A 450,058-nucleotide genomic window follows, 5' to 3' on the forward strand; every position below is an offset into this window, starting at 1 on the left:
CGCGGCGAAGGCCATGCCATAGCGGCCGGACAGCCTGTCGAGGCCGCTCAGTGCCTCTAGAGCAGCGGGGCAGGGGCCGAGCGGATTTTCGTTGCTGTTGATATAGACGGCGTCGGTCAGGGTCGACACCATGCCGGCCGGGTCTTCGGGCAGGGCGACCTTGCGCCCGCGCTGGGCAAGGGCCGGGGCAGCGCCGGCCGTGCCAGCTGCGGCGATCGCGCCGCGTATCAGCATGCGGCGGGACAGGCTGCTGTCGGTCATTCCTCGCTCCCCTGCGCGCCGATGCGTTTCACATCGGCTTCGCTGACTGGATCGGCATAGCCATTGTCGAAATGGGTGCGGACATAGCCGACCACGGCGGCGACCTGCCCCGGTGTCAGCATTTCGGAGAACCAGGGCATGCCGCCCTGACCCTTCATCACCACGGTGATCGGATAATTGGCGTCGGCCAGCTTGGCATTATGGGCAAGCGCAGGGACGGTGCCGTCGGGCGATCCCTGCGCCTTGTCCAGATGGCAGGCGGCGCAGATCTGGTCATAGACCTGCTCCCCGTCCGGCAGGGCGATCTTGACCGGGCGGCCGCCGGGCGAATCCGCCAGCGCGGGCGTGGCGGCGAGGATGGCGAGCGCGCCAAGGCGCAGGATCGGGCCGCGCATGTCTATGCCGCCTGTGCGCGTTCGTGAATCTGGGTGATGGCGTCGATGCCCGACAGGATCGACCCTTCCATCCAGCCGCCATAATAGCTGGCATGTTCGCCGGCCAGTACCACGCGATTGTCGAGCGTGACGAGATTCTTGTAATGCGCCTTGCGGTTTTCCTCGCTCCAGGCCGAGGTGCAGCCGAGAATCCAGGGCACGCGGCTCCAGGGGACGGACACGCCGCTGAGGAATTCCCTGCGATATTGGGGGTGGAAGACCTCGCCCTGCTTGAGCGCGGTTTCGATGCGTTGTTGCGGCGTCATGCTGGCGAGCTGGAAGCCGGCGAGGTCGCGGGCGAAGGCGCCGAGCAGCACGGCCGGGCCTTGGCCGAACATCTTGTCATTGGGGTAGGATAGCTGGGTGATCGTCTGGTCGGTGAAGCTGTGCCCGCCATAGATATTGTCGTCTTCCTCCCAGAAGCGGCGTTTGAATTCCATGCCGATCTTCACATGGCCGCCATAGGGCACGGCCTTCATTGCCGCTTTCAGCGCCGGTGACACCTGCATGTCGACCTGGCTTATGATCGACAGCGGGATGGTGCAGACGCACCAGTCGGCGCTGACATCGTGCATCTGGCCGGTCGCGACATCCTTGTAGCTGACGGTCACGCCCTTGTCGGACTGGGCGACCTTCGTTGCCTTGGCATTGTAGGTGACGATCTTGCCGATCTTCTTGGCGAAGGCTTTGCCGATCATGTCCATGCCGCCGACCGGCTGGAACATCGTCGTTTGCATCACATAGCTGAAATAGAAGGACATGGCGGTCCAGACCTGCGGGTCCAGCACATCCTGTAGCTTGGCGATCTGTGAGGGGGTGGGCGCGCCGTTGCGGCCGCCGCCGGGCGCCTGATCATAGCCGCGCTGGGCGGATACTTTGAGGCTGCTGGTGTAAGCGAGATTCTTGTCGAGCACGCCCCAGTTGCGGAGCGCCTCCATCAGCTTTTCCTTGTCTTCGGCCGACAGCTTGTCGTCCAGCGCCCTGGCGCTGACCGCCTTGGCCAGCAGTTCGGAGGTGTGGCCCTTGAAGTCGGTCGCGACTTCCTTGTAGCGCATCGGCTTGCCGCCAAAGGCTTCGGACGAATGGATGAAGCCATTATGGTTGAGCTGGATGAAGGGTTCCAGCGCGACGCCGAACTGCCGGCAATAATGGAGCAGCGCCTTGTGGTGGTGCGGGATGCGCCAGGGGCCGGGATTGATGTAATTACCGGGCACGAACTGCACCTTCTGCACCGTGCCGTCGCTTTCGGTGAAGCTATCGCCGCCGCGCAGCGAATAGTTGCGACCGCCGGGGCGATCCTGAAATTCCAGTATCTTGACCGCATATCCGGCCTTTTGCAGCTCATAGGCGGCGGCCATGCCGGCCAGACCCGCGCCCAGGATGAGGACGGAGGCACCGGGCTTTGCGCCGCTCAGCACCGGCGGGCCGGTGAACTGGGTTTCGGCGGCATGGCCGAGCGCGGTCATCGCCTGATACATGGCCGCGGCGCCGCCGACCTTGCCAATCATGGTCAGGAGGTCGCGGCGGCTGGGTGCTATACTGTCTGTCATGCTGGCTTCCCGTTCTTACGGGCGAGTATCGTGGCGGCAGGGGTCTCGCCCCCAATTCCCTGCCGTTATAGCCCCGTCTTGTCTTCGTCCGTCGGTGCGACCCGAACGGCTCAGGGGGCTTTGGCCGCGATGCCTTCGATTTCGATCAGTTGCTGCGGCCGCGCGAGCGCCGCGATCTGGAAGGCTGAACGGGTCGGCAGATTGGGCTGGTCGGCGGTGCCGAAGAATTTTTTATAGGCGCGGGTCAGGCCGTCCCGGTCCATCTTGCCGTCCTTTTTGGGATCGCCGACGAGGAAGACGGTGAGCTTCACCACGTCGCCCATGGTCAGGCCCATTTCGGCCAGTTGCGCCTTCATCTTGGTGAAGATGGACATGGCCTGCGCCTCGGTATCGCCATAGGCGTCCGCGCTGTCGGTGTCGGCCGGGTTGATCGGCGCGGCGGTGGCGCCGGACAGATAGTAGAAGGTGCTGCCGGGCGGTACGATGGCGGCGCTGGCGATCATGGCGCCGGGCGCCTGCTTATGTTCAACGGTGGCGGCCTGGGCCGATCCAATTGCCGATCCGGCGCCCATGGCGGCCAGGATCAATGCGGCAATCGCTGCTTTCATGACAATCCCCCTTCCAGAAAGAGTGAAGGGCCGGTCCTTGCCGGACCGACCCTTCCTTCGTGACTTCGCTTAGAACTTGAAGTCGATACGGGCGTAATAATAGCCGCCTGCCGTACCGTACGGACCGAAGTTGTACGGGCTGTTATAGGCCGCCGACCCGTTGATGTAGGGCGAGGTGCCCGCCGGGATGGTCACGCCCTGCAACAGAGCCGGCACTTCCGGCTTCTTGTTGAACAGGTTGTTCGCGCCGATCGAGACGGTCACCGCATCGGTGAAGTCATAGCTGGCTTCGAGATCGGTGATACCTGCCGGCTTGACCTCTGCGGTGTAGATGGTGGGCAGACCCGCCGCCGTCAGGGCGGAGGCCGACACGCCCGGCTGCACCAGCAGGCTCGACTTGCCATAGAAGGTTTCGCGGGCGTTCAGGGTGAACCGGCCGCTCTTGAACAGAGCGCCCAGGACGACCTTATATTCCGGCGAGGAGTCTTCGATATTGCTTTCGGAGATGACACTGAAGACCGTCGGGATCTTGTTCTTCGTGATCTTCGTCTTGTTGTAGTTGGCCGAAAGCGACAGGTTCAGACTGCCGAAGTCCAGCGCCACCGGATAGGCGGCCGAGAAGTCGATACCCCAGGTGCGGGTGTCGATGCCGTTGGTGAAGCTTTGCGCACCGATGTTCGGCAAAGCGGCGTCGAACACCACGCCGGCCGCCTGAAGCGCCGAGATGATGGCCGGGGCATCCGCCGTGGCGACGCCGCCCTGGACCGCATAACGGGCTGCGGTCAGCGCGATGCGGTCCTTGATCTTGATGAGGTAGCCATCAAGCGTCACGGTCAGCTTCGGCACCGGACGGAAAACGAAACCGCCCGAGAAGTTGGTCGATTTTTCAGGACGCAGGTTCGAGAAGCCCAGCAGGCTGGCCGCTGCCGAACCGGCCGGCAGCACCGCGACGGCGCTGGTCGGACCGACTGCCACAGTCGAATAATGCTGTTCGGCAAGCGTCGGGGCGCGGAAGCCGGTGCTGACCGTGCCGCGCAGGGCGACGGCATCGCTGAAGTCGTAGCGGCTGGTGACCTTGCCGATCAGCGTGTCGCCGGCATCGCTATAATCTTCATAACGGCCGGCAAGGTCGATCGACCATGCATCCACCGGCTTGGCGATGAAGTTGATATAGCCAGCCTTCGAGCTGCGACTCCAGTCGCCTGCATCGCTAGGCTTGTAGCCCGGGAAGGACTGAACGCCGGTCTTGTAGGTCGAATAATAGTCGCCGGCGACGATCTTGTAGGTGTCGCGGCGATATTCGCCACCAAAGGCGAAGGTCAGCGGCGCGGCCATGCCGACGTCGAATTCCTTGCGCATGTCGGCCGTGACCGTGGTCTGACTCAGGCGGAATCCGCCGTCATAGGCCGAGCTGGGCGTGTTGGGCAGAACGCCCGAACCGGCCAGATACTGGGCATAGGTTTCCTGCCAGACTTCGCGATGGGCCGAATTTTCGGTCCAGATTTCGGTCTTGTCATTGCCGTATGTGGTGGAGAGGTCGTAATTCCAGCCGCCGCCGAATTCGCCCTTGGCGCCGATGGTGAGGCTATATTCTTCCTGCGCGACGTGCTGGAGCGGGACCATGCCGACCACGCCGGTATTGCCGTAGCAGATGGCGCTGGCGTCATAGGCGGCCGATGTCACGCTGCCGCCGATATTGCCGGCTTCGTAGCAGACGCGCTTGGGATGGCGGTAGCCCTGCTTGGCATAGCCGACGCGGCGGGCATAGTCGCCGAAGCTGTAGAGTTCGACGCCGCCGAAGTCATAGCCCATATTGTAGAAGACGTTGGTGAGATACGTCTTGGGCTGGCCGCCGTTGATATGGGCCAGCGCATCGCCCGACAGGTTCGACCACTGGGCCGGGGCGTTGGGCTGGAGCGTGCCGTCCAGCTGCGTTACCTGGACCTGGCCGGTGCCGGTGGTGGTGTAATCCTGGCGGCGGTGGAAGGCGCTGAGGTTGAAATAGCCATCTTCGCCGAGCTTGAAACCGACATTGCCGGAAACCGAGAAGAGTTCGCCTTCGCTGTTGTAATTCTGGCCGCCGGTGACCTTGAAGCTGCCACCTTCGGTGTCGTCTTTGAGGATCAGGTTGATAACGCCGGCGATCGCGTCGGTGCCGTAGACGGCGGCGGCGCCTTCCTGAAGGATTTCAACCCGCGCGACGGCGTCAGGCGGAATGAGATCCATGCTGGGCGCGGCGGAACCGCCGAACGGACCGCTGGCGACCTGAAGAATGGCTGAGCCATGGCGGCGCTTGCCGTTGACCAGCAGCAGCGTGTGGTTGGGCGACAGGCCGCGCAGACGGGCCGACAGCGAGAAGCTCGACATGTCGGTGCCCTGGGTCTGGGCGGTGAAGCCCGGCACGATCTGGGTCAGAACCTGATTGAGGTTGGGCTGGCCCACATGGCTGATCGCCTCTTCGCTCAGCACCTGTACCGGTGCGGCGGCTTCGGCGGCGGACATGCCCACGGCACGGGTGCCGGTAACGATGATGGCGCTGCCATCATCGGCCTGCGGTTCCTGCGGCGCTTCTTGTGCGAGCGCACAGGCCGACCAGGACGAGGCGAGGATAAGTGAAAGCTTGAGTGCAGATAGTCGCGTCATTCATGCCCCCTGTTTATGCATTATAGATGACAAGGGGAACGACGGACGGTCTGGTGAAATCCTCTACTGCACTGCAAAAAATTGCCTTTAAAACGCAATATTTCTCAGTTGTTTCTTATGGAAAGCCGGTCAGCATATTGGCGGTTTGCGAAATGGCGCAATTGACGATTGCGCATCGCGTCCATGTCATTTTGCAATCAAGCGGCATGGTGGATTTTTTATCTTCATTCGTCTTATATATTTCTGCGCTTGATTCAGGATTGCATCGCGGCGTCGATCAGGGCTTTGGCCTCCGGCCCTTCCCAGTCCATCGCGCCGATTACGCGCACCATTTCCTTGCCCTGCGCGTCATAGATGACGGTGGTGGGCAACAGGCCGGTGGCATAATGGAAGCCGAAATTGGTTTCGGGATCGGCCCAGCCCTTCAAATGGGGCAGCTTATGTTTCTCGAAGAAAGGTTTGGCGGCCTTCAGCCCCTGATTGTCCTGCGAGATGGTGAGGACGGCGAGGCCCTTTGGCCCATAGGTGGCGGCAACCCGGTCGAGCGTGGGCATTTCGGCGATGCAGGGCGCGCACCATGTGGCCCAGAGATTAACGATCAGCGGCTTGCCGGCAAAATCCTTCAGCGTCTTTTCGCCGCCGTCGGGATCGAGAAAGGCGAAGTCGGGGGCGGGGGTGCCCGCCTTGCTGCGGTCGAGCCGATAGTCGAAGGTGCCGTCCTTCGCGCCGATGCCCTTCACTTCTTCCGACGCGGTCGGAACCTCGCCGCTGATGGCGGCATTGGCTTGCTCCTTTGGCGGCGATTGCCTATCGCAGGCCGCCAGAGCGGCAGGCAGGAGCAGTATCATTAGCGCGCGTGAAGAAGAGATCACTGGAAAGGGCTCCAACAGCATGTGGGGTGGCCGGTTCGCGGCCGGTCCGGCATCGATCATGCGTGAGATAAATGCCTCCATCCCCTTCGACAAGCGATTGTGGAAACAGGATATCGCCGGGTCCAAGGCGCATGTCGCGATGCTGGCCAAACAGGGCATCGTTTCGCAGGCGGATGCCAACGCGATCAGCGCGGGCCTCGACACGATCGCGGCCGAATATGAAGCCAATGGCGTGCCGGTCGATCTGGACCTGGAAGATATCCATATGGTCACCGAGTCGCGGCTGGCCGAACTGATTGGGCCGGCGGCGGGACGCCTGCATACCGCGCGCAGCCGCAACGATCAGGTGGCGACCGATTTCCGCCTGTGGGTGCGCGATGCCATCGACGAGGTGGAAGCGGGCCTGCTCGGCCTCCAGCGTGCGCTGGTGGCGCGGGCGGAGGAGAATGCCGATGCGGTGATGCCGGGCTTCACCCATCTCCAGTCCGCGCAGCCGGTGACGCTGGGCCATCATCTGATGGCCTATTATGAGATGGTGCGGCGGGATCGCAGCCGCTTTGCCGACGCGCGCGCGCGGGCGGATGAATGCCCGTTGGGCGCGGCGGCGCTGGCCGGGACCGGTTTTCCGACCGATCGCCATATGACGGCGGCGGCGCTGGGCTTTGCCAAGCCGACCGACAACAGCCTGGACAGCGTATCCGACCGTGACTTTGCGCTCGATTATCTGATGGCGGCGACGCAGCTGGCGCTGCACCTGTCGCGGCTGGCGGAGGAATTCATCATCTGGGCGAGCCAGCCCTTCGGCTTCGTGAAACTGCCCGACGCCTATTCCACCGGCAGCTCGATCATGCCGCAGAAGCGCAACCCCGATGCGGCCGAACTGGTGCGCGGTCATGCTGGGCGGATCATGGGCTGCATGAATGCGCTGTGCGTCACGATGAAGGGCCTGCCGCTCGCTTATTCCAAGGACATGCAGGACGACAAGCCGCCGGTGTTCGAGGCGCATGATCTGCTGGGCCTGTCGATCGCGGCGATGACCGGCATGATCGAGACGGTGACGTTCCGGACCGACCGGATGCGTGGGCTGGCCGAGAGCGGCTTTGCGACCGCCACCGATCTGGCCGACTGGCTGGTGCGCGAAGGGGGCATCCCGTTCCGCGAAGCGCATCATATCACCGGGCGTGCCGTGGCGGCTGCGGAAGCGGCAGCGGTGCCGCTGGACCAGTTGCCGCTGGAGACGCTGAAGGACATCGATGCGCGGATCGACGATCGCATTTATGCGGTGCTGACGGTGGACGCTTCGGTTGCCAGCCGGCAGAGCCATGGCGGCACGGCGCCTGCCCAGGTGCGGGCGCGGATCGCCGACGCGAAGAAGGAATTGGGATCATGAAGACGCGGGCGTTGGTCGGGCTGGGGTTGATGGCGGTGGCGTTGACGGCCTGTGGCGGTCGCCAGCCGTTGAAACCGGTCAAGGGCCAGAGCCTGCCCGCCGTGCCGGTGGGCGCCGCGACCGCGCCCACCGCCGCGCAACTGATGCAGCCGTCGATTCAGGCACGGCCGGAACGCAACGTGGAATTGCTGACCCAGTCCCGCAAGCGCGGCGACGATCCGTTCGACCTGCCGCCCGAAAAGCAGCCGCAATAAGCCATATGGATTGATCGCGTCATTGGATGGCTTCGCTACGCTCGCAATGACGATGATTTGAGACTCAGGAAAAGACCGTGGACCATTTTGATTATGTGAACGGCGCCATGCAGGTGGAACAGGTGCCGCTGGACGCGATCGCCGATGCGGTCGGTACGCCCGTCTATGTCTATTCGACCGCGACGCTGGAGCGCCATGTCAGCGTGTTCCGCGAAGGGTTGAGCGCGCTCGACAATCCGTTGATCGCCTTTGCGGTGAAGGCCAATCCCAATGGCGCGGTGCTGGCGACGCTGGCGAAGCTGGGTCTGGGCGCGGATGTGGTGTCGGGCGGCGAGTTGCTGCGCGCGATCGCGGCAGGCATCCCGGCGAGCAGGATCGTCTTTTCCGGCGTCGGCAAGACTGCCGAGGAAATGCGGCTGGCGCTGGACAAGGGCATTTACCAGTTCAATCTGGAAAGCGAGCCGGAAGCGGAAATGCTGTCGGAGGTTGCGCTGTCCATGGGCAAGCGCGCGCCGGTCGCCTATCGCATCAACCCCGATGTGGATGCCGGCACCCATGCCAAGATTTCGACCGGCAAGTCGGAAAACAAGTTCGGCATTCCCTATGACCGGGCGCTGGAAAGCTATGCTGCCGCGCGCGATCTGCCGGGCCTGGATGTGCAGGGCGTGGCCGTGCATATCGGTAGCCAGCTGACCGACCTCGCCCCGCTGGAGGCGGCCTTCACCAAGGTGGGCGTGCTGATCGAGGCGCTGCGCGCGGCGGGGCATGACATTCGGACTGCCGATCTGGGCGGTGGTCTGGGCGTGCCTTATGATCCGTCCCAGCCCTTGCCGCCCAGCCCCGCCGACTATGGCGCGATGGTGTGCCGCGTGACGCAGGGCTGGCCGGTGCGGCTGATGTTCGAGCCGGGGCGCGTGATCGTGGGCAATGCCGGCGCGCTGCTGTCGCGCGTGGTGCGGGTGAAGCAGGGTGCGCAGGCGCCCTTCGTGATCGTGGATGCGGCGATGAACGACCTGATGCGGCCCAGCCTGTATGACGCATGGCATGATATTCGCGCGGTGAAACCGGCAGGTGCGCGCGAGACGGCCAATGTTGTGGGGCCGGTGTGCGAGACGGGCGATACCTTCGCCATGCACCGCGATATGGATGTGGTGCAGGCGGGCGATCTGGTCGCCTTCATGACGGCGGGGGCCTATGGCGCGACGATGGCGGGCACTTATAACAGCCGGCCGCTGACGCCCGAAGTGCTGGTGTCGGGCGACAAATGGGCGGTGGTGCGCGAGCGGCCGCCCATCGAGGCGCTGATCGCGGCGGACATCATCCCCGACTGGGTCGGCAACTGATGCAGAGCCTGCCCGTCTTTCTGGCGTTGACCGGTCGGCCGGTGATCCTGACCGGGCGGGGCGAGGCCGCCGAAGCCAAGCACCGACTGCTGGAGCGGGCCGGCGCGATCGTGGTGGGCGAGGATGATAGTGATGCGCGGATCGCCATCGTGTCCGACGGTGATGAGGCGACGGTCGCGCGGCTGAAGGCGCGGGGCGTGCTGGTCAATGCGACCGACCGGCCGGCTTTGTGCGATTTCACCCTACCGGCGATCGTGGATCGTGATCCGGTGCTGATCGCGATTGGGACCGGCGGGGCCTCAGCGGGGCTGGCAGCGGCACTGCGGCAGCGGCTGGAAGCATTGTTGCCGGGACATCTGGGCGATCTGGCGCGCGCGCTGTTTGCTGCGCGGGGAGAATTGCGGCGGCTATGGCCCGATGCGGGGCAACGGCGTCAGGCGATCGGCAAGGCGCTGGCGCCTGGCGGGGTGATCGACCCGTTGGGGGGCGATCCCGATGTAGACGGGTGGCTGGCGGATGCGAGCGCCGGGACCGAGACTGAGCTTTATGTCGTGCGGTTACGGTCTGCGGACCCGGACGATCTGACGCTGCGCGATGCGCGCATGCTGGCGATGGCGGACCAGGTCTGTCATGCGCCCGATGTGCCGGCCGCGATCCTCGACCGGGCGCGGGCGGATGCGGTGCGAGTGAACATGGATGGCCCACCCGATGAACGGGACGAGGGGCTGACCGTCTGGGTAACGATCTAGCCCTGCGTGGCCTGTAGTCGTTCGACCTCGTCATGCAGTGCCCGAATCGAGGAGACGAGGCGGGCGCGGTCGATCTGCATTTCGCGCAACGCTTCGCGGGTTTCGCCCAGTTCCACCGCGCGGCGGGCGATGCGGGCGTCCAGTTCGGCATTGTGGCGGGTGAGTGCGCCCAGCTGTTCGGCGCGCTGGCAGAGATGGCGCATGCGCGCATCGAGTATGTCGAAATCGAAGGGCTTGACGACATGGTCGTCGGCTCCGGCGTCCAGCGCCTCGACGAGGGACTGGTTGTCGAGGCGGCCGGCGATCATCACGAAACAGGCGTTGCCGGCCAGATTGGCGGCGCGGACCCGCTGCATCAGAGCGACGGCGGGCAGCATCGCCAGTCCCGTGTCGATCAGGATGATGTCGACCGGGCGGGTGACCAGCAGATTGAGCGCGATGAAGCCGTTTTCAGCCAGCACCACATCATAGTTGAGATGAGACAGGCGGCGGGCGGCGACGGCGCGCGCGGTCGGATTTTCATCGACCAGCAGCAGGCGGAGGCGGCGCTGCGGTCGTGCCTCGTCCATGCTGTCCAGTTCGCCATGACGGATGCGGTTACGCTTGAAAAATGCCATGTCGTCCCACTTTCGCCGATCGCCATCTGAGCCGGCCATGGTGGTGCAGGATAGAAAGCCGCTCCGAATAAATGGTTAACGGCGGTGCGGCGTCAGGCGGGCAGGGCGTAGGCGCGTAGAAAGATGTCCACTGCAAACTCCGCATCGGCGGCGATTTCGTTCGGCGCCGGGTTTTCGATACGACCGATCAGCATCTGCTGGTGGCAGCCGGACAGGGAGAGGCTGAGCAGGGCGCGGGCGGCTTCGATCGGATCGCCCTTGCGGATCTGACCGCGTTCCATCGCGCCATGGAGAAAGTCCGCCAGTAGCAGCCGGGTATTTTGCGGTGCGAGATCGTAGAATATCTGGCCGAGTTCGGGAAAGCGGCGGCTTTCCGAGATGATCAGGCGATGAAGTGCTTCCGCCTCGGTCGAGGTCACTTTCTGGATCAGGCTGGAGCAAACGATCTTGAGCGTTTGTTCCAGCGGTCCTTCCGGATCGAGCAATTGCGACAGGCGAGCGCGATAGGCGCGGGCGACCCGGTCCAGCACGGCGGCGAATAGTGCCTCCTTCGACGGGAAGTGATTCCACAACGTGCCCTTGGACCCGCCCAATTCTGCCGCGATGCCTGACATGGTGGTGCCGGCGAAGCCATGCTTGAGGAAATAGCCCTGCGCCACGGTCAGAATCGCGTCGCGGCGATTCATGCGGCGGGCTTCCCTTTTGCTGGGAATCATGGGGCATAAGGGCGGTGTCATGAAATCGTACTATAGAGTACGCTATTTCTGTTGACAAGGCATTGCGCGAGGCGCAAGGGCGATATTCATACTAGATGGTACGGTTAGATATGTCCGTGAGTCGCATTGCCAAAGTCGCCCGCGCAGGCGGCATGGCCTCTTCCCTTCTGCTGCTGGCCGCCTGCGCCGCAGTGCCCGATCTGGGCGCCAAGCCCGAACTGCGCACGCCTGAGCGCGTTGCCGCTGAGCGCAGTCTGGCGGCCGCGCCGGTCGCCTGGCCGGGCGATGGCTGGTGGACCGCCTATGGCGATCCGCAACTGGACCAGTTGATCGCCGAAGGGCTGCGCGCGTCGCCGGACGTCGCGGCGGCCAGTGCCCGATTCCGCAAGGCGGCGGGCATGGCGCAGCAGGCGGGCGCGGCGCTGTTGCCGTCGGTCGATCTGGAAGCGAGCGCCAACGCAACCAAGCAAAGCTATAATATGGGCATGCCCAAGGCGTTCGTGCCGCAGGGCTGGCTGGGCACCGGGCGTACCGCGCTGGACCTGGGTTTCGATCTGGACCTGTGGGGTAAGAACAAGGCGTCGCTGGCCGCCGCCACATCCGAGACTCGCGCGGCGGAAATCGACGCGCAGCAGGCGCGGCTGGCGCTGACCACGGGTATCGCCGACGCCTATGCCGATCTGGCGCGGCTGCATGACGAGGCGGATATTGCCCGGCGCACGCTGGATATAAGGCTGGCCAGTCAGAAGCTCGTCGCCGACCGGCGTGACAACGGGTTGGAAACGCGTGGCAGCGTGCGGCAGGCCGATGCCACCGTGTCGTCGGCCAAGGCGCAACTGGCAGCGGCCAATATGGCGATCGAACTGCGCCAGCATCAGATCGCGGCGCTGATCGGCGCCGGGCCGGATCGCGGCCTGTCGATCGGCCGGCCCAAGGTTGGCGCGCTGGCGCCGCTGGGGCTGCCTGCCGATGTCACCACCAATCTGGTCGCACGTCGCCCCGATATTGCCGCCGCACTGGCCCGCGCCGAAGCGGCGGCCAAGCGGATCAAGGTGGCGCGGGCCGATTTCTTCCCGGCCATTCGCCTGTCGGCGCTGATCGGCTTTCAGTCGCTCGGTTATGACACCGTGTTCAACGGCACGTCGGCGACGGGCACGCGCAAGCCCTTCATCGACAGCCTGTTCGACAAGGGATCGCTGTTCGGCAATGTCGGCCCGGCGATCAGCCTGCCGATCTTCCATGGCGGAGCGTTGCAGGGCCAGTATCGCGGGGCGCGCGCTACGTATGACGAGGCGGTTGCATCCTACGATAAGACTGTGCTCGCCGCCTATCAGGAGGTGGCCGACGCCGTGACCACGCGCAAGACGCTGGACCAGCGGCTGGTCGATGCGCGGGCGGCCGTTGCAGCGTCGGAAGACGCCTATGGCATTGCGCAGAAGCGTTACAAGGGTGGCCTGTCCACCTATCTCGACGTGCTGAATGTCGAGGATCAGTTGCTGGGCGCGCGCCAGTCCCTTGCCGGGCTGGAGGCGAGCGCCTTCTCCACCGATATTGCCCTCATCCGTGCGCTGGGCGGCGGTTTTGCCGCCAGCGACTTCCAGTCCAAGGATCGTCCCAATGGCTGACGCCACGCCCGAAAAACCCGCGCAGGACAGTGATGCGCAACAGGAGGCTCGCCAGTCGGCGCGCAAGACATGGCTGACCCGGCTGGGCCTGGTCGTCATCGTCGGCGGCGTGCTGTGGGCTGGCTGGTATCTGCTGATCGGGCGCACCCATGTCAGCACCGACAATGCCTATGTGAACGCCGAACTGGCGCAGGTCACGCCGTTGATGTCGGCGCAGGCCGTCGACGTGCTGGTGAGCGATACGCAGGCGGTGAAGCGCGGCGACATATTGGTCAAGCTGGACCCGACCGACGCGAAGATCGCGGTGGCGCAGGCGGAGGCCGATCTGGCCGAAGCCAAGCGCAAGTTCCGCCAGACCAGCGCGACCAGCACCTCGCTGGCGGCGCAGGTCGATGCACGCGGCGCAGACATCGTGCAGGCGCGCGCGCAACTGACGAGTGCGCAGGCGGATTTCGACAAGGCGCGCATCGACCTGCAACGGCGCGAGGCACTGGTCGGTGATGGCGCGGTATCGGGCGACGAAGTGACTACGGCGCGCAAGGCCTTTGTCAGCGCCAGGGCGGCGTTGGAACTGGCGCGGGCCGGGGTGCAAACGGCGCAGGCGACGCGCAGCGCGGCGAGCGGCCAGCTGGCGGCCAACGATGCGCTGGTGCGCGGATCGACGATCGACACGGACCCGGCGGTGATGGCGGCGCAGGCCAAGCTGGATACGGCGAAGCTGAACCTCGACCGTTCCGTCATCCGCGCGCCGATCGACGGCGTCATCACCAAGCGGCAGGTGCAAGTCGGCCAGCGCGTGGCGCAGGGCAGCCCGATCATGAGCATCGTGCCGCTAAGCCAGGTCTATGTCGATGCGAACTTCAAGGAACGGCAACTGCGGAACGTGAAGGTCGGCATGCCCGCCACGGTGACGTCCGACCTCTATGGCAGCGATGTCGTCTATCATGGCAAGGTCGTCGGTTTCTCGGGCGGCACGGGTGCATCCATGTCGCTGATCCCGGCGCAGAATGCGACCGGCAACTGGATTAAGGTTGTGCAGCGCCTGCCGCTGCGCATTGCGCTCGACCCCAAGGAACTGGCGGCGCATCCGCTGCGCGTGGGCCTGTCCATGGATGTCGAGATCGACCTGAGCGGCAAATAAGGCCAAAGGCAAGGCCAAAGACAAGGAACGCCCGGCGATGAGCGGCGACGACGATATCTTCTCGCGGCTCTCCCCGCGTAGCCGGATGCTGGCAGGTCTGGTGCTGGCGATGAGCAACCTGATGGTCGTGCTCGACCTGACCATCGCCAACGTCTCCGTGCCGCATATCGCTGGTAATCTGGGTATTTCCCCGGATCAGGGCACCTGGATCATCACATCCTATGCTGTGGCGGAGGCGATCTGCGTGCCGCTGACCGGATGGCTGGCGCAGCGTTTCGGCGTGGTGCGCATGTTCACCTGGGCGATGATCGGCTTCGGCCTGTTTTCGGTCCTGTGCGGCCTGTCCACGACGCTGGGCATGCTGGTCGCCTGCCGCATCGGCCAGGGCATTTGCGGCGGACCGATCATGCCCATGTCGCAGACATTGCTCCTGCGCATCTTTCCCCCGGAAACCCGCGGACGGGCGATGGGCATGTGGGCGATGACCACGCTGATGGGACCGGCGCTGGGGCCGATCGTCGGCGGCTACATCAGCGACAATTGGAGCTGGCACTGGATCTTCTTCATCAATCTGCCGATCGCCGTGGTGTGCATTCTGGCGGCGCAGGCGCTGCTGAAGTCGGTGGAGACGGAAACGGCCAATGTACCGATCGACAAGGTCGGCCTGTTCCTGCTGGTATTCTGGATCGGCTGCCTGCAAATCATGCTGGACATCGGCCGCGATCATGACTGGTTCGCCGATCCGATGATCCTGTCACTGGCGTTGATGGCGATTATCGGCTTCATCGCCTTCGTCATCTGGGAATTGACCGAAGAGCATCCGGTGGTCGACCTGCGCATCTTCCGTCATGTCGGCTTCAGTTCCGGGCTTTTCACCATGTGTCTGTGCTTCGGTTCCTATTTTGCGAGTATCGTCGTCATCCCGCAATGGTTGCAGATGTCGATGGGCTATACCGCGACATGGGCTGGCATCATCACCGCCTTGACTGCCTTTGCCGCATTGTTCACCGCGCCGCTGGCCGGATTCCTCATATCGCGGGTCGATGTGCGGCTGATGATTTCGGGCGCGGTCGCGTGGATCGGCATCATGTCGCTATGGCGCGCGCACTGGACCAGCGGTGTCGATTTCTACACCATGGCGATCCCGCAGTTCGTGCAGGGCTTTGCGCTACCCTTCTTCTTCATTCCGCTGACAACGCTGACGCTGGGGTCGGTGCGGCCGGAAGAGACGGCATCCGCGGCGGGCCTCCAGAATTTCGTGCGGACCATGGCGACCGCGATCGCGACGTCTCTGGTGCTGACCAGCTGGGGCGACAGTCAGCGCGTATCGCGCAGCGAAATGGCCAATGTGCTGCAACCGGACCAGACCCAGTCATTGTTGTCGAGCCTAGGCTTTCCCGCCGACCAGGCGCGACAGACCATTTCCAATATCGTGGAGCAGGAGGCGATCGTCATGGCGGTCGACCATGTCTTCTTCCTGTCGGCGATCATCCTGTTTGCCGCAGCGGTGGTCGTGTGGATCGCACCCAAGCCCCGCGCGAATGTGGACACATCCTCGGCGCATTAACCAAGGATGATGCGGCGGGTGATGCCGATCGCGTCGAGAAAGGCGGGGTCGTGGCTGACCACGACCAGCGCGCCGTCATAGGCGGCCAGCCCCTGTTCGACGGCGGCGATCGAGTCGAGGTCGAGATGGTTGGTCGGTTCGTCCAGCAGCAGGAGCGCGGGGAGCGCCTCTCCGCCCAGCACGCAGGCGAGGGCGGCGCGTAGCCGCTGCCCGCCGCTCAGGCTCTCTACCCGTTGCAGGGCCAGATCCGCGCGGAAGCGGAAACGGGCGAGCGCGGCGTGGATGGCGTTGCGGGTCGCGCCGGGATGCAGGCGAGCGAAATTGTCGGCGATGCTGTCTTGTGGGGCGAGCAGGCTGGCATGCTGGTCGAGCAGGGCGCTGGCGACGGGGCGATGAATTTGCCCGGTGAGTGGCTCCAGCTGGCCGGCGATCAGATGCAGCAGCGTGGATTTGCCGGCGCCATTGGGGCCGGTGATGGCGATGCGTTCCGGCCCGGCGATGGTCAGGCTGATGTCGCGCAGTGGCGGATGATCGGGATCATGGCCGGCTGTTACAGCATCCAGCGTCAGGAGGATGCGGCCCGGCGGGACTTTGGCTGAGGGCAGGGCGACGGTGAGCGGGGCGAGGATTTCGATCTTCGCGCGCGCTTCAGCGATGGCGGCCTGTGCCTCAAGCCCCTGTTGCTGTGCACGGCGAGCGGCGTCGCCGCTTGATTGTTCCGCCTGTTGCTTGCGTCTGCCCAGCAGGATGCGGGGCAAGCCGCCTTTTGCTGCCTGACGCGCGCCGACACCGTCGCGGCGTTGCTGCCGTTCGGTCGCAATCTGGGTCTTGCGGGCGTGGTCGGACGCCTGCCGCTCGGCATGGTCGAGCGCATGTTGCGCGGCGGCCAGTTCGATATCCTTGCGCGCGCGCCAACTGGACCAGTTACCGCCATGGCGGGCGATGCCCAGGCTGGTGAGTTCGGCGATCGCATCCATTTGCTCCAGCAGGGTGCGGTCATGGCTGACGATGATCGCACCGCCACGCCAGCGACGGAGCAGGGCGGCCAGCGCGTCGCGCCCTTCGGCATCCAGATGGTTTGTCGGTTCGTCCAGCAGCAGCCAGTCGGGACGGGCGAAAATGGCCGCGGCAAGTGCCGCACGGGTACGCTGGCCGCCGGACAGGTTGGCGAGCGGGGTCAGTGGGGCGACGGTCAGGCCGACCTCCGCCAGCGCATCGATCAGGCGCGCAGGCAGGGTCCAGTCGCAGGCGTCCAGTTCGTCCATGGTCGCGTCGCCCGCCTCCGCCTTGTCGAGCAGGGTCAGGGCGGCGCGGGCGTCGAACAGATCGGCGAGAATCTGGCCGGGCGCCGGTTCCAGCGTCTGACGCAGCGTGGCGATGCTGCCTTCGACCCGGACCTCACCGCTAGAGGGGCGGATTTCGCCTGCGATCAGGGCGAGCAGGGTCGATTTGCCAACGCCGTTGCGGCCGATCAGGCCGATGCGTTCGGAGGTGAAGCGGAAGTCGAGGCCGGAAAGGACGGGGGTTCCGTCAGGCGCGGACCAGCTGAGTTTCGAGAGGGTAATGGCAGGCATGGACAGATACTTTCCTGAAGGCAGAGCAGATGGGCTGTGCGGTCAGGATGATGTCCATGGCGATTGTCTCCGGCGGGCGGTTGAGGCGGACGACCGATAGAGCGCCGCCTGTTGCGGAGGCTTTCTAGCAGCAAAGTGGCTTCGGGGACAGGGGCGCGGAAAAGCCGTGGATTTCCGGTACGACTCATGCTTTGATCGCTATTGCAAGTTAGTTGCATGGGGGAAATGTCATCGTCGCTATCGCACAGGAAGCGTCCGGCAGCGCGCCGGCATTGGGCGATCGTAGCTGGTCGCTACGCGCGCTGTTTACCGTCGGCTTTCTGGGCGTCACGGCGGGCGTACAGATGAGCGATCGCGGATTGCAGGCAGTCCTGCTGTCCGCGATCCAGAGCAGCTTCGATGTGAGCGATGCCATGATCGGCGCGTTGCAGGGACTGGCGGGCGTGCTGGTGGCCAGTGCCATCGCCGTGCCGATCGCGCGCCTGTCCGACCGCATATCGCGCAAGATCGTGCTGGTCGGCCTGATCGTCGGATGGAGCCTGTTGATGGTGCTGAGCGCGCTGGCGCCCGATTTTCCGCTGTTCTTCATCGGTCGGGCGGCGTCGGGCGTGACCGAGTTCGCGATGATCCCGATCGTCTATTCGATGATCCCCGATCTGGCGCCGGAACGGCACCGGGTGGCGGCCAACCTGTCCTTTGCGGCGCTGATGGCGGCGGGGGCGAGCGCGGGCTTCTATTTTGGGGACGCCATCGTCGGCGCGGCGGACGGGGTGTTTCCGCAGGCGATCGAGCCATGGCGCAAGGCGTTCCTGCTGCTGTCGCTGGCAGGCGTGCCGCTGATCGTCGGGGCGCTGGTGACACTGGACCCGCCGCGTGGGGTGGTGTCGGACGACCAGCCCTTGTCCGCATCGTTGCTGGTGTTCCTGCGGGAGCGGTGGCGGGCGGTGGGGTTGTTCGTCGGCGTGGCGGGGAGTTTGATGATCGCCGTGCAGGCGCTCAACCCGCTGATCGCCATGGCGCTGGAGCGACGGTTCGACGCACCGATCGCGGTGATCGGCCATGCGCTGGGCATCGTGACGCTGATGACGACGATCGGCTGCCTGCCGGTGGCGGGGTTTCTTGACCGGCTGCTGCAACGGCGCTTTGGCCTTGCTGCGCGGCCGATCATCATGGGGGTGAGCGCTTGCGCCGCGATACCCTGTTCGCTTGCCTTGCTCAGCGTGGGCGATGTCGACCGGGCGTTGATCGCGGTTGGCGCTTTCCTGTTCCTGACCTGCGTGGCCAATGCGCTGGTTCCGACCATGTTGCAGGATCTGACCCCGGCCAATCTGCGCGCGCGCAGCTTTGCCGTGTGGAGCTTCGTGGTGGCGATCTTCTGCGCGATAGGTCCGCTGGCGGCGGGCGCGCTGTCCGACTGGTTGCTGGATGGGCAATTGCTGGCCGCGATCGCTATGGTCGCGGTGCCGGCGCTGGCGGTGTCGATGCTTTGCGCCGTGCGGTCGGCGCGGGGGTAGGGCTTGGCTGGTAACGAGCAGAAATGGACGTCCCTTTTACCCTCTCCCGTGAAAAACGGGAGAGGCATAACAGAAGCAGACATTCTGCAAGCCACCCATCCGGGCCTTCTCCGCGCCGCCTCCCCTGTCCGCCCGATTGACGCGGCGCAGCATTGGCGTCACTCACGGGGCAAAAGAGGCAAGAGTAGATGCGAATCGTCATCATCGATGACAGCGGGTTGCGGGCGACCGTCCTGGAGGAAGGGCTGCGCGAGGCGGGTTATGACGATATCCATATCGTGCCGCCGCGTGGCGCCTTCGTCGCGCGGCTGGAGCGGATGGCGCCCGACGTGGTGCTGATGGATCTGGGCAGCCCCAGCCGCGATACGCTGGAGGAAATGCTGATCGTCAGCCGCGCGTTGGCCAAGCCGATCGCTATGTTTGTGGACCAGTCCGACGATAGCATGATCGGCGCGGCGATCGATGCGGGCGTGTCGGCCTATGTCGTCGATGGCCTGCGCAAGGAGCGGGTGAGGCCGGTGCTGGAACTGGCGGTACGGCGCTTCAATGCCTTTGCCAAGATACAGGGTGAACTGGACGAGGCCCGCACGGCGCTGTCCGATCGCAAGATCATCGACCGCGCCAAGTCGATCCTGATGAACCAGCGGTCGCTGAGCGAGCAGGATGCCTATGCGCTGTTGCGGTCGAGCGCGATGAACCAAGGCAAGAAGATCGTGGAGGTGGCGCAGGCGCTGATCACCGCCAGCGATTTGCTGGGAGGGGGGCTATGATGACCGAGTTGAAGATCGCCTTCCTGCCGCTGACCGATGCGGCCGTGCTGGTGGCGGCGCAGGAACGGGGCTTTGCCGAGGAAGAGGGGCTGCGGCTGGACCTCATTCGCACGACCAGTTGGGCGACGTTGCGCGACCGGCTGGTCTATGGGCAGGTGCATGGTGCGCAGATGCTGGCGCCATTGGCGGTGGCGGTGACGTTGGGCTTGAGCCAGCAGCCGGCCGCGATCGCCGCGCCCTACAAGCTGGGCGTCAACGGCAATATGCTGGTGATGGCGAGCGATTTCGCCAAGGCGCTGGAGCCGGATGTGGCGGCGCGGCTGGCCGATCCGCTGGGCACGGCGCATGATTTTGCCGCCGCGATCGGGCTGTGGCGGCGCAAGCCGATCATCGGCGTGGTGCATCGTTTTTCCAGCCATAGCCTGATGCTGCGTTACTGGCTGGCGAGTGCGGGGGTGGACCCGGACAAGGATGTTGTGCTGCGCGTGCTGCCGCCGTCGCTGACCGTGGAGGCGATGCGGGCAGGCGAGATTGACGGCTTCATTGCGGGCGAACCCTGGGGCAGCGCGGCGGTCGAGGCCGGGCTGGCCGAGACGGTGGCGATCGGCGAGCGCATCTGGCGGCGCGGTGTGGAGAAGGTGCTGGCCTTCCGCGAAAGCTGGCTGGAAGAGAATCCCGAAACGGTCGATCGGTTGCTGCGCGCGCTGGCGCGGGCGGCGGCGTGGTGCGACGATCCGGCCCATCATGGCACGTTGGCGGACCTGCTGGCCGATCCGCGCTATGTCGATCAGCCGGCCGAGCTGATCGGCCGGGCGCTGAGCGGGCAGATCGTCGCGCGGGCGGGGGAGGCGCCGATCGCCAATCCCGATTTCATGCTGTTCAGCCGGGAGGCGACGTCCTTCCCATGGCGGAGCCAAGCGCTGTGGATCTATTCGCAACTGGTGCGTTGGGGCATGGTGGAGCATGATGCGGTGACCGTGGCGAAGGCGGGCGGGGTGTTTCGGCCGGACGTCTATCGCCGGGCGCTGGCGGACAGTGATGTCCCTATGCCCGGCGCGAGCATGAAGCTGGAAGGCGCGATGGACCTGCCGCTGGCGGTGGGATCGCGCCGGGGCGAACTGACGCTGGGGCCGGATCGCTTCTTCGACGGGCGGGTGTTCGACCCGGAGAAGATCGAGGAATTTCTGGCGAGTTTTGTGCCGGCGCGATGAGCATTAACGTGCCGAGGCAGTTTTTCGTCATGCCAGCGAAGGTTGGTATCTCTCTTCTTCTGGCCTACAGAATTGAAAAGGCAGAGAGATCCCAGCCTTCGCTGGGATGACGAGGGTTGGGGTGTATCGCTGCCCTATTTTGTGCCTTGCAACATGACGCATCTTGCAGGATGATCATGGAGTCGCGCATCGAAGCGCGCTGATCCGGATGTGCTGTCCCAAGGGTGGGATTGCCGTCCTCACCAAATTTCGCAGCAAAGCCGCTGACCGGACTTACCGATGGGGTAACGTCCGGCCTGCGGCTTTTTTCGTGTCCATTTTCCATCTATTGGGGGACGTAGCATGGCAACCGCTTATTGGGATCGCGAAGGACAGGAGGCCGAACCGGCCGCGCCCGCGACCAGCTTTTGGAAGGCCGGCCATATGCCGACCTTGATCGCCGCCTTTCTCTATTTCGACCTTGCCTTCATGGTGTGGGTGCTGCTGGGGCCGCTGGCCCCGATGATTTCCAAGACGCTGATGCTGACGCCGGCCGAAAAGGGGCTGATGGTCGCCACGCCGACGCTGGCCGGTGCGCTGCTGCGCGTGGTCAACGGGTTGCTGGTCGACCGGATCGGCCCGAAGCGGTCGGGTGCGATCAGCCAGATCATCGTGATTGCCGGGCTGTTCACGGCCTGGGCGATGGGGGTCAACAGCTTTGGCGGGACGCTGGCGCTGGGCGTGATATTGGGCTTCGCGGGTGCCAGCTTCGCGATCGCGCTGCCGCTGGCGAGCCGCTGGTATCCGGCCGAGCATCAGGGCAAGGCGATGGGTCTGGCCGGCATGGGCAATAGCGGCACGGTGCTGGCGTCGCTGTTCGCGCCGATGCTGGCCAAGCTGTTCGGCTGGAACGCCGTGCTGGGGCTGGCCTGTATTCCGCTCAGCATCGTGTTCGTCATCTATATGATCATGGCCAAGGATGCGCCCAACGCGCCCGCGCCCAAGAAGATGATCGACTATTTCGAGCCGCTGAAGCAGGGCGACGCCTGGTGGCTGATGGGGCTATATTCCGTGACGTTCGGCGGGTTTGTGGGTCTGGCTGCGTCCTTGCCCATCTATTTCACCGACCAGTTCGGCCTGACACCGATCATCGCGGGGTACTGCACCGCCGGCTGCGTGTTCGCCGGGTCGCTGGTGCGGCCGATGGGTGGCGCGCTGGCCGACAAGATCGGCGGCGTGAAGACGCTGACCATGGTGCTGATCGTGGCGGCGCTGGCGCTGGCGGGCGTATCCTATGCCACCACGCTGGTCGGCGCGCTGGGCTTCTTCGTGCTGGCGATGTTGGCGCTGGGTACGGGCAATGGGTCGGTGTTTCAACTGGTGCCGCAGCGGTTTCAGGCGGAAATCGGCGTGATGACGGGGCTGGTCGGCATGGCCGGGGGCATTGGCGGCTTCTACCTTGCCAGTTCGCTGGGGCTGGCCAAGCAGATGACCGGCAGCTTTGCGCCGGGCTTCCTGATCTTTGCAGGGCTGGCGCTGGTGGCGCTGGCGGGCCTGACGCTGGTGAAGGCCAGGTGGCGCGCCACCTGGACCAGCGGCGCACGCATCTGAGGGGTGGAGAGGAGGGCGGCGGCATGGACCGTCGCCCCAATCCAATCGCTTAACGCCGTTCGGTTTGAATAGGAGCCAAAGGCTTCGCTGTGCTCAGCCATGTCCTTCGACTTCGCTCAGGACGAACGGATGTAGCTGGCAATCTCGTCCGAGGGGGGACGATTTCTCATGAAGATATTATGTGCATCGGCGGCCGTGCTGGCTGTCGCGGGGCCGGCTTGTGCCCAAGACATCAGCTTGAAGCCGGTTGCCGAAGCGCGGTTGCGCTATGAGCATGTCGATCAGGATGGGGTGGCACAGGAGACGGCCGACGCGCTGACCGTGCGCGCCCGTGCTGGCTTGACCGCATCGGCCGGGGCGTTGTCGGCGACGATCGTGGGGCAGGGGACGCTGGCCATCGTCGATGACTATTATGACGGGCTGAATGGTGCGGCCACGCGGCCGATCGTCGCCGATCCGCAAAATGTCGCGCTCTATATCGCCCAGCTGCAATATAAGACGAAGGCGCTGACGCTGACGGGCGGACGGCAGAAGATCGCGCTGGATGACGAGCGGTTTGTGGGCAATGTCGCCTTTCGCGACAATGCGCAGACCTTCGACGCGGTGCGCGCTGAACTGACCCCGGCCAAGGGGCTGAAGCTGGATGTCGCCTGTGCCTGGAGCGTGCGCACCATCTGGGGCTTTCAGGGTAAAGGCGTGCGGCAACAGGCCGTGAGCGGGGACAATATTCTGGCGAACCTGTCCTATGCCACGCCGGTCGGCACGCTGACCGGTTTTGCCTATCTGGTGGATCAGGATGAGGCGGCGGTGCAGGCATTTCGCTTTTCGAGCCAGACCTATGGTGTGCGGCTGGCGGGGGCGCGGCCTTTGTCCAAGGCCGCGAAGATCAGCTATCAGCTCAGCTATGCGCGCCAGTCCGATTATCACAGCAATCCCAATGATTATGGGGCGGATTACTGGCTGGCCGATGCGACGCTCGACGTGAGGGGATGGAAATTAAATGGCGGCTACGAGGTGCTGGGGGCCAGCAGCGGTGCCGCCTTCACCAGTTTTCAGACGCCGCTCGGCACCAATTTCAAATTTCAGGGCTGGGCCGACAAATTCCTGACGACGCCGGCTAATGGCATACGCGACCTTTATGTCGGTGGCGGCTATGGCTGGAAGCAGATGGGGCCGCTGATCGGCGTGGCGCTGGCGGCGAGCTGGCACCGGTTCGACAGCGACCGGCTGGACCAGCATTATGGTAATGAAATCGACCTTCTCGCGTCCGCGAAGGCGGGGAAGACGGCGCTGTCGTTGCGCTATGCCCATTATGAGGCAAAGGCGATGGCGACCGACACGGACAAAGTCTGGGTGCAGGCGGACTGGTCCATCTGATTGAAAAAGCATGAGAGGAATCGCTTGAGTGGTCGGGCGATTCCCCATATGCTGCACTGCAAGGAACAAGGATGTTCCGCTCACATAGCCGCAACGGTTCAGGGTAGAACGGTCAAGGCGCGATATGATGGCAAAGCCGCCATCCTGACTCTCGGAAGCGAAAAGCTCCGGGGGTCAGGATGGCGGCTTTTTTGGTTTCTGGAGTCACGGGGATGGAATTTCAGATCGGAACAACCGAGCCGGTGGTGGATAGCGGGGACGATATCCGCGTGCCGACCGACGATGTGCGGGAACATCTGGTGGTCGTGGGCAACGGCATGGCCGGTTGCCGCGCGGTCGAGGAACTGCTGGCACGCGATGCGGGGCGCTATCGCGTCACCATCTTCGGCGCCGAGCCTTATGTGAACTATAACCGCATCATGCTGTCGCCAGTGCTGGCGGGGGAGAAGACGTTCGAGCAGATCGTCATCAACGACCGCGCCTGGTATGACGATAATGACATCGACCTGATCGCGGGCGATCCGGTGACGGCGATCGACCGCGACGCCAAGCGCGTCACGGCGCAGAGCGGACGCAGCGTCCATTATGACAAGCTGCTGATCGCGACCGGTTCCGACCCGTTCATCATCCCGGTGCCGGGCAAGAATCTGCCCGGCGTCATCAGCTTCCGCGACATGAAGGATGTCGACACCATGCTGGCGGCGGCCGATCAGGGTGGCGCGGCGGTGGTGATCGGTGGGGGGCTGCTGGGGCTGGAAGCGGCGCATGGCCTGACCCTGCGCGGCATGAAGGTGACGGTGATCCACCTGATGGACACGCTGATGGAGCGGCAGCTCGACGAAGCGGCGGGCTGGCTGCTCAAGAGTGCGCTGGAAGGGCGCGGCCAGACCATCCTGACCGGCGCCAACACCGAAGCGATCTACGGCGACGGCAAGGTCGAGGGCGTCCGCCTGAAGGACGGCCGCGAGATTCCGGCGAGCCTCGTCGTCATGGCGGTGGGCATCCGCCCCGCGACCGCGCTGGCGCGCGAAGCCGGGCTGGAGGTCAATCGCGGCATCAAGGTCGACGACCATATGGTGACGAGCGACCCCGATGTCCTCGCGGTCGGCGAATGCGTCGAGCATGACGGCAATGTCTACGGCTTGGTCGCGCCGCTATGGGACATGTGCCGCAGTCTGGCCGATGGCCTGACCGACCAACATAGCGGCTATAAGGGGTCGGTCACTTCGACCAAGCTGAAGGTCGCGGGTCTGGACGTTTTCTCCGCCGGTGATTTCTCGGGCGGCGAGGGCTGCGAGGATATCGTCCTGCGCGACGCCTCGCGCGGCGTCTACAAGCGCGTCATCGTCAAGGACGACCGGATCGTCGGCGCGGTGCTCTATGGCGATACCGTCGATGGCGGCTGGTATTTCGACATGCTCAAACGCGAGGAGGATGTCGCCGACATTCGCGACCTGCTGATCTTCGGTCAGGCCTTCGCCTCGGGAGGAGGCGCGCTGGACCCTAAGGTGGCCGTTGCGGCGCTCTCGGACGATGCCGAGATTTGCGGCTGCAACGGCGTCAGCAAGGGTCAGGTCGTTGCTTGCATCGAAGCGGGCAATTGCAGCCTCGACGCCGTCCGCGCCACCTGCAAGGCGTCGGCCAGTTGCGGCAGTTGCACCGGCCTCGTTGAAAATCTGCTGGCCGTGGTGCTGGGCGACGATGTGAAGTCCGGGCCGAAGACGATGTGCAAATGCACCAGCTTCACCCATGACGATGTCCGCCGGGAGATCGTGGCGCAGAATATGCGCTTCATCCCCGAGGTCATGCAGTTGCTGCACTGGTCGACGCCGGACGGTTGCTCCTCCTGCCGCCCCGCGCTGAACTATTATCTGCTCTGCGCGCTGCCCGGTGAATATCAGGACGATCAGCAGAGCCGTTTCGTCAACGAACGGATGCACGCCAATATTCAGAAGGACGGCACCTATTCCGTCGTCCCGCGCATGTGGGGCGGCCTGACCAACCCGCGCGAACTGCGCGCCATCGCCGACGTGGTCGAGAAGTTCAACGCGCCGATGGTGAAGGTCACCGGCGGCCAGCGGCTCGACATCTTCGGCATCAAAAAGGAAGATTTGCCCGCCGTCTGGGCCGACCTCAATGCCGCGGGCATGGTGTCGGGCCATGCCTATGGCAAGTCGCTGCGCACGGTGAAGACCTGCGTCGGCTCCGAATGGTGCCGTTTCGGCACGCAGGATTCGACCGGCCTTGGCGTCAGGATCGAGCGCATGACCTGGGGGTCGTGGATGCCCCACAAGTTCAAGATCGCGGTGTCGGGCTGTCCCCGCAACTGCGCCGAAGCGACGATCAAGGATTTCGGCGTGGTCTGCGTGGACTCGGGCTATGAACTGCATGTCGGCGGCAATGGCGGCATTCATGTCCGCGCCACCGACCTGCTGTGCAAGGTCGCGACCGAGCAGGAGGCGATGGATTATTGCGCCGCCTTCACCCAGCTCTATCGCGAGGAAGCGCGCTATCTGGAGCGCACCGCGCCTTGGATCGAGCGCGTCGGCGTCGACTATATCAAGCAGCGGATCGTAGAGGACGATGCAGGCCGCGAGGCGCTGCGCGCGCGCTTCCTCTATTCGCAGAGCTTCTCTCAGGAAGACCCATGGGCAGAGCGTGCCGCCGGCCAGCATGCCGAACTGCACCAGCCTCTCGCCCCCATCGCCATCGCTGCGGAGTAACCCCCATGACCGACTGGATCGACATCGGAACGCTGGCCGACATTCCCCAGCGCGGCGCCCGCACGGTACAGATTGGCGGCGAGAAGGAAATCGCGGTGTTCCGCACCGGCGACGACCATGTCTTCGCGCTGGTCAATGAATGCCCGCACAAGAAGGGGCCGCTCAGTCAGGGCATCGTCCATGGTCACAGCGTCGCCTGTCCGCTGCACAATTGGAACATCGCCCTGAAGACGGGCGAGGCGCAGGGCGCGGACGAGGGCTGCACGCCGACTATCGCGGTCAGGCAGGAGGGCGGTCGCATCCTGATCGCGCGGCCGGCGGCCATGAAGGCGGCGGCGTGAGGAGAGGGGACTATTCTCCCCTCCCTTTCAAGGGAGGGGCTATAATATGGTAGATGCCATCCGCACCACCTGCGCCTATTGTGGCGTTGGCTGCGGCATTTCGGCCACGCCGACCGGGCCGCGATCGGTGGTCATCAAGGGGGACGAGGCGCATCCGGCCAATGGCGGGCGCCTCTGTTCCAAGGGCACGCATCTGGGCGAAACCGTCGGCCTGACCGGCCGGCTGCTGCATCCGATGGTCGGAGCCAAGCGGGCCAGCTGGGACAAGGCGCTGGATCTGGTGGCGAAGAAGTTTCGCGAAACCGTCGACCGCCACGGTCCCGACAGCGTCGCCTTCTATGTCTCGGGCCAGTTGCTGACCGAGGATTATTATGTCGCCAACAAGCTGATGAAGGGCTTCATCGGTTCGGCCAATATCGACACCAATAGCCGCCTCTGCATGTCGAGCGCCGTCGCCGGGCATAACCGGGCGTTCGGCGAGGATATTGTGCCCGCCACCTATGGCGATCTGGAGGAAGCGGACCTCATTGTACTGGTCGGGTCCAATACCGCATGGTGTCACCCGATCGTCTATCAGCGCATACAGGCGGCCCGCGCCGCGCGCGGCACGAAGCTGGTAGTGATTGATCCGCGTCGCACCGAAACCTGCGAGGGCGCCGACCTGCATCTGCCGGTCAAGCCGGGCACTGACGTCGCGCTGATGAACGGTCTGCTGGCATGGTGTGAGGCGCAGGGCATCACCGACCCGGCCTTCGTTGCCGATCATGTAAACGCGTCCGAAGGCTTCTGGGAGCATATCCGCACCGGCCACGATCTCTGGACCACGGCGAAAACCTGCGACATCGCGCCCGCTTTGCTGGAGCAGTTCTACACGCTGTTCGCCGCGACCCCGCGCACCGTCACTCTGTTCAGCCAGGGCATCAACCAGTCGATCCGTGGCACCGATCAGGTCAACGCGATCATCAACGTCCACCTCGCCACCGGCCGGATCGGCAAGCCGGGCGCGGCGCCCTTCTCGATCACCGGCCAGCCCAATGCCATGGGCGGGCGCGAAGTCGGCGGCCTCGCTTCGACGCTGGCCGCACACATGGACTTCGCCCCGGAGAATGTCGCGCGCGTCGGCCGCTTCTGGGCCGCGCCGCGCGTGGCGACCAGGCCGGGCCTGAAGGCTGTCGACCTGTTCCGCGCGATCAACGAAGGCCGGATCAAGGCGCTGTGGATCATGGCGACCAACCCCGCCGTCTCGCTGCCCGACGCGGGCCGTGTGCGCGAGGCTCTGGAGTCGATCCCCTTTCTGGTCGTGTCGGACATCATGGCCGATACCGACAGCTCTACCCATGCTCATGTGCGCCTGCCCGCCGCCGGATGGGGCGAGAAAGACGGTACCGTCACCAACAGCGATCGCACCGTCAGCCGGCAGCGCCCCTTTCTGGCGCTGCCGGGCGAGGCGAAGCCCGACTGGTGGATCGTCAAGGAGGTCGGCCGCCGCATGGGCTGGCAGAGCGCTTTCGCCTATGACCGGCCCGCCGACATCTGGCGCGAACATGCGCGCCTGACCGCCTATCAGAATGACGGGCAGCGGCTGCTCAACCTGCGCAGCCACGCCACCATCGGCAATGACGCCTATGAGGCGATGGAGAGTTTCCGCTGGGGCGGCGCGCCCTTCGCCGATGGGCGTTTCCCGACGCCCGACGGCAAGGCGCGGCTGGTGCTGACGAAACAGATGGATGTGCAGGGGCCGCTGCGCGACTGGCCGATGACGCTCAACACTGGCCGCTATCGCGACCAGTGGCACACGATGACGCGCACCGGCCTCGCGCCCAAGCTGGCCCGGCATCGCGAGGAGCCTCTGGTGGAGATCCACCCGCAGGACGCCGAGTTGCTGGGCATCGCCGATCGCGATCTGGCACGGGTGCAGACGGCGCAGGGCAATAGCATCTTCCGCGTCGCTTATAGCGACGGCCAGCGGCGCGGCGAGATCTTCACCCCGATCCACTGGACCGACCAGATATCGAGCGGGGGGCGTACCGGCTTGCTGCCGCGCCCGCTGGTCGATCCCCATTCGGGCCAGCCCGGCTTCAAATCGACCCCGGCCAGCGTCGAGCGGGTCGCGACCGAGTGGAAGGGCTTCCTGATCCTGCGCGGGCAGGAGCCGGTGAAGCTTCCTTGCCTCTGGGCGACGAAGGTGGCGGTGCCGGGCGGCGCGCTCTACGAGATGGCCGGCAACGGCGATGCGGCGCGGCTGGAGGCCTGCCTGCCCAAAGGCGAGCGGGTCGAAGCGATCGACCAGACGCGCGGCAGCCGCCGGATCGCCATCATCCGCGACGGAAAGCTGGTGGCGGTGCTGTTCGTGACGCGCACCGGCCTGCTGCCCTCGCGCGACTGGCTGATCGGCCAGCTGGCGGTCGAGGGCGTTGGCGCGACCGTGCTGGCCGCGCGCGGGCCGGGCAGCCAGCCGGACAAGGGCGCGACCATCTGCGTCTGCTTCGACATCGGCCTCAACCAGATCGTCGCCGCCATCCGCGACCAGCAACTGGTCGATGTGCCCGCTGTCGGCAAGGCGCTGGGCGCCGGCACCAATTGCGGATCGTGCCGTCCCGCCATCGCCAACATTCTCGCTCAAACCACGCAGGAGACGCTCCATGCAGCCGAATGACCTGATCGCGCCCGGTGAAGTCTGGCTGGTCGGCGCAGGACCGGGCGACCCGGAGCTGTTGACCCGCAAGGCCGAAAAGCTGATCGCGGCGGCGGAGATCGTCTTCTACGACGCGCTGGTCGGGCCGGGCGTGCTCGACCTGATCCCTGCGGGCGTGGAGCGGGTCAGCGTCGGCAAGCGGTCTGGCCGCCATTCGAAGGCGCAGGAGAGCATCAATGACCTGCTGCTCGCCACGGCGAAGGCGGGCAGGCGCGTCGTGCGCCTCAAGGGCGGCGACCCCTCGGTCTTCGGCCGTTCGGCGGAGGAAATGGAGCATCTGGCGGCCGATGGGGTGCGCTTTCGCATCTGCCCCGGCATCACCACGGCCAGCGCGGCGGCGGCGAGCGGCAGCGCCTCGCTCACCCTGCGCGGCGTGGCGCGCGGACTGACCCTGGTGACGGCGCATCTCAAGGCCGGCGAACCGCTCAAGCTCGACTGGGAAGCGCTGGCCCGGCCGGGCGGCACGCTCGGCATCTATATGGGCCGTGCGGCGGCGGGGGAGATCAGCCGCAACCTGATCGCCGCAGGCCGTGACCCCGGAACGCCGGTGATGGTGGCGGTCAATGTCTCGCTGTCCAATGAACGGCTGATCCGCGGCAAGCTGTCCGCGCTCGCCTTTCTGGTGGCGACGATCAGCGACGAAGACCCGACCCTGCTGCTGATCGGCGAGGCGGTGGCGGGCACGCATTGCCCGGCCGAGATCGCGGCGGGAGAGGCGCTCACGCTTTAACTGACGGAGGTGGGCGCGATCAGGCCAGCGCCACCAGATCCTCCGGCCGGTTGATGTTGGGCAGGACCAGTTCGGGCATCTTCACCACCCGTGCATGGATGCGGTCGAGCCAGCCATGGATGGACCGGCTATTCTCCTCGCCCAGATGCGCGTCCAGCTCGAACGCCAGCGTAGCGGGCCACCAACCGAGAAGTTGCTGGCCGTGCAGGATCGCGGCCGTGTCGCCGATCAGCGCGGCGGGCAGGTCAACGGGGTAGAAGGGCATGTCGCAGCCGGTCGTCAGCACGCCGGTAAATTCATGGCTCAACGCATGATGCAGCGCCGCGTTGAGGCCGCCCAACGGGCCCATATCGGCATGGGGGCGATCCGCCAGGCCGCCTTCCCGGCCGCAGATCATAACCTTCGTCACATGCGGCGCCAGCCCCGCCATCGCGTGCTCGAGCAATGTCCGTCCATCCAGCAGCGCCATCGCCTTGTCGCTGCCGAAGCGGCTGGAGCGCCCGCCGGCCAGCACCGCGCCCAATATCGGTCCCTTGCGCATATGCGCCTCCCGTCATAGCTCTCCTCTATCAAGGAGCGCAGCGGCGCAGTATAGCAGCTTTATGCAGACCCGCCTTGTCGAATATTTTCTGGCGCTGGAGCGAGAGGGGCATTTCGCGCGCGCGGCGGCGCATTGCAACGTGTCGCAGCCCACGCTGTCGGCGGGCATCGCGGCGCTGGAGGCGCAGCTGGGCAAGCGCCTCATCCGGCGGGATCGCAAATATGCCGGGCTGACGGCGGAGGGCGAGGCGATTCTGCCCTGGGCGCGGCAGCTGGTCGCGGCGGCCGATGCGCTGGGGCAGGCGGCGGAAACGGCGCGCGGGCCGCTGAAGGGGGAGTTGCGGCTGGGCGCGATCCCGGCGGCGATGCCCGCGATCGGCTGTCTCGCCGAAGCGATGCTGGCCCGCTATCCGGGACTGAATATTTCGGTGCGGGCGCTGACATCGCGCCAGATCGAGCGGGAGTTGGCGGCGTTCGAACTGGACGCGGGGCTGACCTATCTGGATTTCGAGCCGCCTGCCCATGCCCTGTCGGTGCCGCTCTATGTCGAGCGGACGATGCTGGTGAGCGCGGTCGGGGGCGTGGTGGTTCCCGATGTGATCGACTGGGCCGATCTGGCGCGTTTGCCGCTATGCCTGTTGCATCAGGGGATGCAGAATCGACGGATATTGGACGCACGGCTGGCCGAGCGGGGGCTGGCGTTGCGGCCGCTGGTGACGGCGGATAGCTATGTCGCGCTGCTGGGACTGGTGCAGCAGGGGCGGCTCTGTTCGATCATACCGGATAGCCATGCGACCTTGCTCAACGGGCTGAACTGGGCACGGACGCATGCGATGCCGGACACGGAGGAAGGCAGTCGGGTGGGCGTGATCGTTTCCGACAGCGCGCCGATGGGGCCGCTGGCACAGGCGGTGCTGGCAGTGGCGCGATCGCTGCGTCTTCCGCCGGGCTTCCGGACCTATTGATAGAGTTTTCCTATCAGCCATTGCGGGCTTCGATTTGACGCTGACCCGGCGCGCGCGCAGGATCATGCGCAAAATCAGCCGCAAAAGGCAGGCCAGAAGGCAAGGGTAGAGATGGAAGATTTTGTCACGGAGTGGACCGCGCGCCATGGCGCGACGCGCGACCGGCTGTTGCCGTTGCTCCATGCGATGCAGGAAGAGGCGGGCTATATCGATGATGCGCTGGTCCCGGCGATCGCCAAGGCGCTGAACCTCAGCCGGGCCGATGTGCATGGCGTCATCACTTTCTACCATGATTTTCGCCGTACCGCGCCGGGGCGGCATGTGGTGAAGCTGTGCCGGGCGGAAAGCTGTAAGGCGCGCGGTGGCGCGGCGATCGAGGCGGCAGCGGCGCAAAGGCTGGGCGTGGCGATGGGCGAGGTGCGGGCCGACGGGCAGGTGGCGCTGGAGCCGGTCTATTGCCTGGGCCTGTGCGCAATCGGCCCCAATGCGCTGGTCGACGGGCGGCCAGTGGCGCGGATCGATGCGGCGGCGCTGGAGCGGATCGCGCTGGAGGTGGCGGCATGAGCCGGGTCTTCATCAGCCGCGATATGGCATCAGTGGCGCTGGGCGCGGACGATGTGGCGCGTGCCTTTGCCGAGGCGGGGTGCCAGGTGGTGCGCACCGGATCGCGTGGGTTGTTTAGCATCGAGCCTCTGGTCGAGGTGGAGACGGAGGCAGGGCGGATCGGGTTCGGGCCGGTCGGGCCGGAGGATGTGGCGGCGGTGCTGGATGGCAGTCACGCCAATCGGTTGGGTCGGATCGCGGATCTGCTTTTCTTTGTGGGGCAGCAGCGTTTCACCTTTGCCCGCTGTGGCGTCATCGATCCGGTCGACCTCTCCGACTATGCCGCGCATGGCGGCTGGCTGGGGCTGGAGAAGGCGCGGGCGTTGTCCCCGCAACAGGTGGTCGATGCGGTCAAGGCGTCGGGCCTGCGCGGGCGGGGCGGAGCGGGCTTTCCCACCGGGATCAAGTGGCAGACGGTGCTGGATGCGCCCGCTGGCGACAAATATATCGTCTGCAACGCCGACGAGGGCGATAGCGGCACCTTTGCCGACCGGATGCTGATGGAGGGCGACCCCTTCTGCCTGATCGAGGGTATGGCGATCGCCGCCCATGTAGTCGGCGCGGGCCATGGCTATATCTATATCCGGTCCGAATATCCGTTCTGCATCGCGACGATGCGGGCGGCGATCGAGGCGTCGGCGCATCTGGTCGCGCCGTTCGTGCTGGAGGTGCGCGAGGGCGCGGGCGCCTATGTCTGCGGCGAGGAGACGGCGCTGCTCGACAGTATCGAGGGCAAGCGTGGGCAGGTGCGCGCCAAGCCGCCGCTGCCGGCCTTGCAGGGGCTGTTCGGCCGGCCGACCGTCATCAACAATGTGCTGTCGCTGGCGGCGGTGCCGTTCATCATGGCCGAGGGGGCGGATGCCTATGCGGCGGTTGGTTTCGGCCGGTCGCGCGGGACGATGCCGGTGCAACTGGCTGGCAATGTGCGGCATGGCGGGCTGTACGAGATCGGTTTCGGCATCACGCTGGGCGAACTGGTAAACGCGATTGGCGGCGGCACGGCGAGTGGCCGGCCGGTGCGCGCGGTGCAGGTGGGCGGGCCGCTGGGCGCCTATTTTCCGCCGAGCATGTTTCATCTGCCTTTCGACTATGAGGCGTTCGCGCAGGCGGGCGGGCTGATTGGTCATGCGGGTATCACGGTGTTCGACGATAGTGTCGACATGGCGCATATGGCGCGTTTTGCGATGGAATTTTGTGCTGCGGAAAGCTGCGGCAAATGTACGCCCTGCCGGATCGGATCGACGCGCGGGGTGGAGATCATGGATCGGATTATCGGGGCGCGGCCGGGAGCTGAAGAAAAGAGAGATCCCAGCCTTCGCTGGGATGACGGGGTGTTGGGCAAGGCGCTCTATTCCCGCTCTCCCGATCGGATCGACGTGTCGATTGACGCGCAGACCAGTCTTTTGCGCGATCTGGCCGATACGATGAAATATGGGTCGCTCTGCGCGCTGGGGGGCTTCACACCCTATCCGGTGCTGAGCGCGCTCGACTATTTTCCTGAGGATTTCGGCGCGGATGCGCCCGTGAAGGAGGCCGCGGAATGAGCTTTTCCCGCGAAACCGACCATGGCACGCCGCCCGCGCTCGCCACCGGCAAGAGCGTCACCCTGACCATTGATGGGCAGAGCGTGACCTTGCCCGAAGGCACCAGCATCATGCGCGCGGCGTCCTTGCTGGGCGGTTCCATACCGAAACTCTGCGCCACCGACAGTGTCGAGAGTTTCGGTTCCTGCCGTCTCTGTCTGGTCGAGGTGGAGGGGCGCAACGGCTATCCCGCATCCTGCACCACGCCGGTCGCCGAAGGCATGGTGGTGCGCACCCAGACCGACCGGCTGAAACAGCTGCGGCGCGGGGTGATGGAGCTCTATATTTCCGATCATCCGCTCGATTGCCTGACCTGCGGCGCCAATGGTGACTGCGAATTGCAGGATCAGGCCGGGGCCGTGGGCCTCCGCGATGTGCGCTATGGCTATGATGGCGCGACCAATATGGGGCAGGCGAAGGACCAGTCGAACCCCTATTTCGATTTCGATCCCAGCAAGTGCATCGTCTGTTCGCGCTGCGTGCGGGCGTGCGAGGAGGTGCAGGGCACCTTCGCGCTGACGATCGAGAGTAAAGGGTTCGAGTCTAAGGTTTCGCCGTCGCAGGGCGAGGATTTTCTGGGGTCGGAATGCGTGTCCTGCGGGGCGTGCGTGCAGGCCTGTCCGACCGCGTCGCTGATTGAGAAGAAGGTGGTGGAGACGGGCACGCCCGACCGCGCCGTCGTCACCACCTGCGCCTATTGCGGGGTTGGTTGCACCTTCCGCGCGGAAATGCGGGGCGAAGAACTGGTGCGGATGGTGCCGTGGAAGGACGGCAAGGCCAATCGCGGTCATAGCTGCGTCAAGGGGCGCTTCGCCTGGGGCTATGCCCAGCATCAGGACCGTATCCTCAATCCTATGATCCGCGCGTCGGTGAGCGAACCGTGGCGCGAAGTGTCGTGGGACGAGGCGATCGCCCATACCGCGAGCGAGTTCCGGCGGATACAGAGGAGATATGGCACCCGCTCGATCGGTGGGATCACGTCGAGCCGCTGCACCAACGAAGAAACCTTTCTGGTTCAAAAATTGATCCGGCAGGGGTTCGGCAATAATAATGTCGATACCTGCGCGCGCGTCTGCCACTCGCCGACCGGCTATGGCCTGAGCCAGACCTTCGGCACGTCGGCGGGGACGCAGGATTTCGACAGCGTGATGCAGGCGGACGTCATCCTCGTCATCGGTGCCAATCCGACCGATGGCCATCCGGTGTTCGCCAGCCGCATGAAGAAAAGGCTGCGGCAGGGCGCGAAGCTGATCGTCATCGATCCGCGCCGCACCGATCTGGTCCAGTCGCCTCACATTGCGGCGGAACATCATCTGCCGCTGCGGCCCGGCACCAATGTCGCGATGCTGACGGCGATCGCCCATGTGGTCGTGACCGAGAAGCTATATGACGAAGCCTTCATCCGGGAACGGTGCGACTGGGACGAGTTCCAGGACTGGGCGGAGTTCGTGTCGGAACCCGCGCGCTCGCCCGAGGCGATCGAGCCGCTGACGGGCGTGAAGGCGCAGGATGTGCGGGCGGCCGCGCGGCTCTATGCCACCGGGGGCAATGGCGCGATCTATTATGGGCTGGGCGTCACCGAACATAGCCAAGGCTCCTCGACCGTCATGGCCATCGCCAACCTCGCGATGGCGACAGGCAATGTCGGGCGCGAAGGCGTGGGCGTGAACCCGCTGCGGGGGCAGAATAATGTGCAGGGTGCCTGCGACATGGGCAGCTTCCCGCATGAGTTCAGCGGTTATCGCCATGTGTCGGACGATGTCACGCGCGGGCTGTTCGAGCGGACATGGGGCGTTGCGCTGGACGCGGAACCGGGGCTGCGCATCCCCAATATGCTGGACGCCGCGACCGATGGCACGTTCAAGGGGCTGTTCGTGCAGGGTGAGGATATTCTCCAGTCCGACCCCAATACGCACCATGTCGCGGCGGGGCTGGCGGCGATGGAATGCGTGGTGGTGCAGGATCTGTTCCTCAACGAAACCGCGAATTATGCGCATATCTTCCTGCCCGGATCGACCTTTCTGGAGAAGGATGGCACCTTCACCAATGCCGAGCGGCGCATCCAGCGCGTGCGCAAGGTGATGGCGCCGCTCAATGGCTATGCGGACTGGGAGATCGTGCAGCTGGTGGCGCAGGCCATGGGGCTGGACTGGCATTATAGCCATCCGTCGCAGATCATGGATGAGATTGCGGCGCTCACGCCGACCTTTGCCGGCGTGCATTATGACCGGCTGGAGGCGGAAGGATCGCTGCAATGGCCGGCCAATGACGCCGCGCCGGACGGCACGCCGACCATGCACATTGACGGCTTCGTCCGGGGGAAGGGCAAATTCGTCGTCACCGACTATGTGCCGACCGACGAGAAGACCGGGCCGCGCTTCCCGTTGCTCCTGACCACCGGGCGTATATTGTCCCATTATAATGTCGGCGCGCAGACGCGGCGGACGGCCAATACTGCCTGGCATCCGGAGGACCGGCTGGAAATGCACCCGAGCGATGCCGACAACCGGGGCCTGAAGGATGGCGACTGGGTGACGCTGCGCAGCCGGGCGGGAGAGACGACGCTGCGGGTGCTGGTGACCGAAAGGGTGGCGCCGGGCGTGGTCTATACGACCTTCCACCATCCCGAAACGCAGGCCAATGTCATCACCACCGACTATTCGGACTGGGCCACCAATTGCCCCGAATATAAGGTGACAGCGGTGCAGGTGATGGCGTCCAACGGTCCGAGCGACTGGCAACAGGATTATGCGCAGCAGGCGCGCAATAGTCGCCGCATCGCGCCACTGGAAGCGGCGGAATAGGCGGGGCATATGAGTGAGGACAGTCATGCCATGTCCACCACGGACCGGCTCGTCTATATGGCGCACCAGATCGCCCGCAACATGGCGATGATGGGCGAAGAGAAGGCGACGGAAGCGCTCGCCGAACATCTGACCCGCTTCTGGGATCCGCGGATGAAGGCACAGATTGTCGCCATGGCGAAGGAGCAGCCTGAACGGCTTTCGCCGATGGTTGCCGCCGCCGTGGCCCGGATGGCGCAGGGCAGGCCGGCCCCCGATGTCGATGCGGCGCAGTTCAATGCGGTGGATGAGGCGGGGCATTGCGACGCTGGTTGAGCGGGATGCCGTCTGCCGCTAGGCCGTGATCATGGATGATGCCGCCGCCAGCCCCCTGACATTCGATCGCCTGACGCCCGATGGCGCGACGCAGGTGGTCGATCGGCCGCTGGCGCAGGAAGTGCCGGTCGCGATCGAATATAATGGCGCGGGCTATGCCGTGCTGATGGCGACGCCGACCGATATCGGCGATCTGGTACAGGGATTCAGCCTGGCCGAACGGCTGGTCGGCCGGGACGATGCGCTGCTGGACGTCGATGTGCATGATACGGGCGCAGGGATCATCGCCCGCGCGACATTGCCGCCGCATCGCACCGATGGGCTGCTGGAGCGGGTGCGGTATCGCGCGTCGGATTCCTCCTGCGGGCTGTGCGGGATCGAGAATCTGGAGCAGGCGATCCGGCCTTTGCCGCATGTGACCGCAACGTCGCGGGCGGACCGGGCGGCCATATTCCGCGCGCTGGATGGCTTACGCGAACATCAGCCGTTGAATGGCGCGACCGGCGCGGCGCATGCGGCGGCCTGGGTCGGCGCGGACGGCGCGATCCGGCTGGCGCGGGAGGATGTCGGGCGGCACAATGCGTTCGATAAGCTGATCGGGGCGATGGCGCGGATGGGTGCGGACTGGGACGGCGGTTTTGCGCTGCTGTCTTCGCGTTGCTCCTATGAACTGGTGGAGAAGGCGGTGCTGGCCGATTGCCCGCTGCTGGTCACTATCTCCGCGCCGACCCGACTGGCGGCGGAACGGGCCGAGGCGGCGGGATTGCCGCTGGTCGTGCTGGCGCGATCCGACGCGCTGTTGCAACGGGGACACAGCGGCAGGATCTAAACCGGCGCCCGCTTGGCAGCGTCCCCGCTTTCCCTTATGGCGCGCGGCGTGGGGAGGCTTGGCTTTCCTGCAACATGATCGCGCCGGTGCCCGGAAACGGGTTAATCGGGAATGTGGTGCGGGCGTCACAAGCGCCTTAATCCACGGCTGTCCCTGCAACTGTAAGCGGATAGCGCGATGCACTGGCCCCAAAAGGGCAGCCACTGGAGCAATCCGGGAAGGTGTGCATCATGCTGTGACCCGCGAGCCAGGAGACCGGCCGGCGCTTGGTCGCTTTTGCTTTGGTCCAGGGGATGGTCGGGGCACGGTGGTTTTTCCGTCGAGCGACGCCATGCGGCCGGGGCCGCATCGGGCTGCGGACGGGATATGGCGTCATCCCTCCAACACCCGACCGCTTTCGGGCGGACGCCCCTGCCGACGTCGCTTTGACGCTGTAGGGGCAATAAATGTTGAAATATGGACTTTCGCTCGTGGCTTTGATGGCCGCGAATTCCGCCTTTGCGCAGACGGATGACGAGATCGTTGTGACCGCTGCTGGCATCGAGCAGTCGCGTGACGAGGTCGGACAGGCGATCACGATCATCGACGCGGACACGATCAGGACGCGGCAGGCGATCGACGTGGTCGACCTGCTGGCGACGACGCCGGGCGTGCGGTTCAACCGCAACGGCACCGTCGGCGCGCAGACAGGCGTGTCGCTGCGCGGCGCGGAAACGACGCAGACGCTGGTGCTGATCGATGGGGTGAAGGTCAACGATCCCAGCGGCATTGGCGACGGGTATGATTTCGGACCGCTGCTGACCGGCAATATCCGCCGGATCGAGGTGCTGCGCGGGTCCAACTCGGTGGTGCATGGCAGCCAGGCGATCGGCGGCGTGGTCAACATCATGACCGGCGTGCCGGCCGAGGGCTTCGGCGCCAATGCTTCGGCCGAATATGGCTATAGCGATACGTTCAGCGCCAAGGCGGACGTGTCCGGCACCGCCGGCATCGCGTCGGGCGGCATCGGCGCGGCCTATTTCCGCACCGATGGCATCTCGTCGGCGGCCAATGGCACGGAGCGGGACGGTACTGAGAATATTGCCGCGAACGCTCGGTTGAAGCTGACCTTCTCGGATAATTTGAGCCTCGACCTGCGCGGTTACTATATCCATGCAGATCTGGACGTGGATGGCTTCCCCGCGCCGACCTATGTGCTGGCCGATACGCCCGAAGTCGCGATTTCCGACCAATATGTCGGCTATGCCGGTATCAATCTGGCGCTGCTGGATGGCAAGCTGACCAATCGGGCGGCCGTCACCTGGATGCGTAACGATCGCGACTATTATTCGGCGCGCGGCGCGGCGGTCGATTATGGCTATAGCGGCACCAATTTGCGCTTCGAATATGAAGGCGTCTATGCGCCGGTCGATCAGGCCAAGCTGGTCTTCGGTTACGAGCATGAGCGGCCGGACTATGATTATTACGACGCCTTTAGCACGACGAGCGTGAAGATCAACATCGACAGCGTCTATGCGCTGGCGATCGTGAAGCCCTTCACCGGCCTCGCCGTTACCGGCGGTCTGCGCCATGACGATCATAGCCAGTTCGGTGGCGCGACCACCGTCGGCGCCAACGCCAATTATTCGCCCAATGGCGGCGCGACCAATGTGCGGCTGAGCTATGGCGAGGGATTCAAGGCGCCGTCGCTGTTCCAGTTGTACAGTGACTATGGCAATGCAGCGCTGCGTCCAGAGCGGTCGAAAAGCTATGATATTGGCTTTGACCAGATGCTGGACGATGGGCGGGCCACATTGTCGGTTACGGCTTTCCGGCGCGATACGACTGATCAGATCAATTATGATGCTTCGTTGCCGCCGTTCGGCCGATACAATAATATCGACCGCACCCGCGCCAAGGGCGTGGAAGCGTCGATCGCGCTGAAGCCGGTGGATGCGCTGACCGTGACCGCCGCCTACAGCTATGTCGATGCGCGCGACCGGTCGGCCGGATCGGCCAATTTCGGCAACCGTCTGGCCCGCCGTGCCGCCGATGCGGTGAGCGTGTCGGCCGACTATGTCTGGCCGTTCGGCCTGTCCACCGGTGCGACCATCACGATGGTCGGCGACAGTTTCGACAATGCAGCGAACACCCGCCGGCTCGACGGCTATGCGCTGGCCGGCGTGCGCGCGTCCTTCCCTGTGGGCGAACATCTGGAAGTCTATGGTCGCGTCGACAATCTGACCGATGAGAATTACCAGACGGCCTATGGTTATGGCACCTATGGTCGCGCTGCCTATGGCGGCGTGCGTGTTCGCTTCTGAGGACTGCTGGCCGGGGTCAGCGCGGCGCGTTCAGGCGCGCCGTGATGGCCTTTGCCGCCTGCACATAGGCGGGGCCGCCGCAGACGGTCCAGCTTTGCGGCAGGCTGATGCGCGGGATGGTGCGCAGCGCGGGATGGTGCAGCATCTCCGTGCCCTGATCGACCACCCGGTCGGTCGCGCTTTCCACGATCAGCCAGTCGGGGCGGGCGGCGACCATTTCCTCCAGCGATACCTGCGCCAACGCGGGCTTGCCGAGCCGGGCGGCGAGATTGGTGAGACCGGCGCGGTGCATGAGATCGTCGATCAGCGTGCCGGTGCCGGTCATATAGCCGCGCCGCTGATAATAGGCCGCGACGCCAGCGCGCGTGGAGCGCGGCAGAGTGGCGAGGTCGCGGTTCATGCGCGCGATCAGCGCCTCTCCCCGATCGACATGACCGATGGCGCGCGCGACCTGCCGGATCTGGTCGAGGATAGCGCCATAGCTTTCCGCGCTGGCCAGGCCGAGCGTGCGCCAGTTGCCCGGTGGAACTCCAGCGACCTTATTCTCGCCGATCGGGAAGCCCAGGATCAGGTCCGGCTGGATCGCCAGCACTTCCTCCGAAGGGCGGCGCAGCGTGCGCAGGCCGCGCACCTTGTCCGCCGCCGCCGACAGGGACGGGTCGCGGGCGTTGCTGCTGAGCGCGGCGACCTGCCCCGGATCGGCCAGAGCGAGCAGATATTGATCGGCGCAGACGTTGAGCGACACGATGCGCCGAGGATGTTGCGTAGGTGCGGCCGCGCCGGTCAGCGCGAAGGCGCCGAGCGCCGCGAACATCATCCTGCCGATCATCCCCATCGCCTTATCAAGCGCAGGCAAGGAGGCAAGCCATGAGCGCGCGCCGTTATCATTCCTTATTGATTCCCGGCCTGTCGCTGCTGGTGGCCGCTGCGGCCTTTGCCTCCATCCTGCTAGGCGCGGTGCCGATCAGCCCGGCGCGAATCGGCGCGGTGCTGACGGGCGGCGGCGATGCTGTGGCGCGGGCCATCATCCTGGACCTGCGGCTGCCGCGTATGCTGCTGGGCCTGATCGTCGGCGCGATGCTGGGGGTGGGCGGCGCAGCGTTGCAGGGCTATCTGCGCAATCCGCTGGCTGAGCCGGGCGTGCTGGGCGCGTCCAATGCAGCGGCGCTGGGCGCGGTGTGCGCGCTCTATTTCGGGCTGGCGGAACTGCATCCGCTGGCGCTGCCTGCGCTGGCGATCGCGGCGGGAATGGCCGCCATCCTGATCCTGTTCCTGCTGTCGGGATCGGCGGAAAGCCCGCTGACGCTGATCCTGGCGGGGATCGCCATGGCGACGTTGACGACGGCGGGGACCAGCCTGGCGCTCAACCTGTCGCCCAATCCCTTCGCCGCGATGGAGATTATGAGCTGGCTGATGGGGAGCCTGGAAAATCGCAGCTATGGCCATGTCTGGATCGCGCTGCCCTGCGTGGCGGTGGGGGTGGCCTTGCTGGTCGCGGACGGGCGGACGCTGGATGCGCTGACGTTGGGGGAGGAAGGCGCGCAGGCGCTGGGCGTGAACCTGACCGCGGCGCGGGTGCGGATGATGCTGGGCGTGGCGATCGGCGTGGGCGGCGCGGTGGCGGTGTCGGGCGCGATCGGCTTTGTCGGCCTGATCGTGCCGCATCTGGTCCGGCCGCTGACCGACCGGTCGCCATCGGCCGTGCTGTTGCCGTCGCTGCTGGGCGGGGCGGCGTTGCTGACGCTGGCGGATGTCGGTGTGCGGCTGATCCCGACCACCAATGAACTCAAGCTGGGGGTGGTGACGGCCTTGCTGGGCGTGCCGGTCTTTCTTGTCCATCTGATGCGGGAGCGGCGGCTATGGTGACGATCGTTGCGGACGGGCTGTCGGTGCGGCTGGGGCGCCATGCAGCGGTACGGGACGTTAGCGTGACGATGACGCCGGGGACGCTGGTGGGTGTGATCGGCCCCAATGGCGCGGGCAAGTCGACGTTGATCCGGGCGCTGCTGGGGCTGGCGAAGCCGGAGGCTGGGCAGGTGCGGATCGATGGGCGCGATATCGTCGGGCTGGACCGGCAGACGATCGCGCGGTCGGTCGCCTATCTGCCGCAGGGCCAGACGCTGCACTGGCCGCTGGGTGTCGAGCGGCTGGTCGCGCTGGGGCGGTTGCCGCATCTGGGGCCGCTGTCGCGCCTGTCGGCGGAGGATGAGGCCTTGGTCGAGGCGGCGATGGCGCGGGCCGATGTGCTGCACCTGAAGGGCCGGGTCGCGACCGAATTGTCCGGCGGAGAACGGGCGCGGGTGCTGCTGGCGCGGGCGCTGGCGGTGGGTGCACGGGCGCTGATCGCCGACGAGCCGCTCGCTGCGCTCGATCCGGGGCATCAGATCGACGTGATGGACCTGCTGCGGACCGAGGCACGGGGCGGGGCATTGGTGGTGACGGTGTTGCACGATCTCAGCATGGCGGCGCGCTATTGCGACCGGCTGCTGCTGATGGACGGTGGCGCGCTGGTGGCTGACGGCGCGCCGATGGATGTGCTGACGCCCGACATGCTGGCGCGCGTCTATGGCGTGACCGCGCGGATCGAGCGGAACGGGGATGTGCCGCTGATCCTGCCGATGGGGCGGGTTCGCTGATCCTCCCCCTTGCGGGGGAAGATAGTCTTACTCGCCGAAGCTGCGCGGGGCCGGGTCGATCACGCTGATGGCGCCGGCGCCGACTTCGCCGACTTCCAGCGCGCGTTCGGCAACACCCGCGCGGTTGAAGCGGAAGGCGCCGTCGATGCCGGAGAAACCGCCGGCATCGCGCAGGCGGGCCGCCGGGAAGGGTGTGCCGGGCTTCCAGTCCTGCGCGATGCGGACCGTCAGCAGCACCGAGTCATAGCCGAGCGAGGACAGGCGGAAGGGCGCGCTGCCGTAGCGGGCGCGATATTTGTTGGCGAGCTGGCGGTAGAGCGTGTCCGACACGCTGGCGAACCAGGCGCCACGCAGTACGGGACTTGCCGCGAGCGCGGTGTCGGTATTCCACAATTCGGTGCCCAGCAGGCGCGCAGTGGCACCGCCATTTTTGCGCACGATCGGGGCGACCTGCAACGCGACACGGCCGCTGTCCGCGATCAGGAGAGCGTCGTAGCTGGACGAAGCCTGCAATTTCTTCACCGCTGCCGTGATGGAGGCGGGCGATCGGTCGAAGGTCTGCATCGACACGACGGTACCGCCGGCCTGCTCGACCGCGCGCAGCATCGCGTTGCCGGCCCGTTCGCCATAGACGCCGCGCGGCACCAGCGCGCCGAAACGGGTCAGGCCCTTGCCCTTGGCATAATCGACGACGCGGTCGATCGACTGGGCGGTGTTGTAGCCCAGCACATAGACGCCGCTGCCCGCGATGCTGGCATCGTTGGAGAAGCTGACGACCGGCACATTGGCGCGCGCCGCGATCGGCCCGATGATGCGGGCATCCTCCGCCAGCAGGGGGCCAAGGATCAGGCGGTTGCCGTCGGCCAGCGCCTTGTTGACGGCGGCCGCCGCGCCCAGCGCGGTGTCATAGGTGGTGATGCGGACGCGATCGGTCTTGGTATCCAGCAGCGCCAGCGTGGTGGCGTTGGCGATCGACTGACCCACGCCCGCATTGGTGCCGGTCATCGGCACCAGCAAAGCGACGCGATGGCGGGCCGTGTCGGTCGGCAGGCCCTGCACCACTTCCGGGCCGGTCGGCTGGGCGGGACCGGTAGGCGCGACTGGTCCCGGTCCCTTCGGCACGATCGACTGACAGGCGGCCAGGAACAGCGCCGCCCCCATGAAGGCGATCCGTGCGCCCCTTTTTGCGGCGGCGAACATGTTTGCTTGCCGGGGGGCATCCGTCTCTGTCATCTGGCGTCCTTATGGAAACTGAACCTTCAGGGCTTGAACCCGGGCTTTATATCGTTGCGGGGCCAATCGGCAACCTTGGTGACCTTACGCCGCGCGGCGCAGAGGTACTTCGGCTGGCCGATGTGGTCGCCGTGGAAGATACACGGGTGAGCGCGCGGTTGTTGCGCCACGCCGGGTCCGACCGGCCGATGGTCCCCTATCATGATCATAGCGCCGAAAATGTGCGGCAACGGCTGATCGAGCGTATGGCGAGCGAATCGGTGGCTTTGCTGTCCGATGCGGGGACGCCGCTGATTTCCGATCCGGGATATAAGCTGGTGCGCGATGCGCGGGCGGCGGGGCGGAAGATCACGACCCTGCCCGGACCCAGTGCGGCGATCGCGGCGCTGACGCTGTCGGGCCTGCCGACCGACCGTTTCCTGTTCATGGGGTTTTTGCCGAGCAAGGCGAAGGCACGGGGTGATGTGCTGGACGAGGTGGCGGCGCTGCGGGCCACTTTGGTCTTCTATGAAAGCGGGCCGCGCCTGTCGGACAGTCTGGCGTCGATGGCCGCGCATCTGGGCGACCGGGAGGCGGCAGTGAGCCGGGAAATCAGCAAGACGTTCGAGGAGACGGCGACGGGGACGCTGACCGAATTGTCCGCCCGTTACGCCGATGCGCCGCCCAAGGGGGAAATCGTTGTGACCGTCGGCCCGCCCGGAGAAGCGCCCCCGGCCAGCGCGGAGGATGCCGATGCGGCCTTGCTGGAGGCGCTGACGCGGTTGCCGGTATCGAAGGCGGCGGGCGAGGTCGCCAAGAAGCTGGGGCTGGACCGGCGGACGCTCTACGACCGGGCGACGGAATTGAAGGCCGCGGAAGCCGAGGAATGAGCAAACAACAGGCGGAGAAGCGCGGGCGGCAGGGCGAACGCATCGCCGCCTGGTGGCTGCGCCTGAAAGGCTGGCAGATTCTGGGCCGCCGCATGCGGACGCCGGCGGGCGAGGTCGATCTGGTCGCGCGGCGAGGCAGCATGATCGCCTTCGTCGAGGTGAAGGCGCGGGGGAGCGGGGCGGACCTCGATCTGGCGATTGATGAGCGGCGGCTGGCGCGGGTCGCAGCGGCGGCGGAAATATTGTGGCATGATCTGGCGAAACCGGGCGACGATATGCGAATCGACGTCATCCTCCTTGCGCCGGGCCGCGCGCCACGCCATCTGGCGAACGTCTGGCATGGGGGGTGATGATCCCACTCCCCGTTCGCCCTGAGTAGACCCTGAGCGTAGTCGAAGGGTCGTATCGAAGGGTGAGTGCCGCATGGTGCTTCGATACGGGACTTCGGCTTCGCTCAGTTCCTACTCAGCACGAACGGATATGGAAGGAAGTCGCGCGCATGACCATACTCAACCCCCTGACCATTGCCGTGCAGATGGACCCGATGGAGGGGATCAAGATCGGGGGCGATTCGACCTTTCACATCATGCTGGCGGCGCAGGCGCGGGGGCATAAGCTCTATCATTATCTGGCGCCGGACCTGACCTTCCGCGATGGCCGCGTGCTGGCGAAGGCGCGGCCGGTGAAAGTGCAGAAGGTGCAGGGCGACCATTTCGCGTTCGGCGACTGGGAAGTGCTGGATCTGGGTCGGGACGTCGATGTCGTGTGGATGCGGCAGGACCCGCCCTTCGACCTCAGCTACATCACCGCCACGCATCTGCTGGAGCGGGTGCAGGACGAGACTCTGGTGGTGAACGATCCGGCCAGCGTCCGCAATGCGCCCGAAAAGCTGTTCGTGCTGGATTATGCGCGCTTCATGCCACCGACGATGATTACCCGCGATCTGACGCAGGTGAAGGCGTTCCTGGTCGAGCATGGCGAGATCGTGGTGAAGCCGCTCTATGGCAATGGCGGCGTGGCCGTATTCCATGTCGGCAGCAATGGGGCGAACCTGTCGTCGCTCGTGGAACTGTTCAACGCCTCATGGGTCGAACCCTTCATGGTGCAGGCCTTCATCCCCGGCGTCGCGGAAGGCGACAAGCGGATCGTGCTGATCGACGGCGAAGTTGCGGGCGCGGTGAACCGTATTCCGGGCAAGGGCGAAATCCGGTCGAACCTGGCCGTGGGCGGATCGGCTGCGAAGACCGTGCTCACGGAGAAGGAGCGCGAGATTTGCGCCGCGCTTGGCCCGGAATTGAAGGCGCGCGGGTTGCTGTTCGTGGGGATCGACGTGATCGGCGGCGAATGGCTGACGGAAATCAACGTGACGTCGCCGACGGGGATCGTGTCGATCGATGCGTTCGACGGCACCGACACGGGCGGCCTGATCTGGGATGCGATCGACGCGCGATTGGCGGCACGGGCGGCGGCTTGATCTGATGTGTGCCGTCCGTCATGCCAGCGAAAGCTGGCATCTCTCTTCTGCTGGCGACAAGAGTAAGAAAAGTGAGATCCCAGCCTTCGCTGGGATGACGGGGTGTGGGAAGAGGCGGGGTCGATGACCGATTGGGTGCTCCGCCTGATCGATGCGGGCGGATATTGGGGGATCTTCCTGCTGATGATCCTCGAAAATGTCTTTCCGCCGATCCCGTCCGAACTGATCATGGGGATTGGCGGCATCCGCGTCGGGCAGGGGCGGATGGCGATGGAATGGCTGCTGCTGGCGGGCACGATCGGCACCACCATCGGCAATTATTTCTGGTATCTGGTCGGCCATGTGCTGGGCTTTGGTCGGCTGAAGCCGCTGGTTGATCGCTATGGCCGCTGGGCTACGCTGGAATGGCGGGATGTCGAGGCGCTGGACCGGCTGTTCGGCAAATATGGGCAGGTCGTCGTTTTCGTCTTCCGCTTCATGCCGGCGTTCCGCACGATGATATCGCTGCCCGCCGGGCTGTTCCGCATGGGGCATGTCCGCTTCCTGTTGTGGACCACCGGGGGCGCGCTGATCTGGAACGTCATCCTGGCCTATGCCGGCTATGTGCTGGGGCAGAATTTCCGCAACATCGACCATTATGTCGGCCCGGCCGCGACCGCCTGCGTCATCGGGGCGGTGCTCATCTATCTGTGGCGGCTCGCGACCTGGCGGCCCAAGGGCTAGAAGGGGATCTTTACCCCCACCATGACCCGTTGGGAGGTGGTGCCGTTGGCCATGGACTGGCTTTCGACATGGACATTGCCCTTCACTTTGCCGAACAGCCCCATTTCCGCACGGCCGAGCGGTGGTTCGGTATTCAATGGATCAGGATCGTTATCGACCCGCTGGCTCTGGCGGCGGGCGGTAACGACGATGGCGTTTGCGTCGGGGGACGGTTTGACTTTCTGAAGGTCGAAGTCGGCGGGAATGTCGGCCGCACCCACGCTCTGCAAAGCCAGTATCAGACGCAGCATCATCGCATTCCCCTTCGGGTCGAGGCAGCCGCAGGCTGGCGGGGGATTAAGGCCGATATAAGGCGATTTCAGGCGCGGGGATGGGCGTTGCGGTAGATGTCGAGCAGATGGGCAGCATCGACTTGCGTGTAGATTTGGGTCGAAGACAGGCTGGCATGGCCGAGCAGTTCCTGAAGGGAGCGCAGGTCCGCGCCGCGCCCCAGCAAATGGGTCGCGAAACTGTGGCGCAGCGCATGGGGCGTGGTGCGGTCCGACAGGCCGAGGCGCCCGCGCGCACCCTGCACCGCGCGGCGGATGAGCGCGGGAGAGAGCGGCCCGCCGCGCGCGCCGCGAAACAGCGGTTCGTTGCGGGCGGGCGGATAGGGGCTTAAGGAGAGATAGGCGGTGATCGCGTCGCGCACCTGCGGCAGCAGCGGCACGATGCGGGTTTTGTTGCGCTTGCCGGTGACGCGCAGCGTGTCGGATAGCGGCAGGATATCGCCGTGCAGCCCCAGCGCCTCCCCGATGCGCAGGCCCGCGCCATAGAGCAGCAGCAGCACCGCCCAGTCGCGCGCGCCGATCCAGCCGTCGCGGGCGGTTTCGGCGATGTCGGCGGCCAGCGCGATCGCTTCGTCGGGGGAGACGGGGCGGGGGAGGCCACGCTTGACCCGTGGGCCTTTGAGATGCGGTACGCGGGCATCGTCGCCGCCGACGAAATTCAGGAAGCCGCGCACGGCGGACAACTCGCGCGCGGCGGACAGGTTGCCGATGCCGTCCGCGCGCCGGCTGGACAGGAAGGCGCGCAGGTCCGCCTGATCGAGGCTGGTGAGGAGCGCCGGGGTGACGGCCTCGCCCCGATGTTCGGCAAGGAAGGCAATGAGGCGTTCGGCCGTGGCGACATAGGCCCGCACGGTGTGGATGGAACGGCGGCGGTCGAGGCTGAGATGCTGGCGCCAGCGCTCGAGGAGGGCGGCGGTCATGGTGGAAAAGCCGCGCTTAACTTCGCACTTTTCCCGCTGATTTCGACATTTTGGAACAGGCGTTGGAAATATTGTTGCGAGGTGGGGGAGGGGGAGGAGGGGCGCGGCGTCGGCATGGAGGAAGCATAGCAGAGGGGGGCGGAGTAGGACAGGTAGATGGCGTGGAGGGGGGCCAGGCGCGCCCTTCCAATATCGTCAACCCCGCGCAGGCGGGGGGGGCATCTCCCCAACGTTGCACTGGAGGCAATGTCAGGAGATGGGTTCCCGCGTTGACCTGCGGTCGCCCTTCGGGTCGCGGGAATGACAAAAGGGGGTGGAAAGCGGTCATTCCCCTCCCGCCTGCGGGAGGGGCAGCGAGACTTGTGCGCGCAGCGCGTTAGTCGCAGCGGGGTGGGCTGTCGCGACGTCCAGCCCACCCCCTAGCCCCCTCCCGTAAACGGGAGGGGGGACATGTCCACTTCTGGTCGTTTCAGGACATGCCGCCTCGGCGATTGCCCCACCACCCAACCCTTGAAATCCGCGCGTAAATGGGCACATGGATAGCTATGGCACCTCCTTTCGATCCGGCCGACCTGCCGACCGGCCTCTTGATGCCGCTCAGCCCTCTGGTTCATCGCGTGCTGGCGCCCAATCCGTCGCCTTTTACCTTTACCGGCACGCAGACCTATATCGTCGGGGCGCAGGCTGTGGCGGTGATCGATCCGGGGCCGGATGACGCCGATCATCTGACCGCGCTGATCGCCGCGATCGCGGGACGGCCGGTGGTGGCGATATTGTGCACACATACCCATCGCGACCATAGCCCGGCCGCGCGGCCGCTGAGCGATCTGACCGGTGCGCCGGTGATCGGCTGCGCGCCGCTGACGCTGGACGATGACGGGCCGCGCGCGGACGCGGCGTTCGATGCGGGTTATCGGCCAGACCGCGTGCTGGGCGATGGTGAGCAGGTACGCGGGCCGGGCTGGACGCTGGAAGCGGTGGCGACGCCGGGCCATACGTCCAACCATCTCTGCTTTGCGCTGCTGGAAGAGAAAGCGCTGTTCAGCGGCGATCATGTGATGGGCTGGTCCACCAGCGTGATCTCTCCGCCCGATGGCGACATGACCGCCTATATGCGGTCCATGCAGTTGCTGCTGGGGCGCGACGATGTCGTTTACTATCCCGCCCATGGCGAGCCGATCGAGAATCCGCAGCGGCTGGTGCGCGGCATGATGGGCCATCGCAAGCAGCGCGAGGGGCAGATATTGCGCTTCCTGGAGCGGAACGGCGACAGTGCCATCCCGGATATGGTGGCGGATATGTACAAGGGCGTCGATCCGCGCCTGCATGGCGCGGCGGGGCGATCGGTGCTGGCGCATCTGATCGACTTGGACGGCCGGGGGCTGGCTGCACCGACCGGGGACGGGCGATGGCAGATGCGTTGAAGCCCGTGGTCAGGCGCTATGCCGGGCCGGTCGGCGCGGCGTTGCTGATCCTGTTCGTGGGGGCGGCGATGCTGGTCGGCTGGCAGCGCTATAATCGCGACTATGTCGTCACCGTGGAGGATGAAGGGTCGGCGGTGACGAAGATCATCGCCGAGAAGATTGCCGGCACCAGCGACCTGCGCGTGTCGCGGCTGAATGGCGTTGTCCAGAGTACGGCGCAGGATGTGCGCGGCTTTGGCTGGCTGAAGTCTGATCAGGTGGTGAAAATGCCCTATTCGGTGGATTATTTCATCGACCTGTCGGGCCTGACCGCGCGTGATCTGGAATGGGACGAGAAAGGCCGGACGCTGATCGTCAACGCGCCAGACGTGAAGCCGGACAAGGCCAATGTCGATGAAGCGCGCCGGACTTTGGTTCGCACCAGCGGCATGTTCGTGACGCGCGAGGCGGGTGAGGCGCTGAGCCGCAAGGCGTCGGCCCATGCGCAGGCGCGGGCGGAAGCATCGGCGCGCTCGCCCGAACGCATGGCGCAGGCGCGCGAATATGGCCGGTCAGCGGTGGCGAAGGTCATGGGCGCGCCGCTGGCCGCAATGGGCTTTGGCGATGCGCGGGTGATCGTGACTTTCCCGCCGGAACGCAAGGGTCGCAATCGCGAGCAGTGGGACGTCACTACACCGATCAACGAGGTACTGGCAAACAAGCGGCCACAGCGCTAGGGCGCGGGTCAAGCCCGTTTTGCAGGGACGCAGGAGTTACAGGGTATGAACGCTTTCACCGGGATTCCGCAGGGCACGGACCTGCGCGCTGAAATCGAGCGGTTGCGCAAGGAACGCAACGCCGTGATCCTTGGCCATTATTACCAGTCGCCCGAAATTCAGGACCTGTCCGATTTCGTCGGCGATTCGCTGGAGCTGTCGCGCAAGGCGGCGGAGACGGACGCCGACGTCATCGCCTTCTGCGGCGTGCGCTTCATGGCGGAGACGGCCAAGATTTTGTCGCCCGACAAGATCGTGGTGCTGCCGGACATGGATGCCGGCTGTTCGCTGGAGGACAGCTGCCCGCCGGCCCAGTTCAAGGCGTTCCGTGAGGCGCATCCCGATCATATTGCGCTGAGCTACATCAACTGTTCGGCCGAGGTGAAGGCCCTGTCCGACATCATCGTGACGTCGTCGTCCGCCGAGAAGATTCTGGCGCAGATCCCCAAGGATCAGAAGATCATCTTCGGTCCCGACAAGCATCTGGGCGGCTACCTGAAGCGCAAGCTGGGTCGCGACATGCTGCTGTGGCCGGGCGTGTGCATCGTGCATGAGGCGTTCAGCGAAACCGAGCTGCTGAAGCTGAAGGTGCAGCATCCCGATGCGCCGATTGCCGCGCACCCCGAATGTCCGCCCTATATCGTCGACCATGCCGATTATGTGGGGTCGACCAGCGGCATCCTGGACTTTGCCAAGACCATGCCGGGCGACACGCTGATCGTGGCGACCGAACCGCATATCATCCACCAGATGCAGAAAAGCGTGCCGGACAAGAATTTCATCGGCGCGCCGGGTGCGGACGGCAACTGCAACTGCAATGTCTGCCCCTATATGGCGCTCAACACGATGGAGAAGCTGTATCTGTCGCTGCGCGACCTGACGCCGCGGATCGAGATGGACGAGACGTTGCGGTTGCAAGCGAAGAAGAGCCTGGACCGGATGCTGGAGATGGCCAGCGGCACGGTGGGGCAAGGAGATGTTGGCGCGCGCTGAAGCGCTTTAACCGCGATAGGCCAGCCGCTGTTCGCTGAGCAGCGGCTGGTGCCACAATGTTTCGCAGGGGAATGCCGAGAAGGCTGGATCGCGCGTCAGCAAGATCAAGCCTTCCAGTTCCGCCTGCGCCGCCAACATCCGGTCGAAAGGATCGCGATGCGGCACGTCATAAGCCCCGGCACGCAGTCCATGGGCAGCCTTGAGGTCGAGTGACCGGAAATCGGCATCCGCCACCGCAGCCTCATAGCGATCGAGATAGGGCAGGAGTTGCGGCAATTTGCCGATTCGCGCCTTTGTCGCGATCTCACAGGCATTCACACTGCTGACGAAAATCTGGTCGGCCCCGCTTTCGATCATGCGATCAATTCTATCGGGCAGCAGGCTTCGGTCGGTCCACCACCAGATCAGAACATGGGTGTCGAGAAGGAGCCTCAATCCCCATGCCCCTCCCAAAGGCGCAACTCATCCTCCGGCAGCGGATCGAAAACCTCGTCACCGACCGTAAACAAGCCTGCAAACTGGCCACCCCGCCTTTTGGGGCGTTCCTGCGCCGGGTTGATCGGCACCAGTTTAGCATAGGGTTTTCCGGCCTTGGCAAGGATGATTTCCTCGCCGGCATGGGCACGGTCCAAGAGCTTGGAGAAATGCGTCTTGGCCTCGTGAACATTGACGGTCGCGGTCATGCAATCAATATGGACTTAGTCCATGGACTAAGTCAAGTGCGATGGAGACTTGCGACCCGACCACATATGATTAGAGAGAGGCCATGACCTTCTCCCTTCCCGGTTTCGACCTTGATGCTTTTGTGGCGGCCACGCTGGCCGAAGACCTTGGCCCCGATGGGCGCGACGTCACCAGCGAGGCGGTGATTCCCACCGATGCGATCTTCGACGGGGTGATGGACAGCCGGGACGATGTGACGCTGGCCGGGCTGCCGATCGCGGTCGCCTTCTTCCGGGCGCTCGATCCCGATGTTGCGATCGAATGGCTGCATCAGGACGGCGATCGGGTGGCGGCCGGGACCGACATCATGCGCATCCGGGGCAAGGCGCGGGCGATGCTGACGGCGGAGCGATCCGCGCTCAACACGGTGCAGCATCTGACCGGCATCGCGACGATGACGCGGGCCTATGTCGATGCGATCCTGGGCACGGGTGCGACCCTGCTCGATACGCGCAAGACGATTCCCGGCCTGCGCGTGTTGGAGAAATATGCGACGCGGCAGGGCGGCGCGACCAATCATCGCATGGGCCTGTGGGACGCGGCGATGATCAAGGACAATCATGTCGCGGTCGCCGGATCGGTCGACGAAGCGGTGCGCCGCGCCGCTGCCGCCGGGATTGCCAGCATCATCGTGGAGGTCGACCGGGTCGATCAGATCGAACCGGCGCTGGCGGCCGGCGCGACCCATCTGCTGCTCGACAATATGGATGCGCCGACGCTGCGTGGCGCGGTGACGCTGGTGGGCGGTCGCGTGCCGACCGAGGCGTCGGGCGGCGTCACGCTGGACACGATCCGTGCCAAGGCGGATACGGGCGTCACCTATATCAGCGTCGGCCGGCTGACACAGTCGGCGCCGGCGGCCGACATCGGACTGGATTTCGCTTATGCTTAAATCGCTCATCGCTTTGGTTTTGATGGCAGCGCCCGGCGTGGCGGTGGCCCAGTCGGCCCAATGCCGCATGCCGGCGCAGATCACCCGGCCCGAAGCGGAAGGGCCAACCGCCAAGGAACCCAAGCGCGTGCTGCCGATCGGCAGCTATACGCTGGCGATCAGCTGGTCGCCGCAATTTTGTTCGACCGCGCGGGAGCGGGGCAGTCTGCAATGTAGCGGCAAGGCCGGCCGGTTCGGCTTTACCCTGCATGGGCTGTGGCCCGACGGCTATGGCAAGGAGTGGCCGCAATATTGCCGCCCGGCCGATCTGGTTCCGCGTGAGGTGATCCGCCAGAATCTGTGCAATACGCCATCGCCGCAGCTGATCCAGCATGAATGGGCCAAGCATGGCACCTGCATGGCCAGCAAGCCGGAGCTGTATTTCAACCTGTCACGGGCCTTCTATCAGTCGCTGCGTTACCCGGATATGGGCGCGTTGGCACGGCGCAAGACGCTGACCGTGGGGCAGTTCGCCGAAGCCTTTGCCCGCGCGAACAAGGGGATGAAGGCCGAGATGATGCGGGTCACCACGACGCGCGGCAACTGGCTGAGCGAAATCTGGCTGTGTCTGGATCGGGCGCTGGAATATGCAAGTTGCCCGGCGCATCAGGGCGGCGCGCCGGACAGCGCCTATCTCAAGATCGAGCCGGGTCCGGCGATCGCCAATCCCCGTCGCCCGGCGCAGACGCCCACGCCGCAGCGTGAGCCGGGGCTGTTCCTGAAGCTGGACCCCAATGCGCAGCCACCGGCCGAGGGCACGCACTGACGGCTAGAGTATGATGTGGTTAGATTGAACCATATCATACTCTAAAATTTCTTTGTTTTCCGCATTTTGCGAGCCGTCATCTGTTCCAGATGACTTCAAAATGCTCTGGGCTATCCGTCGATCGTCACTGTCGAGGGATGGTGGCGATCGAGATGCTTGCGGATGATGCGCAGATTCTTGGTGTTCGATTTGTAGAGAAAGTCGAACAGGTCGCCGGCGAAGGGGATGGCGCCGATCACCGTATCCACGCCGACATTGGCGGCCATGCGGGTGATCTGCCATTTCGACATGCCCAGATTGCGGGCTTCCCACACGATCCATGCGCCCATGGCGGCGGTGGCGAGATCGCCGACGACCGGGACGAGGCCGACCAGACTGTCGAGGCCGACCCGATATTTGGTGCCGGGGATGACGAACAAGCCTTCCAGCACCGCCTCCATTGCCTCGATCCGGCGGCGGATGGATGCGGGGTCGCGGCCGAAGCCGGGTATGTCGCGCGCAATGCGATCGAACTGGTCCTGCGAAATCGCCATCTGTAGTGTCTCCTGATGCCCCTTAATTGGTGGTGCGGAAGAGATGGTTCAATGGGTGGCGCGCGCGGGCGGAGAGTTGGAAGCCGGTGAGTCGCTTTGATGCCAGCGACCAGCGGACTGGTGCGCCCAGCGGGATATAGCCATTATGCGCGACCATCTGCGCTTCGGCTTCGGCGATGCGGGCCATGCGTTCTTCCACCGTGCTGGCGAGGCTGGCGGCTTGCAACTGGGCGTCGGCGACGTCGCTGCAATGGATTTTGCGGGCGCAGCCGATACGGCCAAGATACCAGAGGGCGCTGTCATAGGCGGCGACTTCATCGACCAGACGCAAATCGGCATCGGCATTGAGGGCGACGCGCTGCACCGGCAGGCCGATGCCGGCGAGGTCGCGGCGTAACATGCCCAGCAGAAGGGTCGCGCCGGGGCCGGACGGCAGGGCGATGCGGAGCGGCGTTGGCGGGCCGTTGTCGGCGCGCCAGCGGGTGATGCTGGCTGCGGCCTGCGCGCGGCGCTGGTCGAGTGGAAGGGCCGACCAGGCGGGATCGGTGGGCGGTCGGCCGAGGTCCATCTGGTCAGGGAGAAGGCGTTCGCTGGTGGCCCAGCCGCCCAGCGGGAAAAGGGCGGGCAACTGGCTGCGGTCGATGCTCATGTTGATCGCCGCGCGGATGGCGGGATCGTCCAGCAGCTTGCCCCGGCCAGTGACGGCCAGGCCGAGCAGGCCGCTGACCGGATCGACCCGCACAGTGTCGCGGTCGATGCCGGCCGGGACCAGCAGTGGCAAGTCGGTGAAGCGGCCGCCAAGGACCAGGTCGGCATCCCGTTCCCGAAAGCGGATGATCGCCAGCGCGGCGCGTTCGGCGCGCAGTACGCGCGTCTGCCACGGCGGGATCGGTTCGTCCGCCGCATCGTCGCCGGTGGAACGGTCGATCGGGGTCAGGACCAGCGCATTGCCGCGCACCGCCCGGCGATAGGGACCGGTGCCGCCATCGCGGGACAGGACGGCCATTTGCGGCTGGGCCAGCATTTGCAGCACATAGGGGCGCGGCGCGGCGAGGCGGATTTCGATCACTTCGCCGGTCATCGGCACCACGGCCTGCACCGCGTCTAGCGGACCGTCCGGGTCGAGGCGGCGCAGCGATTCGATTCGCGCCATCAGCATGCGGGCGACATCGGGCGCGGTGACGCGCGTGCCATTGGCCCAGAAGGCGCGACGCAGGCGGAAGATATAGCTGCGCCCGTCATCCTCCACGATCCAGCGCTGGGCCAGCGCCGGCAGGATTTCTCCGCCGGCGTCGAAGGCGACCAGACCCTGCGCCGTCGACTCCAGATAGAGTTTGGCGCCGGGGTCGGGCAGGTTGGGCAAGGGCTTGGCGAAATCGTCGCGGCCGCCCACGACGCTGACGACGACGGGGTCGCGCCCTTCATCCGAACAGCCGCTGGCCAGCAGGGACAGGAGCGCGCCGGCGATCAGGGGCAGGCGACGACGAGGCCGGGGCGGGGCGTGGGAGGCGAACATGCTGGCCAGTGGCTTAGAGCATTTTCCGGTCCGGTGGAAACATCCGGCGACGAAGAAGAGGCGGTAAAATCAGCATTTGACCCTGTCGTCCTTTGGTCGCCTTATATATTTTTGGATGAGAGGGACGATCATGGCGAAACGGGCATGGGGTGTGATGGCGGCTGGCCTGATGGCAGCCGGGGCGATGCTGCATGACACGGCCATGGCGCAAACCGACGCGCAGGCGCAGGCGCTGGGGGAATGTATGGTGCTGAAATCCACGGGGGCCGACCGGCTGGTGGTGGCGCGCTGGTTCCTGACGGCGCTCGCGTCCGCCCCCCAGGCCGCAGGCGTCGCAACCCTGACGCCGGGCAAGAAGGAGGAATTCGACAAGGGGATGGCGACGATCTTCACGCGGTTGATGGCGGTCGATTGCGCCGACGAGGCGCGCCCGCTGTTCAAGGCCAAGGATGAGGCGGGCTTTCGCGTCGCGGGTGAGGCGCTGGGGCGGGTGGCGATGGAGGAATTGCTGAACAATCCGCAGGCCGGTGCGGCGTTGAGCGCTTATGCCAAATATCTGAAACAGGAAGAGTTTAAGAATGTCCTGCCCTGATGCGAGCGGCCATGCGCCACCACGCTGCCGCTGTCATCAAAGTGAAATACAAGCGTCATTTTAGGTTCATGCAAATGACATAGCCGTCCGCCCCGTCAACAGGGGAGCTGACGAGTGATGGTATCGAAAATCCAGGGTGCGGCATTAATGGCGGGCCTGATCGCGTTGGCGCCCGAGGCCGCGCAGGCGCAAAGCAATGCCGAATTGCAGCGCCAGATCGATGCCCTCAAGGCGCAGGTCGAGGCGCTGACCAGCGCGCTGGCCGCCGGCAAGGGCGCGAGCGCACCGGCGGCGGTGCCGGCTCCGTCCGTCGGCTCCGCAGCGATGGCTACCCCGGCGACCGGCAGTGCGCCGACCGTGCTGGCCGCGGCCCCCGTTCCATCCCCCGTGGCCAGTCCCACGGCTCAGTCGCCCGCCAAGTCCAAGGCCTGGTATGAGAAGCTGTCGCTGCGCGGTTATACCCAGATGCGCTACAATGCTTTCCTGTCGGGCGACGATACCGCGCCGGCGGGTGTGTCGCGCCTGCGATCGGTGCATGACAGTTCTATCTCCGATCGGGGCGGCTTCTCGCTGCGCCGGGCGCGGCTGGTGTTGCAGGGGGACGTGTCCGATCGCGTGTCGCTTTATCTCCAGTCCGATTTCGCGACGGCGGTGAACAATCAGGCCGGCAGCGAGCGGCGCGAGGGCTTTGCCCAGTTGCGCGATGCCTATGCCGATGTGTTCCTGGACAAGGGCAAGAGCCTGCGCCTGCGTTTCGGCCAGTCCAAGGTGCCGTTCGGTTGGGAGAATATGCAGTCATCCTCCAACCGGCTGACGCTCGATCGCAGCGACGCGATCAACAGCGCGGTGCCCAGCGAGCGCGATCTGGGCGTCGTCGGCTATTACACACCGCCATCGGTGCAGAAAATCTGGGACCGGCTGGGGCATGACGGACAAAAGCTGTTCGGCAATTATGGCGCCTTTGGCGTCGGCGTCTTCAACGGGCAGGGCACCAACCGGACCGAGCAGAATCGCGGGCTGATGAAGGTGGCCTTTGCGACCTGGCCGTTCGAGCTGGATGGCTTGGGCGGCGCCTTTGAAGGGCAAGTGGTCGAGGTCGGCGGATCGGCGATGCTGAACGATGTGCAGCCTGAATTGCGCAGCGGGGCGGTCAGTAGCGTCGCCTATAAGGATAATCGCGTCGGCGTGCATGCCATGCTCTATCCGCAGCCCTTCGGCATTCAGGCAGAATGGAATTGGGGCAAGGGGCCGGAGTTCGACCGGGATACGCAGTTGATCGATACGAAGAAGCTGAACGGCGGCTATGTCCAGATGATGTATCGCCTGCCGACGGAGACGGTCGGTGCGTTGATGCCCTATGGCCGTTGGCAACATTATCGCGGTGGATGGAAGGGCAGCACCAGCGCCCCGCGTCTGGAAACCGATGAGTTCGAGATGGGCGTCGAATGGCAGCCCTGGAAAGCGCTGGAAGTCACCATCGCCTATGCCCGGATGAAGCGCGCCGAGGCCGACGAACGCCGCACGGGGCGCGCGGAAGGCGATTTGATCCGTACGCAGGTGCAGTGGAATTATTGAGGGGTTAGGGTGCCGGGGCGGTAATTCTGGGGGTGGATGGCTGATTTGGGTGGGAAGGGGACGTTCCCCCCCCCCCGCCTGCGGGAGGGGCAGCGAGACTTGCGCGCGCAGCGCGTTAGTCGCAGCGGGGTGGGCTGTCGCAACGTCCAGCCCACCCCCTAGCCCCCTCCCGTCAACGGGAGGGGGGACATGCCCACTTCTGGTCGTAAGCCGCCATATCCCTAAACGGTGAAGCCTGACTCACCACCCGGCCCAAAAGCCCCATCGCAATCAGACACAAAAAAGGCGGCAACCCGAAGGTGCCGCCTCTTTGTCCGGCTGGACCGGATCGGTTCGCCCCGAAGCATGACGCTTCAGGGCAAGTCCGATTACTTCAGCTCGACGGTCGCGCCGGCTTCTTCCAGCTGCTTCTTCAGCTTTTCGGCTTCGTCCTTGGCAACGCCTTCCTTGACAGCCTTGGGAGCACCTTCGACCAGAGCCTTGGCTTCGGTCAGGCCCAGGCCGGTGATGGCGCGGACTTCCTTGATGACGTTGATCTTCTTGCCACCGTCGCCGGTCAGGATCACGTCGAATTCGGTCTGCTCTTCAGCAGCCGGTGCAGCGGCGGCAGCGGCCGGGCCGGCAACGGCGACGGCAGCAGCGGCGCTAACGCCCCACTTTTCTTCCAGAGCCTTCGACAGTTCGGCGGCTTCGAGGACGGTGAGGGCCGAGAGCTGGTCGACCAGAGCGTTGATGTCTGCCATGATATATTTCCTTTTTTGGGGCGAAATGCCCCGTCAGATGAGGGTCAAAAAATCGGTTCCGGAACGGCTCAGGCCGCTTCCTTCTCCGCATAGGCGTTGAAGACGCGCGCAAGCTGCGCAGCCGGTGCCTGGGTGACGGTTGCGAGCTTGGTAGCCGGGGCGACCAGAAGGCCGACCAGCTTCGCACGCAGTTCATCCAGCGACGGCATCGATGCGAGCGCCTTGACGCCCTCCGCATCGAGCAGCACTTCACCCATCGCGCCGCCAACGATCTCAAGCTTGTCGTTGGTCTTGGCGAAATCGATCGCAACCTTGGCGGCTGCAACCGGGTCGACCGAGGTGGCCAGACCAACCGGGCCGGTGAGCAGGTCGCTCAGGCCGGTGTAGCTGGTGCCATCAAGGGCGATACGGGCGAGGCGGTTCTTCGTAACCTTGTAGGACGCACCGGCTTCGCGCATCTTCTGGCGCAGGACAGTCGACTGGGCGACGGTCATGCCGAGGTTGCGGGTCACGACGACCACGCCAACTTCTGCCAGTTCTGCGTTCAGCGCGGAAACGACCTCAGCTTTCTGATTACGATCCATGCCATTACTCCACTTCATGTTCGCTTCGCCTGAACAGCCAAGCGAACGGCTAAACCCACGCCTGACGGCATGGGGCACTAAGTCCGAAGGGGAGAGATCGACTGGCCTATTCTCAAAAGGAAACAGGCAGACCCGAATCGGGTGCATAACCCGTCCGGTAAGAACTTTTCCCCGTCTAGGCTGGAGATTAAGAAGGGCAGATTCCCTTCACCAACTGTCTCGGACGGAAGATCGACGGGGTTGGCCCGCCGATCTGCTGGCGCGCCATTAGGGGAAAGGGGGCGGAATGTCACGCGGAAAAATCGAAGGAGAAGAGCCTTAGTGCTTTTCATATTTCCAGTTGCGGCCTTTGCTTTCGGCGATCCATTCGACCGCCTGAGCGACGCGCCTGTCGCGGGTGGCGTCGGTCTTCGCTTCGCTGATCCATTCGGCATAGTCGCGGATCTTGCCGGGCGGGAAGCTGGACCAGATGGCGGCGGCAGTGGGGTTGGTTGCGATGGCGGTGGTGAGCGCCGGGGGGATGGGGAGCGGTTCGCGGGGCAAGCGGTCGGCCATGCGGGGCGGCTTCGCGCCGATGTCGATCATGGCGACGGCTTTGGTCAGCAGGGCGCGCAGTTCGTCGTCGGTGGGGAGGTCGGCCAGACTGGTGAGTTTGCCGAGATGGCCCATGCCTTCGCGCGGATTTTCGTCTTCGCTGTACCAGAGGTTGACCGAGGCATGATTTTTGAACGCGGCCATGGAGGCGAGATTCTTGGTCCGGTAGAGAAAATGGGGGAAGCCCCATTTGATCGCTTCGGTCACGTCCGGGTAAGCGGCGTGGACGAGCGCGCGGACATGGGTGAGGATCGGGCGGGCGAAGTCGGCCTGGGCGGCGATATAGGCGTCGACCTCGGCTTCGACGGTCATCTTGCGTCCTCCCCCTCATCCAACTTCGCCTAAGCGGCTGCGCCGCCAAGGCTTCGTATCCTTCTCCCCCTGGGGGAGAAGGTTATGGTCTGTGTTTTGCCGTCAGCAGATAGTTGATCGCGGTGTTCGCGGACAAAGTGAAGCCACGCCCCGGATCGAAGCTGAGGCCGATGCTGTCGGTGACGTCCAACCCGGCCTGCTCCAGCAGTGCGGTCAGTTCTTCGGGCGTGATGAATTTGTGCCAGTCATGCGTGCCCTTGGGGATGCCGCCGACGCTTTCGCCGATGGTGATCATGGCGAGGCGGGAAAGCGGCGTGCGGTTGGGGGTGGAGAGGATCATCAGGCCGTCGGGGGCGAGTTTGCTCGCCAGTGCACGCACGAAGGCGGCGGGGTCGGCGACATGCTCGATCACTTCCATCGAGGTGACGAGGTCGAAGCCGCTGTCGGCCATGTCTTCCACCGGGGTGGCGCGATAGTCGATGTCGAGCGCTTGCCCTGTGGCATGGCCCTGCGCGGCGGCGATATTTTCAGGGGCGGCGTCGAGGCCGGTGACGCTGGCGCCGAGGCGGGCGAGCGGTTCGGCAAGCAGGCCCGCGCCGCAGCCGACGTCGAGCGCGCGTTTGCCGGTGAGCGGGCGGAAGGCCTGCGCGTCGCCCGACCAGTGGCGGTCGATCGCGGCGCGGATATAGCGCAGGCGCACCGGGTTCAGCTTGTGCAGCATTGCGCTGGACCCTGTGGGATCCCACCAGTCGGCGGCCATGGTGCCGAAATGGGCGGCTTCCTTCGGGTCGATGGTGGCGGTGACGGTTTCGATTGTCATGCATGGCTTCTAGCAGGGCAGGAAGCGCAGGCCAATGTCGGGCCTATCTCTTTGAAGCGAAAAGGCCGCGCAGCAGGGGATGTCGCGAAGGGGGCGGCAAGCGGCAGGATTGCTTGCCATATGCGCCCGCGCTGCTAATAGGAGCGCCGTTTAGCCCTTTTGGGATATTTTCTTTCACAATAACGGACAGGTTCGACAAGCAAATGGCGCGCATCGTGATGAAATTCGGCGGCACCTCCATGGCGGGGATGGAGCGAATTCGTAACGTGGCGGCGCGCGTCAAACATGTCGTCGAACAGGGGCATGAAGTCGCCGTCGTCGTGTCGGCCATGGCGGGCGAGACGGACCGGCTGGTCGGTTTCTGCAAGGAAGCGTCCGCCCTTTATGATCCGGCCGAATATGATGTCGTGGTTGCGGCCGGCGAGCAGATCACCAGCGGCTTGCTGGCGATGACGCTGAAGGCGCTGGGCGTAGATGCGCGCAGCTGGCTGGGCTGGCAATTGCCGATCCGCACGATCGAGGCGCATGCCAAGGCGCGGGTGAGCGACATCGACACGCTGGACCTGCTGGCGTCGATGCGGTCGGGCACCGTGGCGGTGATCCCCGGTTTCCAGGGCATGATGGCCGATGGCCGCGTGTCGACGCTGGGCCGGGGCGGTTCGGACACGTCGGCGGTCGCGGTGGCCGCCGCGATCAAGGCCGATCGCTGCGACATCTATACCGACGTCGATGGCGTATACACCACCGACCCGCGCATCGTCGCCCGCGCGCGCAAGCTGAACCTCGTCACCTATGAGGAAATGCTGGAGCTGGCCTCGGTCGGCGCCAAGGTGTTGCAGACGCGCTCAGTCGGCCTCGCGATGAAGGAAGGCGTGGTCGTGCAGGTGCTTTCCTCCTTCGATGATCCCACCCAGACCGATCTGCCCGGTACGCTGATCGTCAGCGACGCGGAACTGGAAGCCAAGCTCAAGGAAGACAAGATGGAACGTCAACTCATCACCGGCATCGCCCATGACAAGAATGAGGCGAAGATCATCGTGACGCGCGTGCCCGACAAGCCGGGTGCGGTCGCCAGCATCTTCACCCCGCTGGCCGACGCCGCAATCAATGTCGACATGATCATCCAGAATGACAGCAAGGACACGGAAGAGACGGACGTCACCTTCACCGTGCCGCGCGCGGACCTGGCCCGCAGCGTCGACATATTGGAAGCGCGTCAGGCCGAGATCGGCTTTCGCCGGATCATCACCGACACCGAAGTCGCCAAGATCAGCGTCGTGGGTGTGGGGATGCGCAGCCATGCCGGCGTCGCCGCAACCATGTTCAAGACGCTGGCCGAGCGCGGCATCAATATCGAAGCGATTTCGACGAGCGAGATCAAGGTTTCGGTGCTGATCGACGAGGATGAGACGGAACTGGCGGTGCGTGTGTTGCACACGGCTTATGGGCTGGACGCGCCGATCGCTTGATTTTCTGCCTCTCCCCGGTCAGGGGAGAGATAAGGATAGGTGAGGGCATGTTTCGGCACGCCCCCACCCCAACCCCTCCCCTGAAGGGGAGGGGCTTTTTGTGTTTATTGAGGTTAGACCATGACTCACGCCAAGCTCACTTCCCTGATGGCCCGCGGCACCGAATTTTTCGGGTGCGAGACGGCGATTCTGTGCGGGGCGATGAGCTGGGTCAGTGAGCGCAATCTGGTGGCGGCGATTTCCAATGCCGGCGGGTTCGGCGTGATCGCCTGCGGCGCGATGACGCCCGAATTGCTGGATGCGGAGATTGTCGCGACCAAGGCGCTGACGAGCAAGCCGTTCGGCGTGAACCTGATCACCATGCACCCGTTGCTGTTCGACCTGATCGAGGTGTGCGCGAAGCATGATGTCGGCCATGTCGTGCTGGCCGGCGGCCTGCCGCCCAAGGGCAGCATCGAGGCGATCAAGGCCAAAGGCGCCAAGCTGATCTGCTTCGCACCGGCATTGGCGCTGGCCAAGAAGCTGGTGCGGTCGGGCGTGGACGCGCTGGTGGTGGAAGGCATGGAAGCGGGCGGCCATATCGGTCCGGTCGCGACCAGTGTGCTGGCGCAGGAAATATTGCCGGAAATGGCGGAGCAGGTCCCCGTGTTCGTGGCGGGCGGTATCGGGCGGGGCGAGGCGATCGCCGCCTATCTGGAAATGGGTGCGGCGGGCGTGCAACTGGGCACGCGCTTTGCCTGCGCGAGCGAGAGCATCGCGCACCCCAATTTCAAGAAGGCGTTTTTCCGCGCGTCTGCCCGCGACGCGATCGCCAGCGTGCAGATCGACCCGCGCCTGCCGGTCATCCCGGTGCGCGCGCTCAAAAATGCCGGCACCGAAGCTTTCACCGCCAAACAGCGCGAAGTCGCCAACCTGCTGGACAGCGGCGCGGTGGACATGATGGAAGCGCAGTTGCAGATCGAACATTATTGGGCCGGCGCGCTGCGCAAGGCAGTGATCGACGGCGATGTCGAGGGCGGTTCGCTGATGGCGGGCCAGTCGGTCGGCATGGTGACGAAGGAAGAGCCGGTCGCGGATATCATCGCGCAACTGATGGCGCAGGCTGCCGAGGCGCTGGAACGGCGAGTCGCTTAAAGGGTTGCGGTGAGTCGCGGGTTAGGCATATTCGTCCCAGCCCCATGACCGGCATGACCGGTGCCTATCGTCCTGCCGGAGAATTTGATGTTGTCTTCGCGCCTTACCGGCCGTCTTTCCCTTGTCTCGCTGGCCGTGCTGGCGGCCTGTTCGACGCCACCGCCGCCGCCGCCGCCCACCCCGCCGCCGGCCGTGGTGCCGACCGTGCGCCCGGTGCCGCCATCGGGCGCGGCCGCGGGGATGAGCATCCCGGAAAAGGGCGAAGACGGCAAATATCTGACCGCCAATCGCGGCGTCACATCCAATACCGCGCTGTGGCATATCCGCATGGCGCTGAACGTCGCGGCGCTCAATTGCGACAAATATGGACCGACCGCGCGGCTGCAATATAATCAGATATTGGCGCTACATAAGACGACGCTGAACAGCGCCAACGCGGCGGTCGATCGCAATTACAGCGTGGCCTATGGCAGTTCGGGCATGGCGTCGCGCGAGCGGCTGAACACGGTCGTCTATAATTTCTTCGCGCTGCCGCCGGTGATCAAGACTTTCTGCCCGGTCGCGGTGACGGTGGGGCAGAAGATCATCGCCATGCCCTCCTCGCAATTGCTGGAGGAGGCGCCTGCGTTGCTGGCCGAGCTGGAAAAGCCGTTCCAGGATTTTTACGAGGCCTATGCCGATTATCTGCGGCGGCTGGCCGAATGGCAGTCACGCTTCGGCGCGACGGTGACGGTCGTGGTGTCGCCCACGCCGCTGCCGCCGCCCCCGATACCGCCGGGCGAAGCACCGCCCAAGGGGTGGACGCCAAGCTACAAAAGTTCGCTGGAGGCGATGTCGCCTGCACCTGCGGCGGGGACGGTGCCTGCGCCGTCAGCGGTGACGCCGTCCGGACCGCCCGCGCCTGCGCGCACGTTGCCAGACAATAGCGCCCCCAAGTTGATCGTGCAGCCCGTGCCGACGACGTCGGGCGAGTAGCCAGCTGCACATGCCCGTTCGCCCTGAGCGAAGTCGAAGGCCCTTCGCTGCGCTCAGTTGAGGGCTTCGACTTCGCTCAGCCCGAACGGATGCAGGCTAATCAATCCCGCGCGTCGAAACTGGCGCGCGCGGCTTCCACCGTTTCCAGATTGCGCTCGGCCCAGACCCAGACGCCGCAGAACGCAGCGCTCAGGCTGTTGCCGAGCGGGGTCAGCGCATAGTCTACGCGCGGCGGGACCACCGGATGGACCGTACGGGTGAGCAGGCCGTCGCGCTCCATCTGGCGCAGCGTCTGGGTCAGCATCTTCTGGCTGATCCCTTCCACCTGTCGGCCGATTTCGGTGAAGCGCAGCGTGCCCTTCGCCTCCAGTTCCTCCAGCACCAGCAGCGTCCATTTGTCGGCGATGCGGCCAATGAGGTCGTTGACGAGTCGCTCGATGCGCGGGTCGATATCGGTCGGCGGCTCATGCGCGAGATAATGCTCAGCCTGCGCAATATCGGCGGCGGCGAAGCGGGATTGCAGCGGATTTGCCATTTCTCACCTTTGGGTAACTACAGCACTTTTCGGTGCCTACTTTCCAAAAGAGAGCATAGAGCTAAATTGCCCTTCAAGCCAATTGAAAGGAGGCCCACCATGCAATCCACAGGCAACACCATCCTCATCACCGGCGGCGGGTCGGGCATCGGCGCGGCGCTGGCGCATGAATTTCATGCAGCTGGCAATCAGGTCATCATCGCCGGACGGCGGCAGGCAGCTCTGGACGCAGTCGTGGCCGATCATCCGGGCATGGCGGCGGTGACGCTGGACATGGAAGATCCGGCGGCGATTAAGGCTTTTGCGGAGAAGCTGGTCGCGGATTTCCCGGCGCTCAACGCCGTACTGCTCAATGCCGGGATCATGGTGGCGGAGGAGAAGATCGACCTTGCCATCGCGGAGGCCACGGTCGCGACCAATCTGCTGGGTCCGATCCGGCTGGCCCATGCGCTGTTGCCGCATCTGGAGGCGCAGGCGGCGTCGACGATCCTGACTGTGTCGTCGGGGCTGGCCTTCGTCCCGCTGGTGGCGACGCCGACCTATAGCGCGACCAAAGCGGCGATCCATGGCTGGTCGCTGGCGATGCGGGAGCAGTTGAAGGCGACCAGCGTAGAGGTGGTGGAGATCGTGCCGCCGGGCGTGCAGACCGACCTGATGCCCGGCCACGCGGAGAATGAGCAGATGATGAAGTTGGCCGACTTTATCAGCGAAACGATGGCGCTGTTGAGGCAGCAGCCGACCCCGGCGGAAATCCATGTTGAGCGGGTGAAATATCTGAGCGAGGCTACGAAGCGCGGGGAGTTTGCGCAGGTGTTCGGGATGCTGAACGGGGCGCATTGAGCGAGCGCTACGCGCCTTAATTCCCAACATCCATTGGCCCTGCGCTTGTCGAAGAGCCGTTCTTTTCTTAAGTAGGGAATGGGCTTCGACAGGCTCAGCCCAAACGGGTTTTTAGGTGATAAGCGAGGCCACGTCCTCCACCCTTGCGGGTTTGAAGTCCGGGACGGCCCGGCTCTCTTTTGGAAGGAGAGCCGTCATGGCCTGGGTCTATCTCTTTATCGCCGGTGTGCTGGAAATCGTCTGGGCCTTTGCGATGAAACAATCGCATGGGTTCAGCCGGCTGGTGCCCAGCCTCATTACGTTGGGCGCGATGGTCGCGAGTTTCGGGCTGCTGTCGCTGGCGATGCGCAGCCTGCCCTTGGGTACGGCCTATATGATCTGGACCGGGATCGGGGCGCTCGGCGCGTTCGCGGTCGGCGTCGCCTTTTTGGGCGAGGGGATCAGTGCCGCGCGGCTGGTCGCGGCGGGGCTGATCCTCGCCGGGCTGGTGCTTATGAAGCTGTCGGCGCAGGGCTGACCATATCGGGTGCCTTCGGGGGCAGGGGGAAAAGGGTGGCGAAGCGGTTCGCCAGCGCCTTGTCCCCCTCGATTATCAGCGCCACATCGGCGTAGCACGCGCCGCCATAGATTACCGCGACCAGCATGTTCTGGTCACCACTGATGATGGTGTCCGCCCCGGCGGCTTCGCTCCGGTCGATCTGGAAGTCGCCGTCCTTGAGGGTGGCGCGAAATTCCTCTTCGCCGAAGCGGAAGCCGATGGTGGCATTCAGGTCACCGATGCGGTGGCGGTCGATCATCGTGCGCATCGACAGGATGACCGATACCTGGCTCATCGGCTTGCCTGGCTGCATTGTGGGGGAGCGGCAGGCCCAGCGGCCCAGTACCTGAAACAAGATTTCCGATTCGCGGCCCCAGTCGGTCAGTTCGTAAATCTGGCTGGCGGCGGGCGGGGGCAGGCGGCGGCGGATGAGGATGCTGGCGGCCTCCAGTTCTTCCAGCCGCTGCGTCAGCACATTGGCGCTGATTCCGGGCAGGCCGGCGCGCAGGTCGGTGAAACGCTTTGGCCCCAGCATCAGTTCGCGCATGATCGGCATCGCCCAGCGATCACCGATCATGTCCAGAGCATGGGCGACGGCGCATCCGTCCTGATAGGCGCGTTTTCTTGCGGTCTGACTCATTAGTTATCTTTTCTAACTTAAACGTTGCAGAAAATAATCATTGGGCGCACAAAGCGCAAGCGGTGAGTCGCCCGAAGATGCGATCGCCGGGAAAATTCAGAGGAGAAGCGTGATGTCGAATGAACCCGCTCCGAAGATGATTTTCGTCAATTTGCCAGTCAGAGATTTGCCCGCTGCCATCGCTTTTTATGAAGCGGTGGGTGCGGTGCCGAACCGGGATTTCGCCGACGAGAATGCGCAGATGCTGACATTTTCCGAGACGATCCATGTGATGCTGCTGACCCATGACCGGTTCCGCAGCTTTACGCCGCGTGCCATTCCCGATGCGCATGCAACCGCGCAGATGCTGTTGTGTTTGAGCGAGACGAGCCGCGATGCGGTGAACGCGACGGTGGACAAGGCGCTGGCTGCGGGGGGCAGTGAGCCCAACCCCCGGCAGGATCATGGCTTCATGTTCGGCCGCAATTTCGCCGATCTGGACGGCCATATCTGGGAAGTGATGTGGATGGATATGGAAGCCATGATGGCGGCCGGCCAGACCGCCGAAGCATAAGAGTTCGTTTGGGAAATGCGCGAAAGAGCGCATTTTGATGCGGTGCCGGCCCGCTCTCCCACCCGGCCACCCATCAGAATACCATGTCTGGGCGGTCGGGTGGGGGAGTGGGCTGGTGCGGATGCGCCCATGGCGCATTTCCAAAACGAAGAGGAGAGAGACAATGGCCTATATGGACGGTTTCGTGATCCCGGTGCCCAAGGGCAACAAGGAACGCTATCGCGAGGTTGCGGCCTATGCCGCGCCCATTTTCATTGAACATGGTGCGCTGCGCGTGGTGGAATGTTGGGCGAACGACGTGAAGGTCGGTAAGACCAACGATTTCCGGACCGCGGTGATCGCGGAGGAGGATGAGGAGGTCGTCTTTTCCTGGATCGAATGGCCCGACAAGGAAACCCGCGATGCTGGGGCTGAAAAGGTCATGAAGGATGAACGCATGCAGCCCAAGGAGGGTGAGGACATGCCGTTCAGCGGCGCGCGGCTGATCTATGGCGGGTTCGAGGTTTTGCTGGACGCGAAGGCCTGAACTTCCTGCCCTGACCTCCATGCAAGGAGACGGACAATGACGGACTTTACCGGCAAATTCTTCTGGTACGAACTGATGACCAGCGATCCGCAGGCGGCGCTGGCTTTTTATGGCGATGTGCTGGGGTGGACGTCGCAGCCTTTCGGTGGCGAGCGGACGGACGATCCTTATCATGTGATGTCGGGCAGCGCGGGCGCGGTCGGCGGGGTCATGGCGATCCCGGCTGAAGCGAAGGACTGCGGCATGACACCCTGGTGGGGCGGCTATATGGGATCGGCGGATGTCGACACGGATGCGGAGCGACTGAGCGCGGCGGGCGGCAGGGTGATGCGCCCGGCCGAGGACATAGCGGGCGTCGGGCGCTTTGCGGTGATGGCCGATCCGGGTGGGGCGGTGTTCATGCTGCTCAAGGGATCGAGCGACGAGGGAATGGAGGCGGCGCCGGCGATGGCGCCGGGCCATGTCGGCTGGCATGAACTCTATGCCGGGGACTTTGACGCAGATCTGACCTTCTACACCGGCCAGTTCGGATGGACGACCGGGGACGCCATGGATATGGGCGAAATGGGCAGTTATCAGCTGGTATCCCAGACCGGCGGCAGCGATTTTCAGGATATGACCGGCGGCATCATGCCATGCCCGAAGGAAATGCCGCGACCGGTGTGGCTGTTCTATTTTGTCGTGGGTGACATCGACGCGGCGGTGGAGAAGGTGAAGGCTGGCGGCGGCACGGTGCTGAACGGGCCGATGGAGGTGCCGGGTGGTGGCTGGATCATTCAGGCAACCGATCCGCAAGGCGCGATGTTTGCGCTGGTGGGTATGAAGGGGGCGGCGTGATGGACAAGATCACCCCCTGCCTCTGGTTCGATGGCAATGCCCAGGAGGCGGCGCAATTCTACGTGTCCGTCTTTGGCGGGTCGATCGACCATGTCAGCTACTATCCGCAGGACAATCCGTCGCCATCGCCGTTGCCGGGCGGGAGCGTGCTGCTGGTCGAATTCACTCTGTTCGGGCAAAGCTATCAGGCGCTGAATGGCGGGCCGCAATTCACCTTTGACGAGGCGATATCGCTGTCCGTGGCGTGCGAGGATCAGGCGGAACTGGACCGGCATTTCGACGCGCTGACCGCCGATGGTGGCAAGGATGGGCCGTGCGGTTGGGTCACGGACAAATATGGCCTGTGCTGGCAGTTGGTGACGCGGCAGATCATGGACAATTATCGGACCGACGACCGTGAGGGCATAGCACGGATGATGGGGGTGATGATGACCATGCGGAAGCTGGATACCGCCGCTATGCAGGCGGCCTTCGAAGGGAAAGCGACATGAGCAGCGCCGAACATGAATTGTCCGTCACCTGCCACATCGCCGCGCCGCGGGAGATATGCTGGAAGGTCTGGGTAGACCTGAAGGACGAATGGTTTTGCCCCAAGCCCTGGCGGGCGGAAGTGATCGAACAGGATTTGCGCCCCGGCGGGCGGAGCTCGGTGCAGATGTTCGGGCCGAATGGCGAAGAGACGGGGCCGATGGAGGGCGTGTTCCTGGAGGTGGTGCCGAACGAACTGGCGGTGACGACGGACGCCTATGCGTCGGGATGGATACCGCAAACGGCGTTCATCACGGCGGTATGGCGGTTCGAGGATGAGGGGGAGGGCACGCGCTTCACCGCGACCGCGCGCCATTGGGATGCGGAGGCCAAGGCGCGGCATGAGGCAATGGGATTCCATCCGGGTTGGGACCAGATGATGGAGCAGTTTAAGGCGCTGAGCGAGATATCTGCCGCGAGTGCTTAGGACCGTCGCTATTCCGCCCAGGCGGGCCTGCAAAGCGCGCTTTTCTGCGTTCCGGTGCTCACGTACTTAAGTACGCTGCGCTCCGTTACTCGAAAATCACGCTTTTCGGCTCCACCTGAACGAAATGGCGATCGGCCCTATTTGTTCTAAATTCTCCACTTTCAGGGGATGATCGGTCATTTCGCCTTCGCCACTTCCACGGCGTAGATGGCGGGCTTGCCCTCCACATTGGCGCGGTAGACCAGCCATTTGCCGTCGGGCGTGAAATGCTGGTTGGGTTCCAGCGTATAATCATGTTTCGACAGGTCGGCGAGGCGCTGGGTTTCCAGATCGCCGGCTGCGATCAGTCGTTCGCCGTCCAGCGTGTCGGGCACGCGCGGGTTGGGATCGGCGCGGGGGCGGAAGAGGCTGATATATTTGCCGTCGTCATTGCCGTCGCCGGAGAAGAGGCGGTTGTCGGGCGAGGAGCTGTAATGATAGCTGCCTTGCCCTTCGCCCAATTTATACCAGATCCGCTTGCCGCTCACCACGTCGAGGCTGGCGAGCCAGCGCACGCCCATCGGCTGGATGAGGTCGTACCAGATGGTGCGGCCGTCGGGCGCCCAATATTCATGACCGGCAATCTCGCCCTGAAAGGTGCGTTGATGCACTTTCGTCTTGGCTGACCCATCGGTGCGGATGGTCCAGATGCGGTCGACCTTCTGCCACGGGCCTTCATGGCAATAAGAGAGCAAGGTCGGATCGGAGGGGGAGAAGAGGACGTGGTTCAGCCAGTCGTTCGACTGGGTGACGGTCTTTCGCTCGCCGGTGCGGATGTCGATGGTGAAGATTTCCATCGGCACGCCGGCGGCGAGGCGCTTTGCCATCCATTGTTCCTTGGCGACCGCGAAGGGCAGGGGCTTTCCATCCGGGCCGTTGGCGGCATAGGTGGGGGAGCCGGTTTTCGGATCGCGATTGCCCTGCGCGGCGATGGCGGTGGGCGGTGGAGCGAGTTCGCGATGGCCGGCGAGCAGCGTGTCGTCGGCATTGATCGACGCGATGCGGCCGCCGGGCAGGTCGGCGATGCGGCGGCGCTTGCCGGTGTCGAGATCGACCGACCAGATGGTGGAGGCGGCTTCGTTGCCGATGGGGCTGGTGCTGTAATAGGCGATGGGCGCGCGGTTGCCGACGAAGAGCAGGCGGTCGATCTTTTCCTTCAGGACAAGGCGGGTGGTCCAGTTGGCGGTGTCGGCGACGCGGATGCCCTCTGGCGTCAGATAGATCATCCGCTTCCCGTCCGGGGTGAACGGGTTATAGTTGAAATAGAGGCCGTAATTGCCGGGACGGTCATCGACGCGGACGATGCGGTGGCCGGTGGTGGGGTCTGTCCAACTGGCGGGTTTGGGCGCAGGCGAGGCCGCGACCAGCAGCGGCAGGAATCCTATCAGAGCCAGCCCTTTTCCACGCATTATCGTCTCCACATGTCCATTTTATGGAACGTGGTAACGCATGGTGAAAATTTAGGCAATCGGGTCAGGGGGCGTAAGCCTTTCTATTCTGCCGCGATGACGAAATGAGACAGGTTCATTTTGTTTTATGTCAGGGGGCCTTGTTCCAATCCGCGACCTTGGCCTTCGTGTCGGCCAGCATCGCGTCGAGGGCGGCGCGGTCGTAGCTTTTGCCGCGCATGACGACGGTGGCGATGGCGCGGGTCGCCGCGATATCCTGCAACGGATTGCGGTCGAGCAGGACGAGGTCGGCGGCCTTGCCGGTCTCCACGCTGCCATAGCGGTCGAGCTGGCCGAACCAGGCCGGGCCGGCGCGGGTGGCGGCGGAGAGCGCCTGGGCCGGGGTGAGGCCCTGTTTCACGAACAGGGAGAGTTCGTCGTGCAGGCCGATGCCCGGATAGTTGAAGCTGTTGAGGAAGCCTGCGTCGGTGCCGGCGATGATCGTGACGCCGGCCTTTTGCAGCAGCGGCAATATGGCAGCCATGCGTTCGAAATGGTCGTGGCGCGCCTGTATCGCGGCGGCATCGGCGCCTGCCGCGCGCTGGATGCGCCAGTCATAGGTCTTGCGCAGTTTCGGCCCGATATAGGCGAGATAGGGATCGTTCGCGTGGGTGTCGCGATCAAGATAGGTGAGGATGCGGCTGCCGTTGAGGGTCGGGGTGACGAACACATTCTTCGCGGCGAAATTGTGATAGGCGGCCATGGCGGTGTCGGTGTCGAAGCCGGTATCGAGCCGGCGATTGGCCTCCGCCCGGTCGATGCGGCCGGCGGCGAAATCGGCGGCGATGGCGGCTTCGTCCTTCACGCCCGCCTTATAGGCATAGTCGAGATGCTCGATCGAACTGATGCCGGCGTCTACTGCTTGTCCGACGGTCAGCGCCATCGGGATATGGCCCGAACTGCGCAGGCCATGCGCCTTCGCCTGCGCTACGGCGTAGAGGAACAGGTCTGGCTTCAAGGTGCTGTCGGTGATCTTCACGAAGTCGACATGGTCACGCTGTTGCAGGCGGGTGATGGCGGCGTCCACATCGGTCTTGCTGCCGACCTCGATCGTGCCCTTCCACACGGGCGCGATCCCTTCGATCTTGGCGCCGGAGGTGAGGAGGCGCGGGCCGAACAGGCTGCCGCTAGCGATATCGTGGCGCCATGTCAGCACGCTGTCGGGCAGGTCGCCCGAACAGTCGCGGATGGTGGTGATGCCATGGGCGACATAGAGGGGGAGGAGCGCCTTATTCTCCTCGATCAGATCCGGGCCGCCGCCGAAATGGACGTGCATGTCCCAGAGGGCGGGGATGAGGAAGCGGCCCTTGCCCTCGATCATGCCGGCGGCTTGCCAATCTTTGGCAATGGCCTTGTCCGGGCCGACCGCGACGATATCCGGACCGCGCAGAACTACCGCCTGATCGGGGTTGGCGCGGCCATGCTCGACGTCGATGACGGAGACGTGGCGGATGATCATGTCGCCCTGCTGCTGGGCAGCGAGCGCAGGAGAAGCGATGAGGGCAATCAGGGGCAGGGTGGTGGCCAGCAGGGTCTTCATCGTCGGTCCGCGCTCCAGAGGGGAAAGGCGGTTTTAGCGGGTCGACCATCATGCGCAAATTAGATGTTGGAATGAATAGCATGCAGATTGATAATGGCGTGCATGTTCGATCCTCGCCTGCTGCGCAGCCTTGTCGCTATTGCCGATAGTGGCAATTTTACCCATGCGGCCGAGCGGCTGAACATGACCCAGTCGACCATCAGCCAGCAGATCGGCCGGCTGGAGGCGATGGCGGGGCACCGGCTGGTCGACCGATCGGCGCGGCCGGTATGCCTGACCGCGATGGGCGAGCGGCTGATCGGTCATGCCCGGCGGATATTGTTGCTGAATGAGGATGCCGCGCTGCTGCTGTGCGATCCGGCGGGGACGGCGGCGATCTCCATCGGCCTGCCGGAGGATCTGGCGACCGGGGCGATGGCGGAAGCGTTCGCGGGTTTTGCGCGGGCGCATCGACATGTACGGCTGGATGCAACGACGGGGTTGAGCCGCGATCTGGCGCAGCGATATCGGCAGGGGGAGTTCGATATCGTGATCGTGAAGGAGGCTGTGGCCGGGGCGGATTGTCGCGCGAGCTTTGCCGAGCCGTTGGGCTGGTTCGCGGCGGCGGAGGGTGACGCGGTGGAGGAGGAGGCGCTGCCGCTGGTCTGCTTTCCGGCCGGTGGCCTGTATCGCGAGGCGATGTTCGCGCAGCTGGAGCGGGAGGGGCGGCGCTGGTTCGTCGCCTTTTCGGGGAGCAGCCTGCAAAGCGTGGTGGCGGCGGTCGAAGCCGGAGTAGGCGTGTCGCTGCTGCCGCTGGCGGGCGTGGGCGGGGCGGCGGTGGTGCGGCGGCACGATCTGGGCGGGGTCGAGCCGATGCTGGTGTCGCTCTATGCGCGGGAGGGCGACGGGCCACTGGCGGATCTGGGGCGGGTGATGATCGCGGTGCTGGCGGCGCGGGCGGGGTGAGGTGCGACCAGAAGCAGCCCTTCCTTCTCCCTAGGCGGAGTTGGATGAGGGAGGCAAGTTCAGCCTATTCTCGCGAGGCTGCTTCCCCCTCACCCAGCTTCGCCTAGGCAGCAAGCTGCCAAGTCTGCGCAGCCCTCTCCCCCGTGGGGGAGAGGGATAAGAGAGAGCGGCATTTCCCCTCCACCACCGCCTGCGGCGGCGGTCCCCCTCCTCAAGCGAGCTTGGGGAGGATAAAAAAGGCGCCCGGTTGCCCGGACGCCTTTCTGCGTGCCTATGGGAGGCTCAGCCTTTTAGGCCTTGTAGGCCTTGTCCACGGCGGCGCGGAACTTGGCCATGTCGTCGGCGGAACCGACGGTCACGCGCGAAACGTTGGGCCAGATCGGCCAGTTGCGGCCGATCTGTACCTTTTCAGGCGTGGCGAGCAGGGCGGCCTGCATCTCCTTGGCCGGCTTCTTCCAGTTGACCATGAACATGTTCGCCTGGCTGCCGGGCTGCACTTCGATGCCCTTCTTGGTCAGCCATGCGATGGTTTCGTCGCGGTTGGCGATCATTTCGTTGCGGCGCGCCTTGATGAGGGCGGCTTCCTTGTAGACCGCATTGCCGCAGTGCATGGCGGTGATGGCGAGCCCGCCAGCCGACGGGCCGAAGAGCGAGATGCGCTTCTGCACTTCGGGGTCGGCGAAGGTGAGGCCGAGGCGCACGCCGGCCATGCCGAACAGCTTCGAGAAGGTCCGCATGACAATGATGTCCTTGCGGTTGCCGATCAGCGAAGCGGCGCTGGGGGCTTCGGAGAAGTGGATATAGGCTTCGTCCACCAGCAGCATGGCGTCGGCCGGCTTGTTGTCCAGCAGCCATTTGATGTCGGCCAGCGGGGTGATGGTGCCGGTCGGGTTGTTAGGCGTGCAGATATAATAAAGGCCTGCGTTCGGATTGGCGGCCAGCATCGCCTTCACGTCATGACCCTTGCCGATCGCCTGGGGCGCCTTGGCAATGGGGGCCTTCATGTAATCGGCGGTGCGCCAGGCGGATTCGAAGGTCGGGTCGGCGGTGACCAGGCCCTTGGTCGGGGAGCAATAGGCCGCCACGATGCTGACCAGCGGGCCGCCCGAACCGGGCCAGGGCATGACCTGCGCTTCAGGGATGCCTTCGACAGCGGCGACGGTGGTGATCAGGTCGCCCTTATAATTGTCCGGATCATACCAGTTGCCGAACGAGGCGGCTTCGGCGGCGGCCTGAACGCCCGAGGGGAAGGGGCCGGTCCAGCATTCGTTGGAGCCGATACGCACCGCGCCCTTGACGCCGCGTGCGGCCTGCTGCTGCGCCATTGCGCTGCCGCCGAGCAGCGAGCTGGCGGCGACGCCGGCGCCCAGCAATGCGGCGACTTCGCCCAGCTGGCGGCGCGAATAGCCGCGTTCTATCAGGTCGTCCTGCGCGTCCTTGTTCAGCATCATGGTCATGTCGTCTGTCCCCTTGTTCTGCAAACAATCTGGTCATGGGGAAAGACGAAAGGGCGGCGCATTTCCGCAATGCGCCGAGCGTCTTTTTAGCAATTTTCCTGCGGAAAATTAGACGGCACCGGCCCGCTCCCCCACCCGGCCACCCATATGATACTGCCGTTGGGTGGCCGGGTGGGGGAGCGGGCCGGTGCTGCTTTAAAAGTGCGCCCTTTCGCGCATTTTTCAGATGACGTCGTTATGCTTTCCATACCTTGTCGACGGCGGCGTTGAAGGCTTCCATTTCCGCCATCGAGCCGACCGACACGCGCGAGACGGTGGGCCAGATCGGCCAGTTGCGGCCGATCTGGACATTGGCGGCGAGCAGGGCGGCCTGCATGTCCTTGGCCGACTTCTTGCCCCAGTCGACCATGAACATGTTCGCCTGGCTGCCGGGGATGACCTTGATCCCCTTGGCCTTGAGATGGCTCACCGATTTTTCGCGGGCGGCGTTCATTTCGGCGCGGCGCGCCTTGATGAGGTCGGCCTGCGCGACCGAGACGGTGCCGCAGGCCACGGCGGTCATCGGCAGCATCGCCGTCACCTGCCCGCCGTCATAGCGCATCATCTTTTCCATGAGCGTAGGCGAGGCGAAGGTAAGGCCGAGGCGCATGCCGGCCATGCCGAACAGTTTGGAGAATGTGCGCAGGATGAGCACGTCGTCGCGGGTGGCGGCGAGTTTGGCGGCGTTGGGGCCGTCGACCCAGTGGATATAGGCTTCGTCCACGACCAGGATCGAATCCTTGGGCTTGTTGTTGGCCAGCCATTCGATGTCGGCGACCGGGGTGACGGTGCCGGTCGGGTTGTTGGGCGAACAGATATAATAGACGCCGGCATTGGGATCGGCCGCCAGCATCGCCTTTACGTCATGGGCGTAATCCCTGGTCAGTGGCACTTTCTTGACCGGGGCGCCGATCCAGGCGGCAGTGCGCCAGATGGCTTCATAGGTCGGGTCGGCGGTGACGATGCCGCGCGTGGGCGAGGCATAGGCGACGGCGACGCGGCTCAGGGGATCGGACGAACCGGGCCATGCAGTGACGCGGTCGGCGGGAATGCCCTCCACCGCGGCGACGGCGTCGAACAGCTTCTGATGCTCATTGTCCGGTTCGTAGCGATTGCCTTCCGTTACCAGCTTGAACGCGGCGTCGGCGGCGACGGGGAAGGGGCCGGTCCAGCATTCGTTGGCGCCGATGCGGACCGCGCCCGCGACGGGCTTGGCCGCCTGCTGCGCGGCAGCGCCGGTGACGCGGATGGCGGCAGCGCCAGCGCCGAGTAGCGCCGCGACCTTCGCCATCTGGCGGCGCGAATAGCCGCGCGCGATCAGATCCTGTTCCATTGCCGGTTCGATGTGCTTCGCCATGATCCCTCTTCTCCCTGCGTGCCCGCGCGCGGGCCTTCAGCCTGCTGGACGAATGTACATTATGTTCCCGCCATGCAAATAAGCTCTGCTTAACAATATTGCGGGGCCGATTATAGGAAACGCCTTGGAAAGCGGCGCATCAATCTGATAGCGCAATGAAATGCCCAGCACACCCGCCGCCGCCGCTCGCCAGATCCTCATCCGCCTTCAGGAGGTGATGGCCGCGCGTAACAGCGCCCAGGCCAAGCTGAACAAGGTGGTGGAGATCATCGGCGAGTCGCTGTCGAGCGAAGTCTGTTCCATCTATCTGGTGCGAGAAGGCGTGCTGGAACTGTTCGCGACGCGCGGGCTGAAGCAGGAGGCGGTGCATGTCACCCGCATGGCGATGGGCGAGGGACTGGTCGGCCTGATCGCCACCAATGTCGAAACGCTGAATCTAGACGAGGCGGCGTCGCACCCCGATTTCTCCTATCGCCCGGAAACCGGTGAGGAACTGTTCCACAGCTTTGCCGGCGTGCCGATCGTACGGCGCGAGCGCGCCATCGGCGTCCTGTGTGTGCAGCATGCGGACCCGCGCAAATATGAGGAAGTCGAGATCGAGGCGCTCCAGACCGTCGCGATGGTGATGTCGGAACTGATCGCTAATGCCGAGCTGGCAGATGATGGCCCGGCGGATGCGCGCATTGCCGACACCGGCACCAATATGCTGCATGGCCTGCAACTGGTGATGGGCATGGCGCGGGGCCATATCGTCTTTCACCAGCCGCGCGTGCATATCGAGCATACCGTCGCGGAAGATACCGAGGCGGAGCGGCAGCGCGTCATTTCCGCTTTTGCCAAAATGCGCGAGCAGATCGACCGGATGACCGGTGCGGCCGAGTTCGGCATGGAGGGCGAACATCAGGAGGTTCTGGAGACCTACAAGATGTTCGCTTATGACGAAGGGTGGACGCGGCGGATCAATGAGGCGATCGACAGTGGCCTGACCGCCGAGGCGGCGATCGAGCGGGTGCAGCAGCGCACCCGGATGCGGATGCGGCAGATCGATGATCCGCTGCTGTCCGACCGGATGCACGATCTGGAGGATCTGGCCAACCGGTTGCTGCGCATTGTGTCGGGGCAGCTGGGCACGGCGGCGCAGATGGGGTTGCGGCAGGACGCAATCCTGATCGCGCGCAACCTGGGGCCGGCGGAATTGCTGGAATATGACCGACGCCGGTTGAAGGGCGTCATACTCGAAGAAGGGTCGCTGACAGCGCATGTCACCATCGTTGCGCGGGCCATGGGGGTGCCGGTGCTGGGCCGGGTGCGCGACATTCGCCATCTGGTGACGGAGGGTGATCTGGTGCTGATGGATGTCGGCGCCAATTCGCTGCTGATCCGTCCGACCGCCGACATGGAGGAGGCGTTCGAGAACAAGCTGCATGTGACGCAGAAGCGCCGCGCGGAATTTACCGCCATGCGCGACCTGCCATCGGTGACGGCGGACGGGCAGCGGGTGGAATTGATGGTCAACGCCGGCCTGCGCGAGGATGCGCAGGCGCTGGATCTGGTGGGGGCGGACGGCATCGGCCTGTTCCGCACGGAGTTTCAGTTTCTGGTGTCGGCCACCCTGCCGCAGCGCGAGAAGCAGCAGCGATTGTACAAGGATGTGCTGGATGCGGCCGGCGACCGGCCCGTCATCTTTCGCACCGTCGATATCGGCGGGGACAAGGCGCTGCCATACATGCAGCGCGACGATGATGAGCATGAGGATAATCCGGCGATGGGCTGGCGCGCGCTGCGGCTGGCGCTGGATCGCGACGGATTGATGAAGGCGCAGGCGCGCGCGCTGCTGGAGGCGAGCGCTGGCAAGATGCTGCACATCATGTTCCCGATGGTGTCGGAGCCATGGGAATATGAGCAGGCGCGCGCGCTGGTCGAGCATCAGCGCGAATGGCTGGTGTCGCAAAAGAAGAAACTGCCGATCGCAGTGAAATATGGCGCGATGCTGGAAGTGCCGGCACTGGCGGAGGTGCTGGACCTGTTGCTGCCCAGACTGGATTTCCTCTCGATCGGCACCAATGACCTGACGCAGTTCCTGTTTGCCGCCGACCGGGCGCATCCGCGGCTGGCGGAGCGGTACGACTGGTTGAGCATCGCCATATTGCGCTTCCTCGATCGGGTGGCGCGGACCTGCCACGAGCATCAGGTGCCGGTCGGTGTATGCGGCGAGATGGGCGGGCGGACATTGGAGGCGATGGCATTGATCGGCCTTGGCATTCGTCGCCTGTCGATCACGCCGGCGTCGGTCGGTCCGGTCAAGGCAATGATCCGCGCGGTGGATGCCGAGCAATTGCGCGTGCTGATGCGCGAAATGCTGGACAGCGGAGCGATCGACATTCGCGCGCGGCTGACGCAATGGGCGGTTGAACGGAATATCGAACTCGGCTGATTTGGCGGGATGCGGCGTTGACAACGCCCGTCCCGCAATGAGACAAGGCCGGCCATTACAGGTCGCGGAGCAGCATGGCAGACGAAGCAGAAACCGAAGCTGGCGCCATCGGCGCGCCGGAAGCGCAGCTTTCCACCCCTGGCGCGAAGTTGCGTGCCGCGCGGGAGGCGCAGGGCCTTTCGATTCAGGATGTCGCGACCCGTACGCGCATTGCCCAGCGGCAACTGGAAGCGGTCGAGCGGGACGATTATGCCGCACTGCCGGGCATTCCCTATGCGGTCGGTTTTGCCCGGGCCTATGCTCGCACTGTCGATCTGGACGAAGTGGCGATTGCTGCCGAGGTGCGCCATGGCGTTCACAACAGCGACATCGGCGCCAACCGGTACGAGGCGTTCGAACCGGTCGACCCGGCGCGGGTGCCGCCCCGACGGCTGGCCTGGGTCGTGCTGGCCATAGTGGTCGTGTTGATCGCGGGCTATACCGTGTGGCGCACGCAATTGATGACGCCGCCGACGGCCGAGGAAATCGCGCAGGACAAGCAGGAAGCGATCGCTGCCCGTCCCGCCGGCGCCGCTCCAGCCGCACCGGTCGTGCAGACCGTGGTGTTCACCGCCGTGGACGATGTATGGCTGCGCATCGTTGACGAGGCGGGTGAGCGCCTGAAGGACGGGACGCTCAAGAAGGGCGAGAGCTTCACCCTGCCGGCCGAAGCCAAGGGGCCGACCATCCTGACCGGTCGCCCGCAGGCACTGAACGTCACGGTGGGGGGCAAGCCGATCCCGCCGCTGGGCGCGCCCGATCGCACCATTTCCGATGTGCCGGTGAGCGCGGCCGCGCTGCTGGCGCGGGCGGCGGAAGCGCCGGCCGCCCCAGCCGCCGTCCCTGCCACGACGCCCGCACGGACGCCGACGGCGCGGCCTGCGCAGCGTCCGACGACAGCGGCGCCGTCCGCAACCAATGGCCAGATCGCTGGCCAGCCGGGCGGGCTGAGCGTGCCATTGCCTGCGTCGCCGGCACCTGCGCCGGCTACGGGTGGCACGACCGGCACCCAGCCCTGAGCCCAGCGCCGGGCCATGTCGCGCTTTACCGCGCGAAATAACGGCTTATGGTTAAGCCAACAAAGCTAGTCGGGGATCATCATGCGTAACGCCCTCTTTGCGACATCGGCCGTGCTGCTGGCGATGGCCGCGCCCGCCATCGTTCAGCCCGCCGCCGCGCAGAATGCCCCCGTCGAAGTGCGGGTCGATCGGCTGGAAAAGGAAATGCGCGCGGTGCAGCGCAAGGTGTTTCCGGCCGGCACACCATTGGAAGCGGAGATTACCCGTCCCACCACGCCCACGATCGCACCAGGTTCGCCGGCTTCGACCCCGATCGCGGACCTGACCGCACGGGTGGGGGCGCTGGAATCCCAACTCGCCTCGATCACCGGACAGGTGGAGGAAAATAGCTACAAGCTGCGCCAGCTGGAAACGGCCTTCAACAAATATAAGGCCGAGAATGAGGCGCGCATGGCCGAGCCGGCGCCCGCCGTATCGGTCCCCGTGACGCCTGCGCCAGTCGCGGCTGCGCCCCAGCCCCAGCCGAAACCCGCAGCACCCAAGCCCGCTGCCCCCGCGCCGGTCGCCAGTGAGGCGCGCAAGAGCGCCGTGGCGGCCGTGGAGCGGCCCGATACGGGTGACGCGGCCAGCGACGCCTATAATTATGGCTTCCGCTTGTGGGACGCGAAATTCTATCCCGAGGCGCAGGGTCAGTTGAAGGCCACAGTCGAGAAATATGGCACCAGCCCGGTCGCCAGCAAGGCGCAGAATCTACTGGGCCGCGCCTATCTGGACGATGGCAAGCCGGCGCTCGCGTCGGTCGCTTTCTATGAAAATTACCAGAAGCGGCCGCGTGGCGACCGCGCCCCAGACAGCCTGGCCTATCTGGGCGAGGCGCTGATTCAACTGAAGAAGCCGGCTGATGCCTGTAAGGTCTATCAGGAGCTGGAACAGGTCTATGGCGACAATCTGTCGTCCAGCCTGCGCGGCATGATGACCGCAGGACGCGCTAAGGCGAAGTGCAGCTAAACAGCGATAGCGCGGCGCTGGCGGCTCGGCTGATCGGCGCGACGCAGGCGCTGGTCGGGGACGATCCGGCGGCCCGTTTTGGCGTGGCCGTTTCGGGCGGGCCGGACAGCATGGCGTTGCTGCTGCTGGCGGCGCGCGCCTTTCCCGGGCGGGTGGCGGCGGTCACGGTCGATCATCAGTTGCGGAAGGCATCGGCCGGTGAAGCGGCGATGGTGGCGGACTGGTGTGCCGGGCAGGCTATTGCCCATGCGACGCTGACGCCGGATCGCCCGGTGGCGGGCAATGTCCAGGCTTGGGCGCGGGCGGTGCGCTACCGGTTGATCGAGGCGTGGCGCGTCGATCAGGGGATCGACTGGATCATGACCGCGCATCATGCCGATGACCAGCTGGAAACGATGCTGATGCGGCTGAACCGGGGGGCGGGCGTGGGCGGCCTCGCTGGGGTGCGAGCGCGGTCGGGTCGGGTGATCCGGCCGTTGCTGGCGATGCGCAAGGCGGCGTTGCAGGCACTGGCGGAGGCGGAGGGGTTGCCCCATGTCCATGATCCGTCCAACGCCGATCCGCGTTTCGACCGGGCGATGCTGCGGATGGAACTTGCCGATGCGCCCTGGCTGGATGCGCAGGCGGCAGCGCGCAGCGCGGCGGCGCTGGCGGAAGCAGAGCATGCGATTGCGTGGAGCGTGGCGGAGCAGGCGCGGGCGCATGTGCGGGCAGATGGCGCTGGCTGGCGGCTGGAGCGCACCGACTTGCCGCGCGAATATCTGCGGCGGCTGGTGTTGCATATGCTGGATCAGGCGGGCGCAGCACTGCCGCGTGGCGAAAGCCTTGACCTGGCGTTGGCTGAAGCGCTGGTCGGACGACAAGCGAGTCTGGGTAACTGGCTGCTCAAGGGTGGTCCGCATTGGCGGTTGGTGCCGGCGCCGCCGCGCCGTTGACGATCGTTACGGAAAGGTTCCACGGATCGTCGCATCTGTTCCACGGACTGCCGCTTCACATGGGTGCACTGACCTTTCTTTAATCGGTTTCCGCTTTAATCGGTCCGACGAATTGAGCGGGGATCGAGCCTATCATGATGGAGTTTGCGGCACTGACCTATGGCCTGTTGGCCAGCGTCATTCTGTCGGCGGCGAAGCGGAACAGGAAGCTGGCGCGGCCGCATCCGCCGCTGTTGCTTTACGTCGGCTATCTGCTGTGCGGCCTGTCGGCCGGTCTGGCGCTGGCGCTGGGCTATGTTGCGCTGACGTTACTGGGCGCCTGACCATCGACGGAAAAGGCGCGAAATAGCGGGCAGGGCGGGCCTTGCCGTGCTTGCGCTTTTGCGGGCGCGCCCTATCTTGGCCGGTGAAAGTGAGTGATGATGAACGACGAGAAAGACCCGCAGGGCAACCCCTGGATCAAGAGCGCCATGATTTGGGCGGGCGTGATCGTCGCCCTGCTGCTGTTCGTGTCGCTGTTCGACAGTCGGACGACGTCCGGTGCGGGAACGGGCATCGCCTATTCGGAATTCCGTTCCAAGGTGCAGGAAGGTCAGGTCAAGGACGTCGCGATCGCGCCGGACCGGATCAGCGGCACCTTGTCGAGCGGCCAGAAATTCTCCACCGTTCCGGTCACTGATCCGGGCCTTACCGGCCTGCTCGATGACTATAATGTCAAATATTCCGGCCAGGCGCAGGACCAGCCGAGCTTCTGGCAGATCCTGCTCTATCAGTCGCTGCCGTTCCTGCTGATCCTGGGCATCGCCTTCTTCGTGCTGCGCCAGATGCAGAAGGGTGGCGGCGCGGGTGGCGCGATGGGCTTTGGCAAGTCCAAGGCAAAGCTGCTGACCGAAAAGCATGGCAAGGTGACGTTCGATGATGTCGCCGGCATCGACGAAGCGCGCGAGGAATTGCAGGAAATCGTCGAGTTTCTGAAAGATCCGAGCAAGTTCGCGCGTCTGGGCGGCAAGATTCCCAAGGGCGCGTTGCTGGTCGGTTCGCCCGGCACCGGCAAGACGCTGCTGGCCCGCGCGATCGCGGGGGAGGCGGGCGTGCCCTTCTTCACCATTTCGGGTTCCGACTTTGTCGAAATGTTCGTCGGCGTCGGTGCCAGCCGCGTGCGCGACATGTTCGAACAGGCCAAGAAGAACGCGCCCTGCATCGTCTTCATCGACGAAATCGACGCGGTCGGTCGTCATCGCGGCGCGGGTCTGGGCAATGGCAATGACGAGCGCGAGCAGACGCTGAACCAGTTGCTGGTCGAGATGGACGGCTTTGAAGCCAATGAGGGCATCATCATCGTCGCGGCGACCAACCGTCCCGACGTGCTGGACCCCGCGTTGCTGCGTCCGGGCCGCTTCGATCGTCAGGTCGTGGTGCCCCGCCCCGACATTGAGGGCCGCGAGAAGATTCTGGCCGTGCATATGAAGAAGGTGCCGCTGGCGCCGGACGTCAATCCGCGCACCATTGCGCGTGGTACGCCGGGCTTCTCCGGTGCTGACCTCGCCAACCTCGTCAACGAAGCCGCTTTGACGGCGGCGCGCCGGGGCAAGCGTCTGGTCGCTATGGACGAGTTCGAATCGGCCAAGGACAAGGTGATGATGGGCGCGGAACGCCGCTCCATGGTCATGACCGACGATGAAAAGAAGATGACCGCTTATCATGAGGCGGGCCATGCCATCGTGTCGGTCCATGAACCCGCGTCCGACCCGATCCACAAGGCGACGATCATCCCGCGCGGCCGTGCGCTGGGCATGGTGATGCGCCTGCCGGAACGCGACAGCTACAGCTATCATCGCGACAAGATGCACGCGAATATGGCCGTCGCCATGGGTGGCCGCGTGGCCGAGGAAATCATCTTCGGTTACGACAAGGTGTCGTCGGGTGCTTCGGGCGACATCCAATATGCGACCAAGCTGGCGCGCGACATGGTCACGCAATGGGGCATGTCGGACAAGCTGGGTCCGCTGCAATATGAAGAGCAACAGGGCGAGACGTTCCTGGGCTATTCGCAGAGCCAGCGCGTCCATATGTCGGACGAGACGGCCAAGCTGATCGACGCGGAAATCCGCGCTCTGGTGGAGCAAGGCTATGCCCGCGCGCAGGAACTGTTGAAGGGGCATGAGGACCAGTTGCACCTGCTGGCCAATGCGATGCTGGAATATGAGACGCTGAGCGGCGAGGAGATCAAGGCGTTGCTGGAAAAGGGTGAGATCACCCGCGATGATGGGACGACGATCAAGCCATCGATCATTCCCGCAGCGGGGTCTTCGATCCCGCGCATCCGCAAGCGCAAGGGACCGTTTGGCGAGGCTTCGCCCGCGGTGTGAGGGGCTGATGCTCCGGTGACGAGATGAAAAGGGCGTGGCGGTGGCTACGCCCTTTTTCTTTGATCTGGATTGGATAACAGGTGGGTCCCGTCAGCTTCCGCCTGAGATGAGGCATCGGCGGCACTTAGTTAGAACCCTGCGCTTTTATCTGGGCGATTGCAGCGGCCGAAAGTGGGCGGATCTGGACATTTCTGAACATCACTTCCGCCCATTCAAATTCCAGAGCGATCCGGCCGCTGGTCAAGGGAAGCTGATCCCGTCCTGCCGTGCGGCGCATCTTGAACAAGCTGTTGACCATGCGTCCATTGACCAGATGGGCCGCCTGATCGTCAAAAACGTACAGGTCTACTTCGTTCCAGTCGTCTAGCCGTGCAAATTCACCTGCATGGCGATGCCACTGGCGTCGGTACGGGCCGGCCTGAACCGGGGCCTGATAATCAGCTGGGAACGCCGATATCCAGTTTGGCCAGAGAGGCGTGCCGCCGAGCAACGGTCCCTGCAACGCCAGCGTGTTGACCATTATCGCATCGCCGACATCGCCTTCCTCCAGCTGAAATTCGACGCAATCCGGGAAAAGGCGATCCGTTTCATCGCCCATATGATATAATATGCCGCTATTGCGGCGCTGGAGTTTGCGTGGCGCCCATCGGCGGTTTCCGTAACGATATTGCAGTCGGAGATGATAGTTTTGCCACACCGTTCTGGTGGAGATGTGACCGGGAGGAGTATCGTCGCCAGCATAGCCGGGGCCAAGCAAGGACAATATGCCATCTTCGATTGCAACGACGTGCCGTTTGTCGACATTGCCGACGCCGTCCTGGTAGAAATTCCAGCAGTCCAGCGAATGGCCATCGAACAGGGGCTGCCACCCGTCATCGATTTGTGTGGGAGCCGCATTTGCCGACTGCGCTGCGAAGGCTGCAAGGGATAGTGCGCCGCAAAGCATGTCACGCCTGTTCATCAATCTTCTCCCATTAATTAATATTAATATTCCTATTATAATTAAAATCGGGATGCAATTTCCTTTCTCTGCCGCTAGTGTGTGCGGCCAAGTCATCTATAGGTGGATGAGATGGGGAGGCCTGTGATGCCCCCCAATAAAATCCCCAAAGGGTCTGGCTGTTTGGCCCCGGAGTGGTTACATGGGCCGCCACAAATCCCCCAGCGATCCGGCTTCCCTCCGCCCGGTCCGCACAGAAGAAAGTGGCTTTTTCCATGGACATCCGCCTTGGCCTCACCTTTGACGACGTGCTGTTGCAGCCCGCCGAATCCGATGTGCTGCCCAGCCAGGCGGATACGTCCACCTATGTCACCAAGGCGATCAAGCTGAACATTCCGATCCTGTCGTCCGCGATGGACACGGTGACGGAGGCCGACATGGCGATCGTGATGGCGCAGCTGGGCGGCATCGGCGTGCTGCACCGCAACCTGACGGTCGAGGAACAGGCCGACGCGGTGCGGGCGGTCAAGCGGTTCGAAAGCGGCATGGTCGTCAACCCCATCACCATCCTGCCCACCGCCACGCTGGCCGATGCGCAGATGCTGATGCAGCGGCACAAGATCAGCGGCATCCCGGTGGTGGAGCAGAGCGGCAAGCTGGTCGGCATCCTCACTCATCGCGACACGCGCTTTGCGGAAAATCCCGCGCAGCCGGTCAGCGAGCTGATGACGAAGGACAATCTGGCCACGGTCAAGGTCGGCGTGGGTCAGGAAGAGGCGCAGCGCCTGTTGCACCAGCGCCGGATCGAAAAGCTGCTGGTGGTGGACGATGCCTATCATTGCGTCGGCCTCATCACGGTCAAGGACATCGAGAAGGCCGTCACTTACCCGCAGGCGACCAAGGACGGCACCGGCCGCCTGCGCGTCGCTGCTGCCTCTACCGTGGGCGACAAGGGGCTGGAGCGCAGCAAGGCGCTGATCGACGCGGAATGCGACCTGATCGTCATCGACACCGCCCATGGCCATAGCAAGCAGGTGGCCGTCGCGGTGGAAGCGGTGAAGAAGCTGTCCAACCATGTGCAGGTGGTCGCGGGCAATGTCGCCACCGCCGAAGCGACCAAGGCGCTGATCGGCGCGGGCGCGGATTGCGTGAAGGTCGGCATCGGGCCGGGATCGATCTGCACCACGCGCGTCGTCGCGGGCGTGGGTGTGCCGCAGTTGACCGCCGTGATGGATTCGGCCGAGGAAGCGCACAAGCATGGCGTGCCGGTAATCGCCGATGGTGGCTTGCGCACGTCGGGCGACGTGGCCAAGGCATTGGCGGCGGGCGCGGGTTGCGTCATGGTCGGATCGCTGCTGGCGGGTACGGCCGAGGCGCCGGGCGAAACCTTCCTCTATCAAGGGCGCGCCTATAAGAGCTATCGCGGCATGGGCAGCGTCGGCGCGATGGCGCGCGGCAGCGCCGACCGCTATTTCCAGGCGGATATCAAGGACCAGATGAAGCTGGTGCCCGAAGGGATTGAGGGCCAGGTGCCGTTCAAGGGCCCGGCCAAGGATGTCATCCACCAGCTGGTCGGCGGCGTGAAGGCGGCGATGGGCTATACCGGCAGCGCCACGATCAGGGATTTGCAGGAACGTGCGCGTTTCGTGCAGATCACGAACGCGGGCTTGTCCGAAAGCCATGTCCATGACGTGACCATCACGCGGGAAGCGCCCAATTATCCGACGCGCTGATCCGTCACTTTTTCTCCTCCCTTCTAGGGAGGGGTTAGGGGTGGGTAGCCTCCGAAAGAGGTTCGCTTCGCTCGCACCCACCCCCGGCCCCTCCCTTGAAAGGGAGGGGGGAGGAATGGCATGACACCCTCTGCCCGCATACAGGCCGCGATCGATCTGCTGGACGCCATCATTGCATCGGCGCGCGATGGCGGGCCGGCAGCCGATACGCTGATCGCGCGCTATTTCAAGGAGCGGCGCTATGCCGGGTCGCGGGACCGGCGGGCGGTGCGCGACCATGTCTATGATGCGATCCGCCGGGCAGCCGAGCGACCAGAGACAGGACGGGAAGCGATGATCGGCGTGGCGCAGGCGTGGCCGGAAATCGCCGCCCTGTTCGACGGATCGACGCATGCGCCGTTGCCGATCGAACCGGGTGAGGCGGGCGCCGTGGCCGGTGCCGTACCGGGCTGGTTGCAGCCTTTGCTGGCCGCGCCGGTGGAGCAGGATGCGCTGCTCGGCCGGGCGCCGGTGGATGTACGCGTCAATCGGTTGAAAAGCGATCCCGCCTGCGTCGCGCCGATGCTGCCCGACGCGGTGGCGATCGACGGTCTGCCCGACGGCCTGCGCCTGCCCGAAGGCTATCCGATCGAGCAGCAGGCCGTCTGGAAGGACGGGCTGGTCGAGGTGCAGGATGCAGGGAGTCAGTGGATTTCGGCCGCCTGTGGCGCGCAGCCGGGCATGACGGTCGTGGACCTGTGTGCTGGCGCGGGCGGCAAGACGCTGGCGCTGGCCGCGGCGATGGCCGGCAAGGGTATGTTGATCGCTGCCGATACGATCCGGTCGCGGCTGGCGCGGCTGGAACCGCGCGCGGCGCGGGCCGGGGCGACCTTCATCGAGACGCTGCTGCTGGACCAGAGCCATGAGGCGCGTGGTCTGGAGAGCCTGCGCGGCAAGGCGGATGTGGTGCTGGTCGATGCGCCCTGTTCGGGTACGGGTACCTGGCGGCGCAATCCCGAAGCGCGCTGGCGGCTGACGCAGGCGCGGCTGGACCGGCTGGTCGCCGAACAGGCCCGTATCCTCGATTTCGCGGCGCCCTTGCTGGCGCCCGGCGGGGTGCTGGTTTACGCGACCTGCGCGCTGACCGATCGGGAAGGGCGGGGGCAGGTGGATGCCTTCCTGTCGCGCCATGCCGGCTGGAGCGCCGAGCCGATCGACCTGCCCGTGGGCCGGGCCCATGGCGCCGGGCTGTTGCTGACGCCAGGACATGACGGCAGCGACGGTTTCTTCTTTGCGCGGTTGCGTCGGGGGGCGTGAAACAGACCATGGACAAGCGCCCGCAAAATAGCGACACTTGTCCTGAATTAGCGCCTGAAACATGGCTGGAGATAATGATGCGTTTCACCCCTGCCTCGATTGCCCTCGCCATCGTCCTGACCACCGTGTCGAGCGTGGGATTGAGCCAGAAGCCCGACAGCCAGATCAGCCCGCAGTCGGTGGAATGGCAGAAGGCAGGCGAGGCCGCGCACAGGGCCGGCAATCTGGAAGGCGCGACCGATGCGCTGGAAAGTGCGCTGGCGATCGATCCGCGTAATCGCGCCGCCTATGTCGAACTGGCCGGGGTTGCGCGCGCGCAGGGGCTTCAGGGCAAGGCGATCCGCCTGTACAAGGAAGCGCTGCTGCTGGACCCGACCGATATCGTCGCGCTGGCGGGACAGGGTGAGGCGATGGTCGAGAAGGGCGCGGTTGCCAGGGCCAAGGAGGTGCTAGCGCAGGCGCAGGCCGTGTGCAAGGGCGACTGTGCGCCGGTGGGCAAGCTGGCTGCCGCGATCCAGAAGGGGCCGCCGGCCGTTGCCATGACGACGGCGAAGGAAACCGATCCTGCGGCCAAGAAGGCGCCGACCGAAACACAGTAAGGGGTGAGGGCATCGGGCGTATTGAACGCGCGATCATTCTTGTTCGCCTTGAGCCTGTCAAAGCCTGTCCTGAGCGACTGCCTTGGCAGGCCGTCGAAGGGGGCCTATCTTCTTCCTACCAAGGGGCTTCGACAGGCCCAGCCCAAACGGGGGTGGGTGTCGATCGCGTGGCACGCTTTGACTTTGCGGCCTGTGCGCGCCAAGGCCGGGACGACGGGCGCATGATGCGGGCCGTTCGCTGGCGAGATTTTCCATGACCTTCACCGACTTCGACGTCGATCTGTTCCTGCGCGATTATTGGCAGAAGAAGCCGCTGCTGATCCGCAACCCGTGGGGGCGGTGGACCAATCCGGTGGAGCCGGACGAACTGGCGGGCCTTGCCTGCGAGGAAAGGATCGAATCGCGGCTGATCGGTCGGGCGGATGGGCGCTGGACGGTGGAGCACGGGCCGCTGCCGGAGGATCGCTTCGGGCGCATGGGAGATCAGCCCTGGACGCTGCTGGTGCAGGCGGTCGACATGCATGTGCCTGATGTCGCGGCGCTGATCGCACCTTTCCGCTTCGTGCCCAACTGGCGGATCGATGATGTGATGGTCAGCTATGCTACCGATGGCGGGGGCGTAGGGGCGCATTATGACCAGTATGACGTGTTCCTGATTCAAGGGCTGGGCCGGCGGCGCTGGCGCGTGGGGCAACATTGCGATGCCGACACGCCGCTGCTGGTGCAGGAGGATCTGCGCCTGCTCGCCGAGTTCGAGCAGACGGACGAATGGGTGCTGGAGCCGGGCGACATTCTCTATGTGCCGCCGGGGATCGCACATGATGGCGTCGCGGTGGGCGACGACTGCATGACCTATTCGGTCGGCTTCCGTGCGCCCGCGCGGAGCGAACTGGTCGAGCAATTTTGCGCGCATGTGGTCGGCGAGATGGAGGAGGATGACCGCTATGCCGACCCGGACCTGACGGTGCAGGCCAATCCGGGCGAGATCGGCGCGGCGGCGCTGGCGCGGTTGCAGGCGATGGTGATGGACGCGGTGGGCGATCCGGCGGCCTTTGCCCGCTGGTTCGGCAGCTACAGTAGCGAGCGCAAATATCCTGAACTGGACTTCCAACCGGACGAGCCGATCGCGGCCGAGGATGCGCGCGAACTGGTGGAGGATGGCGTGGCGCTGTGCCGCAATCCGGCGAGCCGCTTTGCGTTCGTAGCGCAGGGGGAAGGCGCGCTGACGCTGTTCGTGGATGGGCAGGCGCAGGAATGCGACGGGGCGGCGGCGGTGCTGGCCGGGCAATTATGCGCGGATGACAGGCTGACGGTCGATCCTGCACTGATAGAGGATGCGGCGGTGGTGGCGCTGATCGTGACGCTGTTCAACGAGGGCAGCGTCAGCTTCGATCCGGAGGATTGAGCGATCCGCACGCGGCTGAGCATCTGTGCGAAGAAGACGCGCTTTGCGAGCGAGGAAGCGGCGCTGGTGGTGGCGTTGCGGGCGGACGTGCCGCTGCGGCTTTATCGCTGTGACCGGTGCCGACAGTTTCATCTGACCAGCCGGACCAAGGGGAAGCGGGTGCCGCAGGCGGGGATGTCGCGATGACTTTGCGTTCCCCGGCGTAGGCCGGGGAACAAGGAAGGCAAGGGCAGTGGAGGATCAGCCGACCTGCACTTCGCGCCATTCGCCCGGTTGCAGGCCGTCCAGCGTCCAGTCGCCGATGCGCCAGCGCACAAGGCGCAGCGTGGGATGGCCCACGGCGGCGGTCATGCGGCGGACCTGGCGGTTGCGGCCTTCGCGGATGGTGAGGCTGATCCAGCTATCGGGGATGCTCTTGCGCACGCGGATGGGGGGATTGCGGGGCCAGATGTCCGGCGCGTCGATGCGTTCGACATCGGCCGGGCGGGTGAGGCCGTCCTTCAGATCCACGCCCCGGCGCAAGGCGGCGAGGGCTTCGTCTGTCACCTCGCCCTCGACCTGCGCCAGATAGGTTTTGGCGGTCTTGTACTTGGGATCGGCGATGCGCGATTGCAGGCGGCCGTCGTCGGTCAGCAGCAGCAATCCTTCGCTGTCGCGGTCCAACCGGCCGGCGGGATAGACGCCGGGAATGGCGATGCAGTCGGACAGGGTCGCGCGCGCCGTATCGGTCCCGCGATCGGTGAATTGCGACAGCATGTCATAGGGTTTGTTGAACAGGATCAGGCGGGGCATGGGATCAATGCCTTCTTACTCAAGATTCGTTCGTATCGAGCGTAGTCGAGATACGGGAGCGCCGGGCTGGCCGCTTCTCGGCTGCGCTCAAAGCGAACGGATATATTAAACGCTCAGTATGCGGGCGACGGCGACAAATTCTTCGACGCTGACCGTTTCGGCGCGGCGTTGCGGGTCGATGCCGATCTGCTCCAATGCATCGAGCGCGCCGGGGAGGCCCTTGAGGCTCTGGCGCAGCATCTTGCGGCGCTGGCCGAAGGCGGCGGCGGTCAAACGTTCGAGAAATTTGAGTGCCACCCCTTCGGGCGCGGGTTTGGCCGTGATGTGGACGACGGCCGACATGACTTTTGGCGGTGGCGTGAAAGCGCTGCGGTGGACCTTCATCGCGATCTTCGCGTCGCTGCGCCATTGGGACAGGACGGCGAGGCGGCCATAATGATCGGTGCCGGGTTTCGCGACGATGCGCTCGGCCACTTCCATCTGGAACATCAGGGTCAGGCTCTGCCACCAGGGCAAGGGCGACCAGTGGGCCGACAGCCAGCCGACCAGCAGGGGCGTGCCGACATTATAGGGCAGGTTTGCGATGATATGCGCGCCTTCACCTGCCTCGGCGCAGGCGTCGACCTGCATCGCGTCGCCGGAAATGACACGCAACTGGCCGGGAAAGGCTTCCTCCAGTTCGGCGAGCGCAGGGAGGCAGCGATGGTCGCGCTCGACCGCGACGAGGCGGGCGCCGGCGCGTAATATAGCGCGGGTCAGGCCGCCAGGACCGGGGCCGACCTCGAACGCCGGGGTGTCCTTCAGCGGGCCGGGGATGGCGGCGATGCGGTCCAGCAATTGTTCGTCGAGCAGGAAATTCTGGCCGAGCGCCTTGCTGGCGGCAAGGCCATGGCGCGCGATCACGTCACGCAGCGGCGGCAGAACAGGGCGGGTGTCAGCCATGGACGATGCGGGCACGGGCGGCCTCGGCCGCCATCTTGAGCGCGGCGATCATCGCGCCGGGATTGGCACTGTCGGTGCCGGCGATGCCGAAGGCGGTGCCATGGTCAGGCGAGGTGCGCACGATCGGCAGGCCCAGCGTGATGTTCACGCCATCGTCGAAATTCAGCGTCTTGATCGGGATCAGCGCCTGATCATGATACATGCAGAGCGCCGCGTCATAGGTTTCGCGCGCGCGGGCATGGAACATGCCGTCGGCGGCGAGCGGACCGACGATGTCGAGGCCATCGAGGCGCAGCAACTCGATCGCGGGGCGGATCACGTCGATCTCTTCCCGGCCCAGCGCGCCATTCTCGCCGGCATGGGGATTGAGGCCGGCGACCGCGAGGCGCGGGCGGGCAATGCCGAAATTGCGTTGCAGCCCCTTGGCCGTGGTCAGCGCACGAGCGCGGATCAGGTCGATGGTGAGGACCGAAGGCACATCCGCCAGCGCAATATGGATGGTGATCGGCACGACCTTAAGGGATGGCCCGGCGAGCATCATCACCGCGTTATGCGCTGAGACGCCGCAGCGTTCGGCGACAAATTCGGTCTGGCCCGGATGGGTGAAGCCGACACCGTAAAGTTGTTCCTTGCCCACCGGGGCAGTCACGATGCCGGCGGCCGATCCCGAACGGGCGAGGCCGACCGCGACCTCTAGCGCCTGGAAGGCGGTGCGGGCGCCGTCGATGCTGGGGGTGCCCGGCACGACGTCACCTGCATCCGCGACCTGAAGGCAGGGCAGGGCACTGTCGAAAACCTGCGCTGCTTCTTCGGGGGAACTGATCGGCGCGATCGGTCCCAGCCAGACGGCGCGCAACGACGCCGCGTCGCCCACTGCGAAGAAGGGCGGCAGGCCGCGTGCTTCGCGCATCACCCAGCTTTTCGCGACGATCTCCGGCCCGATCCCGGCGGGATCGCCCAGCGACACCGCAAAGGGTGCAAGAGGCAAGGCGTCAGTTATATTCGATCACCGCATCGCGACGCAGGTCGCGCAGATAGATGCGCGCGCGCTTGTTCACCCGTTCCTCTTCGAGCTGGGCCATGATCTGTTCGGCGTTGGGCGCATTGGCCGACGCCGGTTCATCGCGGCCGCAGACCACGAGCACACGCACGCCGTCGGTGATCGAGCCGAAGGGCGGCGTCGCCTCACCTACTTGAAGGTTGGTAAGAATATCCTGCAACTGCGGCGGCAGGTCGCGCACCTTCACATTGTCATTGTCGACAACATCCGCGCCGATCTTCTGCCCGACTTCATTGGCCTGACCGCAGCCCTTGATTTCCTTGATCGCGGCGGCGAAGGCGGCGGCCTTGGCGCTGGCCTGCTCCTTGGTCGTGCCTTGCGGGAAGAGCACGGACAACTGCTTCAGGCTGAGCAGCGAATCGCGCGGATCAGCGGTCAGCACCTTGCGCTTGTCCATGACGTAGATCAGTGACACGCCACCGGCGACGGGTACAGGCCCGGCAATCTGGCCGACCTGCATTTCGGTCGCGGCCTGCGCCAGTTCGGGCGGCAATTGTGCCGGGCGTACCCAGCCCAGGTCGCCGCCGACCGCTGCTGTGGAGGCTTCGGAGAATTGACGGGCATAGGCCTGGAAGCTGCCGCCCTGCTGAATCTGCTGGATGATGTTGCGCGCGTTGGCGACGATCTGTTCCTGATTTTCGGGCGTCGCCGACAGGTAGATTTCGCCGATGCGATATTCGTCGCTGCCTTTGGAAGCGTTCAGCCGGTCCACCACCGACTTCACTTCATCCTCCGACACGTTGACGAAAGGCTGGATGTTGCGGCGGAGCAGGCGGCTCCAGGCCAGTTCACCCTCGATCTGACGTTTGATGCTGGCCGCTGAACTGCCCTTTTCGCGCAGATAGGCGTCGAACTGGGTCGGCGACTGGCGGAAATTGGCCGCCACGCGCTCATAGCTTTGCTGGATTTCGGCAGGGTCGATCTTGATGTCGTTGGCGGCGGCTTCCTGGATCTGGAGCGTTTCGTCGATCAGGTTGCGCAGCACCTGCACGCGCAGGCGCTCCTTTTCCTCTGCTTCCACCTTGCCGCCATTGGCGGTGATGATGAGGGCAAGGCGCTGGTCGATGTCGGTGCCGGTGATGATCCGGTTGTTGACGATGGCGGTCGCCTTGCGGACGTTCGGGTCGCTCTTGCCAAAGACGGTGACGTCCTTGGGCAGGTTCAGCTGCTGGTTCGCGACAGTGCCGTCATCATCGACCGTCTGGGCGAGAACCGGCTGAATACCGGCGCTGAGCAGCACGGAGGACAGGAGCAGGGTGCGAAAGCCCGAGCGAACGCCATGAAACAGGCGGTTGGGCGAAGAAACGACAGGCAGCATCGTCGGCAATAATCTCCAATACGAACCCGCACCTGATGCGCTGGTCCGCCTTAACCGGCCCTGACGGGGATGCGGGAGCCTGTTCCTTATATACCAATATTGCGGAAAGCTAGCCGTAGCTGGAAGCCATTGCCCTTTCGCGCGTCGCCATTGGTCTGGTAGCTGCGGACCCAGGTGAAGCCCAGCGTCAGGCAATCATCCTCATAAGCGAAGCCCAGGCGATGGCGAACCGGCTCGAACCCGTCGGCTTCGCTGACCGGATCTTCCTTGGTATCGGTCAGGTCGATGACGGTCGAACCGAAGACGGACCAGAAGCGGGCGAACTGGGCGCGGGCGCCGAGGCGGATTTCTTCGCGATCCTGCAAATCCTCCAGCCCCGAAATGGCGTTGCGATTGAGCCGCAGATAGCCCGCCATGACATAGGTGTTCTTGCTGCCGACGGTGGTGTCGATCTCATTCCGGCGCACGGACAGATTATCCTTGTCCAGCCGGAAGCGGTGGGTGAAGGCAATGAAATCCTTGTAGCGCAGCGTGGTGCGGCCGACGATGTCGGAGGTGCGGTCGGACAGGCCGGTACCGTCGGGCAGGATGCTTTCGCGGCTGTCGAGGCGATAGCTTTGCCCGACGATGCTCTGGAGCGAGAAATTAGGCAGGTCGAGGCTGTATTCCAGGCCATAGGTGACGCGCGAGCTGTCTTCGAACCGGTCGTAACCGGCAAAACGGTTGAGCGCGAAGAGGTTGCTGTCCTCCAGATCGACGGCGCGGGCGTCTTCATTGGGAAGTGAAAGGTTGGCGATCTTGGGCGAGGCGACGATCTGGACGCGCGGGGCGATGCGCTGGACGCCGCCGAACGCTTCACCGACGAAGGGCCAGCGCATGTCGATCGCAGCCGCCGCGATGCCGCGCGACTGCCAGCCCGGATCGCCAGCATAGCTCACCACCGAGGTCAGGCCGTTATCGCTGCTATGATAGACGTCGCCGCGCAGATAGCCGGTGAAGGTCACTTCCTGACCCAGGCCGGTCAGCTTGCGCAGATTCCATTCGGCCCCGACGAAGGCGCGCTGCGTATCCTGCCCGTGGGTGCGGGTGATGGCGAGCGTGTTCGCCTGTAATTGCAGCACGCCGCCCAGCAGCGGGTCGGCGATCCGGCGACGATAATCGATGAGAGGCAGCGCAATCGGCGTCTGCCCCTGCGAATCGCCCTGACGCAGGGTCTGAACCGCCCAGCCGCGAATCGACAGATAGCTATTGTCGTCGATCCGCTGCGCACCGATGGTTGAACGGAGCCGGTCTTCGCGGCTGATGTCGTAGCGGCGCAAGAAGGTGCGGTCGGTGGCGACGCGGATCGACCCGTCCAGGCTCCATTCGGGCGACAACTGCATCTTGCCGCTGGCGTCCAGATAGCCGCGAATATCCTTTTCGGCGTCGGTGGATACCGCGTCGCTGCCGATGCCGACGCGTCGGCCATAGGTGGCATAGCCCGTGATCGTGTAGGCGCCGCGATCATAGAGGTGCCGGTAATTGGCCTCCAGCATCGGCAGGACACCGGTATAGACATGCGGGGTGATGGTGACGTCGCGGTTCGGCGCCAGCTTGAAATAATAGGGCAGTGCCGCTTCGAAGCCGTTGTTGCGATCGTAGCGCAGGTTGGGGACCAGCAGGCCACTACCGCCACCTTCACCCACCGGATGCGACAGGCCGGGCAGTGGAATCAGCGGCAAGCCGAACAGCTCGATATTGGCGTTGGTATAGGTCACGCGCTCACGGGTCGGGTCGTACACCACCTTGATCGCGTTGATCTGCCAGGTCGGCTCCTTGGGGCAACCATCGCTGTCCTCCACCGCGCAGCCGGTATAGGTGGCGCGATTGAGCGTGTAGACGCCATTGACCCGCGTGCCCTTGACCGAGGCGAGGCGTCCGCCGGACTGGAGCACCAGCAGCATATTGTCGACCGCGCCGTCCTTCAGCGTGTCGGCGACGTCGAAGCGGTCGCCATAGGCGATATTGCCGTCCGGATCGATGATCGAGACATTGCCCTGGGCCTCGACCTTGCCACTGTTGCGGTCCCACACGATCTTGTCCGCGCGCAGGCGGTTGCCCTCTCGCAGCAACTGGACATTGCCGTTGGCGGTCACGACCTCGCTATTGCTGTCATATTGCAGCGCGTCGGCGGCGAAACCGATCTGGTCGTCACTTGCCGGCACCGGCGCGTCGGGCGCGCTGATCGGGGCGGCAGGCTCGTTCAGTTGTTGCGCCAGCGCGTGCGGCGCGGCGCCAAGCGCGGCGCTGCCCAGCAAGGCGGCGCGGAAGGAAAGGGAGAACAGGGCGTTTTGCAAGCGGTGGTGCCTCATAGACAGGCGCATCTGGCTGTCCCGCCTATCGCACAGAGGGCGCGTGGGCAATCGCCCGTCGTGCATCGGGCATGGGAAAATCGGTCGAACGGCTTTGCCAGACGGGGAAAGCCGCACTATCTGGCAGACAAGAGCGCGGTTCGCGCCGCATGCAACAAGAGGAAAAGAACCCCGATGGATATCCAGTTCAGCCCGACCCGCCCCGACGCCGATACGCTGGCCTTCGTCGTGCCGAAGGGCGGATTCGACGCCCTGCCGCTGGCCGCCGGGCCTGTTCTGGCGGCCGGTGCCACCGCGTCGCGCTTTACCGGTGAGGTCGGCACCAGCTTCGAGAGCTTCGTCGAGGAAGGCGGCAAGACGCTGCGCGTGCTGCTGCTGGGCGTGGGGGCTGGTAGCGAGCAGGATTATGAAAAGGCCGGTGCTGCGCTGACCGCCAAGCTGAACAATAGCGGCGCGACTCATGCCGCCGTGGAATTTTTCGGCGGGGTGAGCGCCGAGCAGGCGGCGCATCTGGCGCTGGGCGTGCAGTTGCGCGGCTGGCGGATCGACACCTATCGCACGCGGCAGCCCGAAAAGGCGAAGCCGACGCTGAAGACCGTGACTTTGGTCGCGACCGGCGCGGAAACGGCGTGGGACAAGCTGGCGGCGGTCGCGGCGGGCGTGGCCTTCACCCGCGAACTGGTGTCGGAGCCGGCGAACATCCTCTATCCCGAAAGCTTTGTTGAGCGCTGCCAGCATCTCGCTGAATTGGGCATCAAGATCACCGTGCTGGACAAGGCGGTGATGGAAGCGCTGGGTATGGGATCGCTGCTGGGCGTGGCGCAGGGTTCTGTCCGCGAAGCGCGCCTGCTCGCGATGGAATGGGACGGCACCGGCGGTACGTCGGACAAGCCTGTCGTGTTCGTCGGCAAAGGCGTGACCTTCGACACGGGCGGCATTTCCATCAAGCCGGCCGCCGGCATGGAAGACATGAAGTGGGACATGGGCGGCGCGGGTGCCGTGGCCGGCGCGATGAAGGCGCTGGCCGGGCGCAAGGCGAAGGCGCATGTCGTCGGCATTTGCGGGCTGGTCGAGAATATGCCCGATGGCAATGCGCAGCGCCCCGGCGACATCGTGACGTCGCTGTCGGGCCAGACGATCGAGGTGCTGAACACCGACGCCGAAGGGCGGCTGGTGCTGTGCGATGCGCTGACCTGGGCGCAGCGGACCTACAAGCCCGACGTGATCGTCGATCTGGCCACGCTGACCGGGGCGATCATCGTGTCGCTGGGCACGGAATATGCGGGTATCTTCTCCAATGATGACGGTCTGGCCAACGACCTGATGGCGGCGGGGCAGGCGGCGGGCGATCCGCTATGGCGCTTCCCGCTGTCGCCGGCCTATGACAAGCTGATCGACAGCCCGATCGCCGACATGAAGAATATCGGTCCGCGCTTCGGCGGGTCGATCACCGCCGCGCAGTTCCTCAAGCGCTTCATCGAGGATGGCGTGAAATGGGCGCATCTCGACATTGCCGGGATGGTATGGGCGGACAAGCCCGGCGCGACGTGGGACAAGGGCGCGACCGGCTATGGCGTGCGCCTGATCGACCGGTTCGTGGCTGAAAAGTTCGAGGGCTGATCGGGCATCCATGCAGGTCGATTTCTATCAGTTGAGCCGCGATCCCGTGGACCAGGTGCTGCCCGCGATCGCGGCGCGCATCCTGGGCCTGGGCGCGCGGCTGCTGGTGGTGGCGCAGGAGGCTGACTGCCTGGAGCGGATATCGCAGGGCCTGTGGGCCGGAGCGCCGGAGAGCTTTCTGGCGCATGGCCGGGCGGGCGAGGGCGGGGAGGCGCATCAGCCGATCCTGCTGACCACGACTTGCGAGGCGGCGAACGGCGCGCGGCATATCGCGCTGGCCGACGGCGTCTGGCGCGAGGAAGCGCTGGGGTTCGAGCGCGTTTTCCACTTCTTCGATGATTCAACGATCGAGGCAGCGCGGGCCAGTTGGCGAGCGCTGGCCAAGCGGAAAGGGATCGAATCCCGCTACTTCAAGCAAGATGGCCGCAAGTGGCTGCAAATGGCGTAGAAGCCGTCAAGGTTAAGCCTCTTGCGGCCCGGCCCGGCCGCGTCTAAAGGGCGCGCAACTTTATTCCCAACAATCTGGAGTTTCGAGGGCCATGGCCGTCACGCGCACTTTCTCGATCATCAAGCCCGACGCAACCCGTCGCAACCTGACCGGCGCGGTCGCCAAGATGCTGGAGGAAGCCGGTCTGCGCATCGTCGCTTCCAAGCGCATCCGCATGAGCCGCGAACAGGCCGAAGGCTTCTACGCCGTTCACAAGGAACGCCCCTTCTTCGCCGATCTGGTCGCCTTCATGATTTCCGGCCCGGTCGTCGTCCAGGTTCTGGAAGGTGAAGATGCCGTGAAGCGCAACCGCGACATCATGGGCGCCACCAACCCTGCCAATGCCGACGCCGGCACCATCCGCAAGGAACTGGCCGAATCGATCGAAGCCAATTCGGTCCACGGTTCGGACAGCGAAGAAAATGCCGCGATCGAGATCGCCTATTTCTTCAAGCCCGAAGAAATCGTCGGCTAATCCCCGGCAGTCCTTTACGGACCCAAAAAGGCCCGGCGCTCCCATGGAGCGGCCGGGCTTTTTCTTTTGGTCCCACTCGTCAGTGCGGTTGGACCTGCGCCGGCGCTTCGACCTTGGGTGTCTCCGGCGTGCGCGCCTTCACGAACAACTGCCAGGACGACACCGCCAGCACGGCGGCCAGCAGTGGTTGCAGCACCTTGTCGGGCGCATGGGACGACAGATAACTGCCCACGATCACGCCGGGGATCGAGCCGATCAGCAGGTTCATCAGCAGCACGCCGTTGACGTCGCCCATCAGCCAGTGGCCGGTGCCGGCAATCAGCGCCAGCGGCACGGCATGGGCAATGTCGGAGCCGACGATACGGGCGACCGGCAGGCGGGGATAGAGCACCAGCAGCACCGTCACGCCGATCGCGCCGGCGCCGACCGACGATAGCGAGACGGCCACGCCGATCAGTGCACCGAGTATCGTTGTGCCATAGAGGGTGGTGCCGGCCGAATGGGTAGCGCCGAGGTCGCTACGATGGCGGAACAGCCATTTGCGCCCGATCACTGCCACCGATGTCACCGCCAGCAGCGAAGCAAGCGAGAGCAGGATGATATGTTCGGTCGACTTGCCCACATCGCCGATCCAGCCAAGCACCAGCAGTGTGACGAGCGCGGCCGGCACGCTGCCTGCCGCCATGCGCCGGACGATCGGCCATTCGATCGTGTCGCGCTTGCCATGGACGGCGGACCCCACGATCTTTGTCAGGGCGGCGAACAGCAGGTCGGTGCCCACGGCGGTCTTGGCGCTGACGCCGAACATCAGCACCAGCAGCGGCGTCATCAGCGATCCGCCGCCGACGCCGGTCACCCCCACCAGCACGCCGACCAGCAAGCCGGCCACGGCATGGAAGAGGTCGATAGATCCCATCAGGCTCATGGCGCCCGTCTTATCCTTATTATGTGCAACCCTGCGCCTTGCCTTCCACCCGTTTCACGGGCGTAACACAAGCGGGTTTCGGGTTTCAGGGCGTGAACTTCAGCTTTTGGTGAGACGGGCCCAGCGGGCATCGGCCATTGCCTGCGCGGTGCCGGCCTTGACCGGTTCGACACGCGACAGGCCGCGCAGCGCCAGGCTATGTCCCGCGATCCAGCCACCCTTGATGCCATAGCCGATGTCGTAGAGGGTGACATTCTCATGCGCGTCGCCGGCCACCACGAAGCGGGTGGTGATGACCACCGGCAATCGTTCGTCGCCCACGCTGTCGTCGGGCAGTTTCGCCTTGGCCCGTGCCTTCTTGAGCGCGCTGTCGAACCAGCCGGCCTCGATCCGCGGATCGCCGGTGGTGTCGACCGGCGCGATGCCAAGCGCGCGGGGGAAGAGGATGGTCTGGCTTTGGATCACCTGGTCGGGGTCGGTAGGCTTGAGCGCGATCCGGTCACCCTTTACCGATTCGGCATTCAGCACCAGCGCGGCGGCGCGGCTGGACGCTTTGCGACTTTCGGCCGCCCGTTCCGCAGCCTTGTCCGCGCGCTCATCCTTCTTGTCCGCCCAGTTGAGATAAAGGGTAAGGGCGGAAATGGATACTGCCAGCACCGCCAGCACTTCGCCCAGCGTTATCCAGCGACGACGAATCGCAGCGGCTTCGGCCGCGCGTGTTTCTTTCGGCGTTTCGGGTGTGTCGCTCATGACTTCACACCGTCTGCGGCGGGACTTCGAACCGGTCGATCACCCAATCTTCCGCCTGGGCGCCGCCGATCCATTCCTGCATCCAGGGATGGGCGATGATGGCGCGCATATACGCCTCGGCAAAGCGGGCGACGGGCAGTTGGTAGGTGATGAGGCGGGTAACGACGGGCGCGAACATCACGTCCACGGCACCGAACTGGCCGAATAGGAAATCACCTTCGCCACCATGGCGCGCGCGGGCCTGCGCCCAAAGCTGCATCAGGCGGGCGAGATCCTGCATCACCGCATCGGACGGCGGGACGGCGGGATAGATTTGCCGGATGTTCATGCTGTGCTCGCGGCGCAGCGCGGCGAAGCTGCTGTGCATTTCGGCGGCCATGGACCGGGCCATGGCGCGCGCGGCAGGATCGGTCGGCCAGAACAGGTCGTCGCTGGTCTTTTCATTGAGATATTCGACGATGGCCAGGCTGTCCCACACGACGACATCGTCGCCGTCCCACAGGATCGGCACCTTGCCGGAGGAGGGCGCGAACTCGTCGCCCTCGCGCCGCTTTTCCCATGCTTCGTCATAGAGGGGGACGACCACCTCCTCGAACGGGAGGGCGGACAATTTGCAGGCTAGCCAGCCGCGTAGCGACCAGCTCGAATAGGCCTTGTTGCCAATGAACAGCTTCATCATGCCGTCTTCTTAGACGGCAGAAGCGCAGCAAGTCGAGAAGGAAGGTCCAGCGCCTGAACTTTGCCAAAGGGCAAAATGTGGAGGCCCGAGCCGGAATCGAACCGGCGTGCAAGGATTTGCAGTCCTCTGCGTCACCACTCCGCCATCGGGCCTCGATCGCGTGGAGGCGGCGCAATTGCACGACTTTTTGTAGGTCGTCAACGGCGAGAACAGAAAAGTTCGCACTTTTTTCAAGCGAGTTCGCAATCATGAACCCTGCGCCTCCAATTTCGCGATAGCGCGCTGTGCAGCTTTCCGCTGGGCGATATACTTCATGGCCATCTGGTACGTGCGGTGGCCGATGATTGCGGCAATCTCCGCAACCGTGCATCCGGCCTCTTCCAGCCGCGCAGCGGCGGCGTAGCGCAAGCCGTGCATCGTTCGGTGCGGCATTTCATCAATCTGCCTTATGGCGCGTGTGAGGGCCTGAGAGAGCGAATTTGGCGTATATGCGCGATCCTCCGCGCTCGTCGCCATTACAACGCCCTTGCGATCGGCCGCGCGAAGGCTTTCCAGATAGCTGCGGAGCTTCGGATGGCAGGCAATATCAAGCGGTTCGCCCGTCTTCTCCTGCTTTACCCGAATCGTGGAGCCTTTGAACTGGGTCCAGGTCGTAGCGACTACATCCGACGCCCGCTGTCCGGTATAGACCGCGAGCATGACGGGCGTGACGACATGCTGAGGTGCGTTCGCCAGTAGCAAATCAATCTCTTCGTCGGACCATGGGACATATGGCTCAGGCTTCTTGCGAAGTTTCTTCAGGCCGGCGGCCGGATTGAACCCTTCCGGCACATGCTCTTCTTCGTCGGCCCAGCTGTAGAGGCGGCTCATCATGGCCTTGAGCTTGTCGGCTTTTCTCGGCGTATCGCGGTAGCCATCGCGGACGGCCTTCAGCATCTTCCTTGTGGTGAAGGCATAAGGCTGGTCGCCCAGCTCTTCGACAATGACGTTAAGCGAGATTTCGTAATCGTCACGCGTGCTGGGTTTCAGCATCGCAAATTCAGGGCTTTTCCGGTATCGACCCACTAGCCAGGCAAACGACGACTGTGCGGGCGCTGCTTTTGGCGTCGCGGTCACGCGCTTAAGTAGCTCTGAATAACGCGCATGAAACTCCGGATCGCCGGGCGTGCCGGGCAAGGGCACATCACCCACCGTTGGCGTGTGACGGAACCGCCAGTACCTGCCCTTTGCCAGATAGGTGTATTTGAGCTTCGACTTAACCACGTCGTCGCTCAAGGAAATTACGTTCGACTTCGGACGCCTCTGCGGCCCGATCTAGCGCGGTAAGAGGCTGGCCGGAAAGTCGATCCGCATAGCGATCGAGGTCGACGCGATCCCAGACTACCCGGCGACCTATGCTCCGGCTCTGGATGCCGAGCGCGCGAAATGTGCCGGCGCTCAATCCGAAATAAGCGGCCGCCATTTCAGCGTCCATCAGCCGAGGCCATTCAGGAAGAGCTGCGCGGGTCGCCATCAGTCGTCCAGACTTAGCCCGGCCCGCAGCCGCAACATGCGCTGCCAAGCGTTTCTGATAGCTGCGTCCATAGGCAGGATGATTATAGGCACGGGATAGCCTGCCAAGTCCATCAACTGCGCCCGCGCGCCATCAATGGCTTCGCGATCCATTTGCATTGCCGTGACCGTTCCCGACATGAAATCTTGCACCCGCAAATAGACAGGTTGGTCAGGCATGGGCATGTGAGGAACCCCGCCATCCATCGTCGCCTTGGACTTCAATTCCAAATAGAGCGAGCGGATATGGTCCGGCAGGCCATCTACCTCCGTCAGCGCCTCCGCAGGAATGCGCGCCGATAAGGTCTGCCGCATGATGGCCAACATCCCCAGATCGATCATGCTAAAGCGGCGGGTAGTGCCGGGAATGACCTGCGGGATGCCCAACCATGAATATCGGTTGATCCAACCGATGATCGTCGGCCGTGGCGTCGCCAATATCTTCGAGGTCGCCTCTGCCGTTTGGGTCGGCTCGTCAACATCTGGGCATACAAAGCTAATGGACGGCATGGCGATCTCCAAAGTGTTGACCGCTGAATAGCTTAAACCTGTTTTAAGGTCAACAGATTGCGAGTATTCGTCTCCGTCCTGCCCGTTGGGCAGGATAGCGATCCATCCTCCCACACGCTGTGACGCTCCCGCAATCATGCCGCTCGCCTTGATCCAGCAAGGTCAGCGATGGCGCGAAGGTCGCGGCGGATCAGCCGTTCATTCTCTTCCTGCCGTTCTTCATATGGGTTGTCCCACATGATTTCGAGTTTTGTAAGGACTGCGGCGGCATCCGGTGCGGCCATCAGCATTAAGCTGTCCTTGGCCGCCATCGCTTCATCGAACAGCCGAATATCTTCAGCATGGACACTGGCCGCGCCCAGCTCATTCTCGGCGGCCTCATATCGTTTTAACCATGCTGCCCATTCTCCACTGAGCTTTTCACCCATCTGGCGGCACTCCAGCCGTGGTTCCCACATCCATGCGTCGGGTCGTCTAGAATTATAGGTGAAGGTGCTTCGCACACCGGGCCTGGGCTCGCATGTGACCGAGGAAGGAGGCTGTGGGCACATTGCATCAAGCCGCTCCTGCAACGGGTTCCAGACCGTCGCCAAATGGGCTTCATACGCCGCCTGCGCCTTCCGGTATCGGCGCAGCGCTGCCGTCCAGCCGTCTGACGATGTATTGATGGCGGTCGACGCAGCGGCGAGTGCCGGCACGGCGGCGAGCGCTGCGATGGCCGCACGGCGGGATAGCGCGCCACTCACGCTGCCATCCCCATCACGTCACGCACCAGGCAGGCCCAGAAATCGGGATAGTCGTCGTCGCCGGTGTCGATGTCGACCGCCGCATCCACCATCGTCAACTTCGCCAGCAATGCCGCTGCCGTCGTCACCGGCCGCAATAGCACGGCCTGGCGCGCCGCCAGCTCAAGGGATGCATAGCGATCGAAGGTCGATTCCTGTGCTTCACCATCCCCTGCGGTGGCATCAAGCGCGGCCTGCCATTCTTGGTCGATCGCGGTCCAACGGCGGTGATCGGCCCAGAATGCATGATCGGCGGGCGGGGATGCGATCGGAAGCGCCAGTGCGATCGGTGCGAAGCCGGTCAGCATGACGGCTGTTAAGGCAGCACGACGGGAAACGGTAGAGGAAGCGGATTTACCGCCTACAACAATGGGATCGCCCGTGATACGGGCGGCATCAGCCTGAGACATGGGTACACTCCGTGTCGATGGTTAGAGCCGGACGGGAAGCTCCAACTTCCCTCCGGCTCGAAACTCTGGTATCAGGATTTCTATGGCTGGTCAAGAAACTGTGCAACCAAAGAAACGGGGTCCAAAACCCACTGGTGTTGGCACACCCATTCAGGTCCGTTTGCAACCCGAACAGCTTGCCGCGTTGGATAAATGGATAGGGGCGCAGGAACAGAAATTCTCGCGCCCGGAAGCCATTCGCTACCTTGTTGATACTGCCATCAACGGCGATGAATTTTCCCAGTGGCTTGCGGACGGAAAATTGGGTTAACTGTTCCTAACTATCGCTCGTCACAGTGATCGGATGCCGCTTGAAGACGAAAGAGTCGATCGAAATCAGCCACCCCATCTTGGTAGACCGGCAAGTCATATCATCCATAGAGCACGTACTTTCCGAAATACGCTCTCATCAGGAAGATGTGATTGCTGCTCAAAATAATTTGTCTGTTGAGGATATCCGCTCCCTAACGCCCGCAGATTTTGAAGCAGAAAGCGTTTCTGAAGATCGCAAGTGGGCTATGAGAAAAGCCTTTGAAGAAATAAAACGGTATAGTTCGCCGAAAGCTACTTTGAAGTATGAAGGGGGACGCAGTTTTGAACTGTCCGAATTCCAAGGTGTGTGTGATATAGCTGAGATAGAGCCAGGTTTTGTTAAAAATATTGAATTAGCTATAGGTGAGTGGGGTAACACTTACGCTAGCGTAAAGTTTGATAATGGTAGCGAAACCTGTTCTATCAATATCCACGGCGATCGGTCTTTGGTGGAAAACATCAGCGGACGCATCCGGCCACTAATTAAGGCGGCGGTTCCTGCTTATCCTTTTCTACACACTAAGTGGTTTGGTCGTGTTCTTAGCGCTGCGGCTGCAATTTCTTTCGTTTTGATATACGCTCGTATTCTGATGAAATATAAGCCGGTAATGAGCGACGATGCTTTTTCAGGACTGGCAAGCATTATTGGTATCGTGGCTGGCTTAGGTGTGGCTGCATCTTTTCCAGTCGTGAAATACGCTAGGAGGGCTTTCCCATTTTGTCAGTTCGACTTCGGTTTCTCGAAAAAATCTCGTTCTGCTAGGGCTGCTCTAATAATCGGGATTTTTACCGTCATTATGATTCCACTAATAATGACTTTTTCCATTAGTAAATGAGCAATGTCATGCCATTTGGCGAAGTCGGCCTTTAATGGGTAGCTCGAAACAGCCCTGAGCGATCGTCTCCGAAATGATGGTCATTGCGGGCCACATGGTCAGAATGCGGGCGGTCTGCTCGTTAAACGGCAGTTTCATGACCGTAGGCAGGGTGAAGAAGCCGACTAACCCAGCGCGTAGGAACAGTTCCCGCGACGGCCTCTGCTTCGCGATGCGCCGATCGGCAGACAGCACGCACCAGCCACCTTCTTTGCCCAGTCGCTCGATCCAGTCTGCGTCGGATAGGCTTCCGGTTCCAAACTTATCTTTGATATGGACGACTTGATGCTCCCCCTCGAACAGCGCGGCTAGGCCTCGGCCGAGGCGAGGGGGCAGGTTGTTGTCGACCAGCAGCTTCACGCGGCCTTGAGCTGCGTGATTTGCGCCTCATAGGCTATAGCGTCTTTCACCAGGCGCGGCTTGATCTCATAGAGGCGGGCAACTTTGTCGATCGACCCTTCCGCCTTCAGGGCTTGCGCTATGGTTGCGGTAGCGATGCCATGATCGGCTATGATTGGCTGTCCGAAAGAGCGCTCAGGATCTGCGACTATGGTCTTGCGGCCATGGAGAAGCCACCAACGCTTTGCACCATCCGCGCCGAAGTCGAGATCGGCAAGGCTGGGTTCTACGACGCGGCGGAACACGCCCTGTTTATGCTTCAGGTCGATCAGTTCCGGCTCGTCCAGATCGCGGGTGATTTCAAGGAAGATGTTCTTGCCATCGGTCTTGAACTGCGACGTGGAGAAGGGGCGTTCCTGCCCGACTATTTCCTTCGCCCGCTCCATGCAGACGCGGATCGTCGGCAGGCCTATCCGCTTCTTCCGCAAAGCATAGACGATTCGCGCCTCGATCAGGTCGCGGAAGCCCAGCAGCACGGCGTCGGCGGCGTCCGGGTCATATTGCGGGGTCCAAAGGGCAGGCTCGTGCTGGGGCTTGTCGTCCTTGCCCTTATGCGCATAGCCCTGCACCCAGCGGCGCAACGTCTGTGCGCCCATGCCTACCATCCTCGCCGCTTCAGGCGCGGTGTAGATGCCGATGCCATAACCTGCCTGCGTCATGCGGATGCTTTAAGCAGATAGCTGAAGCTACGCCATCCCGAAATTGGGACAGGGATCGGATCGTGCGGGAGCATCCTCGAACGTCATCAATAGTTCGAACACAGTATGCCGCTGCGTCGTGCCAAGCGTGATTGCTAGCAAGGTAAAGCCCACCCGATCGACCAGAGCGTGCCGAACGCTGCGTCTGCCCCCCATGCCGGCCGTTACCTGATGCGACGAAAAGCGAATGTGCCCGGCCGCCTCTGGACATTGCGCCGAGATCGCATCGATCGAGGCGAGAATATTATGGTGCCGCCGGCCGAAGCGCTTCGCCAGGTCGCGGCTGTCCAACCAGTGCTGGCTTTCCAACGGCGGGCGATCATCCGCCGGCATATCAGACAGATTCTGCGGCAAGGCGCTCATTGAGGCTGCGCGGCCTGAAGGTGGCAATCAACATCAGCCACAGCGCGCCGATGAGCGAGGATGATATGGCACGCACCCGGTAAGCCCATTCGATCTCCTGAGCCTCGAAATCGAGGCGCATGCGGGGCGTCAACTGCGCTACGCCGACGATGCCGGCATATGCTTCCACAAATCGCTTGGTGATGACGGCGCCGGCCATCGGGCCGCTGCGTAGCGATATGGTCACCAGGTCGTTGCGCCGGATCGTCAGCCGCTTGTCGATCAGCATATACGTCATGTCGCCCACCGCGTCGCCCATACAATCGCCGGTCGTCCGCGCGATCATGAACGGACCTATGGAGCGCCCCCCTTTTCCAATCGGCGTGATGGCATTCATGCGCGGCGGACCACTAGATAAGCCGCCGACTTCGATCGCGCTTGTGAACATCGCGCCGGGGCTGATTGCAGTCGAAATGATGAAGGAAACCACGGCCCCGGCAAAAGTATGAGCAAACGCCGTGCCAAAGACCGCGACCGTTATCGGATCGGCGGCAGCAGGCGTGGCCGCCGCAACGGTTGCAACCGCGAAGCCAATGGCGCAGGCGCGCAGGAAGCTGAACAGGGACATATGGTGCTCCTAGTCGAAAGCGAGCGGGAGGGGTGAGGAGGGCCAGAACCGACCCAGAGCGGCCCCTCCCGCCAAACTATCCGCTCTTCGCTTCCCGTGATGCTTGGAGGCTGGCGGTAGGGGTGTGAGGAGGCCGATACGAATGCTGCCCAGAGCGGCCCCGACCGCCGAATTATCCGCCCTTCGCTTCTCAGCCCGGCGCCGCGCCCGGATTTTTATAACCGCCCCGATGGTCCACCAGGCCAGCGCCGAAATCCATGTACACGCGGAACGATGTGCCAAGCGTCGTCCATCCATCCTGCATTTCCACGCGTGGCCCCTCTTGGCCTTCCAGATAGGCATATTCGATCACGGGCGCGCTCAGAGGATCCGCGAAGAGATACCATGGCAGCGCGTCTAGGCGCGGATCGACCAAAGGCACGAGTTTGCCCGCGAAAGGATTGGTTTCGCCGACTTGGCTCGGGTTGAGAGACGTTGCGATCATTTGCTCGATGACGGTTTCATTGGCCGGGCTGGATAGGATGTATCTCGGCACGGCCGCGATCGGAGTGATACCATCCAAGTCCTTCTGGCTGCGCATGGCCAGCCGGCCAGCGCTCAGCGATGCAATGCTCGGCAAATCCCCGGTGCCCGCAAGATTGGCGTGGTCGGCGTGGAAAAGCGCCTTGCCGTCGCCCATCACCGGATTGTTGTTGATAAGGTCGGCCAACAGGCTGGCCTCCGTTTCGGCCGAAGCTTTGGACATCACCCGGATCGGATTGCTGAAGGCGTTCAAATCATCGTTGATGATTGCTTGCCGGCTGAGGGAAAACATCTTGGCGAAGGTCTTGACCCGGTAGGTTTCCTTGCGCGACTTGAAGGTGTCGGATTTGATCTCTCCCGCCTCAAGCACTTCCGGCAATGTGCCGAAGCCAGAAAGCTGGAGGCCGCTGATATCGCGAAAGTCGCGAGCCTGCCGCTTGTGACCCAATGTTTTCAACGGCGATGCCGCCGCTTCGAACATATCCATCAGGAAGCGCTGGCCGGCGCCTGTCAAAAGGTCGGGGAAGTCGCTTGTGGTGTGGTAGCCGACGCTGAAGGATCGCGTGCCAGCGTCCAAGCCGCGCGAACGACTCCAGGCCGCATTGTTAAGGATGTCGCCCGGTGCCATGCCCTGCACGCCCCGCACGCCGGCGCGCTCGGCCACCTGACCGGCGATCTGGACAAGAGACATGTGCATGAAGGCGCGGGCATGATCGGTCGGCGTGCGGCCGCTCATGCGAGCATAGATTGCGTCCTCGATCGCGCGGGCATGAAAATCAGGATTGTCATAGGTGGCACCGCCGCCGCCCCAACGCTGGATAAGATCGGTGCCGCCGATGCTCGAAATGCCACTCGTCGATGCTCGCTGGCGCGCAGCGGAAATCTGCAAGATGGTGTCGCGCATCTGCCCCTCGTTAAGACCACGCTCGGCAATGTCGATGATGATGCCGTTGCAATCTTCACGGGACACATGCCCGCTATCGGCCGCTAGGTTGACGAATTCGCGAATGCGACCGACGCCGGGGATGCTTCCTGCGTCGGGCACGCCAGCATCGGCTTGGCTGTTATCGTCATGTTGCCCGCCGCCTAGGCCGGACAGGTTGCGCTGAGACGAGCGTGGCATGGTGGAAAGCTCCTGGTTGGAAGGGTAGAGGAGGGTGCATGGAGCCGCGCCAGGCGCGGCGCGGACTTGGGCTTGTGCGTCGAAGCCCACAGGCAGGAAGCTGATTTCAAACGGCTCCCAATCGACGGCCCGGTAAATCGGGCGCTGGCCGGCTTGCCGGATCACTTCATAGGCATGGACGGTGTAACCGACCGAAAGGTTGCGGATGATGCCTGCGCCGATGTCGGAGACGATCGACGCGAGTTCCTGCCGATCCGAAAGGCGAACTGTGGCAATCCCCCGTCCCCCCTGCATACGAGCGCTGCCGGGCAGGACGACGCCGATTTGGGTGCCGACCGATCCGCGCCGGTGCGCATCCAGCACCGGAGCGCCACTATTCAGCCTGTCGAGCCGGACGGCGTTGGGACTGGTATCCAACTCCTCATCGACAGCCTCTCCGCTGTCCCAGTCGAAGCGAGCGCCCCGCGATCCAGTCGTCCAGACGACTTCGACCGTGCGAGCTTCGGCGTTCCAGGTGCCAGGCGTAAGATCGACGTCGCGACTTCGCGGCTCGGCCATGACGCGGCGTTCGGTGCGGGTGGGGGCTGTCTGTGGCATGGCCCGCATATTCGGTGCGGGCGATAGGACTGAACATTTCCGTTGTGCGGCCATAGGCGGTCATGTGTGGCCAAAGGATACAGTATCGCGGCCACACTTCGATCCTTCTAGCGCGCCAGCGCTAGGCGACCCTCCTGCTTCCTCCCACGATCATGCGGCCGCCGCGCCGTTGCTCGATGGCGCTACGCGGGTCGACAGTTGAAAGTCGATCAGTTGGTCGAGGGTATAGCTGATACGTCCGCCGGGCGAACGATGATGACCGATCCTGCCCATCAACCGATATCGGCGCAGCGTGCGCGCCGACAGGCCCAGATACACCGCCGCAGATGCCTCGTTATATCCATCCATCAAACCATCAACCATGTCGCCACCACATTCCGATGTGAGTTTAAGCCATTGAACTAGTTCAGTTCACAGGGTTCAAAAAGGAAACCACCTCTTGAACCGTAAAACCCTGCGCGGAGTAAGACTGCACATGCCCCACCGACCGGGTAAGGACCCAAAGGGGGCGGGGGTCGGCCGTCTTGCCGCACCCGATCAGTTGGCATGCTGCTTCGTCCACTCGGCACGCGCCTCGCCGACCATGCTCAGCATCAGCGCGCCGGCCTCGTCCTCTCCAAACTGTTGCGCGAGGATCGACGCGGCGGCCGACATGAGGACGATCACCGCACTTGCCGGATGATCGGTTCCGCAGATTGCCGACTGGATCAGCGTCATCGTCAATCGCCGTTCGTTACTCATGATCTGCCACCTTTCAGAGTTAGTGATGCTTTGATCCGTGCCATCCTCGATCGCATGCCCTGCAACTCGGTGATGATCTGATCGAGATCGTCCAGCGTGACGCTTACCGCGTCGCGAACCTTGCGACCGTTGGCAACCGGCAAGGAGCGGGCTGGCACAGGCTGGCCTACAAAGTCGCCCAGCATCGCGTCGCGATAGAAGATCGTGCTGGACTTGGAATGGCGATGACCATTCGCTTCCATGAACGTCCGGATGGTGCGCGGCGAACTGGTCGCCAGATCGCGCTCATCAGCCCACGCCTCATAAGCCGCCTTCAACTGGTCCGCAGGAAGGCGGCCGTCCGGGCTGTAGCGGACATGGTCGCGGTAGAAATCACCGAAGGTGTCCGATGGCGTGCCAGCCAGCAACAGCCCTTCAAACAGATACTGCGGTCCTTTCATGGGAGCTTTCATTTCTTCTTCCCTAGAATGGGAGGGATATATGGGAGGATAGAAGTAAGGTTTTCTGCCATTTTCTATCGAAACGGGAGCGTGGGAGGGAAAAGTATAGTTCCTACGCGCGCGTGCCCGCGCGCATGTGCCCACGCATGTGTGCGTACGTGTGGACTTTCACGGTTTTCCCTCCCGCACGCTCCCATCCTCCCTCAAGCCCGGTTTTCTGCGGCTCCCAAGGCTTTCTATCCTCCCTCGCAAAGCCCAAGGGTGGGAGTGAGGGAGGATCAAAGGCAATCCAGTTGGATTGGCATCAAAAGCGGGGGGCAGGGGGAGTACGCGCGGCCGCGGCGACTCGAGGGCAATTCGCCTAAGTGAACGCGCATAGAGTTCGCAGTCGCCTGCTAACCTATTGATATTCAGTAAGGTGAAATTCGCTGCAATTCTGCGAACTATCGCAGAAATCCGCCGATTCGGTGATGATTTGCAGTCCTCTGCGTCACCACTCCGCCATCGGGCCTCGGCGTGGGACGCCGCAGATGTGCGGCTTTGAATGCAAAGTCAAGCGGCCACTGTCCCGTAACTGTGAAGAATCGTCGCGCAAGCATCAAGAATCTTGGGCCATGGCGCGCAAAGCCGCTTGGCGCAGGCCGTCCGCTGATTTAGAGGTCCGATGACATGCTTAGTGTATTGCATTGCCAATACAGTTGTGCCAAGCCCACTGGATCAAGCGAGAAATGATCGTGACCGAGCAGACTTATTCTTCGATGCGGACCGCCATGGTCGAGAGCCAGTTGCGCACCAGCGACGTGGACGACCAGCGCGTGATCGCCGCGATGGCCAAGGTGCCGCGCGAGGAATTCGTGCCCGCCGAGCGTCGGGCCATGGCCTATATCGACCGGCCGATCCCGCTGACGGGCGGCCGTGCGCTGAACCCGCCGCTGGTGACCGGCCGGCTGCTGACCGAGGCGCAGATCGCGCCGGGTGACAAGGTGCTGCTGATCGGCGCCGCGACCGGCTATGCCGCCGCGCTACTGGTCGAACTGGGCGCGCAGGTGACGGCGGTCGAGGAAGAGGGCAGCCCGGAGATCGCGGTTGCCGGTGCGACCATTGTGCGTGGCGCGCTGAAGGACGGCGCCGCCAGCGGTGCGCCTTATGATGTGCTTTTCATCGACGGCGCGGTGGAGGAAGTCCCCGCAACGCTCGTTCAGCAGCTTGCCGAGGACGCCCGTGTGGTAACGGGCGTCGCGGATCGCGGCGTCACGCGCCTGAGCAGCGGCCGGGTAGTTGCCGGAGTACTGGGCCTGAACAGCCTGGTCGATATCGAAATGGTGGTGTTGCCGGGGTTCGGCGCACCCAAGGCTTTTGAATTCTGAAAGATGATGGGCGGGGATAGATGACGGCGAAGCGCAAATTTTATCGGCATCATGCCGCGGCTGCTTTGTTGTTGCTGTCTTCCGCCCTCACGGTTTCGGCGCAGGCCGAAACATTACAGGGTGCACTGGCGAAGGCTTATGTGTCCAACCCGACACTGACCGGCGCGCGCGCCGGTCAGCGCGCGACGGATGAGAATGTGCCGATCCAGAAGGCGGCAGGCCGTCCCAATGCGGATGTCACCGGCAGCTTCTCCGAAAGCGTCCTCAAGCCGACGATCAGCTTCACCTCGCCGCAGCGGACGGTGAATGCGCAGGCGTCGCTCAACGTCCCCATCTATTCCGGTGGCGCGGTGCGCAACGGGGTGAAGGCAGCCAAGGTCCGGGTCGAAGCCGGACAGGCCAATCTGCGCGGGACCGAGGCCAGCATCTTTTCGCAGGTGGTCGCGGCCTATATGGATGTGATCCGCGACAATGCGGTGCTGTCGCTCAACCAGTCCAATGTGAAGGCGCTTGAGGTCAATCTTCAGGCGACTAACGACCGGTTCGAGGTTGGCGACCTGACGCGCACCGACGTGGCGCAGTCGCAGTCGCGCCTCGCGATCGCGCGGTCCGATTTGCAGACGGCCGAGGCCAATCTGGTGACGAGCCGTGAAAATTATCTGGCGCTGGTGGGTGAGGCGCCCGACACGCTGGATACGCCGCCGGCCTTGCCGGGGCTTCCCGCGACGCCGCAGATCGCGGTGCAGGTCGCGCTCAACGACAATCCCGACATTTTGGCGGCCAAGCAGAGCCGGATCGCGGCGGGCTATGATGTAAAGGTGGCGCGGGCAGGGCGCTTGCCGACCGTCACCGGCTTCACCCAGGCGGGCTATACCAATTATCTGCACACGCTGGGCGGCACTGCGCAGGATGCGCAGGGCAATGCAGTGGAAGGGCCGCAGATCAACAAGCAGGCCGCCGCAGGCGTGCAACTCAGCATTCCGCTCTATCAGGGCGGTCGACCGGCTGCGCAGGTGCGCCAGAATCAGGCGCTCGAATCGCAGGCGATCGAGCGGGAGATCGAGGTGGAGCGCGGCGTCATTTCCCAGACGCGCGCCGCCTATGCCAGCTGGCAAGCGTCGCTGGAGAGCATCGAATCGAATCAGAAGGCAGTCGAGGCCGCGAACCTGTCGCTGGAAGGCGTGCGTGCGGAAAATAGCGTCGGCAGCCGCACCATCCTCGATATCCTCAATGCCGAGCAGGAAGCGCTCAATGCCAAGGTGCTGCTGGTGACGGCACAGCGCAACGCCTATGTCGCCGGTTTCAGCGTTTTGGCGGCGATGGGCCATGCCGAAGCGGGCGACCTGGGCCTGGACAGCGGCACGCTCTATGACCCGATGGTCAATTATGAACGGGTGAAGGGCAAGTGGCTGGACTGGAGCTTCGACGGCAAGCCGGTGCCGGTCGCCACGCGGACCGTTGACACGTCTGCGCAAAACGCCAATGTCGCACCGGCTACACGGCAGCCTTAACCGCTTGTTAACCCGGCTGGGTAATTTTAACGGTTAAGGATGCGCAATGCGGGTTGGACGGGGACTATCCATGGGTGACATGACCAAGGAACCCTCGATGGAAGAGATACTCTCCTCCATCAAGCGGATCATCGCCGAAGAGGGCGAGGAAGCGGTTCAGGCCGCACCCCGCCGTATGCGGGCCGAGGCGAAGGCTGCGCCCGCGCCGGTGGAACCGGTCTATATCGAACCCGTCGTCGAAGAAGTGCTGGAACTGACCGACGAAATTGCGGAGGAGGAAGCCGTGCCTGCCCCCAAAGCCACGCCCAAGACCGCCAACGCCGCCGAGACGGACGATTCGATCCTGTCGGTGGAAAGCGAAGTCGCCGCGCGTCATTCGCTCTCTGCCCTGTCCTCCATGCTGGTCACGCCCAAGGATGGCGGCGACAATACGCTGGAAGGGCTGGTCCGCGCCATGCTCAAGCCCATGTTGAAGGAATGGCTCGACACGCGCCTGCCTTCGATGGTCGAAGAGATGGTGGCGAAGGAAATCGCGCGCATCACCGGGCGCTGATTCGCGTTCTTGCGGTCGCTTTCGCGGCGGCCTAGACCCTTGGCATCCTGACGGCGCCGATCATGCGCCGCCTATCCGATCCAAGGGTGGTTTTCCATGAAGAGATTTTTGCTCGCAGCCGTCGGCGCGATGGCTCTGGCCACCGCGCCGGCCTTGGCGCGTCCGTTTACGCCCGCCGACATGGTGGGATTGGATCGGATCGGCGCACCGACCGTGTCGCCGGACGGCAAATGGCTGGCCTATCAGCTGCGCAGCACCGATCTGGCCGCGAACAAGGGGCGGACGGACCTCTATCTGCTGGATATCAGCAAGGTCGGGCAGGCACCGAAGCTGATCGCGTCGAAGCCCGACAAGAATGAGGCGTCGCCCGTCTTCTCGCCCGATGGGTCGGCGCTCTATTTCCAGTCCAACGCCAGCGGCGATGACCAGCTGTGGCGCGTGGCGCTGAGCGGCGGCGAAGCGGTGCAGATCAGCAAGGCGCCGGGCGGCATCAACGGTTTCCTGCTCAGCCCCGATGGCAGCAAGGTCGCACTGTGGGCCGATCGGCCGGCGGGCGCGAAGACGATCGGCGATGTGAAGGCGGACGCGCCCAGGGAGGCGGGGTCGGGCCGCGTCTACGACCAGCTGTTCGTGCGCCATTGGGATACGTGGTCGGACGGGCAAAGGTCGCAGATTTTCGTGATGCCGGTCGCCGGCGGCCCTGCCGTATCGGTGATGGACGGGCTGGTTGGCGACAGCCCATCCAAGCCCTTTGGCGGTGCGGAGGAAAGCGCCTGGGGCAGGGATGGCAAGACTTTGTTCTTCGCCTTGCGTGAAGCCGGCCGGATCGAGCCGTTGTCGACCAATCTCGACATCTTTTCCGTGCCGGCCGATGGCAGCGCGGCGCCGGCCAACCTGACCAAGGCGAATGAGGCCACCGATACGCTGCCGACCGTGTCGCCCGACGGGCAATGGCTGGCCTATGTCGCGATGAAGCGGCCGGGCTATGAAGCCGACCGGCAAGTGCTGATGTTGCGTAACATCGCGACCGGTGAGACGAAGGCGCTGACGGACGCATGGGACCGGTCGGTCGCGTCGATCGCCTGGGAAGCCAATGGCAAGGGGCTGCTGGTCACCGCCAATGACGTGCTCGACAATCCGGTGTTCCGGGTCGATGCCGCGTCGGGCAAGGTGGTGCGCCTGACGCAGAAGGGCCATGCCGGCAGCGTCGTGCCGCTGCCGCAGGGTGGCTTCATCTATGCGCTGGACAGCATCCAGTCGCCGGCTGATTTCTGGAAGATGCCTGCCAAGGGGAAGCCTGTCCGCCTGACCGACGTAAACGCGGCCAAGCTGGCGGACGTTGATGATGTGTCGATTGAGCGGTTCAGCTTCAAGGGCGCCAATGGCGATACGGTGTGGGGGCAGATCGTGAAGCCGCTCAACCCGTCCGCCAGCGGCACGGTGAACAAGCTGCCGGTCGCCTTTCTGGTGCATGGCGGGCCGCAGGGCAGCTTTAACGACAGCTGGTCCTATCGTTGGAATCCCAAGGCGTTCGCGGCGCATGGCTATGCGGCGGTGATCGTCGATTTCCATGGGAGCACCGGCTATGGGCAGGCCTTCACCGATGCCATCAACAAGGATTGGGGCGGCAAGCCGCTCGAAGACCTGAAGTTGGGGCTGGCGGCGGCTGCGGCGAAGGATGCGGAGGTCAACGCGACCAATGCCTGCGCGTTGGGCGCCAGCTATGGCGGCTACATGATGAACTGGATCGAGGGGCAGTGGGCCGAAGGGTTCAAATGCATCGTCCAGCATGACGGCGTCTTCGACGCCCGCGCCATGGCCTATGAAACCGAGGAGCTGTGGTTCGACGAGTGGGAGCATGGCGGCCCCTATTATGAAAAGCCCGAAGAGTTCGAGAAATGGAACCCGGTCAACCATGTCGCCGCGTGGAAGACGCCGATGCTGGTGGTGACGGGCGAGAAGGATTTCCGCATCCCCTACACGCAGGGACTGGCCGCATTCACTGCGCTCCAGCGGCGGGACATCGCGTCCAAGCTGCTGGTGTTCCCGGATGAGAATCACTGGGTGCTGAAGCCGAAAAACTCGCTGCAATGGTATGGCGAGGCGCTGGGCTGGCTGGACAAGTGGACGGGGAAATGAGGGATTGAGGCGGCGAGCCTCTTCCACTTCCCCGGAGCAATGGTTATATTGGCGATATGGCGACGCAACTCATCGAACTGGTCGATGGCCCTCTGGAAACAGGGAAGCCCAGCAAGCCCAAATTTCGCATCGTGCGAAAGGATGGGCAGGTCGTGAAGCTGCGCGTCATAGACGCTGACAGCCCAAGTTTCAGCGCTGATCTGACGGCGTCCTTCCAGGCGAATGTGCGGCGCGCTCGCAAGGAAAACCGGGCGATCGAGAAGGATAGTTGATCAACAAGGGCACGGCGCGTCCACGATTGTGGATCGTTGCTGGCCCTAATGGATCGGGCAAAAGCACCGTTTATGGCCGTAACGACCTCGTCGGATTCGACGGGTCGGTCTGGATTATCAATCCCGATCTTCTGACTGTTCGATTGCAGGAAACCGAAAGCCTGCCCTTGCTCGATGCCAATCTGGCGGCGGTGCAGCGCATAGAGGCATGGCTGGATGCTTCGATCAGGGTGCATCAGACGATCGGCGTCGAGACAGTCCTGTCCAGCAGCAAATATCGGCGGCTGGTCGAAATGGCCCGAAGCCACGATTTCGAGGTCCGTCTGATCTATGTGTTCGTGGACAGCGTTGAAGAACAGCTGAACCGCATCAGGCATCGCGTGGCAAAGGGCGGGCATGATGTTCCGGCCGACAAGGTCAGGCTGCGCCGCACCCGATCGTTTGAGCAGCTTGAATGGTTCTTCTATCAGTCGGACAGGGCGTGGGTGTACGATAATAGCGGCGCAGAATTGGAACTGGTGGCGCAAAAGGGCGATGGCAAGGTTCGGGTGAAGTCCGATGCCATTCCCGAATTGCTGAAAGCGCTTTTGCCGCCGGCGATGCTGGATGGCGACATATAGCGTCACCGGATTGCGGCCGCTCTCTTGCGTGTCGCGCCCCAGCCGTTAAAGCGCAACCATGACCGAACTGCCCAAAACCTTCGACCCCGCCGATATCGAATCCCGCTGGTACGCCCATTGGGAGGCGAACGGCCTGTTCCGCCCCGAACGGCCGGACGCGACGCCCTTCACCATCGTGAACCCGCCGCCGAACGTGACGGGAAGCCTGCATATCGGCCATGCGCTCGACAATACGTTGCAGGATATCGTGATCCGTTATGAACGGCTGTGCGGCAAGGATGCGCTCTGGGTGGTCGGCACCGACCATGCTGGCATCGCGACGCAGATGGTGGTGGAGCGCCAGCTCAACGCCAAGCAACAGAAGCGCACCGACTTCACCCGCGAGCAGTTCGTGGACAAGGTGTGGGAATGGAAGGCCGAGAGCGGCGGGGCCATCACCGGCCAGTTGCGGCGGCTGGGCTGTTCGATGGACTGGGCGAACGAACGCTTCACCATGGATGAGGGCTTTTCCAAGGCGGTCATCAAGACCTTCGTGGAGTTGCACAAGCGCGGCCTGCTCTATCGCGACAAGCGGCTCGTGAACTGGGACCCGCATTTCCGTTCGGCCATTTCGGACCTTGAGGTCGAGACGGTCGAGACGAAGGGCGGCTTCTGGCGCTTCCGCTATCCGCTGGCCGATGGCGTCACGCTGGCGGACGGCAGCGACCATATCGTCGTTGCGACGACGCGGCCCGAAACCATGCTGGCCGACATGGCGATCGCCGTGCATCCCGACGACGAACGGTACAAGGCGGTCATCGGCAAGGAGATTCTCCAGCCGATCACGGGTCGTCGTTTCGCCATCGTGGCCGACGAACATGCCGATCCGGCGCTGGGCACCGGCGCGGTGAAGATCACGCCGGGGCATGACTTCAACGATTTCGACGTGGGCAAGCGGGCGGGCTTCAGGGCCGCCGACATGCTCAACATGTTCGACGCCGACGCCAATGTCGTGCAGACCGCCGACGGGCTGATCCCCGACCGCTTCCTTGGCCTCCATCGCTTCAAAAAGGATGGCGTGGACGGCGCCCGCGAGGCCGTGGTGGCGGAGATGAAGGCGCTCGGCTTCCTCGTCCCCCATGTCACGAAGAACAAGGAAGGCGAGGAGGTCGTCGCCGATTTCGAGCCGCGCACGATCCAGACGCCATTCGGCGACCGGTCGAACGTGGTCATCGAACCCTGGCTGACCGACCAGTGGTATGTGGACGCCGAAAAGCTGGCGGTCGCACCGATGCAGGCGGTGCGCGACGGCGCGATCGAGATCGTGCCCAGGACATGGGAAAAGACCTTCTTCAACTGGATGGAGAATATCCAGCCCTGGTGCGTCTCGCGCCAGCTGTGGTGGGGGCACCAGATCCCGGCATGGTTCGATGAAGATGGCAACAGCTATGTCGCCGAAAGCGAGGCCGAGGCGCAGGCGCTGGCCGGCAACAAGACGCTAACCCGCGATCCCGACGTCCTCGACACATGGTTCTCCTCTGCGCTGTGGCCGTTCGGGACGCTGGGCTGGCCGGAGCAGAGCGAGAAGCTGTCGCGCCATTATCCCAATGATCTGCTGATTTCCGGCTTCGACATCCTGTTCTTCTGGGATGCGCGCATGGCGATGCAGGGGATGGAGTTCATGGGCGAGGCCCCGTGGAAGAAACTCTATCTGCACGGTCTGGTCCGCGCGGCCGACGGGCAGAAAATGTCCAAGTCCAAGGGCAATGTGGTCGATCCGCTCGGCCTGATCGACCGGTTCGGCGCGGACGCGCTGCGCTTCTTCATGGCGGCGATGGAAAGCCAGGGCCGCGATGTGAAGATGGATGAGAAGCGGGTGGAGGGCTATCGCAACTTTGCGACCAAGCTGTGGAACGCCGCGCGCTTCCTTCAGTCGAACGGCGTCACCGCGTCCACCAGCCATGAAGCGCCCCATGCCACGCTGCCAGTCAATCGCTGGATCATCGCGGAGACGGTCGCGACCGTGCAGGCGATCGACACGGCTATGGTCGAACTGCGGTTCGATGCGGCCGCCAACGCCATCTATCACTTCGTATGGGACCAGTTTTGCGACTGGTATATCGAACTGACCAAGGGCGCGATGGATGACGAGACCAAGGCCGTTGCTGGCTGGGCGTTCGACCAGATTTTGGTGATGCTGCATCCCTTCATGCCGTTCATCACCGAAGAATTGTGGCATCTGACCGGGACGCGGTCCAACGAACTGATCGTCGCGCAATGGCCGCAGGCTTTGGCGGCGGTCGATAGCGATGCGCAGGCGGAGATCGACTGGCTGATCCGGCTGGTGAGCGCGATCCGCACGGCGCGGACCGAACTCAACGTGCCGCCGGGCGCGAAGCTGCCCATGGTGGTGCGCGATGCGGCGGAGGGGACGCAGCGTCGTCTCGACCGTCAGGGCGTGGCGCTGGCGCGCCTCGGCCGGGTCGAGAGCCTGACCTTCGGTGAACCGCCGGCTGGCGGCGCGGCGCAGATCGTGGTGGATGAGGCGACCTTCATCCTTCCGCTGGAAGGCGTGATCGACATTGCTGCGGAAAGGACCCGTCTCGCCAAGGCGTTGGCCGCAGCGGAGAAGGAGCGGGATGGTCTGGGCGGTCGCCTGTCCAACCCCAGCTTCGTCGAAAAGGCCAAGCCCGAAGCCGTCGCCAAGGCGCGCGAGGATCATGCCGAAAAGACGGCAGAGGCCGAGCGGCTGAAGGCGGCGCTGGAACGGCTGGGATAAGGTAAGCCCCAACAGCCGGGCATAAAAGCTACTATCGTTCGCGCTGTGCTTGTCGAAGGCATATTGTCTCTTGAAGAAGGAGGCGCCCTTCGACAGGCTCAGGGCGAACGGGGGATGGGCGCTTCCCATGCAATGAGCCTGATGCGTGTGGAGGGATAGAGAGAATGGCGGCAAGCAAACCGGGCAGCAAAGACCTGACGCAGGGGCCGATCGGCGCCACGTTGCTGATGTTCGCCATTCCCACGCTGGCGTCCAATATTCTCCAGTCGGTCAATGGGTCGATCAACGCGATCTGGGTCGGGCGCTTTCTGGGCGCGCAGGCGCTGGCGGCGACCGCCAATGCCAATATCATCATGTTCCTGATGTTCTCGGTCGTGTTCGGGTTCGGCATGGCATCGACCGTGGTGATCGCCCAGTCGGTCGGCGCACGGGATATCGACGCGGCGCGGCGGGCCTTCGGATCGGCGGTCGGCTTCTGTTCCATGCTGGGGCTGGGCGTTGCGATCACCGGCTGGATCGGCGCGCCGGCGCTGCTGCACATGCTGGCGACGCCCGCAGAGGCCTATGATCTGGCGCTGGTCTATCTGCGCGTCATTTTCTTCGCCATGCCCGCGACCCTGCTGGTGGTGATGATCATGATGGGCCTGCGTGGTGCTGGCGATGCGCGCACGCCGCTGATCTTCATGATCGTGAGCGTGGCGATCGACCTGATCCTCAACCCGGTGCTGATCCTGGGGCTGGGGCCGATCCCCGCTTATGGCATTGCCGGGTCTGCGGCGGCGACGGCGGCGGCGGGAATCATCAGCCTGATCGGGGTCGTGGCCTTCATTTATGCCAAAGATATGCCGTTGCGGCTGCGCGGCGCGGAGTTGCGCTATCTGTGGCCCGCCGCCGATCAGTTGCGGATATTGGTGGCCAAGGGGCTGCCGATGGGCCTCCAGATGATCGTCATGTCGGCCTCCGGACTGGTCATGATCGGCCTCGTCAATCGGGAGGGGCTGCTGGTGACGGCGGCCTATGGCGCGGCGCAGCAGATATGGACCTATCTGCAAATGCCGGCGATGGCGATGGGCGCAGCGGTCAGCGCGATGGCGGCGCAGAATGTGGGCGCCGGGCGATGGGACCGGATCGGCAAGATTGCGGGCTATGGCATTTCCTATCTGCTGGCGATCACCGGGGCGATGATCGTCATCATCCTGCTATTCCACGCATCCCTGCTGTCGCTGTTCCTGGGGAGCAATCAGGCGGCGATCGACGCGGCATGGCATATGCAGTTGCTGGCCAGCTGGAGCTTCATGATCTTCGGCTGCACCATGATCCTGTTCGGGGTGATGCGCGCCAATGGCGTGGTAGTGGCGCCGTTGCTGATCCTGATCTTTACTTTGTTCGGGGTGCGGCTAGGCTTCTATGAACTGGGCTATCCGTCGATGGGCGCCGACGCGCTGTGGCTGAGTTTCCCGGTGGGATCTGCTGTCGCGCTGCTGCTGGCATGGGCGGTCTATGCGAAGGGCGGTTGGCGCAAGGCGAAGCTGATGGTGCCGGTGCATGAGGAGCAATGCCGCGAGGCGGCGAACAGCGACGCGGAACCGGCCGGGCGGATCGCGCCGGTGGGGTGAGTGTCGAGATATCGTCATTGCTTCGCTGCGCTCGCAATGACGAAATTCGGGGTTGGCGGCGCTGCTTAGCGCCCTTGATTGCGCCAGCGGGTGATGGTGCGTTCCAATATGTCGGCTTCGCTGCCGGATTGACGCCACAATTCGGTGAAGCTCGGGTCGCCCGACGCGGGGCGGCGATGTTCTTCCAGATTGTCGAGCGCGACGCGGATCGGCACGGCGACGCCTTCGCCGCAGATGATCGCCTCCCGATTACGCAGGGCCGGGATCGAATCGAGAAATCCCCGCGCGCCTTCCGGCATCGCGGCCTTCACGAAGGCCTGATCTCGGTCGTTGTTGAGGCGCATCGAGATGATGGTGCCGCACTGCGACAGCACGCCTTCGGCAAGGTCGGACGGACGCTGCGTGATGAGGCCAAGCGAAATGCCGTATTTACGGCCTTCCTTGGCGATCCGCTCCAATATCTTGCGCACGGCCTGGCCGTTGCCGGTGGTCGTGTTGGGGATGTAGCGATGCGCTTCCTCGCAGACGAGGAGGATGGGGCGCTGCGGCTCGTCGCGCGCCCAGATGGCATAGTCGAACACCAGCCGCGAAAGCACCGACACCACGGTCGATGTGATGTCGGACGGCATGGCCGACACGTCGATGATGGAAATGGGCTTGCCGTCGGAGGGCAGGCGGAAAATCTTCGCCAGAAACGCCTGCATCGTGTCCGCGACCAGCATGCCAGAGAACATGAAGCTGTAGCGTGGATCAGCCTTGATCTCGTCGATCTTGGTCTTCAGGCGCATGTAGGGCAGCGAATTGGTGCCCTTGTCCAGCTTGCCCATCTCATTCTGGAGAATGGTGGTGAGGTCCGACAGCAGATAGGGGACCGGCGAATCGACGGTGAGGCGCCCGATGCTTTCGGCCAGACGATTTTTCGACCGGGCCGCCAGCAGGCATTTGGCCAGAATGTCGCTGTCCACCGTCCGCTCGGAGCCGGATGAGGTGACGAAAACCTCGCAATGTTCCTCGAAATTCATCAGCCAATAGGGCAGGGCCAGATTGCTGACGTCATAGACCGCGCCATTGGTGGCGAAGGCCGCGCCATATTCGCCATGGGGGTCGATCATCACGATATGGCCCTGCGGCGACAGGTCGCAGATGCGGTGCAGGATCAGCGCTGCGCTGGTCGACTTACCCGTGCCGGTGGAGCCGAGCAGCGCAAAATGCTTGCCCAGCATCGAGTCGACATAGAGCGCCGCGCGCGTATCCGTGGTGGGATAAACGGTGCCGATTTCCACATTGGCGCGGTCGTCGGCGGCGTAGATTTGCTGCATGTCATGGCTCGACACCGGGAAAATGTCTGTGCCGGGCGTGGGATAGCGGGTGACGCCGCGACGGAAGCGATAGATGCGACCGGTCAGCTTTTCCTCATCCCCTTCGCCGAGGAAGTCGATGTCGGCGACGATGCCCTTGCTGGCCTGATCCAGCGTCATGGCGCGCACGCTGGCGACCAGCCAGCTATTGCCGACGCGCATCTTCACCTGACTGCCGACCTGGCCCGCCATGGCGATGCAGGGATCGGGATCCTGTCCCAGGACGGCCAGCGTCTGCGCGTCGATCAGCACCTTGGAACTCGACCCGGCGATCTGGAACACCATGCCCATCGACGGGACCGAAGCAAGATGCGCGGGCGCGGCGGCAGCAGGGGTGAAATGTTGTGCGCCCGGCATATGGGTCATGAGCCTTTGTCGTCCCTTCGACCGGAAAGGCTTCCGGTTAACAGGCCGCTTCTAGGCAAAAGAGGTAAATATTGGCTTAGCTGCCTTTGTCGCACGCATTTGCAAGCCCCGCATCAGTGTGAAGCGACAAGGTTAAGGGGCGCTGAGCCGGGGTCCGATACGGACCAAATATAGGTTCGGGTAGGAACATGGGGCGACTTCGGGCATTGAGAAGGCGTAACAATCAGGATGGCCGCTTGTCCGATACCCTTAAGCCTGATGCGGCGCGCCGCTCCGATGCGATTGCGATCGCCAGGGTCATCTGTATTCTGGGCGTAGTTTATGTTCATGCCTGGACGGGTATGAATGGCGAAGCGCTGCATGCGTTGCGCGGGACGGCGCAGGAAAATCTGCGCTGGTTGCTGATGGAATTGTTCGGGCGCAGCGCGGTGCCGCTGCTGGGGCTGATTTCCGGCTGGTTGGTGGCCAATAGCCGGCGCACCCGCGACTGGGGCGAGCATGTCCGGCGCAAGGCGCGCACGATCCTGCTGCCGATGGCCTTGTGGAACGTCATCGCGATCATTCTGGTATCGGGCGCCGCTTGGTTGTTCAGTCTCGCCGCGCCGGTGCCGCAGTCGGTGTGGTGGACGATCGACGAGATTTTCATCATCACCCGCAATCCCGACATCAATGTTCAGATGCCGTTCCTGCGCGACCTGTTCCTATGCATGGTCGCTGCACCGCTGCTGGTACGCCTGCCTAACTGGTCGCTGCTGCTGATTGCGCTGATCGCGGCTGCATGCCAGATTGCCGGCTTTGGTCCGCCAGTGCTGATGCGCGCATCGATCCTCGTCTTCTTTGCGCTCGGCATATTGGCGCAGCGTGGCGGCTGGGCGGAAAAGGTGGCGGCGCGGCCTTTGCTGCTGATGGCAGTGCCCTTTGCGCTATTGATGGCCGGGCAACTCTATGTGGCTGTTTCCACTGCTGACGATGCCTGGCCGGCGGCACAGCGGGCGCTGGACTTGACGTTGCGGATTGCGGCGGCGGTCGCCTTCTGGCGCTTCTCATGGGGGCTGGCGGGTAGTCCGGCGCGCGCGATGTTGCTGCGGATCGAGCCTTACGCCTTCTTCCTCTTCTGTGCGCACCTGATCCTGATCTGGCTGGGTGGGCCGGTGCTGGGCGGATTGTTCGGGCGGATGGGATCGCCGCTCTATCCCTTCTATCTGGTCGCGCAGCCCTTCATCATTCTGGGCGTCGTGATGCTGATCGGTGGCGGGTTGCGTCGGGTTGCGCCGGCCACCGCCGGGATATTGAGCGGTGGCCGGCTAAAAAAGCCTGAACCTCAGACCGTTTCGCGACTCGCTACCTGCTGAGCAGCGGCCATGGCGATGGCGAAGCTGTGCTTGCGCGCGGCCGGATCGAAAATCTGGCCGGTCAGGATCAGTTCGTCCGCCTGCGTGCGTCGCAGGAAAGCGGCGATGTCGCGCTCCACATCCGCCTGCGTGCCGATGCTGGAGACGCTGAGCACATCCGACAGCATCGCCTGCGCCTGCATCGGCAACTCGTCATAATAGCCCGGCACCGGCGGTTGCAGCTTGCCCGGCTGGCCGGTGCGCAACCGCACGAAAGCCTGCTGCATCGAACTGGCGAGCAGTTGCGCTTCCGCCTGCGTATCGGCGGCGAAGACGTTGTAGCCGGCCATGACATAGGGATATTTGAGCTGCGCCGATGGGCGGAAGTCGCGACGATAGATTTCGATCGCCTCGTCCAGCATCGCAGGGGCAAAATGCGAGGCGAAAGCATAAGGCAGGCCAAGTGCGGCGGCCAGTTGCGCGCCATAGAGACTGGAGCCGAGAATCCAGAGCGGAATATCCGCGCCGGCGCCCGGTGTCGCCTGTATCGAGAGGCGTTCGTCATCGGCGAAATAGGCCTGCAATTCCATCACGTCGCGCGGGAACTGGTCCGGCCCGCCCGACAGGTTGCGGCGGATCGCCTGCGACGCGCGCTGGTCGGATCCCGGCGCCCGGCCGAGGCCCAGGTCGATGCGGCTGGGAAAGAGCGCATCGAGCGTGCCGAACTGCTCTGCGATCAGCAGCGGCGCATGATTGGGCAGCATGATGCCACCTGCGCCGATGCGGATGGTCGACGTCGCCTGCCCGATATGGGCCAGCACCACCGCTGTCGCGGCGGAGGCAATGCCCGCCATGCCATGATGTTCGGCTACCCAGAAGCGGTGATAGCCCAGCGCTTCGGCATGGGTAGCAAGGTCCGCAGCATTGGCAAGCGCCGTGGCGACGCTGTCGCCTTCGCGAACGGGGACGAGGTCGAGCAGAGAAAAACGGGTCATGCCCCGCATATGGGAGCATGATGGGTTTTACTTCAAGACCTAATTAGCCGGCGCGGCCGAATGTCGGCACGGGCGCTTCGACCCGGCGCCCAAAGCCGGTGGGGCGGCGGGCGACCAGCGGATTGGCATCGCGGTCCAGCAGCGCCATCGTTTCGGTGAAGCAGGGGCGCAGGGCGACGACCACCTCGATCAGTTCGTCGGGGCTTTCGTGCATTTCCACACAGCGGCGGGCGACCATTTCGATTTCCTCCGCCATGGCGCTCAGGCGATAGGCGCCGAACTGGGCTGCTTCACCCTTCAATGTATGGGCCGGGCGAATCACATCGGCGGCGCTACGGGCGCGGAAGGCATCCTCGACGGCGCTGATGGATTTGGCGCCATCTTCCCGGAAATAGCCCAGGATGCGAAGAAACGCCGCACCCAGTTCACCACGGGTACGCGAAAATTCGCTCCAATTGACCAGTTCGGTATCTTGATGGGACACCCGTGCCGCTCCTTCACTCTAGCGAGGCCAAAATAGGCACGGGCGGTAAATAGCAGGTTAAAAGGTGGCGCAATGCCATCGGTTTCGGAGGCAATTCAATCCGGGTGGGCGAGGGCGAAACGATGATCGCCCAAGGCGGAAAAGCGCCATCCCTGCGCCTGCGCCAATGCTTCCAGTTCGCGCGGGGCGATCGGGTCGTCCGCCTCTATGACGATCGCCTGCGCCTCGCGCAGGGCGCGGGCGGCGCGCAGCACGGGCCAAGGGCATTTCATGCCCCTGGCGTTTACGATCACCGGATCGGCGGTCATCGTCCTATTTGGTCGCGTAAGGATTTTTCTGGCTGCGCAGCGTCAACCGCACCGGCACCGCGCCGAAGCCCAATTCCTTGCGGATGCCGTTCACCAGATAGCGACGATAGCTTTCGGGCAGGTCGTCGAGGCGCGTACCGAACAGCACGAACGTCGGCGGGCGGGTCTTGTTCTGGGTGATGTAACGCAGCTTGATCCGCTTACCGCCCGGCGCTGGCGGCGGATTGGCCTCCAGCGCGGTTTCGAACCAGCGGTTGAGGATGCCGGTCGACACGCGCTGCGACCAGGCGGTCCGCGTTTCGAAGGCGACATGGATCAGGTCGTCCAGACCCTTTCCGGTGGCGCCCGATATGGTCATGATCGGCACGCCGCGCACCTGCGCCAGACCGTCGGACAGGGCCTGCTTGATACCCTGATACAGGGCCGACCCATGTTCGACCGTGTCCCATTTGTTGAGCGCGACGACGAGCGCGCGGCCTTCCTCCAGCACACGGTCGGCGATGCGAAGATCCTGCGCCTCCAGCCCGCGGGTAGAATCGATCATGAGCACCACGACCTCGGCGAAGTTCACGGCGTTCAGGCCATCGGATACGGCCAGCTTTTCCAGCTTTTCCTGCACCTTGGCCCGCTTGCGCATACCCGCCGTGTCGATCAGGCGGACGGGACGTTCCATGCCTTCGCGGCTGGTCCACATCCAGTCGACAGCGATGCTGTCGCGGGTGATGCCCGCTTCCGGTCCGGTCAGCAGGCGGTTTTCGCCCAGAAGCTTGTTGATGAGCGTGGACTTGCCGGCATTGGGGCGGCCGACAATGGCGAGCTTGAGCGGCGCGCCTTCCTCATCCTCGTAAAACTCCTTCTCTTCCGCCTGAAATTCCTCGCGGTCGAGATGGGGCAGAAGCGCCTGGAACAGGTCGGCCAGGCCCTGGCCATGTTCGGCGGAGAAGGGAATGGGTTCGCCAAGGCCCAGGCTGAAGGATTCCATGACGCCGTCGTCCGCCGCCTTGCCCTCGGCCTTGTTCGCCACCAGGATGACGGGGGCGTCATTGGCGCGCAGCCAGCGGGCGATTTCCTCGTCCAGCGGGGTGATGCCGGCACGCGCGTCGATCACGAACAGGGCGACGTCGCAATCCTCGACGGCCGCTTCGGTCTGCATCCGCATCCGGCCGGGGAGGGAGTTGGCGTCCTCATCCTCATAGCCGGCGGTGTCGACGATGGTGAAATCGAGGCCGAGCAGGCTTGCTTCCCCTTCGCGCCGGTCGCGGGTCACGCCGGGCTGGTCGTCGACCAGCGCCAGCTTCTTGCCGACCAGGCGGTTGAACAGGGTGGACTTGCCCACATTGGGACGTCCGACGATAGCTACCGTGGGCAGCATGCCCGTATTCCTTCCAATTCAAAACATCGTGAACCTGCGTGCAGGCGCCACTTCAAAAACGCAATGCTCCTGCGAAGGCAGGAGCCCAGTCCAAAGGCAGGATCTGGACCCCTGCCTTCGCAGGAGCACGCTGTAGCATGAATGGCGGCGTTAACGGAACGCCGTCAATTTTCCGTCATCGGCCAGCACATATAGCATGTTGTTGGCGACGATCGGGGAAAGGGACATCGACTTGTCCATGTCCACCGTCGACTGGACATTGCCGGTCGTCGGATCGACATAGACCATCTCGCCGCGCGTCGACACGACGATCAGACGGCCACCCGCGAGAATCGGGCCGGTCCAGCGGATCGCCTTGTCCTTCTTCTTTTCCTTCTGCCAGCGGCGCAACTGGCTGACCCAGCGGATCTTGCCGGTGGCGCGCGCGACGCAGAGCAGGCGAGCGTCGCTGGTCACGGCAAACACCCATTCACCGACGACGGCGGGAGTCGAGATGCCGGCGATGTTGATTTCCCACAGGCGCTGGCCGCTGGTCAGTTCATAGCTGGCCATGCGACCGCCCTGACCGATGGCAAAGACGCGGCCGCGATCGATTACCGGATCGGCGTCGATATCGGTCAGCGAAGCCACGGCGGTGGAAATGCTGGTACGCGAGAGTGCGTCACCCCAAAGGGTGCGGCCATTTTCGTAGCGATAGGCGGTGATTTCACCCGAGCTGTAGCCCGCGATCACCGTACCCTGCGCGGCGGCTGGCGCTGCTACGCCGAAAATGCCGGTGACCTGCAACGTGCCGCTATCGGTCCATTGCGTATCGCCGCTGCCCTGATCGAGCGCGAAAATCTGATTATCCTGGCCCATCACATAGACATGGCCGTTTTCCAGCGTCGGCGCGCCGCGCAGCGGGCCGGACAGATGCTTTTTCCAGACGATCGCGCCATCGGCGACATTCAGCGCGAAGACGTCGCCAAAGCCGGTGCTGGCGAAGACCCGGTCGCCCAGCACGCTGACGCCACCGCCGAACAGCACGCGGCCATTGCCCTTGCCTTCGGACGGCAGGTTGGTCTGCCATAGCTTGGAGCCGCTCGCGGCATCATAGGCGATGACATGCGCGCCGGCGTCGGTAACGAACAGCTTGCCGCCGGACACCACCGGCGATGCGGCCAGACGCGCCTGCGGCGAACTGCCCTCGATCTTGGTGCTCCACACCTGGCTTGGCGAACCACCCAGCGAGACATGGCCCATCGCCTTGGACGGATCGCCGCCGGGCTGCGCCCAGGCATCGTTGACATAGGGGGCAGGCAGGGTGACCTGCACGTCGGCCAGGCTCGGCTCCACCTCGACGCCCTGTTCATTGCTCAGGATCGAGACACGGCTGCCGACCACCGGAGTCTTGGGGCCGCCCTTCTTACCGCCGACGACGCCGCAGCCCGCCAGCAGCGCGACCATGGCGGCCATCGTCACCACCCGGCCCATCTTCATGCTTGCCATCCGCTCGATCATCCTTCGGTGGTTTCGGCCGGAATTTCGACCGCGTCGATGCCCATGACACCCGCCATCTGACGGGCGCGTGAACGGATCGATTCGGGCACGTTGCTGTCCTTGGCCAGCCCGGCGAACATCGGGCCGGCAAGGTCGGTCTTGCCCATCTTCATGTACGCAATGGCCACCAGTTCGCCGGCGCTGCCGAACCACGGCGCGCCTTCGATCGCCAGCGGCTTCAGCCGGTCGACGACCTGCTGGGGCTTCAGGCTCTCAAACTCCAGCGCGGTTTGACGGATCAGAGCCAGGTCGCGATAGGGCTGGTCCAGCTTCGTGTCGGCGGCAATGGCGGTATAGAGCGCGATCGCGCCCTTCGTATCGCCCTTGCGCGATGCGACACCGGCCTGAGTCAGCAGCGCCGCGGCGCGATAGCCCGGCTGGCTTGCCTTCGTCAGCGTTTCCAGTTGCTTGGCGTCGGGCACGCCGCCACCTGCCGCCGTCGTCAGCACGGAATCCATCTGCTCGGAAACGGCTTCGGACTGGGTCTTGCTATAATGTTGCCAATAGAGCCAGCCGCCGAACGCCGCGAGGCCGAGGACGACCACAACCAGCAGGGCGCGGCCATAGCGCTCCCAGAAGGTCAGAAGCTGGTCCTGACGGACGGCCTCGTCGACCTCGCGCATGAAGGCTTCGCTGTTTTGCGGCGTGAGGGCCACGTCATTCTCCGAGAAATAGAACAGAAACTCTGCCGGAAGCGGCGATCAATAGCGGCGCTTATGCCACAGGCAAATCAATTTTTGGGCCGGTAGACCTGATCGTCGGTGGGAAAGCTCCGGTCGCGCACATCGGCGGCGTAACGTTGCGCCGCATTACTGATTGTTTCGGCGAGATTGTCATAGCGCTTCACGAAGCGTGCCGTGCGTTCGAACATGCCCAGCATGTCTTCGGTCACCAGCACCTGCCCGTCGCAACGGGCCGACGCGCCGATGCCGATGACGGGCACATCGACGCTGTCGGTCACGGCATTGGCGATATCTTCCAGCACGCCTTCCACCACCATGGAGAAGGCGCCGGCCTGCGCCACGGCACGGGCGTCGGACAGGATCTTGGCATGTTCCTCCTGGCTCTTGCCGCGCGCGCCATAGCCGCCCAGCGCGTTCACGGCCTGCGGCGTCAGGCCGATATGCGCCATGACCGGAATGCCGCGCTGGGTCAGGAAGCTGATCGTCTCCGCCATGGCGACGCCGCCTTCCAGCTTGACGCCGGCCGCGCCGGTTTCCGCCATGATGCGGCTGGCGCTGGCAAAGGCTTGGCTCGGGGAGGCTTCATAGCTGCCGAAGGGCATGTCGACCAGCACGACGCTGTGATAGCTGCCGCGCACCACGGCGGCGCCATGGGCGATCATCATGTCGAGCGTGACGGGCAGGGTGGAGGGCAGGCCGTAAATCACCTGGCCCAGCGAATCGCCGACCAGCAGCATATCGCAATGCGGGTCGAGCAACTGCGCCTGCCGCGCCGTATAGGCGGTCAGCATCACCAGCGGTTCCTGCGTCTTCCCCTCGAACTTGCGTCGCTGGATCGCGGGCACGGTCAGGCGCTTCATCGGCGCGGGGGTGGGATTGGCGCGGCTGGTCGCGGTGTCGAGCGTGAAGGTCGTGGACATGGGCGCGGTCTAGCCCAGCGCAGGGCGCGGCGCAAATGATGGGGTAGGGGCGTTTTATTTTGGGCCGCTGGCCAATAGTCTTAGCGTCAGTAAAGTTTGCAAGTCGCGGCGACCATCGGTGATCATGAGGATGTCGACCTCTTTATCATCGAAATGATAGATGATCCGGTATGGCCGTGACAGCAACTGCCGATAATCGCGAACGCCCAGCGCATCCAGTTCGCTTGGAACGCTCCCGCGCATGGGAAAGGTCCGCAAGGTTGCCATGCGATCCAGCAAATGATCGATTAACCTATCTGCTTCATCGGGTGAACGCTGTTCTGCGATATGCGATCGGATGCTGGCAAGATCGTTCATGGCGGTATTGGCCAGCTGTACGGGGTAGACCTGCTCAGGCATCGGTGTCGCGAAGTCGCGCTTTCAACCTTTCCTTCACATCCGCCAGAGGGGTGACGCGCCCTGCGCGGATATCTTCCATCCCCAGTGCCAGAACCTTCAGCATCGCCAGCGTTTCCTGCGTCTGCTCGTAGGATCGGATATCCTGAACGACTGCCTTTGCCTCGCCATTCTGGGTCAGGATCATCGGCTCGGCGCCATCGTTCAGGTCGGCAAGCACTTCGGCTGCGTTTGCCTTGAAATAGCTGATCGGCTTGATCCGGGTGGAGTAGCGCATGACGATACCTCGGTCTGAATATGGACCGCATATAGTCTATTTTTCGTTCCGATGCAAAAAAAGGGCGGCATCGCTGCCGCCCTCTTCATTCACTCGCGATCAGAAGCTGAACTTGATCGTGCCGCCCCAGGTCTGCGGATCGCCGACCTGCCCGGCGATCAGGCCGGTATTGCCCGGCGCGACCTGAAGGTTTTCGATATAGTTGACGTCGAAGGCGTTGCGGACCCAGCCGAAGATGTCGAACCCTTCGCCGCGGAAGCCAGCGCGCAGGTTGGTCAGCGCATAGCCCTTCACCTCGGTATAGATGGAAGGCGAGGCATTGCTGTTCCAGTCAGAGCGGTAATTGCCATCGACGCCCAGATAGACCTGTCCTTCCTTCGCCAGCAGTGTGACCGGAATGTTATATTCCGCGCCGTAGGAGAAGGCCCATTTCGACACGCCGGGCAGATCCTGGCCGGAAATGTCGCATTGGCGCGGGCTGAGCGCACCGGGCACGCCCGGCTGCGAATAGTCGGCCGGCTGGCCGGAAGGCTGCAACGTGCCACCAGACAGTTCGGGCGGGCAGGGCGCGTTGGTGAACTTCTTATACTTGGCGTCGGTATAAGCGCCATTGGCGTAGGCGGTGAAACGGTCGCTCACGACCACCTTGAAATCGGCCTCGATACCCTGCGACCGCACCTTCTCGGCGTTGGCCAGGTAGCCGCGCACGGTGCCGAACTGGCCGCCATTCACGGTCGCCTGGAAATTCTTGATCTCCGTACGGAAGGCGGTGAGGTTGAAGGTTGCGCGGCGGTCCCAGAACTGGGTCTTGAGGCCCAGTTCATAATGATTGACCGACTCCGGCTTCACCGTGCTGGCGTCATAATTGACGGTATTGTCGGCGTTGAGCGGTAGGCCATTCTGGTTGATGCCCAGCGTCTTGAAGCTCTTGGCGTAGGTCGCATAGGCCAGAACGTCGCGGGCGACCTTGTAATTGACGTTGAAGTCGTAGGTGAAGTTCCAGGCGCTGTCCGACGGCGAACTGACCTGCGGCTGGTAGATGCCGCACTGCTGGGTCGTCCCCTTGATGGTGCCGGGTTCCGCGACCGTGGTGCAGCTGATGGCCTGACCCTGCGCGTTGGTGACGATGCGCTGGTAGAAGCCGGACTTCTTGTCATAGTTGAGGCGCACGCCCGGCTGGATCGTCAGGGCATCCGTCACCTTCCAGCTGAGCTGGCCGAAGAGCGCCGCACTGTCGGCCTTGAGATATTGCGTGTTGCTGGCGGTCAGGCCGGACAGGGTCGCCGGGATATTGGCGGGGTTGGTCGGATCGGTAGAGGGGGCCAGGCTCCACTGGGCCGCATCGTCGCCCTGCTGTTCGGTGCCCTGGGTGTCGATCCGCTGCTTGAAGCCGAACAGGCCGACGACGAAGTCGACATCCTTGCTTTCGTAATTATAGCGGAATTCCTGGCTATACTGGTCCTGCTGCGACGGATTTTGCGACTTGGACACGATCGACAGGCCGGTGAAGTCGCGGTCATTCTCCGGCTTCCAGTCCCAGAAGCGCCAGGCGGTGACGGAGGTGAGGGTACCGGGGCCGACATCCCATTTGATCTTGGCCGATACGCCGCCGATCTTGTTGCCGGCGTTCAGGTTGGAATCGAGGTCGGTCAGCCGGTCATAGGGGTTGCGGCTGGGCACGACATAGCCCTGCGCAGCAGCCAGTGCGTCATATTGGCGGTTGAGCGGACGCTGGGTCTTGCCGACGCGCACGAAGGTCGTGCCGCAGCATTCGGGGTCTTGCTTACTGTAATCGCCCGACAAGGTGACGCTGAAATCGTCATTGGGCTTGAACAGCAACTGGCCGCGAATGCCCAGATTGTCCTGCTCGTTGATCCAGCGCTGGCTGGTCACATTATAGAGTGTGCCCCGGCGGGTCGTCGCGGCGACCGCGATGCGGGCGGCGATGGTTTCGGACAGCGGGCCGGACACGGCAGCCTTGGCCTGCTTGTAGTTGAGATTGCCTACGGTCAGTTCGGCGCGGCCTTCGAAATCGAAGGTCGGCTGGTTGGTCGTGATGTTGATCGCGCCGGCGGTGGTGTTCTTGCCGTAGAGGGTGCCCTGCGGCCCGCGCAGCACTTCGACCTGATTGACGTCGAGGAAGTCGAAGGTCGCGGCGGCGACGCGGCTGTTATAGACGTCGTCGACATAGATGCCGACGCCCTGTTCGAAGCCGTCGCTGGTCAGGCCGAACGGCACGCCCAGACCGCGGATGTTGACCGATGTGTTGCGCGGGTTGGTGGTATAGACCTGCAACGTCGGAGCGAGCTGTTGCAGCTTCACGATGTTGAAATTGCCGGTCGCCTCAATGCTGTCGCCCTTCACGACGGAAATGGCCAGCGGCACTTCCTGTGCGGTTTCCTGGCGGCGGCGGGCGGTGACGACGATCACGTCGCCGCGAACATTGGGCTGCTGGACCTCATCCGCCGCCGGCTGCGCGGCATCCTGCGCAAAGGCATTGGGCGTGATGATGGAAGCGCCAGCCGCGCTGGCGAGCAACAGGAAACGCGCAATCATGATATTCCCCTTTATATCCGGATGTCCGGTCATTGTAATTGTGGCCACGCCGATACTCCGGTCAGGCCGACATAGTTGGGGATGAAGCTGTATGCGGCTCATCCCCCGCCGCATGGACCGATATTCGGCCCGAAGAATAAGCGCCCCCTCTGGTGCTTCAGTTGGTCAGGCGCGTCTTTTCCGTCACGTCGATCTGGACCACGCGGGCGTCATGGACGGTCAGCGTGATCGACCCGAAACGCAGCGCTTCCAGCACGCCGCGCACCTTGTCGATGCTGGCGGCAATGTCGGGGCGTTGGCCTTCGATACGGGCGTGACGGAGTTCGATGGGTTTATGTTCGCTCATGAATACCTCTGGCTCCGTCTAATATCTCAACTCTAAAGATAGACAAAAAAGCAAATATAAGGGGCGCGCAAGTTTGTCTTGTCGCGCCCCTCGGGGGTGAGCTCAGGGATGAAGGGTGGGCCGTCCGGGCCTGTTGCGGTCCTGCTGGGCCATGGGAAGGGCCGGGCGCATCTGTCGCATGGCGGACGCCTGCTCCTGCGCATTGTCGATCAGCCGTTCGAGCAAAGATTGCCCGAACTGCCAGTCGTCCAGGCCGGACTGGGCATTGATATGGCCGGCATGGCCCGCATCGACAAACTGGCTGCCCCAATTCTTGCCGATGCTGTGGGCCCGTTCAAAGAAGATATAGGGGTCGTCGCGGCTGGCCACCATTATGGACGGGAAGGGCAGTTGCGCGCGCGGGGTCGGGCCGAAGCCGCCGATCGTCTCGGGCGTTTCCATCCGGTCGCAATCGGGCGGCGCCACCAACAACGCGCCCGTTACCGGCCAGCCATAGGCCTGGCTCTGCAAGGCGCCCCACCAGGCGACCGCCATGCAGCCTAGACTGTGCGCGGCCAATATCACCGGTCCATTGGCTTCACGAATGGCGGCGTCCAGCCGCGTGACCCAGGCATTGCGATTGGGACTAGCCCAACTGCCCAGATCCACCCGTTCGCAATCGCCGCGGCTTTCTTCCCATAATGTCTGCCAGTGACCCGGCCCGCTATTGTTCAGGCCGGGGATGGTCAGCACGACCGGCTGGCGCGTGTCACCCGAAAAACCGAATCGCTCCATCGTCTGATCCTCATCCTTCAAGTCGAGCATCCGACAATAATTCTATTTATCTGGTAGACAATGGGCAAGCGGTGAAATGTGGTGAAATCTGGGCAGCCGGAAAGGTCGTTACGCAGCAGCGCAAACGGCCGAGGCGTCGATGTGCCGTCCCGGCCGTCCGACGACCATCAGGACCGTCTTACCAGGGATAGATCAGCCCATAATATTGATACACATTCCGGCCATAGCCCTCATCGTAATCGGGACGCTGATCGATGGTGTAATGGGGGGCACTGTCCAGCAATTGCTTATCCAGATCGACGATATAGCCGCCTTGCGCGACGTCATAGGTCAGCATCGACCAGGGCAGGGGATAATGGTCATGGCCCATGCCCAGAAAGCCACCGAAGGACAGCACGGCATAGCGAACCTGCCCGGATCGCTTGTCCACCATGAAGTTGGATATCTTGCCCAGTCGGTCGCCCTGGCGGTTGTAGACGGCAGTCCCTTCGACCCGGTCGGACGCGATCAGGTCGCCTTGCTGGTTGAGCGCTATGTCGGTTCGGGGATCGGTCATTGTCACTCTCCTGCACGATTGTCTCTATAGTGATGCAACCATGGGGGACCGCCGGGGTTCCTCCGCTTCACAAGAAGGAGCATGTGCATGAAGATCAATCGCAGCGGTTCGGCCGTTTGGAGCGGTGGGCTGAAGGACGGGAAGGGCACGATCTCGACCCAGAGCGGCGCGCTGGACGCCTACCCCTATGGCTTTGCGACTCGCTTCGAAGGCGTGCCGGGCAGCAATCCGGAGGAACTGATCGCAGCCGCCCACGCCTCCTGCTTCACCATGGCGCTCTCGCTGATTCTGGGAGAAGCCGGGCTGACGGCCGAGAAGATGGACACCAGCGCCGTCGTGACGCTGGAGAAGCAGGACGATGGCTTTGCCGTCACCGCCAGCCATTTGACGCTCAAGGCGACCATCCCCGGCACCGACGATGCGACCTTTCAGGAGCTGGCGGCCAAGGCGAAGGCCGGTTGCCCCATTTCCAAGCTGCTGAAGGCGGAGATCAGTCTTGAGGCGGAACTTCTAGGCTGACGATCGGCCTTCTGGCGCGGACATGTTCGCGCCAGGCGATATAGAGGCCGCTGGCGATGATGAGGGTCGCACCGATCCAGGTCGTCGCCATCGGCCAGTCCTCGCCGATCGCGACGCCCAGCAGGGTGGTCCAGATGATCGCGCTATAATCCATCGGTAGCACGACCGACACCGGCCCCCAGCGCAACGCTGCGGTCAGGCACAATTGCGCGATGCCGCCGAACAGGCCGATGGTCAGTAGCAAGCCCCAGGTGGCGGCGTCATGCGCCTGCGCGACGAAGGGCATGGCGATGCCCAGCGGGATCATCGATAGGGCCGTGAACCAGAAGACGACGACGCCGGCCGCCTCTGTCCGGCCCAGTTCGCGCAAGACCAGACTGACGCTCGCGGTCATCAGCGCGGCGGCGATGGCGACCGCCACGCCCTGCATCGGGAAATGGCCGGCGTCCGGGCGGATCATCACCAGCACGCCGACAAAGCCGATCAGCACTGCGCCCCAGCGATGGATGCCCGTCACCTCGCGCAGGATGAGGGCGGACAGGATCGTACCGAAAATCGGCATGGTGAAGCCGATCGTCGCCGCCTCGGCCGGGGGCAGCAGGATATAGGACAGGAAATTCAGCAGCATGCCGGTCAGGCCCAGCATCATGCGGCTGGCATGGACGCGGATGCGCCGGGTGCGGATGGTCTGCAACCCGCCGGCCATCGCGACCCAGGCCAGCACCACCGGCAGTGCGAGCGCCTGACGGTAGAAAAGCGATTCCACGACATGGACACCGCGCTCGCTCGCCAGCCGCACGGTGATGAACATGACCGACAGGCAGATGACGGCGGTCAGGCGCAGCGCGATGGCGAAAAGCGGACGGTGGGGGCGGTCGGCGGCGGTCACGCGCCTGCCTTAGCCCGGTCACGCCGTGGCGCAACCGGGCTTGGAGCGATTTCTAATCAGATGGAATCATCTGATGACTCGGAAATCGCGTAAAACTAATACGCTTTAAGCGAAAAAGGCCCTATTTGGCCGGCTTGCGGAATTTCAGCGTCATCCGGTCGCTTTCGCCGATCGCCAGATATTTGTCCTTGTCGACATCCTTCTGGCTGAGCGTCGGCGGCAGGGTCCACACACCCTTGGGCCAGTCGGCGGTGTCCTTGGGATTGGCGTTCACTTCCGACGCGCCGACATATTCGAAGCCGGCCTCCTGCGCGATGCGGCGGATGGTGGATACTTTGAGGTACCCGCTGCTCTTTTCCAGCGCGGTATCACGATCCTCGGGCAGTCGATGATCGACCACGCCCAGCGTGCCACCGGGCTTCAGCACATCGAAAAACGCCTTGAAGGTCGCGGCCTCATTGCCGGCCATCACCATGTTGTGGACATTGCGAAAGGTCAGCACGGTATCGATGCTGCCCGCCGGAATTTTCGCTGTTTCTTCAGGGAAGGGGACGACCTTCACCTTGTCATAGACGGCCGGGTTGGCGGCGAGAAACGTCTTGTAGCCATCCAGATAGCGGCCGGTCGGCTGCAAGGCGTAGAAAGTCCCATGGTCGCGCAGCAGCGGTGCCAGAATTTCCGTGTACCACCCGCCGCTCGGTGCATATTCGACAACCGTCTGCGTTGGGGTCACACCAAAGAAGGCCAGCGTTTCGGCGGGATGGCGATATTGGTCGCGGGCGACATTCTTGGGCGTACGGCTGGACGCGGCGATCGCGGTGGCGATCGGATCGGCAGCCTGATGGTGGCCGGCATGTTGGGCGATGACGGCGCTGGCTGGCAGGATCAGGGCGGCAGCGGCAAGCAAGGCGGGCAGGCGCATCGGGCAATCCTCTTGTCGTGATGATTGCACCCGATGTGCCTGCCCTTCACTGGCAAGACAAGCGTTTAGAATTCCCGGATCAGCCTTATCCCGGCCTTGGGTCGAAAGACGCCGCCATGCGGTCGCTCCGTGCCCAGCCCTGCCTGCATATTGACCTTGTGCGCCAGCCGTTGATGGATTTGCGGCATGACCAGCACAGTGCCGTCCGTGCCGCCGCGATAGTTGAGTTCGAGGCCCAGCACCTGCCCGTCGCGACTATCATAGAATATCGAATGGTTGAGGATGGCGGCATTGCGCCCCTGTCCGCCGGAGAGGGAGACGTCGCCCAGTCCCGCCATCGACACGCTGCTCCAGCGGTCATTGTAGCGATGGACGAACATATAGGCGAAGCTGCTGCGATAATGGCGGGCATGGCGGTCGTAGATGCCCAGATATTGCACGCCATGGGCGCTGCTTCCGCCGTTCAGCGTGCCGAACGCGGCCTGCAACCCCAGCTTCAATTCCGTCAGCCGGCCATCCTCGAATGGCAATTCACCCTCGATCGCGAAACCGTCGGTCAGCGCATATTCCACTTCCGGCGCCCATTGCACCGTCCGGTCCGGCCCGGACAGCGATGTGGTCGCCAATGTATTGGCCTCCAGCGCACCCTTTTTCGCGCCCAGCGGCCGCATCATGTCGAAGACCATCGGTTCGGGTACATCGGGATAGTCGGTCCCGGCCTCTGCCGGCGCACACAGGCCGATAAAAAGAAACGCCACCCCGTGGCTGACGGGATGGCGTATGGTTCGTCGAAACACTGGATACTCCTGCGTGGTGGCACCTCAGCCACTTACGCAGGAGCGTGATCCTTTATTCCATCAGAGGCAGGCTTCCAGGAACGGTTGGTCGAAGCCAAACATGCGCGCCTTGTCCAGCGTGTAGGGACGCAGGCCCATCGAGCGATATTCGCCGATGATCTTACCGCTGTCGTCCTCGTCATGATATTCGAACTTGAACAGTTCCTGCGTTACGATGACGTCGCCTTCCATGCCGATCACCTCGGTCACGTTGGTGACGCGGCGTGAACCGTCGCGCAGGCGCTTCACCTGCACGATCAGGTCGACCGAATCGGCGATCTGCTTGGAAATGGCTTCCTTCGGAATCTTGATGTCGCCCATCAGGATCATGTTTTCCATACGGCCCAGGCACTCGCGGGGCGAGTTGCTGTGCAGCGTACACATGGACCCGTCATGGCCGGTGTTCATCGCGGCGAGCAGATCGAAACATTCCGCGCCACGAATTTCGCCCAGGATGATGCGATCCGGGCGCATACGCAGGGCGTTCTTGACGAGGTCACCGATGGTGATGGCGCCTTGCCCTTCCAGGTTCGGCGGGCGGGTTTCGAGCGGCAGCCAGTGCGGCTGCTGAAGCCGCAATTCGGCCGCGTCTTCGATCGTCAGCACGCGCTCGCCCGGATCGATCATCTTCGATAGGGCATTGAGCATCGTCGTCTTGCCCGAACCCGTACCGCCGGAGATGACGATGTTGAAGCGGCAGGCGCCGGCGATCTTCAGCGCCGTGGCCATCTTGGGCGACATCGCGCCCCATCCGGCGAGCATGTCGATGGTGATCGGCTTGGCCGAGAATTTACGAATCGAGATGGCGGTGCCGCGCAGGCTGAGCGGCGGCACGATCACGTTGACACGCGAACCGTCGGGCAGGCGGGCGTCGGCCAGCGGTGTCGTCTGGTCGACACGGCGGCCGACCTTGTTCACGATGCGCTGGGCGATCTGGAACAGATGCTCTTCGTCGCGGAACTTGATCGGCGCGATCTGGAGCTTGCCCTTTTTTTCGATATAGGTCTGTTCCGGGCCGTTGACCATGATGTCGGTCACGTCCGGGTCGGACAGCAATTCTTCGAGCGGGCCAAGGCCGAGCAGTTCGTCGACCAGCACCTTTTCCAGCGCAAACTGTTCGCGCCGGTTCAGCGTCAGCTTCAGTTCCGCCAGCACTTCCATGATGATGGGGCGGAATTCCTCCGCCAGTTCATCCTTGGTCAGCGTCGCGGCGGCTTCCGGGTCGACACGCTCCAGCAGGCGCGGCAGCACCTGCTCCTTGATCTTGTGGACACTGGCTTCAAAGCCCTGCGGCCCGGCATCGGGTACATGCTCGGCATTCGCGCGTTCCGACAGGCGGGACATCGCATCGGCATTGCGCTGCATCTGGCTGGTGGGTGCCGCCAGCGGATCGAAGGGTGCTTCGCCCGGCAGCGACGCGATATCCAGCGGCGGGAACTGGTCGCCGCCGCGCGGCGCCTCTTCCTTGGGCGCACCGCCACCCTGCATCGGGCGGGCCACGCCGAAGCCGGGCTTGATGCCCGCAGGTCCATTCTTCCGTCCAAAGGCGCTCATATATCTCCGCCGCTTTCTCGCAATCGGTCCGGGCACGTCGAAAGACGCCGATCCGATCTGTGTGATGAAGGTGAATAGGGTGGAAACTTTGACAAATGGCTAATGGCGCGTTGACCCAGTGTCAGCGCGGCCAACAGTAGCGCCGCAAGCAGGCTGATCGCGGCGCCCCATGTCTCTTGCCAAAGCCGCACCCGCTCGACGCGATAGAGGCCGGGCGTGGCCTCGAACCGCAGCAGGGGACCGCTACTGGCCACCGGGCGGCCATCGCGCGTCACCTGCCAGATGGGGAAGGCGGCATGGCCCAGCGTCTCGACGCCGGGACGATTGACCATGATCGTGTCGCCGCGCGGCAGCGCGCGCCATGGCGTCAGGTCGGTCCAATGATTGTCTGCCCGCACCCGTGACAGGTCGAACCCGCGCGGCAGATATTCCGGCGCATCGGGCGCAGTCCGTGCGATCCGGGCCTGATCGACCGGCTGGCGCAGGAAGACGGCAGTCAGCAGGCCGCCGAACAGATAGGGGAAGAGCAGCATCACGCCTGCCGCCGCCAGCAGTGGCGCGCGCGGGCGGCTGGCCGTCAGCGCAGTGATCGCGGCGAATTCGGCGATGCAGAAAGCACGCCAGGGAAATTGCACCTTGTCCAGCAGCGGTACGTCCCAGATGAAAGGGATAAGGCGGATCGAGAGCAGGGCGGTCAGGATCGCCACCACGCCCCAGAAGGATCGCGCGGCGGGCCAGACCAGCAGGATGAGCCCCAGCGCCAGGCAGGGAAACAGCTCGAAACTGCTGGTCCAGATCGACCAGTCTGTCGCGCGATAATCCTGCCCCCACAGCATCGCGGTCGACACATGGGATTGCAGCGTCAGCGCCGGGATCAGGTAGAAGGCCGCCAGCGCAAAGGCGAGCGCGCCCGCCACTGTCCCGGACAGCAGCACCGGATCGCCCTGCCACAGGCGCCGGCCGATCATCGGCGCGATCAGGAACAGGCCGGTCAGCATCGCCAGCGGCAAATGGCTGAGGAGCAATCCGGCATAGGCGATCGCCAGCAACATCATCCCCCGCCGCGCCGGCAGGCGATCGATCGCCAGCGCTATCAGCGGCAGCCAGATGAAAGCGGCCGCCTCCGCCAGTGCGCCGCGCACATAGATGTCGTAGAGATGATAGGGCGCCGCCATGTAGAGCGCCGCGCCCAGCAGTGGCCGCGTTCCCCGCGCGGCGAGCCATTGGTGCATGGCCAGCCCCGACACCACCAGCAGCACGAGTCCGGTCAGGTTCACGGCCATGGCCACGCTGACGCCGATCGCGCGGAAGGCGCCGCTGATCCAATAGGCGAATGGCGGATAGAAATAGAAGGTCGGGCTGCCCAGCCCTTCGAAACTGTCCGGCAGCCAGCGTTCATAGAGATGGCCGGCCGCCATTTCCCGGCCGAAATGGGCGGTCCAGAGCAGGTTATACTGGTGCGAATGGGTAAAGCCCGGTCCCCAGAGCAGGGCCGGCAGCATCAGCGCCACGCCCAACAGGCTGAGTAGACAGGCGGGGCTGCGGATCAAATGGGCAAGGCGCGGGACCATGGCGCGATCCATGCCGCAACATGGTAAAGAAATGTTGTGCGTCACCCGCCCGCTTACGTAGCGTTAACCATTGTGGCCGATAGCGGGGACAGGATTTTGGGGAAAATTGCGCGCGATGCCGACCCTGTCGATCGTCATTCCGGTCTATAATGAACAGGATGCCATTTCCCTGTTCCTCGACGCCGCGCGCCCGGCCGTGGCGCAGGCACTGGCGCTGGTCGGGCCGGATGCGCGCGCCGAATATCTGTTCGTGGACGATGGCAGTTCCGACCGCACCGGCGACATCGTGGCGATCCTCGCCCGGCTGAACCCGGATGTGCGCTGCCTGTCCCTCTCGCGCAATTTCGGCAAGGAAGCGGCGCTGGCGGCGGGCATCGATCATGCGCTCGGCGATGCGGTGATCCCGATCGACGTCGATCTGCAAGATCCGCCGGCGGTCATCATCGACATGGTCCGTGCCTGGCTGGCCGGCGCGCAGGTGGTCAATGCTCGCCGCGCCGACCGGTCCAGCGATAGCTGGTTCAAGCGGTGGAGCGCCCATGGCTTCTATCGCCTGCTCAATCGCCTGTCCGACTATCCGATCCCGGAAAATGTCGGCGATTTCCGCCTGCTCGACCGGCAGGCGGTGGATGTCATCAAGCAGCTGGGCGAACAGGCCCGTTTCAACAAGGGGCTGTTTTCCTGGATCGGCTTTCGCGTCGCCACGGTCGATTATGTCCGCGCCGCGCGCGGGGCAGGGACGACCAAATGGCGGCTGGGCAAGCTCTGGTCGCTGGCGATCGATGGCATCACGGCATCGACTACCATGCCGCTGCGCATATGGTCCTATGTCGGCGGGGGCATTGCGCTGCTCGCCTTCGCCTATGCCGCCTTCCTGATCGTGCGGACGCTTGTCACGGGCGTGGACGTGCCGGGCTATGCGTCGATCATGGTCGCGGTGCTGGCGCTGGGAGGCCTCAACCTGCTTAGCCTTGGCATTATCGGCGAATATCTGGGCCGGGTGGCCCGCGAAGTGCGCCAGCGTCCGCTCTACGTGCTGGCTTGCAAGACCGAAGAGCAGCCCGCGCCGACTGTCGAGCGGCTCCGCGCTTAAATCAGCTTTTCGTTCGGGTGATACCAGTGGCCGTCCCAGCATGTCGCGGGTTCGGCAGGGCTGACGCGAGTCGGATTGGCGGGGCGGACCAGCGCGGGCATGTCGGGCAAGGGCGCGAGATAGGAGCCCTTGGGCTGGAAGCCGAAACTCTGGTCCCATGCCTTGAAGAAGCTGCACCGGACCTGCGGTGCGGGCGGATGAGCGAAGGCGCGGCGGATTTCATACAGGCCGGTGATGCTGCCGATCAGCAGCGGGACGATCAGCCACACGCGGCTGCGCGGTGCGTGGATCAGCGCGTCGGCGACCATCACCGCCAATATGGTGAGCGCGCTGACGGACGCGCGCATCATGAAGTCGATCGACCAGCCGACCTGAAGGAAGGGGATGGCGAGCAGCCACAGGGTCAGCAGCGCCAGCGTGTCGCGGCCCAGGCGCGGGCGCCGGACGATCAGTGCCAGAGGTGCGACATAGACCAGCACCTCCAGTAGCTCGAACAGGCCCCATTGCAGCGGCGCGACCGTCATCAGCCGCGCGCCCACGCCGTCATTGGCGGCGCCCAGATAAAGCAGGCCGGGGATGCAGAGCAGGGTCGCGAGCGCCGGAAGGGCGATATCCATGACCTGCAACTGACGGCGGAGCAGCGTCTGCACGCCGGCCAGTGCGACGAAGGGCATCGCCCCCATCAACCCCAATGGGGAGAGCAGGGCGGTCAGCGGCAGCAGCGCCAGCACCGCCCCCAGCGGCGCCTTACCTGCGCGCCACAGCAGATAGGCGATCGCCCCGATCCAGCCGGACAACGCATGCTGCGGCACCCAGAAGGCAAGCGTGATGGTAGAGCTATATTGGAGATAGGCCCAGTTTTCGAGATGGTCGGACAGGCCGCCGCGAAACAGGATGCGACCCAGCGCATCCAGCCCGGAAAAGCCGATCACCACGGCCAGCGCCACCAGCCGGTGCCGCCGGGTATCGAACAAGGTCGATCCCAGCGCCAGCACGCTGCCCAGCAACAGGCTGTTCTGGATCAGCAGCGCAATATCGCCGGCCCGCCCGCCCAGCGCCTTGGCGACGAGGGTAGGGGCGAGGAACATGCCGATCGGCGCGCGCAGCACGTCCGGTGTGGCGCGGGCGGTGTAGACGAAGGGCCATGGGTTAACGACCATGTCGCGCATTGCGGCCAGCCGCACCTGCCAGTCGATATTGGCGTAGAAGAAGCGCCCTTCGCCACCCAGCAGCAGCAGGATCAGCGCCACGCCGATGCAGGTCAGCAAGATGGCGGGACTGGGGCCGGTAAAGTCGCGGCTGGTGCGGATGATGAGGATGCACAGCCCGGCCAGCATCGCGGCGCCCATCCCATAGGCCCACAGCGGCATGACGTCGAGGAAGCGCCACAGTAGCAACTGGTCCGCGCCCAGCCATGCGACGAGAAAGGCCAGCAGGGCGCCGCCGGGGAGCGGGCGGGCAAGGGCGGGAAGGGGGGCTGCCGAATTCATGACGCCAGCGTCATGGCAAAGAAAAAGGGGCGCGGAAAGCGCCCCTCGTCCAATTCATGTTGTCTGACAGGATTGCCCTGACGGATCAGTCGCCTTCAGCCGGCTTTCTCAGCCAGGACCGTCAGGCCCTTTTCATTCACTTCGGCAAAGCCACCCTCGACCGGAATGACTTCCGGCGCGGCGCCAGCGCTGCTGAAGATCTGGATATTGCCGTCGCGCACCGTCGACATGAAGGGGGCATGGCCCTCCAGCACGCCGAAGTCGCCGTCGGTGCCGGGAACGACCACCTGATAGACCTCTTCGGAGCGGACGAGCTTTTCCGGGGTCACGAGTTCGAAATGCAGTGCCATTCTATTCTTCTCCCCCCTCCCTATCAGGGAGGGGCCGGGGGTGGGTGCCATCGCGAAGCGATGGCCTGCGCCCTAGCCGAGAAGGTGGAAGCTCGCTTCGCTCGCTACCCACCCCTCAATCCCCTCCCGTAAAAGGGAGGGGAGGGTTTGTTTTTAAGCCGCTTCGGCGGCCAGCTTCTTGGCCTTCTCGACGGCTTCGTCGATGCCGCCGACCATGTAGAAGGCGTTTTCGGGCAGATGGTCATATTCGCCTTCGACCACGGCCTTGAACGACTTCACCGTGTCTTCGATCTGGACGAACTTGCCCGAAATGCCAGTGAAGACTTCGGCGACGTGGAAGGGCTGCGACAGGAACTTCTGGATCTTGCGGGCGCGGGCGACCGTGACCTTATCCTCTTCCGACAGCTCGTCCATGCCCAGAATGGCGATGATGTCCTGAAGCGACTTGTACTTCTGGAGGATCGACTGGACGGCGCGGGCGGTGTCGTAATGTTCCTGACCCACGGTGCGCGGCTCCAGAACGCGGCTGGTCGAATCCAGCGGATCGACCGCCGGATAGATGCCCAGTTCCGAAATGGCGCGGTTGAGAACCGTCGTCGCGTCAAGATGCGCGAAGCTGGTCGCAGGCGCCGGATCGGTAAGATCGTCCGCGGGGACGTACACGGCCTGAACCGAGGTGATCGACCCCTTGTTGGTGGAGGTGATGCGTTCCTGCAACGCGCCCATGTCGGTCGACAGGGTCGGCTGATAGCCCACGGCCGAAGGAATACGACCCAGCAGAGCCGACACTTCCGCGCCCGCCTGCGTGAAGCGGAAGATGTTGTCGACGAAGAACAACACGTCCTGATTTTCGACGTCGCGGAAATATTCGGCGATGGTCAGGCCCGACAGGGCGACACGCGCGCGGGCGCCCGGCGGCTCGTTCATCTGGCCATAGACCAGCGCAACCTTGGAGCCTTCGCTGATCGCGTTGCCATCGGCGTCCTTGGCGATGACGCCGGCGTCGAGGAATTCGTGATACAGATCGTTGCCTTCGCGGGTGCGTTCACCGACGCCGGCGAAGACCGACGTGCCGCCATGGCCCTTGGCGATGTTGTTGATCAGTTCCTGAATGAGAACCGTCTTGCCCACGCCGGCGCCGCCGAACAGGCCGATCTTGCCGCCCTTGGCATAGGGGGCCAGCAGGTCGATGACCTTGATGCCGGTGACCAGAATGCTGCTTTCGGTCGACTGGTCGACGAACTCAGGCGCCTTGGCATGGATCGGCGACTTGAGTTCGGTCAGAACCGGGCCACGCTCGTCGATCGGTTCACCGACGACGTTCAGGATGCGGCCGAGCGTGGCCGGACCGACGGGGACGCTGATCTGCGCGCCGGTGTCGGTGACTTCCTGACCGCGGGTCAGGCCCTCGGTCGAGTCCATCGCGATGGTGCGGACGGTATTCTCGCCCAGATGCTGGGCGACTTCCAGCACCAGACGCTGGCCGTTGTTGCTGGTTTCCAGCGCCGAAAGGATCGACGGGAGTGCATCCGGGAAGGTCACGTCGACGACGGCGCCGATGACCTGCGAAATGCGGCCTACATTATTGGTGGTTGCCATGACTGATGTCCTTGCCTGCACTTAAAGGGCTTCGGCGCCCGAGATGATTTCAACGAGTTCGGTGGTGATCGCGGCCTGACGGCCACGGTTATACTGGATGTTCAGCTTGTTGATCAGGTCGCCGGCGTTGCGGGTCGCATTGTCCATGGCGGTCATCGACGCGCCCTGTTCCGATGCGTTGTTTTCCAGCAGCGCCTTGAACAGTTGCACCGTGATGTTGCGCGGCAGCAGATCGTCCAGGATCGCTTCCTCGCTCGGCTCATATTCCACCGTCGCGGCGATCGCATTGCGATCGGCATCGGCCGGGATCTTCACCGGGATGATCTGCTGTTCGGTCGGGATCTGGGCCAGAGCCGACTTGAAGCGCGAATAGAAGAGATGGGCGACGTCGAACTTGCCGTTCAGATACATGTCGGTCAGTTCGTGCGCCACGGCCTGCGCCTGCGCGAAGCCCGGTTCCTTGGTACCGGTCGTGTCGTACTGGGCGACGATCTGGCCGGGGAAGGTGCGGTTGATGACCGGACGCCCCTTGCGACCGATCAGGTAGAACTGGACCTTCTTGCCGGCTTCTTCCAATTCGCGCGCCTTGAGGATCGCGGCCTTGACGATGTTGGCGTTGAACGCACCGGCGAGGCCACGGTCGGAGTTGGCGACGACCAGCAGATGGACCTCGTCCTTGCCAGTGCCCGCCAGAAGCGGGGAGGCGCCTTCGCCCGATCCGCCGGCGATCTTCGATGCCAGCGAGGCAACGACCGCTTCCAGGCGGCTGCTATAGGGGCGGGCGGCTTCCGCAGCGGCCTGCGCCTTGCGCAGCTTCGCGGCGGCCACCATCTGCTTGGCCTTGGTGATCTTTTGCGTCGACTTCACTGAGTCGCGACGGATCTTCAGTTCTTTGAGGCTGGGCATAATTTACACATTCCGAGCAAGGGCCAGACGGCCCGCTAGACCAAAGAAACCGACGCCCATGGCGCCTTCGAACCAGCGCATCGCGCTGCTTTGACCGACCCTGCGGCCTGCCTTCACGGCGAGCGCCGCAAGCAGCGCGCACCAGAAAAAGCCGAGCACATAGACGATCGCGATCAGCAACATGCCCTGCCATGGCGCATCCGGACCGGTGCCGACGAATTGCGGCAGGGCGGCCAGAAAGAAGATCGCGACCTTCGGGTTCAGCACGGTGCTGATGAAACCCTGCATGAAGGGCGATCCGCCGATCCTGACCTTGGGCGTTTCGCTTGCCGGCGCAGGCTTTATCGCGCCGCGCAGCAGGCCGATGCCCATCCACGCCAGATAGAGCGCCCCGGCAATCTTCACCGCCATGAACAGCCCCGGCACCGCGTTCAGCACGCTGAGGAAGCCGAAACCGCACAGCAGCATGTAGAACAGGCCGCCCAGCTGGATGCCGCCGATCGCCGCCACCCCCGCCTTCATGCCACGGCGCGCCGCGTGACCGGCCACCAACATGGTGTCCGGTCCCGGCAGCAGCACCAGACCGATCGACATCACGGTCCAGGCAAGAAGGCTATGGGCGGTCAGCACTGCGCTTTAAGCGAAGGTCTTGCCGAACGAGTCCAGCGCAGCCTTCAGCTTGGCCTTGGCGTCGTCGCCCAGATCCTTGCTGTCGCGGATCGCGGTCAGCACTTCGGGATGGTCGTGCCGCAGATAGGCGAGCATCAGCTCTTCATAACGGGTCACGTCCTTGACGGCGACGCTGTCGAGATAGCCGTTGGTGCCGGCGAAGATCGACGCGGTCTGCTCTTCGAACGGCAGCGGCGAGAACTGACCCTGCTTCAGCAGCTCGGTCAGGCGCGCGCCACGGTTCAGCAGCTTCTGGGTCGAGGCGTCGAGGTCCGAACCGAACTGGGCGAAGGCCGCCATTTCGCGATACTGGGCCAGCTCCAGCTTGATCGAGCCGGACACCTTCTTCATCGCCTTGGTCTGCGCGGCGGAACCGACGCGCGACACCGAGAGGCCCACGTTGATGGCCGGGCGGATGCCCTGATAGAAGAGGTTGGTTTCCAGGAAGATCTGGCCGTCGGTGATCGAGATCACGTTGGTCGGGATGTAGGCCGACACGTCGCCTGCCTGCGTTTCGATGATCGGCAGCGCGGTCAGCGAACCGGCGCCATTGGCGTCGTTCATCTTCGCGGCGCGTTCCAGCAGACGGCTGTGCAGATAGAAAACGTCACCCGGATAGGCTTCGCGGCCCGGAGGACGACGCAGCAGCAGCGACATCTGGCGATAGGCGACGGCCTGCTTGGAAAGGTCGTCGTACACGATCACGGCGTGCATGCCGTTGTCGCGGAAAAATTCGCCCATGGTGACGCCGGTGTAGGGCGCCAGATACTGGAGCGGGGCGGGTTCCGAAGCGGTCGCGGCGACGACGATCGAATATTCCATCGCGCCATTTTCTTCGAGCTGCTTCACGATCTGCGCGACGGTGGAGCGCTTCTGGCCGACGGCGACATAGATGCAATACAGCTTCTTGCCTTCGTCGTCGCCTGCGTTGACGCCCTTCTGGTTGATGAAGGTGTCGATCGCGACGGCGGTCTTGCCGGTCTGGCGGTCGCCGATGATCAGCTCGCGCTGGCCACGGCCGACGGGGACGAGGGCGTCGATCGCCTTCAGGCCGGTCTGCACGGGCTCATGCACCGACTTGCGGGGGATGATGCCCGGCGCCTTGACTTCCACGCGCTTGCGCTCGGTATACTGGATCGGGCCTTTGCCGTCGATCGGGTTGCCGAGGCCATCGACCACGCGGCCGAGCAGGCCCTTGCCGACCGGAACGTCCACGATGGTGCCGGTGCGCTTGACGGTGTCGCCTTCCTTGATTTCGGCGTCCGAGCCAAAGATCACGACGCCGACATTGTCGGCTTCCAGGTTGAGCGCCATGCCCTGCACGCCATTGGCGAACTCGACCATTTCGCCCGCCTGGACGTTGTCGAGGCCATGGACGCGGGCAATGCCGTCACCCACGGTCAGAACGGAACCGACTTCGCTGACCTGCGCTTCGGTGCCGAAATTGGCGATCTGGTCCTTGATGACCTTCGAAATTTCTGCGGCGTTGATATCCATGACTTAGCCTTTCATGGCCTGTGCGAGCGTATTCAAACGGGTGCGGATGGAGCTGTCGATCATCTGGCTGCCGATCTTGACGACCAGCCCGCCCAGGATCGCAGGGTCGACCTTGGCATCGACGGCGACGTCGCGACCGACGCGCGCCTTCAGGCTCTTTTGCAGAGCGGTGATCTGGGTCTTGGTCAGCGGATGGGCGCTCGTCACTTCGGCGCGGGCCTCACCCTTGTGATTCGACAGCAGCGTTTCATAGGCGCGGATGACCGCGGGCAGCTGGCCCAGACGACGATTCTGCGCGAGCACGCCCAGAAATTTCGTCGTCAGCGCGTCGGTGCCCATGGAGGATGCGACGGCGGCGATCGTCTTGCCTGCTGCATCGCGGCTCAGAACCGGACTGTTGATGAGCCCCTTGAAATCGGGGGATTGCGCAATAGCTTGTTTCAACCCGGCCAGGCTGTCAGCCACCGTGTCGAGCGATTGTGCGTCGCGAGCCAGATCGAACAGCGCCACCGCGTAGCGGCCGCTGAGACTGGCCTGTATGCCGCTATTAATCTCCACGCGCCTGCCGTCCTCCGTGATTTGCGGGTCATGCAAAAAGAGGGCGCGGTCTGATCCCGTCCCGAGCCCCTGTTGCCGGGCCGGTTAGCAGTGCGATTATGACTATGCAAGTCATGTGACGCGATTCCATCAATAGTGCGAAAAACGCCCTATTTGACTGAGTATTTCCGCTGCGACGAATCGGTCATTCGGCAGGATCGGCCGGGGCAAGCCGTCCCTTTTGGCAATGATAGACGATCCGCTCGTTGGGCTGGGCCGGAAGCAACGTTGTCATGTCGCTCTGGAGCGTCGCGATCCGCGCCAGCAGGTCGGAGTCGCTGCCGCAACCCTTGATCGGCCCCTTGCCCGGCCCCTCCTTGAGCAGCGCGCGTACCTTGTCCATCGTATCGAGATCGGGCAACCAGCGCTGCACGCGCAGCGTGCCGGTGGCCGGATCGAACTGGCTGCTGGTCACAAAATTGCCTTCATCGGGCACGATGGCCCGCTGCCACACGGTACCCGACGCGACATATTGGGTGTCGCCGTTGACGCAGCCGCCATCGGCCCAGTTCAGCCCGATATCATTGGGCTGCGATACGGTCAGGCGACTGCGGGCCAGATCCACCTTGCAGATATTCTCGCCGGTCCAGGCAAATGCGCCGTTGCCGACCACATTCTTGTCCTCCGGCAATTTCACCCGTTCATCGACACTGGAAAAGCTGGGACGCAGGAAGAAAAGACCGAGCGCCGCCAGCAGCGCAACGCCGCCGCCGGCCAGAAACCAGGTCGATTTGCGTTCCTTGCCCTGGCTGTAGAACAGTCCGCCCGCCCCCAGGCCCAGCACTGCGAGGGCCAGCAGGACGGCCGCGCCGGCCATGGCATTTTCCCGCGCGGTGATGACGTCGCGCTCGGCCGCATCGCGGGCGCGGGCGACTTCCTGCTCGCGCGCGTCGGCGGTGGCGCGACTTTTCTGCTCGGTCATCTGCGACTCGCGCTGGGTGATGCTGGCATCGGCTGCATCCGCTTCGGCCATCGCCCGGCAAGGAACGATGCTGTGCAGCGACGATACGCCGGCCTGCCGCAGGAAAGAGGCGACCTCGCGCCAGGACACCGCGAATCCGAACTCTGCGTCATTGCCGTCCGATACGGAGCCGAAACTGTTGACGCCCAGCACCCGGCCGCAGTCGTCGGCGAGCGGCCCGCCGCTATTGCCGGCCGCCAGCGGGGCAGTGTGCAGGATCGTGTCGAAACTCTGGCTGGCGCGGCCGGAGGAAATGTTGCCGCTGGTCTTCACCGTCGCGAGCGGCTGTACCAGTTGCTTCAGCCCCAGGCCCTGCGCCCGGTCGACCGTGCCGGGATAGCCGATCGCGGTGACATGCTGGCCATCGGTCACGGCGCCAGCGTAGAAGGTGGACACCGGCAGGTGCCCTTCCTCCAGTTGGATCAGGGCCAGGTCGTTGCCCGGCGAGTAAGCGATGATTCGCCCGCCATAGGTCTTCGTCCCCTCGGACGGGATCACGCCGATGACCAGATTCTTCTCTTCGCGCGCCAGTTCCACCACATGGGCGTTGGTCAGCACCTTGTCCGGCGCGACCGCAAAGCCGCTGCCATGACCGACGAAATAGGCGTCCGACCCATCGGTCGCGACCAGCGCGACCCGCACGACCCCTCGCGCGGCGGCGGCGATGTCCTGCTGTTCGGCATGGAGGGACGCCGGCACCGTCAGCGCGAGCGTGAAGCCAAGGATCGGGGCGAAGCGGCGAAGGAAGGCGGTCATAGCTGGAGCCGTCATAGGCCAAGCGTGATGACAGGCAATGCAGAAATGATGATGGAGGGGCCGGGGCAGGGGCAGTCGGTCAGCCTTGCCTTATGCTTTGCCACTGGTGCAACGTCTGGCCGCTAATGCGATGATGGGGGACAGGCATGGACGGAGCATCCGGGATAGGATCAACAGCTATATCTTCGTCCTTTCATACCGATATGCTGTGCGACCTCGGTGAAACGGACAATTTGCCGATTTTGCAGGCCATGGTCGATCATCTGGGGGATCGAGGCGGTGGTACCTTGCAACTGCCCGCCAGCCGCCGGCATTTCCGTTGCGATGGCACGATCCGCTGGCGCAGTGGTGTGTCGTTGCGGGGGCAGGGGGCAGCCGTATCCCGACTAGTGCAGCCGACGGGCCGATTGCCGTTGATCGACATTACTGGCGTACGAGGCGCGCGCTTCGATGCGATAGCGATGGAGGGCAGTGGTTTGGCGAGTGAACCCGACCGCGATTATGCCTCTGCCATTCATGGCGTTGGGGATAGTGCCGACATTGCGATCACACGATGCGAGATTCGTGATTGGCACCGTGCCGGTGTGGCTGTCGATGGCATTGACGGACTCGAAATCAGCAACTGCGTCGTCGAACGGACCTATTCCAGCGGCGGCGTTGTCATCTCGAAAGGGCAAATGGGGCGCCGTATCCGGATCACTGGCAATCGGATAACCAAGACCCAATTTGGCAACCTTCATGCCTGGGGCCCTGTTTCCGATATATTCGTCAGCGAAAATTACCTTGATGAATCCGGATGGCAGGGCGGAGATTATCGGCAAGGCAACGTGGCCGACAATATCACCCTCTATAACGACGCCCGGAACCAGAATATCATCATCCGGTCGAACATCTGTCTCAATTCGGGGGAGAATGGCATCCATGCTGCTGCCGACGGGCTTGTCATAGAAGGGAATGTCATTCGTTCGCCCAAACTTTATGGCATCATCGCCTCGCACAAGCCCTATGAACGCCCCGATCCCTTCACCCAGGTCAGCATCCGCGGCAATATCATCGAATGCGTTGATGCGTCAGACCCCGATTCACGAGGTATCGGACTGCGCAATTGCGAGGGCTTCCTGGTTGCCGACAATCAGATTGTCCGCGCACATATGGGCATAGAGATACTTGGTCAGGGGGAAGGCCTCAGTGCCCGATCTGGCCTTGTGACGGGCAATATATTGAGAAAAGGCGGCGCTTGCGCATTGCTGTTGCGGGGCGGCGGACCGATCCTCATCGCACGTAATTTCTGGCAGGCTGACACCTTCTGTATGTACGAAGATAGGAGTGCGATTCACGCGATAGAGATGCACAATTCTCAGATCGCCGAATGATCCTGCAATTTTGAACGCAAGGCGCGGGAAGCATGGCGACGGGCGATCTTCTATCCCCTATCGTCATGAACCAGATGACTCGCTTTTCGCCTTTGCCCTCGCCGGACATGCCCGACGCGGATGTCTGCTGGGATGCTTTCCTGCGCCGTGACCGGGCGATGGACGGCCGGTTCGTGGGGTGTGTCATCACCACCGGCATCTATTGCAAACCCAGTTGCGCGGCGCGCCATCCGAAGCGGGAGAATATGACGTTCCAGCCCGATGCTGCGGCGGCACGAGCAGCGGGCTTCCGCGCCTGCCTGCGCTGCCGCCCGGACGAGGTCGGGCGGGACCGGGTCGCGGTGGAAAGGGCGATCGCCTTTATCGAGGCGGCGGAGGATGTCCCGCTGCTGGAGGCGATTGCCGCCCATGCTGGCTATGCGCCGCATCATTTCCATCGTCTGTTCAAGCGGGAAACGGGTCTGACCCCGGCCGCCTATGCGCGGGGCTTGCGCGCGGCGCGGCTGAAGGAGGCTCTCGGGCGCGAAGAGAGCGTGACGGCTGCGATTTATGAGGCAGGCTATAATGCCCCCAGCCGTGCCTATGCCGATGCGCAGGCCCATCTGGGGATGACGCCGACGGCATGGAAGGCGGGCGGGCGCGGTGCGACGATCCGCTGGCGCACGGTGGAGAGCAGTCTCGGTGCGATGCTGGTGGCCGCAACGGACAAGGGCCTGTGCCGGATCAGCTTCGGCGAGGACGGCGAAGCCTTGCATGCCCGCTTCCCCCAAGCCGACCTGCAACCCGCCGATGCGGCGCTGGATGCCATGGCGGCGCGGATCGCTGCGCTGGTCGACGATCCGGCGGGCGGCGCGGATTTGCCGACCGATGTGCATGGCACGGCCTTCCAGCAGGCGGTCTGGGCTGCCTTGCGCGCCATCCCGCCCGGCGAGACGCGCAGCTATGGCGAGATAGCCGCCGCGATCGGCCGTCCCGGCGCGGTGCGCGCGGCAGGCACGGCCTGCGGTGACAATAACCTGGCCGTCCTCATTCCCTGCCACCGCGTGGTGCGCAGCGATGGCAGCATAGGCGGCTATGCCTGGGGACTGGACAAGAAACAGGCGTTGCTTGCCAAAGAAAAAGGCAAGTAACGGGAAAATTTCATCTTTTCATTCGGTCAGCGCTCGGTCACTTTGTCGTCAAGGTCTTTGGGGAAAGAGCGGAATGACGCGATTCTGGATGAAGGCGCTGGCCGGTTTGGGGCTGGCCATGGCGCATGTGGGGACGGCGCAGGCGGCCTGGTGGCAGGCGCAGACGCAGCATTTCACCGTCTATAGCGAGGGCCGGGATGAAACGCTGCGCGGCTTTGCCGAGCAGCTGGAGAAATTCGACTATCTGCTGCGACGCCTGACCGGCGTGACCAGCCCGGACAAGGGTAGTCCGGTGAAGGTCTATCTCCTGTCCAGTGAGGCAAAGGTGAAGGAACTCGCCCGCAATCCCAATATTGCGGGCTATTACACCACGTCCGATCGTACCGCCTATGCCTTCCTGGCGCGCGGCGCGAAGACCGGCAAGTTTGACATGGGCGCCGAAGAGGTGCTGTTCCACGAGTATACCCATCATTTCATGCTGCACCATTTCCCGGCCGCCTATCCGGCCTGGTATGTGGAGGGGTTCGCGGAATTTTTCTCGGTCGTGGATTTCCCCAAGGATGGATCGATCCAGTTTGCCAAGGTGCCGATGGGGCGCGTGCCGGGTTTGGTCCTGGGTCAGCCCTATCCACTCGCCCAGTTGCTGTCCCGCACGACTGATGGCCTGAACCTCAAGGACGGCGATCGCTATTATGGCACCGCATGGCTGCTGACCCATTATTATTTCCAGAATAAAAATGCCCAGACCGCAGCGATGACCCGCTATCTCAACGATCTGGCGCAGGGGAAGCCGGACGTCCGGCCGGACAGCTACTTCGAAGGCGGGGTGGAAGGGCTTGAGAAGGATCTCAAGGCCTATCTGCGCAAGCGCCTGTCCATGTCAGTGCTGAAACCGCAGGAGATGAATATCGGCGCGATCACGGTCGTGCCGGTCGATCCGGCGCAGGCTGCGTTGATCGAGGATGAACTGCACCTCATCCACCGACCGCAGCAGGATGAGATTCCGGCGCTGGTTGCCTCTATCCGCGCCACCGCTGCCAAATATCCCGACAGCGCCTACGCGCTGGCGCTGCTGGCGGAGGCGGAATGGGATGGGGAGCAGGCGGACGCGGCGCTGGCCGACGCCGATCGCGCGATCGCGATTGATCCCAAATCCGCCCGCGCCTATGCGGTCCGCGCCGAAGCCTTGCTGGCGCGCGCGCAGGACAGCGACAAGGATGAGGATTGGAAGGCGGCACTGACCTCCATCGTCCGCGCCAACCGCGCCGATACGGAAGATCCGGTGCCGCTCGCGCTCTTCTACCGCTATCATGCGATGCGTGGCGGCAAGATGCCCGATATCGGCTATGACGGCCTTTACAAGGCATTCAGCCTCTTACCGCAGAATCCCAACTACCGCTTCCAGATCGCTCGGGCGATGGCGTATCGCGGCGAGTATGAATCCGCGTCGATCCTGCTCGATCCGATTGCCTTTTCACCACACGGATCGGACATGCGGCAGGCCGCGATCAGGATGAAGGCGGGCTATGATGCGCAGGCGGCGGAGAAGAAGAAAGCCGCTCCGGCTGGAAATCCTGCACCCGCTCCATGACCATGGCGCGCCGCGCGTCGCCCAGGCTGCGCCAGTGGACGATCTCCTCGATCGTCCGCCCGCATCCGGTACAATAGCGCCGGTCGTGGTCGAGGGCGCACAGGTTGCGGCAGGGGCTGTCCATGCCCCGAAACTAGCTGGCTTTGTCTCATAGCGCCAGCGACGCCCGGCTTGTCGAAATCCGTCCGTCACAATCCTATATCGCAATCGCAATGATTTTTGCTGTATTTTACGTCTGATTAACTATAGTCGACCCGACCTTGATGAGTCTGGGGGCTGGGGTCGGGCTTGCGCAGTTTATTCTTCACTCTGTTGCTATTGCTGCCGACCGTCGCGCTCGCGGTACCCACAGCCCAGCCTGCCATGTTGCCGCTCGGAACCGGCGCGGATGCGAACGCCGTCGGCACCGCGCGCATGGTCGGTGCCATGCTGGAATATACGCGCTGGCCCACGGCCCGGCCGGTGGTGCGCCTCTGCCTAGCCGGCAACGCCCGCCATGCCGGGCGGCTGGCCGACATCAGCCTGTCCAATGGCGCGCAACTGCAATTGTCCAGTCTAAACGGTCCCGCTGCGGCCCGGTCCGAAGGCTGCGATGCCCTCTATATCGGCCGGCTGGATGCGGCGCCGATGCAGGGCCTGATCGCCGGTACGCGCGGCCAGCCGGTCCTTACCATAACGGAGGATGATCCCGACTGCCGCAGCGGGGCGATCTTCTGCCTGCTCTATGCGCCGCAGACGCTGTCCTTCCAGCTCAACATCGACGCCGTGTCGCGATCGGCCGTGCGGATCGACCCGCGCGTGCTGCGCCTGTCGAAAGGAGGCTATTGAACCATGTCAGCCCCGATCGATAAGATATTGCCAACTTTGGGTCAGGTGCTGGCCCGCGCGCATATGCGGCTCATCCTCTTCGCCGTGCTGATGGCTGGCGTGACGCTGACCGTCACCGGTGTCCTCGTCATTCGCGGCTATGCCGATCGCAACCTCGCGCTGATCGCCCATAGCGTCGCCTATACGGTAGAGCCGGCGTTGATCTTCGACGATATGGATGCGGCGCGCAGCGGCATCGCCGCCGTCGCGGCCTCCGAAAGCGTCCATCGCGTCGATGTGCGTGCGCCCGATGGGCGGGAGCTGGCTACATGGCGTCGGCCCGGCGGCGGCATCATGACGATGATCGAAGGCGGCATCGCCAATCTGGTCGCGCCATCTCCCGCCATCGTCGATGTGCGGCGCAGCGGCCGGCTGATCGCGCGCGTCAGCGTCCATGGCGGGGCGGAGGGGCTGGGCCGCTTCATCCTGTCGGGGCTGGCCACCGCCATCGCCTGCCTCGTCCTAACCCTCATCGCGACCTGGACGCTGGCACGGCGCCTGCAACGCGATGTGACGGACCCGCTCGGCCGGATCGCGGACGTCGCCCATGCCGTGCGTGCCAACCGCCAGTTCGATCGCCGCGCGCCCCATTCCGATATCCGCGAGGTCGATCAGCTCGGTCGTGATTTCAACGCCTTGCTGGAAGAGTTGAACGACTGGCACAGCGGCGTCCTGTCACATAATCGCATGCTGGAGCAGCAGGCGACCCGTGACGCGCTGACCGGCCTTGGCAATCGCGCCATGTTCGAACGCGCCTTGCCTGCGACCATCGCACAGGCCGACGCGCTGAACCTGCCCTTCGCCATCGTCTATCTCGACGTGAACCGGTTCAAGCCGGTCAACGACACCTATGGCCATGATGCGGGCGACGCGATGCTGATCGTTATCGCCGCACGTTTGCGCGCCGGGCTGCGCAGCGGTGATCAGGCCTTTCGCCTCGGCGGTGACGAATTTGCGCTGATCCTGGCGCCGGGCGTCGGGCCAGAGGAACTGGACGCGGTCAAGGCGCGCATCGCTGACGGCATGCGCCAGCCGATCATGCTGCCCGGCGGCGAAAGCGTCGACGGATCGCTCAGCATCGGCAGCGCCCGTTATCCGCAGGACAGCGCCGACGCGCGCGATCTGCTGCGCCATGCGGACGCCGCCATGTATGCGGCCAAGGGACGGCGTGCCGGCAGCCGGGAATAAGGATGAATAGGATGCACAGGATTTTGCTGATCGTCTCGCTCGGTTTGCTGGTCGCCTGCCAGACGGTCCAGCCGCAGCGATCGGCCGGCTTCACGCCGCAGCAGGTGGCGGCGTTGCAGCGACAGGGCTTTGAACAGGCCGGCGATGACTGGCAGTTCGGCATGGCCGACCGGCTGCTCTTCGCCACGGATGAAAGCACTCTTATCCCGAACCAGAAGGTCGCGATCGGCCGGATCAGTGGCGCGCTGGCCGGCGTCGGCATCAACGGCGCACGGGTAGAAGGCCACACCGATTCGACCGGATCGGCCAACTATAATGAAGCGCTGTCGCTCCGCCGGGCGCAGGCGGTGTCCGACGCGCTGGTCGGCGGTGGCATGGCCCGGCCGGCGATGCGGGTCGTGGGCATGGGTGCGCGGGTGCCGGTCGAAAGCAACAGGTCGGCGACCGGCCGGCGGGAAAATCGCCGCGTGGTGATCATCGTCTCACCCGCGGACGCCGGCTGACCTTCACATGAAGCTGTAGGGATCGACGTCCACCGCCACGCGCGTGCCGGATTTCCAGGCGAGGTTTCCCAGCCATTCCCGGATCGCCGCCTGAATATCCACCTGCCGCGTGGCGTGGATCAGCAGGCGATGGCGATGCCGCCCGCGCAACACAGACAGCGGCGCAGGGGCGGGGCCATAGACCCGCATCCCCTCGATCACCGGGGCGGATTTGCCGATCAGCCGCGCCGTTTGCGCCGCTTCGTCGGCATCCTCGCTCGACACGATGATCGCGGCGAAGCGGCCGAAGGGCGGGGCATTGGCGCGCCGCCTGTTCTCCGTTTCCACCGCATAGAAACGCTCGGTATTACCCTCAATCAGCGACTGGATCACCTCGCTGCCCGGCATGCGCGTCTGGATATAGACCTTGCCCGGCTTCTCGCCGCGTCCCGCGCGCCCGGCGACCTGCACGATCTGCTGGAAGGTCCGCTCCGCCGCGCGCAGATCGCCACCCTCCAGCCCCAGATCGGCGTCGATCACGCCCACCAGAGTAAGGTTGGGGAAATGATAGCCTTTGGTGACGAGTTGCGTGCCGACGATGATATCGACATCCCCCGCCTCCACCGACTTGACGAAATCGGCGGCGCGGGCCGGCGACCAGAGCGTGTCCGATGTGGCGAGCGCGATGCGCGCCTGCGGCCATAGCGCCTTCACCTCGTCCGCGATCCGCTCCACGCCGGGACCGCAGGCGACGAGCGAATCCTCCTCCTTGCAGTCCGGGCAGCGGCGCGGCGCGGGGATCACATGGCCGCAATGATGGCAGGCCAGCCGATGCGTCAGCCGATGCTCGACCATCCAGGCGGTGCAATTGGGGCATTGGAAGCGATAACCGCAATGGCGGCACAAAGTCAGCGGCGCATAGCCGCGCCGGTTAAGGAACAGCAGGCTCTGTTCCCCCTTCGCCATCACCTCGTCGATGGCCTTCACCAGTGGCGGCGCGATCCAGCGGCCGCGCTCGGGCGGATCGGTCAGCAGGTTGACGCCTTCGATCCCCGGCATCTCCGCCCCGCCATAACGCGACGGCAGCTTGATCTCGGCATAGCGGCCCAGTTCGACCTGATGCCGCGTTTCGATCGCCGGGGTGGCCGACGCCAGGATCACCGGGAATTTCTCTATCAGGCCGCGCATCACTGCCACGTCGCGGGCATGATAATGGACACCATCCTCCTGCTTGAAGCTGGCCTCATGCGCCTCATCCACCACGATCAGGCCGAGATTGGGGTAGGGCAGGAACAAGGCCGACCGGGCGCCGACGACCACCTGCGCCTGACCCGACGCAATGGCGCGCCATGCCCGCCGCCGCTCGGTCTGGCGCAACCCGCTATGCCAGTTGACCGGTATGGTGCCGAACCGTTTCTCGAACCGCTCCAGAAAGGGTTCGGTCAGCGCGATTTCGGGCAGCAGCACCAGCACCTGCCGGTCCGCGCGGATCGCGGCGGCGATCGCTTCGAAATAGACCTCCGTCTTGCCGGACCCGGTGACGCCGTCGAGCAGGAAGGGCGCGAAATCATGGGCCCGCACCGCGTCCGCCATCTGCTCGGCCGCGCTGGTCTGCGCTTCCGACAGCACAGGCTGGGCATGCGCAGGATCGGGCATGGGGAAGGGCGTGTCGACGCTCACCTCCACCGGCTCGAAAATATCCTGCTTGATGAGGCCGCGGATCACCGCATCGCTGACCCCGCCGATCATCGCCAGTTCGCGGATCAGTCCCTGTCGATCCCCGATCCGCTCCAGCGCCTGCGCTCGCTGCTCGGTCATGCGATCCGGCACTGCCCCGGTCGCCCGATATTCGATCACCGTCCGCGCACCCTCCAGCGCCGCCATGGACGATAAGGCCATCCGCAGCACGGCGGCGGGTGGCGCCAGATAATATTCAGCCGTCCATTCGATCAGCCGGCGCAGCGTTTCGGGCAAAGGCGGCGCATCCACCACTTCCAGCAGGTTGCGCAACCGATTGTCGCCGACCGTCTCGATATCGGGGAAGCTGTCCTCCTCCCACACCACGCCGATCAACTGGCGCGGCCCCAGCGGGGCGACGACGATGCTGCCGGGCCTGACGGTCATGCCATGGGGCACACGATAGTCGAGCGGCCCTAGGGCAGCATTGAGGATGAGGACGCGAGCGCGGGACATTGCGCCCATGTAGGACAGGCTGCCCCCAAGACGCTATAGGCGCGGGCAACGAATCACTTTTTTGCGCAAAGGGCATCCCCATGAAATTCTTCGTCGACACTGCCGACACCGCTGAAATCCGCGAACTGGCCGCCACCGGCCTGCTGGACGGCGTCACCACCAACCCGTCGCTGATCCACAAGTCGGGCCGCAAATTCCTGGAAGTGGTGGAAGAAATTTGCGGCATCGTCGATGGCCCGGTGTCCGCCGAAGTCGTCGCGCTCGACCATGAGACGATGATGAAGGAAGCCGAAGTGCTGCGGAAGATCGCGGACAATGTCTGCATCAAGGTGCCGTTGACCATCGACGGCCTCAAGACCTGCAAGGCGCTGACCGACGAGGGTACGCTGGTCAACGTCACGCTGTGCTTCTCGGCCAATCAGGCGCTGCTCGCGGCCAAGGCCGGCGCCAGCTTCATTTCGCCCTTCGTGGGCCGTCATGACGATAACGGCTTCGACGGCATGGCGCTGATCGGCGACATCCGCCTGATCTACGACAATTATGGCTTCGACACCGAAATCCTGGTCGCGTCGGTCCGTCACCCTATCCATGTGCTGGAAAGCGCCCGCATCGGCGCCGACGTGATGACCGCCCCGCCGTCCGTCATCAAGATGCTGTCCAAGCATGTGCTGACCGACAAGGGCCTCGAAGGTTTCGCCGCCGACTGGGCGAAGACCGGCCAGACGATTCTCTGATTGGATACTACCGGCTCTCCCGATGATCGGGAGGGCCGGTTTGGCTTATCTTGTTGGAACCAGTGCCCGATCCGGCTCATTCTCCTTGAAAGACAAGGAGAGAGTCGATGTTCGTCGCGGTCTATTGGTGGCGGGTCCATCCCGGCAAGGAAGAGCAGTTCCGCGCTGCCTGGCGCCGCGGCACCGACCTCATCCGCGAAAAATATGGCAGCTACGGCTCCCGCCTGCATCGCGACGCCGACGGCCGCTTCGTCGGCTATGCGGAATGGCCGGACGAGGCGACATGGCGGGCGGCATTCGACCGGAAGATGGTCTATGATGAACCCGCAACCCGCGCCGCCTTCGTCGATGCGGTTGCAGAAGTGCCACCGGACGCCGACCCGATCTTCACCATGACGGTGGTCGACGACCTGCTGACACGCAATGAAGGAAAGGCTTGATGAGAGATCCTGACAAACCAGACTTCGGCTTTCTCGGCTTCGCCTTCATGCTGACGCTGTTCGGCCTGGCGATGCTGATCTTCAATTTCTGATTCGGTGGCGACCCCGGCAGGATTCGAACCTGCGACCATTCGCTTAGAAGGCGAATGCTCTATCCAACTGAGCTACGGGGCCGTGCGCGTGTCGCGATAGCGGGCGATACGGCCGGTTGCAATCGCCTGACTGCACCGGCTGCCAGATCGTCAGGCCATGCCGGGCGCGAGTGTCACCGGTCCGTTCGACTGCACCAGCGCGGGCGGTGTGGGGTCCACCGTGACCGGCTGGTCGCCACGCACCAGCGCGATCGCTTCTGCCCGGCTTTCGACCGCCGGGGGCGATCCGCGCAGCGGCATGCCGGCGGTTTCGCGCACGCGCCACATTGTGAGGATGCCGATCGCCGCCGCCCCCATCAGATAATAGGCCGGCACCAGCGGATCGCCGGTCCGGCTGACCAGCCAGGCGGTGCCGAGCGGCGTCGTCCCGCCGAACAGCGACACGGAAATATTGAACGCGATCGACAGCCCGCTGTAGCGCACCGGCGTATAGAACAGCGCCGGCAGGGTCGATGGCATCGAACTGGTGAAGCAGACCAGCGTCACGCCCAGCAGCATCAGCCCGGCAAAGATCAGCCAGTCATTACCCGTCCCGATCAGCCACATGCACGGCACCGATAGCAGGATCAGCGCGGTACAGGCACCGATGATCATCGGTCGCCGCCCCAGCCTGTCGCTGATCGCGCCGCCCACGACATTGAGCGGCATCATCACCAGCATGACCAGGATGATGAGCAGCAATCCCTTGCTTTCCGCATAGCCCATGGTGACGCTCAGATAGTTGGGCATGTAGGTCAGCAGCATATAGTCGGTGACGTTGAACACCAGCACCAGCCCCATGCACTTGATCAGCTGACGCCAATGGGTACGCAGCAGGGCCGTGAGCGGCAGGCGATCCTGTTCGCGCTTGTCGGCTTCCTCCGTATAGGCGCGGAAGGCCGGCGTCTCTTCCAGCTTCAGCCGCATATAGAGACCCAGCAGTCCCAGCGGCCCTGCGATCAGGAAGGGGATGCGCCAGCCCCATGCCAGCATGTCGGCGTCGCTCAGCGCCATTTGCAGCGCGGTGACGGTGCCTGCGCCCATGATGTAACCGCCCAGCGTACCGAACTCCAGCCAGCTGCCCATGAAGCCGCGCTTCTGGTCGGTCGAATATTCCGCGATGAAGGTCGCCGCCCCGCCATATTCGCCACCGGTGGAAAAGCCCTGAACCAGCCGCGCGACCAGCAGCAATATCGGCGCGCCCATGCCGATCCGCTCATAGGAGGGGATGAGGCCGATGGCGAAGGTGCCGATCGCCATCAGGATCATGGTGAAGGCCAGCACTTTGTGCCGCCCGTATCTATCGCCCAGCGGTCCGAACACCAGCCCGCCCAGCGGCCGGACCAGAAAGGCGGCGGTAAAGGTCGCCAGCGTCGCGATCAGCTGCGCGGTGGGATCGCCTGCGGGAAAGAAGACCCGGCCCAATGTGACGGCCAGATAGCCGTAGACGCCGAAATCGAACCATTCCATCGCATTGCCCAGTGCCGCCGCACCCACGGCCCGGTTCAGTTGCGACTTGTCGACGATGGTGATGTCGTCGACCTTCAGGTCACGACGACGTTTAAACCAGCCAAGATGCGCGCGATCGGCGCTGGAAATGGACATATATGTCTCCGGTTCCGCCACGGGGACGCGAAAGAACGCGCCGCGCACGAAGGGCGGATGAGGGGTCGAACAGGCGACCATGAAAGGTGCGACGCCGCTGCGGCATCAAGCGAGGAAGGGCCGACATAGGCAGCCCGTGCGCAAAAGTGGGCAGCTAAGGGACAGGCCGTGGCCACAAGGGGGTGAAGCGACCGGAAATGCTGCAATGCAATATCGCGGTGCAGCAAAAATCGGGAAACGGGTGGCTCCGGCGGATTCATGACAGCGCCAGCTTGCAATTGCACGCCCGCACGATAAGCATCATCACCATGAGTGAGGGGGCAATTCACAAAATCGAAGCGGATGCGCTGGGAAGCCGGCCGTTACGCTATTATGATTTCTTCATGGCGGCGTTTGTCGCCATCTTGCTGCTGTCCAACCTGATTGGCGCGGCCAAGTTGTCGACGCTGGGCGGCTTCACCTTCGGCGCGGGCATCCTCTTCTTCCCGCTCGGCTATGTCATCGGCGATGTGCTGACCGAGGTCTACGGTTACTCCCGCGCGCGCCGCTGCGTCTGGGTCGGTTTCGTCGCGATGCTGTTCATGGCGCTTATGAGTTGGGTCGTCGTCGCTCTGCCGCCGGCGGACGGCTGGCCCGACCAGAAGGCTTATGAGTCTGTCTTCGGCAGTACCTGGCGCATCGTATTTGCTTCGCTATGCGCCTTCTGGGCAGGGGAACTCGCCAACAGCTTCGTGATGGCCAAGATGAAGCTGCTGACGCAGGGGCGACATTTGTGGATGCGCACCATCGGCTCGACCGTCGTGGGGCAGGGGGTGGACAGCCTGCTGTTCTACCCGCTCGCTTTCCTCGGCAACTGGACCCATACGCAGGTACTGACCGTCATGGTCACCAACTGGGCGATGAAGGTCGGCTGGGAAGCGCTACTGACGCCCGTCACCTATCTGGTCGTCAATTTCCTCAAGCGGCGCGAAGGGCTGGATATCTATGACGCGGGCACCAATTTCACGCCTTTCCGCACCCGGCTCTGAAAAGGTTACGGCTATATGATGCGGTAAAGTCTCTGTTTACCGGTCCGCATCAATAAGGACGCATGAGCCGCCACCTTCACGACGATTTTGCCCAATCTCTCGATCGCAAACCTTTGCCCACGATGGTGGACGGTGACCTGTTCGGTCCGTGCAGCAACATGATGGTGGAACTCGGCCGGGCGCAGCGCCGGTTTGAGGCGACCTTTCATCATGCCCCGATCGGCATCGCCCATGTCGGGCTGGACGGTCATTTCCTGCTGGTCAATCCGCGCTTTTGCGAAATCAGCGGTTATGATGCCGATACGCTGATTCGTACCGGTTTTCAGCAGATCACCCATCCGGACGATCTCAACGCCGACGAAGCGCTGCTCGCGCGGCTCAATGCCGGCGAACTGCCCCGCTACTCCATGGAAAAACGTTATATCCGTTCTGACGGCGCGGTGATCTGGATCAACCTGACCGTGGCCATGGTGCGCGATGACAATGACCGGCCTGAATTCTACGTCGCCGTGATCGAGGATCTGTCCGACCTGCGACAGGCGAGTTTCGAAGCGATGCACGACCCGCTGACCAGCCTGTGCAACCGGCGCGGCTTTGCCTGCCGCGCCAAATATGTCCTGACCCATGCCGCGCAGACGGGCCGTTCCGCCAGCCTGCTGTTCCTGGACCTCGACGGTTTCAAGCAGTTGAATGACGGCCATGGCCATGCCGCCGGCGATGCCTGTCTCGCCGATATCGGCGCGATCCTGCGCAGCCATACGCAGGCGGGCGATGTGGTCGCCCGGCTGGGTGGCGACGAATTTCTGATGCTGCTGGCCAATCGGGAAGAAGCGGCCGTCGCCACTATTGCCGAAGATGTGCGACTGGCGCTGGCCGCCTATGGCATGGGGATCAGTGGCACTCTCGGCCTCGTCACCACCGACCGGCCCGATCCGGCTGATCTCGACCGGCTGATCGCCTGCGCCGACGATGCGATGCGCGATGCCAAGCGCGCCGGCAAGAATCAGGTGCGGGTCGCCGCCTTCACCTGACGGTGTCGTCGGGATAGGTCGCCCGCACGAAATACAGCCCGTCCGGCGGCGCATTCAGGCCCAGCGCGGCCCGGTCCTTCGCCTCCAGCGCGGCGCTCAGATCATCGGCGCTCCATCGGCCCATGCCGACCATCGCCAGACACCCGACCATCGAGCGTACCTGATGATGCAGGAAGGAGCGCGCCGCCGCATGGATGGCGATGCGATCGCCGTCGCGTTCCACCGCCAGCAGGTCCAGCGTCTTCACCGGACTATGTGCCTGGCAATGGGCCGATCGGAAGGTGGTGAAGTCGTGCAGCCCCACCAAAATCTGCGCGGCCTCATGCATCGCATCGGCGTCCAGCGGCTGGATCACCCGCCACATCAGCCCCCGATCGAATGTCAGCGGCGCGCGGCGATTGGCGATGCGATAGACATAGGATCGGCCGATGCAGGAAAAGCGGGCATGCCAGTCGTCCGGCATCACCTCGCACGCCAGTATCGCCACCGGATCAGGCCGCAGCCGCGCATTGACCGCCTCCATCAGCCGGAAGGGAGCGATATCCTTCTCGATTTCCGCATGGGCGCGCATCGCCAGCCCATGCACACCCGCATCGGTGCGCCCGGCCGCATGGATGACGGCGCGCTCGCCCGTCACCGCGAAGAGCGCGTCCTCGATTGCCTGCTGCACGCTCGGCCCATGCGCCTGCCGTTGCCAGCCCATGAAGGGCCGGCCGTCAAATTCGACGGTAAAGGCGAAACGAGTCACGATCCCGCCTTCATGGGGCCATCACCCATCCACGCGGCTCCCCGCTGGCATCTCAAAACCGCGCAGCAATTCGCCCGGTGACATCGCGCCCTTGCCCGCCCGCTGGATCAGGGTGGGTCGGATCGCGTCATGGCCGCACCCGATCAGCAGGCTGTCGTCCAGCAATTCGCCCGCCGTTCCGGCATGATGCTCGATATGTGCGGCAAGGATGCGAAATCGCTCGCCGCCATATTCGAAGAAGGCGCCGGGGAAGGGGTTGAAGGCGCGAACCTGCCGTTCGACCTGATGCGCGTCCCTGGTAAAGTCGATCCGTGATTCCGCCTTGTCGATCTTGGCGGCGTAGGTGACGCCGTCCTCCGGCTGCGCCATCGGCGGATGCAGCGAAATATCGTCCAGCACTTCGATCATCAACGCCGCGCCGGCCTCCGCCAGTTCGGCGGTCAGCGCGCCGGCGGTCTTGTCCTCGACCGGCGTGACATGCTTGGCGCGCATCGGTCCGGTGTCCAGGCCAGCCTCCATGTCCATGATGGTCACGCCGGTGACATTGTCGCCGGACAGGATCGCCCGCTGAATCGGCGCCGCCCCCCGCCAGCGCGGCAGCAGCGAGGCGTGGATGTTCATGCAGCCATGGCGCGGCGCGTCCAGCACGGCGCGCGGCAATATCAGCCCATAAGCGGCGACCACCGCGACATCGGCGCCCAGCGCGGCAAATGCGGCCTGCACTTCCGCATCCTTCAGCGAAACCGGGGTGCGCACTTCTATGCCCAGTTCCTCCGCGCGCATATGGACGGGGGAAGGCCGCAACGCCTTGCCGCGACCGGCGGGGCGGGGCGGCTGGCTATAGACCGAAACGACGTCATGACCCGCCTTGACCAGCGCGTCGAGCGCGGGAACGGCGAAATCGGGGGTGCCCATATAGATGATACGCATGATAGGGCCTCAAAGCTCTTGTCGGGATGACATGCAACCCCTTATCTCATGATATGGCCTCTCCTGAAATCGAAGCACTCACGCAAGCCTTGTCCCGCCTGCCCGGTCTTGGCCCCCGTTCGGCGCGGCGGGCGGTGTTGCATCTGCTCAAACGGCGCGAGGGCGCGATGGAACCGCTGCTGCGCGCGCTGGAGGCCGTGAACGAGCGGCTTGTCACCTGCCATCTCTGCGGCAATGTCGATACGGTCGATCCTTGCGGCATCTGCACCGATCATCGTCGCGATCCGCGCGCGCTGTGCGTGGTGGAGGATGTGTCGGACCTGTGGGCGCTCGACAAATCGCGCCTTTTTCCCGGCCGCTTCCATGTGCTGGGCGGTCGCCTGTCCGCACTGGAAGGGGTGCGGCCGGAGGATCTGACCATCGACGCGCTGATCGCACGGCTGGAGCCGGGCGGCATAGACGAGGTGGTGCTGGCCATGAACGCCACGCTGGAGGGGCAGACGACGGCTCATTATCTGGCCGAGCGGCTGGAGCGCTTTCCGATCCGACTGACCCAATTGGCCCATGGCGTCCCGGTCGGCGGCGAACTCGACTATCTGGATGAAGGGACGCTGGCGCAGGCGCTACGCGCGCGGAGGCCGGTGGGGTAGGCTGCTGTCCTACTGCCCGTCATCCTGCTATGAACGACCCATGATCTGTCGCGCTGCTTGTAATTTCATTTCCTACTCTTGATCTGAAATTTCAGGATTTGCGGGAAATATGCGAAGTTAAGCGGTGCGCACCCCTTGTGGCCCCGCTTGATATTTCCGCCTGTTCCGCCTATGTTCGGACCATGGCTATCCGTCCCATTCTCGAAGCGCCCGACCCGCGCCTGCGCACGATCTCGACCCCTGTCGAGGCGATTGACGACGATCTGCAAGTGCTGATCGATGATATGTTCGAAACCATGTACGATGCACCGGGTATCGGCCTCGCCGCGATTCAGGTCGGCGTGCCCAAGCGGGTGCTGGTCATGGACCTTCAGGAACCCGAATCGGACGAAGAAGACGCCAAGCCGGTGAAAAGGCCGATGGTCTTCATCAATCCGGAAATTCTCAAGGGTTCAGAAGAATTGTCGGTCTATCAGGAAGGTTGCCTGTCGGTGCCCGACCAGTTTGCGGAGGTCGAACGTCCCGCCGTCATTCGCGCCAGCTGGATGGACCGTGAAGGCCGCATCCATGAAGAACAGCTTGAAGGGCTGCTGGCCACCTGCCTCCAGCATGAAATGGATCATCTGGAAGGCATCCTCTTCATCGACCATCTGTCCCGCCTGAAGCGTGACATGCTGATGAAGAAACTGACCAAGGCCCGCCGCGCCGCGTGATATGATCCGGCGCATAGCCAAAACAAAGCCTCCCCAAATTGCCTTGGGGAGGCTTTGTTTTTTTCAGCCGTGATTGGTGAAATCAGCCCACGCCCTCGGTATCCAGCGCATAGCCGGCCGACCGCACGGTACGGATGATGTCCTGATACTGGCCATCGCCGTTGATCGCCTTGCGCAGGCGCCGGATATGGACGTCGACGGTGCGCAGTTCGATGTCGCTGTCCTGTCCCCAAACGCTGTCGAGCAACCGCTCGCGCGAGAAGACCCAGCCCGGATGCTCCAGAAAATGTTTGAGCAGGCGGAACTCGGTCGGGCCGAGCGGGATCACCTGACCGCCGCGGCGGACCTTGTGCCCCACCGTGTCCATCTCGACATCGGCGAAGGTCAGTGTCTCGCCGGCCAGCGCAGGGCGCACGCGGCGCAGCACTGCGCCGACACGGGCCACCAGTTCGCGGGGGCTGAACGGCTTGGTTACATAATCGTCCGCACCGGTTTCCAGACCGCGCACCCGATCCTCTTCCTCACCGCGTGCGGTCAGCATGATGATGGGCACATTGGCGGTGCCGTTCATGCGGCGCAGGCGACGGCACACCTCGATGCCGGACAGGCTTTCGACCATCCAGTCGAGCAATACGATGTCGGGCGTGTTCTCCTGCGCCATCAGCAGCGCTTCCTCGCCATCGACCGTATGGGCGACGTCGAAATCCTCGCGCTTGAAATGCCAGATCAGCAGTTCGGCCAGCGCTGCGTCATCCTCGACCAGCAGCATTTTTGCTCGTGCCATGGATCAGTCCTCCGGCTGGATGTCGGCGCCGCGCTCACGCTCGGGCAGGGTCTGGCCGGTGGCGGCATAATAGACCATCTCCGCGACATTGGTCGCATGGTCGCCGATCCGCTCGATATTCTTGGCAACGAACAACAGGTGCGCACATTCGCTGATCGTCTTGGGGTTTTCGACCATGAACGTCACCAGCGTGCGGAACACGCTGTTGTAGAAATCGTCGACCACCGTGTCGCGCTCGATCACCGCCAGCGCCAGATCGGCGTCACGCGCGGCGAAGGCGTTCAGCGCATCATGCACCATCTCGCCTGCGACCTGACCCATCGACGGGAGGAGCGCGATCGGCTCCAGCGTCCGCTTGTTGGTCGCGATCAGCGGCACGCGCTTGGCGATATTCTTGGCATAGTCGCCGATGCGTTCGACGACGCTGACGATCTTCAGCGCGGCGATGACGTCGCGCAGGTCGTTGGCCATGGGGGCGCGGAGCGCGATCACCTGAATGACCAGCTTCTCGACTTCCGCCTCGATCGCGTCGATGCGCTTGTCGTCGGCCACGACCTCGGCGGCCAATGCCTTGTCCTGCCGCTGGAGCGCCAGCATCGCATTTTCGATCGCCGCTTCGGCGCGACCGCCCATTTCGGCGATCAGCCCGCGCAGCCGGTCGATTTCTTCGTCAAATGCCTTGATCGTATGTTCAGCCATGATGTCTCTCCCCCGGATCAGCCGTAGCGGCCGGTGATATAATCCTTGGTCCGCTCCTGGCGGGGATTGGTGAAGATGTCGCTGGTCACGCCATATTCGACCAGATCGCCCAGATGGAAGAAGGCGGTCCGTTGCGACACGCGGGCGGCCTGCTGCATGTTGTGCGTCACGATGACGATCGCGTAGCGGCCGCGCAGTTCGTGGATCAGCTCCTCGATCTTGGCGGTCGCGATGGGATCGAGCGCCGAACAGGGTTCGTCCATCAGGATCACTTCGGGCTCCACAGCGATGGCGCGGCCGATGCACAGCCGCTGCTGCTGGCCACCCGACAAGGCGGTGCCGCTGTCATGCAGCCGATCCTTGACTTCGTCCCACAGGCCCGCGCGGCGCAGCGACTTTTCGACGATCACATCCATGTCCGCCTTGCCCGCGGCCAGTCCGTGGATGCGCGGTCCATAGGCGATATTTTCGTAGATCGACTTGGGGAAGGGATTGGGCTTCTGGAACACCATGCCGACGCGCGCGCGCAACTGCACCACGTCCATCGACGGGGCGTAGATATTCTCGCCGTCCAGCGTGATTTCACCTTCGACCCGCGCCGATGCGACCGTGTCGTTCATGCGGTTCAGCGTCCGCAGGAAGGTCGACTTGCCGCAGCCCGACGGGCCGATGAAGGCGGTGACATGATCCATGCCGACGTCGATCGACACGCCCTTGATGGCCTGCTTCTCGCCATAGAAAACCTTGACGTCGCGAGCCGACATCTTGGGATCGGCGATGGTCAGGTTGGTTTGTGATTCTGTCATGGGTGTGATTACCACCGTGTTTCAAACTTGTTGCGCAGGTAGATGGCGAGGCCGTTCATCGCGAGCAGGAAGACCAGCAATACGATGATGGCGGCAGATGTCTTTTCGACGAAGCCCTTGGACACTTCATCCGACCACAGGAAAATCTGGACCGGCAGCACGGTCGCGGGGTCGGTGATGCCGCCCGGCGGGGTCGCGATGAAGGCGCGCATGCCGATCATCAGCAGCGGCGCGGTTTCACCCAGCGCGCGGGCCATGCCGATGATGGTGCCGGTCAGGATGCCGGGGAAAGCGAGCGGCAGCACATGCTGGAACACGACCTGCACCGGTGAGGCGCCAATGCCGAGCGCCGCATCGCGGATGCTGGGCGGCACCGACTTGATCGCATTGCGGCCCGCGATAACGATGACGGGCATCGTCATCAGCGCCAGCGTCATGCCGCCAACCAAAGCGGCCGATCGCGGCAGATGGGCGAGGTTCAGGAAGATCGACAGGCCCAGCAAACCAAAGATGATGGAGGGCACGGCCGCCAGATTGTTGATCGACACCTCAATGATGTCGGTCCACCAGTTCTTGCGGGCATATTCCTCCAGATAGAGGGCCGTCGCCACGCCCACCGGGAAGCTGAGGATCAGCGTGACCAGCATGGTCAGCAACGATCCCTTGAACGCGCCCCAGATGCCGACCTGCGTCGGATCGGTGCCGTCGCTGGCGGTCAGGAAGCTCAGGTTGAAGCCGGTCGACAAGACGCCCTGTTGTTTCAGCCTTGCGACCTCTGCCTCCATTTCGGGCGAACCCTTGCTCTTGGCGGCCAGGTCCAGGCCAGTGGAGGCCGGGACGCTGATCGTGGCGGTGCGGCTCAGGATCGACGGATCGGCCTTGATCGCGTCACGGATGCTGATCCAGGCAGTCGGCGACAGCAGCGCGTCTGCCTTGTCGCCCAGCGCGGTCTTGGCGACGGTGCCGGTCACCATCGGCAGATTGGCGTTGGCCAGAGCCTCGTCCGTGATCGCCTTGGGATCGAGCAACAGCGGCGAAGCCGGGAAATCGACCTTCAGCGCAATCTCGGTCCGGGTGAAGCCGCGTAGACCGTTGCCCATCATGGTGACGAGCAGGAAGGCCAGAAAGGCGGCGGACAGGAGGACGGCGAACAGACCTGCGAACTTGAAGCGGCGTTCGGCGGCATAGCGCCCCGCAATCCGCTTGCGCATGGCCTCCGACTTCCAGTCGGTGGGGTTGCGTGTGCTCATTAGTCGTAAGCCTCGCGATATTTCTTCACGACCCGCAGGGCCACGATGTTGAGCAGCAGGGTGACGATGAACAGCACCAGACCCAGCGCGAAGGCGGCCAGCGTCTTGGCGCTGTCGAACTCCTGATCGCCGGTCAGCAACTGGACGATCTGGGTCGTCACCGTGGTCACGCTGGCGAACGGGTTGGCGGTGAGGTTGGCAGCCAGACCAGCGGCCATCACCACGATCATCGTTTCACCGATGGCGCGGCTGACGGCCAGCAATACGCCGCCGACGACGCCGGGCAGGGCGGCCGGGATCAGCACGCGGGTGATCGTCTCGCTGGTGGTGGCACCCATGGCAAGGCTGCCGTCGCGCATGGACTGCGGCACGGCGGCGATGCTGTCGTCGGCCATGGAGGAGACGAACGGAATGATCATCACGCCCATGACAAGGCCGGCGGCCAGCGCGCTTTCAGACGACGCGCCATGGATGCCGATCATGACGGCGAAGTCACGCAGGGCAGGGGCGATGGTGAGCGCGGCAAAATAGCCGTAGACCACCGTGGGCACGCCCGCGAGCATCTCCAGCGTCGGCTTCATCCACTTGCGCACGGTCGGGCTGGCATATTGCGTCAGGTAGATGGCGCTCATCAGGCCCAGCGGGATCGCCACGATCATGGCGATGATCGCGCCGATGAAGATGGTGCCCCAGAAAAGCGGCACCGCGCCGAACGCATCGTCATTGCCATAGCCCATGGCGGCCGACTGCGGCGACCATTTGGTACCGAACAGGAAGTCGATGGGATTGACCATCGAGAAAAAGCGGAAGCTTTCCCACAGCAGCGAGGCGACGATGCCCAGCGTGGTGATGATTGCGATCAAGGAGGCGATCAGCAGCGCCGCCATGACCAGCCGCTCGACCCGCGTCCGTGCCCGGAAATCGGGGCGGACGCGGGTGAAGGCGAAGGCACCGCCGGCAAAGGCCAGCACCAGCGCCAGTACGGCGCCGGCGATGCCATATTTGTTGAGGGCAGCGCGATAGGGTTCGACCAGGCCCTGCGACAGGGGATTGAACGCCCCAGCCTGGCTGCCATTGGCGATCGCCCGTGCTTCGCCAAGGATGGCGGAGCGGGAGAAGGCGTCGACGGGCAGGCTCTGCGCCGCCGGATCGGCCAGCACGCTTTGCGTGACGAGGCCGGGCGCGACATTGGCCCAGATCGCCAGGAAGATCGCGGCGGGGACAAGCGTCCACAGCGCGACATACCAGCCATGATAGCCGGGCAGCGAATGGACGGCGTCACGGCGCCCGGTGGCGCGCGCGGCGGTTTGCAGCCGCAGCGCGCGGGCGCGGGCGCTGACCCAGGCGATCGCGCCCAGGCCCGCGAGCAGCAGGAGGATGGCAGGACCGGTCATGTCGCCCTTACTTCAGCTGCGAACCGTCGAGGACGGTCAGCGCCTTGACGATCTCGGCGCTCTTCTTGCGGACATCTTCCGGCGCCGCGACCATGCCGCGCTTCGTCAGCGCGCCGTCCGGGTTCCAGTTGGCGGCGAAGGTGTTGAGGAAGCCCTGAAGGCCGGGGATGGCCGTCATATGCGCCTTCTTCACATAGATGTAGAGCGGACGGGCGCCCGGATACTGGCCGGTCGACACGGTTTCATAGGTCGCCTCGACGCCGTTGATCGGCACGTCCTTCAGCGTGTCCTTGTTTTCTTCAAGGAAGCTGTAGCCGAATACGCCGACCGCATTGGGGTTCGCGCCCAGCTTCTGCACGATCAGATTGTCGTTTTCGCCCGAGTCGACATATTTGCCGTCTTCACGGATGCGGGTGCAGGTCGCCTTATATTCGTCCTCGCTCTTTTCCTTGAGCGCCTTCATCGCTTCGTCCGACTGGCAACCCTTTTCCAGGATCAGTTCGGCGAGCGAGTCGCGGGTGCCGCTGGTCGAAGGCGGACCGAAGACGGAGATGGCGATCGCGGGCAGGCTGGGGTCCACATCCTTCCAGGTCTGGGCCTTGTTCGGACCCTTGCCATAGGGATTGGCGGCCAGCGCCTCATAGACGATCTTGGGGGTCAGCTTCAGGCCCGGACCCTTGTTCGATTCGGCAAAGGCAAGGCCGTCGACGCCGATCTGGATTTCGATGATGTCCTTCACGCCGTTGGCGGCGCACTGCTCATATTCTGCCTTCTTCATCCGGCGCGATGCGTCGGCGATGTCGGGATGCTGGGCGCCCACGCCCGCGCAGAACAGCTTCATGCCGCCGCCGGTGCCGGTCGATTCGATGATCGGCGACTTCATGCCGGCATTGCCCTGCACGAACAGTTCGGCAACGGCGGTGGCGAAGGGGTAGACGGTGGACGAACCGACCGCGCGGATCTGGTCGCGGGTCGCGCCTGCGCCACCGGACTGATCGCCGCAGGCGGCAAGGCTGAGAACGCTCACGGTCGTGGCGGCGAGCAATGCGAATGTCTTCACGGAAACCTCCATAAACAAGGCCGCGATTCGCAAGTCGCCGCCCCCCTGTGGAAGCGCCCTAGCCGCGGACAGTCGCGCCTTTGTGACAGTCAGGTTTCGTTTTTATGACATCGTCCCTGAAAGCGCGGAAGGTCGCTTCTTTTCGTCATTTTTTGCAGGCGCTTCCTCGACCGGCGGGGGCAGCAGCACGGTGATGGTCGTGCCCTTGCCCAGCGTGCTGGCGATGTCGAATCGCCCACGATGCCGTTCCACGATATGCTTGACGATGGCCAGGCCGAGGCCCGTGCCGCCCATGGCCCGGCTGCGGCCAGAATCGACACGGTAAAATCGCTCGGTCAGGCGCGGCAAATGATCGGGGCCGATCCCTTCGCCCTCGTCTGCAACGGTCAGCCTGGTCATGCCGCTCGGCCCGTCGTTCAGCGTCACACGGATCGGCGTGCCGGGGCGGCCATATTTCACCGAATTGCCGATCAGATTATGCAGCAACTGGGACAGTTGCGCCCGATCGCCCTGCACGCTCGGCAATTGCGGAGCGATCTCCATTTCTACTTCGCGCCCCCGGTCGCCATGGCTGGATCGGAAGACGCCGACCACCTCTGCCGCCAGTTCCGACATGTCGACCAGCGCATCTGGCGCACGATATTTCTCCGCCTCGATCCGGCTCAGCGAAATCAGGTCGTCGATCAGGCGCTGCATCCGCCGCGCTTCGCCGTCCATAATCTTCAGGAAGCGCTGGCGCGTTTCGGTATCCTTACCCAGTTCCGGGTCGGCCAAAGTCTCGATGAAGCCCAATATGCCGGCCAGCGGCGTGCGCAGTTCATGGCTGGCATTGGCGACGAAATCGACCCGCATCCGCTCGGCGGCGTGGGTGCCGCTATGATCGACCAGATGGACGAGGCGGCGGATATCGGCGACCTGCCCGATCGGTGCCACGCGCATCTGCCAGCGCTGGTCGCGGCTGCCCAGGCCTACCAATTCCACCATAACCGGCTCGGCCATTGGCGCATTGTTGGCCAGCCGTTCGGCGGCGGCGGGGTGCCGGATCGCGATGCGGGCATCCTCGCCCTCGATATGGTTACCCAGTAAGCGTTGCGCCGCCCGATTCGCCCGCACGATCCGCCCGCGCTCTACCAGCATCAGCGGGTCGGAAATCCCTTCCAGCAGGCTGACGAAATCGGGATGGGCGATCAGGTCGGGCGTATCCAGTGGGACCTGCGCAGACACCGGCCGGACCGCAATGCCCTCGGCGCAGATGAGCAGTACGATCAACCCCGCCAATATCGGCAAGGCAATGGTGAGGGGCGAAGCGCCCAGCAACAGCGCGCCGCCGGTACCAAGCAACAGCATGGCGAGGGAGGCCGTAATCTGGGATATTGTCAGTCGATTCATGGTTACCGCGCTGGATTTGTCGCGCAATTGCTGCGATGGCTATTGCAATAGTGTGCAATCTTTACGCTTTGACAAGCGGGACGAACGGATCTTGACGCAATGAGCGACCAGAAGCCCGAACAGGATGATGCGCAGGCGCCCGATGCAATGGCTGCGCCCGATGTGCAAGCATCGCCGGACTCTCTGGCTGTGCCGACTCGTCGTCAATTGCTGATGGGCGGTGCGGTGGCGGCATCTGCCATCGTGTCGATTCGCCCTGCGCTCGCCAATACCGCCGCGTCGGTGCTCAACTGCACCATTCCCGTACCGGATCAGGGGCGTGCCGGCAATTTCATTGCACCCAGTGGTCAGCTGGTGCCTGCGGGTACGCCCGGCGCCTATCCGGGGACGGGCCGCAGCTTCACCGGCGAACAGGTGAAGCAGGCGCTGCGTGGCGGGCGGCTGCCCGGCACTGGTTATGAGCAGAATCAGGCCTATCTCAATTATATCCGCCGGCTCCAGCGGGGGACGAGCGGCTTTACCTGCTACGCCTCGCTGCAAATGCCGCGCTGATCCGTTCTGCTATCGCCCTGAGATGATCTGAACGAATACGGGTTGCCTGCGTTGACGACGTCGAACCTGCAACGGTCCGATCTTTCGTCGAGGGCACATCCATGTTTCAGTCCCGCCGCCCTGTGGCGCGCGATTTTTCGGTGGCAGTCTATCTGTACGAGCCTGGTGACGGCGGACTGGACCGCGTCGCCATCCTGCTGGCCAATCATTTGCTGCGCCGGGGTGTTCCGGTGGAATTGTGGATGACGCGCACGGATGGCGCCTGCGCGGATCTGATCGACCCGGCACTGACTATCCGGCAGGTGCCTGCTGTGGGCGGGACGCGCCGCCTGTCGATGATTGCGCAATTCCCGGCGCTCACCGCGATGGTCCGGCAATATCGGCCTGATATTCTTTATTCCGCCGGCAACCAGAGCAACATGTTGGTCGCGCTGGCGACGCTGGGCACCGGCACAAATGCCGTCAGCCGTATTTCCAATCCGATCGTGCGCCCCGGCCAGCATGGGCCGGGTGCCTGGGCACGGCTCAAGCGGTTTCGCACCATTGCGCGCTTGAGCGACCTGACCATCGTGATGGGCGAACATGACCGTGCCCTGCTGGCGGGCAGTGGGGATGCGCGATTACTGCCCCGCCCGACTGTCACCCATGCGATGGAACGAGCCTGCTCCGGGCGCCCGCCGCGGCGGGCCGGCGATCCTTGGCGGCTGTTGATGGTCGGGCGGTTGGCCGGGCAGAAGGATCAGGCGCTGGCGCTGAACGCGCTGGCGCAGTTGCGCCATCATGACTGGCGGCTGACCATCGCAGGGCAGGGGCCGCTCCGTGCCGACCTGGAGCGGCAATGCGTGGCGCTGGGCATTGCCGACCGGGTCGATTTTGCTGGTTTCGTGTGCGATCCCGATCGTCTTGCGGCACTGATGGGGCGAGCGGACCTGCTGCTCCAGCCGTCCCGATGGGAGGGGCTGTGCGCCACGCTGATCGAAGCCATGGCCTGTGGCGCAGATGTCGTCGCGACCGACAGCACGCCCAATATCCGGCCTTTGCTGGCCGCCGGTGGCCAGCATCCGGTGACGCCGGTGGGCGATGCCGGCGCCTTCGCGCGCGCCATCGAACGCAGCATGACCCGGCCTGCCCCGGCGGCGATGCGGGCCGCTGCGACCCGCGACCATAGCGTCGATCGTGCGCTCGACCGCTATTTGCGTGCATTTGAAGGGCTGGTCGGCAGCCGCGCCCGCCAACCCGTACCGTCGCCAGCCCTTTCATGATGCGTTAGGCTCTTGGCTACGTCTTTCGCGCTACAGCGAGTTGGACAGTAGTTTGGGATGCCGGATTTGGACGCGAAGACAGCCTATCTCCGGGATGCAGCGGACGCGGTTACGGCCTGTATCCTCGACGATCTCACGCTTTTCTACCATCATCGCTCCGGCCAGACCCATATGGTCATCAGTCCCGTGCCGGAAATTATGGAGCGGATGGCGGATGGTGCGCCGGTCACGGCGCAGACGATGCACGACCGGTTGGCCCGCGATTTCGAGCTGGGGCCGGAAGCGGACGCCGTGACGGAAATCGCGGCGCATCTCGACGCGCTGGTCGCGCTGGGTCTGGTCCGCCTGGCATGAGGCACAATATCACTTTACGCATCGGCCCGGCAACCTTCCGCATCGGTTCCGCCTGGCCGCAGCCGATCGCGCAACTGGCGCGGCTCTATGCCGATTATCCCAACGTGCAGGGCGCGATCGCCGACTTCACCGTCCGGCTCCAGCCGACCAGCCTGCTGCGCCGCTTCGTGCGCCCATCCATCTTCATCACCGGCGATCATGGTCTGGCCGATGCCGCGCCAATGAGTCTGGCCCATGGCCTGCTGGCCGCCGAAATGGGGATGAACCTGCAAATGGCACTGGGCTGGCGTCGGCACCTTTTGCTCCACGCCTCCAGCGTGGAGAAGGACGGTCGCGTGCTGGTCATGACCGGCGAATCCGGGTCGGGCAAGTCGACCCTGTCGGCCTTGCTGGGCGAGCGGGGCTGGCGCTTCATGGGCGACGAATTTGCGCTGCTCGATTGCGATAGCGGCGCGATCCTGCCCTTTCCCCGGCTCGTTAGCCTGAAGAATCGCGCGATCGGCGTCGTGACCGATGCAGTGGGCGAAGCGCGCATGGGGCCGCTGCTCACCGCCACGGCAAAGGGCGACATCCGCCATATGGTGCCCCGCGCCGACGCTGTCGCGCGCATGGACGAAGGGGGCATGCCGGCGCTGCTGCTCTTCCCGCGCTTCGGCCATGCCGCCGATGTGCGGCCTTTGGGGCAGGGCGAAATCTTCATGCGGCTGACGCAAGCCTCGACCAACTATGTCGCGCTGGGCGAGCCGGCCTTCACCGGCCTGACGCGCTTCGTGCGACAGGTGCCGGCGCGGGCGATCGACTTCGCGTCCGGCGACGAAGCCTTCGCCATGGTCGATCGTCTGTGGGAGGAACTGGCATGAGCGCGGCCCTGCTGGTGCAGGTGCTGCGCGATCCGGCGCAAACCGGGCGACTGGATGCGGATGGCTGGAACCGTCTGCTCGCCGCTGCGCGGGCCGAGCGGCTGATCGGGACACTGGCCTACCGGCTGGATGATGTCTCGGTACCCGATGCGGTGCGGCCGATCCTGACGGACGCAAAGCGCGACACCGCGCGGGAGGCGCAGCAGGCGCTGTGGGAAGCGGACCGCGCGGCGGAAGCGCTGCGCGGGCTGGACGTCAGGCCGGTGCTGCTCAAGGGCACGGCCTATGTCGCGGCGAATCTGCGCGCCGGGCAGGGGCGCTTCATAGGCGACCTCGACATCCTCGTGCCGCGCGCCGCCATGCCGTTGGTGGAACGGGCGCTGATGGCGGCGGGATGGGAATGGGTCAAGGAAGACCCCTATGACGACGCCTATTATCGCCAGTGGATGCACGAACTGCCGCCGATGATCCATGTCGAGCGTGACCGGATGATCGACGTGCATCATACCGTGCTGCCGCTGACCGCGCGCCAGAACCCGGATGCCACCGCGATGATCGCCGACGCCATTCCCATAGCCAATGGATTATATGTCCTGTGTGCCGAAGACCGGATCGTGCACAGCGTCGCGCATATGCTGGCCGATGGCGACATGCAGGGCGGCCTGCGCAACCTGTGGGATATCCATTGCCTGCTCCCCGACGTCGATCCGGCGGCGCTGGACGTGCGGGCCACCCGTCACGGCCTTGCCAGTCATGTCCGGCAGGCACGGCGGCTGGCGTGCGCCATCTATGGCGATGGCGCGCGGCTGACCCTGTGGGACCGGCTGGTGCGGGCGCGCCTCCTCGCGCGCAACGGCTGGGGGCAGGAGAGCCGCAAGCTGCTGGTCTTCGCCTTCTATGTGCGTTCGCACTGGCTGCGCATGCCGCCGATGCTGCTGCTGCGGCACCTCTGGACCAAATGGCGCAAGGGCCATCGGCCCCAGTAAATGACAGGCGTGCGTCGCAGCGATGACGCCGGCTGACTTGCAACTTTAACCGCGCTGCCATCGCGCGGACATGGGCATGACCCACGGGCGGGCTAGGCGCTGCTCAGGGGTCTGTATCATGTTCAAACCAGCGCGCGCATTATTGTTTGCGAGCCTGACGGCCTTGCTGGCCGCCAGTTCGCCCAGCGTCAGTTCGCCCGGCGAACGACATCTATCCTTGCCGTCATCGGGGCAGCCCGATCTGCCGCTCTCGGTCATGACCTATAATGTCATGGGCCTGCCCTGGCCGATCGCCTTCGGTCGGGATGAGGCGCTGGGGCGGATCGCCGATCGGCTGGCGGGCCTGCGGGCAGAGCGGCGCCAGCCTCATATCGTCCTGATCCAGGAAGGCTTCACCGCCGACCCGGCCCAATTCGCGCAGCGCGCCGGCTATGCTCATGTCGCCGCCGGGCCTGACCCGGCGATGCGCAGCGCGATTGTCGCCACCGCTGCGGATCGGATCTATCTGCGCTCTGCCCGCTGGGACCGGGGCGAAACGCTGGACAAGCCATTGAACAGCGGCCTCATCATCCTGTCCGACTATCCGATCGAAGCGGTGGATCGCATCGCCTATCCCGCCTTTGCCTGTGCCGGGTTCGACTGTCTGGCCAACAAGGGCGCGATGATCGCCCATCTGCGCGTGCCGGGGTTCGACCGGCCGGTCGCCGTGGTGAACACCCATCTCAACGCGCGCAAGGCGGCCGGCGTGTCGATCGCCCGGTCGCTCCGGGCGTTCGATCGGCAGGCGGGCCTGCTCGCCGGCTTCGTCGCGCGCCATGTGCCGCGCGATCGCACTCTGCTGCTGGGCGGCGACCTAAACATCGGCGGGGATGCGCAGCGTATCGGTGCCTTCTTCACGCACTGGAATCGGCCGGGCCTGACCTTCGTCGCGCCGCTGCTGGGTGGCGGCCGTCAGGCAAAGGCACAGGCATTGCTGGCCGATCCGGCGGACCGGCGCGACCTGGACGAAGCGGTCCTCCGGTCGAAGGACTGGATTTTCGCCCGCAGCGCCACCGGCGCGCCGATGTCGGTGACCGCCGCACATATCCCCTTCGGCGGCCCGGCCGACCAGCGCCTGTCCGACCATGTCGGCTATGCCATCGGCTATGAACCAGCCGAGGAAATGCCTCTGCGCTTTGCCGATGCGGGAGGCCGCTGATGCGCTTCCTCCCATCTGCTTTGCTCGCGACCGCGATGCTGCCGGTGCCAGCCATGGCGCAGTCCGTCTGGCCCGATCATGCCGGTTTTGCCCTGCGCCCGCGCGTCAATTTCTCGGTTCGCCCCGCACCGCTACTGCCTTTCGCGCAGCGACCGGCGCGCATTTATGCCATCGAACTGGTACCGCTGCCTGCCCAGCCGGCCGACCTGCACCTGACGCTGCAACGTCGTCGCCAGCGTGTTGCCGCGCTGATGGCCGCGCGCGCCGACCATCAGCCGCGCAGCAGCGTCCGGCTGGTCGATATCCAGATGGACCTGCCGCAGATGGATGAGCGACTGTCGACCACGGTCGGATGGCAGGCCGCCAAATTCAGCAACAAGGCGGTCAATGCAACGTCGCCCTATAGCCGCGACGACCTGCGCGTGCGCGACGATTTCGTGCCGTCGGCGCATCTTGCCTTCGCCGCCACGCCGCGACTGGCGCTGACCGCCGATTATCGCGAAACGGTGCGCGGCTATGCGGATATCGGCACGATCGGGGCTATGGGGCTGGACCAGCCCGCCTATCGCGCGCTGCGCCAAAATCTGCGGCCGGAGCGGGACAGCCGGACCCGTATCGGCCTGCGCTGGGCGGCGATGCCGGCATTGCAACTGGATGTCGCCGCCTATGACGGACAGGTGCGCGACCGGCTGGCCTTTGTTCTGGGCGGATATAGGCCGCATAATCTCGGCTCCGCGCACATGCAGGGCGTGGCGCTGGAGGCGCGGCACAGCCTGTCGCCAAGGCTGCGCTGGGCGTTGCGCTATGATCGGGCGCGGATCGACCCGGATCAGGGCACGGCGCTGACCGAAGAGCGGCTGGCGGTGCAGGGCGAATGGCGCCATGGTCCCTGGGGTTGCGCGATGAGTGCCGCGCGCACCAGCATGTCGGCCTGGGGGCAGGGGGCGAATCGGATGCGGGTGGAGGGCGGCATCGACTATTGGCCCGCGGACCTCCGTTTGCCGCGCATCGGATTACACCTGACCGACCCCGACAGGTTGATGAGCGGGCGGCTGGCGGACCAGCCGGCATCCGGTCCGATCCGCGCCGTCGATCAGGCGCGCGCATTGATGCTGAGCGCTGCCCTGCGCTGGTAACATCACCGTCCTTTTTCTGTAGCATTGCCTGCCTATCGGCAGGGCTTTCCTGATCGGAGCGGGCGATGCGGCACAAATGGAACATGATGGCGATGGCAGCGCTGGCACTGGCGGGGGCCGCGCAGGCGCAGGATGCCGACGCGCCGTCACCGCCTCCGTCGCCCGTCGCGCTGCGCCTGCCTGCCCCCGAAGCGCATCAGGGCGTCGCGTCGGACGGCGTGCATGTCTATGCAATCGACAATGACCGGATCGGCAAATATGTCATCGCCACTGGTCAGCGTATCGCGCAATGGCAGGGTGAGCGCCGCCTCTTCCCGCATATGAACAGCTGCACCGTGGCGGGCCGTGAACTGGTGTGCGCCGCGTCCAACTATCCCGCCGTGCCGCAGACCAGCGCGATCGAGATTTTCGACACGAAGACGCTGCGCCATCTGCGTACCGTCAGCCTCGGCTTCGGGCCCGGATCGCTGACCGTGCTGGATCGCCATGCCGGCAAATGGTGGGCGGTATACGCCAATTATGCGGGCAAGGGCGGGGAGCCGAACCGCGATTATCGCTACACGTTGCTGGTGCGGATGGACGATGCTTTCCGGCAGGAAGCGGCCTGGACCTTCCCGCAACAGGTGCTGGCCCGCTTCGCCCCCTTTAGCTGTTCGGGCGCCAGTTGGAGCCAGGATGGCCGCCTCTATGTCACTGGGCATGACCGGCCCGAAATGTACGAGCTGGCCCTGCCGGAGGCGGGATCAGTATTGGAATGGAAACGCACCATCGGCATCGCTTCGCCGGGGCAGGCGATCGACTGGGATCCCAGGGTCGCGGACCGCGTCTGGTCGGTCGACCGGAAGCAGACCACGCTGGTCGCCAGCGATATCGCGGATTAAGCGGACCGCAGCATCGACCCGATCGCCAGTCCGCCCATGTCGGCGACCGCCGCCAGCCGCGTACGGCTATGCCCGCCGCGGGCATCGGCGGACAGGCCAGACATCATCGTCACCATATAATCGGCCACCACTTCGGCCTGCGCGGCATGGGTCGGACGCAGATAGTCGCGCAGCCGCTCGCGGCTTTTGCCTTTCCAGTTGCAGGCGAGGTCTGCTGCCTGCCGGTCTGCCCCGCGTGCGCCCTCCAGTACCATGCATCCGGGTGTTTGCGGATCGAGGGCATAGACGCGCGCCGCTTCCCGCAACAGCGCGGTCAGCGCCGAAACCGGGTTGGACTTCGGCTTGAGCAATGTGTCGACGGGTAATGGATTGCTCGTCGCATAGCGCTCCAGCACTTCGTCATACAACGCAGCTTTGCTGTCGAATGCAGCGTAGAGGCTGGGCGGATTGATGCCCATGGCGTCTGCCAGCGCGGCCACTCCAACCCCTTCATAACCCCGCGCGTGGAACAGGGCCTGTGCCTGATCCAGCGCCTTTTCCCGGTCGAAGGCGCGGGGCCTGCCGCGCGGTTTGGTTTTTTCTTTATCGGTCACTATAAAAATCCTTGAACCCATGTTTCATTGATATATATAGCGATCATTACAAATATCTCAAGGAGCATGACCATGACCGACTTCACTGGAAAGAAAGCCCTCATCCTCGGCGGCAGCCGGGGCATCGGTGCCGCCATTGTCCGCCGCTTCGCTGGCGACGGCGCACAGGTTGCCTTCACCTATGCCGGATCGCACGACGCTGCCCGGACGCTGGCCAGCGATACCGGTGCCACCGCCGTCCAGTCCGACGCGGCCGATCGGCAAGCGGTGATAGATGTGGTGGCCGGGCAGGGGCCGCTCGACATATTGGTCGTCAATGCCGGGACGCTTGTGATGGGCGATGCGCTGACCTTGGATGCCGATGCGGTCGACCGGATGATCGATATCAACGTCCGCGCACCCTATCATGCCGCGGTCGAAGCGGCGCGCCAGATGCCCGAAGGCGGCCGGATCATCGTGATCGGATCGGTCAATGGCGATCGCATGCCCTTCGCCGGCGGTGCGGCCTATGCGCTCACCAAGTCGGCGTTGCAGGGCATGGCTCGCGGACTGGCTCGCGATTTTGGCCCGCGCGGTATCACCGTCAACATCATCCAGCCCGGCCCGACGGATACGGAGATGAACCCGTCCGATGGCCCGATGGCCAGCACGATGCATGGTTTCATGGCGATCCAGCGCCACGCCACGGGGCAGGAAATTGCTGGACTGGCCGCCTATCTGGCCGGACCGGAAGCGGGCATCATCACCGGCGCGATGCACACGATCGACGGTGGTTTCGGGGCCTGAGCCTCTGGCGTCAGGCGGCGGCGATGCCCGGCGGCTGGAGGTCGTCGGTCATCAGCCACATTTCCGCCGGCAATTGCGAGGAGAACACGCCGACGATCGCCTTGCCGAGGCGCGCGCGGACATACATTTTGTCCGCGACGTCGGCGACCAGAATCGCCACCCGGTCGGTAGGCAGATAGGTCCGCTCCATATGTTCCAGAATCCGGGCTTCGGTTTCCCGTGCCTGCCTCTGCGCCTCTGTCACGTCGGACAATATGCGAATCGGCAGGCCATTGCGGCGCCGGTCCGCGATGATCAGGCCCAGATGCGTGTAGTGGCGGTCGACATCGGCGATCGACCACAGTCCGGTTGCGTGGACAAAGATGATTCCGTCAGGATCGTCCAGTTCGCATGCGATCATAAGGCACCTTGTGGTAACACAGCGAACATAACCTACATTAAGTTAACGCAGCAAACTCCTTTGCCGAGGATTACAGAAAAATTGTCGTGCGACTCATGACAAATGCTGTTTTCCTTTACGAAATGTGCGGGAACGATGCGCCAGTCGCAGCATCGTTCCCGCACGGACATCAGTCCTTCTTCAGGATGTCGAGGGCCAGCACGGTCATCGCCTCGCTGGCGGTCGCGATCACCTTATCCGCTTGCGGGGCCCAAAACGGACTGTGCAGTGAGGGCAGGCTGGCCTGACCGGCGGCTGCGGCGGCCATCTTGTCCGCCGGCACGCCGCCGACCCAGAAGATGAAGCTATTGATGCTCTTGTCCGCGCGATAGAAGCGGCTGAAATCCTCGCCGCCCATCACAGCTGATGTCTTGATGACGCGATCGGCAGGGAAATGGCCTTTCAGCACGCCCGCCATCTGCTCGGCGAATTCGGGCGGGTTGTAGGTGGAGGGGGTGAACTCATCCTGCACGCTGACCACCGGCATCCGGTCGTCGGGTATGCCCGCCGCGATCGCCTCGCCCCGGCTGATCCGCTTGATCCCTTCGATCAGCTTCGCGCGGGTTTCGTCCGAATAGCTGCGGACGGTGAGCAGCAGCTTCGCCTGATCCGGGATGATATTATGCTTGGCGCCGGCCTGGAAGCTCCCCACGGTCACGACCGCGGGATCCTGCGGGTCCTGTTCGCGGCTGATCAGCGTCTGGAGCGAAGTGACGATGCGCGCGCCGAGCACGATCGGGTCGCGCGTCGTCTGCGGATAGGCGCCATGGCCGCCCAGCCCCTTTACGAGAATGTCGATGCTGTCGACATTGGCCAGCGCATAGCCGGGCGTGTAGCCGATCTGGCCGGCGGCGATATTGGCCGCGTCGTGGAAGGCGATGGCATGGGTTGGCTTGGGGAAGCGGGTATAAAGCCCGTCCTCCAGCATGTTGCGCGCGCCCTTGCCCACTTCCTCGGCAGGCTGAAGTATCATGACCAGCGTGCCCTTCCACTTGTCCTTCGCCCCGGCCAGCAGCTTGGCCGTCTCGATAAAGGCGGTCATGTGGGTGTCATGGCCGCAAGCGTGCATCACGCCCGTCTCCACGCCTTCGGGCGTCTTGGTACGAACCTTGGACGCGAACTCCAGGCCGGTCTGCTCGACCACCGGCAGTCCGTCCATGTCGGCGCGGATCAGCAATACCGGGCCGGAACCATTTTTCATCACCGCCACGACGCCGGTGCCGCCGACCTTTTCGGTCACGTCATATTTCAGCGCTTTCAATCGCCTGGCGAGTTTGGCCGCGGTGTTCACCTCCTGCAACGATAGTTCGGGATTGGCGTGCAGGTCGCGATAGAGCGTCATCAGCCCGTCCATATCCTTCGCCACGGCCGCACCGATCTCGCTCTGGGCGGGCGGGGTGGGGGCGGGCGTTTCAGTTGCCGTCTGGGCAACGGCGATGGACGAAAAGCTGACGGCGGCCAAAATGGCCGTGAGCGCGTGGCGCATGTTGATAATCTCCCTTGCTGACCAGAAGCATAAGAGGATTTTGTGAGCGGGGAAGGGGGATTGTTGCGGCCCCGCCATGCTTAATCGAGGCCGAGCCGGTCCAGATAATCGCTCGCGCCATGCAGGATATGCAGCACGACGATCCGTTCCGCTTCGACCCGGTAAAAGATCAGATATTGGCCATATACCCGCCGCCGCACATCCAGATGGGCATAGCGGGCCACAACCGGGAACGCCCTGGGATAGTCCGCAAGGCCCAGACATTTGTCCCGCAGTTCGAGGATGAAGCCGAGTGCGCGGGCGGGATTGTCGGTCGCGATATGATAGGCAATCGCTTCCAGATCCCGTTCAGCTTCGGCGGCCAGTTCGACCTTCATTCTGCGCTGTCGGACAGCGCGCGATATTTGCCTTCCAGCCGATCGAAAACGGATCGGGCATCCTTCGTGCGCCCCATATCGGCGTCGGCCATGCCACGCATGACCGAGGCGTCCAGCGCGGCCAGCCGCGTCTCGCGTTCGTGGATCAAGCGCACGCCCTCGCGCAATACCTCGCTCTTGCTGTTGTAGCGGCCGGTTTCCACCAGGCCGGCGACGAAAGCTTCCAGTTGCTTGCCCAGATCGGCGCTGATCATATCTCTATTCTCCAGCACCGATCATAGGGCTTTTATCAACTATTATCAACGCGCCGAAATGAACGCCCTTATATCCGCGCTCAGTTTGCGCAGGTCGTCGGGGCGGACATACATCATGTGGCCGGCATCATAATAATGATATTGGATGCGTGACGCGTCGAAGCCGGTGCGGCTCATGGCATATTCCGCGCCGAAGAAGGGCGTCGCAAAATCATACCAGCCCTGGCCGACGAAGACCTTGAGGCCGCGATTTTCACGCAAGGCCTTGCCCAGATAGGGTGCGACGCTGCCATAGACTTCGCTGGCCCGGCCGCTCTTGCCGTCCAGTTTCCAGTCCCATCCGCTGACCCCGCCGATCGTCACATAACTCCGGTCGGTCTTGTAGCCCAGATCGTCGCGGGCATAGCTGTTCATCGCGGCGGTATAGGCGCCGTCGATCGCGTAGAAGCTGGGATCATTATCCGGCTCCTCGCCCGCCGCGTCATAATCCTTGCCGGTATAGCGGGTGTCGAGGCGGCCGATGCTCATGCCACGGTCGCGCAGCAATTCCTTGTAGAAGCGGCCGGGCGAAATGCGCAGTTCGGCATGATCGACGAACGCTTCCGACAGGCCGGTCAGCCGGGCCAGTTCCGCCCGCACGCTGGCGCGTTCCTCGGCGGACAACTGATTGCCCTTCAATAAAGCGGCGGCATAGGGGCCTATGGCGAAGGCGCGGGCCTGCTGCGCCGCTTCGGCGACAGTCGCGGGCGGATTGCCCATTTTCTTGTGATACCAGGCGGTCGTCGCCATCGACGGCAGGTTGATGATATAGGGCATTTCATTGCCCTGCACTTCGGCCGTAGCGCCGAAGTCGAGGATGGTGGAGATCAGGATGATACCGTTCACCGCGACATCATTATAGCTGCCCTCCAGTTCGTTGATCAGCGCCACCGACCGGGTCGTGCCATAGCTTTCGCCGCCGATATATTTGGGCGACGACCAGCGGCCATTGTCGTTCAGCCACAGGCGGATGAACTCGGCGATCGATTTGGCGTCGGCCGACACGCCCCAATAATCCTTGGGGTCCTTCTTGCCGATGGCGTGGGAAAAGCCGGTTCCGACCGGATCGATGAAGACGAGGTCGGTGACGTCCAGCAGCGATTCGGCATTGTCGACCACCGGATAGGGCGGCGCGCCGTCATCCTGCGCATCGGGCAGCACTACCCGCTTGGGGCCGAAAGCGCCCATGTGCAGCCATAGCGATCCTGAGCCGGGGCCGCCATTATAGAGGAAGGTGATGGGGCGCTTCTTGTCACCGCCATCCTTGACATAGGAGGTGGCGTAGATGGCCGCGAGCGGCTTGCCGTCCTTGTCCTTGAGGTAGGTTTCGCCGGTGGTCGCGGTGTAGCTGATTGGTTTGCCGCCGAACACGCCCTTATGCTTCGTCACGGAAATGTTGGGGGCAGGGACGGGGCTTTCGACGGCATCGTCCTTCTTGCCGTCGTCCTGGGCCATGGCGGCGGTGGCAGATGCCATGGAAGACAGGGCCAGCGCCAGGGCGGCGAGGCTGGTGGTGAAGCGCATGATAATCCCCTTGTTTTACGGTCGTCTGGCTAGCGAAGAGGGGGCGGCGTGAAAAGAGGGTGCGCATCATGACGCGACAGCGACGCGACGGAGCGAAGTTCACACCGTTGCAGGGGCTTTTGCGGCCCGAAGCGTTCCCAAGGCGCTCGCGACGCGTCTGCGATGCGCCATTGACGCGTCATCCGGGGCACAACTGCGCGCCTTCGACGCGAGAGTCGCGCGACACGAAGGCGACCGGAACGCGGCCGGCATGAGGCGGCTACAGGTGGGGAGCGATGTCATCCCCAAAAGTGGATCAGGGATAATCCTATTAGGAAAGGGGTTTGTGATTCGGCCGAGTTGGGTGATTAGCGGAACGTCGGCTTGTAGGAAGCAAGTGCGGCAAACTATCGTTTAAAATGCTGGCTCCGTACCGTCTCCTAAGTGAATCTGCCCGTCTCGCACCTTGAACCAGCGATCAGCCTTATGCCGCCGATCTACTATGTGCCATTGCGGTTGACCGTCAGTGGTGGAGAACGAGAGAAACCGAAGACCCGATTTCGTCGCCAAGCTTATCTCTGGAAGCACACCAAACAACTCGCAGCTTTCGATCTGCGCGCCTTGAAGTTTGGAAAATGCTGGCTCCCACAAGTCATCTTCGCTCCAGCTACCACAAACGATCGAGCGCGCGTCCTCTACACGCCAGCTCCACTTTACACCGATGGATATTTCGCCTTCAGGATGCCCCGGCGAACCATCTCTTTTTTTTCTGGGTGTAAGTTGGCCAATCTCCAGAAAAATTGCTGACCCATAGCCTTGCCAGAAGTAGCTGATGGTTTCTCCCGCCAACGTGGAGGCAAAGGATTCAAATTCTTCGGTGAAGGTCATAGACCGATGATAACGCTAGAGTCTGCTCTGTAGAAAGCACAATCGCAACATCGGGGCCTTGAATTGGTCGCTACCCGCCATTCCCTGCTCCTGAAAAGGGAATGGCGGGCCATGCCGGGCTCGCTGCTTATTGCGCCGTCCAGCCGCCGTCGATCGACAGGTTTGCGCCCGTCACCTGCGCGGCGGCATCGCTGCACAGATAGAGCGCCGTCGCCGCCACCTGCTCCGCCGTCACGAACTGCTTGGTCGGCTGGCCGGCGAGCAGCACGTCGTTCATTACCTGCTCGCGCGTCAGGCCGCGCGCCTTCATCGTGTCGGGGATCTGGTTTTCGACCAGCGGGGTCCAGACATAGCCCGGCGAAATGCAGTTGGCGGTGATGCCGAAGGTCGCGACTTCCAGCGCCACCGTCTTGGTGAAGCCATTTAGGCCATGTTTGGCGGTGACATAAGCGCTCTTGAAGGGCGAAGCGACCAGCGAGTGGGCCGAGGCGGTCTGGATGATCCGCCCCCACTTCTTTTCCTTCATATGGGGCAAGGCGAGCCGCGTGGTGTGGAAGGCGGCATTCAGGTTCAGCGCGATGATCAGATCCCATTTGTCGAGCGGGAATTCCTCGACCGGCGCGACATGCTGCATGCCTGCATTATTGATGAGGATATCGATGCCACCGAAATTGTCGGCGGCTTCCTTCATCATCGCTTCGATCTGATCCACCTTGGTCAGGTCGTGGCCCGAATAAAGCGCCCTGGCGCCGGACAATTCTTCCAGCCCCTTGCGCTCCTTCTCGATCGCATCCGCATCGCCGAAGCCATTGATCACGACATTCGCGCCTTCGCCGGCCAGCGCCTTGGCATAAGCGAGGCCAATGCCGGAGGTCGATCCGGTGATCAGCGCGGTCTTGCCAGTGAGGGAGGTGCTCATGCCTTTTTCTCCTTGAGATGATCGGGTTCGTCGAGGTCGAAAGTGGAACTCTTGCCGTCGAGGATGTTGCGGGCGATCAGGTCGCCCTTGTGCATCACTTCCTCCACCGCGTCGCGGCCCTGCGCCCAGTGGTCGAGCATGGTCGAGCGGGAAAATTCGAAGTCCTTGGCGCCGCTTTCCCAGGCGCGGGAGCGATAGATGAGGTGGACGATATTGACCGACCCCTGGTCCAGACACTCGCGCAATTCCTGCGCTTCCACGCTGTCCTGCAAGTCTGGCGGCAGCTTGTCGAGCAGCGCCTGAATCGCGCCATGTTCGCGGCGCAGGCGCAGATACTGGTCCGTCACCTGCCGGGTGCGGCTGCTATATTGCACATCTTTCATGCGCGAATAGACATCGGTCATCTGCCGCGGCATCGGCCCTTCCGCCGGGAAGAGGTCGACCTGAAACACCAGCATATCCTCGGTCTGGTGGTTGAGGACATGGGCCAGCGGCGTGTTGGAAACGAGGCCGCCATCCCAATACCAGCGGCCGTCAATCTCGACCGGGGGCAGGCCGGGGGGCAGGGCGCCCGACGCCATGATGTGGCGCGCGTCGATACGCGTGTTGCCGCCGGGGCCGCGCGTGTCCCAATAGGCGAAATTGCCCGTCTCGACATCCACCGCGCCGACCGACAGGCGCACCGGCCCGTCGTTCAGCAGATCCCAGTCGACACAGGCGTCCAGCGTGTCCTTCAGCGGGGCAGTGTCATAGAAGCTGATCGCGCCTGCCGTGCCTTCCGGCATTAGCATGGCGGGCCAGAGGCGGGGGCGGAACATGCCGGGCACGCCGAAGCTGGCGACGGTGGCGGCCGCGCCGAGATGTGCGGCTTCGCGAATATGGTCGATTTCGGGCAGGATCATGTTGGGCATCCCGCCCGACACGGTGTACCAGAATTTCTTGAGCCGGCTGATGCGTCGGTGCGGGGGATTGCCGGCGATGATCGCGGCATTGACCGCACCGATCGAAATGCCCGCGACCCAGGTGACGTCCACGCCCAGTTCGTCCAGCCGTTCATAGACGCCCGGCTGGAAGGAGCCGAGCGCGCCGCCGCCTTGCAACAGCAGAGCGACTTCGCGGGGGAGGGGGAGAGGGGTGCGCGCGCGGCGAGGCGGCTTCGCATCCTGACGGTTGGATTCAATATCAGCCATGTCGCAGTGCAATATAGGCTTTGCCGGCGCCATTCCAACTTAATGTCTCGTAAGAATTCGGTAGAAAATTCGCTGGAGGCGAATTTCGCCGCACCAGCCCTCACCCCCACCCGGCCACCCAACGACAGTATTTTATGGGTGGCCGGGTGGGGGTGAGGGCTGGTGCGGCTCTACCAATGCCCGATTGGGCATTTTCATACAGTCTCGTAACAAATCGGCAAATGCCGCAACCTTGGCTTGCAAGGACCGTTTCACGCCCGGCCTGAATCGGATAGGCACTGATCGGATGGCATGGGGCCAGAAGACGGCACCACTAAAGGGACAGCGGGATGCGGCTCGACGACGAACAGGAAAGCAGCCATTACGAAGTGCAGGACGGGCGCGGCGGTGGTTTAGGCGGCGGCGGGCTGGGTGGTGGCCTGGGTATGTTGTTGCCGCTGGTCGGCAGCCGCTTCGGTTGCGGCGGGATCGCCGTCGTCCTGATCATCATGGTAGTGATGGGCGTCAATCCGCTGAGCCTGATTGGCGGCGGTGGTGGGCAGCAGGTGCAGACGCAAAAGCCCGCCAGCGGTCAGTTGACCGACGTGCAGCGTGTCTCCCTGAAGGTGCTGGGATCGACCGAACGGCGCTGGACCGACATCTTCAAGGCGGAGGGGCAGCAATATCCGCCGCCCACTTTGGTCTTCTACAGCCAGAATGGCCAGTCGGGGTGCGGCGCGGCGCAATCGGCGATGGGGCCTTTCTATTGCCCGGCCGACCAGCGCATCTATCTCGACACCGATTTTTTCAAGGAAATGGAAACGCGTTTCAACGCGCCGGGCGATTTCCCGATCGGCTATATCATCGCGCATGAGGTCGGCCACCATATCCAGACCATCACGGGCCAGGCGGACAAGATCCGCAAGGCGCAGCAACGCGCGAGCGAAGCCGAGGGCAATGCGCTACAGGTGAAGATGGAGTTGCAGGCCGACTGCTATGCCGGCGTCTGGGCCGCGCGCGACACCAATTTGATGGAGCCGGGCGACCTGGAGGAAGGGATGCGCGCGGCCGAGGCGATCGGCGACGATACCTTGCAGCGGGAAGCGGGGCGCAGGCCGGTGCCCGACAGCTTCACCCACGGCACCAGCGCGCAGCGGATGCAGTGGCTGCGCAAGGGGCTGGACAGTGGCGATCCCGCGCAGTGCGATACCGGCGCGGTCTGAGCGCGCTCAGCGCTCGCTATTGGGTGAACCGACGGGCGCGCTTTGCGGTGAGAAGCCGTCGGGCATGCCGCCGGTGATCGGCGGTGCGGACGTGTCGGGCAAGCCGGCACCCGGCGTCATCGCCGGCTGACCGGCGCCCGCCATCGGCTGGCCGAAGGACGCCGACGTATCCGCTGACGGTGCGCCCGGTACGGACGGCGGCGGGGCAACCGGCACAGGAACGGGCGGCGGCGGCACATCCGGCTGGATCGTGGACGGTGCAGGCTGTTCCGGCTTGGGCAGGAAACTCTGGGTCGCCATGACGATCAAAGGGGCTGCGAGCAGCGTGGCGATAGCGAAATTGCGATACATCATGGGCGCGTGCGACTTTTTGTGGCGATGGATGAATTTTTCTACCCAAAATGGGTAAATAAAGCCTTCCGCTCCCGTCCGAACGGGCCGGTCAGTGTCGGTCGAGCTTGGCCAGAAGGGCCATCATATCGGACGGCGTCCCGTCGTCGCCCGGCACATAGGTCGCCCGAAGAGCATTGCCGACGCCTTCATAAGGCTTTGGCAAACCTATGTTAAGTACGGGCGTGCTGCTGCCGTCACGTACCGTTGCCGATCGGCCAAAGGGTTTGCGCTGGGACTCCATGGAGGCAGAACGGCTCTATGACCCAAAAGTTTCTGGCATTCGTCGCAAGGCCAAGCGATAGCGCCCCCGAATAACAAAGAAGCGATAAGCGAGAGCAGATGTGATCGACTGGCTGGACACCGAAAAGCGGATCAGGAGCCATTCCCCCTTTCTGGCACGTGCGCTGGACCGGTTTCCGGCGGTGACGGAGCGGTTGGCCGCGGGCGACTTTGATGGCGCCTTCGTTGCGGCACAGGCGGCTGGCAGCGCGGAGGATGGTATTGCGAAGTCGCTGCGGCGGCGGCGCGGGGCGATCGCGCTGGCGGCGGCGGCGGCTGATCTGGCGGGCGCGTGGGAGGTGGACCGGGTGACGCGCACCTTGTCCGACTTTGCCGATCAGGCGCTGGAGGAAGCGCTCGCCGCCGCGATGCAGGAACGCTATCCCGATGCCGAGCATCGCGGCTTCGTCGTGCTGGCGCTGGGCAAGCATGGCAGCCGCGAGCTGAATTATTCGTCCGATATCGACCCGATCCTGCTCTACGATCCGGCCACCCTGCCGCATGGCGAGCGGGAGGATGTCGCCGATGCCGCCGTTCGGATCGGCCGGCGGGTCAGCGAATTGCTGAACGCCCGCGACGGCGACGGCTATGTCTTCCGCGTCGACCTGCGCCTGCGTCCCTCGCCCGAAGCCACACCAATCGCCCTGCCGGTGGAGGCGGCGATCGGCTATTATGAATCTACCGCGCTCGGCTGGGAACAGGCGGCGTTCATCCGTGCGCGGCCTGCGGCCGGTGACAAACAACTGGGCGACTATTTCCTGCGCCAGATCCGCCCCTTCGTCTGGCGCCGCAGTCTGGATTTCGGCGCGATCGACGCGATCGTCGACATATCGCGCCGCATTCGCGATCATTATGCGCAAGGGCAGGCGTTCGGGCCGGGCTATGACCTGAAGCGCGGACGCGGCGGCATTCGCGAGGTCGAGTTCTTCGCGCAGGTGCACCAACTGATCCATGGCGGGCGCGACCCGTCGCTGCGATCGGGCAACACGCGCGAGGCGCTGCGCGCGCTGGCGGCCGCCAATGTGATCGAAGCCGATGTCGCGGCTCGGCTGGACGAAGCCTATATCCTGTTCCGCACCATCGAGCATCGCTTGCAGATGGTCGAGGATCGCCAGACCCACGAATTGCCCACGTCGGAAACCAGTCTGGACAATGTCGCGCGCCTGCACGGCCTGACCGACGGCGCAGCGCTGCTCGACCTGCTGCGGCCCCATGTCGAATGGGTCGGCCGCAATTATGACCGGCTGAGTCCCGAAAAAGCGGATGCTTCCCTGTCGCATGATGAGGACCGGCTGAAGGCGCAGCTGGTCGAGCTGGGCTTTGCCGATCCCGAAACGCCGCTGGCCCGCATCGCCCGCTGGCGCGGCGGCACGATCCGCGCCCTGCGCAGCGCGCCGTCGAGGGAAGCGCTGGAGGCGTTGCTGCCCGGCCTGATGCGCACGCTGGCCAAGGCGCCCGATTCGTCGCGCGCGCTCAACCGGCTGGACGATATGATCGGTCGGCTGCCCAGCGCCATCAACTTCTTCAAGCTGCTCGCCGCGCGCCCTGCCTTGGTTGAATTGCTGGCCGAGATATTGAGCCATGCCCCGACGCTGGCTGATGCGCTCAGCCGCCGGGCGGAGCTGATCGACGGGCTGATCGACGCGTCCGCCTTCGATCCAGCGCCATCGGTGGAGGTGCTGGCGCAGCAGCTTGGCCGGCTGGAGCCGGGCGAGGATTATCAGACGCTGCTAGACCGGGTGCGCCAGCGCGTCGGCGACCGCCGCTTTGCGCTGGGCGCGCAGATCATCCGGGGCGGCGATCCGCTGGAGGCCGGCCGGGGCTATGGCCGCGTCGCCGAAGCCGCGATCGAGGCGCTGGCCGCCGGCACGGTCGCGGAGTTTGAAACCGCTCATGGCAAGGTGCCAGGCGGCGAATTGCTGATTCTGGCACTGGGCCGCATGGGCGGCGGTGTGCTGACCCACGCGTCGGACCTCGACCTCGTCTATCTCTTCACCGGTGATTTCTCCACGGAATCGGACGGGGCCAAGCCATTGGGCGCGACCCAATATTTCAATCGTCTGGCGCAGCGCATCACCAACGCCCTGTCAGTCCATACCGCATCCGGCCCGCTTTATGAGGTCGACACCCGCTTGCGCCCGTCCGGCGCGCAGGGCTTGCTGGCCGTCAGCCTCGACAGCTTCGCGCGCTATCAGCGGGAGGAAGCCTGGACCTGGGAGCATCTGGCGCTCACCCGCGCGCGGCCGGTATTCGGATCGTCTGACGCCCGCGCCGCGCTCGACGCGATCTTGTCTGAAACGCTCCAGCGGCCGCGGGATTTCGACGAACTGGCGCGGCAGGCGGTGAAGATGCGCGGCGACATCGCGAAGCACAAGCCGCCGGTCGGCGACCTCGACGTCAAGCTGGTGCCGGGCGGCCTGGTCGATCTGGAGTTCCTGATCCACGTCAACCAGTTCCATTATCGCATCGCCTTCGACCCCGATCTGGGTAAGGCGCTGGCCGATCTGGTCGCGGCCGGCCATCTGCCCGCCGACCTGATCGCCGCGCATGACCTCATCACCCGCTATCTGGTCGTCTCCCGCCTCGTCTCGCCCAAATCGACCGAGCCGGCGGAGGCGACCCGGCCGCTGGTCGCGCGGGCGTGCGGCGCGGAAGATTGGGACGGGCTGCTTGCCAGCTATGCACAGGCGCGGATATGCGTCAGCGAAGCCTGGGCCGCGCTCGCCGCGCCCTATCAGGAGGAATGACCATGCTCGAACAGGGTGACGCGATCCCTGACGTGACTTTGAAGGACGCCGACGGCGTCGATTTCACGCTGCACAGCTATCAGGGTAAGCCGCTCGTCGTCTACTTCTACCCCAAGGCCGATACGCCCGGCTGCACCAACGAAGCCAAGGATTTCACCGCGCTGGCCGACGCATATGCCGCCGCCGGCGTACCGGTGATCGGCATTTCCAAGGACAAGCCGGCCAAGCTGAAGAAGTTCGCGGAAAAATATGGCCTGACCGTCATCCTCGCCTCCGACGAGCCGGGCACGGTCTGCGAAGCGTTCGGCACCTGGGTCGAAAAGTCGCTCTACGGTCGCAAATATATGGGCATCGAGCGGGCGACCTTTCTGGTCGGCGCGGACGGCAAGATCCTGCGCGTCTGGCCCAAGGTGAAGGTGAAGGGCCATGCGGAGGAAGTGCTGGGGGCCGTGACCGCGCTTTGAGCCTGCCGCCTTCCGTGACGAGCGTGGGCGCGGCCTGCGCCCATATATTGCTGACCGCCGATCCGCAGGCCAAGCTGATGGCCGCGCGGGCGGTGGCGCGCGCCTGGCGACTGGGGCGGCTGGCGCATCGCTTCGATGCCGTCATGCCCGATCGGCCGGCGCGACCGGATGTGCCAGAATTGCTTTCGCCCGCGCAAATGCCCCGGCGCGGCAAGATCGGTTCCGAACGCGCGCGCATCGCCATGCTCCATGCGCTCGCCCATATCGAATTTGTCGCGATCGATCTGGCCTTCGATCTGATCGGCCGCTTCGGCGATCAGTTTCCGCCCGATTTCACCAGCGAATGGATGAAGGTCGGCGCGGATGAGGCGATGCACTTCGCGCTGCTCGACCGGCGATTGCGGCAGTTGGGCAGTCATTATGGCGCGCTGCCCGCGCATGACGGATTGTGGCAGGCGGCGGAGGAAACGGCGGGCGATGCGCTCGCGCGTCTGGCCATCGTGCCCATGGTGCTGGAGGCCCGCGCGCTCGACATCACGCCCGCCACGGTGGAGCGGTTCGAAGGGGCAGGGGACATGACGTCAGGTAAGATGCTGCGCCGCATCGTCGCGGACGAGATTCGCCATGTTGCGGCGGGGACGACATGGTTCATCTGGGCGACGAACCGCATGGGTGTCGAATCCCCGAAACATTACCAAATGCTTGTGAAAAGGCATTTTCGCGGCGGCGTTAAGCCGCCGTTCAACGACTCGGCGCGTCGGCAGGCCGGTTTGACGGAAGAATTTTACGTCGCGCTTGCAACCTGAGCGGCAATTTGCAGTCTGCACTCAGCGGGGGCGATCCAGGTCGCCAAAAAATTTAACACGGGAAGCGCCGAGGGGCATCAAGCCTCCGGTGACATAGTCGGGGTCTGCATGTCGGTTCTTCATTCGGTTAATGTTCGCCAATCACTTTGGTTCCAGGCGAACAAGGTTAAAATGGCGTTAGCGAGTATCGGGATTGTCGGCGCGCTGTGCGCAACCGCCCCGGTCCATGCCACCGAAACCGACGATCCCTATGGCGAAGCGTCGGAAATCAACACCAGCGCGCTCGGCCCGTCCGACGTCGGCTTCTCCAACCTCTTTTCCAGCCTTCAGCGGCTGGACGGCAATGCCAAGACCGCAGCCTATATCCCGTCGGGCCGCCCGGTCGAAAAGCTCTCGCTGACCTCCAACTTCGGCGTCCGTTCCGATCCGTTCAACCGCTCCGCCCGCATGCACAAGGGCATCGACATTCCCGGTCCCATCGGCACCCCGGTCCACGCCACCGCCGACGGCATCATCAGCCGCGCCGGCTGGGCCAGCGGCTATGGCAACCTCGTCCAGATCTCGCACGGCAGCGGCATGGAAACGCGCTACGGCCATATGTCGAAGCTGCTGGTGGCCGAAAACTCCTATGTGAAGCGCGGTCAGGTGATCGGCCTGATGGGCTCGACCGGCCGTTCCACCGGTAGCCACCTCCATTATGAAGTCCGCGTCGATGGCGCTGCCATCAACCCGCTGCCCTTCGTCGCCGGCCCCGACTATCTGGTCGCGATGAACACCAAGCCGCCGCTCGCCATGGGCGGCCCGACCAAGGCGGAAGAAAAAGCCGCCGACTGATCGCGGTTTATAACGACATTCGCAAAAGGTCCGGCATCCGATGGGGTTGCCGGGCCTTTTGCTTGATCCTATCTAGGCACCATGTCCGACATTGATCTCACCCCGTCCGCTGCTGCCCGCGTCGCTGCCATCGCCGCAAAGCAGGGCAAGCCTGCCATCCTCCGCCTGTCGGTGGAAGGGGGCGGTTGTTCGGGCTTTCAGTATAAGTTCGGGCTGGCCGAAGCGGTGGAAGCGGAAGACCTGACCATCGAACGCGACGGCGTGACGCTGGTGGTGGACGATGTCAGCATCGATCTGGTGCGCGGATCTGCGGTCGATTTCGTGTCCGATCTGGGCGGGCAGGCGTTCAAGGTGACGAACCCGAACGCCACCGCCGGTTGCGGCTGCGGGACCAGCTTCTCGGTCTGATTTCCGTCCGCGATTTCACACTCCGTTCGCCCTGAGCTTGTCGAAGGGCATTACTTCTTTAAAGAGCGGGCAGGGGCTTCGACATTCTGACGAAGTCGCCTGACTGGTTGGGACAAGGAAGTCGGATGCGCATTGCCACCTTCAACATCAACGGCATCAAGGCGCGCCTGCCACGCCTGCTTGAATGGCTGGACGAAACGCGCCCGGACATCGCCTGTCTTCAGGAAATCAAGACCAGCGACGAAACCTTCCCGGTCAAGGATATCGAGGCCGCCGGCTATGGCGTGATCTGGCACGGGCAGAAGGGGTTCAACGGCGTCGCCATCCTCGCGCGCGGCGAAACGCCGGTGGAGGTGCGCCGGGGCCTGGAAGGCGAGCCGGAGGACGAGCATAGCCGCTATCTGGAAGCGGATGTGAAGGGCGTGCGCGTCGCCAGCATCTACCTGCCGAACGGCAATCCGCAGCCCGGCCCCAAATTCGACTATAAACTCCGCTGGATGAAGCGCCTGCGGGACCGTGCCGCCGAAATCTGGGCGGAGGAAGTGCCTGCGATTCTGGCCGGCGACTATAATGTCATCCCGCGCGACATCGACACATTCTCGGTCAAGGCGATGCAGGACGACGCGCTGATGCAGCCCGAAAGCCGCGCCGCCTATCGCCGCCTGCTGGCGGACGGCTGGACAGACTCGATCCTCAGCCGCCACCCGAATGGCGGCGTCTGGACCTTCTGGGATTATCAGGCGAACAGTTGGCCGCGCGACGCGGGCTTCCGCATCGACCATCTCCTCCTCAGCCCCGCCGCCGCCGACCGCCTGATCGACGCACAGGTCGACAAAGAGTTTCGCGGCCGGGAAAAGGCCAGCGACCACGCGCCCACCTGGGTGGAACTGCGCGACATCTGAAAGCCGGTCGATTGCCCAACCCCCGTTCGCCCTGAGCCTGTCGAAGGGCGTTGCGCGCACCCTTCGACAGGCTCAGGGCGAACGGATGTAGTGCGGGCCCAATTATTACCCGGATCATATTGACTCAATAATGTCCGGATAATAATATCCATGCCGAAAGGGAGATTCGGCATGGAACGGACATTGACGGCCTTTGCGGGCGACCTGTGGATCGCGACTGGCGACGAAGGCGAAGTGCGCGCGGCGTTGCGCGCCATGGGCGACGAAGCGCAAAACATCCTGCTGTTCGACGACGAGACCGGGCGGCAGGTGGATATCGACCTGCGCGGTCCGGTGGTCGAGGAAGCGCGGGGCAGGGGGCGCCCGAAACTCGGCGTCCAGCCGCGCGAAGTGACGTTGCTGCCGCGCCATTGGGAATGGCTCGCCACTCAACCGGGCGGCGCATCGGCCACCATCCGCCGCCTCGTGGAAGATGCGCGTAAAGCGAGCGTCCAAACGCCCGACCCGCGCGCCGCGATGGACGCGGCCTATCATTTCATGACCGCCATGGCCGGCGACCGTCCCGGCTACGAAGCCGCAATCCGCGCGCTGTTCGCGAAGAATGGGTCGCAGTTCATGGCACTGTCGCAGGACTGGCCGTCGGGGATCAGGGATCATGCAAGGGCGTTAGCGGCGCCGGCGTTTGCAGGGTGATTGCTGACGACCAGTTTTTGCCGTTTGCGCAATTATAGTTCATGTCTAAAAGCTGACATCGCCGAGGGATGAGCATGTTGAACACGGTGAGGGGACGAATACTCCACTTCGGACTTTCGATGTTTTGCATCGGGACGGCTTCGTGCGGAGATGGCACTCCGCCAGCAATGGATCAGATCGAAATTTTTGCGGCGGGCTTGGAAATATCTGTTGAGGATGATGGTGCTGGCCAATTCTATCAGCGACTAGAGAATAAAAAAGGGCGTTTTAACCTCGGTCCCCAAGGCTTTGCTAAGCTGAGAACCCAGACAGAACCCTATCGAGTCTCCCATGACGCGATATCAGCGGACGTTGTTTCGGATTATATCACCGGAGATAGGCGCTGCGAGGGTGATTATGTTACTGACCAAGGTGGCATCACCTTCCATTGGAAGGGACAATCCATAGATCAGTTCTACATGGTTGATTATGGTTGTGATAGCGCACTGCATGCTGCGAGAAATAAAGCGCTGCGAGAAATATTGGCATCACTGCCGGTCCCTCCTCCGGCGCTTATGCCATGAGTATCCTGATCAAGCAGCAATCAAATCGGGGATGGCAGATTTCAAGATAAGCATACTCGAAGCTGCCAGTCCGCTCCCCACCCCAAGCGGAGTCCGGCGGTCATTTTGGCCTGCCCCACAGCCGTCACCCCAGCGGAGGCTGGGGTCTCAGGCGGTAGCAGAATGACGCCAGCCGCCTAGCGCTATCCGTTTACGCAGCGTGCGCCTTCCTGAGATCCCAGCTTTCGCTGGGATGACGTTGTGATATGACATTCGACTTTAAAAGCAGACAGTTCGCTTCCCGCCCAAAGCCAGTCGCCCAAGCCAGCCTTAAGCCGCCAGCCTTAGAAACGGCACCGGCTGGGTGGATCGCAGCACGATGGGCTTGCCTTCCGACGCTTCGAACAATTCGCCGTCCAGGATCACGCTGCTGCGGTCGCCCTCGATGCGGATGATGTCGCCCTGTTCCAGATGGATGCCCTGCATCTTGTGCTTGCCCACCCGCTTGAACAGGCTGGCCCAGATCAGGCGGAACAAGGCGGGCAGGCTCTGGTCCACCGCCATCAGCTTCATGTTGCCGCGCCGGCTGTCGCCGGGGTCAACGCCCAGCAGTAGCCGCTCCAGCGTGGTCACGATCAGCACGGCAAAGCGCCCGACCAGCTGGCCTTCGCGGATCAGCGATATGCTGACCGGCCGGCTCGACGGCGGCAGGAATTTGGCGCGGATGCCGAACAGCAGCGAGAACACCACAGCGATCGCAGTGATGACATGGCTGAGGCCGTTGGACAGGCCCAGCGGATAAATCTGGTTGCGGCAATATAGCATGTAATCGGCAAGGCCAGCGCCGCCCAGGAACATGCCCAGCACCGGCCGACTGCCGACCGCGCCATCGGACAAGGCGATCAGCTCGCGCGCGACGACATGATCGTCGACGCCCGCCTTGGCGATCTGCACGATCCGCTCCAGCGCCTTGATCGGGTCGCCATGGATGCCGAGGTCGAGAGCAATGAGGTTCGTCTTGCCATTGGGCAGCACCGCGATCGGCGGCACCCGGCCCTTGAAATGCTCACCCTGATAGAGTTCGGTCAGCGACGCCTGCACCGTGCCGTCGCCGCCATTGATGACGATGACGGTGGGATCGACGCGGGCGATCGTCTGGAATGCCCGGCCGATCTGGTCGACCTGCTCCACCTCATAATGGAAGATGTCCGGGTTGCTGGCGCAGTAACTGCGCACGCGCGGAAGCGTCTGCCGGTTGCCCGTGGATTTCGGATTGGACAAGAGGGCGACGCTTACCATGGCTTTTCGATCACATATATTTGAGGTTGATCGTGATTTTCGTCACGCCCGGCCCGACATGAAAGGCCGCCTTCTCCACGCCGGGCTTGCCCAGATTGAAGATGCTGATCGCCGGATTGTTGGAAAATCCGCCGCCGTCCCGCGAAATGTCGGTCTTGCCATTGCCGTCGCGGTCGTGCCGCACGGCGATGCCATATTCGCCCGATTTGGGCACCGGCACGCAAAAGCGCATCGTGCCATTGGCGGGCTTCACAGCCGTATCGATTCGGCTGATCCATTCGCCCTTCGCCAGCCAGGCCGCCCGCGTCGCGGGATAGGACTGGATGCGTATCTTGCCGGTGGCCGCCACGAAACCGCGCACATCGACCAGCACCGCCGGCCCGCGCGCATCCGCGCCGCAGCGTTCAAGGTCGTTCGCAATTTCCTGGCCATGGGCCATGACCGGGCTTGCAGCGACCAGCGCTGCCCCAACCATCAGACCCATTGCAACTTTTACCATGACCATCAGACTCCTGGAAGCTATAGCCGCCGATATGGACCGGACGGCGAGCCCCTGTTCGCCCCGCATTTCTACCTGACTCGCATATGGGATGGGTTTGCGGCCAAAACATGGTGATGGGACGACGACTTAGAGAATGCTGACCGCCACCGACCGATATCTCGCCCGCCTGATCGCGGTGCCCATGCTGGGTACGCTGGTGATCGCCGCGATGCTGCTTGTCCTCGACAAGATGCTCAGCCTGTTCGATTTCGTCGCGGCGGAAGGGGGGCCGGTCAGCGTCGTGTGGCGCATGCTCGCCAATATGCTGCCCGAATATCTCTCGCTCGGCATCCCGATCGGGCTGATGCTCGGTATCCTGCTCGCCTTCCGCAAGCTGGCCTTGTCGTCGGAACTGGATGTGATGCGCGCGGTCGGCCTGTCCTACGGCCGGCTGCTGCGCGTGCCCTATATGTATGCGATCGCGCTGGCGCTGCTCAATTTCGGTATCGTCGGCTTCGTCCAGCCGCTCTCGCGCCACGCTTATGAAGCGCTGCGCTTCGAACTGCGGTCCGGCGCGCTGGGGGCCTCGATCAAGGTCGGCGAGTTCACCAACCTCGGCAAGCGTATGACCATGCGGATCGAGCGCAGCAAGGATGAAGGCCGCAACCTGCAAGGCATCTTCGTCCGCGCGGTGGGCAAGGATGGCCAGTCGGTCGCGGTAACGGCGGCGCAGGGCACCTTCCTCGCCACCGACGACCCGGACGTCATCATCTTCCGCCTGCGCAACGGCGTGCTGGTCAATGATGGGCCGAAGTATAAGACGCCGCGCATCCTGTCCTTCTCCAGCCATGACCTGCCGATCGACCTGCCGCAGATCGAGAATTTCCGTGGCCGCGACGTGGACCGGGAAAAGACGATTCCCGAACTGATGGTGATCGGCCGCAGCCCGGCCACGCCTGACAAGCTGAAGGCCGAAGTGCGCGCCAATTTCCATTTCCGCATGGTCGAAGTCGTGTTCATGTTCTTGCTGCCGCTCGCGGCGCTGGCCTTCGCGATTCCGCCCAAACGATCGACCTCGGCGCTGGGCGTCTTCCTCTCGATCATCTTCATCGTGACCTATCATAAGATCAATCAATATGGCGAAGGCATCGGCGCGCTGGGCAAGGTCGATCCGATCATCGCGCTATGGGGACCGTTCCTGCTCGCGTCGGGCCTGGTGCTGTGGATGTATCATGTGATCGCCAACCGCCCCGGCGGCCAGCCGATCGGCGCGCTGGAAGTCGCCTTCTCGAAACTGGGCAAACAGATCGTGCGCCTGCTGCGCTTTGGCCGCCGCCGTGCGCCCGCCGCGGCCGATGTCGCCGGACAAGGAGCGGCCTGACCCATGCAGTTCAACTTCTTCCCCTCGCGCCAGATAAGCTTCTACATGATGCGGCTGTTCCTGACCCGCACCTTCGCGGTGCTGGCGCTTCTGGTCGTGGTTCTCCAGACGCTCGACCTGCTCGGCAATTCGGGCGACGTGCTGGCCTATCCGGGCAATGGCGATGCGCAATTATGGCATTATGTCGGCCTGCGCGCGCCGCAGATCATTGCCCGATTTCTGCCCTTTTCCGTGCTGCTGGGTACGCTGGTGATGCTGGCGACGCTCAACCAGAATAGCGAAATCATCTCGATGAAGGCGGCCGGCCTGTCCGCGCATCAGATTTTGGCGCCGCTGGTGCTGGCGGCGCTGGGCGTGTCGGTCATCAGTTTCGTCTTCAACGAGCGCATCGTCGCCCGCTCCACCGCTGCGCTCAGCGCATGGGAGGCGGTCGATTATGGCCCGATCCCGCCCGACAGCGGGGTGAAGAGCAATCCCTGGGTGCGCGACGGCAATAATCTGGTCAATGCGGCGATCGTCGCCGGGCGCGGTACGGAAGTGCAGTTGCGCAAGGTGCAGATCTACAACCGCATCAACAACAGCCTGACCACCATCGTACAGGCGCCCAAGGGCCATTATGACGCCGCGAGCAAAAGCTGGCTGCTGGAAGGCGCACGGCAATTCGATGTGGCGCGCGGCACCGTCACCAATGTCGGCACCGTCCGTTTCGGCCGCGACATCCGCCCCGACCAGTTCACGCTGGCCAAGGTCGATCCCGACGCGCTGACCTTCCGCGAACTGGAGGCGGCGATTTCCGACCTGCATGATGCCGGCCGCCCGACTGCCGAACTGGAAGGCAGTCTGTGGCACAAGCTGTCCGGGCCGCTCTCTGCGTTGCTGATGCCGATCCTGGGGTCGGTCGCGGCCTTTGGCCTTGCACGGTCGGGGCAGCTGTTCATGCGCGCGGTGCTGGGCATGGCGCTGGGCTTTGCCTATTTCGTCGCCGACAATTTCTCGCTCGCGATGGGGAGTCTGGGCGCTTATCCGCCGGTCTTGGCCGCCTGGGCGCCCTTCTTCCTGTTCCTGCTGGTGGGCGAAACAGTCCTCTTCCGCACGGAGGAGTGATTTCGCGTGCAATGGAACATTGCACGGCTCGGAAATCACGGAAAACAGAGAACCGGTTCATGGACGGCCTCTGGTTGTCGCGCGCCTGAAATAAAAAGGCCCCGGCGACCAAGGGACGTCGCGCGGGGCCTTCACAGAGGGGGCGTTCCGATCCTCTTTAGGGGGAGGGGAAGAACCGGAACAACTCCGATATAGTTGCCCTATATCCGGTTTCAACCCGCAACCGAAAAAATCTGCAATGCTTTGCTTGGGCATGGATTCTTCGCTCAAAGCAAAGAGGCTGGGGAAGCGCATCCGCTTCCCCAGCCTCTTCGCGTTTCTGTGTGATGCGCTTCAGCGCGCCGTCATCGTGCTCCGGGCGATCTTGCCGACCAGCGGCATCATCCCCTTGTAATTGCCCCGATGATAGGGTGAATCCGCGTCCAGCGTCGCGATCAGCTGCGCATGCGCCTTCCCCAGCGCATGATAGGGTACGCTCGGCAGCAGGTGATGCAGCGCATGATAACGCAGGCCCACCGGCGCCCACAAAGCGGGCAGGGTGCCGGGCGGCGGCACATTGACCGAGTCCAGATATTGTGCTGTCACGGTCATCGGCTCGCCCTCATTCTCCCACAGATGCGCGACTAGAGTGCGCAACTGGTTGATGACGGTCATGGCCGAATGGATCGCCATATAGACCAGCAAAGGCTTCCAGCCGAAGGCGAACACGCTGCCCACCAGCGCCAGCGCGAACAGGCTGGCGCCCGCTTCCTGCCATGCCCATTGGCGCGCAAACTCGCCTTCGGGCGCGCGGCGGCGATAGGCGGGGTTGATCGACAGGGCGGAAAATTCCGCCACGACCTTGCGGCGCAGCGCCGGGATCAGCAGCGACAGCGGCGTCAGCACGCCAAAGCGCAGGATCACGCCCACCGGCGCCAGCGACGCGACGATGATGAACAAAGGCAGCGACCAGGGCTTCATCAGCGCCAGCGGCAGATATTCGGGATCTTCCGCCGTGCCATAACGGGTGCGCTGGTGATGCTGGGTATGCACGCCTTCATACATGAAGGACGGGATCATCAGCGGCACGCCGACGATCAGGTTCCATGCGAACCGGAAGCCGGGCAGGGCGCCCTTGCGGATATGGGTCAGCTCATGGATGAAGCTGGCCGCGCGATAGAGCGCCAGCATCGACACAAGCGCGCAGGCAACCGCGACTGCCACATTGTCGACCAGAATCGCCCCGGCCATCGCGCTCCATCCGACCAGCGCGGACGCCAGCAGGTCGGGCCAGTAGATGCGCGGATTGGCAGTCGAATAGGCGCGGGTCAAATCGGCCGCGGCGCGCAGCATGGCGGTATCGTCGGGAATAGCCGCCCGCGCCCGCTGCGCGGCGGCCAGAATGGGATCATGCACTGTCATACGGGCGGACCTAGCCTCCAAATGCGCTGATATCATGGCAGCACCATGACATATTCACCATGTTATCCGGCTGAACGCGGCGCGTGATTGACATTCCGCAAACAAGCGCCGAACTGCACCGCACCCCATTTTTCTTTCAAGGCGGCACCCGTGGCGCATAACGATCTGGTCATCACTCCTGTTTCCGGCAAGGCCGATTTGAAGGCCTTTATCGACCTTCCCTGGCGGTTTTATGCCAATGATCCCAATTGGGTGCCGCCATTGAAGGCCGAGGTGAAGGAATTGCTGACGCCGGGGAAGAACCCCTTTTTCGGCCATGCCGAAGCGCAATATTTCCTTGCCCGGCGCGGCGGCAAGGTGGTCGGCCGCATTTCCGCCCATATCGATCATCTCGCGCTGCAACAGCCGGTCGAACAGGGCATGGGGGCGGGGACCGGCAATTTCGGTCTGTTCGAGGCGGAGGATGACGCCACGGCCAAGGCGCTGATCGCCACGGCCGAGGATTGGCTGCGCGGCAAGGGCATGACCCGCGTGCTGGGGCCGATCTCGCTCTCCATCTGGGAAGAGCCGGGCCTGCTGATCGCCGGCCATGACCATCCGCCAACGGTGATGATGGGCCATAACAGCCCCGCCTATCAGGCGATGATCGAAGGGGCCGGCTATGCCCCGGTCAAGCAGCTCAAAACCTATGAACTGGACATCACGAGGGACTTTCCGCCGCTGATCCAGCGCATCATCCAGTCGGGCGAGAAAAGCTCGCGCATCACGATCCGCAAGGTCGACAAGTCGAAATTCGACAAGGAAGCCGCGATCATCCTGTCGATCCTGAACGACGCGTGGGGCAATAATTGGGGCTTCGTGCCGATCACGGATGAGGAAGTCGCCCATACCGGCAAGAAATTGAAGCCTATCGTGTTCGAGGATCTGATCATGATCGCCGAACTGGACGGCGAGCCGGTCGCTTTCATGATGACGCTGCCGGATCTCAATGAAGCGACCAAGTCGCTTAACGGGTCGCTCTTCCCCTTCGGTTTCATCAAGTTGCTGAAATGGCTGCGCAAGCCCAAGGCGCGCACGATGCGCGTGCCGCTGATGGGCGTGGTGCAACGGCTGCAGAGCTCACGCATGGCCAGCCAGCTTGCCTTCATGATGATCGAAACGATCCGGCGTGAGGCGATCGTACATTATGGCTCGACCCGTGGTGAGATCGGCTGGGTGCTGGACGATAATCAGGGCATGAACGCCATTGCCGACGCCATCAACAGCACGGTGAACAAGGTGTATCAGATTTACGAGAAGCCGTTGTAACAGTCCGCATTTTGCGAGCCGTCATCTGTTCCAGATGACTTCAAAATGCTCTAAATCATTGTTTCGCCTGCGTATCGTTGGCAACCCTTTGTGCGGCGCATCGTTGATAGTCCAAACCCCTCAACAAGGAGTATCGACATGGGCGAAGCAACCGACAAGCTGAAGGCCGCAGGCAACAAGGCAGCTGGTTCCATCAAGGAAGGCATTGGCAAGGCGACCGACAACGAACGTCTGGAAGCCGAAGGCAAGGCACAGAAGGCCAAGGGCACGGCGCAGGATATCGCCGGGTCGGTCAAGGGCGCGCTCGGCGACAAGATCTGACGGTTTAACCGTCTGCACGACGAAAAGGCCTCGCTCCGAAAAGGTGCGGGGCCTTTTGCGTTTCTGTCCTACACGACGGAAATCCGCTACCTCATCCGTTCGGTTCAAGCTTGTCGAGAACCCGTAGCACAGGGTTCTCGACAAGCTTGAACCGAACGGAGGCAGGCATAGGAGACTTTCCGATAGGATTACCCCCGCGCAACGAAATGTCGCATTTAACGGGAAATGTGCGAAGTTAAGCCTCTTGCCTGTCCAGATAGTCGCGCACATCCCGCCGCAATTCCCCGGCGCATAGGTACAGCGCAATGACGTTGGGAATGGCCATCAGGAAGAAGCTGCTGTCGACGATCCCGACCACCCGGCCCAGATCGATCGCCGCCGCCGGGGGCAGGGCGACGACATAGAGGATCTTGTAGGTCCATTGCGCCCTGGGGCCATTGCCGAACAGATAGCCCCAGGCCTGCAAGCCATAAAAGCCCCATGCCACCAGCGTCGAATAGGCGAACAGGAACACCACCACCGCCAGCAGCCATGGGAACCATGGCGATACCTTGGCGAAAGCGGCGGAGGTGATCGCGATCCCCTCCAGCCCGCCATTCCATGTGCCCGCCACCACCAGCGCCAGCCCGCCGAACGCGCAGACGATCATCGTGCCGAGCAGCGGCTCCAGCAGCGCAACCAGCCCCTCCGACACCGGATGCTTCGTCCGTGCCAGACTATGCGCCATCACCGCCGACCCGACGCCCGCCTCGCTGGCGAACACCGCGCGCCGCATCCCCGCGACGAAAGCGCCCACCGCGCCCCCGGTCGCCGCATCGCCGCTCCACGCTCCGTTCCAGATCAGCGCCAGCGCGCTCGGAATCTCGCCGGCATGCAGGATCAGGATCGCCGCCACCCCGCCCAGATAGACCGCAACCTTGATCGGCGTCAGCCGCTTCGACACTTCGCCCAGCCAGGCTGCGCCGCCCAGCGTGACCAGCGCGACGGCACCGGCCAAGAACACGCCATAGGCCCAGCCATTGGTCAGGCCGGTCACGACCTTCACCTGCGCAAAACTCTGGTTCACCTGCACCATCGGGATCGCGCCGAACAAAGCGAAGAAGGCATAGGCGCCGCCCAGCACCAGCCCCAGTTTCGGCCAGCCCCGCGCCGCGCCGACGGCCTTGAGCACATACATCGGCCCGCCATGCACATGGCCGCGACTGTCGAAGACGCGATATTTCAGGCCCAGAGTCACCTCCGCCATCTTCACCGTCATCGCGAACCAGCCGATGATGAACATCCACAATATCGCACCGGGACCACCCATGGTCAGCGCCACCGCGACGCCGGCGATATTGCCGAGGCCGATCGTGCCCGACAGCGCGGTGGAGAGCGCCGCCCACTGGCTGACGTCGCCCTTCGCCTCGCCCGCATGCGGCTGGCTGCGCAGGATGCGGATCGCGCGGCCGACATGGCGCACATTGGGGAAGCCCAGCCACAAAGTGAAGAACAGCATCGGCAGCGCCAGATAGAGCACGATCAGTTCGATCTGCGCGCCAAAAAGCGGCACCTTGAAGAAGACGGCGGCGGACAGGCCGTCGACGAAGGCATTGAAATTTTCCATCATGCCCGGATGCCTATGAGGACACAGATTGTCGACTGAGAAAAACTTGACTCTTCCCCTCTCCGTTCGCCCTGAGTAGGGTCTGAGCGAAGTCGAAGACCCGTATCGAAGGGTCGCACGACGCGCATGTCCTTCGATACGCCGCTTCGACAGGCTCAGCGGCTACTCAGGACGAACGGATGAATGGGGACTGTCCCCGAGGAAGATGAGAGCTTTGTGAGCAGGCAATATTTCGGCACCGACGGCATCCGTGGCCGCACCAACCAATGGCCCATGACCGCGCAGCTGGCGATGAAGGTCGGCATGGCGGCTGGCACCCATTTCCTGCGCGGCAGCCACCGCCACCGGGTGGTCATCGGCAAGGATACCCGCCTGTCGGGCTATATGGTCGAAAATGCGCTGGTCGCCGGCTTCACCGCCGTTGGCATGGACGTGGTGCAATTCGGCCCGATCCCGACGCCAGCCGTGGCGCTGCTCGCCCATTCCATGCGCGCCGATCTGGGCGTCATGATCTCGGCCAGTCACAACCCTTATTTCGACAATGGCATCAAGCTGTTCGGCCCGGACGGCTACAAGCTATCGGACGAAGATGAACTGAAGATCGAGGCGCTGCTGGATCAGGATATCCCGCTCGCCGCGTCCAAGGATATCGGCCGCGCCCGCCGGGTCGAGGATGCCCGCGGCCGCTATATCCACTCGGTCAAGTCCAGCTTCCCGGCCGATCTGCGGCTCGACGGGCTCAAGATCGTGGTCGATTGCGCCAACGGTGCGGCCTATCAGGTCGCGCCCTCCGCGCTGTGGGAACTGGGCGCCACCGTCGTTGCGGTCGGCGTTACCCCCAACGGCACCAACATCAATGACGGCTGCGGCTCGACCGCGCCGTTGCTGTTGCAGGAAACCGTAGTGTCCTCCGGCGCCGACATCGGTATCGCGCTGGATGGCGACGCCGATCGGCTGATCGTCGTGGACGAACAGGGCAAGATCGTCGACGGCGACCAGATCATGGCCCTGATTGCCGCCAATTTCGCGCGGGAAGGCACGCTGCGCGGCGGCGGGCTGGTCGCGACGATCATGTCGAACCTCGGCCTCGAACGCTTCCTGTCGGGCAAGGGTATCGGCCTTGAACGCACCAAGGTCGGCGACCGCTATGTGCTGGAAAGGATGCGCGAGGGCGGCTTCAATGTCGGCGGCGAACAATCCGGCCACATGATCCTGTCCGATTACGCCACGACCGGCGACGGTACGGTCGCGGCGTTGCAGGTGCTGGCGGCCTTGGTCCGCTCCGGTAAACCGGCCAGCGAAGTGCTGCACCAGTTCGACCCGGTACCGCAATTGCTCAAAAATGTTCGCTTCTCTGGCGGGAAGCCGCTGGAGCATGACGATGTGAAGCGCGTCATCGCACAGGCGGAAACGGAACTGAACGGCATCGGCCGCCTCGTCATCCGCCCCTCCGGCACCGAACCGGTGATCCGCGTTATGGCCGAAGGCGACCGCGAGGATCAGGTGAAGGATGTGGTCGAACGCATCTGCGCCGCGGTGGAGAAGGCGGCGGCGTGATGCGACCAAAGCCTCCGTTCGCCCTGAGCGAAGTCGAAGGGCGTCGCCGACCGCAGGAAGGTGTCTTCGCCTCCGCCCAGACAGGGGCTTCGACAGGCTCAGCCCGAACGGATTTACACAATCATGCTTGAAATGCGCCCCGACTGCGAACGCTGCGGCACGGACCTGCCCGCCGATGAACCCGGCGCGTTCATCTGTTCGTTCGAATGTACCTGGTGCGCGCCCTGTGCGGAAGCGCTGGACGATCGCTGCCCCAATTGTGGCGGCGAACTGATGGACCGCCCGACGAGGGTGGGGAAGGCGCTGGCTAATAATCCGGCCTCGACGGAGCGGCACTTCAAGGGATGACGCCTGCCCGCATCCTCATCATCGCCGGCTCCGACAGCGGGGGCGGCGCGGGTATTCAGGCGGACCTGAAGACTGTGACCCTCCTCGGCGGATTCGGCATGACCGCGATTACCGCGATCACCGCGCAGAACACGCTCGGCGTACAGGGCGTCCACCCGATCCCTACGGACATGGTGCTGGCGCAGATAAATAGCTGCATCAGCGACATCGGCGTCGACGCGGTCAAGATCGGGATGATCGGCAGCGCACAGACGGCGCGGGCCATCGCCGAACATTTGGTGCGTGTGAATGTGCCCGTCGTGCTCGACCCCGTCATGGTTTCGACCAGCGGGTCAGTCCTTGCGGATGCCGAAACGATAGCGGCCATGCACGAATTGATGACATGGGCTTTGGTGACTACGCCCAATCTTCCCGAACTCGAAGTGCTTGGCGGTGAAGCGAGCCTGACCGAGCGCGGTGAAACACTTTTGATCAAGGGCGGCCACGCCGATGGGCCGATGTTGACCGATCGGCTTGTCGGCCACCATGGCGAGATTGCGAGATGGAGTGACCCGCTCATCGACACACCGCATACGCATGGCACTGGCTGCACCTTGGCAAGTGCGATCGCGACTGGCTTGGGGCAAGGCATGGCGTTGCCAGAGGCCATTGCTCGCGGTCGCAAATATGTGCGTAAAGCGCTGATGCTGGCGCCCGGTTTCGGCGGTGGGCATGGGCCGATGGGTGCGCCGCTCGGTTTTCACGCAGATGCCTGACTTCTCCCACGAACTGATCCATCATCCCGGCCTCGTCGCCGGGGTGGACGAAGCGGGCCGGGGACCGCTGGCCGGCCCCGTGGTCGCCGCCGCTGTCATCCTGCGCGCCGATGATTGCCCTGATGGCCTCAACGACAGCAAGAAGCTGACCGCCCGGAAGCGCGCCGCTCTGGAAGGCGAGATCAAGGCGCGGGCACTCTGTTGGGGCGTGGGCATCGCGACCGTGGAGGAAATCGACGAAATCAATATCCTCTGGGCGACGATGCTGGCCATGACCCGCGCGGTCGAGGCGCTCTCCCACGATTGTGCTCATATACTGGTCGACGGGAACCGCTGCCCGCAATGGCGCTGGCCCTCGACCGCGATCGTGGAGGGCGACGCCAAATGCCTGTCGATTGCGGCGGCCTCCATCCTGGCCAAGGAAGAGCGCGACCGCATGATGGTCGCAGCGGCGGCGGACTATCCCCATTATGGCTGGGACACGAACAAGGGCTATGGCAGCGCGAAACATCTCGCCGCGCTGCGCGAACATGGTCCGACCCCGCTCCATCGGCGCAGCTTTGCCCCGGTGGCCCAGCTCAGCCTGCTCTAGGAGGCTTTTGTTTTCCGCATTTTGCGAGCCATCAGCTGTGCCAGCTGATTTCAAAATGCTCTAGCGCACCGGCGTCCAGGTCTGCGTCTTGCAGAAGAAGGCGATGCAGCCTTGCACCTTGAGCGTGCCATTGGCGTTCCGGGTCAGCTTCGACACATAGCTTTTGCCGCTTTCGGGGTCGTAGATCGTGCCCTTCCACAAATCGCCATCATCCTCGAACCCGGTCAGCAGGGCGAGGCCGACCAGCGGCTTGGACCGCAGCGCCGGATCGGGATTCTTGATGTCGGTCTGCGGCCGACCGGGGGTGGGCTTCACGATCTTCTCGATCCTGCCGCACAGATGCTTGCCGCAGGGCGCAATCTGCACGATCGCCTTGCCATCGACCGTGGCCCAGCGGCCGGTAACGGGCTGGGCCGCCTGCGCGGGCAGAGCGATGGCGGCAGTCAGGGTTGCGAGGGCGATAAAGGCCGGTTTCATGCGATCCACTCCTTGTCTTTGTCCTTGAGATAGCCACGAAAAAGCCCGCCCGCCACCGCCTTTTTCGGGCGGGGCGGGCGGGTCTTTCGGGCGACGCTACGGCAGCGCTGCCTCTCTCTCCGAACTTTTTAGAATGCGGTGCTGATCGAGCAGGCCGCCGGACCCAGAATGACGACGAACAGGGTCGGCAGGATGAACAGAATCAGCGGCACAGTCATGATCGCGGGCAGGCGTGCGGCCTTTTCCTCGGCACGCATCATGCGTTCATGACGGAATTCGGCCGACAGCACGCGCAGCGCCGAAGCGAGCGGGGTGCCGTATTTCTCGGTCTGGATCATGGTCGTGACCACGCCCTTGACCGCGTCCAGCTTCACGCGGGTCGCCAGATTCTCGAACGCCATGCGCCGCTCGGTCAGGAAGCTGAGTTCGATCGCGGTCAGCTGAAATTCGTCGCCCAGTTCCGGATAAGCCTTGCCCAGTTCGCGCGCCACCCGGTTGAAGGCGGCATCGACGGTCAGGCCCGCTTCGGCGCAGATCACCAGCAGGTCGAGCGCGTCGGGCAGGCCCTTGCGGATCGCGGCGGCGCGCTTCTGCACCTTGTTGTCGATATAGAGGTCGGGCGCCTTATAGGCGAGCAGCAGTGCTACCGCGAAGGCGAAAAAGCGCTTCATCGGCCCCCATTCGGGTTCGATCCCCACGCCGTAGAGTAGAATCGCGGCAAGGCCACCGATCACGATCGGCAGGATCATGCGGCCGAAGATGACGGCGACGGCCCAGTCCTTCGACCGGATGCCGGCCTGCGCCAGACGGATTTGCGCGTCCTTCAACTGGTCGTCCTGCAACACCTTCAGGCTCGACAGGAAGGACCGCATATTGTCGGTCGTCTGGTTCTTGCGGACCAGCTTGGCGCGGCGTTTGGCCGTGGAAGCGGTGATGCCCGCCTTCAACTGCTCGCGTCGATCGTTCAGCGCCTTGACGCGCTTGGCCATGGGGTCGCGCACGGTCATCACCGCATAGAGCGCGAACAGCATGGCCAGCGTGGCCAGAGCGGCCAGCAACGTACCGAAATCGGTCGCTGTCAGGCCGAAGAGGGTGCCGGCGGGGTTGGGAGCGTCCATGATCTCTTATCCTTGCCCGTCAGATTTCGAAATTGACCATCTGGGCCATGATGAAGGCGCCGATGCCCATCCAGCACATGCCGCCGATGCCGACCACCTGCATGGTGCCCAGACCGAAGATGCCGGCCGGGTCCGGCGTGAAGAAGGGGGTCATATAATTATAGTTGATGTAGCAGATCATGCCGAACACCAGGAACGGCAGCACGCCGATGATATAGGCGGACGCCTTCGATTCCGACGACATGGCCCGGATCTTCAGCTTCATCTGCGCGCGCTGGCGCAACACCGTGGCCAGGTTCGAAAGCGTTTCGGCGAGGTTGCCGCCCGTTTCGCGCTGGATCGCCAGAGTGATGACAAAGAACTGGAATTCGGGCGTGCCCAGACGGTCGGCGGTTTCCTGCAACGCCTGCTCCATGGTCCGGCCGATCTTGATTCGCTCGGTGATCAGCTTGAACTCCTCGCCCACGGGGCCGGGAATTTCGCTCGACACGATGCCCAGCGTCTCCGCGATCGGCAGGCCCGATCGCAGGCCGCGGGTCAGCAGCTCCAGCGCGTCGGGGAATTTGGCGTTGAATTTGTTCACGCGGCCCTTGATCAGGCGACCCACCCACCAGTGCGGCAGGCCCAGGCCAGCGGCCAGGCCGACCATCATCGCGAACAGGAAGGGGAATCCGCGCATCATCAGGAAAGCGGACAGCAACAGGAATGTGATCGCGCAGGCCGTCATATACTGGCTAAGCGTCCACTTCTTGCCGGTCATCTTCAGACGCTTGGTCAGATTTTCCGGGTTCGGAATCAGCGACACGAGCATCTTGGCTTCGCTGCCGGTAGCGCGATTGGAGATCGCCCGGCGCATCCGCGCTTCCAGCAACGCCTCGGCCGACTCGCTGTGACGGCCACGGATCATCGCGACGCGCCGCTTGCGTGCCTTTTCCGGCGACGGACCGGCGAATGCGACTATCGCAAGCCCCAGCAGGGTCGCGATCAGTACCGTAATCAGGATGAAATTGCCGTCCATCTCGTCGCCCGTCTTTCAGCCCGTTGTGTCAGGATGCCTGCGCCGCCCCGGTCAGGGGGCGGCGCCTGCGATCAATTGTCCAGCGTCGCCTTGTCCTTGCGGCGCGACGGCATCATCGACTTGAAATCGATCTTGCCCAGCAGGGAGTCGCCCTTCTTGCTGCCGGCCTTGGGTGCGGCAACCGCATCGTCGGCTTCGGCGGCGCCCAGCACATGGTTCAGCAGCTCGGTGCAGGCCGCACCGACTTTGCTGCCCTTGGCGGCTTCCGCCAGCGTCTTGCCCAGCTTGGCGGCCTGCGACGCGATGCGCAGGTCGAACGGGACGATGACATCGACCTTGCGCTCGATCGACTGTTCGAAATCCTTGCGGCTGATCTCCGGCGCGCCGGGATGGACGCGGTTGGCGACCACCAGCACGCGCGTCTGCGGCGCATTGCTCTTGAGCCAGGACAGGATGCGGATCGTGTCGCGCGCACTGGCCAGCGTCAGCTCCGTCACGATCAGCGTCACATTGACGTCGGTCATCAGGTGCGGATGCTGGATCAGCATGTTGCGCGGCAAATCGATCACGCTGCATTCGAAGGCAAGGCGGAATTCTTCCAGCAACTGGTAGAAAGCGCCACCATCGGTCATCATCGGCTGGCTGATCGGCGCTTCGGCCGACAGGATCGCCAGCGTGTCGCTCGCCCGCACCATGGCGCGTTCGATGAACAGCCCGTCGATGCGGCTGGGATTTTCGATCGCATCGGTCAGGCCACGGCCCGGCTCCAGATCCATCGCCAGCGCATTGGTGCCGAAATGGACGTCCAGGTCGAGCAGCGCGGTCGGACGCTTCTTCTTTTCCGACAGCAGCCAGGCCAGCGAAGTCGCGATGCTGGAAGCGCCGACGCCACCGCGCGTGCCGATCACGGAGATGGTGCAGTGCGGCCGTTCCGGCGCTGCGTCGCGCGGGGCCATGAACACGGCCTGCGCCTGCGCCAGCGCGTCGCGCAACTGGTCCGCGCCGAACGGCTTGAGCAGATAATCCTGGATGCCGCTGGCCACCAGATCGCGATAGAGGCGCACGTCATTGACCTGCCCGGCGGCAATCACCACCGTGCCCGGCTCGCATACTTCGGCCAGCGAATTGATGTCGTTCAGCGGATCGCCGCTTTCGGACATGTCGACGAACAGGATCTGCGGCGATGCGGTGATCGACAGGCTCTGCACAGCATTGCGCATGCCGCCCTTGTTCACCTTTTCCGGCGCCCAGCCCAGTTCGGCCGCGACGGCGCGCAGCATGTCGAAACTATGATCGTCGCAAACGAAGGCGTGGAACGGATCGCGCTGCCCGCCCATGCCGGGTTTCCAGGGTGCGTTCATCTTACTGGCCTCCCGCCGTCAATTGCTTCAGATCACCCGCACCGGTCGGGGCCTTGTCGCGATAGGTGGAAATGGCGCGGTTCGACGTCGCCGTGCGCAGGTCGCTGTCGGTGCCCTGGCCACGGACCAGATCTTCCGGATTGGCGACCATGGCGGCCAGATTGCTGTTCACGCCGCAGCCGAAATTGGAACTGGTGCCCAGCCCGCCATTGGTTTCCTGCTTCGCGCTCCAGTCCGGGCAACCCGGCACACTGGCCGTGGCGCGACGCACGATCAGGCGAACGCTGCCTGCCGGAGCCTGACCGGCCTCGGCCGAACTGTCTTCCGCGACCAGCAGGCCACGGCGTGCGACGACATCGCCGATATCGTCGCGCAGGGCAGGGCTGTAATAGCCGCCATCGGTGACGATGGCGATGCTGTCGCCATAGCCCAGGTCGATCGACACGAACCAGTCGTTCAGTCGGATCGCCTCATTGGGTGTCAGGCCGCCGCTGGCGCCGGCCTGCACGTCAAAGACATAGGCGGCGTGGCTGACCACCGGCTGATGCACCGAATCCACGCTGCGGTTGGAGCGGGGCAGGGCATGGGCGGTCACCGGCAGGGCGATGACGGCGAAGGCCGCGAGAGCCTTAAGAGACAGAGGGGAATTCATGTCTGTGTCCTTCCGTCAGAAGCTGAAGCCGGGCGCGGTTTCGCCGGACTTGTTCGACTTGCCGGGCGTTGCCGCCGAAATTTGCGATCCTGGCACCACTGGCGTCGATCCCGGCGCACGGGTCGGCGCAGGAGCGCGCGCGCCGCTGATGCCGTCATTGCCCTGTTGCAGGAACAGGCCCTGTGCCTGGGTCGCGTTGCGATAGCCGTCGGTCGGCAGGCGCACGTCCGAAGCATTCATCGGCTTCACCAGATAGGGCGTGACCATGATGACGAGTTCGGTTTCCGAACGCTGGAACTGGCGCGACTTGAACAGGCTGCCCAGGATCGGGATGTCGCCCAGACCCGGCACCTTGTTGATGGAGTTGCTGGTTTCGTTATTCAGCAGGCCAGCGATCATGAAGGCCTGACCCGATCCCAGCTCTACAGTGGTTTCGGCCGTGCGGCTCTTGAGCGCGGGAACATCGGCATTGAGCGTGAAGTCCAGGCTCGACACGGTCGGACGGACCCGCAGCGAAATGCGGCCGTCGGCCAATACGGTCGGCGTGAAGGCCAACTGTACGCCATATTGCTTGAATTCGATGCTGTTGCCGTTGTTGGCACCATTGTTGATCGTATAGGGATATTCGCCACCAGCCAGGAAGCTGGCCGTTTCACCGGACAACGACGTCAGGTTAGGCTGGGCGAGGACGGTCGCAAGGCCGCTCGATTCCGCCAGATCCAGAGCGCCGGCAATATCCAGGCCGAACAGGCGTGCCACGCCACCCAGGCTGTAGCTGCCATCGCTCGGCGTGGTGAAGGTGCCGCCGCCATTCTCGTTGAATTCGACGAAGCTGCGCGATCCGCCACCGATGAAGCCGGCCGTGCTGCCGCCGCTGCGATCGATGCTGGAGAAATTCGTGCCGATCTTGTGGCCGATATCCTTGCTGACTTCGGCGATCTTGACCTGCAACATCACCTGCAACGGGGTTGCCATGCGCAGGCGGCTCACCACCGTCACTTCCTTGCCGACGAAGGCCTGCGTCAGCCGTTCGGCCTCCGCTGCATCTTCGGGCGCCTGGATCGTGCCGGTCAGCAGGACCATGCCATTCATCTTGTTGACCGCGATGTTCGCGCCGGGCATCGCCAGGCGGAGCATGTCGTCGATGCTGGTCAGGTTGTTGCCGACGCGCACCGTGCCGGAAAACAGCACCTTGCCATTGGGCGCGGTGGCGAAGACGGTGGTTTCGCCGGCCCTCTTCGCGATCAGGTAGAGCTGGTTCTGCGACCGGACATGGACGTCGACGATAGTGGGATCGGCGATCACCACATCGGACATCTTGGACGGGAGGTTGACCACCCGGCTGCCGCCCACCGACATCAGGATCGCATTGTCCTGTGCGCTGGAGGAGGCGGCGTTGAGCGCCGTGACAGGTGCGGCGATCGACGCGACCGCCAGGCCCAGGGCGATTGCCGGAGCGGCAAGGCGCGGGGCGCGATTATGCAGGCTCTTCATCTCACTTCCCCCCGACCGGAACTTCGGTCACGTTGGTGCCGCGAGCCACGCGGATCACCGGGCCCTTGAAGGCGACGGTGCCCATCGGTGCGCCATTGGCGGCGACCATCGGGGGCATGGATGCTTCGGCCTTGGCCGGGACCGAACTGCGCTGGTAGCGCGACACGTCGGCACCGGTCGAATAGGTGGAACCGCGATCGACCGGGCGGGCGGCCAGCTTCGCGATGATCGCCTTTTCGGCGTTCGGATTGGCGTTGCCGGGCAGGTCGACATCGGTGCCCGCGATCGCCGCGTCCAGATCCGACGCATTGTCGGCGATGGAGCGGAGCGACATGGAAAGCGACCCGATGGTCTGCGATACCGCGATCTTCTCGGCGATCTTGGGCGTCACTTCGATCGTGACGTTGGAATAGGTGCGGACCTCCGGCTTACCGTCGGCACCCATCGCATCCATGCGCTGGTCGGTGGCGAGCACGCGCAGGTTGCGCAGGATGGTTTCGGATACCTTGAGCGGATCGCCGTCGCCGCCGCCATTGACGCTCTGCGTCAGGACGAGGTCGATGCGATCGCCGGGGAAGACGAAGCCCGCGACCGAGCTTTGCGCCGATACCGGCACCGTCACGGCGCGCATGCCAGGGCCAAGGGCGGCGGCCAGGAAGCCGCGGTCACCGGGCTTCACGATGGCGCCCTGCGTCATCGGCTGTCCGGCGGTGATGGCGGTGCGCACGACGCTGCCGGCCAGCTTGGCGGGATCGGCCTGCCCTTTGAGATAATAGGCCTGTTCGATCAGATCCTTGGGCCAGGGCTGGAAACGGAAGCTTTCCGCGTCCAGGATGGTGCCCACCGGGAGCGCCTTGGTCGCGACCAGAACATGCGGCTGGTCGGCTTCGACCGGCATGTTCGCGGCATTGACCTGTGGCGCGCTTGACGAACTCAACATGCTGCGTGCAAGCAAGGCTGTAGTGACCGCTATGATAAGCGCCCCCACCAGCAGCACGATCTTCTTAGCATCCATGACGAAATTCGCCTCCCTCAAATGGTGGCACTGCCCCCAGTGCCCCACTCATCACGCAAAATGGTTAAGATATCGTTCGCCAATCAACCAAAGGGCTGAGATCGAGATGGCGACGCCATAGGGTATTTCGGGTTGCCCCGGTTTCTTGTTCATCCGGTGGTGGATGACCGTGACGATGGTGACCAGTCCGCCCAGCACCGCCATCAGGACGATCAGGGACAGCACGACCTGCCACGGAAACCACAGCGCCAGCGCGCCGAGCAGCTTGACGTCGCCGCCGCCCATCATCCCCGCCGCAAAGAGCGCGGCGAACAGGATGAAGACGATGGCGCCGACCAGCAGCTGTACGGCCATGCCAGGCCAGACCTCCAGCCCACAGGCCAGCCACCACAAGGGAGCCAGCGCCGCGACGGCCAGGTTCAAACGGTTGGAAATGATGCGGGCGCGCAAATCCGTGATCGCCGCTGCAATCAGCAGTGCGGCCAATGCGCCAATGAGCGCTATCTGGAAAAATTCCCCCGTCATGGGGCTTAGGCTCTAGACCATATGGCTTACCAAAGCGTAACCATGGAACCGATGGATTCACCCGACTTCCCCGTAGCGACGTTCGACCGGCGCGCCTGGCCGATGGGCGGGCGGTTGGACTATTGGCACGCGCCCGATGGCTGGCCGATCCGCCGCTACCGGCTGGGGTCGGGTGTGCGTGGGCGCATGCTGGTGCTGGGCGGGCGCGGCGACATGATCGAAAAATATCTGGAGGTGATCCACCATTGGGCGTCGCGGGGCTGGGCCGTCACCAGCTTCGACTGGCGTGGGCAGGGCGGATCGGGTCGGCTGACCGACGACCCGTTATGCGGCCATATCCGCGATTTTGCTGACTGGATCGCCGATCTGAATGCACTGGCCGCCGACTGGCGTGCGGAGGGGGAAGGGCCGATCGCGATGGTGGCGCACAGCATGGGCGGCCATCTGCTGGTCCGTGCGCTGGCGGAAGGGATGGCCCCGCCGGATGCCGCCGCCGTGGTGGCCCCGATGCTGGGCGTCCATACCGCGCCGCTGCCCCGCTGGCTGGCGGTGGGCATCGCCCGCGCTATGGTGCGGACGGGGCATGGCGAGCAGCGCGCCTGGACACAGAAGGAACAGTCCGAACGGCAGCGTAAGATGCGGCAAAAGCGGCTGACGCATGATCCTGATCGTTATGCCGACGAAATCTGGTGGCGCGACCATAGCCGGGAGATCGCGCTGGGTCCGCCCAGCTGGACCTGGGTGCTGCAAGCGCTGGAATCGACCAAGGCGTTGGAACAATCGGCCGGGGTCGTGCGGATATCCACGCCGATGCTGATTCTGGCGACGGCGGTGGACCAACTGGTGTCGACGCCTGCCATCCGTCGGGTTGCGGCGCGCATTGCGAGCGCACGGCTGCATGTCTATGGGCGGGAAGCCGCGCATGAAATATTGCGCGAACTGGACCCGGTGCGGCTCGACGCGCTGGCCCGAATCGACGCTTTCCTGGACGAGACGGCACGGTGAATCATCCCGATATCGTGATTGTGGGCGGCGGCATGGCCGGCGCCAGCCTCGGCGCGCAGCTTGCTGCCCATGCCCGCGTGCTGATCCTGGAGATGGAGGATAGTGCCGGCTATCACGCCACCGGCCGCTCGGTCGCCTTCTGGGAGGAAACCTATGGCGGCCCACTGGTGCAACCGCTGACCACCGCGTCGGGGCCTTATCTGTCTGCACCCGATCCGAATTTTCATGACGGCAGTTTCTTGTCGCCGCGCCGCGCCTTGCATGTCGGTCGGGCAGAGGATGCGCCCTGGCGCGATGCGCTGATGACGCAGTTCGCCGGCAAGGTCGATTTGCGCGCCGTCGATCCTGCGTCGCTGATGCCGGGGTTGCGGCCGGACTGGACCATCGGCGTGCTGGAGGAAAGCTGCCAGGATATTGACGTCGCTGCCCTGCATCAGGCCAATTTGCGTCGTTTTCGCCAATTGGGCGGAGAGATCCAGCTGGCGACGCGGCTGACGGCGGCGCGATCCGTAGGTGGCGGCTGGCAGGTCGATATCGGCGGGGAAAGCATCCATTGCGGCCTGCTGGTCAATGCGGCCGGGGCTTGGGCGGATGACGTGGCGACCGCCTGCGGCGTGCAGCCGATCGGTATCACTCCGCTGCGCCGGACTGTGGTGCAACTGCATATCCCCGGCCTGTCCTCACCCGACCTGCCGCGCCTGATGGATCTGCGATCGTGCTTCTATTTCAAGCCGGAGGGGCGCGACCGCGTCTGGCTGACCCCGCATGACGAGGTGCCGTCTCCCCCCTGCGACGCCGCGCCCGAGGAACTGGCCGTGGCGCAGGCGATCGCCCTGTTTCAGCAGGCGGTCGACTGGCCGATCGCGGCGGTAGAACATAAATGGGCGGGGCTGCGCAGCTTCGCCCCCGATCGCGCCCCGGTCTATGGCTTCGATCCCGATCATCCGGGCTTTTTCTGGTTCGCCGGGCAGGGCGGTTTCGGCATCCAGACATCGCCTGCCGCCGCGTTATTGGGGGCCTCGCTCATCATCGGCAACGCGCCGTCCGCCGCCATTGCCAGGATCGATTCGCGCCCCTATTCTCCGGCTCGGTTTCGCTGACGCAACGAGTCTGGAGATTTCCCATGGCGCACAAGTTCGTGATCGAGAAGAACAAGGCCGGCGAGTTCGTCGCCAAGTTCAAATATAATAGCGAAGTGATCTTCTGGACCGAAGGCTATGCCAGCAAGGCGGGCGCGAAGAACGCGATTGAATCGGTGCTGAAGAACGGTCCCGGCGCCCCGGTCGAAGAGGCCGAATAAGCCATTCCCTTGATGGTCAGCCCCGCATCGCGCGGCGGCTGGCCAGACCCATCATAGTGAAGCTGGCCAGCGATGACAGGATGTTGGCCATCGCCGCGCCCTTCGTGCCGTAAATCGGCAGCAAGGCCGACTGGATGCCCAGCAGCAGCAGCGTCGATATGATCGATATGCGCAGCGACAGGCCGGCCCGGTCGGTCGCCATCAGCAGCGGGCGATAGCTGACCCCGATCAGGTCGATACAGGCCGAAACCCCCAGCATCAGCAGCAACGGATAGGCGGGCAGGAAGTCCTTGCCCGCGATCAGCCCCAGCAGCGGATGGCCGATGGTGACGATCAGGCCGATGATGACCGCGCCTGCCACCAGCGCCAGCTTGTTGGTGCGGCGGAACAGGGCGCTCAGGGCCTCCTTGCCGTGGCTGCTGGTGCGCGACAGTTCGACGAAGATGCTGCGGGACAGCAGGCTGGAAATCTTGGTCAGCGAATTGGCGAGCTGGTTGGCGAGACGGTAGAGGCCCGCGCCGGTCGGCCCGACAAAGGCGCCGACCATCAGCACCGCCACCTGCTGGCCGATGGACCCCAGGCTGGTTTGCAGGTTGGTGGCAGTCAGGAAGCCGACGATGCCGGGATTTTCGCGGCGCGCGTCGATCGCACGACCCGCCCGCCAGCTGCCGATCCGGCCCTTTCCGACGCGCAATGCCAGCCCCCAATAGGCGATGGCGCAGACCAGTTCGGCAAAGGCCCAGGCGATCAGGAAGCCGGTGATGCCGGGCATCACGATCAGCGCCACGCCCGCGCCGATCATCCGCCCGACCGGGATCATGGTTTCGGCAAAGGCGGCCGAATCGAACCGGTCGAACAGGCGCAGCACGCCGGTCGGGCTGGACCGGATGGTGATCATCATCACCATGCAGAAGGTCCAGACCTGCCAGCCCATGTCCGGCCCGATTTCCAGCAGGTCGCTGAAGAACAGGATGATGGCCGCGGCAATCGCGCCGCCGGCCAGCGCCGACAGCAGATCGATCAGGATGCAGAATCGCAGCACCCGGTTCAGGGCGTCGCCATTCCCTTCCGTCAGATGGGGCTGGCCATAGCGCACGACGATCTGCCAGCTATCGAAACTGGTCAGCGCCTTGATGACGTTGGACGCGCTCAGGATCAGGGCGAAACGGCCGAAATCCTCCACCCCCAGCGTGCGGGTGACGATGGCGAGATAGGCGAGGCTCAGCACGCCGCCCACGCCCTTGCCGCCCAGCAGCCAGCCGGTATTGGCCAGGATGCGGGCGAAACCGTCGCCAGCCGCTCCTGATCGGCGCTTGAACATCGTCACTCCATCAGCCAACAAGGTGGTTGGGCAGGTCGCGCTTTAGGCGAGCGAAAGATCGAGTGCAAATGCCGCCTTTTTTTCGGCCAAATTGGCTTCTAAAGCGCGGGCATGACGATCAGCAAAGCTATCATCCTGTCCGCCGGCCAGGGTTCGCGCCTCCTTCCACTGACCCGAGACGTGCCCAAGTGCATGATCGACTTCAACGGCCGCAGCCTCATCAGCTGGCAGGTCGCGGCGCTGGTGGCCAATGGTGTGACCGACATCGTCGTTGTCACCGGCTTCCGCACCGAACGGGTCGAGGATCATGCGCTGCAACTCTATCGCGATACCGGCGCGCGCATCCGCACCGTCTTCAACCCCTTCTTCCAGGTCGCCGATAACCTGGGCACCTGCTGGATCGTACGGGAGGAGATGGACCGCGACTTCATCATCCTGAACGGCGACACCATCATTTCCGACGAGATCGTCGCGAAACTGGTGAACGGCGCGCAGGATGCCATCACCGTCACCGTCGATATCAAGGCGGACGGCGACTATGATGATGACGATATGAAGGTGAACCGGGATGCCAGCGGTCGCCTGCACCATATCGGCAAGCGGTTGTTGCCGCCCGACACCAATGCCGAATCGATCGGCATGCTGGCCTTCACCGGCGAAGGTCCGGCCATTTTCCGCAACCAGATCGAGCAGATGATGCGCACGCCCGAGGGCGTCGAGCGCTGGTATCTGCGCGCCATCGACATCATCGCCAAGGGCAATCGCGTCGGCACCGTCTCGATCGACGGGCTGGACTGGCAGGAGGTCGACTTTCCGCAGGATGTCGAGGCGGCATACGCCCTGACGGCCAAGTGGGTCGCCGAAGGGCGCTATGCGAAATAGGATTTCGCGGGCTTAACTTCGCACATTTCCCGCTGGATGTGTAATTTCATGTCCTATTGCGGACCGATTGTTGCGAGTGGGGTCATGGTAGCAGTTGAGGCCTGAATAGGACAGCATAGGCCCTTCTCCCCGTGGGGGAGAAGGATACGGAGCCTTGCGAGCGTAGCGAGTTAGGCGAAGTTGGAAGAGGGGGCAGGCGCTGCGCAAACCCCTCTCCCAGCTACGACTAAGGCAGCAAGCTGCCAAGTCTTCACACCCTCTTCCCAAGGGGAGAGGGTTTTATGCCGCGTCGAAATAGCCCTTCAGCCAATCGCGCAAGCTGTCCAACTCGCTGTCCAGCTTCACCGCCGTGCCCAGATCCGGCTGCCCCGGCCAGCCGGCATCCGCCACCGTCACACCCGCTGCACTCCGCTCGCCCTCATAGCGGGGCAGGACGTGGAAATGGACGTGGGGATCGACCATCATCAGCATCAGATAGTTGATCTTCGCATAGGCCACCGCCTTGCCCAGCGCCGCCTCGATCGTCGCGGCGACGGTCTTCAACTCCGCATGCGCCGCCTCCGGCAAATCGCCGAATGCGGTCGCGTCGTTCTTCGCCGCCAGCACCAGCGACCCCAAGGTCGGCTGGGTCGGGCGCAGCAGCACCACCCAATGCGCAAACTCCGCGATCAACGTAGCGGGCCAGCCGAATTTCTCGATCGTGGCGTTCACAGCGCAGCTTCCGCTTCGTCCATCCAGCTGACGATCGGCTTGCCCGACCGCTTTACGCCATAAGCCTGCGCCAGTCGCACGGCATGGACGACCAGCGAGATGATGGTCCACCATGCCAGCGCGATCAGGCCGATATCCGGGCGGCCCGCCAGCAGCGCAACGAACAGGATCACCATGTTCGGATTGCGGCGCGCGGTGATGAGGCGGAACTGGCTGTCGAACGGGCGCCAGACATGGATGTCCATCTTGAAGTCCTTCAGGAACATCCCTTCGATCAGCCGTTGCAGCACATAGCCGGCGATCACGGCCGTCATGATGAAGGTGAAGGTCGCGCCCGACAGGCCAAGGCCCCAATAGACAAGGCCCGTGCCCCAGAAATACCACCAGAAGGGCGGGTGGACGAGGTCGACGCCATGATCGATCACATTACCCCATTTGGACGATGTGATGGTGCAGCGGGCCAGCTTCCCGTCCACCGTATCCAGCACCATGAAGATGAAGCCACACAGGAATCCGGTCCAGAACAGCCCCTTGGCGAACAGGAAGGTCGCGACGAGGCAGAGGGTGACGCCGATCACCGACACCATGTTCGGCGTCATGCGCAGCTGCGCGGCGATGCGCGTCAGGATCAGTGCCAGTTCGGGCCACAGATATTTGGTGAGCAGGTCGGTCACGCCCTTGTACGCGCCGAAATAGCTGCGTCGCTCGATCTCCCGCCGGGACGCGGGGGTCAATTCCCGCACCATCGGCTGTTCCAGCTTGCGCAGTTGACGGTTGTAGAGCTTGCGGCCGTCCGACAGGTCGATGACATGGGGGGCGTTCAGCGGATCGATGCCCTGCGCCACCTGTCCCACGATCGGCGTGCCAGCCCAGACGAACAGGGTGCCGGGCGTTTCCAGCACGAGGCGCAGCAGCAGCGGATCGAAGGCGTAGGTGAGGTTGAACAGCAACTCATGCCCCGGCGCCAGCGCGCTGCCATTCTTGGCCGCACTTTCCGCCATACGCCGGTTACGCTCGGCATTGGACATGCCCCAGATCGGCGTCGCATTGTCGCCGATCAGACGGACCGGGCCAAGGGTGGTGGTGATCGTCTGGCTCATACGCCCTTCTTCGCGAAATTCAGGATGAGGTCCGCCTGCCTTTGGGAGGCGGGAACCGGGGACAGGTCGATGGACTGCTGCATAGCCGCTTCCTGAGCAGCAACGAAGCCGGGTTGCAAGTCGTTCGCGTGGGCCAGCGCTTGCGGAAGGGCGTCCGCGCGCGCGATCACCTGCCCCAGTTTCCAATGGGCGAAGGCATCTCCCGACGCATCGCGATGGTCGAGATTGAGGAAGATGCAGGGGCGGGGCTGGATCAGATATTCATATACTTGGCTCGACACATCGCCCAGATAGACGTCCGCGCTCATCGTGTAACTCATGTCGATCGAGTGACGGCTGCCCATGTCTACGCGGATATGGGGCGCGCTACTGACGATCGGCGGCGCTTTTCGCGCCAATTTGGTGTGCGGCGCGATAATGACGTTCCACCCCTCCAGCGACTCCAGCGCCGCCAGCATCGCCGGGCCATGGTTGATCCAGGACGACAGGGCCGGATCGAAATGCGGATTGTAGAGCAGCACCGGCTTGTCGTCGGCGAAGAAGCGCTGGCGATCCGCCTTCAGCTCGAACTTGGGATAGCCGCCGACCGCGACCGTCTCCGCCGTGCAAAGCCCCCGGTCGATCATGCGGCGGCGATCCTTCTCACCCGCCACCAGCGTCAGGTCGAAATCGCGATGGCGTTTCTTATAGCCGCCCTCCCGGTCACCCGCGCCATGTTTGATGAGGATGAGGTGGGACCGGAAACCGGGGACGCGGCGCAGCCAGGCGCTGCTGATCTCCGTCGTCACCAACGTCGGGAAGCGGGCGATGGCGGGATAGTTGAGCAGCAGGGTTGCTAGGCGCGAGGGTTGGCGGAAGAGCGAGTCGGGGCGCGAGGGCGGGCGGCGCAGGCGGATACGGTGCAGGCTGCCGGTCGGATCATAGCTTTCGACCAGCGCCAATATCTGATCCGAGGGCGAGAGGATGCTGACACGGACGTCGGGCCGGCGCGCCAGTTCCAGCGCGGCCGGCAGCCAGTGATAAAGCTGCTGCGCTTCGGCAATGGCGAGAAAGGCGATGTCGGTCGGCAAGGGTGGCGGTTCCTGCGAATAAACGCTCTATATTCAGTCCGTCATTGCGAGCGTAGCGAAGCAATCCATGTCAGCGCCACTATGGATTGCTTCGCTACGCTCGCAATGACGATCCATGCGAAATCGCGCCGCCCTAACGTGGCTGATGCAGGAAGCAAGAAGTGGCATCAATAATTGCAAGCCATTTGCAACAAGGGGTTGCGGGCAAAATCATGGCCCTCAGTGCTGGACCTTTGCGGAATTTTCGTTATGCGGACCCCCAACTGACAGACATCTTTCGAAGAGGCTCGACGAGCGATGGCCGAATTTGCGTTGCCCAAGAACAGCAAGATCAGCGGCAAAGGCGTGACCCACCCCGCGCCCGCCGGCGCGACCAATGTCCGCAGCTTCAAAGTCTATCGCTATGATCCCGACTCCGGCCAGAATCCGCGCTACGACACGTTCGAGATCGACCTCGACCAGTGCGGCCCGATGGTTCTGGACGCGCTGCTGAAGATCAAGAATGAATATGATCCGACGCTGACCTTCCGCCGGTCCTGCCGTGAAGGGATTTGCGGTTCCTGTTCGATGAACATGAACGGCCGCAACGGCCTGGCCTGCACCACCGCGATCGACGAATGCGCCGGCAAGGATGTGAAGATCACGCCGCTGCCGCACATGGACGTCATCAAGGATCTGGTGCCGGACTTCACCCATTTCTACGCGCAGTATAACTCGATCCAGCCCTGGCTGAAGACCGTGTCGCCGCCGCCGTCGGGCAAGGAACGGCTCCAGTCGCCCGCCGACCGCGAAAAGCTGGACGGCCTGTACGAGTGCATCCTGTGCGCCTGCTGCTCGACCAGCTGCCCGTCCTACTGGTGGAACAGCGACAAGTTTTTGGGCCCGGCGATCCTGCTTCAGGCCTATCGCTGGCTGGCTGACAGCCGCGACGAGTATACCGGCGAGCGTCTGGACGATCTGGAAGATCCGTTCCGCCTGTACCGCTGCCACACCATCATGAACTGCGCGAATGTCTGCCCCAAGGGCCTCAGCCCTGCCAAGGCGATCGCCGAAACCAAGAAGATGATGGTCGAACGGCAGCTGTAACTTGGCAAGCGACGGTGTTGCAGGCGGGCAAACGCTGACCGAAGGGAGATGGACGGGCTGGACCGCATGGTCCGACCCGCATCCCGATACCTTTCTCCAGGCGATCGGTCGCGGTTATATGCGCGCCGAAAGTGCCACGAAGGCGCTGGTGGGGCTGGAAACGCGGTCCAGTCATCGCAACCGACTCGATACGCTGCATGGTGGTTTCCTCGCTGCCTTTGCCGATCATGCCTATTTCGGCGGCCTGTGGGCGCTGGGGCATAAGGAGCAGGTCAATGGCGTGACCGTGGACCTGTCCATGCAATATCTCGGTGTTGGCAAGGTCGGGCCGGACCTGTTCGCGGAAATTGAGATGTTGCGTGAAACCGGGCGACTCTTCTTTCTGCGCATGCTCATCACCCAGGACGGTCAACCGGTCGCGGCGTCGACCGCGACCGTGCGCAAGCCATCGCGGCCCAGATGACCAGCGTCATCGCCCGCTACGACGCGCTGGTGCAGGCCGGCGAATTGCGGCCTGATCCGGATCAGCGCGCCGCGGCCGAACGACTCGACCAGTTGCAGCAGGAACTGGAAGCGGCGCCGGCGCGTGGATCGACGCTGTGGAAACTGCTGCGCAAGCCGCCCGCGCCGCCACGCGGCCTCTATATGTGGGGTGGGGTAGGGCGCGGCAAATCGATGCTGATGGACCTGTTCTTCGACACGGTTCATGTCCAGCGCAAGAAGCGCGCCCATTTCCATGAATTCATGCTCGACGTCCATGCGCGGCTGGCTGAAGCGCGCAAGTCCGAGACGGGCGATCCGATCCCGCCGGTGGTCGAGTCGCTGGCAGACGAGGCACGGCTGCTTTGCTTCGACGAGATGGTCGTCAACAACATGGCCGACGCGGCGATCATGTCGCGGCTGTTCACGGGATTGCTGGAAAAGCGGGTGACGATCGTCACCACATCCAATCGCGAGCCGGACGAACTTTACAAGAACGGTCTCAACCGCCAGCTTTTCCTGCCTTTCATCGACCTCATCAAGGTGAAGCTGGACGTAATGACCTTGAACGGTCCGGTGGATTATCGCCGCGACCGTCTGGGCGACGCGACTTTGTGGCATTGCCCCAACGGACCGGAGGCGACGAAGGCCCTGTCCGACGCCTTCTTCCGCCTGACCGACTTTTCGGTCGAGGACCGGTCCAAGGTGCCGTCGGAAGAGATCGTCGTGCAGGGCGGGCGCACAATGCATGTGCCCAAGAGCCTGAAGGGCGTCGCCGTCTTCTCCTTCAAGCGGCTGTGCGTCGAGGCGCGCGGGGCGCCGGACTATCTGGCGATCGCGCGCAAATATCATACGGTCATCATCGTCGGCATCCCGGTGCTGGGGCCGGAAAAGCGTAACGAGGCCGCGCGCTTCGTCACGCTGATCGACTCGCTGTACGAATATAAGGTGAAGCTGCTTGCATCGGCCGATGCCGAACCCATGCGCCTCTATCCCGAAGGCGACGGCGCGTTCGAATTCGAGCGGACCGTGTCGCGCCTCATGGAAATGCAGTCGGACGATTATCTGGCACTCGGCCACGGGCCGAAATAAGCGGTCGGGCGTCTGTCCCGCCAATCACACGCATGAAACGACTCGTCGCCGGGCGGAATCCGCCCGTCCCATGTCGTGCGCTCCGTTCATCAGGACGCAATCTTATGGTGGAAAAACAGGTCGGGTGCCGTCGATCACGATGGCACCCGACAGGATACCTCTGCAGGGAAGGCTGAGGACCAGGGTAGAAGCCCTCAGCGACAGGGTGTGAATCGGGCTTAATGCAATTGCGAACGAATTGCAAAGATAATTTGCCTTCGAGGGATTTCGCCGGTTGAAACCCCTGTTCGAAGGGCGTAGGCGGACCAGCAATTCCAGTAGTTCAAGACTTGGAGGATGATTGCATATGGCCCGTAACAAGATCGCGCTCATCGGCGCAGGCAATATCGGCGGCACACTGGCGCACCTCGCGGCGCTCAAGGGTCTGGGCGATATCGTCTTGTTCGACGTCGTAGAGGGCGTGCCGCAGGGCAAGGCGCTCGATCTGTCGCAGTGCGCATCGGTCGAAGGCTTCGACGCGAAGATCACCGGTTCGAACGATTATGCCGACATCGCGGGCGCGGACGTCATCATCGTCACCGCCGGTGTGGCGCGCAAGCCGGGCATGAGCCGCGACGACCTGCTGGGCATCAACCTCAAGGTCATGAAGGCCGTGGGCGAGGGCATCGCCGCCAACGCGCCCGACGCTTTCGTCATCTGTATCACCAACCCGCTCGACGCGATGGTGTGGGCGCTGCGCGAATTTTCGGGCCTGCCGCACAACAAGGTCGTCGGCATGGCCGGCGTGCTGGACAGCTCGCGCTTCAACCATTTCCTGGCCGAAGAATTCGACGTGTCGGCCAAGGACGTCACCAGCTTCGTTCTGGGCGGCCATGGCGACACGATGGTTCCGGTCATCGAATATTCGACCGTTGCCGGCATCCCCGTTCCCGACCTGATCAAGCAGGGCCGTTCGACGCAGGAACGCATCGACGCCATCGTCAAGCGCACCCGTTCGGGCGGCGGCGAGATCGTCGCGCTGCTCAAGACCGGTTCGGCCTTCTATGCGCCCGCCACCAGCGCGATCGCCATGGCCGAAGCCTATCTGGGCGACAAGAAGCGCCTTCTGCCCTGCGCCGCGAACCTGACCGGCCAGTATGGCATCGACAATCTCTATGTCGGCGTGCCTGTGATCATCGGCAAGGACGGTGTCGAGCAGGTCATCGAGATCGAACTGAACGACGAAGCCAAGGCGAACCTCACCGTGTCGGTCGATGCGGTCAAGGAATTGCTGGAAGCCTGCAAGGGCATCGATCCCTCGCTGGCATGAACCGTTTTGCGCTCTGTCTGACGGCGGCGATCGCGATCGCCGTTCCGGGAACGTCCGTGGCCGAAACGGCTGCGGAACTTCCCGGCGCGGTGGCTGCGTTCCAGCGCGTCTGCCTGGCCGGCGGGGTTGACCCTGCCGCGCCGGCAGCGAAGCTGGCTGCCGCAGGGGGCGTGAAGGATGCGGACGTGACGATCGATGTGCCTGCACTGGCGATCTCGCGGACGATCAGCAAAAATTACGATTTCAGCAAGCCCACGGCGGTGGAGCAATGGTCCGGTACGGTCGATGGCCATGTCGCAAAGTTTGTGATCGCCAGCTTTCCCGAAAAGCGGCGCTATCCCCATCTTTGTGCGCTGGTGATCGATAATGCGGCTGCCAGTGCGCTGCCCTACGCCGATGATGTGAAGGCCGCATTCAAGGCCTTTGGCATCGGCACGAAAAGCACCAATCTCGTGCATTATTTTGAATATGCCGGGAAGGTCGGGGTGGATAATCATCCCGTCCGGGGTGAGATTTTCACGCGCTCGCAGGCGAGCGGCGCTGAAAAGAGCATGCATATTTACGTAGCTTATTAACAGACGATCGAACGCATCAAGAGGACGATAAATGGCTATTCTCATTGACAAGAATACCAAGGTCATCACGCAAGGGATGACCGGTGCCACCGGCACCTTCCACACCGAGCAGGCGCTGGCCTATGGCAGCCAGATGGTGGGCGGCGTGACGCCGGGCAAGGGTGGCTCCAGCCATATCGGCCTGCCGATCTTCGACACCGTTGCCGAAGCCAAGTCGAAGACCGGCGCCGACGCATCCGTCATCTACGTGCCGCCGCCATTCGCGGCCGATTCGATCCTGGAAGCGATCGACGCGGAAATCCCGCTGATCGTCGCGATCACCGAAGGCATCCCGGTTCTGGACATGGTCCGCGTGAAGCGCGCTCTGTCGGGCAGCAAGTCGCGCCTGATCGGCCCGAACTGCCCCGGCGTCCTGACGCCCGGCGAATGCAAGATCGGCATCATGCCCGGTTCGATCTTCTCCAAGGGTTCGGTCGGCGTCGTGTCGCGCTCCGGCACCCTGACCTATGAAGCCGTGTTCCAGACCACCAACGCTGGCCTGGGCCAGACCACCGCGGTCGGCATCGGCGGCGATCCGGTCAACGGCACCAACTTCATCGACGTGCTGGAACTGTTCCTGGCCGACGACGCCACCGAATCGATCATCATGATCGGTGAAATCGGCGGCGACGCCGAAGAGCAGGCTGCCCAGTTCCTGATCGACGAAGCCAAGCGTGGCCGCAAGAAGCCGATGGCTGGCTTCATCGCGGGCCGTACTGCCCCTCCGGGCCGTCGCATGGGCCATGCCGGCGCGATCGTGTCGGGCGGCAAGGGCGACGCGGAAAGCAAGATCGCGGCGATGGAAGCGGCCGGCATCAAGGTTGCTGCCAGCCCGTCCGAGCTGGGTTCGACGCTGGTCGAAGTGCTGAAGGGCTAACACAGCTCCTATATATGATGCGGCCGGGCTGCACCCCGGCCGCTATTCTCCCGCTCCGCGACTGCACGCGGCTGGGATGGGACTAGGGTAATGGGTTACGAGAACCAGGAATTCGAGACAGAGCGAGGCCCAAGCTGGGCACGCGACAACTGGCCGCTGAGCGACACTGACGATCTGACCGGGGCGATGGACCCGACCCAGATGCAGGTCGCCGTGAAGGCCGCCGCCAAGGCCGTTGGCAAGCCCGTGTCGGACACCGACGCCGTTGCTGCCGCTGACGACGCCATCCGCGCGCAGATGCTGATCCGCACCTATCGGGTGCGCGGGCATCTGGCCGCCAATCTCGATCCGTTGGGTCTGACCAAGCGTGACCTGCCGGCCGATTTGACGCCGGAATATCACGGCCTGACCGATCCCGCCAAGAAAGTCTATCTGGGCGGCACGCTGGGCGTGCAATATGCGACCGTGGCAGAAATCGTTGCGATCCTGCGCGCCAATTATTGCGGCAATGTCGGTCTGGAATATATGCACATCGCCGACGTGGAGGAGCGCCGCTTCCTTCAGGACCGGCTGGAAGGCAAAGACAAGGAAATCATCTTCACGCCGGAAGGCAAGAAGGCGATCCTGGCCAAGGTCATCCAGGGCGAGCAGTATGAAAAGTTCCTGGGCCGCAAATATGTCGGCACCAAGCGTTTCGGCCTGGATGGTGGCGAATCCATGATCCCCGCGCTGGAAGCGGTCATCAAATATGGTGGCTCTTCGGGCGTGCGCGAGATCGTGTTCGGCATGGCCCACCGTGGCCGCCTCAACGTGCTGGCCAATGTGATGGCCAAGGGCTTTCGCGTCATCTTCCACGAATTTTCGGGCGGCACTGCCAATCCCGAAGATGTCGGCGGTTCGGGCGACGTGAAGTACCATCTTGGCACCTCGACCGACCGTGAATTTGACGGCATCAAGGTTCACATGTCGCTGGTCCCCAACCCGTCGCACCTCGAAACCGTCGATCCGGTTGTTCTGGGCAAGGTCCGCGCGCAGCAGACCTTCCGCGACGATCTGGGCAAGCATGAGCAGGTTCTGCCCGTGCTGATCCACGGCGACGCCGCCTTCGCAGGGCAGGGCATCGTCTGGGAATGCCTCGGCTTCTCCGGCGTGCATGGCTATAATACCGGTGGCTGCGTCCACTTCATCATCAACAACCAGATCGGTTTCACCACCAGCCCGCAATTCTCGCGCGGCTCGCCCTATCCGTCGGACGTGGCGAAGGGTGTTCAGGCGCCGATCCTGCACGTCAATGGCGACGATCCCGAAGCCGTGACCTTCGCGACGAAGCTGGCGATGGAATATCGCCAGACCTTCCATCGCGACGTCGTGGTCGACATGTGGTGCTATCGCCGCTTCGGCCATAATGAAGGCGACGAGCCGGGCTTCACCCAGCCGCTGATGTACAAGGAAATCCGCCAGCATCCGCCGGTCAGCGACGTCTATTCGGCGCGGCTGAAGAATGAAGGCGTGGTGGACGACGACTATGTCACCAAGGTGACGGGCGATTTCGTCAATCATCTGGAAGACGAGTTCGAGGCGGCCAAGAGCTACAAGGCGAACAAGGCCGACTGGTTCGCCGGTCGCTGGTCGGGCCTGCACAAGCCTGCCGACGCCGAAACGTCGCGCCAGAGCGTCGAATCCGCGATCAGCAACAAGCTGTTCGACGGCCTCGGCAAGACACTGACCACCGTTCCCGAAGGCCATAACGTCCACAAGACGCTGAAGCGCGTGCTGGATGCCAAGGCTGAGATGTTCAAGTCCGGCGAGAATTTCGATTGGGCGACCGGTGAGGCTCTGGCCTTCGGTTCGCTGCTGTCGGAAGGCTATGGCGTGCGCCTGTCGGGTCAGGACTCCGGGCGCGGTACCTTCAGCCAGCGTCACGCGGTCTGGACCGATCAGGACAGCGAGAAGAAATATATCCCGCTCTCGACCGTACCGCATGGCCGGTTCGAAGTGCTGGATTCGCCGCTGTCCGAATATGGCGTGCTGGGCTTCGAATATGGTTTCGCCCTGGCGGACCCAAAGAGCCTGGTAATTTGGGAAGCGCAGTTCGGCGATTTCGCCAATGGCGCGCAGATCATCTTCGACCAGTATATCGCGTCGTCGGAAACCAAGTGGCTGCGTTCCAACGGCCTCGTCTGCCTGTTGCCGCACGGCTATGAAGGGCAGGGGCCGGAGCATAGCTCGGCCCGTCTGGAGCGCTATCTGCAACTCTGCGCGGAAGGCAATATCCAGGTCGCGAACATCACGACCCCGGCCAATTACTTCCATGCGTTGCGTCGTCAGATGCTGCGGCCCTTCCGCAAGCCGCTGATCATCATGGCGCCCAAGTCGCTGCTGCGTCACAAGGGCGCGGTCAGCAAGGCCGAGGATTTCCTGGGCCAGACACACTTCAAGCGCATCCTGTCCGATCCGAACGGTTCGGCCGACAAGGATACCAAGCGCCTGATCCTCTGTTCCGGCAAGGTATTCTATGACCTGATGGAAGCCCGCGATGCCGCCGGCGACAAGGATGTGCAGATCGTTCGTATCGAACAGATCTATCCGTTCGCGACCGAAGCTTTGGCCAAGCGCATTGAGCGCATGACCAATCTGGGAGAGGTCGTCTGGTGTCAGGAAGAACCGCGCAACAACGGCGCATGGTTCTTCGTGGAACCCTATATCGAGGAAGCGCTGGCCAATGCAGGCAAGGCGCCGATGCGCGCCCGCTATGCCGGTCGCAAGGCGTCCGCTTCGCCCGCCACGGGCCTGGCGTCGCGTCATGTGTCCGAACAGGGTGCCCTCGTCGCCGATGCGCTGGGTCACAGCGTTCGTGAAGAAATCCGTCGCCAGAAGAAAGGCTGATCAAGCTCATGGCTACCGAAGTTAAAGTCCCGACTCTGGGCGAATCCGTTACCGAAGCAACCGTGGGCCAGTGGCTCAAGAAGCCCGGTGAAGCCGTCAAGGTCGACGAGCCGATCGTGTCCCTCGAAACCGACAAGGTCGCGGTCGATGTGCCCTCGACCGTCGCCGGTGTCATGGGCGACATCATCGCCAAGGAAGGCGACACGGTCGAAGTCGGCGCGTTGCTGGCTTATGTGAACGAAGGCGGTTCGGCGGCTGCCGCGCCAGCCCCGGCCGCTGCTGCCCCTGCCGCCAAGGCGGAAGCCGCTGCGCCGGCTCCGGCTGCATCGGCACCTGCCGCTTCGGACGATGAAGAAGGCGGCAACCTGACCCTGTCGCCGGCGGTGCGCCGTCTGGTGCTGGAACATGGCCTTGACCCCAGCAAGATCAAGGGCACCGGCAAGGACGGCCGCCTGACCAAGGACGACGTCACCGCCGCTGCCGCCGCTGGCACGGCCAAGGCTGCTGCTGCCGCGCCTGCCGCCGACGCCCCGGCCAGTGCTTCGGTTTCTGGCCCGAGCCGCAAGCAGGAACGGGTCAAGATGACCCGCCTGCGCCAGACCGTCGCCAAGCGTCTGAAGGAAGCGCAGAACAACGCTGCCCTCCTGACGACCTATAACGACGTCGACATGACCAACGTCATCGAAGCGCGCGCCAAGTATAAGGATCTGTTCGAGAAGAAGCATGGCGTCCGTCTCGGCTTCATGGGCTTCTTCACCAAGGCCGTCTGCATGGCGCTGCGCGACATTCCGGGCGTCAATGCGCAGATCGAAGGCGACGAAATCGTCTATAACGACTTCGCCGACATCTCGGTCGCCGTGTCCGCGCCCACCGGTCTGGTCGTTCCGGTCATTCGCAACGCGGAAAGCCTGAGCGTCGCAGACATCGAAAAGACCATCGGCGGCTTTGGTAAGAAGGCCAAGGAAGGCAAGCTGACGATGGAAGATATGAAGGGCGGCACCTTCACCATCTCCAACGGGGGCGTTTTCGGCTCGCTGCTGTCCAGCCCGATCATCAACCCGCCCCAGTCGGCGGTTCTGGGCCTGCACCGCATTGAGGACCGCCCGGTCGTGCGCAATGGCGAGATCGTGATCCGTCCGATGATGTATCTGGCGCTCAGCTACGACCATCGTCTGATCGACGGTCGCGAAGCGGTCACCTTCCTCGTCGCGGTCAAGAACGCGATCGAAGATCCGACTCGCCTGCTGATCGACCTGTAATATTTACCGCTTAATGTCGCCCCGGCCTCGCGCCGGGGCATCTCCGCCCTTGAAAAGGGCCGGGGAAGTGCCAGTTCTGACTGGCATGACTGGAGAAGGGAAAACCCCATGTCCGATTTCGACTATGACGTCCTGGTAATTGGCGCTGGCCCCGGTGGCTATGTCGCCGCGATCCGCGCGGCGCAGCTTGGCCTCAAGACCGCCTGCGCCGAAAGCCGCGAAACGCTGGGCGGCACCTGCCTCAATGTGGGCTGCATCCCGTCCAAGGCGCTGCTGCACGCGTCGGAGCTTTATGACGAGGCCGCCAATGGCGCGCTCGCCAAGCTGGGCGTCAAGATCGACAAGATGTCGCTCGACCTACCGACCATGCAGGGCCAGCGCGTTGACGCGATCAAGGGGCTGACCGGCGGCATCGAATATCTGTTCAAGAAGAACAAGGTCACCTGGCTGAAGGGGCTCGCGAGCTTCACCGGCGCCAACACCGTCGAAGTGAATGGTGAAAAGGTGACGGCGAAGAATATCGTCATCGCCACCGGTTCGTCGGTCGCGCCGCTTCCGGGCGTGGCGGTCGACAATGCAGGCGGCAAGATCGTGGACTCCACGGGCGCGCTGGAACTGGACAAGGTTCCGGGCCATCTGGTCGTCGTCGGCGGCGGCGTGATCGGTCTGGAACTGGGCAGCGTGTGGAAGCGCCTGGGCGCCAAGGTCACCGTGGTCGAATATCTCGACCAGATCCTGCCCGGCATGGACGGCGAAGTCCGCAAGGAAGCCAACAAGATCTTCAAGAAGCAGGGCTTCGAGTATAAGCTCGGCACGAAGGTGACGGGCGCCGAAGTCGGCAAGAAGGGCGTGACCCTGACCGTCGAACCGGCCGCTGGTGGCGATGCTGAAAAGATCGAGGCCGACGTCGTCCTCGTGTCGATCGGCCGCCGTCCCAACACCGAAGGTCTGGGCCTCGACAAGATCGGTCTGGAATTGAACGCGCGCAGCCAGATCGAAACCGATCATGACTTCGCGACCAAGGTTCCGGGCGTCTGGGCGATCGGCGACGTCATCCCCGGCCCGATGCTGGCGCACAAGGCTGAGGACGAAGGCATTGCGGTTGCCGAGAATATCGCGGGCCTGACCGGCATCGTGAACCATGACGTGATCCCCTCGGTGGTCTACACCAAGCCGGAAATCGCGGGCGTGGGCCTGACCGAAGAAGCCGCCAAGGAAAAGGGCGCGATCAAGGTCGGCAAGTTCCCGATGATGGCGAACAGCCGCGCGAAGACCAACCACGAGCCGGACGGCTTCGTGAAGATCATCGCCGACGCCGAAACCGACAAGGTGCTGGGCGTGTGGATCATCGCCACCGTTGCAGGCACGATGATCGCGCAGGCGGCGCAGGCCATGGAATTCGGCGCGTCGAGCGAAGACATCGCCTACACCTGCCACGCGCACCCGACGCACAGCGAAGCGATCAAGGAAGCGGCCATGGCCGTGCGCGGCAAGCCGATCCATATGTGATCAGTTCGCCCATCGCGAAGATAAGGGAAGGGGCCTCCGCATTGCGGGGGCCTTTTTCTTTTTTGTAATTGGGGAACGGCGAGCGACGAAAGATAGCTGTTCCTTCTCCCTCTGAGGGAGAAGGATACGAAGCCTTACCGCGTAGGGGTTAGGCGGAGTTGGATGAGGGGGATTGGCGATGTGTTGGGCCATTTAGGTAAGGTTGTCTCCCCCTCACCCAGCTACGACTAGGCAGCAAGCTGCCAAGTCTGCGCAGCCTCGGCCAGAGGCACGTAACTCTGGCCGACCCTCAAGGGAGAGGGATAAGAGAATGGCCGTTCACGACCAGACGCGGACGCTCGCCTCTTCGGAATGCACCATTAAAAGCTGACATGCTCCAACTAGAAAATGCTGGTATATAGGCTGGCATGAGAACACTCATGCTTTTTTGTCTCTTCGTCGGATTTTCGGCCCTTCCGAGTCAGGGGCGAACGCAATCTGCTACCGAAAAGGCCTGCCGCGCAGGCATCTTCCCTGCCTTGGAAAAGGGAAGATTTTCGGGTTCTATCGATTGCCGTCGCGATCAACTTGAAATCAGAAAGGCAGGTGAAATCCGATCGGGCAGTCGTGCATTCCAGATTTACGACTATCGATACCGACTAGCACCGATTTGCCCAAAATGCGCAATTCATGGCGGCCAACGAATTATCATTTTGAGCGCTGGGCGTTATATTGGCCAGTATAAGCCTGACAGCGCCCAAGTTAGCGTTGAACGCAATACGCTTGTTCTTTCGCCTCGCAGCGGAGCAGAAGAATACGGCAAGGCATCTGCCATAAATTTCGGCCCCAACGGCCCGCCAAATCGAATTCAGTTTGATGGTGAAGAGATGAGCCTGTTCCGTTAACAAAGGGGCTGGCCCATAAGCTGCCAGTCCGCTCCCCACCCAAATAAGCCATAGCGCCCACTACTAGGGCCCGCCATCCTCGCCTTCGCCCGGTTGCGTCGGCGCGATCCTCGGCGGCGGCGCGCCTTCAGACGGTACCGGCGGGCGCTGATCAATCGGCAAGCGTATCTGCCCGCCACCGATATTCACCGTCATCCCGCCTTCATCCACGCCCAGCCCGACATTGCCGATCCCGGTTTCCACCGTCACATTGGCGATGGCGTTGACCAGATCGGGGTCTTGTTCGGCGTCGGACGTATCCTCGACCGGTTCGTTGATGGCGCCGCTCATGAAATTGCGCCAGATGCGCGCGGGCACGCCGCCACCGGCCGCGCCGCCGGGCAGGGGAGCGTTGTCGTCATTGCCGATCCACACCGCCGTCACCAGCCCACCGGCATAGCCCACGAAGATGGCGTCGCGGCTGTCCTGCGTCGTGCCGGTCTTGCCGAAAGTGCTGGTGCGCAGCGCCGCCGCGCTGCCGGTGCCGCGATTGGCGGCGGACGACAGCAGGTCGCGGATCATTTCCAACTGATCGTCGCTGAACTTGCGCTGGCGCTGCATCAATTTCTCGAACCAGCCCTGTTCCTCCGGCGGCAGGCCATGGGCGACCACCGGATAGGCGCCCGCCGCGACCGAAGCATAGGCCTCCACCAGTTCCACCAGCGGAATTTCCGACGTACCGAGCGCCAGGCTGAGGTCTTCGGTCAGCGGCGCGGTGACGCCCAGGTCGCGGGCGACCTTGATGACGTTATCGACGCCGACCTTCTGCGTGAGCCGCACCGCCGCGACATTGCTGGATGCGGCAAAAGCCTGACGCAGGGTGATGCGGCCGCGATATTTGCCGCTGTGATTGGCCGGGCGATAGGTGCCGGTGGTGATCGGCGTATCGTCGATCATGTCGTCCGGCGTCATGCCCGCGCGAAAAGCCGCCAGATAGACGAACAGCTTGAAGGTCGACCCCGGCTGGCGCTTCGCCTGCACCGCGCGGTTGAAGCTGCTCTTCTCGTAATTCTTGCCGCCGACCATGGCGACGACGCTGCCATCGGGCTTCATCGCCACCAAAGCCGCCTGCGCCCCGCCCAGCGGCGCGCGACGGATGGCAGCCTCCGCCAGCCGCTGGATACGCCAGTCGAGCGTGGTCACCACCTCCTGCTCGCCATAGACGGCGCCGGCCCGGTCGCGCGCCTGCGGCAGCACCCAGTCGGCGAAATAGGTGCCGCTGGTCGGATCGGGATCGTCATGCACGTTGAGCCGCACGGGGGGCAGGGCGTTGCGCTCCGCCTGGCTGATATAGCCGGCATCGACCATCGCCTGCGTTACCAGCGCGGCGCGGGTGCGGGCGCCTTTCAGGTTGGACGTGGGGGCCAGACGCGACGGCGCCTTCAGCAAGCCCGCCAGCATCGCCGCCTGCGGGATGGTCAGCCGGTCGGGCGATCGGTTGAAATAATGCAGCGCAGCGGCGCGCAGCCCATATACATTGTCGCCGAAATAGACGTTGGAGAGATATCTCTCCATGATCTGATCCTTGGTCAGCCAGGCTTCCAACCACATCGCGATCAGCGCCTCGCGCGCCTTGCGGCCGAAGGTGCGGTCGCTGGAGAGGAACACGCCCTTGGCCAGCTGCTGGGTGATGGTGCTGCCGCCCTGCGATGATCCATCCGACCAGAGATTATGCCACATGGCGCGCGCGATGCCGCGCGGGTCGACGCCCCAATGGCTCTGGAACCGACGATCCTCGATCGCCATGAACGCCTGCGGCACATGGGCGGGGAGTTCCGCGACCGTGACAGGCTTGTCGATCACCGCGCCGCGCCGCGCGATCAGATGACCGTCCGCCGACATCAGGCTGATCGCGGGCGGGGCGATGGGCTTCAGGGACCGCGACAACGGCGCCGTCACCGCCAGCCAGGCGATCAGGATCATCAGCACGGCCAGGCCGGCCGCGATGACCCATCCGCCGATCTGCAACCGACGGCGCCAGGGCGTGGGACGGGCGAAGGCGCTGGGCGGCCCTTCCCCAAAGGCGCGCGGCGGCAGCGTAGCGGGATCGGCAGGCGTGGACTCGGTCATCTCTTCATTCATGCTGTATTATTCATATCATACAGTCAAGCCTGTCCCGTGACGGGACAGGCCGAAATTAACCGCAAAATCGACTGGTCTAAATGGTAAATATTTCGTTAACCAAATATCATGCGAAACCGTCCCCTCGTCCTGACCACCGAGTCCGCCCGCCATCCCTTCCGCCAGCGGCTGCCCGCCCATGTGTTGCGCGTGGTGGAGGATGGTCCCGCCCGCCTGAAGCGGGTGCGCGACGACGACAGCGACTGGAAATTGTTCGGGCTGAGCTTCGCCGCCTTTTTCACGGCCTTTTACAGCTTCATTTTCTGACAGGCCGACCGGGGTCGTCCTGGTCAGTGGCATAGCGGCCCGTCGCATGCCTTGTGCAAGGTCCAGGCCATGGCCGCGCAGGGCAGGGTCAATATGGCGACAAGCAGCAACTGCATTACCACCGATACGCCCGCGATGCTGAGGCCGATGGCGCACAGCGATCCGACCACCATTGCGCCGGAATTTACGATATTATTGGCTGCGACGGTGCGTGCCGCCTCGCACTTCTCGACCGTGGTGGTCAGGAAGGCGTAGAGCGGCACCACGAACATACCGCCGAAGGTCGCTACGCCCAGCAGACAGAGCGACAGCGGAATGGCGAGCGGATGGGCAAGGAAGCCTGTCAGCGACAGCATCTGGCCGTCAGGGGCCGGCGTCCACAGATCGCACACGACGTGGAAAGCGACGATGCACAGGCCCATGCCGATGACGGAGGCGGGCGCATATTTGGCGGACACATGGCCCTGCAACAGCCGGTTGATCGCGATCGAACCGATGGCGATGCCGATCGAGAAGATGGCGAGGAACAGGCTGGCGACCGGCTTGTCGGCGGTCAGCACATTTTTCACCAGCGGCGGGAACTGGATGAACAGGATGGAGCCGACCGCCCAGAACAGGCTGATCGCCATGATCGCGAGGAACAGCCGGCGGATGTGCATCGTGCCGCGCACCAGCGTGATGGACGATCGGATGATGTGAAAGTCGATCGGCTGGGTTTCCAGCAATGACGGCGCCGACGGCACCTTGCGTCCGGCGATATAGCCGATCAGCGCAGTGACGATGATGCCGACCGCCGCCACCTGCACCGGGATGATGCCGGCCAGGATCGTGCCCGCCAATATCGCGATATAGGTGCCCGCCTCGACCAGACCCGTGCCGCCCAGCACTTCGTCGTCATGCAGATGCTGGGGCAGGATCGCATATTTGATCGGCCCGAAGAAGGTGGAGTGGATTCCCATTGCGAACAGGGCCGCCAGCAGCAGGGGAATCGCCAGCGTATGGATGGCGATGCCGCTCCAGATCAGCGCGAGTCCGGTCGCGCCCACCAGCATGATCCCGATTTCGGCCGCTTTCACCCATCGGATGATGACGGCCTTGTCCCGCTGGTCAGCCAATTGGCCTGACAGCGCGGACATGAGGAAAAAGGGCAGGATGAAGACGCCTGTGGCCAGCGCGCTGAACCAGGTTTCCGACCGTTCGTCGTTATAGACCTGGTAGACGACGAACAATACCATCGCGTTCTTGAACAGATTGTCGTTGAACGCACCCAGTAGCTGGGTGATGAACAGCGGCAGAAAACGGCGCTTGTTCAAGAGCCTGAGAGAGGCTTGCATGGAATAGAGTGTCTTCTTTCCCGTTAACGACCGTCGCGGGGTCTAGCCGCTGGCGGCGTCCATGTCCAATAGCGTTGAGCGGGATGCAGTCCTGCTTGTGCCACGACCCGGACTGTGGCACTTCGCGGCCATGCTGACGCTGCCCAATTTGCTGACGCTTTCGCGCATCTTCACCGTGCCGCTGCTGGTGGCGCTCCTGTGGCCGGCTGAGCTGGGTGCGCGCTGGACCACCGGCTATGCGCTGGCATTCGCCCTGTATTGCCTGATGGGCATCACCGATTATTTCGACGGTTATCTTGCGCGTGCGCAGGGGACCGTATCGAAACTGGGCGTGTTCCTCGATCCGATCGCGGACAAGATCATGGTCGGGGCGGTCATCCTGATGCTGGCGGCGACCCGCGATATCGCGGGCATCCATATCGCCGCGGCGATGATCATCCTGCTGCGCGAGATCGCCGTATCGGGCCTGCGTGAATTTCTGGCCGGCTTGCAGGTATCGGTGCCGGTGTCGCGCCTCGCCAAATGGAAGACGACTTTTCAGATCATCGCGCTGGGCGCGCTGATTCTCGCCGGCGCCGTGCCGCATTTCCCCTTCGTGCAGCTGGTCGGCATTGCGACGCTCTGGGCCGCGGCGATCCTGACGCTGATCACCGGCTGGGATTATCTGCGCGTCGGCATCCGGCACATGGACTGAGTCTGTGTTGACGCTGGTCTATTTCGCCTGGGTGCGGGAAAGCATCGGCCATGACGAAGAGCAGATGGAGCGCCCCACGCCGGGCACGACGGTCGCCGACCTGATCGCTACGCTCGCCGCGCGCGGCGGCGGCTACGCGCAGGCCTTGGCCGATCCCGCCAAGCTGCGCGCTGCAATCGACCAGCGTTTCGTGCCGCTCGACACCGTCATTGGCGACGCCAAAGAAGTGGCGCTCTTCCCCCCGGTCACCGGCGGATGAAGCGGGTCGCGATCCAGTCCGGCGATTTCGATGTCGCTGCCGAACTGGCTGCGCTCGAATCGCTGGGCGGCGGCGGCGTGGCCAGCTTCACCGGTATCGTGCGCAGCGAAGGCGGGTTGATTGCGCTGGAGCTGGAACATTATCCGGCGATGACCACCGCGCAGGTCGATCGTATCGTGGAGGAGGCACTCGCTCGCTGGCCGCTGCTGGGCGTCAGCGTCATTCACCGCTTCGGCCGTCTGGAACCGGGCGCGCGCATCGTCTTCGTCGGCGCCGCATCGCGCCATCGCGCCGCCGCGCTGGAAAGCTGCGCCTTCCTGATCGACTGGCTGAAGTCCGACGCGCCCTTCTGGAAGAAGGCGCATTTCGCCGACGGCGCGACCGCATGGGTGGAGGCCCGCGCCGAGGACGAGGCCAAAGCGAAGGGCTGGCAGGCCGAATAATAACCCGTTTGCTTCGAGTGAAGTCGAGAAGCGGCTAGCACAGCGCTTCACGTTTCTCGACATGCCTGAAACGAACGGAGTTGGTATCAGGCCGCCTCGGGCAAGCGGCAACTGGTCGCCGCCGCATCCCGCAAAATTCCCGACAACAGGCGGAATTCCTTCTCGCGCGGGCTGTTGCGTCGCCACACCAGTGCGATGTCGCGCGACGAGCGTTTCGAATCCAGCGGCCGCGCGGTGATGTTCGTATGCTCCAAAATTCCGCCCGCGATCGCCATTTCGGGGATCATCGTCACGCCCAGCCCATTGTCGACCATCTGGATCAGCGTGTGCAGCGACGTGCCCATCATCGTCGTGCTGGCACGCAGATCGGGCCGATTGCATGCCGCCAGCGCATGGTCCTTCAGGCAATGCCCGTCCTCCAGCAGCAACAGCTTGCTCTCGTCGATCATGTCCGGGTCGATCCATTCGGGCGGATTGGTTGGCTCGTCCTTGGGAAAGGCGACATAGAGCCGGTCCTGGAACAATATCTCGCTCTCCATGTCGCCCATGGGGAAGGGCAGGGCCAGCAGCACGCAATCGACATTGCCATGGCGCAGCGATTCGATCGCCGCCTGGCTCGTTTCCTCGCGCAGATAGAGCTTCAGTTCCGGCCGTTCGCTCCGCAACCGGGGCAGCAGGCGCGGCAGCAGGAAGGGGGCGATGGTCGGGATCACGCTCATGCGCAGTTCCCCGCTCAGCGGCTTGCCCGAAGCCTGCGCGATCGCGGCGAGTTCCTCCGCCTCGCGCAGCACGCGATGCGCTTTCTCTACGATCCGGTCGCCCAGCGCCGTGAAACGCACCACCCGCCGCGTCCGCTCCACCAATGTCACGCCGATCAGCGATTCCAGTTCGCGGATGCCCGCCGACAAAGTCGATTGCGTGACGAAGCAGCTATCCGCCGCCTTGCCGAAATGCCCCTGTTCCTTCAGCGCAACCAGATATTGCAGCTGTTTCAGCGTCGGCAGGTAACTGGACATTTATCGGCTTCCTCGATCAGAAAGCCGAATATAAGAGTCTCAGCCGATAAATCCAAGCCATTTGCCCACGCCGAACAGCGACGTCAGCGTCAGCACCACGCCGACCGCCGAAAACAGCGTACGCGGCGCGACATGCCGGGCCAGCATCGCGCCGAACGGCGCCGCCACCACGCCGCCGATCAGCAGGCCGACGGTATAGGTGGTGAACGCTTCCCAGCCCAGATGCAGCAGGAAGGTCAGGCTGATCGCGGTGGTCAGGATGAATTCGACCGTATTGACCGTGCCGATCGTATGGCGCGGGCTGGACCCCTGCAACAGCAGGTTGGACGTCACCACCGGACCCCAGCCGCCACCGCCGGTCGCGTCCATGAAGCCGCCGACCAGCCCCAGCGGCGTCACCCATTTGGGATCGCGCGGCTTGGGCGGCAGGTGAAAGCCGCGCCAGATCAGATAGAGGCCGATCGACGCCAGATAGACCTGGATGAACGGCTTGATCACGGCACTGTCGATGTTGGACAGGATATAGGCGCCGGTCACGCCGCCGATGACGCCGGGAATGATCAGTTTGGAAAACAGCTTCCAGTCGACATTGCGGTGCAGGATATGGCTGATCGCCGATACGCCGGTGGTGAAGGTTTCGGCGACATGGACGCTGGCCGACGCGCGGCTGGGCGGCACGCCCAGCGTCAGCAGCAGGGTGCTGGAAATCACGCCATAGGCCATGCCCAGCGCGCCGTCGATGACCTGCGCCCCGAATCCGACCAGGATGAAGGGCCAGATATCGCCGAAATTGGCGATCAATGTGTCGATCATCCGCACCCCTTCATTTCATTATCTTGAATTGTCTACTCTCATGATTGGAATATCCCGGGCCGCCAAGCAAGTTTCTATTTATGGCGCAAAAGCGGGCATGACGTCACCATCTGGAAAAGTTCCGGCCATTCCCTTATATGCGTTGCTCATAACAACGGTTGAAACGATCAGGGACGTTCGCATGGTGCGCAACCTCATTGCCTATCTGGATTCGGTGAAGAGCCGCGATCCTGCGCCCCGGTCCCGCGCCGAAATCCTGCTTTATCCCGGCGTCTGGTCGCTCGGCTTCCATCGCGTGGCGCATCGGCTCTACCGCGCCGACCTCTTCTTCCTCGCCCGCGCGGTCAATCATCTGTCCCGCTTCCTGACCGGCAACGACATTCATCCCGGCGCGAAGATCGGCAAGCGTTTCTTCATCGACCATGGCTTCACCGTGATCGGCGAGACGGCGGAGATTGGCGACGACGTCACCCTCTACCAGAATGTGACGCTGGGCGGCACCGATCCGGCCAACGGCATCGCCGGCAAGCGCCACCCGACGCTACATGACGGCGTGATCGTCGGCTCCGGCGCGCAGGTGCTCGGCCCGATTCAGGTCGGTGCGCGCGCGCGCGTCGGCGCCAATGCGGTGGTGACCAAGGATGTGGCCGAAGCCGCGACCATGGTCGGCATCCCGGCCCGCGCAATGCTGGTGGACGTGACTGCCTATCAGCGTGACTTCATGCCCTATGGCACGCCCTGCACCGACTGTTTCGATCCGGAAAAGCAGAAGCTGGAGCTGCTTCAGTGCGAAGTCGAGCAGTTGCAGAAGCGTCTGGCCGAGCTGATGGCGGAGCGGCAGACGCCGGTCTTCCCCGATGACGACGCATCGCTGTTCAGGGAGCGCGGCCGGGCCTGATGACCAATGTGACGCCGTTTCCACAGCATGGGGCGGGCAGTCAGGTCGGATTCGACCGGCTGGAATTGCAACGGATCATGGATCTGTACGGCCGGATGGTATCGGCCGGCCACTGGCGCGACTATGCGATGGACATGGGGCGGGACGCCGCGATCTTCAGCGCCTTTCGTCGCTCGGCCGAACGCCCCGAATATCGCATCGAGAAGCGTCCCGCGCTCCGTCATCGCCAGGGCATGTGGGCGCTGGTCGGCGAAGGTGGCCAGATATTGAAGCGCGGCCAGGAATTGCAGGGCGTGCTGGCGCCGGTGGAGCGCAAGCTGCTGCGGATCGTCGAGGATTGAGGGGCGGGGAAGGCTGGGGAGTGGACGGTCCGCATTTTGGAGTGATGACGGGCGATAGCGGACGATGCGCGGAAAAATCGTTCCGCAACAACCGCCTCAATTGCGGACGTTAGCAACCTCGCTAAAGTGGGGTCCGATGGTGAGCGTGCATAAAACTGAAAAAACGGCCCAAGTGGCTCTGGTCGCCCTGTTCCGAGCTTATAAAGTTGAGGGTTTGGAGAGTCTTCGGCCTGACGAGATTGCTGGACGAATCGGATACAAGAAGTCGCAACAACTTGATGAGGCGGTGCTGCTTTATTTGATAAAACAAGGATGGGCGTCACAAGCAGGATCGGAATTGGCCCTCTCTGCATTGGGTCGCATGAAGGCGGAACAGATACTCGATAGGTAGGTAAAAAGGTCCGCTTTTGCGCAGACTGCGTCATTCAGCCTTTTACATGCGTCCAGAATGAACGTCCGGTTTCAAGGGGCAGGATTATCTGGCGGAATTGCAACAAATGGTCGTAAGCCGTCATTGCTTACCCCTCTCCCCTTGGGGGAGAGGGCTGCGCAGACTTGGCAGCTTGCTGCCTAGTCGTAGCTGGGTGAGGGGGCAGCCTCACAGGAATCATCTGACCTCGCGCTATTCCCCCTCATCCAACTCCGCCTAACCGCTTCGCGGTAAGGCTGCGTATCCTTCTCCCTCCGGGGGAGAAGGATGTCCCACATCCCCCTTCCAATGTAGGATAATCTTTGATCTATCTTTTCGGATGAACCCGACCGATACCCGCCTTTCACGCCCTTGCCCTATGACCCACCTGTCGCGTCGGTGGCGCGCCAGCGGGACCCGACAGGCGCCTATCCATGATGCAAGGGACACCCTGATGGCGCATGGGTGGCGCGTCGCCGTCGCTTTGATGCCGCATGACCGGCGCAAAAGCCTCAGAAAGACAGGCCAGCGACGGTGTGAACTTCGCTGCCCTGACCTGATCGTGACTTTACTGTGACCCTGCGCGCCCTCTCAAACCGCTGCCCGGTCCAGATAGGGCAGGCGCTGCGTCACCGCATCCGGCAGGCCGTGGACGATCCGCGCGCGGGCATGGTGCCACAGGGCGGACAGCAGCAGCAGCGCCGATCCGATCACCAGCGCGGTCAGTGCCCAGGACAGTTCCACCGCGCCCGCCTGCCGAAACAGCGCGTAAAGGGCGAAGAGCACATAGGCGAGGCTGGACACCAGCAGCGCCCTGCGGTCGATCGCCAGCGCCACAAGGCCGAAGGCAACATAAAGCGCTACCACCAGCACGGCGCGGCCGGCACTGATCTGGTCGGCATCCAGCACGCCCAGCAGGCGGAACAGCGAATGGGCGATCATCGGCGCAGCGGCCAGATGCAGCCAGAAGGCGACGTCGGACCGGCGCGTGGTCCGCGCCCGGTCGCTCATGTCCCATGTCATGGCGAGCGCGAAGATGGCGAGGCCGGCGGCCAGCAACAGCAGGAAGGGAAGAATATCGTTGTCGGGCACCGCCGCCAGTACCAGCGTCACGCCTACGCCGGCCGCTGCGGCGGCGCCGACCGCTACGGTGATCGGCACCATGAATCGGCGCCAGTGCAGCCAGGCGGCCAGCGCGCCGGCGGCCGCCGCGACGCACAGGATCATCGAAGCCAGGCTGTCGCCCGCATCGGGAAACATCTGGATGCCAATGGCGCCCACGGCACAGGCAACGCCGCCGACGAAGCCGACCAGCAGCAGGATCGAGGGCAGCGCCATGCGCCGCGCCCGCGTGAAATATTCGGCCAGCCCCCAGCTGACAGCGGCGACCAGCAGGCCGGACATGAAGACCGGTTGATGATCCGGCGCCCCGAATCGCAGGGCGTTGCCGAGCCAGCCGACCGCGACCAGCAGGATGACGCTGGCGATCGCCACGAAGATATCGTTGAAGCCGGTCAGCAGCCGGAAATGCTCTTCATCGACCAGCGGCGTGGCGCGCAGCCCCGCCACATGATCGCGCAATGCCTGCGCCGCTTCGGGGCGGATCGCACCCGCCGCTACGGCATCCTGTAGATCGCTCTCGCTATACATCGTCCGGCTCCTCAGCCTGTTCGCTGAGTGGGATTCTAGCACTACTGTATTAATACATCAACACAGTAGATTTTGGCCTTTTTCCGTGGCTCGACCGGTGTTAGCGCCAATGGAGATAGAAGAGAGGAGACATCGTTCATGACCCTGCCGACCTTGCTGGAGGGGCGCCTGTCGCTGCCGCTGATCGGATCGCCGATGTTCATCATCTCGCAGCCGGCGCTGGTCATGGCGCAATGCCGCGCCGGGATCGTCGGTGCCTTCCCCTCGCTCAACGCGCGGCCATCCGGCATGTTCGAAACATGGTTGCTGCAATTGCAGGCGGAACTGACTGACGCCGACGCGCCCTTCGCCGTCAATCTGATCGTCCACCGCACCAATGCCCGGCTGGAGGAGGATCTGGCGCTCTGCGTCAAATATCGGGTGCCGATCGTCATCACATCGCTCGGCGCGCGGGAGGATGTGAACGCTGCGGTCCACAGCTATGGCGGCATCGTCCTGCACGACATCATCAATGACATGTTCGCTCGCAAGGCGATCGAGAAGGGGGCGGATGGGCTGATCGCGGTCGCGGCCGGGGCGGGCGGCCATGCCGGCACCCTGTCGCCCTTCGCCCTGATTCAGGAAATCCGCCAGTGGTTCGACGGGCCGCTCGCCCTGTCCGGCTCCATCGCCACCGGCCGCGCCATCGCGGCGGCGCGGATGATGGGTGCGGACCTCGGCTATATGGGATCGCCCTTCATCGCCACGGCGGAGGCCAATGCCGATCCCGCCTACAAGCAGATGATCGTGGACAGCCAAGCCGCCGACATCGTCTATTCGGACGTCTTTACCGGGGTCCACGGCAATTATCTGCGCCCCAGCATCGTCGCGTCGGGCCTTGATCCCGATGCACTGCCGAAGGCAAAGGACATGGATTTCGCGGCCATGACCGGCGGCGACAAGAAGGCGTGGCGCGACGTGTGGGGCTGCGGTCAGGGCATTGGTGCAGTCGACAAGGTGCAGCCGACCGCCGATTTCGTCGCCGGGTTAAAGGCGGACTACCGTGCGGCTGTCACCGGCCTCACCCTTTAGGAAGGTGCGCAGTTCGCCGATGAAGCGATCGAACTGGTCATGGTGCAGCCAATGGCCGGCGTCGGCGAACTCGACCAGCCGGGCATCGCTGAAGTGGCGGATGCGCCCGTCCTTTTCCGGGTTGGACGCCCAGCTGTCGCTGCCCAGGCACAGCAAAGTGGGGCAGGTGATGCGCTGCCAGAAAGCGGGCAGTTCGTCGTCGCTGCCGGCCTGCGGCGCCATGCCCTTCAGATAGGGGTCGAACTTCCAGCTATAGCTGCCATCCTCGTTCCGGTTGACGCCATGGCTGGTCAGATGGAGCGCCTGCTCCACGGTCAGATGCTCGTTGCGTTCGCGCATGCGCCCGATCGCGGCCTCGATGGTGGGATAGCGGCGCGGCGCCTTGCGGGCGCTGGCGCGGCGGCCGTCGATCCATTCGCGCCAGACGTCGGGGGAGGGCTGCTCCGCCTTCTCCTTCAGGCGCTGCGGCGACAGGCCCAGCCCCTCGATCGCGACGAGCTTGCGCACCCGGTCAGGAAACAGCCCGGCATAGCGCAGGCTGATGGCACCGCCCAGCGAATGGCCGACGATGGTGACGGGCGGCCGGTCCAGCAGGTCCACCAACTGCGCCAGGTCATAAACATAGTTGGCCATCATATAGGCGCCGTCCGGCGACCAGCCGCTGTCGCCATGGCCACGCAGGTCAGGGGTGATGACATGATAGTCCCGCGACAGAGCGCGCGCCGTCCAGTCCCAGCTGCGCGCATGGTCGAACCCGCCATGCACCAGGATCAGCGTGGGCGCCGACGGATTGCCCCAGTCGAGATAGTGCAGCCGAGTCCGCAATGACGTGAAGAAATGCGAAGTCGGCGTCGGGGCCGGCGATATGTCCGTGCGGTCCTGCATAAAGACCCCATTGGCGAACTGCGCCGACGTTGCAAGCAAAGAGCGACGAAAAAATGCCGCTTTTCCAATATTTCGTGGCAATTGCTGAAAAATAACCTCAGCAATCGCGAAGTAATATATCCGGGCCGGCAGGGGCGATGCGCATGGTGCTGGCGACGATGCGGGCAAGGTCGGCCTGCCGGAATGGCTTGTCCAGCCGGGGGCGCTGGGATGCATGAGGGGGCAGTTGGGCAAAGCCGGTGATGATGATCACGGGCAGGCCGGGCAGCATTTGCCCGATCGCATCGGCCAGTTGCGCGCCGGTCATGCCCGGCATCGCATGGTCGGTGACGACCAGATCGACGCGCCCCTGTTCCAGCAGGCGCAAGGCATCCGCGCCGGACGAAGCCTGAAACACGGTATGACCCATTTCCTCCAGCATACCCGCCGTGTTGGTCAGCACCAGATCGTCATCGTCCACCGCCAATATCACCAGCGGCGTGTCGCTTTCTGCCAGCTCCTCGCTGAAGCTGACGATTGGCAGCATATCCGCATCGGCTTGCGCCACCGGCAGCCAGAGCGACACGGATGTGCCCTGTCCGGGTTCGCTGGCAATGGTCAGCGATCCGCCGCATTGCTGCGCGAAGCCATGCACCATCGACAGGCCAAGGCCGGTGCCTTTGCCCACGCCCTTGGTGGTGAAGAAGGGTTCGCGCGCGCGCTCCAGCGTCGCGGCGTCCATGCCTTCGCCCTCATCGACCACGGACAGGCGGATGTAGGTGCCGGCGTTTAGATCGGGCCGCTCTCCCTGCGCCAGGATCACTTCGCTCGCCTCGACGATGATGCGGCCGCCGTCCGGCATTGCATCGCGCGCATTGACCGCCAGATTGAGCAGCGCCAACTCCAGCTGCGCGGCGTCGGCATGGGCGGCGCACATCACCAGCGGGAAGCGCGTCTCGATCGCCGCCGCCGTGCCCAACGTCGTGCGGAACAGTTCGGCCATGCCCTGCACCAGCGCGATGCAATCGACGCTTTGCAGCTTCAATTCCTGTTTACGCGCAAAGGCCAGCATCCGCTGGGTCAAAGTTGCGCCGCGATCCGCCGCCGTCATCGCATTGTCGAGATAGCGGCTGATGTCGCCGCCGCTCGCCAGTTTCTGCCGGGCGAGGTCGAGGCTGCCGACGATCACCGCCAGCAGATTGTTGAAATCATGGGCGACACCACCGGTGAGTTTGCCGATCGCATCCATCTTCTGCGTCTGGATGATGGCATCGCGGGCCTCGTCCAGCGCGCGCTGCGTCTCGCGCCGCTCGGTCAGGTCGCGCGTGATCTTGGCAAAGCCCAGCAGTCGGCCGTCGGGGGTGCGAATGGGGTCGATCACGACATTGGCCCAGAAGCGTGATCCGTCCTTGCGGATACGCCATCCCTCCGCCTCGAACCGGCCCGCGGTTTCGGCGGTGTGCAGCGCGCGGGAGGGGAGGCCGGCCAGACGGTCTTCCTCGCTGTAGAAACGCGCGAAATTCTGGCCGACAATCTCCTCTGCGCTATAACCCTTGAACCGCTGGGCTCCCATGTTCCAGCTGGTCACGGTGCCGACCGGGTCCACCATATAGATGGCGTAATCGGTCACGCTCTGTACCAACAGGCGGAACCGTTCCTCGCTCTCGCGCAAAGCCTCCTGCGCGGCACGCCGTTCGGTCAGGTCGCGCGTGACCTTGGCAAAGCCCAGCAATTGTCCGTTGGGCGCGAGGATCGGATCGATCACGACATTGGCCCAGAAGCACCCGCCATCCTTGCGGACGCGCCATCCCTCTGCCTCGAACCGGCCCTCATGCTCGGCGGTTCGGAGCGCGATGGCAGGGATGCCGGCGGCCTGATCTTCCGCCGTATAGAAGCGGGAGAAATGCTGGCCGATAATCTCGTCCGCCTCATAGCCCTTGAACCGGCGTGCGCCCGCATTCCAGCTGGCGACGATGCCGCTGGGGTCGAGCATGAAAATGGCATAGTCCGTGACGCTTTGAACCAGCAGTTCGAAGCGGTTGCCTGATTCTTGGTTGGTGGCGGTAATCATCAAGTCCCCGAATCAGGCGCGAGCGGATGCTGCTCCCTTTGCCTTCGGCAAAACGGCGCTCATGTGCAAACGTTCCATGACGTCATGGATGCGCGGATCGTGCCTGACCCCTTGACTTGGCGCGCCGCTCTGACCACCAAGCCCGCTCAAATTGGGAGCGGAGCAGGCATGGCAACGAAGGCGACGATCACGGTCATTGGGGAAGCAATGCTGGAGCTGAGCCGGGGCGATGGCGATGGCTGGAACCTGCGCTATGGCGGCGACGTCATCAACACGGCCGTCCATCTGGCGCGCGCGGGCGACACTGTTCGCCTCGCCAGCGCACTGGGTGCCGACCCGATGAGTGCGCAACTGCTGGGCCAGTGGGAAGCGGAGGGCGTCGATACGTCGCTGGTGATCGCGGCACAGGGGCGTCTGCCCGGCCTTTATGCGATCGAGACGGACGCGACCGGCGAGCGCAGCTTCCATTATTGGCGCAGCGAAGCGGCGGCGCGGCGGATGTTCGACTTCCCCGAAAGCCCGGCCATGGTGGCGCAGGCTGCGCAGTCCGACCTGCTCTATTTCTCGCTCATCACGCTGGCGATCCTGCCCGATGCAGGGCGGGAGGCATTGCTGGACCTGTGCGCGCAGGTGCGGGCCAATGGCGGCAGGATCGCCTTCGACGGCAATTATCGCGCGCGCCTGTGGGACGATGCGGCAACGGCGCGCCACTGGCGCGACCGGGCGATTGTGGTCAGCGACATGGGCCTGCCGACCCTGGCCGACGAGGTCGAGATGGGCGAGGCGGATGACGCGCAGGATGCCGCCGCGCGCTGGGGGGCGGGTGAGGGCAAGGATGTCGTCGTCAAGCTGGGCGGCGACGGCTGTCTGATTGCGGGCGAGATCGTCGCGATCCCGCAGCGCGTGGACGTGATCGATTCGAGCGGGGCGGGGGACGCCTTCAACGGCGGCTATCTCCATGCGCGCCTGTCCGGCACCAGCCCACGCGATGCGGCGTTGGCAGGACACAGGCTGGCCGGCTGGAACATCGGCCGGCGCGGCGCCATCCCGGCGCGCGATGCGGACGCCCCTTACGGCTGATCCGAGTTGACAGCGGCCCATGGCTTGCGCCATGGGCAGGTCAGACGCGGGTGTAGCTCAATGGTAGAGCTTTTGCTTCCCAAGCAAGTGACGAGGGTTCGATTCCCTTCACCCGCTCCAATTTCTTTCAGCTGAACACGAAGTCCGAACTGACCAGCGCCGCCTTGTCGACGCCGGACAGGATCAGGACATGGCCGCCGCCGAAGTCGAAGCGGGTATCGGCCCCGTCCGTCGTCGCCAGTGCCATCACCTCGGCGAAGCTGTCATAGTCCGCACCCATCGTCAGCAGGATGCGATCCTCCGCCACCGCATCGCCTGCGGTGAAATCGACGATGCGGACCTGATCCGATCCGCTCCAGAACAGGAAAGCGTCGTCGCCGGTGCCGCCATAGAGGATGTCGTTGCCCGCCCCGCTATCCAGATAGTCGCCGCCGTCGCCGCCATAGAGCCGGTTATCTCCGGCATTGCCGTAGATGGCGTCGCTCACATCGCTGCCACGCGCGTTTTCAAAGCCGGTGAATGTGTCGCCGGTGCCGTCGGCGCCATAGGACCAGCCGAGGTCGAGGTGGATCGACACCCAGTTTTGCGACCCTTCATAGCTGAGCAGGTCGGAGCCGTTGCCGCCGTGCATTTCGTCCGCACCCGCGCCGCCGATGATGACGTCATTGCCCGCCCCGCCGCGCAGCAGGTCATTGCCATCGCCGCCGACCAGCCTGTTGGCCTGTGCGTCGCCGGTCAGGCTGTCGTTGAAGCTGCTGCCGACGATTTGCTCGATGCCGCTGAAGCTGTCGCCTGCTGCATCCCCACCGGTCGCGACGCCAGTGGTCAGGTTGACGGTGACCCGCGCCGCCGACGCGCTATAATCCAACGTGTCGACCCCGGCGCCGCCCAGCAAGATATCGGCGCCAGCCCCGCCTCGCAGCGTATCGTCGCCGTCAGCGCCCTCCAGCCGGTCATTGCCCAGACCGCCGATCAGCAGGTTGCCGCCGCCACTGCCGATCAGGACGTCGTTGCCGTCGCTTCCTTCCGCATGGACGAAGCTGATAAGGGTGTCGCCCTGCGCATCGCCACCCGATGCGGTCTGCGTCTGGAGATTGACGGTGACTGCGCCGACCGATCCGGCATAGCTGACGCCATCGCCGTCGCGGCCGCCATCCAATATGTCCGCGCCGGCGCCGCCGATCAGCCAGTCGCGTCCGGCACCGCCACGCAATATGTCATTGCCTGCGCCGCCGACCAGCCTGTTGGCCTGCGCGTCACCGGTCAGCACGTCATTATGGCTGCTGCCGATCAGCCCCTCAATCGAATCATAGCTGTCTCCGGTTGCCTCTCCCTGCGTCCCCACGCCCGTGGTCAGGCTGGCATAGACGCCCGCCGCAGCACCGGCATAGCTGGCCATGTCCATGCCATCGCCGCCGATCAACTCGTCGGCGCCGATCCCGCCGATCAAGATGTCGTCGCCATAATAGCCAAAGAGGATATCGTCGCCGCCCATGCCGAGCAGGATGTCGGTATGGAGACCGCCGACCATGATGTTGCCGAGGCTGTTGCCGGTGCCGCGAAACTCTTCCGCATCGCCGATATTGCTGAGATTTTCGACATGGTCGGCCAGCGTATAGCTTTCAGGACCATAGACGCCGACTGTATCCATTCCGCCATCTGCCAGTTCGATCAGCTGGTCGGCGGTCGTGTCCACGATATAGAGATCGTCGCCCATGCCGCCTTCCAGTCGATCGGCGCCGGCCCCGCCATCCAGCAGGTCCATGCCGTCGCCGCCCAGCAGATGATCGTTGCCGCCATAGCCGAACAGTGCGTCGTTGCCACCAAGGCCGGATAGGATATTGGCCATGTCATTGGCGTCGATCCGGTTATCCTGCGCATTGCCCGTGCCGTTGCGTGCATTGGCGCCGTCCAGTGCCAGCGCCTCGACAAAGGGGCTGAGCGTGTAGCTTACCGACGATACGACGAAATCATCGCCGGCCCCATCCACTTCGACCACCCGGTCGTTGACGCTGTTGACGAAGTAAATGTCGTTGCCAGTGCCGCCACTCATCCGGTCTGCGCCAAGGCCGCCGTCCAGCCAGTCATTGCCGGCGCCGCCGAACAGGCGGTCGCTGCCGCTGCCCGCGTCCAGGAAATCGTCGCCGTCCCCGCCCCACAGCTCGTCCGCGCCATAGCCGGACAGGATGATGTCCATGTCGGCGGTGCCTGTGATCGTCTTGTTGCCATGGGCCATGCCGGCGTTGAGGATGTGCCAGCTCATGCTGACGCTCTCACCGCTGAAATTGTTCATCGCGGTGAAGCTGAGCGTCCCGTCCGATACCTCTTCGCCGCCGGGAAAGCCGATATAGGCTATGGCAAAGCCACTATCCCAGCCATAGCCGCCGGTACCCCCGCCGCCATTCTGGTCGCCGAAATAATAGTTCCAGCTGGTTTCGTAAAAGGCTTCACCGGTTTCGGGATCGTCATAGCCGGGGACATAATAGTCGATCGCCATGTCGAAAGTGCCGGAATCACGATCGACCGTGATCCAGTAGCTGATAGAGCCTGCCATCATCCCCTCCTGCCCGGATTATGATGGGATAATTCATAGACGATCCCAGGCATTCCGACAAGAAAACTGCGGGCGGTTTCCCGTTGTTATGTCCATTTCCGGGAAACTGTCTTGGTCTGTGAAGATCTTATACTTGGGTGGTCATAAGAACTTGAGAAGGTTTGCCGAATGCGGACTTAGCCCACCTGCCGCTTGGCCAGCTTGCGGGCGAGGGTGCGGCGGTGCATGCCGAGCCGTCGCGCGGCTTCGGAAATGTTGAAGTCGCTGTCCTTCAGCACCTCGTGGATATGCTCCCATTCCAGCGTCTTGATCGACGTCGGCCGGGGCGCGAGCGGCGTTTCGGGATCGCCGCCGGCGCGGGCGAAGGCGGCCTCGATATCGTCGGTGTTGGATGGCTTGGCCAGATAGTTGGTCGCGCCCAGCTTGATCGCCTCGACCGCAGTGGCGATGCTGGCAAAGCCGGTCAGCACCACGATCAGCATTGCGGGATCATGGGCATGGAGAGCCTGCACGCAGGCGAGGCCGGATTGTGGGCCGAGCTTCAGGTCGACGACGGCAAAGCCGGGACGATGATCAGCCAGCAGCGCCGTCACAGCCTCCAGGCTGTCGGCCAGCAGCACATCATAGTCGCGCCGCTCAAAAGAGCGCTTGAGCGTCCGGGCGAAGGCCTCGTCATCTTCGACGATCAACAATTGCCGTTCAGGCGTCATCCGGCGTCTCCTGTTCTTCCTCCATGGCCAGCGTGGCGAGCGGCAGGCGCAACTGGACCATCGCGCCACCCTCCGCGCCATTGCTGGCATCGACTCGCCCGCCCAGCTTGCGCACGACATTGACGACCAGGAACAGGCCAAGGCCGCCGCCCTGCTTGCCCTTGCTCGATCGATAGGGCTTGCCGACATCGGCCAGCATCGCCGGATCGAACCCCCGGCCATTGTCGCGCACGGCGATGTGCAGCCACTGGCTGTCGCGGCTGACCATCATGTTGATATAGGCTGCGCCAGCTTCGCGGGCGTTGTCGAGCAGGTTGGTCACGGCCTGCCGGATCACCGGGTCGGCGATGATGCGCGGATAATCATGCGGCCCAAAGTCGCAGCGCAGCGGCATACCCGGATTGGCGCTGCGCCAGTCGCGCGCGATGATGTCGATGAAGTCGCGGACATTGGTGATTTCAGGGGCCTCACCGCGCGCTTCGCCGGCCGACATAAGGATGCCGGTCAATATGGTCTTGCAGCGTTTCACCGCTGCTTCCATCTCGCCCACTTCCTCGACCAGTGCGGGATGGGCCTTGATCTCGCGCATATGCCGCCAGTCGCCCAACACCACGGCGAGCTGGGCGAGGGGGGTACCCAGTTCATGCGCGGCCCCGGACGCGAGCAGGCCCATGCGGACGATATGCTCTTCCTCCACCGCCTGTTGCCGCAATTGCGCCAGATAGGCTTCGCGCTGTTGCAGATTCTGGTTCACCCGCGTCATGAACAGCACCAGCAGCACCGCGATCATCGTGATGCAGACCCAGGTGCCGACGATGTGCAGGTCGAACAAATGGCCTTCCAGCGTTTCGCTGAGGTCGAGGGGGCGGTAGACCAAGGCCAGCATTGCTGCGCACAGCGTCGACACCGCGACGATACCCCATGCGCTCCAGCGGTGCAGCAGCATCGCGCCCAACGCGACCTGCACCAGATAGAGCGAGACGAAGGGATTGGTCGCGCCGCCGCTGAGATAGAGCTGTGTGGTGAGGGCAAATACGTCGAACAGAAGTGCAAGGAACAGTTCGGCATGGGTGATATCGGTGCGCCGGCGCAGTACCATCAGGCTGCCGGCATTCATGGCCGTGGCGATGCAGGGCACGACCAGCATGGAAGCGATCGGCAGATGAATGTCCATGCCGAAATGCACGAAGCCGATGGTCGCGATCTGGCCAGCAATGGCGATCCAGCGCAATTGCACCAGCAACACCATGTTGCGCCGCCCGGCTGCGTCGGCGGGCCACCGGCCGGGCAGCCAGCGCCTGCGTCGGGCGGACGGCGCGGTCATGCCCGGCGATCTTTTCCAGTCTGGCGCATGACCAGCATATAGGCGCCCACGGTCATCGCCGCCAGCGCGAACCAGGTGATCGCATATTGGAGGTGATTGTTGGGGAAGCTGACGACGGTCAGGCCGCCGACCGGCAGGGCCGTAGGGGAGGGGCCACGCTGGGCGTCGATGAAATAGTCGCGGACGCCGGTCAGATGGCGCGCGTTTGCGATCGCGGCGACATCGCGGGAATGCCAGCGATCGGCAGCCGGATCATTGTCGCGCAGGAAGCCGCCATTGGGTTCGGTCAGGCGCAGCAGGCCGGTGATCTCGACCTTGCCCTGCGGCCGTTCATAGGTGGCGGTGCGGCTGAGGACGAAACCACGATTGATGAGGGTGACGGCGCCATCGTCGGCGCGCAGCGGCGTCATCAGCCAGAAGCCGGGGCCGCGCACGGTGACGGCCTGCGTCAGGGCGGCCTTGTCATGCAGGAAAGTGCCGGTCAGGGCGACGCGGCGATATTCGTCGGCTTTGGTAGCGATGGCGGGCGGGGCGACCGGCACGGCGTGGATGCGGGCATCGACACGGGCGATCAGGTCGCGCTTCCAGCTGAGGCGCTGGATTTGCCATGCACCAAGCGCTGAGAAGCCGGAAAACAGGATCAGGGCGATCAGCGTCAGGCCGATCGTGAAGGCCGGGGAGCGTTTGCCACGCCCCCCGGTGTTCGCCGTTGTCACGGCATTTCGCTCATGTTTGCCATGGTCGACATGTCGTGCCCGGCGTTCATTTCGCCGGTCATGTCGATGTCCGCATGCGGCATCATATTATTGTTCATATGATACATGACCCAGGTAGACCCGGCCAGAACGATGACGACCAGAACCAGCGTCAGCGCCATCGCCATGAACGACCAGCCGCCTTCGACGCGCGTGTTCATGTGCAGGAAGTAGATCATGTGGACGACCACCTGCACCGCCGCGAAGGCGACGATGATGATGCCGGTCAGTTTGGGATCGCCCAGCACATTGGACATCACCAGCCAGAAGGGGATGGCCGTCAGGATCACCGACAGGCCGAAACCGATCATGTAGCTCCCGAAGCTGCCATGGGCGCCTTCGCCATGATGATCATCATGGCCGTGCCCGTGGGCATCGTGGGGATGGACAGCGTCGCTCACCGCAGGACTCCCATCAGATAGACAAAGGTGAAGACGCCGATCCAGATGACGTCGAGGAAGTGCCAGAACATGCTGAGGCACAGCAGGCGGCGCTTGTTGGCAGGGATCAGGCCCTTTTTGGCGACCTGAACCATCAGCGTGATCAGCCAGATCGAACCGAAGGTGACGTGCAGCCCGTGGGTGCCGACCAGCGTGAAGAAGGCCGACAGGAAGGCCGAACGCTGCGGACCCGCGCCCTCATGGATGAGGTGGGCGAATTCATAGAGTTCGATGAACAGGAACGCCCCGCCGAACAGCAAAGTGACGAACAGCCAGCCCTGCGTGGCGCTGACCTTGTTCTTTTCCATCGCCAGCATGGCAAAGCCATAGGTGATGGACGAGAAGAGCAGCATCGCGGTGTTGATCGCGACGAGCGGCAGGTCGAACAGATCCTTGGGGCCGGGGCCGCCGGCGAAATTGCCGCCCAGCACGGCATAGGTGGCGAACAGGATGGCGAAGATGAGGCAATCGCTCATCAGGTACATCCAGAAGCCCAGGCCCGTGCTGTGCCCTTCGTGGAGGTGCGGTTCCTCGGGCAGGTGATATGCCCGAGGTTCCGTGTTTGCAGTTGCGCTGCTCATGTCAGTCAGACTCCAGCGGCGAGGATGCGCGTACGCTCTTCCTCGGTGCGCGTCACATCCTCGACCGGGATGTAATAGTCGCGCTTGTAGTTGAAGGTGTGGAAGATGGCGAAGCCGATCATGCCGACGAAGCTGAGGGCTGCCAGCCACCACATGTACCAGATCAAGGCGAAGCCGCAGACCGTGGCCAGACCCGCGAGGATCACGCCGGTGCCGGTGCTGCTGGGCATGTGGATCGCCTGATAGCCGGTCAGCGGACGCTGATAGCCGTTGCGCTTCATGTCGGCCCAGCTGTCGGCGTCGTATACGACCGGCGTGAAGGCGAAATTATACTCCGGCGGAGGCGAGCTGGTCGCCCATTCCAGGGTACGGCCATCCCACGGATCGCCTTCGACCTTCAGTTCGTCGCGCTTCCAGATGGAGATGGCGAACTGGAGGAGCATCGCGCCGATGCCAGCCGCGACGATGGCGGCGCCGATCGCGGCGATGACGAAGTAGATCTGAAGCGACGGATCGTCGAACACGCGCATGCGACGCGTCACGCCCATGAAGCCAAGGATGTAGAGCGGCGTGAAGGCGAGCCAGAAGCCGACCTGCCAGCACCAGAAGGACACATGACCCCAGAACTGGTTGAGCTTGAAGCCGAACGCCTTGGGCCACCAATAGTTGATCGCCGCGAACAGGCCGAACAGCACGCCGCCGATGATCACGTTATGGAAGTGCGCGATCAGGAACAGCGAGTTGTGCAGCACGAAGTCGGCGGGCGGAACCGCCAGCATCACGCCGGTCATGCCACCGATGGTGAAGGTTAGCATGAAGGCGACGGTCCACATCATCGGCAGTTCGAAGCGAACGCGGCCGCGATACATGGTGAAGAGCCAGTTGAAGAGCTTCGCACCCGTCGGGATCGAGATGATCATCGTCGTGATGCCGAAGAAGCTGTTGACGCTGGCGCCCGAACCCATGGTGAAGAAGTGGTGCAGCCATACGAGGTAGGACAGCACCATGATGCAGCAGGTCGCGTAGACCATCGAGGTGTAGCCGAACAGGCGCTTGCCCGAGAAGGTCGAGGTGACTTCGGAGAAGACGCCGAACAGCGGCAGGATGAGGATATAGACTTCCGGGTGACCCCAGATCCAGATGAGGTTCACGTACATCATCGGGTTGCCGCCGAAGTCGTTCGTGAAGAAGTTGGTGCCGGCATAACGGTCGAGCGAGAGCAGGACCAAAGTGGCGGTCAGGATGGGGAAGGACGCGACGATCAGGATGTTCGCGCAGAGCGAGGTCCAGGTGAACACCGGCATCTTCATCAGCGACATGCCCGGCGCGCGCATCTTTACGATGGTTGCGATCAGGTTGATGCCCGACAGGGTCGTACCGACACCGGCGACCTGCAATGCCCAGATATAATAATCGACACCCGTGGCCGGGCTATAGTCGATCCCCGAAAGCGGCGGATAGGCGAGCCAGCCGGTCTGGGCGAATTCGCCCAGGAACAGCGAAGCCATCACCAGCACCGCGCCGCCCGTGGTCATCCAGAACGAGAAATTGTTCAGGAAGGGGAAGCTGACGTCGCGCGCGCCGATCTGGAGCGGGACGATATAGTTCATCAGACCGGTGATGAACGGCATCGCCACGAAAAAGATCATGATCACGCCATGGGCGGTGAACACCTGGTCATAATGGTGGGCGTTGAGGTAACCCTCGGACCCGTTGAAGGCGAGCGCCTGCTGGAGGCGCATCATGACCGCGTCGGCAAAGCCGCGCAGGAACATGATGAGGCCCAGCACCATGTACATGATGCCGATCTTCTTGTGATCGACGCTGGTGAACCACTCCTTCCAGAGATAGCCCCAGAGCTTGAAATAGGTGAGCGCCGCCACGACGGCCGCGCCGCCCAGCACCACCGCGCAGAATGTCGCGACGACGATGGGCTCATGCCATGGGAAGCTGTCCCATGTCAGACGACCGAAGATCATCTGTGCTGTTGTCATTGTGCCAGTCATGGGCCTTACCGATGCTGCGCGTGCGCATCAGCGCCGCTGTGAGAGGAGTGATCCGCAGCCGGAGCATCCGACGCGCCGGGCGCGTCGGGGGCAGTTTCCTGTCCCTTGTTCCGGTCTTCCTGGTCGATCACATGGCTGTTGGGGAAGTCATATTGCAGCCCCTTGGTATCGTGGGCCGATTCCTTGCCCGCGCCGCCCATCTGGTCGATGTGCATCAAGTCCTTCATGCAGCGCTGGCCCGGCTTGACGCACAGGTTGACGACGGCATCGAACAGATTGGCTTCGCTTGTGCCGAAATAGGCGACCGGCGCCTTTTCGGACGGCTTGGCCAGCGTCTGATAGACAGTGCGGTCAAGCACGGTCTGGCTGCTCTTCACCTTTGCGACCCAGGCGTCGAAACCGGCCTGGTCCAGCGACTGATAGCCAAAGCGCATATGGGTGAAGCCCGCGCCCGAATAGTTGGCGGAGAAGCCGACGCTCTTGGCGGGCTTGTTGGCGACGGCGTGCAACTGCGTCTTCATGCCGGGCATGGCGTAGATCTGGCCGGCCAGTTCGGGCACGTAAAAGCTGTTCATCACGGTCGAAGCGGTGATGTCGAAGCGGACCGGGACGTTGGTCGGCAGCGCCAGTTCATTGACGGTGGCGATACCCAGATCCGGATAGATGAAGAGCCACTTCCAGTCGAGCGCGACGACCTGAACCGTCAGCGGCTTGACCTTGGGGTCGATCGCCGTCTTCGCGTCGATCCGGTCGAGCGGACGATAGGGGTCCAGCTTGTGGGTGCTGACCCAGGTCAGGGCGCCCAGCGCGATGATGATCAGCAGCGGCGCCGACCAGATCAGCAGTTCCAGCTTGGTGCTGTGATCCCAGTCGGGATCATAGTCCTTTTCGGTCGCTTCGTTCGTGGCGCGATAGCGCACCGCGAACCATACGACCATCGCCATGACGGGGATGACGATCAGGAGCATCAGCGCGACCGAGATCAGGATCAGGTCGCGCTGCTGCACCGCAATATCGCCCGATGGGTTCATCACGACCCAGTTGCAGCCCGCCAGCGGCGCCGCAAGAATCGGAGCGGACCAGCGCAAGAGCCTGATCCTGTTGGGGGAGGGAGGGTTAGCCATGGCGCGCGCCTAAAGGGTCCGCACAGAGTCGGATAGTGGGCAATTTGTCCAATTGTGTGCGAATGCAAAAAATGTTTTGGATATGGGATACTGCTTAGACTCTGCTCGTTTTCTGTTATGCTGCCATTCCACGGCCACTGGCAGACGAGAAAACCGCACTGGTGGCCAAGCCAAGGAGCGGATGTCTATGAGTTCTGGGGCCATTGCCTTCACCTCCACGCCACTTGAGGACGACGCGCGCTCGATCAATGCGCGCGACCATTCGATTGCGCCTGGGGACATTTCCATTGGTGTGATCATCGGTCGCACCTCCGAATTTTTCGACTTCTTCGTCTATGCCATCGCCTCGGTGATCGTGTTTCCGAGCCTGGTCTTTCCCTATGTGGATGCGCTGACCGGCACCCTCTATTCCTTCGCGATCTTCGCTGTCGCCTTTATCACCCGGCCGATCGGGTCGCTCATCTTCATGGCGATCGACCGGCGCTATGGTCGCGGCACGAAGCTGACGGGCGCCCTGTTCCTGCTGGGCAGTTCCACCGTCGCCATCGCCTTCCTACCCGGATATGAGACAATTGGCCACTATGCCGCGGTCGTCCTCGTTATCCTGCGCGCGGCGCAGGGTATTGCGCTGGGTGGCACCTGGGATGGTCTGGCCTCGCTTCTCTCGCTCAACGCGCCGCAACATCAGCGCGGCTGGTATGCGATGGTGCCGCAGCTTGGCGCGCCGTTGGCGCTGATCGTGGCGAGTGGCCTGTTCGCTTTCTCCATCCTCAACATGACCGAAGCCGATTTCCTCGACTGGGGCTGGCGCTATCCCTTCTTCGTCGCTTTTGCGATCAACGTCGTGGCGCTCTTCGCCCGGCTGCGCATCGTGGTGACGCATGAATTCGAACGGCTGTTCGAGCAGCGTGATCTGGTGCCTTCGCCAGTCCTGCCCACGCTGCAAAAGGAAGGCCGCAACATCGTCATCGGCGCCTTTGCCCCGCTGGCCAGTTTCGCGCTGTTCCATATGGTCACCGTCTTCCCGCTCTGCTGGGTTGCGCTTTATACCGATCAACCGCTCGACCGCTTCCTCATCATCGAGATGATCGGTGCGTCGGTGGGGCTGTTGGCCATCGTCGTGTCCGGCTTCATCGCCGACCAGATCGGCCGCCGTTCGCTGCTCGGCTGGTCAGCGCTGGGCATCGCGATCTTCGCTTTGATGGCGCCGCTGCTGCTGAATGGCGGGGAATTGGGCGAGGTCGCCTTCATGATCCTCGGCTTCATGCTGCTCGGCCTGTCCTTCGGACAGTCGTCGGGCGTCGTGGCGTCCAACTTCGCGACCGAGGCCCGCTATACCAGTTCGGCGCTGACGTCCGATCTGGCCTGGCTGGTCGGCGCCGGCTTTGCGCCGCTGGTGGCGCTGCTGCTGTCGGTGAAATTCGGTCTGGCCGCGTCGGGCATCTACCTGCTGTCGGGTGCGGTGGCGACGATGGTTGCGCTCTACGTCAACAAGGAACTGGCCGGCCGCGACCGTTAAGCCGCGCGCCGTATCCGCTGAAGCGCTTTCCGGTCGAACCATCCGGTCAGACCGGGGCGCGGACGCCAGCGGGGCAGCCAGTCGCCATAAAGGCTCGCAAGACGCGCGGGGAGGCCCACCGGCCCCTCGCGCGTCATGATGTCGGACACGATGCGGTTCTGGTAGAAGCGCACCGAATAATTGATCAGCCTTTTATATTGCATCGTCCATGTCGAGGGACGGGCGAGGCTCACCTGTTCGGCGATGAAGCCCGCGCCTTCACAGGCCAGCACCCGGCCATGGACCCAATGGCTGTCGTCCAGCAGGTCGGTATGCGCCCAGGCCGCGACCAGCCCATCGTCGCCGATCAGATCCTCCGGCAGGCGCAGCCCACTCGTCCGGATCGCCGCGACGAAACGGCCTGACAGCGCATAGAGATCACCGAACAGCCCGCCTTCGTCACGCAGCCCTTGCCGATAGGCTTCGACCATGCGGCCGTTCATCGGCATACCGGCGGCGGCATTGGCTTGTGGATGAGCGGCGAGGTCGTTCAGCAGCGCATCGAACGATCCGGGCACGATTTCCGCGTCGCCGTCCATGAAGATCACCGCATCCTCATCCCCGGTCAGCAGGGTGTGGACCATATGGTTCCAGGTCCGCGACTTGCCGCCGGCCGGGATGTCATAGACGATGACGTTACGCCTGCCGCCCGCCGCCGCGCGGGCGCGGGCGACGGTGTCGTCGGTGGTGCCATTCACCAGTACATGGAAGATCGTGTCCGGCCGGTCGAGCGGGATCGAGGCGAGGCAGAGCGCGATCCGGCGCTCTTCCTGATGGGCGAAAATGGCGACGGCAACGGGCATGGGGATCAGCGGAAGTCCCAGCCCTGCTGGCCATGCTGGCTTGCGTCCAGCCCGTCCGCTTCTTCCTGCGCGCTCACCCGCATCGGGATGACGACGGAGGCGATCAGCGCGGCGATCGCGCTGCCGACCATGGCCCAGAGCGCGACGATGACGAGGCCGATCGCCTGCGACGTCAGCGCACCGGTCAGGCTGATATTGGCATCGAAACCGACCCCGCCCATCAGCGGCAGGACGAAAAATGGCAGCAACAGCGTGCCGGTCAGGCCGCCAAGGCCATGGATAGTGAAGATGCCAGCGCTGTCGTCGACCTTGCCCGCGACGATCGCGGTCCCGGTGCGCGCTACGATGGCGGCGATGAGGCCGATCAGCATCGCGCCGCCGGTCCCGACCAGCGCGGCGGAGGCGGAGATGGCGGCGACGCCGGCCAGCGCGCCGGACAGGATGCCGGTGGCGCGCGTCCGGGCGCCGAGCAATTTGTCGAGCAGGCCCCAGCCGAGCGCAGCGGCGCAGGCGGCGAAGAGATGGTTGAGGATGGCGGTCGCGGCATCATCGGTCGCGCCGAGCGCCCAGCCGCCGACGGCGCCGGACAGGCCGATCCACAACAGCGCGCCGCCGACCAGGCTGAGCAACGGCGTATGGCCGGGATCGGACGGCTCGCGCCGCGCCCCGGCGATGATGGCGAGGGGAAGGGCGGAAAAGCCCGCCGTGCCATGCAGCACCAGCCCGCCGGCAAAATCCATGACGCCCAGGTCCGCCAGCCAGCCGCCGCCCCACACCGCATGGGCGATGGGCGCATAGACCAGCAACAGCCAGAGCGGGGTGAAGGCGATCCACCAGCCGATCCGCACCCGCTCCGCCACCGCGCCGACCAGCAGGCCGGCGGCCAGCAGCGCAAGGGCAAGCTGGAACAGGACGAAGGCCGATTCGGGCACGGTCAGCCCGTCGCGCAACTCACCCAGATTGGCGAGCAGCAGATTGGACCCGCCACCCAGCCAGGGACTACCCGGCGCATAAGCGACGCTGTAGCCCGCGATGGCGAAGGTCAACGTGGCGACGGCGATGACGGCCGCGCCCTGCGCCGATACCGACAGCGCGTTGCGCACATTCACCTGCCCCGCATGGCGCAGCATCAGCCCCGGCAACGCGGCAAGCAAAAGCAACAGCGCGCACAGGATCATCCAGCCGGTATCGCCGCTATCGGCAACGGCCACCTGCGCCCATGCAGGCTGGGGCAAAGCGAGCGCGGCCAGAAGGGGGAGGGTGAAGGCAAGGCGCATGGTCGGGATTCCGGCTGTCAGGATTGCGGCCTGTCTAACCGCGGGCTGGTAAAGTTTTCGATAAGCAACGGGGCAGATAAAGCGAGGGTCACGGGGACGTCACAGGTCGAAGTTCACACCGTCGTCGGGTCAATAAGGGGCAATTGCGACGGAGGTGCGACGGGCATGCGCCGGATGAGCGACACAGCCGCGCCACCCGAGCGACATCAGCGCGACAGAAGCGCTCCCATTGCGCGCCACTGACGCTACAGTTGCGCGACAGGTGTGCACGCCTTGGCGACATGCGCGCGTCCGAACCGCGCGATCGGGCGACAGGCCGGCGACAGGACTGCGCCGGCATTCATCCCGGCTTCCGCTGCGGCGCGGGACGGGCGGACTGGGCGAAGGGATCGGCCATCAGATGGGCATGGACGGCCAGCGCCCGGTCCCATGCCTGATCGAACGGCGTGCCGGCCAGCTTGCGCCGCAACCGATGCGCGCTGGACCGCGACATGCCCGCCGCGCGCGCGGCGCTCGACACATTGCCGCTGTCCAGCAGGACGGAGAGGAAAAGGCGCTGCCGGGCAGGCGTCCAGTGCGCGCGATCCGTGGCGGGCGCCCCATCGGGCGCGGCGGGGGAGGGGGTCTGTTCCATCTGCAAGGATAGATCAGAGAAAGAGCAAATAGGAAAGCATGGGTGCGTGGACGCTGGCTGGTTACGACGAGCTTCCGTCACCCCGGACCCTTCGACAGGCTTGATCGGGGCCCCGCTTTGGGCTGCCAACGCTTGCCGAGACAGTGGGATGCCGGGTCAAGCCCGGCATGACGAAAGAAGTTATGGCGGTTAACGACCAACTCCCGTCATGCCAGCGAAGGCTGGCATCTCACTTCTTCTGGGAATGCGCTTGAAAGAAAAGAGAGATCCCAGCTTTCGCTGGGATGACGATTGAAATGGAACGTCCCCTTCCCACCCATCTCCGCCATCCCGCCTTAAAACCCTGCACCCCCGCACATCACCCGGCCGGTGCCGCGATTGTCCACCGTGCAGGCGGCCTTGCCGGCGACGCTGATGTCGCCCGATCCGGCGGTCACGATCTTTGCGTTGACGTCTGCGGTCAGGGTTACGCTGCCGGGGCCTTCATTGCTGATGCTGGCCTGCCGCGCGCGCAGGGGTTCGGCCGCCAGCGCGCCGGCGCCGATGACGCGGACATTGGCGACGCCCGTCCGCCCCGCCAGCGTCACCCGGCCGCCGCCTGCCAATGTCAGGTCGAGGCGGTCCAGTTCGACGGTCGCGACGCTGATGTCGCCATTGCCGCCCAGATTGATCTGTCCCTGCAACCCCTTCATCCGGTCGATCGCGATGGACCCGCCGCCGTTCACGATCACCCGGTCGACCATGCCGGTGGACAGGCGCAGCGTCGCCGCGCCGCCGCTCTTCTCACCCGGTCGCGCCCGGTCCATCGACAGGATCAGCATGCGGCCGGACACATCGATCTTCAGCCGGTCGAGCGCGCTCTGGTCGCCTTCTGCCCGTGCCGATACGCCCGCCCCGGTGGTCAGGACCACGGTGACGGGCGCCTCCACGCGGATCGCGTCGAAACTGGTGATGGTGAAGCTGCGCGTCGCCGCGCCGGCGGGTGTGGCGAGCAGCAGCCCCGCCGCGCCCGTCGCTATCAGGGCGCGCAGCGCGCCTCGCCCGGTCCCATTCCGCTTGTCGTGCATTGCGCCTTGCCCTTCACCGTCACGTCGCCCGGACCCATGATGCTGATAGCGACCTTCCCGTCGGAGGCAAAGTCGATGTCGCCCGCGCCCAATATATCGACCTTGGCCGTGCCGACCTTGAGCGCTTGCGCGTCGATATCGCCCGCGCCGGTGATGGAGAATTCCGCTTCGTCCGTCGTACCGGCAATCTTCATGGAGCCGGCGCCGGTGATGTCGGTGGTCAGCGATTTGAGTTTCACCGCGCCGATGCGGAAATCGCCCGCGCCGGTCAGCGACAGGGTCAGGCTGTCGCCCTCCGCCTTGTCGAGGTCGAAGTCGCCTGCGCCGGTCAGGTCGGCGGACTTGATTGCAGGCATGGTGACATGGACGGTCGCGCCCTTGTCGCCATCCTTCTTGCCCCAGCTCCAGTCGCCCTTGGACTTGCGGCCGATGACGAGCGTGCTGCCCTTGGTACGGATGTCGAGGTCCGCCACCGCCGCAGGATCGCCGTCGGCGCTGATCTTGAAATCCGGTCCGATGGTGACGACGACATTGTCCGGGCCGGTCGCGTCGATGGCGTCGAACTGGCTGAGTTTCGCCCAGTCCTGCGTGGTCTGCGCGGCCTGATCGGGGGCTGTGCCGGCGCTGGGCGTTTCGTCGGTGCGCGAGCAGGCGGCGGTCGACAGGGCCAGGCCGGCAACGACCAGCGCGAAGAGGGGAAGGGGGCGGGACATCGCTATCTCCTGATTGTGTATTGCCATGATAATACACATGCTGGGTGGCGGTTCCAAGCCCCCTTGTTCGTCGGACAGGGTCTGGCATGTTAGCCTCTTGAAAATAAGCGGAGTCCGCCCCGATGCGCCTGTCCCTCATCGCTCTTCCCCTCCTGTCCCTGATCGCGACTACGGCCCATGCACAGGCCGATGACGGCGCGCGCTGGTGGGCGCATGTCGAGGCGCTGGCCAATGACGGCATGGAAGGGCGCGGGACGGGGACGCCGGGCTATGACCGGGCGGCCGACTATGTGATCGGCCAGTTCAAGGCGCTGGGGCTGAAGCCTGCCGGGGTGGACGGCTACAAGCAGCCGGTCGCCTTTGTCGAGCAGCGCATCCAGTCGGACCGCAGCAGCGCCGCGCTGGTGGGCGCGCAGGGAGAGGTGGCGCTGGCGGTGCCGGGCGACCTGATCTTTTCCGGCAGCGGCGGGCCGGTGCCCGAAAGCATCGACGCGCCGATGGTCTTTGCCGGCTATGGCCTGCATCTGCCGGAGGCGGGGCATGATGATTTTGCCGGGCTGGACCTGAAGGGCAAGATCGTGGTGGTGCTGCCGGGCGGGCCGGCGAATATTTCCGGCGCGCTGAAATCCCATGCCCGGTCGGAGCGGTCGCAATGGCTGGCCGAGAAGGGCGCGCTGGGCCTGATCACGCTGGTGACGCCGGGGCAGGTGGAAATTCCCTGGGTGCGGCGGGTTGCGCTGGCCGGGGCGCCGGCGCTCTATTTCGCCGACGATGCCATGCGGGAAACGAAGCTGCCCTTCCTGAGCGCGCAGTTCGATCCGGCCAAGTCGGCGCAGCTCTTCGCGGGCACGGGCAAGGATTTCGCGGCCATCGCGGCGGCGGCCGATGCGTCCGCCCCGGTCGCCAGCTTCCCGCTGGCGCTGCGGTTGAAGGCGCAGGTGGCGGCCACGCGGCGCGACCTGTCCTCGCCCAATCTGGTCGCGGTCATGCCGGGCAGCGATCCGACGCTGAAGGCCGAGCATGTCGTGCTGTCGGCGCATCTGGACGGCTATGGCATCGGCACGCCGATCAAGGGCGATGCTATCTATAATGGCGCGTTCGACAATGCGTCGGGCGTGGCCAGCCTGCTGGAGATTGCGCGGGCGCTGAAGGCGAGCAAGGTCAAGCCGAAGCGCTCCATCCTGTTCACCATCGTCACGGCGGAGGAGAAGGGGCTGCTGGGCGCGCGCTATTTTGCGGGGCGGCCGACCGTGCCGGCTAAGAGCATCGTGGCGGACCTGAATTTCGACATGGCGCTGCCGATCTTTCCGCTGACCAGCGTGACGCCGGTCGGTTACGACCAGAGCAGCCTGGGCAAGGATGCCGAAGTGGTGAGCGCGCAGATGAACCTGCCGATCACGCCCGATCCCTTCCCGGACCGCAATGTCTTCATCCGGTCCGACCAATATGCCTTCATCCGGCAGGGCATTCCGGCGCTCTTCTTCAAATATGGGTTCAAGGCGGGCACGCCGGAAGCGACCGCGGAAAAGGCGTGGCGGGCCAATATCTATCACTCGCCGTTCGACGATCTGAATCAGCCGGTGCTGCCGGCCGAGACGGCGAAGCTGAATGCCTATGTGACCGCGGTCACGCTGCGCGTCGCCAATGCGGCGGCGCGGCCGGCGTGGAATGAGGATAGTTTCTTCAAGCGGTTCGCGAAGTAACGGGATCAGGCCGCTGGCGCGCTTTCATAAAGTTCCAGCGGCAACCCGTCGGGGTCGGCGAAGAAGGTGAAGCGCTGGCCGGTATATTCGTCGATGCGGATGGGTTCGCAGGCGACGTCCGCCGCCGCCAGCCGCGCGACCTCCGCGTCCAGATCGTCGACCAGAAAGGCGAGGTGGCGCAGGCCAAGCGCTTCGGGGCGGCTGGGCCGGGGCGGGGGCGCCGGGAAGGAGAAGAGTTCGATCTGGGCATTGCCCGCATCCAGATCGCATTTCCATGATCGCCGCTCCGCCCGCCACACTTCACGGATCACCGGCAGGCCTAATATGTCGCGATAGAAGGCCCGCGACCGGTCATAGTCGGAACAGATGAGGGCGATATGATGGATGGCGCGCATCGGCCATCCATAGGCGAGGTGGAGCGATAGCGAAACCGCTGCTTAGCCGAACGCGGCGCGCCTTTGCACCGGCGCGTCGAACAGCCATTGTTCCGCTTCCGCCACCGACGGGAAAAGTTCGGCCTCGTCCCGCACGCTCAGGATACGGCGGGTTTGCAGGCGCGTCAGATTGTCGTGCCGCACCACCGCCAGCCGCCGCGAGCGGAAGGGCGATTGCAGGATCACACGCATGAAGGTCGCCACCACCTCCTGCGACTGGATGACGCAGCCTTCGGTGTTGACCAGCATATAATATTCGCCCGATCCCAGCCCCATGGCGATGACGGCGGCGTCTTTTTCGTCGCTGAAGCGCTGCACATCCGTGGGTTCGAGAAAGCCGGTCATCTGGGCCATGACGAGGCTGCGGCTTTTGTCCGAAGTGATGCTGATCATGGGGTGTTCCTGTCCGTCGCTGGCCTGTCCGTCGCTGATCCAGCCCTGCGCTATCGGGGTTAATGAAAACTAATATTTCTCCGCCGCTTCGACCAATGTCTAACGGATAGCGATATTGTGCCGTTGCCTTGCCGACAGAAGACGCGCGAAGAAGATATGAGAAGATGACGCAGGCCATTGCTTTATCGCGTTAGAAAAACTGACTTTTCCGACTGTCATCCGCATGATAGGCGGCGCGCAGGCGGGATGTGTGCGAGAGGGGGCTCTCGCATCGGGGGGCTATGGTGAATGATGGTGGCGCTGCGACTGGTCAGGCCGCAGTGATGAATGGCGGTCCGTGGCTGAGCCTGCTGGTCCCAGTCTATAATGTGCGGCCTTTCGTGGAAGATTGCCTGTCGTCCATCCTGTATGAAATGCGCGATCATGCGCAGGTCGAACTGATCGTGCTGGATGATTGTTCGACCGACGGATCGGCCGCACTGTGCCGCCAGATGGCGCAGGCCGTCGGCCCTTCCTTCCGCTTCCTGTCCCACAGCCATAATCGCGGGATCAGCGCGGCCCGCAATGCCCTGATCGACGCAGCGCGCGGCCGCTATGCCTGGTTCGTCGATGCCGATGACAGGATGATGGCCGGTGCGATCGACGCGCTGCGGATCATCGTCGATCGCCATGCCCCTGACCTGGTGTCGTGCGACTATGTGCGGGAAGGGGATGCGCGTTTTTCGACCTTTGACGGGCCGGCGCAGGCCCTGTCCCGCTGCACCGAAACGCTGGTTGCCGGCGTGTTCGCGCGGCGCCGGCTGCATGTCTGGTCACGGATCTGGAAACGGGCGTTGTTCGGCCCCGCGACGCGCTTTCCCGAAGGCGCCTGCTTTGAGGATGTCGCCATCGTGCCCCGCCTGCTGCTACAGGTTGGCAGCTTCTATCATGTATCGGAACCATGGATATTCTATCGGTCCCGGCCGGGCAGCATCATGGCGCATCTGGCGCGGAAGGTGAAATTGTTCGACCGGCAGCGCAATGACGAACTGGCGCGGGCGCTGGTGGGCTTTCACCATGAACTGGCGCAGGGCCTGTCCGGCGTGACGGCGCGGACCCAGATGATCGTCGCGCGTTTCCTGGAGCGGGAATATGTGAAGATATCCAAGCGCCTGCTGCGCTGTCCCCAATCGCGTGCCTCGCTTGGCGCCTTGCGCAGCGAAATCGGGCGCTATCGGCGGGTCATGGAGGATAGCTCACCCATTTCCTTCGGGCAGGTCGCCTGGCAATATCTGCAAAAGGGCCGGATCATCCGGGCCGGCATATTGGGGCTGGCTCTGGCAATGAGCAAGCGACAGCCCGAGCATTGAAGCGGAAGGTGGGACAAACTGCCCGGCTTGATCCCCCTGACTCCCCGGCCTAAACCCGCAGGCATGACCTACGCCCCCTATCCGGCGCTGCGCCTGCGCCGCACCCGTGCATCGGCCTGGAGCCGGGCGATGCACGCCGAAAACCGCCTGTCGCCCAGCGATTTCCTCTGGCCGCTGTTCGTGACCGAAGGGCAGGGCGTGGAGGAGCCGATCGCGGCTTTGCCCGGCGTGTCGCGCTGGTCGGTGGACCTGATGGTCGAGCGGGCGAAGGACGCGCGCGACGCGGGCATCCCCTGCCTCGCGCTCTTCCCCAATACGCAGGCAGAGCGGCGCAGCGACGATGGCGCCGAAGCGCTCAATCCCGATAACCTCATGTGCCGGGCGATCCGCGCGATCAAGGATGCGGTGCCCGATATCGGCATCCTGACCGACGTCGCGCTCGACCCCTATACCGCCCATGGGCAGGACGGGCTGCTGGACGATAGCGGCTATGTCCTCAATGACGCGACGATCGACGTGCTGATCGGCCAGTCGCTCAATCAGGCAGCGGCGGGCGCGGATATCATCGCGCCCAGCGACATGATGGACGGCCGGGTCGGCGCAATCCGCGCCGCGCTGGAGCAAGGCGGGCATGCCAATGTCCAGATCATGGCCTATGCCGCTAAATATGCGAGTGCCTTCTACGGCCCGTTCCGCGATGCCGTGGGATCGCGAGGGTTGTTGAAGGGCGACAAGAAAAACTACCAGATGGACCCCGCCAATGGCGAGGAGGCCCTGCGCGAAGTGGCGCTCGACCTTGCCGAAGGCGCCGACAGCGTGATGGTGAAGCCGGGCCTGCCCTATCTGGATATCGTCGCGCGCGTGCGCGACCGCTTTGCCGTCCCGGTCTTCGCCTATCAGGTGTCGGGCGAATATGCGATGATCGAGCATGCCGCCGCTGCTGGCGCCGGCGACCGCGATGCGCTGATCCTGGAAACGCTGATGGCGTTCAAGCGCGCCGGATGTTCGGGCGTGCTGACCTATCATGCGCTCCACGCGGCGCGGCTGCTGGGCGGCTGATCCGCCGGCATCGTCCATTTTCCGCAAGAATCTTGCTTGTATCCTGCCCGCCTGCTGCCCCATGAAAGGGGCGGGGGCGACAGGAGGACAGATATTTGATCGGCACGCGCGCTCGCTTCGTCATCACGATCTGCGCGGGATCGTTCCTGCTCTTCCTGGTCCAGCCGATGATCGCCCGCATGGCGTTGCCGCGTCTGGGCGGGGCGCCATCGGTGTGGAATTCCGCCATGCTGGTCTATCAGGCGCTGCTGCTGGCGGGCTATGCCTATGCCCATCTGCTGGGCCGGGTGCCAGCACGGCGGCAGGCGCTGATCCATCTGGGCCTGTTCCTGATCTCCGCCATCTTCCTGCCGATCGGCCTGATGGGCTGGCAACCGTCCGCCGACATCGCGCCGGCCTTGTGGGTGCTGTGGCTGCTCGGCGCGTCGATCGGGCCGCTCTTCTTCGTGGTCGCGGCACAGGCGCCCTTGCTGCAACGCTGGTACGCCCTGTCCGAAGGGCGCGATCCCTATCCGCTCTATGCCGCGTCGAACCTGGGCAGTTTTGCCGGCCTGATCGCCTATCCGCTGCTGGTCGAACCGTTGCTGGCGCTCAAGGCGCAGAGCATCCTCTGGTCGCTCTGCTATGGCGCGCTGTTCTTTCTCGTCTATATGAGCGCCCGGCGATTGCCGGCGGCCAGCCCCGGCGAAGTGGCGGTGGAGACGAGCGACGCGACGCCGCCAGACGCGCGGCGCAAGCTGCACTGGCTGGCGCTGTCGGCCGTGCCGTCCGGCCTGATGCTGGCGACCAGCCTGTATCTGACCACCGACATCGTCGCGATGCCGCTGCTGTGGATCGTGCCGCTCGGCCTCTATCTGCTCAGCTTCTCGGTCGCCTTCGCCGCGCGGCGTGGCGCAGCGGACCTCTGCCTGTCGATCGCGCCGCTGATCCTGCTGATCGGCGCCTGCATCGCCTTTACCGGCGGCGTGCATTTCCCGGTTTTCATCGCGCTGGGCATCGTCACCGTGCTGTTCGTGGCCTCGACCGCGCTCCATGCCCGGCTCTACGAATTACGGCCGGCGCCGGCGCATCTGACGCGCTTCTATCTGCTCATGTCGGTCGGCGGCATGCTGGGCGGGCTGTTCTGCGCGCTCATCGCGCCGCTGATCTTCGACTGGACCTATGAATATCCGATCCTGCTGGTGGCGGCCGCGCTGTTGCTGCCTGATCGGGAGGCGGTGCTGCGCCTGCCGCGCTTGCTCTGGGAAAATGCGCAGCGGCGGGTGTGGCTGGCGACGATCATGCTGCTGCTGGGGCTGGCGCTCTCGCTGGTCGGCGGCGGGCTGGTACCCGATCTCAAGTCGCCGCTTATCAAGACCATCAGCTTCATGGCCATCATCGGGCTGGCGGTGATGGCGCTTGGCCATCGCTGGCTGACGGCCGGGATGCTCGTCTATCTGATGCTGTGCCTGAGCGGGTGGGAGAAACTGTCCCAGTCGGCCAGCGGCATGCTGACCCGCAGCTATTTCGGCGTCTATGGCGTGGCGAACAAAGGGGACAGCGAGCGCATCCTGTTCCACGGCACTACGCTGCACGGCGTCCAGAACCGGGCGAAGGACCGGGAACTGGACCCGACCAGCTATTATGCGCCGGACTCTGGCGTCGGGCTGGCGATGCGCCATGCGCCGGCGCTGTTCGGGCCGCGTGCGCGGATCGATGTGGTGGGCCTCGGCGCGGGGACGCTGGCCTGCTATGTCCGGCCGGGGCAAAGCTGGCGCTTCTACGAGATTGATCCGGCCATGGTGGCGATCGCGCGTAATCCGGCTGACTTCACCTTCCTGTCGCGTTGCCAGCCGCATGCGAACATCATCATCGGCGACGCGCGCATGACGCTGGCGCGGCAGCCAGCGGGCGGGGCAGACCTGTTGGTGATCGACGCCTTTTCCTCCGACTCCATTCCTATGCACCTGCTGACGCGGGAGGCGCTGGACATTTACGGCCAGCGGCTGGCGCGCGATGGCGTGCTGCTGATCCATATTTCCAACCGCTATCTCGACCTGCGGCCGGTGGTGGCCGGCGATGCGGCGGCGGAAGGCTGGCATGCGCGGCTGCGCCATTATGTGCCGGACAAGCGGGACGAGGGGCGGCATTATGCGGCGTCGATCTGGGTTGCCTTGTCCCGCGATCCCGCACGACTGGATCAGCTGGTCCGTCTGTCCGGTCGCGAGCAGTGGCAGCTGTTGAAGCCCCGTCCGGGCTTTTCCGCCTGGACCGACGATCATGCCAGCATATTACCCGTGCTGAAGATCAGACCTTGAGAGGAGAGCCATAATGGCCGCCACCGATTATCCCGATGTCAGCATCATTCCCTTCGCCGGCAAGGCCCCACGCATCCACCCCAGCGCCTTCATCGCGCCGGGATGCCGGATCGTGGGTGATGTGGAAATCGGCGAGGATTCCAGCATCTGGTATAATTGCGTGATCCGGGGCGATGTGAACCGGGTGCGGATCGGCGCGCGGACCAATGTGCAGGACGGCACGGTCATCCATTGCGACAGCCCCGGCGATCGGGCGGACGGACGGCCGGTGGACGGCTATCCCGCGATCATCGGCGACGATGTGCTGATCGGCCATATGGCGATGATCCATGGCTGCGTGCTGGAGGATCGGGCGTTCGTCGGGCTGGGCGCGATCGTGATGAGCGGCTGCACGGTGGAGAGCGACGCGATGCTGGCGGCCGGCGCTTTGCTGTCGCCGGGCAAGCGGGTGCTGCACCGTCAGCTGTGGGCCGGGCGCCCGGCCAAACATATGCGCGACCTGAGCGACGAGGCGATCCTGGATATGCGCGAAGGGGTGGATCATTATGTCCACAACGCCAAGGCGCATAAGGGCGCGGTAAAGGCGATGGGGGAATAGGGGGCTAGCGGGCGTGCCGTTTTGCGCGATCCACAACGAAATTGAAAATCGTTACTACCAGCATGGCGCTCCACGTTCCATATCCGGCGTTGTTTCCCGACCAGATAAGCCACAGGAAATAGGATATGAGTGCGAGATTGAGCGTCATCCGAAGCATCCCGACTGCGGGATGTAGAAGAAAGTTTGCATTTGGCATTGCTGGCCCCACCATTCGCGGGGTGAAGCCTACAGAATTAAACTAAAGTCCGCAAATATCCGCTTTCCGCCAACCCTATGGCTGCGGCAATCGGGCCTTCATCGCGTCGATACGGTCGTTCTGCTGATCGACCAGCGCGAGCGCGGCGCTGCGGGCGGCGTCTACGTCCTCAAGACCGCCGGCGGCCTTGCCATCGGCAACCGCATTGCTGCGCTGGACATAGAGGGTGTCGAGGCTGGCGAGCGCCGATACGCTATCGTTGCGGGCGGATTCGAGCGCGCTGATCGTCACCTGCGCCGCGACCCAGGCATCGCTGGACACGGCGGCGCCCGATGCGGCGCGGACTGCCTTGTCGGCCTTGGCATAAGCGGTGTCGAAGGCGGCGACGCCCTTGTCCGCCTGACCCACATATTTGGCGATTTCCGCCGACAGCGCGGCATCGGCCGGGACCGGGGCGGAGGGCGGGCTGATCTTCGCGACGGGGGCGCTTTCCACCGCGCGCTTGGCGAGCGAGGGATAGCTTTGCGGCGCGCCGGCACAGCCGGACAGGAACAGGGCCAGAGCGGCAAGGAGACGGCGCGGATTCATAGACTTCATCTAGGTGGACGCGAAGGCAGACGCAACCGCTTCAAGGTTCGGTTGGCTTTATCCTATGTCCGTTCGTTTCGAGCGAAGTCGAGAAACAGGAAGCGCAGGTCTATCCGCTTCTCGACTTCGCTCGAAGCGAACGGATTTGTTTCGGTCAGCGCGGCAGGGCCGCCGCTTCGCGGGCCAGCGCCTCGATCGTGTCGGGATCGACCGGCCCCTTGGGCACGACCCAGCTGCCGCCGACGCATTTGATGAAGGGCTGGGCCAGCCATTCGGGCGCGCTTTGCGGCGTGATGCCACCGGTGGGGCAGAAGCGAGCGGTGTGGAGCGGCGCGGCCAGCGCCTTCAAGGCCGGCAGGCCGCCCGAGGTTTCGGCCGGGAAGAATTTGAAGTGGGTGAGGCCCATGTCCATGCCGCGCATGATGTCGCCAGCCGTGGCGGTGCCGGGCAGGAAGGGGATTTTCGCGGCGATCGCGGCCTTGCCCAGCGGCTTGGTGAGGCCGGGGCTGACGATGAAGCGTGCGCCGGCCTCCATCGCGGCGTCCAGCTGCTCCGGGTTCAGCACCGTGCCGGCGCCGACGATCGCGCCCTCGACCTTGGCCATTTCGCGGATCACGTCCAGCGCGGCGGGGGTGCGCAGCGTCACTTCCAGCGCGGGCAGGCCGCCCTTCACCAATGCCTGCGCAATCGGCAGCGCATCCTCGACCCGCTCCACCACCAGCACCGGGATCACCGGGGCGAGGTCCATCACCTGTTCGACGGTCAGCTTGCTCATTATCACTTCTCCCTGAACGCTGCGGCAGCGCCGAACAGCCCTATTTCATCATGAATGGCGCAGCGGATCGGTACGGTCGCCATCAGGCTTTCGAACCGGCCCTTGGCCTTGAAGCGGGTATGGAACCCGCTCTGTTGCAGAAAATCCTTCATCCGCTGGGTCAGGCCGCCGGCCAGCACGACGCTGTGCGGGCCATGGGCCAGCGCCAGATCGCCCGCGACCGATCCATAGCAGAGGCAGAAGCGGTCGAGTGCGCGACGGGCAAATTCGTCGCTGCCGTCGAGCGCCGCCTGCCACAATTCGGGATCTTCCATCAGCATAACGCGGTCATGGCCGATCGTCGCCAGCGCCTTGTAGATGTAATTGAGGCCAGGACCCGACACGATCCGCTCGGTCGACACGCGCAGGAATTTATCGCGCAGATAGGAGAGGATCTTTTCCTCGATATGATCCAGCGGAGCAAAGTCGAGATGCCCGCCTTCGGTCGCGATCACATGGGGATGCCCCTGATCATAAGCGATCATCGCGACGCCAAGGCCGGTGCCGGGGCCAAGGATGGTGACGCCGCCATCGGTGGGGAAGGGGCGATCCTCCCCGAACAGCAAAGGCAGGTTTTCGGCGGGCAGACGCGACACGGCATGGGCCACCGCCTCGAAATCATTGACGAGGCGGACGGTGTCGACATTGATGTCGGCCGCCAGCGTATCGGCGCGGATCACCCAATTGCTGTTGGTCAGCTTGATCACCTCCCGCCCGATCGCGGTGGCGAAGGCGATGGAGGCGGCGCGAGGCAGGTCGCCGGCGCCATCCTTCTTCTCATCTTCGGCAAAGGCGGCCCAGCAGGCTTGCAGACTGGGATAATCGGCGACCTTATATTTGCGCACGGTGCCGAGCGTCGGCACGCCCCGCTCGTCCAGCGAGGCGCGGGCGAAGCGGGCGTTGGTTCCGCCAATGTCGGCGGCGATGATGTCGGTCATCAGGGCATCCAATTCTCTTGCCCGTCATCCCAGCGAAGGCTGGGATCTCATTTTTCTTCCCATCAAAGTTGGATGAAGAAGAGAGATGCCAGCCTGCGCTGGCATGACGGAGGGACGTTTACAGTTCGCTTTCCATCGCCGCCAGGATCGGCGACGCGCCCTGTTCGGCCAGGTCGCTATGATGGCGGAAGAGGGCGAACAGCTCGCGGCCGGTGTCGTAGGGCGGGGGCGGGGCGGCGGGGATGTCCCGCGCGTCCCATGTCGCCGCATCGACCAGCGCCGTGACGTCGCCCGTCTCCGCGCAGACCCGCACCAGATCGCCATCGCGCAGCTTGCCGATCGCGCCGCCAGCCAAAGCTTCGGGCGACAGATGGATGGCGGCCGGCACTTTGCCGGATGCGCCAGACATGCGGCCGTCGGTCAGCAACGCGACCTTGAAGCCACGATCCTGCAATACGCCGAGCGCCGGGGTCAGCTTGTGCAGTTCCGGCATGCCGTTGGCCTTTGGCCCCTGGAAGCGGACCACGACAACGACGTCGCGCTCCAGTTCGCCAGCCTTGAACGCGCGCAGGACATCGTCCTGATCGTGGAAGACGGCGGCGGGCGCCTCGATCGTCCAGCGCTCCTTGTCCACCGCGCTCACCTTCATGACGCAGCGGCCCAGATTGCCTTCCAGCAGCTTCATGCCGCCATCGGCCTGAAACGGATTGGCGGCGGGGCGAAGAATCGCTTCGTCGCGCGACACAGGCACGTCGCGCCACACCAGCTTTTCGTCTTCCAGCACCGGTTCCTGCCCATAGCCGGCCATGCCGACGGGCGCGACGGTCAGGATATCGCCATGCAGCAGCCCGGCGCCCAGCAATTCGCGGATCACGAAGCTGATCCCGCCGGCCGCATGGAAATTATTCACGTCGCCCGAACCATTGGGATAGACGCGCGCCAGCAGCGGCACGACGTCCGAAATTTCGGCAAAGTCGGTCCAGTCGATATGGATGCCCGCCGCCCGCGCGATGGCGGGCAAATGGATGGCATGGTTGGTGGAGCCGCCGGTCGCCATCAGGCCGATGATCGCGTTGACGATCGCCTTTTCATCGACGCAATGGCCCAGCGGACGATAATCGCCGCCATCCCAGCCCATTTCGGCAATGCGATGCGTCGCCGCGCGGGTCAGTTCGGTGCGCAGCTTCGTACCCGGATGGACGAAGGAGGCGGCGGGCATGTGCAGCCCCATCATCTCCATCATCATCTGGTTGCTGTTGGCCGTGCCATAGAAGGTGCAGGTGCCCGCGCCATGGTAGGAGGCGCTTTCGCTTTCCAGCAGTTCGTCCTTGCCGACCTTACCCTCGGCATAAAGCTGGCGGATGCGCACCTTTTCCTTGTTGGCGAGGCCCGACGGCATCGGGCCGGCAGGGATCAGGATCGTGGGCAGATGGCCGAAACGCAGCGCGCCGATCAGCAGGCCCGGCACGATCTTGTCGCAAATGCCCAGCAGCATCGCGCCTTCGAACATGGCGTGGCTGAGCGCGACCGCCGTGCCGAGCGCGATCGTGTCGCGGCTGAACAGCGACAGGTCCATGCCGGCCTGTCCCTGCGTCACGCCGTCGCACATGGCCGGCACGCCGCCCGCCACCTGCGCCGTGGCGCCGATTTCGCGCGCGGCGATCTTGATGACCTCCGGATAGCGGCCATAGGGCTGATGCGCCGACAGCATGTCGTTATAGGACGTCACGATGCCGATATTCATCGCCGCGCCGGTGCGAATGACAGGCTTGTCTTCGCCGCTGGCGGCAAAGGCGTGGGCCAGATTGCCGCAGGATAGTTGCGCGCGATTGGTGCCAGCGTCACGGCCCCGTTCAATCAGGTCGAGATATTTCAGGCGCGAAGCGGCGCTGCGCTTCACGATGCGGTCGGTGACCTTTGCGATCACCGGATTCAATTCAGTCATGCCAGCTGGCTCCGTCACGTTCGATAAGGGCAATGGCCGAAGACGGACCCCAGTTCCCCGAAGAATAGGCGGCGGGCTTCACATTGGCCTCTTTCCACCCGTCGATGATCGAATCGATCCATGTCCATTGGGCCTCCACCTCGTCACGGCGGACGAAGAGGGTCTGGTCACCGGCCAGCAGGTCCAGGATCAATCGTTCGTAAGCGATACGGCGGCGCTGCCCGGCAAAGGCGGCGGTCAGGGAAACGTCCAGCGTCACCTCGTCCAGCTTCACCTGCCGTTCCAGCCCCGGCCTTTTGCTCATGATGGCGAGCCGGATATATTCCTCCGGCTGCAAGCGGATGACGAGCGTGTTCGGCTCCAGCCCCGTACCATGCCCGTCGCGGCCGAAGATGCTGTGGCGCACCGGCTTGAACTGGATCACGATTTCGGACTGGCGCGCGGGCATCCGCTTGCCGGTGCGCAGGTAGAAGGGCACGCCCTGCCAGCGCCAATTGTCGATATAGGCCTTCAAGGCCACGAAGGTTTCGGTGTCGGACGGCTTGCCGAGTTCGTCGGCATAGCCGGTGACGATCTGACCGCTGACCGCGCCCGGCGTGTACTGGCCGCGCACGCTGTGCGTCTTGACCGTTTCGTCGGTCATCGGGCGCAGCGACCGCAGCACCTTCACCTTCTCGTCGCGCACAGCGGTCGGGTCCATGCGGGCGGGCGGCTCCATGGCGATGATCGACAGGATTTGCAGGATGTGATTCTGCACCATGTCGCGCAGCGCGCCCACGCCGTCATAATAGGAGACGCGGCCTTCCAGCCCCACCGTCTCGCCCACGGTGATCTGCACATGGTCGATCGCCGTGGTGTTCCACAGCGGTTCGAACATGACGTTGCCAAAGCGCAGGGCGAGCAGGTTCTGGACCGTTTCCTTACCCAGATAATGGTCGACGCGGAAAATCTGGTCCTCGGCGAAGAGGTGGCCGATGCCGTCATTCACGACCTTCGACGAAGCGAGATCCTTGCCGATCGGCTTCTCCATCGCGATCCGCGTGTGCGGCGTGATGAGGCCGGCGTCGGCCAGGCCCTGCGCGGTCGGCGCGAAGAGCGAGGGCGGGGTGGACAGATAGACCGACAGGCCGCGCTCCAGCCGGCCGTCGATCCGTTTGGCCAGCGCCGCAAACTGGTCCGTATTGCCGGCATCGACCGGCTGATAGCCGATCATCGCTGCGAAGCGGGTAGCGACCTCTTCGTCATAGCGATCGGCAGCCAGAAATTGCTGCAACGCCTCATCCACTTCCTTGCGGAAGGCGGCGTCGTCCATTTCGGACCGGCCGGACGCGACGATCATGAAGTCGTCGGGCAGCAATCCGTCCGACAGCAAATTGTAGAGCGAAGGAAAGATCATCCGGCGCGCCAGATCACCGGTGGCACCAAATAACAGGAACGTAGCAGACGGCTCGGTCAAAGGATGGTCCTTCTCCGTTTTTGAAATTGTCTATGTCTGCACGAGGCGCCCTTATAGCGCTCGCGGATCGTTACGCAAGAAGGCTATCGTGGAAGCCGGTTTGCAGCAACATCATGACAGGACGGCCTTGGCAAGGGCCGGACATTTCGCGAATCGGATCAGGGACAAGGGGGTGTTTCAGCGCAACCCGCGACGCCAGTTGAGGATATGCGCGCCCGCCAGCAGCAGGCTGCCGGTGACGGTCCAGAGCGTCTCGGCCAGCGCGCCATGGGCGAACAGTGCGCCGATGCTCATTAAGGTCAGGCCGGCGACGCCCGCCAGAATCGGCGCCCGCCCGCCATGGCGGCGCTGACCCTGTACCAGCGCGAACAGGCTGGTCGGCACCGCCAGCGCCAGTATGATGAGGTGAAAGGATTCGCCCGGATCGATCCGGCTGGCAAAGGCGGGAAGCAGCGCGAACAATAGCGGCAGGCCCAGACAATGGAGGGTGCAGAGCGAGGAGGCGCACAGCGCGAAGCCATCCAGCCAGGCGGTGGGACCGTTCGCCTGCTCGCTGGCCTTGAGGGGCGGACAGGGGGCGGCGCTTTGCCGCTCGTCGCAGGAGGTCATCACATTCCGATCAAATGATATAACGTTTCATTTTCAGGTCGGCATGTGGGCGCGGCACCCCATGCTGTCAAGCGACGGGCGGAGGCTTTTATGCTGCCTGCCGATTTTCGGCTGGACGCCCGCGTCGGATTTTGTCATTTGCGCCCAACCAGCCGTGCGGGTGTGGTGAAACTGGTAGACGCGCCGGACTCAAAATCCGGTTCCGCAAGGAGTGTCGGTTCGATTCCGACCACCCGCACCACTGGCATCCCGGACATAGCTGACCCGACCTAAGCGCCCCGACTATCGCGGACTGGGTGCGGCCATGCTATGCCGAGTCCCATGAAGGCTCGCCACTTCCTGCCGCCGTTGCTGTTCGGTCTGTTTGTCCTGATCATCGTCAGCCTCGGCGACGCGCTCTTCTGGAGCGTACCCCACGCCATCGACAAACTCCCGCCGCGCTTGCTGACAGTGGCGGTGCTGACCGGATTATGGCTGGTGCATCTGTACAAGCGAACGGTGCGGTGATTTGAGAGGCAGTCGGTCTGGTTGCGGACGTTAAGCGCGGCTGTATATCTCCAAATCCGAAGATGTAGCTATGACCAGAGATCTACCGGTCGGGGAAAAACCATAAGCTACTAACGAGGATGGCAACGGCCTTAGCTTAAACAACTCAGGTTCGGTCGCAGGATGATTCCACAGCATTGTCTGTCCCGGTGGACACAAGAAAAACTCTTCCTCTGGCCATGAAAGTGGATGCAGTTCGATAAGCCATCCATCTTCGGTGGCGTGGGATAAGCCGCCGCCAGAGATTCCAGCTACTCGAATCTGTTGTCCCCCCAGCGGGCCTATGCCTTCGGCCTCTAAAGAACCGAAATCGGGGTAATACTCTTCATCATTTCTTGCGACTTTGCTGCCGGTCGTGCAATCAACAACGCCACGTCCGCGCGCCCCCGACACAACCAAAAGTAGGTCAGATTTCGACGCAAAGCCGATGTGCTGAAGGCCCCCTATGGCAACTGTTATGAATTTACGCCACGGTCCTAAAGCACTCGCAGGCGTAAGCCCGTCCAAATACCGGAATCGATCTTTAAGGTGATTAGGGACGGTGCCTTTGCCTTTTGCTTTAGCTCTCTTGAACATAGTTTTGTTATAGAGAAGCGCCGTCCGTTTTCCATCTAATCTTTACCTTCTAACGACCACCCTGCGCCTGAAACCACGGCACCATGCGGGCGATCGCGTCCTCGACCCGATCCGTTGAAACGGCAAAGCTGAAGCGGATGAAGCGGTGGCCGTCTACGGGATCGAAATCCACGCCCGGCGCGGTCGCCACGCCGGTTTCGCGCAGCAGCTTCTGGCAGAAGCTGAGGCTGTCATTGGTCAGGTGGCTGATGTCGGCATAGATGTAGAAGGCGCCATCGGGCGGCGCGATGCTGGCGAGGCCGAGCGCGGGCAGGGCGTCCAGCAGCAATTGCCGGTTGCGGCGATAGTTGTCGACATTCCTCTCCAGTTCGTCCGTGCAATCGAAGGCGGTCAGGCCCGCGCGCTGCGCCAGCACCGGCGGCGTCAGGAAGAGGTTGCCCATCCGCGCCCGCGCCACATCGATCAGCGCTAGCGGCACCACGATCCAGCCCAGACGCCAGCCGGCCATGCTGTAATATTTGGAAAAGCTGTTCACGATCAGCGCGTCGGGCGCAAATTCCAGCATCGACCGCGCCGGCGCCCCGAAGCTGAGGCCATGATAGATTTCGTCGGAAATGATGCGGATGCGGCGTTCCGCGCAGACCTTCGCGATCCGTGCCAGTTCATCCGCCGGGATGATCGTGCCGGTGGGATTGGCGGGACTGGCGAGAATCAGGCCGTCCGGCGCGGGGTCGATTGCCGCCAGCGCGTCGGCGCTGATCTGGTACCGTTCGGCCGGGCCGCAGGCGACCTCGACCGGTTCCAGATACAGCGCCTTGAGATTATTGCGATAGGCGACATAGCCCGGCCGCGCGGTGGCGACGCGGGCGCCGGGCGCGAACAGGCTGGTCAGCGCCAGCACCAGCCCCGGCGACGCGCCGCAGGTCAGCAAGATCTGCTCCGGATCGACCGCCACGCCATGCTTCTCGCCATAATGGCACGCGATCCGTTCTTTCAGCGCAGGGCTTTCCCAATAGCCCATCGGCTCGGTATCCAGCACCCGGTGCGCGACCGCGATCGCTTCGGCCGGCGCGCCGGTAGACGGCTGGCCGAATTCCATGTGCAGGATCGACCGCCCCTGCGCTTCAAGGGCATGGGCCTCGCGGCTGATCGCGATGGCGTGGAAAGGGGAAATGTCGGCAACCATGGCAGGGACGTAGAGTGCAGCCGCAACCATGTCCATAAGGCGGGCGTTGTGCTGCCATGGATCAGACGCTGCTCACTGTTCTGCAATGTTATGGCGCAGTGGCGGCGACAATCGCGGCGCTGGTCGTTTCGCTCAATTTGGGACGACGCATAACCGGATGGGCATTCGTCCTGTTCGTCACCAGTTCGATCGCACTGATCGGCTGGGGCTTTCTGGATCGGGATAGCGAAGGGATAGGCTGGCAGAATGTGGCGCTGCTGGCGATCAACGCCGTGGGCGTGTGGCGCTATCTGATTTCGGATCATGAAGTCAAAAGCTAGCCAATCTCCATTCGAAACAAACGGATGCAGTGTCAGGCTTCCGCGATCCACACCTCGACCGGCACGGCGTCCTGCAACAGCGCCAGCCGGATCGGCAGTTCCTCCACCGGCCCACCCGCCAGCGCGCGATCATAGATGGCCTTCTTGCCCGCGCCGCTGATCTGGAGGAAGATATGGCGGCTCTGCAAGATCGCATGCGCGGTCAGTGACAGGCGCTGGTGTGGCGCGGCGGGTGGGGTCGTCGCGATGGTCAGCGCCTTGCTGCTGAGTCCCTCGGCCAGTTCCTTGCCTTCGGGGAAGAGCGAGGCAGTATGGCCGTCATCACCCATGCCCAGCAGGATGATGTCGAGCGGCCAGGGCTGCTCGCTGAACATTTTTTCGCACAATGCCTGGCCGATATAAGCGTCCGGCGCGCTGTTCCACATAGGCAGGAGCGATGCAGCAGACGCGGCATTTTGCAACAGCGTCTCGCGCACCAGACGTTCATTGCTGTCGGTGCTGTCGGGCGCGACCCACCGTTCGTCCACCAGCGTTACGACGACCTTGCTCCAGTCGAGGTCGACCGCGCTCAGCGCCTCCAAAACCGGGCGCGGCGATCTGCCCCCCGACACGGCGATGCTCGCGACGCCGCGCGCGGCGATGCCGTCGGCCAGCAATGCGGCGATGCGCGCGGCGATGTCGGCGGCGGCCTGCGCTCCGATGGCGAAAAGATGTTCGGTCGGCATGGGGCTACTCCGCAATCTCAGGAAGGGTGCAAATGTCCACCCATGTCGCCCCGGTCAAGGCCGCCAGTCGATCCGGCGTCAGTTCGACCGAGGTGGTGCGCGACCCGGCGGCCGGAAAGACGGTGGCGAAATCGCGCAGCGATATGTCGCAATAGATGGGCAGGGGCGAGGGCAGGCCGAACGGGCAGACGCCGCCGACCGGATGGCCGGTCAGTTCCTCCACCTCATGCCCGCCCAGCATGCGCGGCTTGGCGCCCAGCACCGCCTTGGCCTTGCCATTGGACAGGCGCGCGTCGCCGCGAGCGCAGACCAGCACGACCGCCTCGCCGATGCGCAGCGACAGCGTCTTGGCGATCCGCGCCGGCTCCACGCCCAGCGCGGCGGCAGCTTCGGCCACCGTCGCGGTGCTGACACCCTGATCGATCAGCGCGACGTCGGGGGCTTGGGTTGCGAAGAAGGCGCGGACGCTCGCCTCACTCATCCGCGCTCGCCCAGCTTGCGTTCCCACGCCAGTGCATGGGCGACGATCTGATCCAGATCGGCGTGGCGCGGCTGCCACGGGAAGGTCGCCAATATCGCGCCATTGTCGGAAATCAGCTTGCCCGGATCGCCGGCCCGGCGACCGGCCATGACGCGCTGGATCGGATTGTTGGTCGCACGGTCGACGGCGTCCAGCACCTCCAGCACCGAGAAACCCCGGCCATAGCCGCAATTGAGCAGATGGTTGCGCGTCGGCTCGGCGATCAGCGCCTCCAGCGCCAGCAGATGCGCAGCGGCGAGGTCGCTGACATGAATATAGTCGCGCACGCCCGTGCCGTCCGGCGTGTCGAAATCCGTGCCGAACACGGCCACGCTCTCGCGCTTGCCCAGAGCCGCTTCCACAGCGACCTTGATGAGGTGCGTGGCGCCGGCCGTCGACTGGCCGGTGCGCCCCTGCGGATCGGCGCCCGCGACGTTGAAATAGCGCAGCGCGCAGAAGTTCATCGGATGCGCCGCCGCCACGTCGCGCAGCATATACTCCGTCATCAGCTTCGACATGCCATAGGGATTGATCGGCTGCTGCGGCGTATCCTCCCGCACCGCCTCCACATCGGGCGTGCCATAGGTGGCGGCGGTGGAGGAGAAGATGAAATGCGGCACGCCGACCCGCACCGCGCTTTCGATCAGGTCGCGGGTCTTGGCGCTGTTGTTATGATAATATTTGAGCGGGTTCTCGACCGATTCCGGCACCACGACCGACCCGGCGAAATGCATGATTGCCTTTACGGCATGGTCCCGCAAAGTCGCTTCCACCAGCGACTGATCGGCAATGTCGCCGCGCACCAGCGTCACATCCTGCGGCACCGCCCAGTCGAAGCCGGTGACCAGATTGTCGATCACCACCACGCCATAGCCGGTATCCTTCAGCGCCAGCACGGCATGGCTGCCGATATAGCCCGCGCCGCCCGTGACCAGTACCGTGGGTTTATCGCTCATATGCTTCACATCTCCGGATCGCCGCTCGATGTCGATCGCCACCGCCCTGTCCTTCATCGTCACCCTGAACATGGTTCAGGGTCCATTTCTCCTCATGGAACGGCAGGGCCGGGAGGCACGATGGATGCTGAAACAAGTTCAGCATGACGCAGGAATTGGGCGATGCCGATCGACGGATCGAACGAAGACCTAAAACAGAAGCGTTACGATTTATACCCTCTTCATGCGGCGGCTTTGGCCGGCACGGGGCGGTAGAACAGCCCACCGCTCGCCGCCATGTCCCGCAACTGCTGGGTCGGGGCAAAGCGCGGGCCATGGTCCGCCGCCAGCCGGTCCAGCACGGCCACGACATGGGCGATGCCGACCGTGTCCATATGGCTGAACGGCCCGCCGGTATAGGGCGCAAAGCCCCAGCCGAAGATCGCGCCGATATCGCCATCTTCCGGCGTTTCCAGCACGCCTTCCTCGAAACAGCGGGCGCATTCGATCAGCTGGCGATAGAGGAGCCGTTCCTTCACCGCCTCGACGTCGGGCTGCTTGGCCGCGCGCGGGAACATCTCGCCCAATACCGGCGACAGATGCTTTTTCGCGCCTTCGGGATAGTCGTACCAGCCCTTGCCATTCTTGCGGCCGAGGCGCCCGGATTCGACCATCTTCACCATGATGTCGTCGGACCCCTGCGGCACATAGGCGTCGCCCAGTTCCTTCTTCGCGGCGCTCATGATCTTCCAGCCCAGTTCGATGGACACTTCGTCGCTGACGGCGAGCGGGCCAGTCGGCATGCCCAGTTGCTTGCCGGCATTTTCGATCAGCGCCGGATTGACGCCTTCGCCGACCAGTTCCGCACCTTCCTGCACATAGGTGCCGAAGCTGCGCGAGGTGTAGAAGCCGCGGCTGTCATGCACGACGATCGGCGTCTTCTTGATCTGCGCGACGAAATCCAGCGCCTTGGCGATGGCGGCCGGGCCGGTCTTTTCGCCCAGGATGATCTCCACCAGCGGCATCTTCTCAACCGGCGAGAAGAAATGGACGCCGATGAAATTCTCCGGCTTGGTCCAGGCCTGCGCCAGCTTGGTGATGGGCAAAGTGGAGGTGTTGGAGCCGAAGATGGTGTCGGCGCCCAGCACGGCTTCGACCTGCTTCGTCACTTCCGCCTTGATGCTCACATCCTCGAACACCGCTTCGATCACGAAGTCCGCGCCGGCCAGCGCCGCATAGTCGGTGGTCGGGGTCACGCGGGCCAGCGTGGCTTCCAACTTTTCGGGCGTCATGCCCTTGCCCAGACGCTTCTTCAGCACCTCTTCGACATGCGCCTTGCCCTTTTCCGCATAGGCCAGGTCGCGGTCGAACAGGACGACCTCGATCCCGGCCTGTGCCGCGACGGTGGCGATGCCCGCGCCCATCATGCCCGCGCCCAGCATGGCGAGCTTCGTCGTCGGGGCCTTGGGCTGATCCTTGGGACGGCGTGCACCGCGTTCGGCCGCCTGCTTATTGACGAACAGCGTGCGGATCATGTTCGACGCCTGCGGATCGGCGGCGACCTTGGCGAAATATTTGCTCTCGATGCGGATCGCCCGGTCCATCGGCAGGGTGATGCCTTCATAGACGGCCGACAGCAGGGCGATCGGCGCGTTCATGTTGCGCTGAGTCTGCTTCAGCGTCATCGGCAGCGCGCCGGCCATGGTCTGCACGAAGGCGGGGTTGAAACCGCCCGCACCGCCAGGAACCTTGAAACCCTTGACGTCCCAGGGCTGGGTGTTTGCGGTCGGGTTAGCCTTTACCCATTCCTTCGCGGCTTCGACTGCCGTGCCCTGCGGCACGACCTGATCCACCGCCTTCAGCATCGCCGCTTCGGCCGGGCGGAACAGCTTGCCCTGAAGCATGTACATCAGCGCGGCCTGCACGCCGATCAGGCGCGGCAGGCGCTGCGACCCGCCACCGCCGGGGAAGAGGCCGATCAGGATTTCGGGCAGACCCAGCTGCGTCTTGCTGCTGTCGCCCACAAAACGGCGATGGCAGGCCAGCGCCAGTTCGAAACCGCCGCCCACGCAGGTGCCCTCAATCGCGCAGGCGATCGGTTTGCCGCTGGTTTCCAGACGGCGGAACAGGGCGTTCAGCACGAATAATTTGTCGAAGATGGCGGCGGGGGCCGGGCGTTCGCCATCGCTGGTCGCCAGCATTGCGCCGAAATATTTCAGGTCCATGCCGGCCATCAAGCCGCTGTCCTTGCCCGACGCGATGACCGCGCCCTTGATGCCCTCTTCCGACGCGATGCGCGTGATCGCGGCATCCATGTCCGCCAGGAAGTCCGGGCCGATGACGTTCATCGACTGGCCGGGCACGTCGATGGTCAGCGTGGCGATGCCGTCGGCGTCTATGTCGAATGTGATGGTGTTCATAATCCTGTCTCCCACACCCCGTTCGTGCTGAGCCTGTCGAAGCACGCGCGCGCCCTTCGACAAGCTCAGGGCGAACGGAGGTTATTGTCCTTACACGCGCTCGATGATGATGCCGGTGCCCATGCCCGCGCCGACGCACAGGTTGATGAGCGCCGTGCCCTTGGCCGTCCGTTCCAGTTCATCCAGCGCCGTGCCCAGCACCATCGCCCCGGTCGCGCCCAGCGGATGGCCCATGGCGATCGCACCGCCATTCACGTTGATCTTGTCATGGTCGAGGTTCATCGCCTGCATGTAGCGCAGCACGACCGAAGCGAAGGCCTCGTTCAGTTCCCACAGATCAATGTCGGCGGCACTCATGCCCGCGCGTGCCAGCAGCTTGCCCGCGACAAATTCCGGCCCGGTCAGCATGATGAGCGGCTCCGACCCGATCGAGGCCATCGCCTTGATCCTGGCGCGGGGCTTCAGCCCATATTTGTCGCCCATATCCTTGTTGCCGACCAGCACGGCTGCCGCGCCGTCAACGATGCCGCTGCTGTTGCCGGCATGGTGGATATGATTGACCTTCTCCAGTTCCGGATAGCGCAGCAACGCCACCGTATCGAAGCCCGGCATCTCCTCGCCCAAAGCGGTAAAGCTGGCCTTCAACGCGCCCAGCGACTGCATCGTCGCATCGGGGCGCATATGTTCGTCATGGTCGAGCGCGATGCCGCCGATCACATCCTTTACCGGCACGATCGACTTGGCGAAGCGCTTCTCGTCCCATGCCTGCTTGGCGCGCTTCTGGCTTTCGACGGCATAGGCGTCGGCATCGTCGCGGCTGATGCCGAACTTGGTGGCGATCACGTCCGCGCCGATGCCCTGCGGCGCGAAATAGGTCTTGTAGGCGACCGCCGGGTCCATCGCCCAGGCGCCACCGTCCGACGCCATCGGCACGCGGCTCATCGATTCGACGCCGCCGCCTATCGCGAACATCGCTTCGCCCGAATAGACCTTGGCCGCCGCCATGTTCACGGCCTCAAGACCCGACGCACAGAAACGGTTGATCTGCACGCCCGGCACGGTCTGCGCATAATCGGCGTTCAGCACGGCGACGCGGGCAATGTCCGCGCCCTGTTCGCCGACCGGGCTGACGCAGCCGAGGATCACGTCATCGACATCGGCGGTGTCGATCTGGCTGCGGTCGCGCACCGCTTCCAATACCTGCGTCGCCAACTGGATCGGGGTGATGTCGTGCAGCGACCCGTCCGCCTTGCCCCGGCCACGGGGCGTCCTGACGGCGTCGTAAATATAGGCTTCCATGTTCATTCCCTCTCCGTGGGGGCCGTTCCGGCGCTTCGGATCTCGGTGCTGAATGTATTTACGTTTACGTAAAGTGCAAGTGTCTAATATGCTGTTCGCGGCGGGGGCAGCATGCCGTAGCGGCAGTTTGCGACTATCGATTTACCTGTCCAACTCGCTGTCGCATTCCGCACCTTTCCACCGGCGAATCCCCATGGCATTTCAGGCCCATGCGCATCGCCATCCTTTCCGACATTCATGGCAATATCGTCGCACTGGATGCGGTGCTGGACGACATTGCCAGGCAGGGCGCGGATATGATCGTCAATCTGGGCGATATCCTGTCCGGCCCGCTCTTCCCCTGCGAGACGGCGGACCGGCTGATGGCGCTGAGCCTGCCGACGATCCGGGGCAATCATGAGCGGCAATTGCTGACCCATGATCCGGCCCGCATGGGCGCGTCCGATCTTTACACACATCAGCAATTGCAACCGCATCATCGCGGCTGGATCGCGGTGCTGCCCGACCAGCTCTGGCCGGTCGATGATGTGCTGATGGTCCATGGTGCGCCGGGCGACGATCTTTGCTACTGGCTGGAAACGCTCTGCCCGGACGGCCTGCGTCCCGCCACCCCCGACGAGGTGGAAGCGCGGGCCGGAGGCATGGAGGCGCCATTGATCCTGTGTGGCCATACCCATATCCCGCGCATCCATCATCGGCCGGGCGGGGGACTGATCGTCAATCCCGGCAGCGTCGGCCTGCCGGCCTATGCCGACGACCATCCCTTCCCGCACCGGGTAGAAACCGGATCGCCCCATGCCCGCTATGCCATGGCCGATCGGATCGACGGGGCATGGCAGGCGCGCCTGATCGCCATCCCCTATGATTGGGAAGTTGCGGCCTGCGCCGCCAAAGCCCATGGCCGTCCCGACTGGGCGGGGGCGTTGCGAACAGGCATGGCATAGAAGCGTTGCACCCCGGCCATTGCCGTCTATATCGACCCCATGGACAGTGTGACCGACGCCTCGACCCAGAAACCACCGTCACCCTTTGCCATCCCCACCTTCCGGGCCATCTGGTCCGCCAGCCTTGCGTCCAATTTCGGCGGCCTGATCCAGTCGGTCGGTGCGGCGTGGATGATGACGTCGCTTTCGGCGTCGCCCCTGCTGATCGCGCTGGTCCCGGCGGCGACCACATTGCCGATCATGCTGCTGTCGCTCTGGGCCGGGGCAGTCGCGGACAATCTGGACCGGCGCAAGGTGATGATCGCCTGTCAGTCCGCCATGCTGCTGACCTCCACATTGCTGGCGGCGACCGCCTGGTTCGGGCTGATGACGCCCTGGCTGCTCCTGTCCTTCACCTTCGCCATCGGTTGCGCCACCGCGATCAATGGCCCCGCCTGGCAGGCGTCGGTGGGCGACATGGTACCGCGCGCCGTCTTGCCGAGCGCGGTGGCGATGAATAGCATGGGCTTCAATCTGGCGCGCAGTACCGGTCCGGCGCTGGGCGGCATCATCGTCGCGGCGGCGGGGGCTGCGGCGGCGTTCCTGGTCAACGCGCTCAGCTATGTCGGTCTGCTGGCAGTACTGGCGCGCTGGCGGCCGGACTTGCCGCCCAAGCTGCTGCCGCGCGAACGGCTGGGCGTGGCGATGGTCGCCGGCGTCGGCTATGTCGCGGCGTCGCCCAATATCAAGCTGGTGCTGTTGCGCAGCGGTGCCTTCGGCATCGGTGCGGCGGCGGTGTCCGCCCTGATGCCGCTGGTCGCGCGCGACGTGCTGGGGGGCGGGGCGCTGACTTTCGGCATCACCAGCGGCGCTTTCGGCGTCGGCGCTGTGTTGGGTGCGCTGGGCAGCCGGCGGTTACGGACCTTCATCTCCGTCGAAACCCTGGTCCGCTGTGCGACGCTGTCCATGGCGCTGGGCACGGCCCTGACCGGGGTCAGCAGCCTGCTGCCGCTGGCGATCCTGGGCTATATGCTGGCCGGGGCCGGCTGGGTGTTGGCGCTGTCCACCTTCAACGTGTCGGTGCAGATGTCGGCGCCGCGATGGGTGGTTGCACGCGCCGTGGCGCTGTACCAGATGATCGCCTTTGGCGGCATGGCAGGCGGTGCCTGGCTGTTCGGCTGGGTGGCGGAGCAGCATGGCGTCGTGACCGGTCTTTATGCGGCAGCTTCCATGCAGTTCGTTGCCGCGATGCTGGGGCTGTGGCGGCCATTGCCGCAGATTGGCGACGATAATCTCGATCCGCGCGGCGACTGGCGGGAACCCGATACCACGGTGCCGGTCGAGCCCCGAAGCGGGCCGATCGTCATCACCATCGAATATCGCATTCCGGCCGGATCGATCGTGCCCTTCCTGGCCGCGATGAGCGAGCGGCGGCGTATCCGGCGGCGCGATGGCGCCCATGGCTGGCAGTTGCTGCGCGACCTGGGCGAGTCGGACCTGTGGGTCGAACGCTATCATGTGGCGACCTGGCTGGACTATGTGCGGCACAATCAGCGGCGTACCGTGGCCGACATCGCCAACAGCGACGCCATCCATGCGCTGCATCAGGGGCCGGACGCGCCGCTCGTGCATCGCCGGCTTGAGCGCCAGACCGGTTCGCTGCCGATCAGCCGTGGGCCCGATGCGCGCGAAATGGGTGATGGCCTGACCGATCCGACCCGGTCGAACTGATCCGAATATCTTGTGCCTGCCGCTCTATTGCGGCGTGACCGGGCGCCAGCCGGGCAGGTCTTCGGGTGTGTCGACGTCGTGCAGGATGTTGCCCGTCGTCTCGATCTGAATGCCGTGGCTCAGCAAGGCCCGCGCGCCCTGATCGCCCTTCAGCGCCAGTAGTTCGGGGAAATGCTTGCGCCCGATAAAGGCCGGTGGCGAGGAGGAGAAGCCGTCCGTCGATGCCACTACCGAGCGGATGTCCTCCGCTGCCAGACAGATGCGGTTATAATGGGTCTGCGGCACGTCCGGCATGTCCGCCAGACAAATCAGGACGCCGCGTATCTTGTTGTTGGGCATCACATAGTCGATCGCACGCACGATGCTGCCCGATATGCCGTCTTCCGGCTGGTCGTTGACGATGATCGTATAGCCGCGCCGGTCCAGCTTGCGATGAATGACAGGCGCGAATTCGATCGGCCGGACCACGGCGATCAGTTCGGCAAAGGCCATGGATGCGACCGTTTCCAGCACATGGGCCGCCATCGGCTTGCCGCGCAATTCCGTCATCAGCTTGTCCTCCTCGCCAAAGCGGGAGGATGTGCCGGCCGCCAGCAGCACGGCGGCGATCCGTTCAGTACGCATGATATATGATGAGCAGAGGCATTTTGGTGTGGCGATCCCGTATGCGCCCGATTTGCCATCACTATGATCTTGTGTCCAGCGGCCCGAAAGGGACTGGCCATCGCGCACCCCAGCCGCCATATGCGGGACCAACAATATAAGGAGTGGCCGGTTCATGGCATGTGAAATCGACGCCGAAACCATCGGCGAAGGCAAGGAGCCGGTTCCGGCCGAAGTCAGCGACGCAATCCGTACCCTGATCCGCTGGTCGGGTGATACTCCCGAACGCGAAGGGCTGGTGGAAACGCCTGAGCGCGTCGCGCGCGCCTGGCGCGAATATTGCCGTGGCTATGCCGACGACCCGGCCTATCATCTGTCGCGCATCTTCCATGAAGTGGGTGGCTATGACGATGTCGTGCTGCTCAAGGACATTCCGTTCCAGTCGCATTGCGAACATCATATGGCGCCGATCGTGGGCAAGGCGCATATCGCCTATCTGCCCGGTGCCTATGTGGTCGGCATTTCAAAACTCGCTCGCGTCCTCCATGCCTATGCCAACCGGTTGCAGGTGCAGGAACGGCTGACGTCGGAAGTCGCCAACTGCATCTGGGAGCATCTGAATCCCCAGGGCGTCGCCGTGGTGATCGAGGCGACCCATGGCTGCATGACCGGGCGGGGCGTGCGCACGCCCAATGTCATCATGAAAACCAGCCGCATGCTGGGCGTGTTCCGCGAAGACGAAAAGTCGCGCGAGGAAGTGTTGAAGCTCATCGCCTCATGAGTGGCGATGACGAACCTGCCTATCGCCCGCTGGGCAAAGCGCGCAGCGATGCAGCGCCGGTCGGCGCGCCGCTGGCGCCCAAGCGGCTGGCGCTGGTTACGGGTGGGCATCGCCGGTTGGGCGGCATCATCGCCGCCGCGCTGGCGAGGGCCGGTCATTCGCTTGCCATTCATGGCAGCCATGACACGCGGCTCGATTCCCATCTGGCGCTGACCTTCGAGGAGGAAGGCACGGAGTGGGAAGGTTTCGTCGTCGATTTTGCTGATCCCGAAGGGGCGGAAGAACTGGTGGTGCAGGTGGCGGAACGGTTCGGCCGTCCGCCCGATATCCTCGTCAACAGCGCGGCTATCTTTGGGCAGGACCGGCTGGAAACCGTGACCGCCGACGATTTGATGCGCCATTATGCGGTGAACTGTGCTGCGCCGACCCTGCTGACCAAGGCGTTCGCGACCGTGCCGGCGGGGGTGGGGGATCGTTGTATCGTCAACATCCTCGACCAGCGGATCGACCATCCCCATGCCGACCAGATGGCCTATACATTGTCCAAGCTGGCGCTGGCGGGCCTGACCCGCACCAGCGCTCACAGCCTGGCGCCCAAGGTGCGGGTCAATGCCGTCGCGCCCGGCCTGACCATCGCGACGCCGGACTATGACGAGGCGCAAATGGAGCGGCTGGCCGGACTGATGCCGCTCGCGCGCCTGCCGCAGGCGGAGCAGATCGTGCAGGCGGTTCTCTATCTGGTGGAAGCAAGTGCCGTGACCGGTCAGACGATCTATGTCGACGGCGGCGCGCATCTCAAAAGCTATGACCGTGATTTCATGCATCTGTGCCGATAGGTTCGGCATAAATGCGAGGGGCGGGGGGCTGGCGCGTCCTGCATCCTGCCCATAGATCGTTTGACAAACCGAATGAGGGAGATGGCGATGACCTATGAAACGATCCTGGTGGAGCAACGTGACGCCGTCACGCTGATCACGCTGAACCGCCCGCAGGCGCTGAACGCGCTGAACAGCGACGTGCTCAGGGATCTGAGCGCCGCCTTCGCCGCCTATGACGCCGATGCGACCCAGCGCTGCGCGGTGCTGACCGGCAGCGGCGAGAAGGCCTTTGCGGCCGGCGCCGACATCAAGGAAATGGTGGACAAGCAGGCGGCCGACTTCTTTTTGGAGGATTTCTTTTCCGGCTGGCAGACCGGCGTGGTCGCGACCCGCAAGCCATGGATCGCGGCGGTGCAGGGTTTTGCACTGGGCGGCGGCTGCGAACTGGCGATGATGGCGGATTTCATCATCGCGGGTGATACGGCGAAGTTCGGCCAGCCCGAAATCAAGCTGGGCGTGGCGCCGGGCATGGGCGGGTCGCAGCGCCTGACCCGCGCCGTGGGCAAGGCCAAGGCGATGGAGATGTGTCTGACCGGCCGGATGATGGATGCTGCCGAAGCCGAGCGTTCGGGCCTTGTAAGCCGCATCGTGCCGGCCGCCGACCTGCTGGACGAAGCACTGAAGACTGCCGCAACGATCGCTGCACTGCCGCCTATGGCCGCGATGGTGAACAAGGAAATGGTCAACATCGCCTTTGAAACGGGCCTCGCCCAGGGGCTGCTGACCGAACGCCGCCTGTTCCAGATTCTGACCGCAACCGAGGACAAGAAGGAAGGCATGACTGCCTTCGTTGAAAAGCGCGCCGGAGTCTGGAAGGGGCGCTGAATATGGCAGCGGGGCCTGCTTCTGAAATGTCCCGTAATAGATTGAAAACTCTGCCATAGGCTGAGAAATTCTCATTGGCCGATAGCGGAGTTACCGGACACTCTCGTTTCACAAGAAAACGCAGAAACCATGTGGAGAGGCACGCTTTCGGGCGCGTCTCTCCATTTTCGCGTTGTGAAACAGGGAGCCTTTGAATGTCCGTATCTTCGTCCATCCGTCTGTCCTCTCGCGCCGCGCTGCTGATCGCCTGCGCCGCCGGGGCGCTGAGTGCTGCCCATGCGCAGGAACCGGTGGATGGCCCGGTGGATGGCGAAGAGAGCAGCATCACCGTCACCGGCCGCCGCATCTCGCAATCGGCCGAGGCGATTGGTGAGGACAAGGTGACGAACGTGGTCGCCGTCACGCGCGAGGCTCTGCTGTCCGCCCCGTCGGGTATTTCGGGCCTCAAGATGCTGGAGCAGTTGCCCGGCTTCAACGTCCAGACCGATGGTGCGCTGGGCCTTTACGAGTTCGGCAACAGCGTCCAGACCCGCGCCTTCAACCTCGATCAGATCGGCTTCGTGGTCGATGGCATCCCCACCGGGCGCAGCGATGCCTTTGGCGGCAGCCCGGTGTTCCGCTATGTCGACAATGAAAATCTGGGCGTGGTGGAAGCTGCGGTCGGCGCGGGCGATGTCGGCCTGCCCAGCTATTCGACGCTTGGCCCCGTGGTGCAATATAACAGCATCAAGCCGCAGGAAGAGGCCGGCCTGTTCGTGTCGCAGAGCTTCGGCGATTTCGACATGAAGCGCACCTTCATCCGCGCCAGCACCGGGCAGGTCGGGCCGTTCCGCGCCTATGTCAGCCGCACCAAGCTGAACACCGACCTGTGGCGCGGCGATGGCACGGTCGATCGCGAGCATTGGGAAGCGATGGTCCACGCCGATCTGGGCGGCGACAGCTGGGCGCGGTTCAAATTCGTGTCGAACAAGTTCAACGACTTCGATTCCCCGTCGCTGACCCGCGCCCAATATCTGACCGGCACCGACATTGGCGGCAAGAGCGGCCGGGATCGCGGCTATATCTCGGTCGTGCCCAACACCACACCGGGCTTCGCGCCGGTCGCGGGCGGCCCGGCCTACAGCAATGCCAACTATGCCTATACCAACACGCTCGCGATTAACGTCCGCGACGACAAGCTCTATGGCGGCACCATCCATGCCGGAATCGCCGACGGCATCTGGGCCGAAGCGACGGCCTATTATGAAGATAAAGGCGGCTATGGCGTGTCGCCCGACACCTATGCCAACAGCCTGACCATCTACTCCCGCGAGACGGCCGCCGGCCTTGCGCTCACCGCACCCAAGGGCACCCAATATGGCCTGTCGACCGTGGGTGGCGAGCGCTATGGCCTGACGACCAAGCTGCATTGGGAATTGGGAGCCCAGACGATCGAAGCCGGGCTATGGGCCGAAGTCGACACCTATAACCGCACGCAGGCGCGCTACAACACGACCGACGGATCGCCCGCCAGCGCGCCCAACCTGGACGAGCTGGTCTATGTTCGGCGCAACTATCAGTCGGAACGCAACACGACCCAGGCCTTCATCAAGGATCGGATCGCGCTGCTGGACGACAAGCTGATCTTCGATCTGGGCGTCAAGGCGCTGAACATCGACTATCGCTATAGCGGCTATCGCGATTTCAATGATTATTACCGCAATGCCGGCACCACCGCCGCGCCGGTCTGGGTTGCAGGCTGGGGTCCGCAGACGCTGCGGACCAGCTATAGCGACGGCTTCCTGCCGCAGGCGGGTGTGCTCTACAAGCTGGACAATCAGAGCCAGGTCTTCGCTTCCTATTCGGAAAATATGGCGCTGCCCAAGGGGCTGGACGATGTCTTCTCCGTCTCGCTCAACAGCAGCGCGGCGGGCGTGCCTGCGCCGGCACCGGAGCGGTCGCAGAATTTCGAGGCCGGCATCCGCACCAATCAGGGGCAATTCTATGCTTCCTATGCGGTCTATTACACCAAGTTCAAGAACCGCATCCAGTCGATCGGGTCGATCCTGCCCGGCACCACCAACGTCATCGAAACCTTCTACCAGAATGTCGGCCGGGTGACGGCCTATGGCGCGGAGTTCAGCGGTACCTACAAGCCGAGCTATCTGAACGGCCTGGCCTATTTCAACCTCAACGCCACCTATAATATCGCCAAGTTCAAGGATGATATCGTCACCGCGACGACCACCTACCAGACCGACGGCAAATATATCCCCGACAGCGCCAAGTGGATCGTCAATGGTGGCGTGACCATCGAACCGGCAAGCTGGCTGGTGGGCAATTTCAGCGGCAAATATACGTCGCGTCGCTGGTCGACCTTCGATAATTCGGCCGGATCGAGCGTAAAGGGCTTCACCGTGTTCAGCGCATATGTGGACATTGGCGACGGCTTCAGCCTGGGGCCGGTCAAGGGCGTGAAGGCGCGCTTCAACATCGACAATATCTTCGACAAGGACACGCTGTCCTACATTTCGGCTGCCGTGACGGGCGATGGCAATTTCCGTCCGCTGTCGCCGCGCACCTTCCAGTTCACCATCTCGGGTGAAATCTGATGCGGACTGTCCTGATGATGGGAGCGGCGCTGATCGCGCTGCTCCCGCTGACCGCACAGGCGGAGGCGCCCGTCGTCACGAAGAAGGAGTATCAGCTGCACCAGAAGCTGCTGACGCTCGACAGTCATCTTGACACGCCCGCCTCGCTCGACCTGCCCGGCTGGTCGATCGAGGAGGGGCATGACGTCCATGGCGACTATACCCAGGTCGACCTGCCGCGCATGAAGAAGGGTGGCCTGGATGGCGGTTTCTGGGCGATCTACACGGGCCAAGGCCCGGTGACGATCGAGGGGTTCCGCAAGGCGCGCGACTTCGCGATCCTGCGCGGGCTTTCGATCCGGAACATGGTGGCGGCAGACCCGGCCAATTTCGCGCTGGCGCTGGAGGCGAAGGACGCGGCGCCGATCGCGGCGGCGGGCAAGCGGGTCGTCTATCTGTCGATCGAAAATGCCTATCCGCTGGGTGAGGACGTCACCCTGCTCAAGACCTTCTACGACATAGGCGTGCGGATTTCGGGCTTTGCTCATTTCGCGCACAACCAGTTTGCCGACAGCAGCACCGACCCGTCGGGCAAACCGCGTTTTGGCGGGCTTAGCCCGCTCGGCAAGGAATTGCTGAAGGAAATGAATCGCCTGGGCATCGTGCCCGATGCGTCGCACAGTAGCGATCAGGTGCTGGACGATCTGCTGGCGCTGTCGACCACGCCGATCATCCTGACCCATTCGGGGTGCAAGGCGATCTATGGCCATCCGCGCAACATCGATGACGATCATCTGAAGGCGCTGGCGGCCAAGGGCGGCGTCATCCAGATGAATGCCTATGGTGCCTATCTGCGCAAGTCGCAGCCCAATCCGCAGCGGCAGGAGGTGTTGAAGGCGCTGTTTGGCCAGTTGCGCGAGGACGCAAAACTGTCGCCAGACAAGCGCGCCGAACTGCTGGCCAAGCGGCAGGAGATCGACCGGCTCTATCCCGATACCGACCGGCCGACCTTCGACGATTTCATGGCGCATATGCTGCATGCACTGAAGGTCGTCGGGCCGGATCATGTCGGCATCGGTGCCGACTGGGATGGCGGTGGCGGCGTGGTCGGCATGGAGGATGTGGTCGACCTGCCCAAGATCACCGCCGCTCTGCTCAAGGCCGGTTACAGCGAGGCCGATATCCAGAAAATCTGGTCCGGCAATGTGCTGCGCGTGCTGGCGGCCAATGAGGCTGGCAAGGGGAAGTAAGATATCTTTCCGTCATGCCAGCGAAGGCTGGCATCTCTCTTTCTTTCAGGGCTTTGGCTGAAGAAGGGAGATCCCAGCTTTCGCTGGGATGACGGGCGAATTTGTACCTATTTCCCTTCCAGCATCTCGATCATCAGGGAGAAGTCGCGGCCGGCTTCGCCCTGATTGGCGAGCAATTGGTAGAGCGATTCCGCCACATTGCCCATCGGCACCGATGCGCCGACCGAGGCGGCCGCTTCGGTCGCCAGTTTCAGATCCTTGAGCATCAGGCCGACGGCAAAGCCGCCCTGATAGCCATTGTCGGATGGCGATTGCGGGCCGACGCCGGGGACGGGGCAATAGCTGGTCATCGACCAGCTCTGGCCAGACGAAACGCTGCTGATATCGTAGAAGGTCTGCGGATCGAGGCCCAGCTTCTTCGCCATGGCGAAGGTTTCGCAGGTGGCGACCATGGTCGCGCCGAGCAGCATGTTGTTGCAGATCTTGGCGCCCTGACCATTGCCCGCGCCGCCGGCATGGATCACCGCCTTGCCCATGGCGGACAGGATCGGTTTCGCCCTGGCGAAGGCGGCGTCGGCGCCGCCGACCATGAAGGTGAGGGTGCCGCCATTGGCTGCCGCGATGCCGCCGGAGACGGGCGCGTCGACCATCTCGAAACCCTGTGCGGTGGCGGCGTCGATCACGCGGCGGGCGGTGGCGACGTCGATGGTGGAGCAGTCGAGGAAAAGCGCGCCGGGCCTGGCCGCGCCGAACACCTCGTCCTTATAAACGCTTTCGACATGCTTGCCGGCGGGCAGCATGGTCACGACCGCGTCGGCGCCGGCGACCGCATCGGCGGCGCTGGCGGCGCGGACCGCGCCATGGCCCTCCGCCTTGGTCAGTGCCTCTTCCGACAGGTCGAAGGCGCGCACGGCATAGCCGTTCTTGAGCAGGTTGGCGGCCATGCCACCGCCCATATTGCCAAGGCCGATGAAGGCGATCGTTTGGGTCAATTTCCTATCCTCTTCCGCGTTAATTGACGCATCGCTGTTGCGAAAAACCGGTTCCATCCTTCGACAGGCTCAGGACAGGCTTTTTCGCGCGATGCTCTTAACTTCGCACATTTCCCGCAAGTTCTGACATTATGTTGCGCGGTCCTGATCCTATCGGAAAGTGGGCCGGTGAGGGTGCTGTCAGTCTAGCAGCCGCCGGCCCGATAGGACAGGATCAGCCAACCTCCGCCAGTTGGGGCAGGGGCGTCCACTGCCTGTCCGCCGGCAAGGGCGCGAAGATCGCGTCGATCATCGCGTCGCTCGTCTCTTCCAGTGTCGGCGGGTTCCAGCGCGGGGCATTATCCTTGTCGAAGATCACCGCGCGCACGCCTTCCACGAAGTCCGGGCGGCGGATGATCGCGCAGGCGAGGCCATATTCCATCGCCATATTGTCGGCAAAGCTGGCCTTGCGCCCGCCCTCTACCAGTTGGCGCAGCGCGACCTTTATCGTCTGGGGCGATTTGGTGGCGAGCACGGCCAGTTGTCTGGCCGCCCATTCGCCGCCATCGGCCTGAAGTGCGGCGACGATATCCTCCGCCTTGTCGGATGCGAAGAGCCGGTCGATATCGGCGCGGGTCGCCTCCAGTTTCGAGGGCGGGGGCGTCTGCGCGTTCTCATCCAATATCTCTTCCAGCCCGAAGGGATCGCTCAGGATGCGGGCCTTGACGGCGTCCAGATGATTGGACGGTATATAATGGGTGGCGATGCCGATGGCCGTACAGTCGGCCCCGTCGATCCGCGATCCGGTTGCCGCCAGCCAGGCGCCGACCCGGCCGGGCATGCGCGGCAGATACCAGCCGCCGCCGACATCGGGGAACAGGCCGATGCCTGTTTCGGGCATGGCGAAGTTCGTCCGCTCGGTCGCGACGCGGAAGCGGGCGGGGAGGGAGATGCCGACGCCGCCGCCCATGACGATGCCGTCGATGAAGGCGACGATCGGCTTGTCATAGACGAACAGCAGATGGTTCATGCGGTATTCTACATGGAAGAAGTGCTCTGCTTCCACGCAGTCGGCCTTCGCGCTGTTCGCGATTAGGGCGATGTCGCCGCCTGCGCAGAAGCCGCGCGACAATTTGGGATCGCCATCGGCGGCGGGCAGATGGTCGATCATGACCGCGACGACGGCATCATCCCGCGCCCAGGCGAGCAGGGCGTCGTTGATCGCTTCGCACATGACAGGGGTCAGCGCGTGGATCGCCTTGGGCCGGTTGAGGCGGATGCGGCCGATACCGTTTTCGATGATGGTCAGGACTTGGTCGGTCATTGCTTTCCTTTCCTCTCCCCTCCGGGGGAGAGGATACGAAGCCTTGGCGCGGTACGCGCTTAGGCGGAGTTGGAGAGGGGCGGGCGTCGCTCCCCCTCTCCCAGCTACGACTAGGCAGCAGTCTGCCAAGTCTTCGCAACCCTCTCCCCAAGGGGAGAGGGGAAATGGGTCACTGCCGCAGCATGTCCCGCGCCACGATCATGCGCATCACCTGATTGGTGCCTTCTAGGATCGAATGCACCCGCAGGTCGCGCCAGAAGCGTTCGATCGGATAGTCCATCAGATAGCCATAGCCGCCGTGCAGTTGCAGCGCGCGGTCGACCACCGAGGAGCCGGTGTCGGTGGCGAAGCGCTTGGCCATGGCGGCGAAGCGGGTCTTGTCCGGCGCATTTTCCGTCACCTTGACGGCCGCGGCGTAGAGCAGCGTGCGGGCGGCCTCCAGTTCGGTTTGCATGTCGGCCAAAGTGAATTGCGTATTCTGGAAATCCGCGATCGACTGGCCGAATTGCTTGCGGTCCTTGGTATAGCGCACGGCCTCATCGATGCAGCGTTGTGCGCCACCGAGCGAGCAGGCGCCGATATTGAGGCGGCCACCGTCGAGGCCCATCATCGCGATGCGGAAGCCTTCGCCCTCCGCGCCGACCAGATTGTCGACCGGCACGCGCACGGCGTCGAAATTGACCTGCGCGGTGGGTTGTGAGTGCCAGCCAAGCTTGCGTTCCTGCGCGCCGAAGCTGACGCCGTCCATGTCCTTTTCGATGACGAGGCAGGAGATGCCCTTCGGCCCGTCCTCGCCGGTGCGGACCATGACGACATAGACGTCATTTTCGCCGCCGCCGGAAATGAACTGCTTGGAGCCGGTGACGACATAATGGTCACCGTCCCTGACCGCCTTCGTCTTGAGCGCGGCGGCGTCCGACCCGGCGCCGGCCTCGGTCAGGCAATAGCTGGCCATGCGCGTCATGGGGACGAGATCGGGGAGATATTTGTCCTTCACCGCCCGGCTACCGAACCGGTCGATCATCCAGGCACCCATATTGTGGATGGAGATGAAGGCGCTGGTGGAGGGGCAGCCATAGGCCATGGCTTCCATGATGAGCGCAGCCTCCAGCCGGCCAAGGCCGATGCCGCCCGCCGCCTCCGACACATAGATGCCGCCAAAGCCCAGGTCCGCCGCCGCGCGGATCGTGTCGCGCGGGAAGATATGCTTTTCATCCCACTCCGCCGCATGGGGGGTGATGGCATCCGCGGTGAAACGCTGGGCCATGTCCTGGATCGTGCGCTGATCGTCGGTCAGGTCGAACTGGGTCATGCTCTCCTTTCGTCATGTCGTTGCGATGGACATGATCTGTATGGCCTTGCTTCTAGCAACCTAGCGTTATTGCCAGCAATGGGGAAGTTGTGCATGAACATCCTGCAAATTTGCAGGATGAGGCGATGTTCGACTGGGACGATCTGCGCGTATTTCTGGCGGTGGCGCGGGCGCGCAAGGTGGCGCCGGCGGCGCGCACGCTGGGGATCGACGCGACCACCATCGCGCGGCGGCTGGCGCGGCTGGAAAAGGCGCTGGATGCCGAATTGTTCGAGGTGGGTGCAGGCGAGCGGGCGCTGACGCCGCGCGGGCAGGAGTTGCTGGCCCATGCGGAAGCGGCGGAAAGCGCTGCGCTGGCGGCGATGGAGGATGTAAAGGGGCAGGAGCACCGGCTGAGCGGGCAGGTGCGCCTTTCGGTGGCGGAGGGATTCGGCACCTGGGTGCTGGCGCCGGGCATGGGCGATTTCAACCGGCGGCATCCGGGTATCCGGCTGGATCTGGTGACGGCATCCGGCTTCCTTAATCCGTCCAACCGCGAGGCGGACATGGCGGTCATGCTGGCGCGGCCGCAGCGCGGGCGACTGACGGTGCGGCGGCTGGGCGACTATCGGCTGCATCTTTACACATCACCCGCCTATATCGAGCGGGTGGGGCGACCGGGCAAGCCCGCCGACCTGCGCGACTGTACGCTGATCGGCTATGTGCCGGAGTTCATCTTCTCCCCCGAACTCGACTATCTGGACGAGGTGGAGGCGGGGCTGGAGGCGACGTTGCGGTCGACCAGCATCATCATGCAGCAGCGGATAATCGCCGACGGCGCGGGGATCGGCGTGCTGCCGGATTTCATCGCGCGGCGCGACCCCGGCCTGATGCCGCTGATGGCCGATCGGGTGGAAATTACCCGCAGTTTCTGGCTGGTCATGCATGGCGATATGCGCAAGCTGGCGCGGATCGGCGCCGTGGCTGGGTGGGTGCAGGAGAGGATCGAAACATTGTCCGGCGCGCGCGATCTGCCGCCGGATGCGGGTCGATAAGGTGAAGCGTCCCAAAGATGACATTAAAGTCAATCGACGCCGCGCTTTCACCTCGCTAAGGGAGTGGGGATGAATAGAAAGCGGTCGCATCACGCTTATGCAGCATAAGCCCAAGCGGAGCCGGGCGATCGCCGTGCCAAGCGGGGAGTTTCGCGCCCGCGCCACCGAATATCTGGATTTTCTGGCCGCATGGCTGAAGAAGCCGCGCCAGACCGCGTCGGTCGTGCCGTCGAGCCGCTATCTGGCAAGATTGATGGTGGCGCAGATCGATCCGCAGGGCGGCCGCGTGCTGGAACTGGGTGGCGGCACCGGGGTCTTTACCCGCGCCATTCTCGAAACCGGGCTGTCGCCCGAAAAGCTGGAGGTGGTGGAGATCAACCCCGCCTTCGCGCGCGGGCTGCGCCGGCATTTTCCGCATGTGTCGATCCTGGAGACGCCGGCACAGATCGTGTCGACCGCGACCGCCGGGCAACCTGGCGACTATCAGACCGTGGTCAGCGGCCTGCCGCTGCTGGCGATGGATCGCTACATGCACTTCGACATATTGTCCGAATCCTTCCGCATGCTGCGGCCGGGCGGCAGCTTCGTGCAGTTCACCTATTCGATGCGGCCGCCGGTCAATCGTGAGGTGATGGAGGCGCTGGGGCTGGACGTCGTGCGCGCCGGGCAGACCGTGCGCAATTTCCCGCCGGCGACCGTCTTCCGCTTTTTCCGGCGCGGCGAGCAGGATTGATGGAATAGAGAGGGGCCGCATCGGGTGATGCGGCCCCTCTTTTTACGTCAGTAGAAGGCGCCATAGATCACATCCACGACCCGCCGGGTGCGGATGCGGACCAGCAGCAGGTCGGGACCATAGCGGACCCAGCGATAGCCGACCGGCGGCGCGCCGACGCCCAGATAGGAATAGTCGTCATAATAATAGCGCGACGACAGGAAGAGTGACGGCAGCAGCAGGCCGATCGTCCAGCGGCGATAGCGATAGCCATGCGGATATTGGAAGCCGGGTCGGTGGATCGGCTTGAAATGCGGCGGTCGGCCAGCACCGGGACGGTGCGGCGGCAGCGGTTTGACCGGGCGCGGGGGTTGCGGCTTGGGCGGCTGGGGCCTGCCGGGGCGTGGCGGCTGGATCGCCGGGCCGCCAGTGCCGGGTCGTGGAGGCTGAATGGCAGGGCCACCGGTGCCGGGACGCGGGGGTGTCGGCCTGGGTGGCGTCGGCTTAGGTGGTTGGGGCCTTGGATTATGGGATTGCGGCGGATTGGGCCGGGCAGGAGCAGGGCGGATGGTCGGCTTGGGGGCGACCGGTCGATCATGTTGCTGATGCTGTTGGGCCAGTGCGATGTCCGGGGTGACGATGAGCGCGATCGAAAGAAACAGGACTGCCTTTTTCATGGGGCCTTCTCCGCTTATGGGAGGCGGAGGCTATGCCTATCATGTTGCCGGAGCAATGTTTTTCGCGCCGGTTGTATCGGGCCGCCGCAGCCCTATCTTTGGCGCGACTAAGCAGGGGCAGAGCCATCCATGGCATCCATCATAGAGATTAAAGGCCTGACGAAACGCTATGCGTCGGGTTTCGAGGCGCTGAAGGGCGTCGACCTGTCGATTGAGGAAGGGGAGATTTTCGCATTGTTGGGGCCGAACGGCGCCGGCAAGACGACGATGATCTCCATCATCTGCGGTATCGCCCGCGCGAGCGGGGGCAGCGTGACCGTGGCTGGCCATGACATCGTGCGCGACTATCGCGGCGCGCGCACTGCCATCGGCCTTGTGCCGCAGGAATTGCATACCGACCAGTTCGAACAAGTGATCGACACGGTGCGCCTGAGCCGAGGGCTGTTTGGCCTGCCGCGCAACGACGCGCATGTGGAGAAAATCCTGCGCGACCTGTCATTGTGGGACAAGCGCAACAACCGGATCATCGAATTGTCGGGCGGCATGAAGCGGCGCGTGATGATCGCCAAGGCGCTGAGCCATGAACCGCGCGTGCTGTTTCTGGACGAGCCTACCGCCGGCGTCGATGTCGAACTGCGCCGTGATATGTGGAAGCTGATCGGCGAATTGCGCCAGACCGGCGTCACCATCATCCTGACCACCCATTATATCGAGGAGGCCGAGGAAATGGCCGACCGGGTGGGCGTGATCAATCGCGGCGAATTGATGCTGGTCGAGGAAAAGACCGCGCTGATGAAGAAGCTGGGCAAGAAGACGCTGAGCGTCGTGCTGGCCGATCCGATGGAGAGCGTGCCCGCCGAACTGGCGGAATGGGACGTCACGTTGAACGCGGGCGGCCATGAGATTGAATATATTTTCGATACGCAGGCGGAGCGGACCGGCGTGTCGTCGCTGCTGCGCAAGCTGGGCGATCTTGGCATCGGCTACAAGGATCTGAATACCAAGCAGAGCAGTCTGGAGGACATCTTCGTGAGCCTCGTCCATCAGGAGAAGGCCGCATGAGCCTCCAGAATTTCCACGCCATCGCATCCATCTACAAGTTCGAACTGCACCGGTTCCGCCGGACATGGCTGACCGGGCTATTGGTGCCGGTCATTACCACGACGCTCTATTTCGTTGTGTTCGGCGGCGCGATCGGGTCGCGCATGACGGAGGTGGACGGCATCGCCTATGGCGCCTTCATCGTGCCCGGCCTCATCATGATGTCGATGCTGACCGAAAGCATCTTCAACGCCAGTTTCGGCATCTATATGCCCAAATATAGCGGCACTATCTATGAGCTGCTGTCGGCGCCCATTTCCGCCACGGAAACGGTCATTGCCTATGTCGGGGCGGCGGCGACCAAGTCGCTGATCGTGGGGACGATCATATTCCTGACCGCGCATCTGTTCGTCGATATCCATATCGCGCACCCCTTCGCCATGGCGGGTTTCATGGTACTGATCGCGATCAGTTTCTGCCTGTTTGGCTTCATATTGGGCATCTGGGCGCAGGGGTTCGAGCAGTTGCAGGTGATTCCGCTGCTGGTGGTGACGCCGCTGACATTTCTGGGCGGGGCCTTTTATTCCGTCCACATGCTGGCGGACCCATGGCGGACGCTGACGCTGTTCAACCCGATCGTCTATCTGATTTCTGGCTTTCGCTGGACCTTCTTCGGCCGGGGCGATGTGGGAATCGAATATAGCCTCGCGTTCGTCGCGGCCATGCTGATCCTGTGCATCGCCATTATCGGCTGGATGTTCCGGACGGGCTATCGACTGAAGAAATGAAAAGGGCGGCCCATGGCCGCCCGCATTGCTTGTCAGGTCAGGCGTCTTTTGTTTTCCGCATTTTGCGAGCCGTCATCTGTTCCAGGTGACTTCAAAATGCTCCAGCCCTTTCAGGCGGCCTGGCTTTCCGGCGTGACGGCGAACAGGGTCTTGCCCTTATATTTGTCGTCGGTTTCGTTGTAGAGGCCGTACATAGCCTCGAACGCCTGATCGAGCACCTGAATATCGGACAGGCCGACCAGCTTGAACGTGCCCAGCTTCAATTCGCGTGGGGGCACGCCATTGCGGTCGGTGGTCACGGCGTCGATGAACATCTCATCGTGGCGCGTGTAGAGGATGTGAGGCGCCAGCGTGACGACCATTTTATTATAGGTCACCTTCAGGCACTTCTGGAGCGCGATCGCTTCAAAAATCTCGGTCGGGGCTTGCATGATTGAGCCTCCCTGACCGATTTGCGTGATTCTTTCAATTGCTTTGTGCGCTGCACCATGTCCCTTCCGTGCAATCGCTGCGACGAATCGTTAGGCGGGCAGCAGCCCCAGCCGTTCGCGCAGGGTCCAGCGGCTGATCAGCAGCACCGCCACCGCGCCCAGCCCGCTGGCAAGGCCGAACCAGATGCCCAGCCCCTCCATGCCGAGCGGGAAAGCAAGCAGGGTGCCGACGCCAAGGCCGACGATCCAGTAGCCAATCAGCGCGAAGATCATCGGCACCGTCGTGTCCTGCACCCCGCGCAGTACGCCCGCGCCCACCGCCTGCGCTGCATCGACCAACTGGAACAGGGCGGCGACAGCGAGGAAGCTGATTGCCAGCGCCGCCGTGCGGGCATTGGCGGGATTGGACAGGTCTAGGAAGGCGGACACCAAGGTGCGCGGCATCAGGATCAGCAAAGCGGCGGCGCAGCAGGCGAAGCCGGTGCCGATCATCAGCGCCAGCCAGCCGGCCCGCCCGATGCCGGCATGATCGCGGCGCCCATAGGCGATGCCGACGCGGATGGTCGCGGCCTGCCCGATGCCCATCGGCACCATGAAGACCAAAGCGGCGATCTGAATCGCGACCGCATGGGCAGCGAGCGAATCTCGGTTGATGAGGCCCATCAGGAATGCTGATGCGTTGAACACGGTGGTTTCAAAGCCGAGCGTGATGGCGATCGGCAGGCCGAGCGCCCAGACTTGCCGATGCCGTTCGCGATCGCCGGTCCAGAAACGGCCCATCAGGCGATAGCGGCGGAAGCGGCGATCGACCAGGATGACGCTCAGCAGGCCAAAGAAGAGGAAGCAGGAGGAGAGGGTACTGGCCAGCCCCGCGCCGAACAGGCCGAGCGCCGGAAAGCCCAGATGGCCGAAGATCAGCGCCCAGCCCATCACTATGTTGAACGGAATGGCGCCCAGCATGATGATCAGGCCCCAGACCGGCCGTTCCAGCGCGGCGATGAAGTTGCGCAAGGTGGTGAAGCCCAGAAAGGGCAGCAGCGCCCATTGCAGGCCGTGCATCAGATGGCCGGCCTCCCGCGCCAGATCGGCATCCTGCCCCATGGCGAGCAGGATCGCTTCGCATTCCCAAAGCAGCAGCCAAGCCGGCAGCACGAAGAAGAGGGCGGCGCGCAGCGTCTGCTGAACGGTGCGGCGCACGTCGCGCACGCTGTGGCGGCGACGACCGCGTTCGCTGGCGATCAGGGGGGAGGCGGCCGTGACCAGCCCCATGCCGAACAGCAGCAGCGCGTGGAAAAGGTTGATGGCCAGCGCACCGGCCGCGACCGCCTCCGCCCCGATGCGGCCGAGCAGCAGCAGGTCGGTCGCGGCGATCGCCGACCAGGCGATATTGCCCGCAATCATCGGCAGCGCCAGCGCGATCAGCGCGCCGGCCTCGATACGCCAGGGGGAAGGAGTGGTCACTTTGGGCAATCCGGAAAGGGAACGGACGTGGAGTTGTCCGTCCCTCTAAAGCCCTCAGTGCTTTTTGAACAGGTGCAGCACGCCGACGATGATGCCGCCGATCACCAACCCGACGATCGCGCCGCCGATGGCGTTGACCAGCCAGTCGAGGAAGCCGCCGATCGCTGGCACGGCATGAGCGGCAGCTTCGGCCACATGATGGATCGCGCCGGGGATCAGGTCGAGGTGGAATTCATGCAGGCCATGCACGATCAGCCCGCCGCCGACCCACAGCATCGCGGCGGTGCCCACCACGGCCAGGATGGACATCAGCACCGGCATCGCCTTCACCAGCGCGCGGCCGAATGCCTGCGTCCCTGCGCCGTCCTTCTTGGCGAGGTGCAGGCCGATATCGTCCATCTTCACGATCAGGCCGACGACGCCATAGACGCCGGCGGTGATGAGGATGGCGACGACCACCAGGATCAGCGCCTGTTCCCACACCGGTTCGGTCGCGACGGTGCCCAGCGAAATCGCCATGATCTCGCCCGACAGGATGAAGTCGGTGCGGATCGCGCTGGAGACTTTCTGATTTTCCAGTTCGGCGCTGCTGTGCGCCTTCACCGCTTCCTCGGCGACGTCATGGCCGCCCTGAACCGCTTCCAGCAGCTTTTCCACCGCCTCGAAACAGAGGAAGGCGCCGCCCAGCATCAGCAGCGGTGGCAGCAGCCATGGCGCAAAGGCGCTCATCAACAGTGCGGCGGGCAGTAGGAAGAGCAGCTTGTTGCGCAGTGATCCCTTGGCGATCTTCCAGATGATCGGCAGTTCGCGGTCCGGGGTCAGGCCCATCACATATTTGGGGGTGACGGCGGCGTCGTCGATGACGACACCTGCGGCCTTCGTACCGGCCCGACCCGCCGCTGCGGCTACATCGTCCAGCGAGGTCGCGGTCAGCTTGGCAATGCCCGCCACATCGTCGAGCAGCGCGATCAGACCCGAAGGCATAACAATATTTCCCCTGTTGCGGACGCAGGGTGCGCCCGATGCGCTTCATAGAGGGCGCGCAGCAGGGGAGCAAGAAACTGCTGGGGTTCAATAATTTCCCGGCGGATCGCTGGCCGGGAAGCTTTCGTCCGATTGTTCGTCCACCTTGTCCCAGTCGTCGGGCGCGATGCCCTGTTGCGGGCCGGCCTCCCGAATGAAGCCGGTCGACCCGACGGATCCCTCGTCTGCGCCCGAGCCCATCCAGTCGCGCCAGCCCTTGACGGCAAAGGCGCCCAGGCCCGTGACGATGGCCAGTTTCAACAGCCCTTTCATGTCTTTTTCTCTTGCCCATGGTGGAGATGGACCCAGTCGGCCCGGTCATGGCCCACCGCCTCGGCGGTCAGGCGAATCTCGCCTTCCTCGTCCGACCCACCAGACTCGTCCTCCGGCGCGCTGGCGTGCGGGAGCGACCAGCGTTCGCGCAGGGCAACGTCAATCATCAGGCCCCATGCCCCGGCATCGCCCGCTGCGCGCATGGCTGCATCCGGTTCCTTGATAAGGGCGAGGATGCTGGCGGCGTCCTCTACCCGAGCCGGCCATTGGTCGGGTTGGCTGGCCGCCAGATGGCGTGCCAGCCGTTCGATGAGGGAACGGTCTTCCATGCCGGATCGAACGCATGTCCGGCATCGCCGTTCCCCATTTTCATGTCGATGGCGAACCGATGTGAACGTTGCGTGCGACAGCGAGTTGGACAGCTGTTGGCCGATGAAGGAGCGCGATCATGCCGCAGGGTGACAAAAGCAGCTATACCGACAAGCAGAAGCGCAAGGCGCAACATATCGAACAAAGCTATGAGGAACGTGGCGTCAGCCACAAGGAAGCGCAGGCGCGTGCCTGGGCGACGGTGAACAAGGATTCGGGCGGCGGCAACAAGTCCGGGTCGGGGCGGGGTAAGCCGGACAGCCATGCGTCGGCGCGCAAGGGCAGTGTGGCGTCCGCCCGGCGATCCGCCGCCGACCGGTCGGCGGCGGGGAAGAAGGGGTGGGAAACACGGCGGAAGCGGGCCGGGCATTAACCTTATGTGGCGTAAATGCGACTCTGTCGCAAAATAGTACGCTCGGCGCCGAAACTGCGATGAGCTAATATTGCGAAACATTATTATTATCTTTATCGGCCACCCTGTGACGGACGCTGCCGCAATTGGGGGATGGCCCCCGGCCTGAAGGCGGCGCCGCCGAATTTCTCTTGGGGGCTGCATCATGATCCGGAAATTGTCTCTTCTGCTCGGCGCGTCGGTCGCCGCCTTCGCCGCCATGCCGGCTGCCGCGCAGCTGTCCGATCGGGCACCTGCCGAAGCCCCTGGTGATGAGGGCGAGATCATCGTCACCGGCAAATATATCGTGCCCGACAAGATCGACACGGCGACCGGCCTTGGCCTGACGGTGCGCGAAACGCCGCAGTCGGTGACGATCCTGACCGCCCAGCGCATCCTCGACCAGAATCTGGTCACTGCCGCCGATGTGCTGCGCAACGCCGTGGGCATTTCGGTCAACAATCTGGATGACCTGCGCAACCAGTTTTACGCGCGCGGCTTCGAAGTCCGCAATTTCCAGTATGACGGCATTCCGCTGGCCTGGACGCTGGCGGGCGGTGCAGGCGAAACCAGCACCGATACGTCCATCTATGAACGGGTCGAAGTCGTGCGCGGCGCGACCGGCCTGTTGACGGGCGCGGGCGATCCGTCGGCGTCGGTCAATTTCGTGCGCAAGCATGCCGACGCCGTCGATCCGACCGGCTATATCAACGCCAGCTATGGCAGCTGGGATCGCTATCGCGTGTCGGCTGACGTGGGCGGGGCGATCACCGCCGATGGCCGCGTCCGCGTGCGTCTGGTGGGCCGGTATGAGCAGGGCGACAGCTATATCGACCGCTACAGCGACAAGCGGATCGTGCTGTACGGCGTGGTCGACGCCGACGTGACCGACACGACGCTGCTGCGTGCGGGCATCAGCCATCAGGATACCGGGCGGGATTCGCCGTCCTGGGGCAATCTGCCGACCTTCTACACCGACGGCACCCTGACCAACTGGGACCGGTCGAAGAGCACGACCGGCGACTGGACCTATTGGGATACGATCAACCAGAATATCTTCGCCACGCTGCGGCAGGAAATCGGCGACAACTGGACGATTACCGCCAATTACAACCGGCTGAAGAACTCCGAGCGCGCGCAGCTTCTCTATCTGTCGGGTGCGGTCGACAAGGCGACCGGCAACATTCAGTTCGCCTATCCCTATAAGGACCATGGCAGCAGCGTCCAGAATGCCTATGACGTCCAGATCAAGGGCAGCGTCAACGTCTTTGGTCGCGATCATGAGATCGTGGTGGGCGGCATGAAGAGCATTCAGAAGCGCTTCACCGACAGCTATAGCGCGCTGGTCTTCCCCGCCGGTCCGAATTTCGTCAACGAAACCGGGGTAGGGTATGAAAATCCCGGCTTTTCCAACACCGCCTTCCGCGCGGTCGAGGAAAAGATCACGCAGAGCGGCGTCTATGGCGCGCTGCGCCTGAACCTGGCTGACCAGTTCAAGCTGATCGGCGGCGGCCGTCTGGCGACCTGGAAGCAGCAGGGGCTCAGCTATGGCGTCACCAGCGACTATGGCGACAAGAATGTGTTCATTCCCTATGTCGGCGCGTTGTTCGACGTCACGCCGGCTCATCGCCTCTATGCCAGTTATACCAAGATCTTCCAGCCGCAGAGCGCGCTTGACGCCAATCTGCGCCAGCTCGACCCGCTGGAGGGCAATGCCTATGAAGTCGGCATGAAGAGCGCCTTCTTCGACGACAAGCTGCAAACCTCCATCGCGCTGTTCCGCATCGAGCAGGACAATCTGGCCCAGCTGGACCTGACCGCCCCACCGATCACGCCGCCCGGCGGTCTGCCGCAGCAGCCCTCGATCGCGATCGACGGCACCCGCAGCACCGGCTTCGAATTCGAAATCAACGGCAGCCCGGTCGAAAACTGGAACATCAACTTCGGCTACAGCCAGTTCAAGGCGAAGGATTCGGACGGCAACGCCGTGTCGGTCAACCAGCCGCGCAAGCTGCTCAAGCTGTTCACCACCTACACCTTCCCGGATATCCTGTCGGGCTTCACCTTCGGCGGCGGCGTGAATTATCGCAGCAAGGCCTATTCGGCAGGGCTCAACACGATCACCGGCGCGCCGTTCAACTTCCAGCAGAACGGCTATGCACTGGTCAGCCTGATGGCGCGTCTGGCGGTGAACGAGCAGTTTTCGGTCCAGGCCAATCTCGAAAACCTGACCGACAAGACTTATTTCGCGCAAATCGGTTTCTACGACCAGTATCGCTATGGCGCGCCGCGCAACTTCACGATCAGCGCCAACTATAAATTCTGATCATCGCGTCATTCTAAAAGGATAATCGAGGGCGTCCTTCCATAGTGGAGGGCGCCCTTTTCCTTTGGTTGCAGCCGCTTGCCGGTTTCGGCATGGTCCGGCCAGTTCCAGTTGGAGGTGCGGCATGCGTTGTCTGCTATCGGTTGTCCTGTACGCCGTGCTTATGCCTTCGGCCTGGGCGGCGGGAGGCCCGGAGCCGGTGCAGGCGGAGATGAGGGGGCTGTTCGACGCCGACCAGAAGGCGCGCGAGCAAGGCTTTGCCGGCGACTGGGACCGGATCGAAGCGGAGGATGCGCAGCGGCGGGCGCGGGTGGCCGAACTGATCGCGGCGGATGCGCTGCGCAGCGGGGATGATTTCTACCACGCCGCCTATATCTATCAGCATGGCGACCGGCCGGCGGATTATCTCAAGGCGCATGCGCTGGCGATGGCGGCGATCGCACGCGGGCGGTCCGACGCGACATGGATCGCCGCCGCGACGCTGGATCGCTATCTGAAAGCGATCGGCCAGTCGCAGATTTTCGGCACGCAATTCAGCATGCGGGACGGGAAGGCGACGCAGGAGCCTTATGACAGAGCGCTGATCCCCGATGCCCTGCGCGGCGTGATAGGCGTGCCGCCTCTGCGGGAGCAGGAAGAGGAGCGGGCGAGGCTGGAGCGCAAGGTCGCGCCGGGATTGCGCTGAGGGAGGTGGGATGCCGGATCAGGGGTGGGATGGCGAACAACGACCGCTTGCGGGCGTTCAAAGCGACATCAATTGCGCGGTGGCAACTTGTCGTGAGGAGGCTCTTCATGCGGCCCGGTGATGCGAAATCTTTCAATCGCTTCCCATGCTCTTGGGGCGATCGCGACCTTGAACGGGTGGCTGAGCAGCCAACGGAAACGGGCGGATTTACGGGCCTCTGCGACAATGCGCTCAAGAAGTTCGGTGGAGGGGTTCTCCAAAATGCTCTCTAAAGGACCGCATCCGAGACTTCCAAGAAATTGCGGGTGATCCGATCGCGAAGCACCGAGAATCACATAGGCTAGGGCTTTTTCGGGATCGTCATGGTAGCATGTGATGATCTCATCGAAAGCGTCGGCAGATTTCCCGGCACATTCGTTGCCACCGTTGTCATGGTGTTCGGCGTAGACATCAAGGTGTCGACACATCTGGTCTGCATCTGGCCGAGCAAGCGCCTTCTCAAGTTCGCCAATGTAAATTTTATCGCTCATATTAAAAGAGTAGCCATTGGCTTGCCCAAAGCAAAGCCAGCTTCTCTCCGATCTGGCACTATGAGCTGTCAGTCGTTTAGAGCGCGATGACATGAGATTGACCCACTCCGTCATTGCGAGCGTAGCGAAGCAATCCAGTGTCGTGCGCTTGGATTGCTTCGCTACGCTCGCAATGGCGATTCAGCGATAAGTCATCGCGCTCTAGCTACCCATCTCACACCCAACAAAAAAGCCGCCCGTTGCGGGGCGGCTTTCTCGTTTGATCCGATGAGGAAAATCAGGCTTCTTCAGCCGTCTCTTCTTCATCGTTGCTGACCGAGGCGATTTCGCCCGGTTCGGCGTTGGGATCATAATCTTCGGTGAAGCCAGCCTCGTCCTTTTCGAACAGGTCGGCCATCACGTCCACGCCCTGCGACTGAAGCTCGGCTTCTTCCGGCGAACGGGCGACGTTGACGGTGATCGTCACGGCGACTTCGGGGTGCAGCGCGACCTTGACGTCGAACACGCCGAGCGTCTTGATCGGGCGTTCCAGCACGACCATCGCCTTGGTGACGTTGGTCACGCCATCGGCGTGCAGCGCTTCGACGACGTCACGGACGGCGACCGAACCGTACAGGTGGCCGGCGTTCGACGACTGGCGGATCAGGACGATCTGCTTGCCGTTGACGCCTTCGGCAGCCGATTCGGCGTCCGAACGACGGGCCGCATTGTCGGCTTCGATCTTCGCGCGGTTGGCTTCGAAGACCTTCTTGTTGGCGTTGTTCGAACGAAGCGCCTTCTTGTTGGGCAGCAGGAAGTTACGTGCGTAACCATCCTTCACGGTGACGACGTCGCCGATCGCGCCCAGCTTCTCGATGCGTTCGAGGAGAATGATTTCCATGGGTCTTTCCCCTTACTTCACGATGTAGGGCAGCAGGCCCAGGTGACGGGCGCGCTTGATGGCCTGAGCCAGTTCGCGCTGCTTCTTGGCCGAAACGGCCGTGATGCGGCTGGGGACGATCTTGCCGCGCTCGGACACGAAGCCCTGAAGCAGACGGACGTCCTTATAATCGATCTTCGGCGCATCCTTGGCGGCGAAGGGGCAGCTCTTGCGGCGGCGGAAAAACGGGCGTGCCATGTTTCAGATCTCCTTATTCAGCAGCCGGAGCGGCTTCTTCGCGGTCGCGGCGCGGGCCACGGTCTTCGCGATCGCCACGGGGACCACGATCGCCACGGGGGCCACGGTCACCACGCTCGGGGCGGTCCTGCTTGCGCATCATCACCGACGGGCCGGTTTCCAGTTCATCGACCTTGATGGTCATGTAACGGATGATGTCTTCGTTGATCTGCGTCTGGCGCTCCAGTTCCGCAACGACGTCACCGGGGGCGTCGATGTTCAGCAGCACATAGTGCGCCTTGCGGTTCTTGGCGATCTTGTATGCGAGCGAACGCAGGCCCCAGGTCTCGACCTTGGTCACCTTGCCGTTGTTTTCCTCGACGATCTTCGTGGCGGTTTCCGCCAGTGCGTCTACCTGCGCCTGTGCCAGATCCTGGCGCGCAAGGAAGACGTGCTCGTAAAGAGCCATGTCATGCCTCATCTGTTGGCCGATCGCTGACGCCCACCCCATGTGGAACGCCCCTCCGGCTGTCGTCTCAATGCTTCGCGGTGACGCCGAGTCACCCCGGAGCCGATGCGAAGGCGCGCCTATGGCCGAAATGGGCGGGAAAGGCAAGGGCGCATCACTGCGGCGCGAGCGCGCAATAATGCCGCCCGGCCGGTGCTTGCCCACGGCCTGCTTTTCTTCTTAAATCGGGCGATAGAGAATAGTCCAGGAGAGTTCATGGCCTTCGCGATCGCCGCGCTGTCGCTGATATTGCTGATGATCGCCGCCTATCGTGGGATGAGCGTCATCGTCATGGCGCCGCTGCTGGCGATGCTGGCGGTGTTCCTGACCGATCCGGCCGCGGTGCCCGCCGCCTTTTCCGGCCTGTTCATGGAGCGCGTGGCGAGCTTCCTGAAACTCTATTTCCCCGTTTTTCTGCTTGGCGCACTGTTCGGCAAGCTGGTGGAGATTTCCGGCTTTTCCCGCGCGATCGTGACGGCGGTGATCGGCTTCATCGGCGCGGGGCGGGCGATCCCGGCGATCATGGCGGTGACGGCCTTGCTCACCTATGGCGGGGTGTCGGTGTTCGTCGCGGTATTTGCCGTCTATCCTTTCGCGGCCGAGATGTTTCGGCGGGCCGACATTCCCAAGCGGCTGGTGCCGGCCACCATCGGCCTTGGCGCGCTGACCTTCACCATGGATGCGCTGCCCGGTACGCCGCAGATCCAGAATATCATCCCGACCAGCTTTTTCGGCACCACCACATGGGCGGCGCCGGTGCTGGGGCTGATCGGGTCGGTCTTCATCGCGGCGACGGGGCTGGCCTATCTGGGCTGGCGGCGGCGGGCGATGCTGGTGGCGGGGGAGGGCTATGGCGCGCCCGAGACGCTGGTCAACGAGCCGGAGCAGCGGGACGAGAATGATCGCGTCCATCCGCTGATCGCGCTGTTGCCGCTGCTGGTGGTGGGCGTGGGCAATCTGTTGCTGACGCTGGCCATTCCGCGCTGGGTGGCTGGGCCGGAGGTGACGCTGTCGCTGCCCGGCATGGCGGAACCGGTCGCGGTCAAGGTGGCGCAGGTTTCCGCGCTCTGGGCGGTGGAGGGCGCGTTGCTGGCGGGCATCGGTACGATCCTGCTCTTCGCCTTCCGCCCGGTGGCGCAGCGTTTTGCCGACGGGTCGAAGGCAGCAGTCGGCGGCGCGTTGCTGGCGGGGATGAATACGGCGGTGGAATATGGGTTCGGCGCGGTGATTGCGGCGCTGCCCGGCTTCCTGATCGTCAAGGATGCGCTGCGCGCCATTCCCAATCCGCTGGTCAATGAAGCGATCACGGTGACGTCGCTGGCGGGGATCACCGGATCGGCGTCGGGCGGCCTGTCGATCGCGCTGGCGGCGATGGCCGAGCAGTTCGCGGCGGCGGGCGACGCGGCCGGCATCCCGCGCGAGGTGCTGCACCGGATCGCGTCGATGGCGAGCGGGGGAATGGACAGCCTGCCGCATAATGGCGCGGTCATCACTTTGCTGGCGGTGACGGGCCTGACCCATCGGCAGGCCTATAAGGATGTCTTCGCGCTGACGCTGATCAAGACGCTGACCGTCTTCGTGGTAATCGCGGTCTATTATCTGACCGGTCTGGTATAGGCGTGAAAACACCCCGGAAGCGAGGCTCCGGGGTGTTTTCAGTTTGTAGGGGGTGGCTTAACGGATCGCGTTGCCGACGACCGCGCCGATCAGGCCGCTGGTGATCGCGATCAGCACCGCGTCATTGCCCGAACGCACCCACTGCTGGCCGCGCGGCGGGGCCGACAGGCGATAGTCGCGATAATTGCTGATCACCCGATAATTGCTGGCGCGATTGCGGTCGAAACGCTGGCCCTTGGCCCAGCGATGGCTGTTGTAGCGGGGGGTGTCCTTGCGCACGACGGTCTGCTTCTTGACGACGGTGCGGCCATTGGGCTTCTGCTTCACGACCTTGCGGGTTTCGACCTGGCGATGCTGGGGGGCATGGCTCTGGGCCTGCGCCTGGGCGGTGACGATGGGGCTGGCGACCAGAGTGGTGGTGGCCAGGGCCATGAGGATCTTCTTGAACATGTTGTGCTCCTTCTGCCTTGTTACGGGCGCCATTCCGTGGCGTCGAAGACAGAGATAGGCGGCGCTTGTCGCGCAGATGTGTCGCGCAGGGCCCAAGATTGTCGGAAATTGTAACAAATTGAAATTTAAGCTGAACTGTTGTTCAGGAAGGACAGAATCGTGCGGGAATTGCGCGCGCGTGTATCAAAAAGCCCCGCAGCATGGGCTGCGAGGCTTGCGCTTCGATGATGAGGGCGATCAGTTCGGCAGCGGCGTCGCCGTCACTACCATGCGGGCGAGCAGGATGGGCCTGTCCTTGCCCTCGACGACCGGGGCGGCGCCGTTGGCGGGCGCTGCGGCCATGGCGGAAAGGCTGAGGCCGAGGACCAGCGCGCTGCTGGCGAGGCTGAGGGCGATGGTCTTCATGGGATTTCCTTCCGCGCCGTCTGGGGTGACAGTATGGAAGGGGCATTAGGAGAGGGATGTCGCAGGACTGTGCCGGGGGGTGGGGGCTTTTGTCGGAAAATGTAACGGGGGTATTAGGAATTCATCATAGCTGAGCCCCTCCCTTCTAGGGAGGGGTTGGGGTGGGTGCGAGCGAAGCGAGCCTGCCGCCGGTCGAGGGTATTGCGCCGCTGCGCGGCGTACCCACCCCCGGCCCCTCCCTAGTAGGGAGGGGAGAAAGAAGGCGCGCCTTGCCGCGCGACAAGCCTACTCATGCCGCAAAGCATCGATTGGGTTGAGCGCGGCCGCGCGCCTCGCCGGGAAATAGCCGAACACTACGCCGATCGCCGCCGAGAAGAGGAAGGCGATGGCGTTGACCTTTACATCGAACAGGAAGGGCACCTGCATCAGCGGGGCGATGGCGACCGAAGCAATGAGGGCCAGAAACAGACCGATGAGGCCGCCCAGGCAGGACAGCACGATCGCCTCGACCAGAAACTGCATCAGCACTTCGCGCGCGACCGCGCCGATGGCGAGGCGGATGCCGATTTCGCGGGTTCGCTCCGTCACCGACACCAGCATGATGTTCATGATGCCGATGCCGCCGACCAGCAGCGATATCGCCGCCACCGCGCCGACGATCTGGGTCAGGATGGTGGTCGTGCCGGTCAGCGTGTCGCTGATCTGCTTGGTGTCGAAGACGTTGAAATTATCCTCCTGCCCGTCCTTGATCTTGCGCCGTTCGCGCATCAGTTCCTCAAGGCTGGCCTGTACCGTGCTGGTGTCATAGGCGTCGTCGACCGCGACCATGATCTGCGAAATGTCGCGGTCACCGGTGAAGCGGCGCTGCACGAACTTGATCGGCATGACCACGACATCGTCCTGATCGCCAAAGCCGCCCTGTCCGCGCGTGGCAAGCACGCCGACGACCTGACAGGATACGCCCTTGATCCGCATCCGCTGCCCGACCGGCTCGGCGCCCTGGAACAGGTTGGTGCGCACCGTATTGCCGATGATGCAGACGGATTTGCCCGCTTCCTCTTCCTCCGGCAGGAACAGGCGGCCGTCCGCCACCTTCCACGACTGCACCTCCGAATAGGCGGACGTCGTGCCGTAGACGGTGGTGGACCAGTTATTGCCTTCATAGATGGCGGTGCCGCTGGACTGTACCACCGGGGCGACGGCGCGCACGCCGGTTAGCTGGTTTTCGATGGCGGTGAGGTCGCGTTCCTTGAAATCGGGCGGACGCGGGCCGCCGCCGCCGCGACCGAAGCCCTGTCCGGGGCGCAGTTGCAACACATTGGCGCCGAGCGAACTGATTTGTTCGCGCACGGCCGCTGTGGCGCCGTTGCCCAGCGTCACCATGGTGACGACCGCCGCCACGCCGATGATGATGCCCAGCGTGGTCAGGAAACTGCGCAGCTTGTGCCGGTTGATCGCGCGGAAGGCGAGGATGACGGTGGTGCCTAGCATCCGGCTGTTCCTTCTTTCCCAACGCCGTCATCCCAGCGGAGGCTGGGTTCTCTCTTCTTTTCTGCAATCGCTGTGGAAGAAAGAAGAAAGCGGGATCCCAGCTTTCGCTGGGATGACGAAAATGGGTGGGTGATGCTCCTCACGCCGCCACTCCCGCTTCGATGCTTTCGACCAGACCGTCGCGGAAATGCACGATGGTGCGCGCGAAGGCGGCCATGTCCGGCTCATGCGTCACCATCAGTACCGTGATGCCGCTATTCCTGTTGAGGTCGGTCAGCAATTCCATGATCTCGATCGACCGTTGCGAATCGAGGTTGCCGGTCGGTTCGTCCGCCACCAGCACGTCGGGCTGGGTCACGATGGCGCGGGCGATGGCGACGCGCTGCTGCTGGCCGCCGGACAGTTCGGCGGGCGTATGGTCCCACCAGTCCTTCAGCCCTACCTTGTCGAGCGCGGCCATGCCCATCTCGTAGCGCAGCTTCTTGTCCTCGCCGCGATAGAGCAGGGGCAACTCCACATTCTCCAGCGCGGTCGTGCGCGACAGCAGGTTGAAGCCCTGAAACACGAAGCCGAGATAGCGGCGGCGCAGCAGCGCGCGCTGATCGCGGTCGAGCACCTCCACATGATGGCCCTTGAACAGATAGGTGCCGCCAGAAGGCACGTCGAGGCAGCCCAATATGTTCATCGTGGTCGACTTGCCCGACCCGGACGGCCCCATGACGGCGACGAAATCGCCCTGCTGGATGTCGAGATCGACACCCTTGAGCGCCTGAAACGCGGTCGGTCCTTCGCCATAGACCTTGGTCACGCCGCGCAGGGATATGATGGGGTCAGCACCCATAGCGATCAGGTTCCGCTCTGGCGACCAGTGCCGCGCGACTGGGCTGGTGCGGCCTGACCACCAGACGGCGCGACGGGCGCGGTTTCCGGCGCGGCATCGCCCGAATTGCCGAGCTTGCCGACGCTGGCGGGCGTGCCATCGGCGGCCGGGTTGGCGTTGCGGCGGTCGCTCTTCGTATCGGCGCCCGCTTCGGCCTTTTCGTCTTCGGCCGGAGCCTGCTGCCCTGCCGCCAGCTGGCCGGTGATGACGCGCATACCGGATTTCAGATCGCCGCCGGTGATCGCGGTGCGCGATCCGTCGCTGGCGCCCACGGTCACCTGCAGCGCCTTGGGATTGCCATCCTCGTCCACGACATAGACGGTCTGGCTGCTGCCGGCACCGAATTTGACCTGGCGATTGGCGCCGCCACGCCGCATGCGGCCGGGGCCGGGCAGGACGCTGGTGATGCCGCCGCCCTTCCCGGTGGTGCTGGGCTTGAAGCGCAGCGCGCTGTTGGGGACCAGCAGCACGTCATGCAGTTCCTGCGTCACGATATCCGCCGTCGCGGTCATGCCGGGGCGCAGCGTTTCGTCCTTATTGTCAACCGACAGCACCGCCGTATAGGCGACCACCGTGCCGGTGGTGCTCGTCGTGGTCGTGCTGGACGAAGAGGAACTGCTGCTGCTCGATGCGTTCGATCCGACATTCACCCGCGTGACCTTCGCCGGGAAAGTGCGGCCGGGGAAGGCATCCACGGCGAAATTGGCGCTCTGGCCTTCCTTTACCTGACCCACGTCCGCTTCATCCACCGACACTTCGACCTCCATTTGGGTGAGGTCTTCGGCCAGCGTGAAGAGCACCGGCGCGTTCAGCGAGGCCGCGACGGTCTGGCCCGGCTCGATATCGCGCGACAGCACCACGCCGTTCACGGGAGATACGATCTGGGCGATCGACAGGTTGGTCTGAGCGGAGGACAGGCCTGCCTGCGACACCCGCACCTGCGCCTGCGCGGACCGCAAACTAGCAAGCGCGCCCTGATAGTCGGCGCGGGCCGAATCCATCTCGGTCTTGGCCGGCACGCGGCCGCCCGACAGTTTGAACACGCTCTCCTGCCGGTCGAGCGTGGCCTTCGCCAGCGCGACCTGCGCCTGAGCCTGCGCGACGCTGGCCTGCGATGATGCCACCTGCGCCTGATTCTGATTGACCGTGTCGACCAGCCGGCGGGTGTCCAGTTCGGCCAGCCTCTGCCCTTTGGTCACGCGATCGTTCACATCGACATAGACCGCGGTGATCTTGCCCGACTGTTCGGACCCGACATCGACCTGATTGATCGGCTTGAGGTTCCCGGTGGCGGAGACGCTGACGGTCAGGTCGCCTTGCCGCACTTCGAGGGTCGCGTAACTGGGCTTGTCCTCGCCCGAAAAACATCTGGCGACGAGCAGGATGAGGACCAGCAGGACGACGCCCGCGCCACCCCGCACCACCCATTTGCGCCACGGTTTCTGCGGCTTTTCGCCGAGGAAGTCGCTGAGATCCTTGTCCGGGGTCACATCATTGCTCATTTGGGCGATTATCCATGTTCTGCCAGCCGCCACCCAGCGCATTGTAAAGCTGGGCGATGGCCAGAACCTCGTCGGATTGCGCTGAAGCCAGGCTGTTGCGCGCGTTCAGTAAAGTGGTCTCGCTGGTCGAGAGCGTCTGAAAGTCGATCAGGCCGACCTGATACTGGCTGCGCGCCAGTATCGCGGCATTGTTCGACGCTTCATAGGCGGTGGCGAACTCGACCTTGCGGAGGCGCGCGCTCTGGAGCGAGGCCATCGCATTTTCGACATCCTCCAGCGCGCCCAGCACGCTCTGCTTGTAGGCGGCGAAGGCGGCGTCGGTCGCCGCCTTTTGCGACCGGACCTGCGAGCGCAGCCGGCCGCCGTCGAAAATGGTCTGCGCCACATTGCCGAAGACGCCGCCGGTAATCAGGCTGAACAGGTCTTTGAAGGCGTTGGATGTGGTGCCGATGTTGCCGCTGATCCCGAGCGAGGGATAGAGCTGCGCTTGCGCCACGCCGATCCGTGCCGTCGCGGCGGCCAGAGCACGTTCGGCGCTGCGCACATCAGGCCGCTGGCGCAGCGTGTCGGCCGGGATGCCGGTGGCGATCTGCGTATTGGCGACGGGAATGGGGGCGGGCGTTTCCAGCGCGCGGGTCGCTTCACCCGGCGCCTGCCCAGTCAGCACGGCGATGCGGTTCAGACTTCCGCGCAGGCTGGCCTCCAACTGGGGCACGGTCGCGTTCGTCTGGGCCAGTTGTGCCTTGGCCTGCTGCTCATCCAGCGAGGAGACGAGGCCGGCCTGCAAGCGCCAGCCGGCAATGTCGTAATTATCCTTCTGCACCGCCTGCGTTTCGCGCGCGACGGTCAGTTGCTGTTGCGCCAGCCGCGCCTGAACATAGTTGGTGACCAGTTCGGCTATGATGGTCATCCGCACATTGGCAAGGTCATAGCCCGACGCGGCGAGGTCCGCGCGCGCAGCTTCCGACGTGCGGGACAATTCGCCGAACAGGTCGATCTGCCAACTCGCATTGGCGCGGGCGGAATAGCTGCTGGACCAGTTGCTCGCGCCGCCGCTGATCGGGTTGCCGCTGCTGTCGAGGCGACCACCGGCATCCTGGCTGCTATAGTTGCGCCCGCCTGTCGCCGATCCGCTGACTTGCGGCAGGAAGCTGGCATTGGCCTGGCGTAGACTCTCGCGCGCCTGCCGCAACCGGGCCTGCGCCTGCACGATGTCCAGATTGTTGGCGATCGCATTGTCGATGAGGCTGCTGAGCGCCGGGTCGTTGAGCCGCGTCCACCATATTGCCAGATCGGCGTCGCTCAACGCGGCATTATCACCCTGACTATAGGCGGCCGGCACGCCCAGCGCGCTCGTTTGCGGCGCGTGATAATTCGGCCCCGCTGCGCAGGCGGATAGCATGAGCGCCGTCCCGCTGATCCATGCAAAGCGATATCGCACCTTTTCCTAGCACTCCGTCATCGTTAAAGGGGCCGCCACGCGCCATCTCGCAAGACGATGGCAGACGTCCATGGTCTGACTGCCGCAGCCCTATGTACGTCTCAATGACATTTATGTCTCAAAGTGTAACGATTTTATATTTCAGCGCTTTTCGGCAGGCGCGCTGCGTTGGAGATAATCATGCGGGCATTTCTTTTTCCGGGGCAGGGCAGCCAGTCGGTGGGCATGGGCAAGGCTTTGGCAGACGCCAGCCCGGCGGCGAAGGCATTGTTTCAGGAGGTCGATGACGCCCTGTCGCAGCATTTGTTCCGCATCATGGTGGAAGGGCCGGACAGCGATCTGACCCTGACCGAGAACGCCCAGCCCGCAATCATGGCCAATGCCATCGCCACGCTGCGCGTGATGCAGACGGAAGGCGGCTTTTCGCTGGCCGACAAAGGCGATTATGTCGCGGGCCACTCGCTCGGTGAATATAGTGCTCTGTGCGCGGTCGAAGCGTTCGATATCGCCACGACGGCACGCCTGCTGAAGCTGCGCGGGCGGGCGATGCAGGCGGCCGTGCCGGTAGGCGAGGGCGCGATGGCTGCGCTGCTGGGCGCCGACATCGAAAAGGCACAGGCATTGGCTGATGCGGCTGCGCAAGGCGAAGTCTGCACTGTCGCCAACGACAATGACCCCTCGCAGGTGGTGATTTCCGGCCATCGCGGCGCGATCGAGCGTGCGGTGGCGCTGGTGAAGGATCATGGCATCAAGCGCGGCGTGCTGCTGCCGGTGTCTGCGCCGTTCCACTGCCCGCTGATGCAGCCCGCCGCCGAAGCGATGCAGGAAGCGCTGGCCAAGGCCGCGATCAACGCGCCGCTCCTGCCGGTCTATGCCAATGTGCTGGCCGCCCCGATCGCCGATCCGGAAGAGATCAAGGCGCGTCTGGTCGAGCAGGTGACGGGCCGGGTGCGCTGGCGCGAATCCGTTGCGGCGATGTGGGATGCGGGCGTGACCGAGTTCGTCGAAGTCGGCGGCAAGGTGCTCGGCCCGATGGTCAAGCGCATTGCGCCGGACGCGACCGTGCGCAGCATCGTGACGATGGACGATATCGAAGCGGCGCTGGCGGCCTTCTGACATGAACACCGCGCCCGTCCTGACGCAGCGCGACGGGGCCGTCCTGACGGTCACGCTCAACCAGCCGGATCGACGGAACCCGATTTCCGATCCGGCCATGGTCGATGCGTTGTGCGCCATCTTCGAGGCGGCGGATCGCGACCTGTCCATCCATGTCGCGATCCTGACGGGGGCCGGCAGCGCCTTCTCGTCGGGCGGCGATCTCAATGCGATGCGGCCCGACGCCGGCGGCCTGCGCGCAGGCCTGCCGGCGCAGACCCGGCGCAACTATCGCGCGGGCATCCAGCGTCTGCCGCTGCTGTTCCAGGCGCTCGAATTGCCGGTAATTGCAGCGGTTAATGGTCCGGCGATCGGTGCCGGCCTCGACCTTGCCTGCATGTGCGACCTGCGTATCGCGGCGCAATCGGCACGCTTTGCCGAAAGTTTCGTGAAGCTGGGCATCGTGTCCGGCGACGGTGGCGCCTGGTTGCTGCCGCGTATCGTCGGCGTTTCGAAGGCGAGCCAATTGTCGCTGACGGGCGAGACGATCGACGCGACGGAAGCGCTCAGGATCGGGCTGGTCGGGGATGTCGTGGCAGACGCAGACCTGATGGCGACGGCGCGGGCGCAGGCCGACGCCATTGCCACCAACCCGCCCCATGCCACGCGCATGACCAAGCGGCTGCTGCGCGCTGCGCAGACGGCTGACCTATCACAGATATTGGAAATGGCGGGTGCGATGCAGGCGCTCGCCCATGCGACGGCCGATCATGACGAAGCGATCAACGCCTTCTTCGATCGCCGGCCGCCGACATTCAAGGGAGACTGACATGTTCGATCTGACAGGCATGACCGCGCTGGTGACCGGCGCTTCGGGGGGGATCGGTTCCTCGATCGCCAGGGCGCTGGCGGCGCACGGTGCGACGCTCGCGCTTTCGGGTAGCAATGAGGAGAAGCTCAAGGCCTTTGCTGCCGAGCTTGGGGGCGATCACAAGACGATCGTTTGCAACCTCAGCGACCCGGCCTCGGTCGATGCGCTGGTGCCGCAGGCGATCGAAGCGCTGGGCGGCAAGGTCGACATCCTCGTCAACAATGCCGGCATCACCCGCGACAACCTGATCCTGCGCATGAAGGATGAGGAATGGCGCGATGTCATTTCGGTCAATCTGGAAGCCGCCTTCCGCCTCGTCCGCGCGGCGGCCAAGCCGATGATGAAGGCCCGCTTCGGTCGCATCATCTCCATCACCTCGGTCGTGGGCGTCACCGGCAACCCCGGTCAGGCCAATTACTGCGCGTCCAAGGCGGGCATCATCGGCATGTCCAAGTCGCTGGGTCAGGAACTGGCGAGCCGCGGCATCACCGTCAACTGCGTGGCGCCGGGCTTCATCCGTTCGGCCATGACCGATGCGCTGAACGATGCGCAGAAGGGTGCGATCCTGACCAAGATCCCGGCGGGCGACCTGGGCAGCGGCGACGATATCGGCGCGGCGGTCGTCTATCTGGCGAGCAAGGAAGCGGGCTATGTCACTGGCCAGACGCTGCATGTGAATGGCGGCATGGCGATGATCTGATCGCGTCACGCGACAGGATGGAAAAGGGCCGGGCGCTGCGCGTTCCGGCCCTTTTCAATATCCCGCCCGTTTCAGCACCTGCTTGACCATCGCGATGGTTTTCACCTTCGCCATCGTGTCCGGTCCGTCGCGCCGGCCGCAATCACATTCATATTGTTTGAACAGGCGTTCGGCCGGTTTGACCGGGGCCAGTGCTTTCTGGCCCGGCTTCCAGTCGTCCAATATCCGGATGCCATACATGGTGCCGCTAACGTCATAATGGCGGATGTCCCACGCCAGCAGGACGATCAGTTCGCGCGCCTTGTCGCGGTCCGCATTGGCAAAGCCGATGGCGAGGATGCGGGGCGCGCCGCCTTCCTGTTCGCCCACGGTGACCTGAACCGGTGACTGGGCCATCCGTTCGTCCAGCATCACCAGTTGCCGCTCTTCCTCGCCCGCAGCACCGGTAAGGTAATCGGCAAAAACCCAGGGCCGGCCATTCCATGTGGCGGGCGTGACGTTCACCGCGTCCGCCGGCAGGCCCAATCGTTGCGCCGCCCGATGCTGGGTGCTGGCGGCATGGGCGGCGTCCTGCTGCGCCATCGCCTGCGGCGTCATGCCTAGCGCCAGCAACAGCGCGGCTACATATCTCACGCTCAAATCCTCCGCAGCTTCAGGCCACAGGGCGTGAACGCGCCATCCAGCAGGATGGTCCGCCGTACTGCCAGTGCCAGCACGGCGACGGCGGCGATCAGGTTGATGGGTACATGAGTCAGTTCCGACAGCGAGCGGCCGAACAGCGGCGCGAGCCAGGCATAGGCCAGCCATGTCGGCTCCCACGGCAGCGCGCCGCGCCGCTTCATGTCCGCCGCCAGAAAGGCGATGGCGACGCCCAGCAGCACGAAATCATAATCGAGCACATAGGGGGTGCAGAGCAGCGCCGCGCTGAGTGCGGCCGCCCCGCGTACCTCCATCGACCCGCGCCGGGCCGCCAGCGCCGCCGCTGCGATCGCGATCGCGGTGACGATGCCCTGCACGGCATAGGCGAATGGGATGGTACCGCCCCATTGGCGGATGGCGGAGAAGGGGCTTTGTATCTTTTCCCAGCCGGTCGCGCCGGCCTCTATGATGATATGCTGGGTCAGCGGCAGGGAGTCGCGGAACGCCTGCCACACCGGCCAGCCCCAGATGGCGAGCGTCAGCAGGCACAGCGCTGTGACGGTCAGGCCTGCCGCGATGAACGCGCGCCAGTTCCCCCGCGCCAGAATCAGGATCGGGATCAGCACGGCGAATTGCGGCTTGTAGACCAGCGCGCCGAGCAGCATGCCCGCCACCCACGGCTTGCGGTCGAGCAGAAACATGCCCGCGCCGAGCAGGCTGGCGGTCAGGAAGGCATTCTGGCCATGGCCCAGACACACCAGCACCACCGGCGCGCCCAGCGCCACCAGAATCGCGTCGCGATCGCCCGGCAGGATGCGTCGGATCAGGCACAGCGCCAGCAGCAGCGTCATTCCCTGCCAGATCAGCAGCGCCACGACATAAGGAAATTGGGCGAGCAGCGTGGCGATGATCAGGAAGGGTGGGGGATAGTGCCAGCCATAGAAGGGAATGGCGGGATCATGATGGACCTGTTTCTGCACTGCATGCTGGGTGGGCCAGTTCCATGCCTCCGGCGCGCGGCCATGATCGGCCATCCAGCCCGCCGTCCAGACGTTGGAAAAGTCGGTGCCGAGCGGCCGACCGAGCGAATCCACCGTGCCATGCGCGGTCGCGAACAGGTAAAAAAGGCCGATGACGGTCGCGGCCAGCACCAAAATCGCGGTCAGCCGAACGCGCGCGCGGGTGACCAAAGAATCGGGGGAGGGGAGGGGCGCCATGCCCCTGTCCCTCGCACGAAGTCGCTGAAATTTTGGTAAATAGGCCGTAACCATGCCGCAAAAGGGCGGTTTTTATTGCCGCTTGGTTGCGATAGCGAATGAAGGGGCTTGGCGGCCTTCCCTCTTGCCTCTATCGGGGCTTGGCACTAGGGCAATGCCTTAACGGTTATTCAGAACCACCAACGATACCCAGTAAGAAGGACCACTCATGAGTGAGACCGCGGATCGCGTAAAGAAAATCGTCGTCGAGCATCTGGGCGTTGAAGCCGAAAAGGTGACCGAGGACGCAAGCTTCATCGACGATCTGGGCGCTGACAGCCTGGACATCGTCGAACTCGTCATGGCGTTCGAAGAAGAATTCGGCGTCGAAATCCCTGACGATGCGGCCGAGAAGATCGCCACCGTCAAGGATGCGATCGATTATATCGATAGCAAGCAGTAAGGCGTCTTTCGGCCTGATCCCGTATGGGGAAGGCCGGAATTGCGCATAAGAGACGGCTCCTCCTGTCCGGCCAGCGCCGAGCGTGGGGAGCCTTTTCGTATCTGGCGCGTGGCTTGAAAGCGCGCTTTAAATGGCTAGATGGGCGGCACAAAGCCCATGAGAGATTTCGGAGCTAGGATATGCGTCGTGTCGTCGTAACCGGCCTTGGCATGGTGAGCCCGCTGGGCGGGAATGTCGAAACCAGCTGGAAGAACATCATTGCGTCCAAATCGGGCGCGGCGACGATCGCCCGCTTCGACGCCAGCGAATATAAATGTCGCATCGCCTGCGAAGTGAAGCCAGCCGATCATGAATATGGCTATGATGCGTCGCTGGACGTGGATCACAAGATCCAGCGTCAGGTCGATCCCTTCATCGTCTACGGCATTTCCGCTGCCAGCGAAGCGCTGCGCGACGCGGGTCTCGACAATATGTCGGAAGAAGAGCGTCTGCGCGCCGGTTGCTCGATCGGTTCGGGCATTGGCGGCCTGCCGGGCATCGAAAGCGAATCGCTGGTGCTGGCCAACAAGGGGCCGGGCCGCGTCAGCCCACACTTCGTCCATGGTCGCCTCATCAACCTGATCTCCGGTCAGGTGTCGATCAAGTACGGCCTGATGGGGCCGAACCACGCAGTCGTGACCGCCTGCTCGACCGGCGCTCACTCGATCGGCGACGCCGCGCGCATGATCGCGATGGACGATGCCGACGTCATGCTGGCGGGCGGCGCGGAAAGCGCGATCTGCCCGATCGGCATCGCCGGCTTCGCGCAGGCACGCGCGCTTTCGACCGGCTTCAACGACACGCCGGAAAAGGCGAGCCGCCCCTATGACGTCAACCGCGACGGCTTCGTCATGGGCGAAGGCGCGGGCGTGGTCGTGCTCGAAGAATATGAGCATGCCAAGAAGCGCGGCGCGAAAATCTATGCCGAAGTGATCGGCTATGGCCTGTCGGGCGACGCCTATCATGTCACTGCCCCGCATCCGGAAGGCTCGGGCGGTTTCCGCTCGATGCAGATGGCGCTCAAGAAGTCGGGCCTCAGCCTTGAGGACATCGACTATGTGAACGCGCATGGCACCTCGACCCCGCTGGGCGACGAGCTGGAGCTGGGCGCGGTCAAGCGTCTGTTTGGCGACAACCTGTCCACCATGTCGATGTCGTCCACCAAGTCGGCGATCGGCCATTTGCTGGGTGGCGCGGGCGCGGTGGAAAGCATCTTCTGCATCCTCGCGATGCGCGACCAGATCGTGCCGCCGACGCTCAACCTCGACGAGCCGAGCGAAAGCTGCAAGGGCGTGGATCTGGTCCCGCACGTGGCGAAGGAGCGCAAGGTGCGCGCCGTGCTGAACAATTCGTTCGGCTTTGGTGGCACCAATGCTTCGCTCATCATGAAGGCAATTTGATCCTGTGTCGCGCGCGTCGTCCTGCGGCGCGCGCGGTCACACTATGGGCTGAACGGGCATGGCAAGACGATCCGGCAATCCGATGCGCCGCCTTGGCTGCATCGTCCTTCTGATCGGCCTCCTCGTCGCGGCCTTCATCGGCTTTCGCTTTGTCTATGGCTGGAGCGAGAAGGGGCCAGCGACGCAGGATATCAGCGTCGTCGTGCCGGAGGGGTCGACCCTGTCCGACGCCGCTGTGCTGCTGAAACAGGCCGGTGCGGTGCGTTCCGCCGACGCCTTCCTGACGCGGGCCAAGGTGTTCGGCGCGGGCAAGTCGATCAAGGCGGGCGAGTTCACCATCCCCGCCGGCGCCAGCAACAGCGACATCCTCTCCATCCTTCAGGGCGGCAAGACGCTGACTCGCCTGATCACCATCCCCGAAGGCATGCCCTCCATTCTGGTCTATGAGCGGCTGATGGCCAACGACCAGTTGACCGGCGATATCAAGGTGCCGGAGGAAGGCAGCGTGCTGCCCGACAGCTATGCCTTCGACAAGGGCGAGCCGCGCGCCGCGGTGCTCAAGCGCATGCAGGATGCCATGGACAAGGCGCTGGCCAAATTATGGGCCGAGCGCGCGCAGAATCTGGTCGTGAAGACGCCGCGCGAAGCGATCATCCTCGCCAGCATCGTGGAAAAGGAAACCGGCGTTCCGGCGGAGCGGCCGATGGTGGCCGGCGTTTATGCCAATCGACTGCGCACCAACATGATGTTGCAGGCCGATCCGACGATCATCTACCCGATCACCAAGGGCAAGCCGCTCGGCCGCCGCATCCGCAAGTCGGAAATCGCGGCGGTGAACGATTACAACACCTATGCGATGGTCGGCCTGCCCAAGGGGCCGATCGCCAATCCGGGGCGCCTGTCCATCCTGGCGGTGCTGAACCCCGCGCAGACCAAGGCGCTCTACTTCGTCGCCGATGGCAAGGGCGGCCATATCTTCGCCGACACTTACCAGCAGCATAATGAAAATGTGCGCAAATGGTTCGAAATCCGCCGCGCGCGGGGGGAATTGTAAGCGCCTGCGGGTGGGCTAGTTGATGACGCCTTTCGCCCGCTGTGCCGTGGCATAGCGCCATTGCACGATCGCGATGACGAAGATCAGGATCGGGAAGGCGGTCGCCACCACCACGCCCTTGATCGCGATGACGGGTGTGGCGACGAAGACATAGCCGAACTGCACCACCACCGCGATCAGCGAGAGCAGGAAGAGCGGCACCGCCACCCGCTTGCGCAGCAGCAGAAACAGCGCGCCGCCGAAACCAGCCAGCACGGCGATGCCATAGTCCAGCCACAGCCAGGCGGGCATGGCCGCGAAAATCTTCGCACCGCCGGGGTCCGTCCTGGCCAGTGCGTTCAGGTCCATCAGATATTGCATGACGAAGGAGGCGATACCCATCAGGTTCCAGAGCAGGAACGCGATGGCGATAAGGATGAAGGAACGCGGTGCCGACATGATGACTCCCTCCCGATATGGCGGCCCGATGGTACGGAGCCGTTATGATCCCATCCTACGCTTGCTTGTCCGTCGGTGGAAGCCCGTGCGATGAGCGCGCCGATCATCGTCACCGCGCTGCTGGGAGCGGCTGATTTCGCCTGGGCGGATTGCCTGCGTCGCGCGCATTTCCCGCCGGAGCGCAATGTCCTGCCGGCGCATCTGACTCTGTTCCATCACCTTCCGCCCTCCGCGCTGGAGGAGGTGTCCGCACGCCTCAAACGGCTCTGCGCAGCGCCGCCGCCGCCCGCGCGGCTGACGGAGGTTATGTTGCTGGGACGGGGCGTGGCGTTCCGTGTGGACAGTCCGACATTGATGGCGATGCGCGACGATCTGGCCGATGCTTTTGCCGGCTTGCTGACGCCGCAGGATGAAGCCCGCCCGCGGCTGCACATCACCATCCAGAACAAGGTCGCGCCGGCCGAGGCGAAGGCGCTCGCGGCAACGCTGCGCGAGGATTTCCGCCCGCGCCCGCTGGCGATCGCGGGGCTGGCCGCCTGGCACTATCGCGGCGGGCCATGGGAACTGGCGATGAAGGCGATGTTCAGGGGGTAACGCAACAGCCGTTCGTTTCGAGCGTAGTCGAGAAACGGATAGCGCAACGCTTCACGTTTCTCGACACGCTCGAAACGAACGGGCTTGTGTCTTTACGCCAGCCCGACTTCCTTCAACGGCACGCTGGCATCGCCCAGTTGCGCCACGTCCAGCGTCGCGCCGGCGATCACATGGGCGCGGCCCTGCACATAGTCCTTGACCATGTTGACGCAATCCAGCGCGATCACCTTGCCGCCCTTCAGATAGACGATCGAGAAGCTGCGGCTGGCCGGATCGCCGCGCGTGATGGTCTGGTCGAAGCCGGTGGACAGCCCCACCGTCTGCAACTTCAGGTCATATTGGTTCGACCAGAACCAGGGTACGGCGTCATAGGCTTCTTCCTTGCCCATGATATGCGCCACCGCGACCTTCGCCTGGTCATTGGCATTCTGCACCGATTCCAGCCGCATCTGCGCGCCGCCGGCAAAGCGGTTGGCATGGGCCGCGCAATCGCCCACGGCATAGATGTCGGGCAGGCTGGTGCGGCAATATTCGTCCACATCCACGCCATTGCCGCCGGCCGCGCCCGCCGCGATCAACGGGCCGGTTTCCGGGATGATGCCGATACCCACGATCACCATGTCGGTTGCGATCCGCTCGCCATCCTGCATCAGTACGGCCGTGGCCTTGCCGTCAGTCACCTCGATACAGTCCATCCGCGCGCCGGTGCGCAGGTCGACGCCATGGGCGCGATGCTCCGCTTCGTAAAAGCGCGACAGGTCTTCGCCCGCTACGCGCGCGAGCACCCGGTCCAGCGCTTCCAGCAACACGACCGTCTTGCCGAACTTCGACAGCACCGCCGCCGCTTCCAGCCCGATATAGCCGCCGCCGATGATGGTCACATGGTTGATTGAGTCGAGCTTCGCCATCATCGCGTCGACATCGTCGCGGCGGCGCACGGCATGGACATTATGCGCGTCCGCGCCATTACAGGTCAGCATGCGCGGGCTGCCGCCGGTACACCAGATCAGCTTGCCATAGCCGATCTCGCCGTCGGCCACGGTGACGAACTTGCCCTCCGGATCGACGCTCTTGACGCGCTTGCCCAGCAGCATGTCGATCTTGCGCTCTTCCCAGAAGCTGGCGGGGCGGATCAGGATGCGGTCGAAGCTCTTGTCGCCGGCAAAATATTCCTTGGACAGCGGCGGACGCTCATAGGGCGGATAGGCCTCGTCGCCGATCATCGCGATCGTGCCTTCGAAACCCGCCTGACGCAGCGCGATCCCCGCCTGCGCGCCTGCATGCCCGGCGCCCACGATCAGAACGTCGTAATAACTCATGCCGCCACTATCCTCTTCTGCCCGTTTGCGACGCTGCTTGGCGCGCTTTATCGGGGGAGGCAAGTCCTTTGCGGCCTGCGTCTCCGATCTCCGGGTCACAGATGCGGCAACAATCCGTCGCGTGTCTTCGCATCTGCTTCCAGCGCGGCGTCCAGCAGGGCGATATGCGAGAGGCATTTCTCGCGATCGCTGCCTTCACCGCGGAACGTCGCCTGCACCCGCTCCAGAGTCAGTCCCGAAGCGGCCATGGTCTTTTCGACGATCGGACCGGGAATCGAGAAGGTGCTCCCCGTCGCCGGCAGCGGTTTGGGATTGTCCGGCAGGGACAGGATGACAGATGCGATGACGGGACGCGCGGCTTCCCGCTGGTCCGCAGGTATGAGCGCAACGTCGCCCAGCCGACCATTGGCGGCGATCGTGGCACAGGCTTGCCAATGCTCGCCCTTGAGATGCCGCTCATCCTTCAGCCGTTGCCGCTGATAGGTGACCAGCGGTTTGCCGCCGGCCTGTCGCGCCAGCAGCCCATATCGTTCGCGGATCAGCCCTTCCATCGTGTCACGATATTGCGCACGGCTGCGCCCCAGATCCAGCCCGATGCGCCAGTTGCTTTCGAACAGTTGATAGACCAGCGGCACATCGCGCCTCAGTGAGTCGAGAGTCACATCGGGGCCGAAGCTCGCCTGCATCGCAGCCTTCAGGTCCGCATCCAGATCGCCCAGACCACCGGGTGTGTGTGGCGTGACGGACAAGGGCGGTTGCGGGCTGCCGGTGCTCGTTTCGGGTACGATCGGCGAATATCGGCTATTGTCGGGTGCCTTGTCACCCACGCAGCGGGCCACGGCGGCTATCAGTTGAATGACCACGACGACCATGAATATGGCCCCCTTGGTCGATCGGGGCGTTTCTTTCCGGCTTTCCCATATCGCGATCCGGTGCCAGTTCAGCCGCTGCTCCAGTTCCGGATAGTCGCGGCGGATCGTGGCGATCAGTTCATCTATCTTGTCACCCTGCCACCATAAGGCTCGGCCTTGCCCAGGCCGTGTCGGTTTGGACAATTGCTTCCACGCACTGTGCAACGGATGCCCTTTATCCTGTACCGCGTGCGCGAAGCGGTCCGATGCCAGACGGCGGTTGATATAGTCGATCGCGGGCGGCGTATCGATCTGGCCTTCCTTCGCGCTCCAGCCGAACATTGTGGCAGCATGGGCCAGCAAGGGGTGCGACCGGGGCCAGCTTCCCGCCAATATGTTGGACAGCCAGGATTCGATTCGGCCGTGCAGGTCGATCTCGCCGGCCTGCGCTTCGTCATGCAGCCGATCGAGCAGCGCCGCGCCGGCATCGACTTCGGCCTGCGTCATCGGTTCGCCCTGCGTGTCGGCGTCGGGATCGGGATAGAGCAGGGCATGGAGTGCATGGTCGGCCCGGCTCTGGTCAAACATCTCCGTGGCGGCAGGATGCGGCACGATGGCCGGACTGGTCCATTCGGGCAGGTGAAGGTCGGCTGCGTCATAATCCGCGCCGGGCATCCGGCAGTCGGGCGCTAGGGGCGGGGCCTGCCAGTTCGTTGCCTCTTCGGCTGCCGGTATGACGATGTCTCCCGCCTGTCCCCGTTCTGCTGTCAGACTGGGCGGTGTCAGCGGCAACGACGCGGACGGGATCATGATTTCTACGCCCATCGTCGCGTCTGCGCGCGGCAAATCCTGCGGCGACTGTGCCGCCAGAGCCAGCGCCAGGTCGCGCGCCTCGCGCAACGCGGCGAAGCCGTCGCGATCCTGATCCGGGTCGATCGCGCGCAGCCTTGCGGCATAGGCGCGGCGGATCGCCTTGCCGTCCTGCGTTGCGTCTATCCCCAGATGCCGCCAGATGGTGTCCGGGCTCACAGCCCATGTTCCTTTTCGACCAGGTCCAGATTCTGGATCAGCAGCCGGCGCTCTTCGGTGATGAGGCGTCCGTCCTGCGTTTCCAGTGCCGACTGGAAGCGGGTGATCCAATGGCCGATCGCTTCGCGCCGCTCGCCGATAAAAGCCTCATAGCCTTTGCGCGCACGGGCCAGCGCGGCGACATTCTCCATGGCTTCGCGCGGGTGGAATTTCAGCGCTGCGAGCCGGGTGCGCCGCTCCGCCATGTCCTTTTCCGACCGCCGGTCGCTTTCGTCCACGATCACCAGATTGCGGGTCTGGCCCGTTTCCGGCACCAGCACATCGACCTCCAGCAATCCACTGCTGTCATAGCTGAAGCGGCATTCGACCATGGCCTCACCTGCCGGGCGGGGCGGTACCGGGATGCTGATCGACCCCAGCTTGACGTTGGACGAGACTTCGCGCGCCTCACCCTGGTAGATGCCGAATTCGATATGGCGCTGATTGTCGGACATGGTCCGATAGCTTTCCATGCGGCTGACCGGGATCGCCGTGTTCCGCTCGATGATCGGGGAGAAAAGCCCGTGATGATAATGGCCCCGTGCGTCGCGTTCCGAATGATTGACGCCCAGCGTGAAGGGGCAGACGTCGGTCAGCCGAATCTCGTCCAGCGCAGCGTCTTTTTCCAGCAGGCCAGCCTGTACCGCCGCACCCAGCGCCACGGCATGGTCGGGATGGACGCTGCTGTTGGGGAAGCGGCCGAACATGCGTGTGATCGCCTTGCGCACGATCGGCATGCGCGTGGCGCCGCCGACCAGCACGACCTCGCTCAACGTCTTCACGTCGATTTGGGAATCGCGCAGCGACCGCAGCACCGGATCGCGCAGGCGGGTCAGCAGGCCCTGCGCCTGTTCCTCCAGCGCCTGCGCGGTGATGGTGGCGGTGCGTCGTTCCTCGCCCACCACCAGTATGAATTCGGCTGCGTCCGCTACCGACAAAGCGCGCTTCACCTGCTCGGCCGCCGCGCGCAGCCGGGCTTCCACCAATAGCGGTTCCCGTGTCGCCAGAGCGCCGTCGGGGTCGATGGCCGGACGCGCGATCGCGACGATCGCGTCGTTGAAATCGTCGCCGCCCAGATGATTGTCGCCCGATGAAGCGCGCACTTCCACGATGCCGTCGAACATCTCCACGATCGACACGTCGAACGTGCCGCCGCCCAGATCGAACACGAGAAAGGGTTCGTGCTCTTCGCGACTATGGACGCCAAAAGCGAGCGCGGCGGCGGTCGGTTCGTTGATCAGGCGCCGGACGGTCAGTCCGGCCAGCTCACCCGCCTGCCGCGTCGCCTTGCGCTGGCGGTCGTTGAAATAGGCGGGGACGGTGATGACGGCTTCAGTGATGGGCTCACCGCAAAAGGCGTCCGCATCCGCCTTGAGCGCGCGCAGGATGCAGGCGGACAATTCCTCTGCGGCATAATCCTGCTTGCCCAGCGTCGCGCGTCGCTGCGTGCCCATATAGCGTTTGAAGCTGGTAACGGTGCGATCCGGATCCGTGGTCTGCCGGTCGCGTGCCGCCGCGCCGACATGGACCGTGCCGTCTGCGTCGATGCTGACGGCGGAGGGCGTAAGCCATTCCCCCAACGCATTGGGAACAAGATGCGCCGCGCCATCCTTCCAGACAGCGGCTGCGCTGTTGGTCGTACCAAGATCAATACCGAGAATCATGCAGTCCCCCCAACGCGCAGATTGGCGCGGCGAGGGGGTAAAATCCACAGGGCATTGATCCGAGGTGGAAATTTTACAATGGTCGGGAAATGGTAGCGGAGGAGGGACTTGAACCCCCGACACGCGGATTATGATTCCGCTGCTCTAACCAGCTGAGCTACTCCGCCCCAAAGGGCCTCGCCGGGCGGCAAGCCCTGCGGTGAGGCGGCGCTATACGCAGGGGATGCGGGGTGGTCAACAGGGCTTTGCAGAAAAGTTGCCCGATCATTTTCGGCGGACCTCCCAGCCGGCCGGCAGTGCCGTGGGATAGGTCGCCAGCGCGTCGTCATCCACGGCTTCCACTGCCTCGCTGACCAGCGGGCCCAGCTTGGCCATGTCGGGATTATGGCCGGCGCCCGGCGCGATCAGCCAGTCGGTGGGATGGCCGGCGGCGGCGAACAGGGCGCTGGCCTGGCTCATATCGACCCGGTCGTCGGCGGTACCGTGGATCATCACCAGCGGCGTCCTGATCTTGGTCGCGGCGTCCAGATTGTTCCATTTGTCGGGCAGCAGGGCGCTCATCCCGCCCGGCGTGGATTCGGACAATTTGTCGAAGGTGGACAGGGTGACGACGCCGGCCACCGGCATCGTCGCCGCGACATGCAGCGCCACCGCACCGCCTAGCGAATGGCCGACCAGAAAGATGCGCGCGTTCGATCCGATCAGGTTGCGGGCCTGCGCGATGAAGCGGCGGCCATCATCCACCATGCTCGCCTGGGTCGGGCTGCCCGGATTGCCGCCGAAGCCGCGATAGGACACCACGATCACATGGTCGCCCCGGCCGATCAGATGTTCGGCGTAGCGTGCGGCAACGCCTTGGTTTGATCCGCGACCGTGGAAGAAGAGGATCACGTCGCGGTCCATTGGGTCGCCGGGCCAGTAATAGCCGGTCAGGGACAGGCCGTCCGCCGTCGCCACGGGGAAGGCCTGCGGGCGGACATGGGTCCATTGGGCGACGTCGATCCTGGTATCGCTGGCCTTGTAAATCTGGTCGCGCACCGCACCTGCGCAACCGGTCAGGGTCAGCGACATCGCAATCAGGCAGGATGTCAAAGTCCGGCGGAAACGGCTCATCCTATACTGTCTCCTCAAACGGCTGCGCGCAGAAACGAAATGGTGCGGCTTTTCCACCATATATCATGAACGGGCGGGAAACCTTTTTCCGTCTCGCCATTTTTGCCTTGCAATCGCCACAGCGCGGCGCACACATATTGCAATGCACAACCGGCCGCTGGCCGAGGGAGGATCGTCCACTTGCCCTTCCATGAAATGTTTGAACCGGATGGTTCGATACGCCCTTGCTATGACGAGGTGCAGAAATGGGTGGAGCGAACGGGCATAGCCGGACTCAATCGCCGCATGGATGAGGCGGAGGCGATCTTCCGCCGCATCGGCATCACCTTCGCCGTCTATGGCGAGGGCGGCGATCCCGAACGACTGATCCCGTTCGACCTGCTGCCGCGCATCTTCACAGCGAACGAATGGCGTATCCTGGACAAGGGCATCCGCCAGCGGGCGCGGGCATTGAACGCCTTCCTGCACGACGTCTATCATCGCGGCGAGATTGTGAAGGCCGGCATCATGCCCGCCGACATCATCTACCGCAACAGCGCCTATCTGGCGGAAATGGCCGACTTCACCCCGCCGGGGAAGGTCTACAGCCATATCGTCGGGATCGACATCGTACGGACCGGACCGGGCAGTTTCGAGGTGCTGGAAGATAATTGCCGCACCCCGTCCGGCGTGTCCTACATGCTCGAAAATCGCGAGATCATGACGCGCATGTTCCCCGAACTGTTCGCGCAGGGGATCGTCGCGCCGGTGGATGATTATCCCGCCGAATTGCTGAAAAGCCTGAAGGAAGTCGCGCCGCCGGCGTGCAAGGGCGATCCGGTCGTGGTCGTGCTGACGCCCGGCTCGCTCAACAGCGCCTATTATGAGCATAGCTTCCTCGCCGACCTGATGGGCGTGGAACTGGTCGAGCCGGCGGACCTGTTCGTGGACAATGACCGGGTGTGGATGAAGACGACGCTGGGGCCAAAGGCGGTGGACGTCATCTATCGCCGGATCGACGACGAATATATCGATCCGCTGGTCTTCCGTCCGGACAGTCTGCTGGGCGTGCCGGGCATCTTCAACGTCTATCGCAATGGCGGCGTGACGCTGGCGTCGGCGCCCGGATCGGGCATCGCCGACGACAAGGCGGTCTATATCTATGTGCCGGAGATGATCCGCTTCTATCTGGGCGAAAAGCCGATTCTGGATAACATCCAGACCTGGCAGTGCGGCAAGCCTGACGAACTGCAATATGTGCTGGAGAACCTCCACGAGCTGGTCGCCAAGGAAGTCCATGGTTCGGGCGGCTACGGCATGCTGATCGGCCCCAAGTCCACCAAGGACGAGGTCGAAGCCTATGCCGCGCGGATCAGGGCGAACCCTGGCGAATTCATCGCCCAGCCTACGCTCGACCTGTCGACCGTGCCGACGCTCGGCCCGGCGGCGGTGGTCGGCCGCCACGCCGACTTCCGTCCCTATTGTCTGGTCGGCAAGCAGATCCGCCTCGTTCCCGGCGGCCTGACCCGCGTCGCGCTGACCGAAGGGTCGCTGGTGGTGAACTCCAGTCAGGGCGGTGGGGTGAAGGACACCTGGGTGTTGCAGGATTGATGATGGGCCACCAACCAGCATCTCCTGCGTTCGCCCTGAGCCTGTCGAAGGGCTGTTCTTTTCTTGAAGTGAAGGGCGGGGCTTCGACAAGCTCAGCCCGAACGGATAATATTCTGCGGGAAAATCCCACATGCTGAGCCGGACCGCCGAAAATCTCTTCTGGATGGCGCGCTATATGGAGCGGGCGGAGGCGACCGCGCGGCTGCTGACCATGGGGCAGCGGATGGCGATCCTGCCGGGCGCGCATCATCGCGACGAATGGCGCTCGGTCGTGCGCGCCACCGGCTCGGGCCATCAATTCCCCGAAGGCCAGCAGGTGACGGAAAGCGACGTCGTCTCCTTCCTGATGCTGGACCCCGACAATCCCTCCTCGATCCGCTCCTGCCTGCTGAAAGCCCGCGCCAACGCCAAGTCGGCCCGCACCATGCTCACGCAGGACATGTGGGAAGCGCTGAACGAAGGCTGGCGCAAGTTGGACAGCTATGATGTCGGCGAAGCGCGCCAGCAGCTCCCCGCGCTGATCGACTGGGTGAAGACCCGCGTCATGACCTTCCGCGGCGCCGCCCATTCGGGCCAGTTGCGCAATGAAGGGCACGACTTCCTGCGCACCGGTTCCGCGCTGGAGCGGGCGCAGATGACGCTGCGCCTGCTGGACGTCAAATATTATGTCCTGCTCCCCGAAACCGAAGTGATCGGCGGCAATCGCGATCATTATCAATGGACGTCGGTGCTGCATGCGCTCTCGGGCAGCCGCGCCTATCATCATGTCTATGGCGGCACCTACACGCCCTGGCAGATCACCGATTTCCTGATGCTGAACCGCCTGTTCCCGCGCAGCGTCGCCTATTGCTACGACCAGCTGGCCTATCGGCTCAATCGCCTCGCGGGCTGGCATGATGCGCGCGCCGCCTGCAACGACACGGTGCAGGAAATGGTGACCGCGCTGGAGAAGCTGGACAGCGGCGAAATCTTCCGCTTCGGCCTGCATGAAACAGTGCAGCACGGCCTGTCCATGACCAACCGGCTGGGCGCGGAAATCGCGCAGGCCTATCATTTCGGCTGAGGGGAAGCGGGAGGCGCGTCCATGAAATTGCTCGTTCGCCACCAGACCGTCTATCGCTACGCGGCCAGCGCCGGCCGGGTCGCGATGCGGCTGAAGCTGATGCCGGTCGATACGCCCGCGCAGAGCGTGCTGGAATGGCAGGTCAGCGTGAATGGCGAGCCGATCACCGGCTTCCACCCCAACAGCTATGGCGAGCGGGAGGCGATCTGGATTCGCCACGACCGGCTCGACCATGCGACCATCGTGGCCGAAGGGCTGGTCGACACGCGCGAAAGCCATGGCGTCGTCGGTCACCTGCACAGCCGGGTCGATCCGCGCTACTTCCTGCGCGACACCCGCCTGACCCGCGCGTCGGACGGGATCGCCGCCATGGCCCGCGACCTGCCCGAACAGGACGGCCCGCTCGCCACGCTCCACGCCCTGTCCGCCGCTGTCAGCGACGCGGTCCACTATCGCGCCGGCGTCACCACGTCGAACACCACCGCCGCGCAAGCCTTCGCGCTGGGCGCCGGCGTGTGTCAGGACCATGCGCAGGTCTTCATTGCCGCCGCCCGCACGATAGGCATCCCGGCGAGATATGTGTCCGGCTATCTGCTGGCGGGGGAGGGGGATGCGCTCCACGAAACCCATGGCTGGGCCGAAGCCTTCGTGCCGCAGCTCGGCTGGATCGGCTTCGACCCGTCCAACCGCGTCTGCGTCACCGAACGCTATCTGCGCGTCGCCAGCGGACTGGATGCCGATGAAGCCGCGCCGATCCGTGGCTCCGTCACGGTCGCGGGCGACATATGGATTGACGCCGACGTCCGTATCGCGCAGGCGGAGGACGGAGTTGAGGAACGGCAGCTGCAAAGGCAGCAACAACAAAGCACCCCGCCGCCCGACTCTGCGGGTTGAACAACGCGATAGCCTGTATCCGACTCAGGCATCGCGGCAGAGAAAAGCAGGAGGCCAGGGGGGCCGTGACTTATTGTGTGGCCGTGCGCGTGGACCAGGGACTGGTCATGCTGTCCGACACCCGCACCAATGCGGGCATGGACAATATCGCGCGTTTCCGGAAAAGCTTCACCTATCATGTGCCCGGTGAGCGCGCGATCACGCTGATGTGTTCGGGCAACCTGTCCATCACCCAGGGGGTGAAGGCGACGCTGAGCAAGGCGATCAAGGAATCGCAGCTCGACCCCGATGTCGAAACCATCCTCAATTGCGACACCATGTATCGCGTGGCGCAGATCGTGGGCGATGCCATGCAGAAGATGCAGCAACGCTATCGCTCCAACATCGAAATGGGCGGTTCCGCCTCCAGCGCGTCGATCATGATCGCGGGCCAGCGCAAGGGCGGCAAGCCGCGCCTCTACCTCATCTATTCCGCCGGCAATTTCATCGAGGCGACCGAAGACACGCCCTTCTTCCAGATTGGCGAACATAAATATGGCAAGCCCATTCTGGACCGCATCATCCAACGCGAAACCAGCCTGGAAGACGCGACCAAGGCGGTGCTGGTATCGATGGATTCGACGCTGCGTTCTAACCTGTCCGTCGGCATGCCGCTCGACCTGACGGTGATCCCCACCGACGCCTACGACTTCCGCGTCCGCACCCGGATCGAGGCGGATAATGAGGAATTCCTGATGATCTCCCAGGGCTGGAGCGCGGCCCTGCGCAAGGGCTTCGAGGATTTGCCTAACGTGCTGGATTGAGGGGGGAGGGCGGTTTGCGCAATTTCTCGCCGTTTGAGTTCGTTATGCGTCCGCCTGAAAGCGGACACTTTCGGGAAGTTTGAGGGGGTGCCTTACCCGATGTCGGTCCTATAGTCCGTAACACTGCTTTGCGAACTCAGCCGCCTTGGCGCGCACAGTAGGCATATCTAGTGTTCCGCCATATCGGACAGCGCCAAATCCATCGACCCAACCGCCCACGCTATCTGCTTCAAGAACCTGTAGTAGCGTGGAAGGCGTCATGGAGCGCTCGAGCCACACTACGCTCTGATTGGCTCTTGCGCCGGTCTTGCCCGGCACGGCAAGAAACTCTTTGTTGTCGAGTTCCAGATATGAACGCTTCTGGTTCTCCCCTATCATGCCGCTCGTCGTTGGATCAGTCACGATGCCAAATACAAAATGCACTTGCTTCTTATAGCAGTTAAACAGGATTCGGATTGTTGCGCTTGCCTTGTTCTGTTCGAGCTTGAGATAAGGGGTCATGTTAGCGAGTTTAATTTCAGCGGTGGGAAGTTCGACACCGTTATTTGCGAACCGAAGCTCGAGTGCTTCTGAGGGTGAAAGCCAAATTACGCCGTCGCGATTAGCGAATGTAGAAAGAGTGAAGGCTTTTGCGTCCACGCCCATTTGATCGAGATAGGCGACGACAAGTCCGCTGACTTGCTGCGCGGTTTCGCCTGAGACGCCAGCATCATCATTCGAATAGAACTGATGCACCCCTAGCCTGCCCGTATATTGGTCAATATATCGTCCAGTTCCACCGGCAAAGGCATAGACGCAGGCGCTTGCACAGATCGTCTTTGGGTTTACCGTTGGATCGTATTTGGGCTGAAAACCGCCGACCGTTGTGGAGAACTCCAAGGCTCTGATAGCGTGCCCTAGCTTCATTCCTTCCACCAGCGAACCACCGGGTGAGTTGAATGACACTGTTGCAGCTTCGACATTGTGTTGATGGACAAATGCGAGAAACTTCTCGGTCGTGCCCTCAGTGATGTCGCCGGAAGCGTAAATGCGTTCTTCGCCATTTGTCAGCTTCGCGGCCATGCGATCGATTCGGTCTAGCTTCATCACGAACGACATCGGCTCCGCGCTGGCAGACGCGTGAAACCCAACGGCCGCTAAGATCGCGACCGCCCAATATCCTATTTTCCGCAAGCTACTTCCCCCAATTCGATCTCAACGCGGTAGTTCAAAAATCGTCTATAAAGCCAGCTTGACCGGCGCGAGCATTTGCTGATGCGCCATAGTTATTACCAAGCCCGCCAATTCATCTTCGCCAGCCAGGGATCGACGGCCAGTTCGCCCTCATCATTATCGCTACCCGGCACCATCATGATCTTTTTGCCTGACGGATGCGTGAGGAAGACAGGATTGTAGGAACCGCCCTCGGGCCGATCCCAATAGCGGTGTGTCTGGACGAGCAGATAGCCGCGATACGGCCCGGTCCGCATCACGCGCAAAGCCCAGCCTGGACACACGGCCTTGATAACGTTCAGCTTGAGGTCGAATTGGTGGACGTAGCCCGAGTTCGGTGAAGCATCGGTGCTATTGAAATAGACGTAGCCGCCATCGAGCGAGAACAGGGGGTGCGAGAGGCCTGCGAGGTTACGCGCGTAGTCGCCATTCCATTTGGAGACGAGCAAGCGCCGCTGAATGTTGCCCTTGGTGCTGTAGAGGACGAGCGCCTGCGCGCCAAAGCCGTTTTCGTCTTCCTCGCCATTGGGAACAACCGAAACGGTGTAGAGGCCATCAGGTGACTGTGCGGTGTCCTGCCCTTGAGCGGTACCAGCCACCAACATCGCTACCGCGATGACCGCCACCTTCCATTTCATGCTTGCCCCCGATCTATTCGGAATCAATCTAGCACAACGATGCGACGCGGGAAGCGAGTCCTTGCTGTTATCGCTCGGCCATATGCCGCAGGGCGCGCCAATGGCTGCCTCTAGTCGGCAACCCACTGTATATCAGTGATCACAGCGACCGGACTCCGAACCGGACGTTCCGCAATCGCCGCCTTCATCCCCCCCCCAAAAAATCCTGCTACCAATGTAGGATAATCTCTGATCTGTCCTGCCAAATGGAACCCCTGCGCCTCGTCCCCATGCCCGCACCCTTGGCCCCGCAACCGGGCCGCCAAGCCGTGACCTACAAGGCGCGTCACCAGCGCGGTGCTGCGACCCGATCGGCGCGTTTCCGGTGCGCCGACGTGACCCAGTTGTCGCGTCACGGGCGCTTTGCTGTCGCATCCCCGGTGCAAAACCCCGTAAATGGCGCGCATCGACACTGTGAACTTCCGGCCCGTGACCCCGGTGGCGCGTCATGGTGACCGCAATCGCCCCTTCGCAGCGGCGCTTGGGGCGTCCCAAGCAAATCCTTCGCTTGCACCCGCGTCCCCGCCGCCTATCTCTGTCGCCCACCCGAATCGCAGTTTGAAAGCCTGACATGACCGCCACCCATTCCACCCGCATGCTCATCCTCGGTTCCGGCCCGGCCGGTCTGTCCGCCGCCATCTATGGCGCGCGCGCGGGTCTGGCGCCGATCGTGGTGCAGGGAATGCAGCCCGGCGGGCAGCTGACCATCACCACCGACGTCGAAAATTATCCCGGCTTCAAGGATGTGATCCAGGGCCCCTGGCTGATGGAGCAGATGCAGGCGCAGGCCGAACATGTCGGCGCGCAGATGATGTACGACCAGATCGTCGACATCGACCTGTCGCAGCGCCCCTTCCGCCTGACCGGCGACAGCGGCACGCTTTACGTCGCCGACACGCTCGTCATCTGCACCGGCGCGCAGGCCAAATGGCTGGGCGTTGAGGGCGAGGAGCATTTGCAGGGCAAGGGCGTATCGGCCTGCGCCACCTGCGACGGCTTCTTCTATCGCGGCAAGAAGGTGGTGGTGATCGGCGGCGGCAACACCGCGGTCGAAGAGGCGCTCTATCTCACCAACCACAGCCATGACGTGACGCTGATCCACCGCCGCGACAGCCTGCGCGCCGAAAAAATCCTGCAAGCGCGCCTCCACGCCCATCCGAACATCAAGGTGCTGTGGAACAAGGCGGTGGACAAGTTCGTCGGCGGCGGCACGCCCGAAGGTCTGGTCGGTGTGGACCTGATCGACACGGTGACGGGCGAAAAGTCGCATGTGACGACCGACGGCGGCTTCGTCGCGATCGGCCATCATCCCGCGACCGAATTGTTCGACGGCAAGCTGCCGCTCGACGAAGGCTATATCGTGGTGGAGAAGGGCACGACCCGTACCGCCATCCCCGGCGTCTTCGCGGCGGGCGACGTCACCGACAAGATTTATCGTCAGGCGGTGACGGCGGCCGGCATGGGCTGCATGGCCGCGCTCGACGTCGAGAAGTTCCTGGCGGAACAGGATTTCGAGGAACTGGTGGAGGCCTGAGCCTCCATGGGGCGGGTCGGCTTTTAGCCGACCTTCGCCTGGGCAAAGGCGACCAGCGACCCGAACGTCTCGAACGTGTCGCCGTCGATATCCTCATCCTCGATCAGGATATCGAACCGGTCCTCGATTTCGGTCAGCAGGCCCGCGACCGCCATCGAATCCAGTTCGGGAAGGGCGCCGAACAGCGGGGTGTCCGCGTCGAACGCATCGACCCTGTCCTGCGACAGGCCGAGCACGTCGCGCAGCAACGCCCGCATCAGGCTGTCTACATGGGCTGTCCGGTCGACCGGCTGAGAATTTTGCGCCTGCATAATGGCCGCCTCACTAATGGTTCGCTGCCTAACCTACAAGCGCGGAAATGGCAGTACGGGCAGCGGGCAGCCAGGCGGAAGCAAAGCGGGGATTGAAGGCGTCGATCTGATAAAGAGGAATGCGCTGTTCCATCCAGTCGGTCTTGTAGCCATTGTCGCCGGTGCCATAGTCGATCAGGCGGACCCGGTCCCCGTCGATGGCGCGCTCGAACATGGCATGGCTCAGCAAGGTGCCGGGGGAGGCGCGGTCATGGGTGGCATCGTGGCTCAGCTTGTGGATCAGCGCGACGCCATTCTCCACCGTCCACAATTGCGTCGCCACCGCCCGTCCATCCAGTTGCGCAAAGCCCAGCCGCAACGTCCCCGCCGCGCTCTCCCGCTCGGCCAGATCGCGGAGGAAGTCCAGCCCCGGCTCTGCCTCTTTCCAGCTGCGATCATGCACATCGACATAGTCCCGCCACAGATCGTCGGTCAGGCGGCGGGCAATCGACAAGGTGAAAGGGCTGCCGCGCCCCTTGCGCTTGACCAGACTGCGCAATTTGCCCGGCCGCGACGCCCAGTAATCGGCGAAGCTGCGTCCCCCCACCGGCAGCAGATGGCGCCCGCCCATGGCCCGGAGCACCGCGAACCAGCCGGCGCGACGCAGCGCCTGCATCATCGGCGCGCTATCCTCCAGCGGATAGAGGTCGATCTGGGCGCAGGTCGCCAGCAAGTGGCGGGCGATGCTTTCCAGCAGGCGTTGCTGCATCGCCGGATCGGGATCGCCGGTAAAGACGGGCGCCCAGCTGAAACTATACCAGTTGGCCAGCGCGCTGGCGTGGCGGGGGGAGGGGGCCAGCAGGAAAAGCCAGGCTTCCCGGCCATCCTCCGCCGCCGTCAGGACGCGGACGGGCGTGTCGGCCATGCAATGGGCGTGGAGCGCGGCATACCAGTCCAGCCGGTCGAACAGGCCGGGCACATGGGCGCGGTCCAGCCGGTCGGCCAGCACCTGCCGAACCTCGTCCAGGCTGTGATATTCCCTTACGCCCCGCAACCGACTATCTCCGCCCCCAGTCACCGGTTCCCTATAGGATAAAAACATCGCCATGGAGTTAAGCATCTGTGACTAACCATTTCCCGATGATCGACGGGGCGCAGGTGCAGCCGATCGACCATTTGCTGTTGCGCGGCGATCCGGCCCGCGTGGCGCTGGATGGCCGGTCGGGTAGCTACAGCTATGCGGAGCTGGAAGAAACGCTGGGCCGGCTGGCGGGGTGGCTGGCCGGGTTCGGACTGGAGAACGGCGCGCGAGTCGCCAGTTGGGTCGCCAAGGGGCCAGTGGCCGCGCTGATGCCATTGGCGGCGCCGCGGGCGGGGCTGGTCCATGTGCCGATCAACCCGTTGCTCAAACATGCCCAGGTTGCACATATATTGGCGGATAGCGGCGCGATGCTGCTGATCGGTACGGCGGCGCGACTCGACAGTCTGTTGCCGGGCGATGTGCCGGCGGGATGCCAGTTGCACCGTGAGGATGACGCGGCGTGCGCAATGAGCGGTGGCGCGGCGATCGGCCCGTCTGAGGCGGCGCCTGACGATCTGGCGGCGATCCTCTACACCAGCGGTTCGACCGGCCGGCCCAAGGGCGTGATGCTCAGCCATGCCAATCTCTGGCTGGGTGCCGTCGCGGTGGCTGATTATCTCAAATTGACGCCGCAGGATCGCACCGCCTGCGTCCTGCCGTTTAGCTTCGACTATGGGCAGAATCAGCTGCTTTCGACCTGGTTTTCGGGCGGCTGTGTCTATCCGCTCGATTATCTGACTCCGCGTGATGTGATGAAGCTGATCGACCGGCGCGACATCACGACGCTGGCCGGCGTGCCGCCGCTCTGGGTGCAACTGACCGAACTGGACTGGCCGGAGGCTGTGGCGGGGAAGTTGCGGCGGCTGACGAATAGCGGGGGCGCGCTCACTCGGCCGCTGGTGGCGAAGCTGCGCGCGCTGTTTCCGCAGGCGGATCTCTATCCCATGTATGGCCTGACGGAGGCGTTCCGGTCCACCTATCTGCCGCCCGCACTGGTCGACATCCACCCTGATTCCATGGGCAGCGCCATTCCCTTTGCCGAGATATTGGTGGTTCGGCCGGACGGCAGCCTGGCCGAGGATGAGGAGCCGGGCGAACTGGTCCATTGCGGGCCGTTGGTGGCGCAGGGCTATTGGCGCGATGCGGCGCGCACGGCGGAGCGGTTCAAGCCGGCCCCGGCGGCATCCCGCTATGGCGGCATGGCGGTCTGGTCGGGCGACACGGTGCGGCGGGACGCGCAGGGGCTGCTCTATTTTGTCGGTCGCGATGATGCGATGATCAAGTCGGCCGGCAACCGGATCAGCCCGACCGAGATAGAGGAAGCGGCCGTCGCCGTACCCGGCGTGGCCGAAGCGGTGGCGTTTGGGGTGAAGGACGATCGGCTGGGGCAGGCGGTGCGCCTGTTGCTGCGGTCGGCCGACCCGGACGTCGTGCAGGCCGTCGCGGCCCATCTGAAAAGCGAGTTACCCAATTTCATGCAGCCCAAGGATATCGTCGTGCTTTCTGATTTCCCCCGCAACCTCAATGGCAAGATCGACCGGGTCGCTCTGGCGGCGGAGCATGGCGCATGAAGCCGATGGGACCGATCCCCGCCTGGTTTGCCGAAGAGGAAGGCATGTTGATCATCGGCGGCTGCGGCGCGGCTAGTCTGGTGGACGAGGCAGGCGATACGCCGCTGTTCGTCTATGACATGGACATTGTCGCGGCACAGGTGCGCCGCTTCCGGGAGGCGATGCCCGATGCGCTGCACCTTCATTATGCGATCAAGGCAAACCCCTATGCGCCGTTGATGGCGCGCATGGCGGGGCAGGTCGATGGCTTCGACATCGCGTCGGGCGGCGAACTGGCCATGGCGCTCGAAGCCGGAATGCCGCCGAATCGGATCAGCTTCGCCGGGCCGGGCAAGCGGGACGACGAACTGGAAGCCGCGATCTTCGCCGGCGTGACGATCAATCTGGAATCGGAAGGGGAAGGGCGCCGCGCGCTGGCCGTCGCCGACCGGATCGGCAAGCGGCCGCGTGTGGCTGTGCGGGTCAATCCGGATTTCGACCTGAAAGGATCGGGCATGCGCATGGGCGGCGGGGCCAAGCCTTTCGGTGTGGATGCCGATCGGGCGGCGGCGCTGGCGCGGGCGATGATCGAAGCGGGCGCGGACTGGCAGGGCTGGCACATCTTCGCCGGTAGCCAGAATCTCGATCCGCTGGCGATCATCGAGACGCAGGCAGCGACGATCGCGCTGGCGGCGCGCCTGTCCGATGCGGTGGGGGCTACTCCGCCGCTGGTCAATCTGGGCGGCGGCTTTGGTCTGGCCTATTTCCCCGGCGATAACCGGTTGGACATTCGTCCGATCGGCGTGGCGCTGGACAGCGAATTGAGCAGCCTGCCGGATATATTGCGGGGCACCGCCTTTGCGATCGAACTGGGCCGTTGGCTGGTGGGAGAGGCCGGCGTCTATCTGACCCGCGTGATCGACGTGAAGGTCAGCCAGGGTGAGACTTTCGTGGTGGTAGATGGCGGCCTGCATCATCAACTGGCGGCCAGCGGTAATTTCGGCACGGTCGTGCGGCGCAACTATCCGATTGCCGTTGCGAACCGCTTCGGCGCGCCGCCCACTGCCGATCCTGTGACGGTGGTGGGGTGCCTTTGTACCCCGATAGACAGGCTGGGCGACAAGGTGGCTCTCCCCTCTGTGAAGGAAGGTGACCTGATCGCCATCTTCCTTGCCGGGGCCTATGGCGCCTCTGCAAGTCCTGCGGCTTTTCTTGGCCACCCAAGTCCTCGCGAACTTTTACTTGGCTGATTTGCACAGGACTTAACTCCTAACGGTATCTTTACCCTTTCACGCCATGAAGGTGGTCGGAGCCATATGCCGATCGGTCGCCTGTCCTTCGTTGGCGGTCGTTGGCGCATGGCCGCACGAAGGGATGAGATTATGCGTTTTGTGTCGGTTTCCAGGCTTTTGATGGGTGCGTCACTGCCCGCCGTCGCCTTGTCGGGCTGCGCCTCCGCGCCGTCCGGGCCGCAATTGCCGCCTGCCTCCTTCGTGTCGACGCAGGAGGGGCCGGGCGAGGAATATGTCATCGGCCCGCTCGATGACCTGACCATCTTCGTGTGGCGCAATCCCGAATTGGGCGCGAAGGTGCAGGTGCGCCCCGACGGCCGCATCACCACGCCGCTGATCACCGACATGCCGGCCGTGGGCAAGACGCCCAAGATGCTGGCTGACGATATCAAACTGGCGCTGACCCAATATATCGAAAATCCGCTGGTGTCGGTGATCGTCAACAATTTCAGCGGCACGTTCAGCCAGCAGATCAGGATCGTGGGCGCGACGGAAAAGCCGGCGTCCATTCCCTATCGCGCGAACATGACTGTGCTGGACGCGATGATCGCGGTTGGCGGCCTGTCCGAATATGCGGCCGGCAACAAGGCCCGACTTGTCCGCTTCGACAAGGAGACGGGCAAGCAGAAGGAATATCAGGTGCGCCTGGGCGACCTGCTGAAGAAGGGGGATACGCGCGCCAATGTGCTGCTGTCGCCCGGTGACGTCATCATCATTCCTGAAAGCATGTTCTGATCATGGCCGGTCTTTACGACGAACTGCTGGTCCTGTTGCACGGCATCTGGAGCCGCCGCTGGGTGGCGCTTGCCGTCGCCTGGGGCGTGTGCATGCTGGGCTGGCTGGGCGTAGCGCTCATCCCCAACAGCTATCAGTCCAAGGCGCGGGTCTATGTGAACACCCAGTCGCTGCTGGAGGACAAGGTGGGTATCACCCAGGTCCAGTCCCAGCAGGATCTGGACCGGGTGCGCAGCACGCTGGCCAGCGCCGAGAATCTGGAAAAGGTCGTGCGCGACACGGACCTGTCCCAGTCGGTGTCCGGTCCGCGCGATATTGCCGCCAAGATCACGACGCTTCGTGAAAATATCACCGTCATGGCCCAGGCCGATCCCAGCATGATCGACATCAGCGCCATCTCGGCCGATTCGGGCCTGTCGGATGGCGCCAATGCGCGCATCGCCCAACAGGTGGTGCAGAAGCTGATCGACATTTTCCAGGAAGAAAATCTCTCCGGCGACCGCAACCAGACCAAACAGAGCCTGGCCTTCCTGGACCAGCAGATCGCCGCGCGCGGCAAGCAACTGGAAGCGGCCGATCAGCGCCGCGTCGAATTTGCGCAGCGCTATATCGGCCTGCTGCCCGGTGCCGGCTCCATCAGCCAGCGCATGGACGCGGCCCGTGCGGAAATCAGCAACATCGATTCGCAGCTTGTGCAGGCGCAAAGTGCTTTGAGCGCCATGAACGGCCAGTTGGCGGGTACGCCGGCGACCTTGCCGGGCATGACCGCATCGGGCGGCGTGTCGCCGCTGGCGCAGGCACAATCCAATCTGGCATCAATGCGGGCGCGTGGCTGGACCGCCAACCATCCCGACGTCATCGCAGCCCAGCGTGAGGTCGATGCCCTGCGCAAGGCGGGTGGCGGCGCGGCTGCCGCAGCCGGCAGCACGCCCAACCCCGCCTATCTGTCGATCAAGTCGATGCAGGCCGATCGTGCCGCCACGGTGCAGGCGCTCAGCACGCGCAAGGCGCAGTTGCAGGGCGACCTCAACACCATGATGTCGCGTCAGGTGAATGAGCCGGGCGTCGCGTCGGAGCAGGAAAAGATCGAGAGCGACTATGCCGCGCTCAAGGCGCAATATGACAAGTTGGCCGCCGACCGTGAGGAAATCCGCCTGCGGGGCGATGTGAAGACCGAGACGGGTTCCGTCCAGTTCCGCGTCATCCAGCCGCCCAGCACGCCGACCGCACCGTCAGCGCCGAACCGGCCGCTGCTGCTGCTCGGCGTCCTGATCGTGGGCGTGGGGGCAGGCATTGGCGTCGCCTTCGCGCTTGGTCAGCTCAAGGGCACGTTCCCGACCGCCGCGCGGCTGGAAAAGGCGATCGGCCTGCCGGTCGTCGGGTCGATCAGCCAGACGGTGAACGCGGCGCAGGTCGCGATCGACCGGCAGCGCATGAAATGGTTTGCCGGCGTGAGCGGGGGGCTGGCGGCCGTCTGCCTGCTGCTGATCGTCGTCGAATTCGTCCAGCGCGGTATGGCGTGAAGGAGCCAGGGAAAATGAACCAGCACAGCTCCATCAAGGGCCGGGGATCGCTGATCGAGCGGGCGACGGAAATCTATGATTTCAACGCTGCGCTGCGCGGTCGCGCCGCGCCGGCCGTCGATCCGACCGATCTGCCGCCCGCGCCTGCTGTCACGCCGCCTGCTGCGCCGGCACCGGCGGCATTCGTCGCTGATGCACCGGTCGCGCCAACGCCCTTTACGCCGCGCGCGCCGGACTGGACCGGGCCGGTGCAGCCGATCGACCGGATCAAGCTGGCCGAAGCCGGCTTCCTGCGCCCCGACAGTGCGGTCACGACGATGAGCGAGGAGTTTCGCCTGCTCAAGCGCGACCTGCTGTCGCAACTGCGCACCAATCCGCGCGGCAATCGCATCCTTGTCTGCTCCGCCCATAGCGGAGAGGGCAAGACTTTCTGCGCGATCAACCTGGCGCTCAGCCTGGCGGCGGAGAAGGATCGCGAGATCCTGCTGGTCGATGCCGATTTCGGCAAGCCCGGCATCCCCGCGCAGCTAGGGTTGGAAGGGGGGCGTGGCCTGATGGACGCACTCGCCGATCCGCTGGTCGCGATCGAGGATTGCGTCATCCGCACCGACATGCCGTCGCTATCCGTGCTGCCGGCCGGACAGCGCAGCCATGACGATACCGAATATCTCGCCTCGGCCCGCACCGAACAACTGCTGAAGCGCCTGACCGATGGCCGGCCGGAGCGGATCATCATCTTCGATTCGCCGCCACTGCTGGCGGCTTCGCCTGCCGCCGTGCTGGCCAGCCATGCCGCCATCGCGCTGCTGGTCGTACGCGCCGACAAAACGTCCGAAAGCGCGCTGCGCGACGCGACGGGCATGTTGAAGGGCGGGGCGCAGGTACAGCTTTTGCTCAATGCCGTTCGCTTCAACAGCGGCGGTCGCCGTTTCGGCAGCTATTATGCCAAGGGGGAAGCCCAGTGAAGAGTGTTCGGCTCTGGGCCGCAGGCGCCTCGTTCGCCGCGCTGGCCGTTGCAATGCCTGCTCATGCGCAGTCGTCGTCCGACGACAAGCGCCTCGACGTCGTGCCCTATATCGGCGTCGATCAGGTGGTGATGGGGCCGCTGAAGGGCGGCGGTGATGTGCTGACCTACACCAATGTCACCGCTGGCGTGACGGCGGAGGTCAAGAACCGCCGGGTCGAGGCAGTGGTCGACCTGCAATATAATCACAGCTTCGGCTGGAGCAGCCAGGCAGTCGATCAGGACGTGCTGAGCGGCGTGGCCCATGCAAATGTGAATCTGGGGTCGGGCTTTTCGCTCATGAGCGGCGGCCTCGCCACGCGCGTGCGCACCGACGGCCTGTCGGGGGCATCGACGCAGCGCGATACCTATACCAGCCAGGTCTGGTCGGGCTATGTCGGGCCGTCCTACACGACCCAATTGGGCGACTTCAACGTCAACGGCTCGTACCGGCTCGGCTATACGCGGGTCGATGACAGCGTGAACCAGAATTTTGGCGGCGCGCAACCCAACGGTTCTTTTGCTGATAGCTGGACGCACAGCCTGTTCGGGTCGGTCGGCTTTTCGCCCAATACGGTGTTGCCGGGCATCGGCCTGACCGCCAGCGCGGGCTATGATCGCGAAGAGGCCAGTCAACTCGACCAGCGGTTCGAGGATCTGTGGGGCCGGGTCGATGCGACCGTGCCGCTTACGCCCACGCTCGCCGCAGTCGGCGGTGTCGGCTATGAAAAGATCGAGATCAGCCAGCGTTCGCCCGCGCTGGATACGGACGGAACGCCGCTGATCCGCAACGGACGTTATGTGACGGATAAGAGTTCGCCACGCGCGCTGATCTATGATTTCGACGACATCATCTGGGATGCGGGTGTGTTGTGGCGGCCGAGCCGCCGCACGACGTTGCAGGCGCGGGTCGGCGAACGCTATGGCGGCATGACCTATCAGGGCAGCTTCCTGTGGCAGGGCCGGGACAGCAGCGTCGCGATCATCGTGTTCGATGGCATCGACAGCTTCGGCCGCATGATCACGGCGGACGTCGCCGCTTTGTCGGGCAGCAGCTTCGACGTAGCGCGCAATCCGTTCACCGGCGACATCACCGGCTGCGCCTTCTCGACCACCGGCGGTGGGCAATGTTTCAACGATGCGCTGTCTGGCATCACCGACGCCAACTTCCGCTATCGCGGCGTGTCGGCGCAATATTCGCTGCGGCGCGGGCCGTGGGGCTGGGGCCTGGGCGCGGGCTATTCGCAGCGCAAGTTCATCACGCCTAATGGCCAGACCGTGCTGATCCGCGGATCGCGGGACGAGAACTGGTACGGCAACGGGTCGGTGAGCTATATGTTCAACGATCGCGACAGTATCGATCTGGTCACCTACATCAATTATTTCGATGCCAGCGGGGGGCGCCCCGATGTGCTGAACTATGGTGCCTTCACCAGCTACTACAAGGGTCTGTCCCGCCGCCTGTCGGCATCGGCCTCGCTGGGGCTGGACGGGGTGCAGGCGGACGATTTCGAAACGATCATCAGTGCGATGGGGCAGGTCGGCCTGCGCTACAGCTTCTGACGTCGGCTTGGGAGACGAGGATATGTACGATCAATATTACGGCTTGCAGGGCCGCCCGTTCCAGCTGACGCCGGACCCCCATTATTATTTCGAGAGCGCGACCCATCGCAAGGCGCTGTCCTACCTGGGCTATGGCCTGGCGCAGGGTGAGGGCTTCATCGTCATCACCGGTGATATCGGCGCGGGCAAGACCACGCTGGTCGGCCATCTCATGCAGACGATCGATCCGGCGCGGCTGACCGCCGTCAAGATCGTGTCGACGCAGGTGGAGGGCGACGACATGCTGCGCCTTGCTGCGCAGCATTTCGGCCTGTCGGTCGATGGCCAGCCCAAGGCTGCGATCCTGCATCAGGTCGAAGGCTATCTCTACGCGCAGGCGCGGGCCGGACGGCGGACGTTGCTGATCGTGGACGAGGCGCAGAACCTGCCCGTCTCTGCGATCGAGGAATTGCGGATGCTTTCCAACTTCCAGTTGGGCGGACAGTCGCTGTTACAGATATTCCTACTGGGCCAGCCGGAATTTCGCGATCTCATCAAGTCGCCCGAACTGGAGCAGTTGCGCCAGCGCGTGATCGCGACCCATCATCTGGAACCGATGATGGCCAATGAGGTCGAACCTTATATTCTCCATCGTCTGGCAATTGCCGGCTGGAACGGCAACCCTGCCTTTACGCCCGGTGCCTTCGCCGCGCTGTATGCGGCGACCGGTGGTGTGCCGCGCCGCCTTAATGCACTGGCCAGCCGCGTACTGCTGCTGGGCGCGATCGAGCAATTGCACCTGATCGATGAAGAGGTGGTCGGCGCGGTCGTCGCCGATATGGGGCTGGACACGGACGTTGCACCCGAACCGGTTGCGCCCTCCGCGCTCGACACGGTCGAGGAAGTCGAAACGTCTGAACCGGTTGCGGTTCAGGATGACGAGGTTGAGGACGAACCGGTTGCCGTAACGGCGGTTGAAGAGGAAGAGGCGGCAGAGGATATCGCGCCCTTCGCCTATCAGCCTGTGTTCGAAGAGCCGGTCGCAGAAGAAAGCGTCGAGGACGATGCCATCGAACTGGACGCCGCCTGGGCACAGCCCGACTGGCAGGTCGAGGATGACGAACCGGTCGCGGAGGCGATCGATCCGGTAGAGGAAGAAGAAACGCCGGTGTTCGAATCGAGCAGCGTCGCCGCCTTTGCCCGTCCCAACTTCCCGGCCTTCGCGCCGCCGCGTCCGGTGGCATTCGAGGCGGAACCGGAGCCGGAGCCAGTTGCGGTCGAATCCTGGCAGGAGGAGATCGAAGATGCGCCTGTGGCCGAGCAGGAAGAGCCTGCGCAGGACGAGGTAACGGAAGTCGAGGACTTTACCGAGATCGAACCGGTGGCCGAAAACGAGGAAGAAGCGGAGCCTCTTGCTGCCATTGAAACGCCTGATGTCGATGCCCTGCGCGCCGACATGTTGGGCGAGATCGAGGCGCTGCGGGCAGAGATCGCCTCGCTGCGCGCGATGCAGGCCCATGCACCCTTCGCGCAGCCTGTCCCGGCCCAGTCGGAAGTCGATCCCGAAGCGCTCAAGGCTTGCTTCACCCTGATCGAGGAACGACTGGCGGCGCTGGAATTCCGGGCCGAGGAGCAGGACACGGCGCTGCGCCGGGTGCTGACCCTGCTGGTCGACTGGGTCGAGCGTGAGGAACGGATGGCGGAGCTTCAGGAAGGCGTTGCCGCCTGACCGGTTGTGGCCGTGATTGAGTGAAGTTGGAGTGTCATGCAGAACGCCCTGTCTGTCGATGTCGAGGACTGGTTCCAGGTCGGCGCGTTCGAGCGCACGCTGAAACGTGCCGATTGGGACGGCCTGACCCATCGGGTCGAAGGCAATACCGACGCGGTGCTGGACCTGTTCGCGCAGGCCGAAGTCAAGGCGACCTTCTTCACGCTGGGCTGGGTGGCGGAACGCTATCCCGCATTGATGCGACGCATCGCAGAGGCGGGGCACGAAGTTGCCAGTCATGGCTATGACCATGCCCGCGTCTTCACCTTCACACCGGAAGAATTCCGCGCCGATTTGCGCAAGTCGCGAACCATATTGGAGGATGCGAGCGGGCATGCGGTGATGGGCTATCGCGCGCCGAGCTTCTCCATCGACCCGCGCGCACCTTGGGCGCACCCCATCCTGGCGGAGGAGGGCTATCGCTATTCCTCCAGCGTCGCGCCGATCCGGCATGATCATTATGGCTGGCCGGATTCGCCGCGTTTTGCGTGGAAACCGGTCAAGGGATCGCCGCTGGTCGAACTGCCGGTTACGACCGCCAAATGGGGCAAGCGCACTTTGGCGGCGGGCGGCGGGGGCTTTTTCCGTCTGTTGCCCTATGGTTTTTCCCGCTGGGCGATCCGGCAGGTCAACGAACAGGCTGGTCGCCCGGCGATCATCTATTTCCATCCGTGGGAAATCGACCCGGACCAGCCGCGTGTGGCGGAAGCGCCGCTGCGGTCGCGGCTGCGCCATTATAGCAACCTGTCGGTGATGGCGGATAAACTGCGCCGGTTGACGCGCGATTTCGCCTGGACCCGTGTCGATGCGCTGGCCGATGCGGAAGCGGCGCGGGCGTCATGATGATCGGCAATGCCGCCGATCTGGCGGTCACGATGCTGGATGTCGGCGATGCGTCGCAGGCACAGGCGGCCGACGCCTTCGTCGCCGGCCATGCGGAGGGAACGCCCTTTCATCGCACCGCCTGGCTGCGCGCTATCACGGCGGCGACGGGGCATCGCGCGCTGCTGCTGGCGGCGGTTGCGCCGTCGGGCGATATCAAAGGCTTGCTGCCGCTGCATCATGTGAAGAGTCGGCTGTTCGGTGAAGCATTGGTGTCGGCCGGCTTTGCCGTCGATGGCGGCCTGCTGGTCGCCGATGACCGGGCACTGGCGCCGCTGGCTGCCGCTGCGCAGCAACTGGCGCAGGATAGGGGCGGGGTGTCGGTGGAATTGCGCGGTGGACCGGCGCCGGGTGGCGAGTGGCGTCGGCGTGATGGTGAATATGTCGGTTTCGTCCGGCCGATCGCTGCCGATGACGAGGCCGAATTGCTGGCGGTTCCGCGCAAGCACCGCGCCGAATTGCGTAAGGCGCTCACCAATTCGGCGCTTAGCGTGGAGGTCGGACGGACCAACCGGCTGCTGCGCGATCATTATCATGTCTATGCCACTAGCGTCCGCAATCTCGGTACGCCGGTTTTCCCCGCGAAACTGTTCCGGTCGGTGTTGCAGCATTTCGGTGAGGATGCCGATTTGCTGGTGGTACGGGATGGCGACCGGCCGGTGTCGGCGGTTCTCTCCCTCTATCATCAGGGGCGGGTCATGCCCTATTGGGGGGGCGGCGTTGCCGATGCGCGCCGGCTGCGCTCTAACGAACTCATGTATTATCGGCTGATGGGCCATGGCCGCACGCGCGGCATGAGCTATTTCGATTTCGGCCGATCAAAACTGGGCAGCGGGCAGGCGGCGTGGAAGAAGAGCTTCGGGTTCGATCCAGCGCCGCGCGTCTATCATGAGTGGTCGGCGGATGGTGCGGGGCGCGACGTCAATCCGACCAGCGCCAAATATCAGCGGCGGATCGACCTGTGGAAGCGATTGCCATTGCCCGTCGCCAACCTGCTGGGGCCGATGATTTCGCGCGGTCTTGGCTGAAATACATACCAAATATTCAACCCTCTCCCATAGGATCGGGGCAGGGTCGCAAGGGAAACGTCCATGAATGCAATTACCGGTCTGGGCGTCATCATCGACGAAGCGCGGCTGTCCGATAGCGCGACGGTCGCGGAACTGGATGCTTGGGTGCTGGCGCACCCGGACTCGACGCCATTCCACCGGCCCGGCTGGATCATGGGAGTGGAAGCCGGCACCGGTCAGAAGGCCAAGATGCTGGTCGCCCGCCTGTTCGGGCGTGATATTGTCGGTGTGCTGCCGCTGACGTCGGTGCGATCCGCCCTGTTCGGCCGCGCGCTGGTCAGCAGTGGCTTCGCTGTCGACGGCGGCATGCTGACGACCGATCGCAAGGCCGGGCTGGCGCTGGCGGACGCGGCCTGGACGATGGCGGAGCGGCTGGGGTGCGACACGCTGGAATTGCGCGGCGGTGAAGCGCCCCGTGGCGCGGCCTGGCAGGAAAAGGCGGACGCTTATCTCGGCTTTTCCCGGCCTCTCGCGGCTGACGACGAAGCGGAACTGAAGGCCGTGCCCAAGCGGCACCGGGCCGAAATCCGCAAGGGGATCGGCAACGATCTGCGCTTCGAAATGGGGCGCGACAAGCGGCTGCGCGACATTCATTATCGGCTGTATGCGCATAGCGTCCATAATCTGGGTACGCCGGTCTTTCCGCGCGCTCTGTTCGAGGAAGTCATGAACCGCTTCGGCGACGATGCCGACATCGCCATGGTGTCGAAGGATGGCGTGCCGCTGTCGGCCGTCATCAGCCTCTATCATCGTGGCGCGTGCATGCCCTATTGGCATGGCGCGGCCGATGGCGCGCGGGCGATGCGATCCAATGAATTTCTCTATTTCAGCCTGATGCGCGCCGCGCGTGAGCGGGGCTGCATCGTCTTCGATTTCGGCCGGTCGAAAGTCGGCACCGGTCCGGCTGCCTGGAAGAAGACATGGGGTTTCGAGGGTGAACCGCTCGGCTATCATCTGCGCACCGCGCCGGGCAAGGAAACCCGCGACGTCAACCCGCTCTCGCCCCAATATCGGCGCAAGGTCGAACTGTGGAAGAAACTGCCGGAGCCGATCGCCAACCTGATCGGCCCGCATATCGCGCGGGGTCTGGGATGAGCGGCGATATCCTTTTCCTCTGTCATCGCATTCCTTTTCCCCCAGACCGGGGCGACAAGATCCGATCCTATCATCTGCTGAAGCGGCTGGCAGAGGTCGCACCGGTCCATGTCGGATGCTTCGCCGATGACGATCGCGACATGGGTTTTGCTGGCGAGATGGCGCAGGTCGCGACTAGCCAGTGCGTGCTCATGCGCGACCGGTCGAAGGTCGTCGCCGGGCTGACCGGCCTCGCCAGGCGGCAGTCGCTGCTCATCTCGCTGTTCGATCATCCCGGCCTGCATCGCTGGGTGGCGCAGACCATGGCGGAGCGGCCGATCCGGGCTGTCGTCGCCTATTCCGCGCAGATGGCGCATTTCGTACCGATCCTGTCGCCGGACGTGCGTTTCCTGATGGATTTCGTCGATTTCGATTCCGCCAAATATGCGACCTATGGCGCACAGGGCAGCGGCCCTATGGGCTGGATCAATCGGCGCGAAGGGCGTGTGCTGCTCGATTTCGAGCGGCGGACGGCGGCCCGCGCCGATGTCAGCAGCTTCGTCAGCGAGGCTGAAGCGGCGCTGTTCCGCGAAGCCTGCGGACTTGGTGCCGATCGGGTGGTGGGACTCGAAAATGGCGTCGCGCTCGATTATTTCGATCCGGCTGTCTCGTTCCTGTCGGTCGAACGGGGGGAGGGGCCACTGCTCGTCTTCACCGGCCAGATGGATTATCGCCCCAATGTCGAGGCGGTGGAGAGTTTCGCGCGCCAGACATTGCCCGCCATCCGCACGGTACATCCCGATGCGCGCTTCGCCATTGTCGGGCGCAACCCGGCCAGGTCGGTAGAGGCATTGGCGCAACTATCCGGCGTGATCGTGACAGGGGGTGTGCCGGATGTGCGCGGCTGGCTGGCGGCGGCGGATGTCGTCGTCGCGCCGCTCCGTATTGCGCGCGGCATCCAGAACAAGGTGCTGGAGGCAATGGCTATGGGCCGGCCGGTGGTCGCCTCCCCACAGGCCGCCGAAGGCATCGACGCCACCGATGAAGCGCATTTTCTGGTCGCGGCCAATCCGGCGGAGGAAGCGGCGAAGATCGTCGCGCTGCTGGCCGATCCTGCACGGGCGCAGCGGCTAGGCCGCGCCGCGCGGATGCGGATGGAGGAACGCTATCGCTGGTCCGCGACGCTGAGCCATCTGCCCGACCTGCTGTTCGGACGGACTGCCGCCGGCGTACAGGCCGCGTGACCGATCGCGCCCTCCCGATGGACCGGTTGCCACTCACCGATCTGGCTGGCTGGCGTGGTCATCTGATCGCGTTGGGCGTCGTCGTCTTCGCGATTCTGGCGCTGTTCTTCGCTGATGTGCACTCCATGGTGTCGATCTGGTGGAATGCTTCTACCTTCGGCCATTGCCTCTTCATTCCTTTCCTCATTGCTTGGCTGGTGCAGCAGCGCATGCCCGGCCTGCGCCAGTTGGAGCCGGTTGCCTGGGCGCCGGGCCTGTTATGGCTGGGGCTGGGGGCCTTCGCCTGGTTGCTGGGCGCGGCGGCCGGCGTAGCGATGGTGCGGCATGGCGCGCTGGTGCTGATGTTGCAGGGCGCGACCATCGCGCTGCTGGGGCCGGCGGTGGCGCGGGCGTTGCTCTTTCCGCTCTTCTACGCCTTCTTCATGGTGCCCTTTGGTGAGGAGATCGTCCCGCCGCTGCAATTGCTGACGGCGCGGCTGGCCATGCTGCTGCTCGACCTGTCGGGTGTGCCGGCGCATATGGAGGGCATCTTCATCACCACCCCGACCGGCTATTTCGAGGTGGCGGAGGCCTGTTCGGGCGCCAAGTTCCTGATCGCCATGACCGCCTATGGCGCGCTGGTCTGCAATGTCTGTTTTCGGAACTGGGGGCGGCGCGCCGTATTCATGACCGGGGCACTCTGCCTGTCGGTGCTGGCCAATGGCGTGCGCGCCTTTGCCACCATATTGGTCGCGCATCTGACGACGGTGGATGCGGCCGTGGGTTTCGACCATGTCGTCTATGGCTGGGTCTTTTTCGCGATCGTCATGATCGTGGTGATGGCGGCGGCCTGGCCCTTCTTCGATCGCAAGCCCGGCGACCCCTGGTTCGATCCGCGCGCTTTGCAGGGCACGGTGCACCGGCCGCGCGGGGCAGGCATGATCGCGGGTGCGGCGCTGGCGATGATCGTCGCCGCGCCGCTCTGGCTCGCAGCCACCGCCGCTGCCGCCGATCCGCTGCCGCCGGTGTTGCACATGCCGAATATTCCCGGCTGGACCCGCACCGCTGCGCCGCAAGCCTATCCGTGGAAGCCGCGCTTCGATGGCGCGGACCATTTCGTGACCGGGCGCTATGCCAACGCACGCGGACAGGTGGTCGACCTCGCCATCGCAGCTTATGCCGCGCAGGGTGAGGATCGCAAGCTGGTGGGCTTCGGACAGGGCGCGGCCGATCCCGACAGCGAATGGGTCTGGTCCTCGCCCGCGCGTGCGCCGCGCGATGCGCGGGGGGAGCAGATTACCGCGCCCGGCCCGGTCGTGCGCCATGTGGTGAGTTTCTATCGCGTCGGCCATGGTGGCACGACTGGCAGCCGACCCGCGATCAAGATGGCGACGATGAAAGCACGGTTGCTGGGGCAGGATCAGCGCGCCGTGGCGATCATCGTGTCGGCGGAGGAGGCGGAAGGACGACCGTCCGATGCGGCCATCCACGCTTTCCTGACTGATCTGGGCGATGTGCAGCTTTTGGCTGACCGCAGCGTCGGTATACGCTAGAGCCTATTCGCATGTGCGGTATAGCGGGGATCTTCCATCTCGAAACGGCCAAGCCCGTGGACCCGGCACGGGTGTGCGCGATGCTGGACGTCATGCCGCATCGCGGCCCGGACGGCAGCGGCATCTGGACCGCGCCGGGTGTGGGGCTGGGCCATCTGCGTCTGTCGATCATCGATCTTGAAGCCGGCGCGCAGCCGATGCTGACCGAGGATGAAAGCCTGACGGTCGTGTTCAACGGCGAAATCTATAATTTCGCCGAGGTTCGCGCCGAACTGGAGGCGAAGGGCCATGTTTTTCGCACCCATAGCGACACCGAAGTCATCCTGCACGGCTATCGCCAGTGGGGCGAGGATTGCGTGCAGCGCTTCAACGGCATGTTCGCCTTCGCCCTGTTCGATGCGCGGGCGCAGGCGCTTTGGCTGGTGCGTGATCGCATGGGGGTCAAGCCACTCCATTATGCGCTGCTGTCGGACGGCAGCCTGATCTTCGGTTCGGAATTGAAGAGCCTGCTCGCCCATCCGCTGCTGCGCCGCGCGCCGGACCTGTCGGCGGTCGAGGATTATATGGCCTATGGTTATGTGCCCGACGATGCCTGTCTGGTCGCGGGCGTGCGCAAGCTGGGCGCGGGCGAGACGCTCAGGCTGGTGCGTGGCCGGTCCCTGCCGCAGCCGCAACGCTATTGGGATGTCAGCTTCGCCGACCGGACCAAGGCAAAGCCGGAGGCGTTGGAAGAAGAACTGGTCGCATTGATGCGTCAGGCGGTGCGATCGCGCATGGTTGCGGACGTGCCGCTGGGGGCCTTCCTGTCGGGCGGGGTCGATAGCAGCAGCGTCGTCGCATTGATGGCGGAGGCGTCCAGCCAGGCCGTCAAGACCTGCACCATCGGCTTCGACGTCGCCAGCCTGGACGAGACGGCCTTTGCCGATCGCATCGCGCGCCGTTTCGCCACCGATCATCGCACCCGCATCGTATCACCGGATGATTATGGGTTGATCGACCGGCTGGCCTTTCATTTCGACGAGCCGTTTGCCGATGCCTCTGCGCTGCCGACTTTCCGGGTATGCGAACTGGCGCGCGAGCAGGTGACGGTGGCGCTGTCGGGCGATGGCGCGGACGAAGCCTTTGCCGGTTATCGCCGTCATCGGTTCCAGATGCAGGGCGAGCGTTTTCGATCCCTGATGCCGGCTTCGGTCCGCCAGCCCTTGTTCGGGACGCTCGGCAAATATTATCCCAAGGCGGACTGGGCGCCGCGCGCGCTGCGGGCCAAGTCGACCTTCCTGGAACTGGCCGGGGAAGGCGGCGAAGCCTATGCCGCGTCGGTCGGCGTAACCCCGCACGCGCTGCGCCAGCGCCTATTCAGTCAGGAAATGAAGAGCCGGCTTGGCGCCTATCGGGCGGAGGATCGCTATATCAAGGCGATGGCCGATGCCCCGGCGCGCGATCCGCTCGACCGGGCGCAATATGCCGATATCCGCATCTGGTTGCCGGGCGATATCCTGACCAAGACCGACCGGATGAGCATGGCCGTCAGCCTGGAGGCGCGCGAGCCGCTGCTGGACCATCGGCTGGTCGAGTTCGCTGCGCGACTGCCCGTGGCGCAGCGCATTCGCGGCAATAGCGGCAAATATCTGCTGAAGAAGGCGATGGAGCCGTTCCTGCCGCAGGATATCCTCTATCGCCAGAAAATGGGTTTCGTCACGCCGATCAGCGCCTGGTTCCGCGGCGCACTGGCGGGCGAGGCGACGGCGATCGCCGGCGGATCGGCGCTGGCCAAGACCGGCTGGTTCGATACGTCCATGCTGGCGAAGGTCGCGGCCGATCACCGGTCGGGCGTCTCCGATCATGGCCGGCTGCTTTGGCAGTTGCTGATGCTGGACAAGTCGCTGACCCGGCTGTTCGGGAGTTGATTGCCCCCCCTTGCAACGCATCGTCCGCAGTGCCAACGGGGCGCATGACGATGAACAGGGCGCAACGGTGACAGTCTCCAAGGAAATCGTGCGGCTACGGCTTTATGCGCTGTGTCTGGCTGGGGACATGGCGGGCCTGTTCTGCGCCTTTCTGGCCGCCAACTGGTTCGTGCTGGGGGCGCTCTGGGGGGAACCGGGCAAGCCCCATGGCCTGGTGATGTTCGCCATGATCGCGCCGCTTTATGCGCTGCTGGCGGTGCAGGGCGGCGCCTATGGCATCAATACGCTCGACCGGGTTCGGCGTGGCATCGTGCGGGCGCTCTGGGCGCTGGCGCAGGCCGCCTTGCTGATGCTGCTGATCGTCTATCTGGGCAAGATCGCCGAGCAGCTGTCGCGTCTGACCTTCATCACCGGGCTGGGCCTGAGCGCAGTCGCGGTGTCGCTAGTGCGGCTGGCTGTCGCACGGCTGGCGGTGCGAGTGCTGGGAGACGTGCCGCATCTGACCGCCGTGATCCTGGATGGCGTGGCGATCGAAACGGGGCCGCACATGGACGTGATCGACGCCGATGCCGCCAATCTTCATCCCGAACGGCATGACGCGGACATGGCGGCGCGTTTGGCGGCGGCGGTCGGCATGGCGGAGCGGGTGATCGTCGCCTGTCCGCTGGACCGGATGACCGACTGGTCGGCAGCGCTCAAGTCGCTGTCGGCGCGGGTTGAGATTGTCGTGCCGGAACTGCTGCGCTTTGCGCCCGCGCGGATCGACGAATTTGACGGCCAGCCGACGATCATCGTCGCGGGCGGTCCGCTGCATTTCCGCGATCGCCTGATCAAGCGATTGTTCGACCTGCTCGTCGCCACGGTCGCCACGATCCTGTTGTCGCCCATATTGATTGCCGCAGCGCTGGCCGTGCGACTGACCAGCCCCGGCCCAGCGCTGTTCCGTCAGCCGCGCATCGGCAAGGATGCGCGCCCCTTCGCCATATACAAATTCCGGTCGATGCGCAGCGAGGCGAGCGATCATAAGGCCGCGACGCTGACGAAGCGAGACGATGATCGCGTCACCCGCGTCGGTGCCTTCCTGCGGAAGACCAGCATCGATGAACTGCCGCAACTGTTCAACGTGCTGAAGGGCGACATGAGTATCGTCGGACCGCGCCCCCATGCCGCCGCCGCCAAGGCGGGCGACAGCCTTTATTGGGAGGTCGATGCGCGCTATTGGGAGCGGCATTGCATCAAGCCGGGCATGACCGGACTGGCGCAGGTGCGCGGCCATCGCGGCTCCACCGACCATCATCAGGATCTGATCGACCGGCTTCAGTCCGACCTGGAATATGTCAGCGACTGGTCGATCTGGCGCGATCTGCGGATCATCGTCGCCACGCTGGGCGTGCTGGTCCATCACAAGGCCTATTGAGCGATGGCGATCAACCTGATCCTTGCCGCGATTTTGCTGCTTTGCCTGACCGTGGTGGCATGGCCGTTCCTCTTTTATCCGTTGATCCTGCGTCTGCTATCGACACGGCCCGAAGCGCCCGTCGAAGGATCGACGCCAAGCGCCTCTTTGCTCTTCTGCGCCTATAATGAGGCGGCGGCGATGCCGGAGAAGCTGGCCAATCTGGCGATGCTGAAGGCGCGGCATCCGACTCTCGAAATTCTCGCTTTCGATGATGGATCGTCGGATGGCACGGGCGACCTGATCGCGGCGCAGGGCAGCCTCGTGACGCTGATCTGTGGCCCCGGCCGCAGCGGCAAGGCGCATGGCATGAAGCAACTGGCGGCGCGGGCGACCGGCGACGTACTAATCTTCACCGATGCCAATGTGTTGCTGGACGCGGACGCGATCGACAATCTGTTGGTGCGCTATGCCGACCCGCAGGTGGGCGGCGTGCTGGGTTCGCTCCACTATATCGGTGCGGAAGACAGCGCGACCGCTTCGGTCGGCTCACTTTACTGGCGGATCGAGGAGAAGTTGAAGGACGAGGAATCGCGCACCGGCAATGTGCTGGGCGCGGATGGCTCCATCTTCTCGATCCGGCGCAGCCTTTATCCCGATTTCCCAGACAGCGTGCTGGACGATCTGACCGTGTCCATGGCCGTGGTCTTTGCCGGCCAGCGGCTCGTCAAGGCGAAGGATGTGATCGCGCGCGAACGGCTGGTGACCGCCCGTAAGGACGAATATCGGCGCAAGGTGCGGATCGCCGCGCGCGCATGGCACACTCATGCCCATCTGCGCCCGCAATTGCGGCGCATGGGCGTGCTCGACCGGTTCAAATATGCCTCGCGCAAGATCGTTCGGTGGTTCGGCGGGCTGTTCATCCTGACGGGCGCGATCGCGGCTGGCGCATTGGCGATGCGCTTGTCGCCGGCGCTCTATCTGGCGGGCGCTTTGGGCGTGGCGCTGATCATCTGGATCGGCGTGCGGGCGAAGAGCGGTCCCTTCGCCGCGCTGGTCGACATATTGATCGCCTATGTCGCCACCTTGCAGGGCGTGGCCAAGGCGATGACGGGGCGGACCGTCACTGTGTGGAACCCCGCCCAGTCACGCTAAGCCGGGCCTATTGCCCCTTTACATAGACCCGCTTGCCGCCGATCCAGGTTTCCAGCACCTGCGTCTGACGGATGTCGGCGGGGCGGGAGGCGGAAATGTCCCGGTCGATCAGCAGGAAGTCGGCGCGCTGGCCGGGGACCAGACTGCCGAACTTCTTCTCCGCAAAACCGGCATAGGCCGCCTGACGCGTGAAGCCGTCCAGCGCGGATTCGAACCCGATCCGCTGTTCCGGCTTCCAGCCGCCGGCCGGTTCGCCCTTGGCATCTTCACGGCTCATCGCCACGGCAATGCCGGCGAAGGGATTGGGGCTTTCCACCGGCACGTCGGAGCCCAAGGCAAGGGGAACGCGATTGTCCAGCATCGTCTTCCACGCATAGGCGCCGTCGAGCCGTGCTTCGCCAAGACGCGCAGTCGCCATGCGCCAGTCGGACGCTTCATGGACAGGCTGCATCGATGCGATCGCGCCCAGCGGGCCAAAGCGCGGCAGGTCGGTCGGGCTGATGATCTGCGCATGTTCGACACGCCAGCGCCGGTCGCCCTTATAGGTGTCGTTCAGTTCCTCGATCGCGTTCAGCAATTCATGATTGGCGGCGTCGCCGATCGCGTGGACCGCGACCTGGAAATGATCCATCGCGGCGCGGCTCATATAGTTGCGCAGTTGGGTGTCGGGGATCATCGGCAGACCGCGCTGGCCGGGCGCATCGGCATAGTCGGCACGCAGCCATGCCCCGCGCGATCCCAGTGCGCCGTCGAGCAACAGCTTCACGCCGCCCATCCGCAGATGATCGTCATAGAGCCAGGGCGTGGGCTCCGGCCCGGCAATGAGGATCATATTGTCGATGCCATAGGCATAGGACATGATCCGCACGCGCAACGCGCCGCGATCGGCCGACCGGCGGAAGGCCTGCCAATCCTCGATGCTGGTCCCCATGTCGGCAATGCCGGTGATACCCACGGCCAGAAGCGCGCGCTGCGCCTTTTCCAGCGCCGTGTCGCGATCCCTGGGAGCTGGCGGCGGCACAACCCGCTGGATCAGGTCCATTGCCTTGTCCACGAACACGCCGGCCGGCTTGCCGCCCGCCATTTCGATCCGGCCGCCCATGGGCGCCTTGGTCGCTGCCGTGATGCCGGCTGCGCGGATGGCAGCGCTGTTGGCCCAGCCGGCATGGCCGTCCACCCGCTCCAGCCACACCGGCATGTCACCGACGGCGGCATCCAGCTCGGCGGCGGTGGGGAACCGGCCGAGGCCCCATTGTTCCTGATTCCAGCCGGTGCCGATGATCCATTTGCGGCTGTCATTGGCCTGGGCATAGGCGCGGATCTTGGTCTGCGCTTCCGCCAGCGATCGTGTGTCCGACAGGTCGAGCGTGATGAGCGACAGGCCATAGCCCATGACATGGCCATGGGCGTCGATCAGGCCGGGGATCAGCGTCTTGCCACCGGCATCCATCTTGAACGACAGCGCCTTGGGCCGTTCGGGCCATGGCTGGCCCTTCTTCGGCTTCTTGGGCTTATATTCCGGCTCTTTGTACCGCTCGGTCAGCAGCTTTTCGACCTTGCCATCATCGTCGATCTGCAAGGCGACGAAGCGCACGACCTTGCCATTGGCGTCGACCGCGATGCCGTTCACATTGTCGATCACGCCGGATGCAATCGCGGGCATGGAAAGGGGCAGAGTGATCGCGGCGATGGCCGTCAGCCATGTCGCCTTCATGCGCGGGTGATCCGCCGCACGAGCGCGCTGGTATCCTGCCGGCTGCCGCCCAGCGCCTGCACATCCGCATAGAATTGGTCCACCATCGCCGTCACCGGCAGGGTCGCACCATTGGCGCGCGCCTCTTCCAGCGCCAGCCCCAGATCCTTGCGCATCCAATCGACCGCGAAACCGAAGTCGAAACTGTCCTCTGCCATCGTCTTCCAGCGATTTTCCATCTGCCAGCTTTGCGCCGCGCCGCCGGAAATCGCCTCGAACACCTTGTCCAGATCCAGTTCGGCGGCTTGCGCAAAACGCAGCGCTTCCGACAGTCCCTGCAAGACGCCGCCGATGCAAATCTGGTTCACCATCTTGGTGGTCTGACCCGCGCCCGCAGTGCCGACATGCACGATCCGCGCGGCATAGGCCTGCATCACCAGCTTCGCGGCCGCGACCGCCGGTTCGCTGCCGCCGCACATGATCGACAGCTTGCCATTTTCGGCGCCGGCCTGTCCGCCCGATACGGGTGCGTCGACGCTATGGATGCCACGGCTTTCGCCTTCGACGAACAATTGCCGCGCGATCCGGGCCGACACGGTGGTATGGTCGATGAACAGACTGCCTTCCTTCATCGTCCGGAACGCGCCTTCGGAACCCAGCGTGATTTGCGACAGGTCGTCGTCATTGCCGACGCAACTGATGACGATATCGGCCTCTTCTGCGGCCTTGGCCGGCGTGATCGCCACCGCGCCGCCATAGGCCTCCGCCCACAGTTTCGCCTTGCCGATGGAGCGATTATAGACGGTCAGGCTATGTCCCGCCTTGGCCAGATGTCCTGCCATGGGGCCGCCCATGACGCCCAGCCCGATAAAAGCGATATTAGCCATAAGCCTCGTACATTTAGTGCGTGCGTCCCTGCCATAGGGCCAGTTTTCCGTCAGTGCCAGTTTCTTCGCCCGCAATTTTCGTTTAGGGGCGCGGTCATGACTACGCTCGCAAAGATCGAAAGCGCTCTGCCGCTGCCCATCACCGTCGATGACATCCTGGCCGCCCGGACCCGTATTTCGGGTTCGATCGTCAAGACGCCGACGCTGATTAGCCAGACGCTCTCCAACATGCTGGGCTGCAACGTTTATCTGAAGTTTGAAAATCTCCAGTTCACCGCCGCCTACAAGGAGCGCGGCGCACTCAATCGTCTGCTGCAACTGGATGATGCGGCAAAGACCAAGGGCGTGATCGGCGCTTCGGCCGGCAACCATGCGCAGGGGTTGGCCTATCATGGCAAGCGGCTGGGCGTGCCCGTGACCATCGTCATGCCCACCACGACTCCAACGGTGAAGGTGACGCAGACGCAGGGTCATGGCGCGACCGTGGTGCAATATGGCGAGAAGTTCGACGACGCCTACGCCCATGCCCGCCTGCTGGAAGTCGAGCAGGGCCTGACCTTCGTGCATCCGTTCGATGAGCCGGACATCATGGCCGGGCAGGGCACGGTCGCGCTGGAAATGCTGGAGGATGCTCCGGAAATCGACACTTTGGTCATCCCGATCGGTGGCGGCGGCCTGTTTTCCGGCATGGCAACGGCGGCGCGCGCGATGAAGCCGGATATCCGCTTGGTCGGCGTGCAGGCCGAACTTTATCCGTCCATGTATGATTTCATCAAGGGCGCGGACCTCGCCTGCGATGGCGACACGCTGGCGGAAGGCATCGCGGTCAAGCAGCCCGGCGATATCACCCGCCGCGTGGTCGAGCGGCTGGCGGACGATATCCTGCTGGTCACCGAACGGCGGCTGGAGGAAGCGGTCAGCCTGCTGCTTCAGATAGAAAAGACGGTGGTGGAAGGCGCCGGTGCTGCGGGGCTCGCCGCGCTCCTGACCTATCGCGAGCAATTTGTCGGGCGCAATGTCGGGCTGGTGCTGACCGGCGGCAATATCGACACGCGCCTGCTGGCCAATGTCCTGCTGCGCGATCTGGCGCGTTCGGGCCGTCTGGCGCGTCTGCGCATCATCCTTCAGGATCGCCCCGGCGCGCTGTTCCATGTCGCCCGCATCTTCGATCAGGAAGCGGTCAACATCCTGGAACTGGCGCATCAGCGCATCTTCACCAACCTGCCGGCCAAGGGGCTCAGCCTCGACGTCGAATGCGAGACGCGGGATCGGGCCCACCTCCAGCGCCTGATCGCAGCATTGGGCGACGCAGGCTATGAGGTCGCGCCGATCGAGGTTGCCTAGGAGCGGGCGATCGTCACCGTTTTTTCGTGGTAAACGCTCTTTTCAGAGGGGCGGCGGGACGGCATATATCTGAAACATGATCGAACCCCGCCGTCACCATGAATGGGAGCCTGGAGCGTGACTGCCGCTTTTCGTTTTCCCCGCTTCTTCGTGACCAATCCCAGCCCATGCCCTTATCTGCCGGGCAAGAGCGAGCGGAAGGTGTTCACCGAACTGAATGGCGAGAATGCCGCAGAACTCAACGATGCGTTGGGCCGCATTGGTTTTCGCCGCAGCCAGAATGTCGCCTATCGCCCCAGTTGCGCGGACTGTTCCGCCTGCGTATCGGTGCGTGTCGTCGCTAGCGAATTCCAGCCCAATGCGACGCAGCGCAAGCTGATTCGGCGTAACAGCGATCTCATTGCGACCGCTTGCAAGCCATGGTCCACCGAGGAGCAGTTCGCGCTGCTCCAGCGCTATCTGGTTGCCCGCCATCCCGGCGGTGGCATGACCGAGATGGATGAGATGGACTTCGCCGACATGGTCGAGCAGACGCCGGTTGACAGCTATATCATCGAATATCGCGAACCCGGCGTCGATGGCCGCCCCGGCAAGCTGATCGGCGCCTGCCTGACCGACCGGCAGGGCGATGGCCTGTCAATGATCTACAGCTTCTTCGACACGACGCTGGAGCATCGGCCAGGGCTGGGCAACTATATCATCCTGGACCATATCACCCGCGCGGCTGGGGCCGGGCTGCCCTATGTCTATCTGGGCTATTGGGTCGAAGGGTCGCAGCGGATGCAATATAAGGTCCGCTATCGCCCGCTGGAAAAGCTCAGTCGGGCTGGTTGGGTGCGCTTCGATCCGCACGAGCAGGCGCAGGCCATTCGCGGCGTCCAGCAGCGTGATGAGCCGCCGCTGCCGGTCGAACTGGTCAGCATGTTCCGCAAATAACGGTGGATCGGTTCGACTTTAGTCTAAGTCATTGAATAATATTGGCCATGCTCTTCATTGGACTTGGTCAATTTGTTTAACTTTCTTTGCTAGTCCCTCTTCATGCGCGGAGAGAAAGGCATCGGATCAGGAGCGGCTCATGGACCGCTTTGCTGATCGGCGGTTTCACGACGCTCGGTTGACGCCGGGCGACGATGTCGTCGCGCAACAACTGTTTCTGTACCGCAACGACCTTCTATTTTCGCCGGTTTTCGACCGGGTGTCGCCGCCGTTGCTGCGTTGGGTCGCGGATCATCGGGGTCGGCTGATCGCGATCGAGCGGGAAAGCAGCCGTTTCCGTCCCCGATTCGCGGCCGATCCAATCGGCTTCGGTTGGCGCAGCCTGTTGTCGGATGCGGACAGGCGCACCTTGCTGGCAACGGCCCGTTCGAGCGATCGGCCGCAGGCACTGACGCTGTCGCTGCGCTGCGCCGATGGCCATGCACGCTGGTGCATGATCCGCATGGCCTGCGTGGAGGGAGCAGGGCAGCCGCGCTGGTACGGCACGGTCGAGGATGTCCATGAACGGCATGATCGCGATTCGCGCGCGTTGGCGGCGGCGTTGGCCGAAAGCCGCGAACATTATCGTTCGTCGGTGGACCTCAGCCCACAAGTGCCCTGGACCGCCAGTCCCAGGGGCAGCATCGAGGAAGTGGGGCCGCGCTGGTTCGACCTGACCGGCATGGCGCCGGAAAAGGCGCTGGGTACCGGCTGGCTGGGAGCGCTGCATCCCGATGACATGCAGCGCACCGTTGCCATATGGAGCGGCCATCTGGCCAGCGGCGCGCCGGTCGACATCGACTACCGCATTCGCCTGCGCGACGGTGGCTATCGCTGGATGCGGGCGCGGGCATCGGCGCGCCGTGATCCCTCCGGCGCGATCCTGCGTTGGTACGGAACGCTGGAGGATGTCCATGCCGAGCGACTGGCGCAGACGGCCCTCACGGACAGCGAGGAGCGCTTCCGTCTGGCAGTGCAGTCAGCACGGCTCGGCATATGGGATTTCGACTGCATCACCGGTTCACGTACCTGGTCGGACGAGTTTCGCCGGATGCTGGGGCTGGACGAGCATCAGCCTGCGACCACCGAACTGGCATTGTCGCTGGTGCATCCCGGCGATCGCGACCGGCTGAAATATATGCTTGAGGCGGTCGCGGCCGGCACGCTGCCGCCGCATTTCGAAGCGACGCTGCGGGTGCATCGCGCTGACACCGGCGCGCTGCGGTGGATTCGCAGCACCGGGTGGATGACGCGAACGGACGCCGGCCGTCCCTTGCGCATCATCGTCACCTTCCGTGACATCACTGAAGAACATGATGCGGACGAGCGTATTCGCTGGGCCGCAACCCATGATCCGATGACGCGCCTGCCCAATCGGACGTTATGGCAGGCTTCACTGGAGGAAATGGCAGCGCGGGCGCAGGCGGAGGAACGCACCTTCGGCCTGCTCCTGCTGGACATAGATGACCTCAAGCGCACCAATGATTCCATGGGTCATGATGCCGGCGATGCGCTGCTCTGCGCTTTTGCCCAGCGCTTGGCATCAGTGGCGCCGGCCGATGCCGTGCTCGGGCGGCTGGGCGGCGACGAGTTCGGACTGGCGGCGCCCTCGCTGACCAATAGCGCGGCGCTGGAGCGGTTGAGCGCGACGCTGATCGACAATGTTCGCACGCCCCATGTCCATCAGGGGCGCTCGTTGGAATGTGGTGTCAGCATCGGCGGCGCCGTATTCGGCGTGCATGCCGACCGGGCGGAAGATCTGCTCAAGGCCGCCGATCTGGCGCTCTATGCCTCGAAAGGGGCGGGGCGCGGGCGACTGACCCTGTTCCAGTCCACCCTGCGCGCGCAGGCGCAGCAGCGCAGTTCGATGATCCGCATGGCGCGGCAGGTGGTGGCCGAACGGCTGGCCACGCCCTTCTACCAGCCGCGGATCGACATGCGCAGCGGCCATGTGCTGGGCTATGAAGCGCTGCTCCGCTGGCATCATCCGCGCATGGGCGTGCAACTGCCCGGTACGATCGCCGCTGCCTTCGACCATGCGGAAATATCGGTGGCGTTGACCGGGCAGATGCTGGATGCGGTGCTGGTCGATCTGCAATGCTGGCTGCGGTCGGGCCTCGATCCGGGGCGGGTCGCGATCAATGCGGCGGCGGCCGATTTTGCCAGTGGCGATTTTGCTGATCGGGTGCTCAGCCTGCTGGATCGCGCCAATGTCCCAACGGCCCATTTCGAGATCGAGGTGACGGAAAGCGTGTTTCTGGGCCGTGGCGCCGATCAGGTGGGCCATACGCTCCAGCATTTTTCGGATGCCGGCGTGCGGGTGGCGCTGGACGATTTCGGCACGGGCTTCGCATCCCTCACCCATCTCAAGCAATATCCGGTGGATGTGCTGAAGATCGATCGTAGCTTCGTCAGCCATATCGAGCAGGATGCAGGGGACGCCGCCATCGTCGATGCGATCGTGAAGCTGGGCGGCAGCTTCGGCATGGAAGTGGTGGCCGAGGGTGTGGAAACCGCCGCGCAGGCCGATTTCCTGCTGCGTCAGGGCTGTATCGTCGGGCAGGGCTTTCATCTCGGCCGGCCGCAGCCCGTTACCGCTTTTTCGCCTCCGAAAGCCGGTTCGCAGCGATAGGCCGGACCCGAAGGTCCGGCCCGACCCGGCGTCGTGACTCGCCGGGCCTTATTCTTACTTGCAGCGGCAACTCCGCACCGTGCGGCGCGGCGCCGCCTTGCGATAGGGCACCGTTTCCGTGACATAAGTGGTGGTCGTCGTGGTCGTGACGGCAGGCTGCACGGTCACGGTCGTCACGATCGGCGCCGGATAATAATAGCCGTTGGCGATATAGCCGCCGCCCTGGCTGACCGACACCGGGCCGGGGCCAGCCGACCAGTGCGGTGCACCGGTATAGGGCGGCGCGTCATAATCGACGCCGGCACCCCGCACATCGCCCTCAAAGCGGCCATCATAGGTGCCGCTCACCTGCCGGCCGTCGTCCGTCGTCCAGGTGCCGGTCCAGCGGCCTTCATATTCGTTCGAGGTTGTCACGCCATCGTCGGCGGCGCCATAGCCATAATCATAGCCGGCGCCCGGACGGCGCGGCGGCGGCGGGGCATTGCGGCGCGGGCCATCCTCTGCCTTGTCGATCGCCATGCCGGCGACGGCGCCGACACCCGCGCCGATCAGCGTACCGGCGGTACGGTTGCCGCGCCCGGCGATCCGATTGCCGGCGACACCGCCAATGACTGCGCCGATCGCGGCACCGCCCACGCCATTGTCGCGGCGCGGTTCGTCATAATAGCCGTCATCGCCATCGGGGCCATAGCCGCCCTCATAGCGGCCCCAATCCACATCGCTGCGCGAATCATAGACCCGGCCGTAACGGTCCGTCATGACCGCATCGTCATAATAGCGCGACCAGCCATAGCCATAGGCCGGCGCAGGCAGTCCATAGGCGCCATAATTGGCGATGGAATAATTGGGGCTGACCCAATAGCGGGGCAGGACATAACCATAGACCGGGCGCTGATAGCCGTTCCAGCCACCCGGTGCGCGCCAGCCGGCATACCAGCGGCCATTATAGCGCGATCCCCAGCGATGCCCGCCATTCCACTGGCCGTTCCAGCCGCCCGGCCGGGGCATGTGCGTGCCGGGGCGCGGGCCGGGATGCGGCATGGCGCCACCGGGACGCGGACCGCTCCAGCCCTTGCCCATCACGGGCAGGGCAGCGCCTGCGCCGCTGGCGGCCATCGCCGGTGCCGCAACGCAGGCCAGCGCCGCGCTGGCCCCCAGAAGGAAAAGCGTTGGCGTTCGCATGGTTAACACTCCCTGTTGTACATGGCGTGCGGACCGGATGCGCAGGCCGAAATCCTAACGCATCATTTAGCATGCTGATCCGCCGCTATCCATGATTCCTGCCCCGAAATCCTGTCCCGAAACGGGGCGGAAAGCGGAAGCGGGTGGCCGTGATGACGGAAAAGACGGTTAACGGCTTAGCCGATTCGCCCGGCAATGCGCGCGGCCAGCGCTTCCAGTCCGCGCGCGTCCTCCGAGTCGAACCGGGCGGGGCTGGGGCTGTCGAGGTCAATCACGCCGACCAGCCGGCCTTCGTGCAGCACCGGCACGACGATCTCCGACGCACTGGCCGCATCGCAGGCGATATGGCCGGGGAAGGCGTGGACATCCGCCACCAACTGAGTTTCGCGGGTCGCTGCGGCCGTACCGCACACGCCACGCCCGACCGGAATGCGAATGCAGGCGGGCTTGCCCTGGAACGGCCCCAGCACCAGTTCATCCTTCACCATGCGATAGAAGCCGGCCCAGTTGAGGTCGGGTAGGAACTGCCAGAGCAGGGCAGATATATTGGCCATGTTGGCGACCGGATCAGGCTCCGACGCGGTCAGCGCATCGGCGGCCGAAAGCAGGTCGGCATAGAGGGTGGGCTTGTCGGCGGCAGTGGCGGCGAAATCATACATGGTGCCCATATAGGCACGCGTTCGCGCCGCGGCCAGTGCGACAAGACTCCATTAACCAAAGTTGGGTATCGCCATCGAACGGCCTGATTGTTCGAGGGTGAAGATGTATTTAGACGCGGCGCATAGCCTGACCAACCTGCGCGGGGATGCGCGCGCGGTCGATGTGTCCATCATCATGCCCTGCCTGGACGAGGCGATCAGCCTGCCGCATTGCATCGCCAATGCGCGCCGTGCGCTGGACCTGATCGAGGCGGAGCATGGCCTGTTCGGCGAGATCGTCATCGCCGACAATGGATCGACCGACGGCAGCCAGCAACTGGCGACGGATCTGGGCGCGCGTGTCGTGCCGGTCGCACGGCGTGGCTATGGCGCGGCGCTGATCGGCGGGTGTGAGGGGGCCTATGGCCGCTATCTGCTGATGGGCGACGCCGATGGCAGCTACGACTTTACCAATGGCGTGGCGATGATCGGCGAATTGCTGGCCGGTGCGGACCTGTGCATGGGGTCGCGGTTCAAGGGCGGGATTGCGCCGGGCGCCATGCCCTGGAAGAACCGCTATATCGGCAATCCGGTGCTGACCGGCATTCTCAACCTCTTCTTCCGGTCGGGCATCAGCGACGCGCATTGTGGACTGCGCGCGATCACGCGCGATTGCTTCGTGTCGCTCGGCCTGTCGGGCACCGGCATGGAATTTGCCAGTGAAATGGTGATCAAGGCCAGCCTGCGCCGGTTCCGCCTGACCGAAGTGCCGGCCACCCTGTCGGTGGACCTGCGCGACCGCGCGCCACATCTGCGCCCCTGGCGCGATGGCTGGCGGCACCTGCGCTATCTGCTGATGCTCAGCCCGACATGGGTGTTCGGCGTGCCGGCGGTGCTGGCGATGGGCGTGTCGGCATTGATCCTGATGGTTGCGATCGGTTTCTGGCTCGGCCTCTTTCAAGGGGAAACACCGTTCGGGATCAGCTGGGCGATTGCCAGCGGCTTCCTGTTCACGACCGGCCATCTCGCGCTGCTGATGGCCTTTGCCGGCCATCTCCATGGCGTGACCATGGGCTATCGCAAGCTACGACCGGTGGTCGGGCGGCTGGGTCGGAAGATCAGCCTGGAAACGATGCTGGCGGCCGGTGCCGTGCAAATGCTGGCGGCGGCCGCGATCTTCGCCGCAACCGGTTGGTACTGGTCGAATCATGGCTTTGTTGCCCTGCCAAATCCGCTGCCGCTGGTGCTGGCAGGTGTGCTCGGCGCGACCGGTGCACAGACGATTTTCGGCGGCTTCCTGCTGGCGATATTGGCCGGGCATGACGCCCGCTTTCTGGGTGATGCGCGGCGCTGCGGATTGGCGCTGTCGGCCGAACACGGCGCTTAGTCCATGGCGCGTCGGGACTGGCGCAGGCTGGCGGCCGAAGGCCTGCGCTTCTGCCTTGTTGGCGGGCTGATGGTTCTGCTCAACAACCTAATCGTGGTCACGCTGACCGAAATTCTGCATTTTTATTATTTGCTGTCGATCGTTCTTTGCACTCTGGGCATGACGCTGGTTTCCTTTCTGCTCAACCGACAATGGACTTTTCGCAAATCCGGGGCGATGGCTGGAAGTGAACTCATCCGTTATATGCTCTGTGTTCTTGCTAATCTGGGCGTGGTGATACTGCTGACATGGATGCTGGTGCGTTTGGGCCTGCCCTATTACTGGTCCAATCTGATCGTTGCTGCCGTCATGGCGCCCACCAATTTCCTGGTGCATCGTATCTGGAGCTTCGCCATGGATCCTGCCATTGTTCCCCAGCCCAGATCCTGACATGAGCGCACTTGGCCTGGCGCCCTATCCTCAATGCCCCTCCGGTCAGGCCGCGCGCTGTCGCTTTGGTCCTGACCCTCTACTCAGGACGGAAGTGTCGGGGCGGGGAGGCGGACCGATCGGGATATTCCGTTGTCAGACTTGCGGCCATGGCGTCACCCGTCCGGCCATGGATGATGTCGCCCCCCTGTATGAAGGCCGGGAGAGCCAGGATTTTCAGCGGGGCGATTCCCGCCTCGCACGCTGGATCAAGCGCACGGCCTTTGATCGGCTGGCTCGCCACCTGTTGCGCCGGATCGGTCCGCGCCCGCACCGGGTGGTGGACTTCGCTTGCGGTAATGGGCTCATCACGCGCTGCATGGCCGATGTGCTGGAGCCGGGTGCCGACGTCGTCGGCCTGGATTTTTTCGACGATCCGCCTGAACCGATGGAGCGGGCGCGCTATGGCTCCTTCGCTGCGCTGCCAGGCCTCGCTGGAACGGCCGACCTGGTTCTGTGCTTTCATGCGTTGGAGCATGATGACGATCCCCATCGCTTCATCGGGCGCCTGACCGGCCTGCTGGCGCCGGGCGGGCGGCTGGTGGTGGAAGTGCCCAATGTCGATTGCGTCTGGACGCCCTGGTTCGGTGCCGATTGCGAAAACTGGTATCTGCCCTTTCATCGCGTCCATTTCTCCCGCCAAAGTCTGCGGGAACTCATGGAAGCCCAGGGATTGGCAATATTGGCTGAGGAAAATGTCTGCGCTGCCACAATGGGGCATTCGATCGCCAATCGCTGCGGTCGGCCCTATTCGGGGTTTTTCTTCCTTGTCGGTGTGGCCTTGCGGCCGATCCAGTGGCTGGCGGAGAAAGTCACCGGGCGACCCAGTGCCTTGCGGATCATCGCGGTTCAGCCGGCATAGCTGGCCGAAACTGCGCGCAGCGAGCTTTCAATCGACAGGCGGTCGGCATTGGCGGCGTACCAGGCGGCCGTTGCCTGACGTAACTCTGCCCCCTGTCCCACGGCCATCAGCAGTGTATCCGCCAGCGCCTGTGCGGTCGGGGGATCGGCAATGAAGCCGTTATGGCCCGGTTCGATCAGTTCGACCGCGGCATTGTCTGGCGCGGCAACAACGATTGCGGGCACATGGCGGGCCGAGGCTTCCACCACGACCAGCCCATAGCCTTCCCGTTCCGAAGGCTGCACGATGCACAGTGCTTCGCGCATCGCCTGCTCCAGTATTTCGGCCTCTACGAAGCCCGGCAGGGTGATGTAATCGGACAGTTCCAACGCGGTGATCCGGGCCTCAACACGGGGACGATCCGGTCCGTTGCCGAACAGGATCGCGCGCAGTTCGGGCACGGACTGGCGCGCGATCGCGATCGCCTCCACCAACAAAGGCACCCGTTTTTCCACGATCATGCGACCGGCGTAGACGATCGTGGGCGGGATGCGTGCCGGCAAGGAATCGCCGGTCGCTGGCGCGAGCGCCAGCCCAGGCAAATAATCGATTGATCCGTTGAGGCGTAAGTCGTGCAGTCGCGCTTCATGCAGGCGGCTGAAGACATGGGCGCGCTGCCGCACCCGTGCGCACAGCGATTGCACCGTCCAGCCGATCCATCCCAGCCGGCCCAGATAATCGCGCCAATAGTCGCGGCTCCATATCTCGAACCAGTCGCAGACGATGTGATAGCCGCAGACGCGCCGCAGCAATCCGGCGGCGAGCAACGCGAAATAGGGGAAGGAACAGAGATGCACCACATCATAGCGCCGGCCGTGGCGGGCCAGATGAGTCAGCACGCCCCAGCCGAACCCCAGGGGCGGCGCGATTCGGCGCTTGCCATCCTGATACAGGGCGGCGCGCGGCGACACCGGGATGATGGTGACGCCGGGCAGGGCTGGCGGCGCGTCGGCGTCCCACTGCGTCATGGTGAGATAAGTGACCTGATGCCCGTCCGCTGCCAGCCGCTCCGCCAGCGCGCGGTACCAGCGCTCAGCCCCGCCGATCGTCCAGGGGAAAAGGCAGTCATAGACGATGCAGATATGCATTAGCGGCGCGTCTCCGGGCAGATCACCTTCAGGCGGTGGAAATGGCTGTCATCGCCCGGTCTGGCATCGATCCGTTGCCGGATCGCGCTCAGGCTCTGCGCATCGACGAAGGCGGCGCGCCGCGTCCGGCACAGGGTAGCCACCCGCTCTGTCGTCAGACTGCCGGCCAGCAATCGCAAGGGGCGATTGGACAGGTCCGGCCGGTTGATGACGAGGTCACTGCCGAAAGCGACCGCGCCTTCGTCGATGACGGCAATGTCCGCAGGCAGGCGGTCGATCCGGGCCGATACCTGCGCATAAGGCAGCGTCAGCCAGGCGGCCATCACCATATGCAGCGGCAGCAGCAGGCCGAAGCTGGCGGCGTTGCTCCATGCCCAGAGCCGCGCGCCGGGCCAATGCCTGCGCAGCGCGATCCACCCTTGTGCGCCCAGCAGGCAGAAACTGCCGATCACGCCGTGGAGATAGCGATAGCCCCAGCCATGCCCCTGAAAGGCGAGCAGAACGCCGATCAGCAGGATATGCAGGGCGATGCCGATGGCAAGCGGCCGGACCAGAGGCGCACGCCAGGCGAGGGTGATGCCAGCGGCGGCCAGCGGCAACAGCAACAGATGTTGCCAGGCGACGAAGCGCAACAGGTTCATCGCCATCAACCACAGGCTGACCGGGCCGATGCCATGCAGCATATCCGCCACGCGATCGGCATAGTCCAGCCGATCACCGGTGCTGGACAGGGCGGCCATCGGTCCGCCGGCCAGTTGCGCGATCATATTGGGCCAAGTCAGCCAGAACAGGCAGATGACGGCATAAGCGGTCGCGTAGAGGATCGCCAGCGGCCAGCGCCGCTGGATCAGCAGGCCGGTCAGGATCGGAAAGACGAACAGGGGATGGAAGAGCGGCTGGTGCAGGCCGGTGGCGAGAAAGCCGACAAGGATCGCACCGGCGTGGCTCCAGCCGCCGCGCAGGAAGAGCCATAGCCAGACGAGGTTGAGCCCCAGATGTCCGGCCATGGCATGGGCGGTCATGCCCTGAACGATGACTTGCGACGATCCTGCATAGAGCAGCAGCGCGACCGTTCGCGCTTCGGCGTTACCGGGCCAGATCCGCTCTGTGATCCGCCACAGCGCCAGCGCACCGATGGCGGTGAAGGCGGGGCTGGCCAGTCCGGCGTCACCGATCATCGCCATGGTTGCGCGCGCGAGCGCGTTGATCGGCAGATAGCTGGATATCCACGCCTGCCGGTCGGCGATCGGCAGCATGAAAAACTGGTTGAGCGCATCGGCCATCGGCCGCCAGTCGGGCGCGATCGGCCAGAACAGCCGCCCTTGGGCGAAGACCGTCGCATCGAAGCTCGCCATCTGCTCGTCGCGCGTGAGGTCATAGGCTTGCAACAGCCAATGATGTCCGGCCCAGCAGACCAAGGCGAGAATGAGTGCGAATAGCCAAGGGTGGCGGGCAGCAGCAGTCATCCATCGCGATGGATGGATGCTGCCAGTGGGTTTGAGGCCATAGCGCAGCAGCAAGGCGATCAGCATCGCGACAGCCAGATCCTGCCGGACGAAGAGGAAGGCGCTGAACTGCCTTTTGTCATGCACCGGATCGATCAGTACGCCGATCAGCCCGATCGCCAGCAAGATGGCGATCAGCAACGGCAACCGCGCGCTGGCACGTTTCAGCCATGCCGTGATGGCGCCTTCGTCCCCCATGATCTTCTGGCCCCCCGGCGTCATGCTAATCCATCCGTACCTTGCCGCGCCCCTGCTTCACCGAACTCCGTGCCTTTTTTTCATCGACGCGCCGCGCCTTGGCGGCCTTGCCCGGCTTGGTCGCGATGCGTCGGGCGTCGCGGACATGGGCCTTGGCGATCATCTCGCTCAGTCGATCGCGCGCATCCTTTCGGTTCGCTTCCTGCGTGCGAAAGCGGGACGCCTGAATGACGATCTCGTTCGCCGACGTCAGCCGCGACCCGGCCAGTTCCTTCAGTTTGCGATAGGCATAAGGTGGCAAGCCCAGTCTGAACAGGTCGACCCGCAACTGGACGGCCGTTGCCACCTTGTTGACATTCTGACCGCCCGGACCGCCGCCGGTGATGAAGCGCTCCTCCAGCGCCTCATCGGGAATATCAAATCCCGGCATCGTCCAGCAGGTCCGGGCCGAAGCCGGCCGCCGCGAAAGTGTCGGGCAGGGGGGCCGTCGCCGCCGCAGCCGGCTTGTCCCCGCGCGCGATGCTCAGGAACCGGCTGTGCAGCAGCATCTTGCCCTCGCCATTGCCATAGACCGGATCGCCAACGATGCCGAAGCCCAGACCATGCAGGGTGTGAACGCGGATCTGATGGGTGCGGCCGGTCTGCGGCGTGAAGGCGATCAGCGCGCGGCCATCCTTTTCCGCGATCTTGCGCCAGTGAGTAATGGCATTCTTGCCAGCCTTGGCCGGGATCATGCGCCAGCCCTGCGCTTCGCTGCTGATTTTCTTCAGCGCCAGTTCGATCGTGCCGCTGTCTTCCGCCGGCACGCCATCGACCACGGCGACATAGCGTTTTTCGACCGTGCCGGCCTCGAACGCGGCGGCGAAGCGCTTGTGCGCCTTGGGGTTACGGGCGAGCAGCAGGCAGCCGCTGGTGTCGCGGTCCAGCCTGTGGACCGGCAGCGGCCAGCGCTGGAAGCCGAAGGTCAGCGAAGCGAGGTGATTTTCCAGCGCCAGCGATCCGTCGCGCGGCGCATCGACCGGCAGGCCGGCCGGCTTGTCGAGGATCAGCGCCTCGCCATCAATGAACAGGACTTTGTCGTCAAACAGGGACAAGAGGGGTATCCGATCGGAGTAAAAAAGAGTGGGTCAATTGACGCGCGCGCGGCTTCCTATAGGCGGTGGGGACGATGGACAACAGGGGGCATGATGCAGGCAAGGCGCAATTTCGGCTCGATTGGGTCGATGTGGCGCGCGGGATCGGCATCATTGCGGTGGTGATCGGCCATGTATGGACGCGCGGGGGCGTGCGCGACGCCATGTATAGTTTCCATATGCCGCTCTTCTTCCTGCTGTCCGGCATGTTGTCCCGGCCCCATCCCATCGCTTCCTTTACCCGGCGGCAGATAGTCGGGCAGATGCGCCCCTACGCGGCGTTTCTGACCCTGCTGATCCTGATCGACCAGATTGTCGAGCCGCTGAAGGGCGGACGGCCCATATTCCACCAATGGCCCGAGGATATGGTGCCGATCCTGCTGGGCGGCTTCTGGTTGCGGGGGCCTTATACCATTTTCTGGTTCGTCCCCTGCCTTCTGATCGCGCGCCTGTTGTTCAACGCCGTGCTGCTGTGCTGGCCCGACGTGCTGGACCGGCGCTGGGCTTTCGTCCTTCTGCCAACCGTCATCCTTGCCTATGGGATGGGATATTTGACCGAGGCGTCCCCGCTGGGTTTGCTGAGCGTCCCGATGGCGTTCGTCCTGCTGTGGGCGGGGGCGGTCTGGCCGCGGGTGCGCTGGTCCAACAGGATGATCCTTCCGCTGGCCCTGCTGGCCTTGGTCGGGCTGGCGGAGATCGCGCCGACGCTGAACATGAAGGTCGCGGACTATGGCTGGCCGTTGGTGTCGATCGGGTCGGCGGTGGCGACATGCCTGTTGCTGTTCCGCCTGTCGGCCCGGATTGCGCCCTTTGCCGGGCCTGTCGCGGCGCTGGGGCGGGCGTCGCTGGTCATCATGTACCTGCATGTCGCGTTGATCCATTATGGATCGCCCTATCTGGCCAAGCCCTGGCTGCTCATGCTGGCGCTGGCGCTGCCTTTCGGCCTCCACGCCCTGATCCGCCGGTCGCGCGTCGCGACCCGCATCCTGCTCTAGCTGTCGCGGATCAGCGACATGCGATCATCCACCCCGGCGCGGGCGACGATGCTGTAGGCGGCCTGCGCGATGACCTGCGCCTGTGTCAGCGCAGCGCCATCCTTCTCACGCTGGGCCGATGCGACCGGATCGGCGACGGCGGACGCTGCCGGCGAGGCATAATAGCTGGATTGCGCCAGACGCTCGCCCAGCGTCGTGCGGACGGGTGTTTCCGAAGCGGTGCTGGCGGTTACCTGCCGTGGGCCGGTCGATGCCGTATAGGTCAGCGGTTCGCTCGCGACGGGAGCGGATATGACCACGGGGCTGGTCGTGGGGGCGGTCGGTTCCGTCGCGTCGGTCGTTGGCGTCGGGGCAGGGGTGGACGTGCTATTCTGTGCCGCGGCGGCAGCCGCCACGGCTTCGACGGTGGTTTCCGTCGCCTTCTTGATCTGTCCCCAGGCATTGCCCAGGCCGTTGCCGATCGCGCCGATCATTAAAATATCTCCCGTCCCCGCCGTTCTCATCCGTCATAGGGCTTTCCATGGCCTCAATGGAAAGGGTTGGCGGCCTGTTAAGCCTCAATGCACATGTCGCAGCTTGTCCGGGTTGCGCATGATGTAGATGGCGCGCACCATGCCATCCTCGATATCCAGCGCTGTGGTCTGCACCTCGCCATCCGCCTCCCGAGTCACAAATCCGGGCAGGCCGTTGATCAGGCAGGTGCGCAGCAGGGTCGATCCATGTTTCAGGAAATTGACCGCCAGCGCCCGATGCAGTTGCATGACCTGACCAAAGCCCAGCGCCGGGCGGACGGTCGCGGGGCGCTTGCCGCCGCCATCGCTGTGCAGGCTGACATCGGCGGCTAGCAACGCGCCGAGGCCGGTCATGTCACCGCTGCGCGAGGCGGTGAAGAAGGCGGTGGCAATGTCCATGCCGCGTTGCTTTTCCACTTGAAAGCGCGGGCGGGCGTCGCGGACATGGGTGCGGGCGCGCGCGGCCAGTTGGCGACAGGCGGCAGGATCGCGCTGGATCGTGACCGCGACTTCCTCGAACCCCAGGCCGAAGACGTCATGCAGCAGGAAAGCAGCGCGCTCCAGCGGAGACAGCCGTTCCAGCGCCAGCATCAGCGGCAGGGTGACGTCTTCCTCCTCGTCCGCCTCCTCGAACAGCGGTTCGGGCAGCCAGGGACCGACATAGGTTTCGCGGCGCACCCGCGCGGATTTCAACTGGTCGAGGCAGAGGCGCGTCACCGTGCGGCGCAGAAAGGCCTCCGGCTCCCGAATGTCGGTGCGGTCGGTGCCCATCCAGCGGATGAAGGCATCCTGCACCACATCCTCCGCATCGGCGACGGAGCCGAGCATGCGATAGGCCACGCGGATCAGGCGGGGACGCAGCGGGTCGAAACTGGCGGCTGCGTCCATCTGCGTCCCCTGTTCCATCAGGCGGCTGCCTGCATCGGCATGTCGTACCAGAGGTTGAAGCCGATCGCGATCCGGTTCCAGCCGTTGATGATGTTGATCATCAGGGTCAGATTGACCTGCTCTTCTTCGGTAAACTCCCAGTTGAGCGCTTCCTTAGCGGTTTCATGGGTATGGCCCTGCGACAGGGTGGTCAGCGCTTCGGTCCAGGCCAGCGCGGCCCGTTCGCGGTCGGTATAGCAGGGGGCTTCGCGCCAGGCGGTGAGCAGATAGAGGCGCTGTTCGCTCTCCCCCTTCGCACGGGCTTCATAGCTGTGCATGTTGATGCAGTTGGCGCAGCCGTTGATCTGCGACGCGCGCAGCTTCACCAGTTCGATCAGGCTGGATTCCAGACTGTCGCCGATCGTGGTGGAAAGGGCGGTCCAGCTCTTCATCAGTTGGGGCGCGGCGGCATAGGGGTTGATCTTGTCGGTCATGATGCAGTCCTTTCGCTTGGGTCTGCTGACATGACGAGATGGCTTTGGCGGATGTGACATGGCGGCTGAATTTTTTCGTCGCCAACCTCTGGACAGAGGGCATCGCCGACCGCTAGCGGGCGCCCTCTATGTCAGTCATTGCCACCATCATGAACACGGCCACGGGCCAGCCCATCCAGAAAATGAAGTTCGAGCGTATGCCCAAGCCATGGGTGTCGCTGAACCTTGAAAATGGCGAACTGGTCACCGCCGACCGCGTCGTCGTCGGCAAGCCCGCGCCGGGCAAATTCATCACGCCGGTCGAAGTCTGGGTCACGCCCAAGACGCCGGGATAAGCGCGCCATCGGGCGCAACAGGAAAAGGGGCTGGCGCATAGTCCCGATGCGCCAGCCCCTTACGACTGTTTCAAAGCCCTGATGCGACCCAAGGCTCTTCTCCTGCCGCGCCGGTTAGACGGCGCGGTCAGCGATCAACCGTGCAGCTTGATCGCGGTTTCAGCGATGCGGCGGCCCTGATAGCGGGCGCCGTCCAGTTCCTCTTCGCTGGGCTGGCGGCTGCCGTCGCTGTCGGCCAGCGTGGTCGCGCCATAGGGCGATCCGCCGCGTACCTTGTCCACACCCATCTGGCCGGCAAAGCCATAGTCGAGGCCGACGATGGTCATGCCGAAATGCAGCAGGTTGGTGATGATCGAGAAGAGCGTGACTTCCTGACCGCCATGCTGCGACGCGGTCGAGGTGAAGGCGCCGCCGACCTTGCCATTCAGCGCGCCGCGCGCCCAAAGGCCGCCGGCCTGGTCGAGGAAAGCCGCCATCTGGCTCGACATGCGGCCAAAGCGCGTGCCGGTGCCGACGACGATCGCGTCATAGTCGGCGAGTTCCGCGACGGTCGCGACAGGCGCGTCCTGATCCAGCTTGAAATGCGCGTTCTGCGCGACTTCCAGCGGTGCGGTTTCGGGCACGCGCTTGATGTCGACGGTGGCGCCGGCGGAAGCAGCGCCTTCGGCCACGGCCTTTGCCATGGTTTCGATATGACCGTAGGAAGAATAATAGAGAACCAGAACCTTAGCCATGATGCGTCTCCTGTTTCAAAGGGTGGAAAAGGGGTGGCCGCTCACCGGGGTTGAGGGGATGGTGAGCGGCCCGGCCCGTCCGAGGGGAGGGGGATGGACGGGCCAATTAAAGCATCGCGCGCAAAAGTGGGTACCGGTTTTGCGCAATGAGCGATGCGACAACAAGATCTCAGATGCTGTCCACCAGAACGATTTCGGCGTCCTCGACAGCCTTGATGGTGATCGGCGCGCCGCTGATGATCGCCGCGCCGTCGCGGGCCTCGAAGGGCTGGCCGTCAATTTCCACCCGTCCCGTCGCCGCGACCAGATAGAGGTGACGACCTTCCGGCGTGGCATAGGTCACGCTCTCACCCGCCTTGACCGTCCCGCCCAGCAGGCGGGCGTCGGCGCGGATGCGCAGCGCTTCCTTGTCATCGTCATAGCCGCTGGCCAGAACCTGTAGCTTGCCGGAGCGATCGCCCTTGGGAAAAGGCTTTGCGCCCCAACTGGGCTGGCCGCCCCGCGCACGGGGGATGACCCAGATCTGGAACAGGGTGGTGGTTTCATCCTCCAGATTATATTCGGCGTGGCGGATGCCGGTGCCGGCCGACATCACCTGAACGTCACCCGCTTGCGTGCGGCCCTTGTTGCCCAGGCTGTCCTGATGCGTGATCGCGCCGGTGCGGACATAGGTGATGATTTCCATGTCGGCATGGGGGTGCGGCGGGAAGCCCGAACGCGGGCCGATCTCATCGTCATTCCAGACCCGGATCGCGCCCCAGTGGACACGGTCTTCGTCATGATAGTCGGCGAAGGAAAAATGATGGCGCGCATTCAGCCAGCCATGATCGGCATGGCCAAGCGACGCGAAGGGGCGGCGCTCGATGCGGCTCGCTGTGGTCGTGGTCATACTAAAGTGCCTTTCGGTGCGGAGGCGGATGCTTCCGCTTGCTTTCCGCCAATCTAGCCATCAGGATCGTTTCTTAAACCGGCAGCTTTGAAACGGATTGTTTCCCAATGCGACTACCTGATTTTGAAGCCTGGGCGATGTTCGCCGCCGTGGTGGAACATCGCAGTTTCACCGACGCGGCCAAGGCGCTCAGCGTGTCCAAGGCGACCGTGTCCAAGGCGGTGACGCGACTGGAGGAGCATCTGGACACCAGCCTGTTCAACCGTACCAGTCGCCGTCTGGCACTGACCGAAAGCGGCAAGCGGCTGGCCGATCACGCCCAGCGGATATTGGTCGAAGGGCAGGCGGCGGAAGAGGCCGCAAGAGACGAGACGGCGGAATTGTCGGGCGTGGTGCGGCTAGGAGCGCCAATGACCTTCGGCCTGTTGCGCGTCGCGCCGCTGGTGGCGCAGTTTACCAAGGAACATCCGCTGGTCGATGTCGACCTGCACCTGTCCGATGCGAAGATCGACATCGTCGAAATGGGGCTGGATGCGACCATACGCATTGCGGACATGCCAGACAGTTCGCTCCGCGCGCGGCGGCTGGCGGATGTGACGATGCACGTCATCGCCTCGCCCGCCTATCTGGACGAGCGCGGACGGCCGCAGCACCCTTCGGATTTGGGGAGTCACGACTGTCTCTGCTATTCCAACGTGACGGCGCCGGACGTGTGGCGCTTTGCCGGGCCGGGGCAGCAGAATGTGGTTGTTCAGGTGCGCAGCCGCATCACCGTCAATAGCGGGGAGGCGATGTTGCCCGCCCTGCGCATCGGCGTGGGCGTGGCCCGCCTGCCCGATTTCATCATCGGAGACGCTCTGGCGAAGGGCGAGGTGGAGGAAATCCTCACCGACTGGCGCCCCGCGCCCTTCGGCCTGCATCTGGTGACGCCGCCATCGCGTCTGCGTCCGGCGCGTGTCGATGCGCTGCTCGACTTCCTGACGAAGCATCACGGCTGTTAACCTGGATCAGGCCCGTAGTAACATTTCCTTCAGCATGATCGCGCCATGACGCCGTTGCGTGCGGCGCCAAAAGACCTCGTTTCGCAGGTGAATCCAGCTTGACTCCGGGCGGGCCGTTACGGCCTCAACCCTTTGTAAACAGATTCGAATTGGTGCGACTCGTGGATTCCTGCCGGTTAGCGAAAAATTAACCTTTGTCCTTCAGAAGTTTTTTGGTTAATGAATTGGAGCAGAAGCCGTTCTGGTGGGGTGAACGGGACTGCGACTGACTAAGGGGCTTCACATGCGCGTGCTGCTGATCGAGGACGAACCTACCACTGCCAAGGCGATCGAGCTGATGCTCACGACCGAGGGGTTTAATGTCTACACGACCGACCTGGGTGAGGAAGGCCTCGATCTGGGCAAGCTGTATGATTATGATATCATCTGCCTGGACCTGAACCTGCCGGACATGCACGGCTATGACGTGCTCAAGAAGCTGCGCGCGGCCAAGGTGCAGACGCCGGTGCTGATCCTGTCGGGCGTTTCGGAAATGGACAGCAAGGTCCGCTCCTTCGGCTTCGGCGCGGACGACTATGTGACCAAGCCCTTCCATCGCGAAGAGCTGATCGCCCGCATCCACGCCGTGGTGCGCCGGTCCAAGGGGCATAGCCAGTCGGTCATCCGCACCGGCAAGCTGTCGGTCAATCTGGACGCCAAGACCGTGGAAGTGGACGGCAACCGCGTCCATCTGACCGGCAAGGAATATGCGATGCTGGAGCTGCTTTCGCTCCGCAAGGGCACGACGCTGACCAAGGAAATGTTCCTGAACCACCTGTATGGCGGGATGGACGAGCCGGAACTCAAGATCATCGACGTGTTCATCTGCAAGCTGCGCAAGAAGCTGGCGCTGGCGTGCAGCGGCGACAATTATATCGAGACGGTCTGGGGCCGCGGCTATGTGCTGCGCGATCCGGACGAAATCCTGGAGGAACAGGCCAAGGTCGCCTGATCCGATACGCATTGCCCAGGGGGGTGGAAAGGCCGGCGTCCGAAAGGATCGCCGGCCTTTTCCGTTGGCGCGGCTGCGGCTAAGGCAGGCGCATGGATGATCTTTTTGCCGACCGCACCATCAGCGAACAGACGCTGGGCCGCAGCGATATTGCGCCGCTGGCGAAGGGATTGCCCCACCATCTGGTTGATTGCGACCTGGAGGAGGCTGACCTGTCGGGGCTGGACCTGTCACGCTGGACATTCGAGCGATGCCAGTTGCGCCGCACCGACCTGACCGGGGCCAAGCTGGACGGATCGCGCTGGTTGTCCTGCCGGGGTGGCTTTGCGACCTTTGCCGGCGCGGACCTGCGCGAGGCGGAATTGACCGCCTGCGACTTCAACAATGGCGCGTTTCGGCGCGCCAAGCTGTTTGGCGCCAAATTCGAGCGGTGCAAGCTGACCGGCGCCGACCTGACCGATGCGAGCGCGCTGGACATGGAGTTCAAGGAGACGCTGCTCGTCAATGCACGACTGCCGGGCTTTTCCTTCCGCAAGCAGGTGGTGACGGCGGTGGATTTCAGTCAGGCGGATCTGGCCAAATGCGATTTTCGCGGCACTTTGTTCGACGGGTGCAGCCTGCGCGACGCTACGCTGGACGGATGCCGGTTCGACGGAGCGGATCTGCGCGGGGCCGACATCAGCGGGTTGCGGCTGGTCAATGCCGGGCTGTTCCGGGGCGCGACGATATCGCGCGAGCAGGCCGGGCAATTGCTGGGCGAACTGGGCCTGAATGTGCGCTGATGTGCGCTGAAACGGGGAATGGGCCAGCGGCCTGAAAGGCTGCCGGCCCATTCATCAGGCGGAGGGGCTTTGGCCAGGCGGTGTGGAACGTGACCGCTTGTCCGCATGCCCCGGCGGGGTCAATCAGTCCGCCTGATCGGGGGTGTCGTTGCTACTGGTGCCACCGGTCGAAGAGCTTTGACCGCTGACCTGACCAGACAGCGAGCCGCTGGCGTCGATCGAGGCGGCATTGTTGACGGCGCCCGTTGCTTGCCCAGCCGCATTGCCAGCGGCCGAACCGGCGCGGTCCTTCACCGCAGAGACGCGATCGCGGCTGTTGTCCACCGCCGTGCCGGCCCGGTCGCGAGCGCTGGCCACAGTGGTCGTGGCCCGATCACGAGCGGCGCTTGCCGTATCGGTAGCCCGGTCGCGGACGGTGCCGGCCGTGTCGGTGGCGCGGTCCCGGACCGAGCCGACGGCGTTGCGCGCATCATTGGTGCCGAGCGTGTCGACGGCCAGACCGCCATCAGCCGAACCGCTGGCCGAACCGGATGCGTTGGCGCTGCGGCTCTTGCCCTTGCGGGTGGCGGAACCGCTGGCGGCGTCATCGGCCCGGCCACGGCTCGACCCGCTGGCGCCGACACGGCCATTGTCGAGATCGACGCTGCGGTCGAGGCTGCCTGCGCCGCCTAGCGAGCCGCCGAGCGGGCCAGAGAGGCCGCCGCTGCCGCTACCACCCAGCGCGCCGCCGAGCGAACCGCCCAGACCACCGCCGCCGCCGCCGCCCAGAAGCTGTGCCGAAGCAGGCGCCGTCGACAGGGCGGCGAAGCAGGCTGCGGCGATCAGATACTTGGCTTTCATCTCATGTCTCCTTCATCAATGTCGTTGTGATGAAAGGAGAACGGGAAGGGCGATCGCTTTAATCCCGGCGCCGATGAAATATTTTCAAACTACTGATAATCAGTCGTTATTTCTGCAATTTTCGCAAATAACTGGCGGCTGTCCCTTGCGGCTGGCGCCGGCTTCGGCGCGCAGGGCGGCCAGCGTGCCGCGCGTGAACAGCCGGCCGGCGACCAGCGGCGCGGCGAAGCTGGTGCCGCGTACCGCTGTCTTGCCGCCCTGTGTGTCGGCCGCCTGCATGTCCGCGCCGGGCGCCGCGAAATCGACATGGAGCGCGCGTCCCGCTTCAGGCAGGGGGCGCCCGCGTCCGTCTATGCCGGTGACGGCGATCACGCCGGGATAGGAGGCGGGGTAGGCTGGCGGGGCGGCCGGGCCGTCATTGCCCACCGCCGCTACGACCGTCACGCCCCTATCCCGCGCCAGCCGGATCGCGCCGTCGAGCAAAGGGTTGGCCGGGCCGACCAGACTGACCGTCACCACGCGCACGCCGCGCGCCGCCATCCATCCCAGCGCACGGACGATGGAGAAGGCCCCGCCGCCGGCCGGATCGTCACCATAGACGTCCGCCACCAGAAGCGGTGCGCCCGGTGCGCCGCCGCGCACCAACCCGTCGCCGCTGATGAGCGAGGCGACGGCGGTGCCATGGGGGCTGGCGCGCGGCGCCCCCTGCGCAAAGCCGCGCTGCTCGATGGCAGGCCCAAGCGAAGGATGGCGGCCCACGCCACCATCGATCAGGCCGGCGATCCGGCCATCAATCCGGCCGCCACCGGCCAGCGCCGTACCTGAAAGAGCCAGCGCCGGGCCGCTGGGGAAATAGAGATTGTCCGCGCTCGCCTGCGCGCGGGGTGCGATCTTGCGCACGTCACGCAGCGCGCGCGCGAGGCTCTTGTCCTTGGGCGGGGTCAGGCGGGCGACGGGCAGGTCGATGCCCTCCACCGTCTCGCTCTCCACCCCATAGCCGGCCGCGCGCAGGGCCGTGAGGGCCGCATCATCGGCACCAGTCAACAGAATCACGCCGCGCCGCGCCGGTTCGCGCCGGTCGTCCAGTTCGATTTGATTGCCATGCCGGCGCAGCAGGTCGCTGATCCGCGCGGCGCGCGCTGCGGCCAATCGGTCGGCAAGCCGGGCGGGGCTGAGCCTGTCCAGTCCGGTTGCATCCACCGCCGAACCAACTCGCTCTCCGACCTGATCCAGCGTATCGGGCACGACCTGACCGACCGTGCCCAACCCGCCGCCACCGGGCAGCAACTGGGCCTGCGCATCCGACATGTTGGCGGGCGCCAGCAGGATCAGGCCCGCCATCATCCATGGGCGCGTCAGCTTCATGTCCGTCTCACCGATCCTTTCGCGTGCAAAATCATCCATTGCGAAAAAATGTCCATTCGTCACTCATGTCCGGGATGAAACGGATGGGCTGGCGCGTTTCATCCTTCGAACAAGCGACGGAGTATCGATGTCATTCGAACGCGACCTGCTGGCGATCCTGCCCCGGCTGCGGCGCTTTGCCGCCAGCCTGTCGCGGGATCGCGCCGATGGCGATGATCTGTGCCAGGCCGCGCTGGAGCGCGGCCTCAAGGCACGCGATCAATGGCAGCCGGGCACTCGTCTGGACAGCTGGATGTATCGGATCATGCGCAACCTGTGGATTGACGAAGCTCGCGCCCGCCAGCGCGCGGCAAAGACCTTCGCCCCGGAAGAGGCGGGGCTGACCGTCGGCCATGCCGGCGACCGCGATGTGGAGGCGCATATGATGTTATCCGACGTCGACCGGGCGATGCAGGCCCTGCCCGAAGAACAGCGCGAGGCGATCGCACTCGTGCTGGTGGAGGGGCTTTCCTACAAGGAAGCGGCGGCGGTGCTGGACATCCCTATGGGCACGCTGACATCGCGGCTGGTCCGGGGACGCGGCGCATTACTGGAATTGATGGGAGAAGCGGCATGACGGATATCGACGAAGCCATGCTGATTGCGCTGGTCGACGGCGAACTGGACGAGGTGAATCGGCGCCGGGTGGAACGGGCCGCAGCGGGCGACCCCGCGCTGGCCGAGCGGCTGGCGCAGCATCGCCGGCTGCGGGAGCGGCTGGCGGGCCATTACGCTCCGCTGGCGCAGGAGCCTGTCCCCGAACGGTTGCGCAGCCTGCTGGAGGAAAACGAGACGGTGGTGCCGATGACACGGCCGGCCCGTCGCTGGGGTGGCTGGGCGATGGGCGGCGCGATTGCGGCCAGTCTGGTGCTGAGCCTTGGTGTTGGTCGCTTTTCCGGCGGAGAGGCCGGGCCGGTCGGCATGAAGGACGGCGTTATGGTTGCTCAAGGGCCATTGGCCACCGCGCTCGATAGCCAGTTGGCGTCGGCGCAGGATGGCGCGGCAATCCGCATCGGCCTGACCTTCCAGCGCAAGGGTGGCGGCTGGTGCCGCAGCTTCGACGGCGCGATGGCGGGCGTGGCCTGTCGTGAGGATGCCGGCTGGCAGGTGCAGCAGATGCTGCCGGGGGCGGGGCAGGAAACGGCTTACCGTCAGGCGTCCTCCGCCGACGCGCGGGTGATGGCGACGGTCGATGCGCTGATCGCCGGTGTGCCGGCCGATGCCGCTGGCGAGAAGAAGGCGGCAGCGAACGGGTGGCAGTGAGAGGCTGAATTTCTCCGAGAGCCGTTCGCCCTGAGCCTGTCGAAGGGCGCCGCATGCGTGCTTCGACAAGCTCAGCACGAACGGAACAGGGGTTACTACCGTTTGGGCGCCGGTTTCACCTTGGCCGGCTGGCGCGCGATCGCGCGGTTCAATCGAAACAGCACCAGTCCAGCGCCCAGCGTGAGATGCGCGCACCAGGCGACCGCGCCATAGCCAGCGCCCAGGCCGGTCATGTCGATCGCCAATGCCGCCATCAACAGAGCGAAGCCGGCATGACGTAGCATGCGGCTGGTCCCCGCATCCAGCTTGCGCCCGACGAAATCGGGCTGGTGCCGGACCATAGCGGCGCAGAGGCAAGCGAAGCCGGTGATGCAAAGCGCGATGGCGATGATGTGGGTCATGCGGTGGCCAGTTCTTCCTTGATCGCGCGGGCGCGGCGGGGCTTTGCGGTGGTAGCGCGAGCCGCCTTGTGCGCGGCATAGCCAAAGCCGACCGCCAGCATCAGCATGGCAATGTCGAAAGCGACGAACAACCAGTCGCCCGAACGCAGCCCATTGATGCTGTTGCGTGGTACCGTCAGCGCGTTGACCACCGGGACGGCGCCGAACAGGCCCGCGGCCAGCGTCAGGCTTTCCACCCAGGCCCGCTTTTCAGGGCGTGCAATGGCCCAGATCAGCGTCGCGCCCCAGGCGATGAACAGGCTGTGGATTTCCCAGTCCGCCCGCTCCGCCATGCCCAGCGGCAGCAGGCGGTTGGCCAGAAAATAGGTGGCGATGCCCGCCGGCAGGCCAGCAATGGCCGCGATATTCATGCGACTGACCAGACGGAAGCCGAAATGCGGGCGGGCGGGATCGGGCAGTTTGGCGCGGCGCTTGACGGTCCACAGGACAAGGCCGCTGCCGACCATGATCGTGCCGCCGACACCGGACAGGAAATAGAGCCAGCGCAGGCCCCAGCCGGCAAAGCGGCCTGCATGCAGGCCGATCATCACGCTCTGCGTCGCCATTGCGCCGCCCTGCGTCGGGCTTTCCTCCAGCAGGTCGCCGGTCGTGCCGGAAAAGACCATGCTTTCGCCGCGCGAACCAATGGCACCGCTGGACGCGCGGGTCAGGGTGATGGTGCTGTTCTGGTCACCGGGCAGGGCGATGCGCACCGATCCGATCTCCGCGCCGTTCCACCGCTGGCGGGCGACCTCCATCAACGGCCTCACCGGGACCAGCGGCGCGCCGATGTCGGACCGTTCCATTTCCTTGCGACCGGGAAACACTTCCTCGAAAAAGGCGTCGGGCTTGCTGTAATTGGCGGCAATGCCCCAGGGCATGTACATGGTCGCCAGCGTGACCAGCCCGGTATAGGTGATCATCAGATAGAAAGGCAGGGCGAAGACCGCCGTGACATTATGCGCGTCCAGCCAGCTGCGCTGCCCCTTGCCGAAGCGCAGCATGAAGAAATCGGCAAAAATCTTCTTGTGGGTTACGATGCCGCTGAAAATCGCGATCAGCATGAACATCGCAGCAACGCCGACCAGGTAGCGTGCCCAATAAACCGGCATATAGTGCAGGTCGAAATGGAAGCGGTAGAGGAAGAAGCCGCCCTGCGTCTCGCGTGCGGTGACGGGCTGGCCCTGTCCGTCCAGCGTGGCGCTGGTGTCGCCACGCCGACCGCGCCGCTTGCGGGGTTCCTCGCCCTCCACCTTGCGTGGTTGCCAAAAGGTGCTGACCGTGGGGCTGCGCGCGGAGGGAGGCGAAATGAACCAGCTTTCCGCATCCGGCTGGGTGCGGTGTAGATAGGTGATGGCCGCCTGCGTCGCGGCTTCGCGATCGGGCGCAGCGGTGACTTCCGGCTTCATCCAGCGGCTGATTTCCTCCTGGAAATAGGCAGCGGTGCCGGTGACGAACATGGCGAAGAGCAGCCAGCCCAGCAGCAGTCCGGTCCAGGTGTGGAGCCAGGCCATGGACTGGCGGAAACCATCCTTCATGCCCGGCCTCCCAACTGGAGCGACAAAGCAAGCAGGGTGCCGAGCAGCGCGGTGCTGCCGATCATCCAGACCCAGACCTTGGCGGTCGATCGGGCATGGAAGATCGCCATGGCGATCAGGGCGAAGATGAGGAAAGAGGTGAGGGTCGCCGCAACGCTGGCCTCTGCGCGGGATAGCGGCAGATGGCGGGCCAGCAGGGCGGTGACGATGGACGTCAGGGCATAATTGAGCGGAATCGCCGCCAGAACGCGGCTGGCGACGGCCAGCCTGTAGCGTGGTGCGGGGGAAGCCCTGGAAGCCATGACGATAAGTCCACTCTGCGCATATTAATGATAATAACTCGCAGGAGCGGGTAGGCGAGGGGCGCGCGGATGTCCATCCGAAAATTGGCCGTTGGGTAAGAGCGTGGTGCGGCTGAGACGGTAGCGCCGTCAATTTCCTGATCCGTTGCGGGGCGGCGGTTCAAATCCCGCCGCTCCCTGCACGGATCAGGCATGGGCCACGGCATGGCCCGCGCAGCAGGCGGCACGGCTGCTTTCGACATAGTCAGGGTCGTGCCACCAATAATGCTGGTGCGCGTCCGCCAGCATCGGCCGCATCGGCGTGAGCGTGGCTTGCGGCTTCGCAGCGGCGAAGGGGGCCATCAACTGGTCGGGCGTATGGACGACGCCATTCGCGATCACCTGTCGCACATTGGCCACGGCGTCGATGTCCTTCAGGGGATCGCCCTCGACCAGGATAAGGTCGGCCAGCATGCCCCGCTCGATCCGTCCCACCGGCTCGCCCAGAAACTCGCCCGACCAACGTGTCGTCATCATCAGCGCGTCATGGGGACTGATGCCGAACTTCACCATGCCGCGCAGGTTGAGGTGCAGGCTGATCGCGGTCAGGTCGATCGGCGCATCGGTACCGGAAATGGGATGCCAGCCCGCTTCCAGCATCAGCTTGATCTGCGCCACCTGCCGCTCCAGCGAGGCGAGCATCGGGGCGCCGCCTTCGCCGGTCATGGCCTTCACCCGGCCGGTCAGCTTGGCAAATTCCCAGGCGGGATAAAGGGTAGTGATGCGCGAATCGCGGGTAAAGCCGTCATCCAGCCCCAGCAACGCGGTCGCGGCGAACAACGTCGGCGTGCGCCCGGCCTTGGCCGCAGCGAACAGGTCATTCACATCATGATAGCCGCCGCCGAGCGACGTGATCGTGCGGGAATAGCCGTAGCGGTTGGTCGCGCCGGTATGTTCCATGCAGTCCATGCCGCTGTGCAGCGCGGGATAATGATAATGGGACGACAGGTGCATACCCATGCGGTGGGAGGCGTCGACCACCTCCTTCTGGGTATCATGGCGCAACCGGACATAGGTTTTCACCATGTCGTAATCCAGCGCTTTGGCGCGCTCCAGTTCCAGCGCCATCTGGCCCGGTTCGGTGACGGGGCGCATGAAATTATAGAAGATGCGTCCGCCGTCGATCGCTTCGCCGGTGGCATAGTGGCGCGCGGCGATCCGCTTGCCGCTCTGGATCGCCTCCCGATCCTCGACCATATGATAGGCGGGGCAGCCCGGCGATCGGGTGGCGGTGACGCCCATCGCCAGCCACAGCCGCCCCATGCGATCGCCATAGCCATAGCCTGCCATCTGCCGGTGCGTGTGCATGTCGATCAGGCCCGGCATCAGCGTCAGGTCCGGCGCGTCGATGATCTTCGCATTGGCGTTGGATGCGCCGGCGCCGCGTGGCGTGACGGCGCTGATCTGGTTGCCGTCCAGCACGACGTCGACATTGGTCTTATAGTCGGCCGAGAGCGCATCCCAGACCTTGCCGGCGCGGATGACGGTGCGGCCCGCCGGTTTGGCATTGGCCCATGTCAGCCGACAGGGAATCGTCTGCGCCGCTCCGCCGCTAACCGGGACGAGGCGCAGCTTGCCATTGCTGAGATAGAGAAGTTTGCTGCTGTCGCCACTCCAGCTTGGCGCGTCGGTGACATCGGTCGTGATCTGCTTGGGGGCAGCGGTGAAGCTGCCGTCGGGCGCGACCGGCGCGATCCACAGCGTGCTGGCGAAAACGAACGCCAACTTCGTACCGTCGGGCGACCAGATCGGCCCATCATGCCCGCGCGTGCCGAGCGACTTGCCTTCGAAGACGGGGCGGTAGGTACCCTTGCCGCTGGCGAGATCGACCGTCAATATCTGGCTGGCGCCTTCGCGGTAGCGGCCAGTTACGGGCTTGAACGCGGCATAGGCGATGCTCTTGCCACCGAGGCCGAAGCTGGGCCGGCCCGGTTCCCAGATCGCATCGAACCGCTTGGTGACGACGCCGCTGACAACCTCCACCGTGTGCAATGCGCCGTCCTGATCCAGGAAGGCGATCTGCTTGCCATCCTGCGACCAACTGCCCCAGGCGACCGCCTTGTCGGGAATATTGGTGAGTTGCCGTTCCTTGGCCGTAGCGACCTCATGCAGCCATAGGTCGAGCGTGCCCCCCCGGTCGGATGAGTAAGCGATGCTCTTGCCATCGGGCGACCAGGCGGGATCGCATTTATGGAAGGCATCGGTGATGATCGCCTTGGGTGCGCCGCCGATCGGCATCAGATAAATGTCGTTGAGCGCCGCGAAGACGATGCTCTTGCCATCGGGGGACAGCATCGGCGCGGCGATGCCGACGACGGGCTTTGCCGTGGTGGAGGTGAAGTCGCGGGTCTTCTTGCGATAATCGGGCGTGGTGACGGGTATCTGGGTGGAAAAGGGGATGATCGACGCCTTGCCGCTCTTCAGACTACGCAGCTTGCCACCCGACCCATAGAGGATGGCCCCATCCTTCGTGAAGGCAGGCCGGAAGGGATAGAGATCCTCGCCAACCACGATATCCTTGTCGCCCAGCACCAGCGTCAGCGATCCCGGCTGAACGCGGGTATAGGCGATCGTGCCGTCCGGCGCGAAAGCCGGCGCCATGATGGCCGATGGATTATAGCGGTCGGGCGAGGGCGGAACCGATGCGACATCGCGCACCGTGCCGCTGGCGACGTCCGCCACCACCAGTTTCGTGCCGCCCGCGACATAGGCGATCCGCTTGCCATCCGGCGACCAGGCCGGTTCGCTGTCATTCGTGTCTCCCTTGGAGAAGGGCGTCACCTTGCCGCTCGCCACATCGAGCAGGTAAATGGCATAGCGCCCTTCCGCCCGGTCGCTGGCGAAGGCAATCGTCTTGCCGTCCGGCGACCAGCGCGGCTCGCGATCGTCGAGCAGCCCGTCCGTATGCTGGCGCATGTCGCTGCCATCCGCCGCCACCGACCAGATATGGAAATTGCCGCTGCGATAGGATTGGAAAGCGATACGCTTGCCATCCGGCGACCAGTCCGGCTGGGCAAGGTCGTCAAAATCGCCGGTCAGCCGCTTCAGGGGCCCGCCGCCGACCGGCATCGTCCACAATATGCCGAGCAGGTCGAAGGCGATGCGGCTGCCGTCCGGGGAGAGGGCAAGGGCGACATTGGTGCAGTCCTCGACCGTCACCGCTGTCTCCTTGCCGGCGGCGGGGGCGCCGGGGGATTGCGCCGCCGATCCCGTTGCCACCGATGCTGCGCTGCCGGCGGCCAGCAAGCCGATCCCGCCCGCCGCGATCGCCTCGCGGCGGCTGACGCCCTTGATCTTCGTCATCGTCAGAACTCCAGGTTGAACCGGCCATAATAGAAGCCGCCGCTGATGCCGTAGGGGGCATATGCATTGTAGAGGCTACCGGAGAGTCGGTTCACCGGCTTCAGCTTGTTGGGATAGGTGTTGAGCAGATTGTTCGCGCCGACCGACAGCTTGACGCCCTTGGACAGCTTGTAGCCCAGTTCCAGGTCAAGAATGGTCTTGGGCTTCAACTCTTCGTCGGCATAGCTTGACACACAGGTCGCCGATACGGCCGTGCAGGATGTCCAGTCAGCGGTATGCAGGACCGGCAGCGCCGCCCTCTGCGTAACCTTGCCGAAGCGTGTGGCGCGCAGGTTCGCGTTGAAATCGCCGGTTTCCCAAAGGAAGTTGGCAATGAACTTGTTGCGCGGCGTGCCTTCGCTGAGGTCGCCCTGCCGGTCGCGCGCGACGAAGGAGACGCCGCTGCCACCCGTCGGCGGCGGGTCGATATGAGTGAAGACGGTCTTGTTGAAATTGGCCGACAGCGACGTCGTCAGATTGCCAAGATCGCCGAGATTGGCGCGATGGGTGGCGACGATATCCAGGCCGCGGGTCCGCGTGTCGGCGGCGTTGGAAAAGATGAGCGCGCCGAAGTTGCCAGCATAGCCATTGGCATTCAGAATATCGACGACGGCCGTGCCGGACAGCGTGCCGCTGAGCAGGATACGGTCTTTGACCTTGATCTGATAGGCATCGACGGTGAGGTTGAAGTTGGGGAGCGGCGTCAGCACCAGCCCGGCCGAGAAGCTGGTCGACTTTTCGGGCCTGAGCGCAACGGCGCCAAGTGCCCGCGCCGCTGCGCTGTCGACTGGCAGGGCGACCACCGGACGCAGCTGGCTGACGCCGTCGATGACCACGCCGATCGTGCTGGACGAGTTATAATGTTGTTGCTGGAGCGTGGGGGCGCGGAAGCCGGTGCTGGCCGTCCCACGGATCGCTATACCTCTTACCGGTTCTATGCGCAGCGACGCCTTGCCGGTATCGGTGGTGCCGAAGTCGGAATAATCCTCATGCCGCCCGGCCAGGCCGAATTCGACGCCTTCGACGATCTTGCCCTCGATATTGCCATAGGCGCTCCAGTTGTCGCGGCTCCAGCTACCCGATCCTTCGGGGGTGAAGCCGATGACGCCCTGTGACCCGATGCCGCTGGCATAAGTGCCGCCGCGCCAGCCGCCGACCGGGAAAATATAGCCGCCATTGTCGTAGGATACCGAATCGCCGGGGCTGATGACGAACTTGTTCTTCTTATACTCGGCGCCCACTGCGACGGAGAGCGGCCCGGCCAGACCGATATCGAATTCCTTGCTCAGGTCCAGATTGCTGACCCATTCGTCAAAGCGCAGCTTGCCGAGATAGAAGTTGGTCGGGCTGGCCGTCCCAAGCGACGGGTTGAGCGACGTGGTCTGGGCATATTTGACCTCATCCTGCCCATAGCTGGTGCTCAGGTCGAAATGGACGCCGCCGCCGACTTCACCGCGCAGGCCGCCTGCAAACTGGAAATCCTGGTCATAGACGTGGATGCGCGGGATATAGCCTTCCGGATAAATCTCGATGATATTGTTGGCGGCTTGCGGCGTGCGATAGGTCAGCCAGCCGGCGGCATGACGCTTGGAATAGGTGCCGAAGCTGTAAAGCTCCAGACTGTCGCCCACCGGCAGCATCGCATCATAGCCCACATTGCCGCCGATCACCTGCGGCTGGCCATATTTGGCGCGGATGCGGTCCGGATCGGCATTGCGCGGGTCGCCGGACGGATAGAATTGGCCGGTGATCGGGCTGCTCTTGGTAATCGTATTGTCCTGTAGCACGCCATCACCCGACAGGTGGATATAGCCGCCGTCCGGGCCGATCGCGAAGCCCTTGTCGACCTGCCAGCGACCTTGCCAGCCGCCATTGTCGGCCGTGCTGCCCAGCGTCAGCGCCGCGCCGCCGGCCGTGTCATTCTTCAGGATGATGTTGACGACGCCGGCAATCGCGTCCGACCCATATTGCGCCGACGCGCCGTCGCGCAGCACTTCGATCCGCTGGATCGCATTGCCGGGGATCAGGTCGAGGTCCGGCGGCGACTGGCCGTTCTGGACCGATCCGTTGATGAACAGGGTGGCGGTATTGTGGCGGCGCTTGCCATTGACCAGCACCAGCAACTGGTCGCCGCCCAGACCGCGCAGCGACAGGGTGCGGACTGCCCAGCTGGCGCCCGCGCCATTGTTGGACACGTTGATTGAAGGGACCAGCGTGCCGAGCAGGTCGCGTACCGACTGTTTGCCGCTCGTCTCCAGATCCTTCTCGCCCAGCACGTCGATCGGCGCGAGGCTTTCTGCCACGGTGCGGGTCGTCGTGCGCGTGCCGGTGACGATGATCGGCGTGGCATCTTCGATCGGTTCCGGGGCCGGGGTCATGCTCATTGCGGCCGGCGCGGCGCCGGGCAGGCTGGCCTGGGCGAATTGCAGCGCCAGCGGGCTGCGGCGCGCTGCGCTGCGGCTGGCGGGCGCTGCGAGCGCAATCACGCCGGCACCGGCGGGGGTGGAGGTGAGGTCGGTACCGGCCAGCAGCCTGGCCAGCGCATCCTGGGTCGACAGCCAGCCCTGGATACGGCGGCTGCGGATGGTGGCGACTTCGTCATAGGGGAAAAGGATGCGCACGCCCGACTGGGCGGACAACTGGCGCAATGCGCCGCTGAGCGGCTGAACATGAATGTCGAATTTGTGCCGTTGTGTCAGCGTGACGTCTGTTGTTGCGGCTGCGAGAAGTTGAGTGGGCGACACGAGGCATATGGCGAGGCTAATCCCCGCCAGGGCATGGCGAATACGCATTGTCTGTTCCCCTGCTGAGACGGCATTTCGTGCCGTTCTATTCCTTCAAACGGACAAACTCATGTGTTCCGCTATCGCGAATTACAGAATTACGACATAAAATGATTCTGATAGACTTATGAGAAGCACAGGATGTCGTGCGGGTCTGTTCCATGACGACGCAATGTTGCGTCGCAAAATGTCAGCCGCCGGTCTGCAAAATCCAGCGCTCGGTGCCCTCCAGCCCGATAGCGGTCAGCCGGCCCGACAGGAAAGCGCCGGTGTCGATGCCGATCCGTCCGGCCCGTTCGTCCACATCGGGGCTGATGCTGTGGCCATGCACGATCATATGGCTGTGTGCGCCGCGATGGTCGAGAAATTCGCGCCTGATCCAGCGCAGGTCAGCCGGGCTTTGTGCATCCATCGGCACGCCGGGGCGGATGCCGGCATGGGCGAACAGATAATCGCCCATGGCGATGCTGTCGGGCAGGGCATCCAGAAAATCGACATGGGCGCGCGGCACATGTCTGACCATCCACGCGACGATTTCCGCATCGGTCATGACTCGGAACAGGGCGGGGTCCAACCCGTAGCTGGCCAACGTAGCCTCCCCCTCCATGCGGCGGAAAACCGGCACTACGCGCATATCGCCGCGCGCCGCCAGGATGAAGACCTCCTCATGATTGCCCTTTAGGCAGCGCACATCACCACCAGACGCCATCAGCGCCATCACCCGTTCGACTACGAGCCGCGAATCGGGGCCACGGTCGATCAGGTCGCCCAGCAGGATCAGGCTGATCGGCTTACGATCGCGATCGCCATCATCCTGAGCAATCATCGCCAGCAACTGGTCGAGCAGGTCGGCACAACCATGCACGTCGCCGATCGCATAAACCCGCCGGTCCGCCCCCGTATCGGGCAGTGGCGCGGCATCGCGCCTTGTCCTGCGCCAGAATGTCATGCCGGCGATAGTCGCACTACAGACGGGGGAGAGTCACGCCCTGCTGGCCCATATATTTGCCGGCCCGGTCGGCATAGCTGACTTCGCAAGGCTCATTGCCCTGAAGGAACAGGAACTGGCATGCGCCCTCATTGGCGTAGATCTTGGCGGGCAGGGGCGTGGTGTTGGAAAATTCCAGCGTCACATGCCCTTCCCAGCCCGGCTCCAGCGGGGTCACGTTCACGATGATGCCGCAACGGGCATAGGTGGACTTGCCGAGGCAAATGACCAGCACGTCGCGGGGCACGCGGAAATATTCGACCGTGCGGGCCAATGCGAAGCTGTTGGGCGGGATGATGCAGCATTCGGTCTTGCGATCGACGAAATTCTTCGGATCGAAATCCTTGGGATCGACGATCGTGCTGTCGACATTGGTGAAAATCTTGAACTCGTCCGCCACCCGCGCGTCATAGCCATAGGAGGACAGGCCGTAGCTGATGCAGCCCTCGCGCCGCTGGCTCTCCACGAACGGCTCGATCATGCCGGTGCTCAGCGCCTGTTCGCGGATCCACTTGTCGGAAAGAATGGCCATGTCGTTTTCAGCTCTTTGTCATGGGGCCGATGCCCAGGTCCGCGGGACCGAAGGCATGGGGGAGGAGGTCTGCAACCTTGAGGTCGAGGATACGGTCGCCGCTGGGTGTGGCGCAATAGATGGACAGGACGCGGCCGGCCATCTGCTCGGTTTCGTTCATGATCTGGCGGCAGCGGCCACAGGGGGTAACGAGCGCTTCCTCGCCCGCGTCCATGGCGCCGCCGACGACCGCAATTTCCGTTACGTCACCGAAACGACCCTGCGCATTGACGGTGGCGAGCGCGACCGTTTCGGCACAGAGAGACAGGCCATAGCTGGCATTTTCGAAGTTGCAGCCGGTGACGATGCTACCATCGGTCAGGCGCACGGCGGCGCCCACGGCAAAGCGGCTATAGGGCGCATGGGCGTTGGCCATCGCTTCGCGTGCTGCCGCGATTAACTGTCCAACTCGTTGTTCATTATCGTGCATCAGGGCGCCACCACATTCCATCGGACCGGACCATCGACGCCGTCGATATGCCGCATGTCGCTGGCTGTCCACATCACCCAGGGCCGCGTGGAATAATCGGGCGGAAAGAAGTTGCCGTCCAGCCACAAGGTCCGATTGATGCCGGAGCCGATATCGTAAGCCTTGTCGAAATCCTCGGTCACGTTGAGCAGCACGGTCTTCCCCGCATGCCCCTCCACCAGATTGACCAGCGTGTTGAGTTCCGACAGCAGCAGGTCGCGGTTCGGCCGGGCGGTGCAGGCGGGCGTGAAGGCGAGGCGGATGACCGGGGGCAGCGCGGCATTGTCGCGCGGCACGGTGGTCATGAAGCGGGTCGCCTGATCGCTGGCGAGGCGGCAGGGGGTGAATTCGATCAGCGCGCCATAGCGCATGCCGGCCGCCCGCGCCCCGCGCCAGTTGGCGGCGAAGGCGGGGTCGCGATGATCGGCGGCGTCGCCCGCGCGGATATAGGCAAAGTCCGCCCCCTGCGCCGCCAGCGTGCCCCAGTCGATCGGGCCATTATCGGCGCTGATGCTAACGCCCTGTACCGGATATTGATCGCGATCAGGCGCCCAGGCGCGCGCATAGAGCCACAGCGCCAAGGCCAGCGCCGCGACCACCGCCAGTCCCGCACCGATGCGGACCAGCAGGCCACCCAAAGTCACAACCCTGATCGTCTTACCCCTTGATATGCAGTACGCAGATGAGCGTGAAAAGTCGGCGCGCGGTGTCGAAATCGACCTCGATCTTGCCCTCCAGCCGTTCCTTCAGCACCTCCGCCGCGTCGTTGTGGATGCCGCGTCGGGCCATGTCCACCGTCTCGATCTGTTGCGGGGAGGCGTTGCTGATCGCCTGATAATAGCTGTCGCAAATGGCGAAATATTCGCGGATCGGCCGGCGGAACCGGCCGAGGCCCAGGATGATCGCCTCCAGCGGCGTGTCATCCTCCCGGTTGATCTCGATTGCCAGCCGCCCATCCTCGACCCGCAGCATCACCTTGTAGGGGCCAGCATAACCGTCGGCATGGACCCGCTGCGGCGCGAAATGATTATCCTCCAGCAGGTCGAAGATCGCGATGCGCCGTTCCTGCTCCACGTCGGCGTTGCGCCACAGGATCGTGCGCTGGTCCAGCTGGATGTCTATGATGCGCGGATCGGCCATGATGCAGGATTTAGTCAGTGCGGTGGCGCGCGCCGAAAAGCAAGCGGGACTTATCCACAGATGGTTTCCGTTCTGGCCCTTGCGCGCCGCGCGTCGGCGGAGGAAAGAGGGGCCATGGTCGAATTGCTGAAAATCAACCCCGCTGAAAGCAGCGGAACCGAACTGCCGCGCAATGTCGAGGCGGAGGCCGCGCTGCTGGGCGCGATCATGATCGACAACCGCATCGCCGAAGATGTGCAGTTGAAACTAAAGGCCGAACATTATTTCGAGCCGCTGCACGGCCGCATCTACGACGCGATCATGCGCCTGCTGGACAAGGACATGGTCGCCAATCCGGTGACGCTCAAGCCCATGCTGGAGCAGGATCCGGCGCTGAAGGAGTTGGGCGGCGCGGCCTATCTGGCGCAGTTGACCGGCAATGGCGCGGCACTGATCGGTGCGCGCGATTTCGCGACGCAGATCTATGATCTTGCCCTGCTGCGCCAGCTTGTCAGCGTCGGGCGGGAACTGGTTGAAAATGCGATGGATACTAGCGAGGATGTCAATCCCCGCGAGCAGATAGAGGCGGCGGAAGTCGCGCTGTACAAAGTGTCCGAAGGTGAGGGCGAGTCCGGGTCGGTCAAGAGCTTCCTGACGGCTTCGACCGCCGCTGTACAGGTGGCGGAACGCGCGCTCAACAGCGGCGGCCATGTGTCGGGGATCACCACCGGGATCAACAGCCTGAACGCCAAGATCGGTGGTCTGCATAATTCCGACTTGATGATCCTCGCCGGCCGTCCGGGCATGGGCAAGACGTCGCTGGCCACCAACATCGCCTATAATGCCGCGTCACGCTGGCTGCGGGACAATGCGGATGGCATCCCGGCCGAAAAGAATATGGGGGCGAAGACGGCTTTCTTCTCGCTCGAAATGTCGGCCGACCAGCTGGCAACGCGCGTTCTGGCCGAACAGTCGGGCATTTCCGGCGAAGCGCTGCGCATGGGCAAGATTAGCCGGGCGGACTTCCAGAACCTGTCCCGCGCCGCCCGCGACTTGCAGGAATTGCCGCTGTTCATCGACGATACGCCGGGCCTGACGATCGCGGCGCTGCGCACCCGCGCGCGGCGGTTGAAGCGGCGGCATGATATCGGCTTCATCGTCGTCGACTATCTTCAGTTGCTTCAGGGTACCGGACGCGGCAACGAAAATCGCGTGAACGAAATTTCTGAAATTTCCCGTGGTCTGAAGACGTTGGCGAAGGAACTTCATGTGCCGGTGCTAGCGCTGTCGCAGCTCAGCCGCGCCGTGGAGCAGCGGGAGGATAAGCGCCCCCAACTGTCCGACCTGCGCGAGTCCGGTTCGATCGAGCAGGACGCCGACATGGTCTGGTTCGTGTTCCGCGAGGATTATTACGAAGCCGCCAAGGAACCCAAGCCCGACGACGAGGCCGCCTATGCCGCGTGGAAGGAAAATATGGAGCGCATCTATGGCTTGGCCGAAGTGATCGTCGCCAAACAGCGCCACGGCTCCACGGGCCGCATTCGCATGAAGTTCGACGCCAAGATCACGCGCTTCTCTGATGTGGCGGATGATAGCTATCAGGATCTGGATTACGAATAATCCGATTTCCGCTCGTTTCCAGCTTCACATAGTCCGTTCGCCCTGAGCCTGTCGAAGGGCTGTTCTTCTTCTTTCAATGCTGGAAAGAAGAAGGGGCTTCGACAGGCTCAGCCCGAACGGGGAGAGGGTGGCCCCAATTTTCAGGCGCCCTTCACCGCCTTTGCGCGCGCGGCCACCCGCTTCTCCAGCATCGACAGCGGCATGGCGCCTTCCTCAAGGATGGCGTGGAACTGCTTGATATCGAACTCCTTGCCCAGCGACGCCTGCGCGTCCTGACGCGCCTTGTTCCAGACGCCATGGCCGACCTTGTAGCTGGTCGCCTGACCCGGCTGGGTGCAGTAGCGCTCGACTTCGCGCTGGCAGCGGGGACGGGCGAAGCCGGTCTTTTCGACCATATAGTCGGTCGCCTGCTTCACATCCCATTTCTTGGCATGAATGCCGGTATCGACCACCAGGCGCGCCGCGCGGAACAGGAAGGACTGGAGATAGCCGGCCCGGTCGATCGGCGTCGCATAGCCGCCCAGCTCGTCCGCTAGCTGCTCGGCATAGAGCGCCCAGCCTTCTGTATAGGCGCTCATGAAAGCGGTCTTGCGCAGCATCGGCACGTCGCCCGCATTTTGCGCGGTCGAAATCTGGAGGTGATGGCCCGGTACGCCTTCATGATAGGTCAGGGACGGCAAGCCATATTTCGGCCAGTCGCCGACATCCTTAAGGTTGATGAAGTAGATGGCCGGGCGTGATCCATCCAGCGCGGCGCGATTATAATAGCCGTTGGATGCGCCGTCCTGAATTTCGACCGGCACCGCGCGGATTTCCAGCGCGGTGTCAGGAATCGTGGTGAAGGCGTTGGGAAGTTTAGCCTTCATCGCATCGACGTCGCGATTGAGCTGGGCGAGCAGGGCGGCGCGGCCCTCCGCACTGTCGGGATAAAGCTGCGCCGGATCGACGTTGAGCGCGGCGAGACGCTCGCCGATTGATCCGCTGGTGCGGCCGGCGCCCTTCAGGATCACATCCAGTTGGGCGGAGAGGTCCGCCACCTGCTCCAGCCCCATGGCGTGAATCTGGTCGGCGCTCAGGTCCGTTGTAGTCGCGCTCTTGAGCGCGGCGGCGTAGATTTCGTCGCCGCGCGGGGTGCGCCATATCCCGTCCCCGGCCGCCGTCTTGCCGCGCAGCGCTTCGATCGCCGCGATTTGTTCGTCCAGCGCGGGGTAGATCGACTTTTCGACCACGGCTGCGGCTTGGCTCTGCCAGTCGCCGGCCAGCCCCTTGGCGGCGGCGCGCTTGACAAGCGACTGGACCATCGAACTGTCGGCGGCGGGCTGGCTGCGTAGCTTCTTCATCTGGCCCAGTGTCAGGTCGAGCGACCAGCCCGGTGCCAGATAGCCGCGCGCGGCCTCATCCCGCTGGAGCGCGGTATCGGTGCGCAGGTTACGGGCGAATGCCTCCAGCCGCGCGACATAGGCATCGCAATCGGCCGTCGCATTGATGGTATGGGCGGTGTTGAGGAAGTCGGGCGTGGAGAAATAGCTGCCGCCTTGCTGGAAGATGCGATAGGGGCGCACCGCGCTGTTGAGGCCGAATGTGGCGGGGGCGACCGTCTGCTGGTCCAGCGCATAAAGAATGACGTCGAGGTTCAGGCGCTGCGCGTCGGACAGGCTGGCGGTCTTGTAGCCCTCCAGTTCCTTGATCGCGCTCTGTGTCGCGGCCAGCCGCTTCACCATTGCCGACTTGCTATTATCGTCCAACTGGCTCTTCGCGCCGGCACGGCCGCCCTTGTCGAGGCCGAGGCTTGTGACGAACGCGGGCGAAAGATCCAGTTGCCGATCGAAGATGGCGGCGAAGGTCGCGGAAAGTCGGGCATCGTCGGCGCCAGCCGCTTGGGCAAGGGCACGGGGCGTTGTAGCGGCGATGGCGGCGGCGCCACTGGTGACGAGGAATTGACGGCGATCCATGGGCGACTCCCTTATGTCTTTGACAATAGGGAGGAGTGTATTGCGCGGCTGGCACGATCCGTCCAGCCGCTTGCAATATTGTTACGGTATCGCGATCTTTTCGATCGGTGCGGAAGCGCGCGTCAGAATGCGGGCAAGTTCGCCGGGTCTTCCGGATCTGCCACCGGGATCGGCGTTACGGGCGAATGGATGCCACATTCCACCTTGTCCCAGCCGCGCCAGCGGCCCGCGCGGGGGTCTTCGCCCGGCTTCACCTTCGACGTGCAGGGTTCGCAACCGATCGACAGATAGCCCTGCGCCTCCAGCGGGTGGCGGGGGAGGTTCTCGCGATCGAAATAGGCTTCCAGCTCGGTCTTGGTCCAGTCGCCCAGCGGGTTGAGCTTCAGCCGACCGTTCTCCACCTCGAACCGGGGCAGGTTCTGGCGTGTCACCGACTGGAAGGCCTTTCGGCCGGAAATCCAGGCATCAAGGCCGTCCTTGGCACGCTTCATCGGCTCGACCTTGCGGATTTCGCAGCAGCCGTCCGGGTCATAGGACCAGCGCAGGCCCGTCTCGTCCTTCTTCGCGATGACGTCTGCGATCGGCGCGACCGTGCGACTGTCGGTGAAGCCGAAGCGGGCGATGAGCGTGTCGCGATAATTCAGCGTTTCGGCGAACATCTTGAGCGTGTCGACGAAGATGACGGGGACGTTCTTGTCCGCCTTGGCCACCAGATCGAGCAGCACCGCGCTTTCCGTGCCGAAGGAGGAGACGACGGCGACATTGCCGGCGAGTTTCTCCGCAAACACGGTCTTGAGCATGGTGATCGTATCGACGCCCTCGAACCGCGCGTTGAGCGCGTCGGCATCCGCTTGCGTAAAGGCGGGACGGGTGTCGATAACATCGATCTGGCGGGCAGGTTCAGCCATCAATTTTCTCCGGATGCCGCTTAGCCCAGACGGGGCTGCGGCCATCGATCGCCTTTTGATAGACGTCGTCATAGCGGGTGAGCGCACGCTCTACGGCCGCGTCATCCAGCGGCTTTGCGGGGTGGAAACTGTCGAAACCACAGCGGCGCATGGCGTTGATCTGATCGACCAGCACATCGCCCACGGCGCGCAATTCGCCCTGATAGCCCGATTCCCGCAGGATGCGGGCGGCCGAATAGCCGCGCCCGTCGCCATAGGCAGGAAAATTCACCTCGACCAACGAGAGCCGGTCGAGATAGGGTAGCAATTCGCGCGCATCCTCGCCCGGTTCAACGCGGACGGCGGTGGCGTTGGTCTGGCCGGTAAAGGCTTCGACTGTCACGGAGGGTTCCTGCGCGGCTTCGCCATCGCGGAAGGACAGGAACTCAACCATAGATCGCCTCCTTGAAGGGCTTCATGCCAAGACGGCGGTAAGTGTCGAGGAAGCGTTCGCCGCTTTCCCGTTGCGCCAGATAGAGGTACGTGACCTTTTCGATCGCATCGACTACGCCGTCCTCGGAAAAGCCCGGCCCGGTGATCTGGCCCAGCGACGTGTCTTCCGCGCCCGATCCGCCCAGCGAGAGCTGGAAATTCTCCACGCCTTTCCGATCGACGCCCAATATGCCGATATGGCCGGCATGATGATGGCCGCAGGCGTTTATGCAGCCGCTGATCTTCAGCTTCAGTTCGCCCAGTTCCGCCTGACGCTCGGCCGCGGCGAAGCGCTGCGCGATCTTCTGCGCCAGCGGGATCGATCGCGCATTGGCGAGCGCGCAATAATCCAGGCCGGGGCAGGCGATGATATCGGTAATGAGGTCCAGATTGGCTTCGGCCAGACCCGCTTCCTCCAGCTTCTGCCAGATGGCGTAGAGATCGGCCTTCTTCACATGCGGCAGGACGAGATTCTGCGCATGGGTGACGCGCAGTTCGTCTAGTGAATATTGCTCGGCCAGCGTCGCGACGAGGTCGATCTGTTCCGCCGATGCGTCGCCGGGGATGCCGGTCAGCGGCTTCAGGCTGATATTGACGATCGCATAGCCGGGCGCCTTGTGCGCCGCGACCTGACGGTCCACCCACAGGGCGAAGGCCGGATCGGCACGGTCGATATCCTCGCTCAGGCCCGTTTCATAGGCCGGGTTGGCGAAGAAGGCGCGGATGCGGTCCAGTTCCTCGGTCGGCGGGTTGAGGCCGAGTTGCTTCATATGCGCAAACTCCTCCTCGACCTGGCGCTTATAGTCCTCGACGCCGATTTCGTGGACCAGGATCTTGATCCGTGCCTTGTACTTGTTGTCGCGGCGGCCGTAGCGATTATACACGCGCAGGCAGGCTTCGAGATAGGAGATGATCTCGTCCTCCGCCACGAAATCTCGGATTTGCGGCGCGACCATCGGGGTGCGGCCCATGCCGCCACCGGCATAGACTTCGGCACCGATCACCCCGTCGCGTTCCACCAGCTTCAGGCCGATATCGTGTAGTTTCATCGCGGCGCGATCATCGTCGCTGGCAATCACGCAAATCTTGAACTTGCGCGGCAGATAAGTGAATTCCGGGTGGAAGCTCGACCATTGGCGCAGCAGCTCGGCCCAGGGGCGGGGGTCAGCCACCTCGTCGGCGCTCACGCCCGCATATTGGTCGGACGAGATATTGCGGATGCAGTTGCCGCTGGTCTGGATCGCGTGCATTTCCACCGTCGCCAGTTCGGCGAGAATGTCGGGCGCATCGGCCAGCTTGATCCAGTTATATTGCAGGTTTTGGCGCGTGGTGAAGTGGCCATAGCCCTTATCGTACTTGGCCGCGATCTCGCCCAGTTTGCGCATCTGCTTGCCGCTGAGCGTGCCATAGGGAATGGCGACGCGCAGCATATAGGCGTGCAATTGGAGATAGAGGCCGTTCATAAGCCGCAGCGGCTTGAACTGGTCCTCGGTCAGCGCGCCGGTCAGGCGGCGCTGTACCTGATCTCGAAATTCCTCGACACGAGCGTCGACGATGGACTGGTCATAGCTGTCATAGCGATACATGGTCAGATCACCCAGTTGCCGGCGTCGGCATCATTCGGTTTGAGATTGAGGTCGGGGCGCACCGTCGGGCCGAGCGCGCGGATGCGGTCTTTGATATGGGCCGGGCGCACGCCCTCGTCCGTGAGCGTAGCGTCGATCACATAGGCGCCCACGACGCGCAGCGCGGCTTCCTCAGTGCGGGCAAGATCGTCGCCATGGTCGCCCACATCGGCGCTGTCGCCCACCTGCCGCGACCAGCCATCGCCCGCCCACCAGATGACGTCGCCGCTCACCAGGTCATTGCCCGTCAATATCTTCATTCTACCCTTGTCCCATCCGGTCCGGTCGTTGCCGGGCCTTCGATATTCAGTGCCATATCGCGATAGGCGATCAGGCTGTCCTGTGCCAGCGCATGCGCCGTCACTTCACCGACAACGATCAGCGCCGGGCTGACCACATTTTCCCGCACTACCATGTCGCCCAGATCGGTGAGCAGGGTGCGCAACGTCCGCATGTCCGCGCGCGTGCCATTTTCCAGCACCGCCACGGGCAAAGCAGGCGACACACCGTCGGCAATCAGCTTTTCGGCGATATCGGCCGCGGTCGCGACGCCCATATAGATGACGAGCGTGCGTCCCTTACCTGCCAAGCCCGACCAGTCCTGATCCGTCAGCCCCTTGCACTGGCCGGCGACGAAGCTGACCGCGCTCGACGCCGCGCGATGGGTGAGGGGAAGCTGGGCGGCGGCCGCGCTGCCGATCGCGGCGCTGATGCCAGGCACGACGTCCACCGGCACGCCGGCGGCGCGGCAGGCTTCGACTTCCTCGCCCCCCCGGCCGAAGATGAAAGGATCGCCGCCCTTCAGGCGCACGACATTACGGCCTTCGCGGGCAAGATCGACCAGCAGGGTGTTAATCGCGTCCTGCGGCATGGAATGGCGGCTACGCTGCTTGGCGACGGAGATCAGTTCTGCATCGGTCGAGGCGAGCGCCAATATTGCGTCCGACACCAGCCCGTCATGCACGATCACATCCGCTGCGCCGATCAGGCGCGCGGCCTTGATCGTCAGCAGGTCCGGATCGCCGGGGCCTGCGCCTACCAGATGAACTGTCGAGGGTGCTGTATCAGCCATGATGGCCAGATGGCGAAAGCGGCGGGGAAGTTCAATTCAGAATGGGTATGCAGGGGGTTAGGAAATGTTTTTGCGTCAATCACCCATTGCGGCAACGTCAATATCCTTGAGGCCCACGCCGATGGAGGCGCGCGGCGTCTCGATCTCCGCCGAAACGACCGGATAGGCGCAATAGTCGGCGGCATAATAGGCGCTGGGCCGGTGATTGCCGGATATGCCGGTGCCACCGAAGGGAGCGGAGGAGGAGGCGCCGTTGGTCGGGCGGTTCCAGTTGATGAGGCCGGCACGGATATTGGCCCAGAATTGATTATATTGTTCGGGCGATCCCCCGATCAGCGAGGCAGACAGGCCGTAGCGCGTATTGTTCGCCTCCGCGATGGCATCGCCGAAATCCGACACGCGGATCACTTGGAGCAGCGGGCCGAACAGTTCGACGTCAGGCCGTTCCTTCATGGCGGTAACGTCGATGATGGCGGGCGACAGGAAGGGCAGGCCCTTGTGCGGCCGCACCATATGTTTGATCGGCCGGCCGCCGTTGCTCATCAGATAGAGGAAGCTTTCGGTCAGTCCGTCGGCCACCTGATTGTCGATCACCGGCCCCATATAGGGAGCGGGATCGGCATGGGGATGATCGACGATCAGCCGGTCGGCCAGTTTTTTGACCTCGCTCACCAGCCGGTCGGCGATGCTGTCGCGCACGATGAGGCGGCTGGCGGCGGTGCAGCGCTGCCCGCTGGTCATGAAGGCGGACTGGACCACCAAAGTCGCCGCCGCGCTGATTTCCGGCGTGTCCCAGACGATGACCGGATTATTGCCACCCATTTCGAGCGCAAGGATCTTCGAGGGTTGCGCCGCGAACTGTCGGTTGATTGCTATGCCGGTCTGTGCCGATCCGGTGAAGAGGATGCCACCTACATCGGGATGGGCGGCCAGCGCCTTGCCCACGTCAGCGCCGCCGATCAGCAGGCGCATTGCCTCCACCGGCACGCCGGCCTCATGGTAGAGTTTGACCAGCATTTCGCCGACGGCCGGCGTCTTTTCCGATGGTTTGAAGACCACCGCATTGCCGGCGAGCAGCGCGGGAATGATATGGCCGTTGGGTAGGTGGGCCGGGAAATTATAGGGGCCGAGCACCGCCATCACGCCGTGGGGCTTGTGCCGGACCGACTGGCGCGCACCAAGCGCAGCTTCCAGCCGCCGCTGCCCGGTCCGTTCGGAATAGGCGGCGACGCTGATGTCGATCTTGCCGATGACGGCGGCGACCTCGTTGCGGGCGTCCCATAACGGCTTGCCGGTTTCCCGCGCAATAAGGTCCGCGAGCGCATCCTCATTCCTGCGCACGACATTGACGAAACGCCGCAGGGTTTCGATGCGATAGGCGATCGGCTGGGCCGCCCATTTGGGCCAGGCGGCACGGGCGCGCGCGACCTCTGTATCAACGTCGCCGGGTTCACCCTGCCAAAGCAGGGTGCCGGTGGCAGGTTCATGGGATGTAAGTGGCGCGACCATTTGGGGAGCGGTATGGCGGAAATTGGTTAAGGAAAGAAGAGAGGCGCGCGCTCAAACAATCGCATTTGCGCTCAATGCTTCGCCCATGCGGCGAATGGCGGCGACCTTGGCGTGGAGCAGGGACCAGTCGTCTTGCCCGTCGATCGCGCTCCAGATCGCCTCGACCTCGTCGATGTGCATGGAGCAGGGGCTGTCGTCGGACCAGTAGATGTGATCTTTTGCGCCCGATATGGCTGTGAAATGCGCAATGGCTTCGTGGAAGGGCGTCCATGCCGCATCGCTATAGGCTGCCGTATTGCGAGGCTTGCCGCCGCGCCAATCGTGAAAGAATCGGTCGATCAGGGTACCGGTCGTCACCATGGCGCGGACGGCCGCTTCGATCATCGGGCCGGGATCGGCGCCCGGCTCGACGCCCAGTCGCCAGCAGAACCGACGCTGCATCGCCTCTGCATAAAGAGTCGGGAATCGTTCGAGCTCCTCGATCAGTGGCGGGGCATCTGTCAGCGCGCGCAGCGATATGGCCAGTTGGGCGACATCCCAATGAATGGCTTCCGCCTGCCGACCAAAGGCGTACAGGCCTTGATGATCGAAATAAGCGGCCGTGAAATTGGCGTCCCACAAGGGGGTGAAGCGCCAGGGGCCGTAATCGAAGCTCTCGCCCGTCACGTTGATATTATCGCTGTTGAGTACGCCATGGACGAATCCTGCCACCATATAGCTGGCGGCAAGATCGGCGGTGCGCTCCACCACCCGGCCCAGCAGTTGCGCGGGCGGATTGTCGCCGGGCGTCTCGTCATACAGGCGAGTGAGGGCATACTCGGTCAGTTTGTCCAACAGCGCCTTGTCGTCGTGGAAGGCCGCGCGTTGGAAGCTGCCGATGCGGATATGCGAATGGCTGAGACGCACCATCACCGCTCCGCGCGTGGGAGACGGTTCGTCATTACGCTCCAGAGCCTCGCCCGTCTCGATGATGGAGAAGGTCTTCGACGTATTCACGCCCAGCGCTTCCAGCATCTCGGTCGCCAATATCTCGCGCACGCCACCCTTCAGCGTCAGCCGTCCGTCGCCGAAACGACTATAGGGTGTCTGGCCAGATCCCTTGGTGCCCAGGTCGAGCAGCCGGTTCCTATCGTCGCGCAACTGCGCGAACAGGAAGCCGCGTCCGTCGCCGATATCGGGGTTATAATGGCGGAACTGATGGCCGTGATACCGCAGCGCCAGTGGCCGGGGCAGGCTGTCCTCCAGCGGCGCGAAGCGGCCGAAATGGGCGATCCACTCGTCATCGCGGAGGCCATCGAGGCCCACCGAGGCGGCGGCGCGGTCGTTGCGATAGCGCAGGATTGTCTGCGGGAAGTCCGCCGCCGTGACTGGATCGCCGAGCATCAGCGTGTCGATTTCGGCGGCGGGACGATATTTGGCGGCTTGCGGCGTTTCGATCATATGGTGATATGGGGGAAGGTCACCTGAAGGATCAAGCTTGAGCGGCTATAAGGACGGATATTGGTGGTCACCCGATGGGCTGCGGCTCCATTATCGGGACTATGAGGGCTCCGATGACGGTCGCCCGCCCTTGCTCTGCCTGCCGGGGCTGACCCGCAATGCGCGCGATTTCGAGCCATTGGCCGGACGGCTGGCGGGGGAATGGCGGCTGATCTGTCCGGATATGCGTGGGCGTGCCGAAAGCGCCTATGCCAAGGACGCGATGACCTATGTGCCGCTGACCTATTTGCAGGATATCAGCCGGTTGCTGGCCGACCTTGCCATCACCCGCTTCGTTGCGGTGGGGACGTCGCTGGGCGGGATCATCACCATGTTGATCGCCGCGACGCACAAGGAGTGGCTGGCCGGCGCGCTGCTCAATGACGTCGGTCCCGCGCTGGACGAGGGCGGGCTGGATCGCATAAGATCTTATGTCGGCGTCGGTCAGTCGCATCCGACCTGGGTCCATGCCGCCCGCGCGCTGGCGGAGGCCAATGCGGACGTCTATCCTGATTATGATCTGGAACAATGGCTGGCCATGGCAAAGCGCCTTTATCGCCTGAACAGCGGGGGGCGTGTCGTGCTGGACTATGACATGAAGATTGCCGAACCGATCCGCGCCATGGGCAGCGAGGCGGGGGTCGACATGTGGCCGGTGATGCAGGCGTTCCAGAGCATCCCGACGTTGTTGCTAAGGGGCGAGCGATCCGACTTGCTGTCCGCCGCGTCGGCGCAGCGCATGGCGGACGGGATCGGTGTCAGTGCCGAACTGGCGATCGTGCCGGGCGTAGGCCATGCGCCGGCGCTGGACGAGCCGGCAAGCGTGGCGGCGATCGATCGTCTGCTGGCGCGGGTGCTGCATGGATAAGCCACCACATATCCTGCATGTCCATGGCAGTTTTACCCTGGGCGGCAAGGAAGCACGCGCCGTGCGCCTGATGAATCTTTGGGGAGACAAGGCGCGCCACAGCGTCGCCAGCGCCGATCCGCAGGCGATGGGTGCGCGTGATGCGATCGACCCGTCGATCAGCGTTGATTATCCCGATAGCCCATCCTTTGCAGGCAAGCCGGGGCTGGCGCGCTATCGGGTCATCACCGCCTTTCTCAAGCAGTTCGACCTCATCCTCACCTATAATTGGGGATCGATGGACGCAGTCATGGCGCATCGTCTGGCGGGGGTCTCGGCCGGCCTTCCCCCGCTGATCCATCATGAGGATGGCTTCAACGCGGATGAAGCCGATGGGTTGAAGACGAAACGCAACCTGTTCCGCCGGCTCGCCCTGCAACGCGCCTATGGCATGGTGGTGCCTTCGGTCCGGCTGGAGGGGATTGCCCGTTCCGTCTGGAAGCAGCCGACTGAGCGGCTGCATCTGATCCGCAATGGGATCGACGTCGATCGCTATGCGCAGCCGCCTGCGCCTGACGCGATTCCGGGTCTGGTCCGGTCGCCGGGCAAATTGCTGGTCGGTACACTGGCAGGATTGCGTGCCGTAAAGAATATCCCGCGCCTCGTCCGGGCCGTTGCCGCGCACGGCGACAGGCTGCAACTGGTCGTGGTGGGTGAGGGGCCGGAGCGCGATGCGATCCTGGCAGAGGCCGCCGCCCATGGCTTGACTGATATCCATATGGCGGGCTTCATGGACCGCCCATGGCGCTTCGTTGGCTTGTTCGACATTTTTGCCCTGTCTTCGGACAGCGAGCAATTCCCCATCTCGCTGGTGGAGGCGATGGCGGCCGGCGTGCCGGCGGCGTCGATGGATGTGGGCGACGTCGCGAACATGGTCGCGGCAGAAAACCGGCCCTTCGTCGTCGGTGCCGAGGCGGAACTGGCGGACGCGCTCGGCAAGCTGGCAGATGATGCCGATCTGCGTGTGCGGCTGGGGTCTGCGAACCGCCAGCGCGCTGCCCGCGACTATGTCGAACGCGATATGGTAAATGCTTATGCGCGCCTCTATGGGGAGGCTCTGGCCAGCCCCATGATTTTGCGCTAGGGCGCGCGAAATTCGTCATAGACAGCCAAAGCTGCTATAGGGTCGCTTTTTACCCGGTCGAGGGGGCCGGGTGCATGTGCAGGAGATGTCGTTGTTCAAGGGGTTGAAGCCTATCGTCTATGGTGGCCGCGAAGTCTGGCCGATAGTCGAGGGTGGCAAGGGCGTTGCCGTATCCAACCACAGCAGCTCCGGCGCCTGGGCGGCCGCTGGCGGCATTGGCACCGTATCGGCTGTGAACGCCGACAGCTATGACAGCTTCGGCAATGTCATCCCCCAAATCTATCATGGCCGCACTCGTCGCGACCGGCATGAAGAACTGATCGCTTATGCCATCGACGGCGCCGTCGAGCAGGTGAAGCGCGCGTTCGAGATTGCGGGCGGCAAGGGCGCGATCAACATCAACGTCCTGTGGGAAATGGGCGGCGCGCAGCGTGTGCTGCACGGCGTGCTGGACAAGACGCGCGGCATGGTGGCGGGCGTCACCTGCGGCGCCGGCATGCCCTATAAGCTGAGCGAAATCGCGGCATCCTATAATGTCAGCTATCTACCGATCGTGTCCTCCGGCCGCGCTTTCCGCGCGCTGTGGAAGCGCGCCTATTCCAAGGCGGCGGAATGGCTGGCGGCAGTGGTCTATGAAGATCCCTGGCTGGCGGGCGGCCATAACGGCCTGTCCAACGCGGAAGATCCGCGCGCACCGCAAGACCCCTATCCCCGCGTCCGCGACCTGCGCGCCACCATGCGCGAAGGCGGCATTTCGGACGATGTGCCGATCGTGATGGCCGGCGGCGTCTGGGCGCTCAAGGACTGGAACGACTGGATCGACAATCCCGAACTGGGATCGATCATGTTCCAGTTCGGTACCCGTCCGCTGCTGACGCAGGAAAGCCCGATCCCGCAGGACTGGAAGGACCGGTTGATGCAGTTGGAGCCGGGTGACGTGCTGCTGCACAAATTCTCGCCTACCGGCTTCTACAGCTCGGCGATCCGCAATCCCTTCCTGCGTTCGCTCGAAGCGCGGTCGGATCGCCAGATCCCGTTCAGCACCGAACAGGCGGGCGACCATACCCACCAGCTCGATGTGGGTGTGAAGGGCAAGAATTTCTGGGTGACGCTGGGCGATCTTCAGCGGGCACGCGAATGGTTCGGCGCGGGCTTCACCTCCGCGCTCAAAACGCCCGACAACACGCTCGTCTTCGTGACCGAAGAGGAGAAAGCGGAAATCCGCAAGGACCAGACCGACTGCATGGGTTGCCTGTCGCAGTGCAGCTTCTCCAGCTGGATGGACAGCGAAACCAACTCGACCGGTCGACTGGCCGATCCGCGCAGCTTCTGCATCCAGAAGTCGTTGCAGGAATCGGTCCATGGCGGCGATCTGGACAAGAATCTGCTGTTCGCGGGCCATGCCGCCTATCGGTTCAAGCAGGATCCCTTCTACTCGAACGGGTTCGTGCCGACCGTGAAGCAACTGGTCGACCGCATCCTGACGGGCGACTGATGGCCACCGAACTTCCAGGGTTGGCGGTGCTGCATTATGGCGCTGCGGATTTTGACATCGAGCGGCCGGGGCAATTCGTGCTCTGCGCCGTTTCGGGTGCGCGAATCGATCTCCATGATCTCAAATATTGGAGCGCCGAGTTTCAGGAAGCTTATCGCGGCCCGCAGGAAGCGACTCGGTCCTTCCTTCAGCATCGCGGCCCCGATTTCCGGTAAAATAACAGCCGTTATCATTCTCGATAAGCGGCGATTGGCGTGATAAGCGCACGGAATGATCGTTCAAGGGGTGATGAATGTCGATTCATCGCCTGTCTGGCGCATTCCGCCGTAACTTTACTATTCCAGCTCGGTAAAAACTGATGTAATCTTTCCTCAGAAGCGACGAAGATCGCTCCATGTGGAAGGATGTGTGCTGATGTCTCGTATTGACGTCTTTGGTGATCGTATCTGCATCGTGTCGAGCCTGCTGATCGTGGGCTGGTTCCTTTACAGCACGATTTTCTGAACCTCTCTGCGGCTGGCGGGCGCCGTGGCGACCTGCTTCGCCTGATTGTTGCGTGCTGGCGCCATAAAGCGATCTGGCTGCGTGCGCTGATTATCCGTATCGCAGGAGAGGCTGATGTTCAGTCATGTCATGGTCGGCGCCAACGATATGGAGGCATCCAAGGCTTTTTACGATGCGACCTTCGGGGCGATGAGTGTCAAGCCGGGCTTCTATGATGACAAGGGGCGGATCATCTATCTGCATGATGGCGCGATCTTCATGATTACGACCCCGATCGACGGGGCGCCGGCCTGCCATGCCAATGGCGGGACGATCGGCCTTGCCATGGCATCGCCCGCGCAGACGGATGCCTGGCATGCGGCAGGCGTGGGTGCAGGTGGTAGCAGTTGCGAGGATCCGCCGGGCGTGCGGGAAGGCGGCTTTGGGAAGCTTTACCTTGCCTATTTGCGCGATCCTGCCGGCAACAAACTGTGCGGGCTGCACCGGATCACTTGATCTACATTTGGCCAAGCAGGGCTGGCGATTGCCCAAGCAAAGCTATGTCGACTTTCCTGACAGCATGGATAGATATCGTCGCGAGCATTTCGCTCCGCGGCTTTTGATGGATGTCAGCTTGCTCCGCGTCACCAACGGCTAAAGCGCACGGTGCCGAAGCGACCACGCCAGGTTTCGTGTTCCCTTTCATGGAGAAGACGATGACCCGCACGACCCCACGCCGCCGTCCGTCTGACGCGGCTTTTCCGACCCAGGCAATCTACCTGCCGCATAGCAGTTGGACCCGCGCTGAGCGCAAGCCAGCCGCGAACCAGACGATCGTGCCGACCGACTTCTGGGCGCGGCTGGGGATTTAGCTCCCCAGCCCGTTGACCGGGACGGCCAATACCCCTTCCGCCTCAAAACTGGCGATGGGGTAGGCGCAATAGTCGGCGGCATAATAAGCGCTGGGGCGATGATTGCCTGAAGCGCCAAGGCCACCGAATGGCATGTTGCCCGCGGCGCCGGTGGTCGGCCGGTTGCGGTTGACCACTCCGGCGCGGCTTTCTTCCACGACGCGTTGCCATAACCTTTCATCCTGCGCGATCAGCCCGGCCGACAGGCCGAAGCTGGTGGCGTTGGCGGCGGCGATCGCGGCGTCGAAATCGGGTACGCGGATGACGGTCAGTACCGGCGCGAAAATCTCAGCGTCGGGTGCGGTCACGCCGGTCATGTCGAGCAGAGCAGGCGTGACGAAGGCGGCGCTGCGGTCGATTACCCCTTCAAATGGGCGGATGGGGCGTGCGCCGCGTGCGACGAGGTCGCTGACGGCGCGATGGGCGGCAGCCGCCGCCTGATCCGATATGAGTGGACCCATGAAGGCATCGCCCGTTTCATTCCAAGCAGCGATTGGCAAGCGCGCTGCCAGGGCGGCGGTCGCCTCCACGATGGCATCGCCGGTCGCGCCTTCCGGCACGATCAGGCGGCGGGCGCAGGAGCAGCGCTGGCCGGTGGTGATGAAGGCCGAATTGACGATGATCGACGCGGCCTCTTCCGGGCTGTCCCAGGCGATCAGGGGATTATTGCCGCCCAGTTCCAGCGCCATGACGACATGGGGGCGATCGACCAGCGCGCGGCGCAGCGCCGCGCCTGCGCCCGCCGATCCGGTAAAGAGCAGGCCGTCAATGTCGCCGGCGACCAGTGTTTCGCCAGTCGAGCGGCCGCCTTGGACCACGGTCAGCAATCCGTCCGGCAGGCCCGCCGCCGTCCAGGCATCGGCCATGGCGGCACCGGTGGCCGGGGTGATTTCGGACGGTTTGAAGACGATGGCGTTGCCGGCGATCAGGGCCGGGACGATATGGCCGTTGGGCAGGTGGCCGGGGAAATTATAGGGGCCAAGCACCCCCATCACGCCATGGCCGCGATGGCGCAGCACCGCGCGGCCGAAGGGCATGTCGGCAGAGCGCTCACCGGTGCGTTCGGCATGGGCCTTGATCGACACATCGACCTTGGCGATCATCGATCCGATTTCGGCGTCGCTTTCCCACAGTAGCTTGCCTGTCTCACGCGAGATGAGTTCAGCCAGCGCGGCGCGGCGTTCACTCAGTATGGCGGCGTAGCGGCGGGCGATGGCGACGCGGTCGTCCACGCTCAGTGCGCGCCAGCCCGGCAGGGCGGTACGCGCGGTGGCGATGGCGCGATGGCAATCATCCGCGCTCGCGACCGGGCCTTCCCAGACCAGTTCACGCGAGGCAGGATCGAAGGACTGCAACATGGCGTTCACCGGTTCGCCTCCTTCTGGGCGCCCAATTCCGCACTGGTCATGGCGAAGATGCCGGTGGCGTTGCCGGTGTCGAACGCGAGGTCGAGCCGGCCCGTTTCCGGGTCGATATCGCGGCTGATGAATTCGTAGAAGGAACCGGGCACCGAACGGAGTTCGCCGTCGGCGAAAAGTCGCTCCACACTGTCGGCGCGGAAGGCGGTCTGGCGCACGCGGCCGGTCGCGGAGACTTCCAGCTTATCCTTCATCGGCCTGTCCTCCGTCTTCAGCCGTTCGGCCAGCGCCGCGACGTCCGCGACCCGGTCGGTTGCATGGTTGAAGCCATTGCCTTCCGTTGCGATCCAGGCCGCTTCGTTGGAGCGGGACAGCAGCAGTTGATAATCCTCGAAACTTGGCGGCTCATGCTGCCGGTCGAAGGCGGACAGAATCACCGGTAGGGCGGTAATTGCGACAGCGAGTTGGACAGGTAAATCGCGCTCATAATGCGCGAGCATCGCCTTGGTCGCTTCGTCCAGCGGGTCGCGGCTGGAGTCGAAGATGCGGGCGGCGGCGTCGGCAAATTCATCGTCGAACCGGTCGACATGCAGTTCGGACAGGAAGAATTGCGGGATCGCTTCGGGGAAGTCGCGGTGGCGATAGGCGCGGCCGGTCATCCGCAGGCGTTCGAGCGGATAGAGCGCGGCCATTTCATAGCCCAAAGGCAGGAAGATGCGGGTGAAAGCATCCTCGCCGCCTGGAAGCGCACCGGTCGGGGCGGCGGGGAAGCGGATGGAGCGCAGCGCGCCATGATCGAACACGACCTTTCCGCCACGGGCCAGCGTGTCGGCGACATAGGCGCTGCCGCTGGGGACGCGGCGCAGAAGATCGTCGAACAGGGCGACGTTCATGGCCATGGCGAAGGCGGCGCGGGAGACAGTGTCGCCACGCTGCGCCAGCAGGGCGGGGTCGATGGCCAGCATGTCCAGCGTCTGCCGGCCAGTCTCCTCGCCCAGCGTCGCCATGACGAGTGTCTCTATCGTACCCATATTCTCATTCGACATGATATGCTCCCGATGACAGCGCCCTTATCGCAGGATAAGCATGATTTTCAAAATGGCGACCTGTCATCTGTTGATGCGAGTTTGGAATGAGTGTGTCCCGCAAATGGTTGCCGCCCATGAATGCGCTGATCGCGTTCGAGGCGGCGGTGCGTCATGGTGGTTTTTCCCGCGCCGGAGAGGAGATCGGCCTGACCCAGAGTGCGGTCAGCCGGCAGATCGCGCAACTGGAGGACTGGTTGCAGACGCCCCTGTTTGATCGGATCGGGCGACGGGTGCGGCTGAACGAGGCAGGGCGGGCTTATGCCGATGACCTGTTGCCGGCACTGGACAGCATCCGGCGGGCGACCGCGCGAGCGTCGGCGCGACCGTCGCAGACCGCGCTGCGGGTTGCGACCTTGCCGAGCTTCGGCATGCGTTGGCTGGCACCGCGCCTGCCGCAACTGACGGCACGGCATCCCGATCTGGTGATCGACTTTGCCGCCCGGTCGCAGCCCTTCGATTTCGGGCATGAGGATTTCGATGCGGCTGTCCATTTCGGTGTCGCGGCCGATTGGCCCGGTGTGGCGATGGATTTTCTGTTCCGCGAAGAGGCGGTGCCGGTCTGTGCGCCCGGATGGCTGGCGGCGCATCCATTGCGCGAACCCGCGGATCTGCTGCATGCACCGTTGCTCAGCCAGATATCGCGGCGGGATGCCTGGGCGCGGTGGTTGACGATGGCTGGGGTGGATGCAAGCGGGCTGGCGCAGGGGCCGGCCTATGAGCATTTCCTGATGCTGGCGCAGGCCTGTGCGGCTGGCGCCGGCGTGGCGCTGATCCCCAGTTTCCTGATCCGCCCTGAACTGGAGGCGGGCACGCTGGTCATTCCCTTCGCCCGGCCGTTATCGACCGAGCAGGCCTATTATCTGGTCTATCCGGCCGGTGCGCTGGGGACGGGGCCGCTGGCGCAGTTCCGCAACTGGATGGTGGAGCAGGCGCGGGGATAAGGGCCTATGCCTTTCCGATATAGGGAAACCCGTTCGCCCCGAGCTTGTCGAAGGGTCTCTCTTCTTCACACAGAAAGGGGCTTGGACAGGCTCAGCCCGAACGGAGAGAGGTTGGGCTGAATTTACGCAGGTCGCGAAACATTCAGCCCCGAAGCCTTCACATCTTCTTGGGCATGCAGTCGCCGCCGGCCGCTTTGATTGCGCCGCACAGGCGAGCGGCGTCGCTGCTGCTGGCGATGGGGCCGGCCTGGAGCCGGGTCACGGCACCGGCCTTGACCAAATAGGGCTGATAGGCGGAAAGGCCGCCGACCTTGCGGCTGAGCTGGCTCCACAGAGCGCGGGCGCGACCATCCTCGCTGAAGGCGCCGAGTTGGACCCGCCATCCGCCCGACGCGGCCGGGGTGGGAGCCGCGGCGGCCTGACGCACCGGTGCTGGCGTGGGCGCGGCAGGCGCTGGTTTCGGCTTAGCGACGGCCGCCTGCACCGGCGGCTTTGCCGGGGCGGGGGTCGGTCTAGGTGCCGGCGGGGTGCTGATGGAGGGCGGGAGTTCGGTGGTGCGGACCGCCGATCCGTTGCGTGCTGGCGCAGGGGCGGGCGTCGCCACGGCGAGGGCAGCGCTGTTGTCGCCCTTTTCCATGCTAGCGGCCATGGCGAGGCCCTGTTTGCGTTGATCCTCCGGGATATATTTGTCCATTTGTTCCAGGCTGGTCGCGGCCTGCGGCAGGCCGGACGCCGACGCGCGGGTCATCAGCGCATAGGCGCGGACCCAGTCCTTGCCGATCGTGTCGCCGTTGAACAGGGTGGTGCCGACGATATATTGCGCCCGTGCTTCGCCCCGCATGGAGGCGCGTTGCAGATAGGGCATGGCGCCGGCCCGGTCGCCCTGCTGGAACATCAGCAGGCCCAGATTGTCCTCGGCCCGCATATGGCCCTGTACCGCAGCCTTGCGATACCAGTCGATGGCGATGTTGGCATCGGGCTGGACGCCGCGACCCAGCTTATAAGCCTGACCCAGATTGAATTGCGCATCGGGATCGCCGGACTGGGCGAGAGGGCGCCATTCGGCAATCGCCTTGGCATAGTCGCCCTGCTGCCAGGCATCGACCCCGGCCTTTACGTCTGCCTGTGCCGGCAAGGTCATACCCAGCATAGCGACCAGCGCTGCTGTTCCCAAAACATGCTTCATATGCACAGGCTCCAGTGCGTAAAAATAATCAAGGACCGCAATGGCAAAATAAGGTTAAGCCGATATTAGCGTAATGGCAAAAGGCTGGATAGCAGCTTAACTATGGCGGATCGCGCCGCCCATGAAGTTTCGCGTGCGATTAACCAATTTTTAGCGGCAGTCGTGGCAATCCGTCCCGGAACTGGATTTTTCCTGGGGGGAATGCGTGCGGATTTTGGCCATGGCATCGCAAAAAGGCGGATCGGGCAAGACGACCTTGTCGGGTCATCTGGCCGTGCAGGCGCAGCGTGCCGGGGCCGGACCGGTGGTCCTGATCGACATCGATCCGCAGGGATCGTTGGCCGACTGGTGGAACGAGCGTGAGGCGGAGTTTCCAGCCTTTGCGCAGACCACGGTGGCGCGTCTGGCCGCCGATCTGGAGATATTGCGTCAGCAGGGGTTCAAGCTGGCTGTCATCGACACGCCGCCGGCCATCACCATGGCGATCCAGAGCGTCATTTCCGTTGCCGAACTGATCGTCGTGCCGACCCGTCCCAGCCCGCACGACCTGCGCGCCGTGGGAGCGACGGTCGACCTGTGCGAACGGGCCGGCAAGCCGCTGATCTTCGTGGTCAACGCCGCCACACCCAAGGCGCGCATCACCTCCGAAGCCGCCGTCGCGCTCTCGCAGCATGGCACGGTCGCGCCGGTGACGTTGCACCACCGCACCGATTTCGCCGCGTCGATGATCGACGGGCGCACCGTGATGGAAGTCGATCCCAAGGGCCGTTCCGCCGCCGAGGTGGAAGCGCTGTGGTCCTATGTGTCGGACCGGCTGGAGAAGAATTTCCGCCGCACGGTCTTTTCCGTGCCCCAGGGCAGCGTCGGCACCATGGGTGCCGCCCGTCCCGCCGGTGGTGGCTTCGGCCGCCGCGTGAGCCAGTAAGGGAGCAGGACAGATGGCCGAACCCAAACCGCTTGCGTCGCTGACCTCCGGCCTGCTCGCCCGCAAGGGCGCAGCCCAGCCGGCAATGCGTCGCCCGATGCTCGGCTTTGGCCGAGCGCCGATGTCGGCCGTGCAGCAGGACGATCTGGGCTGGAACGACATGGGATTCGATGTCGAGCCGGTGCATGAACCGGTGGAAGAGCCGGCCGCGCCGATCGGCCTGACGCCGATGACCCCGGTGGTGCCGGTGCCGCCGGTGGTGGAAGAGCGCAAGGTGCTGGCCAAGCGGCTGGCGGCCAAGCCGGCGAAAGCCAAGGCCGAGAAGGTCATGGTCGAACCGGTCGGGCGCGGTCGCAAGGCGGCCTTCACGTTGCGTCTGGATGCGCAGCGGCATCTGAAACTGCGCCTGGCCTGCGCGATCACGGGTCGTTCGGCCCAGCAGATCGTGACCAAGGCGCTGGACGATTTTCTCAATGACCTGCCGGAAATCGACCGGCTGACTCAGCAGCTGCCGCATATGCGCGACGGCCAGTGAATGAAGGGTGGGTAAGTTCATGAAACGCAAGACATTCGCAAAGGCGGCACTGTCATCCCTGCTGGTCGCCACGACCATGGTTGGTTGCACCGGTGCGGCATTCCGTCCGTCGGCATCGGCCGTGCAGCCCAAGGGTGATGCAGGCAAGCTGGCCGCTGCCGCCGCAAAGGCGCTGGCCGATCGCAACGGCGCGAAGGCGGTGGAAGCCGCCGAGGCGGCGGTGCAGCTCGCGCCGCAAAATGCCGCCTATCGGCAGATATTGGGCCGTGCCTACGTGCTGGCCGGTCGTTTCGCATCGGCGCAGACGGCGCTGAGCGATGCGATGACGCTGGGCAATACGGATGCCAGTACTGTCGTCAGCCTGGCGCTGGTGCAGGTGGCGCAGGGCCGGCCCGACGATGCGCGCAATCTGCTGGTCGCGCATGCCGGCACTGTGCCTGCCAGCGACTATGGTCTTGCGATGGCGATGGCGGGCGACCCGGCCGAGGGTGTGCGGATCCTGTCCGAGGCGATCCACGATCCGTCCGCGACCGTGCGCACGCGCCAGAATCTGGGCTATGCCTATGCACTGGCTGGCCGCTGGAAGGATGCCCGCATGATCGTGGGCATGGACATGCAGCCGCTCGACGCGAACAAGCGTATTTCCGACTGGGCGCAGATGGCCGATCCGTCGATGGCGCCGATGCGTGTGGCTGCGCTGATGGGTGTTACGATCAACGAAGGGGATGCCGGTCAGCCGGTCGCTCTGGCGCTGGCGCCTGCTGCCGCCGATGTGCCGGTGCAGATGGCGGAGGCTGCGCCCGAAGCCGCGCCGTTGCCGGCCGCAGAAGCTGCGGCGCCGGTCGAGATGGCGCAGGCCGTGCCGGCTCCGCAGCCGGTTGTCGAGGCTGCCCCCGTTATCAAGGCGGCGCCCGCTCCGGTGCGCGTCGCTGCGCGCGACTTCATCGTCGAGGATCGCAACGGCAAGCCGGTAGTGGCGGCCAAGAGCCGTGCCAAGGCGCAGCCTGTGCCTGCCGCCACCACGCCCGTCGCGCGAATGCAGCAGGCCGCCTTCATCAAGCCGGTCGCCAACGGCGCCAGCAACTGGGTGGTGCAGTTGGGCGCTTATGACAATGCAGCGATCGCCAAGGAAAAATGGCAGGGCATGGCTGGTCGCAACAGCACGCTGGCGGCCTTCCCGGTATTGACCAGCCAGGCGACGGTGAATGGCAAGGCCTATCACCGCCTCGCCATCAGCGGCTTTGGCAGCCGGGCGGATGCGATGGTGGCGTGCCGGACGATCCGTGCCCAGCGTGGTCAGTGCTTCGTGCGGGAAGGTGCCGCTGGCGCGACGCCGCAGCGCTGGGCCGTGGCCAGCCGGGGACGCCAGTTCGCATCGCGCTGAACCTTATCTCCCAAGTGTGACCTATCGCGCGCGAGGCCCACAGGCTTCGCGCGCTTTTTCTTGGGCGCAAGGCAAGGTGTTGCGGCGTGAGCCGGGTGCTGCGCGTGTCGATGTGGGTGGAAGAAGGTGGCTCCCCGAGTAGGATTCGAACCTACGGCCATTCGATTAACAGTCGAATGCTCTACCGCTGAGCTATCGGGGAACAGCCGGCTTTCGCCGGGCAGGCCGCGCCTATGCCTCGACGCCGCTGGAATGGCAAGAGCCTTGAATGGTTAAATTCTGAAAAAATGTCGCATCAAAGCAATGTGATGGAATTGGCGCGCGACAAGGGGTGGCCGATGCATCGCAAGTCGCTGAGTCTGTAAGGAGATCGGCGCTGTCCGCCGGAAAAATGTGGCTCCCCGAGTAGGATTCGAACCTACGGCCATTCGATTAACAGTCGAATGCTCTACCGCTGAGCTATCGGGGAGCAACCCGCTTTCGCTGGGCAGGCCGCGCCTATAGCAGCGGTTTTCCGAAGATGGCAAGCGCCAAATGACGGAATTTTTACGCGATGAACTGTTCGGCGGCGATCCGGTCGTCCAGCGTATGTTCGGGGTCGAACAACAGGGTCAGCGGCGTTGCGCGGTCGATGCCGATGTCGACCTGCGCCACATCGCGCACTTCGCGCTGGTCGGCTACGGCGCTGACCGGGCGTTTTACCGGGTCGAGGACGGTGAAGCGGATGGCGGTATTTTCGGGCAGGATGGCGCCGCGCCAGCGACGCGGGCGGAAGGGGCTGATTGGGGTGAGGGCGACGAGGGCGGAACCGAGCGGCAGGATCGGGCCGTGGGCGGAGAGATTATAGGCGGTGGAGCCGGCCGGGGTGGCCACCAGCACGCCGTCGCAGACCAGTTCGGGCAGGACGGGGCGACCGTTCACCTGCACCTCCAGCTTGGCGGTCTGGCGGGTTTCGCGCAGCAGCGAGACTTCGTTGATGGCAGGGATAGAGAAACGTTCGCCATCGACCGTGTCCACCGTCATGCGCAGCGGATTGACCTTGAAGCTCTTGGCCTTTTCCAGCCGCTGGTCCAGCCGTTCAAGCCGCCATTCGTTCATCAGGAAACCGACGGTGCCCAGGTTCATGCCGAAAATGGGGATGATCCGCCGCCCTTCCAGCATGGAGTGCAACGTCTGGAGCATGAAGCCGTCGCCGCCCAGCGCGATGATCATGTCGGCCTGATCGAACGGCACGAAGTCATAGGCGGCGCGGAGCCGCTCCTCCGCCGCGCGGGCTGCCTGGGTGGGGGACGCGACCAGCGCGCGCCGAGGTTCGCTGCTCATCCGCCGGTCACGCTCATATGGCGTTGCGTGGCGGCGCGCGATCCGGCGCCGATGCGGAAATCATGCGCGGCGGGCTTCAGCCGCAGCGCGCGGTCGATCAGCGGGTGAACCGCTGCAAGCCCGCCTTCGCGCAGGGCTGTCTTGAAGTCGACATGATCCTCATGCCCCAGGCACATGAAGATCTTCCCCTCGCAGGTCATGCGGATGCGATTGCAATCGGCGCAGAAATTCTGCGTCATCGGGGTAATGAGGCCGAGCCGGATGTTCAGGCCCTCCACGGCATGATAGCGGGCGGGGCCGCCGGTGCGGTGGGCGATAGGCGTGAGTGCGTGATGCGCGCGAATCATGGCGGCCACTTGCGTCAGCGGCAGATAATGGTCGGTACGGTCTTCGCCGGTGTCGCCGAGCGGCATGGTTTCGATCAGGGTCAGGTCGAACCCCTGTTCCCCGCACCATCGCAGCATCGGCAGGATTTCGTCGTCGTTGACGCCTTTCAGCGCGACCATGTTGATCTTGATCGCGAGGCCGGCGGCACGGGCGGCGTCCAGACCGGCCAGTACCTGTTCGATCCGGCCGCCGCGCGTCACATGGGCGAAGCGGGCAGGATCGCGGCTGTCCAGGCTGACGTTGATGCGCCGCACGCCGGCATCGGCCAGCATGTCGGCATGTTCCGTCAGTCGTGTGCCATTGGTCGTCAGCGTCAGTTCGTTGAGGCCATGGCCCAGATGCCGGCCGATGCGGCGGACCAGATCGCCAATGTCGCGGCGCATCAGCGGCTCGCCACCGGTCAGGCGGATCTTGTCGATGCCGCGCGCGATGAAGAGATCGGCCAGCAGCGCGATTTCCTCCAGCGTCAGTACCTGATTCTTGGGCAGGAACTGCATCCGTTCCGCCATGCAATAGCGGCAGCGCAGATCGCAGCGATCAGTGACCGATATGCGCAGATAGCTGATCCGGCGGCCAAGGCCGTCGGTCAACGGCGCGCGCAAAGGGTCGGCCATAACCATGCCGACTAGCTAGGCGATGGACAGGGTCGGTGCAAGAGCCACCCCGGTTGCAAGTCACGGAAGTTGCAGGCGGGGCAAGAGGTCGGTAACGCCTGTCTGATAAAGACGTCGCGATGCGCGATGCCGGGGACATGATTTGACAAGCGGGGATCAGAGCGCAGAGAGCCAGCGCAGCCTGTTCATCCTGTCGCCGGGCGACCGGGACGGGCTGATCCAGATTGCGCAGAGCCTTGGCTGGCGCGCGATCGGGGCGCGGCGGCACAAGGATGCGCCGCAACGGTATCTGCATAGCGAGGCGCAGATTGCGCTGGTCGACCTGCGTGGCGGCGGCGACGTCGGCAATTTGCTGGCGCCGCTGGTGCCGGCGATGGAAGCGGGCGGCGGAGCGATCCTGATCCTGATCGACGAACGCCATCTGGATCAGGTGCCGGCATTGCTGGCGGTGGGGGCGACCCATTATCTGGCCGGGCCGGTAACCGACATGCGCCTGAATGCGGCGCTGGCGTCGGCGCATCGGCTGGTCGAGCGGCTGGGCGGCGGTGTCGCGCATAGTCAGCGGGCGCAGCGAATCCGACGTGGCGACGCGCTCTATTGGGCGCTGGGGCGTGACGGCCTGCTGCGGTTGAGCGAGAGTCTGGCGCAGCATCTGGGCGTCGATGAAGCACGGATTGCGCCGGCGGCATTGGTACGGCGTTTGCCACGGGTGGAACGGCGCACGGTGCTGGCGGCGCTCAAAACCATGCGGCTGTCGGGCCGCCCGGCGGTGCTGGCGCACGGATTGCCCGACCGGCCGGGGCAGCGACTGGTGCATCATCTGCGGGAGGCCGATGGCGCCATTGCCGCCGACGTCGAATGGCTGTCCGATGGGCAGGCGCAGGATGGTGGCAGCCGCGATCACCTGACAGGCTTGCGTTCGCGGCAGGCGGCGCTCGACTGGCTGGACCGGCGGGCGGGGTTGCCGACGACGATATTGCTGCTGTCGATCAGCCAGTTCGACCGGATGAACGCGGCCTATGGGCAGGTGGTGGGCGACGCGCTGCTGGGACGAATCGCCCGGCGGATCGAGCGGATGGTGGACGATGTCGCGCCGGGCACCATGGTCGCACGCATTGCGGGGACGGAATTTCTGGTCGGGCTGACCGGCGAAGTTGCGGGTAGCGACCGGGCCACCTTCCTGGCGCGGCAACTGATCGGCGCGGTCGGGCAGCCGTTCAGCGCCGGGGATCACCTCATTCGCCTGATCGCCCGGTGCGGCATTGCGCAGGCGCGGGCGGAGGATGACGTGACGCAGTTGCTGCGCCGCGCTGGCACAGCCTTGTCCGACGCGCGGCAGGCGGGTGGCGAGGGCATCCGCATATTGTCCGCCGAAAAACAGAGCCGGCAAGTGGATGCCGACCGGTTGGAAACCGACCTGCGGCTGGCGCTGGACCGGGGCGAGATCAGCATCGTGTTCCAGCCGCAATATCCGGTCGATTCCGACAAAATCAGCGGCGTGGAGGCGCTGGCCCGGTGGAACCATGCGCATTATGGGCCGCTGGGCGCGGGCATATTGTTCGCCACGGCGGAGCGGTCCGACTATATGTTGCCATTGTCGGCGCACATTCAGGCGGAGGCGTTGCGGCAGGCGGCGGCTTGGCCAAGGGCGCTCGCCGACCTGCGTCTGTCGATCAACGTCACGGCGGCGGATATCGCCCAGCCGGGCTTCATGGCGGACCTGCTGGGGCTGGTGGATCGCAGCGGCTTTCCCCGGTCGCGGCTGACGGTGGAGATTACCGAGAGCGGGCTGATCGAGGATGTCGACGCGGCAGCGGCGTTGCTGACGGCGCTGCGGGCCGAGGGGCTGGGGGTCGCGATCGACGATTTCGGCACGGGCTATTCCAGTCTGGCCTATCTCAAGAACCTGCCGCTCGATTATCTGAAGATCGACAGCGGACTGGCGCAGGATATCGCCGGGACCGCGCGGGACCGGATCATCGTGCGCGGGGTGATCCACATGGCCAAGTCGCTGGGGCTGAAGGTGATTGCCGAAGGCGTCGAGACGGAAGAGCAACTGGCCCTGCTGTCGCGGGAAGGCTGCGACTATTATCAGGGATTCCTGCGGTCGGCGGGTGTGTCTTCCGCCGACCTTATCAATCTGGTGCTGGCGGGTTAGAGGCTGAGCAGCGGCCAGAGCGCGATGATTAGCCCTACGAGGCTGGCCATGAAGATGATGGTGCGGACGACCGGGACACCGGCGGCATAGAGCGGCAAGTAGACGACCCGCGCGCCGAGCCAGATCCAGCCGCCCAGCGCGGTCCATTCGCTGGTCTTGCCAGCCAGTACCACGCCGATCAACGCGACGATCGCGATCGGCAGGGTTTCCTTATAATTGGATTCGGCGCGGGACAGGCGGGCGGCGGGCGGGTTCAGCGGTGGCAGGTGTGCGTCGCGGGCGCTCATATTCCATGTGGCGCCATATTGCTTCGTCTTCACATGCGCGGCGGCGAAGATGTGGACGAGGAGCAGGATCATGCCCCAGGCGATGATGGTCAGTTCTACAGGCATGATGACGTCCTCCCGCTGCACTTGTAGCAAGGCGGGAGGATGTAGGACAGGGCCGTGCTTTTCGTTTCTCGACAGGCTCGAAACGAACGGGGTGGCTTAGAGTGTGAAGCCGACCCGTGCGATCAGGCTGGCGCCGGCATGCACATTGTTGGGCGCGTCTATGTCCGTGTCGGCGTAGCGCAGGCCGGCGGACCAACGGCCCTGATACCAGTCGAGCGCGACGCCATGGTCCCAATAGTCGCCATCCGGACGCAGGCGCGCGGCGCGCAGGGGATCGCGCACATCGCCCGAGGAGCGGCCGATATTGCCGGACAGGGTGAAGGGCGTGCCGGGGATGCCGACCGCGGCGCTGGTCGAGAGATAGAGATTGTCGCCGCCGATCGCCGATTGGCGCGGGGCGTAGCGGGCACCGAAATCGAGATTGGCCGGGCCGAGCGTGAAGCCGGCGATCGCGCCGACTTCGCCATAGCCCTGGTTCGAGGCGCCGGGGAAGAGGTGGTAGCGGCCTTCGGCGGTCAGGCGGAAGCCGCCCAGATCCTTGGCATAAGTGGCGCCGAGATCCAGCACGGCGTCAGCGCCGCCATGGCGGTTGCTGCCCCAGAGCGTCGTGGCCGTGCCGTCGAGGCTGAGGCCTTGCGCGACAGGCACGGAGACGGAGCCGCGCAGTACCGGATCGCCATCGCTCCAGCTGAGGCCGCGACGGCGTTCGTCGCTGGCGGCTTCGAACGTGGCGGTGATGCCGGATGCGTTTTGGGCGGTGGCGGCGTGGGCATGGCCGGCAAGCAAAAGCGCTCCCAGCCATGCCGAGCGGCGAAGACGATCAGTTGGATGCAAGATTACGTACCGAGTCCAGTTCAGCCAGAAGGGGTGCGCGGTCGGCCTGAGCGACTGCAACGAGATGCGCTTCGATCTTTTCCTGATGCTGGGCAAGGTTGCGCGCGCCCGAATTGCGACCGGGCGTGCAGGCACCGGCCTCGCTGCCCGAAAATGTCTTGTCGGTGGCGATGGTGCGGGCGAGCGCCGGGCCATGATCCAGCTTGCGATCGACCATGACGGTCGCGGTCCACTGGCAGCGCTGGGCGTCCATGCGGTTGGGGGTCTTTGCGCCGATCGTCTTGGTGCGCATTTCGGTGCGTGCGGTGTAGGTCGCGCCGAGTTGCTGGCCGTGATGATCGATGGTGACGCTGTGCGATGCGGCTGCCGCCGCCAGCGCGATGAGGGTGATGCTCATGTTCATTCTCCTGCTGTGACGCCGGACTTTGCCGCCCGGTCGTCATGCATGGATTTAGGTTTCCACTGTTGCTGTCGCGTTTCCCGACGATGAGGAATGGCGACATGGAGGTCGGATCGGAAGGTCATCGTGGCGCGTCACCGGCGAAGTTCACAGCGTCGCTGGGCCAGTGTTTTCGGCGTTTTTCGGGGGAGGCGGAACAGGCGTGCGACGGTAAAGCGTCTGTGACGCGACACTAGGGTGTCGGTTGGAACATCGCGACGCGGCACATACGCGCCGGATAGGCCATGGGCAGGTCAGGGATTTTGCGGGGGCGGAGCTGGTGCATTCTACAGCATAGATCAGAGAATTGCATAATAGGACAGCGGAAGCTCGCTGCGCTCGCTACCCACCCCCAACCCTTCCTTAAAAGGGAGGGGGCTAAGCTATTTTTACCCCGCCGCCTTCATCAACCCCTTTGACAGTTGCAGCGCACCGTTGAGGCGGGCCTGCGGGTCGGCCCATGCGCGGTCCAGCACGATCTTGCTGTCCGGGCGCAGGCGGGCGACGCCGTTGAGTTTCTGAATATAGGCGACGAGGTTCGCGGGCTTGGGGAAGCGATCCTCGAAGAAGCTGACCAGCGCGCCCTTTGGCCCGACGTCGATTTTCGATATGTTGGCGATCAGGCAGTTCTGCTTGATCTCTATGATCTTGAGCAGGTTTTGCGTGGGCAATGGCAGCTTGCCGAAACGGTCGATCAGTTCGGCGGCGAAGGATTCGAGGCCATTGCGGTCTTCCAGTTCGTTGATACGGCGATAGAGGCCCATGCGGAGGTCAAGGTCCGGCACATAATCGTCCGGGATGAGAATGGGTGCATCGACGCTGATCTGGGGTGAGAAGCTGTCGCTGCGTTTTTCGATACCGACCCCGCCCGCCTTGGCGTCCATGATCGCCTCCTCCAGCATCGACTGGTAGAGTTCGAAGCCGACTTCCTTGATATGGCCCGACTGTTCGTCGCCCACGAGGTTGCCCGCGCCGCGAATGTCGAGATCGTGGGAGGCCAGTTGGAAGCCTGCGCCCAGCGTGTCGAGGTCAGAGAGAACCTTGAGCCGTTTTTCCGCCGTCTCCGTGATGATGCGGTTGGCGGGCGTGGTGAAATAGGCATAGGCGCGCGTCTTCGACCGGCCCACGCGGCCGCGCAGCTGATAGAGTTGCGCGAGGCCGAAGCGGTCGGCGCGGTGGATGATGAGCGTGTTGGCGCTGGGGATGTCGAGGCCGGATTCCACGATGGTGGTGGAGAGCAGCACATCGTAGCGCTTGTCGTAGAAGGCGGACATGCGTTCCTCGACATCGGTGGCGCTCATCTGGCCATGGGCGACGATGGGTTTGATCTCGGGGACTTCGGTGCGCAGGAACTCCTCGACCTCGGTGAGGTCGGCGATGCGGGGCACGACGAAGAAGCTCTGCCCGCCGCGATAATGTTCGCGCAGCAAAGCCTCCCGGATCACGACGCCGTCCCAGGGCATGATGTAGGTGCGGACCGCGAGGCGATCGACCGGCGGGGTCTGAATGACGCTGAGTTCGCGCAGACCCGACATTGCCATTTGCAGCGTGCGAGGGATTGGCGTGGCGGTGAGCGTCAGGACATGGACGTCGGTCTTGAGCGACTTCAGCCGTTCCTTGTGGGTGACGCCGAACCGCTGTTCCTCATCCACGATGACGAGGCCGAGGCGCTTGAATTCCAGCCCTTTGGCCAGCAGCGCATGGGTGCCGACCACGATGTCAATCGTACCGTCGGCGAGGCCTGCCTTGGTCGCCTTCGCTTCCTTGTCGGGGACGAGGCGGGACAGGCGGCCGATATTGACGGGGAAGCCGCGGAAACGCTCCTCGAAATTCATGTGATGCTGGCGCGCGAGCAAGGTGGTGGGGCAGATGACCACGACCTGCATCCCCGCCATCGCTGCCACGAAGGCGGCGCGCAGGGCCACCTCGGTCTTGCCGAAGCCGACGTCGCCGCAGACGAGGCGGTCCATCGGCTTGCCCGATCCCAGATCCTCCACCACGTCGGTGATGGCGCGGTCCTGATCCTCGGTTTCCTGATAGGGGAAGCGGTCGACGAAGGCGGGGTAGCCGGCCTGATCGGGTTCAGCGACGGTGGCGGCGCGCAGGGCGCGTTCGGCGGCGGTCTTGAGCAATTCACCCGCGATTTCGCGGATGCGCTCCTTCATCTTCGCCTTGCGCCGCTGCCAGGCTTCGCCGCCCAGCTTGTCGAGGCTTACACCTTCGCTGTCGCTGCCGTAGCGGGAGAGGACTTCAAGATTTTCGACCGGGACGTAGAGCTTGTCGCCGCCGGCATAGGTGAGGGCGACGCAATCATGCGGGGCCTTTGCCACCGGGATCTGGGTCAGCCCTTCATAGCGGCCGATGCCGTGATCCATATGGACGACGAGGTCGCCGGGCGAGAGGGTGGCCAGTTCCTGAAGGAAGGCGTCGGCGCTTTTCTTGCGCTTGGCGCGGCGGACGAGGCGGTCGCCCAGCATATCCTGTTCGGTGAGGACGGCGACGTCGGGCGCGGTGAAGCCATGGTCGAGTGGCAGGACGGTCAGGGTGACGCTGCCACCCGCCGCGATGCCCAGCGCTTCCTGCCAGTTATCGGCGGCGGCGAGGCGGGAGACGCCATGATCGGCGAGCAGGCCGGACAGGCGTTCGCGCGCGCCGCCGGAATAGCTGGCGATAACGACCTTCTTCTTCTGGCGGCGCAGGTCGGCGATATGCTTGCCGACGGCTTCGTAGATGTTCGTGTTCTGCGCGCGTTCGGGGGCGAAGTCGCGGGGACCGTCTACCGCGAAATCGAGGACGGTGGCGCTTTCGGGTTCGTGGAAGGGCGTGGTGCCGTGCATCGGCAGGATCGCGACGGCGGCGTCCCATTCGGCGGCGTCGAGATAAAGGGAATCGGGCTTTAGCGGGCGATAGGAGCCGGGGTCGGACGATTTCGCCTGCACGCGGTTGGCGTGATAGTCGCGGATCGCCTCGAACCGGCTCTCCGCTGCGCCTGCGACGCCATGGTCGCGGATGAGGACAGTGCCCTCGCCGAGGTGATCGGTCAGCGGGACCAGCTTTTCCTCGAACAAAGGCAGCCAATGTTCCATGCCGGCCAGGCGGCGGCCGTCGCTGACCGCCTGATAGAGCGGGTCGCCGGTCGCGGTCGCGCCGAATGTTTCGCGGTAGCGGCCACGGAAGCGCTTGATCGTGTCTTCGTCCAGCAGGGCTTCGGACGCGGGGAGGAGGGTGAAGCCGTCGACATTCTCGATCGTGCGCTGATCGGACGGGTCGAAGCGGCGGACGGTTTCGATCTCGTCGCCGAAGAAGTCGAGACGCAGCGGCATCTCCTCGCCGCCGGGGAACAGGTCCACGATGCCGCCCCGGATCGCGAACTCGCCCCGGTCATGCACTGTGTCGGTGCGGACATAGCCGTTCGCTTGCAGCATTTCGGCCAGCTTCTGGATGGCGATCCGTTCCTTGGGCGCGAGTTTGGCGACCAGTTGGCGGACGCGGAAGGGCGTCAAAGTGCGCTGGGTCATGGCGGCCAGCGTGGTGACGACCAGTTGCGGGCCTTTGGGCTTTGCCTGCAACGCGTGGAGGCCCGCGAGGCGCGCGGAGGCCGCGCGTAGCGAGGGGCTAGCCCGGTCATAGGGCAGGCAGTCCCAGGCGGGGATTTCGATGATCTCGATCTCCGGCGCGAAATAATGCGCAGTGTCGGCGACCGCGCGCATCAGCTGCTCGTCGGACGCGATGAAGACGGCGCGGCCGCCTGCAGCCCCGGCGGCGCGGGCGATGTCGGCCAGCAGCCAGGGCTGGAAGCCCGCGGGCACGCCGGACAGGGTGAGCGGCGCCTTCGCCTTCAGGATTTTCTGGAGATCGGTCATCTTATGTAATCAGTTCTCGATCTTCACGAAATCGAGTTTGAGGAATTTGTCCATCATCGGGCCTTTCCATTCGTCGGGGACGGGGATGGTGCCGAGCGCCCAGCCGATGATGTCGGCATCCTGCTCCTCCATGAACCGTTCGAACCAGGCGATCTCTTCCGCGTTCCATGTCGTGTAATAGCGTTCGAAAAATCCGCCGACCGTATAGTCCGCTTCCCGCGTGCCGCGATGCCAGGCCCGGAATTTGATGCGGCGCATCTGGGGATTGTCGTTCACAATTTGTTCCTTTTGCGGGCATGGCAAAATGGCCGATCGGGGATTTGTATGACTGCCCCGGCTAGGTTAGAGCGCAGCAGATAGCCATGCGACCCGATATTCTCAATCCGCTCTTTGCCGAAATATCCCTGTTCAAGGGGATCGGCCCCACGCTCGCCCGTCCGCTGGAGCGGCTGGGGCTGGCGCGCGCGGTCGACGTCGCCTTTCATATTCCGGTCAGTTGGGTGGACCGGCACCTGACCGACGAACTGGACATGGCCGACGCGGGACGGGTGATCGGCACGATGCTGACCCCGGTGGATTACAAGGCCAGCAGCAGCCCGCGCGCGCCGTTCCGGGTGCAGGCGATCGACAAGCGGGCGAATGTCGTGTCCCTCGTCTATTTCGGGAAGAATAGCGGCTGGCCGCGCAAGCTGTTGCCGCTCAATGAACCCAAATTCGTGTCGGGGAAGCTGGAGGCCTATGACGACAATCTTCAGATGGTACACCCGGACTATGTGCTGCCGCCCGAAGAAGCGGACACGGTGCCGGCGCGCGAATCGGTCTATGGCCTGTCGGAAGGGCTGACCAACAACCGGATGCGGGACATTGCGGCGCAGGCGCTGACGCGGGCGCCGGATTTGCCGGAATGGATCGAGCCGAGCCTGCTGGCGCGCAAGGCATGGCCCGCGTGGCGCGAGGCGCTGGGGCGGGTGCATGCCGATCCGTCGGATGCCAAGGCGCGCGAGCGGCTGGCCTATGACGAGATTTTTGCCGGGCAACTGGCACTGATGCTGGTGCGGCAATCGTCGCGGCGGCGGCGAGGCGTGCCGATAGAGGGCGACGGGCGGCTGCGCGATATGCTCAAGCTGCCCTTTGCGCCGACGGGTGCGCAGCGGCGGTCGATCGGCGAGATTGAGGGCGATATGGCGCAGGCGACGCCGATGCTGCGCCTGCTTCAGGGCGATGTCGGGTCGGGCAAGACTTTGGTGGCGCTGATGGCGCTGCTGAACGCGGTCGAGGCGGGGATGCAGGGCGCGATGCTGGCGCCGACCGAAATCCTGGCGCGGCAACATTATGAGACGCTGCGGAAAATGGCGTCGGGCCTGCCGATCGAGATTGCGATCCTGACGGGCCGTGAGAAGGGCAAGGTGCGCGAGGCCACGCTGATGGGGCTGGCGGACGGGAGCATCGACATTCTCGTCGGTACGCACGCCATCTTTCAGGAAGCGGTACAATATAAGGCGCTGGGTCTGGCGGTGATCGACGAACAACATCGCTTCGGCGTGGCGCAGCGGATGTTGCTGGCGAGCAAGGCGGAGCGGTCGCCGCACCTGCTGGTGATGACCGCGACGCCGATCCCGCGTACGCTGACGCTGACCTATTATGGCGAGATGGAGGTTTCCCGGCTGGACGAGATGCCGCCGGGGCGTCAGCCGATCCAGACGTTGGTGATGGCCGCCACGCGGCTGGACGAGGTGGTGGAGGCGCTGGCCCGCCATGTCGAGGGTGGGGGGCAGGCCTATTGGGTGTGCCCGCTGGTCGAGGAAAGCGAGACGAGCGATCAGGCCGCGGCGGAGATGCGGGCCGAGACGCTGCGCCAGCGCTTTGGCGAGCGGGTTGGGCTGGTGCATGGCAAGATGAAGGGGGCGGACAAGGATGCGGCGATGGATGCCTTTGCCGCCAATCGGACGCAGATACTGGTCGCGACCACGGTGATCGAAGTGGGCGTGGATGTGCCCAACAGCAGCCTCATCATCATCGAGGGGGCGGACCGGTTTGGGTTGGCGCAGTTGCACCAGTTGCGCGGCCGGGTGGGGCGCGGCGAAAAGCCGTCGACCTGCCTGCTGCTGCGCGGCAATGCGCTGGGCGAGACGTCACGCGCGCGGCTGGCGCTGATGCGGGAGACGAATGACGGGTTCCGCATTGCCGAAGAGGATCTGAAGCTGCGCGGCGCGGGCGAAGTGCTGGGCACACGCCAGTCGGGCGAGGCGGAACTGAAGGTCGCGACGCCGGAGCATGTCGCGGCGCTGGTGGACAGCGCGCGGGATGATGCGCATCTGCTGATCGAGCGGGACGGCGGGCTGGACAGCGCACGGGGGCAGGCGGCGCGAACGTGTTTGTATCTGTTCGAGAAGGACGCGGCTGTGGGGTTGTTGCGGGGGGGGTGATTTTTCCTTCTCCCCTTGGGGGAGAAGGATATGGAGCCTTGCCGCGTAGCGGCTAGGCGGAGTTGGATGAGGGGGATGCGTGCGTTCGATGGGTCGCTGCCCCCCTCACCCAGCTACGACTAGGCAGCAGGCTGCCAAGTCTGCGCAGCCCTCTCCCCCACGGGGGAGAGGGGTAAAGGGAAAACATCTCGCATCTGCGAAACAAAATCGCGGATGGTCGCGTTGCCCAACGCATGACCGATATTAGCCTGACCCACATCACGCCGATGGCGGTGATGTCGATCGCCATTTCGGTGGCTGCCGCTTTCCTGATCCATTGGGCGCTTTACTGGATTGCGCTGCGGATCGCGAAACATTCGAAACTGGAGCCGGTGCTGTTGCCCGCCCTCTATCAGCCGACGCGATGGCTGGTGGTGTTGCTGGCGCTGGGGGCGGGACTCAAGTCCGTCGAACTGGGCGATCGGCTAGAGGATGTCTGGTCGATCGGCGCGCGGATGATCTTTGCGTTGCTGGTCGGCTGGCTGGTGTTCCGGCTGATGCGCGTCGGCAAGGCGATGCTGGAGGTGCGCGCGGACATCAGTGTCGAGGATAATCTGAAGGCGCGGCGGCGGCGGACCAAAGTCAGCATCCTCTATCGCATCTGCCAGTGCATCGTCGGGTTCCTCGTGATCGCGATGATGCTGATCGCGATTCCGGGCGTGCGGACGATCGGCGTGTCGCTGATGGCGTCGGCGGGTCTGGCGGCGCTGGCGGTCGGCGCGGCGGCGCAGCCGGCGCTCAAGAACCTGATTGCGGGCGTCCAGATGGCCTTTTCCGAACCGATCCGGCTGGACGATGTCGTCATCATCGAAGGGGAATGGGGGCGGATCGAGGAGATCAAGCTGACCTATGTCATCGTGCGCATCTGGGACGATCGGCGGATGGTGGTGCCGGTATCCTATTTTCTGGAGAAGCCGTTCCAGAACTGGACGACGAAGACGTCCGACCTGCTGGGGACCGTGTTCCTCTATGTCGATCCGACCGCCGATATCGAGCGGATACGCACGCGCTTTGTCGAGGCGGTGAAGGCGAACGGGCGCTGGGACGGACGGGTCGCGATCTTGCAAGTGACGGATCATCGCGCCGATGCGCTGGAGCTGCGCGGATTGCTGTCGGCGCGCAATGCGGGGATCGCGTTCGACCTGCGCTGCGAGGTGCGGGAGGCGATGCTGACATTCCTGCGCACGGAGATGCCCGAAGCGCTGGTGCGCGGGCGTCAGAAGCTGGAAACGGAGGAGGGCTTTACCAGCCCGGCAATCACCATGCCGTCCGGCGCGGCGGGATGAGCCCCAGCATCGCATCGTAGATTTGCGGCGTGATCGGTTCCAGAAACTCCATGCCGAGCCGGCCATCCTCCACCCAGCGGATTTCGGCCGCATAATCCTTCACGATTGGCAGCCAGACGCTGACCTGTTCGTGCGCCATGAAGCTGCTGTCGCTGCGGCACATCAGGCCGAGTGCGGAGATATTGATGATGCGGATGCCATGGGTGCGGCCTCCCGTCGTAATGTGGCTGAGCATGTCCACCAGATCGCGGCTTGCGCGACGCTGATCGACCGCGGGGTCGCGGGAGCGCAGCACATGGCCGAGATTGGCGAAGACGGACATGTTGCCCGCTTTACGCCTGCGAAAATGGACGCTTTACCAAAAGAGAGCGTTAACCACCGGCTAACGCTCTTTCCCTTTTCGCGGGGTCAGGCGACGATCAGGCCGTGCTTTTTCGCGCCGAAGCTGAGCTTGTCGCCGGGCTTTACGGTGACGGCGGGATCGGTGACGACCTCGCCATTCAGCTTGATGGCATTTTCGCCCAGCTTGCGACGCACTTCCTTGTTCGACGTCGCAAAGCCCAGGCCGGTGACGGCCTGCACCACGGTCAGGCCTTCTGCCCCCAGGCTGACGGTCGGGAGGTTGGCGTCGGACGCGCCTTCCTCGAAGGTCTTGCGCGCGGTTTCGGCCGAGGCCTGCGCGGCGTCGAGGCCACGGCAAAGCGCGGTCGCTTCGTTGGCGAGGATCTTCTTCGCCTCGTTGATTTCCGCACCTTCCAGCGCGGCGAGACGGTTCACCTCGTCCATCGGCAGGTCGGTGAAGAGGCGCAGGCGATTGGCGACGTCGGCGTCGGCGGTGTTCCGCCAGAATTGCCAATAGTCGTAATGCGAGAGCTGATCTTCATTCAGCCAGACGGCGCCGCCCACGGTCTTGCCCATCTTCGTGCCGTCGGCATTGGTGAGCAAAGGCGTGGTGAGGCCGAATACCTGTGTGCTGTCGACGCGGCGCGCGAGTTCGACGCCGTTGACGATATTGCCCCACTGGTCCGAGCCACCCATTTGCAGGCGGCAGGCCGAGCGGCGCGACAGTTCCAGAAAGTCGTAAGCCTGAAGGATCATGTAGTTGAATTCGAGGAAGCTGAGCGACTGTTCGCGGTCGAGACGCATCTTCACCGAATCGAAGCTGAGCATCCGGTTCACCGAGAAATGCTGGCCGATGTCGCGCAGGAACGGGATATATTCCAGTTTGTCCAGCCATTCGGCA

General features: G+C 64.0%; 436 protein-coding genes, 7 tRNA genes, 1 pseudogene and 1 riboswitch (2 of these 445 running past the window's edge). Of the genes and pseudogenes, 213 read left to right on the top strand and 231 right to left on the bottom strand.

Annotation, left to right across the window (positions count from 1 at the left end; all coding sequences use genetic code 11):
• The 6 genes from RQH62_RS01560 to RQH62_RS01585 form a co-directional block, all read right to left on the bottom strand.
• Positions 1-261: the 5' end (the start) of an aminotransferase class I/II-fold pyridoxal phosphate-dependent enzyme gene (locus RQH62_RS01560; RefSeq protein ID WP_311266978.1), read on the bottom strand. 870 nt of this gene lie to the left of the window's left edge; 261 of the gene's 1,131 nt are visible here — the first part of the coding sequence; it begins with the start codon at positions 259-261; its stop codon lies off the left edge, out of view.
• Positions 258-656: a cytochrome c gene (locus RQH62_RS01565; RefSeq protein ID WP_311266979.1), complete on the bottom strand. Its 399-nt coding sequence runs from the start codon at positions 654-656 to the stop codon at positions 258-260. Before RQH62_RS01565 ends, RQH62_RS01560 begins: the two co-directional genes overlap by 4 nt.
• A 2-nt stretch (positions 657-658) precedes the next feature.
• Positions 659-2,245: a flavin monoamine oxidase family protein gene (locus tag RQH62_RS01570; protein ID WP_311266980.1), complete on the bottom strand. Its 1,587-nt coding sequence runs from the start codon at positions 2,243-2,245 to the stop codon at positions 659-661.
• 110 nt (positions 2,246-2,355) lie between these two features.
• Entirely contained in the window at positions 2,356-2,853 is a 498-nt protein-coding gene (locus RQH62_RS01575; RefSeq protein WP_311266981.1) for a RidA family protein, read from the bottom strand.
• 69 nt (positions 2,854-2,922) lie between these two features.
• Complete coding sequence (locus RQH62_RS01580; protein ID WP_311266982.1) at positions 2,923-5,496, bottom strand: TonB-dependent receptor; 2,574 nt, start codon at positions 5,494-5,496, stop codon at positions 2,923-2,925.
• A 254-nt stretch (positions 5,497-5,750) separates the two neighbouring features.
• Entirely contained in the window at positions 5,751-6,344 is a 594-nt protein-coding gene (locus tag RQH62_RS01585) for a TlpA disulfide reductase family protein (RefSeq protein WP_311266983.1), read from the bottom strand.
• A 43-nt stretch (positions 6,345-6,387) separates the two neighbouring features.
• Here RQH62_RS01585 and argH point away from each other — a divergent pair, with 43 nt between their 5' ends.
• From argH to RQH62_RS01605, 4 genes are all read left to right on the top strand, one after another.
• Entirely contained in the window at positions 6,388-7,758 is a 1,371-nt protein-coding gene (gene argH, locus RQH62_RS01590; RefSeq protein WP_311266984.1) for an argininosuccinate lyase, read from the top strand.
• Positions 7,755-8,012: a hypothetical protein gene (locus RQH62_RS01595; RefSeq protein ID WP_311266985.1), complete on the top strand. Its 258-nt coding sequence runs from the start codon at positions 7,755-7,757 to the stop codon at positions 8,010-8,012. The genes argH and RQH62_RS01595 overlap by 4 nt, the downstream gene beginning before the upstream one ends.
• 77 nt (positions 8,013-8,089) lie before the next feature.
• Positions 8,090-9,355, top strand: coding sequence for a diaminopimelate decarboxylase (lysA, locus tag RQH62_RS01600; RefSeq protein WP_311266986.1), 1,266 nt, complete (start codon positions 8,090-8,092; stop codon positions 9,353-9,355).
• Entirely contained in the window at positions 9,355-10,104 is a 750-nt protein-coding gene (locus RQH62_RS01605) for a siroheme synthase (protein WP_311266987.1), read from the top strand. Before lysA ends, RQH62_RS01605 begins: the two co-directional genes overlap by 1 nt.
• Here RQH62_RS01605 and RQH62_RS01610 read toward each other — a convergent pair.
• Positions 10,101-10,721: a response regulator gene (locus RQH62_RS01610; protein WP_311266988.1), complete on the bottom strand. Its 621-nt coding sequence runs from the start codon at positions 10,719-10,721 to the stop codon at positions 10,101-10,103. The genes RQH62_RS01605 and RQH62_RS01610 overlap by 4 nt on opposite strands.
• A gap of 92 nt (positions 10,722-10,813) precedes the next feature.
• Entirely contained in the window at positions 10,814-11,407 is a 594-nt protein-coding gene (locus tag RQH62_RS01615) for a TetR/AcrR family transcriptional regulator (protein WP_311266989.1), read from the bottom strand.
• 140 nt (positions 11,408-11,547) lie between these two features.
• Here RQH62_RS01615 and RQH62_RS01620 point away from each other — a divergent pair, with 140 nt between their 5' ends.
• Genes RQH62_RS01620 through RQH62_RS01630 form a run of 3 tightly spaced genes read left to right on the top strand, consistent with a single transcriptional unit; the run spans position 11,548 to position 15,770 of the window.
• Complete coding sequence (locus RQH62_RS01620) at positions 11,548-13,062, top strand: efflux transporter outer membrane subunit (protein ID WP_311266990.1); 1,515 nt, start codon at positions 11,548-11,550, stop codon at positions 13,060-13,062.
• Entirely contained in the window at positions 13,055-14,203 is a 1,149-nt protein-coding gene (locus RQH62_RS01625) for an EmrA/EmrK family multidrug efflux transporter periplasmic adaptor subunit (protein WP_311266991.1), read from the top strand. The genes RQH62_RS01620 and RQH62_RS01625 overlap by 8 nt, the downstream gene beginning before the upstream one ends.
• 37 nt (positions 14,204-14,240) lie before the next feature.
• Positions 14,241-15,770 carry a DHA2 family efflux MFS transporter permease subunit gene (locus RQH62_RS01630; RefSeq protein ID WP_311266992.1) on the top strand — a complete coding sequence of 510 codons (1,530 nt, stop codon included), beginning with the start codon at positions 14,241-14,243 and terminating at the stop codon, positions 15,768-15,770.
• Here the strand turns inward: RQH62_RS01630 and RQH62_RS01635 are convergent.
• Complete coding sequence (locus RQH62_RS01635) at positions 15,767-17,344, bottom strand: ABC-F family ATP-binding cassette domain-containing protein (RefSeq protein WP_311266993.1); 1,578 nt, start codon at positions 17,342-17,344, stop codon at positions 15,767-15,769. The two genes, RQH62_RS01630 and RQH62_RS01635, sit on opposite strands and share 4 nt — an antisense overlap.
• Positions 17,345-17,556: 212 nt before the next feature.
• Between RQH62_RS01635 and RQH62_RS01640 the strand changes: the two genes are divergently transcribed.
• The 9 genes from RQH62_RS01640 to cobA (RQH62_RS01680) all read left to right on the top strand — a co-directional run bounded on the left by RQH62_RS01640 (position 17,557) and on the right by cobA (RQH62_RS01680) (position 30,295).
• Positions 17,557-18,858, top strand: a complete 1,302-nt coding sequence (locus tag RQH62_RS01640) for an MFS transporter (RefSeq protein WP_311266994.1) — start codon at positions 17,557-17,559, stop codon at positions 18,856-18,858.
• A 188-nt stretch (positions 18,859-19,046) separates the two neighbouring features.
• Complete coding sequence (locus RQH62_RS01645) at positions 19,047-19,628, top strand: ANTAR domain-containing protein (RefSeq protein ID WP_311266995.1); 582 nt, start codon at positions 19,047-19,049, stop codon at positions 19,626-19,628.
• Positions 19,625-20,839: a CmpA/NrtA family ABC transporter substrate-binding protein gene (locus RQH62_RS01650; RefSeq protein WP_311266996.1), complete on the top strand. Its 1,215-nt coding sequence runs from the start codon at positions 19,625-19,627 to the stop codon at positions 20,837-20,839. Before RQH62_RS01645 ends, RQH62_RS01650 begins: the two co-directional genes overlap by 4 nt.
• 342 nt (positions 20,840-21,181) lie before the next feature.
• Positions 21,182-22,429: a nitrate/nitrite transporter gene (locus RQH62_RS01655; protein WP_311266997.1), complete on the top strand. Its 1,248-nt coding sequence runs from the start codon at positions 21,182-21,184 to the stop codon at positions 22,427-22,429.
• 168 nt (positions 22,430-22,597) lie between these two features.
• On the top strand, positions 22,598-23,806 hold the full coding sequence (locus RQH62_RS01660) for a hypothetical protein (protein WP_311266998.1): 1,209 nt from the start codon (positions 22,598-22,600) through the stop codon (positions 23,804-23,806).
• A 212-nt stretch (positions 23,807-24,018) separates the two neighbouring features.
• Positions 24,019-26,529: a nitrite reductase large subunit NirB gene (gene nirB / locus RQH62_RS01665; RefSeq protein ID WP_311266999.1), complete on the top strand. Its 2,511-nt coding sequence runs from the start codon at positions 24,019-24,021 to the stop codon at positions 26,527-26,529.
• A gap of 5 nt (positions 26,530-26,534) precedes the next feature.
• On the top strand, positions 26,535-26,870 hold the full coding sequence (nirD, locus tag RQH62_RS01670) for a nitrite reductase small subunit NirD (RefSeq protein WP_311267000.1): 336 nt from the start codon (positions 26,535-26,537) through the stop codon (positions 26,868-26,870).
• A 46-nt stretch (positions 26,871-26,916) separates the two neighbouring features.
• A complete protein-coding gene (locus RQH62_RS01675; protein ID WP_311267001.1) occupies positions 26,917-29,526 on the top strand; it encodes a molybdopterin-dependent oxidoreductase in 2,610 nt (869 codons plus the stop codon).
• Positions 29,513-30,295, top strand: coding sequence for a uroporphyrinogen-III C-methyltransferase (gene cobA / locus RQH62_RS01680; RefSeq protein WP_311267002.1), 783 nt, complete (start codon positions 29,513-29,515; stop codon positions 30,293-30,295). Before RQH62_RS01675 ends, cobA (RQH62_RS01680) begins: the two co-directional genes overlap by 14 nt.
• Positions 30,296-30,314: 19 nt before the next feature.
• Here cobA (RQH62_RS01680) and RQH62_RS01685 read toward each other — a convergent pair whose 3' ends face one another.
• A complete protein-coding gene (locus RQH62_RS01685; RefSeq protein WP_311267003.1) occupies positions 30,315-30,836 on the bottom strand; it encodes a molybdenum cofactor guanylyltransferase in 522 nt (173 codons plus the stop codon).
• A gap of 61 nt (positions 30,837-30,897) precedes the next feature.
• On the opposite strand from RQH62_RS01685, the gene RQH62_RS01690 reads away from it, so the two are divergent.
• The 7 genes from RQH62_RS01690 (at position 30,898) to RQH62_RS01720 (ending at position 40,237) form a co-directional block, all read left to right on the top strand.
• Complete coding sequence (locus RQH62_RS01690; RefSeq protein ID WP_311267004.1) at positions 30,898-31,800, top strand: LysR family transcriptional regulator; 903 nt, start codon at positions 30,898-30,900, stop codon at positions 31,798-31,800.
• A gap of 111 nt (positions 31,801-31,911) precedes the next feature.
• Entirely contained in the window at positions 31,912-32,364 is a 453-nt protein-coding gene (locus RQH62_RS01695) for an NAD(P)H-dependent oxidoreductase subunit E (protein ID WP_311267005.1), read from the top strand.
• Positions 32,361-33,947, top strand: coding sequence for an NADH-ubiquinone oxidoreductase-F iron-sulfur binding region domain-containing protein (locus RQH62_RS01700; protein ID WP_311267006.1), 1,587 nt, complete (start codon positions 32,361-32,363; stop codon positions 33,945-33,947). The genes RQH62_RS01695 and RQH62_RS01700 overlap by 4 nt, the downstream gene beginning before the upstream one ends.
• On the top strand, positions 33,944-36,790 hold the full coding sequence (gene fdhF / locus RQH62_RS01705) for a formate dehydrogenase subunit alpha (RefSeq protein ID WP_311267007.1): 2,847 nt from the start codon (positions 33,944-33,946) through the stop codon (positions 36,788-36,790). Before RQH62_RS01700 ends, fdhF begins: the two co-directional genes overlap by 4 nt.
• A 9-nt stretch (positions 36,791-36,799) precedes the next feature.
• Positions 36,800-37,105 carry a formate dehydrogenase subunit delta gene (locus RQH62_RS01710; RefSeq protein ID WP_311267008.1) on the top strand — a complete coding sequence of 102 codons (306 nt, stop codon included), beginning with the start codon at positions 36,800-36,802 and terminating at the stop codon, positions 37,103-37,105.
• 31 nt (positions 37,106-37,136) lie between these two features.
• Positions 37,137-37,934, top strand: coding sequence for a formate dehydrogenase accessory sulfurtransferase FdhD (fdhD, locus tag RQH62_RS01715; RefSeq protein ID WP_311267009.1), 798 nt, complete (start codon positions 37,137-37,139; stop codon positions 37,932-37,934).
• 67 nt (positions 37,935-38,001) lie between these two features.
• Positions 38,002-38,213: riboswitch (cobalamin riboswitch) on the top strand.
• Between the two features lie 167 nt (positions 38,214-38,380).
• Positions 38,381-40,237 carry a TonB-dependent receptor domain-containing protein gene (locus RQH62_RS01720; protein WP_311267010.1) on the top strand — a complete coding sequence of 619 codons (1,857 nt, stop codon included), beginning with the start codon at positions 38,381-38,383 and terminating at the stop codon, positions 40,235-40,237.
• Positions 40,238-40,253: 16 nt separating this feature from the next.
• On the opposite strand, the gene RQH62_RS01725 is transcribed toward RQH62_RS01720, so the two are convergent.
• On the bottom strand, positions 40,254-41,066 hold the full coding sequence (locus RQH62_RS01725; RefSeq protein ID WP_311267011.1) for an ABC transporter substrate-binding protein: 813 nt from the start codon (positions 41,064-41,066) through the stop codon (positions 40,254-40,256).
• A gap of 38 nt (positions 41,067-41,104) precedes the next feature.
• Between RQH62_RS01725 and RQH62_RS01730 the strand changes: the two genes are divergently transcribed.
• A complete protein-coding gene (locus RQH62_RS01730) occupies positions 41,105-42,103 on the top strand; it encodes an iron ABC transporter permease (RefSeq protein ID WP_311267012.1) in 999 nt (332 codons plus the stop codon).
• Positions 42,097-42,873, top strand: a complete 777-nt coding sequence (locus tag RQH62_RS01735) for an ABC transporter ATP-binding protein (RefSeq protein ID WP_311267013.1) — start codon at positions 42,097-42,099, stop codon at positions 42,871-42,873. The genes RQH62_RS01730 and RQH62_RS01735 overlap by 7 nt, the downstream gene beginning before the upstream one ends.
• A 27-nt stretch (positions 42,874-42,900) precedes the next feature.
• Here the strand turns inward: RQH62_RS01735 and RQH62_RS01740 are convergent, their stop codons facing one another.
• On the bottom strand, positions 42,901-44,106 hold the full coding sequence (locus RQH62_RS01740) for a penicillin-binding protein activator (protein ID WP_405053500.1): 1,206 nt from the start codon (positions 44,104-44,106) through the stop codon (positions 42,901-42,903).
• A gap of 11 nt (positions 44,107-44,117) precedes the next feature.
• On the opposite strand from RQH62_RS01740, the gene rsmI reads away from it, so the two are divergent.
• The 4 genes from rsmI (at position 44,118) to RQH62_RS01760 (ending at position 47,172) form a co-directional block, all read left to right on the top strand.
• The gene (rsmI, locus tag RQH62_RS01745) at positions 44,118-44,975 is read left to right on the top strand and encodes a 16S rRNA (cytidine(1402)-2'-O)-methyltransferase (protein WP_311267014.1); all 858 of its coding nucleotides are present in this window, start codon (positions 44,118-44,120) and stop codon (positions 44,973-44,975) included.
• Positions 44,972-45,325 (top strand): YraN family protein, encoded by a 354-nt coding sequence (locus RQH62_RS01750; protein WP_311267015.1) that lies wholly within the window; start codon positions 44,972-44,974, stop codon positions 45,323-45,325. The genes rsmI and RQH62_RS01750 overlap by 4 nt, the downstream gene beginning before the upstream one ends.
• Before the next feature lie 149 nt (positions 45,326-45,474).
• Complete coding sequence (gshB, locus tag RQH62_RS01755; RefSeq protein ID WP_311267016.1) at positions 45,475-46,449, top strand: glutathione synthase; 975 nt, start codon at positions 45,475-45,477, stop codon at positions 46,447-46,449.
• Positions 46,450-46,572: 123 nt separating this feature from the next.
• Positions 46,573-47,172: a DedA family protein gene (locus tag RQH62_RS01760; protein ID WP_311267017.1), complete on the top strand. Its 600-nt coding sequence runs from the start codon at positions 46,573-46,575 to the stop codon at positions 47,170-47,172.
• On the opposite strand, the gene RQH62_RS01765 is transcribed toward RQH62_RS01760, so the two are convergent.
• Both RQH62_RS01765 and RQH62_RS01770 read right to left on the bottom strand, forming a co-directional pair.
• Positions 47,169-47,465: a hypothetical protein gene (locus tag RQH62_RS01765; RefSeq protein WP_311267018.1), complete on the bottom strand. Its 297-nt coding sequence runs from the start codon at positions 47,463-47,465 to the stop codon at positions 47,169-47,171. The genes RQH62_RS01760 and RQH62_RS01765 overlap by 4 nt on opposite strands.
• A 65-nt stretch (positions 47,466-47,530) precedes the next feature.
• Entirely contained in the window at positions 47,531-48,421 is an 891-nt protein-coding gene (locus RQH62_RS01770; protein WP_311267019.1) for a tyrosine recombinase XerC, read from the bottom strand.
• Positions 48,422-48,966: 545 nt separating this feature from the next.
• On the opposite strand from RQH62_RS01770, the gene RQH62_RS01775 reads away from it, so the two are divergent.
• From RQH62_RS01775 to nadA, 3 genes are read left to right on the top strand one after another with little or no spacing between them, the layout of a single operon-like run.
• A complete protein-coding gene (locus tag RQH62_RS01775) occupies positions 48,967-49,845 on the top strand; it encodes an MBL fold metallo-hydrolase (protein ID WP_311267020.1) in 879 nt (292 codons plus the stop codon).
• Positions 49,830-50,561: a DUF4230 domain-containing protein gene (locus RQH62_RS01780; RefSeq protein WP_311267021.1), complete on the top strand. Its 732-nt coding sequence runs from the start codon at positions 49,830-49,832 to the stop codon at positions 50,559-50,561. Before RQH62_RS01775 ends, RQH62_RS01780 begins: the two co-directional genes overlap by 16 nt.
• 45 nt (positions 50,562-50,606) lie before the next feature.
• A complete protein-coding gene (nadA, locus tag RQH62_RS01785) occupies positions 50,607-51,593 on the top strand; it encodes a quinolinate synthase NadA (protein ID WP_311267022.1) in 987 nt (328 codons plus the stop codon).
• Between the two features lie 6 nt (positions 51,594-51,599).
• Here the strand turns inward: nadA and RQH62_RS01790 are convergent, their stop codons facing one another.
• Both RQH62_RS01790 and RQH62_RS01795 read right to left on the bottom strand, forming a co-directional pair.
• Positions 51,600-52,028: a type II toxin-antitoxin system VapC family toxin gene (locus tag RQH62_RS01790; RefSeq protein ID WP_311267023.1), complete on the bottom strand. Its 429-nt coding sequence runs from the start codon at positions 52,026-52,028 to the stop codon at positions 51,600-51,602.
• Positions 52,025-52,276: a type II toxin-antitoxin system Phd/YefM family antitoxin gene (locus RQH62_RS01795; RefSeq protein WP_311267024.1), complete on the bottom strand. Its 252-nt coding sequence runs from the start codon at positions 52,274-52,276 to the stop codon at positions 52,025-52,027. The genes RQH62_RS01790 and RQH62_RS01795 overlap by 4 nt, the downstream gene beginning before the upstream one ends.
• Before the next feature lie 83 nt (positions 52,277-52,359).
• On the opposite strand from RQH62_RS01795, the gene nadC reads away from it, so the two are divergent.
• A complete protein-coding gene (nadC, locus tag RQH62_RS01800; RefSeq protein ID WP_311267025.1) occupies positions 52,360-53,208 on the top strand; it encodes a carboxylating nicotinate-nucleotide diphosphorylase in 849 nt (282 codons plus the stop codon).
• On the top strand, positions 53,201-54,013 hold the full coding sequence (locus RQH62_RS01805) for a ribonuclease T2 family protein (protein WP_405053501.1): 813 nt from the start codon (positions 53,201-53,203) through the stop codon (positions 54,011-54,013). The genes nadC and RQH62_RS01805 overlap by 8 nt, the downstream gene beginning before the upstream one ends.
• 110 nt (positions 54,014-54,123) lie before the next feature.
• Here RQH62_RS01805 and RQH62_RS01810 read toward each other — a convergent pair whose 3' ends face one another.
• Both RQH62_RS01810 and RQH62_RS01815 read right to left on the bottom strand, forming a co-directional pair.
• On the bottom strand, positions 54,124-54,546 hold the full coding sequence (locus RQH62_RS01810; RefSeq protein WP_311267027.1) for a DUF4112 domain-containing protein: 423 nt from the start codon (positions 54,544-54,546) through the stop codon (positions 54,124-54,126).
• A gap of 22 nt (positions 54,547-54,568) precedes the next feature.
• Positions 54,569-56,062, bottom strand: coding sequence for an ABC transporter substrate-binding protein (locus RQH62_RS01815; RefSeq protein WP_311267028.1), 1,494 nt, complete (start codon positions 56,060-56,062; stop codon positions 54,569-54,571).
• A gap of 130 nt (positions 56,063-56,192) precedes the next feature.
• On the opposite strand from RQH62_RS01815, the gene RQH62_RS01820 reads away from it, so the two are divergent.
• On the top strand, positions 56,193-56,654 hold the full coding sequence (locus RQH62_RS01820) for a hypothetical protein (RefSeq protein ID WP_311267029.1): 462 nt from the start codon (positions 56,193-56,195) through the stop codon (positions 56,652-56,654).
• Positions 56,655-56,801: 147 nt separating this feature from the next.
• Positions 56,802-58,229, top strand: coding sequence for a porin (locus RQH62_RS01825; RefSeq protein ID WP_405053512.1), 1,428 nt, complete (start codon positions 56,802-56,804; stop codon positions 58,227-58,229).
• Between the two features lie 368 nt (positions 58,230-58,597).
• On the opposite strand, the gene rplL is transcribed toward RQH62_RS01825, so the two are convergent.
• The 4 genes from rplL to ubiG form a co-directional block, all read right to left on the bottom strand.
• On the bottom strand, positions 58,598-58,972 hold the full coding sequence (gene rplL / locus RQH62_RS01830) for a 50S ribosomal protein L7/L12 (protein ID WP_311267031.1): 375 nt from the start codon (positions 58,970-58,972) through the stop codon (positions 58,598-58,600).
• Positions 58,973-59,040: 68 nt separating this feature from the next.
• Positions 59,041-59,556 carry a 50S ribosomal protein L10 gene (gene rplJ, locus RQH62_RS01835; RefSeq protein WP_093083929.1) on the bottom strand — a complete coding sequence of 172 codons (516 nt, stop codon included), beginning with the start codon at positions 59,554-59,556 and terminating at the stop codon, positions 59,041-59,043.
• Positions 59,557-59,874: 318 nt separating this feature from the next.
• Positions 59,875-60,462: a YdeI/OmpD-associated family protein gene (locus RQH62_RS01840; RefSeq protein WP_311267032.1), complete on the bottom strand. Its 588-nt coding sequence runs from the start codon at positions 60,460-60,462 to the stop codon at positions 59,875-59,877.
• 82 nt (positions 60,463-60,544) lie between these two features.
• A complete protein-coding gene (gene ubiG / locus RQH62_RS01845) occupies positions 60,545-61,282 on the bottom strand; it encodes a bifunctional 2-polyprenyl-6-hydroxyphenol methylase/3-demethylubiquinol 3-O-methyltransferase UbiG (RefSeq protein WP_311267033.1) in 738 nt (245 codons plus the stop codon).
• Between the two features lie 203 nt (positions 61,283-61,485).
• On the opposite strand from ubiG, the gene RQH62_RS01850 reads away from it, so the two are divergent.
• From RQH62_RS01850 to RQH62_RS01860, 3 genes are all read left to right on the top strand, one after another.
• Positions 61,486-62,751, top strand: coding sequence for an aspartate kinase (locus RQH62_RS01850; RefSeq protein WP_311267034.1), 1,266 nt, complete (start codon positions 61,486-61,488; stop codon positions 62,749-62,751).
• A gap of 120 nt (positions 62,752-62,871) precedes the next feature.
• Entirely contained in the window at positions 62,872-63,885 is a 1,014-nt protein-coding gene (locus RQH62_RS01855) for a nitronate monooxygenase (protein WP_311267035.1), read from the top strand.
• A gap of 87 nt (positions 63,886-63,972) precedes the next feature.
• Positions 63,973-64,860 carry a hypothetical protein gene (locus RQH62_RS01860; RefSeq protein WP_311267036.1) on the top strand — a complete coding sequence of 296 codons (888 nt, stop codon included), beginning with the start codon at positions 63,973-63,975 and terminating at the stop codon, positions 64,858-64,860.
• A gap of 100 nt (positions 64,861-64,960) precedes the next feature.
• Here RQH62_RS01860 and RQH62_RS01865 read toward each other — a convergent pair whose 3' ends face one another.
• Positions 64,961-65,395: a helix-turn-helix domain-containing protein gene (locus tag RQH62_RS01865; protein WP_311267037.1), complete on the bottom strand. Its 435-nt coding sequence runs from the start codon at positions 65,393-65,395 to the stop codon at positions 64,961-64,963.
• Positions 65,396-65,494: 99 nt separating this feature from the next.
• On the opposite strand from RQH62_RS01865, the gene RQH62_RS01870 reads away from it, so the two are divergent.
• Both RQH62_RS01870 and RQH62_RS01875 read left to right on the top strand, forming a co-directional pair.
• Positions 65,495-66,235: an SDR family oxidoreductase gene (locus tag RQH62_RS01870; RefSeq protein WP_311267038.1), complete on the top strand. Its 741-nt coding sequence runs from the start codon at positions 65,495-65,497 to the stop codon at positions 66,233-66,235.
• Positions 66,236-66,431: 196 nt separating this feature from the next.
• Positions 66,432-66,752 carry an SMR family transporter gene (locus RQH62_RS01875; RefSeq protein ID WP_311267039.1) on the top strand — a complete coding sequence of 107 codons (321 nt, stop codon included), beginning with the start codon at positions 66,432-66,434 and terminating at the stop codon, positions 66,750-66,752.
• On the opposite strand, the gene RQH62_RS01880 is transcribed toward RQH62_RS01875, so the two are convergent.
• Positions 66,727-67,413: a winged helix-turn-helix transcriptional regulator gene (locus tag RQH62_RS01880; protein WP_311267040.1), complete on the bottom strand. Its 687-nt coding sequence runs from the start codon at positions 67,411-67,413 to the stop codon at positions 66,727-66,729. The genes RQH62_RS01875 and RQH62_RS01880 overlap by 26 nt on opposite strands.
• 112 nt (positions 67,414-67,525) lie before the next feature.
• Between RQH62_RS01880 and RQH62_RS01885 the strand changes: the two genes are divergently transcribed.
• From RQH62_RS01885 to RQH62_RS01905, 5 genes are all read left to right on the top strand, one after another.
• Positions 67,526-67,966, top strand: a complete 441-nt coding sequence (locus tag RQH62_RS01885; RefSeq protein WP_311267041.1) for a VOC family protein — start codon at positions 67,526-67,528, stop codon at positions 67,964-67,966.
• Between the two features lie 163 nt (positions 67,967-68,129).
• Entirely contained in the window at positions 68,130-68,492 is a 363-nt protein-coding gene (locus RQH62_RS01890) for a DUF1428 domain-containing protein (protein ID WP_311267042.1), read from the top strand.
• A 36-nt stretch (positions 68,493-68,528) separates the two neighbouring features.
• Positions 68,529-69,329 carry a VOC family protein gene (locus RQH62_RS01895; protein ID WP_311267043.1) on the top strand — a complete coding sequence of 267 codons (801 nt, stop codon included), beginning with the start codon at positions 68,529-68,531 and terminating at the stop codon, positions 69,327-69,329.
• Positions 69,329-69,820, top strand: coding sequence for a VOC family protein (locus RQH62_RS01900; RefSeq protein WP_311267044.1), 492 nt, complete (start codon positions 69,329-69,331; stop codon positions 69,818-69,820). The genes RQH62_RS01895 and RQH62_RS01900 overlap by 1 nt, the downstream gene beginning before the upstream one ends.
• Positions 69,817-70,284, top strand: coding sequence for an SRPBCC domain-containing protein (locus RQH62_RS01905; protein ID WP_311267045.1), 468 nt, complete (start codon positions 69,817-69,819; stop codon positions 70,282-70,284). The genes RQH62_RS01900 and RQH62_RS01905 overlap by 4 nt, the downstream gene beginning before the upstream one ends.
• 176 nt (positions 70,285-70,460) lie before the next feature.
• On the opposite strand, the gene RQH62_RS01910 is transcribed toward RQH62_RS01905, so the two are convergent.
• Together RQH62_RS01910 and RQH62_RS01915 are read right to left on the bottom strand one after the other, a co-directional pair.
• The gene (locus RQH62_RS01910; protein ID WP_311267501.1) at positions 70,461-71,711 is read right to left on the bottom strand and encodes an oligogalacturonate lyase family protein; all 1,251 of its coding nucleotides are present in this window, start codon (positions 71,709-71,711) and stop codon (positions 70,461-70,463) included.
• 151 nt (positions 71,712-71,862) lie between these two features.
• Entirely contained in the window at positions 71,863-73,311 is a 1,449-nt protein-coding gene (locus tag RQH62_RS01915; protein ID WP_311267046.1) for an amidohydrolase family protein, read from the bottom strand.
• A gap of 102 nt (positions 73,312-73,413) precedes the next feature.
• Here RQH62_RS01915 and RQH62_RS01920 point away from each other — a divergent pair, with 102 nt between their 5' ends.
• Positions 73,414-74,256 carry a LysR substrate-binding domain-containing protein gene (locus RQH62_RS01920; protein WP_311267047.1) on the top strand — a complete coding sequence of 281 codons (843 nt, stop codon included), beginning with the start codon at positions 73,414-73,416 and terminating at the stop codon, positions 74,254-74,256.
• Between the two features lie 290 nt (positions 74,257-74,546).
• Here RQH62_RS01920 and RQH62_RS01925 read toward each other — a convergent pair whose 3' ends face one another.
• Together RQH62_RS01925 and RQH62_RS01930 are read right to left on the bottom strand one after the other, a co-directional pair.
• Complete coding sequence (locus RQH62_RS01925; RefSeq protein WP_311267048.1) at positions 74,547-75,713, bottom strand: pyridoxal phosphate-dependent aminotransferase; 1,167 nt, start codon at positions 75,711-75,713, stop codon at positions 74,547-74,549.
• Between the two features lie 235 nt (positions 75,714-75,948).
• The gene (locus RQH62_RS01930; RefSeq protein WP_311267049.1) at positions 75,949-77,109 is read right to left on the bottom strand and encodes a pyridoxal phosphate-dependent aminotransferase; all 1,161 of its coding nucleotides are present in this window, start codon (positions 77,107-77,109) and stop codon (positions 75,949-75,951) included.
• Between the two features lie 160 nt (positions 77,110-77,269).
• Between RQH62_RS01930 and ptsP the strand changes: the two genes are divergently transcribed.
• The 6 genes from ptsP (at position 77,270) to ftsH (ending at position 84,913) form a co-directional block, all read left to right on the top strand.
• Positions 77,270-79,543, top strand: coding sequence for a phosphoenolpyruvate--protein phosphotransferase (ptsP, locus tag RQH62_RS01935; RefSeq protein ID WP_311267050.1), 2,274 nt, complete (start codon positions 77,270-77,272; stop codon positions 79,541-79,543).
• Positions 79,544-79,617: 74 nt separating this feature from the next.
• Entirely contained in the window at positions 79,618-80,601 is a 984-nt protein-coding gene (locus RQH62_RS01940) for a helix-turn-helix domain-containing protein (protein WP_311267051.1), read from the top strand.
• Positions 80,602-80,682: 81 nt separating this feature from the next.
• Complete coding sequence (locus RQH62_RS01945; protein WP_311267052.1) at positions 80,683-81,609, top strand: tetratricopeptide repeat protein; 927 nt, start codon at positions 80,683-80,685, stop codon at positions 81,607-81,609.
• The gene (gene tilS, locus RQH62_RS01950; protein ID WP_311267053.1) at positions 81,600-82,544 is read left to right on the top strand and encodes a tRNA lysidine(34) synthetase TilS; all 945 of its coding nucleotides are present in this window, start codon (positions 81,600-81,602) and stop codon (positions 82,542-82,544) included. The genes RQH62_RS01945 and tilS overlap by 10 nt, the downstream gene beginning before the upstream one ends.
• Positions 82,545-82,678: 134 nt before the next feature.
• The gene (locus RQH62_RS01955; protein WP_311267054.1) at positions 82,679-82,867 is read left to right on the top strand and encodes a hypothetical protein; all 189 of its coding nucleotides are present in this window, start codon (positions 82,679-82,681) and stop codon (positions 82,865-82,867) included.
• Between the two features lie 99 nt (positions 82,868-82,966).
• Positions 82,967-84,913, top strand: a complete 1,947-nt coding sequence (gene ftsH, locus RQH62_RS01960) for an ATP-dependent zinc metalloprotease FtsH (protein WP_311267502.1) — start codon at positions 82,967-82,969, stop codon at positions 84,911-84,913.
• A gap of 124 nt (positions 84,914-85,037) precedes the next feature.
• Here ftsH and RQH62_RS01965 read toward each other — a convergent pair whose 3' ends face one another.
• Positions 85,038-85,859 (bottom strand): DUF1080 domain-containing protein, encoded by an 822-nt coding sequence (locus RQH62_RS01965; RefSeq protein WP_311267055.1) that lies wholly within the window; start codon positions 85,857-85,859, stop codon positions 85,038-85,040.
• 269 nt (positions 85,860-86,128) lie between these two features.
• Here RQH62_RS01965 and guaB point away from each other — a divergent pair, with 269 nt between their 5' ends.
• From guaB to RQH62_RS01985, 4 genes are all read left to right on the top strand, one after another.
• The gene (gene guaB / locus RQH62_RS01970; RefSeq protein WP_311267056.1) at positions 86,129-87,586 is read left to right on the top strand and encodes an IMP dehydrogenase; all 1,458 of its coding nucleotides are present in this window, start codon (positions 86,129-86,131) and stop codon (positions 87,584-87,586) included.
• A gap of 120 nt (positions 87,587-87,706) precedes the next feature.
• The gene (locus tag RQH62_RS01975) at positions 87,707-88,882 is read left to right on the top strand and encodes an RsmB/NOP family class I SAM-dependent RNA methyltransferase (RefSeq protein ID WP_311267057.1); all 1,176 of its coding nucleotides are present in this window, start codon (positions 87,707-87,709) and stop codon (positions 88,880-88,882) included.
• A gap of 77 nt (positions 88,883-88,959) precedes the next feature.
• Positions 88,960-89,481 carry a tetratricopeptide repeat protein gene (locus tag RQH62_RS01980; protein WP_311267503.1) on the top strand — a complete coding sequence of 174 codons (522 nt, stop codon included), beginning with the start codon at positions 88,960-88,962 and terminating at the stop codon, positions 89,479-89,481.
• A 253-nt stretch (positions 89,482-89,734) separates the two neighbouring features.
• The gene (locus tag RQH62_RS01985; RefSeq protein ID WP_311267058.1) at positions 89,735-90,886 is read left to right on the top strand and encodes a cupin domain-containing protein; all 1,152 of its coding nucleotides are present in this window, start codon (positions 89,735-89,737) and stop codon (positions 90,884-90,886) included.
• Between the two features lie 240 nt (positions 90,887-91,126).
• On the opposite strand, the gene RQH62_RS01990 is transcribed toward RQH62_RS01985, so the two are convergent.
• The 5 genes from RQH62_RS01990 to RQH62_RS02010 all read right to left on the bottom strand — a co-directional run bounded on the left by RQH62_RS01990 (position 91,127) and on the right by RQH62_RS02010 (position 97,349).
• Positions 91,127-91,678: a pseudouridine synthase gene (locus RQH62_RS01990; protein ID WP_311267059.1), complete on the bottom strand. Its 552-nt coding sequence runs from the start codon at positions 91,676-91,678 to the stop codon at positions 91,127-91,129.
• 105 nt (positions 91,679-91,783) lie between these two features.
• Positions 91,784-92,620, bottom strand: a complete 837-nt coding sequence (gene rsmA / locus RQH62_RS01995) for a 16S rRNA (adenine(1518)-N(6)/adenine(1519)-N(6))-dimethyltransferase RsmA (protein WP_311267060.1) — start codon at positions 92,618-92,620, stop codon at positions 91,784-91,786.
• The gene (gene pdxA / locus RQH62_RS02000; RefSeq protein ID WP_405053502.1) at positions 92,613-93,608 is read right to left on the bottom strand and encodes a 4-hydroxythreonine-4-phosphate dehydrogenase PdxA; all 996 of its coding nucleotides are present in this window, start codon (positions 93,606-93,608) and stop codon (positions 92,613-92,615) included. Before pdxA ends, rsmA begins: the two co-directional genes overlap by 8 nt.
• A gap of 4 nt (positions 93,609-93,612) precedes the next feature.
• Positions 93,613-94,998 (bottom strand): peptidylprolyl isomerase, encoded by a 1,386-nt coding sequence (locus tag RQH62_RS02005; protein ID WP_311267061.1) that lies wholly within the window; start codon positions 94,996-94,998, stop codon positions 93,613-93,615.
• 86 nt (positions 94,999-95,084) lie between these two features.
• The gene (locus tag RQH62_RS02010) at positions 95,085-97,349 is read right to left on the bottom strand and encodes an LPS-assembly protein LptD (protein ID WP_405053503.1); all 2,265 of its coding nucleotides are present in this window, start codon (positions 97,347-97,349) and stop codon (positions 95,085-95,087) included.
• A 174-nt stretch (positions 97,350-97,523) separates the two neighbouring features.
• Here RQH62_RS02010 and RQH62_RS02015 point away from each other — a divergent pair, with 174 nt between their 5' ends.
• The 3 genes from RQH62_RS02015 to ndk all read left to right on the top strand — a co-directional run bounded on the left by RQH62_RS02015 (position 97,524) and on the right by ndk (position 99,931).
• Positions 97,524-98,969 (top strand): leucyl aminopeptidase, encoded by a 1,446-nt coding sequence (locus RQH62_RS02015; protein WP_311267063.1) that lies wholly within the window; start codon positions 97,524-97,526, stop codon positions 98,967-98,969.
• A 10-nt stretch (positions 98,970-98,979) separates the two neighbouring features.
• On the top strand, positions 98,980-99,417 hold the full coding sequence (locus RQH62_RS02020) for a DNA polymerase III subunit chi (protein ID WP_311267064.1): 438 nt from the start codon (positions 98,980-98,982) through the stop codon (positions 99,415-99,417).
• 91 nt (positions 99,418-99,508) lie between these two features.
• Positions 99,509-99,931, top strand: a complete 423-nt coding sequence (gene ndk / locus RQH62_RS02025) for a nucleoside-diphosphate kinase (RefSeq protein ID WP_093010670.1) — start codon at positions 99,509-99,511, stop codon at positions 99,929-99,931.
• Positions 99,932-100,010: 79 nt separating this feature from the next.
• On the opposite strand, the gene RQH62_RS02030 is transcribed toward ndk, so the two are convergent.
• From RQH62_RS02030 to RQH62_RS02070, 9 genes are all read right to left on the bottom strand, one after another.
• Positions 100,011-100,856, bottom strand: coding sequence for a sulfite exporter TauE/SafE family protein (locus RQH62_RS02030; RefSeq protein WP_311267065.1), 846 nt, complete (start codon positions 100,854-100,856; stop codon positions 100,011-100,013).
• A gap of 99 nt (positions 100,857-100,955) precedes the next feature.
• Positions 100,956-101,606, bottom strand: a complete 651-nt coding sequence (locus tag RQH62_RS02035; RefSeq protein ID WP_311267066.1) for a hypothetical protein — start codon at positions 101,604-101,606, stop codon at positions 100,956-100,958.
• Positions 101,607-101,610: 4 nt separating this feature from the next.
• Positions 101,611-102,285: a glutathione S-transferase family protein gene (locus tag RQH62_RS02040; RefSeq protein ID WP_311267067.1), complete on the bottom strand. Its 675-nt coding sequence runs from the start codon at positions 102,283-102,285 to the stop codon at positions 101,611-101,613.
• A 78-nt stretch (positions 102,286-102,363) separates the two neighbouring features.
• A tRNA-Cys gene (locus tag RQH62_RS02045) sits at positions 102,364-102,437 on the bottom strand.
• A gap of 94 nt (positions 102,438-102,531) precedes the next feature.
• Positions 102,532-103,560, bottom strand: a complete 1,029-nt coding sequence (locus tag RQH62_RS02050; RefSeq protein ID WP_311267068.1) for a tyrosine-type recombinase/integrase — start codon at positions 103,558-103,560, stop codon at positions 102,532-102,534.
• Positions 103,541-103,798 (bottom strand): hypothetical protein, encoded by a 258-nt coding sequence (locus RQH62_RS02055; RefSeq protein ID WP_311267069.1) that lies wholly within the window; start codon positions 103,796-103,798, stop codon positions 103,541-103,543. Before RQH62_RS02055 ends, RQH62_RS02050 begins: the two co-directional genes overlap by 20 nt.
• On the bottom strand, positions 103,798-104,484 hold the full coding sequence (locus tag RQH62_RS02060) for a hypothetical protein (RefSeq protein WP_311267070.1): 687 nt from the start codon (positions 104,482-104,484) through the stop codon (positions 103,798-103,800). Before RQH62_RS02060 ends, RQH62_RS02055 begins: the two co-directional genes overlap by 1 nt.
• The gene (locus RQH62_RS02065) at positions 104,481-104,774 is read right to left on the bottom strand and encodes a hypothetical protein (RefSeq protein ID WP_311267071.1); all 294 of its coding nucleotides are present in this window, start codon (positions 104,772-104,774) and stop codon (positions 104,481-104,483) included. Before RQH62_RS02065 ends, RQH62_RS02060 begins: the two co-directional genes overlap by 4 nt.
• Positions 104,775-105,088: 314 nt before the next feature.
• The gene (locus tag RQH62_RS02070; RefSeq protein WP_311267072.1) at positions 105,089-105,541 is read right to left on the bottom strand and encodes a hypothetical protein; all 453 of its coding nucleotides are present in this window, start codon (positions 105,539-105,541) and stop codon (positions 105,089-105,091) included.
• 82 nt (positions 105,542-105,623) lie between these two features.
• Here RQH62_RS02070 and RQH62_RS02075 point away from each other — a divergent pair, with 82 nt between their 5' ends.
• Complete coding sequence (locus RQH62_RS02075; RefSeq protein ID WP_311267073.1) at positions 105,624-105,851, top strand: hypothetical protein; 228 nt, start codon at positions 105,624-105,626, stop codon at positions 105,849-105,851.
• 40 nt (positions 105,852-105,891) lie between these two features.
• The gene (locus RQH62_RS02080) at positions 105,892-106,728 is read left to right on the top strand and encodes a hypothetical protein (RefSeq protein WP_311267074.1); all 837 of its coding nucleotides are present in this window, start codon (positions 105,892-105,894) and stop codon (positions 106,726-106,728) included.
• A gap of 6 nt (positions 106,729-106,734) precedes the next feature.
• On the opposite strand, the gene RQH62_RS02085 is transcribed toward RQH62_RS02080, so the two are convergent.
• The 8 genes from RQH62_RS02085 to RQH62_RS02120 form a co-directional block, all read right to left on the bottom strand.
• Positions 106,735-107,127 (bottom strand): hypothetical protein, encoded by a 393-nt coding sequence (locus RQH62_RS02085; protein ID WP_311267075.1) that lies wholly within the window; start codon positions 107,125-107,127, stop codon positions 106,735-106,737.
• Positions 107,124-107,825, bottom strand: coding sequence for a DUF433 domain-containing protein (locus RQH62_RS02090; RefSeq protein WP_311267076.1), 702 nt, complete (start codon positions 107,823-107,825; stop codon positions 107,124-107,126). Before RQH62_RS02090 ends, RQH62_RS02085 begins: the two co-directional genes overlap by 4 nt.
• A gap of 27 nt (positions 107,826-107,852) precedes the next feature.
• The gene (locus RQH62_RS02095) at positions 107,853-108,218 is read right to left on the bottom strand and encodes a Rha family transcriptional regulator (protein WP_311267077.1); all 366 of its coding nucleotides are present in this window, start codon (positions 108,216-108,218) and stop codon (positions 107,853-107,855) included.
• Positions 108,199-108,834 carry a hypothetical protein gene (locus RQH62_RS02100; protein ID WP_311267078.1) on the bottom strand — a complete coding sequence of 212 codons (636 nt, stop codon included), beginning with the start codon at positions 108,832-108,834 and terminating at the stop codon, positions 108,199-108,201. Before RQH62_RS02100 ends, RQH62_RS02095 begins: the two co-directional genes overlap by 20 nt.
• 190 nt (positions 108,835-109,024) lie before the next feature.
• On the bottom strand, positions 109,025-111,076 hold the full coding sequence (locus RQH62_RS02105) for a prohead protease/major capsid protein fusion protein (protein ID WP_311267079.1): 2,052 nt from the start codon (positions 111,074-111,076) through the stop codon (positions 109,025-109,027).
• Between the two features lie 150 nt (positions 111,077-111,226).
• On the bottom strand, positions 111,227-111,439 hold the full coding sequence (locus RQH62_RS02110) for a helix-turn-helix domain-containing protein (RefSeq protein ID WP_311267080.1): 213 nt from the start codon (positions 111,437-111,439) through the stop codon (positions 111,227-111,229).
• 174 nt (positions 111,440-111,613) lie between these two features.
• On the bottom strand, positions 111,614-111,793 hold the full coding sequence (locus RQH62_RS02115; protein WP_311267081.1) for a hypothetical protein: 180 nt from the start codon (positions 111,791-111,793) through the stop codon (positions 111,614-111,616).
• A gap of 20 nt (positions 111,794-111,813) precedes the next feature.
• Positions 111,814-112,257, bottom strand: a complete 444-nt coding sequence (locus tag RQH62_RS02120; RefSeq protein WP_311267082.1) for a hypothetical protein — start codon at positions 112,255-112,257, stop codon at positions 111,814-111,816.
• Positions 112,258-112,991: 734 nt separating this feature from the next.
• On the opposite strand from RQH62_RS02120, the gene RQH62_RS02125 reads away from it, so the two are divergent.
• The 8 genes from RQH62_RS02125 (at position 112,992) to RQH62_RS02160 (ending at position 123,093) form a co-directional block, all read left to right on the top strand.
• Complete coding sequence (locus RQH62_RS02125) at positions 112,992-113,624, top strand: protein-L-isoaspartate O-methyltransferase (RefSeq protein WP_311267083.1); 633 nt, start codon at positions 112,992-112,994, stop codon at positions 113,622-113,624.
• Positions 113,625-113,644: 20 nt separating this feature from the next.
• Positions 113,645-115,135: a TolC family outer membrane protein gene (locus RQH62_RS02130; protein ID WP_311267084.1), complete on the top strand. Its 1,491-nt coding sequence runs from the start codon at positions 113,645-113,647 to the stop codon at positions 115,133-115,135.
• A 70-nt stretch (positions 115,136-115,205) separates the two neighbouring features.
• Positions 115,206-115,688 (top strand): DUF2497 domain-containing protein, encoded by a 483-nt coding sequence (locus tag RQH62_RS02135; protein ID WP_311267085.1) that lies wholly within the window; start codon positions 115,206-115,208, stop codon positions 115,686-115,688.
• A 96-nt stretch (positions 115,689-115,784) separates the two neighbouring features.
• On the top strand, positions 115,785-117,827 hold the full coding sequence (locus tag RQH62_RS02140; RefSeq protein WP_311267086.1) for a S9 family peptidase: 2,043 nt from the start codon (positions 115,785-115,787) through the stop codon (positions 117,825-117,827).
• A gap of 56 nt (positions 117,828-117,883) precedes the next feature.
• Positions 117,884-118,099, top strand: coding sequence for a hypothetical protein (locus RQH62_RS02145; protein WP_311267087.1), 216 nt, complete (start codon positions 117,884-117,886; stop codon positions 118,097-118,099).
• Entirely contained in the window at positions 118,096-118,719 is a 624-nt protein-coding gene (locus RQH62_RS02150; RefSeq protein ID WP_311267088.1) for an AAA family ATPase, read from the top strand. The genes RQH62_RS02145 and RQH62_RS02150 overlap by 4 nt, the downstream gene beginning before the upstream one ends.
• Before the next feature lie 58 nt (positions 118,720-118,777).
• Entirely contained in the window at positions 118,778-121,477 is a 2,700-nt protein-coding gene (locus RQH62_RS02155; RefSeq protein WP_311267089.1) for a valine--tRNA ligase, read from the top strand.
• Between the two features lie 164 nt (positions 121,478-121,641).
• Positions 121,642-123,093 (top strand): MATE family efflux transporter, encoded by a 1,452-nt coding sequence (locus tag RQH62_RS02160; RefSeq protein WP_311267090.1) that lies wholly within the window; start codon positions 121,642-121,644, stop codon positions 123,091-123,093.
• Between the two features lie 65 nt (positions 123,094-123,158).
• Here RQH62_RS02160 and RQH62_RS02165 read toward each other — a convergent pair whose 3' ends face one another.
• Complete coding sequence (locus tag RQH62_RS02165; protein WP_311267091.1) at positions 123,159-124,817, bottom strand: helicase HerA domain-containing protein; 1,659 nt, start codon at positions 124,815-124,817, stop codon at positions 123,159-123,161.
• A 236-nt stretch (positions 124,818-125,053) separates the two neighbouring features.
• Between RQH62_RS02165 and RQH62_RS02170 the strand changes: the two genes are divergently transcribed.
• Complete coding sequence (locus RQH62_RS02170; RefSeq protein WP_311267092.1) at positions 125,054-126,169, top strand: acyltransferase; 1,116 nt, start codon at positions 125,054-125,056, stop codon at positions 126,167-126,169.
• On the opposite strand, the gene RQH62_RS02175 is transcribed toward RQH62_RS02170, so the two are convergent.
• The 13 genes from RQH62_RS02175 to RQH62_RS02235 all read right to left on the bottom strand — a co-directional run bounded on the left by RQH62_RS02175 (position 126,139) and on the right by RQH62_RS02235 (position 137,354).
• A complete protein-coding gene (locus tag RQH62_RS02175; protein ID WP_311267093.1) occupies positions 126,139-127,143 on the bottom strand; it encodes an LLM class flavin-dependent oxidoreductase in 1,005 nt (334 codons plus the stop codon). The two genes, RQH62_RS02170 and RQH62_RS02175, sit on opposite strands and share 31 nt — an antisense overlap.
• A 43-nt stretch (positions 127,144-127,186) precedes the next feature.
• Entirely contained in the window at positions 127,187-127,627 is a 441-nt protein-coding gene (locus tag RQH62_RS02180) for an Hpt domain-containing protein (RefSeq protein ID WP_311267094.1), read from the bottom strand.
• Between the two features lie 95 nt (positions 127,628-127,722).
• Entirely contained in the window at positions 127,723-127,935 is a 213-nt protein-coding gene (locus tag RQH62_RS02185) for a sulfurtransferase TusA family protein (RefSeq protein ID WP_311267095.1), read from the bottom strand.
• Positions 127,936-127,939: 4 nt separating this feature from the next.
• Complete coding sequence (der, locus tag RQH62_RS02190) at positions 127,940-129,307, bottom strand: ribosome biogenesis GTPase Der (RefSeq protein ID WP_311267096.1); 1,368 nt, start codon at positions 129,305-129,307, stop codon at positions 127,940-127,942.
• A gap of 150 nt (positions 129,308-129,457) precedes the next feature.
• The gene (locus RQH62_RS02195; protein ID WP_311267097.1) at positions 129,458-130,795 is read right to left on the bottom strand and encodes a PQQ-binding-like beta-propeller repeat protein; all 1,338 of its coding nucleotides are present in this window, start codon (positions 130,793-130,795) and stop codon (positions 129,458-129,460) included.
• A gap of 8 nt (positions 130,796-130,803) precedes the next feature.
• Complete coding sequence (locus RQH62_RS02200) at positions 130,804-131,502, bottom strand: tetratricopeptide repeat protein (protein WP_311267098.1); 699 nt, start codon at positions 131,500-131,502, stop codon at positions 130,804-130,806.
• Positions 131,503-131,576: 74 nt separating this feature from the next.
• Positions 131,577-132,449 carry a 3-methyl-2-oxobutanoate hydroxymethyltransferase gene (gene panB, locus RQH62_RS02205; protein ID WP_311267099.1) on the bottom strand — a complete coding sequence of 291 codons (873 nt, stop codon included), beginning with the start codon at positions 132,447-132,449 and terminating at the stop codon, positions 131,577-131,579.
• Positions 132,450-132,503: 54 nt separating this feature from the next.
• Positions 132,504-132,848, bottom strand: a complete 345-nt coding sequence (locus RQH62_RS02210; protein ID WP_311267100.1) for a type II toxin-antitoxin system RelE/ParE family toxin — start codon at positions 132,846-132,848, stop codon at positions 132,504-132,506.
• Entirely contained in the window at positions 132,841-133,122 is a 282-nt protein-coding gene (locus RQH62_RS02215) for a type II toxin-antitoxin system Phd/YefM family antitoxin (RefSeq protein ID WP_311267101.1), read from the bottom strand. The genes RQH62_RS02210 and RQH62_RS02215 overlap by 8 nt, the downstream gene beginning before the upstream one ends.
• 99 nt (positions 133,123-133,221) lie before the next feature.
• The gene (locus RQH62_RS02220) at positions 133,222-135,678 is read right to left on the bottom strand and encodes a TonB-dependent receptor (protein ID WP_311267102.1); all 2,457 of its coding nucleotides are present in this window, start codon (positions 135,676-135,678) and stop codon (positions 133,222-133,224) included.
• A 157-nt stretch (positions 135,679-135,835) separates the two neighbouring features.
• The gene (locus tag RQH62_RS02225) at positions 135,836-136,024 is read right to left on the bottom strand and encodes a YezD family protein (protein WP_311267103.1); all 189 of its coding nucleotides are present in this window, start codon (positions 136,022-136,024) and stop codon (positions 135,836-135,838) included.
• 102 nt (positions 136,025-136,126) lie between these two features.
• Entirely contained in the window at positions 136,127-136,798 is a 672-nt protein-coding gene (locus RQH62_RS02230) for an alpha/beta fold hydrolase (RefSeq protein ID WP_311267505.1), read from the bottom strand.
• Positions 136,799-136,976: 178 nt separating this feature from the next.
• A complete protein-coding gene (locus tag RQH62_RS02235; RefSeq protein WP_311267104.1) occupies positions 136,977-137,354 on the bottom strand; it encodes a PRC-barrel domain-containing protein in 378 nt (125 codons plus the stop codon).
• Positions 137,355-137,441: 87 nt separating this feature from the next.
• Between RQH62_RS02235 and RQH62_RS02240 the strand changes: the two genes are divergently transcribed.
• Positions 137,442-137,873 (top strand): OsmC family protein, encoded by a 432-nt coding sequence (locus tag RQH62_RS02240; RefSeq protein WP_311267105.1) that lies wholly within the window; start codon positions 137,442-137,444, stop codon positions 137,871-137,873.
• Here the strand turns inward: RQH62_RS02240 and RQH62_RS02245 are convergent.
• The 5 genes from RQH62_RS02245 to RQH62_RS02265 form a co-directional block, all read right to left on the bottom strand.
• Positions 137,845-138,723: a DMT family transporter gene (locus RQH62_RS02245; protein ID WP_311267506.1), complete on the bottom strand. Its 879-nt coding sequence runs from the start codon at positions 138,721-138,723 to the stop codon at positions 137,845-137,847. The genes RQH62_RS02240 and RQH62_RS02245 overlap by 29 nt on opposite strands.
• Before the next feature lie 160 nt (positions 138,724-138,883).
• On the bottom strand, positions 138,884-139,684 hold the full coding sequence (locus RQH62_RS02250) for a methyltransferase (RefSeq protein ID WP_311267106.1): 801 nt from the start codon (positions 139,682-139,684) through the stop codon (positions 138,884-138,886).
• A gap of 65 nt (positions 139,685-139,749) precedes the next feature.
• Positions 139,750-140,442, bottom strand: coding sequence for a hypothetical protein (locus RQH62_RS02255; RefSeq protein WP_311267107.1), 693 nt, complete (start codon positions 140,440-140,442; stop codon positions 139,750-139,752).
• Between the two features lie 99 nt (positions 140,443-140,541).
• Positions 140,542-142,074, bottom strand: coding sequence for a CpaF family protein (locus RQH62_RS02260; RefSeq protein ID WP_311267108.1), 1,533 nt, complete (start codon positions 142,072-142,074; stop codon positions 140,542-140,544).
• Positions 142,071-143,645 (bottom strand): integral membrane-like protein, encoded by a 1,575-nt coding sequence (locus RQH62_RS02265; protein ID WP_311267109.1) that lies wholly within the window; start codon positions 143,643-143,645, stop codon positions 142,071-142,073. Before RQH62_RS02265 ends, RQH62_RS02260 begins: the two co-directional genes overlap by 4 nt.
• Positions 143,646-143,760: 115 nt before the next feature.
• Here RQH62_RS02265 and RQH62_RS02270 point away from each other — a divergent pair, with 115 nt between their 5' ends.
• Complete coding sequence (locus RQH62_RS02270) at positions 143,761-144,738, top strand: glycosyltransferase family 2 protein (RefSeq protein ID WP_311267110.1); 978 nt, start codon at positions 143,761-143,763, stop codon at positions 144,736-144,738.
• On the opposite strand, the gene RQH62_RS02275 is transcribed toward RQH62_RS02270, so the two are convergent.
• The 8 genes from RQH62_RS02275 to RQH62_RS02310 all read right to left on the bottom strand — a co-directional run bounded on the left by RQH62_RS02275 (position 144,735) and on the right by RQH62_RS02310 (position 153,563).
• Positions 144,735-146,228 (bottom strand): hypothetical protein, encoded by a 1,494-nt coding sequence (locus tag RQH62_RS02275; RefSeq protein ID WP_311267111.1) that lies wholly within the window; start codon positions 146,226-146,228, stop codon positions 144,735-144,737. The two genes, RQH62_RS02270 and RQH62_RS02275, sit on opposite strands and share 4 nt — an antisense overlap.
• Before the next feature lie 95 nt (positions 146,229-146,323).
• Complete coding sequence (locus tag RQH62_RS02280; RefSeq protein WP_056687543.1) at positions 146,324-146,578, bottom strand: ATP synthase F1 subunit epsilon; 255 nt, start codon at positions 146,576-146,578, stop codon at positions 146,324-146,326.
• 153 nt (positions 146,579-146,731) lie between these two features.
• A complete protein-coding gene (gene atpD, locus RQH62_RS02285; RefSeq protein WP_311267112.1) occupies positions 146,732-148,177 on the bottom strand; it encodes a F0F1 ATP synthase subunit beta in 1,446 nt (481 codons plus the stop codon).
• A 21-nt stretch (positions 148,178-148,198) separates the two neighbouring features.
• Positions 148,199-149,083, bottom strand: a complete 885-nt coding sequence (locus RQH62_RS02290) for a F0F1 ATP synthase subunit gamma (protein WP_311267113.1) — start codon at positions 149,081-149,083, stop codon at positions 148,199-148,201.
• 3 nt (positions 149,084-149,086) lie between these two features.
• On the bottom strand, positions 149,087-149,713 hold the full coding sequence (locus tag RQH62_RS02295; RefSeq protein WP_311267114.1) for a LysE family translocator: 627 nt from the start codon (positions 149,711-149,713) through the stop codon (positions 149,087-149,089).
• A gap of 6 nt (positions 149,714-149,719) precedes the next feature.
• Complete coding sequence (atpA, locus tag RQH62_RS02300; protein WP_311267115.1) at positions 149,720-151,249, bottom strand: F0F1 ATP synthase subunit alpha; 1,530 nt, start codon at positions 151,247-151,249, stop codon at positions 149,720-149,722.
• 3 nt (positions 151,250-151,252) lie between these two features.
• Positions 151,253-151,807, bottom strand: coding sequence for a F0F1 ATP synthase subunit delta (locus RQH62_RS02305; protein ID WP_311267116.1), 555 nt, complete (start codon positions 151,805-151,807; stop codon positions 151,253-151,255).
• Between the two features lie 184 nt (positions 151,808-151,991).
• The gene (locus tag RQH62_RS02310) at positions 151,992-153,563 is read right to left on the bottom strand and encodes a serine protease (protein WP_311267117.1); all 1,572 of its coding nucleotides are present in this window, start codon (positions 153,561-153,563) and stop codon (positions 151,992-151,994) included.
• A 146-nt stretch (positions 153,564-153,709) separates the two neighbouring features.
• Here RQH62_RS02310 and RQH62_RS02315 point away from each other — a divergent pair, with 146 nt between their 5' ends.
• The 3 genes from RQH62_RS02315 (at position 153,710) to RQH62_RS02325 (ending at position 157,657) form a co-directional block, all read left to right on the top strand.
• Entirely contained in the window at positions 153,710-154,936 is a 1,227-nt protein-coding gene (locus tag RQH62_RS02315) for a right-handed parallel beta-helix repeat-containing protein (protein WP_311267118.1), read from the top strand.
• Positions 154,937-155,001: 65 nt separating this feature from the next.
• Positions 155,002-156,066 carry a bifunctional DNA-binding transcriptional regulator/O6-methylguanine-DNA methyltransferase Ada gene (gene ada, locus RQH62_RS02320; protein WP_311267507.1) on the top strand — a complete coding sequence of 355 codons (1,065 nt, stop codon included), beginning with the start codon at positions 155,002-155,004 and terminating at the stop codon, positions 156,064-156,066.
• A 73-nt stretch (positions 156,067-156,139) separates the two neighbouring features.
• Positions 156,140-157,657: a hypothetical protein gene (locus tag RQH62_RS02325; protein WP_311267119.1), complete on the top strand. Its 1,518-nt coding sequence runs from the start codon at positions 156,140-156,142 to the stop codon at positions 157,655-157,657.
• Here the strand turns inward: RQH62_RS02325 and RQH62_RS02330 are convergent.
• Positions 157,575-157,781 carry a DUF1289 domain-containing protein gene (locus RQH62_RS02330; protein ID WP_311267120.1) on the bottom strand — a complete coding sequence of 69 codons (207 nt, stop codon included), beginning with the start codon at positions 157,779-157,781 and terminating at the stop codon, positions 157,575-157,577. The genes RQH62_RS02325 and RQH62_RS02330 overlap by 83 nt on opposite strands.
• Before the next feature lie 164 nt (positions 157,782-157,945).
• Here RQH62_RS02330 and RQH62_RS02335 point away from each other — a divergent pair, with 164 nt between their 5' ends.
• The 3 genes from RQH62_RS02335 to RQH62_RS02345 are packed head-to-tail and all read left to right on the top strand — an operon-like array spanning position 157,946 to position 160,215.
• Entirely contained in the window at positions 157,946-158,485 is a 540-nt protein-coding gene (locus RQH62_RS02335; RefSeq protein WP_311267121.1) for a YfiR family protein, read from the top strand.
• Positions 158,486-158,488: 3 nt separating this feature from the next.
• A complete protein-coding gene (locus RQH62_RS02340) occupies positions 158,489-159,712 on the top strand; it encodes a diguanylate cyclase domain-containing protein (RefSeq protein WP_311267122.1) in 1,224 nt (407 codons plus the stop codon).
• A gap of 11 nt (positions 159,713-159,723) precedes the next feature.
• Positions 159,724-160,215 carry an OmpA family protein gene (locus tag RQH62_RS02345; protein WP_311267123.1) on the top strand — a complete coding sequence of 164 codons (492 nt, stop codon included), beginning with the start codon at positions 159,724-159,726 and terminating at the stop codon, positions 160,213-160,215.
• Positions 160,216-160,218: 3 nt separating this feature from the next.
• Here RQH62_RS02345 and RQH62_RS02350 read toward each other — a convergent pair whose 3' ends face one another.
• Positions 160,219-162,387, bottom strand: coding sequence for a primosomal protein N' (locus tag RQH62_RS02350; RefSeq protein WP_311267124.1), 2,169 nt, complete (start codon positions 162,385-162,387; stop codon positions 160,219-160,221).
• Between the two features lie 80 nt (positions 162,388-162,467).
• Between RQH62_RS02350 and fsa the strand changes: the two genes are divergently transcribed.
• Positions 162,468-163,121 carry a fructose-6-phosphate aldolase gene (gene fsa, locus RQH62_RS02355; protein ID WP_311267125.1) on the top strand — a complete coding sequence of 218 codons (654 nt, stop codon included), beginning with the start codon at positions 162,468-162,470 and terminating at the stop codon, positions 163,119-163,121.
• Between the two features lie 107 nt (positions 163,122-163,228).
• Positions 163,229-163,561, top strand: coding sequence for an antibiotic biosynthesis monooxygenase (locus RQH62_RS02360; RefSeq protein ID WP_311267126.1), 333 nt, complete (start codon positions 163,229-163,231; stop codon positions 163,559-163,561).
• 97 nt (positions 163,562-163,658) lie between these two features.
• Here the strand turns inward: RQH62_RS02360 and RQH62_RS02365 are convergent.
• Positions 163,659-163,735: transfer RNA gene (locus RQH62_RS02365), tRNA-Arg, on the bottom strand.
• A gap of 68 nt (positions 163,736-163,803) precedes the next feature.
• Positions 163,804-165,297: a glycine betaine/L-proline transporter ProP gene (gene proP / locus RQH62_RS02370; RefSeq protein ID WP_311267127.1), complete on the bottom strand. Its 1,494-nt coding sequence runs from the start codon at positions 165,295-165,297 to the stop codon at positions 163,804-163,806.
• 308 nt (positions 165,298-165,605) lie between these two features.
• Between proP and RQH62_RS02375 the strand changes: the two genes are divergently transcribed.
• Together RQH62_RS02375 and RQH62_RS02380 are read left to right on the top strand one after the other, a co-directional pair.
• Positions 165,606-166,325, top strand: a complete 720-nt coding sequence (locus RQH62_RS02375) for a queuosine precursor transporter (protein WP_311267128.1) — start codon at positions 165,606-165,608, stop codon at positions 166,323-166,325.
• A gap of 62 nt (positions 166,326-166,387) precedes the next feature.
• Positions 166,388-167,356 (top strand): diguanylate cyclase, encoded by a 969-nt coding sequence (locus RQH62_RS02380; protein ID WP_311267129.1) that lies wholly within the window; start codon positions 166,388-166,390, stop codon positions 167,354-167,356.
• Here RQH62_RS02380 and truA read toward each other — a convergent pair.
• Both truA and fmt read right to left on the bottom strand, forming a co-directional pair.
• On the bottom strand, positions 167,349-168,104 hold the full coding sequence (gene truA / locus RQH62_RS02385) for a tRNA pseudouridine(38-40) synthase TruA (protein WP_311267130.1): 756 nt from the start codon (positions 168,102-168,104) through the stop codon (positions 167,349-167,351). The genes RQH62_RS02380 and truA overlap by 8 nt on opposite strands.
• Positions 168,105-168,125: 21 nt before the next feature.
• Positions 168,126-169,034, bottom strand: coding sequence for a methionyl-tRNA formyltransferase (fmt, locus tag RQH62_RS02390; protein WP_311267131.1), 909 nt, complete (start codon positions 169,032-169,034; stop codon positions 168,126-168,128).
• A 53-nt stretch (positions 169,035-169,087) separates the two neighbouring features.
• On the opposite strand from fmt, the gene recR reads away from it, so the two are divergent.
• Both recR and def read left to right on the top strand, forming a co-directional pair.
• On the top strand, positions 169,088-169,684 hold the full coding sequence (gene recR, locus RQH62_RS02395) for a recombination mediator RecR (RefSeq protein WP_120249372.1): 597 nt from the start codon (positions 169,088-169,090) through the stop codon (positions 169,682-169,684).
• A gap of 182 nt (positions 169,685-169,866) precedes the next feature.
• Positions 169,867-170,397, top strand: a complete 531-nt coding sequence (gene def, locus RQH62_RS02400) for a peptide deformylase (RefSeq protein WP_311267132.1) — start codon at positions 169,867-169,869, stop codon at positions 170,395-170,397.
• A gap of 82 nt (positions 170,398-170,479) precedes the next feature.
• Here the strand turns inward: def and phoB are convergent, their stop codons facing one another.
• The 7 genes from phoB to RQH62_RS02435 form a co-directional block, all read right to left on the bottom strand.
• A complete protein-coding gene (gene phoB / locus RQH62_RS02405) occupies positions 170,480-171,181 on the bottom strand; it encodes a phosphate regulon transcriptional regulator PhoB (RefSeq protein ID WP_311267133.1) in 702 nt (233 codons plus the stop codon).
• A 3-nt stretch (positions 171,182-171,184) separates the two neighbouring features.
• A complete protein-coding gene (gene phoU / locus RQH62_RS02410) occupies positions 171,185-171,880 on the bottom strand; it encodes a phosphate signaling complex protein PhoU (RefSeq protein ID WP_311267134.1) in 696 nt (231 codons plus the stop codon).
• A gap of 17 nt (positions 171,881-171,897) precedes the next feature.
• Complete coding sequence (gene pstB, locus RQH62_RS02415; RefSeq protein WP_311267135.1) at positions 171,898-172,686, bottom strand: phosphate ABC transporter ATP-binding protein PstB; 789 nt, start codon at positions 172,684-172,686, stop codon at positions 171,898-171,900.
• An 8-nt stretch (positions 172,687-172,694) separates the two neighbouring features.
• Positions 172,695-173,936 (bottom strand): phosphate ABC transporter permease PstA, encoded by a 1,242-nt coding sequence (gene pstA / locus RQH62_RS02420; RefSeq protein ID WP_311267136.1) that lies wholly within the window; start codon positions 173,934-173,936, stop codon positions 172,695-172,697.
• Positions 173,936-175,330: a phosphate ABC transporter permease subunit PstC gene (pstC, locus tag RQH62_RS02425; RefSeq protein WP_311267137.1), complete on the bottom strand. Its 1,395-nt coding sequence runs from the start codon at positions 175,328-175,330 to the stop codon at positions 173,936-173,938. The genes pstA and pstC overlap by 1 nt, the downstream gene beginning before the upstream one ends.
• A 7-nt stretch (positions 175,331-175,337) precedes the next feature.
• A complete protein-coding gene (locus RQH62_RS02430; RefSeq protein ID WP_311267138.1) occupies positions 175,338-176,402 on the bottom strand; it encodes a substrate-binding domain-containing protein in 1,065 nt (354 codons plus the stop codon).
• Between the two features lie 90 nt (positions 176,403-176,492).
• Complete coding sequence (locus RQH62_RS02435; RefSeq protein WP_311267139.1) at positions 176,493-177,779, bottom strand: ATP-binding protein; 1,287 nt, start codon at positions 177,777-177,779, stop codon at positions 176,493-176,495.
• 99 nt (positions 177,780-177,878) lie between these two features.
• On the opposite strand from RQH62_RS02435, the gene RQH62_RS02440 reads away from it, so the two are divergent.
• The 8 genes from RQH62_RS02440 to RQH62_RS02475 all read left to right on the top strand — a co-directional run bounded on the left by RQH62_RS02440 (position 177,879) and on the right by RQH62_RS02475 (position 185,008).
• Complete coding sequence (locus RQH62_RS02440) at positions 177,879-178,331, top strand: hypothetical protein (protein WP_311267140.1); 453 nt, start codon at positions 177,879-177,881, stop codon at positions 178,329-178,331.
• Between the two features lie 101 nt (positions 178,332-178,432).
• On the top strand, positions 178,433-179,593 hold the full coding sequence (locus RQH62_RS02445; RefSeq protein WP_311267141.1) for a glycosyltransferase: 1,161 nt from the start codon (positions 178,433-178,435) through the stop codon (positions 179,591-179,593).
• Between the two features lie 57 nt (positions 179,594-179,650).
• Positions 179,651-179,947, top strand: a complete 297-nt coding sequence (locus RQH62_RS02450) for an HPr-rel-A system PqqD family peptide chaperone (RefSeq protein ID WP_405053505.1) — start codon at positions 179,651-179,653, stop codon at positions 179,945-179,947.
• Positions 179,944-180,807, top strand: a complete 864-nt coding sequence (locus tag RQH62_RS02455; RefSeq protein WP_311267143.1) for an HprK-related kinase A — start codon at positions 179,944-179,946, stop codon at positions 180,805-180,807. The genes RQH62_RS02450 and RQH62_RS02455 overlap by 4 nt, the downstream gene beginning before the upstream one ends.
• Complete coding sequence (locus tag RQH62_RS02460; protein ID WP_311267144.1) at positions 180,804-181,793, top strand: nucleotidyltransferase family protein; 990 nt, start codon at positions 180,804-180,806, stop codon at positions 181,791-181,793. The genes RQH62_RS02455 and RQH62_RS02460 overlap by 4 nt, the downstream gene beginning before the upstream one ends.
• Before the next feature lie 118 nt (positions 181,794-181,911).
• Complete coding sequence (locus RQH62_RS02465; RefSeq protein ID WP_311267145.1) at positions 181,912-182,991, top strand: endonuclease/exonuclease/phosphatase family protein; 1,080 nt, start codon at positions 181,912-181,914, stop codon at positions 182,989-182,991.
• The gene (locus tag RQH62_RS02470) at positions 182,991-184,127 is read left to right on the top strand and encodes a TonB-dependent receptor domain-containing protein (protein WP_311267146.1); all 1,137 of its coding nucleotides are present in this window, start codon (positions 182,991-182,993) and stop codon (positions 184,125-184,127) included. The genes RQH62_RS02465 and RQH62_RS02470 overlap by 1 nt, the downstream gene beginning before the upstream one ends.
• 83 nt (positions 184,128-184,210) lie before the next feature.
• Entirely contained in the window at positions 184,211-185,008 is a 798-nt protein-coding gene (locus RQH62_RS02475; RefSeq protein ID WP_311267147.1) for a hypothetical protein, read from the top strand.
• Here RQH62_RS02475 and RQH62_RS02480 read toward each other — a convergent pair.
• A complete protein-coding gene (locus tag RQH62_RS02480) occupies positions 185,005-185,601 on the bottom strand; it encodes a TetR/AcrR family transcriptional regulator (protein WP_311267148.1) in 597 nt (198 codons plus the stop codon). The two genes, RQH62_RS02475 and RQH62_RS02480, sit on opposite strands and share 4 nt — an antisense overlap.
• Positions 185,602-185,673: 72 nt before the next feature.
• On the opposite strand from RQH62_RS02480, the gene bdcA reads away from it, so the two are divergent.
• On the top strand, positions 185,674-186,387 hold the full coding sequence (bdcA, locus tag RQH62_RS02485; protein ID WP_311267149.1) for an SDR family oxidoreductase: 714 nt from the start codon (positions 185,674-185,676) through the stop codon (positions 186,385-186,387).
• A 10-nt stretch (positions 186,388-186,397) separates the two neighbouring features.
• Here bdcA and RQH62_RS02490 read toward each other — a convergent pair whose 3' ends face one another.
• From RQH62_RS02490 to RQH62_RS02525, 8 genes are all read right to left on the bottom strand, one after another.
• Positions 186,398-186,787, bottom strand: coding sequence for a hypothetical protein (locus tag RQH62_RS02490; protein WP_311267150.1), 390 nt, complete (start codon positions 186,785-186,787; stop codon positions 186,398-186,400).
• A 169-nt stretch (positions 186,788-186,956) separates the two neighbouring features.
• Positions 186,957-188,312: an amidohydrolase gene (locus RQH62_RS02495; protein ID WP_311267151.1), complete on the bottom strand. Its 1,356-nt coding sequence runs from the start codon at positions 188,310-188,312 to the stop codon at positions 186,957-186,959.
• Positions 188,313-188,392: 80 nt separating this feature from the next.
• Entirely contained in the window at positions 188,393-188,689 is a 297-nt protein-coding gene (locus RQH62_RS02500) for a type II toxin-antitoxin system RelE/ParE family toxin (protein ID WP_311267152.1), read from the bottom strand.
• The gene (locus RQH62_RS02505; RefSeq protein WP_311267153.1) at positions 188,686-188,943 is read right to left on the bottom strand and encodes a type II toxin-antitoxin system ParD family antitoxin; all 258 of its coding nucleotides are present in this window, start codon (positions 188,941-188,943) and stop codon (positions 188,686-188,688) included. The genes RQH62_RS02500 and RQH62_RS02505 overlap by 4 nt, the downstream gene beginning before the upstream one ends.
• Positions 188,944-188,988: 45 nt before the next feature.
• The gene (locus RQH62_RS02510; RefSeq protein WP_311267154.1) at positions 188,989-190,506 is read right to left on the bottom strand and encodes a S10 family serine carboxypeptidase-like protein; all 1,518 of its coding nucleotides are present in this window, start codon (positions 190,504-190,506) and stop codon (positions 188,989-188,991) included.
• A gap of 393 nt (positions 190,507-190,899) precedes the next feature.
• Positions 190,900-191,373: a hypothetical protein gene (locus tag RQH62_RS02515; RefSeq protein WP_311267155.1), complete on the bottom strand. Its 474-nt coding sequence runs from the start codon at positions 191,371-191,373 to the stop codon at positions 190,900-190,902.
• 127 nt (positions 191,374-191,500) lie between these two features.
• Positions 191,501-192,292, bottom strand: a complete 792-nt coding sequence (locus RQH62_RS02520; RefSeq protein WP_311267156.1) for a 3-hydroxybutyrate dehydrogenase — start codon at positions 192,290-192,292, stop codon at positions 191,501-191,503.
• Positions 192,289-193,482: a DUF3734 domain-containing protein gene (locus RQH62_RS02525; protein ID WP_311267157.1), complete on the bottom strand. Its 1,194-nt coding sequence runs from the start codon at positions 193,480-193,482 to the stop codon at positions 192,289-192,291. The genes RQH62_RS02520 and RQH62_RS02525 overlap by 4 nt, the downstream gene beginning before the upstream one ends.
• 329 nt (positions 193,483-193,811) lie before the next feature.
• Between RQH62_RS02525 and RQH62_RS02530 the strand changes: the two genes are divergently transcribed.
• Entirely contained in the window at positions 193,812-194,684 is an 873-nt protein-coding gene (locus RQH62_RS02530; RefSeq protein WP_311267158.1) for a neutral zinc metallopeptidase, read from the top strand.
• A gap of 6 nt (positions 194,685-194,690) precedes the next feature.
• Here the strand turns inward: RQH62_RS02530 and RQH62_RS02535 are convergent, their stop codons facing one another.
• A complete protein-coding gene (locus tag RQH62_RS02535; protein ID WP_311267159.1) occupies positions 194,691-195,038 on the bottom strand; it encodes a hypothetical protein in 348 nt (115 codons plus the stop codon).
• A 380-nt stretch (positions 195,039-195,418) separates the two neighbouring features.
• Here RQH62_RS02535 and RQH62_RS02540 point away from each other — a divergent pair, with 380 nt between their 5' ends.
• The 8 genes from RQH62_RS02540 (at position 195,419) to RQH62_RS02575 (ending at position 202,773) form a co-directional block, all read left to right on the top strand.
• Positions 195,419-198,103 (top strand): bifunctional [glutamine synthetase] adenylyltransferase/[glutamine synthetase]-adenylyl-L-tyrosine phosphorylase, encoded by a 2,685-nt coding sequence (locus RQH62_RS02540; RefSeq protein ID WP_311267160.1) that lies wholly within the window; start codon positions 195,419-195,421, stop codon positions 198,101-198,103.
• 2 nt (positions 198,104-198,105) lie between these two features.
• Positions 198,106-198,567 carry a thioredoxin-dependent thiol peroxidase gene (bcp, locus tag RQH62_RS02545; protein WP_311267508.1) on the top strand — a complete coding sequence of 154 codons (462 nt, stop codon included), beginning with the start codon at positions 198,106-198,108 and terminating at the stop codon, positions 198,565-198,567.
• Positions 198,564-199,373, top strand: a complete 810-nt coding sequence (locus RQH62_RS02550; RefSeq protein ID WP_311267161.1) for a ferritin-like domain-containing protein — start codon at positions 198,564-198,566, stop codon at positions 199,371-199,373. Before bcp ends, RQH62_RS02550 begins: the two co-directional genes overlap by 4 nt.
• A 108-nt stretch (positions 199,374-199,481) precedes the next feature.
• Positions 199,482-200,207, top strand: a complete 726-nt coding sequence (locus RQH62_RS02555) for a M23 family metallopeptidase (protein ID WP_405053506.1) — start codon at positions 199,482-199,484, stop codon at positions 200,205-200,207.
• A gap of 81 nt (positions 200,208-200,288) precedes the next feature.
• The gene (erpA, locus tag RQH62_RS02560) at positions 200,289-200,615 is read left to right on the top strand and encodes an iron-sulfur cluster insertion protein ErpA (protein WP_311267163.1); all 327 of its coding nucleotides are present in this window, start codon (positions 200,289-200,291) and stop codon (positions 200,613-200,615) included.
• Positions 200,616-200,740: 125 nt separating this feature from the next.
• Entirely contained in the window at positions 200,741-201,517 is a 777-nt protein-coding gene (gene xth / locus RQH62_RS02565) for an exodeoxyribonuclease III (protein ID WP_311267164.1), read from the top strand.
• Between the two features lie 171 nt (positions 201,518-201,688).
• Entirely contained in the window at positions 201,689-202,210 is a 522-nt protein-coding gene (locus tag RQH62_RS02570) for a DUF2239 family protein (protein WP_311267165.1), read from the top strand.
• A 167-nt stretch (positions 202,211-202,377) separates the two neighbouring features.
• Entirely contained in the window at positions 202,378-202,773 is a 396-nt protein-coding gene (locus RQH62_RS02575) for a hypothetical protein (RefSeq protein WP_311267166.1), read from the top strand.
• 309 nt (positions 202,774-203,082) lie between these two features.
• Here the strand turns inward: RQH62_RS02575 and RQH62_RS02580 are convergent, their stop codons facing one another.
• Together RQH62_RS02580 and RQH62_RS02585 are read right to left on the bottom strand one after the other, a co-directional pair.
• The gene (locus RQH62_RS02580) at positions 203,083-204,051 is read right to left on the bottom strand and encodes an acylglycerol kinase family protein (RefSeq protein ID WP_311267167.1); all 969 of its coding nucleotides are present in this window, start codon (positions 204,049-204,051) and stop codon (positions 203,083-203,085) included.
• Positions 204,052-204,061: 10 nt separating this feature from the next.
• Entirely contained in the window at positions 204,062-204,556 is a 495-nt protein-coding gene (locus tag RQH62_RS02585; protein ID WP_311267168.1) for a DUF2141 domain-containing protein, read from the bottom strand.
• A gap of 130 nt (positions 204,557-204,686) precedes the next feature.
• On the opposite strand from RQH62_RS02585, the gene lptF reads away from it, so the two are divergent.
• Both lptF and lptG read left to right on the top strand, forming a co-directional pair.
• Positions 204,687-205,913 carry an LPS export ABC transporter permease LptF gene (gene lptF, locus RQH62_RS02590; RefSeq protein ID WP_311267169.1) on the top strand — a complete coding sequence of 409 codons (1,227 nt, stop codon included), beginning with the start codon at positions 204,687-204,689 and terminating at the stop codon, positions 205,911-205,913.
• 3 nt (positions 205,914-205,916) lie between these two features.
• On the top strand, positions 205,917-207,017 hold the full coding sequence (gene lptG / locus RQH62_RS02595) for an LPS export ABC transporter permease LptG (RefSeq protein ID WP_311267170.1): 1,101 nt from the start codon (positions 205,917-205,919) through the stop codon (positions 207,015-207,017).
• 333 nt (positions 207,018-207,350) lie between these two features.
• Here the strand turns inward: lptG and RQH62_RS02600 are convergent, their stop codons facing one another.
• Entirely contained in the window at positions 207,351-208,418 is a 1,068-nt protein-coding gene (locus RQH62_RS02600) for a fatty acid desaturase (RefSeq protein WP_311267171.1), read from the bottom strand.
• Positions 208,419-208,568: 150 nt separating this feature from the next.
• On the opposite strand from RQH62_RS02600, the gene RQH62_RS02605 reads away from it, so the two are divergent.
• A complete protein-coding gene (locus RQH62_RS02605; RefSeq protein WP_311267172.1) occupies positions 208,569-209,726 on the top strand; it encodes an N-acetyltransferase in 1,158 nt (385 codons plus the stop codon).
• 138 nt (positions 209,727-209,864) lie between these two features.
• Positions 209,865-210,047 carry a CsbD family protein gene (locus RQH62_RS02610; RefSeq protein WP_311267173.1) on the top strand — a complete coding sequence of 61 codons (183 nt, stop codon included), beginning with the start codon at positions 209,865-209,867 and terminating at the stop codon, positions 210,045-210,047.
• A 235-nt stretch (positions 210,048-210,282) separates the two neighbouring features.
• Here RQH62_RS02610 and RQH62_RS02615 read toward each other — a convergent pair whose 3' ends face one another.
• Positions 210,283-211,653 carry an amino acid carrier protein gene (locus RQH62_RS02615; RefSeq protein WP_311267509.1) on the bottom strand — a complete coding sequence of 457 codons (1,371 nt, stop codon included), beginning with the start codon at positions 211,651-211,653 and terminating at the stop codon, positions 210,283-210,285.
• 216 nt (positions 211,654-211,869) lie between these two features.
• On the opposite strand from RQH62_RS02615, the gene glmM reads away from it, so the two are divergent.
• From glmM to RQH62_RS02635, 4 genes are all read left to right on the top strand, one after another.
• Positions 211,870-213,210: a phosphoglucosamine mutase gene (gene glmM, locus RQH62_RS02620; protein WP_311267510.1), complete on the top strand. Its 1,341-nt coding sequence runs from the start codon at positions 211,870-211,872 to the stop codon at positions 213,208-213,210.
• A gap of 123 nt (positions 213,211-213,333) precedes the next feature.
• Positions 213,334-213,558 (top strand): DUF1272 domain-containing protein, encoded by a 225-nt coding sequence (locus RQH62_RS02625; protein WP_311267174.1) that lies wholly within the window; start codon positions 213,334-213,336, stop codon positions 213,556-213,558.
• Positions 213,555-214,313, top strand: a complete 759-nt coding sequence (gene thiD / locus RQH62_RS02630) for a bifunctional hydroxymethylpyrimidine kinase/phosphomethylpyrimidine kinase (protein WP_311267175.1) — start codon at positions 213,555-213,557, stop codon at positions 214,311-214,313. Before RQH62_RS02625 ends, thiD begins: the two co-directional genes overlap by 4 nt.
• On the top strand, positions 214,306-214,905 hold the full coding sequence (locus tag RQH62_RS02635; protein WP_311267176.1) for a ribonuclease HII: 600 nt from the start codon (positions 214,306-214,308) through the stop codon (positions 214,903-214,905). The genes thiD and RQH62_RS02635 overlap by 8 nt, the downstream gene beginning before the upstream one ends.
• A gap of 60 nt (positions 214,906-214,965) precedes the next feature.
• Here the strand turns inward: RQH62_RS02635 and RQH62_RS02640 are convergent, their stop codons facing one another.
• The 8 genes from RQH62_RS02640 to RQH62_RS02675 form a co-directional block, all read right to left on the bottom strand.
• Positions 214,966-215,382, bottom strand: coding sequence for a DUF2147 domain-containing protein (locus RQH62_RS02640; protein ID WP_311267177.1), 417 nt, complete (start codon positions 215,380-215,382; stop codon positions 214,966-214,968).
• A gap of 128 nt (positions 215,383-215,510) precedes the next feature.
• Positions 215,511-216,500 (bottom strand): type II secretion system F family protein, encoded by a 990-nt coding sequence (locus tag RQH62_RS02645; protein ID WP_311267178.1) that lies wholly within the window; start codon positions 216,498-216,500, stop codon positions 215,511-215,513.
• Between the two features lie 19 nt (positions 216,501-216,519).
• Positions 216,520-217,518, bottom strand: a complete 999-nt coding sequence (locus tag RQH62_RS02650) for a type II secretion system F family protein (protein ID WP_311267179.1) — start codon at positions 217,516-217,518, stop codon at positions 216,520-216,522.
• Positions 217,519-217,589: 71 nt separating this feature from the next.
• The gene (locus tag RQH62_RS02655) at positions 217,590-218,879 is read right to left on the bottom strand and encodes a pilus assembly protein CpaE (protein ID WP_311267180.1); all 1,290 of its coding nucleotides are present in this window, start codon (positions 218,877-218,879) and stop codon (positions 217,590-217,592) included.
• Between the two features lies 1 nt (position 218,880).
• Positions 218,881-219,531: a CpaD family pilus assembly lipoprotein gene (locus RQH62_RS02660; RefSeq protein WP_311267181.1), complete on the bottom strand. Its 651-nt coding sequence runs from the start codon at positions 219,529-219,531 to the stop codon at positions 218,881-218,883.
• A 15-nt stretch (positions 219,532-219,546) separates the two neighbouring features.
• The gene (locus tag RQH62_RS02665; protein WP_311267182.1) at positions 219,547-221,025 is read right to left on the bottom strand and encodes a type II and III secretion system protein family protein; all 1,479 of its coding nucleotides are present in this window, start codon (positions 221,023-221,025) and stop codon (positions 219,547-219,549) included.
• Between the two features lies 1 nt (position 221,026).
• Entirely contained in the window at positions 221,027-222,040 is a 1,014-nt protein-coding gene (gene cpaB, locus RQH62_RS02670) for a Flp pilus assembly protein CpaB (protein WP_311267183.1), read from the bottom strand.
• Between the two features lie 51 nt (positions 222,041-222,091).
• Positions 222,092-222,565 (bottom strand): prepilin peptidase, encoded by a 474-nt coding sequence (locus tag RQH62_RS02675; protein WP_311267184.1) that lies wholly within the window; start codon positions 222,563-222,565, stop codon positions 222,092-222,094.
• 42 nt (positions 222,566-222,607) lie between these two features.
• Between RQH62_RS02675 and RQH62_RS02680 the strand changes: the two genes are divergently transcribed.
• Genes RQH62_RS02680 through RQH62_RS02690 form a run of 3 tightly spaced genes read left to right on the top strand, consistent with a single transcriptional unit; the run spans position 222,608 to position 224,870 of the window.
• Positions 222,608-223,570 carry an alpha/beta hydrolase gene (locus tag RQH62_RS02680; protein ID WP_311267185.1) on the top strand — a complete coding sequence of 321 codons (963 nt, stop codon included), beginning with the start codon at positions 222,608-222,610 and terminating at the stop codon, positions 223,568-223,570.
• Entirely contained in the window at positions 223,567-224,670 is a 1,104-nt protein-coding gene (locus RQH62_RS02685; RefSeq protein ID WP_311267186.1) for an FAD-binding oxidoreductase, read from the top strand. The genes RQH62_RS02680 and RQH62_RS02685 overlap by 4 nt, the downstream gene beginning before the upstream one ends.
• A 23-nt stretch (positions 224,671-224,693) precedes the next feature.
• On the top strand, positions 224,694-224,870 hold the full coding sequence (locus RQH62_RS02690; protein WP_224547574.1) for a DUF1508 domain-containing protein: 177 nt from the start codon (positions 224,694-224,696) through the stop codon (positions 224,868-224,870).
• Between the two features lie 16 nt (positions 224,871-224,886).
• On the opposite strand, the gene RQH62_RS02695 is transcribed toward RQH62_RS02690, so the two are convergent.
• On the bottom strand, positions 224,887-226,191 hold the full coding sequence (locus RQH62_RS02695; protein ID WP_311267187.1) for an oligosaccharide flippase family protein: 1,305 nt from the start codon (positions 226,189-226,191) through the stop codon (positions 224,887-224,889).
• A gap of 111 nt (positions 226,192-226,302) precedes the next feature.
• On the opposite strand from RQH62_RS02695, the gene RQH62_RS02700 reads away from it, so the two are divergent.
• Complete coding sequence (locus RQH62_RS02700; protein WP_311267188.1) at positions 226,303-227,073, top strand: phosphocholine cytidylyltransferase family protein; 771 nt, start codon at positions 226,303-226,305, stop codon at positions 227,071-227,073.
• A gap of 279 nt (positions 227,074-227,352) precedes the next feature.
• Here the strand turns inward: RQH62_RS02700 and RQH62_RS02705 are convergent, their stop codons facing one another.
• From RQH62_RS02705 to RQH62_RS02715, 3 genes are read right to left on the bottom strand one after another with little or no spacing between them, the layout of a single operon-like run.
• Positions 227,353-227,784: an HIT family protein gene (locus tag RQH62_RS02705; protein WP_311267189.1), complete on the bottom strand. Its 432-nt coding sequence runs from the start codon at positions 227,782-227,784 to the stop codon at positions 227,353-227,355.
• Positions 227,781-228,884, bottom strand: coding sequence for a CDP-alcohol phosphatidyltransferase family protein (locus RQH62_RS02710; RefSeq protein WP_311267190.1), 1,104 nt, complete (start codon positions 228,882-228,884; stop codon positions 227,781-227,783). Before RQH62_RS02710 ends, RQH62_RS02705 begins: the two co-directional genes overlap by 4 nt.
• Positions 228,881-229,954 carry a glycosyl transferase gene (locus RQH62_RS02715; RefSeq protein ID WP_311267191.1) on the bottom strand — a complete coding sequence of 358 codons (1,074 nt, stop codon included), beginning with the start codon at positions 229,952-229,954 and terminating at the stop codon, positions 228,881-228,883. Before RQH62_RS02715 ends, RQH62_RS02710 begins: the two co-directional genes overlap by 4 nt.
• Before the next feature lie 297 nt (positions 229,955-230,251).
• Between RQH62_RS02715 and RQH62_RS02720 the strand changes: the two genes are divergently transcribed.
• The 10 genes from RQH62_RS02720 to RQH62_RS02765 all read left to right on the top strand — a co-directional run bounded on the left by RQH62_RS02720 (position 230,252) and on the right by RQH62_RS02765 (position 241,950).
• Entirely contained in the window at positions 230,252-231,040 is a 789-nt protein-coding gene (locus tag RQH62_RS02720) for a succinate dehydrogenase iron-sulfur subunit (protein ID WP_311267192.1), read from the top strand.
• Position 231,041: 1 nt separating this feature from the next.
• Entirely contained in the window at positions 231,042-231,503 is a 462-nt protein-coding gene (locus tag RQH62_RS02725) for a PaaI family thioesterase (protein WP_311267193.1), read from the top strand.
• Positions 231,500-232,612 carry a cell division protein ZapE gene (gene zapE / locus RQH62_RS02730; RefSeq protein ID WP_311267194.1) on the top strand — a complete coding sequence of 371 codons (1,113 nt, stop codon included), beginning with the start codon at positions 231,500-231,502 and terminating at the stop codon, positions 232,610-232,612. The genes RQH62_RS02725 and zapE overlap by 4 nt, the downstream gene beginning before the upstream one ends.
• Before the next feature lie 346 nt (positions 232,613-232,958).
• Positions 232,959-233,921: a malate dehydrogenase gene (gene mdh / locus RQH62_RS02735; protein WP_311267195.1), complete on the top strand. Its 963-nt coding sequence runs from the start codon at positions 232,959-232,961 to the stop codon at positions 233,919-233,921.
• Complete coding sequence (locus RQH62_RS02740) at positions 233,918-234,496, top strand: hypothetical protein (protein ID WP_311267196.1); 579 nt, start codon at positions 233,918-233,920, stop codon at positions 234,494-234,496. Before mdh ends, RQH62_RS02740 begins: the two co-directional genes overlap by 4 nt.
• A 31-nt stretch (positions 234,497-234,527) precedes the next feature.
• A complete protein-coding gene (sucD, locus tag RQH62_RS02745; RefSeq protein WP_311267197.1) occupies positions 234,528-235,412 on the top strand; it encodes a succinate--CoA ligase subunit alpha in 885 nt (294 codons plus the stop codon).
• Positions 235,413-235,502: 90 nt separating this feature from the next.
• Positions 235,503-238,298 (top strand): 2-oxoglutarate dehydrogenase E1 component, encoded by a 2,796-nt coding sequence (locus RQH62_RS02750; RefSeq protein WP_311267198.1) that lies wholly within the window; start codon positions 235,503-235,505, stop codon positions 238,296-238,298.
• Positions 238,299-238,306: 8 nt separating this feature from the next.
• A complete protein-coding gene (gene odhB / locus RQH62_RS02755) occupies positions 238,307-239,557 on the top strand; it encodes a 2-oxoglutarate dehydrogenase complex dihydrolipoyllysine-residue succinyltransferase (protein ID WP_311267199.1) in 1,251 nt (416 codons plus the stop codon).
• Positions 239,558-239,665: 108 nt separating this feature from the next.
• A complete protein-coding gene (gene lpdA, locus RQH62_RS02760) occupies positions 239,666-241,066 on the top strand; it encodes a dihydrolipoyl dehydrogenase (protein ID WP_311267200.1) in 1,401 nt (466 codons plus the stop codon).
• 407 nt (positions 241,067-241,473) lie between these two features.
• Positions 241,474-241,950 (top strand): hypothetical protein, encoded by a 477-nt coding sequence (locus RQH62_RS02765; protein WP_311267201.1) that lies wholly within the window; start codon positions 241,474-241,476, stop codon positions 241,948-241,950.
• Between the two features lie 63 nt (positions 241,951-242,013).
• Here RQH62_RS02765 and RQH62_RS02770 read toward each other — a convergent pair whose 3' ends face one another.
• On the bottom strand, positions 242,014-244,071 hold the full coding sequence (locus RQH62_RS02770; RefSeq protein WP_311267202.1) for a transglycosylase domain-containing protein: 2,058 nt from the start codon (positions 244,069-244,071) through the stop codon (positions 242,014-242,016).
• 108 nt (positions 244,072-244,179) lie between these two features.
• On the opposite strand from RQH62_RS02770, the gene RQH62_RS02775 reads away from it, so the two are divergent.
• Complete coding sequence (locus RQH62_RS02775) at positions 244,180-244,377, top strand: hypothetical protein (RefSeq protein ID WP_184270852.1); 198 nt, start codon at positions 244,180-244,182, stop codon at positions 244,375-244,377.
• Positions 244,378-244,400: 23 nt separating this feature from the next.
• On the opposite strand, the gene RQH62_RS02780 is transcribed toward RQH62_RS02775, so the two are convergent.
• The gene (locus tag RQH62_RS02780; RefSeq protein ID WP_311267203.1) at positions 244,401-245,711 is read right to left on the bottom strand and encodes an MFS transporter; all 1,311 of its coding nucleotides are present in this window, start codon (positions 245,709-245,711) and stop codon (positions 244,401-244,403) included.
• 130 nt (positions 245,712-245,841) lie between these two features.
• Here RQH62_RS02780 and pgsA point away from each other — a divergent pair, with 130 nt between their 5' ends.
• The 3 genes from pgsA to RQH62_RS02795 are packed head-to-tail and all read left to right on the top strand — an operon-like array spanning position 245,842 to position 247,107.
• Positions 245,842-246,405 (top strand): CDP-diacylglycerol--glycerol-3-phosphate 3-phosphatidyltransferase, encoded by a 564-nt coding sequence (gene pgsA, locus RQH62_RS02785; protein ID WP_311267204.1) that lies wholly within the window; start codon positions 245,842-245,844, stop codon positions 246,403-246,405.
• A gap of 4 nt (positions 246,406-246,409) precedes the next feature.
• Positions 246,410-246,664, top strand: a complete 255-nt coding sequence (moaD, locus tag RQH62_RS02790) for a molybdopterin converting factor subunit 1 (RefSeq protein WP_311267205.1) — start codon at positions 246,410-246,412, stop codon at positions 246,662-246,664.
• Positions 246,661-247,107, top strand: coding sequence for a molybdenum cofactor biosynthesis protein MoaE (locus tag RQH62_RS02795; protein ID WP_311267206.1), 447 nt, complete (start codon positions 246,661-246,663; stop codon positions 247,105-247,107). Before moaD ends, RQH62_RS02795 begins: the two co-directional genes overlap by 4 nt.
• Before the next feature lie 86 nt (positions 247,108-247,193).
• Here RQH62_RS02795 and RQH62_RS02800 read toward each other — a convergent pair whose 3' ends face one another.
• Positions 247,194-248,123 carry a hydrogen peroxide-inducible genes activator gene (locus RQH62_RS02800; RefSeq protein WP_311267207.1) on the bottom strand — a complete coding sequence of 310 codons (930 nt, stop codon included), beginning with the start codon at positions 248,121-248,123 and terminating at the stop codon, positions 247,194-247,196.
• A 39-nt stretch (positions 248,124-248,162) separates the two neighbouring features.
• Positions 248,163-248,936: a sulfite exporter TauE/SafE family protein gene (locus RQH62_RS02805; protein WP_311267208.1), complete on the bottom strand. Its 774-nt coding sequence runs from the start codon at positions 248,934-248,936 to the stop codon at positions 248,163-248,165.
• A 181-nt stretch (positions 248,937-249,117) separates the two neighbouring features.
• Between RQH62_RS02805 and epsC the strand changes: the two genes are divergently transcribed.
• The 3 genes from epsC to RQH62_RS02820 all read left to right on the top strand — a co-directional run bounded on the left by epsC (position 249,118) and on the right by RQH62_RS02820 (position 250,566).
• Positions 249,118-249,834: a serine O-acetyltransferase EpsC gene (epsC, locus tag RQH62_RS02810; RefSeq protein ID WP_311267209.1), complete on the top strand. Its 717-nt coding sequence runs from the start codon at positions 249,118-249,120 to the stop codon at positions 249,832-249,834.
• Complete coding sequence (locus tag RQH62_RS02815) at positions 249,834-250,175, top strand: DUF2794 domain-containing protein (RefSeq protein ID WP_311267210.1); 342 nt, start codon at positions 249,834-249,836, stop codon at positions 250,173-250,175. Before epsC ends, RQH62_RS02815 begins: the two co-directional genes overlap by 1 nt.
• A 136-nt stretch (positions 250,176-250,311) precedes the next feature.
• A complete protein-coding gene (locus tag RQH62_RS02820; protein WP_311267211.1) occupies positions 250,312-250,566 on the top strand; it encodes a hypothetical protein in 255 nt (84 codons plus the stop codon).
• Between the two features lie 609 nt (positions 250,567-251,175).
• Here the strand turns inward: RQH62_RS02820 and RQH62_RS02825 are convergent.
• Positions 251,176-252,234 carry a hypothetical protein gene (locus RQH62_RS02825; protein ID WP_311267212.1) on the bottom strand — a complete coding sequence of 353 codons (1,059 nt, stop codon included), beginning with the start codon at positions 252,232-252,234 and terminating at the stop codon, positions 251,176-251,178.
• A 138-nt stretch (positions 252,235-252,372) separates the two neighbouring features.
• Between RQH62_RS02825 and RQH62_RS02830 the strand changes: the two genes are divergently transcribed.
• On the top strand, positions 252,373-253,305 hold the full coding sequence (locus tag RQH62_RS02830) for a nitronate monooxygenase family protein (protein WP_311267213.1): 933 nt from the start codon (positions 252,373-252,375) through the stop codon (positions 253,303-253,305).
• Here RQH62_RS02830 and RQH62_RS02835 read toward each other — a convergent pair.
• Together RQH62_RS02835 and RQH62_RS02840 are read right to left on the bottom strand one after the other, a co-directional pair.
• Positions 253,261-254,190 (bottom strand): alpha/beta hydrolase, encoded by a 930-nt coding sequence (locus tag RQH62_RS02835; RefSeq protein WP_311267214.1) that lies wholly within the window; start codon positions 254,188-254,190, stop codon positions 253,261-253,263. The genes RQH62_RS02830 and RQH62_RS02835 overlap by 45 nt on opposite strands.
• Positions 254,191-254,287: 97 nt before the next feature.
• Positions 254,288-256,240 carry a PAS domain S-box protein gene (locus tag RQH62_RS02840; RefSeq protein WP_311267215.1) on the bottom strand — a complete coding sequence of 651 codons (1,953 nt, stop codon included), beginning with the start codon at positions 256,238-256,240 and terminating at the stop codon, positions 254,288-254,290.
• A 168-nt stretch (positions 256,241-256,408) separates the two neighbouring features.
• Here RQH62_RS02840 and RQH62_RS02845 point away from each other — a divergent pair, with 168 nt between their 5' ends.
• Both RQH62_RS02845 and RQH62_RS02850 read left to right on the top strand, forming a co-directional pair.
• On the top strand, positions 256,409-257,320 hold the full coding sequence (locus RQH62_RS02845) for a sugar kinase (RefSeq protein WP_311267216.1): 912 nt from the start codon (positions 256,409-256,411) through the stop codon (positions 257,318-257,320).
• Positions 257,321-257,366: 46 nt separating this feature from the next.
• A tRNA-Gly gene (locus RQH62_RS02850) sits at positions 257,367-257,440 on the top strand.
• Between the two features lie 7 nt (positions 257,441-257,447).
• On the opposite strand, the gene RQH62_RS02855 is transcribed toward RQH62_RS02850, so the two are convergent.
• The 8 genes from RQH62_RS02855 to cyoA form a co-directional block, all read right to left on the bottom strand.
• On the bottom strand, positions 257,448-259,874 hold the full coding sequence (locus RQH62_RS02855) for a hypothetical protein (RefSeq protein ID WP_311267217.1): 2,427 nt from the start codon (positions 259,872-259,874) through the stop codon (positions 257,448-257,450).
• Between the two features lie 176 nt (positions 259,875-260,050).
• Positions 260,051-260,584 (bottom strand): response regulator transcription factor, encoded by a 534-nt coding sequence (locus RQH62_RS02860; protein ID WP_311267218.1) that lies wholly within the window; start codon positions 260,582-260,584, stop codon positions 260,051-260,053.
• Positions 260,574-261,908 (bottom strand): ATP-binding protein, encoded by a 1,335-nt coding sequence (locus RQH62_RS02865; protein WP_311267219.1) that lies wholly within the window; start codon positions 261,906-261,908, stop codon positions 260,574-260,576. Before RQH62_RS02865 ends, RQH62_RS02860 begins: the two co-directional genes overlap by 11 nt.
• The gene (locus RQH62_RS02870; RefSeq protein ID WP_311267220.1) at positions 261,905-262,624 is read right to left on the bottom strand and encodes an SURF1 family protein; all 720 of its coding nucleotides are present in this window, start codon (positions 262,622-262,624) and stop codon (positions 261,905-261,907) included. The genes RQH62_RS02865 and RQH62_RS02870 overlap by 4 nt, the downstream gene beginning before the upstream one ends.
• Complete coding sequence (gene cyoD / locus RQH62_RS02875) at positions 262,621-263,064, bottom strand: cytochrome o ubiquinol oxidase subunit IV (RefSeq protein ID WP_311267221.1); 444 nt, start codon at positions 263,062-263,064, stop codon at positions 262,621-262,623. The genes RQH62_RS02870 and cyoD overlap by 4 nt, the downstream gene beginning before the upstream one ends.
• Positions 263,061-263,684 (bottom strand): cytochrome o ubiquinol oxidase subunit III, encoded by a 624-nt coding sequence (gene cyoC, locus RQH62_RS02880; RefSeq protein WP_311267222.1) that lies wholly within the window; start codon positions 263,682-263,684, stop codon positions 263,061-263,063. The genes cyoD and cyoC overlap by 4 nt, the downstream gene beginning before the upstream one ends.
• A 5-nt stretch (positions 263,685-263,689) precedes the next feature.
• Complete coding sequence (gene cyoB, locus RQH62_RS02885) at positions 263,690-265,690, bottom strand: cytochrome o ubiquinol oxidase subunit I (protein WP_311267223.1); 2,001 nt, start codon at positions 265,688-265,690, stop codon at positions 263,690-263,692.
• A 5-nt stretch (positions 265,691-265,695) separates the two neighbouring features.
• Positions 265,696-266,814 carry a ubiquinol oxidase subunit II gene (cyoA, locus tag RQH62_RS02890; RefSeq protein WP_311267224.1) on the bottom strand — a complete coding sequence of 373 codons (1,119 nt, stop codon included), beginning with the start codon at positions 266,812-266,814 and terminating at the stop codon, positions 265,696-265,698.
• 187 nt (positions 266,815-267,001) lie between these two features.
• Here cyoA and RQH62_RS02895 point away from each other — a divergent pair, with 187 nt between their 5' ends.
• A complete protein-coding gene (locus RQH62_RS02895; protein WP_311267225.1) occupies positions 267,002-268,333 on the top strand; it encodes an MFS transporter in 1,332 nt (443 codons plus the stop codon).
• Here the strand turns inward: RQH62_RS02895 and RQH62_RS02900 are convergent.
• The 5 genes from RQH62_RS02900 to RQH62_RS02920 all read right to left on the bottom strand — a co-directional run bounded on the left by RQH62_RS02900 (position 268,330) and on the right by RQH62_RS02920 (position 272,866).
• Complete coding sequence (locus RQH62_RS02900) at positions 268,330-269,175, bottom strand: glycosyltransferase family A protein (protein ID WP_311267226.1); 846 nt, start codon at positions 269,173-269,175, stop codon at positions 268,330-268,332. The genes RQH62_RS02895 and RQH62_RS02900 overlap by 4 nt on opposite strands.
• Before the next feature lie 5 nt (positions 269,176-269,180).
• On the bottom strand, positions 269,181-270,452 hold the full coding sequence (locus RQH62_RS02905; protein WP_311267227.1) for an ammonium transporter: 1,272 nt from the start codon (positions 270,450-270,452) through the stop codon (positions 269,181-269,183).
• Positions 270,453-270,792: 340 nt separating this feature from the next.
• Positions 270,793-271,086, bottom strand: a complete 294-nt coding sequence (locus RQH62_RS02910; protein WP_311267228.1) for a LysR family transcriptional regulator — start codon at positions 271,084-271,086, stop codon at positions 270,793-270,795.
• Positions 271,087-271,421: 335 nt separating this feature from the next.
• Positions 271,422-272,153, bottom strand: a complete 732-nt coding sequence (locus RQH62_RS02915; protein ID WP_311267229.1) for a GIN domain-containing protein — start codon at positions 272,151-272,153, stop codon at positions 271,422-271,424.
• Positions 272,105-272,866 carry a head GIN domain-containing protein gene (locus RQH62_RS02920; protein ID WP_311267230.1) on the bottom strand — a complete coding sequence of 254 codons (762 nt, stop codon included), beginning with the start codon at positions 272,864-272,866 and terminating at the stop codon, positions 272,105-272,107. The genes RQH62_RS02915 and RQH62_RS02920 overlap by 49 nt, the downstream gene beginning before the upstream one ends.
• A gap of 122 nt (positions 272,867-272,988) precedes the next feature.
• On the opposite strand from RQH62_RS02920, the gene RQH62_RS02925 reads away from it, so the two are divergent.
• Positions 272,989-274,569 carry a M28 family metallopeptidase gene (locus RQH62_RS02925; protein ID WP_311267231.1) on the top strand — a complete coding sequence of 527 codons (1,581 nt, stop codon included), beginning with the start codon at positions 272,989-272,991 and terminating at the stop codon, positions 274,567-274,569.
• Positions 274,570-274,574: 5 nt separating this feature from the next.
• Here RQH62_RS02925 and RQH62_RS02930 read toward each other — a convergent pair whose 3' ends face one another.
• Together RQH62_RS02930 and RQH62_RS02935 are read right to left on the bottom strand one after the other, a co-directional pair.
• Positions 274,575-274,964: a VOC family protein gene (locus tag RQH62_RS02930; protein ID WP_311267232.1), complete on the bottom strand. Its 390-nt coding sequence runs from the start codon at positions 274,962-274,964 to the stop codon at positions 274,575-274,577.
• 42 nt (positions 274,965-275,006) lie between these two features.
• Positions 275,007-275,396: a hypothetical protein gene (locus tag RQH62_RS02935; RefSeq protein ID WP_311267233.1), complete on the bottom strand. Its 390-nt coding sequence runs from the start codon at positions 275,394-275,396 to the stop codon at positions 275,007-275,009.
• A 323-nt stretch (positions 275,397-275,719) separates the two neighbouring features.
• Between RQH62_RS02935 and RQH62_RS02940 the strand changes: the two genes are divergently transcribed.
• The 4 genes from RQH62_RS02940 to RQH62_RS02955 all read left to right on the top strand — a co-directional run bounded on the left by RQH62_RS02940 (position 275,720) and on the right by RQH62_RS02955 (position 280,699).
• Positions 275,720-276,745, top strand: a complete 1,026-nt coding sequence (locus tag RQH62_RS02940; RefSeq protein ID WP_311267234.1) for a glycosyltransferase family 2 protein — start codon at positions 275,720-275,722, stop codon at positions 276,743-276,745.
• A 63-nt stretch (positions 276,746-276,808) separates the two neighbouring features.
• Positions 276,809-277,804, top strand: a complete 996-nt coding sequence (hemB, locus tag RQH62_RS02945) for a porphobilinogen synthase (RefSeq protein WP_311267235.1) — start codon at positions 276,809-276,811, stop codon at positions 277,802-277,804.
• A 95-nt stretch (positions 277,805-277,899) separates the two neighbouring features.
• Complete coding sequence (locus RQH62_RS02950) at positions 277,900-280,101, top strand: fused MFS/spermidine synthase (RefSeq protein ID WP_311267236.1); 2,202 nt, start codon at positions 277,900-277,902, stop codon at positions 280,099-280,101.
• A gap of 13 nt (positions 280,102-280,114) precedes the next feature.
• The gene (locus tag RQH62_RS02955) at positions 280,115-280,699 is read left to right on the top strand and encodes a gamma carbonic anhydrase family protein (protein WP_311267237.1); all 585 of its coding nucleotides are present in this window, start codon (positions 280,115-280,117) and stop codon (positions 280,697-280,699) included.
• A 271-nt stretch (positions 280,700-280,970) separates the two neighbouring features.
• Here the strand turns inward: RQH62_RS02955 and RQH62_RS02960 are convergent, their stop codons facing one another.
• The 6 genes from RQH62_RS02960 to RQH62_RS02985 all read right to left on the bottom strand — a co-directional run bounded on the left by RQH62_RS02960 (position 280,971) and on the right by RQH62_RS02985 (position 287,245).
• Positions 280,971-281,483 carry a hypothetical protein gene (locus tag RQH62_RS02960; protein ID WP_311267511.1) on the bottom strand — a complete coding sequence of 171 codons (513 nt, stop codon included), beginning with the start codon at positions 281,481-281,483 and terminating at the stop codon, positions 280,971-280,973.
• A 154-nt stretch (positions 281,484-281,637) separates the two neighbouring features.
• A complete protein-coding gene (gene eda, locus RQH62_RS02965; RefSeq protein WP_311267238.1) occupies positions 281,638-282,258 on the bottom strand; it encodes a bifunctional 4-hydroxy-2-oxoglutarate aldolase/2-dehydro-3-deoxy-phosphogluconate aldolase in 621 nt (206 codons plus the stop codon).
• Positions 282,259-282,260: 2 nt separating this feature from the next.
• Positions 282,261-283,235 (bottom strand): glucokinase, encoded by a 975-nt coding sequence (gene glk, locus RQH62_RS02970; protein WP_311267239.1) that lies wholly within the window; start codon positions 283,233-283,235, stop codon positions 282,261-282,263.
• 118 nt (positions 283,236-283,353) lie between these two features.
• On the bottom strand, positions 283,354-285,180 hold the full coding sequence (gene edd / locus RQH62_RS02975; RefSeq protein WP_311267240.1) for a phosphogluconate dehydratase: 1,827 nt from the start codon (positions 285,178-285,180) through the stop codon (positions 283,354-283,356).
• Entirely contained in the window at positions 285,173-286,636 is a 1,464-nt protein-coding gene (gene zwf / locus RQH62_RS02980; protein WP_311267241.1) for a glucose-6-phosphate dehydrogenase, read from the bottom strand. The genes edd and zwf overlap by 8 nt, the downstream gene beginning before the upstream one ends.
• Positions 286,637-286,813: 177 nt before the next feature.
• Positions 286,814-287,245 carry a MerC domain-containing protein gene (locus tag RQH62_RS02985; protein ID WP_311267242.1) on the bottom strand — a complete coding sequence of 144 codons (432 nt, stop codon included), beginning with the start codon at positions 287,243-287,245 and terminating at the stop codon, positions 286,814-286,816.
• A 156-nt stretch (positions 287,246-287,401) separates the two neighbouring features.
• Here RQH62_RS02985 and RQH62_RS02990 point away from each other — a divergent pair.
• Together RQH62_RS02990 and RQH62_RS02995 are read left to right on the top strand one after the other, a co-directional pair.
• Positions 287,402-287,486: transfer RNA gene (locus tag RQH62_RS02990), tRNA-Leu, on the top strand.
• Positions 287,487-287,566: 80 nt separating this feature from the next.
• Positions 287,567-287,752, top strand: a complete 186-nt coding sequence (locus RQH62_RS02995) for a hypothetical protein (protein ID WP_311267243.1) — start codon at positions 287,567-287,569, stop codon at positions 287,750-287,752.
• A gap of 30 nt (positions 287,753-287,782) precedes the next feature.
• On the opposite strand, the gene RQH62_RS03000 is transcribed toward RQH62_RS02995, so the two are convergent.
• Both RQH62_RS03000 and RQH62_RS03005 read right to left on the bottom strand, forming a co-directional pair.
• Positions 287,783-288,367 (bottom strand): hypothetical protein, encoded by a 585-nt coding sequence (locus RQH62_RS03000; RefSeq protein ID WP_311267244.1) that lies wholly within the window; start codon positions 288,365-288,367, stop codon positions 287,783-287,785.
• 49 nt (positions 288,368-288,416) lie between these two features.
• Positions 288,417-289,553: an aminotransferase class I/II-fold pyridoxal phosphate-dependent enzyme gene (locus tag RQH62_RS03005; protein WP_311267512.1), complete on the bottom strand. Its 1,137-nt coding sequence runs from the start codon at positions 289,551-289,553 to the stop codon at positions 288,417-288,419.
• Between the two features lie 56 nt (positions 289,554-289,609).
• Between RQH62_RS03005 and RQH62_RS03010 the strand changes: the two genes are divergently transcribed.
• Positions 289,610-289,873, top strand: coding sequence for a hypothetical protein (locus RQH62_RS03010; protein ID WP_311267245.1), 264 nt, complete (start codon positions 289,610-289,612; stop codon positions 289,871-289,873).
• Positions 289,874-289,905: 32 nt separating this feature from the next.
• On the opposite strand, the gene pgl is transcribed toward RQH62_RS03010, so the two are convergent.
• The 5 genes from pgl to RQH62_RS03035 all read right to left on the bottom strand — a co-directional run bounded on the left by pgl (position 289,906) and on the right by RQH62_RS03035 (position 295,772).
• On the bottom strand, positions 289,906-290,598 hold the full coding sequence (pgl, locus tag RQH62_RS03015; RefSeq protein WP_311267246.1) for a 6-phosphogluconolactonase: 693 nt from the start codon (positions 290,596-290,598) through the stop codon (positions 289,906-289,908).
• Between the two features lie 4 nt (positions 290,599-290,602).
• Complete coding sequence (locus tag RQH62_RS03020; RefSeq protein ID WP_311267247.1) at positions 290,603-291,079, bottom strand: YbaK/EbsC family protein; 477 nt, start codon at positions 291,077-291,079, stop codon at positions 290,603-290,605.
• Entirely contained in the window at positions 291,076-292,074 is a 999-nt protein-coding gene (gene galE / locus RQH62_RS03025) for a UDP-glucose 4-epimerase GalE (protein ID WP_311267513.1), read from the bottom strand. Before galE ends, RQH62_RS03020 begins: the two co-directional genes overlap by 4 nt.
• A gap of 221 nt (positions 292,075-292,295) precedes the next feature.
• Positions 292,296-294,473, bottom strand: coding sequence for a 3-hydroxyacyl-CoA dehydrogenase NAD-binding domain-containing protein (locus RQH62_RS03030; protein ID WP_311267248.1), 2,178 nt, complete (start codon positions 294,471-294,473; stop codon positions 292,296-292,298).
• A gap of 90 nt (positions 294,474-294,563) precedes the next feature.
• Positions 294,564-295,772 (bottom strand): acetyl-CoA C-acetyltransferase, encoded by a 1,209-nt coding sequence (locus RQH62_RS03035; protein ID WP_311267514.1) that lies wholly within the window; start codon positions 295,770-295,772, stop codon positions 294,564-294,566.
• Positions 295,773-295,981: 209 nt separating this feature from the next.
• Between RQH62_RS03035 and RQH62_RS03040 the strand changes: the two genes are divergently transcribed.
• Positions 295,982-296,716 (top strand): metallophosphoesterase family protein, encoded by a 735-nt coding sequence (locus RQH62_RS03040; RefSeq protein WP_311267249.1) that lies wholly within the window; start codon positions 295,982-295,984, stop codon positions 296,714-296,716.
• 39 nt (positions 296,717-296,755) lie between these two features.
• On the top strand, positions 296,756-298,426 hold the full coding sequence (locus tag RQH62_RS03045) for an MFS transporter (RefSeq protein ID WP_311267250.1): 1,671 nt from the start codon (positions 296,756-296,758) through the stop codon (positions 298,424-298,426).
• A 24-nt stretch (positions 298,427-298,450) separates the two neighbouring features.
• Here RQH62_RS03045 and RQH62_RS03050 read toward each other — a convergent pair whose 3' ends face one another.
• The gene (locus RQH62_RS03050; RefSeq protein ID WP_311267251.1) at positions 298,451-299,050 is read right to left on the bottom strand and encodes a nucleotidyltransferase family protein; all 600 of its coding nucleotides are present in this window, start codon (positions 299,048-299,050) and stop codon (positions 298,451-298,453) included.
• A gap of 154 nt (positions 299,051-299,204) precedes the next feature.
• Between RQH62_RS03050 and folE the strand changes: the two genes are divergently transcribed.
• From folE to RQH62_RS03075, 5 genes are all read left to right on the top strand, one after another.
• A complete protein-coding gene (gene folE / locus RQH62_RS03055; RefSeq protein ID WP_311267252.1) occupies positions 299,205-299,810 on the top strand; it encodes a GTP cyclohydrolase I FolE in 606 nt (201 codons plus the stop codon).
• A complete protein-coding gene (locus tag RQH62_RS03060; protein WP_311267253.1) occupies positions 299,807-300,646 on the top strand; it encodes an SDR family oxidoreductase in 840 nt (279 codons plus the stop codon). The genes folE and RQH62_RS03060 overlap by 4 nt, the downstream gene beginning before the upstream one ends.
• Before the next feature lie 87 nt (positions 300,647-300,733).
• Entirely contained in the window at positions 300,734-301,513 is a 780-nt protein-coding gene (locus RQH62_RS03065) for an enoyl-CoA hydratase-related protein (protein WP_311267254.1), read from the top strand.
• A 194-nt stretch (positions 301,514-301,707) separates the two neighbouring features.
• Positions 301,708-304,104, top strand: a complete 2,397-nt coding sequence (locus tag RQH62_RS03070; RefSeq protein WP_311267255.1) for a TonB-dependent receptor domain-containing protein — start codon at positions 301,708-301,710, stop codon at positions 304,102-304,104.
• Positions 304,104-305,333 (top strand): dipeptidase, encoded by a 1,230-nt coding sequence (locus RQH62_RS03075; protein ID WP_311267256.1) that lies wholly within the window; start codon positions 304,104-304,106, stop codon positions 305,331-305,333. Before RQH62_RS03070 ends, RQH62_RS03075 begins: the two co-directional genes overlap by 1 nt.
• Positions 305,334-305,440: 107 nt before the next feature.
• Here RQH62_RS03075 and mmsB read toward each other — a convergent pair whose 3' ends face one another.
• The 3 genes from mmsB to RQH62_RS03090 all read right to left on the bottom strand — a co-directional run bounded on the left by mmsB (position 305,441) and on the right by RQH62_RS03090 (position 308,940).
• Complete coding sequence (gene mmsB / locus RQH62_RS03080) at positions 305,441-306,325, bottom strand: 3-hydroxyisobutyrate dehydrogenase (RefSeq protein WP_311267257.1); 885 nt, start codon at positions 306,323-306,325, stop codon at positions 305,441-305,443.
• Between the two features lie 214 nt (positions 306,326-306,539).
• A complete protein-coding gene (locus RQH62_RS03085; protein ID WP_311267258.1) occupies positions 306,540-307,628 on the bottom strand; it encodes an enoyl-CoA hydratase/isomerase family protein in 1,089 nt (362 codons plus the stop codon).
• Between the two features lie 169 nt (positions 307,629-307,797).
• Positions 307,798-308,940: an acyl-CoA dehydrogenase family protein gene (locus tag RQH62_RS03090; RefSeq protein ID WP_311267259.1), complete on the bottom strand. Its 1,143-nt coding sequence runs from the start codon at positions 308,938-308,940 to the stop codon at positions 307,798-307,800.
• Between the two features lie 125 nt (positions 308,941-309,065).
• Between RQH62_RS03090 and RQH62_RS03095 the strand changes: the two genes are divergently transcribed.
• Positions 309,066-309,974: a LysR family transcriptional regulator gene (locus RQH62_RS03095; RefSeq protein ID WP_311267260.1), complete on the top strand. Its 909-nt coding sequence runs from the start codon at positions 309,066-309,068 to the stop codon at positions 309,972-309,974.
• Between the two features lie 97 nt (positions 309,975-310,071).
• Complete coding sequence (locus RQH62_RS03100; RefSeq protein WP_311267261.1) at positions 310,072-310,707, top strand: methyltransferase domain-containing protein; 636 nt, start codon at positions 310,072-310,074, stop codon at positions 310,705-310,707.
• Positions 310,708-310,754: 47 nt separating this feature from the next.
• On the opposite strand, the gene RQH62_RS03105 is transcribed toward RQH62_RS03100, so the two are convergent.
• Complete coding sequence (locus RQH62_RS03105; RefSeq protein ID WP_311267262.1) at positions 310,755-311,363, bottom strand: RcnB family protein; 609 nt, start codon at positions 311,361-311,363, stop codon at positions 310,755-310,757.
• A gap of 129 nt (positions 311,364-311,492) precedes the next feature.
• Between RQH62_RS03105 and RQH62_RS03110 the strand changes: the two genes are divergently transcribed.
• Positions 311,493-312,425: an ABC transporter ATP-binding protein gene (locus RQH62_RS03110; protein WP_311267263.1), complete on the top strand. Its 933-nt coding sequence runs from the start codon at positions 311,493-311,495 to the stop codon at positions 312,423-312,425.
• Positions 312,422-313,192: an ABC transporter permease gene (locus tag RQH62_RS03115; RefSeq protein ID WP_311267264.1), complete on the top strand. Its 771-nt coding sequence runs from the start codon at positions 312,422-312,424 to the stop codon at positions 313,190-313,192. The genes RQH62_RS03110 and RQH62_RS03115 overlap by 4 nt, the downstream gene beginning before the upstream one ends.
• 110 nt (positions 313,193-313,302) lie before the next feature.
• Here RQH62_RS03115 and RQH62_RS03120 read toward each other — a convergent pair whose 3' ends face one another.
• The 5 genes from RQH62_RS03120 to RQH62_RS03140 all read right to left on the bottom strand — a co-directional run bounded on the left by RQH62_RS03120 (position 313,303) and on the right by RQH62_RS03140 (position 316,709).
• Positions 313,303-313,623 carry a hypothetical protein gene (locus RQH62_RS03120; RefSeq protein ID WP_120249570.1) on the bottom strand — a complete coding sequence of 107 codons (321 nt, stop codon included), beginning with the start codon at positions 313,621-313,623 and terminating at the stop codon, positions 313,303-313,305.
• 90 nt (positions 313,624-313,713) lie between these two features.
• On the bottom strand, positions 313,714-315,024 hold the full coding sequence (locus tag RQH62_RS03125; RefSeq protein WP_311267515.1) for an MATE family efflux transporter: 1,311 nt from the start codon (positions 315,022-315,024) through the stop codon (positions 313,714-313,716).
• A gap of 114 nt (positions 315,025-315,138) precedes the next feature.
• A complete protein-coding gene (locus tag RQH62_RS03130; RefSeq protein ID WP_311267265.1) occupies positions 315,139-316,068 on the bottom strand; it encodes a DUF808 domain-containing protein in 930 nt (309 codons plus the stop codon).
• 87 nt (positions 316,069-316,155) lie between these two features.
• On the bottom strand, positions 316,156-316,380 hold the full coding sequence (locus tag RQH62_RS03135) for a hypothetical protein (protein ID WP_311267266.1): 225 nt from the start codon (positions 316,378-316,380) through the stop codon (positions 316,156-316,158).
• Positions 316,377-316,709, bottom strand: a complete 333-nt coding sequence (locus RQH62_RS03140; RefSeq protein ID WP_311267267.1) for a hypothetical protein — start codon at positions 316,707-316,709, stop codon at positions 316,377-316,379. The genes RQH62_RS03135 and RQH62_RS03140 overlap by 4 nt, the downstream gene beginning before the upstream one ends.
• A gap of 119 nt (positions 316,710-316,828) precedes the next feature.
• On the opposite strand from RQH62_RS03140, the gene RQH62_RS03145 reads away from it, so the two are divergent.
• The 3 genes from RQH62_RS03145 (at position 316,829) to RQH62_RS03155 (ending at position 320,151) form a co-directional block, all read left to right on the top strand.
• Positions 316,829-317,122 (top strand): plasmid stabilization protein, encoded by a 294-nt coding sequence (locus RQH62_RS03145; RefSeq protein ID WP_311267268.1) that lies wholly within the window; start codon positions 316,829-316,831, stop codon positions 317,120-317,122.
• Positions 317,123-317,306: 184 nt separating this feature from the next.
• The gene (locus RQH62_RS03150; protein ID WP_311267269.1) at positions 317,307-319,466 is read left to right on the top strand and encodes a TonB-dependent siderophore receptor; all 2,160 of its coding nucleotides are present in this window, start codon (positions 317,307-317,309) and stop codon (positions 319,464-319,466) included.
• A 163-nt stretch (positions 319,467-319,629) separates the two neighbouring features.
• Positions 319,630-320,151 carry a hypothetical protein gene (locus RQH62_RS03155; protein WP_311267270.1) on the top strand — a complete coding sequence of 174 codons (522 nt, stop codon included), beginning with the start codon at positions 319,630-319,632 and terminating at the stop codon, positions 320,149-320,151.
• Positions 320,152-320,219: 68 nt separating this feature from the next.
• On the opposite strand, the gene RQH62_RS03160 is transcribed toward RQH62_RS03155, so the two are convergent.
• The 4 genes from RQH62_RS03160 to rpsF all read right to left on the bottom strand — a co-directional run bounded on the left by RQH62_RS03160 (position 320,220) and on the right by rpsF (position 322,246).
• On the bottom strand, positions 320,220-320,681 hold the full coding sequence (locus RQH62_RS03160) for a DUF6869 domain-containing protein (RefSeq protein ID WP_311267271.1): 462 nt from the start codon (positions 320,679-320,681) through the stop codon (positions 320,220-320,222).
• A 277-nt stretch (positions 320,682-320,958) separates the two neighbouring features.
• Positions 320,959-321,561, bottom strand: coding sequence for a 50S ribosomal protein L9 (gene rplI / locus RQH62_RS03165; RefSeq protein ID WP_311267272.1), 603 nt, complete (start codon positions 321,559-321,561; stop codon positions 320,959-320,961).
• A gap of 12 nt (positions 321,562-321,573) precedes the next feature.
• Positions 321,574-321,798 (bottom strand): 30S ribosomal protein S18, encoded by a 225-nt coding sequence (rpsR, locus tag RQH62_RS03170; RefSeq protein ID WP_004212076.1) that lies wholly within the window; start codon positions 321,796-321,798, stop codon positions 321,574-321,576.
• Between the two features lie 13 nt (positions 321,799-321,811).
• Positions 321,812-322,246 (bottom strand): 30S ribosomal protein S6, encoded by a 435-nt coding sequence (rpsF, locus tag RQH62_RS03175; RefSeq protein WP_120251964.1) that lies wholly within the window; start codon positions 322,244-322,246, stop codon positions 321,812-321,814.
• Between the two features lie 255 nt (positions 322,247-322,501).
• Here rpsF and RQH62_RS03180 point away from each other — a divergent pair, with 255 nt between their 5' ends.
• Positions 322,502-323,902: a GntP family permease gene (locus tag RQH62_RS03180; protein WP_311267273.1), complete on the top strand. Its 1,401-nt coding sequence runs from the start codon at positions 322,502-322,504 to the stop codon at positions 323,900-323,902.
• A gap of 57 nt (positions 323,903-323,959) precedes the next feature.
• On the opposite strand, the gene RQH62_RS03185 is transcribed toward RQH62_RS03180, so the two are convergent.
• The 6 genes from RQH62_RS03185 to RQH62_RS03210 form a co-directional block, all read right to left on the bottom strand.
• On the bottom strand, positions 323,960-324,352 hold the full coding sequence (locus RQH62_RS03185) for an RcnB family protein (protein WP_311267274.1): 393 nt from the start codon (positions 324,350-324,352) through the stop codon (positions 323,960-323,962).
• A gap of 237 nt (positions 324,353-324,589) precedes the next feature.
• The gene (locus tag RQH62_RS03190; RefSeq protein WP_311267275.1) at positions 324,590-324,757 is read right to left on the bottom strand and encodes a hypothetical protein; all 168 of its coding nucleotides are present in this window, start codon (positions 324,755-324,757) and stop codon (positions 324,590-324,592) included.
• Between the two features lie 285 nt (positions 324,758-325,042).
• Positions 325,043-326,248: an ABC transporter permease gene (locus RQH62_RS03195; protein ID WP_056682535.1), complete on the bottom strand. Its 1,206-nt coding sequence runs from the start codon at positions 326,246-326,248 to the stop codon at positions 325,043-325,045.
• Between the two features lie 139 nt (positions 326,249-326,387).
• The gene (locus RQH62_RS03200) at positions 326,388-327,089 is read right to left on the bottom strand and encodes an ABC transporter ATP-binding protein (RefSeq protein WP_311267276.1); all 702 of its coding nucleotides are present in this window, start codon (positions 327,087-327,089) and stop codon (positions 326,388-326,390) included.
• 5 nt (positions 327,090-327,094) lie between these two features.
• Positions 327,095-328,630, bottom strand: coding sequence for an efflux RND transporter periplasmic adaptor subunit (locus RQH62_RS03205; RefSeq protein ID WP_311267277.1), 1,536 nt, complete (start codon positions 328,628-328,630; stop codon positions 327,095-327,097).
• Positions 328,620-330,071 (bottom strand): efflux transporter outer membrane subunit, encoded by a 1,452-nt coding sequence (locus RQH62_RS03210; RefSeq protein WP_405053507.1) that lies wholly within the window; start codon positions 330,069-330,071, stop codon positions 328,620-328,622. The genes RQH62_RS03205 and RQH62_RS03210 overlap by 11 nt, the downstream gene beginning before the upstream one ends.
• Positions 330,072-330,251: 180 nt before the next feature.
• Here RQH62_RS03210 and fabD point away from each other — a divergent pair, with 180 nt between their 5' ends.
• From fabD to fabG, 3 genes are read left to right on the top strand one after another with little or no spacing between them, the layout of a single operon-like run.
• Positions 330,252-331,187, top strand: coding sequence for an ACP S-malonyltransferase (gene fabD / locus RQH62_RS03215; RefSeq protein WP_311267279.1), 936 nt, complete (start codon positions 330,252-330,254; stop codon positions 331,185-331,187).
• A 1-nt stretch (position 331,188) separates the two neighbouring features.
• Positions 331,189-331,995, top strand: a complete 807-nt coding sequence (locus RQH62_RS03220) for a crotonase/enoyl-CoA hydratase family protein (protein WP_311267280.1) — start codon at positions 331,189-331,191, stop codon at positions 331,993-331,995.
• A gap of 1 nt (position 331,996) precedes the next feature.
• The gene (fabG, locus tag RQH62_RS03225; RefSeq protein WP_311267281.1) at positions 331,997-332,737 is read left to right on the top strand and encodes a 3-oxoacyl-[acyl-carrier-protein] reductase; all 741 of its coding nucleotides are present in this window, start codon (positions 331,997-331,999) and stop codon (positions 332,735-332,737) included.
• Between the two features lie 54 nt (positions 332,738-332,791).
• Here the strand turns inward: fabG and RQH62_RS03230 are convergent, their stop codons facing one another.
• Together RQH62_RS03230 and RQH62_RS03235 are read right to left on the bottom strand one after the other, a co-directional pair.
• Positions 332,792-333,370, bottom strand: a complete 579-nt coding sequence (locus tag RQH62_RS03230) for a hypothetical protein (protein ID WP_311267282.1) — start codon at positions 333,368-333,370, stop codon at positions 332,792-332,794.
• A 2-nt stretch (positions 333,371-333,372) separates the two neighbouring features.
• Complete coding sequence (locus RQH62_RS03235) at positions 333,373-334,593, bottom strand: glycosyltransferase family 87 protein (protein ID WP_311267283.1); 1,221 nt, start codon at positions 334,591-334,593, stop codon at positions 333,373-333,375.
• Between the two features lie 208 nt (positions 334,594-334,801).
• Between RQH62_RS03235 and RQH62_RS03240 the strand changes: the two genes are divergently transcribed.
• The 3 genes from RQH62_RS03240 to mltG all read left to right on the top strand — a co-directional run bounded on the left by RQH62_RS03240 (position 334,802) and on the right by mltG (position 337,528).
• Entirely contained in the window at positions 334,802-335,035 is a 234-nt protein-coding gene (locus tag RQH62_RS03240; RefSeq protein WP_007689016.1) for an acyl carrier protein, read from the top strand.
• Between the two features lie 179 nt (positions 335,036-335,214).
• Positions 335,215-336,474 carry a beta-ketoacyl-ACP synthase II gene (fabF, locus tag RQH62_RS03245; RefSeq protein WP_311267284.1) on the top strand — a complete coding sequence of 420 codons (1,260 nt, stop codon included), beginning with the start codon at positions 335,215-335,217 and terminating at the stop codon, positions 336,472-336,474.
• Positions 336,475-336,556: 82 nt separating this feature from the next.
• Positions 336,557-337,528 carry an endolytic transglycosylase MltG gene (gene mltG / locus RQH62_RS03250; protein WP_311267516.1) on the top strand — a complete coding sequence of 324 codons (972 nt, stop codon included), beginning with the start codon at positions 336,557-336,559 and terminating at the stop codon, positions 337,526-337,528.
• 15 nt (positions 337,529-337,543) lie between these two features.
• Here the strand turns inward: mltG and RQH62_RS03255 are convergent, their stop codons facing one another.
• Entirely contained in the window at positions 337,544-337,966 is a 423-nt protein-coding gene (locus tag RQH62_RS03255; RefSeq protein WP_311267285.1) for a sugar transporter, read from the bottom strand.
• Between the two features lie 90 nt (positions 337,967-338,056).
• On the opposite strand from RQH62_RS03255, the gene RQH62_RS03260 reads away from it, so the two are divergent.
• Entirely contained in the window at positions 338,057-338,560 is a 504-nt protein-coding gene (locus RQH62_RS03260; protein ID WP_311267286.1) for a 2'-5' RNA ligase family protein, read from the top strand.
• Between the two features lie 92 nt (positions 338,561-338,652).
• Here the strand turns inward: RQH62_RS03260 and RQH62_RS03265 are convergent, their stop codons facing one another.
• From RQH62_RS03265 to RQH62_RS03285, 5 genes are all read right to left on the bottom strand, one after another.
• On the bottom strand, positions 338,653-339,879 hold the full coding sequence (locus tag RQH62_RS03265; RefSeq protein ID WP_311267287.1) for an FAD/NAD(P)-binding oxidoreductase: 1,227 nt from the start codon (positions 339,877-339,879) through the stop codon (positions 338,653-338,655).
• Between the two features lie 95 nt (positions 339,880-339,974).
• Positions 339,975-341,759, bottom strand: coding sequence for a hypothetical protein (locus tag RQH62_RS03270; protein WP_311267288.1), 1,785 nt, complete (start codon positions 341,757-341,759; stop codon positions 339,975-339,977).
• A complete protein-coding gene (locus RQH62_RS03275; protein ID WP_311267289.1) occupies positions 341,756-343,462 on the bottom strand; it encodes a molecular chaperone HscC in 1,707 nt (568 codons plus the stop codon). Before RQH62_RS03275 ends, RQH62_RS03270 begins: the two co-directional genes overlap by 4 nt.
• Positions 343,463-343,552: 90 nt before the next feature.
• Positions 343,553-343,629 (bottom strand) — tRNA-Met (locus RQH62_RS03280).
• A gap of 97 nt (positions 343,630-343,726) precedes the next feature.
• Positions 343,727-344,575 (bottom strand): alpha/beta fold hydrolase, encoded by an 849-nt coding sequence (locus RQH62_RS03285; RefSeq protein WP_311267290.1) that lies wholly within the window; start codon positions 344,573-344,575, stop codon positions 343,727-343,729.
• A gap of 180 nt (positions 344,576-344,755) precedes the next feature.
• Between RQH62_RS03285 and RQH62_RS03290 the strand changes: the two genes are divergently transcribed.
• The 4 genes from RQH62_RS03290 (at position 344,756) to RQH62_RS03305 (ending at position 348,925) form a co-directional block, all read left to right on the top strand.
• A complete protein-coding gene (locus RQH62_RS03290) occupies positions 344,756-346,165 on the top strand; it encodes a circularly permuted type 2 ATP-grasp protein (RefSeq protein WP_311267291.1) in 1,410 nt (469 codons plus the stop codon).
• 130 nt (positions 346,166-346,295) lie between these two features.
• Entirely contained in the window at positions 346,296-347,228 is a 933-nt protein-coding gene (locus RQH62_RS03295) for an alpha-E domain-containing protein (protein WP_311267292.1), read from the top strand.
• 21 nt (positions 347,229-347,249) lie between these two features.
• On the top strand, positions 347,250-348,122 hold the full coding sequence (locus RQH62_RS03300; RefSeq protein ID WP_311267293.1) for a transglutaminase family protein: 873 nt from the start codon (positions 347,250-347,252) through the stop codon (positions 348,120-348,122).
• 65 nt (positions 348,123-348,187) lie between these two features.
• Positions 348,188-348,925 carry a peptidase gene (locus RQH62_RS03305; RefSeq protein WP_311267294.1) on the top strand — a complete coding sequence of 246 codons (738 nt, stop codon included), beginning with the start codon at positions 348,188-348,190 and terminating at the stop codon, positions 348,923-348,925.
• A 108-nt stretch (positions 348,926-349,033) separates the two neighbouring features.
• On the opposite strand, the gene RQH62_RS03310 is transcribed toward RQH62_RS03305, so the two are convergent.
• A complete protein-coding gene (locus RQH62_RS03310) occupies positions 349,034-349,987 on the bottom strand; it encodes a hypothetical protein (protein WP_311267295.1) in 954 nt (317 codons plus the stop codon).
• 206 nt (positions 349,988-350,193) lie between these two features.
• Positions 350,194-350,775 (bottom strand): hypothetical protein, encoded by a 582-nt coding sequence (locus tag RQH62_RS03315; protein WP_311267296.1) that lies wholly within the window; start codon positions 350,773-350,775, stop codon positions 350,194-350,196.
• 610 nt (positions 350,776-351,385) lie between these two features.
• Between RQH62_RS03315 and trxB the strand changes: the two genes are divergently transcribed.
• Positions 351,386-352,348 carry a thioredoxin-disulfide reductase gene (gene trxB / locus RQH62_RS03320; RefSeq protein WP_311267297.1) on the top strand — a complete coding sequence of 321 codons (963 nt, stop codon included), beginning with the start codon at positions 351,386-351,388 and terminating at the stop codon, positions 352,346-352,348.
• A gap of 23 nt (positions 352,349-352,371) precedes the next feature.
• Here the strand turns inward: trxB and RQH62_RS03325 are convergent, their stop codons facing one another.
• Together RQH62_RS03325 and RQH62_RS03330 are read right to left on the bottom strand one after the other, a co-directional pair.
• Positions 352,372-352,659 (bottom strand): acyl carrier protein, encoded by a 288-nt coding sequence (locus RQH62_RS03325; protein ID WP_311267298.1) that lies wholly within the window; start codon positions 352,657-352,659, stop codon positions 352,372-352,374.
• A gap of 28 nt (positions 352,660-352,687) precedes the next feature.
• Complete coding sequence (locus RQH62_RS03330) at positions 352,688-353,692, bottom strand: GNAT family N-acetyltransferase (RefSeq protein WP_311267299.1); 1,005 nt, start codon at positions 353,690-353,692, stop codon at positions 352,688-352,690.
• Between the two features lie 86 nt (positions 353,693-353,778).
• Here RQH62_RS03330 and RQH62_RS03335 point away from each other — a divergent pair, with 86 nt between their 5' ends.
• The 15 genes and pseudogenes from RQH62_RS03335 (at position 353,779) to RQH62_RS03405 (ending at position 373,392) form a co-directional block, all read left to right on the top strand.
• Entirely contained in the window at positions 353,779-355,290 is a 1,512-nt protein-coding gene (locus RQH62_RS03335) for an acyl-CoA ligase (AMP-forming), exosortase A system-associated (RefSeq protein ID WP_311267517.1), read from the top strand.
• Positions 355,287-356,519, top strand: a complete 1,233-nt coding sequence (locus RQH62_RS03340; RefSeq protein WP_311267300.1) for a pyridoxal-dependent decarboxylase, exosortase A system-associated — start codon at positions 355,287-355,289, stop codon at positions 356,517-356,519. Before RQH62_RS03335 ends, RQH62_RS03340 begins: the two co-directional genes overlap by 4 nt.
• 132 nt (positions 356,520-356,651) lie before the next feature.
• The gene (locus RQH62_RS03345) at positions 356,652-357,296 is read left to right on the top strand and encodes an XrtA/PEP-CTERM system exopolysaccharide export protein (RefSeq protein WP_311267301.1); all 645 of its coding nucleotides are present in this window, start codon (positions 356,652-356,654) and stop codon (positions 357,294-357,296) included.
• Positions 357,297-357,298: 2 nt separating this feature from the next.
• Positions 357,299-358,819 carry an XrtA system polysaccharide chain length determinant gene (locus RQH62_RS03350; protein WP_311267302.1) on the top strand — a complete coding sequence of 507 codons (1,521 nt, stop codon included), beginning with the start codon at positions 357,299-357,301 and terminating at the stop codon, positions 358,817-358,819.
• A gap of 14 nt (positions 358,820-358,833) precedes the next feature.
• Positions 358,834-359,784: an AAA family ATPase gene (locus RQH62_RS03355; RefSeq protein ID WP_311267303.1), complete on the top strand. Its 951-nt coding sequence runs from the start codon at positions 358,834-358,836 to the stop codon at positions 359,782-359,784.
• 53 nt (positions 359,785-359,837) lie between these two features.
• A complete protein-coding gene (locus RQH62_RS03360) occupies positions 359,838-361,385 on the top strand; it encodes a hypothetical protein (RefSeq protein ID WP_311267518.1) in 1,548 nt (515 codons plus the stop codon).
• Between the two features lie 22 nt (positions 361,386-361,407).
• Positions 361,408-362,338, top strand: a pseudogene (locus tag RQH62_RS24925) (XrtA/PEP-CTERM system-associated ATPase); the annotation flags it as partial.
• Positions 362,339-363,129: 791 nt separating this feature from the next.
• A complete protein-coding gene (locus RQH62_RS03370; protein WP_311267305.1) occupies positions 363,130-363,975 on the top strand; it encodes an XrtA system polysaccharide deacetylase in 846 nt (281 codons plus the stop codon).
• Positions 363,972-365,042 carry a FemAB family XrtA/PEP-CTERM system-associated protein gene (locus RQH62_RS03375; RefSeq protein WP_311267306.1) on the top strand — a complete coding sequence of 357 codons (1,071 nt, stop codon included), beginning with the start codon at positions 363,972-363,974 and terminating at the stop codon, positions 365,040-365,042. The genes RQH62_RS03370 and RQH62_RS03375 overlap by 4 nt, the downstream gene beginning before the upstream one ends.
• A gap of 63 nt (positions 365,043-365,105) precedes the next feature.
• The gene (locus tag RQH62_RS03380) at positions 365,106-366,179 is read left to right on the top strand and encodes a FemAB family XrtA/PEP-CTERM system-associated protein (RefSeq protein ID WP_311267307.1); all 1,074 of its coding nucleotides are present in this window, start codon (positions 365,106-365,108) and stop codon (positions 366,177-366,179) included.
• Positions 366,176-367,402 (top strand): TIGR03087 family PEP-CTERM/XrtA system glycosyltransferase, encoded by a 1,227-nt coding sequence (locus RQH62_RS03385; protein WP_311267308.1) that lies wholly within the window; start codon positions 366,176-366,178, stop codon positions 367,400-367,402. Before RQH62_RS03380 ends, RQH62_RS03385 begins: the two co-directional genes overlap by 4 nt.
• Positions 367,399-368,934: an exosortase A gene (gene xrtA / locus RQH62_RS03390; protein ID WP_311267309.1), complete on the top strand. Its 1,536-nt coding sequence runs from the start codon at positions 367,399-367,401 to the stop codon at positions 368,932-368,934. The genes RQH62_RS03385 and xrtA overlap by 4 nt, the downstream gene beginning before the upstream one ends.
• A gap of 11 nt (positions 368,935-368,945) precedes the next feature.
• A complete protein-coding gene (locus RQH62_RS03395; RefSeq protein ID WP_311267310.1) occupies positions 368,946-370,841 on the top strand; it encodes an XrtA/PEP-CTERM system amidotransferase in 1,896 nt (631 codons plus the stop codon).
• Between the two features lie 67 nt (positions 370,842-370,908).
• On the top strand, positions 370,909-372,258 hold the full coding sequence (locus RQH62_RS03400) for a sugar transferase (protein ID WP_311267519.1): 1,350 nt from the start codon (positions 370,909-370,911) through the stop codon (positions 372,256-372,258).
• 3 nt (positions 372,259-372,261) lie between these two features.
• Complete coding sequence (locus RQH62_RS03405; protein WP_311267311.1) at positions 372,262-373,392, top strand: glycosyltransferase family 2 protein; 1,131 nt, start codon at positions 372,262-372,264, stop codon at positions 373,390-373,392.
• A gap of 7 nt (positions 373,393-373,399) precedes the next feature.
• Here RQH62_RS03405 and RQH62_RS03410 read toward each other — a convergent pair whose 3' ends face one another.
• Positions 373,400-375,106 carry an amidohydrolase gene (locus tag RQH62_RS03410; RefSeq protein ID WP_311267312.1) on the bottom strand — a complete coding sequence of 569 codons (1,707 nt, stop codon included), beginning with the start codon at positions 375,104-375,106 and terminating at the stop codon, positions 373,400-373,402.
• Positions 375,103-375,972 carry an NAD(P)-dependent oxidoreductase gene (locus RQH62_RS03415; RefSeq protein ID WP_311267313.1) on the bottom strand — a complete coding sequence of 290 codons (870 nt, stop codon included), beginning with the start codon at positions 375,970-375,972 and terminating at the stop codon, positions 375,103-375,105. The genes RQH62_RS03410 and RQH62_RS03415 overlap by 4 nt, the downstream gene beginning before the upstream one ends.
• Before the next feature lie 96 nt (positions 375,973-376,068).
• On the opposite strand from RQH62_RS03415, the gene RQH62_RS03420 reads away from it, so the two are divergent.
• The 3 genes from RQH62_RS03420 to RQH62_RS03430 all read left to right on the top strand — a co-directional run bounded on the left by RQH62_RS03420 (position 376,069) and on the right by RQH62_RS03430 (position 380,923).
• The gene (locus tag RQH62_RS03420; RefSeq protein WP_311267314.1) at positions 376,069-377,316 is read left to right on the top strand and encodes a threonine ammonia-lyase; all 1,248 of its coding nucleotides are present in this window, start codon (positions 376,069-376,071) and stop codon (positions 377,314-377,316) included.
• Between the two features lie 117 nt (positions 377,317-377,433).
• Positions 377,434-378,252 carry an arginyltransferase gene (locus RQH62_RS03425; RefSeq protein WP_311267315.1) on the top strand — a complete coding sequence of 273 codons (819 nt, stop codon included), beginning with the start codon at positions 377,434-377,436 and terminating at the stop codon, positions 378,250-378,252.
• A gap of 139 nt (positions 378,253-378,391) precedes the next feature.
• On the top strand, positions 378,392-380,923 hold the full coding sequence (locus tag RQH62_RS03430; protein ID WP_311267316.1) for an EAL domain-containing protein: 2,532 nt from the start codon (positions 378,392-378,394) through the stop codon (positions 380,921-380,923).
• A 54-nt stretch (positions 380,924-380,977) separates the two neighbouring features.
• Here the strand turns inward: RQH62_RS03430 and RQH62_RS03435 are convergent, their stop codons facing one another.
• Together RQH62_RS03435 and RQH62_RS03440 are read right to left on the bottom strand one after the other, a co-directional pair.
• On the bottom strand, positions 380,978-382,105 hold the full coding sequence (locus RQH62_RS03435) for an RcnB family protein (protein WP_311267317.1): 1,128 nt from the start codon (positions 382,103-382,105) through the stop codon (positions 380,978-380,980).
• A gap of 176 nt (positions 382,106-382,281) precedes the next feature.
• Positions 382,282-382,764, bottom strand: coding sequence for a GAF domain-containing protein (locus RQH62_RS03440; RefSeq protein ID WP_311267520.1), 483 nt, complete (start codon positions 382,762-382,764; stop codon positions 382,282-382,284).
• A 103-nt stretch (positions 382,765-382,867) separates the two neighbouring features.
• Between RQH62_RS03440 and RQH62_RS03445 the strand changes: the two genes are divergently transcribed.
• The 3 genes from RQH62_RS03445 (at position 382,868) to RQH62_RS03455 (ending at position 385,460) form a co-directional block, all read left to right on the top strand.
• The gene (locus RQH62_RS03445) at positions 382,868-384,130 is read left to right on the top strand and encodes a glycosyltransferase family 2 protein (protein WP_311267521.1); all 1,263 of its coding nucleotides are present in this window, start codon (positions 382,868-382,870) and stop codon (positions 384,128-384,130) included.
• 3 nt (positions 384,131-384,133) lie between these two features.
• Positions 384,134-384,559 (top strand): GtrA family protein, encoded by a 426-nt coding sequence (locus tag RQH62_RS03450; RefSeq protein ID WP_311267318.1) that lies wholly within the window; start codon positions 384,134-384,136, stop codon positions 384,557-384,559.
• A 169-nt stretch (positions 384,560-384,728) separates the two neighbouring features.
• Positions 384,729-385,460 (top strand): class I SAM-dependent methyltransferase, encoded by a 732-nt coding sequence (locus RQH62_RS03455; RefSeq protein ID WP_311267319.1) that lies wholly within the window; start codon positions 384,729-384,731, stop codon positions 385,458-385,460.
• On the opposite strand, the gene RQH62_RS03460 is transcribed toward RQH62_RS03455, so the two are convergent.
• Genes RQH62_RS03460 through RQH62_RS03475 form a run of 4 tightly spaced genes read right to left on the bottom strand, consistent with a single transcriptional unit; the run spans position 385,448 to position 389,384 of the window.
• Positions 385,448-386,587: a glycosyltransferase family 4 protein gene (locus RQH62_RS03460; RefSeq protein ID WP_311267320.1), complete on the bottom strand. Its 1,140-nt coding sequence runs from the start codon at positions 386,585-386,587 to the stop codon at positions 385,448-385,450. The two genes, RQH62_RS03455 and RQH62_RS03460, sit on opposite strands and share 13 nt — an antisense overlap.
• Complete coding sequence (locus RQH62_RS03465; protein WP_311267321.1) at positions 386,587-388,314, bottom strand: hypothetical protein; 1,728 nt, start codon at positions 388,312-388,314, stop codon at positions 386,587-386,589. Before RQH62_RS03465 ends, RQH62_RS03460 begins: the two co-directional genes overlap by 1 nt.
• 1 nt (position 388,315) lies before the next feature.
• Positions 388,316-388,720 carry an alternative ribosome rescue aminoacyl-tRNA hydrolase ArfB gene (gene arfB / locus RQH62_RS03470; RefSeq protein ID WP_311267322.1) on the bottom strand — a complete coding sequence of 135 codons (405 nt, stop codon included), beginning with the start codon at positions 388,718-388,720 and terminating at the stop codon, positions 388,316-388,318.
• Positions 388,707-389,384 (bottom strand): RNA pseudouridine synthase, encoded by a 678-nt coding sequence (locus tag RQH62_RS03475; RefSeq protein ID WP_311267323.1) that lies wholly within the window; start codon positions 389,382-389,384, stop codon positions 388,707-388,709. The genes arfB and RQH62_RS03475 overlap by 14 nt, the downstream gene beginning before the upstream one ends.
• A gap of 74 nt (positions 389,385-389,458) precedes the next feature.
• Here RQH62_RS03475 and RQH62_RS03480 point away from each other — a divergent pair, with 74 nt between their 5' ends.
• Entirely contained in the window at positions 389,459-390,418 is a 960-nt protein-coding gene (locus RQH62_RS03480; protein WP_311267324.1) for an acyltransferase family protein, read from the top strand.
• Here the strand turns inward: RQH62_RS03480 and RQH62_RS03485 are convergent.
• The 3 genes from RQH62_RS03485 to RQH62_RS03495 form a co-directional block, all read right to left on the bottom strand.
• A complete protein-coding gene (locus RQH62_RS03485) occupies positions 390,415-390,891 on the bottom strand; it encodes a hypothetical protein (protein WP_311267325.1) in 477 nt (158 codons plus the stop codon). The genes RQH62_RS03480 and RQH62_RS03485 overlap by 4 nt on opposite strands.
• Before the next feature lie 84 nt (positions 390,892-390,975).
• Entirely contained in the window at positions 390,976-391,836 is an 861-nt protein-coding gene (locus tag RQH62_RS03490) for a sigma-70 family RNA polymerase sigma factor (RefSeq protein WP_311267326.1), read from the bottom strand.
• Complete coding sequence (locus tag RQH62_RS03495; RefSeq protein ID WP_311267327.1) at positions 391,836-392,291, bottom strand: carboxymuconolactone decarboxylase family protein; 456 nt, start codon at positions 392,289-392,291, stop codon at positions 391,836-391,838. The genes RQH62_RS03490 and RQH62_RS03495 overlap by 1 nt, the downstream gene beginning before the upstream one ends.
• A 128-nt stretch (positions 392,292-392,419) precedes the next feature.
• Between RQH62_RS03495 and RQH62_RS03500 the strand changes: the two genes are divergently transcribed.
• The gene (locus RQH62_RS03500) at positions 392,420-392,626 is read left to right on the top strand and encodes a hypothetical protein (protein ID WP_200928275.1); all 207 of its coding nucleotides are present in this window, start codon (positions 392,420-392,422) and stop codon (positions 392,624-392,626) included.
• A gap of 134 nt (positions 392,627-392,760) precedes the next feature.
• Here RQH62_RS03500 and wrbA read toward each other — a convergent pair whose 3' ends face one another.
• Entirely contained in the window at positions 392,761-393,360 is a 600-nt protein-coding gene (gene wrbA / locus RQH62_RS03505) for an NAD(P)H:quinone oxidoreductase (protein ID WP_311267328.1), read from the bottom strand.
• A 169-nt stretch (positions 393,361-393,529) separates the two neighbouring features.
• Positions 393,530-394,249, bottom strand: a complete 720-nt coding sequence (locus tag RQH62_RS03510; protein WP_311267329.1) for a pirin family protein — start codon at positions 394,247-394,249, stop codon at positions 393,530-393,532.
• Positions 394,250-394,356: 107 nt separating this feature from the next.
• Between RQH62_RS03510 and RQH62_RS03515 the strand changes: the two genes are divergently transcribed.
• The 3 genes from RQH62_RS03515 (at position 394,357) to RQH62_RS03525 (ending at position 397,023) form a co-directional block, all read left to right on the top strand.
• Complete coding sequence (locus RQH62_RS03515) at positions 394,357-395,250, top strand: LysR substrate-binding domain-containing protein (protein WP_311267330.1); 894 nt, start codon at positions 394,357-394,359, stop codon at positions 395,248-395,250.
• 283 nt (positions 395,251-395,533) lie between these two features.
• Positions 395,534-396,241 (top strand): response regulator transcription factor CtrA, encoded by a 708-nt coding sequence (gene ctrA, locus RQH62_RS03520; RefSeq protein ID WP_311267331.1) that lies wholly within the window; start codon positions 395,534-395,536, stop codon positions 396,239-396,241.
• 92 nt (positions 396,242-396,333) lie between these two features.
• Positions 396,334-397,023, top strand: coding sequence for a pentapeptide repeat-containing protein (locus tag RQH62_RS03525; RefSeq protein WP_311267332.1), 690 nt, complete (start codon positions 396,334-396,336; stop codon positions 397,021-397,023).
• 123 nt (positions 397,024-397,146) lie between these two features.
• On the opposite strand, the gene RQH62_RS03530 is transcribed toward RQH62_RS03525, so the two are convergent.
• Positions 397,147-397,863, bottom strand: coding sequence for a hypothetical protein (locus tag RQH62_RS03530; protein ID WP_311267333.1), 717 nt, complete (start codon positions 397,861-397,863; stop codon positions 397,147-397,149).
• Positions 397,864-397,962: 99 nt separating this feature from the next.
• Positions 397,963-399,267: a S8 family serine peptidase gene (locus RQH62_RS03535; RefSeq protein WP_311267334.1), complete on the bottom strand. Its 1,305-nt coding sequence runs from the start codon at positions 399,265-399,267 to the stop codon at positions 397,963-397,965.
• 88 nt (positions 399,268-399,355) lie between these two features.
• On the opposite strand from RQH62_RS03535, the gene RQH62_RS03540 reads away from it, so the two are divergent.
• Positions 399,356-399,844, top strand: coding sequence for an RNA polymerase sigma factor (locus RQH62_RS03540; RefSeq protein WP_311267335.1), 489 nt, complete (start codon positions 399,356-399,358; stop codon positions 399,842-399,844).
• Positions 399,841-400,530, top strand: coding sequence for an anti-sigma factor (locus tag RQH62_RS03545; protein ID WP_311267336.1), 690 nt, complete (start codon positions 399,841-399,843; stop codon positions 400,528-400,530). The genes RQH62_RS03540 and RQH62_RS03545 overlap by 4 nt, the downstream gene beginning before the upstream one ends.
• Before the next feature lie 95 nt (positions 400,531-400,625).
• Here the strand turns inward: RQH62_RS03545 and RQH62_RS03550 are convergent, their stop codons facing one another.
• The 10 genes from RQH62_RS03550 to RQH62_RS03595 form a co-directional block, all read right to left on the bottom strand.
• Positions 400,626-400,931, bottom strand: coding sequence for a DUF3325 domain-containing protein (locus RQH62_RS03550; protein WP_311267337.1), 306 nt, complete (start codon positions 400,929-400,931; stop codon positions 400,626-400,628).
• Positions 400,928-402,508 carry a PepSY-associated TM helix domain-containing protein gene (locus RQH62_RS03555; RefSeq protein WP_311267338.1) on the bottom strand — a complete coding sequence of 527 codons (1,581 nt, stop codon included), beginning with the start codon at positions 402,506-402,508 and terminating at the stop codon, positions 400,928-400,930. Before RQH62_RS03555 ends, RQH62_RS03550 begins: the two co-directional genes overlap by 4 nt.
• Positions 402,505-402,810 (bottom strand): hypothetical protein, encoded by a 306-nt coding sequence (locus RQH62_RS03560; RefSeq protein WP_311267339.1) that lies wholly within the window; start codon positions 402,808-402,810, stop codon positions 402,505-402,507. Before RQH62_RS03560 ends, RQH62_RS03555 begins: the two co-directional genes overlap by 4 nt.
• 186 nt (positions 402,811-402,996) lie before the next feature.
• Positions 402,997-406,152 carry an amidohydrolase family protein gene (locus tag RQH62_RS03565; RefSeq protein WP_311267340.1) on the bottom strand — a complete coding sequence of 1,052 codons (3,156 nt, stop codon included), beginning with the start codon at positions 406,150-406,152 and terminating at the stop codon, positions 402,997-402,999.
• A 2-nt stretch (positions 406,153-406,154) separates the two neighbouring features.
• Positions 406,155-408,983, bottom strand: a complete 2,829-nt coding sequence (locus RQH62_RS03570; protein WP_311267341.1) for a TonB-dependent receptor — start codon at positions 408,981-408,983, stop codon at positions 406,155-406,157.
• A 181-nt stretch (positions 408,984-409,164) separates the two neighbouring features.
• Entirely contained in the window at positions 409,165-409,923 is a 759-nt protein-coding gene (locus tag RQH62_RS03575; protein WP_311267342.1) for a metallophosphoesterase family protein, read from the bottom strand.
• Between the two features lie 16 nt (positions 409,924-409,939).
• The gene (gene dcd, locus RQH62_RS03580) at positions 409,940-410,494 is read right to left on the bottom strand and encodes a dCTP deaminase (RefSeq protein ID WP_311267343.1); all 555 of its coding nucleotides are present in this window, start codon (positions 410,492-410,494) and stop codon (positions 409,940-409,942) included.
• Between the two features lie 7 nt (positions 410,495-410,501).
• Positions 410,502-410,963: a cytidine deaminase gene (locus RQH62_RS03585; protein ID WP_311267344.1), complete on the bottom strand. Its 462-nt coding sequence runs from the start codon at positions 410,961-410,963 to the stop codon at positions 410,502-410,504.
• A complete protein-coding gene (locus RQH62_RS03590) occupies positions 410,963-411,646 on the bottom strand; it encodes a GH25 family lysozyme (protein WP_405053508.1) in 684 nt (227 codons plus the stop codon). The genes RQH62_RS03585 and RQH62_RS03590 overlap by 1 nt, the downstream gene beginning before the upstream one ends.
• Before the next feature lie 13 nt (positions 411,647-411,659).
• Positions 411,660-412,142 (bottom strand): UPF0262 family protein, encoded by a 483-nt coding sequence (locus tag RQH62_RS03595; protein WP_311267345.1) that lies wholly within the window; start codon positions 412,140-412,142, stop codon positions 411,660-411,662.
• A 114-nt stretch (positions 412,143-412,256) separates the two neighbouring features.
• Between RQH62_RS03595 and RQH62_RS03600 the strand changes: the two genes are divergently transcribed.
• The gene (locus tag RQH62_RS03600) at positions 412,257-413,741 is read left to right on the top strand and encodes a replicative DNA helicase (RefSeq protein ID WP_311267346.1); all 1,485 of its coding nucleotides are present in this window, start codon (positions 412,257-412,259) and stop codon (positions 413,739-413,741) included.
• A 140-nt stretch (positions 413,742-413,881) separates the two neighbouring features.
• Here the strand turns inward: RQH62_RS03600 and RQH62_RS03605 are convergent, their stop codons facing one another.
• The 8 genes from RQH62_RS03605 to RQH62_RS03640 form a co-directional block, all read right to left on the bottom strand.
• On the bottom strand, positions 413,882-415,693 hold the full coding sequence (locus RQH62_RS03605; protein ID WP_311267347.1) for a DUF885 domain-containing protein: 1,812 nt from the start codon (positions 415,691-415,693) through the stop codon (positions 413,882-413,884).
• Positions 415,694-415,815: 122 nt separating this feature from the next.
• Complete coding sequence (locus RQH62_RS03610) at positions 415,816-416,601, bottom strand: phosphoadenylyl-sulfate reductase (protein ID WP_311267348.1); 786 nt, start codon at positions 416,599-416,601, stop codon at positions 415,816-415,818.
• Positions 416,594-417,034, bottom strand: a complete 441-nt coding sequence (locus tag RQH62_RS03615) for a DUF934 domain-containing protein (protein ID WP_311267349.1) — start codon at positions 417,032-417,034, stop codon at positions 416,594-416,596. Before RQH62_RS03615 ends, RQH62_RS03610 begins: the two co-directional genes overlap by 8 nt.
• Positions 417,027-418,658: a nitrite/sulfite reductase gene (locus RQH62_RS03620; protein ID WP_311267350.1), complete on the bottom strand. Its 1,632-nt coding sequence runs from the start codon at positions 418,656-418,658 to the stop codon at positions 417,027-417,029. Before RQH62_RS03620 ends, RQH62_RS03615 begins: the two co-directional genes overlap by 8 nt.
• A gap of 2 nt (positions 418,659-418,660) precedes the next feature.
• Complete coding sequence (locus RQH62_RS03625; protein WP_093084835.1) at positions 418,661-418,957, bottom strand: DUF2849 domain-containing protein; 297 nt, start codon at positions 418,955-418,957, stop codon at positions 418,661-418,663.
• A complete protein-coding gene (gene cobA / locus RQH62_RS03630; RefSeq protein ID WP_311267351.1) occupies positions 418,954-419,769 on the bottom strand; it encodes a uroporphyrinogen-III C-methyltransferase in 816 nt (271 codons plus the stop codon). Before cobA (RQH62_RS03630) ends, RQH62_RS03625 begins: the two co-directional genes overlap by 4 nt.
• A 75-nt stretch (positions 419,770-419,844) precedes the next feature.
• On the bottom strand, positions 419,845-421,278 hold the full coding sequence (gene astD, locus RQH62_RS03635) for a succinylglutamate-semialdehyde dehydrogenase (RefSeq protein WP_311267352.1): 1,434 nt from the start codon (positions 421,276-421,278) through the stop codon (positions 419,845-419,847).
• Positions 421,279-421,329: 51 nt separating this feature from the next.
• Positions 421,330-422,718: a protein adenylyltransferase SelO family protein gene (locus RQH62_RS03640; RefSeq protein ID WP_311267353.1), complete on the bottom strand. Its 1,389-nt coding sequence runs from the start codon at positions 422,716-422,718 to the stop codon at positions 421,330-421,332.
• A gap of 37 nt (positions 422,719-422,755) precedes the next feature.
• Between RQH62_RS03640 and RQH62_RS03645 the strand changes: the two genes are divergently transcribed.
• From RQH62_RS03645 to RQH62_RS03670, 6 genes are all read left to right on the top strand, one after another.
• Positions 422,756-423,625, top strand: a complete 870-nt coding sequence (locus tag RQH62_RS03645) for an alpha/beta hydrolase (protein WP_311267354.1) — start codon at positions 422,756-422,758, stop codon at positions 423,623-423,625.
• A complete protein-coding gene (locus RQH62_RS03650; protein WP_311267355.1) occupies positions 423,618-424,748 on the top strand; it encodes a glycosyltransferase in 1,131 nt (376 codons plus the stop codon). The genes RQH62_RS03645 and RQH62_RS03650 overlap by 8 nt, the downstream gene beginning before the upstream one ends.
• Positions 424,749-424,839: 91 nt before the next feature.
• A complete protein-coding gene (locus RQH62_RS03655; protein WP_311267523.1) occupies positions 424,840-426,243 on the top strand; it encodes a nitronate monooxygenase in 1,404 nt (467 codons plus the stop codon).
• Complete coding sequence (locus RQH62_RS03660) at positions 426,243-426,458, top strand: DUF2093 domain-containing protein (protein WP_311267356.1); 216 nt, start codon at positions 426,243-426,245, stop codon at positions 426,456-426,458. The genes RQH62_RS03655 and RQH62_RS03660 overlap by 1 nt, the downstream gene beginning before the upstream one ends.
• Before the next feature lie 403 nt (positions 426,459-426,861).
• On the top strand, positions 426,862-427,242 hold the full coding sequence (locus tag RQH62_RS03665) for a VOC family protein (RefSeq protein WP_311267357.1): 381 nt from the start codon (positions 426,862-426,864) through the stop codon (positions 427,240-427,242).
• 200 nt (positions 427,243-427,442) lie between these two features.
• The gene (locus RQH62_RS03670) at positions 427,443-427,598 is read left to right on the top strand and encodes a hypothetical protein (protein ID WP_311267358.1); all 156 of its coding nucleotides are present in this window, start codon (positions 427,443-427,445) and stop codon (positions 427,596-427,598) included.
• Here the strand turns inward: RQH62_RS03670 and astD (RQH62_RS03675) are convergent.
• Together astD (RQH62_RS03675) and RQH62_RS03680 are read right to left on the bottom strand one after the other, a co-directional pair.
• Positions 427,595-428,995, bottom strand: a complete 1,401-nt coding sequence (gene astD, locus RQH62_RS03675; RefSeq protein ID WP_311267525.1) for a succinylglutamate-semialdehyde dehydrogenase — start codon at positions 428,993-428,995, stop codon at positions 427,595-427,597. The two genes, RQH62_RS03670 and astD (RQH62_RS03675), sit on opposite strands and share 4 nt — an antisense overlap.
• Positions 428,996-429,000: 5 nt before the next feature.
• Positions 429,001-430,041 (bottom strand): DUF1338 domain-containing protein, encoded by a 1,041-nt coding sequence (locus tag RQH62_RS03680; protein ID WP_311267359.1) that lies wholly within the window; start codon positions 430,039-430,041, stop codon positions 429,001-429,003.
• Positions 430,042-430,127: 86 nt separating this feature from the next.
• Here RQH62_RS03680 and gcvA point away from each other — a divergent pair, with 86 nt between their 5' ends.
• The gene (gene gcvA / locus RQH62_RS03685; RefSeq protein ID WP_311267360.1) at positions 430,128-431,024 is read left to right on the top strand and encodes a transcriptional regulator GcvA; all 897 of its coding nucleotides are present in this window, start codon (positions 430,128-430,130) and stop codon (positions 431,022-431,024) included.
• 157 nt (positions 431,025-431,181) lie between these two features.
• Here gcvA and RQH62_RS03690 read toward each other — a convergent pair whose 3' ends face one another.
• Positions 431,182-432,210 (bottom strand): SPOR domain-containing protein, encoded by a 1,029-nt coding sequence (locus RQH62_RS03690; protein ID WP_311267361.1) that lies wholly within the window; start codon positions 432,208-432,210, stop codon positions 431,182-431,184.
• 205 nt (positions 432,211-432,415) lie between these two features.
• On the opposite strand from RQH62_RS03690, the gene RQH62_RS03695 reads away from it, so the two are divergent.
• Genes RQH62_RS03695 through RQH62_RS03705 form a run of 3 tightly spaced genes read left to right on the top strand, consistent with a single transcriptional unit; the run spans position 432,416 to position 435,054 of the window.
• Positions 432,416-433,135 (top strand): ParA family protein, encoded by a 720-nt coding sequence (locus tag RQH62_RS03695; RefSeq protein ID WP_311267362.1) that lies wholly within the window; start codon positions 432,416-432,418, stop codon positions 433,133-433,135.
• A 13-nt stretch (positions 433,136-433,148) separates the two neighbouring features.
• Entirely contained in the window at positions 433,149-433,670 is a 522-nt protein-coding gene (locus RQH62_RS03700) for a hypothetical protein (protein WP_311267363.1), read from the top strand.
• Between the two features lie 19 nt (positions 433,671-433,689).
• Positions 433,690-435,054, top strand: coding sequence for an SPOR domain-containing protein (locus RQH62_RS03705; RefSeq protein ID WP_311267364.1), 1,365 nt, complete (start codon positions 433,690-433,692; stop codon positions 435,052-435,054).
• A 127-nt stretch (positions 435,055-435,181) separates the two neighbouring features.
• On the opposite strand, the gene RQH62_RS03710 is transcribed toward RQH62_RS03705, so the two are convergent.
• The 4 genes from RQH62_RS03710 to moaA form a co-directional block, all read right to left on the bottom strand.
• A tRNA-Asn gene (locus RQH62_RS03710) sits at positions 435,182-435,256 on the bottom strand.
• Positions 435,257-435,448: 192 nt separating this feature from the next.
• Positions 435,449-435,523, bottom strand: a tRNA-Asn gene (locus RQH62_RS03715).
• A 77-nt stretch (positions 435,524-435,600) separates the two neighbouring features.
• Positions 435,601-436,377 carry an NAD kinase gene (locus tag RQH62_RS03720; protein WP_311267365.1) on the bottom strand — a complete coding sequence of 259 codons (777 nt, stop codon included), beginning with the start codon at positions 436,375-436,377 and terminating at the stop codon, positions 435,601-435,603.
• Positions 436,374-437,384, bottom strand: coding sequence for a GTP 3',8-cyclase MoaA (gene moaA / locus RQH62_RS03725; RefSeq protein ID WP_311267366.1), 1,011 nt, complete (start codon positions 437,382-437,384; stop codon positions 436,374-436,376). Before moaA ends, RQH62_RS03720 begins: the two co-directional genes overlap by 4 nt.
• A 136-nt stretch (positions 437,385-437,520) precedes the next feature.
• Between moaA and RQH62_RS03730 the strand changes: the two genes are divergently transcribed.
• Entirely contained in the window at positions 437,521-439,536 is a 2,016-nt protein-coding gene (locus RQH62_RS03730; RefSeq protein ID WP_311267367.1) for an EAL domain-containing protein, read from the top strand.
• On the opposite strand, the gene RQH62_RS03735 is transcribed toward RQH62_RS03730, so the two are convergent.
• The 5 genes from RQH62_RS03735 to RQH62_RS03755 all read right to left on the bottom strand — a co-directional run bounded on the left by RQH62_RS03735 (position 439,533) and on the right by RQH62_RS03755 (position 445,340).
• Entirely contained in the window at positions 439,533-439,928 is a 396-nt protein-coding gene (locus tag RQH62_RS03735; protein ID WP_311267368.1) for an MAPEG family protein, read from the bottom strand. The genes RQH62_RS03730 and RQH62_RS03735 overlap by 4 nt on opposite strands.
• A gap of 96 nt (positions 439,929-440,024) precedes the next feature.
• Positions 440,025-440,714, bottom strand: coding sequence for a TorF family putative porin (locus RQH62_RS03740; RefSeq protein WP_311267369.1), 690 nt, complete (start codon positions 440,712-440,714; stop codon positions 440,025-440,027).
• 34 nt (positions 440,715-440,748) lie between these two features.
• Complete coding sequence (locus tag RQH62_RS03745; protein ID WP_311267370.1) at positions 440,749-441,159, bottom strand: hypothetical protein; 411 nt, start codon at positions 441,157-441,159, stop codon at positions 440,749-440,751.
• A gap of 431 nt (positions 441,160-441,590) precedes the next feature.
• Positions 441,591-445,064, bottom strand: coding sequence for a transcription-repair coupling factor (mfd, locus tag RQH62_RS03750; protein ID WP_311267371.1), 3,474 nt, complete (start codon positions 445,062-445,064; stop codon positions 441,591-441,593).
• Between the two features lie 9 nt (positions 445,065-445,073).
• On the bottom strand, positions 445,074-445,340 hold the full coding sequence (locus RQH62_RS03755; protein ID WP_311267372.1) for a succinate dehydrogenase assembly factor 2: 267 nt from the start codon (positions 445,338-445,340) through the stop codon (positions 445,074-445,076).
• A gap of 86 nt (positions 445,341-445,426) precedes the next feature.
• On the opposite strand from RQH62_RS03755, the gene recG reads away from it, so the two are divergent.
• Together recG and RQH62_RS03765 are read left to right on the top strand one after the other, a co-directional pair.
• Complete coding sequence (gene recG, locus RQH62_RS03760; protein ID WP_311267373.1) at positions 445,427-447,490, top strand: ATP-dependent DNA helicase RecG; 2,064 nt, start codon at positions 445,427-445,429, stop codon at positions 447,488-447,490.
• 233 nt (positions 447,491-447,723) lie between these two features.
• Entirely contained in the window at positions 447,724-448,815 is a 1,092-nt protein-coding gene (locus RQH62_RS03765) for a mechanosensitive ion channel family protein (RefSeq protein WP_311267374.1), read from the top strand.
• On the opposite strand, the gene RQH62_RS03770 is transcribed toward RQH62_RS03765, so the two are convergent.
• Both RQH62_RS03770 and tyrS read right to left on the bottom strand, forming a co-directional pair.
• Positions 448,787-449,137, bottom strand: coding sequence for a PilZ domain-containing protein (locus tag RQH62_RS03770; RefSeq protein WP_311267375.1), 351 nt, complete (start codon positions 449,135-449,137; stop codon positions 448,787-448,789). The two genes, RQH62_RS03765 and RQH62_RS03770, sit on opposite strands and share 29 nt — an antisense overlap.
• A gap of 86 nt (positions 449,138-449,223) precedes the next feature.
• On the bottom strand, positions 449,224-450,058 hold the 3' portion of the coding sequence (gene tyrS, locus RQH62_RS03775; RefSeq protein ID WP_311267376.1) for a tyrosine--tRNA ligase. The gene runs 383 nt beyond the window's last position; the window shows 835 of its 1,218 coding nt (coding positions 384-1,218); its start codon lies off the right edge, out of view; its stop codon occupies positions 449,224-449,226.

The sequence above is a fragment of the Sphingobium sp. WCS2017Hpa-17 genome, from assembly GCF_031843765.1.
Classification (GTDB): Bacteria; Pseudomonadota; Alphaproteobacteria; order Sphingomonadales; family Sphingomonadaceae; genus Sphingobium.

What these genes read in the sequence shown, in the direction of transcription:
- RQH62_RS01565 (WP_311266979.1), bottom strand. Translation starts at nt 656, where the DNA reads ATGCGCGGCCCGATCCTGCGCCTTGGCGCGCTCGCCATCCTCGCCGCC.
- RQH62_RS01570 (WP_311266980.1), bottom strand. Translation starts at nt 2,245, where the DNA reads ATGACAGACAGTATAGCACCCAGCCGCCGCGACCTCCTGACCATGATT.
- RQH62_RS01575 (WP_311266981.1), bottom strand. Translation starts at nt 2,853, where the DNA reads ATGAAAGCAGCGATTGCCGCATTGATCCTGGCCGCCATGGGCGCCGGA.
- RQH62_RS01580 (WP_311266982.1), bottom strand. Translation starts at nt 5,496, where the DNA reads ATGACGCGACTATCTGCACTCAAGCTTTCACTTATCCTCGCCTCGTCC.
- RQH62_RS01585 (WP_311266983.1), bottom strand. Translation starts at nt 6,344, where the DNA reads ATGATACTGCTCCTGCCTGCCGCTCTGGCGGCCTGCGATAGGCAATCG.
- argH (WP_311266984.1), top strand. Translation starts at nt 6,388, where the DNA reads ATGTGGGGTGGCCGGTTCGCGGCCGGTCCGGCATCGATCATGCGTGAG.
- RQH62_RS01595 (WP_311266985.1), top strand. Translation starts at nt 7,755, where the DNA reads ATGAAGACGCGGGCGTTGGTCGGGCTGGGGTTGATGGCGGTGGCGTTG.
- RQH62_RS01605 (WP_311266987.1), top strand. Translation starts at nt 9,355, where the DNA reads ATGCAGAGCCTGCCCGTCTTTCTGGCGTTGACCGGTCGGCCGGTGATC.
- RQH62_RS01610 (WP_311266988.1), bottom strand. Translation starts at nt 10,721, where the DNA reads ATGGCATTTTTCAAGCGTAACCGCATCCGTCATGGCGAACTGGACAGC.
- RQH62_RS01615 (WP_311266989.1), bottom strand. Translation starts at nt 11,407, where the DNA reads ATGAATCGCCGCGACGCGATTCTGACCGTGGCGCAGGGCTATTTCCTC.
- RQH62_RS01620 (WP_311266990.1), top strand. Translation starts at nt 11,548, where the DNA reads ATGTCCGTGAGTCGCATTGCCAAAGTCGCCCGCGCAGGCGGCATGGCC.
- RQH62_RS01625 (WP_311266991.1), top strand. Translation starts at nt 13,055, where the DNA reads ATGGCTGACGCCACGCCCGAAAAACCCGCGCAGGACAGTGATGCGCAA.
- RQH62_RS01630 (WP_311266992.1), top strand. Translation starts at nt 14,241, where the DNA reads ATGAGCGGCGACGACGATATCTTCTCGCGGCTCTCCCCGCGTAGCCGG.
- RQH62_RS01635 (WP_311266993.1), bottom strand. Translation starts at nt 17,344, where the DNA reads ATGCCTGCCATTACCCTCTCGAAACTCAGCTGGTCCGCGCCTGACGGA.
- RQH62_RS01645 (WP_311266995.1), top strand. Translation starts at nt 19,047, where the DNA reads ATGCGAATCGTCATCATCGATGACAGCGGGTTGCGGGCGACCGTCCTG.
- RQH62_RS01650 (WP_311266996.1), top strand. Translation starts at nt 19,625, where the DNA reads ATGATGACCGAGTTGAAGATCGCCTTCCTGCCGCTGACCGATGCGGCC.
- RQH62_RS01655 (WP_311266997.1), top strand. Translation starts at nt 21,182, where the DNA reads ATGGCAACCGCTTATTGGGATCGCGAAGGACAGGAGGCCGAACCGGCC.
- RQH62_RS01660 (WP_311266998.1), top strand. Translation starts at nt 22,598, where the DNA reads ATGAAGATATTATGTGCATCGGCGGCCGTGCTGGCTGTCGCGGGGCCG.
- nirB (WP_311266999.1), top strand. Translation starts at nt 24,019, where the DNA reads ATGGAATTTCAGATCGGAACAACCGAGCCGGTGGTGGATAGCGGGGAC.
- nirD (WP_311267000.1), top strand. Translation starts at nt 26,535, where the DNA reads ATGACCGACTGGATCGACATCGGAACGCTGGCCGACATTCCCCAGCGC.
- RQH62_RS01675 (WP_311267001.1), top strand. Translation starts at nt 26,917, where the DNA reads ATGGTAGATGCCATCCGCACCACCTGCGCCTATTGTGGCGTTGGCTGC.
- cobA (WP_311267002.1), top strand. Translation starts at nt 29,513, where the DNA reads ATGCAGCCGAATGACCTGATCGCGCCCGGTGAAGTCTGGCTGGTCGGC.
- RQH62_RS01685 (WP_311267003.1), bottom strand. Translation starts at nt 30,836, where the DNA reads ATGCGCAAGGGACCGATATTGGGCGCGGTGCTGGCCGGCGGGCGCTCC.
- RQH62_RS01690 (WP_311267004.1), top strand. Translation starts at nt 30,898, where the DNA reads ATGCAGACCCGCCTTGTCGAATATTTTCTGGCGCTGGAGCGAGAGGGG.
- RQH62_RS01695 (WP_311267005.1), top strand. Translation starts at nt 31,912, where the DNA reads ATGGAAGATTTTGTCACGGAGTGGACCGCGCGCCATGGCGCGACGCGC.
- RQH62_RS01700 (WP_311267006.1), top strand. Translation starts at nt 32,361, where the DNA reads ATGAGCCGGGTCTTCATCAGCCGCGATATGGCATCAGTGGCGCTGGGC.
- fdhF (WP_311267007.1), top strand. Translation starts at nt 33,944, where the DNA reads ATGAGCTTTTCCCGCGAAACCGACCATGGCACGCCGCCCGCGCTCGCC.
- RQH62_RS01710 (WP_311267008.1), top strand. Translation starts at nt 36,800, where the DNA reads ATGAGTGAGGACAGTCATGCCATGTCCACCACGGACCGGCTCGTCTAT.
- fdhD (WP_311267009.1), top strand. Translation starts at nt 37,137, where the DNA reads ATGGATGATGCCGCCGCCAGCCCCCTGACATTCGATCGCCTGACGCCC.
- RQH62_RS01720 (WP_311267010.1), top strand. Translation starts at nt 38,381, where the DNA reads ATGTTGAAATATGGACTTTCGCTCGTGGCTTTGATGGCCGCGAATTCC.
- RQH62_RS01725 (WP_311267011.1), bottom strand. Translation starts at nt 41,066, where the DNA reads ATGATCGGCAGGATGATGTTCGCGGCGCTCGGCGCCTTCGCGCTGACC.
- RQH62_RS01730 (WP_311267012.1), top strand. Translation starts at nt 41,105, where the DNA reads ATGAGCGCGCGCCGTTATCATTCCTTATTGATTCCCGGCCTGTCGCTG.
- RQH62_RS01735 (WP_311267013.1), top strand. Translation starts at nt 42,097, where the DNA reads ATGGTGACGATCGTTGCGGACGGGCTGTCGGTGCGGCTGGGGCGCCAT.
- RQH62_RS01740 (WP_405053500.1), bottom strand. Translation starts at nt 44,106, where the DNA reads ATGACAGAGACGGATGCCCCCCGGCAAGCAAACATGTTCGCCGCCGCA.
- rsmI (WP_311267014.1), top strand. Translation starts at nt 44,118, where the DNA reads ATGGAAACTGAACCTTCAGGGCTTGAACCCGGGCTTTATATCGTTGCG.
- RQH62_RS01750 (WP_311267015.1), top strand. Translation starts at nt 44,972, where the DNA reads ATGAGCAAACAACAGGCGGAGAAGCGCGGGCGGCAGGGCGAACGCATC.
- gshB (WP_311267016.1), top strand. Translation starts at nt 45,475, where the DNA reads ATGACCATACTCAACCCCCTGACCATTGCCGTGCAGATGGACCCGATG.
- RQH62_RS01760 (WP_311267017.1), top strand. Translation starts at nt 46,573, where the DNA reads ATGACCGATTGGGTGCTCCGCCTGATCGATGCGGGCGGATATTGGGGG.
- RQH62_RS01765 (WP_311267018.1), bottom strand. Translation starts at nt 47,465, where the DNA reads ATGATGCTGCGTCTGATACTGGCTTTGCAGAGCGTGGGTGCGGCCGAC.
- RQH62_RS01770 (WP_311267019.1), bottom strand. Translation starts at nt 48,421, where the DNA reads ATGACCGCCGCCCTCCTCGAGCGCTGGCGCCAGCATCTCAGCCTCGAC.
- RQH62_RS01775 (WP_311267020.1), top strand. Translation starts at nt 48,967, where the DNA reads ATGGCACCTCCTTTCGATCCGGCCGACCTGCCGACCGGCCTCTTGATG.
- RQH62_RS01780 (WP_311267021.1), top strand. Translation starts at nt 49,830, where the DNA reads ATGGCAGATGCGTTGAAGCCCGTGGTCAGGCGCTATGCCGGGCCGGTC.
- nadA (WP_311267022.1), top strand. Translation starts at nt 50,607, where the DNA reads ATGAACGCTTTCACCGGGATTCCGCAGGGCACGGACCTGCGCGCTGAA.
- RQH62_RS01795 (WP_311267024.1), bottom strand. Translation starts at nt 52,276, where the DNA reads ATGACCGCGACCGTCAATGTTCACGAGGCCAAGACGCATTTCTCCAAG.
- nadC (WP_311267025.1), top strand. Translation starts at nt 52,360, where the DNA reads ATGACCTTCTCCCTTCCCGGTTTCGACCTTGATGCTTTTGTGGCGGCC.
- RQH62_RS01805 (WP_405053501.1), top strand. Translation starts at nt 53,201, where the DNA reads ATGCTTAAATCGCTCATCGCTTTGGTTTTGATGGCAGCGCCCGGCGTG.
- RQH62_RS01810 (WP_311267027.1), bottom strand. Translation starts at nt 54,546, where the DNA reads ATGGCGATTTCGCAGGACCAGTTCGATCGCATTGCGCGCGACATACCC.
- RQH62_RS01815 (WP_311267028.1), bottom strand. Translation starts at nt 56,062, where the DNA reads ATGTTCGCCTCCCACGCCCCGCCCCGGCCTCGTCGTCGCCTGCCCCTG.
- RQH62_RS01820 (WP_311267029.1), top strand. Translation starts at nt 56,193, where the DNA reads ATGGCGAAACGGGCATGGGGTGTGATGGCGGCTGGCCTGATGGCAGCC.
- RQH62_RS01825 (WP_405053512.1), top strand. Translation starts at nt 56,802, where the DNA reads ATGGCGGGCCTGATCGCGTTGGCGCCCGAGGCCGCGCAGGCGCAAAGC.
- rplL (WP_311267031.1), bottom strand. Translation starts at nt 58,972, where the DNA reads ATGGCAGACATCAACGCTCTGGTCGACCAGCTCTCGGCCCTCACCGTC.
- rplJ (WP_093083929.1), bottom strand. Translation starts at nt 59,556, where the DNA reads ATGGATCGTAATCAGAAAGCTGAGGTCGTTTCCGCGCTGAACGCAGAA.
- RQH62_RS01840 (WP_311267032.1), bottom strand. Translation starts at nt 60,462, where the DNA reads ATGACCGTCGAAGCCGAGGTCGACGCCTATATCGCCGCCCAGGCCGAC.
- ubiG (WP_311267033.1), bottom strand. Translation starts at nt 61,282, where the DNA reads ATGACAATCGAAACCGTCACCGCCACCATCGACCCGAAGGAAGCCGCC.
- RQH62_RS01850 (WP_311267034.1), top strand. Translation starts at nt 61,486, where the DNA reads ATGGCGCGCATCGTGATGAAATTCGGCGGCACCTCCATGGCGGGGATG.
- RQH62_RS01855 (WP_311267035.1), top strand. Translation starts at nt 62,872, where the DNA reads ATGACTCACGCCAAGCTCACTTCCCTGATGGCCCGCGGCACCGAATTT.
- RQH62_RS01860 (WP_311267036.1), top strand. Translation starts at nt 63,973, where the DNA reads ATGTTGTCTTCGCGCCTTACCGGCCGTCTTTCCCTTGTCTCGCTGGCC.
- RQH62_RS01865 (WP_311267037.1), bottom strand. Translation starts at nt 65,395, where the DNA reads ATGGCAAATCCGCTGCAATCCCGCTTCGCCGCCGCCGATATTGCGCAG.
- RQH62_RS01870 (WP_311267038.1), top strand. Translation starts at nt 65,495, where the DNA reads ATGCAATCCACAGGCAACACCATCCTCATCACCGGCGGCGGGTCGGGC.
- RQH62_RS01875 (WP_311267039.1), top strand. Translation starts at nt 66,432, where the DNA reads ATGGCCTGGGTCTATCTCTTTATCGCCGGTGTGCTGGAAATCGTCTGG.
- RQH62_RS01880 (WP_311267040.1), bottom strand. Translation starts at nt 67,413, where the DNA reads ATGAGTCAGACCGCAAGAAAACGCGCCTATCAGGACGGATGCGCCGTC.
- RQH62_RS01885 (WP_311267041.1), top strand. Translation starts at nt 67,526, where the DNA reads ATGTCGAATGAACCCGCTCCGAAGATGATTTTCGTCAATTTGCCAGTC.
- RQH62_RS01890 (WP_311267042.1), top strand. Translation starts at nt 68,130, where the DNA reads ATGGCCTATATGGACGGTTTCGTGATCCCGGTGCCCAAGGGCAACAAG.
- RQH62_RS01895 (WP_311267043.1), top strand. Translation starts at nt 68,529, where the DNA reads ATGACGGACTTTACCGGCAAATTCTTCTGGTACGAACTGATGACCAGC.
- RQH62_RS01900 (WP_311267044.1), top strand. Translation starts at nt 69,329, where the DNA reads ATGGACAAGATCACCCCCTGCCTCTGGTTCGATGGCAATGCCCAGGAG.
- RQH62_RS01905 (WP_311267045.1), top strand. Translation starts at nt 69,817, where the DNA reads ATGAGCAGCGCCGAACATGAATTGTCCGTCACCTGCCACATCGCCGCG.
- RQH62_RS01915 (WP_311267046.1), bottom strand. Translation starts at nt 73,311, where the DNA reads ATGAAGACCCTGCTGGCCACCACCCTGCCCCTGATTGCCCTCATCGCT.
- RQH62_RS01920 (WP_311267047.1), top strand. Translation starts at nt 73,414, where the DNA reads ATGTTCGATCCTCGCCTGCTGCGCAGCCTTGTCGCTATTGCCGATAGT.
- RQH62_RS01925 (WP_311267048.1), bottom strand. Translation starts at nt 75,713, where the DNA reads ATGACCATGATGCTGAACAAGGACGCGCAGGACGACCTGATAGAACGC.
- RQH62_RS01930 (WP_311267049.1), bottom strand. Translation starts at nt 77,109, where the DNA reads ATGGCGAAGCACATCGAACCGGCAATGGAACAGGATCTGATCGCGCGC.
- ptsP (WP_311267050.1), top strand. Translation starts at nt 77,270, where the DNA reads ATGCCCAGCACACCCGCCGCCGCCGCTCGCCAGATCCTCATCCGCCTT.
- RQH62_RS01940 (WP_311267051.1), top strand. Translation starts at nt 79,618, where the DNA reads ATGGCAGACGAAGCAGAAACCGAAGCTGGCGCCATCGGCGCGCCGGAA.
- RQH62_RS01945 (WP_311267052.1), top strand. Translation starts at nt 80,683, where the DNA reads ATGCGTAACGCCCTCTTTGCGACATCGGCCGTGCTGCTGGCGATGGCC.
- RQH62_RS01955 (WP_311267054.1), top strand. Translation starts at nt 82,679, where the DNA reads ATGATGGAGTTTGCGGCACTGACCTATGGCCTGTTGGCCAGCGTCATT.
- ftsH (WP_311267502.1), top strand. Translation starts at nt 82,967, where the DNA reads ATGAACGACGAGAAAGACCCGCAGGGCAACCCCTGGATCAAGAGCGCC.
- RQH62_RS01965 (WP_311267055.1), bottom strand. Translation starts at nt 85,859, where the DNA reads ATGCTTTGCGGCGCACTATCCCTTGCAGCCTTCGCAGCGCAGTCGGCA.
- guaB (WP_311267056.1), top strand. Translation starts at nt 86,129, where the DNA reads ATGGACATCCGCCTTGGCCTCACCTTTGACGACGTGCTGTTGCAGCCC.
- RQH62_RS01975 (WP_311267057.1), top strand. Translation starts at nt 87,707, where the DNA reads ATGACACCCTCTGCCCGCATACAGGCCGCGATCGATCTGCTGGACGCC.
- RQH62_RS01980 (WP_311267503.1), top strand. Translation starts at nt 88,960, where the DNA reads ATGCGTTTCACCCCTGCCTCGATTGCCCTCGCCATCGTCCTGACCACC.
- RQH62_RS01985 (WP_311267058.1), top strand. Translation starts at nt 89,735, where the DNA reads ATGACCTTCACCGACTTCGACGTCGATCTGTTCCTGCGCGATTATTGG.
- RQH62_RS01990 (WP_311267059.1), bottom strand. Translation starts at nt 91,678, where the DNA reads ATGCCCCGCCTGATCCTGTTCAACAAACCCTATGACATGCTGTCGCAA.
- rsmA (WP_311267060.1), bottom strand. Translation starts at nt 92,620, where the DNA reads ATGGCTGACACCCGCCCTGTTCTGCCGCCGCTGCGTGACGTGATCGCG.
- RQH62_RS02005 (WP_311267061.1), bottom strand. Translation starts at nt 94,998, where the DNA reads ATGCTGCCTGTCGTTTCTTCGCCCAACCGCCTGTTTCATGGCGTTCGC.
- RQH62_RS02010 (WP_405053503.1), bottom strand. Translation starts at nt 97,349, where the DNA reads ATGAGGCACCACCGCTTGCAAAACGCCCTGTTCTCCCTTTCCTTCCGC.
- RQH62_RS02015 (WP_311267063.1), top strand. Translation starts at nt 97,524, where the DNA reads ATGGATATCCAGTTCAGCCCGACCCGCCCCGACGCCGATACGCTGGCC.
- RQH62_RS02020 (WP_311267064.1), top strand. Translation starts at nt 98,980, where the DNA reads ATGCAGGTCGATTTCTATCAGTTGAGCCGCGATCCCGTGGACCAGGTG.
- ndk (WP_093010670.1), top strand. Translation starts at nt 99,509, where the DNA reads ATGGCCGTCACGCGCACTTTCTCGATCATCAAGCCCGACGCAACCCGT.
- RQH62_RS02030 (WP_311267065.1), bottom strand. Translation starts at nt 100,856, where the DNA reads ATGAGCCTGATGGGATCTATCGACCTCTTCCATGCCGTGGCCGGCTTG.
- RQH62_RS02035 (WP_311267066.1), bottom strand. Translation starts at nt 101,606, where the DNA reads ATGAGCGACACACCCGAAACGCCGAAAGAAACACGCGCGGCCGAAGCC.
- RQH62_RS02040 (WP_311267067.1), bottom strand. Translation starts at nt 102,285, where the DNA reads ATGATGAAGCTGTTCATTGGCAACAAGGCCTATTCGAGCTGGTCGCTA.
- RQH62_RS02055 (WP_311267069.1), bottom strand. Translation starts at nt 103,798, where the DNA reads ATGGCGACCCGCGCAGCTCTTCCTGAATGGCCTCGGCTGATGGACGCT.
- RQH62_RS02060 (WP_311267070.1), bottom strand. Translation starts at nt 104,484, where the DNA reads ATGATTGCGGGAGCGTCACAGCGTGTGGGAGGATGGATCGCTATCCTG.
- RQH62_RS02065 (WP_311267071.1), bottom strand. Translation starts at nt 104,774, where the DNA reads ATGGGTGAAAAGCTCAGTGGAGAATGGGCAGCATGGTTAAAACGATAT.
- RQH62_RS02070 (WP_311267072.1), bottom strand. Translation starts at nt 105,541, where the DNA reads ATGTCTCAGGCTGATGCCGCCCGTATCACGGGCGATCCCATTGTTGTA.
- RQH62_RS02075 (WP_311267073.1), top strand. Translation starts at nt 105,624, where the DNA reads ATGGCTGGTCAAGAAACTGTGCAACCAAAGAAACGGGGTCCAAAACCC.
- RQH62_RS02090 (WP_311267076.1), bottom strand. Translation starts at nt 107,825, where the DNA reads ATGACGCAGGCAGGTTATGGCATCGGCATCTACACCGCGCCTGAAGCG.
- RQH62_RS02100 (WP_311267078.1), bottom strand. Translation starts at nt 108,834, where the DNA reads ATGTCCCTGTTCAGCTTCCTGCGCGCCTGCGCCATTGGCTTCGCGGTT.
- RQH62_RS02105 (WP_311267079.1), bottom strand. Translation starts at nt 111,076, where the DNA reads ATGCCACAGACAGCCCCCACCCGCACCGAACGCCGCGTCATGGCCGAG.
- RQH62_RS02110 (WP_311267080.1), bottom strand. Translation starts at nt 111,439, where the DNA reads ATGGTTGATGGTTTGATGGATGGATATAACGAGGCATCTGCGGCGGTG.
- RQH62_RS02115 (WP_311267081.1), bottom strand. Translation starts at nt 111,793, where the DNA reads ATGACGCTGATCCAGTCGGCAATCTGCGGAACCGATCATCCGGCAAGT.
- RQH62_RS02120 (WP_311267082.1), bottom strand. Translation starts at nt 112,257, where the DNA reads ATGAAAGGACCGCAGTATCTGTTTGAAGGGCTGTTGCTGGCTGGCACG.
- RQH62_RS02130 (WP_311267084.1), top strand. Translation starts at nt 113,645, where the DNA reads ATGACGGCGAAGCGCAAATTTTATCGGCATCATGCCGCGGCTGCTTTG.
- RQH62_RS02135 (WP_311267085.1), top strand. Translation starts at nt 115,206, where the DNA reads ATGGGTGACATGACCAAGGAACCCTCGATGGAAGAGATACTCTCCTCC.
- RQH62_RS02140 (WP_311267086.1), top strand. Translation starts at nt 115,785, where the DNA reads ATGAAGAGATTTTTGCTCGCAGCCGTCGGCGCGATGGCTCTGGCCACC.
- RQH62_RS02145 (WP_311267087.1), top strand. Translation starts at nt 117,884, where the DNA reads ATGGCGACGCAACTCATCGAACTGGTCGATGGCCCTCTGGAAACAGGG.
- RQH62_RS02155 (WP_311267089.1), top strand. Translation starts at nt 118,778, where the DNA reads ATGACCGAACTGCCCAAAACCTTCGACCCCGCCGATATCGAATCCCGC.
- RQH62_RS02160 (WP_311267090.1), top strand. Translation starts at nt 121,642, where the DNA reads ATGGCGGCAAGCAAACCGGGCAGCAAAGACCTGACGCAGGGGCCGATC.
- RQH62_RS02165 (WP_311267091.1), bottom strand. Translation starts at nt 124,817, where the DNA reads ATGACCCATATGCCGGGCGCACAACATTTCACCCCTGCTGCCGCCGCG.
- RQH62_RS02175 (WP_311267093.1), bottom strand. Translation starts at nt 127,143, where the DNA reads ATGACCCGTTTTTCTCTGCTCGACCTCGTCCCCGTTCGCGAAGGCGAC.
- RQH62_RS02185 (WP_311267095.1), bottom strand. Translation starts at nt 127,935, where the DNA reads ATGACCGCCGATCCGGTGATCGTAAACGCCAGGGGCATGAAATGCCCT.
- der (WP_311267096.1), bottom strand. Translation starts at nt 129,307, where the DNA reads ATGCTGCCCACGGTAGCTATCGTCGGACGTCCCAATGTGGGCAAGTCC.
- RQH62_RS02195 (WP_311267097.1), bottom strand. Translation starts at nt 130,795, where the DNA reads ATGGCAAGCATGAAGATGGGCCGGGTGGTGACGATGGCCGCCATGGTC.
- panB (WP_311267099.1), bottom strand. Translation starts at nt 132,449, where the DNA reads ATGTCCACGACCTTCACGCTCGACACCGCGACCAGCCGCGCCAATCCC.
- RQH62_RS02210 (WP_311267100.1), bottom strand. Translation starts at nt 132,848, where the DNA reads ATGCCTGAGCAGGTCTACCCCGTACAGCTGGCCAATACCGCCATGAAC.
- RQH62_RS02215 (WP_311267101.1), bottom strand. Translation starts at nt 133,122, where the DNA reads ATGCGCTACTCCACCCGGATCAAGCCGATCAGCTATTTCAAGGCAAAC.
- RQH62_RS02220 (WP_311267102.1), bottom strand. Translation starts at nt 135,678, where the DNA reads ATGATTGCGCGTTTCCTGTTGCTCGCCAGCGCGGCTGGCGCTTCCATC.
- RQH62_RS02225 (WP_311267103.1), bottom strand. Translation starts at nt 136,024, where the DNA reads ATGAGCGAACATAAACCCATCGAACTCCGTCACGCCCGTATCGAAGGC.
- RQH62_RS02230 (WP_311267505.1), bottom strand. Translation starts at nt 136,798, where the DNA reads ATGGAGCGATTCGGTTTTTCGGGTGACACGCGCCAGCCGGTCGTGCTG.
- RQH62_RS02235 (WP_311267104.1), bottom strand. Translation starts at nt 137,354, where the DNA reads ATGACCGATCCCCGAACCGACATAGCGCTCAACCAGCAAGGCGACCTG.
- RQH62_RS02240 (WP_311267105.1), top strand. Translation starts at nt 137,442, where the DNA reads ATGAAGATCAATCGCAGCGGTTCGGCCGTTTGGAGCGGTGGGCTGAAG.
- RQH62_RS02250 (WP_311267106.1), bottom strand. Translation starts at nt 139,684, where the DNA reads ATGCGCCTGCCCGCCTTGCTTGCCGCTGCCGCCCTGATCCTGCCAGCC.
- RQH62_RS02260 (WP_311267108.1), bottom strand. Translation starts at nt 142,074, where the DNA reads ATGAGCGCCTTTGGACGGAAGAATGGACCTGCGGGCATCAAGCCCGGC.
- RQH62_RS02265 (WP_311267109.1), bottom strand. Translation starts at nt 143,645, where the DNA reads ATGGTCCCGCGCCTTGCCCATTTGATCCGCAGCCCCGCCTGTCTACTC.
- RQH62_RS02270 (WP_311267110.1), top strand. Translation starts at nt 143,761, where the DNA reads ATGCCGACCCTGTCGATCGTCATTCCGGTCTATAATGAACAGGATGCC.
- RQH62_RS02275 (WP_311267111.1), bottom strand. Translation starts at nt 146,228, where the DNA reads ATGAATTCGGCAGCCCCCCTTCCCGCCCTTGCCCGCCCGCTCCCCGGC.
- RQH62_RS02280 (WP_056687543.1), bottom strand. Translation starts at nt 146,578, where the DNA reads ATGGCACTGCATTTCGAACTCGTGACCCCGGAAAAGCTCGTCCGCTCC.
- atpD (WP_311267112.1), bottom strand. Translation starts at nt 148,177, where the DNA reads ATGGCAACCACCAATAATGTAGGCCGCATTTCGCAGGTCATCGGCGCC.
- RQH62_RS02290 (WP_311267113.1), bottom strand. Translation starts at nt 149,083, where the DNA reads ATGCCCAGCCTCAAAGAACTGAAGATCCGTCGCGACTCAGTGAAGTCG.
- atpA (WP_311267115.1), bottom strand. Translation starts at nt 151,249, where the DNA reads ATGGATATCAACGCCGCAGAAATTTCGAAGGTCATCAAGGACCAGATC.
- RQH62_RS02310 (WP_311267117.1), bottom strand. Translation starts at nt 153,563, where the DNA reads ATGACCGCCTTCCTTCGCCGCTTCGCCCCGATCCTTGGCTTCACGCTC.
- RQH62_RS02315 (WP_311267118.1), top strand. Translation starts at nt 153,710, where the DNA reads ATGGACGGAGCATCCGGGATAGGATCAACAGCTATATCTTCGTCCTTT.
- ada (WP_311267507.1), top strand. Translation starts at nt 155,002, where the DNA reads ATGAACCAGATGACTCGCTTTTCGCCTTTGCCCTCGCCGGACATGCCC.
- RQH62_RS02325 (WP_311267119.1), top strand. Translation starts at nt 156,140, where the DNA reads ATGACGCGATTCTGGATGAAGGCGCTGGCCGGTTTGGGGCTGGCCATG.
- RQH62_RS02330 (WP_311267120.1), bottom strand. Translation starts at nt 157,781, where the DNA reads ATGGACAGCCCCTGCCGCAACCTGTGCGCCCTCGACCACGACCGGCGC.
- RQH62_RS02340 (WP_311267122.1), top strand. Translation starts at nt 158,489, where the DNA reads ATGTCAGCCCCGATCGATAAGATATTGCCAACTTTGGGTCAGGTGCTG.
- RQH62_RS02345 (WP_311267123.1), top strand. Translation starts at nt 159,724, where the DNA reads ATGCACAGGATTTTGCTGATCGTCTCGCTCGGTTTGCTGGTCGCCTGC.
- RQH62_RS02350 (WP_311267124.1), bottom strand. Translation starts at nt 162,387, where the DNA reads ATGTCCCGCGCTCGCGTCCTCATCCTCAATGCTGCCCTAGGGCCGCTC.
- fsa (WP_311267125.1), top strand. Translation starts at nt 162,468, where the DNA reads ATGAAATTCTTCGTCGACACTGCCGACACCGCTGAAATCCGCGAACTG.
- RQH62_RS02360 (WP_311267126.1), top strand. Translation starts at nt 163,229, where the DNA reads ATGTTCGTCGCGGTCTATTGGTGGCGGGTCCATCCCGGCAAGGAAGAG.
- proP (WP_311267127.1), bottom strand. Translation starts at nt 165,297, where the DNA reads ATGTCCATTTCCAGCGCCGATCGCGCGCATCTTGGCTGGTTTAAACGT.
- RQH62_RS02375 (WP_311267128.1), top strand. Translation starts at nt 165,606, where the DNA reads ATGAGTGAGGGGGCAATTCACAAAATCGAAGCGGATGCGCTGGGAAGC.
- RQH62_RS02380 (WP_311267129.1), top strand. Translation starts at nt 166,388, where the DNA reads ATGAGCCGCCACCTTCACGACGATTTTGCCCAATCTCTCGATCGCAAA.
- fmt (WP_311267131.1), bottom strand. Translation starts at nt 169,034, where the DNA reads ATGCGTATCATCTATATGGGCACCCCCGATTTCGCCGTTCCCGCGCTC.
- recR (WP_120249372.1), top strand. Translation starts at nt 169,088, where the DNA reads ATGGCCTCTCCTGAAATCGAAGCACTCACGCAAGCCTTGTCCCGCCTG.
- def (WP_311267132.1), top strand. Translation starts at nt 169,867, where the DNA reads ATGGCTATCCGTCCCATTCTCGAAGCGCCCGACCCGCGCCTGCGCACG.
- phoB (WP_311267133.1), bottom strand. Translation starts at nt 171,181, where the DNA reads ATGGCACGAGCAAAAATGCTGCTGGTCGAGGATGACGCAGCGCTGGCC.
- phoU (WP_311267134.1), bottom strand. Translation starts at nt 171,880, where the DNA reads ATGGCTGAACATACGATCAAGGCATTTGACGAAGAAATCGACCGGCTG.
- pstB (WP_311267135.1), bottom strand. Translation starts at nt 172,686, where the DNA reads ATGACAGAATCACAAACCAACCTGACCATCGCCGATCCCAAGATGTCG.
- pstA (WP_311267136.1), bottom strand. Translation starts at nt 173,936, where the DNA reads ATGAGCACACGCAACCCCACCGACTGGAAGTCGGAGGCCATGCGCAAG.
- pstC (WP_311267137.1), bottom strand. Translation starts at nt 175,330, where the DNA reads ATGACCGGTCCTGCCATCCTCCTGCTGCTCGCGGGCCTGGGCGCGATC.
- RQH62_RS02430 (WP_311267138.1), bottom strand. Translation starts at nt 176,402, where the DNA reads ATGGAGGTTTCCGTGAAGACATTCGCATTGCTCGCCGCCACGACCGTG.
- RQH62_RS02435 (WP_311267139.1), bottom strand. Translation starts at nt 177,779, where the DNA reads ATGAATCGACTGACAATATCCCAGATTACGGCCTCCCTCGCCATGCTG.
- RQH62_RS02440 (WP_311267140.1), top strand. Translation starts at nt 177,879, where the DNA reads ATGAGCGACCAGAAGCCCGAACAGGATGATGCGCAGGCGCCCGATGCA.
- RQH62_RS02445 (WP_311267141.1), top strand. Translation starts at nt 178,433, where the DNA reads ATGTTTCAGTCCCGCCGCCCTGTGGCGCGCGATTTTTCGGTGGCAGTC.
- RQH62_RS02450 (WP_405053505.1), top strand. Translation starts at nt 179,651, where the DNA reads ATGCCGGATTTGGACGCGAAGACAGCCTATCTCCGGGATGCAGCGGAC.
- RQH62_RS02455 (WP_311267143.1), top strand. Translation starts at nt 179,944, where the DNA reads ATGAGGCACAATATCACTTTACGCATCGGCCCGGCAACCTTCCGCATC.
- RQH62_RS02460 (WP_311267144.1), top strand. Translation starts at nt 180,804, where the DNA reads ATGAGCGCGGCCCTGCTGGTGCAGGTGCTGCGCGATCCGGCGCAAACC.
- RQH62_RS02465 (WP_311267145.1), top strand. Translation starts at nt 181,912, where the DNA reads ATGTTCAAACCAGCGCGCGCATTATTGTTTGCGAGCCTGACGGCCTTG.
- RQH62_RS02470 (WP_311267146.1), top strand. Translation starts at nt 182,991, where the DNA reads ATGCGCTTCCTCCCATCTGCTTTGCTCGCGACCGCGATGCTGCCGGTG.
- RQH62_RS02475 (WP_311267147.1), top strand. Translation starts at nt 184,211, where the DNA reads ATGATGGCGATGGCAGCGCTGGCACTGGCGGGGGCCGCGCAGGCGCAG.
- bdcA (WP_311267149.1), top strand. Translation starts at nt 185,674, where the DNA reads ATGACCGACTTCACTGGAAAGAAAGCCCTCATCCTCGGCGGCAGCCGG.
- RQH62_RS02490 (WP_311267150.1), bottom strand. Translation starts at nt 186,787, where the DNA reads ATGATCGCATGCGAACTGGACGATCCTGACGGAATCATCTTTGTCCAC.
- RQH62_RS02495 (WP_311267151.1), bottom strand. Translation starts at nt 188,312, where the DNA reads ATGCGCCACGCGCTCACGGCCATTTTGGCCGCCGTCAGCTTTTCGTCC.
- RQH62_RS02500 (WP_311267152.1), bottom strand. Translation starts at nt 188,689, where the DNA reads ATGAAGGTCGAACTGGCCGCCGAAGCTGAACGGGATCTGGAAGCGATT.
- RQH62_RS02505 (WP_311267153.1), bottom strand. Translation starts at nt 188,943, where the DNA reads ATGATCAGCGCCGATCTGGGCAAGCAACTGGAAGCTTTCGTCGCCGGC.
- RQH62_RS02510 (WP_311267154.1), bottom strand. Translation starts at nt 190,506, where the DNA reads ATGCGCTTCACCACCAGCCTCGCCGCCCTGGCGCTGGCCCTGTCTTCC.
- RQH62_RS02515 (WP_311267155.1), bottom strand. Translation starts at nt 191,373, where the DNA reads ATGACCTTCACCGAAGAATTTGAATCCTTTGCCTCCACGTTGGCGGGA.
- RQH62_RS02520 (WP_311267156.1), bottom strand. Translation starts at nt 192,292, where the DNA reads ATGAGCACCTCCCTCACTGGCAAGACCGCGCTGATCACCGGATCGACC.
- RQH62_RS02525 (WP_311267157.1), bottom strand. Translation starts at nt 193,482, where the DNA reads ATGGCTGATATTGAATCCAACCGTCAGGATGCGAAGCCGCCTCGCCGC.
- RQH62_RS02530 (WP_311267158.1), top strand. Translation starts at nt 193,812, where the DNA reads ATGCGGCTCGACGACGAACAGGAAAGCAGCCATTACGAAGTGCAGGAC.
- RQH62_RS02535 (WP_311267159.1), bottom strand. Translation starts at nt 195,038, where the DNA reads ATGATGTATCGCAATTTCGCTATCGCCACGCTGCTCGCAGCCCCTTTG.
- bcp (WP_311267508.1), top strand. Translation starts at nt 198,106, where the DNA reads ATGCTCGAACAGGGTGACGCGATCCCTGACGTGACTTTGAAGGACGCC.
- RQH62_RS02555 (WP_405053506.1), top strand. Translation starts at nt 199,482, where the DNA reads ATGTCGGTTCTTCATTCGGTTAATGTTCGCCAATCACTTTGGTTCCAG.
- erpA (WP_311267163.1), top strand. Translation starts at nt 200,289, where the DNA reads ATGTCCGACATTGATCTCACCCCGTCCGCTGCTGCCCGCGTCGCTGCC.
- xth (WP_311267164.1), top strand. Translation starts at nt 200,741, where the DNA reads ATGCGCATTGCCACCTTCAACATCAACGGCATCAAGGCGCGCCTGCCA.
- RQH62_RS02570 (WP_311267165.1), top strand. Translation starts at nt 201,689, where the DNA reads ATGGAACGGACATTGACGGCCTTTGCGGGCGACCTGTGGATCGCGACT.
- RQH62_RS02575 (WP_311267166.1), top strand. Translation starts at nt 202,378, where the DNA reads ATGGATCAGATCGAAATTTTTGCGGCGGGCTTGGAAATATCTGTTGAG.
- RQH62_RS02580 (WP_311267167.1), bottom strand. Translation starts at nt 204,051, where the DNA reads ATGGTAAGCGTCGCCCTCTTGTCCAATCCGAAATCCACGGGCAACCGG.
- RQH62_RS02585 (WP_311267168.1), bottom strand. Translation starts at nt 204,556, where the DNA reads ATGGTCATGGTAAAAGTTGCAATGGGTCTGATGGTTGGGGCAGCGCTG.
- lptF (WP_311267169.1), top strand. Translation starts at nt 204,687, where the DNA reads ATGCTGACCGCCACCGACCGATATCTCGCCCGCCTGATCGCGGTGCCC.
- lptG (WP_311267170.1), top strand. Translation starts at nt 205,917, where the DNA reads ATGCAGTTCAACTTCTTCCCCTCGCGCCAGATAAGCTTCTACATGATG.
- RQH62_RS02600 (WP_311267171.1), bottom strand. Translation starts at nt 208,418, where the DNA reads ATGACAGTGCATGATCCCATTCTGGCCGCCGCGCAGCGGGCGCGGGCG.
- RQH62_RS02610 (WP_311267173.1), top strand. Translation starts at nt 209,865, where the DNA reads ATGGGCGAAGCAACCGACAAGCTGAAGGCCGCAGGCAACAAGGCAGCT.
- RQH62_RS02615 (WP_311267509.1), bottom strand. Translation starts at nt 211,653, where the DNA reads ATGGAAAATTTCAATGCCTTCGTCGACGGCCTGTCCGCCGCCGTCTTC.
- RQH62_RS02625 (WP_311267174.1), top strand. Translation starts at nt 213,334, where the DNA reads ATGCTTGAAATGCGCCCCGACTGCGAACGCTGCGGCACGGACCTGCCC.
- thiD (WP_311267175.1), top strand. Translation starts at nt 213,555, where the DNA reads ATGACGCCTGCCCGCATCCTCATCATCGCCGGCTCCGACAGCGGGGGC.
- RQH62_RS02635 (WP_311267176.1), top strand. Translation starts at nt 214,306, where the DNA reads ATGCCTGACTTCTCCCACGAACTGATCCATCATCCCGGCCTCGTCGCC.
- RQH62_RS02640 (WP_311267177.1), bottom strand. Translation starts at nt 215,382, where the DNA reads ATGAAACCGGCCTTTATCGCCCTCGCAACCCTGACTGCCGCCATCGCT.
- RQH62_RS02645 (WP_311267178.1), bottom strand. Translation starts at nt 216,500, where the DNA reads ATGGACGCTCCCAACCCCGCCGGCACCCTCTTCGGCCTGACAGCGACC.
- RQH62_RS02650 (WP_311267179.1), bottom strand. Translation starts at nt 217,518, where the DNA reads ATGGACGGCAATTTCATCCTGATTACGGTACTGATCGCGACCCTGCTG.
- RQH62_RS02655 (WP_311267180.1), bottom strand. Translation starts at nt 218,879, where the DNA reads ATGAACGCACCCTGGAAACCCGGCATGGGCGGGCAGCGCGATCCGTTC.
- RQH62_RS02660 (WP_311267181.1), bottom strand. Translation starts at nt 219,531, where the DNA reads ATGAATTCCCCTCTGTCTCTTAAGGCTCTCGCGGCCTTCGCCGTCATC.
- RQH62_RS02665 (WP_311267182.1), bottom strand. Translation starts at nt 221,025, where the DNA reads ATGAAGAGCCTGCATAATCGCGCCCCGCGCCTTGCCGCTCCGGCAATC.
- cpaB (WP_311267183.1), bottom strand. Translation starts at nt 222,040, where the DNA reads ATGGATGCTAAGAAGATCGTGCTGCTGGTGGGGGCGCTTATCATAGCG.
- RQH62_RS02675 (WP_311267184.1), bottom strand. Translation starts at nt 222,565, where the DNA reads ATGACGGGGGAATTTTTCCAGATAGCGCTCATTGGCGCATTGGCCGCA.
- RQH62_RS02680 (WP_311267185.1), top strand. Translation starts at nt 222,608, where the DNA reads ATGGAACCGATGGATTCACCCGACTTCCCCGTAGCGACGTTCGACCGG.
- RQH62_RS02690 (WP_224547574.1), top strand. Translation starts at nt 224,694, where the DNA reads ATGGCGCACAAGTTCGTGATCGAGAAGAACAAGGCCGGCGAGTTCGTC.
- RQH62_RS02695 (WP_311267187.1), bottom strand. Translation starts at nt 226,191, where the DNA reads ATGTTCAAGCGCCGATCAGGAGCGGCTGGCGACGGTTTCGCCCGCATC.
- RQH62_RS02700 (WP_311267188.1), top strand. Translation starts at nt 226,303, where the DNA reads ATGACGATCAGCAAAGCTATCATCCTGTCCGCCGGCCAGGGTTCGCGC.
- RQH62_RS02710 (WP_311267190.1), bottom strand. Translation starts at nt 228,884, where the DNA reads ATGAGCCAGACGATCACCACCACCCTTGGCCCGGTCCGTCTGATCGGC.
- RQH62_RS02720 (WP_311267192.1), top strand. Translation starts at nt 230,252, where the DNA reads ATGGCCGAATTTGCGTTGCCCAAGAACAGCAAGATCAGCGGCAAAGGC.
- zapE (WP_311267194.1), top strand. Translation starts at nt 231,500, where the DNA reads ATGACCAGCGTCATCGCCCGCTACGACGCGCTGGTGCAGGCCGGCGAA.
- mdh (WP_311267195.1), top strand. Translation starts at nt 232,959, where the DNA reads ATGGCCCGTAACAAGATCGCGCTCATCGGCGCAGGCAATATCGGCGGC.
- RQH62_RS02740 (WP_311267196.1), top strand. Translation starts at nt 233,918, where the DNA reads ATGAACCGTTTTGCGCTCTGTCTGACGGCGGCGATCGCGATCGCCGTT.
- sucD (WP_311267197.1), top strand. Translation starts at nt 234,528, where the DNA reads ATGGCTATTCTCATTGACAAGAATACCAAGGTCATCACGCAAGGGATG.
- RQH62_RS02750 (WP_311267198.1), top strand. Translation starts at nt 235,503, where the DNA reads ATGGGTTACGAGAACCAGGAATTCGAGACAGAGCGAGGCCCAAGCTGG.
- odhB (WP_311267199.1), top strand. Translation starts at nt 238,307, where the DNA reads ATGGCTACCGAAGTTAAAGTCCCGACTCTGGGCGAATCCGTTACCGAA.
- lpdA (WP_311267200.1), top strand. Translation starts at nt 239,666, where the DNA reads ATGTCCGATTTCGACTATGACGTCCTGGTAATTGGCGCTGGCCCCGGT.
- RQH62_RS02765 (WP_311267201.1), top strand. Translation starts at nt 241,474, where the DNA reads ATGAGAACACTCATGCTTTTTTGTCTCTTCGTCGGATTTTCGGCCCTT.
- RQH62_RS02770 (WP_311267202.1), bottom strand. Translation starts at nt 244,071, where the DNA reads ATGAATGAAGAGATGACCGAGTCCACGCCTGCCGATCCCGCTACGCTG.
- RQH62_RS02775 (WP_184270852.1), top strand. Translation starts at nt 244,180, where the DNA reads ATGCGAAACCGTCCCCTCGTCCTGACCACCGAGTCCGCCCGCCATCCC.
- RQH62_RS02780 (WP_311267203.1), bottom strand. Translation starts at nt 245,711, where the DNA reads ATGCAAGCCTCTCTCAGGCTCTTGAACAAGCGCCGTTTTCTGCCGCTG.
- pgsA (WP_311267204.1), top strand. Translation starts at nt 245,842, where the DNA reads ATGCTGACGCTGCCCAATTTGCTGACGCTTTCGCGCATCTTCACCGTG.
- RQH62_RS02795 (WP_311267206.1), top strand. Translation starts at nt 246,661, where the DNA reads ATGAAGCGGGTCGCGATCCAGTCCGGCGATTTCGATGTCGCTGCCGAA.
- RQH62_RS02800 (WP_311267207.1), bottom strand. Translation starts at nt 248,123, where the DNA reads ATGTCCAGTTACCTGCCGACGCTGAAACAGCTGCAATATCTGGTTGCG.
- RQH62_RS02805 (WP_311267208.1), bottom strand. Translation starts at nt 248,936, where the DNA reads ATGATCGACACATTGATCGCCAATTTCGGCGATATCTGGCCCTTCATC.
- epsC (WP_311267209.1), top strand. Translation starts at nt 249,118, where the DNA reads ATGGTGCGCAACCTCATTGCCTATCTGGATTCGGTGAAGAGCCGCGAT.
- RQH62_RS02815 (WP_311267210.1), top strand. Translation starts at nt 249,834, where the DNA reads ATGACCAATGTGACGCCGTTTCCACAGCATGGGGCGGGCAGTCAGGTC.
- RQH62_RS02820 (WP_311267211.1), top strand. Translation starts at nt 250,312, where the DNA reads ATGGTGAGCGTGCATAAAACTGAAAAAACGGCCCAAGTGGCTCTGGTC.
- RQH62_RS02825 (WP_311267212.1), bottom strand. Translation starts at nt 252,234, where the DNA reads ATGTATAGCGAGAGCGATCTACAGGATGCCGTAGCGGCGGGTGCGATC.
- RQH62_RS02830 (WP_311267213.1), top strand. Translation starts at nt 252,373, where the DNA reads ATGACCCTGCCGACCTTGCTGGAGGGGCGCCTGTCGCTGCCGCTGATC.
- RQH62_RS02835 (WP_311267214.1), bottom strand. Translation starts at nt 254,190, where the DNA reads ATGCAGGACCGCACGGACATATCGCCGGCCCCGACGCCGACTTCGCAT.
- RQH62_RS02840 (WP_311267215.1), bottom strand. Translation starts at nt 256,240, where the DNA reads ATGATTACCGCCACCAACCAAGAATCAGGCAACCGCTTCGAACTGCTG.
- RQH62_RS02845 (WP_311267216.1), top strand. Translation starts at nt 256,409, where the DNA reads ATGGCAACGAAGGCGACGATCACGGTCATTGGGGAAGCAATGCTGGAG.
- RQH62_RS02855 (WP_311267217.1), bottom strand. Translation starts at nt 259,874, where the DNA reads ATGGCAGGCTCTATCAGCTACTGGATCACGGTCGATCGTGATTCCGGC.
- RQH62_RS02860 (WP_311267218.1), bottom strand. Translation starts at nt 260,584, where the DNA reads ATGACGCCTGAACGGCAATTGTTGATCGTCGAAGATGACGAGGCCTTC.
- RQH62_RS02865 (WP_311267219.1), bottom strand. Translation starts at nt 261,908, where the DNA reads ATGACCGCGCCGTCCGCCCGACGCAGGCGCTGGCTGCCCGGCCGGTGG.
- cyoC (WP_311267222.1), bottom strand. Translation starts at nt 263,684, where the DNA reads ATGAGCAGCGCAACTGCAAACACGGAACCTCGGGCATATCACCTGCCC.
- cyoB (WP_311267223.1), bottom strand. Translation starts at nt 265,690, where the DNA reads ATGACTGGCACAATGACAACAGCACAGATGATCTTCGGTCGTCTGACA.
- cyoA (WP_311267224.1), bottom strand. Translation starts at nt 266,814, where the DNA reads ATGGCTAACCCTCCCTCCCCCAACAGGATCAGGCTCTTGCGCTGGTCC.
- RQH62_RS02895 (WP_311267225.1), top strand. Translation starts at nt 267,002, where the DNA reads ATGAGTTCTGGGGCCATTGCCTTCACCTCCACGCCACTTGAGGACGAC.
- RQH62_RS02900 (WP_311267226.1), bottom strand. Translation starts at nt 269,175, where the DNA reads ATGCCCGTTGCCGTCGCCATTTTCGCCCATCAGGAAGAGCGCCGGATC.
- RQH62_RS02905 (WP_311267227.1), bottom strand. Translation starts at nt 270,452, where the DNA reads ATGCGCCTTGCCTTCACCCTCCCCCTTCTGGCCGCGCTCGCTTTGCCC.
- RQH62_RS02910 (WP_311267228.1), bottom strand. Translation starts at nt 271,086, where the DNA reads ATGGAACAGACCCCCTCCCCCGCCGCGCCCGATGGGGCGCCCGCCACG.
- RQH62_RS02915 (WP_311267229.1), bottom strand. Translation starts at nt 272,153, where the DNA reads ATGCACGACAAGCGGAATGGGACCGGGCGAGGCGCGCTGCGCGCCCTG.
- RQH62_RS02920 (WP_311267230.1), bottom strand. Translation starts at nt 272,866, where the DNA reads ATGTCCCGCCCCCTTCCCCTCTTCGCGCTGGTCGTTGCCGGCCTGGCC.
- RQH62_RS02925 (WP_311267231.1), top strand. Translation starts at nt 272,989, where the DNA reads ATGCGCCTGTCCCTCATCGCTCTTCCCCTCCTGTCCCTGATCGCGACT.
- RQH62_RS02930 (WP_311267232.1), bottom strand. Translation starts at nt 274,964, where the DNA reads ATGCGCGCCATCCATCATATCGCCCTCATCTGTTCCGACTATGACCGG.
- RQH62_RS02935 (WP_311267233.1), bottom strand. Translation starts at nt 275,396, where the DNA reads ATGATCAGCATCACTTCGGACAAAAGCCGCAGCCTCGTCATGGCCCAG.
- RQH62_RS02940 (WP_311267234.1), top strand. Translation starts at nt 275,720, where the DNA reads ATGAATGGCGGTCCGTGGCTGAGCCTGCTGGTCCCAGTCTATAATGTG.
- hemB (WP_311267235.1), top strand. Translation starts at nt 276,809, where the DNA reads ATGACCTACGCCCCCTATCCGGCGCTGCGCCTGCGCCGCACCCGTGCA.
- RQH62_RS02955 (WP_311267237.1), top strand. Translation starts at nt 280,115, where the DNA reads ATGGCCGCCACCGATTATCCCGATGTCAGCATCATTCCCTTCGCCGGC.
- RQH62_RS02960 (WP_311267511.1), bottom strand. Translation starts at nt 281,483, where the DNA reads ATGAATCCGCGCCGTCTCCTTGCCGCTCTGGCCCTGTTCCTGTCCGGC.
- eda (WP_311267238.1), bottom strand. Translation starts at nt 282,258, where the DNA reads ATGAGCAAGCTGACCGTCGAACAGGTGATGGACCTCGCCCCGGTGATC.
- glk (WP_311267239.1), bottom strand. Translation starts at nt 283,235, where the DNA reads ATGACCGACATCATCGCCGCCGACATTGGCGGAACCAACGCCCGCTTC.
- edd (WP_311267240.1), bottom strand. Translation starts at nt 285,180, where the DNA reads ATGACTGAATTGAATCCGGTGATCGCAAAGGTCACCGACCGCATCGTG.
- RQH62_RS02985 (WP_311267242.1), bottom strand. Translation starts at nt 287,245, where the DNA reads ATGACCTCCTGCGACGAGCGGCAAAGCGCCGCCCCCTGTCCGCCCCTC.
- RQH62_RS02995 (WP_311267243.1), top strand. Translation starts at nt 287,567, where the DNA reads ATGAAGGCTCGCCACTTCCTGCCGCCGTTGCTGTTCGGTCTGTTTGTC.
- RQH62_RS03000 (WP_311267244.1), bottom strand. Translation starts at nt 288,367, where the DNA reads ATGTTCAAGAGAGCTAAAGCAAAAGGCAAAGGCACCGTCCCTAATCAC.
- RQH62_RS03005 (WP_311267512.1), bottom strand. Translation starts at nt 289,553, where the DNA reads ATGGTTGCCGACATTTCCCCTTTCCACGCCATCGCGATCAGCCGCGAG.
- RQH62_RS03010 (WP_311267245.1), top strand. Translation starts at nt 289,610, where the DNA reads ATGGATCAGACGCTGCTCACTGTTCTGCAATGTTATGGCGCAGTGGCG.
- pgl (WP_311267246.1), bottom strand. Translation starts at nt 290,598, where the DNA reads ATGCCGACCGAACATCTTTTCGCCATCGGAGCGCAGGCCGCCGCCGAC.
- RQH62_RS03020 (WP_311267247.1), bottom strand. Translation starts at nt 291,079, where the DNA reads ATGAGTGAGGCGAGCGTCCGCGCCTTCTTCGCAACCCAAGCCCCCGAC.
- galE (WP_311267513.1), bottom strand. Translation starts at nt 292,074, where the DNA reads ATGAGCGATAAACCCACGGTACTGGTCACGGGCGGCGCGGGCTATATC.
- RQH62_RS03030 (WP_311267248.1), bottom strand. Translation starts at nt 294,473, where the DNA reads ATGAACACCATCACATTCGACATAGACGCCGACGGCATCGCCACGCTG.
- RQH62_RS03035 (WP_311267514.1), bottom strand. Translation starts at nt 295,772, where the DNA reads ATGGAAGCCTATATTTACGACGCCGTCAGGACGCCCCGTGGCCGGGGC.
- RQH62_RS03040 (WP_311267249.1), top strand. Translation starts at nt 295,982, where the DNA reads ATGCGCATCGCCATCCTTTCCGACATTCATGGCAATATCGTCGCACTG.
- RQH62_RS03045 (WP_311267250.1), top strand. Translation starts at nt 296,756, where the DNA reads ATGGACAGTGTGACCGACGCCTCGACCCAGAAACCACCGTCACCCTTT.
- RQH62_RS03050 (WP_311267251.1), bottom strand. Translation starts at nt 299,050, where the DNA reads ATGCGTACTGAACGGATCGCCGCCGTGCTGCTGGCGGCCGGCACATCC.
- folE (WP_311267252.1), top strand. Translation starts at nt 299,205, where the DNA reads ATGGCATGTGAAATCGACGCCGAAACCATCGGCGAAGGCAAGGAGCCG.
- RQH62_RS03060 (WP_311267253.1), top strand. Translation starts at nt 299,807, where the DNA reads ATGAGTGGCGATGACGAACCTGCCTATCGCCCGCTGGGCAAAGCGCGC.
- RQH62_RS03065 (WP_311267254.1), top strand. Translation starts at nt 300,734, where the DNA reads ATGACCTATGAAACGATCCTGGTGGAGCAACGTGACGCCGTCACGCTG.
- RQH62_RS03070 (WP_311267255.1), top strand. Translation starts at nt 301,708, where the DNA reads ATGTCCGTATCTTCGTCCATCCGTCTGTCCTCTCGCGCCGCGCTGCTG.
- RQH62_RS03075 (WP_311267256.1), top strand. Translation starts at nt 304,104, where the DNA reads ATGCGGACTGTCCTGATGATGGGAGCGGCGCTGATCGCGCTGCTCCCG.
- RQH62_RS03085 (WP_311267258.1), bottom strand. Translation starts at nt 307,628, where the DNA reads ATGACCGACCAAGTCCTGACCATCATCGAAAACGGTATCGGCCGCATC.
- RQH62_RS03090 (WP_311267259.1), bottom strand. Translation starts at nt 308,940, where the DNA reads ATGACCCAGTTCGACCTGACCGACGATCAGCGCACGATCCAGGACATG.
- RQH62_RS03095 (WP_311267260.1), top strand. Translation starts at nt 309,066, where the DNA reads ATGTTCGACTGGGACGATCTGCGCGTATTTCTGGCGGTGGCGCGGGCG.
- RQH62_RS03100 (WP_311267261.1), top strand. Translation starts at nt 310,072, where the DNA reads ATGCAGCATAAGCCCAAGCGGAGCCGGGCGATCGCCGTGCCAAGCGGG.
- RQH62_RS03105 (WP_311267262.1), bottom strand. Translation starts at nt 311,363, where the DNA reads ATGAAAAAGGCAGTCCTGTTTCTTTCGATCGCGCTCATCGTCACCCCG.
- RQH62_RS03110 (WP_311267263.1), top strand. Translation starts at nt 311,493, where the DNA reads ATGGCATCCATCATAGAGATTAAAGGCCTGACGAAACGCTATGCGTCG.
- RQH62_RS03115 (WP_311267264.1), top strand. Translation starts at nt 312,422, where the DNA reads ATGAGCCTCCAGAATTTCCACGCCATCGCATCCATCTACAAGTTCGAA.
- RQH62_RS03120 (WP_120249570.1), bottom strand. Translation starts at nt 313,623, where the DNA reads ATGCAAGCCCCGACCGAGATTTTTGAAGCGATCGCGCTCCAGAAGTGC.
- RQH62_RS03125 (WP_311267515.1), bottom strand. Translation starts at nt 315,024, where the DNA reads ATGATTGCGGGCAATATCGCCTGGTCGGCGATCGCCGCGACCGACCTG.
- RQH62_RS03130 (WP_311267265.1), bottom strand. Translation starts at nt 316,068, where the DNA reads ATGCCTTCGGGTCTGATCGCGCTGCTCGACGATGTGGCGGGCATTGCC.
- RQH62_RS03135 (WP_311267266.1), bottom strand. Translation starts at nt 316,380, where the DNA reads ATGAAAGGGCTGTTGAAACTGGCCATCGTCACGGGCCTGGGCGCCTTT.
- RQH62_RS03140 (WP_311267267.1), bottom strand. Translation starts at nt 316,709, where the DNA reads ATGGAAGACCGTTCCCTCATCGAACGGCTGGCACGCCATCTGGCGGCC.
- RQH62_RS03145 (WP_311267268.1), top strand. Translation starts at nt 316,829, where the DNA reads ATGCCGCAGGGTGACAAAAGCAGCTATACCGACAAGCAGAAGCGCAAG.
- RQH62_RS03150 (WP_311267269.1), top strand. Translation starts at nt 317,307, where the DNA reads ATGATCCGGAAATTGTCTCTTCTGCTCGGCGCGTCGGTCGCCGCCTTC.
- RQH62_RS03155 (WP_311267270.1), top strand. Translation starts at nt 319,630, where the DNA reads ATGCCTTCGGCCTGGGCGGCGGGAGGCCCGGAGCCGGTGCAGGCGGAG.
- RQH62_RS03160 (WP_311267271.1), bottom strand. Translation starts at nt 320,681, where the DNA reads ATGAGCGATAAAATTTACATTGGCGAACTTGAGAAGGCGCTTGCTCGG.
- rplI (WP_311267272.1), bottom strand. Translation starts at nt 321,561, where the DNA reads ATGGAAATCATTCTCCTCGAACGCATCGAGAAGCTGGGCGCGATCGGC.
- rpsR (WP_004212076.1), bottom strand. Translation starts at nt 321,798, where the DNA reads ATGGCACGCCCGTTTTTCCGCCGCCGCAAGAGCTGCCCCTTCGCCGCC.
- rpsF (WP_120251964.1), bottom strand. Translation starts at nt 322,246, where the DNA reads ATGGCTCTTTACGAGCACGTCTTCCTTGCGCGCCAGGATCTGGCACAG.
- RQH62_RS03180 (WP_311267273.1), top strand. Translation starts at nt 322,502, where the DNA reads ATGGCCTTCGCGATCGCCGCGCTGTCGCTGATATTGCTGATGATCGCC.
- RQH62_RS03185 (WP_311267274.1), bottom strand. Translation starts at nt 324,352, where the DNA reads ATGTTCAAGAAGATCCTCATGGCCCTGGCCACCACCACTCTGGTCGCC.
- RQH62_RS03190 (WP_311267275.1), bottom strand. Translation starts at nt 324,757, where the DNA reads ATGAAGACCATCGCCCTCAGCCTCGCCAGCAGCGCGCTGGTCCTCGGC.
- RQH62_RS03195 (WP_056682535.1), bottom strand. Translation starts at nt 326,248, where the DNA reads ATGCTAGGCACCACCGTCATCCTCGCCTTCCGCGCGATCAACCGGCAC.
- RQH62_RS03200 (WP_311267276.1), bottom strand. Translation starts at nt 327,089, where the DNA reads ATGGGTGCTGACCCCATCATATCCCTGCGCGGCGTGACCAAGGTCTAT.
- RQH62_RS03205 (WP_311267277.1), bottom strand. Translation starts at nt 328,630, where the DNA reads ATGAGCAATGATGTGACCCCGGACAAGGATCTCAGCGACTTCCTCGGC.
- fabD (WP_311267279.1), top strand. Translation starts at nt 330,252, where the DNA reads ATGCGGGCATTTCTTTTTCCGGGGCAGGGCAGCCAGTCGGTGGGCATG.
- RQH62_RS03220 (WP_311267280.1), top strand. Translation starts at nt 331,189, where the DNA reads ATGAACACCGCGCCCGTCCTGACGCAGCGCGACGGGGCCGTCCTGACG.
- fabG (WP_311267281.1), top strand. Translation starts at nt 331,997, where the DNA reads ATGTTCGATCTGACAGGCATGACCGCGCTGGTGACCGGCGCTTCGGGG.
- RQH62_RS03235 (WP_311267283.1), bottom strand. Translation starts at nt 334,593, where the DNA reads ATGGCGCCCCTCCCCTCCCCCGATTCTTTGGTCACCCGCGCGCGCGTT.
- RQH62_RS03240 (WP_007689016.1), top strand. Translation starts at nt 334,802, where the DNA reads ATGAGTGAGACCGCGGATCGCGTAAAGAAAATCGTCGTCGAGCATCTG.
- fabF (WP_311267284.1), top strand. Translation starts at nt 335,215, where the DNA reads ATGCGTCGTGTCGTCGTAACCGGCCTTGGCATGGTGAGCCCGCTGGGC.
- mltG (WP_311267516.1), top strand. Translation starts at nt 336,557, where the DNA reads ATGCGCCGCCTTGGCTGCATCGTCCTTCTGATCGGCCTCCTCGTCGCG.
- RQH62_RS03255 (WP_311267285.1), bottom strand. Translation starts at nt 337,966, where the DNA reads ATGTCGGCACCGCGTTCCTTCATCCTTATCGCCATCGCGTTCCTGCTC.
- RQH62_RS03260 (WP_311267286.1), top strand. Translation starts at nt 338,057, where the DNA reads ATGAGCGCGCCGATCATCGTCACCGCGCTGCTGGGAGCGGCTGATTTC.
- RQH62_RS03265 (WP_311267287.1), bottom strand. Translation starts at nt 339,879, where the DNA reads ATGAGTTATTACGACGTTCTGATCGTGGGCGCCGGGCATGCAGGCGCG.
- RQH62_RS03275 (WP_311267289.1), bottom strand. Translation starts at nt 343,462, where the DNA reads ATGATTCTCGGTATTGATCTTGGTACGACCAACAGCGCAGCCGCTGTC.
- RQH62_RS03285 (WP_311267290.1), bottom strand. Translation starts at nt 344,575, where the DNA reads ATGAGCCGTTTCCGCCGGACTTTGACATCCTGCCTGATTGCGATGTCG.
- RQH62_RS03295 (WP_311267292.1), top strand. Translation starts at nt 346,296, where the DNA reads ATGCTGAGCCGGACCGCCGAAAATCTCTTCTGGATGGCGCGCTATATG.
- RQH62_RS03300 (WP_311267293.1), top strand. Translation starts at nt 347,250, where the DNA reads ATGAAATTGCTCGTTCGCCACCAGACCGTCTATCGCTACGCGGCCAGC.
- RQH62_RS03310 (WP_311267295.1), bottom strand. Translation starts at nt 349,987, where the DNA reads ATGGCCGCGAAGCTGACAAATGGCGAAGAACGCATTTACGCTTCCGGC.
- RQH62_RS03315 (WP_311267296.1), bottom strand. Translation starts at nt 350,775, where the DNA reads ATGAAATGGAAGGTGGCGGTCATCGCGGTAGCGATGTTGGTGGCTGGT.
- trxB (WP_311267297.1), top strand. Translation starts at nt 351,386, where the DNA reads ATGACCGCCACCCATTCCACCCGCATGCTCATCCTCGGTTCCGGCCCG.
- RQH62_RS03325 (WP_311267298.1), bottom strand. Translation starts at nt 352,659, where the DNA reads ATGCAGGCGCAAAATTCTCAGCCGGTCGACCGGACAGCCCATGTAGAC.
- RQH62_RS03335 (WP_311267517.1), top strand. Translation starts at nt 353,779, where the DNA reads ATGATCGACGGGGCGCAGGTGCAGCCGATCGACCATTTGCTGTTGCGC.
- RQH62_RS03340 (WP_311267300.1), top strand. Translation starts at nt 355,287, where the DNA reads ATGAAGCCGATGGGACCGATCCCCGCCTGGTTTGCCGAAGAGGAAGGC.
- RQH62_RS03345 (WP_311267301.1), top strand. Translation starts at nt 356,652, where the DNA reads ATGCGTTTTGTGTCGGTTTCCAGGCTTTTGATGGGTGCGTCACTGCCC.
- RQH62_RS03350 (WP_311267302.1), top strand. Translation starts at nt 357,299, where the DNA reads ATGGCCGGTCTTTACGACGAACTGCTGGTCCTGTTGCACGGCATCTGG.
- RQH62_RS03355 (WP_311267303.1), top strand. Translation starts at nt 358,834, where the DNA reads ATGAACCAGCACAGCTCCATCAAGGGCCGGGGATCGCTGATCGAGCGG.
- RQH62_RS03360 (WP_311267518.1), top strand. Translation starts at nt 359,838, where the DNA reads ATGCCTGCTCATGCGCAGTCGTCGTCCGACGACAAGCGCCTCGACGTC.
- RQH62_RS03370 (WP_311267305.1), top strand. Translation starts at nt 363,130, where the DNA reads ATGCAGAACGCCCTGTCTGTCGATGTCGAGGACTGGTTCCAGGTCGGC.
- RQH62_RS03375 (WP_311267306.1), top strand. Translation starts at nt 363,972, where the DNA reads ATGATGATCGGCAATGCCGCCGATCTGGCGGTCACGATGCTGGATGTC.
- RQH62_RS03380 (WP_311267307.1), top strand. Translation starts at nt 365,106, where the DNA reads ATGAATGCAATTACCGGTCTGGGCGTCATCATCGACGAAGCGCGGCTG.
- RQH62_RS03385 (WP_311267308.1), top strand. Translation starts at nt 366,176, where the DNA reads ATGAGCGGCGATATCCTTTTCCTCTGTCATCGCATTCCTTTTCCCCCA.
- RQH62_RS03395 (WP_311267310.1), top strand. Translation starts at nt 368,946, where the DNA reads ATGTGCGGTATAGCGGGGATCTTCCATCTCGAAACGGCCAAGCCCGTG.
- RQH62_RS03405 (WP_311267311.1), top strand. Translation starts at nt 372,262, where the DNA reads ATGGCGATCAACCTGATCCTTGCCGCGATTTTGCTGCTTTGCCTGACC.
- RQH62_RS03410 (WP_311267312.1), bottom strand. Translation starts at nt 375,106, where the DNA reads ATGAAGGCGACATGGCTGACGGCCATCGCCGCGATCACTCTGCCCCTT.
- RQH62_RS03415 (WP_311267313.1), bottom strand. Translation starts at nt 375,972, where the DNA reads ATGGCTAATATCGCTTTTATCGGGCTGGGCGTCATGGGCGGCCCCATG.
- RQH62_RS03420 (WP_311267314.1), top strand. Translation starts at nt 376,069, where the DNA reads ATGACTACGCTCGCAAAGATCGAAAGCGCTCTGCCGCTGCCCATCACC.
- RQH62_RS03430 (WP_311267316.1), top strand. Translation starts at nt 378,392, where the DNA reads ATGGACCGCTTTGCTGATCGGCGGTTTCACGACGCTCGGTTGACGCCG.
- RQH62_RS03435 (WP_311267317.1), bottom strand. Translation starts at nt 382,105, where the DNA reads ATGCGAACGCCAACGCTTTTCCTTCTGGGGGCCAGCGCGGCGCTGGCC.
- RQH62_RS03440 (WP_311267520.1), bottom strand. Translation starts at nt 382,764, where the DNA reads ATGTATGATTTCGCCGCCACTGCCGCCGACAAGCCCACCCTCTATGCC.
- RQH62_RS03445 (WP_311267521.1), top strand. Translation starts at nt 382,868, where the DNA reads ATGTATTTAGACGCGGCGCATAGCCTGACCAACCTGCGCGGGGATGCG.
- RQH62_RS03450 (WP_311267318.1), top strand. Translation starts at nt 384,134, where the DNA reads ATGGCGCGTCGGGACTGGCGCAGGCTGGCGGCCGAAGGCCTGCGCTTC.
- RQH62_RS03455 (WP_311267319.1), top strand. Translation starts at nt 384,729, where the DNA reads ATGGATGATGTCGCCCCCCTGTATGAAGGCCGGGAGAGCCAGGATTTT.
- RQH62_RS03460 (WP_311267320.1), bottom strand. Translation starts at nt 386,587, where the DNA reads ATGCATATCTGCATCGTCTATGACTGCCTTTTCCCCTGGACGATCGGC.
- RQH62_RS03465 (WP_311267321.1), bottom strand. Translation starts at nt 388,314, where the DNA reads ATGACGCCGGGGGGCCAGAAGATCATGGGGGACGAAGGCGCCATCACG.
- arfB (WP_311267322.1), bottom strand. Translation starts at nt 388,720, where the DNA reads ATGCCGGGATTTGATATTCCCGATGAGGCGCTGGAGGAGCGCTTCATC.
- RQH62_RS03480 (WP_311267324.1), top strand. Translation starts at nt 389,459, where the DNA reads ATGGACAACAGGGGGCATGATGCAGGCAAGGCGCAATTTCGGCTCGAT.
- RQH62_RS03485 (WP_311267325.1), bottom strand. Translation starts at nt 390,891, where the DNA reads ATGATCGGCGCGATCGGCAACGGCCTGGGCAATGCCTGGGGACAGATC.
- RQH62_RS03490 (WP_311267326.1), bottom strand. Translation starts at nt 391,836, where the DNA reads ATGGAACAGGGGACGCAGATGGACGCAGCCGCCAGTTTCGACCCGCTG.
- RQH62_RS03495 (WP_311267327.1), bottom strand. Translation starts at nt 392,291, where the DNA reads ATGACCGACAAGATCAACCCCTATGCCGCCGCGCCCCAACTGATGAAG.
- RQH62_RS03500 (WP_200928275.1), top strand. Translation starts at nt 392,420, where the DNA reads ATGTCAGTCATTGCCACCATCATGAACACGGCCACGGGCCAGCCCATC.
- wrbA (WP_311267328.1), bottom strand. Translation starts at nt 393,360, where the DNA reads ATGGCTAAGGTTCTGGTTCTCTATTATTCTTCCTACGGTCATATCGAA.
- RQH62_RS03510 (WP_311267329.1), bottom strand. Translation starts at nt 394,249, where the DNA reads ATGACCACGACCACAGCGAGCCGCATCGAGCGCCGCCCCTTCGCGTCG.
- RQH62_RS03515 (WP_311267330.1), top strand. Translation starts at nt 394,357, where the DNA reads ATGCGACTACCTGATTTTGAAGCCTGGGCGATGTTCGCCGCCGTGGTG.
- ctrA (WP_311267331.1), top strand. Translation starts at nt 395,534, where the DNA reads ATGCGCGTGCTGCTGATCGAGGACGAACCTACCACTGCCAAGGCGATC.
- RQH62_RS03525 (WP_311267332.1), top strand. Translation starts at nt 396,334, where the DNA reads ATGGATGATCTTTTTGCCGACCGCACCATCAGCGAACAGACGCTGGGC.
- RQH62_RS03530 (WP_311267333.1), bottom strand. Translation starts at nt 397,863, where the DNA reads ATGAAAGCCAAGTATCTGATCGCCGCAGCCTGCTTCGCCGCCCTGTCG.
- RQH62_RS03535 (WP_311267334.1), bottom strand. Translation starts at nt 399,267, where the DNA reads ATGGATGATTTTGCACGCGAAAGGATCGGTGAGACGGACATGAAGCTG.
- RQH62_RS03540 (WP_311267335.1), top strand. Translation starts at nt 399,356, where the DNA reads ATGTCATTCGAACGCGACCTGCTGGCGATCCTGCCCCGGCTGCGGCGC.
- RQH62_RS03545 (WP_311267336.1), top strand. Translation starts at nt 399,841, where the DNA reads ATGACGGATATCGACGAAGCCATGCTGATTGCGCTGGTCGACGGCGAA.
- RQH62_RS03550 (WP_311267337.1), bottom strand. Translation starts at nt 400,931, where the DNA reads ATGACCCACATCATCGCCATCGCGCTTTGCATCACCGGCTTCGCTTGC.
- RQH62_RS03555 (WP_311267338.1), bottom strand. Translation starts at nt 402,508, where the DNA reads ATGAAGGATGGTTTCCGCCAGTCCATGGCCTGGCTCCACACCTGGACC.
- RQH62_RS03560 (WP_311267339.1), bottom strand. Translation starts at nt 402,810, where the DNA reads ATGGCTTCCAGGGCTTCCCCCGCACCACGCTACAGGCTGGCCGTCGCC.
- RQH62_RS03565 (WP_311267340.1), bottom strand. Translation starts at nt 406,152, where the DNA reads ATGACGAAGATCAAGGGCGTCAGCCGCCGCGAGGCGATCGCGGCGGGC.
- RQH62_RS03570 (WP_311267341.1), bottom strand. Translation starts at nt 408,983, where the DNA reads ATGCGTATTCGCCATGCCCTGGCGGGGATTAGCCTCGCCATATGCCTC.
- RQH62_RS03575 (WP_311267342.1), bottom strand. Translation starts at nt 409,923, where the DNA reads ATGACATTCTGGCGCAGGACAAGGCGCGATGCCGCGCCACTGCCCGAT.
- dcd (WP_311267343.1), bottom strand. Translation starts at nt 410,494, where the DNA reads ATGGCCATTCTTTCCGACAAGTGGATCCGCGAACAGGCGCTGAGCACC.
- RQH62_RS03585 (WP_311267344.1), bottom strand. Translation starts at nt 410,963, where the DNA reads ATGCACGATAATGAACAACGAGTTGGACAGTTAATCGCGGCAGCACGC.
- RQH62_RS03595 (WP_311267345.1), bottom strand. Translation starts at nt 412,142, where the DNA reads ATGGCCGATCCGCGCATCATAGACATCCAGCTGGACCAGCGCACGATC.
- RQH62_RS03600 (WP_311267346.1), top strand. Translation starts at nt 412,257, where the DNA reads ATGGTCGAATTGCTGAAAATCAACCCCGCTGAAAGCAGCGGAACCGAA.
- RQH62_RS03605 (WP_311267347.1), bottom strand. Translation starts at nt 415,693, where the DNA reads ATGGATCGCCGTCAATTCCTCGTCACCAGTGGCGCCGCCGCCATCGCC.
- RQH62_RS03610 (WP_311267348.1), bottom strand. Translation starts at nt 416,601, where the DNA reads ATGGCTGAACCTGCCCGCCAGATCGATGTTATCGACACCCGTCCCGCC.
- RQH62_RS03615 (WP_311267349.1), bottom strand. Translation starts at nt 417,034, where the DNA reads ATGGTTGAGTTCCTGTCCTTCCGCGATGGCGAAGCCGCGCAGGAACCC.
- RQH62_RS03620 (WP_311267350.1), bottom strand. Translation starts at nt 418,658, where the DNA reads ATGTATCGCTATGACAGCTATGACCAGTCCATCGTCGACGCTCGTGTC.
- RQH62_RS03625 (WP_093084835.1), bottom strand. Translation starts at nt 418,957, where the DNA reads ATGAAGATATTGACGGGCAATGACCTGGTGAGCGGCGACGTCATCTGG.
- cobA (WP_311267351.1), bottom strand. Translation starts at nt 419,769, where the DNA reads ATGGCTGATACAGCACCCTCGACAGTTCATCTGGTAGGCGCAGGCCCC.
- astD (WP_311267352.1), bottom strand. Translation starts at nt 421,278, where the DNA reads ATGGTCGCGCCACTTACATCCCATGAACCTGCCACCGGCACCCTGCTT.
- RQH62_RS03640 (WP_311267353.1), bottom strand. Translation starts at nt 422,718, where the DNA reads ATGATCGAAACGCCGCAAGCCGCCAAATATCGTCCCGCCGCCGAAATC.
- RQH62_RS03650 (WP_311267355.1), top strand. Translation starts at nt 423,618, where the DNA reads ATGGATAAGCCACCACATATCCTGCATGTCCATGGCAGTTTTACCCTG.
- RQH62_RS03660 (WP_311267356.1), top strand. Translation starts at nt 426,243, where the DNA reads ATGGCCACCGAACTTCCAGGGTTGGCGGTGCTGCATTATGGCGCTGCG.
- RQH62_RS03665 (WP_311267357.1), top strand. Translation starts at nt 426,862, where the DNA reads ATGTTCAGTCATGTCATGGTCGGCGCCAACGATATGGAGGCATCCAAG.
- RQH62_RS03670 (WP_311267358.1), top strand. Translation starts at nt 427,443, where the DNA reads ATGACCCGCACGACCCCACGCCGCCGTCCGTCTGACGCGGCTTTTCCG.
- astD (WP_311267525.1), bottom strand. Translation starts at nt 428,995, where the DNA reads ATGTTGCAGTCCTTCGATCCTGCCTCGCGTGAACTGGTCTGGGAAGGC.
- RQH62_RS03680 (WP_311267359.1), bottom strand. Translation starts at nt 430,041, where the DNA reads ATGTCGAATGAGAATATGGGTACGATAGAGACACTCGTCATGGCGACG.
- gcvA (WP_311267360.1), top strand. Translation starts at nt 430,128, where the DNA reads ATGAGTGTGTCCCGCAAATGGTTGCCGCCCATGAATGCGCTGATCGCG.
- RQH62_RS03690 (WP_311267361.1), bottom strand. Translation starts at nt 432,210, where the DNA reads ATGAAGCATGTTTTGGGAACAGCAGCGCTGGTCGCTATGCTGGGTATG.
- RQH62_RS03700 (WP_311267363.1), top strand. Translation starts at nt 433,149, where the DNA reads ATGGCCGAACCCAAACCGCTTGCGTCGCTGACCTCCGGCCTGCTCGCC.
- RQH62_RS03705 (WP_311267364.1), top strand. Translation starts at nt 433,690, where the DNA reads ATGAAACGCAAGACATTCGCAAAGGCGGCACTGTCATCCCTGCTGGTC.
- RQH62_RS03720 (WP_311267365.1), bottom strand. Translation starts at nt 436,377, where the DNA reads ATGAGCAGCGAACCTCGGCGCGCGCTGGTCGCGTCCCCCACCCAGGCA.
- moaA (WP_311267366.1), bottom strand. Translation starts at nt 437,384, where the DNA reads ATGGTTATGGCCGACCCTTTGCGCGCGCCGTTGACCGACGGCCTTGGC.
- RQH62_RS03735 (WP_311267368.1), bottom strand. Translation starts at nt 439,928, where the DNA reads ATGCCTGTAGAACTGACCATCATCGCCTGGGGCATGATCCTGCTCCTC.
- RQH62_RS03745 (WP_311267370.1), bottom strand. Translation starts at nt 441,159, where the DNA reads ATGAGCATCACCCTCATCGCGCTGGCGGCGGCAGCCGCATCGCACAGC.
- mfd (WP_311267371.1), bottom strand. Translation starts at nt 445,064, where the DNA reads ATGACCGATCTCCAGAAAATCCTGAAGGCGAAGGCGCCGCTCACCCTG.
- recG (WP_311267373.1), top strand. Translation starts at nt 445,427, where the DNA reads ATGCGACCCGATATTCTCAATCCGCTCTTTGCCGAAATATCCCTGTTC.
- RQH62_RS03765 (WP_311267374.1), top strand. Translation starts at nt 447,724, where the DNA reads ATGACCGATATTAGCCTGACCCACATCACGCCGATGGCGGTGATGTCG.
- RQH62_RS03770 (WP_311267375.1), bottom strand. Translation starts at nt 449,137, where the DNA reads ATGTCCGTCTTCGCCAATCTCGGCCATGTGCTGCGCTCCCGCGACCCC.